This is a genomic window from Nocardiopsis moroccensis (genome assembly GCF_055763695.1).
The window spans coordinates 1,435,766-1,878,075 of record NZ_CP199747.1 but is presented as its reverse complement, the minus strand read 5'-3'; the positions used below and the strand labels follow the sequence as shown (position 1 = coordinate 1,878,075).

The window sequence follows — 442,310 nt, the reverse complement described above, 5'->3', positions numbered from 1 at the left end:
TCGGTACCACGGTCGCGTCGCTGGGCTACCGGGGCGAAGGGGATCTCGCTGACTTGGTGGCGCGTGCTGAGCAGCTCATCAGCGAGGTCGAGACCCTGCAGGACACCGAGAGTGTGGGTCTGGTCAAGCTCGACCAGGTGTTCCAGGAGGTCGTGGACGACCAGGACGCCGCAGAGGTCTACGCTCCGGTCGCCCCGCCGTATGCGGACCTGCGGGAGGTCATGCCTGACGTCAAGCCGGGCCAGGTCGTCATCGTGGGCGCCCGGCCCGCTGTCGGCAAGAGTGTGGTCGCCGCTGACTTCGCCCGCTACAACGCCATGCACCGCGGGGTCGGTACGGCGATGTTCTCCCTGGAGATGACCCGCCTGGAGCTCGGGCAGCGAGTCATGGCCGCTGAGGCCGGTGTGCTGCTGTCCCGGCTGCGTGACAAGCAGATGGACGAAACCGACTGGGCTCGGGTCATGGGCGTCAAGGAGGTGTGGGACCGGTCGCCGCTGTGGATGTCCGACGACTTCAACATCAGCCTGCCGCACATGCGGTCCCGGTTGCGTAAGCACACCCGCACCCACCGGATCGACTTGGTGATCGTTGACTACCTGCAGTTGTTCGACGGCCCCAAGGGGGAGAGCCGCCAGCAGGAGGTGTCAGCGATCTCGCGTGGGCTGAAGAAGCTCGCGAAGGAGTTCGGGGTCGCGATCATCGTCCTCAGCCAGCTCAACCGTGAGTCGACGAAGCGCACGGACAAGCGCCCGCAGATCTCGGACCTACGCGAAAGCGGAAGCCTGGAGCAGGACGCCGACGTGGTGATCCTGCTGGACCGGGAGGACACCCGCGACAAGGAGTCACCCAGGGCGGGGGAGATCGACTTGCTGGTGGAGAAGAACCGCAACGGCCGGGGCGGGTGCGAGGTGGTGTGCGCCATGCAGGGCCACTACTCCCGGATCGTGGACATGGCCGGGGTGGCGCACTTCGGCCCGGCGAAGGGCGCGTGATGGGCATGCGCATCCTGGATCTGTTCTGCTGCGCCGGTGGGGCTGGCATGGGCTACCACCGGGCCGGGTTCGACGTGGTGGGGGTGGACATCAACCCCCAGCCCAACTACCCGTTCACCTTCCACCAGGGCGACGCCATCGAGTTCGTGCGCTCCCACGGCCACGAGTTCGACGCCATCCACGCGTCCCCGCCTTGCCAGTCGTATTCGGCACCCACCCGCGGCACCAACGCAACCCGCAACGCCGCGGCCGGACGCTCGCACCCGGACCTGATCCCCGCCACCCGAACCGCACTGGAAGCCGCGGGCCGGCCGTTCGTGATCGAGAACGTGCCCGGATCCCCACTCCGGCGGGACCTGCTCCTGTGCGGCGAACAGTTCGGGCTCGGAGTCCTGCAACACCGGGTGTTCGAGCTCGGAGGGTGGGCCACCGTCCAGCCGGCGCACAAACCGCACCGCGGCCGGGTCCGCGGCTGGCGGCACGGTGAGTACTTCGACGGCCCCTATGTGGCGGCTTACGGCAAGGGTGGCGGCAAAGCGTCCGTGGGGGAGATGCAGACCGCGAAGGGCATCGGGTGGACGGATGTTCATCACGAGCTGACCGAGTCGATTCCGCCGGCGTACACGGAGTGGATCGGTGGGCGGCTTGCCGCGGAGCTTTGTCCGGGGCAGCTCGCACTGCCGCTGACATGAGTGCGCCCCGCCAGCTGGTACCTGGCGGGGCGCGCCCCCAATGCTCTCACACGTCCACCATTCGCACGCTGACGGCCCCACGGGTTTGTCGGCACCACGACCTAGGCTCAACATTCATGAGCGCTCCACGCGCACCACAGCCCCAGGAGGGGTTATGTCCTACGAAGTCATCCTGATGTGGTCCGCCGCAGTGATCCTCGCGGCTCTCGCACTCGTCATCGCTGGGGTGGCCATCGTCGCCTTTGGTGCCGCTCTCCACAACGCCATCAACCGGTGGCGCATCAACGGACTCACGGCCGCTGAGGTCCGGTATGTCCGCAGCGTGGCCGCGCGCCTCCGTCACCGGAGCAAGGCTCGCGACCGCAACCCGAAGCGCCAGATCGACACCTGGGAGTTCCACGATGGATGACGCCGCCCACCCCCGCTACCGGGACACCCACGGCCGCGTCTGGGAGGACCGTGACGGCCCCGTGCTGCTCACGGATGACCCCGACGAGTACCCCGACTGGGTCACCATGCAGGCCATCCGTCACGCCTACGGGCCGCTGACCCGCATCGACCGCGAGGAGACCCCCGATGTCTGATCCCCGCATCTTCGCTCTCCACGAAGAGATCGCCGACGCCGTCAACGGGCGCCGCGCCGCTGAGCAGTACCTCGAAGACGCCAACAAGACCAACAACCAGCTGCGCGGGGCCATGCGGAAGCTGCGCGAGGAGAACGACCGTCTGCTCACCGAGATCGCTGAGCTCAAGAAGGAGCCCTCTGATGTCTGACTCTGATCTGCTGCGTCGGGCCGCCGCCCACGTCCGCTACCTCGCAGGCGACCCCGCCGAATGGGACATGGACACCAACAACCTCACCACCTTCGAGGTTCATGAACAGGACGAACGCGGCTGGTGGTCCCGCCTGATCGGGCGTTCCTTCCGCCCCACCCGTGCCTTGCACGTCGCCGCGTGGGACCCCAAGACGGCACATCACGTTGCCGACTGGCTGGAGCAGCACGAGGAAGAGCACAGCACCTACGACTGCCAGTGGGAAAAGTCCGCGTGCGCCGCCATCAAGACCGCCCGCGCCCTGCTCAACGAACCCGCCAACGACCCGGGCGCCGCACCCTGCCCGCACGGCGTCAAGTTGGACATGTGCGACACCCGGGAGTGCGCCCACACGCTCAACCAGATCACCGGGCAGGCGTGATGGGGCTCGCGCTCATCTGGCTCGCCTGCATGGTGCTCGCCTACACCATCGGCCGGACACGGCCCTTCCGCGAACTTGGCTACCGGCTGGAGGACTGGGGACGCCGCAACAGCCCCCGCCACCTGCCCTGGTACCGCAAGCACACCTCCGACGCGCTCGGGGCCGCGTGGATCGGGCTGATGTTCGCCACCCACCCCGTGCGCACCTGGCGGCGGCTCCGCGAGTACCGCAACCCGACCCCGCGCCCGCCCGCGCCCATGCCGAACCCCGTATGGCCCGACAACCTCAAGGAGAACTGATGGCTGGCGAAACCCAGATCGTGATCGTCGGGAATCTGGTCGACGACCCGGAGATGAAGTTCCTGCCCTCGGGCGTGGCCGTGGCCAACTTCCGTGTGGCCAGCACGCCCCGCACCTTCGACCGGCAGGCCAACGAGTTCAAGGACGGCGAGAGCATGTTCCTGACCTGCACTGTGTGGCGGCAGCAGGCAGAGAACTGCGCCGAGACCCTGCAGAAAGGCATGCGCGTCATCGTGCAGGGCCGGTTGAAGCAGCGGTCCTTCGAGACGCGTGAGGGCGAGAAGCGCACCGTGTTCGAGATCGACGTGGAAGAGGTCGGCCCGGCTCTGCGCAGCGCGTCCGCGAAGGTCACCAAGAACGCGCCGTCGGGACGTCAGGGCGGCGGGTTCGGTGCCCCGTCCGCGCCGCAGGGAGGGTACAGCCCCGCGCAGCAGGGGTTCGGGCAGCAGACCACCGACGCCCCTCCCTTCTGACCACCAACCCCGGGGCGGGCCACGGTCCGCCCCACCAGCCCCCTGGAGGGCACATGGCAGACACCCACGAGAACGCCACCATGCACGTCGACGCCCCCACCCACGACTGGTGCCCGCACTGCCTCAAAACCACCCTCACCCGATGCAACATCTACGCCCTGCTGCCCAGCGGGCCGCTCCGGGTCGGGGAATGGGCGATCTGCGAAGAGTGCGGACACAGCCCCTACGAGGAGGACACCCAGTGAGCGAAACCCCAGTCACCCGCAACCTCACCGCCGCCGAGCTCTACCTCGCCTGCACCATGCGCCGAGAAACCAAAAGCATGAACTACGCCGACCGGTTCGACGCCTCCACCCTCACCAGCGAGGACGTCGCCAACTACAGGAAGGTGTTCGGCAATGCCCACGGCCATCCGACCAGCAAAATCACGGAGGACACCGATGGGTGAGCGCACCACCCGGCAAGCCGCGGACGCCGACGCCTACGAAGCCGCCGAACGTACCCCACCCCGGCCTGTGACCACCGTGCACCTGCCGCCCGACCCCGCAGACGCGCTGACCCGCCACGACCAGGAACACGGACACTACGAGGACGGCAAGTGACCAAGCTCCGCACCGGCCGGAAAGTCAAGCTCCACCTGTACAAACAGACCGGCCCCAACCCCTCCAACTGGGACCCGCCCGTCGGCACCGTCTTCACCGAAGAACTCGCCACGGAGATCGTGGCGGCCGTCAACGCCGTCGCCCGCATCCGTGCCCTGCACGCCCCTCAGCAGCGCGGCCCCGCCAACGAGGAGTACTGCTCCGCCTGCGGAACCATGAGCCCCTGCCCGACCATCCGCACCCTGGAGGACCAGTGAACGACCTGCGCGACCGCATCGCCCAAGAGGTGAACGACCACCTGCACCGGCTCGAACGCACCATCCGCGAAACCGCACGCGACGTGGACGACGACAGCCGCGCCCTCGGCATGCTCGACGCCGCCGACATCATCAAACACGCACGCACCCAAAACTGAACCCGCACTCACCCGGGCCCGGCCAACCGCCGGGCCCCACCCATGCCCGCACACGAAAAGCGGGGCACCCACCGGGTACCCCGCCCCGTCCTCCGTGATCCCCATCAACTCGGACACCAGCAACGATACCCAAAAAGCATCAACATAAAGAAAGTCATGCACTTTAGGTATCATCGCTGGTATGCACCCCACACACGTAGGGTCCACACCCACCACGTCCCCCCACACGGACGTGCTCCACACCATCCGCATCCCGCGCCTGCGCCGCGACTCCCACTACCTACACCGGCTCGTCGCGTCCCTCACAGACGGGTACGACCGGCCCCTGTGGGCGCTCCCCGCCCCGGAAACCCTGGTCGTGCGCGCACCCCACCTCGTGGAGGATGCCCTGCCGGACCGTGCCCGGGTGTCCACCACCACCTCCCTGATCCCCCACACGGGGGCGCGTGTGGAGTGGGCGCTGGTCGCGAACCCGTGCAAGGCCACCGGGCCGCGCGGCGACGACGGGCGGATCATCGGCCGTTCCAAACGGGTCCCGCTCCCCGAAGGGCAGGCCCCCGACTGGGTGACCCGCAAACTCACCGGCCCCCTGTCCGAGGTCACCGTCACCGCGTGTGAACGCACCCGCTCCCTGACCGGCCACAACCCCAGGACCGGGAACACCATCACCCACACCCGGTACATGGCCACCGGAACCGGAACCGTCACCGACCAGGAGGCGTTCGCCGCCCTCCTCCACGCGGGTGTCGGCTCGGGTAAGGCGTTCGGGTGCGGGCTCCTCCTGGCCAGCGAGGTGGCCTGATGACCGCCCCCAAAAAGTGCCCCGGCTGCTCCCGCCCCATCTCCAAAGTCGAGATGCGGTGCACCCCCTGCCATCTCCGTCTGCCCGAGGATCTCCAGCACGCCATCGAGGACGCCGAGCGGACCCTGCGCACGAAGAACGCCGAAGCACACGTGTGGCTCGGGCAGCACCCGCACGCCACCGAACGTGAACTCCAGGTCATCGCGCTTGCTGCTCAGGGCCGTGACAACGATGAGATCGCGGAGGAGCTTTCCGTCAGTGTTCACACAGTCCGGGACTACTGGCGGAACCTGTCGAAGCGGTGGGGTTGCCGCGGTCGGGCTCATGTGGTGGCGACGGCGTTTCGGCTGGGCTACATGTCGTTGGAGGTGACGGCATGACGTATGCGTCCGCCCCGGTGATGGTGTGGGAGTTGGCTGGCCGCCCGCACCGGCCCACGCTCGGAGTGACCGACACCCCCGGAACCTGCGCGATGTGCGCCCGCCACCAGGAGCAGACAGCCCCGGCGAAAAAATGGCTGGAAGGCAAGTCGTTCACCGACCCCGCCCACCTGCGCGCCAAGTCGTCCCGGGTGTGTGAAGCCTGTGCGTGGTGCTGCACCGGCAAGGGCATGGACCAGATCCGCATGTGGTCCATCGTGGCCCGCGAGGACATGGTGCTCCCGGCCAGCAACCCGAAGGCCGTCTTCGCTGGGGATCACCTGCACTTCACCAGCCGCGCCGACATGCGCACGGTGGTCGACACGCTCGCGCACCCGCCCGCCGGCCAGTGGGTGGTGTCCATCGCGGAGTCGGGCCAGAAGCACACCACCCCCTACTCCGTCATCAACCACGGGGGAGGCCGGTGGCGGGTGCGCATGGACGCGTTGGACATCGACGCCACCCCGGCCGACTTCCGGCGCGTGTTCGCCCACGTCGTCGCCCTGCGACGGGCCGGGTTCTCCGCTGATGAGATCGAACACCTCGACCCGTCGTTCTCCCGCTTCAAGACCCCGGACGACCTTGCCCTGTGGGGTCACCACTCCGCTGTCCTGGCCCCGTGGCGGTCGTCGCCGCTGCTGCACCTCGCTGTTTTCCTCCCAACCAAGGAGCACCTTGATGAGTACGCCCACGACTTCCCAGCCGCCGGACCTGATGTCGGCGCTCACCCCGCAGGAGCAGCGGGCGGTCCGCTTCCTGGACGCGATGTTGAACAGCGCGGACGTGGACACGATCGGCAGCACCCGGTGGTGGGACCGGGCGAAGACGGCGCTGGAGACAGCGGCGTCCAGCTCGACCTCTTTCGGTGAGGCCGTCTCGACCGCCGCAGGGAAATTGGAGATCCACACCAGTCTGTCGGCGCGAACGTGCGAGGAAGTCGGCAAGCTCACCCGGGAGTTGGCGGACTCGGAGGTGTTCGCGGAGTGGCGTGAGCTGTGCGCCTCCAATGCGCCTCACCTGGCCAGTATCACCCGCATGATCCGCACCAGCAGGAAGGCCAAGTAGATGCCCCGCTACCGCAAGAAGCCCGTCGAGATCACCGCCATGCAGTGGGACGGCACCGCCGAAGGCGCCCGCCCCATCATCGACTGGATCCTCGCCAACGACGGCACCGCCACCTACACGTGCTCCAACCCCACGCGGTGCTCCGAGCACAACGGCGACACCCCGCACACGATCGCCATCTCCACTCTCGAAGGCACCATGACCGTGTCCCTCGGTGACTACGTGATTCGAGGAACCCGGGGCGAGTTTTACCCGTGCAAGCCGGGCCCGTTCGCTGACACCTTCGAGCCCATTGAGGAGACCCGATGACCGCCGTCGCCCCTGACTTCACCTCGCTCGCTGCCGTCGAGGACATCCACCTGCCCCTCACCCTCACCGCGCTCTCCCCGATCTCGCACGGGGCCGGGACGTCCGGCAACACCCAGCTGCTCCGCACGAGGGACATCATCACCCCCGACGGCAGGCGTGCCAGTGTCCCCTACGTGTCGGGCAACAGCGTCCGCCACACCCTGCGGGCTGCGCTCGCCTGGCACCTACTCCGCACCCTGGAAGTCCCCGACCGGTCCTTGCCCAAGTCCGTCATCGACCTGCTGATCTCTGGCGGGGCGCTGACCACCACCGGCAGTCAGGCCAACCTCGACCTCAACCGGCGGGTTCACCAGCTCCTCCCCGGCCTGGGGATGCTCGGCTACTCCGCCCAGTCCGACATCACCGCCGGCACCCTGTGGGCCGACGACGTGGAGCTCGTCTGCTCCGAGAACGCTGCCCGGCTCCCCGCCCGACTCGCGGACCACCCGCACGTGAAGCTCCCGAACGGAGCCCTGCGCACAGAGACGTTCGGGACCCGCCACGACGTGGTCGGCACCCCGGTGGACCGGTTCATCGCCCTCGCCGAAGGCCTCGACCAGACCATGGACACCGTCCAGATGATCTACGACCAGCAGGTCATCAAAGCCGGAGCGACCCTGTCCACCGGTCTGCACCTGGCCACCCCCACCGAAGGGCACGTCGCGGCGCTCGCGACCGCGCTCGATGAGGCCGCCCCCGAGATCGACGGGCGTCGGATCATCAACCTCGGCGGGAAACGCTCCACCGGGCACGGGCAGTGCGCGATCGCCGACGACCTGCCGTTCAGTACTGGCGCGCTGCGGTCCGCCTACGAGTTCCACCTGCGTGACCACCGCGACGAGGTTCTCGCGCTCCTGGCGGAGGTGACCGGATGATTCACGCCTTCGACACCGAGTTCATCGAGCACTCCGTCTACGCGGGCCTGTGGCCGTTCGGCCGCCGGGTGCGCACCATCGAGCTGATCAGCATCGGGATCGTGTGCGAGGACGGCCGCGAGTACTACGCCGTCAACGCCGACATGCCCGTCCGAGCCATCCGCGAGCACCAGTGGCTGATGGACAACGTCATCCCGTCACTGCCGCAGATCCGCGGCGACCGCCGCCACTACATCCCCGCGCGTTCCCTCAGCGTCGACTTCGGCGACCGCCGGGTGAAGCCGCACCAGCAGATCGCCGACGAGGTCCGTGACTTCCTTCTCGCGGGCGACAGCGCCCCCGAGCTGTGGGCGTCCTACGGGGCCTACGACCACGTCGTGCACTGCTGGCTGTACGGGTCCATGATCGACCTCCCCGACGGGCTGCCGATGTGGACCCGCGACCTCCAGCAGGAAGTGGACGAGCACGGGTGGCTGTACGAGGAGCAGGAGTCCGGTCAGCACAACGCGTTGGAGGACGCGAGGCACGTCATGGCGGTGCTGCGCGAGTGGGGGCGTGTCTGATGGACACGATCAGTGAACCCCCGGGCGACACCACCGCTGACCCGCGTTGGGCCCCGGTGAGAGTGGTCGCGCACCTGTCCACCCCGGTGGTTGGGTTCGACGTGCACCCGCCGCACCTGGACGGTCCGCTGTCCTGGGGCGCCTACCAGCAGTACCGGGCACAGCACGGCACGGACGCGCTCCCGCCCATGACCGATACCAGCGCGGTCGACTTCGCCCTGCCGCTGGCCACCTGGGAGCAGGACGGCACGTGGGGTTGGGCGTGCTCCCGCGCGGTCTACGAACCGGCCGGGTACGCCACGTCTGCGATGCGCCGCCGCCCCGCCGTTGACGAGATGGCCCGGTACGCCCCGGATCGGAAGCACCACCTGTCGGCTGGCCCGATGAAGGCGCGTGACACCCCGTTGCCGGCCACGCTCATCTCCGAGGTGGTGTGGTTCGCGCTCGCTGAGGTCGAACCCCTCCGGGCCCTCCTCGACCGGGTGTGGTCGCTCGGGCGTCTGGGACGCCACGGCCACGGCCGCATCCTCCGCTGGGACGTCACCGACCACCACGACCGGGACGCCTGGAGGGACCGCACCATGCCCCACCCGGACGGACGCATGCAGGGCATCCGCGCCCCCTACCACCACCAGACCAGGAAGGTGCCCGCGTGCTAATCGACTCCCCAAGGCTCACCGGCCGCGACCGCGCCGAATGGGAACGGTGCGAACACTACGACGACGTACTCTCCCGCGACCCCAAACTCAACCGCCTCCAGGACGACGGCATCCACGCGGTCCGAGAGTTCGCCGCAGCAGGCGACTACACCGTCTCCACCTCGTGGGGGAAAGACAGCGTGGTCGCCGCGCACATCGCGCTGCTCGCCGACCCCAGCGCGAAACTCGTGTGGGCGCGCGCCCGCGATGTGGAAACCCCCGAGTGCGAACAGGTGCGGGACGCCTTCCTCGCCGCGCACCCCGGCGCCCGCTACGAAGAGCACACCTACACGTTCCGTGTGCCGCTCCGGTTCGAACCCGGCCACGAACACGCCGACACCCAAGACGCCCTCGGAGAGACCCTGCAAGGCCGGTACGTGTCCGGGGTGCGTGCGCAGGAATCCAAGATCCGCCGTATCAGCATCGGGCACCGCGGCCTCGTCACGAAGAACACCTGCCGCCCCATCGGCAAGTGGGACGCCGGGCAGGTGTTCGCCTACGCCCACCGCGAGGGCCTGCCCCTGCACCCCGTCTACGCCATGACCCAGGGCGGCTGGTACGACCGGGCGTGGTTGCGTGTCCACCCCCTCGGGACCGCCACACCACCCCAGTCCGCCGTGTACGGGCGTGACCACACCACATGGGAGGACACCTACTACCCGGAGGTGCTCGCCGCGGCGAAGAAAGCGCGCACCCACATGTGGGAGGCCGCATGACCACCGACCAGACGCCGCTCATCCTCACCGACCCACCACCCCCACTCGAACCCCGCGACGTCACCCCGCTCTCCGTCCTCCAAGCCGCACGCGGCCCGTGGCAGGCCCGGAAGAAGGCGTGGGCCGCCGCTGGGCTCACCGGGGACGCTGGCCGGGACCACATCACCATCTGGCCCACCATCTCCAAAACCGCTGGCATCGAGTGGCAGCGCGCAGTCAGCGTGTTCGACCCCCACCTGACCGACCTGCACTACCACTGGTACTGTCCGCCCGGCGGGCGCATCCTCGACCCGTTCGCCGGCGGCGCCACCCGCGGGCTGGTGGCAGCGGTGCGCGGCTACCACTACACCGGGGTGGACCTGTCGGAGCGGCAGGTGGAGGCGAACCGAGAGCAGTACCGGGTGTGGCAGGAGCGGGGGTTGGTCACCGGGTCCGCTGAGTGGATCGTGGGGTCCGCGCAGGACGTGCTGCCGCGCTACCGCGATGACTGGGCTGACTACGTGTTCACGTGCCCGCCCTACCACCAGCTCGAACGCTACTCCGACCACCCGGCGGACCTGTCCGTCATGGACTGGGACGAATACGTGAACACGGTTAACACCATCGCCCGTGAGTGTGCGCGCATCCTCAAACCCGACCGGTTCGTCACCTGGATCACCGGGGACATCCGCGACAAGGCCGGACATCTACGACGCCTCCCCGCCCGAGTCGACGACGCCCACGAGCACGCCGGATTCGCGCTGGTCAACGACACCATCATCGCTGCCCCGCTGGGCGGCAAATTCGGGGTGATCTGGCGGCTATGGACCCCCACCCGATCCGCCACGAGGATCCACCAGTACGCCCACACCTACATCCAAGGCGACCGGCGGGCAGCCACCACCGCCACCCATACCCCAGAAGCATGAAACAGAGCCTATTCATGCAAATCCGGTATCATCACAGGTAGACCACACCCCGAGTCCCATGCGGGTGGGACAGCCCGGGGCCGCTGGAACACTGGGGGGTCGACCAGCAGCCCCGGGCACACCCCCGAGGAGGCGCACGTGAGCACCCCACTACCACCCGACCTCACCCCCGAACTCGCCCCCCTCGAAGAAGACCTCCAAACCGACATCGACGAAGCCCTAGCAGCCACCATCGCCGCAGGCCTCACCGGTACCGCGCTCCTCGCAGCGCAAGACGAGATCACCGAACTCGTCACCGAAGCCGCCGAAGACGCCCTCCACATCGGACACACCACCGGCGAAACCGTCACCGGCGAGGACGCACCCGCACCCGACGACGAGGAAACCCAAACCCTCCTCCGCGACCTCGCCATCGCCGCCGGAATCCTCTTCATCCTCGAAGACGCCGCCCGCACACTCCCCGCAGCAGAAGACCCCACCACCCACCTCGGACAGACCGTCCGCCGCCTGTGGCGAGACGCCACCACCAAAGTCAACGCCGCCCTCAACGAAGGTCTCGCCTACTACGCGCGCACCACCGGCATGGACCTGGTGTGGACCACCAGCGGCGGAAGAAACGTGTGCCCCCTGTGCCGATCCATGGCCGGGCAGGTGATCGCCTACACCACCTCGTTCACCGGCGACGGATTCTGGGACGGGTTCACCGGACTACCCCCCGCGCACCCGAACTGCCGGTGCCGTCCGCTGCCCCGCCGCCGCTGAATTACACAAACCATAAAAGGTTGCTTTACAATAGGCGTAGACACTAAAAGAATTCTTATAAACACTTATGAAAGGCGGGCGGAACAATGACCGGGAAAACCTCGCCCGCCCACGAAGGCCGCCAAGGTGAAGTGTGGCGCCGTTACACCATCGGCAACCAAACCCAACAGCAGATCGCTGACGACCTCGGGATCTCCCAGCCCCGTGTCTCCCAGATCCTCACCCAAGTGCGTGCTCAGCTACCGCAGGAAACCCGTGATGACATCATTTCCCGCCGTCGTGAGCAGATCGACGCGGTCATCCGAGGACACCTCGCAGCAGCCGCGTCCGGGGACAAGGACGCGACCCTGTCGTTGATCAAGCTCCTCGAACGCGAATCTAAATACCTGGGGTTGGATTCCGCAACGAAGGTCGAAGCGACCGTTACTGAGGTCACTCAGGCTGATGTGGCGTTGCAGGAGCTGCTCGCGGAAGCGCGCGCCACGGCGGCAACCACCGAGCAGCAGATCAAGGGCGGGCGGACGTGACCGACGAGTATCAGAACCGGTACCTCGCTCACCAGGCGCGCAAGCGTGACGTGCTGAAGAAGCTGGTGGAGGAACGCCACTCCACCCGCATGTTCGCCGACGAGCCCGTAGGCGAGGCGCTCCAAGATCTGCTGCGTGCCGCTGAACGTGCCCCGTCCTCGTGTGATCGGCGCGGGGTGACCGTGCGGGTGGTCGCGGACCGCGACTCCAAAGCCCTCCTCGGAGGGCTTCTCGTGGGCGGGGTCGGGTGGGTTCACCGCGCCCCCGCCGTGCTGCTGCTCATGGCTGACCCGCAGGCGTACAAGGCGGGCCGGGAGATCGAGTGGATGCCCTACCTCGACGCCGGCGCAGCCGTGGGGCAGATGTACCTGGCCGCTACTGCGGCCGGGCTGCACTGCTGCTTCATCAACCCGAACGTGCGCGAGCACAACCAAACCCACTTCGCGGGCACCTTCGGGCCCGGGGTGTTCTGCGGTGCCCTCGCCGTGGGGTGGCCACGCGTCGACAACCCGCCCCTGTGGACCTGGGAGACCTCATGACGAAACTCGTCGCTGTGTGCGGATGGCGGTGGGAACCCGAATGGCTCGTGGAGGAGTTCATCGAGAACGCCTTCCAGGTCGTGGACGACGTCCACATCATCGACAACCGGCACCAGGCCGGGCCGTGGCAGGACGAGGGCGCTTACCGGCGCCAGCAGCGCCACATCGCGAAGAAGATGGGCGCGGACTGGTTCTGGCTGACCTCCCCCGATGAGCGGGTCGAGGACGGGGCCGCCCCGGTCATCCGCCAAGCCATCGAGGAAGGCCCGCACGCTCCGCGCATGGTCCGTCTGGTGGAGATGTGGACCCCGACCCATTACCGGGTGGATGGCCAGTTCAAGTACCGGCCGCGGGCGCGCTTGTTCCCCGTTGCTGCCATGTTCGGGGACGTGCGCCACCGCAGGATCCACTCCAGCGCCCTCAACTCCACGGCGCGCCGCCAACGTAAACAGCACCCGCACCTGGACGTGCGCGTCTACCACCTGAAGAACGCCCTGGAGGGCAACCGGGTCCGGCGAGTCGAGGTGATGAAGCAGCTCGACATCGAGATCGGGAACCCCAAGCACCACAAATGGGATGACTTCCTGGCCGAAGACGTGCAACTGGAAGCGGTCCCCGCAGACCGAGGTTTCACCCCGCCGCTGACCCGATCCTTCGTCTGGGACCCCAAGGGGGAGGTGCGGCCGTGATCTGCTTCTGCTCGAACTCCACCGGGTGGGACCCTAAGACACGGGCGCTCATCCCCGGCGGTCAGGTCGACCGGTACATCAGTCCGGTCCTGGCTCACCTGCCGGACGGGGCGTACACCGTCGCCCGCCAGCCCATCAGGGGTGCGGTGAACGTGCTGCTGTCCAACCTCGACTGTTACGAGCCCAAGGCCCGTAGCGCGGGGAATCTGGTGCACATCAGTCACGGCATCGGCGACAAGGGGTACCGGCGTCACGCTCTGACACGCGACTTCGACTGGATGCTCGTGCCTGGCCCGGCGCACGCCCGCACGGCGGTTGCGTCTGGTGTCCCTCCCGCGAAGGTGGTGGAGGCCGGGTATCCGAAGTTGGATCCGCTGTTCCGTGGCGAGGTCGCCAGGTCCGGCACCTGGGCTGACGACGACCGCATCCGGGTGCTGTATGCCCCCACCCACGGTGGTGGTTCTGAGCATCACAAGGAGGGCAACCGGCAGGCCCCCGGCGCTGGGGCGACTTCGTGGTGGTACCGCGACCATGTGATGTCGCTCCTCGATGAGACCACGTTCCAGGTGGTATTGGCCCCCCACCCTCGCCACGCACCGGGCGGGCAGGCCACCTACGAGCAGTACGTGGGTGCGCAGGTGGTCATCGCTGACGGCGGATCCACCATTTACGAAGCCATGGCCCTGAACATCCCGGTGGTACTCACCAGCTGGCTGACTGCGGCCCGCAACCTCACCCGCAAGGAAGGCCAGCTCCTTGAAGCGGCCGTCTACCGGGACCGGTACGGGTACCACGTCGACTCTGCTGCCGCTCTGGAGGACACCGTTGTGGTCGCTTCCGAACAGGGTGTGGGGGAGCGCGATCACACGTTCATGGAGAATGTTCTGCCCGCCCGGTTCCGTGGGGCGAGCGGCACGGTTTACGCCGAGTTCCTGACCAAAATCGATGAGGAGATGGCATGACTGAGAAGCCGTTGGATGAGATGACCCTGTCGGAGCTGCGCACCCTTGCGGAGGAGCGGGGGGTGCCGAAGTCGGGGACCAAACCCGCGCTGATCGGCCGCCTCCAGGACGTCGACGCACTGGCGGAGAAGCCCCAGGATGACGCAGGAAGCGAACCCACCGGGCTGCTCACACAAGAAGAAGCCGACACCATGAAGGCCGACATCGACGAGTCCAAGGAGCGAACCACCGAGCAGGTGATGCAGGCTCTGGACGTCTCGAAGACGCTGGAGCGCACACCGGTAGCCGAAGGCGAGCATGTCTTGACCGCTGCCACGACGCGCGAACACAAGGTGTACACGATGTCGGTGACCGCAGTCCGGCCCGACACCGTGGACCCGCGGTGGCACGAGAAGAACCACCGGCTGGTGCAGCGGCGTGCCGCTGACGCCGGGAAGGTCCCGGTCGGGCAGGTGCGGCTGGTCGGGCAGGTGCCGGTGCAGGAGAAGGGGCAGCGCCCGAAGGTCGCCTACCACTACGAGGTGAACGTCGAGTAGCAGCCCGCCCGCACACGCGAGAGGAGGTGACACAGGGTGGACCCGTATGACCCGCGCACAAAAGCCGACCAGTTCGACTGGCTGACCTACCTCAGCCAGTTCGACCCACGGCTACTCACCAACCCCGAAGGGCGGCGGGCACTCACCCGTATGGACCCCGTCCTGTGGGCCATCCTGTACTTCCGCCACCACCTGTCCTCCAACGAGACCGGCGGGCAGACCAGCTTCTCTGACTTCCACCTGGACCTGTGCCGGGCAGCCCGTCAGTGGGTGCGCCAGGACTTGGAGCCCATGGAGTTGAGGGAGGCGTGGATTGCCCCAAGGGAGAGCGGGAAATCCACGTGGTGCTTCCTGATCCTTCCGGCGTGGGCGCTCGCCCACCAGCATCGCACCTACATTGCGGCGTTCGCTGACAGTGGGACGCAGGCCGAACAGCACCTCACCTCGTTCAAGGAGGAGCTGGACGACAACACCCACCTGCGTCAGGACTACCCCGATCTGTGTGCGCCAGCCCGCCGGGAAGCTGGCACCACGGTCGCTGACCGCAAGTCCATGTACGTCTCCCAGTCCGGGGTGGCGTTCCTCGCCCGCGGTATCGACGCGTCCACGCTGGGCACCAAGCACCGCAACAAACGCCCTGATCTGCTGCTGTTTGATGATGTGGAGCCGGACGCGTCGAACTACTCCGACTTTCAGAAGGAGAAACGACTCCACTCGGTGATCGCGACGGTGTTCGCGATGAACCTGAACGCCGCCGTGCTCATGGTGGGGACGGTCACGATGGCGGGGTCGATCTTCCATGACCTGGTCCGGCAGGTCACCGACACCAAATCCACCGACCTCCCTCAGTGGCCGTCGGATGAGAACATCGTGGTCCGCTACTACCCGGCCCTGTATGTCGATGATGACGGGCAGGAACGGTCGCTGTGGCCGCAACGGTGGGCGCTCGCCTACCTTCAGTCGATCCGGCACACCCTCGGGTTCCTGCTGAACATGCAGAACAACCCCAGGGGTCGTGAGGGTGATTACTGGCGGTCCGATGACTTCACGTACACGACCCTGGGTGCGGCGGCGACCCGGTGGATTTTGCAGATCGACCCTGCGGTCACCACCAAAGGTTCCTCGGACTGGACCGGGCTCGCGGTGGTCGGGTACCGGCCTCCGTCACCGGACGGCACTGTCACCGGTAAGTGCGAGGTCGCTTACGCGCAGAAGATCAAAGCCGCCGGTGAACGCCTGCGCTCCGAAGTCTTACGCATCCTCACCATGTTCCCGCGCATCAAAGCCGTCCGCATCGAGGTCAACCAGGGTGGGGAACTGTGGCGCACCATCCTGCACCACCTGCCGTCCGGGGTGAAGCTGCTCGTGCACACCCAGTCCGCATCCAAGGAAGTCCGGTTCGCTGAGTCCCTGGACTACTACCAGCGGGGCCGGGTCGTGCACACCGAACCCCTCCCCAAAGCCGAAGACGAGATGACGTCGTTCCCCAAGGGCGCACACGACGACGTCGCTGACGCCGTGTGCTCCGGGGTGCTGTACTTCCTCACCCCCAAACCGAAAGCCACCAAGACCAGCACCAGCTACGTCAGGTAGCAGGGGGAGGACCACCTGTGGGCACCAACATCGCACCCGCCAGCCCGGACACCGGCCGTATCTACGACAACATCCCCCCGGGGGTGCCATTGGACGTGGTGCGCGGCCTCGAAGGCCTGGACCAGGCCATGCCCGGGTACGAGGAGGCGCGCGCCTACTACGACGGGGACATCACTGAGTTCTTCGAGTTCACTTCCTCCAATCCGCGCCTACAGCAGCAGATGGCGCAAACGTCGCTGCGGTACCGGTTCCGGTTGGCGAAGACCCCGGTGACCGCGCTCGCTCCCCGGTTGCGTATCGCGTCGGTGTCTGTCCCGGACAACCCTGAGGCCACGAAGAGGATCGAGCAGATCCGTAAGGCCAACAACATGGCTGTCGCCGAATCCGACCTGATCGTGGACACCCTCGTCGATGGTGACGGGTACATGGTGGCGTGGCCCTATGAGGACGACCCCGACGACAACGCCGATGACGAGTTGGCCGCCGCTGGGGTGGAGGTGTCCTACAACAGCCCGCGTTGTGTGCGGATGCTCTACGACGCCGACCACCCGGGCCGTAAAGCGTTCGCGATCAAACGGTGGCAGGAATGGGACGAGGAGGGTCGCCCGTCCGGGTGGCGGGTCGACCTGTACTACTCCGACCGGTTGGAGCCCTGGTTCTCGACAGACCACAAGCCCGGCCAGACCTTGGGCACGTGGGTTGAGTACGAGCTGGAGGAGTCCGAACCCACCCAGGTTGATGGTGGGGAGATCCCGGTGTTCCACTGCCGGACCGCGTCCCCCTATGGGGTTCCGGTCCACAAGGACGCCTACGGGCCGCAGGACGCCATCAACAAGTCCATCATCACCCAGCTGACCACCATGGACGCCCACGGGTGGCCGCACCGGTTCCGGCTGCTGGAGCCCGGCGCGGAGCTTGACAACAACTCCGATGACCCCGACTGGGATGACGACGCCGCCCCGACCAGCTCCCACCAGGGGGGTGCGTCAACGTCAGCGCGTAACGGGCCCGGCACTGAGGATGTGTACACCGGCACCAAGCAGGTCGGCCAGCACCCTGCTGCGGATCTGGCGGCGTTCAACGACCCTGTCGAGCTGTACACCCGGTTGATGGCGTTCACGACTGGCACCCCTTTGCACTACTTCCCGCTGTCCGGCCAGCAACCTTCGGGGCTGTCCCGGCTGATGGAGGACGCTCCCCTGAACGACAAGGCGGAGGGGTTGAAGCGGCGGATGGAGGGGCCGCTCGGGGAGATGTGGCGGTACATCCTGCGGCTGGTCGACATCGACGTGGACGAGGTCGTCATCGAGTGGGCGCCGCCCGGCCTGGTGATGGACAAGGAGTTCTGGGAGGTCGCAGGCCTCAAGACCAGCATGGGTGTGCCTCTGAAGCAGGTACTGCTGGAGGCTGGTTACACACCTGACCAGGTGGAGGAGTTCCTCGGGGGCGAGGACACCAAGCCACCGCCGCCTGTGGAAGACGGCACCGATGAGAGCCAGCAGCCGGGGGCTGCGGCAGAAGACGAAAACGATGACACGGGGGAAACCAATGGCTGAGACCGAACGCGACACCCGCCAGGACGACGATGATGTCGAGGACATCGAGGTGACCGACGAGGACACCGAACGCGACGAAGAGGGTGTCGACCACGACAGTGTGGACGAGGACACCGAGGAGACCATCGCGGAGCTGAAGGAGCGCCTGGCCAAGCAGGACGCTGCGCTGCGCAAGGCGAACCGGGAAGCGGAGAAGCTGCGGCTGGCCGCGAAGAAGAAGGCCCGGCCGACTACCCCTGCGCCGCGGCGTGCTGCCCGTGAGGACACGGAGGAAGACACCGACGCCTCCGATGCTGCGGAGCGTGCTGCGACGGCTGAGGCTGCCGCCGCGCGCACAGAGGCCCGTCTCAAGCGGCTGTCCGCGACGGCTGCGCTGGCGGGGGAGGGGCTGACCAAGGCGCAGGCGAAGCGGCTTGCCGGGATGCTCGACCTGGAAGACGTCGACCTGGACGAGGACGGCGACGCCGACTGGGGCGAGCAGATCGACGAACTCAAGGACGAGTTCCCGCAGCTGTTCCCCAAGGACGAGGAGCCCGAGCCGAAGCCGCGCCGGCGTCGGCGTCCGGTGACCGCGGACCGGCAGCCTCCTGCTGCGGGTGGGGGGAAGAAGTTGACGGCGTCGGAGCGTCAGGCGTTGGCGTTGCGTGGTGGTGGGCGCCGCTGACGTCCTGGCCGGGCCCTCACGATCCGTGTGGTCGTGGGGGCCCTTTCATGCCCCCAGGGCATGAACATGTGAACTCTCAACTGTTTCGGGTATGATCACTGGTAGAGGGCCGTGACGGCTCCCAGCTCAGGCGCACCCCGCGACGGGGACCCGAGAACCAAACGCGAGCGCACCCCGCGACGGGGACTCGGAAAACCTGCGTCCCAGAAGCGAGGAACGTCATGCCCCGCATGACCTTTGAGGACTGGATCCCCGAGGAATGGGGAAACGACGTCATCACCCGGGTCGCTCAGCGATCCGCCGTCGAGGCTCTGGCCCGACCCGAACTCATGTCGACCGCGACCAAGCACGTCCCGCGTGAAGAGGGCGTCGACGTCGACAACACCGCCAAGGGCGGCACGTACAACCGCGACACCTCCACCAACGGTGAGGTGCTGCTGACCCGCCGCAAGTTCACCCGGGCGATCCAGATCGCCGAGGAGGACCTGACCGACGCGGCACCGAACATCATCGAGACGAAGAAGTTCAACTGGGCCACCAGCGTCGCCAAGTACTACGACAACTCGGCGCTGTGCACCACCGTCGCGATGAACGGCACCACGGTCCCGTTCGACTCCCTGTACTACCTGCTCACCCAGTCCAACGCCGACACCTCCTACACCGGTGGCGCGAACCTGGTCGTGGGCGACGCGACCTACGACAACTTCTCAGAGGTCGCTGGCCGCTACGAGGACTCTGACTTCTTCGAGGAGTCCGAGACCGTCGCGATCGCGTCCCCGGTGTTCAAGAAGCTGTTCCGTGGGGTCAAGGACAACGAGGACCGTCCGATCTTCGTGCAGGGCCGGGACGGAACCCCCGACACCCTGTTCAACTACCCCGTCACCTGGTCGACCGGGTGCCGCACCTCCGCGACCGCCACGAAGTCGCCGACCGGCAACCCGGTCCTGTTCATCGGCAACCGCGACTACATGATCCGCGGCCTCGGCTTCGGCCGTGGGATGACCGACAACCAGGGGTCCCTGGAGTCGCAGATCATTCCGCCCGAGATCTCCGACTCCGATGAGGCGCTGCTGAAGATGCGGCTGTTCCGTGCGTTCGCGGTCGGTAACGAGCACGCCTTCGCGGCTCTGGAGTACGACGCGGCTGAGTCCTGAGTTTTTCGGTGACTCCAGGTCGTAGCGCACTCCACTCCTCCGGTCGGCGCTGCGACCTGGTCACCCGAACCCGTGTTGAGGGGGTGCGGTAGTGGCGACGTGGGCGACTGTAGCTGACGTGTTCGAGGTGACGGGGGAGACCGTCACCGAGGCTCAGTTGAAGCAGGCGCAGGGCACGGTCAGTATCTACGCGAACCGGTCCCCAGCGCTGGACACCGAGAAGATCTCCCCTCGTGACCTTCACACCTTGAATCAGGCGGTGTGCTGGCAGGCCGCGTACCAGGCGCAGCAGCCGGGGTACGCGGGCCGGCAGAACGCCCAGGAGGTTGGGCAGGACGGCGGGAAGATCATCTTCTCGCGGAACGCCAACGAGGTCGGGGCCGGTCACGCGGTGACGTTGGCGCCGTTGGCTGCTCGGGCGATCAAGAACCTGTCCTGGAAGGGCGACCGTACTCAGCGGCGCCGCCACATCCGCAACAAGACCGGCGCGTCCGCGTTGGGCGACAGCCCGTTGCGTGACCAGGCGTTCCCGTGGCAGCGGTGGGGGTGGCCCTAGGTGGACGCTCTCCCCAACACGACCGTCACCCTTCTGCGCACTCTCGGCGACGTCGACGAGTACACGGGCGAGCAGGCCACCGATGACTCGGTGACGGGTGTGACCGCTGCTTTGTCGGAGGAGTCCCGCACGGTCCGTGACCCGGTGACGGGGGATCCGCGGGTGGTGCGGCACACGATGATTCGGCTGCCTGCTGGTACTGCGGTGACGAACGATGACCGGCTTCGGGATGAGGCCGACCAGACCATTTACGCGATCCAGTCCGTGCGCCAGCACAAGCTCGCTGGCCGGGTCGGTGACCTGATTTGTCAGGTCGCACGCATGGACAACCACCAGCCCTAACTGCGGCAAACGCGACTGGGTTGGACAACCGAACACGACCACCGGTGCCCGCAAAGGGACAAGGGGGTGATGGCGTGGCTGAGCCACGTGTGCGGGTCGTCATGGACCCGCAGTGGGAGCGGCGTGTGGACGCTGTGGTCGACCGTAACGCGGTCGGGCCACTAGCTGACGCGATCGCTGAGGACGCTGGTGATGGTGCGGCGATCGACACGGGGGCGCTGTCGGAGTCGTATGGGACCGAGAAGCCGCGTCAGGGTGTCAGGTACGTCGGGTCCAGCTTGGACTACGCCGACCATGTGGAGTTCGGTACCGACCCGCACGAGATCGTGCCGCGCTCGAAGCAGGCCTTGTGGTGGCCCGGTGCCGCCCACCCGGTGAAGGTCGTGAACCACCCGGGTACTCCGGCGCAGCCCACGTTGCGCCCGGCGGCGTCGAAGCGGCGCGGACGCCCCAAGGGATCGAGGCACTCATGAGCCTCAAGCGGGCGAACGCTGAGCTGACCGCCGTCGCGTGGATCTTGTCCCTGCCCGGATCCGAGCACGGCATGTGCTCCACCAAACTCCCCAAGGACCAGGAGTCATGGGCTGAGCGCGGGTTCATCGTGGTGGGCCCCGACGCGGGCGGCAACCAGAACCCGGACGTGCCCTGGCGCGAGTCCGTGATGCAACTGGACGTCCGGGCCGTCAACCCCAACTCCCTGAACCCTGACTGGGGCAAGGCCAACGACCTTGCCGAGCTGGTTGTGGACGGCGCCTACACCAACCAGTCCCTTAACACCCCGCTCACTCTGCGACCCGGCTACCACGGGGCGCGGGTGACCAGCGCGTGGACGTCTGCGGCCCCACGTCGCATCCCCATGGACCCGTCCTCCTACGCCCTCTATCGCATGGACCTGGCCATCAACTGGGTGCAGGTCGACCTCACCGAAGAAGGAGACAACGAATCATGAGTGGACCCCGCGCGGTCGTCGACCGCGAAACCATCCTCGCCGGACCCGCGCAGCTGTGGCGCGGACGGTTCGGCGTGTCAGTGCTGCCCGACCCCGAAGACGTCGCCTCCCCGCTCCTCGAAGCGGACGGGTGGCACGACTGCGGCGCCACCGACGGCGGCGTCACCCTCACCAACAACCAGTCGTTCTTCCGCATGGCCGTCGACCAGGTCCCCGACGCTGTCGGCCAGCGCCTCACCGAACGCGACACCCTCGTCGGCACGTCGCTGGCGCAGGGAACCCTGGAGAACCTCGCCCTGGCCCTCAACCACGACCCGGACGAGCGCATCACCACTGGTCAGGGGTTCAAGCGGCTCACTCTCAAGGCTGGCCAGGACGCCATGCTTCCCGACGAGCTGTCCATCGTGATGGACGGGTGGGCGCCGGGCGGGAACCTGCGGCGCCGGGTGGTGCTGTACCGGTGCGTGTCCATCGAGAACGTGGAGTCGGCTTACCAGAAGGACGGCCTGTGGCTGTACCCGGTCAGCTTCAACGCGATGTTCGTGGACTCCGACACCTCCCCGGTGGAGTACGTCGACGAGACCGCTGACGAGTCCTAACCGCCCATCTGACCGGAGGAGAGAGCTATGACCGCGAAGAAGACCACCACCAGCAGTAGGGCGAAGAAGGGCCCGACCCCCGCCAAACCTGTGCAGGCCGCGCCGGTCGGGTCCTTCGAGCCCATCCGTATCAACACCAGCCAGCCAGTCGAGGAGAAGCGGGAAATCCTCTTCGTGCTGGAGGAGCAGCCCGTGCTAGACGAGGGCGGGCAGCCGGTACTCGACGAGGACGGGCAGCCGCGTGTGGAGGACGTGGAGTACACCATCCCCGTCAAGGTGCGCCCCAAGTTCGCCATGCAGGTTCTGAGGGATCTGCGGGCCGGTGACGAGACCGTCGTCATCGCGAACGCCGTCCACTCCGTGCTCGGGGCCGAGGCGATGGACGCGCTCGCGGAGTGCGACCACGTCACTGAAGAGCAGATCGGGCAGATCATCCGGGTGGTGGGAGACCGGATCCGAGGAGCGACGGATGACCTGACCACAAATTTTTGACCCGCTTCGTCCACCTGATGTGGGTGGCCGACCACCTCGACCTGGTCGATGCGGACTTTCGGCGCCTCTACTCCTGGCCGCCTGACTGGGGGCCGGGTGTCGCGGACGGGAGGTTCCCCGAGGAGATGGACACCGCCGTGTTCTTCCGCCTCTGTGAGCAGCTCAAATACCAGGACGGGTCAGCGGTACGCGGGTGGATCGAGAACGAGAGCAACAAGCGAGAACAGGACCAACACCCACAACAGTCGAGCGCACCCACACCCACAGCGCCACCACCATCTACCCGGTCTGCGCAACCCACCCGACAGATCGACCAGCTCGCCCTGTCGCCAGCGTTCGCAGGTGACAGCTACGGCACACCGCCCGTCATCGGACGCATGAAGAAACGCAAGTAGAGGGGGACGCATGGCCCGGGGCTTCCGTATCGCCAGCGCCTACGTCGAGGTGTCGGCGAAGACCGACAAGGCGCAGATGAAGCGCGCCGCTGAGCAGGTCGGACGCCAGGGCGGCGGCGCGTACTCGTCCGGGTTCGGGGCAGCTGCGGGCGCGGGGATGCGCCGCAACGCCGACCAGGCGCACAAGCCCATCCGTGACGCCACCGGCCGGTTCACCAAAGCGGGCCGCGGCGGAGGGTCAGCGTTCTCGTCCGGGTTCGGATCATCCGCCTCAGAGGGCATAGGCCAGGCCACGAAAAGCGTGGAGGGGCGGGTAAGGGAAACCTCGGGGCGGTTCACCTCTGCTGGCCAGGAGGGCGGCAAGGGGTTCACCAAGGGCACCAAGATGGGCCTGGCGGGGTTCGGGGCAGCCTTCACTCCGGTGACCGCGGCGGTCGGGGTTGTCGCTGGGCTGTTGGGCGGGACGGTGCTGGGCGCGTCCAAGGATTTCGAGGCCGCGCTGAACGGCGTCCGCGCGGTCACCGGGGCGACCGGCAAGGACTTCCAGGACCTTGAAGCGCTCGCGAAGGACATGGGTTCAACCACCCAGTTCTCCGCGACTGAGGCCGGCAACGCCATGGAGTTCCTCGGCATGGCGGGGCTCTCCACATCACAGATCATGGCGTCCCTGCCGGATGTGCTCGACCTGGCTGCGGCAGGCAACACTGACCTCGCCAGGACCGCGGACATCGCCTCGAACGTGATGTCGGGGTTCGGGATTGAGGCGGAGGAGTCTGGGCGGGTCGCGGATGTGCTCGCGCAGACGATGCGGTCCACGAACGTGGACTTGAACATGCTGGGTGAGTCGTTCCAGTACGCGGCGCCGCTCGCGTCCGCTGCCGGGTGGTCGTTCGAGCAGACCGCGTCCGCGATCGGTTTCCTCGGCAACGCCGGCATCCAAGGCTCTGCTGCGGGTACCGGCCTCAACAACATCTTGGCGACCCTGTCCGACACTTCCTCCACCGGGGGGAAGAAGCTCCAAGAGTTCGGTGTAGCCGCCCATGACACCAACGGCGAGGTGCGCCCCCTCACCGACGTCATGCGGGACCTCGCCGCTGAGGGCGCGGACGTCGCAGACGTCGTCGGCATCTTCGGTCTGGAAGCGGGCCCCAAACTCCAGTCCCTTTTGGGTCAGGGGGCGGAGGGTATTGAGGAGCTCATCACTGACCTGGAGGGCGCTGACGGTGCCGCCAGCGAGATGGCTGACATCCGCATGGACGGCCTCACCGGTTCGCTGAAGAGTGCTGGCTCCGCGCTTGAGGGCATGATGATCGCACTCGGGGACATGGGCATCCTCGATGCGGCCACCCAGACAGTCACGTCCTTTTCGGAGGGCATCCGCTCCCTGACTGGGTTCCTTTCTGAGCACTCCGCTGTCCTGAAGCCGATCATTACCGCGGTGGGGATTTTCGCGACGGCGATTGGCGGGGTCATCGCGGTTGTGCTTGGGCTCAAGTTCGCGGTCGCCGCTGTGGGTGCTGTGCTGGCGGTGGTGGCGTCCCCGATCGGGCTGGTGGCCGGGGCTGTTGGCCTGTTGGCGGTGGGGTTGTGGCAGGCGTGGAAGCGTTCGGAGACGTTCCGCACCGGGGTGTTGTCGGCGTGGGGTGCGATCAAGGACGCGTGGTCGGCTCTGTGGGACAACGCCCTCAAGCCTGGCTTGGATGCGTTGATGGCGGCGTGGCAGGACAACTGGCCTACGATCCGCGCTACTGCGGTGGAGGTGTTCGACCGGGTCAAGGAGGCGTGGTCGAACCTGTGGGACAACGCCCTGAAGCCGGGGTTGCAGGCGGTGGTGGGGTTCGTGCGCGAGCACTGGCCCGCCATCAAACAAACCGCCTTGGATGTGTTCGGTGCGATCCAAAGCAAGATCGATGAGATCCGCCCGCACGTGGAGAAGGTGTTCGGGCAGATCGGTGAGATCGTCGCCGGTGTGCTCGGGTGGCTGCAGGGCGCTTGGGAAAAGCACGGCGGGTGGATCATGGGGACCATCAAATTCCTCATGGCAACGGTGGGTGGGATTTTCAAGGGCGCGTTCCAGATCATCGGTGGGATCATCACCTCGGCGTGGACGATCATCTCGGGGATTTTCAAGGGCGCGTTCCAGATGATCGGGGGCATCCTCGACATCTTCATCGGTTTGTTCACGGGTGACTGGGCGCGCATGTGGGAGGGCGTCAAGGGCATATTCCAGGGGTTGTGGACCGCTGTGGTCGCGATCTTCCAGGGGGCTGTGTCACTCCTCGGTGGAATCGTTAGTGGTTTGATCACTGCGATTACAGCGCCGTTCAAGTGGTTGTGGAACTGGCTGGTCGGTAACAGCCTCGTTCCCGATCTGGTGAACGCGGTCGTGTCCTGGTTCGTGAAGATGCGTGACTGGGTCGCTGAGAAAGTCCGAGCCCTCATCGACAAGGTGGTTGGGTTCTTCACCTCGCTGTATAATCGTGCGGTTGCGATCGTTACAGCTTTGATCAAGGCCGCTGTCGCACAGTTCACCTTGATGCGGAGCCTGGTGATCGCGGTTGTAGCGGCGCTCCGTGACCGGGCCTTGGCGGTCTTCTCGGGGCTGCGTGACAGGGCTCGGGGGATCGCGGACAACATCCGGGACTGGATCACCTCACGTATCAGCACGTTGCGGGACCGTGTCGTGAACCGGTTCGAGTCGCTGCGGGACAAAGCGATCTCAGCGTTCACCAAGGCCAAGGACGGAATTAAGGACGTCTGGGACAAGCTGAAAAGCGCCACGAAGGCCCCGGTGAACTTCGTCATCGAGACGGTGTACACCGAGGGCATCAAGAAGTTTTGGGACTCCATCGCCACGAAGATCGGCATGTCCGAGCTTCCTCCGATCACGAAGCTCGCTACCGGTGGACGGACAAAGGGCGGAACCCCCGGGGTCGACTCGATCCCCGCCCTGCTGATGGCGGACGAGTACGTGGTGAAGAAGTCCGCTGCGCAACGCATCGGCTACGACAACCTGGAGTACATGAACCAGACCGGTCAGATGCCGGTGCAGAAGTTCTCCAAGGGCGGCATCGTTGACGCAGTCGGCGGTTTCATCAGCAAGGGCAAGGACTTCTTCACTGACGGGTTCATGAAGGCGGTCCGGGCGGTCACCACCCCGATCATCTCCACACTCAAAAGCGAGTTCGGGACCTCGGGTTTCAAGGGGTTGCCGACGAAGATCGTGCAGAGCGTGGTGGGTAAGCTCCACGATTTCCTGTCGCCGTTCGAGGATGACCTGTCAGGCGGTGACGGCAGCAAGGTTGTACAGGTCGCGCGCGACCAGGTCGGCATCTCGGGGCGCCCGAACAAGTTCACGAAAGCACCCGGGATGTGGACTGATGAGTGGTGCGGGATGTTCGTGGACTGGGTGTTCAAGAAAGCAAATGCTTTCGGTGCACTCAAGGGCGTGAACGGCACTCCTGCGGTGCGGAACTACACCTCCCTGCCGAAGGTGTCGAAGGCGAATGCCCGCCCGGGTGACTTGCCGCTGTACCGGGGCGACACCGGGCACATCAACATTTTGGCTGACCCGAAGACGGGGGAGACGGTCGGCGGCAACGAGTCGAACTCGGTGCGGAAGCAGTTCGGGTACGTCAACAGCGCCTCCTCCATCCGCCGCCCGAAGTTCGCGTCCGGTGGTCTGGTGGACGCCGCAGCTGTGCAACGCGCAGGCGGTCTGGAGGAGCTGCGGGCCATCGCCCACCAGGACGGCGAGGAGACCCCCGACCGGTTCCTGACCAGTGCGGAGCGGCAGCGCCGGGACCTGTTCTCGCCGATGCCGGACCTGCCCGCCACCCACGACGACGGCGGTGTGGTCCTCGACAAGCACGCCGGAGTGAACCGCAAGGGCGAAGCGGAACTGATGGTGCTGCGCGAGGAGATGCGCACCTGGGCAGCCGCGGCCAGGGGTGGAGGGGACACCTACAACTTCGGCCCCGGGTCGGTCGTCATCGAGGCGCGCACCCTCAAGGAAATCCAAGACGTGAAGGACTTCTTCGACCGTATCCAGCAGGAGTCGCGCCGGCACGGCGCCCGCGCACGAGTAGGAGCACCCACGCGATGAGCACAGCCAAAGACCGGTGGGAGGCCAACCCCGACCGGGGTACGGATGGGCGGCTACGCGCAACAGGCCGGTACGGCGCGGCCACAGTCGGCCACGTCGAGGACGCCCCGGGCGGCGTGCTGCTGGTCTGGGCCGGGCCGAAGAAGGGGCGCCCCGCCCTGCGCCTGGTCGACCCCGCCCAAGGGGACCCCGGAGCGACCGTCGTGGCACTCACCGGCGGGGCACAGGAGGCACGCAGGTGAGCACCACAGTCATCCTCGGAGAGTCCTCCGACGGCTATCTCGAATCCAGCAGTAGCAGCTATTCCAGCGCCCTGTCCGGGGCCAACCTGCTCGCACCCGGCAGCAGTGACCCGCTGATGTTCCACGGCCAGTCCCTCGCCTCCGGCGTTCGCTACGTGTGGCAGTCCTTCCTCCAGGTGAGCTGGACCGCGGACAGCAGCGAGACCCCCGTGGCCGCGTACCTGCGTGTACAGGCCGGGTCCACCTCGGGCGCCGGGACCGCCCGCGACCTAGAGGTGCGCAGCTACGACTGGGGCGCCGGCGTGAACACAGGTGACTGGCGTACCCCCTCCCAGCTGGGGGCTTTGACTTTAGCAGGGCGGGTCGCTGACGCCCACCAGGCGGGCAGCCTACAGATCCGCGCCGGCTTGGGGCTGGGCGAGCTGTCCTCCTCCGGGTCCTTGCGGTATGTGGTGTGCTCCTCCCGTAACCGCCTCCAGCAGGCACCGTCCGGGGTGGAGTGGCAGACGCTGCGCCAGGCTGAGACGTCCAACACCACCAGTCAGCGCCCGACCCTGTACTCCACTGCGGCGACCAAGCACCACCTGGACCTGTCCGTGGGTGGGCAGGTGCAACTCTCCGATGGCACGCATGTGTACCTGGAGCAGGACGATGTGGCGCCGGGGCCGCTCACCTTCTCCGTGGTGTGGCATGACGGCACCACAGCCACGGTCATTGACACCCTCAACTCGGTGGCGCCCCGCCGGGGCGTGCAGACCGTGGGGGTGTGCCGCGATGAGGACGACACCGTGTACGTCGCGAACGACTCCGGGTCCAACCAACTCATCATCCGCTCCTACACCCGGTCGGGTTCGTCGTGGTCGGTGGGGGCGAACCGCACCGGGGCGCTGCCCACTTACGGGAGGCGGGTTAACAACCTGGCTATGGCTTGGCATCCGCAGGGAGGCACGCGCGGCACGGCCGTGGCCCTGGTCGGCCGGGAAGTAGACGACAACACCGGCACCCAACTGGCCTACGCCCTCATCTCGTGCGACCACGTCGTGGACGGGTCTGGGAGCCTGTTGCGCGGATCCGGCAACGCCGACGGCACCCTTGTGGATGCCTCCGCCCCGCCCGGGTACAACAACTGGCCCAACGAGACCGGCACGCTCGCGGACGTGTGCGCGGTCCGCGACGCCAACGGTGACGTGTCCAACCGCGGGTTCGTCCAGTGCACGGCCAAGCACCAGACCCTCGGGCAGCGCTCCTACCAGTCCATCGGCCGCTACCAGCTGGCTTCGGACGGGACCACGATCAGCACCGCCCGCACCCTGGACACCGTGTCGGGGTACGCCGTCAAGGACGCCGACGCTAAATCCCGCATCCTGCCTATCTCCACAAGCCAGTTCGTGACCGTGGCCGCCTCCTCCTCGGAGGAGTACGGGCTGACGGTCAAGCACCGCCAGCAGAGCACCGGCACCAGCAGCTTCAACGTGCTCGCGGACGTGCGCTTGGACGCCCAAGGGCTGGCCACCATGCCCGACCCCGGCACCCTGGCTACGAGCTCGGCATGGGACGCAGTGTACGACCCGGTCACGAACCTGGTGTGGGTGTACTACCTCGACGCTGGCGACGGTCAGCGGCTGATGAAGACCCACGTCGACTTGACCACGGGCCTGGCGGCGGGGGATGAAGTGGAGGTCGACGCCAGCGTCGGCTCCGCGGGGTCAACCAACCACGCCCTGCGGGTGCACCGCGGGGAGACGGTGGGCCAGCAGATCCTCATCTCGGTGGCGAACGAGGCCTCGGGGGCACACTCGACCCTGTACGTGGTGGAGGAGGTGAACCTGCCCCCCGACGCGCCGGCGTTGGACTCGCGCGCGAACTTCGATGCCGACGACGCTGCGACGTTCACGTGGACATTCCGCGACCCCAGCGACACCGACACCCAGTCAGCGTTCCAGCTGGAGATCTACGATGACACCACCGACACCCTGGCGCACGACACCACCAAGACCGCCAGCACGGACGAGTCCTATGAGATGACTGCGGCCACCCTGGACAACGGGGAGGACTACCGGTGGCGGGTGCGCACATGGGACTCCTCCGACGAGGAGGGCCCCTACAGCGGTTTCCGGTCCTTCTCCACATCCGCGTCGGGCAACGTCACCGTCACCTACCCCGACACCGACAATGAGGACGGCATCGAAACCGCGGACGTGCAGATCGAGTGGGAGGTGACGGGAGCAACCCAGGAGGACTACCGGGTTGTGGCTGTGGCCACCGCGGATGAGTCCACACATTCGGACACCGGGTGGGTGGCCAGCACTGACACCACCTACCTGGTGGAAGGCCTGGTGTCGGAGGCCGAGTACCGGATCGAGGTGACGATCCGCGACACCGGCGTGGAGTCCTCGACTGGTACCCGGCTGATCACCCCCGACTACACCAGCCCGACCGTTCCGGTGGTGACAACCACCCCGGTGCCGGATGGGGCCTACATCCGTGTGGCCGTGGACAACCCCACCCCGGGCGAGACCCTCGCCGCGCTGGATGGGACTTTCGAGGACGGCGTCACCGGGTGGGAGGCCGCCCCGGTCGGCACGGTGACGGTGGGGCAGTCCACCGATCAGGCCTATGCGGGCACCTACTCGGCGAAGGTGGCTGCGGTCGGCGCTAGCGCGGCGGCGGGGATACGGCCTGAGGAGGACAGCCGGGTGGAGGTGGCCGAGAACGACCGCTACACCGTCACCTTCTGGGCGTACAGCGCGGCCGGGCACACCGTGCGCGCCGCCCTGGATTTCTACGATGATGACGGGGTGGCGCTGTCCACGAGCTCAGCGGACGTGCCGGTGCCCGCAGCGGAGTGGACGCTTGTGGAGCACTCGGCGTCGGCACCTTTGGGTGCGGTGGCCGCCGGGTACGGCCCGTCGCTGGTGTCACCGGTGGACGGGGACGTGCTGTATGTGGACAACCTCGACGTTCGTACCGCCACCGACGTCCCGTCGCCGACCGGCAACGAGATCTGGCGCTCCGACAACGGGGATGCTGCGGTACTGGTCGCCACGGTCACTCCCGGCACGTCCTACCGCGACTATCTGGCAGGGTCGGGGCGCGAGTACACCTATCACGCGCGCGTCCTCACTGCGGGCGGGGCGACTACCACCTCCGCTCAGGTGGCCGGGTCGGTGTCCTTCCTCGGGGTGTGGATCCACGACCCCACCGACGCTGAGGGCACGATCCGCCAGTACATGTACGGCAGGTCGCAGCGTTCCGACAACACCACCGTTGAGCAAGCTTCCCACCACTTTGTGGGGCGCCCCAATCCGGTGACGTTCTTCGGGGAGCACGAGACCCACGTGTGGGATGTGATTGTGGATCTGCCCGAGGGGCCCGAGCGGATGGAGGTCACCGACGGCCTGCGCGCGTGGGCTACCGCTCGCCGCACCCTTGTCGGCCGTGACAACCGGGGCCGGGTGTTCATCTCCACGATGGGGGACCTGCCTGTGGACGACCAGGACTGGGGCGAGCAAGTCAGTTTCACGCTGACACGGGTGTCCTCGGACCTGCCGGGAGGTGAACTCTGATGCAGCCCATTCCCGGGCAGGGCCCCCACAACCCCAACGGGCACGCCGAAAGCTCGGTTCTGCGCGGCATCCAAGGGCTGGACGGGTCCACACGGTGGACGTTCCGGTTCGAGCTCCTCGACAAAGACGACACCTTTCTGCGGCACATGGATGACGGTGAGGTCGAGGCGCGCTCCAGCCGGGTCACGTTGAACAACCTTGCGGACATCCCCCGGGACGCGAAGTTCCGCGTCCGCGCGGACGCGCGCGTGGACTGGCTGTCGGACCGCATCAAACCGTGGGCCCGTCTACACCTGCCGCCCTACGGGGCGTCGGATTGGGTGGAGTGGCCGCTCGGGGTGTTCGTCCTGGAAACCCCCGACCGTCTCGCCGACGCCACCGGTACCACCTGGCGCGATATCGAGGCTTACGACAAAACCATCATCCTCTCCGAGGAGGAACTGCCCGACCGGTACTCCACGGCTGGGCACCTGGACGCTTCCGACGATTTCCTACGCGATGTGTCCGGGGCATGGGGAACCCCCGATGTGGGTGAGCCATGGGCGAGCAACGCAATCCCCGGAACTACCAGCGCTGTCACCTCCTCTGATGGCGGGTACGGGTCCGTGACACTGACATCGTCATCGTCCACGGTGCGGGTGTGGGTGCCGTTCCGCCGCTACCGGGACGGGGAGGTGTATACCCGGGTGGGTGTGGATCAGGTTGCGGCGGGCTCAGCCATGCTGCCAGCGGTGGTGCTGCGCTACATCAACAGCTCGGCGTTCTACCGGTTGCGGGTGCACTTCAACACCGACAACACCATCTGGGTGACGGTCGCGAACGTGGTCACGCAGGTGGGGGCTACCGAGGACACGGGGCTGACATATGCGCCGGGGGATTGGGTGAATGTGCGCGCCCGCCTGGTGGGGCAGGAGTTCCAGGGCAAGGTGTGGGCGGACGGGGATGAGGAGCCCGCAGGGTGGACGATCGAGCGCACCATCGAGTCCGCGCTGCTCTCCGAGGGCTATTTCGGGGTGGCCGGGTCAACGTTCGGGTCCAACACCAACACCGACCCGCAGTTGCGGTATGAGGTTTTCGAGCTGGATGCGAACCCGGCCAGGCTGGTGACGGGGCACGTGCGTCGGGCTCTGGAGCAGGGCGGCCTGGCCCGCCACGATGTCACTCCCTCCACTGAGACTCTGTCGTCGGTGCGCGAGTGGGATCCGGGCACCACACGGCTGGCCATCATCAACGACCTGCTGGCCATCATCAACTACCGGCCGCTGCACTTCGATGAGCACGGTGTCGCGATTGCGCAACCGTATTTGCCCCCTTCGGAGCGCGCCCCTGAGTACGTCTACGCTGACGATGACCGATCCATCATGCTGCCTGACATGGGTGAGACCCTGGATCTGCACTCTGTCCCCAACCAGTGGACCCTGACCTCCAGCGAGGCGGACACCGATCCGGTGTCGGTCACCTTCACCAACTCGGACCCGGCTTCCCCCACATCGACGGTGCGGCGCGGGCGGACGATCAGCGCACGCCACACCGAGGAAGAAGCCTCCTCCGAGTCCGCGCTCATTGAGCGGGTGGCGCGCATCGCCACCGAGTCGAGCCAGCTGTTCCAGGCGGTCGACCTGGACACCGCCCTCAACCCTTTGCATTCCGCTCATGATGTGGTGAGGCTGCGCCGTGACGGCATGGCCTTGGATGCGGTGTACACCTCCCACACCTGGGAGTTGCCCCTGGATGCGTCCGGGGTCATGCGGCACAGTATTCGCCGTGTCGTCACCCTGGGTACCCCCTCTGATCCGTCCATCGTGGTCGGGGATGTCACGGTCACCGGTGCTTTGGAGGCTGGCAACTTCGCCACGGGCACAGTCACTTTCAGCCCGGTCGCGGGGGTTCCCACGTCGGTGCAGATCACCGGCCTGGGGTTGGCGGGGCGAGGCCCGGTGCGGGTGCAGGCCACCCCGGTCACTACCAGCCCCGGCAGTGGGGTGGTGGAGACCAGTATCGGCTACCCCACCCCGGACGGTTTCGTGCTGTGGCTGTACCGCACCACCACCACGGCCACTGACGTGCACTGGCTCGCGATCCGAGGAGCATGATGGCGACGATTTTGGACCATGACCTGCGTATCTCCGGCGCCTTGGAGGCGGGAAACATTGCCCAGGGCAACGTCACGATCACACCGAACGCGAACACTCCGACCTCGGTGGCCGTCACTGGGCTGTCCCTGGCCGGGGCGGGCACAACCCGGGCGTGGACGACCGCGAACACCCTAGTTCCGGGGACCGTGGTGGAGACCTCCGTGACGGGTGTGGACGAGACAGGACTGACCATCTGGGTGTACCGGGAGAACACCACCGACACCTACATCCGGTGGCTGGCGATCCGGGATCGGGAGTAGATGATGGCGGCCTATGACGACGATGTGGTGGTGACCGGCGCCGTGTCCGCCGGGAACATTTTCCAAACCATGGTGACGATCACCCCCACCCCGGGGGTGCCCACCTCGGTGGAGGTGGCCGGGGTGAACCTGCGTGGTACTGGCCCAGTGCAGGCGCAGGCGACCGCGCACACCACGGTGCCCGGAGTTTCTGTGACCGAGGTAGCGGTGTCCTCGGTGACCCCTTCTGGGTGCCTGGTTTGGCTGATGCGCAGCACATCCGCTGCGACGAACGTTTCCGTGCTCATGTGGAGGGACCAATGAGGCAGGACAACCGTGGACAGAGCCGCGCCGACTACGACACGCGGGCCCGCCAGTTCCGGAAGAAGCTCGCGACGGAGGCAGCCAAACCCACCGGGCAGCAGCACTTCCCCGAGGAGGCCCAGGACTGGGAAGGGGTGTGGGCCGTCGCGACCTGCCACACCAAGGGGTGCCGCTCCCAGGGCGTGCCTGACCGCCGCTGGTTCTCAGAGACCCCCTCGGGTGTGCAGGCGGTATGCGGGTACTGCGGTCAGCCACCTCGTCTGATCGCGACCTTCGACGACGGGGAGCACGAGATACCCAACGCTTTCCCCGCCCCACCTTCCCATGAGCCCTCACCCGCAGACGAGGAGACCACCGTGCAGGGGCCGCTGGAGGTGCCGGGTGGACACTGAGCGGATCCTCTCAGCGGTCGCCGGGTACACCGAGGCGACCCGGCCCCGCACGTCAGCGGACCGCCCCAACCGGTTCGCGACGATCTCCTACGACCACGACCCCGGCGGGGCGCACGCACGCCGCCCACAGGTTGTTTTCGACGGGGAGGACACGCCGGGCCACAAACGCTACCCGGCACTAGGGGGGTACCTCCCGATGCCTGGGGACCGCGTCATGATGGTCCCGGACGGGATGCACTCCTATGTGATCACCGGGGTCGCGCGCACAGCCCAGGGGTGCCCACTCGACCCAGGAGTGCTGGTGTTCCAGGCGTTCCGCTCTGGTTCGCAGTCCATCTCCAGCCAGGTCAGCCCGGTGGCTGATGACGCCCTGCAGTGGGATCTGGTGACGCTGGACCGGGTGCGCGGCTGGGCACAGGACGCCCCTACCCGATGGTCGCCAACGGTGCCTGGGTGGTGGCAGCTGTCGGGCGGGGTGGGTTTCGCTGGTTCGACCTCGGGTTCGCTGCGCGCCGCTGCGTGGGCGGTGGACGGGTCGCTGCTGACGGGCGGGTCGGGGCGCCCGCATGTGACGTCGTCGCTGACGAGTGCTGCGTTGTCTGCTGAGGCGCGCACGCTGTCGGTGGCGTTGCTGCCGGGCCAGTATGTGGAGCTGTGGGCTCAGCAGAACACCGGGGCGGATCTGGGCTTGTCGACGGGGGCGCTGCGCCCGTTTGTGGAGGTGCAGTACGTGGGTCCGCTATGAGCGCCCGAGGAGCCTTCTCCAGAGCCTTCTCCAGAGGCTGGGCCGGTTGCGTTTGGCCCGGGTGTGGAGTTCGCGGCGCGCGTCGCGTGCAGCGACCACCAGGGCGGCTTGCCAGTACGCGGCGTCGGGGGAGGCGGGGCGGCGCCGTTTCGGGGTGCGGCGTGCTTGCTGTTCGACACGCGGGTCTTGATGGGTGATGAGGGTGCGGGCGCGCAGGCTGTGGTCAGGCATCGAGGCACCGCACGTCCACCTTGGTGATTTTGTCGATCGCGACCAGGGTGAACCCGCCTTTTCTGTCGTCGAAGGCGGTGAATTTCTCCTCGGAGAGCTTACGGCCGAGGTAGGCCTCCAGGGTTTCGTCATCGTCGTCGCTGGTGGTGAGACGGACGTCTTGGGTGTCGGTGTCTCCGAGGTGGAACGTGGCCAGGTATTTGGGCATGCGGGCCTCCTGATCACGAGTGTAAGACGGGTCGGGGTTTCCCCGCAGCAACCGCAGGGCTGCGGGTAGCGTCCCATCTCCTGATATCCCCCTAAGCCGAGGAGCGCGCCATGGACGACAAGCAGCCAATGCCAACGTGGAAGAAGTGGGCGATCGGAGTTGGGATCTTCGTTGGGCTCGGTCTGGTCGGTGGGCTGATGCAGGCGGTCGGCATCATTGAGGAGGACACCCCGGTCCCGCGCGAGGAGCCCACCGGTGAGGCAGCCGCTGAACCTGAGGAGGAGGACGCCTCGCCGGCCTCCGGGGGAGAAGAAGCGGAGGAGTTGAAGTCCAGCGAAGGCCAGTTCCTCGAAGCGGTCTACGAGGCCGCGGAGGAAGCTGGTTCGGGGATTCACGGTAAGGGCGATGAGTGGGTGCTCGATCTGGGGTGGGCAATCTGTGATGACATCGAGGGTGGCATGACGCCCACGGAGGTGGTGGTGTCGTTGGAGCGGGCCAATGATGGGGCGGTGGATCCGGTGGGGCCGGTGGCGTCGCCGTTGGTGGGTAACGCTCAGCTCTACTTGTGCCCGGACGCCTGACCTGTGTTGACGCGGAAGGCCCACACCATTCGTGGTGTGGGCCTTCCTTTGTGCCCGGCAACCCCCAGGAGCGGGTCCTCGCACCTGCGACCATACCTCAAAAGCATGGTTCTCTATGTGTTCATGCCGGTAAGGCATAATAGGGGTGTGACAAAAAGGGACCTTTCGGGGGGAGGGGCCAATGCCTGTCTGTGAAGGGCGCCTATGAGTGCCCCCATCGAGTTCGGGCCTTGGGTTCTATGGCTGGCCGCGTCGGTGCTCGCGTTGGGCGCTTTTGCGACAGCGTGCGCAGCGATCACTAGGGGAGTGCGGGCGGCCACGAAGTTCGCGCGCACAGTGGACCGGTTCTTCCGGGAGTGGTTCGGGGAACCCGAGGACCCGCAGCGTGGAGAGCCTCGGAAGCCGGGGATACCGGAGCGCCTGGGCGAGGTCGAAACGCACATGGGTCGTATGTGTGACCGGCTGGGGTCTGTGGAGTCACGCACGGAGGCCATAGAGCACGAGATGCACCCGAATTCGGGGACGTCGTTGCGGGATGCGGTGGATGACATCCGCAAGCAGACCCGTCGCCCTCATGCGCCGTCGGTTCATCAGACGTTCGTGTCCCAGGGCGATACAGCGTCCGATCCGCACCACTCAGAGGAGTAGGCCGTGAGCCGACCATCTAAGTACGTTTCCCGGTCCGATCTGGGGTGGGGCACGTCTCCGGCCTCTCGGGCGGACCCGCGGTCGGGGCTGGTGGTCCACTACGACGGGTCCGATCAGGGGCTTGTGCACGGGGACTTGGGCGATTTTCTCGCCTACTGGCGCAACACCCGCGCGTTCCACACCGGCCCCAGCAGGGGTTGGGACGACATCGGGTACAGCTTCGGGGCCACGCCTGGCGGCTACATCGTGGAGGGGCGCGGGCTGTACCGGCAGCAGGCCGCACAGCCGGGTGGGAACTCGACGCACTACAGCGTGACGCTGGGGCTGGGCCCCGGCGAGACCCCGACCGCCAACCAGATCAACGCGGTGCGGGAGCTTCGCCAGTGGCTCATGGAGGAGGCCGGCAACGCCGGGACCGTGCTCGGACATCGCGACTTCATCGCGACGTCTTGCCCGGGGGACAGGGCGTATGCCCTGGTCAAGGACGGAACGTTCACGCAGCCCCCCGGGGCGATCACTACCGACGAGATGGGGACAGAGCACATGCTGGGACTCAGGCGAGGCGACACGGGTGTGGCGGTTAAGGACCTGCAGCACTACCTCAAGGATGCTGGGTTTCCCCCGGCGAACTCCTACTTCGACGGTGACTGGGACGGGGTCTATGGCGACGGTGTCGCTGATGCCGTGCTGGCCTGTCGTCACTCCATGGGTTCGGGTGCGACCAGCGGCGACACTGTCAGCTACTGGGCGCTCAACCAGATGAGGAAGGCTTGGTTCCGTCGCCAGTTCCAGATCAGCCTGGCGGACGTGGACCCTCCCTCGGGTGGTACAGGCACCGTTGACCCGCAGGCTCTGGTGGGCGCCACCCTGACCACCAAGGTCACGGAGGTGCAGCCTTAATGGGCGCTGGCTGGTCGTGGCAGTGAGCACCGTGCACGTCGTCCCGAACGGCGACTTGATTGAGCACGACAGCAGCGGCGGTGAGTGCCCTTGCGGCCCTACCACGGAGCCGGTGAAGGCTGTCGACGGGTCGGTGGGCTGGCTGGTTTCCCACCATTCGCTCGACGGGCGAGAAGCGCATGAAGAAGCGGGGCCGGATGGCCCATAGAGCAGGAAGAGAGCCCATGCAGAAGATCGAGACGAAGGTGACTGTGGCGACGTTCCTCAGCCTCGCGGCTGGTGTGGCGCTGGCGGTGCTGACGGCGGTGCAGTCGGACCCGACGGTGATCTCCGGGTTGCCGGACACGGTGCAGTTTCTGCTGATTTCGGCGTTGCCGCCGGTGGTGACGTTCCTGGGCGGGTATGCGGCGCCGCACACGGCGCGTCCTCCGTCGGATAGCTGACCCCACGCACACGTGCGCCCCACCTCCTTTTGGGGGTGGGGCGCTTTGTTGTGTCAGGCGCGGGGGACGTAGACCTTGGTCTTGCAGACCGGGCACGGGCCCAACCGCGAGTCGAACATCCCGTGCCCCTTGCGGCAGGGGATGAGCGCTGTCAGGATGTGGCGGATCATCGGGGGTCCCCCTCTCCCTGCCACGTGAGCTCGGGCCGGTCGAGGTCGTTGACCTCGGTGTCGAGTTCGCACAGGGTGTGCCCCTGGGGGATGTGGACCTGCCCGATGACGCCCCGGGTGTGGTCGAGGATGGTCAGGTCGTGCCCCCACATGTAGGCGACGGCGTCGATCCCGACGGCCTGGAGCTGCGCGAGCACCCACCGGCCGACGGGGGACGCGGACGGGGTGTCGTCGCTGCAGGGGTGCCCGAGGATGTTGTCCTGGGCGATGAGGCCTGCGAGCTCGTTGGTGGTCAGGGCTTCGGTGACGTCGATGATCTGGTCGAGCTCAGCGTTGACGGTGGTGGTTCCGAGGCGGGGCGGGGCGATAGTGTTCAGCACGGTTCCTCTTCTCTTCACGGGGTTGGGTTCCATCGGGCCCGCTGGAGGTGGAAGCTCCAGCGGGCCCTCTTCATGTGGTCAGGTGTCGTCCTCGTCGCGTGACCCCTCCAGCCCTCCGACAAGTCCTCGCGCCCTGTTGACAGCGTCGCGCTGGTTTTCGAAGTGCTCCACGAACTTCCAGCCACGTGCGATCCACACGGTCTCGCCGTCGATCTCAGTGCGGGACACTTCCGCGTAGTCCTCCATGCCGGAACCGAACCGGAACTCAGTGGTGTGCTCCAGGGCCTCCTTAGCCCACGCAAGTTCGCCACCGACGACACCCATGACCCGATCGATGCGCTTCACGTTCTGCTTCTCGTTCAAGGCGCGGCGGATGAGGGCTTCGATCCCGGACAGGTCGGTGGACTTCCCGCTCAAGGCTTCTTCGAGCTCGATCACCCGGCGGCACAGGTGCTCGTTGAAGCTCTGCTCGCTTTCCAGGTGCGTGTACACGCACCGTCCGCAGGTGACTTCGTCGAGGTTCTTGCTGCACATGCCCTGGGAGTCTTCGCCGCAGGCAGCGCGCCCGCGTCCGCTGCGGGCGGCGACCCAGTGGATGGTTCTGGTGGTCATCTAGCTGCTCCTTCGTTGTGGTGTTCCATCATGCGATCTGGTAGTGGGCTTGGATGGCCCGGTACTCCTCCCAGCTGATCCGGTCTTCCTCGAAAGCGGTCAGGTGGGTTTCGCAGAAGATCGCGTCGTCGTGCGCGACCTCCTCCCCACAGACGTCTTCGGCGTTGTCGGGTTCGTACAGGCACGTCTCGGTGAGCGGCGTGTACATGGCCTCCGGGGGCTCGTAGTAGCGGTCCTCAGCCGGGGTCACTGGACCACCTCCACTTCGGCGTCGGGCTTGGCGTACAGGTCAGCGGTGTCGTAGCAGCGGAAGGTCCCTTCGCCGTCGTCGGCGTCGAGGTAGAGCTTGAGCTCGTCGCCGTGGGGCTGGATGAGGGTGATGGTCCAGGTGCGGCCACCTGCGGGGTGAGTTCGCTGGCCTTCATGCGGGTCTCCTGCGTGTTGGTCAGTGCGGTTAGACGGAGTACATGCCGAGGTGTTGGATTCGGGCCAGGAGCGGGTCGGACCCGTTGGTGATGTCGGGGGCCCATCGCCACATCCAGCCGAGCATCTTCGCGTCGCGGCGCCGGTAGGCCTGGTGGGCGATGGTCATCCAGTGGGCGTAGTCGGTGCTGGTGGGGTCGAGGTCGTAGTCGGGGTTGGGCAGGTCCTGTCCACCGTTGTGTTCGGCGGCGAAGGCGCGGATCTCTTCGCGGGTCATCGGTGTCTCCTATGCGGCGAGGGCGAGCAGCTGGGTGATGGCGTGGCGGCGGGCGTCCTTGTACTCGGCCTTGCGGGGCTTGTAGGCGATCAGGCCGGTGAGGAACTGGCCGGCGGTGTAGCGGGTGCAGTCGCGGCGGATCCCGTTCTTCTTGGCGATGCCCTTGACGCCGCCGGTGATCTTCTTGCGGAGGGTGGACGCCATGCCTTCGGCGGTTTCGGCGTCGATGCCGAGGTGTCGGAGGTGGGAGGCAGCGGTGTGGAGGGAGTTGCGGTGCGCGGCGCGGCTGGCCTTGCGGGTGGCGACCTTGGCGCGGCGGCCGGCGCGGTGCATGTGGCGCTTGAGCTGGGCTTCGGTGACGGTGGGGCGCTGCTTCATGGGGTCTCCCTCGGGTTCGGTGTGAAGGTCAGTTGTCGAGTGCGGCCAGCGCGGTGGCGATGAACTCGCCGTCAGCGGTCAGAGTCAGCCGGGATCCGGAGAACTCCAGGAGGCCGATGTTCCGCAGCCCGTGCACCGCGTTCCCGTGGGTGCCGATCGCGCTGATCGAGGTGAGGTCGTAGGAGACCGACCCGCCGTTGCCCGCGATGGCCAGCAGTGCCGTGGTCCGAGCGGGGCTGAGCTTGGGGAGCGCCCGGATGCTGGCGGGGCGGACCATGTACTCGGTGCCGTCGGCGGTGGCCACGGTCACGAACTGCTGGATGCCGTCCTTGGTGCTGCCTTCGCCGTGGTCGGTGACCTTGCCGGTGAAGTGGACGGTCTCGCCGTTGAGCTCGGTGGATACGGCGACTCGGGTGTGGAGGGGGAAGTCCGCGCGGACCTGGCGGCGGTCTTCGTTGACCTTGCTGTCCTGGTTCTTCGTCATGTCCGCTCCCTCGTTCGTGCTGATGTCTCCATGATTACACATTCACTGTGAACTTGCAAGTGACTGTGACTATGTATTTACGGGTCACAGTGACTGTGAGACCCTAGAACCATGACCACCCACACCACAGACGAAGAACGCCTCAAGCGCATCCAGAGACTCAGCGACCAGATAGCCGACCTAGAAGAACGCCATCGCAAAGCGACGGCCCAGCTCAACGAGGAGATCTTCTACGCCTTCCCTGAGAACCGAGGGGAGACGGGCAAGCCGGCGCACGGATGGATCAAGAAGCTGATCGAGGGATCCAGGAAGTCCCGACAGCACATCAACGACGTGCGCGCCGGGAAGTACCGACAGGAGAAGGAGACCGGATCATGACCGAACCGACACGCGAGCAGCTCACCGAAGCTCTCCGCTGGGAGCTGGAGTGCCTGTGGGGCGACATGGCCGAAGCGCGCCGTGTCGCCCACAAGGGGTGCTGGTCGGTGGGGTGCGAGAGCATCGCGTCGCGCATCCAGGACATCACCAAGCTGATCGGCCCGGTCCCGTGGACGCATGTGCAGATGACGATCTTCCGTGAGGGGGAGGACGTCTTCGAGCGGGTGCACGCCGAGATCGGCATCACCATCTCGCAGGACGACATTCGGCAGGGCCGCGAGGCATGCGCCCGCTACCTGGAGACGCAGGGGGTCACCTCATGACGATCGTGGAGTTCCTCAACGCACGCTACGACGAAGGCACCCAGGTCGCGCTGCGCATCATCCAGACCCGGCCCGACGGGCTACTCGTGCGCCCCGTCCCCGGCTCCGGTCAGCTCTGGAGCGTCACCGGCGAAGGGCTACTCCGAGACATCGAAGCGAAGCGGAAGGTCGTTGAGGAGTGCGCTCGCGCGAACGTCAGCGACGTCGGGGACTTCGCTGCTGTGAACCTCGCAGACCTCGTGCTCCAGCAGCTCGCGTCCGTCTACTCCGACCACCCCGAGTTCGACCCCGAGTGGGCGTCATGACCAGCCCAGCGGGGGAGCAGTGGTACTGCCCGAACGATGACACCTGGACTCCAGCCGCCGACTGGAGGATCGAGGTCGAAGACGAACCCGGGCACCGCGCCTCATGGCACCACTGCCCCAACGGCCACGGGTTCCCAGGACGCAGCCCGCGCACGTTCCCCGACGCGGTCACGGCCGCGCGCGTCGTGACGTGGGAGGAGTACGTGCGGGACTGGGAACGCGGGTAACCCCTGCATGACGAAGCCCCGCCCCGGGGAAGTTGGGGCGGGGCTTTCGCTATTCGTTGAGGTCGATTCCGAGCAGGTCCGCGATGGCGTAGGCGCCTTCGGGTCCGGTCTCTTCGAGGAGGCCGGCGAGCCACACACGGTCGCCGTCGGTCAGCGGGGGTTCGTCTTCCGGGGGCAGGGGTTCATTCATGAGGCGGGTGTACCCGCCTGGCCGGCGGTCGAGCGGTTATCCACAGCCCGTTTCAGCGCGGCCTCGGACCGCCCTTGCGCGGCGCGACCGGCACGTCCGCCTGTACATCCCCGGTGCGTTTGCGGCGCTCGTAGTGGGTGCGGCACAGCCCGTCCGCGACGTGCTTGCGCCCGCATCCTTCCACCTCACACAGGCGCTTGGGGCGCGACCGGGACGCTTTCGCGGCCTGCTTCCTGCGAGCCTCCAACGCCTGCGCACGCAGCGGCTCCCGCAGGGCCCGGAGGGATTCTTGGCGTGCGGCGTCCACATCACGTGCCGCGGCGAAGCGTTCCCACTCGGGGGAGCCGACACGTTCGGTGGAGCGTTCGGACCAGGTGGCGCGCAGGGAGTCCGCGGCCAAGCTCGTGGACCGGCCGAGCCCGTGCGCTTCCCGGTACTGGTCCGCACTCATGCCGTGCTCACGCACGTGCCGCCCGAGGAAGCGCCGCTCCTGCCCGCACTCGTGGCAGATGAGCCCGCCGTCATCGCCGGTCGTGAGCTGCCCGTGGATTCCGTGACCGTCAGGGTCGCCGTATTGCATGGGAGAGTCCTAGCATGAGAGGCGGCCCCGCGCACTTCTCCTGCGCGGGGCCGCTTCCAGTATGGCGAGGTGGCTACTCGCCTTCCCGAGGCTTCTCAGTCTGGGCTTGAGAACTGCCGAAGAGGGACGCCAGCCCTGACGTCACCGTCTTTTCGCCACCGGATGTAGTGGCCTTGGCAGTACCCGCGCTTTTCACTTGGCCGCTCGCATGAGCCCACCGAGCAAGAGGTGATCGCTCGGTGGCGGCTCTTGAGGGGCGCCTCCGGGCGAGGATCCCCTTCACTCCTCAGGCGTTCATAGTGCCCTGGGCACAACCCCTTTGCGCGGGCAGGGAGTTCGCACCCATCGAGAGTGCACACGTCGGGCATCCCGAAGGACGCGACCGGAGTGCCAGCTTGAACATCGCCATTTCGACGCTGGCGCATGTAATGGGCTTGACAGAGACCGTTGCCCTTAAGCCTGCGTTCACAGCCGGGGACAGTGCACCGTCGAGTGTTGCTGTGGCCGTCCATCTTTCTCCTTCTTGACCCTCAGTGCCCATGGCGGGGGTTTGTCCTCATTCTGCTGGCAGTGACTACTCGGCGGCGATCGCTTCTCGGATCGTGTCCGCGGCCTCCTCGGTCACCCACAGGGTCTCCCCGATGGTCCGGCCCGAAGCGTTCTTCAGGTCCTTGCGGTCCATGACCACCGTGTCCTCCCCGTCGATGTCGATGATCTGCCCGAGGTAGATCTGAATGACGTCGTGCGCCGCCTGCCGGGAGTCGAAGCGGTCCTCGACCTCATTGAGGAGGTCGTAGTTGCTGACCACGCTGGCGATCTCGATCATGTGCTGCTCCTTGTACTTGGCGTAGAGCCGCCCCAGGAGGGCGGGGGAAACCTTGAGGGACTTCGCGGCGCGGGCCTGAGCGCCGGGCCGGTGGCGGGCGATCTCCTCGCGGACGGTCTCGCCAGCCAGTTGGATCCTGGCCGCCGTGAAGGGGTTGTCCTTCAGGTCCGCGAGCTGCCCGAGGACGGACAGGGCTTCAGCTGGGGGCAGGGCGCGGATGCGATCCCAGTCCACGAACTCGGTGGCGTCGGGTGTGGTCATGTCAGGCTCCGTGGATCTCGTCGTGCTTGGCGAAGACCGCGGCGACGAACTCGTCGGTGACGGGGCGGACCGCCACGATCTTGGTGGGGAGGATGAGCTGCTCGCCGAGGTGGGCGTCGTGGCCGTCTTCGTCGGAGTAGTCGCCTTCGAGCTCGACCAGGACGGTGTTGTCCATCTGGGGTCCGACGGTGGCGAGGTATTCGATGAGGTCGTCTTCGTCGGCCATCACCGAGATGCCGTACCGGGTGTCTTCGAGCTCGCGCTCGCCGTAGCACTGCCAGCGGGTTTCGCCGCGCAGGTAGTCCTCGGCCTGGCAGTCTTCGCAGCCGCGGCAGTCGCGGAGGGTGTCGCCGCCCCAGTTGCTGCTGATCCAGTTGGTGGGGTCGAGGAGCTCGGTGTGGTCGCGGTCGGCGCGGTCGATGCGGATCATCTTCGGCTCCTCGGGGGGGGGCTGGTTCCTGCTGACACCCCTAAATATACACATGGGTGAGCGCAATGTCTAGCCATGCCTATATGTTTTTCTGGGAAGGCCCCTGACATGCGAAAACCCCCGCCACCTGGTTGGTGACGGGGGCCGGGCCCGGCAAGCAGCCGAAGCCGCCCTTCCCCGCCGGACCCTCCCCGGCCGTAGCCGGGGCCCTACCGCGCGATCACCTTTCGGTGGAAGGGGGCGCGCGGAGCCCCTGTTGGTGCCTCGCCGGGGTCTCCAGTCCCCGGGGTCCGGTCACCACCCGGACCAACCAGCCGCACGCACCGCGCGGCCGGGAGCTTCTATGCCCGCACGCTGGCGGTCCGCAGCGCTGCCATCCACTCGGCGCCGGGGAAGTCCAGGTGGCCGAGGCCGCGGTTCTGGACGTCGCGCACAGCCGTGGTCGCGCCCACCTTGGCCTCCACGCACGCCCCCTGGGAGTTGGAGTACGTGGACTTGCGGAAGCCGTCCTCGGAGTACATGACGGTCTTTCGCCCCTCGATCTCGGTGTGCTGCATGTCTAGCCTTTCTGGTAATCCGCTGCGGATTCCTGGGGGCGGCTGCCACCGTGATCCCCAGGTCGGGACCCGTAGGTCCCTACGGCGCCCCCACCCATGGCGGGGGCGCCGGGTCTTGTGCGCCCTAACCGGCCTGCGCGAACTTCGGGCCGGCCGGGATGTTCATCAGCCACCGCCGTCCCCGCAACTGGTCGAGAGCCTCAGCCGGTGCCATCCCGGCGTAGGTGATCTGGTCCACCAGCCAGGAGATCTCGCGCTGACGCTCCTCGATAGCGATCAACGCCTGCCACCTCGCCTGAGGCGCGAGCCCCTGGGGGACGGCGATCATGCGCGCGATCTCGCGCAGAAGCGTCTGGTAGTCGGTGGTGACGTCCTCGTGGACGTTGGGCATGGGGATCTCCGTGGGTTTGTGTCAGCCAGATACGAACGAGCGGGGCGAGCTCGGGGAACCCCGGCTGTGGTGGGGGTTCGCACCGCCACAGCGCAGCCGGGCCCCTCACGTCCTCACGCCCTGCGGGTACAGCGACCCCCGATTCGCCCGCAACGCCGCCACCAGCGCCTGCCACCGGGTCGCGTCCGCGATCGTCAGGTCCATCAGCACCCCAGGGCGGGCCACACGCGACTCCGCGGCCTGGTCCACGAGAACCTGCACGATGTCAGCGAGCCCGTCGGCCTGCTCTGCGGTGAGCGCACCGGAGCGGATCGCGGACACGAGCGGGTCGGGGGTCGCACTCACAGGACCGCCTCCGGTCCGTCGCCGCGCAGCACCTGCTGCATGAACAGGGACTCCTCCAGCATGGGGAGTTCAGCGCGGCGCAGGTGCGTCTGGATGCCGACGCGCTGGGTGCGGGGGTCGGGGGCCTCGGTGCGGTGGAAGGCCTCGAACCCGCCGGGGCAGCGGTCGATCTGCCAGGCGGGGAAGCGTTTGCGCAGCTCGATGATCTTGGTGTTGTCGTCAGCGGTCGTGGGGTGCCCGTGCAGGGCAGCGGCTTCGGCTTGTCGTGTCATCGTCATCACCTCGCGTTACATCCCACGATGGTGGTGACACAGGCCATAAACCAGATGAGGGGAGGGCCGTTTACGACCCTCCCCTTGCGGGTTCTGCTCTTGTGGGAGCGGTTCTAGGCGGCGACACCCATATGTGTGGCCAGAGCAACCATTTCCGCGGTGGGGGTGCGCCGCGATTCGAGGATGGCCTGGACCGTGGGCCTGGCATACCCCTGGCGGCGCAGCCACTCGGGGGCGCGTTGGAGCACCCCGGACAGCACGTGGGTGGCCTGGTCGGGGTCACGGGTCGCTACGAGCGCCTCAGCGACGTCGAGGCGGTGGCGTTCCCAGTTGATGGGGGTGACGTCGCCGACGTCTTGGACGCGGGGGAGGCGTTCGGCTAGGCGCAGGGTGTGGTCGGGTTTGCCTTCGATGAGCGCGAACTCGGCTTCTTTCTGCGCAACGGTGAGGGGCCCGAAGGTGGCCCAGCAGTCGGTTTCCTTGCGGAGCGCGGACGCTGCGGATCCGGCCACGGACAGCAGGTCGCGGGCCCGGTCGTGGCCGTTGTTGCGCACCGCCGCACTGGCGCCGCGGAACAGCAGGTGCCCCCACGCGGCGAGTTCGGCCGGGGTGGCCTTGCGTAGGCTGCGGGGTTCCATCTCGTCCGCGGACAGCACACTGAGGCGTTCGGCCTCGTCGAGGCGGCCCTGGCGGACGAGTGCCCACCCCTGCCCGCTGATCCCGATCGCCGCCAAGGTGCGGTCACCGGCCTGCGCAGCGTCACGGATGGACGCCCGCAGCGCGGCCAGGGCGTCGGAGATCTGCCGGGTCTGGGTGAGGTAGCGGCCCGCCATCTGGAGTGCGACCGCGCGCGCACGGTAGGCCTCGTCGGTGTCGTATTCGGCGACGGCCCGGTGGCCGGCGCCTACGAGTGCGGGGAGCGCGGCGGCGACGTCGTTGTACCGGTCGGCGCGGTAGAGCACTTCGAGTCGGGCTGCGGTGGTGTGGAGTGCTTGGAGGTCGACGGGTTCGGTGGTGTCGGTTTCGGGGAGTATGGGTTGTCCGTCGATGCCCACGGCGGGGCTGATGGCGGCTCGGAGGCGGGCGAGCGCCCGGTCGTTGCCGGGGTCTTCGGCGAGTGTGACTTGGGGTGCGCGGTCGGTGTAGAGGTCGACGGTGGTGACTCTGAGGGCGTCAGCGATTTGGTGGAGGAGTCCGGTGCGGATGTCGCTGACGGTGGTGGGGTCTTCGGCGCGGCGGACGGTGGAGAGGGATACGCGTGCTTCTTCGGCGAGGCGTTCTTGGCTCCATCGTTTCTGTTTGCGGAGTCCTCTGATTCGGGTGCAAGGGGTATCGTTGGTCATGAAAAGCCCCGTCCTTCCTGTTGCGTCGCTGCTCTCAGGGTAGGGCGGGGCTCTGGTCTTGTCAGGGGTGCGACCGTCCTGTGACACATGTAAGGCCCGGCGGGCGGCCGGGCCTCGTGGTGGTGGTTGGGTCAGATTGGGTCGACGGGCGGGGACACGGGCCCGTTGCTGGTGCCGTTCTCGCGGCGGTACTGGGCGGCGAGGTTGCGGCACTCGCCGATCTGGTCTCGGGTGAGGCCGTGGATGCGGTAGCGGCGGACGTGCCCGTGGGTGGTCGCGGCGACCATGAATGCGGCTCCTGCGAGTGCTGCGATGGCGACGGCGGCGAGGATGATCGCGGCTGCCCACATGAGGACGGTTTCGTAGCTCACTTCTCCTCCTTGGCGATGTCGCGGGCGCGGGCGGTGTTGAGGAGGAGCCCGCATGCGGTGGGGCGCGCGCAGAAGTCCCCGGCTCGCGCCACGGTGTCCCGCAGCCGCGTGTTCTCTTCCTCCAGCTCCCGGACGCGGGCGTTGGCCTGCTCGACCACTGCGCGCGCTTCGACGACTCCTTGGTAGCGTCCGGCGGCGAAGTCGTAGCTGACGTCTGCGACTGCGCGGTCGCGGACCTTGTCGAGTTCGTGGAGTAGGTCCATCACTGCTCTCCCCTTACGTCCTTGAGCGCTTGGTAGTAGCCGTAGTCCCATGGGTCGCCGCTGTAATGGTGTCCGGCTTCGAGCTCGGCCAGGCGGCCTTCCACGACCTCCATGACGGCGTCTGCGATCCTCGCCTCGTCGTCCTCTGACGGGTGGTGGTCCAGGCCCTGGAGGGCGCAGACCGCTTCCGCCACCTTCTCTCGGAGCCCCATCACGCCTCTCCTTCCGCGCGGGCTTCACGAAGCGCTGCCTTGGCTTGCACGGGGGTGGCGCCGTTCGCTTCGAGCCACTGGAGGGCTTCGTAGGCGCTGACGGGTTCGCCGTCGTCGATGTGGAACCGGTTGGTTCCGGCGTAGCGGATGGCGGACAGGTCGAGGTCGGACATCAGGACTCCTCGGTGTGCGACTCGGGTGCGACGGTGGCAGGCCACCCGCCCACGGTGACCAGGTCCACGAGGAAAACTTCGTAGTCCGCCATCAAGGGCTGGTCGAGCTTCACTCGGACGGTCCACTCGGATCGCCCGTAGCAGGTTTGGAGGGTGGGGGGTTCGGTGATGGTGCCGGTGCCGTTGGGTGTGCGGACGTGTGTGCCGGGGTGCAGGGCGGTGTCCATGTGGTCTCCTCGGTAGTCTTGTGCCGGGCCGCCCCTGATTCGCGCAGGGGCGGCCTTCGTCGTGCACGGGGTCAGGCGCACCAGCGGTTGAAGTTGATGGACTTCGTGCCGAGCGCGGTCCTCGCGAGTTCGGCGGGGTTGTCGGCTCCGTCTGCGATGGCGCGGAGCACGTCCTGGTGGAGGGTGTCTTCCATGCTGTGGGCGGCTTCGTAGTCGCCCTTGTCGGCGGCGTTGATGATGCGGGTGATCCGGTCGCGGATGTTCTGGAGAGTCATGTCTGGTTCCTCCGTCGGTGCTCAGGGGGTTAGTAGTCGGCGTGCACGAACCCGTAGAAGCGGACGTCTGAAAAGTCGCTCGCCAGGTCGGACCCGTCGTAGTTGTAGGCGTCCAAGATGGCCTTGAGCTCAGCGCTCAGCGCCCGCAACGACTCGGTGCCCTTCCGCACCACGTCCCCACGGTCGTCCACGGACTCCGTCCACCCCCAGTCGGCGGGGATGTTCTTGATGATCACGTCGATGCTGCTGCCGCCCGAGTAGGTGCGGGTGCGCACGCTGTAGGTGACCTGTACGGGGGCGTTGGCGATGGGGTCGGTGGTCGCGAGCGCCCCGTCTGCGTCGGCCGCCTGGGCCTGCTTGCCGATCTTGCGGGCCATCTTGATGTCGGCGCGGACCAGCTTCGCGATGTCGGCGGTGCGCAGGCCGTGGGTGCGGTCGTGCTTGGCGCCGTAGGTCCTGCGGTCGATGACGCCGTTCTCACCGAGGCGGACGCCGTTGGCGCGGGCTTTGTCGACGAGGCGGTAGATCATGCGCCGGGCGGCGGCTCGTTCGCCTTCGCCTGTGCGGGGGTGGTTGATGAGCGCGTTGAGCAGGTGGACCTTGGACTTGAGCTTGAGCACTGCGCTCATCGAGCCTCCTTTTATCTACGGCGTGTAGATGTCTTGGGGCCACTCTATCGGACCGACCCAAGCTTTGTCCACACCGTGTAGATAAGCTAGGCTCGGAGCATGAACGAGAAGATCCCCGGATACCTCACCATCGCCGACGTCGCCGACCGCCTCAAGGTCAAACCCGCGACCGTGCGCCGCTACCTCCACAAGAAGGACCTACCGAAGCCCGACAGCCGAGCGGGCCAGTCGCCGTTGTGGCGCGAGGAGACGATCTTGGCGTGGCAGAAGGACCGCAAGTCCGCCTCCTGGAACCGCCGGAAGTGACCCCCGGATCCCCCGCCTGCCGGGGGTTTCCGCCCCACAGGTGCACGTGCAACTGGGGTAAACTGGGGGGACAACCGAAAACAGCGAAGCCGCCGGGTGCTGGACACACCACGACGGCTTCTGACCACCAACCTGAACAGCTCTCAGGAGGCGGCTTTGAACAAGCCTAACGGTCTTACGCCCACGAGCAACCTCGGGGCTCAGACTTCTATCCAGCCGGACAGCCCCATCCCGGACTGGATCACCCTTCACCCGAAGGTCACCCACACCGCATACCGGCTCTACGCCATGATGCGAGCGCTCCTCGCACAGGAGGGGCGAGACGGGGATCTGTGGCTCAGCCACGAAGACATCGCCGCTCTCATGCCCGGCCCCGGCGGGAAAAAGAGCAGCATCAGCACCATCAAGAGTGCGCTCAAGGTGCTCGAAGGAATCGGGGTCGTGGCAAACCCCAACGGGGAGCGCCTCGTCACCTCGCCTGGTTCAGGCCGGGGCAAGGCAGCGAAGCGGTACCAGCTCAACGACTGGCCTTCCGAGCACAACGTAGGAGCAGACGCCGATTACATCGACCTCCCGAGCGTCGTCTACCTGATCGGCGAAACTGAATCCTCCATCGCCAAGATCGGCATCACCAAGCACCTCGACCGACGGCTGAAGGCGATCCAGCGCGCGTCCGGCCGCAAGCTCGAGGTTCTGTGGACTACGCCGGGCGGCCTTGAGCTCGAAGGGTGGCTGCACCGCCAGTTCGACGAGCTGCGCACCCACGGCGAGTGGTTCGACTTCGGAGACCGCGACCCCGTGGCAGTCGTCGCCGCCAAGGCAGCGGAGTTCGACGGGGGTGCCAAGTGAGCATCCAGCACATGCAGATGGTCTTCGACGCCGGAGACCTCGCCAGCGGAGAGAAGTCCGTCCTCCTCGCGTACTGCAACTTCACCGACGCCCACGGGTACTGCTGGCCCGGAGTCGAGCGCATCGCCGACATGACCGGATTCTCCGACCGGGGCGTCAAGAAGATCCGCAAGAACCTCATCGAACGCGGCCTGCTCGCCACATCCTCGCGCGTCAACGCCCAAGGCGTCCGCACCACCAACATCACCCGGGTCAACCTCGAACGGCTCGCGGTCCTCCGTATGCCCGAGAAGGTCTACAAGGACAACCTCGTTCACGAGCTGGAGTTCAAGGACGACACCACCCCTGACCAGCCAAAGGGAACCACGGGCACCGACTCTGACCAGCCAAAGTGCACAGAGTTCCCCGACCCGGTGAACACAGTGCCCCTTAAGGATGGGGCACACAGTTCCCCCTATCCATCAGGGGACCCATCAGATGAACCATCATCTTCTTCGGCTGAGGTCGAGGACATCACCGAGGACGCAGCACCTCCCGTCCCGGAGAAGAAGACGAAGATCGAGACTTCCTCGAACATCATCAGAACCCGCCTCGCAGACGAGCACTGCACCGACGGCGAAGCCGACCAGATCGCGAAGAACATCAACGACGCTGGCGACGGACACGGCGGGCGCATCAAGTGGCTGCCCACATGGGTGACCAACCGCGACATCAACACCCTGCGGGATGACCTGATGCTCGTGCGCGGCCTTCAGCCGCCCGCTACGGCGTCAGGAAACCAGGGCGGTACCCGAGGGGGCGCACGGGGCGCCATCGGCACCCGAGAAGAGATTGAAGCGCTCGCCAACATGACCAACCAGCAAGCCCTCGCCGAGATCTTCTTCGACGGCAAACCCGCCAAACCCCTCGAACCAGTCGGCGCCGACGACTTCAGCGGAGACTTCTGACCAACAGGCATCATCAGAGCAGGAGGAACACCATGACCGTTGTCCGGTTCCCCATCCCCCTCCAACAGCGCCTCAACCAGTGGGACGCCACCCACATCGATCTCGGCCAGTGCGTCCACGACGACTGCGACAACCCGGCGATGTTCTACCTCGACCACCGGCCCGGCAAGCAGCCATCCATCAAGTTCTCCACGGGGGAGCACGCCGCGAAGATGAAGCGGTTCCGCGAGCGGGAGGCAGAGGGCAACCTCGGGGAGTTCGCGCCTGCCCCGTCACGCGCTCCGCTGGTGTGCGGGGACTGTGCGATGGGCGCGCTCGCTGCTGTGATCGCCTACGGGAGCTGACCTACCCGGGCCCGCCTGTCACCCCGGGCGGGCCCACACCAGCGACAAGGACACAGGAGGAACAGCATGGACCAGCCCGCGCCGATCATCAGCGAATCCCACGGAGACCTGCCCACCGCAGGGATCGCAGCCGCACCCGTGCACGCACAGATCACCGCTGAGCAAGCAGGCGGACTCGTCGACCCCGTGAACGCCGTCCTGAAACTCCACGCCCCGATCGTGGAGTTCGCTGACGCCGACAACCCCCGCAACGCGGCCGTGTGCGCTCACTGCGGCGACAGCATCACCGACACCCACTTCCGCGACGAGTGGTACAGCGACCTGCTGTGTCCGAAGAACCCGACCCTGTGGTGCGCCGAGTGCAACGACGGGCGAGGTGGGCGCGCTGACTGGCCGTGCGCGACCGTGAAGGCGCTCGGGATCGACGCCTGACCCCCGCGCCCGGTTGGCACACCACCAGCCGGGCCGGGCAGGCACAATCAGAGCAGGAGGCACCATGACCACCACGTCAGCCCTCACACTCCAGTGGGACACGGCCACGACCATCCACTACCGCCTTGACCCTGGGGAGGTCGCGCGCCGCCGTAAAGCCTCAGCAGGCCTAGTGACGAGCTGGGACGCCCTCGAACTCCTCTCAGCCCTGCCCGTCGGTGAGCCTGTCCCTGAGGTGTCGCTGACGGACAACGAGCGCCGCCGGGTTCGTCACCTGCCCGCCGGGTCCGTGCACCGCGACGGGGCCACCATTACCCGGCTGGCGGTGCGTCCGCTGGCCGTGGACGTCGCCGTGGTCGCCGGACCTCCCGCGAAGGCGTTCGAGTCCGCGACACGGTTCGCGCCCGTCTGCGCCCGCGCCGTGTCCCTGGGCCGCCTGCCCGACTCCAAGCGGGACATGTACCTGTCGCAGGCCAGCTTCTACGGGGTCGGTGTGACCGTCGCGGGGGAGGAGCTGTTGGCCCCGGCCCCGTACCGGCCCAAGAGGCACACCCCAGCGGCATGGCGGTTCGTGGAGCGCGTGTACGAGAAGGCGGTGATGGCGTGCGCATCATCGTGACTGGGGGGCGCGACTACACCGACGCGATGGTGGTCGCCTATGCCCTCTCCCACTACGCCCCTACCGGGCCGCACACGCTTGTCCACGGGGCGTGCAAGGTCCGGCGGGAGGACGGGATCCCCTACGAGTTGAAGGCGGGGGAGAAGCCCGGAGCGGACCGGTTGGCGCACTTCCTCGCGCTCGCACTCGGGTGGGAAGTTGAGCCTCACCCCGCCCTGTGGTCTGTGCACGGCAAAGCAGCAGGGCCCAAGCGCAACGAACTCATGGCGACGCGCGGCGCGGACGGGCTCATCGCGCTCCCGGGCGGGCGCGGCACCACGAACATGATCGGGTGCGCGAGGCAGGCAGGGATCCCCGTATGGGAACCCTGCCGGGCGCAGACGGCATGAGATGTCACACCGCTCCGAGATTGTTGCCTTCCTTGTCGACCTCCACGATGACGGCCGACCCTTCCAGAGGCCAACCCTCAGCGACCTGGGCTCGCCGAGCGGCGTCGGTGTTCGGGTGTCGAGGCCGGTTTTTGGGGATCACATCCCACTGGGACTCCGATGATTTGACGTTGACGTAAGCGGTGTTGGCCATGGTTCGCTCCCGATCGTGGATGGTCACACGAACGCTACGCTCCGGCACGGACAAAGCCCAGCCCGACCGTCACCACCACACGGCATCATCAGACCAACGCCACCAGCAAGGAGAACACGATGACCCTCCCCGAACACGAACTCGCCGCGACCTGCGACCACGACGTCACCATCGCCGCGTGCGAAACCCCCGAGTGCAGCGAGACCCTGCTCGGACGGGAACGCGAGTACGCCGAAGCCCGCCTCGCGCACGCCGCTGAGACCGGCGAGTACGACGGCTGGGACGACTGACCCCGGGCTCGGCAGGCACGCGCGCCCACGCCACACCAAGACACAGGAGACCCGATGACTGACACCACCCCACCCACGCCCGCACTCACCCCCGAGGAACAGCCCCGTTTCGAGGCTGCCATCAACCAGCGCTCCGACGCCGCCGACCGTGCGGTCCTTCGCCTACTCCTCCACGCTGGGCTGCGCGCCAGCGAAGTCGTCGCCCTGGACATCCACCACATCGACCTCGCCAAGCAGGTCGTGCACGTCCCCGAGGGCAAGTCCCCCGTCCGCACCGCCCCCATCACCGACCAGGCCACACTGGCCGACCTCGCCGCGGTGGTCGAAGGGCGCGGGACGAAGGCCACCGCCGTCCGGCCGCTGTTCGTCGGCAGGACCGGGGAACGGCTGCGGCTCGCCCGGGTGCTGTGGCTGGTCCGCCACGTCGCCACCGAAGCCGGCCTGGACGTTCGGGCCGCCGCGCTCCGCCGCACCTACGCCGCCCACCTGGAACGCGAGGAACTGGAAGCTGCGGAGATCGCCGTGCGCATGGGGTGGAGCCTGACCGCAACCGAATGACCCCGTGGTTGCTCATTAGGTTGCCCACAAGGTGTCTCACTTGGCTGTGGGCAACCTGAAAGGAATCCTTACAAGCTCAGGAGGCAACATGACTGACACCGCGATCCCCGAAGCCCAACCCGACCCGTGCGCGTGCGGCACCCCGTCCATCCGCTGCCAGTGCGGCGACACCCGGTGCCCGAAGTGCGACCCGACCTGTGAGGAGACCTGATGGACGAGCTTGTGGCCTGGTTCCGCCGCATGTGGCACCGCACCGTGAACGCCGCGTGGAAGTGGTCAGGGATGCGCGCGTGGAACCGCACCATCCGACGGATGCTCACACGAGCACACCAGCAGTGACCGGGCACCCGAGCAGGACGGGCACATGAAAACGGCCCCCCGCGGCAACGGGGGACCGTCTCTGCAACCTGAACGGTCAACGCAACCTGAACGGTCAACCCAACGCTAGCAGCGGCCGGGCTCGCACGCGGCGGAAACTACAGAACGCTCCCAACGGTGCCCCCTGAATCGCTACTCTCCTGCCGTGACCCTCGAACGCGAACCCGAAACCAACTCCCCCTGGGAGTTCTTCGTCGACAAAAAGCTGGCCCGCCAGTACGTCGCCTGCAAGCAATGCCTCGACGCCCACTGCTACTCAGACCAGCTTGAGGCATGGCTTCTTCGCCAGCGGCCCGTGCCGGTGCGGGTGCTCGCGGTCCTCGCGGGGCTTCCTCGATTCACTGCTGAGCTGTGGCCTTTCTTGAGGCGACACAAAGAGTGTGCGCATGAGTGGCGCGAAGACAGAGACGAAGACTGACGGCACGCGAAAGACCCCGCACGCGCGCTCATCTACAAGACCAGCTCTACAACCCAGATCCACAAAGCAGAAGGCCCCGCACGGGCTCACGTCAAGACACCTGACACACCCTCGGGACGTGTTAAGCCCAGCCGGGATCCTTAACGTCTCACATCCGCCGCCCGCCACCACCAGGTGGCCCGCTCCGCGCACCCGCCCGTCGCGACCGTGAGCACACCCCACACCCGCCACGTGTCCGGCAACCAGTACCGGGGCCAGTCCACGACGTGCATGGCAGCCCACCACAGGTGGCCCATGAGACGGCACAGCACGTAGGTCATGGTGTGACGGTAACGCAGAAGGCCCCGCACGAGGCGGGGCCAACGCTCACGTCCTCCGCTGGGAGGGACAGTGCGAGTCTACGCGTGGAACTCCGGCAGCGGCTCCGGGCCCACATACTGCTGGCGCCGGCAGTCCCGCGACGGAGCATCCTCGGCCGCGCACGCGCCAGCGCCCGACTCAGCAGCAGCGTGGAACGCACGCCCATGCCCGCACTGACACACCGCCGGCGGGTTCAACTGGTCACGCCGCGACTGCTCCAGCTCGGAACGACGCGACTGCTGGGAAACAACGAACTCACGGATCTGAGGCCACCCGAGAAGCCCCACCAGAGCCAGCAGCCCGATGGTCCCTGAGATGGCAGTAAGGGGGTCCATGACACCAATGGTAAGCACAAAAACCAGCACCGCCAGAGCAATCACGCGACCATCAACGCGTGCATTCCGAACACCACCAGAAGCGGCGACCCGACCAGAGAGCACCACCTGATACCGTCCTCCACCTTCGACTCACCCGCCACGAACGCCACCGGGCTGCGGAACATCCACCAGCGTTTCCCGCGATGCACCAGCGGCCACGCCAGCGGAACCCCAGCCCGGGTCAACCAGTCACCGAGGATGTGCACCAGGGCGCCAACGCTCACCGTCAACCCGACCAGCCACGGGGCCACGCCGAACACCACCGCCACACCAGCAACCACCGCAGCCGCCACACCCACCGACTGCGCACCGACCAGCCACGCCCGCACCCTCCACCGCCACCTCGGCTCGCCCTTGCGCCGCCGCGGCTTCGAGCACAACCCTGACGCCCGCAACACCAACCCCCCACCCAGCGCTGCCATCGCGATCACCACCACCCCCAGCCCGAGCGCACCAACCGCGGACAGCACCCACGCCAGCAGCCCATAGAAGACCACCGCGGGAATCGTGTGCGTCAGGTGCCGGTGCCCTCCCGGAGTGCTCTCCTCGTCGCGGCGCAACTGGCCGGTGTCGTACCGGGTCGCTGTCGCTCGGAACACCCACGACGACAGGGTGCGCGTCCGCGCCGACAGCTCCTGCGTGATCCGGCCCAGCGACCGGCCCACTGTCGAACCCGGCTCATCAAGGTCAGGGAGCAGCGCCGCGCCTGCGCCAACCGCCGCGCACACAATGAGGTCGGAGGGGTGGGAGCCCAAGGCCGCGGCGAGGGCAGTGCCGACCAGGAGGCCAGACGCAGCATGGCTGACGCCCATCATCGGGGGCCTCGCTCAGTAGGGGTACTCACAGGGGGTCTCCAATCAAGGGGAAGGGGCCCGTTCAGGGCCCCTCGCGTAGCGCAACTCAGTAGTTTGTGCAGGTCAAGCAGTTGTGCACTAGGTAGCGCTCACGAGCGCAACCGGGGCCGCTACTCGGCCTCCGTAGCGGCCCACACCTCATCCGGGACCCTCACCACGCCCGCCCGCACCCGCTCGATAGCGACCGCGAACACCTCCAGCTCGTAGGCGCGCGCACCCCGCCACGGCGACTGCCGCGGCTCCACACCCACCTGCCGCAGCAGCTCACCCAGACGCCGTGAGGTGACCCCGAACCGGTGCGCGAGGTTCGCCATCGCCACCAGACCCTCAGCCGCGGCCATGTCCCGCCCTGCGGTCAGCAGGGGCGGTACCTGGAGGTCGGACAGGGAGTCTGCGGCGATGCCCTCGAACCCGTCACCCGGCGTCTCCTGCGGCTTCTCGGGGGCTTCCCCGGGCACGGGCATCCCGGAGTCACGGAGTGCCTTGCGCATGGCCTCCATGGCGACGTCACCGCCCGCAGCGGGGTTCACCGGACCCGAGGGTGCAGACGGCCGCGACGGGCCCGCAGGCGCGCTCTGAGAGGCTTTCCGTGGGGCCTGCTTGCCCGACAACCACGACTCCTTCGCGCGCTCCCACCGGGCGTCGTACACGCCAGGAGCAACCCTGTGAGTCAGCGCATCGAGCAGCGGACGCCGATCCGCGGTCTTCGCCGCAGCCTCACGAGCGCTGGAGGGCTTGGTGCGGAACCCCTTGAACAGGCGCGGCACCGAACCCTCCTCGCCGAACACCCCGAACCCCACACCGGGGATCTCCTCACACCGCGGCGCCTTCCCCCAGTTGAACAGGTACGCCAGCTCCTGGTCCCCGTCGACCTGCATGCTGATCTTCACCGCCGCCTGCGCGTTCAGCTCGATCGGCAACCCCTTACCGCCGGCGTCCACCGCCCGCAGTGCACACACCAGCGTCGACACCGACGCGCCCCGGCCGCGGTTGGAGATCTCCACGAGTTTCTGCTTGATCGCGTTCGGAAGATCGTTGGACTCGTCCGTGACGATGAGGATGTGTGGCACCCGGTGCGAGCTGGGAACCTTGTCGTCGTCGGCTTCCTCCATGGCGTCGGCGTAGCCGATCTTTCGTGCGGGGATCGCAGCGATCGCGAAGTCGAGCATCTCCACGGCTTCGTCTTCGTCAGTGGCGACCCAGTCGATCGCAGGACGGTCGGCGTCACCGTTCAGCCACGGCTTCAGGTAGGGGCGGAACACGCCGCCGCCGTTGAAGTCGACTCCCCAGATCAGCACGTCATCGCACGCCAGCAGCTGCGACATCAGCGTGACCAACTGGTTGGACTTGCCCGAACCCTTCTGGCCGATGAGCAGCGCAGACGTCCACTTCAAGCCGACCTGCGCGATCTGCCCGTCCGGGGTGATACCGAACCTCACCGGGTCGTAGATGGAGGCCTTCTCGAAATCCGACGGGAGCGGTAGGTCCTCCGCGAGGACGTTCACCGTGGACACGTCCACGATCACCTGACGGGCCGTCGGGCCCCGCCGCACCTCCACGCCGCACCCCTCGGGCAGGTCGGCGTCACTACAGAGCTCCAGGCGCTTGGAGGAGATGTCCGTCCACCGGTACCCGCCCGCGGGCAGCTCCAGCAGCACCGAGTACCCGGTCTTGCGCGTCTTCCCGGGGGTGTCGGGGACGGGACGCTCCCAGTCGTCCAACCCGGTCACCCGCACACCCTTGATGCGGCACACCCGGTTGATGCGTCCCTCCCACTCACCGGCAAGGCCCCGACGCCGCGACGCCTCCTCAACCTTGGCTTCGTGTTCGCGGACGTTCTCGGTGTGCACCGCCGCGGCCTTCGTCGCGACCACCGCTACCGCGCTACCGGTAGCCAAGGTGGCGATACCGTCCACCGACCAGGGGGTGGTGGCGAGCGCGTCCCACGTCCACCACCCGTAGAACCCCCACGCCGCCAGGTGCGTCCACCGCGCGAACTGCGGCAGGCGCCGTTTGGTGTCCTGCGCGAGAGTGAGCAGCCCGCACGCGGTAGCGCCCGCCACCGCATACCAGGGCGACACCTCGAACACCGACCCCCACCCCGCTACCGCCACCGACGTGCACGCAGCCGACACCGGACCGCTGAGCGGCCCGAACTGGCCGGGTTGGATGCGCTTCCTCTTCTTGCCCACCACAGCCACCTCCTTTCTCGCTACCGGGCGTTGTGGGCGTGATCCCACTTGTGGTCGTTGGTCGCCGTCTGCTCCCGCAACCGCGCCAACTGATCCCTGTGAATCTGCTCAACCAGTGGCCGCAACTGCACCGACGACTCCGCGATGCTGCCCTGCCCCTGCGCGATCCCCGTGATGAACTCACCGATGCGCGGGTCCAGCGGCTGCTCCTGCAACGTCGACACCGCGAGGTTGTTGATGCCGCGCGCCACCGCGTCCAACGCCTGCGGTAGGGCATCCAGCCCCTCCACGTAGGCCAACATGCCCTCCTCGTTGTAAGCCGACAGAGCAGCGGCCAGCTCGTGCGCGGCCACCATGACCCTGTGGTGCGAAGTCCCAGACATACGACGTGCCCTCTCTCCTCCCGGCGTCTGGCCGGGGTTGGTGCCGGGCTCGAACCCGGACTTGTACTTGTCTTCCTCCTGGTCGCGCCGCCCCTTCAACAGCAGCTCCGACCACGCGCCCGCCAGATACGTCCCGGCGCGTTTGATGTGCGGGGCGGCGTGACGCCACGACCCCCGAGTGAGCGCCCACAGACCCGCGCCCAGAGCGCCCACACCGGCTCCGAGGAGCGCGCCGGCCCGCCACGTGCGGATCAGGGCACGGCCGCCACGGGTGCGGGCCAGGCGGGTTCGGGCGGCTCGGGCCATGCGCGCGGCGCGGGACGGACGCGCGGACGTGCCACGGGAACCACCGGTGGGGCCGTTGATCGCCCGCCGTGCCCGGTTGGCGTTGGCGCGCTCCCTGCCGGTGAGCCCGTCCCCACCGACCCGGCCACCCCTGCGGCCACCGGTGGCGCCGCGGCCCCTACCGCTACCGCCCGGGGGGTTCTTGCGCTTCGCGGTTTTGACACCGGTAGCGCGCGGGCCGAGACCACCATGCGAACGGCCGTGTGCCGGGCCACCGATGCGGCGGCGACCGGTAGCGGAACCGCCACCCCTACCCCCACCGGAACGGCCGCCGGACCACCCGGCACGGCTACCGGTACCGCCAGGGCGGGGGGCGCCACCGCGCCGCCCCGAGTAGCCACCAGCCACACCACTACCGGCCCCCGACCTGCGAGTAGCGGCCTTCCGTCCCGCCACCGCACCCGAAGCCACCGCACCAGACCTACGGCCACGCGCCGCAGCCGAACCGGCCGAGGAGCGAGCGGGGAGCCCACCGGACCGCTTCGCAGTAGTGACCGAAGACCGCGCTACCCGGGACGCACGGGCCATACCGACCCGCGACGATCGCCACCGACGGCGGGCCAGTAGCGCCCCACCGGCCGCCACCGCCGCACCACCAGCGACCAGCCCGAGCGGGCCCGCCGCAGCGAACAGCGCGGCAGACCCAGCAGACAGAGCAGACGTGGACACCCCCGCTACCGGCACCAACCCCACCGAGGCGCTACCGAAATCGGTACTGGTAGGGGTGGTAGTAGCGGTATCGGTAGTACCGGTGGCGGTAGCTTCCGGGACGATTTCAGTAGCGGGGATCTCGCTCATCCGGTCTTCTCGCTCTCGGTGCGCAGCATCTGGTGCAGCGGGTGCGCCTTGCCCATGCCAACCCCGAGCGCCTGCCGGAAGCTGTTCAGCGACATCCCAGGCTCGTAGACCTCGCGGGCCTTGGCCTCCAGCTCGGCGGGCGACCGGCGAGGCTTCATCGGCGTCACATTCGACGACTCCACCGCCGCCCCACGCACCGCAACCTCAGCCGCAGGCGCAGACACCTCCACGACCGTGGCCGCCGACCCGGGCCGCTTCAAGTTCATCCTGGCCAGCGATGGGGCATCCTTCATCGGCTCCGCCTTGGTGACCGCGTCGTCGATGACTCCGATCAGGAACGCCGTCATCGCAGCACCCACCGGGCCAATCGAGTGCGCGACCAGAGCGACGACCGCGGCGAACGTCCCCGCTTCAGGCCAGTGGCCGGCAGCATTCAACGCGATCGACGTCGCCAGCGCTGACCACTCCGCTGCGGTGGCCCGCCAGTCGAGGTCGCCTCCGGAGGAGCGGAGCACGGCGCGCACGATGATGATGCCCGCGACGATCGTGATCAGCGCCGGCTCGATGCCCCACGCCGTCCACCACATCGCAGACCCGGAGGTCACCTGGAGGAGGTGGGTGAACCCGTAGTGCACGCCCGTGGTGGACCAGGCAGCGAACGCCAGCAGAACCGGCACGAGCACGAGCAGCGAGGTGCGGCGCACCTTCTCTACCCGCATCGCGCGCATCTCCGCGGACTGGTGAATCTGGGTGCGCACCCGCGCCCGCTCTCCGGATACCGACGCACGCCGGTACAGGTCCGCGAGTGTGGCCTCCTCGTAGTGGTCCCGGTTCTCCTCCTGGCGTGAACGCCGGTCCCGGCGAGATTCCGCGCGGGCTGCGGACTTTGCCAGCTCGTAGCTCACCCGGGCTCGGAGACGGGCCACGGCGTCCGTGCGCTTCAGTTCGGAGAGGGATCTGCGCAGGGACAGCCGCCGCTCCAGGTCCTCAACGGGACCCGGCGGACGGGTTTCCTCAGTCGGGGTTTCCTGTGTCATGGTGGTGTCTCTCCTGCTCGTCTGTGATCGTCGTGTGGGGGCCGAGGCCCGCCCGGTTCGGCAAACTCGGGGCGGGCCTCACGTGTGTCAGAACGACAGCTTCTGGATGACCTCAGTGATCGCCGCGGGAATGTCGCCCTCCGCCGCAGGGTGAACAGTCACGACGTGGGAGTCGTCATAGGCGGGCTTGGCGCGCACCACCCACCGGACCTCTGACGGCTCCCAGAAAACCTGCCCCTTCAGCAGCCCGCCATGGGCGAGCCACATCACGGTCCGAGAGTGCGGGCCGGACGGCGAGTGCGGGTGCACGGTCACCTCGGGGTGGTTGGCGATGATCTGCTTCAGCTGGAGCTCCAGCTGGGACGGGCCAGTAGCGCGGGCACGGATGCGCGGCATCGGGTTCTCCTCAAGGGGTTGTGGGATGGTCGTCCGCGGGTGACTACCGGCGCCACCACGGCACGTGCTTCTCGGCCTCGGCAACCGCCTGGTTCGCGGCGAGGTAGGCGTCGGTCTCGTAGTGGCGGCCGGCCGCCTGGTCCGCTGCGGTGACCTTCTCCAGGCGGGCCTTGGCGGACTTCAGGGCCTTCGCGGCATCAGACATGGTGTGCTCCTCAGGGGTTGGTGCACCGGATGGTCCCCGCACCGCCCGGACGGGCCGGGCAGCACAGGGGCCAGCGGGTCAACGGGCCTCAGAGCCAGCGATCCACGCCCACCCGACCGCGCAGATGGCGACACCGAGGACAACCCCGAACGCGGTCCCGAAAGGGTGCGCGGCCACGAAATCGATGAAGGTCACCGCTGGACCTCCAGCGCCTTGTAGCTGACCACCGTCGTCGGGCCCTCATGCCCGGCCGCGCGGAGCTGCTCGACGACCAGACCAACGAAGAACTCCCTCAGTTGGTCCTGGTCCATCAGGGACTCGTCGACATGGATGTCCTGGTCGCGGTCGGCCCCGTACACGGTGCCGTCGGGGGTGGTGACGTGCACGGTGGCCTTGCACCGGTAGGTGGTGCTCATCGGGTCACCTCCACACCGGTCTCAGCCGTGTGCGTGGCGACGGTGACCACAGGGGTGCGCTGACGGGTCAGATACACAGCGGCGACGACCAGAAGGGCCGCGGCGGCCAGAAGAGTCCACGCGGTGGGGGAGAGGGACGCCAGCAAGTCCACGAAGGACTGGAGGGTCAGGGGTGCCGCCGAAGGGGCGGCGGAAGATACGCTGTTCACAGCTCGACTCCTGCTCAGATCAGGTGATCGGGTTAGCCCTCGGGTTGGTGTTCCACCACCACCCGGGGGCGTTTTGCGTTCTAGGCCCTGGAGTCATCTGGAGTGGATCTGGAGTGGACTACCTCCACTCGCCTACATCCGACTCCACCCAGTGACACTCAACGGTGCCTCTGAACTGGGGTTTCGCTGATCAGCTGGGGTGCGTAGACCGTCTATCTCTTCTTCGGGCAGAGCGAGATCGGTCCGCTGGCCACCGTGCTGCGTCCCGAGGAGCACGCGGACCGGCCCGCCTCGGCGGGGCGTTCGGCGCTCTTCGTGGAACTGCGGGTGGTGGACGACAAGGGCGCGGACGTCCCGCCGGGCGAGCTCGGCGAGGTGGTGTACCGGTCGCCGCAACTGTGCCTGGGCTACTGGGACAAGCCCGAGGAGACCGAGGAGGCCTTCCGCGGTGGCTGGTTCCACTCCGGCGACCTGGTCCGCGCGGACTCCGAGGGCTACATCGAGGTGGTGGATCGGATCAAGGACGTCATCAACACCGGCGGTGTGCTGGTGGCCTCCCGGGAGATCGAGGACGTGCTGTTCGCCCACCCCGGGGTGGCCGAGGCGGCAGTGATCGGTACCCCCGACGAGAAGTGGATCGAGGCGGTGACGGCCTGCGTGGTGCCCGTCCCCGGCACCGACACCGACGCGCTCCCGGAGCTGCTGGTCGAGTACGTGCGCGAGCGCCTGGCCCCGTTCAAGGTGCCCAAGGCGGTGCGGGTGGTCGCCGAACTGCCCCGCAACGCCTCCGGCAAGATCCTCAAACGCGAACTCCGGGATCGTACCGCCTGAGCGGCCGCAGCTTTGGAGCGTGTCTCAACCCTGGTCCGTCGTTCCGCCCGTGTCGACCCGGACCTCGGCGCCGTAGCGGCGGGCCAGGGCGTGGAAGCCCTCCTTGGGTTCCCAATGGCCGTCGTCGGGGGACAGCCCCGACTCCAGACTCGGCGGGCGCACGATCCCGAAGCCGGCCATGTCGCAGTCGCGGGAGGGGTCGGGGGAGTACCGGCAGTCGCCCTCGACGAACATGCACAGGAACGCCCCGTGCACGTCCTCGGTCTCGTACACGTCGAGCAGCCTCTCGATCGTGTCGGCCTGCACGCTCTCGTCGCGGACCAGGCCGCCGCGCACCCGGCGGTCGTCCAGGTCGCGCCAGTCCAGGGGATCGCCGCCGGAGCCGCCCCTGGTCTCGGCGCCCCGGTAGGAGCAGCAGCCGAACTCGGTGACCACCACCGGTCTGCCCCACCGGCCCAGGCTCCTCAGCCCCTGGCGGTAGGAGCTCCGGGTGAGCTCGTCCAGGTAGTAGTCCACCCCGATGATGTCGAAGGGCGTCCAGTCCACGGTCTCCCAGGTGCCCGAGCCGTAGGTGAGCGGACCGGGGAAGTGCTTCCGCGCGGTGGCCGCCAGGCGGCCCAGCAACCGGTTGAGCCTGCGGTTGTAGTAGGAGGGGAACAGGCCGAACACGTACAGGGCGCGCGCTCGTTGGCCCATGTCCCGTCCGGGGAGGATGCCCCGGTTGAGGACGGTCAGTTCGCAGCCCACGTTGAGCACGATCCGGCCGGGGTACCCGGCGGCGAGCCGTCCGGCGAGCTCGGCGGCACGCCCCACGTGGTCGATGATCTCGTCGTGTCCGGCGTCCAGGGAACGGGGCTGCAGCCACACGTCCAGGCCCTGCTCCAGGGCGAGGCGACAGGCCTGCTCCAGGCGGTCCAGGTCGTGGCCGAACAGGGACACGGCCGTGCAGTGCAGGTCCTCGTGGATGACGCGCATCTCCTCGCGGACCGCCTCGGGGTTCCATCGTTCACGCGAGTTCTGGCCGGGCACGTAGCTGGAGCCGACGTCGTACATGATGCCGCGCACGGGGATGCGTCGGCGCGGTAGGGCGTCCTGCGAGGCCGGGGCCCGTGTGAGTTCGGGGCGGGCGGCGACCAGGAGGCGGATCACCAGGTAGGCGGCCAGGCCGGTGCCCACGTTCATTCCCAGGCTCCAGAGCGGGGCGCTCGTGGTGAAGGTGAAGTCGGTGTGGCTCAGTACGAGGGCGGTGCCGGTCATGGCCAGGCGGGCTCCCAGCCCGGCCCAGATTCCGCCGGTCGTCATCCGCAGCAGTCCGAAGAAGACGCCCGCCAGCGTGAGGTCGAACAGCGCCTCGGTGTGGCCCAGCGCCAGGGAGACCGATCCGGCGAAGAGGAGGGCCTGGACCACGGCCGTGATCAGTGGGGAGAGGTGGGAGCCCAGCAGGTGTTGGACGTAGCCGCGGAAGATCAGCTCCTCGGGCAGAATCTGCGCGGTCAGTACCAGGGGGAGCAGTAGCAGGGCGGTCAGAGCTGCTGGGGCCAGGGCGGCGGGGTCGAGGGTGGCGTTGCCGGTGAGTAGGGCTCCGGACACGATCAGAGTGGTCACGACCCCGCAGGTCAGGGTGCTGACGACCAGTGGGAGCCAGGACCGGCCGTGGGTGGCCGGGCCGAGCGCTGCCAGGGTGGTGCCTTTGGCGTGGCACAACAGCCGGACCAGGGGCAGGAGGACCAGGAGGAAGACGGCCGAGTGCACCGCCAGTCCCAGGGGTTGTGAGGGGTCGGCGCCCAGGGAGTGGGCCAGGGCCTGCGCGGCCGCGGTGACCAGGGTGAAGGTGAGAACCAGCAACCCGATCCGGGCCAGGTGGCCGCGCAGTCGAGTCGGTTCGGGCTGCGACATGGGACTCCTCAAGAACTCCGTACACTGTTCGATGAAGGTAGAACGGTGTACGGAGTTTTGGCAAGGGGGAGCCGAATGGGCAGTACACGCAAGGGCATCGAGGCCACCCTGGACCTGCTGTGGGCCGGGCTCGGACAGCCCCGACGCGGTCCCCGCCACCAGCTCACCGTGGAACGTGTGGTCGAGGCGGCCACGGCCGTCGCCGAGGCCGAGGGGGTCGAGGCGCTGTCCATGCGCAGGGTCGCCGCCCGCCTTGGGGTCGGCGCCGCCACCCTGTACACCTACGTACCGGACAAGGCCGCCCTGCTGGCCCTGATGGTCGACGAGATGGTCGGGCAGGCGCCCCTGCCGCACACCCGCCCCGGCACCTGGCGGGAGAAAGTCGAGGCCTGGGCGCGCGAGGACCTGGCCTCCTTCCGGGAACACCCGTGGTTGGCCGGGGTCGTCACCGGCCCGTTCGTGGGCCCCAACGGCTTCGCCTGGACCGACTCCGCCATCCGGGTCTTCGACGGCACCGGCCTGAGCGCCGAGGAGGCCCTCGCGGTGGTGGAGGCCGTCGACGGCCTGGTCCACGGCCACCTCGCCAAGGTGGTCGCGGCCGACCGCGCCGAACGCTGGACCCTCCCCGACGGGCGCTCGTTCGCCACCGTGCAGGAGAGCTACCTGACCACCCGCTGGATCAGTTCGGGCCGTTTCCCCGCCATCGAACGCCTGGCCGCGCCCCTGGCGCCGGCGGAGGTCTTCGAGAGGGCCCTGGCCTGGCTGCTCGACGGGGTCGAACGCAGGATCGCCGAGATCCGGGCCGCCCGGAACGACGCCCGGGGCTGAGCGGTCAGCCCGTCAGCATCCGGGGAACGACGTAGACGAGTGAGTAGGCTTCGTAGACCGCGCCGATGACCAACAGCGCCAGTGCGGGCAGGCTCAGCCAACCGAACCGCCGCAACCCGCGCGCGTAGCCCTGACGGCGGTTGGGGGCGCCGACCGTCGCGGGGCGCAGCCAGGCCCTTCCGAGGACGTAGGAGCCGAGCGAGAGCAGAATGTAGGCCTGGAACTCGATGACCATCGTCGGGGAGTGCGGAACGAGGACCGTCGCCATGGTCTCGTCGACCGGAGCGAGGATCACGCCGCTCTCGAACGTCTTGTGGACGAGCAGGGCGATCCCGACGAAGGGCACGACCAGCGAGGGCAGCAGGATCTTCAGCACGCCGACCGTCAGCACGTTGACCGCGAGGATGGTCAGGGCGAAGAGCCAGACGTTCCCGAGCAACGACACCACCAGGTCCGCCGTTCCGTCGTCCTCCTGACCGGTGACCAGCGCCGAGGTCAGTTCGGGGAAGAGCAGCCCCACCGCCAGACCGGCCAGGAGCACGCCGTACACGATCGCGTTCAGCGCGAGGTAGGCACCGAGGTCGGCGCGGATGATCCGGAAGGGTTCGCGAAGGATGCGCATGGGTCCTGCTCCGTGGTCGAGAGAGGTGGCGGGCCGCTCGGGCCCCTTCGCTCGACATTGCGCACCATGACCTCGGGGCAGAGTCAAGCCCGGGGCGGACACTTGACCCTGCCCCCGGGGCAGGGTGTGGACTGTGCGTGGAGTGCGGGACCCCGTACCGGCTGTGCAGGAGGAGGCAGTACGTGGCGTGGAGTACGCAGCAGGTCGCCGAACTCGCCGGGACCACGGTCAAGGCCGTCCGGTACTACCACCGGATCGGGTTGCTGGACGTGCCGAAGCGGGCTGCCAACGGCTACAAGCAGTACGAGGTACCGCACCTGGTCCGGTTGCTCCAGATCAGGCGTCTGAGTGATCTGGGGGTCCCGCTGTCGGAAGTGGCGTCCATGGAGCGGGCGGACGAGCAGCCGGACGAGGCGATCCGCGTGCTGGACCGGGAACTGGAGGCGACGGTCAACCGGCTCAACCGGGTCCGGGAGGAACTGGCCCTCATCCTGCGCCACCGCGCGCCCGCGTACGTTCCGCCGGAGTTCGCGCAGATCTCCGGCGACCTCTCCGAGCGGCAGCGGTCCCTGCTGATGGTCTTCTCGACCGTGCTCAGCGAGGACTCCGTCGAGAGGTTCCGCGATCTGATCAGTGAACCCGACGAGACGGACGAGGAGTTCGAGGCCCTGCCGCCGGATGCCGACGACGCCGTGATCGAAAGTCTCGCCGAACGCATACTGCCGATCGTTCTCCGAGGCCGGGAGGAGAATCCATGGTCGCGGGCCCCGACGCTGGACGCGCCGTGTGGCGCGGAGCACGCCGCACAGACGATGGCCGAGGCTGTCGTGCAGTTGTACAACACCGCGCAGCTACGCGTGCTGAAGCGGTTGAACGAACTCCTCACGGAAGAGGCCTCGGCCGCGACCGGCGACGTGCCCTGACGGGTGCCGGGGCGCGTCGACGCCGTGGCGGTCAGGCCCCCAGGTGCTCGCCCAGGGCGGTGAGCAGCCGGTCGACGTCCTCTTCCGACACATACGGTGCCATACCCACGCGTAGTCCGGCGTCGTCGTCCAGACCCAGCCGGGCGAAGGCCTCCTGGGCGTAGAAGCTCCCGGCCGGAGCCAGGACGTCCCGTTCCGCCAGGGCCCGGGAGACGTCCAGGCTGCGCCGACCGGGGAAGGCCATGAACAGGGTCGGAGTGCGCTCGGCCGCCATCGAAAGCAGGACGACGTCCTCACCGAGGCTGGCCAGCCCCGACTCCACCCGCTTGCGCAGGGCGTGTTCGTGTTCGGCAATCGCCTCCTGCGCGGCGACCAGGCGCGCCCGCCTCGACGAACCGCCGGGGGCCAGGTCCGCGAGCACCTCCACCGCCTCGGTCGCCCCGGCCATGGTCTCGTAGGGCAGGGTGCCGAACTCGAACCGCTCCGGCACCTCGTTCGTGGAGGGCAGCAGCTTGTCCGGGGTGATCGACTCCAACAGCGCGGGGGAGGCGGCCAGCACCGCGCAGTGCGGGCCGAGGAACTTGTACGGGGAACACACGAGGAAGTCGGCGCCCAGTTCCCCCGCGTCCACGGTCTCGTGTGCCGCGAAGTGCACGGCGTCCACGTACACGAGCGCCCCCACCGCGTGGGCGCGGTCGGCGATGACACGCACCGGAGGCTTGGTGCCGAGCAGGTTGGAGGCGGCGGTCACCGCCACCAGCCGGGTGCGCTCGTTGACCACCTCGTCCAGGTCGGACAGGTCCGGTTCGGCCGTGTCCGGGTCCAGGTCGATCCACCGCACCGCCGCGCCCGCCCGCTCGGCCGCCTGGATCCAGGGCCGCACGTTCGCGTCGTGGTCCAGCCGGGTCACGACGACCTCGTCGCCGGGGCCCCATCCCCCGGCCAGGTGCCGGGAGAAGTCGTAGGTCAACTGGGTGGCGCTGCGCCCGTAGACGATCCCCGAGGGGTCGGCGCCCAGCAGGTCGGCGTAGGCGCTCCGGAAGGAACGGACGGCCTCCTCCGCGTTGGTCTGTGAGACCAGACCGGCGCCCCGGATGGACAGGGGGCCGGTGAGGGTCCGGGCGATCGCCTCTCCCACCCGCGCGGGGGTCTGGGTTCCCCCGGGGCCGTCGAAGTGCGCGATACCGGACTTCAACGAGGGGAAGCCGGACCGGAACGAGTCGAGGTCGAACTGGGGCATGGGGCTCCTTCGCTACCGAGGGCGTTCGCCGACCACGATCGCACACGCCCGGCCTCGCCCGGGAGGCCCGGGAGGAGGAGCGGTGAAATGGTCGTGGTGGTGACCAGGCCAGGGCAGGGGCCCGGACACTCACCCCTGGAGGGAGCCCACCAACCCGGCGGCCAGGTGCGCCCGTTCCACCATGGCGTCGACCACCAGGTACTCGTGGTCGGCGTGCGCGCCGCCGCCGACCGCTCCCAGGCCGTCCAGGGTCGGCACCCCGAGCGCCGCCGTGAAGTTGCCGTCGCTGCCACCGCCGACCGCCACGCCGCCGACCCCGGGCAACAGCCGCTGGGCCTGTGCCAGCAGTCCCTCCGCCACGGCCGCGGGCATCGGCGGCCGGTTGACCGAACCCGTCACCGCGGCCCTGGCCCCCTCCAGATGTGGGGCCAGAGTCGCGAACGCCGCCTCGACCCGTCGGCGTTCCTCGTCCGTCTCGACCCGCACGTCCACGGTGACGACCGCCTCCGCCGGGACCACGTTGTCCGTGGTCCCGGCCGCGGCCACCGTCGGCGTCACGGTCGTCCCGACCTCCGGGCGGTTCAGCGCCGCGATGTCCAACACCTGGTGGGCCGCCTCCACCAGCGCGTTCACCCCGGCCTCGGGTTCCAGCCCGGCGTGCGAGGCGCGGCCCCGCACGGAGACCTCGAAGGTGCCGCACCCCTTCCGGGCGATCTTGAGGTGTCCGCCCTCGGCCGCACCCTCGAACACCAGTACCGCGCCGCACGCGCGGGCCCGCTCCTCGATCAGCGCCCGCGAGTGGTGCGAGCCGACCTCCTCGTCGGCTGTCACCAGGACCTCCACCCCCGCCAGGTCCTCCAGCGTCGCCAGACCGTGTACGGCCTGCACCAGCCCGCCGAGCATGTCGTACACCCCGGGGCCGGTGGCGTGTCCCCCCGCCACCCGGAACGGGCGCCGCTCCAACGTGCCCAACGGGAACACCGTGTCGTGGTGGCCCAGCACCAGTACCCGGGGCTCACCCCCGCCCGACCAGTGCACGTGCGGCCCGGCCGGGCTCTCCACCAGGGCGGCCCGCCCGCCCAGCCGCCTCTCGACCAGCGCGGTCACCGCCCCGGCCGACCCCTTCAGGGACTCCACGTCGCGGGAGGGGGACTCGGTCTCCACGAGCGTCCGCAGGTCTTCCAACATCGCGTCGACGCTCGCGCCGCCGTCTTCGTGCTTCACCATGCCGCAAGGCTAACGGTGTTCGCCCTCAGTCGATCGGCAGCGGGGAACTGGGTTTGGTGACGCTGATGGCGAAGGTCGTCTCGATCGAGGAGACCGCCGGGATCGCACGCAGTTCGGTGCGCATCAGCTCCTCGTAGGCGGCGAACGAACGGGAAGCGACCTTCAGCAGGTAGTCGTGGTCACCCGCCAGCAGATAGGCCTCGGTGACCTCCGGGATCGCCCGGATGGCCTCCTCCACCCGCTCCACCACACCGGTGCCGTGCGAGTCCAGGCGCAGCCGCACGAACGCGGTGATGTCGAGCCCGACCGAGGCCGGGTCGACCACCGCCGTGTACCGGTCCAGCACACCGGACTGCTCCAACCTCCGCACCCGGCGCAGACAGGGGGAGGGGGACAGGCCCACCCGGTCGGCCAGGTCCTGGTTACTGATCCGCCCGTCACTCTGAAGCTCGTGCAGAATCCGCAGATCGATCTCGTCCAGTCCTTGCATGTGGCAGATCCTGCCAAACCAACCTCCTGTGGAGCAATAATTAGCAATCGTCAGCCCCTTCTGTCCCCGTACCTTCGCTTCTATGAGCAGACCTACCGGGGCGACCCCCGCGCTCGCCCTCGGGCTGACGGCGATGGCGGCGACCGTGGTGCTGTGGGCCGGGTTCGCCCTGAGCATCCGCGGGATCGGCGCCTCCGACCTCACAGCCCTGGACACCGCCTTCCTCCGTTTCCTGACCCCGCTGGTCGTACTCGCCCCCTGGATCCCCCGCGCCCTGCGGCGGGTGCGCCACGAACGCGGGGGAGTCCTGGCGGCGCTCTGCGTCGGCGCCGGACTCCCGTACTTCCTCATCGCCGCCTGGGGCGGTTCACTGACCAGCGCCGCCCTCGTGGGGATCGTGATCCCCGGCACGGTGCCGCTGTTCGTCACCGTGCTCGCGTTCGGACTCTGGCGCACCCGGGCCCGACCCGCCCAACTGGGCGCGCTCGTGCTGATCGTCCTGGGTGTGGCGGTGACCGTGGTGGCCGCCGTCTCCCCGGACCAGGTCACCGGGGTCGCGGTCCTGCTCTGCGCGGGACTGGTGTGGTCGGTGTACACCCTGGCTCTGCGGGAGACCACACTCGACCCCGTCAGTGCCGCGATCGTGCTCTGCGCCCCCTCCGCCCTGCTGTCCGGGATGCCGATCCTGCTGCGCCTGGTGCCCTCCTCCCTGACCGGCGGCGCCACCCGTGACGTCCTGATCTTCATCGCGGTCCAGGGCATCGGCGTCGGTGTGCTCGCCGCCCTGTGCTACGCCACCGCCATCCGCGTGCTCGGCGGTCCGGTAGCCGCCACCCTGGGCGCGTTGAGCCCGGTCCTCACCCTCATCGTCGCCGCACCGCTGTTCGGCGAGCCCGTCACCGTCGCGACCACGGCCACCCTGCTGCTGGTGCTGACCGGGGTGGTCGCCTTCAACCTCCTCGCCGCCCGGCCCGTCCCGCCCACCGCCGAAGCCGCGGACCGACGCCCCGAACTGGAGCCCTCATGCTGATGCCGTCCCTGCGGGAACCACGCACCGACCCCCTCTGGCAGCTCACCGCCGCCTGCGACGCCGACCGGCGCCCGAACCGGCTCGACCTCATCGTCGGCGTCTACCGGGACGACACCGGCACCTCGCCCGTCTTCGGCGCCGTCGCCGAGGCCGAACGCCGCCTCGCCGAACGCTCCCCCTCCAAGGAGTACCTGGGACCCGCCGGAAACCGCGCCTTCACCGGTGCGCTCACCGAGCTGCTCCTGCCCTCCGACAGGGTCCGTGAGCGCACGCTCGCGATCCAGTCGGTCGCCGGCACCGGCGCCCTGCGCCTCCTGGCGGAACTGCTGGCCGAGACCGGCCCCGACCGGACCGTGTACCTGGGCACGCCCGCCTACCTCAACCACCGCACCATCCTCACCACGGCCGGGCTGCGTGTCCGCGAGTACCCGATGCTGCTGGCCGACGGCCGCCCCGATCCCGACGCGGCGCTGGAGGCGATCGCCACCGCCACCCCCGGGGACGTGCTCATGATCCAGGGGTGCTGTCACAACCCCACCGGCACCGCGATGCCGACGGAGCGCTGGGAGGAGCTCGCCCGCGCCATGCTCGCCCGCGGGGTGGTCCCGTTCGTCGACCAGGCCTACTTCGGTCTGGGGGACGGGCTCGAAGCCGACCTCGAGGGCATGCGGCGGATGCTCGACCTGCTGCCCGAGGCGGTCGTCGCGGTCAGCGCCTCCAAGGCGTGGGGCCTGTACAACGAACGCACCGGCTGCGCCGTCGTCGTCTCCGACGACCCCATCCGCAGGGCGCACGCCTACGGCATCCTGGAGACGGTCGCCCGGGCCGGTTACTCCCAGCCCCCGGACCACGGAGCACGGATCATCCACGAGATCCTCCGGGACCCCGGACTGCACACGGACTGGCTGACCGAACTGGAGGGTATGCGCGAGCGCCTGGGAACCCTGCGCGGCGGTCTGGCCGACGCCCTCGCCCACCGGACCGGAACGACGGTGTTCGAACCGCTCCGCGAACAGCGGGGGATGTTCCTGCGACTGCCCCTGGCCGAACCGGACATGGGCCGGCTGCGCGAGGAACACGCGATCCACGGCCTGCCCTCCGGACGGATCAACCTGGCCGGGGTCCCCACCCACCGCCTCGACCACCTCGCCGACGCGATCGCCCGCGTCCACAGGGTTTCCGAGCAGGCCGCCCGACCCCTGCCGGTGGGGTGGGCGACCGCACGGTGACGCCCGCCCGGGCTCCGGGCGGGGCCGGGGTTCAGGAGCGGTCGGCGCTCGCGCCGGAGGGCGGTTCGTCCGGTCCCGGCCCGGTCCCGGCCCGCTCCGGTTCCTCCGCGCCGTCCGCTGCCGGGGAGTCCTCCGGTTGCGTAGTACCCGGGCGGTTGCGCAGGAGCGCGGCGAGTACCGCAGCGATCGGGGTGGCCAGGAACAGGCCCGTGACCCCGCCCAGGATCCCGCCGACCGTGAGAACGACCAGCACGACGGCCGAGGGCAGCTCCAGCGCCTGGCCGTAGATCCGCGGCGCGAACACGTTGCTCTCCAACTGCTGCACGATGATCACCGCGACCAGTACCACCAGGGCCACGATCCAGTTCTCGGTCACCAGAGCCACCAGAACGGCCAGGAGACCGCTGAGGAACGCGCCGATGATCGGCAGGAACGCGCCCACGAAGGTGAGCACGATCAGCGGGATCGCCAGAGCGGTGTCGATGAGCAGGAGCAGCACGATACCGATGCCCACCGCGTCGAAGACACCCACCAGGGCCACCCCGCGCACGTAGCTGCCCATCACCCGGTAGGAGACCTGTGCGCCGTGGCGCAGACCCGGGCGGGAGCGGGGCGGCAGGAGGCTGGTGATCCAGTCCATGAGTTTGTCGCCCGAGTGTACGAAGTAGATGGTCAGGACGATGATCAGCACGATGCCGAGTACGACCCGGGTCACGGCGGTGGTCGCCGTCCACGCGCCGGTGAGGATCTGGTTGGTGTTCTCGGTGATCAGGGACTGGGTCTGGGCCCAGGCGCTGTCGATCGCCTCGGTGAGCAGCGCCGGGTTCAGGCCGAAGGGCAGGTCCATGGCCTGGAGTTGGGCGACGGCGCTGTTGACGCTGTCCACCAGGTCCTCGAAACCCGCGACGGCGGGGGTCACGATCAGGGTGATGGCCGCGCTGTAGACCACCAGCGCGATCAGCAGGGTGATGGCGGTGGAGGATCCCCGGCCCAGCCCCGAGCGTTTGATCGGGTTGGGGCGGCGCAGCCAGTTGGCCAGCGGCATGAGCAGCGCGGTGAGGAAGACCGCGATGATCAGCGGCAGGGTGACCACCGACAGGTAGGCGAGTGCGTAGACCACCAGGCCCGCCAGTACGCCGATGACCAGGATGCGCCAGGCGGTGTCGCTGACCGTGCGCAGCAGGTCGCCGGCGCGCGCGTCGTCCTGGGTTTCCGGGACCTGGGCCTCCGTGTCCCGGGGCTCCGGGGCCTCGTCGACGGGTTCGGTCTCCTTCCTTCGCGCACGGGCGCTCCGCGCGGCGTTCCACTTGTTCACAAGGGCGCCGACCCCTGGCCACTGGGCTTGCACATGGACTCCGATAACTGGGTGACACTGAGCTGGGCGCTACAGAGTCTGTCCGGATCGCCCGGCCCGGGCCAGGAGGTTCGCGGGCGAGTCCGAAATGGGCGTGTCGCGGGGTGATCAGGTGACGAAGTCCGACACGGCATGTTTTGTCGTGTCCGCCAGGAGGATCCGCCTCCGACGCGTTGCGGTCCTCGACCACCCGGTCGTGAACGACCCGGGGGCAGGTGGCCCGGGCCGCCCCCGCCAGGCCGCACACGCCCCGCCGGGGTGCGCGGCCTGACGCGGGCTACTCGGAGGGTTCGGGGACGGGCGGGCACTCGACGGTCGGGTTGACACCGAGGTAGTTCAGCGGACCGACGAAGACGGTCACCACTGTGCTGCCCAGCGTCGAACAGGAGGCCTCCGAGGTACGGAAGTAGCCGCGCTGGACGGCGGCGGCCAGGCCGATCGCCAACCAGAGCAGGACGAGTACCGAAAGGATGATGCTGGTGCGCACTGCTACCTCCTGGGGGTGGGGCGGTAGGTGGTCGTCGGGGTTCTCGGTACTGCGGGTTCCCCAGGGATCTTTACCCGCAGAGCCCCTTCCTCACCCGGTTTCCGGACCCCGGGGCGGTTCGGGGGCCGGCGCAGGGGCGTACCGGCTGCCTCACGTCCCCGAACCCGGTGCCTCCCGAGGGCCGAACCGCCACCGGGTGGCTCCGTGGCCGACGTCGCCGGTGGGGAAGGCGTAGCCGGTCCCGGGGACGATCCCGTACACCGCGTAGGGCGGAGGGCCGGCGGTCGGGGCGCCGTCGGGGCCGGTCAACAGGTCGCCCTCGGCGACCGGCGGCCACCCGTACACGACGGGGTAGGCCCCGGCCACCTCCTTCACCCGGCCCTCGTCCCGTATCCGCTCGACCCGCCCTTCGATCACCACGTCCAGGAGACCGGTGGACACCGCCAGGCTCACCCGGGGCGAGGCCGAGAGCAGCCGGGCCTTCTTCGTCCCGTCCCCGCAGGCGAAGTACGGCCGCCCGGCCACCCACACCGCCAGCAACGGACGGGTGTGCGGGGCTCCGTCCTCCTGGGGCAGGGTCAGCCAGTACGTCCCGCTCACCCCCGCCAGGTGGTCGAGCACCTCCTCCCAGGAACCGGGGGCGTCGTCGGTCAGGGCTTCGGTGCGGGGGTCGTGTGTGACCATGGCTCGGCCTTCCGGGGTCGTGTCCTGTGGTGCCGGTCACCCTAGTTTCCGGTGCCGACAGTCCCCTGACGTCTCTGCTCGCCAGGCTCGTACCCCGTTCGGCCACGGTGAGACGGAGACGCCGTCCGGGGAATACGAAAAAGGTTGCCGTGGCCTGGTTACTGGGTCAGTGAATTTGCTGTCAAATTGTTCCATCCGAAAGCAAATATGTCCTTTGCTTTTCCTGTTTTCCCGGGGAGGTGCGTGACCCTGGAAGGGGGATGTTTTGCCCTCCGCTGAGATTGTCTAGGGAGTTGTGCGCCATGAGCAGCATGCAGGGCGGACCGTCGCAGAACGATCCGCAGCAGCACGGGCCACAGCAGCAGGGGCCGCCGCAGTACGGGCCACCACAGTACGGTCCCCAGCAGTACGGACCGCCGCTGCATGGTGGCCCGCAGCAGTACGGTCCGCCGCCGCAGTACTGGCCTCCGCAGGCGGCCCCGCCGAAGAAGAGGAGGAAGTGGCCGTGGATCCTGCTGGCCGCCGCCGTGATCGTCCTGGGGATGTTCGCGTGTACCGCCGGAGGCGGTCAGGAGGCCGAGACCACTTCGGGTGGCGAGGAGAGCATCTACGGAGCGGGAGAGGAAGGCTCCGAGGAAGCCGCCGAAGGCGAGGAGACCGTCGGTGTCGGTGACACCGGTGAGGTGGGTGACTGGATGGTCACGGTGAACAGCACGGAGACCGCCGGTACGTTCGGCGGTGAGTTCACCGAGAAGCAGGCCCAGGGCGAGTTCGTCATCGTCGACCTGACGGTGGAGAACGGGGGCAGCGAGGCCACCACCTTCGACAGCAGCGCGCTCTCCCTGATCGACGCCGACGGGAACAGCCACTCCGCGAGCACCACCCTGGAAGCCGACTCGTTCTTCCTGGAACAGATCAACCCGGGGAACCAGGCCACGGGCAGGGCCGCCTTCGACGTCCCCGAAGGGACCGAGGCGGTGGCGCTGGAGGTGAGTGACATCTGGAGCATGGAAGCGCCGCTCGAGATCAGGCTCGACTGAACGCCGAGGATCCGGACACCGTACGGCAAACCGTGAACGGGCGGTGCGGGGGGCTGCCCCCCGCACCGCCCGTTCACGTGGATCCGGCACCCGGGTCCACGCTCCCGCTCGGGCTACTCCTGGATGTTCGGGGCCTCCGCGCCGATGGTCGTGGAGTCGCCGTGCCCGGTGTTGACCACCGTGTCCGCGGGCAGCGTCAGCAGCTTCCGGCGGATCGAGTCCACGATGGTCGGGAAGTCCGAGTACGACCTGCCCGTCGCGCCCGGACCGCCCTGGAACAGGGTGTCACCGCTGAACAGCACACCCAGTTCGGGCGCGTACACGCACACCGCCCCCGGCGCGTGGCCCGGGGTGTGCAGCACCGTCAGCTCCGTGCCCCCGACCCGCACGCTCTGACCGTCGGCCAGGTCGCCGTCCGGGGCCCGGTCCGGGTGGGTCATGTCCCACAGCACCCGGTCCTCGGGGTGCAGCAGGATCGGCGCCCCCGTCGCGTCGGCCACCGCGGGGGCGGCGTTGACGTGGTCGTTGTGGCCGTGTGTGCACAGCACCGCCACGACCCGCCGCCCGTCCACCGCGGCGGTGATCGCCCCGGCGTCGTGCGGGGCGTCGATCACGACGACCTCCTCGTCGTCCCCCACCAGCCAGACGTTGTTGTCCACGTCCCAGGAACCGCCGTCCAGGGTGAAGACCCCGGACGTGGTCAGGTGTTCCACTCGCGCGTCACTCACAGTCGCACCACCGATCGCAGTACATCGCCCCGCTCCATGCGGGCGAAGGCCTCCTCGATGTCACCGATACCGATCTCCTCGGTGACGAATCCGTCCAGGTCCAGCCTGCCCTGGGTGTAGAGGTCGATGAGCATGGGGAAGTCGCGGGAGGGCAGGCAGTCGCCGTACCAGGAGGACTTCAGCGCACCGCCCCGGCCGAACACGTCCAGCAGCGGCAGTTCCAGCCGCATCTCGGGGGTGGGCACGCCCACCAGCACCACGGTGCCCGCCAGGTCGCGGGCGTAGAACGCCTGCTCGTAGGTCTTGGGGACGCCGACGGCGTCGATCACCACGTCCGCCCCGAACCCGCCGGTGAGTTCGCGGATCGCCTCGACCGGGTCGATCTGACCGGCGTTGACGGTGTGGGTGGCGCCGAACCCGCGCGCCCACTCCAGCTTGCGGTCCTCCAGGTCCACGGCGATGATCCGGTCGGCCCCGGCCAGGCGGGCCCCGGCCACGGCCGCGCTGCCCACACCGCCGCAGCCGATGACCGCCACCGAGTCGCCGCGACCCACTTCGCCGGTGTTGACGGCGGCCCCGATCCCGGCCATGATCCCGCAGCCCAACAGGCCCGCCGCGGCGGGGGAGGCGGCCGGGTCGACCTTGGTGCACTGGCCGGCGGCGACCAGCGTCTTCTCCGCGAACGCGCCGATCCCCAGGGCGGGGGAGAGCTCGGTGCCGTCCTCCAGGGTCATCTTCTGCTCGGCGTTGTGCGTGTCGAAGCAGTACTGCGGCCGTCCCCGGCGGCAGGCGCGGCACTGCCCGCACACGGCACGCCAGTTGAGGATGACGTAGTCGCCGGGCTCGACGCTGGTGACACCGGCACCGACGGTCTCCACCACGCCCGCGGCCTCGTGGCCGAGCAGGAAGGGGTACTCGTCGTTGATCCCGCCCTCGCGGTAGTGCAGGTCGGTGTGGCAGACCCCGCACGCCTGGATCCGGACGACCGCCTCGCCCGGACCGGGGTCGGGAATGACGATGGTGGTCAGTTCGACCGGTGCGCCCTTCGCGCGTGAGATCACACCCTGGACCTGTTGGGACATGCGAGTTCTCCCTGAACCTCGTGGCCGGTGGGCGGTGCCGGAGGGCACCGCCTCAGGTCACCCTGCCGCACCGCCGGTACGCGTGTCCAACATGTGGAAAGTGTGGGACTCACAAATGGGAGTCATCAATCGGATGCTTCTCACCGAGCAGTTGCAGGAAGGCGCGGGTGGCCGCGGAGGGGCGCGCGGAGCCGGGCAGAGCCAGAGCCACCCGCCACCGCGTCCGTCCGGGGAGGGCGGTGCTCCTGAGCCCCTCGGCCTGGGGTTTGTGGGTCACCGGGCGGGGGACCACCGCCACCCCCATCCGCCGGTGCACCAGGTCCAGCAGCGTGTACACGTCGTTGACCTGCAGGGCCACCCGCCGGGCGATCCCGAAGTCGGCGAACGCCCGGTCGGCGCAGTCCCGGGCGCCCCACCCCGGGTGCAGGTCCACGTACTCCTCTTCGCCCAGCGCCTCGGGGAGGGCTTCCCCGCCCACCGGGTGGTCGGCGGCGGTCAGCAGCATCAGCGGCTCTTCGGTGATCCGCAGCAGCCGCACACCCCCGACCGCGTCGAGCGGCCCGGCCACCAGGGCGGCGTCGAGCCTGCCCGTGCCCACCAGGTCGAGCAGCTGCCCGGTGGCGGCCTGCTGGAGGTTGATCGCCACGTTGGGGTGGCGCTCCCGGTACCAGTGCAGAAGGGGCGCGGCCTCCACCACGCCCATGCACTGTTCGGTGCCCAGGGACAGGGCGCCGCGCACCCCGTGGTCGTCGGTGACCAGCTCCCGCAGGCCGTCGGTCGCGGCCAGGATGCGCTGGGCCTCGGCCAGGAGAAGCCGCCCGGTCGGGGTCGGGGTGACCCGGCGGGTGGTGCGCAGCAGCAGTTGCGCGTCGAGGTCCCGTTCCAGGGCGCGGATCGACGCGGACAGGCCGGACTGGGTGATGCCGAGGTACTCGGCGGCCCGGGTGAAGTGCTCCTCCTCGCAGACCGCGACGAAGTGTCTCAGATGTCGTAGCTCCACATCGCGCAGCCTAAGGGGTCGGGCGCGGTCCCGGACCGGCGAACGGACCCGTCCGGGGCAGGCTTCGGCGGCGGGCCCGGTGCCTGGGAGAACTGACGGGACCGTGTTCAGGCGACCCTTTCGGTTTCCTCGGCAGCCTTGCGGATGCGCTCGGCCGCAGGGGTCAGGCGCCCGGTCCGGTGCAGCCACCAGTCGGCGGGCAGGGTGCCCAGGGGAGGGATGGAGGCGGCCAGCGCGACCAGGGTCGGCCACACCCCCCAGCGGAACTGGTAGGCGGCGACCAGGCTCACCAGTACGTACACCATGAACGCTCCGCCGTGCAGCGGTCCGAAGACCTGCACGCCCAGCTCGCTGCCGCTGCCGAGGTACTTGAAGTACATGCCGACGAGCAGTCCGGCCCAGGTGAAGGCCTCGAAGACGGCCACCACGCGGAAGGTCCGGGCGGTCAGGGATGTGATGCTCAACGCGGTTCCTCGGGCTTGTCGTCGCTGTTCAGGGGAGGTCCCGGGAGACCTCCGGGCCGTGTCCAGGTTAGGCCACCCTTTCCGGGGCCCGCCTCCGGGGCCGTGCCCGCCGAAGGGAAGGGCGACCGGCCAGGTGTCCTGAGCCCGCGCGGTACCACCGTGCACCACGGGAGAGCTTGCACCACGAGGAGGACGGCGGGCGGGTAGTAGCGTCTCCGTATGCCTGAGGAGCCACCAGGAGCCGAGGAGATCCGCGTCCGGTTCCCCGTCGACGACGAGGAACTGTCCCGCCTGCACGCCGAGGCGTTCGACCACGAGTTCGAGCTGACCCCCTGGTCCGAGAGGCTCGCCAGGCACAGCCGATCCTGGGCCGGGGCCTTCGTCGGCGGGAGGCTCGTGGGCTTCGTCCACGCCGTGTGGGACGGCGGCAAGCACGCGTTCCTGCTGGACACGGCGGTGGCCCCGGACATGGGGCGCCGCGGTGTCGGCGGGCGCGTCGTCGCGGCCCTGACCGAGGACCTGCGCGGGTCGGGCGTGGAGTGGCTGCACGTCGACTACGAGCCGCACCTCGAAGGGTTCTACCGGCGGGCCTGCGGGTTCGGTCCCACCCGGGCGGGCCTGCTCCGGCTGCGGTGAGGCCGCCCCGCGTCCGGACCCCGGCCCCACGGCCTCGCCCTGCTGACCGCGGAGTACTAGGCAGCGGTCAGGGGCGTGTCCGGACCGGGGTGTGGTTGCCTTGTGGCGGCACTGTCACCGAAGGCCGGGAGTTCTCCGTGCGCTGGACCGTTCACTCCGAAACCTCCCTCTACACCGACCGGTGGTTGGACATCCGGGTCGCTGACGTGGAGATCAGCGGTGGACGCCGCCTGGAACACCGGCTGATCCGCTCCGCGCCCGGAGCCGGGGCGGTGGTCGTGAACCGTCACGACGAGGTCCTGCTGGAGTGGCGGCACCGGTTCATCACCGACACCTGGGCCTACGAGATCCCCATGGGTGCCGTCGAGGAGGGTGAGACGCCCGAGGCTGCTGCGGCACGCGAGGTGGAGGAGGAGACGGGGTGGCGTCCGGGTCCGCTGCGACCGCTGGTGTACGTGCAGCCGAGCGCGGGGATCAGCGACTCCGAGCACCATGTCTTCCTCGCGGAGTCCGCCGAACACGTCGGCGACCCGGCCGATGACTGGGAGGCCGAACGCGTCGAGTGGGTGCCCCTCACGGAGGTCCCGAAGCTGGTCGGGGAGCGCAGGCTGGTCAACGGCACATCGATGACGGCCCTGCTGTACCTGTACGGGACGGGCCGCCCGGGATGAGCGCCCGCAACAGTGACCGGAACCGGGGCGAGGGCCCGCCTGCCCTGCTGTCGAACAACCGAGCCAAGGAGCCGGCGTGACCCGCATCGGTATCACCGGTCACTCGAACCTCACCCCGGACAGCGTGCCGCTGGTACGCGCGGCCCTGGCCGAGGCACTCGCCTCCCATGCGGGTGACGGTCTCGTCGGCGTCTCCTGCCTGGCGCGCGGGGCCGACCAGCTCTTCGCCGAGGCCGTGCTCCGGGCGGGCGGCGGGCTCGAAGTGGTCCTGCCCTCCGTCGACTACCGGGAGGCCAAGGTCAAGCCCGACAACCTCGAACGGTTCGACACCCTGCTCATGCGTTCGACCCTGGTGCGGTACATGCCGCACCGGACCGCGGACAGGGCCGCCTACACCGACGCCAACGAGGCGGTCCTGGGCGGGATCGACCGCCTGTTCGCCGTGTGGGACGGCAGGCCCGCGGGCGGCCGGGGCGGGACCGGTGACGCCGTCGGGGCCGCCCGGGAGCGCGGGGTGCCCGTCGACGTCATCTGGCCCGCAGGGGCCCGCCGGGAGTAGCCGGGGCGGGGAGTCCGGCGGCCCTCGCCCCTCCGGACCTGTTCCGGTCGGCCCGGGGTCGTTCCGGTCGTGACATGAAACGCCCCTGTTCCGGCGGATACGGATAAGGTCCTCCTGCCCCCGGCGTACGGGGATCACCGGATACGGAACGGATACGGGCTGTCGTGCGTGGATACCTGTCCTTCCTGAGAGCCGACCGGCGCTGGCTGCTGGGCTGTTTCGCGCTCTTCCTGTTCTGCTCCTTCGGGCACACCTTCTTCGTCTCCCTCTTCTCCGCCGACATCCGGGAGTCCCTGGGCCTGTCGCACGGGCAGTTCGGGTCCCTGTTCACGGCTGCGACCCTGGCGGGCGCCCTGGCACTGGCCCAACTCGGCAAGGTCGTGGACCGCCACCCCGCCGGACGGGTCGTGCCCGCGCTCATGCTGATGCTGGCCGCGGGAGCAGTGGCCCTGGCGCTCGCCACCAACGTGTGGGTCCTCCTGCTGGCCCTGTTCCTCCTGCGCCTGTTCGGTCAGGGGATGCTCTCGCACACCTCGTTCACCCTGGCCGGGCGGTGGTTCGACCGGGAACGCGGCCGTGCCACCTCGGTGGCCACCCTGGGGCTGAACACGGCGGAGGCCCTGTTCCCGCTCGCCGTCGTGGCGGTGCTGGCCGCCGTCGGCTGGCGGGAGGCCTGGTGGCTCGTGGCCGGTGCGCTCGTACTGCTCGCCTGGCCGATGTCCGTTCTCGTGCGCAGGGAACGCACTCCGCCCCGGGCCGCCGGTGACCGGCCGACGGCCCCGGCCCGCAGCTGGACCAGGAACCAGACCCTGCGGGACCCCTACTTCTTCCTGCTGCTCACCGCGATGGCGGCTCCGGCGCTCATCGGCAACACGGTGTTCTTCCACCAGGCGCACCTGGCCGAGCTGCGGGGCTGGCCACCCGCACTGTCCGCCTCGGCCTTCTCCGTGTACGCGGCGGTGACCGTCGCGGCCAACCTGGCGGGCGGCGTCCTCGTCGACCGGGTCACCGGGCTCCGGCTCGTGCCCTGCTTCCTGATTCCCCTGGGGCTGGGGCTGCTCGTCCTGGCGGTCGCCGAGGGTCCGTGGAGCATCCTGGTGTTCATGGCCCTCTACGGGGTCACGAACGGCCTGTCCCTCAGCCTGATCGGCGCCGTGTGGCCGGAGGTGTACGGGGTCGCCCACCTCGGAGCGATCCGGTCGAACATCGTGGTGGTGCTGGTTCTGGCCTCGGCCGCGGGTCCCGGGGCCGCCGGTCTCCTCATCGACGCGGGGGTGGGGTACCCGGCCCAGGTCGCCGCCCTCGGCGCGTACTGCCTGCTGGCGTCGGCTGCCGCGCTGTGGTTCGTGCCGCGGATCCGGGCCCGGCTCCGCCTGGAGCGGAGCCGGGCGGTGTGAGACATCCGACCTGATCGGACCCACTCGGACGCGGGTTCCGGAAGGCGGAGCCGGATTCAGGCGCCGGGTTCGGGGAAGGGTTCGGGGGACACCGAGCGACGATGAGAGGGGGAGTGATGGCCGAGCTCGAACAGGCCCGGTATCCGGCCGGGGTTCCCTGCTGGGTGGAGCTCTCCGAACCCGGGGACGAACTCGCGACCGCGTTCTTCGGGGACGTGCTCGGATGGCGGTTCGAGGACCGCACACCCGAGGGGGCTCCGAAACCCTACTTCGTGGCGCACCTCCCCGACCGCGAAGGCGACGTCGCCGGACAGGGCTCGTTGCTCGCCGAACCCGTGGACGCACCCGTGTGGACCACCTACGTGCGGGTGGACAGCGCGGACGAGACCGCCGAACGGGTGGTCGCGGCGGGCGGCAGCGTCCTGCGCGGACCTGACGACGTCGAGGGTGTCGCCCGCGTGGCGGTCTGCGCCGACTCGGCGGGGGCCCGGTTCGGGCTCTGGGAGGCCCGGGGAAGCGGCGGCGCCCACCTGGTGAACATGCCGGGGACCTGGAACTTCAGCAACCTGGTCACCTCCGACCCGGAGGCCGCGGAGGCCTTCTACGGTGAGGTCTTCGGCTGGAAGATCCAGCGGGTGACCATGGGAGGGGCCGAGGAGGCCACGATGCTGTACCTTCCGGGGTACGGCGACTTCCGGGAGAAGCAGGACCCGGGGCTCCGGGACCGGCACGCCGCGACCGGCGCACCCGAGGGGTTCATGGACGCGGTCGGCTGGTTGTCGGTGGTCCCCTACGAGGCCCTCGCGGACACCGTGCCGCAGTGGTCCGTGGAGTTCACCGTCTCGGACGCCGAATCGGTCCTGAGCCGGGTCGCGCAGCTCGGCGGAACCGTCGTCACCCCCCTCGCCGACCTGGGCGGCCTGCGTTACGGCGCCTTCCAGGACCCGAGGGGTGCGGCCATCGCGGTCAACGAGTTCCACCGCCCTGCGGAGTGAGACCGGGTCCGAACCCGAGAGGTTTCGCACCGGTGCTTCGGCGCCGGTGAGCACCGGAGCACGAGGGGTCCCCTCGCTGGACGGGGTGGCTGTGCCCGCCCTCCGACCGGGCCCGAAACTCCGGTACGACAGTGCCGCCCGTCCTTCGCGCCTCCGTGCGGGAGGCGTCCGAAGGCTGGGCGGTGGGTTGTGCACAGCCGTGGTTTCCCCCTTGCCGCTGGTGTTGCCGCTGCGCAGACTGGAGCCGGAGGCAGCTCCCCGGCCCCAGCACTCGCACAGCGACCCTGCGGAGCGGCTGAGAGTCTCCAACCGGTACCAGGGGAGGGGCCCGGAAGCGGTGGTGGAGCGTCCGCTCAGCCCTGGATGAGCTTCATCGACACGTAGGCGTGGAAGCCGCTCCACCTGGTGTGGTTGACTCGGCGGCGCCTGTACTCCCGGAACCCGAGGCGCTGGTAGAGACCGAGCGCGGCCTCGTTGTCGTCCTTGATGTCCTCCAACGTGTACTCGTCGTACCCGGGGAGGGCGAGGATGTGGTTCAGTACGGCCTTCGCAGCACCCCGGCCGCGGAACCGCCGGGAGCTGGCGACGAAGCCGATCTCGGCCCGGCCCGCCTGCGGAGCGGGGCCGTTTCCCTGGAAGTGCTTGCGGAACACCCGGTCCGCGATGGTCCCCCTGACCGGACCGAGGTGTTCGCGCAGAGTCCGGGCGTCGTGGTCGATGGCCTCCTGGCTGCCTTCGGTGAGGCTGGCCAGTGCCGCCGGCCGCCCGTCGATCAGGGCCACGTGGAACCGTTCCAGCACCAGCATGTGCTCGATGGCCGTGACGAGCCGCTCCGGGTCCTTCGCGAAGTAGGCCAGGTCCTCGCCGAACCCGTCGACGAACACCTCCGCGATCCCGTGCCGGTGTTCCTCGCCCAGTTCGTCGCCGCGCCGGACCTCGATCATCACCGTCTCCTCAGACATCGCCGCCCTCCTCGAGCAGAAGCCCCATCACGGTGGACGCGGTCGGTACGGTGCCCTCCTCGCCCAGCGCGGAGCGCATCGTCACCAGACCGTCGAACACAGCGAAGAAGCAGGTCGCCAGTTCCTCGGGCGGTCCGGGGCGCAGGGTCCCCTGTTCCTGGCCGAGGCCGATCAGCCGCACGGTCGCCCTGAGCAGTTCCGTGTTCCGTTCGACCAGTTCGCGGACGGCGGGCGGGGCTTCCGGTCCTGCGCTGCCCCCCTGGGTGAACGCCTGGTGCATGAGCAGGAAGAAGTCGACGAAGTCCCCCTCGCCCCGCAGGTCTGCCAGGAACTCCCCGGTGAACTCCCGCAGTGACTCCACGGGGGTGTCCGAGTCACGGAACCGTTCGGCTGTCGCCCGCAGACCGGCAGCCGCCGCCGTGACCAGGTCGCCGAAGAGTTCCTCCTTGGTGGCGAAGTGGCGGTAGATCGATCCGGTGCTGATACCGGCCTCCGCCGCGATCTGGCGCATGTTCACCGCCGCGTATCCGTGGCGTGCGAACAGCCGCACCGCCGCCGAGCGCACCCGCTCCCGGGTGGCGGCACGCATCGCCTCGTGCTGTTCCGGAGTCCGTGGCATCGGCCGTCAGCCTCTCATTTTTTGAATGAACATGTGTTCATTGTACCTGGGGTTGCGTGGATGGCAAGAGAGTTGAGTTCGTCCCAGGCTGCGGATGCCGGTGGTTCTGGGCTTCTCGGAACTCGTCCGGGTCGTGTCATGATGACTGGGCACGAGCCAGCTCGTATCTTTGTTGCGGGGAGATAACGGCTTGTGTTGTCGCAGGTCATTAACTGTGAGCCCCGCGCACGCGGGGATGGACCGATGAACCGGGCGGTCTCCTGGGCGCCTCGCTCGTGAGCCCCGCGCACGCGGGAGGAACCGGGGGCCTGTGAGTTCGCTCGGGATCGAACAGACAAGGTCTCGCCCAGCAGCCTGAAACGCCGCCGGTCCCTCGCCAACAGCTCTGGCAAGGGACCGGTTTCGCGTGGCGCTACTTCGTCGCGACCGTACCCACGAGAGCGGACCACTCAACGGCTGTGAAACCGAGATGTCCGAGGTCACGGTTCTGAGTGTCGCGCACGGCGGCTCCGTGAACGTCGGCTCGCGCCTCCACGCAGTTCCCACCCGTGCCGTTGCTGTACGACGACTTGTGCCAGTCTTCGGTCATCATGAGAGGTCGCCTCGAATCTCTTCCAGTTTGGTGCGGGACTCGGGAACCGGCAGCGCAGCGCTCCTCAGTTCTGCGAAAGTCCGGTCGTAGCTTGTCACAACCTCGGGCTGCCTCAGCACGAACCCGGTCTCCTGGCTCTCCACGTATACGAAGGTGCCCGAATCAGGTACTTCGATCAGGGTAAACGCCCCACCCAGTCCGGCATGGCCCTCAGCCTGCAGCGGAACGATCTGGATCCTCAACCGTGGCTTCCAGGACTGGGTGATGAGGTGGTTGATCTGTGCAGTCATCACCTCCGGGGCCTGAAAACGGCGCATGAGGGCTGATTCGTCCAACAGCACCGTTAGCGCTGGCGGGTGCTTCCGAGAAAGGAGCTCCTGCCGCATTCGGCGGGCAGCAACGGTCTTCTCGATGTGCTCGGGGGCAGCTTGGGGTCGAGCCAGCAGGCTGATCGCACGAACATACCCCTCGACCTGGAGCAGGCCCGGGATCAGCCCCAGAGCGAATTCCCTGATCTCCACCGCAGTCTGCTCGGCTTCGGCGACCTCTCGGAAGTAGGCGCTCGTACCTGCCTCGGAGAATGCCGCGTCCCATGCACTGATCAGCACACCGTGCGCGGTAAGAGCGGAGTCCAACCGGACCACATAGTCCCGCTGCGTCCGTTTCTTCCCCCGTTCGACATCGCTGATCGTGCTCTGACCGACGGTGGAGGCAACGGCGAGTTCTTGCTGGGTCATGGTGGCCTGTAGCCGAAGTTTCTTCACGAGCTTGCCGAACCGGGTCAGCGATACCTGGCCATCGTTGCTCTTCACCACGGAACTCCGGTCGAATATCTGAAGTTATCGCTGCTTATGGAACCTCTACCGAGCTTGCCGATAAGCATAGACCAGGGGACGGGACCCAGGGCAGTGTTTCCGGGGAAAGGGCTGCTCCTCGCAGCTAAAAGCCCCGGGGTCGAAGTCGAAGGCGGACGCACCGGGGCTGTGGCCCACCCCGAAACCCCGAGGCGAGAAGAATGCAGGATATCCCCGCACGACAGGCGGTGCCAGAGCGGCCCTACCCCCGACGGCTCCGGCTCGACAGCCCCCACCAGCACGGCATCCTCCTGGGTCACACCCGCGAGTACGCACCCCTGATCGGCTGGTGCCGCAGTGTCCTGCCCGGGAACGCCCGCCCGCTGATCCAGGTCGCCCGTGCCCTGGTCGACAACGCCCACCGGCACAGCCGTTCCGGGAGTCCCGGCGGCACCGTCCGTGTCGTGCTGGACCGGGCCCGGCCTCTCCTGCCGCACCTCTACGTCACCGACAACGGCCCTCTGCACGGGTCAGGTATCGACTACCCCCGGTTGGAGAGGCAGGCAGACGGGTGCGGTCTGGCCCTCGTTGAGCGGCTTTCCGTGTACTGGGACTTCTCCTGGTCCTGGGACGGGCACCGTATTCGCGAACTGACCGTTCAGGTCGTTCTGGATCTCACCGACTGGTGAGACCATTTCCCGAGAACCAGAACGGGCCCGGAAAGCGCTGCAACGCTTTCCGAGCCCCGATCCCGAAATCCAACATCCCAAAACAAGAAGAAAGCAGGATCAATGACGAACCCTATCCCCGAACCCCGGGGCGCCGCACGGGTTTCGCTTCGTGAATCCGCCCAGTCCGGACCGGCCTGCGACACCTGCGCCCACCGGACCTGTCGCCTCCTGCGCGCCCGTCACCTGCCCCTCCTGGGCGGCCACCGCCGCGAGTTCGCCCGCGAACACCTGCGTGCCGCCGCTCTGCAGGCCCGCAACCCGCACCGGCTCATCTGGTTCGGTGAGAGCACCCAGTCCTACTGGGTCGCCGACGCCCGGGGCCTGACCGAGGCCGCCGACTCCGGGAGCCTGCTCGTACTGCTGGACCCCTGCCCGGAGTGGTAGCCCCGCCGCTCCCCGCCGGAGGAACCCGAACGGCTCCACACCTTTCTGCTCCGACGGGCCCGCCCGTGAACATCTACGCGCCACCGAGGCGGGCACGCCGAGGCCGCGCCGAGGGCCCTGCCCCCGGCGCGGTCGAAACAGACGCCCTCCCCGGCGCTCAGGCCAGCGCGGTCCTCAGATCACCCCGAACCCTCCGCCCGCCCCGACCCCCCAGGACCCCGGCCCCTCAGGACAGGCGCGGGGTCCGGGGCGGTTCCTGACGGCGCTGCCCGGTCGCCTCGAAGGCCGCCGCGATCCTCAGCAGCCGTGCGTCGTCGTAGGCGCGTCCGGCGAAGGTCAGCCCCACCGGCATACCGGTGTCGGGCATCGTGCCCATCGGCACCGTCACCGTGGGGATGCCCAGGTGCCGCCAGACGAGGTTCCCGTTGGCGACCCACACCCCGTTGCGCCAGGCGACGTCGGCGGACTCGGGGTTCACGTCGGCGTCTGCCGGGGCGACGTCGGCCACCGCCGGGAAGGCGATCGCGTCCAGCCTCAGCTCGTCCAGCCAGTCCTCGAAGTCGATCCGGCGCGTGCGCTCCAGGCCCCGGACCCCCTCCTCCAGGTGCGGGATCTCGGTGAGGGAGGAGGGGACCCCCGTGCGGCGCACGAACTCCGGATAGGCGGCGATGTCGTCGTCGAACCCGTCGTAGCGGTCCGGAAGGGTGCCCGGCTCGTGCGGGAAGATGCGGGCGCCGTCGACCTGTCCCAGGTCGTTCAGCTCCGGGTCGCCGTTGGCGCGCAGGAAGTCCTGCCAGGACCAGGCGGACAGGTCCAGCAGCTCACGGTCCAGGTACTCCCGGCTGACCAGCCCCCGCGTCCTGATGGTGGGGGCGCCCGGCCGGTCGCCCTCGTAGTTGGTCACCACCGGCAGGTCCGTCTCCCGGACGCGGACACCGGAGGCCTCCAGGTCGGCCCGGGCCTCCTCCCACAGCCGCAGCACGCTCGGCCGGGTGGCCACCGGCTGCCCGGTGGGACCGCCGATACCGGGGTTCTCCGAGGTCCCCGCCTCGGGGTCCCGGCCGGTGTAGAGCCTCGGGGCACCGATCCTGAGCCCGTCCAGGGCCCGCCGCCCCGCGTCCGCGTCGGCCACACCCAGGTCGGTGAAGGACCCGGGCCGCACCCGGGAGGCCGCCGGGACCTCGACCCAGGGCTGGCAGCGCCAGAAGTCCCCGCGCGTCTCGGTGTCGTCGGCGACGAGCACCTCCAGCAGCTCCAGCATGTCGGTCATGGTGCGGGTGTGCGGCACCACCACGTCCATGGTGGGCACCAGCGGCCAGTTCCCCCGGATGGAGACGACCCCCCAGGACGGGGTGTAGGCGCAGAGCGCGTTGTTGGAGGCGGGCGCGCGCCCGGACGACCAGGTCTCCTCGGCCAGCCCGAAGGCGGCGAAGCTGGCGGCGGTGGCCGTGCCCGAGCCGTTGGAGGAACCCGAGGCGAAGGCCGAGGTCAGGTAGTCCCCGTTGTAGGGGCTCTCGGCGCGCCCGTACACACCGCGCTGCATGCCGCCGTTGGCCATCGGCGGCATGTTGGTCAGCCCGATCAGCACGGCCCCGTTCTCACGCAGCCGCTGCACCGTGAACGAGTCGCGCTGGGCCACCAGGTGCTCGAAGGCCGGGGATCCGCCCGCGACCGTCAGCCCGCGCGCCTGGTAGCTGTCCTTGGCGGTGTAGGGGATCCCGTCCAGCGGCCCCAGGACCCGACCGCGCGCCCGGCGCTCGTCGGAGGCCCGGGCCTCGGCGAGGGCGTCGGGGTTCGCCACCACCACGGCGTTGAGCGCGATCCCGCTCCGGTCGTAGGCCTCGATCCGCGCCAGGTAGTTGCGCACCAGCGTCTCACTGCTCACGCGGCCCCGCTCCAGGTCCTCGCGCAGCTGCGGGATCGTGGCCTCGACGACGTCGTAGAGCTCCATCAGTGTGTCCTCTCCTGCTCACACGGGGTCGGCTGCTGCTGGGTGATGCAGTGGACGCCGCCGCCGAAACGGAAGATGTCGCGGGCGTCGACCTGCTCGATCCGGCGGCCCGGGTAGGCCTCGGCCAGGATGCGCGCGGCCTCCTCGTCCCGCGGGTCGTCGAAGGCGCACAGCACCACGACCCCGTTGGCGACGTAGTGGTTGATGTAGGACCAGTCGACGAACTCCCCGTCCTCGTCGGTGAGGGTTTCGGGGGCGGGCACGTCGACGATGCGCAGCGGGTTGCCGTCGGCGTCCGTAGCGTTCTCCAGGACCCGGCGCAGGGACCGGGTGATCTCGTGGTCCGGGTGGCGGGGGTCGTCCTGACGGTGCAACAGCACGGTGCCGGACTCGGTGAAGCTGGCCACGATGTCGACGTGCCCGCGGGTGCCGAACTCGTCGTAGTCGCGCCAGAGCCCGCGGGGCAGCCAGACGGCGTGGCTGGTGCCCAGCCTCGCGTGGATCCGCGCCTCCACGTCCGCCCTGTCCAGCCCCGGGTTGCGGTCCGGGTCCAGCTGCACGGTCTCGGTCAGCAGGACCGTGCCGCAGGCGTCGACGTGGAACCCGCCGCCCTCGTTGACCAGGCTGCTCGGGATCCGGGGGACCCCGGCCAGCTCGGCCATCCGGCCGCCCACGAGCCGGTCCGACTCCCAGGCCGCCCACCCCTGGGCGCCCCAGCCGTTGAAGACCCAGTCCACGCCCCGGACGCTCCCGTCGCGACCGTGCACGAAGGTGAGCCCGATGTCGCGCATCCAGGCGTCGTCCAGGGGCATCACCACCGTTTCGACCCCGAGTCCGAGCAGTGCCGCGGCCGTCTCGGCGTCCTCGGGGGAGACCGCCACCGTCACGGGTTCGTGGCGTGCGATGGTGCGGGCCACCGCCGTCCACGCCGTACGGGCACGCTCCAGGGTCGGGCTCCCGTGCGGTCCGAAGGTGTCGTTGGCGGGCGGGAAGGCCATCCAGGTGCGTTCGTGCGGCGCCCACTCCGGTGGCATCACCGTGGTGGGGGGCTCGTCGGCGGAACTGTGAGCGAACATGCCAATCCTTGTCAGGGAACAGGGGTCACGGGACCCGGGGCGGGGCCGGGCCCACAGTGGGCCCGGCCCCGGGGTGTCAGCCCTGCGTGGGGTACTCCGTGGTCACGAACCGGCGTCGGAAGAACTCGGGGCTGCGCAGGTACTGCACGACCATGGCCGCGCCCCCGAGGACGAAGATGGCGACCCCCAGGACGAACACCAGCCCGATCCCGCCGATCTGCGACCCGGAGCCGTAGGCGGGGTCCATGGAGTCCCAGGCGGTCTGGAAGAAGAAGACGAGCAGCAGGAGCCCGCCGATCAGCGGTGCCACCAGCTTGGTGAACAGGCCGCCCAACGACGCGGTGGCCTCGCGCCGGAAGTACCAGGCGCAGGCGAGGGCGGTCACGCCGTAGTAGAAGCAGACCATCATGCCCAGCGTGGTGATGGTGTCCCACAGGACGTTCTCGGAGAGCACCCGCATGACCGCGTAGAAGACCGAGGCGATGACCACCGACACGACGGTCGCGTAGCCGGGGGTCCGGTGCACCGGGCTGACCCGGGCGTACTTCGGCGAGAGCGCCCCGTAGTGGCCCATCGCGAGCATGGTGCGCGCCGGCGAGATCATCGTGGACTGCAGCGAGGAGGCCGAGGAGGACAGCACCGCCAGGGACATCAGGACGGCGAAGGGGCCCATCACCGGGCCGGCCAGCGCCGCGAAGACGTTCTCCTGGATGCCGGGGTTGCCCAGGCCGAACTCACCGGTGGAGACACCCGCGAAGGAGAGGGTGGCCACCGACACCGCGGTGTAGAGCGCGACGACCACCAGGATGGTGGCGATGGCGGCCTTGCCCGGGGTCGTCGTCGCGCCGCGGCTCTCCTCGTTCATCGTCACGACCACGTCCCAGCCCCAGTAGATGAAGACCGACAGGGCCACACCGGCGGCGAAGGCGGAGAAGGAGTCGACGCCGAAGGGGTTGAACCACTCCAGCCGCACGGGGGTGGCGTCAAAGGCCGAACCGGCGTTGACCTGGACGAACGCGGCGATCGAGAACCACACCAGCACCACGAGCTGGAACGTGACCAGGATGTACTGGAAGGTCTTGGTGGCCTCCAGTCCCCGGTAGGAGATCCAGGCGGCTGCGGCCATGAAGGCCAGGCAGGTCAGGATGTTGACCGGCACGTTGCGGGTCAGTTCGGCGATCTGCCCCTGGCCGGTCAGCTGCGCGATCGCCAGGTAGAAGAAGTCGACGGCGATCCCCGCGAGGTTGGACAGCACCAGGATGGTCGCGGCCAGCAGGCACCAGCTGGCCATCCAGCCGACCCAGGGGCCGAAGGCCCGGGAGGCCCAGGTGAAGGTGGTGCCGGAGTCGGGCATCGCCTTGTTGAGCTGGCGGTAGCCGATCGCCACCAGCAGCATCGGGACGAAGCCGACCAGCAGGATCGCGGGCAGGTGCTCACCGACGGCGGAGGCCGTCGGGCCCAGGGCGCCCGAGAGGGTGTAGGCCGGGGCGATGGTGGAGACGCCGATGACCAGGCCTCCCAGGAGTCCGATCGCTCCCTTGCTGAGGCCCTTCCAGTTGTTCGGGGTGTCGGTGCCGGCCTCTGCCGGCTGTCCGGTGGTGTGGGTCATGGGTTCTTCCTGTGGTCGCCGGGTGGGTGTCGGCGCCGAGGGGACGGCGCCGCGGGAACCGGTGGGCCTGCGGGCCCACCAGGGGATGGGGTTCGTGCGCCGCGGCGCCGATCCCTCGGGACTGGGTCACCCGAGCGGTGCCTGCGAGCCGGGGGAGGCACCGAGGATCTCCTCGGCCGCACGCCGACCCTGGCGCAGCGCGCCGTCGACGTGCTGGTAGCCCTCGGCCGCCAGGTCCGAGCAGGCCCAGTGGACGGGGCCCACGGGACTGCGCTGGTCGGCCCCGTAGCGGTGCAGACCGCCGAGGTCGTAGCTGGCCGCGTACGCGCCGCGGGTCCACTCCTCGGAGGCGAAGTCCGACTCGAAGTAGACGAGCGGGTCGAGTGCCTCCTCACCGAGGTAGTTCGCCAGGGAGCGCAGGATCGCGTCGCGGCGCTCCTGGGCGGACCTGCGCAGGAGGCCGTCGGCGAGCTCGTCGGAGACGAAGGCGACCAGGGTTCCGCGGGTGTCCCCGTGGTTGGTGTTGTCGTAGACCTCCTGGCACAGCTCCTTGGCGCCGAAACCGGTGCCGGACAGGCCCCTGTCCCGCCAGAACGGGGTTTCGTAGACCGCGTGGACCTTGATGACCAGGCCCATCGAGGTGTGCTGGTGCATCTGCTGCTGCAACCAGGGGAGCGGAGGCTCGAAGGAGATGCGCGAGTAGAGGTTGGGCGGCACCGCCGCGACCACGTGGCGGGCCCGCACGGTCACGCGGTCGGACCGGACGATGGCGGGGCCGGTGTGCTCCGCGCCGTGGGAGGAGGCCTCGTCCTCGCTCCAGCGGATGGTCCTGACCGGGCTCCGGAGGAAGACCGTGCCCTCCTGAAGGGCGTCGGCCATCGTCTCGGAGACCGACTGCATGCCTCCGACGACGCGGCGGTCGAGGATGAAGTCCTCGTCCACGAGGTTGGAGAAGGACCCGGCCGAGGCGGCCATCAGGACGGCCTGCAGCACCGAGAAGGCGTGGGCGGGCTTGGTCAGCATGCCCCCGGCCATGAAGATGCCGATGTTCTCCCGGGCGGCCTCGTCGTCGGTCTGGCGGCGCAGCCACTCGGTGAACGAGAGGGTGTCCAGTTCACGTGCGCGCGGGTGGTCCCAGGGGCGTTCGGCGCCGATCTCGGCGACGAGCTTGTCCAGGGCGGCGATGACGCGCTCCATCTCCGCCTCGGTCCTCTCCCCGGCGGGGAACATGTCCCCGGTGTACTCGTGCCGGGAGCCGTCCGCGGCGAGGTAGACGTTGGCCCCCTCGCGGTGCCGCGGGAAGGTGCTCATGCCCAGTTCGTCGAGGAGCCCGAGCAGCTCGGTCTGGTCGGGTGAGACCCACTGGCCGCCGATCTCCAGGAAGGCGCCGTCGATCTCACGGGACCAGGTGCGGCCGCCCACGCGGTCGCGGGCCTCCAGGACCGCGACGGAGCGGCCGGCGGCCTGCAGGGTGCGTGCGGCCATCAGCCCGGCCGGGCCGGCGCCCACGATCACGACATCGCGGTCGAGGATCTCGTCGCTGCCGATGACGTGTGTGCCACTCATGGGTGTGCTCCTTCGAACATCAAAATGAACTTCATTCATTAACGGGTAAGGCGTCCCCGATGTCAAGTAGCTCACTCTCCACTCGGGGATGACATACGGGCCGGTCAGCGGGCTGAAGGCCCACCACCGCACCGATTCGGCGCTTTCGCACCGCTTCTACACTTGAGGGGAAAATGCATCGAGGCCCCGCCGCGCGGCCGACAGGAAGAAGGCATCAGTGACCCAGCAAGCCCGCAACGGACGGGGCCGGGGCAGGCCCTCCTCACCGGTCCTGTCCCGCGAACGCCTCACCCAGGCCGCGATCCGGATCGTGACCGAGCAGGGCTACCGTCACCTGACCATGGCCTCCCTGGCGCGCGAGCTCGGAGTCGCGGCCTCGGCGCTGTACAACCACGTCTCCGCCAAGCGCGACGTGCTGGTACTGATCCAGGACCGCATCAACGAACAGATCGACTGCTCCGCGTTCGCCACCGAGCCCTGGGACCGGGCGCTGCGGCAGTGGGCGCGCTCCTACCGGCGGTGCTTCACGGAGCACACCGCGCTCATCCCGGTCATGGCGGTGCTGCCCGTCGCCGACTCCCCCCAGACGCTGCGCATGTACGAACGCGTCACCCGCGCCCTGCAGGACGCCGGGATCGTCGGCGCGGACGCCGTGGACATCATCGTCGGGATCGAGGCGCTCGTCTTCGGCGCCGCCTACGACGCCTCCGCCCCGAACGACATCTTCGACCCGGGCGGTCTGGAGGAACTGGCCCCGACCTTCACCCGGTTCGCCGCCCAGCGGTCGGCGGACCCCCGCGCGGCCGCCGACCGGGCCTTCGAGCTCGCGCTCGACGCGCTGATCGTCGGCCTGCGTCACAGGTACGCCGTCACCGACGGCTGAGGCGTGGCGGGCCCGCGCGGGCGGCGTCCGCTCACACCTGGAGCGCGTGCATGACGTGCTTGACGCGGGTGTACTCCTCCACCGAGTACAGCGACAGGTCCTTGCCGTACCCGGACGACTTGAAGCCGCCGTGGGGCATCTCCGCGGTGAGCAGCACGTGCGTGTTCACCCAGACGCAGCCGAAGTCGAGGGCGCGCGTCAGGCGCATCGCCACGCCGTGGTCGCGGGTCCAGACGCTGGAGGCCAGCGCGTAGTCCACGTCGTTGGCCAGCGACACGGCCTCCTGCTCCGAGGCGAAGCTCTGCACGGTCAGGACCGGTCCGAAGGTTTCCTCCTGGACCAGCTCGTCGTCCTGGCGGACGCCGGTGACCACCGTCGGTTCGAGGAAGTAGCCCGGGCTGCCCTCGACCGGCCTGCCCCCGGCCACCACGGTGGCGTGCTCGGGCAGCCTGGCGAGCTTGTCGGTGACCGAAGCGAAGTGCCGCGCGTTGTTCAGCGGCCCGTAGTCGTTCTCGGACTCCTCGGCCCGGCCGGTGCGCGTCTGGCGGGCCGCCTCGGCGAGCAGTTCCACGAACCGCTCGTGCGCGCTCTCCTCGACCAGCACCCGGGTGACGGCGGTGCAGTCCTGTCCGGCGTTGAAGGTGCCGAACTCCACGAGCGCCTTCGCCGCCGCGGGCAGGTCGGCGTCGGCGAACACCACGGCGGGCGCCTTGCCGCCGAGTTCCAGGTGGCCGCGCTTGAGTCCCTTGGCGGCCGAGGCGGCCACCTGCCGGCCCGCCCGCACCGAACCGGTGAGCGAGACCATGGCCGGTTCGGGGTGCTCCACCATGAGCTCCCCGGTGCTCGCGTCGCCCAGGAGCACGTTGAACACGCCCGCGGGGAAGATCTCCCCGATGAGCCGCGCCAGGACCAGCGTCGACTCGGGGGTCGTGTCCGAGGGCTTGAGCACGATGCAGTTCCCGGCGGCCAGGGCCGGACCGATCTTCCACACCGCCATGAGCAGCGGGTAGTTCCAGGGGGTCACCTGCGCCACGACACCGACCGGTTCCCGGCGGACGTAGGAGGTGTGGCCCTCCATGTACTCCGCGGCCGCGCGCCCCTCCAGCGTGCGGGCGGCGCCCGCGAAGAAGCGCAGGTGGTCCACGCCCATACCGATCTCCTCCTGGGAGATCATCCAGCGCGGCTGACCGGTGTTGCGGTGCTGGGCCTCGACGATCTCGTCGGCGTGGGACTCCACCGCGTCGGCGAGCCTGAGCAGCAGGAGCTGCCGTTCGGCGGGGGTGACGTCCTTCCAGGACTCGAAGGCGGCGCGCGCCGCGGTGAAGGCGCCGTCGACGTCGACGTGGTCCGAGACCGGTGACACCGCGACGGTGCGCCCCTGTGCGGGGTCGACGACGTCGATGCTTCCCTGCCCGTGCGCGTCGACGAACTCACCGTTGACGAAGTTCTGGAGGCGGCTGCCCATGGGGTCTCCTCGGCCGTGTAGAAAAATGATGCTCGTTCATTTTAGGGGCGCGTGTGGTGAGGGGCAACACACGACCCTGCCGGAGGGATCACCCGACCGTAGGTCGGGGCGCGGCGGAACCGCCCGGCCCGCAACGGGCGGCGGGCCTCCGGGAGCGCCCGGCGGGCCCCGGAAAAAGCTTCGCGAAACGGCATTCGACCGTGGCACAATCACCCCCGTCCACGACGGGTACGGGTGACGAGAGAAGCGCACATGACAAACCCGGGCGCCGGTCCGCAACCCGAGGAGAAGAGGACGGGAGGACTGCGCCTCCTCCTGACGAACGCGCCCTTCCGCGCCCTGTTCACCTCCCGGACCGTTTCGTACACGGGTGAGGCGGTCAGCCTGGTCGCGCTCATGCTGTTCGTCGCCGACTCGACCGGCCAGGCGATCGCGGTGTCTCTCCTGCTCCTGGTCGGAGACTTCGTCCCGGCCCTGCTCGGGCCGATCACCGGCGCGGTCAGCGACCGCTTCGACCTCAAGCGGGTGATGATCGCCTGCGAGGCGGTCCAGGGGGCCGCGCTGCTGCTGATCGCCCTGTCGATGCCGCCGCTCCCGCTGCTGCTGGTACTGGTGGCCGCACGGGCGGCGGCCGGTCAGGTGTTCATGCCGGCCTCCCGCGCGGCGGTGCCCGCACTGGTGCGCGGACGCGACCTGGAGGTGGCCAACTCCAGCATCGGGTTCGGCACCAACGGGGCCGAGGCCGTCGGTCCGCTGCTGGCCGCCGCGCTGTTCCCGTTCCTGGGGATCCAGGGCGTGCTGTTCGGCGCGGCGGCGGCCTACGGGTTCTCCGCGCTCCTGCTGCTCAGGGTGCGGCCGCTGCCCCCGGTCCGGGAGGAGCACGAGTCCGCCTCGCTGCTGACCGATGCCAGGGAGGGGCTGGGCTACATCTGGTCGGTCCCGCCGGTCCGGGTGATCGCACTGGGATTCTGCGTCGTGGTCGCCTTCAACGGGATCGACGACGTGGCGCTGGTGCTGCTGGCCAAGGACACCTTCGGTGCGGGGGACTCGGCCGTGGGCCTGCTGCTGGGCGCGGTCGGTATCGGCCTGGTGGCCGGTTACGCGCTGCTCGCGCGCCACGGCATGCGCGGCTCGATGCTCGCCCTGCTGCTCCTCGGGTTCGCCGTGAGCAGCCTGGGCAACCTGCTGACCGGTCTGGCCTGGGCGGTCGCCGCGGCCTTCACCCTGCAGGCCGTGCGGGGCATCGGTATCGCGGCGATGGACGTGGCGACCAACACGCTGCTCCAGCGCATGGTCCCGGCCAGGATGCTCGGCCGGGTCTTCGGCAACCTGTACGGCGCGGTCGGGGTGGCCGCCGGGCTGTCCTACGTGGCCGGCGGGCTGCTGCTCGACGCCACCTCCGCCCCCGTCGCCCTCGTGGCCTCGGGTGCGGGCGGGCTCCTCGCCACCGTCGCGGTGGCTCTGACCCTGCCCCGCGCACTGCGCCGCGGCGGCGTGTCCACCGACGGGGACCGCCCCGGTGACGGAGGCGGTCCCGATGGCGGGGAGGACCGTGGCGCAGGCCCGGCCGACCCCGGCTCCCGCCCGCGCGGAACGGGGGAGGAGCCGCCCCTCCGGCCCGGCGACGGTGAGTAGGGGCTTGCCGGTGTCGCCGGGCGGGCTTCAGACCTGGACGAGGACCTTCAGCGCCTCGCGTTCGTTCATCGCCCGGTAGCCCTCGGGGACCCCCTCCAGGCCGACGGTGCGGTCGAAGACCCGGCCCGGTTGCACCCGGCCCGACAGCACGTCGGGCAGCAGCTCATCGATGTAGGCCCGGACCGGTGCCGGTCCACCGGTCAGGGTGACGTTTCCGCAGAACATCGGCACGAACCCGATCGGCCCCTGTTCGTACTGCGGCACGCCCACCCGGCTGACCACGCCTCCTGCGCGGACCACGCCCATCGCGGTCTCGTAGGCGTCCAGGTGGCCCACCGCCTCCAGCACCGTGCGGGTCCCCTCGCCCCTGGTCAGCTCGCGGACCCGCTCGACACCCTCCTGGCCGCGCTCGGGTACCACGTCGGTGGCGCCGAAGTCGCGCCCCAGGTCGGTGCGGTCGGTGTGGCGGCCCATCAGGATGATCCGCTCGGCGCCCCGGCGCCTGGCCGAGAGCACGGCCAGGAGGCCCACCGCGCCGTCACCGATCACCGTGGTGGTCGTTCCGGGCCTGATCCCGGCGGTGACGGCGGCGTGGTGGCCGGTGCAGTAGACGTCGGCCAGGGTCAGCAGGGAGGGAAGCAGCTCGGAGTCCTCGCCCACGGGCAGCCGCACCAGGGTGCCCTGGGCCTGGGGCACCCGCAGGGCCTCGGCCTGGGCCGCACCGAAGATCCCGCCGCGCGGGCAGGAGGTGTGCAGACCCTCCCGGCAGAGGTCGCAGGTGTTGTCCGCGAAGGTGAACGGGGCCACCACCAGATCGCCTGCCTTCAGCCCCGTTACCTCGGAGCCGGTTTCCTCGACCACGCCGATGAACTCGTGCCCCATCTGCTGCCCCTGTGCACAGGCGGGCATGGCGCGGTAGGCGTGCAGGTCGCTACCGCACACACAGGAGCGCACCACACGTACCAGAGCGTCGGTGGGCTCCTCCAGTTTCGGGTCCGGCACGTCCTCCATGCGGACGTCGCCAGCTCCGTACATCAACGCAGCGCGCATTGTTCCTTCCCCGTGGGTCGTCGGTGGTTCCGTCCCCGGCCGTCGCCGCCGCACGCGGGACACCCCTGTGCTCACCATCAGGGAAGACAGGGCATCAGGGAGGGCAGGGCGCCAACGCGGCCGGGGAAACGGGGGCGTGTACCGGGCGATGCCGGTGCCCCCAGGTGATCGTGGCAGCTCACAGCCCTGAAGGGGTGGAACTTCGCCGCCGGATCCGCGAGTCTCTGTACTCCTGGGGGAGCTGGACTGCTCCGGGACGGGTGTGCCCTCCGGTTTCGGTGGAAAGGTCGGCTTCGGGCCCGAGGGTGGGCCCAACGGATCAGCCGTAGACTGAGGCGGAGAAACACTCCTGGAATGGCGCCTGATTTGTCTGTTTTTCGAGAAGTTGCAAAAACGGCCCCTTGCCGCCGGTAAGTTGCCAGGTCAAAGAGTCTGCTCCCCGCGCACGCGGGGATGGTCCCCGCCCCCACGCAGCCGGATACAGCAGCCGGTACTGCTCCCCGCGCACGCGGGGATGGTCCCCACTGCCGGTGCCCTCCCACCTCGGGCATCATCTGCTCCCCGCGCACGCGGGGATGGTCCCCCGGGGAAGGAACTACCGATCAGGAGCTGCGTCTGCTCCCCGCGCACGCGGGGATGGTCCCCAGCCCCACACGGCGAGGACAGCGGCGAAGGGCTGCTCCCCGCGCACGCGGGGATGGTCCCTGCTCGGCTTCCACCTGGTCCCCGGCCTCCTCCTGCTCCCCGCGCACGCGGGGATGGTCCCCGGCCCACCCACCCCGCGGGGTCGATCGCGGTCTGCTCCCCGCGCACGCGGGGATGGTCCCCGGCCCACCCACCCCGCGGGGTCGATCGCGGTCTGCTCCCCGCGCACGCGGGGATGGTCCCGCGCCGGTCATCGTTGATGACGCTCCAGGAGCCTGCTCCCCGCGCACGCGGGGATGGTCCCATCAACATCGACAGTGGCTGAGGTTGTCTGGACTGCTCCCCGCGCACGCGGGGATGGTCCCGCATTGTATGTCAGTCGTTCTCGGGGATCTTGCTGCTCCCCGCGCACGCGGGGATGGTCCCCGGTCCAGCGCCGGGTACAGGATCTGCAGCATCTGCTCCCCGCGCACGCGGGGATGGTCCAAGAACCCGGGCGGGCCGCACCACTCCCAGAAGCTGCTCCCCGCGCACGCGGGGATGGTCCCGGCTCCCACCGTCCACCCGTCCATCCCTGACCACTGCTCCCCGCGCACGCGGGGATGGTCCCGTCAACGGCAGCACGAGCGCACTGGGGTCACCCTGCTCCCCGCGCACGCGGGGATGGTCCCTCGGGGTTGGTCGGGCGGGACCAGGCGGTGATCTGCTCCCCGCGCACGCGGGGATGGTCCCTACTGGAAAGAAACCTTCCCATGGCCGAGGACCTGCTCCCCGCGCACGCGGGGATGGTCCCAGGGTGTGCCGACAGTTCGGGTGGAACAGGCCCTGCTCCCCGCGCACGCGGGGATGGTCCCTGGGGGAGCGGAACGCCGACGGCGAGTAGGTCCTGCTCCCCGCGCACACGGGGATGGTCCCCGGCCGGTCGTGCGCCCGTGGCCTAGGTTGAGCTGCTCCCCGCGCACGCGGGGATGGTCCCGAACCGCACAGCAACCCCGACGTCTCCGAGCCCTGCTCCCCGCGCACGCGGGGATGTCCTACGCCGCTGCCTTCCTGTCGTCGGGCTGTGCCAGACTCTCCCGCGTATTGGGGGGGTGAACAGATCCCCCAACCATGACGGGAAGAGGGTTCGGTGACCGCGCGGATCGAACGGCACAGGGTGAGCGAGAAGGCTCTGGGGAAAGCCACCGAGGGCTTCTTCGACGAGCTCAGTCTCCAGGTTCGGGGCCAGCAGGAAACGGGACGCGACGGGTTCGGCTGGGAGATGATCTCCCGGGACCTGCTCGATTACGCGGGTGCGCGTTCGGTGGCCGTTCCGGAGACCGACGCCGACATCCGCGCCGCCCTGTACTCCGCCGCCGAGGCACGGATCGGCGGGCTCAAGCTGGACGGGGCGCCCAGCTCCGCGGAGTTCTCCGTCCACCTCACCTACACGGGGACGGGGGTCTCCTACCGGGACCACGACGAGGAACTGGGGGACGAGCCCCGGAGCCAGCGCCGAATTCCTCCCAGGGACTGGGCCGAGGCACTCTACCTGTGTGTCGTCGCCGACCTCCACGACAGCAACGAGGGCGCCCTCGTCCAGTTCGCCTCAGCCTTCGGCGAGGACGACGTGCTGCATCGCGCGCTCGCCTTCTACGTCTTCCCCGAGCTGGGCGCCGAACGGGACCAGCTCGTGCGCTACGTGGAGTCCACGCTCGAACCCTTCTTCGCCTCCCTCGGCAAGGCGCCCGGGGACAAGCACCCCGACCTCGGCTCGGTCGACTCCGACCTCCTGCTCCTGCACGCCCTGCTCACCCGCAACGAGGAGGCGTTCTGGATGACCATGGCCGCCCGCCTGTCATGGTTCCGGGACACCCTGGGCGATTCCTCCCCCAGATCCCTGCTGCCGATGGCCGAACTCGCCTTCGCGGCCCTGGCGGTGCGGGTCGAGGGCTGGGAGATGCCGTTCGAGTCCGCCTACCTGCCCAGGCGGCTGGTCGAGGGGGAGAGCCGCCGCAGCGGCCCACGGGTCGGCCCGTACGGAACCGGCAAGGACCCCGAGGCGCTCCGGGCACTGTCCGAAGGGCCCTTGGCCGTCGAGCGTCCCACGGAGAACTTCTCCGGGGGACGCGAGGCCGATGCCCTGTTCGAGTCCGCGGACCGGAAGCTCGACACGATCTGGCGGCCCGAGATCATCCCGACGGAGCTGCCGTACGCGTTGCAGAGCGCTGCCTGGAGCGAACTCCTCAGCTTCCGGCTCTACTCGGTGGTCGACCCGCGCGCCCGGCACCCGCGCCAGCTCGCCGCCCTCACCCACGCCTCGCAGTACACCGCGGCGGTCTTCGCCAGCGCCACCGGGGAGCCGGGGGAGACGGTCGACGTGACCATCGGCCGGACCACGGCACCCCTGCGTTGTGTCGCACCGACGAGGAAGGTGTCCGAGGGCGCGCGCAGGATCGCTATCGAGTACGCCCTGCTCTCGGGTTCGCTGGAGCGCCTGGACACCCTGGTCGCCTACCCCCAGGATTCCTTCCTCCGTAAGGACGAGGGACAGGGCTTCGCGGTCTTTCCCCGCTACAACGCCGCGTTCCTGGCCTATCTGAAAACGGAGCGGGCACGCGGCTGGCGGCGTTGGTCGCGGGACGAGACCCGATCGTCGAACGGGGCGGTGCGCGCCGCGATGGACGACGCCGTGGCCGCGCTCGCCGAATACCACATGCCCGGCTTCCCGCCCCCGCCGGTGCTGCTGCTCTCCCAACTGGTGGCGGGGGACCGGGAGGGGTTCAGCCTGGCGCTGGCCGACGCGCTGGACCAGCACCGGGAGGCGTACAGCATCGGTGACCGTGCCGAGGACTCCGACTCCCTGGTCAACCCGCACCTTCTGGCCCTGGCCTGCCTCGCCCGAGCCCAGGGCTGGCAGGTCGGGGTGGAGAGCGGTTACCTGCCCGAGGGCGTGCTCGCTCGGGCAGCCGAGATGTTCGGCTGAGGCCCTTACCACGTCCGGTGAGGCCCCTTCTGTGCCCGCCCCCTGGGGGAACACGAGGAGGGGGCGGCGGCCGGTCTCCCGGCCGCCGCCCCCACCTGCTCGCCGGGTGCTCAGTGCACGGCGGGAGCGCTCTGCTCCTGGGAACCCTCTCCGGGCGCGGACCTGCGCACGAGGAAGGAAGCGAAGAAGGCCAGCGTCGTGATGGCGGCGCCCAGCATGAAGGCGACGTGGATCCCGCTCGCCTCGGCGGCGACGGCGTCCGCGCCCTCGCCCAGCTGTCCGGCGGCGACCGCGGACATGACCGCGATGAACGTGGCGGTACCCGCTGCGCCCGCCACCTGCTGGACGGTGCCGACCACGGCGCTGCCGTAGGAGTACAGCTCAGGGCGCAGGGAACCCAGCGCGCCGGTGAGCAGCGGCGTGAACATGAAGCCCAGGCCGACGCTCAGCACCATGTGCGCGGCGACCACGTAACCGATCGGGGTGTCGACGCCGAAGGACGTCATCCCCCACATCACCAGGGTGACCACGGCCGCTCCCGGGGTGACCAGGGGGCGGGGGCCGAACCGGTCGTACAGGCGGCCGACGAACGGTGCCAGCAGACCCATCACCAGGCCGCCGGGAAGCAGGGTGAGCCCGGTGACGAGCGTGTCGTGACCGAGGACGTTCTGCATGTAGAGCGGTAGCAGGATGATCGTGCCGAACAGCGCCATGAAGCTGGCCATGACGAGGGCGATCGAGACCGAGAACTGGCGGGACAGGAACACGCGGAGGTCGAGCAGGGCCCGGTCCTCGCGCTGCAGCCTGAGCTGACGCCACACGAACAGCCCCAGCGCGACCGCGCCCACGACGATCGCCGTCCACGGCGGGACGGCGGCGTCGGGGTCGGCCGCCTCGCCCATTCCGGAGAAGCCGTAGACCAGGCCGCCGAAGGCGAAGGCCGACACGATGACGGAGAGCACGTCGATCCGGGCGGCACGCGGTTCGGTGACGTTGCGGATGAAGGCCGCACCCAGACCCAGGCCCAGGAGGGCGATCGGCAGCACCAGGCCGAACATCCAGCGCCAGTCCAGCACGCTCAGGATGAACCCGGACAGGGTCGGGCCGACGGCCGGAGCCACCGCCATGACGATGGAGATGTTGCCCATCACGCGGCCCCGGCGGTCGGCCGGGACCAGGTTCAGCACGGTCGTCATGAGCAGCGGCATCATGATCGCGGTGCCGCCGGCCTGAACGATGCGGCCCAGGAGCAGGAAGGTGAAGCTCGGGGCCAGGAAACAGATGAGGGTGCCGAGGCTGAACAGGCTCATCGCGGTGATGAACACCTGGCGCAGGTGGAACCGCTGGAGCAGGAAACCGGTCACCGGGATGACCACGGCCATCACGAGCATGAAGGCCGAGGTCAGCCACTGTCCGGTGGAGACCGGGATGCCCAGGTCGCGGTTGAGCGCGGGCAGAGCCACGCCCATGATCGTCTCGTTCAGGATGACGACGAAGGCCGAGACCAGTAGAAGCGGGATGACCAGGCGGGTGGCTTTCTGGTCCGCGCCACCGCTTTCCGCGGCCTCTTCGTCGTGTGTTGCGTCGGGTTGCCTGGTCACGTACTTCCTTGCGCGCTAGAGACGGGTTGGGGCAGGGGCGGGCCGGGAGCGGGGGGCTGCCGGAGGGGTCCGGTTTCCGGTCCCGACGGGGGGTCAACCCCGCCGCCCACGGCAGTATTCCGGTTCCCTCGGGGAGAGGAACAGGGATTTTTCGCTCAGGACGGCCCCGGAGCTCAGCCTAAGTGACGGTACGTCCCGTCTCGCCCCGTTTCCGGCGCTTCGGAGCCCTGCCTGTGCCCTTCGACACACCGGGTGTGGGGGCCGCGCTACCCGTCACCAACTCCTCCGCCGGGTCCACCGGGAACCGCGGGTCCTCGTCCCGGTCCCCCGTGAGTTTCCGACCGGTGGACCCGGACCGCTCACCGGCCGCGAACGCGAGGTCCTGCGCGCCGTTGTCGCTGGGGCGCGCCGCGGCCTCCGGGCCTGGTCCGGGGCGGGGCGACACGGCAGGATGTCCCCATGGACTTCTCCGACCCCCTGCCGAGCAGCACCAGCGAGGACGAGGGCGCTCCCGTGGCCCGGGTGGCCCTGTTGCCGGTGGGCAGCCTCGAACAGCACGGCCCGCACCTGCCGCTGACCACGGACACCGTCATCGCCTCGACCCTGGCCCGGGTCCTGGCCGACGCCCACCCCGGGCTGCGGGTCCTGCCCCCGATCGCCTTCGGCTGCTCCCACGAGCACGAGGCCTGGCCCGGCACGGTCAGCGTCTCGGCGCCCACCCTGTACGCGATGGCCTCCGACATCGCCGGTTCCCTGCGCAGGGCGGGCACCCCGAAACTGGTCCTGGTCAACGGGCACGGCGGCAACCACGTCCTGGCCAACCTGGTGCAGGCCTCCGGCGGGGACATGGCCCTCTTCCCCGGCCCGCACGACTGGGAGGCCGCCCGGAAAGCGGCGCGGATGAGTACCTGGAACGACCGCGACATGCACGCCGGTGAACTGGAGACCTCCGTGCTGCTGCACGTACGGCCCGACCTGGTCCGCCCCGGATACGAGGAGGCCGACCACCTCGCGGACCGGCGCGACCACATGCTCACCGCGGGCCTGGCCCGCTACACCCGTTCCGGTGTCGTCGGCCAGCCCTCACGCGCCACCGCGGCCGAAGGCCGTGATCTGCTGGCCTACCTGGTCGAGGCCTTCGCGGGGTACCTGCGCGTGCTCGACCCGAAACAGCCGCCACACCAGGACCAGCGCACCGGGCAGGGCGGCGACCAGGGCCAGGACCCCGTAGACCACCGACGCGGTCAGACCCGCCGCTGAACCCAGCCCGGCCACCCCGAAGGCCAGCGCCGTCACCGCCTCACGCGGCCCCCATCCGCCCACGTTCATGGGGACGCTCATCGCGACCAGAGCCAACACCAGCAGCGGGACCAGTGCGAACACGGGCGCGGTGATCCCCGCCGTCCGGGCCGCCACCAGGAACAGGGTCACGTGCCCGGCCAGGGCGGCCACCGACAGCACCAGCACCCCCGGGCCGGTCGCGCCCGTGCACAGGCCGGCCCGGGTGTCCGCCACCGTCACCGCCAGCGCCCGCCACCAGCGCGAACGGCGCCGTCGCCCCACCACCCAGCCGATTCCCACCGCCCCGGCCACCACGGCCAGCACCCCCACGGAGGCGGCGACCATGATCAGCCCCGGTCCCAGCAGGGCGGCGGGCAGGGCGAACAACAGCACCGTGCACGTCGCGGCGAGCACCACCTGCCCGGCCATCCGCTCCAGCACCACGGCGCGCACACCCCGGGCCAGGTCACCCGCGTAACGTCCGTGGCTCACCGCCCGGTGCACGTCGCCGAGCACCCCGGCGGGCAGGACGGCGTTCAGCAGGACCGCGCGGTAGTAGTCGCCCACGGCCCGCCCCCAGGGCAGGCGCAGCCCCACCCCGCGCGCCACCAGAACCCAGCGGGAGGCGCACAGCACGGTGGTGACCAGACCGATCGCCAGGGCCGCCGCCAGGGCTCCGGCGTCGACCGCGCCGAAGGCGTCGGTGAAGGCCCCCAACGGGTACCACCACAGCACCCCGGCCAGGATCGCCGCCCCGGCCAGCGACCGCAGCCACGCCGAGCGACGCGATGCCGTGCGACTCATGGCCGTCCCGCGCCCCCGTCGGGCAGCGCCAGGAGGTCGATGTGGTGTACGAGGGCACCCAGTTCGCCGCGTTCGCACTCGCCGAGTCGGCGTTCCGGGTAACCGCCGGGGACCGCGGCAGGGTCCTGTTCACGGGCGGCCCCGACCCACCCCCGCAACCACGCCAGGGTCAGCGGCACGCTCTCCGGGCACAGCCGCCACGGGCTCGGGAAGGTCAGCACCCGGTAGCCCAGTTCCCCGAACAACGCGACGGCGGTCTCCGCCGCGTCCGGTCCCAGCCGGCCCTCGCGGCGCTGGTGCCCGTTGAACGCCCCGGTGACCGCGGCGTCGGCCGGATCGCTCGGGAACAGTTCCACCCGCCCCGACACGGACAGGGTGAACAGGGCCGCGCAACCCGCCCCGGCCACCGCCCGGGCCACCGACACGAGTTCCTCGCGGGTGAGCAGGTCCAACAGGGCGGAGCCGGTCACCAGGTCGGTTCCGGCCAGCTCCGGCGCGGTGACCGAACCCAGGTCCCGCAGGCACATCCGTGCGGTCACCGGCGCCCCGTCCGCCGAACGCGCGGGCAGGTGCGCCCCGGCCAGTGACAGCAGGGCGGAGTCGATGTCGTACAGGAGCCACCGCTGGGCGCCCGACAGTTTCGGGGCCAGCCAGCGCCCCTGGGATCCGGTGCCGCACCCGAGGTCGGCGATCCGGACCGGCGCCGCGCCCGGGCCCGTGCCTCGCTCCGCCAGGTGCACCCGGAGCGGGTCCAGCGCAGCGGTGGCCCGGGCGTCGTCGTCGGCGGTCTCCCGCAGGGACAGCCAGGCCGGATCGAACGCCGGAGGTGGGTTCTCGGAAACTGGACTCAACGGGACTCCTCCCGGTGGCGTGCGGCCGCCGAGGGGTGGCCGCCTCCTTCCAGAGTGCCAGCTCGACCGGGCCCGGGCGGGTCGAACGCGCAAGCTTTTGCCCGGTTCTGTCACCGCCCGGCCGGTCCGCTGCCGTACGCCCTTCCGGTGCCGGTCCGTCGGGGCGTCCCTCCCGGGGCAGGCTCCGGTCAGACCGGAGCTCCGTGCTCCCCGCGTTCCCCGTGCTCCCCGCGCTCCTCGGTCCGGTCCGTGCCGGTCGGTTCCGGCCGGCCCTCCTGTTCCCCGCCGTCCTTCGGCCGGACCAGGTCGAGGGTGTCGCGCAGTTGGACCCGGGGCAGGAAGCACACCACCACCAGGCCGACCACGGCGATCGCTGTGGCGACCAGGAAGATGTCGCCGGTGGCCGAACCGTAGGCGCTCTCCACGATGTGCCGCAGGAACGGGGGCATGCCCGCCAGGTCCAGGGTGCTGCTGTCGCCCCCTCCCGCGGGGACGTCGGCCCCCGAGGCCGCCAGGCCGTCGGAGATGTTGGTGCTGACCCGGTTGGCCAGGATCGCGCCGAGCACGGACACCCCGACGGTGCCGCCCAGGGAGCGGAAGAACGCGACCGCTCCACTGGCCGCGCCGAGTTCGCGCAACGGCACCGAGTTCTGCACGACCAGCACCAGGTTCTGCATCGACATGCCCACGCCCACGCCGACGCCGAGCATGCCCAGGGACACCACGAGCAGCGAGGTCGTCTCGTCGATGGTGGACAGCAGCAGGAAGCCGAGGGTCAGCGAGACCAGGCCGGTGATGACGTAGGGCTTGACCCGGCCCGAGCGGGAGACCAACAGGCCGGAGACGGTCGAGGAGGCCATCATGCCGAGCATCAGCGGGGTGGTCAGCAGCCCGGCCTCGGTCGGCGAGTAGCCGCGGGCCAGTTGGAAGTACTGGCCCAGGAAGACGGCGCCGCCGAACATCGCCATGCCGACCGCCGCGCTGGCCACGATCGCGATCGCGGTCTCCCGGCGGACGACCAGGCGCAGCGGAATGACCGGCTCGGACACCCGGTTCTCCACCCACACGGCCAGGGTCAGCAGCAGGAGGCCGCCGGCGACCATCGCTCCGGACTGCCAGGAGATCCAGTCGAAGCTGCCGCCGACGAAGGTCACCCACAGCAGCAGCGTGCTGACGCCGGCGGCGATGAGTGTGGCGCCGAGGTAGTCGATGCGCACGTTTCTGCGGCGCTCCTCCACCAGGTTCAGGGTGCGGGTGAGGACGACCAGCGCGACCAGCATGAACGGTACGCCGATGAAGAAGCACCAGCGCCAACCCAGCCAGGAGATGTCGGTGAGCGCGCCGCCGACCAGTGGGCCGCCGACGGTGGCCACGGCCATGATGGCGCCGATGAGCCCGTTGAAGCGGCCGCGTTCCCTGGGGCTGACCAGGGCCGCGATGGTCGCCTGGACCAGGACCTGGGAGGCGCCCATGCCCAGTCCCTGTACCGCGCGGGCGGCGATGAGCTGTCCGGTGGTCTGCGCGAAACCGCACAGCAGGGAGGCGACGATGAACAGGACGATCGAGACCTGGAGCAGTCGCTTCTTGGGGAACAGGTCGGCGAGTTTGCCCCAGATCGGGGTGGAGGCCGTGGACGCCAGCAGGGTCGCGGTCACCACCCAGGTGTACTGGGACTGGGTCCCCTGCAGGGAACCGACGATCTGGGGCAGGGCGACCGAGACGATCGTGCCGCTGAGCATCGTCACGCCCAGGACGATCAACAGCCCGCTCAGGCTGCGCATGATCTGTGGGCGTCCGGTGCCCGGAGACTGAGGAGTACTCAAGGGCTGACCTCTGGAAAAGAGAACTTGCAGACGGAGAAAGAGTGCTGGGTGAGCAAAAATACAGAGTAAGAATTTTTGCACTCAATGCACGTTATCACCGCGGGTGAGACAGGAGCGAGACATGCGGGGGAGAAGACCGCCACATTCGCGGGGCCGGGCCCGTGGTCACAGGCCGAGCGCTCCGGCCATCGCCCGGGCAGCATCCGGCCAGCCCGCCAGCTCCCGGCGGCGCGACCGGGCCGCCTCCCGCAGCTCCTTTCGCAGCCCCGGATCGGTCAGCCACCACCGCAGCGCCCGGCCCAACGCGTCCGGGTCCCCGGGCGGCACCAGCAGTCCCGGCACCCGCCCATCCGAAACGCGCCCCAGCGCCTCGGGCACACCCCCCACCCCGGCGGCCACCACCGGCACGCCCCGGGCCAGAGCCTCGGTGACGACCATCCCGTAGGTCTCCGCACGCGAGGCCAACACCAACAGGTCCGCCGAGTCGTACACACCGGCCAGCTCCGCGCCGACCACAGGGCCGGTGAACCGCACCCGATCCTCGATCCCCGGACGTGGGGGAGGGGTGCCCGGACCCGCGCACACGCACTCCCAGGGCAGGCCGCGCAGCCCGGCCAGGGCTTCGAACAGCAGGTCGTGACCCTTGCGCGGGGTCAACGAGGCCACACACACCAGACGACCGCCCGTCGCCTCCCCGCTCCCGCGCGCCAACGGCGCCGGATCCACCCCCGGTGCCACCACCCCCACCCCGGTCCGCCCGTCCGCCCCGGCCAGGCCGTGGTGCGCGGCCAACCGCCGGGCCGCCCACCCGCTGGTGGTCACCACCCGCACCCCGGACCGCAGCACCTCCCGCTCCCGGGCGTCCAGATCCCGGGCGGTCTCCGGCGCCAACCCGGTCTCGTCGGCCAACGGCAGGTGCACCAGCACCGCCAGGCGCAGCCGCGCCGCGTGCGGGACCACGGCCGCGGGCGCCCCGCACGCCACCAGACCGTCCACCAGCACCCGCGCCCCGTCGGGCTCCCCGGCCAGCACCGAGGCGAGCCCGTCGAGCTCCTCCCGGGCGGGGCGCGGCCATCCGCCCGTCACCACCGCCGTCCGCACCGGCCACCCCAGCGCGGTCATCGCCCGCGCGATCCGCCGGTCGTAGGTGTGGCCACCGCTGGGCGCGCTCGCCTCGGGAACGACGAAGAGTACCGTCACAGCTCCCGTTCGTAGGAGGCCCAGGCCACGTGCGACTCGTGCAGCGTCACCGTGACCGAGGCCAACCCGTCGGCGTGCGGCCCCAACGCTCCCGACCAGATCCGTTCCGCCAGCCGGTCGGCGACCACCTTGGCCAGGAACTCGGTGGAGGTGTTCACCCCAGCGAACTCGGGCACCTCGTCCAGGTTGCGGTAGTTGAGCGCGGCCAGGACCCCGCCCAGCTCCCGGGTGGCGGCACCGATGTCCACCACGATGTTGTCGGGGTCCAACTCCGGGCGGCGCAGCGTCGCGTCCACCACGAACGTCGCCCCGTGCAGGGCCTGGGCGGGGCCGAAGACCTCACCCCGGAAACTGTGCGCGACCATCAGGTGGTCCCGGACGGTGACACTGAACAAGAGGGCTCCCAGCGGGGTGTCGCGGTCAGGTGTCGTAGGTGATCCGGTGGCAGAGCGCGGACAGCGTGCCCTCGGACAGTCGCGGTAGTACCCGCGGCAGCTCCTCGAAACCGCTCTCCCCGGTGACCAGGGCGTCGAAGGCGGGGTCGCCGAGCAGTCGCAGCGCCAGCCGTAGCCGCTCGGCGTGGTCGTAGCGGGAACGGCGTGCCGGTGAGATCATGCCGACCTGGCTGGCCCGCACCGCCAGCCGGTGCGAGTGGAAGTCCTCGCCCAACGGCAGGATCACCTGCCGGTCCCCGTACCAGCTCAGCTCCACGACCTCGCCCTCGGCGTGCAGCAGCCCCAGCGAACGGACCAGCCCCGCCTCGGTCGCACTGGTGTGGAAGACCAGGTCGCGGTCGTCCTCGGCGTCCTCGGCGAGGGCGAAGTCCACCCCCAGCCGTGCGGCGACCTCCGCCCGGTCCGGGTCGATGTCCACCAACTGGACCCGAGCGCCCGGCACCCGGGACACCAGACGGGCCACACAGCACCCCACCATCCCCGCGCCGACCACCGTCACCCGGTCACCCACCAGCGGAGCCGCGTCCCACAGCGCGTTGACCGCGGTCTCCACCGTGCCCGCCAGCACCGCCCGGCCCGCCGGCACGTCCTCGGGCACCACCGACACCGCCGAGGCGGGGACCACGAAGCGGGTCTGGTGCGGGTACAGCGTGAACACCGTCCGCCCCACCAGCTCCTGCGGCCCCTCCTCGACCACACCGACGTTCAGGTAGCCGTACTTGAGCGGACCGGGGAAGTCACCCTCCTGGAAGGGCGCCCGCATCACCCCGTACTGGTTCGGCGGCACCCCGCCGCCGAACACCAGCGTCTCCGTGCCCCGGCTGATCCCCGAGTACAGGCTCCGCACCACCACCTCGTCGGGTCCGGGGTCGGGCAGGGCGGCCTCCCGCACCTCGCCCACACCGGGGGAACGCACCCAGAACGCTCGCGCCGTCCGCTGCATACTCACCTCTCCCGGCGGGCGCCCGTTCGAGGGGAACGCACCCGCCACAGTCCCGATACGTCACGTCCGAACGACCACACCAGGGCGGCCAGCGCACCCGCCACCGCCGCCACGGCGACCGGTACGGGCAGCAGCCCCGAGGCGGCCGCCGTCAACACGATTCCCTGCGCGGCCGCCACCGCCTTCCTGGCCCGGCTCGGCGGCAACGGCCCCCGCAACCACGGCACCGCCCACGCGGCGGCCCCGAACAGGTACCGCAGCACCCCGATCACCAGCACCCAGGGCCCCAGCGACCAGGAAACGTACACGCTCAGCACCAGGATGAGGAACGCGTCGGCCTCCATGTCGAAGCGCGCCCCGAAGTCCGACTCCGTGCGCGTCCCCCGGGCCACCAGCCCGTCCACCCCGTCCAGGACCAGGGCCAGCACCGCCACCGGCACCAGGACCCCCACCGGGCCGCCGTCGGCCGCCAACACCGTCACCGCGCCGATCAGCCCGACCCGGACCAGGGTCACCAGGTCACCCGGGCCGGGTGGCCAGCGCCGGTACCGGCCCACGGCCGCCACCAGCAGCACGGACACCACCAGGGCGTACAACGCCCCCGCGGCCCACCCCCGGACGCTCAGCCAGGAGGCCGGATCAGTCACCCGCGGCCCCCGGACCGCCGTCCAGGTGCGGCAGGTCGTGGCCGAGCCGGTCCCGTTTGGCGGTCAGGTACCGGATGTTGTCCACGTGCGCGGCCACCAGCAACGGCACCCGTTCGGCCACCTTCAGCCCGTACTCCTCCAGCGCCCGCGCCTTCTCCGGGTTGTTGGACAGCAACCGCACCGAACGCACCCCCCGGTACCGCAGCACCCGCGCGGCCGGCCCGTAGTCGCGCACGTCCACCGGCAGGCCCAGCTCCTTCGCCGAGTCCACGGTGTCCAGCCCCCGCTCGTCCTGGAGCGTCTGCGTGCGCACCTTGTCCACGAGCCCGATCCCGCGCCCCTCGTGGCCGCGCAGGTACACCAGCACCCCGCGGCCCTCGGCCAGGATCACGTCCAGGGCGGCCTCCAGCTGGTCGCCGCACTCGCAGCGCAGCGCGCCGAAGACGTCACCGGTCACACACTCGGAGTGCACCCGGACCAGGACCCGCTCGCCGTCCCCGACCTCACCCAGGACCAGGGCCAGATGCTCCCGGCCGTCGACCGGGTCCCGGAAGGCCACACAGCGGAACGTCCCCCGGCGCACCACCAGGTCGGACTCGGCGACCGCGCCGTCGTCCAGTGCGTGTTCTGACATCTGTCTCCTCCCACCGCCGGCGGCGGTATGCCCGGGTGTCTCCCCAGTCGGCCGCGGCCCTACTCGGGCAGGTCGACCCGGATCTCCCCGCCCAGCGCGAACCCGCCCTCCAGCTCCAGGGAGTCCCCGCTCCAGAACCGCCCCGGGTCGTAGTAGCCGGGACGCCTCCCCGGGGGCAGCAGCCCCATCTCCTCGTAGGTCAGCGCGATGACCTCTGCGCAGTAGGCGGTCTCCAGCCGGTCCGCGCGGGCCCGCCGCCGGGACGGCATCCGGCCCAGCGCCCACCGGCCGGCGAGCTGCGCGGTGGACGGGAACGGGGTGCCGTTCAACCGGGCCACCATCCGCAGCGCGGCGTCCTCCATCCCACGGTCGGCCAGCGGGTCGAGCTGGCGCAGCCAGCCCTTCTGCCCGTACCGGCGACCCCACACCAGGACGGCGTCCCGGAGATCGTGCAACTGCACCCCGCGCTGGTGGGTTCCGGTCCACATGTCCACCAGGGACCGGCCCAGTTCCGCGTGCCACATCAGCGGCGGGAGGTCGTCGACCACGATGGACATACCGACGTGGTTGACCGGGCTGTTGGTGGTGAGCTGGATGGCCCGGTCCGGCACGCTCGTGCCGCGGAACACCCACACGTCACCCGTTCTGGTCAGGTCGACCGCCTCGTCAAGGGCCATACTCATATCTGCCACAGGCCCTAGCCTAGGAGTATGAAGTGGTGGAAAGCCTTGGGAGCGGCCGCCTTCGTGGGCGTGGCGGCCAGCGGAGTGGCGATCGCGCGGGCCGAACGGCAGCGCCGTGCCTACACCCCGGAGCAGGTCAGGGAACGTCTCCACGCCCGGGCCGCCGAGGTCGGCCGGGCGGAGGAGGGGCAGGTCGGAACCGGGCCCGCCGGGGACACGGCTGCCGGAGCCGCCGCCGGTCACGGGTCGCGCGGCCCGGGGGACAGGGTCCGCTCGGGGCTGGCGGCGGTGCGGTCCAGCCTGCCGGTGGCCACAATCGGCCGCCTGCTGCGGCGGGTCCGCGGCAGCGGGGACGGGAACCGCTGACCGGTCGGTCCCGCGGCTCAGCCCTGGACGTAGGAGAGCAGGGTGCGTTCGACCTCGGGGGCGGGGCCCACGTCCAGTGGCGGCTCGCCCCTGTCACGGTCCCAGGCCAGCACGTCGGCGGCGGTGGTGAGCAGCGGGGTCGAGGGCAGGCCGGCCTCGCGCGCCCTGCCGAAGTCGCGCTGGAAGGACTGTTCGGCCACCCGGTCGGGGCGCACCAGCGGAAACGCGGCCATCATCGTCTCCGGCGGGACCAGGACGAGCTCGATCTCGCTTCCGGCCGCCTGTGCGCAGACACGGACCATCTCGGACAGGGTGAGGGGTTCGGCGGGCCCCATGGCGTTGAACGCGCCGCCGCGGTCGTCGGCCAGCAGCCGGGACACCAACCGGGCCAGGTCGCGCACGTCCAGGACCTGCACCGGCTGGCCGGGGTCGCCGGGTAGGACGACCTTGCCGCCCCGCGCGGTCCGCCGCACCCAGTAGGTGAACTGGTTGACGTTGTCGTGCGGGCCGGCGAGCATCCCGGGCCGCACGATCGTGGCGCGCTCCCCGTAACGGGAGGTCACCTCCTGTTCGCAGGCCGCCTTCAACGGGCCGTAGGTGTCCCGACCGACCTCCTCGGTGGTCCACTCGGCCGCCCTGAGCGGGGCCGTCTCGTCCGCCCCGGGGCCGACCCCGGCCGCGTAGACGGCGTTGTTGGAGACGAACAGGTACCGGCCGACGCGGTCACCGAGCGCGTCGGCGGCCTGCCGTACGTGCCGGGGCACGAACCCGCTGACGTCCACGACCGCGTCCCACGAACCCTCGGAGAGGGCGGTGTAGTCACCCTCGTCCCGGTCCCCCAGGAGCCGTTCCGCCTGTGCGAAGAGTTCCGGTCCGGTTCTGCCCCGGTTGAAGAGGGTGACCTCGTGTCCCTCCCGCAGTGCGTCGTCAACGATGGCCCGACCGACGAAAGAGGTACCGCCCAACACCAGAATCCGCATGGGGACAGACCCTAGCGTGCTGTCCCGGGATCGCTGGTCAGCGCCCTCACCTCGGTGCGTTAGCCCGAGGTGGGGCGGCCGGCGGGGTGAACGGGCCTCGTCCCGGATCGGGAGGTCCCCACGGATCGCGGTCGGGGGACGCTCAGAGGGGCTTGGTGAGGAAGCCGACCTGCTCCAGCAGACGGATGTGGTCGGTGCCCAGGGTCTCCAGGAAGGCGAGCACGTCACGGTGCGGGACCCGGTGCAGCGGGGCGCTGGTGCGCAGCAGGCCGACCCGGGACACGCCCTCGCCGCCGCCCAGCCGCGAGGACGGGGTGGCGGGCGGGTCGACCCGGTACAGGCGCCAGGCGCTACCCCTGGGGGCGGAGGCCAGCAGCATCATCGGCCGCTTCCACACGATGAGCGCCCACCCCTTGGGGCCCTCGGCGTGGACGTAGACGGTGTCGACGTGCTTCTCCAGCAGTTCGGCGACCTGGGCGACGACCGGGATCGGGTTGGTGAAGCCGCCGTACACGCGGTGCATGCCGGCGTCGTACTCCAGGCTCCAGCCGGACGCCTCCAGGTCGGCGGCCACCTGGGGCAGGTAGTCGTCCTCCGCTGCGGAGGGGACGGGGTTCTCGGGCTCGGGTGAAACGGTGGTCGGGAGGATCAGGCCCAGCTCCAGGTTCGTTCGCTCGTCGGCGGTACGGGTGAGTGCGTTCGGGTTGGCACCGCAGGTGAGTGCGGAGTGCCGGTCGTGCACGGTCCATTCGATGAGACCGCCGTGTTCGGGAAAGCCCTCGGCGACGGGGCGGACGGTGGCCTCGATCCCCGCCGCGGCCAGGGAGTCGGCGGCCGCGTCCCGGTCCTGCGCCGGCCATGAACCGGGGACGCCCAGGACCACGCGGGCAGGGGCGAGCCGGTCCGTCAGGGCGTGCAGCGCCCGCGCGTGGTCACCGCGCAGCGGCGCGTGCAGGGTGAGTTCGGCCACGGGACCCTCGGGGAGGTGGCTGACCAGCGGGGCGTCCAGATTGTGCACCACGCGCGCCTCGGTCTCCACCGGGGCGGTCAGCAGCAGGTCCTCCAGCCGGTCGGCGACCTCGGCCAACCGCTGGGCCGTGGCGTCGGGCAGTGTGACCGAGCTCGGGCAGCCCCGAAGCCACACCCCCAGTTCGGCCAGCGCCCACGGAACCCCCTCGGGGCCGCCGCGCAGCACCGTCCAGGTGCGATCCCGGGTGCCGGGCGCCCCGCTGCCGAAGGCGGCCGCGACGTACTCGTCCCCCACCAGCAGGGCCAGTTCGGGGAGGAGGTCGTGGCAGGTCCGTTCGATCAGGGCGTAGACGCGGTCCGGACGCCGGACCCCGGCGGGGTCCTCGCCCTCGGCCGCCGTGCCCAGGACCGTGACCGCCGCACCGAGGCCCAGGGCAGCGGGGACGATGTCCTCCTCCAGGGCGGGGAGATCGATCTCCGTACCGACCAGGAGGAATTCGCGGAGCGGAGCCCCGTCGGTACGGGAGGTCCACTCGTGCAACAGGGCGAGCGGGGAGACGGACACAGGCGACCTCTGTTCTCACACTGGGGACGTCCACGAGCATAGTCGAGACCGCCGCGTCAAGCCCCGGCGGGCCCGAGCCGCGCGGAACCCGCCCCCGTGGCGGACACCCGGGAACGGGTGCGACGATGTGGGGGCGATGACCGAGAGCGAACAGTGCCGACCGCTGCGCGCCGGGGTGTTCACCCTGGTGTGCGCGAGCCTGTCCGCGATCGGGCACACCGTCAGTTCGGGACACGACGTGCCCCTCGCCGGTCTCCTGCTGGGAACGGCCGCCGTCCTCGCCATGGCGTGGGCGGCGTCGAGCCGACGGCAGAGCCCCTGGATGCTCACCGGGTGGATGCTCTGGGGGCAGCTCGCCCTGCACGTGACCTTCGCCTACACCCAGGAGGCGGGTTCGGGGCACGACGGCCACGGTGGGGCGGTCCTGGCACAGGAGGCCATGCCGGCGTGGGCGATGATCGTGATGCACCTCGTGATGGCCCTGGTCAGCGCGTGGTGGCTGCACGTGGGTGAGAACGCCCTCTTCGCTTTCCTGCGCTTCATGGCGCTCTCCCTGATCCCGCTGCTGCTGGTGGTCGGCGCGGTTCCGGCCGCCCGCGAAACGACGCGCCCCAGGTTCGCCGCCACCGACGAACACTCCCGGTCGCGCCCGCCCTACCTGCGCCACTCCCGGGTCCTGCGCGGGCCGCCGCCGGTTCTGGCCGCCTGACCCACACCAGCCAGAACACCCCGTGGTACCCGGCAGCCCGGACGGGCGCGCGCCGCGCGGACCCGTCCCGCGCCGCCCCGTTCCCGAGCGGCCCGACCCCGCGCCGAAGCGGTCCCGATCCGGTTCCTCCCGAACTGACCCCGGGCCGCTCCGCCCTGAGCGCGAGTGCCCTACCCTGCCGGGCCACCACGCGGTCGGTGACAGAAAGCACACACGTTATGACCTGTGGCAACGGGCGCGTGGTCGCCCGCACCTCCTACCCCGCATCCCGCCCCGACCCGCAACACCCCGACCTGGCCCGGCTGGCCCTGCGCGCCGGTGCGGGCTCACCCGGGGCGATGGACACCCTGTTCACACTCACCCGGGGCGACGTGGCCCGCTACATCGCACGCCGCGTCGACCCCTCCTGGGTCGAGGACCTCACCCAGGAGACCTTCTCCCGCGCCATGCGGGGGCTGCCTCGCTACGCCGGACGGGCACCTGTCCGGGCATGGCTGCTGTCCGTGGCCCGCCACACCGTCGCCGACCGCTACCGCAGCCGGGAACGCGCCCCCCGAACGGAACCGGTCGACGACTGGGAACGCGTACTCGGCCCCGGTTCCGCGTCACCGGGGAGGTTCGACGAGTACCTCGCCCTGGTCTCCCTGCTGGAGAACCTGCCCGAGGACCGGCGCACGGCCTTCGTCCTCACCCAGGTCCACCGGGTGCCCTACGCCGAGGCCGCGGAGCTCACCGGTGTACCCGTCGGCACCGTCCGCTCACGCGTGGCCCGCGGCCGCCGCGACCTGGCACGCCTGCTCCGGGAGGCGGCGTGAACGCCCGCCGGACACACCGATCCACGAGGAAGCACCTGATGACAGATCCACGTACCGGCCCCGCCCGGTGGAGCGCCCTGGCCGCCTCGCTCCTGTTCGGCGCCACCGCCTGCGGAGGAGTCGACCCGGCCGAGGTCGAGCACTACCTCGACCTCTCCGACCAGCCCATGGCCGCCTCGGGGATCGAACTCGCCACGGTGAACGGCGAGCCCTGGGGTTTCACCGACGTCGCCGAGGACCGCCTCACCCTGCTCTTCTTCGGTTACACGAGCTGTCCGGACGTGTGCCCCATGACCATGGCCGAGATCGACCTGGCCCTGGACGAGGCCGGGGACGACGCGGACGGGTTCGACGTGGTGATGGTGAGCAGCGACCCCGTCCGCGACACCGACCAGCAGCTGCGCTCCTGGCTGGACCGGTTCGACCCGGACTTTCAGGGGGTGCGCGGGGACGTCGACGCGACGGTCGAGGCGGCCCGCGACTACGGCGTCCCCATCGAGGCGCCCCAGGAGACCGAGGGGGAGTACCTGGTCTCCCACGGAGGACGGATCCTCGTCCTGACCCCGGGCGGCGAGGCCGCGGGCATGTTCGACGAGGGGGTCACCGCCGACCAGATCGCGCCCCTGCTGCCCGCCCTCCGGGAGGAGCTGCTGTGAGCCGGTCCGGCCCCGCGCGGGGGCGCACCCCCGGGGGCGTCTCCCGCCGGGGGCTGCTCGCCGGGCTGGGCGCCGCCGGGGCGACGGGACTGGTGGGCGGAGGGCTCCTCGGCGCGGGTGCGGCTCGGAGCGCTTCCGGGGCGGGCGATCCCGCCCGGGACCTGTCCCTGTCCCGGGGAGGGCCGCGTCAGGGGCTGCCGCCCGCGGTCCTGACCCCGACCCCGGCCCACGTGCACGTGGTCGCGGTGGACCTGAACGCCGAGGAGCCCGCGCAGGTGTCCGAACGGGCCCGCCTGGTCCTGGAACGGTGGAGTGCGCAGGCCCGCGAACTGCACGGGCACGGTCTGCCGGAACTCGCCCCCGGCACACCCGTCCAGGGGCTGCACCCGGCCTCCCTGGGGGTCACCCTCGGCCTGGGTGCGGACCTGCTGGAGCGGGCCGGACTGGCGGACCGCCGCCCCGACCCGTTGGCGGACCTGCCCGGGTTCGAGGCGGACCGGCTCGAACCCGGGCTGTGCGGCGGCGACCTGATGCTGCACGTGGGCGCCGAGGACCCCCTCGTGGTGAGCGCGGCGGTGGAACACCTGCTCGGCGGGGCCCGCGAGCACGCCACCGTGCGGTGGTCGCTCCCCGGGTTCCAGCGGGCGGCGGCCACCGCGGTCGACCCCTCGGCCACTCCGCGCAACCTCATGGGGCAGATCGACGGAACGGTCAACCCCGACCCCGGCGAGGCGCGGTTCGCCCCACAGGTCCTGGCCGCGCACCCCGGGGGAGGCGCGTCCTGGATGGACGGCGGAACCTACGTGGTCGTGCGCCGGATCCGCATGCTCCTGGACGACTGGTCCGCCCTGGAACCCCGGGCCCGGGAACGGGTGGTCGGCCGCCGCCTGTCGGACGGGGCGCCCCTGGGCGGAGCCCGGGAGGACGACCTCCCCGACCTGGCCGCCCGGGACGCCGACGGGGAGCCGGTCATCCCGGCCGACGCGCACATCCGCCTGGCCAGCCCGGAACGCACCCTCGGCGCCCGCATGCTGCGGCGGGGGTTCAACTACGACCTGGGCTGGGGTGCCAACGGACGGGAGGCCGGGCTGCTGTTCACCGCCTGGCAGGCCGACCCGCGTACCGGCTTCACCGCCGTGCAGCGCGAACTCGACGAGGGCGGGGACGCGCTCAACGCCTACGTCCGACACGAGGGCAGCGCCGTGTTCGCCGTACCCCCGGTCCGTGAGGACGAACCCCACGTGGCGCACGGCCTCTGGTGACTCCCGCGGCAGCAGGCGGGGCACCCCGCGCAACCACCCGAACGAGGACAGGAACGAGAACATGAGAACCAACCGGACGGTCACCGCGGCGGCACTGGTGGCCCTGCCCCTGCTCGCGGCGGCCTGCGCCGCGGTCCCGGACGCCCAGCCCCAGGAGCACGCCGCCACCGACACGGCCGAGGCCGCCGGGAGGGGCAGCGCCCGGGTCGGCGACCTCCTCGTCGAGGACGCCTGGATGCCCGAGCCCGCCAACCCCGAGGTGGGCGTGGTCTACCTGGCCGTCACCAACACCGCCACCGAGGACGACACCGTCACCGGGGTGCACACCAGCGCCTCCGAGGACGCCGACCTGTGCGAGACCGGGACCACCGGGTCCGGTGCCTCGGTCATGCGGACCGTGTCGCGGATCCCGGTCCCGGCCGGGGGGACCACCACCTTCGTGGACGGCGGCTACCACGTCATGGTCAACGACATCCCCGAACCCCTCACCGTCGGTGACGAGGTCACCGTCGGACTCACCTTTGCCAGCGGAGCCGAGGTCGAGGTCGACGCCCCGGTCCAGGAGATGACCGCCCGTTCCGACAACGGTGACCCCGGAGCCCACGACGGCCACCACTAACCGGCCTGCGGGCCTCGCCGCTCCCGCCAACCCGCGACGGTGTCGACCAGCAGGAACAGGGCCAGGGAGGCCCCCAGCACCGGCATCGCCCAACCGACCGCCGCGAGGAACACGACCACCGCGGCCCTCAGGGGCCAGGACAGGGCGAGGAAGGACCCGCGCGGGTACGGCCGGCCCGGGCCGGCCGTACCCGCACGTACCGGGCCACGCTGCCACCACATCCGGTAACCCAGGACGATCACCCAGACCAGCCCTGCGGCCACGGCGGTGAGCAGGATCTGGTTGGGTACCCCGAACAGCACGCCCATGTGCGCGTCCACACCCCAGCGGCTCAGCTTGGCCATCAGGGGGTGGTCGGCGAACCGGACCACGTCGGTGACCTCGGCGGTGTCCTGGGCCACCGCCGCCGAGTCCGCCCTGGTCGGCCAGGAGCGTTCGATCTGGGTGACGACGTAGGGCGAGGTGTGGTCGCCGGGAACCTCCACGGAGACCCGCCCGTCCAGACCGGCCTCGCGGGCCCCGGCCAGGACCGCGTCCAACCCCGCGTCCACCCCGGGGCTCGCGGACGAGGCGTCGGTGGCCACGGCCGGGGTGGTCCAGGACATCTCCCGGCGCAGGTCGGTGATGTTCGCGCCCGCGTACTTGGACCAGGTCAGACCGGTGGCGGACAGCATCAGCAGCCCCAGCAGGAGCCACACCCCGGTGGCGGCGTGCAGCGAGACCGTGCGGCCCCGCCCGGGCGCGGTCCCGGCCCCGGGGACCAGCAGGCGGCGCGCCCGTCGGCGCCGGGCGCGGGCCACCCAGAGCGCGAACCCGCCCAGGGCGACCACCCACAGCCAACTGGCCGCGAGTTCGCTGTACAGGCGGCCCGCCTCGCCCAGGTGCAGTTCGCGGTGGAGCAGGTCGATCCAGGTCCGCACGGGCAGGGCGCCACTGGTGCCGTAGGTCTCGGCCACCCCCAGCACCTCGCCTCCGTGGGGGTCCACGAATACCGTCGGCTGCGGCCCCGAAGCCCCGTCGGGCAGGGCCAGCAGGACCCGGGTGGAGTCCTCGGGGGTGGTGGCCGGGCGTACGGAGTCCACCCGGGAGCCGGGGACCTCGGCCTCGGCGATCCGCACCTGTTCGCTCAGGGGGAGCGACTCCTCCGCGGCGGGGACCCGCAGCTGGTCGGCGTACAGGGCGTTCTCGATCTGCGGCGTCCACACGTACAGCAGCCCGGAGACCGCAGCCACCAGGACGAAGGGGGCGACCAGTACGCCCGCGTAGAAGTGCAGCCGCAGCACCAGCGGCCTGAGCTGGGCCCAGACCCCCGGGCGGGGCGGTGTACGTTCGGGGTCCCTTCCGGTTGCGGGTTCGGTTGTGCTGGGCGCCGGTTCCATGGGTCTCCTCGCCGTCGGTGTCCCGGTCGCCACTGACGTCGTCCGGCGGGCCCGGGGAGTTCCCGGCAGCGGGATTTTCCGGAAAAGGGCGGGGCGCGGCGCGTTCAGAAGAGGGAATTTTCTGAGGCGTCCGCGGTGCCGGGGTGCGGGTCGGCGGGAGGGGGCCGGTCCGCCAACCGGCTCACCCCGGGCACCAGGAGCGGGAGCAGACTGGTGGCCACACCCACCGCGGCCGCACCGAACAGCACCGGTCGGGCGCCCGCGGTCTCCGCCAGGGCGCCGGCCACTGCGTACCCGACGGGTTCCAGTCCGAAGCTGCCCACCTGGTCGATGCTGATCACCACGCTCAGCCTGTCCTGCGGGACGGCCCGCTGCAACGCGGTGTACCAGTACACGCCGAAGACCATGAAACCCACTCCGGTGGCGGCGTAGCCCGTCAGCAGCACCGGTACCGGCGCGGTCAGCGCCAGACCCAGCAGCACCAGCGGGTAGCAGAGCACGCCCGCCAGCGACACCAGCCCGGGCCGGGCCGGACTCCACCGGGCCGCGAGGACTCCGCCCGCCAGTTGGCCCGCCGCCATGCAGGACAGGGCCAGCCCGTAGACGGGTTCGGCGTAGGAGTCCGCGACCACGATCGGCAACAGGGTGAACCCGGGGGCCAGGGTGGCGGGAGCCTGCACGGTGGCGACCGCGATGACCGCCAGCACCCACGGTCTGCGCACCACCTCGCGCCAGCCCGCCCGCAGACTCGTCCCCATGCTCTCCGCGGACCGCTCGGGTGCGGGCGGCGCCTCCCGGATCCACACCAGGGTGCCCACGCAGACCGCGAACAGCGCCGCGATCAGTACGAACACGGCCCGCACGTCCAGGACGGCGAGGAGTACCCCCGCGGTGGCGGGCCCGGTGACCCCGGCGGCGCGTCCCACGATGTTGCGCAGGGCGTTGGCCTGCTGGAGCCGCTCCCGCGCGACGATCAGCGGCATCAGGGAGCCGCTGGCCGGTTCCACCACGGAACCGGTCATCCCGCTGAGCACGGCCAGGGCGATCAGCCACGCTCCGCTCCCGGGGCCGAGAGCGAACCCCAGCATCACCAGCAGCTGTACGGAGTCGTTGGCCACCAGCGCCGTCGACTTGCGCATTCGGGTCAGCAGCGCTCCGCTCAGCAGGGCGAACAGCGATCCGGCCGCTCCGCGCACGCCCAGGACCAACCCGAGAATCAGGGGCCCGTGTTCGACGAGCACCAGGCCGACCATCGCGACCGGCAGCATTTCCGAGCCCAGGTCGCCCGCGCCCCTGCCCATGAGCAGCAGGCGCAGGTTCCGGTGTCGCAGTGCCCGGGGGATCGGCAGGGCACTGCGTGGCAAGTCGCGGTCTCCGATTCGGGTCGTTCGGTTCGTCAGGGGCGGGGCGTGGCACGTGTCGGGGCCCGGGACAAGCTAGGGCGTGGCACGTGTCGGAGCAAGGGAGTTTCCGGCCCCTCCCGTGGCGGAAGGGGCCGGAGCCGTCCGTCAGCGCGCCGCGGACAGCGTCTTGACCAGCAGGTCCACGTCATCCTCGGTGTTGTACAGGTGGAAGGAGACCCGCAGCCGCCCGTCGCGGGTGGCCCCGGCGATCCCCGCCTCGGCGAGGCGTTCGGCGGCCCCCTCGGGGACGGGCAGCGACACGATCGCCGAACCCGCCTCCGCCAGCCCCATCGCGGTCCGGAACCGGTCGCCGAGGGCGGTGTCGTGCGCGTGCACGGTCTCGATCCCGACCTCGTTCAGCAGGTCCAGGGCGGGTGCCAGGCCGATCCACGCCGACCACACCGGGGCCAGGTCCAGGCGGCGCGCCCCCTCGGCCAGGCGCAGCGGGCCGCCGTAGAGCGCGTTCCACGGTTCGGCGCCCGCATACCAGCCGGGGGCGAGGGGTTCGAGGGTGCCCAGGGCCTCCGCGGTCCCGGTGAGGAAGGCCGCGCCCCGGGTGCCCAGCAGCCACTTGTAGGTGCTGCACACCAGGAAGTCCACACCGGCGGGAACCGGCAGCCAGCCCGCTGACTGGCTGGTGTCGAGCATGAGCCGGGCGCCGTGGTCGGCGCAGGCGGTGACCAGGTCCTCGACGGGGGCGAGCGCCCCGGTGGCGGACTGGGCGGCGGCCACGGCGACCAGGGTGGTGGCCGGTCCGACCTCCTCGGGCAGCTGTTCGAGGGGGACCTCCCGGACCCGGACCCCGTGTGCCTGCCTGGCCAGGAAGGGGAAGGCCACCGAGGTGAACTCGTCCCGGGCGAGCAGGACCTCCGAACCCGGCGGCAGGCTCGCGGCGATCGTTCCGGCGAACTGCGAGGTGTGGGTGCCCACCGCGACGCGGTCGGCGCTGGTCCCGGCCAGGCGCGCGTAGGAGGCCCGGGCGCCGTCGATCACGCTGTCGACGGCGCCGGGGGAGAAGCGTCCGGTGGCCACCTCGTGGGTGTGGCGCTCCAGCGCCAGCCGGGACCGGTGGGGCGTCAGGCCGTGGGTGGCGGTGTTGAGGTAGGTGTTCTCGAAGGAGAACTGCTGCTGTGCTCCGCGCAGACGGGCGCGGTCGGTGTGGTCCATGCGGTGATGCTCACAGGGCGGGGCGGTTCACTCAAGGGCCAATTCGGGCCCGGGAGCAGGCCACTTGCCCGGGAGGCGGCCGCGGTCCGGCCCGCGGGCGTGCCGGGGCCGACCGTGCCCTGGCGGCCCTAGTTGCGGAACTTGGCCTCGGCGTCGGTGGAACCGGCCATGAGCTTGTTGAGCAGCCGGACCAGTTCGCGGCGTTCCTTGGGTTCGAGGGCCTGCGCCCAGGCGCTCTCCCGGCGGTTGTGGGCGCGGAAGACGCCCAGGATGGCCCCGTACCCGGCCTCGCTGAGGCCGAGCTGGAGGGCGCGGCGGTCGTGCGTGGCGCGTTCGCGGGTGATCAGGCCGTCGCGTTCGAGCGTGTTGAGCAGGGCGGACAGCGCGGCGCGGCTCATGCCGGAGATCTCGGCGGTGGTCTTGGCCTCCATGGGCCCGGTCAACCAGAGCGCGAAGAGCACGCGAAAGCCCGGCCAGGTCCATCCCCGGGGGCGGTGGACGGAGGACTCCAGGTCATAGACGACCATGCTCGTCGCCCGGTTGAGGGTCAGGACCATGCGCATGGCCTCGGCGTTGACCGAGGGGAGCTCCCGTTCGGCCTTCTGCACCGCGTAGTCCACGAATGACCAGAAGGTGAGCTCGTCGGGGGGTGCGGTGTTGTGAGTCACGCGAGCCAGCCTAGTACGCGGAGGTATCCGTGGTTCGCCCTGTCTTTACCGTGCGTTCTTCCCCGGTCCGACTCGGCCATGGGGCTCCGGTGCGTGTCCGGGGTGGTGCGCGGGGGCGATGGGTAGCCTGATTGAGTGATCTGCATCACGTATCAGGTGGTCGCGGACCTCTTGGCCCTGTGGTGCGGAACACGTTATGGTCAGATTCATCAAACGTTTGATCATCTGGGCGGTGGCAGCCGCCCGCGACGAGTGAAGGGTCCTTCGACCATGGCAGCCAAGCCGTTCGCCTCATCCGCCGACACCGAGGCCAAGGAGCAGACCCTGGAGGTCCTGGCCGATGGCGTCTACGCGCTCACCGCAGAGGGCGACCCCAACGTGGGCGCCATCGAGGGCGAGGACTTCGTCGTGGCCTTCGAGGCCCTGGCGACCCCCACCGCGGCCAGGGAGTGGCTCGCCAAGCTCCGCGAACACACCGACAAGCCCATCCGCTACCTGGTGCTCTCGCACTACCACGCGGTGCGCGTCCTGGGCGCCAGCGCCTTCGACGCCACGGTCATCCTCACCCACGAGAAGACCCACGAACTCATCCGCGAACGCGGCAAGGAGGACTGGGCCAGCGAGTTCGGCCGCATGCCCCGCCTGGCCAAGGACGCCGACTCCGTCCCCGGCCTGACCTGGCCCACCCAGACCTTCGCCGACCGCACCACCATCGACCTCGGCGGCGACCGCGGCGAACTCGTCCTGGAGTACTTCGGCCGCGGCCACACCGAGGGCGACATCGTCGCCTGGCTGCCCAAGCAGAAGATCCTCTTCGCCGGCGACCTCGTCGAGGCCCAGGCCGCCCTCTACACCGGCGACGCCTTCCACAAGGACTGGGCCGGGGCCACCCTCGACAGCGTCAAGGCACTGGAGGCCGAGATGCTCGTCGGCGGACGCGGCGCCGTCAGTCGGGGCCGCGCCGAGGTCGACGCCGCCATCGAGCAGACCCGCAACTTCCTCGACGTGATGATCCGCGAGGTCGGCGCCGTCCACGAGCGCGGCGGCACCCTCAAGGAGGCCTTCACCGCCACCCACGCGGCCCTGGTCGACGACTACGGCCACTGGCCGATCTTCGAGCACTGCCTGCCCTTCGACGTCTCGCGCCTGTGGGACGAGTTCTCCGGCATCGAGCGCCCGGTCATCTGGACCGCCGAGCGCGACCGCGAGGTCTGGGACCAGCTGCAGGACTGACCCGGGTCCGCCCCGGGAGCCTGTCGGCGCCTCGGCCACGGGTCCGGTCGGCCGCAGCGCTGACCACCCGTGGCCCCGGCCCTGCCCACGTCCACCGCGCCCGTACGGGGCGCCCCACGAACGGAGCTCACCATGCGCCCCCCAGCGCCTCGTACCCCGGCCGAGACCACCGCCGACCCCGTGCTGGTGCTCGGCGCGGGCCCGGTCGGACAGACCGCGGCCCTGCTGCTGGCCCGCCGTGGGGTCCCCGTACTGGTCGTCGACGGCCGCCCCGAACGCGACGCCGTCGGCTCCAAGGCCATCTGCCAGCAGCGCGACGTCCTCGACGTCTGGGACTGGCTCGGCGGACACGCCATCGCGGCGGAAGGGCTGACCTGGGACACCGCCCGCACCTTCTACCGGGGGCACGAACTCTTCAGCGTGCGCCTGCCCGACCCGGGGGCCTCCTCCCTGCCCTCCTTCGTCAACATCTCCCAGTCCCGCACCGAGGAGGTCCTCGACGACCTTCTCGACCGGGCGGGCGTGGCCGTCCACTGGGGCCACGAGGTCACCGGCATCGACCAGGACGCGGACGGCGTCACCGTCGAGTGCGACACCCCCCGGGGCCCGGTGCGCCTGCGCGGCTCCCACGCCCTGTCCTGCATGGGCGCCCACGGCGGTGTCGTCCGCAGGGCCCTGGGCCTGGACTTCTCCGGCACCAGCTTCGACGACCGCTTCCTCATCTGCGACATCCGAGCCGACCTCGGCGACTGGGCGCGTGAACGCCGCTTCTACTTCGACCCCGAGTGGAACCCCGGCCGCCAGGTCCTCATCCACCCCTGCCCCGACTCGGTCTTCCGCATCGACTGGCAGGTCCCCTCCGAGTTCGACCTGGAGACCGAGGAGTCCAGCGGCCGCCTGGACGCCCGCATCCGCCAGATCATCGGCGACACCTCGTACGAGATCGTCTGGCACTCGGTGTACCGCTTCCACACCCGCGTCGCCGACCGCATGCGCTCGGGACGGATCCTGCTCGCCGGGGACAACGCCCACCTGGTCGCGCCCTTCGGGGCCCGCGGCCTCAACTCCGGGGTCCAGGACGCCGAGAACGCCGCCTGGAAACTCGCCTACGTGCGCAACGGCTGGGCCGGTGAGGAGCTCCTGGAGAGCTACCACACCGAACGCCACGCCGCGGCCCTGGAGAACGCCGACGTCACCAGCGCCACCATGCGCTTCCTCGTCCCCCAGGACGACGCCGCCCGCGAGCGGCGCGTCAGCGTCCTGGAACGGGCCCTCACCGACGCCGCGGCCCACCCGCAGGTGGACTCCGGGCGCCTGGCCGAACCGTTCTGGTACACCGGGTCCGCGCTGACCACCGCCTGTCCCGAACGCCCCTTCGGCGGCCGCCCCCCGCGCGGCCGGGCACCCGACCCCTGCCCCGGCGTGATCCTGCCCGACGCGCCCGTCACGGTGGCCGACCGCCCCGGCACCACCCGGCTGCGCCCGCTGCTGCGTGAGGGACTCACCCTGCTGCTCGGCGCCGGACCGGACACCGGTACCGACCGCGAAGCCCTGCGCCGCGCCGTGCACACCGCGGCCACGGAGGCCACCCCGGCTCCCGTCACCACACTCCACCTCGACGAGATCGACACCACCGGCGCCCTGCGCCGCGCCCTGGACCCAGAGCCCGGCCAGGTCTGGCTGGTGCGCCCCGACGCCCACGTCGCCGCGGTCGTCCCGGGGACCGACGCCGACACCGTCCGCAGGGCGGTCCGCACCGCCCTGGGACACCCGGCCGCCGACACCGTCTCCGCCTGACGGGGCCCGGACAAGGACAACCGGGACGGGGCCGGACCGGGCCCGCACAGACCACCGGACACATCCAAGGAGGAGGACCACATGGCGTACTACCGCCAGGTCGGCGAGGTGCCCCGCACCCGCCACACCCAGCACCACAACCCCGAGGGCGGCCTGTACTACGAGGAGCTGATGGGGGAGGAGGGCTTCTCCTCCGACTCCTCGCTCCTGTACCACCGGGCCATCCCCTCGGCCATCGTCGACGCCGCCGAGTGGCAGGTACCCGACCAGTCACTCCAGCGCAACGCGCCGATGGTGCCCCGCCACCTCAGGCTGCACGACCTCTTCGGCGGCCAGGACTGGAAGGCCGCCGACGTCGTCGAGTCCCGCCGCCTCGTCCTGGGCAACGGCGACGTGCGCATCTCCTACGTGGTGGCCGGAGCGCCCTCGCAGCTGTACCGCAACGGCATCGGCGACGAGTGCGTGTACGTCGAGTCCGGCACCGCCCGCGTGGAGACGGTCTTCGGCGCGCTGGAGGTGGGCCGCGGCGACTACGTCATCCTGCCGCGCGCCACCACCCACCGCTGGGTGCCCACCGGCGACGAACCGCTGCGCGCCTACGTGATCGAGGCCAACAGCCACATCGCCCCGCCCAGGCGCTACCTGTCCCGCTACGGCCAGCTCCTGGAGCACGCCCCCTACTGCGAGCGCGACCTGCGCGGCCCCGCCGAGCCCCTGCTCGTCGAGGGCGAGAACGTGGACGTGCTCATCAAGCACCGCGGCGACGGCCCCGGCGGCATCTCCGGTACCCGCTACACCTACCCCACCCACCCCTTCGACGTGGTGGGCTGGGACGGCTGCCTGTACCCGTACGTGTTCAACGTCGACGACTTCCAACCCATCACCGGCCGCATCCACCAGCCGCCGCCCGTGCACCAGGTGTTCGAGGGCCACAACTTCGTCATCTGCAACTTCGTGCCCCGCAAGGTGGACTACCACCCCGCCTCCATCCCGGTGCCGTACTACCACTCCAACGTGGACTCCGACGAGGTCATGTTCTACTGCGGCGGCGACTACGAGGCCCGCAAGGGTTCGGGGATCGGCCAGGGCTCCGTCTCCCTGCACCCCGGCGGCCACTCGCACGGCCCGCAGCCCGGAGCCTACGAGCGCAGCGTCGGCGTGCAGGCCTTCGACGAACTCGCGGTCATGGTCGACACCTTCCGCCCCCTCGACCTGGGCGAGGGCGGCAGAGCCGTCGACGACGGCAGCTACGCCTGGACCTGGGCCAGGGGACGGCGCGGCGAGGGGCGGGGGAAGGCGTGAGCGACCTCCTCGGCCGCACCCTCTATGGGGCCCTGTTCGACGACGCCGCGCTGTTCCCGCCCGGCAACGCGCCCATGGGCGAGGCGATCCCCGCTCACCGGGGCCACCGGACCTCGCGCCGGGCACCCTACGTGGGGCCGTTCCTGGTCTCCGACGCCCGCACCGCCGAACTGCGCGCGGTCCTCGCCCGGGAGGACGGCGACCACGGGCCGCTCGCCGTCGCGGTCACCGTCCCCGGCGGCGCCGACGGCGTGGCCGCGGCGGTGGAGGCGGTCCGCGCCGACCCGGCTCTGAGCCTGGTCGGAACGGAGGTGGCAGCGGCACCCGGGCAGGCCGCCCGGACCGCCGCCGTGCTCACCGGGATCCTGCCCACGGGGGCCGAGGGCTACGTCGAGGTGTCCCGCGGGGACGGGGCGGCGGCCGACACCGCCTCCCTCGCCGGGACCGGCGCCGGCGCCAAGTTCCGCACCGGCGGGGTCACCGCGGCGGCCCACCCCGGCGAGCACGAGCTCGCTTCGCTGCTGGCCGCCGCGGTGGGCGCCGGGGTGCCCTTCAAGTGCACGGCCGGGCTGCACCACGCCGTCCGCCACACCAGCCCGGAGGGGTTCGAGCAGCACGGCTTCCTCAACGTGCTGCTGGCCACCCACACCCTGCGCACCGGGGGGACGCCCGCCGACGCCGAGGCGGTCCTGGCCGACCGGGACGGCCCCGCCCTGGCCGCCCGCGCCGCCGCGCTCACCCCCGCCGAGGCGGAGGGCGTGCGTTCGAGTTTCCGCTCCTTCGGCACCTGCAGCATCACCGAACCCCTGGAGGACCTGGTCGTCCTCGGGGCGCTCACCCTCTGAAGACCCAGAAAGCGAGACCCATGCCTGACAGCTGGCTCGACATCACCCCCGACGCACAGTTCGGCCTGGCGACCCTGCCCTACGGCGTCTACACCACCGGTGCGGACGCGCCCCGGGTCGGCGTGGCCGTCGGCGACCACGTGCTGGACCTGGGTGCGGCGGCCCGCGCCCAGGGCGCCCCGTTCGCCGACGCCGTCAGCGGCCCGAACCTGGACGCCCTGCTGGCCGCCGGGCGGCCCGTGTGGGACCAGGTGCGCGAGAGCCTGCTCACCTGGCTCACCGATCCGGTGCACGAGCACCTCGTGCGCCCGCACCTGGTGGACCGCGCCTCGGTGACGCTGCACCTGCCGTTCACCGTCGCCGACTACGTGGACTTCTACGCCTCCGAGCACCACGCCACCAACGTGGGCCGCATCTTCCGCCCCGAGCAGGAGCCGCTCACCCCCAACTGGAAGCACCTGCCGATCGGCTACCACGGCCGTTCGGGCACCGTCGTGGCCTCGGGCACCGACATCGTGCGCCCCACCGGCCAGCGCAAACCCCCGGCCGAACCCGTCCCGGTCTTCGGTCCCTCCGCGCGTCTGGACATCGAGGCCGAGGTGGGGTTCGTGGTGGGCACCCCCAGCCCGATGGGGGAGCGGGTGGCCGTGGACGACTTCGCCGACCACGTGTTCGGGGTGTTCCTGCTCAACGACTGGTCCTCCCGCGACCTCCAGGCCTGGGAGTACGTGCCGCTCGGCCCGTTCCTCGGCAAGTCGTTCGCCACCTCGGTCTCGCCGTGGGTGGTGCCGGTCGCCGCGCTGGAGTCGGCCCGGGTGGAGCAGCCCGCCCAGGACCCCGAACCGCTGCCCTATTTGCGGGGTTCGCAGCCCTGGGGCCTGGACCTGCGTCTGGAGGTCCGTCTCAACGGGCACGTGGTGTCCCACCCGCCCTTCGCCCAGATGTACTGGACGGCGGCGCAGCAGCTGGCCCACATGACCGTCAACGGTGCGTCCCTGCGCACCGGTGACGTGTACGCCTCCGGTACCGTCAGCGGCCCCGAACCGTCCCAGCGCGGCTGCTTCCTGGAACTGACCTGGTCCGGCAAGGAGCCCCTGCGGCTTCCCGACGGTACCGAGCGCACCTTCCTGGAGGACGGCGACGAGGTGACCATCACCGCCACCGCCCCCGGCCCCGGCGGCACCCGGGTGGACTTCGGTGAGGTCACCGGGCGGATCCTGCCCGCGAAGTAGTCGCAGCGGAACCGGAACACGACGCCGCACGGGCGGCGGTGCGCTGCGCACCGCCGCCCGTGCGTGGCTGTTCCCGCCCGCTGCCCGCCGCCCGTGTCAGTCCGGGGCCGTCGGCGCAGGGGCGCCCGTCACGGCTTGCGCGCCACCCCGCCGTACTGGTCCAGGCCGCGGCGGGCGCCGACCTCCAGGAGGTAGGGGCGCCACAGCGGGCAGGGGACCACCCCGGGCTCCAGCAGTTCCAGGCCCTCGAAACGGGCGGCGATGTCCTCCGGGCTGCGCAGCAGGTAGGGGACGTCGCCCTGCTTGTTCCCGACCTCGATGGCCTCGTTGTAGGCCTCGCTGGTGTTGGCGCCGGCGTAGCTGGCCAGGTAGCTCCCGGAGGGCAGCGCGTCCACCAGGCGGCGCACGATCGGCAGGAACTCCCCGTCGGGGACGTGGCCCAGGACCCCCATCAGCATCAGCGCGACGGGCTGGTCGAAGTCCAGGGTCTCGGCGGCCCTACCGAGGATGGTGTCGGGGTCGCGCAGGTCGGCGTCGAGGTAGTCGGTGACCCCCTCCGGGGTGCCGACCAGCAGGGCGCGCGCGTGGGTGAGCACGAGCGGGTCGTTGTCCACGTAGACCACACGGCATTCCGGAGCGGCGGCCTGGGCGACCTCGTGGGTGTTGTTGGCGGTGGGCATGCCGGTGCCGATGTCGAGGAACTGCCGGATCCCTGCCTCGCCCGCCAGGTGGGTCACCGGATGTCTCCGAGGATGCCCCGGCCTTCAGGCCGGGGAGGAATCGGACCCCTGCAGAGCAGGGCAGAAAAAGCCGAATCGCCGTCAGGGCGATTCGGCGTCTGCCACGGCGGCGTCGCGCTCCACCTCCAGGCGGTAGACGATCTCGGAGTTGAGGGACCTGCGGGCGGACTTGGCCTGTGCGGTGAGCCACTCGTGGAGGTCGGCGGGCAGGCGGAGGGTGATGCGCTTCTCTTCATCCATGACCCCATTTTAGTGGGTTTCGAGTGTCTGTTCAGCGGTAGAATGACACCATGACGACACGAAAAAAAGACTCGGGGGATGCCGGGCGCGCCCGGTACACCTACCGCCTCCGCGTGTCGTCGACCGCCCGCACCGCCCTCGAAGCGGAGTGGGGCCGGTGCCGGTGGATCTGGAACGAATGCGTGGCCAAGTCCCGGCAGATACACGCGCACACCAAGACACATCCCCAGGACAAGCGGACGTGCGGCCCGGCCCAGCTCGACAAGATGCTGACCCAAGCCCGCGCCGCCATGGGTTGGCTGCGCGAAGGTGCTTCGGTGCCGCAGCAGCAGATCATCCGGGACTTCGCCAAGTCCCGCTCCAAGGCGCTGAAGGACATCGAGAAGCGCCTGCCTGTGCGGCAGCGCGCCGGGATGCCGCGCCATAAGAAGAAGCGCGAGGCGGATCCGAGCCTGAACTACACCACCGGGGCTTCCGTCTCAAGGGCAGGCGCTTGTACCTGGCGGGCGGGATCAGCCTGACGGTGGTGTGGTCGCGTGACCTTCTGGCCGCGCCGCCCTCGGTGCGGGTCTACCGGGACGCCGTGGGCCACTGGTACGCCTCCTTCGTCGTCGCCACCGAGACACAGCCGCTCCCCGCCAAGGGCCGTGTACTCGGCGTCGACTGGGGCGTCAAGGAGACCGCCACCACCACGAGCGACGCTCATGACCTGCCGCACGCCCAGCACGGGAAGACCGCCGCGCAGCGGCTGGCGAAGTACCAGCGGATGATGGCCCGGCGTAAGCCGAAGAAGGGGCAGGCCGCTTCGAAGGGCTACCGCGAGGCGAAGCGGCAGACCGCGAAGGTGCATAAGAAGGTGGCCCGGCAGCGCCAGGACACCGCCCGCAAGTGGGCCAAGCGTTTCGTGACCGACCACGACGCGATCGCTGTCGAGGACTTCCGACCGAAGTTCCTCGCCAAGTCGACCATGGCCCGTAAAGCCGCTGACGCGGCGATCGGCGCCACCAAGACGGCCCTGATCGAGATGGGCCGCAAGCACGGGCGGGACATCCGTCTGGTGCATCCCGCGCACACCACCATGGACTGCGCGTGGTGCGGAGCGAGAACCAAGCACGCACTATCTCTCTCAGAACGTACCTACACCTGCACCGCGTGCGGAGTTATATCCCCCAGGGACAAGAACTCCGCTCGCGTGATGCTGGTCCGGGCTGGTCTCAACCCGGCTGGTGCTGATCGTGTAAGAGCTGGCGGACCGCTGGCCCCCAGCCAACGTGAGCCAGGAATCCCCGTCCTTCAGGGCGGGGAGGATGTCAAGACACGGATCAGGAACTCCCGGCTGGTGCGGGCCAGGTCCACGATCTCCGGGAAGGACGCGGCCACCTGGTCGCCCGCCGTGCGGTCGATCGGGTAGTGGTCCTTGCCGCCCATCCAGTAGTTCCAGATCCGGGCCGAGTGGGTCCGGGTGGTGTCGATCTGCGGGGGGTGGGGGCGGTCGGCGCCCGCGGGGGTGGTGGAGGACGGGCCTTCGGTCATGATGCATCTACCTCGATACGCAAGGGGGTTCGCGCCGGGAGGCGCAGACCCGCACGCGAGCGCCCGGGAATCCGCCCCCCGACTGGATTCTCGTCGCACCAAACATAGAGGAACGCGGCGTAAAGCCCCACCGGATTGCGGATGCGGGGGAATCGGCGTCCCGGGCGCGACCGCCCGTCGGCACCTCCGCTACCGCTGGCTCTTCGCCAGGCGTTCGCCCGACCAGCGTTCGACGTCCCGGCCCCGGCTGTCCCGGAAGTCGTGCAGGATCTGCTCGGGGTCGACGAGGATGATCCGGTACCCGTTGTCGACGAGTTTCGTGGCGGTCTCCGCCGAGGTCCTGCGCGCCACGGGCAGGACCTCGTCCACCCGGCTCATGTCGAAGACCACGACGTCCGTGGCGGGAGGACGCTCGATGATCTCGCGCACGAGCGACTCGACGCTGCTGAGCACCAGGTCGCCCTGGAGCACGTAGACCGTCGCCGTGCGCCCCTCCACCGTCGTCGTGTGGGTCTCCCGCAGCGAGGACCGCGCCGGCCGGCCCGCCTCCATCAGGTGCAGACCCAGGTCCTCGGACAGGCGCCGCATCATCTCCACTCCCCGCGCGCTGTTGCCGTGGGGGTCCAGCCGGGGGGAGAAGACCGCGAGGCCGACCTGCCCGGGCAGCACCCCGATGATGCCTCCGGCGACGCCGCTCTTGGCGGGGATGCCGATGCCGGTGAGCCAGTCCCCGGCCGCGTCGTACATGCCGCACGAGGTCATCACGCTGAGGAGGTGCCTGGTGGTGCGCCTGCTGAACAGCCGGACGCCGGTGTTGGGCTGGACCCCGCCGTTGGCGAGGGTCGCCGCCATGAGGGCGAGGTCGTGCACGGTGACGGAGGCCGAACACTGGCGGACGTAGCCCCGGACGGCGGTTCCGGGGTCCTGTGCCAGGCGGCCCGAGGCGTGCAGCAGGTAGGCGAGTCCGAGGTTGCGGTCCCCGGTCGCCAGCTCGGAGGCGGCCAGGGACTCGTCGATCCCGACCGGTCGCTGGGCGAGCTCGGAGAACAGCGCCAGCACACGGTCGACGGCCTCCGCACCCCCGCCCCTGACGAGCGCGTGTGCGGCGATCGCCCCGGCGTTGATCATCGGGTTGCGGGGACGGCCGGTCTCGGGGTCCAGCGACAGTTCGTTGAAGGCCTCGCCGCTGGGCTCGACGCCGATGCGTTCGAGGACGTCCCCGAGCCCGCGGTCCTCGATCGCGAGGGCGTAGGCGAACGGTTTGGACATCGACTGGATGCTGAACAGGTGCTCGCTGTCCCCGCTCGCGTACACGGTTCCGTTGACCGTGCACAGCGCGACCGCCACCCGGTCGGGGTCGGCGGCGGCGAGCTCCGGTATGTAGTCGGCCAGGGCGCCGGAGTCGACGTGGGCGGTCCCGGCGATGATGCCGTCGAGGTAGTCGAGGATCGGTGAGCGCATCGGGGTCCCCCGTCTCGGGATCGGTACCGCCGATCGGTCGCCGGGACCTTCGTCCCGGGGCTCGCCCCTCGGGACGTACACACCCCCCCGGTTCGGCGGCGAGCCTCAGACTAACCGCGCGCCCCCGCGCCGGCCTGGGCCGACATGCCCGGCTGTCGTTTCGGTGGAAGGAGGCAGGAACCCCGGACACGGCGCCGCCCGCCCGGTGGGGGCCGGGCGGGCGGCGTGGCGCGGAGTCGTGGGCAGGTCTACTTGACCAGCTCCTCGGCGGGGCCCTCCGGCCTGTCGGCCGAGGTCTCGGGCTCGCTCTCACCGCGCAGGTGGGTGAGCAGGCGGGCCAGCTCCTTCTTGACGACCGGGGCCAGCAGGTAGAGGCCGATGATGTTGAACAGCGCCGCGGAGAACACCAGGGCGTCGGCCATGTCCAGGACCGCACCCAGGGTCAGGACGGAGCCGATGACCAGGAACGCGCAGTAGATGACCAGGTAGACGCGCTCGCTGCGCCGGCCCCCGCCGAAGAGGTGCGTCCACCCCTTGAGCCCGTAGTAGCTCCAGGTGATGACGGTGCTCAGGGCGAACAGCACGACCGCCACGGTCAGCACGTAGGGGAACCACGGCAGGACGGTGCCGAAGGCGTCCGAGGTCAGGCTCACGCCGCCGGGCAGGGCCTCGCCCTCGGCGGCCGCCTCACGCGCCGCGATCCAGGACTGCGGGGAGGCGATGACGATGGTCAGCGCGGTCATGGTGCAGATGACCACGGTGTCCAGGAACGGGCCGAGCATGGCGACCAGACCGGCGCTGGCCGGGTAGTTGGTCTTGACGGTGGCCAGCGCGATCGGGGAGGAGCCGATCCCGGCCTCGTTGGAGAAGGCCGCGCGCTGGAAACCGATGATCATCGCGCCCAGGGCTCCGCCCGCGACGCCGCTCGGGGCGAACGCGCCGCTGATGATCTGGCCGATCGCGTCGGGCAGCATGGGGATGTTCATGCCGATGACGACCACGCAGGCGAGCACGTAGACGACGGTCATGCTCGGGACGAGCTTGCTGGTGACCTTGGTGATGCTGGTGATGCCGCCGATGACCACGGCACCCACGAGCAGGGCCAGGAACACTCCGAAGACGAACGATCCGGTGCTGCCGCCGAGCAGGCCCTCCTCGCCGCCGGTGACCGCCCGCAGCTGCTCCAGGGTCTGGTTGGCCTGGAACATGTTGCCGCCCGCCACGGCGAAGATGAGGATGAACGCGGCGGTCAGCCCGGCGAGGAACTTGCCGACGCCCGCCATGCCGCGCTCGGCCAGACCCTTGGCCAGGTACTTCATCGGTCCGCCGCTGACGGTTCCGTCCGGGCCGATCTCCCGGTACTTCACGCCCAGGGTGCACTCGGCGAACTTGACGGCCATCATCAGCAGGCCCGCCAGGACCATCCAGAAGGTCGCTCCGGGGCCGCCGATGGTGACCGCGATGGCCACACCGGCGATGTTGCCCAGGCCCACGGTGCCGGAGACGGCCGCGGTGAGTGCCTGGAAGTGGGAGACCTCGCCCGGAGCATTGTCGCCCAGGCCCCTGCGGGCGATCCGGACGGCGGTGAGGGGCCTGCGGAACTGCACGAACCCGAAGTACAGGGTGAGGGCGACGCCCGCGGCGATCAGCCAGGCGACGATCCAGGGAAACTCGATCCCGAAGAGGTTGACGTTGGCGAACACCACGTTGCTGAGGGTCGTGGCGATCGGGTTGAAGACGACGTCGACCGCGTTCTCGATGGTCGCGCCGATTCCTCCCTCGGGGGAGGCGGCGTCAGCGCTGATCATGTAGCGCACCTTTCGGCCGGAGTGACGGTCAGAACGGCTCCGCGGTCCGGTGGTCGGACGCACGGCACCCGGCCGGTCGCTTCGTGGGCGACCGGTTCTGGCCCGTCGGACGGGAAGTGGTGGGCGAAGTTCCGCTGACTCCGCGGTTGGCGGAGGGTTTAGACGCCCTACGTGCGGGCTTTAGCGGAACTTCACTTTTGGGATCCTAGGCGCATAAATGGACCTGAGTCACAAAGGTCACGAAGTTTTACTTTTGCCCCGGGTTCCCCGGTCGGATGGGGGATTCGGGTAAACACTGCTGATCAGAGCGCCCTCGTCAAGCCCCGATGTCCGACGGTTGGGGGCTTGGCGGCGGCCTCCGTGTGGTGGGCGGCCGATCCGTCCCGGTGTCCGGGCCGGCGGGGTTGATTGATCAATTCGTTATGCCGCCGTGATCAACTGCTCGGAGTTCGAATTAAACCGATTATGGAATCATGGGATGTTTTTTGGGGCTCCTCGTCAGCGCCGCGAGCAGGCAGCCCGAAGCTCACCCGGACCGCGTACCCGACGCCCTCCCGCCCCGGCCAGGAGGGGAACCAGCACCGTTCGTGCCGGGCGCCGTCCCCGCCGAGACCGAGCCGAGCAGGGCGAGGGCCTCGGCGCTGCGGCTGCCCGGCTCCGCCTGGTAACAGAGCAACTGCTGGCCCGGAGCCTGGGCGACGTCGAAGGTGTGCATCCACAGGGTCAGCTCGCCCACGGCCGGATGCACGAACTCCTTGACCTCCATGCGCTTGCCCCGGGCGCGGTTCTGCGCCCACAGCCGCGCGAACTCCGGACTCGCCCCGACCAGGCCGTCGACGACGGCGCGGATGCGCGGATGCTCCGGCGCCCGTCCCTCGGCGAGGCGGATACCGGCCACGGAGTTCTCCGCGGCGAGCCGCCAGTCGGTGTAGAAGCTCCGCGAGGCCGGATCCAGGAACACCTTCTCCAGCAGGTTGCGGCTGACCGCGAACCCGCAGAACAGGGCGTTACCCAGCACGTTGCCGGCGAGCACGTCGTAGGCGGCGTTGACGACGAGCGCCGGGGTGCCCGCCCAGGAGTCCATCAGCCGCAGCAGGTGCGGGTCCACGCGCCCGCTGACGAGGTCGGCGCGCGGACGGGGCGCCAGCCCGGCCAGCCGGTAGAGGTGGCCGCGCCCGTCGTCGTCCAGGGCCAGGGCATCGGCGAGGGAGTCGAGCACCTGCGCCGAGGGCCCGGTCTCCCGACCCTGTTCGAGGCGGATGTAGTAGTCGACGCTCACGTCGGCGAGCATCGCGACCTCCTCCCGGCGCAGACCGGGCACCCGCCGCCGGGTGTTGCCGCGCAGTCCCACGCTCTCCGGCGGGGTCGCGTCACGGCGGGCTCGCAGGAACCGGGCCAGGGGCGATGCTGTCATGCCGCGACGCTACCCCGCGCCGTCCCGGACAGGGAGGGTGCGTCGCACCCAGGCTCAGCCCGGCCTGGTACCCCGGCGGCGGGGCGCACAGAGTGGGGTCCCGACACAAGAGGGACTTCCGCCAGGAGGGCGAGCAGCACCATGACAGACCACCCCTACGTCGGCCTGTGGGTCACCGCCGACGGCCACATCCGCCACGAACTACTGCCGCGGGGCCGCTACGTCGAGGCCCGCGGCAGCCGTGAACGCGCCTACACCGGTCGTTACACCGTGACCGGCACCCACATCGACTACGTCGACGACACCGGTTTCAGCGCCGACGGGGACTTCGTCGACGCCAACACCCTGCACCACGCGGGCATGGTGCTCACCCGCCGCGCCGGGAAGGAGAACACCTGATGGACAGGATCGTGCTCATCACCGGAGCGTCCAGCGGTATCGGCGAGGCCACCGCACTGCACCTGGCCGAGCGCGGCTGCACCGTGGTGCTCGGGGCACGCCGCCTCGACCGCCTGCACTCCCTGGTCGAACGGATCGAGGCCGCAGGCGGGCGGGCCGGCGCCCGCGCCCTCGACGTGACGGACGCGGCCGACGTGCGCGCCTTCGTCGAGGGAGCCGTCGACGAACACGGGCGCGTGGACGTGCTCGTCAACAACGCGGGCGTCATGCCGCTGTCCCCGCTGGCCGCGCTGAGGACCGACGAGTGGGACCGGATGATCGACGTCAACGTACGCGGGCTGCTGCATGGCATCGCGGCCGCCCTGCCGGTGTTCGAGGCCCAGCGCGGCGGCCACGTCGTCACGGTCGCCTCGATCGGCTCCCACGAGGTGTCGCCGACCGCCGCCGTGTACTGCGGCACGAAGTACGCTGCCTGGGCGGTCACCGAGGGTCTGCGGCTGGAAAGTGAACCCTGGCTGCGGGTGTCCACGGTCACCCCGGGGGTGGTCGAGTCCGAACTGGCCGAGACGATCACCGACGACACCGCCCGCGCGACGATGGCCGCCTACCGCGCGAACGCGATCCCGCCCTCGGCGATCGCCCGCGCCGTCGCCTTCGCGGTCGAGCAGCCCGAGGACGTCGACGTCAACGAGATCGTGGTGCGACCGGCGGCCCAGCGTTGACACGTCAACGCTGACACCCGGGCGCGGGGCCGCCCGACCACCCGGTGCCCTGGTGTGCGCCTACCGGTGGGGGAGGTCCACACCGGCGGAGCGCAGTCTCTCCTCGACCAGCCTGTTCAGCCGGGCCATGGCCGGGACCTGGTCCTCCTGGTGCCGGTTGAGCAGGCCGTACCGGGTGGTGTCGGCACTGGTCCGGACGCTGTCCGGGATGGCGAGCAACGCGGGGTTGGCGAGGAAACCGTCGGCCACGGCGGCGGCGAGTTCCTCGATGCGGGGGTCGTCGGGGTCCCAGTCCCGGGCGGCCCAGCACCGCTTGTTCAGAGAGACGAATCGGCTGTCGGCGAGGGCGTGCTCCGCACCGGTGAGGAAGTCGTCGAAGCCTTCGGGGGCCAGGGCCCTGGTCAGCACCATGCTCTCGCGGTAGGCCGCCAGCGCCTCCGGTGGGAAGCCGAGTTCGGCGGCCCGGTCCAGCAGCGCGCAGGCCCGGTCGGGCAGCAGAGCCCGATCACCGCTGGCCAACCTGGCCAGCTGGTCGCGGCGCCTGGTCAGCTCCTCGATCCGCTCGGTCAGTCGTCGTTCCACCTCGGCCAGGTCGGCGGCGAACCGCTGCGCATCGGCGTCGAGCAGGCCGCCGATCTCTGCCAGCGGCACACCGGACTCGGCCAGGGCCCGCACCTGGACCAGCCGCAGCAGGTCGGATGAGCCGTAGCGGCGGTAACCGGAGCTGTCGCGGCGGGGTTCGCCCACCAGGCCGATCCGGTGGTAGTGCCGGACGGTCTTGATCGTGACACCGACGAAGGCGGCGGCCCGGCCGATGGTGACACCGCTGGTCATGGCGGTCAGCTTTCTCGAGTGAGGGCGGCGAGCTCGCGTGTGGCCTCGGCGATGGCGCGGAAGTCCCTGCGCACGACCGTGCCGTGGTTACCGGCGACCTTGGCGCCTACGGTGAGGTTCGGGTTGCGGGCGAGCACCGGTTCGACGGTGACGCGCATCTGTGCCTGCTCGTCGTTCTTGCTGCCCAGGGCCTCACCCGAGGCGATCACGTACCGGAGCGGGACGGTCAGCCGGTCGAGGATCGGTTCGAGGGCGGCGTGCAGTTTGTGGGCCTCGATGTTGACCTCGGCGTGCTGCCGCGCGCTCATCCGCGCGGCGTTGCCGACCAGGCGCGCCATCGGCAGCGCCCACCGGAGCTTGCGGAACAACCGCCGGATGCTCTCGTGGTCGGCGTCGTCGGTCCAGCCGGAAGGGTAGGGGCCGTCGACCCCGACCACCCCGGTGACGCGGTCCGGATACCGGTCGGCCCAGTGCGCCCCGATCAGGGCGCCGTAGGACCAACTGACCAGGATCGGTCGCTGCACGTCCCGGGCTTTCAGGACGGCGTCCAGGTCCCGGACGGTGGCCTCGAAGGAGTAGTCCGCCGAGCGCTCCGACCTGCCCCGGGCCCGCTCGTCGTAGCTGATGTGCCGCCACCCCGGGCCGAGGTTCTTGATGACGGGCTTCCAGTGCCGCTGGCTGGCGTAGGAGCCGTTCAGGTAGATCACGGGGGTGCCGGGGCCGCCGGTGTCGGTGACGTGGAGGGCGGTGTCCTCGACCGGCAGCATGCCGCTCCAGGCTGGTTGAGTCGTGTGTGAGTTCGTCATGCCATGAGCTTCGACCTTGACCTCGGGTCAAGGTCAAGAAGCAATCGAGCGTCACCCGCCGGGCGAGCGAAAGCGCTGGCCGCAGACCCCGGGAAGGGCTTGTCACGGGTGTCCTCCGTGACATCGGGGGTCACCGGTGGCTCAGCACGTTGACCACCCGGCCGTTGGGGTCGCGGACGAAGAACCGACGCACCCCCCACTCCTCGTCCCGCAACGGGTGCACGATCTCCGCGCCGTGTTCGAGCATCACCGCGTGGACGGCGTCCACGTCGTCCACCTCCACGCTCATGTCGGGCACGATCGGAGCGGATTCGTCGTGGCTCATGAACGTGACCTGTGCCGTGGGATTGGCGGGGGAGGCGAGCGTCATCACCCAGCCCAGGTTCATGACGGTCTCGAAGCCCATGAGGCCGTAGAAGTCCCGGCTCTCCTCCATCGCCTCTGAGTGGATGTCGGGCATGACGCGGCGGATGGACATGGGCGAACCCTCCTGGCGGGTGGTGGCCGTCGTGCTCCCGGGTCTGTCCTGGAGTGGTGGGAGTGTAACCGGGGCCGCCCACATTTCCGCGACGGGCGCGAGGACGAAGAACGCCTTTCAGTTCAGGTGCTCGGCCACGTGATTCCGGGTCGCGGTCAGCCGGGCTCGCCGGTACGGCGATACCGCTCGTACACCACGTGCGAGGCGAACGTCCGGCTCTCCACGAGTTCAAGCGCGATCGCATCGGTGACCGGCGGCAGCAACGGCGTGCCCCCGCCGACGATGATCGGGTGGCGGAAGAGCCGGAATTCGTCGACGAGCCCGAGTTCGATCGCCTGCCCGGCCAGGGATGCGCCGCCGATCTCCACATCCCTGTCGGTCGAAGCGAGCATCGCGGCGACCTCCTCGGCCACCGATCCCTCGGCGAGCCGGGCGTTGCCCTCGACACGGTCGAGCGTGCGGCTGAACACGACCTTCGGCAGCGCCGACCACGCGTCGGCGAACGCGGCGCCGAGCTCGCCGTCACGCATCGACGGTTCGGTCTCCCACGGAAGCATCGTCTCGTACAGCCGTCGGCCGCACAGACAACCGCCGAGTTCCCCCACCCGGGCGAGGTGGAAGCGGAACAGCTCTTCCTCGGGAACCGTCCAGTCGAACCTCCCGGCGCGGTCGGCGATGAAGCCGTCCAACGAGACACCCATCGATACGAGCAGCATGGTCGAGCCCCTTCCCGGGCCGCCGGGTTTCTCGGGCACTTCGCGGTGAACCGCGGCACGAGGATCGCTGTTGGTGGAACCCGGACAGCCGTTTCACAGCTCCCGTTCCCCGCGCGGATCGCGTCCAAGCAACGCTGAGCGGATGCGGCGGCAGTCCGAAGTCCGAGAGAGCGGCCGGGGCTCAGCGGGCGTTCCAGGGTTGGGGGAGGGGCTTGCCCTCGCGCATCCAGGCGTGGAGCCTGTCGAAGGCCCGGTCGGCGGCGCGCAGGGCATGGATTGCCTGCTCGGGGTCCTCAGGGGCGTGGCGCAGCACGGCGGAGAGTTCGTCGAAGAGGGAGTCGGCCTGTTCCTGGAGCGGGTTCATCAGGATTCTCCTTCGCGCGGAGGCGGTGCGGGCCTGCGGTTCCTGCGGGGGAGGGGGAGTTTGTGCTGCGGAGGGCTGAGGGAGTCGGGTGGTGTGCGCGGCCTCAGCAGGCGTGCGAGGTCGGCGAGCGTGAGCGCCCTGGGCTTTCCGGGCTCGGGAGCGGTGGTCACGGCAGCCGGTCCAGGAGCTCGCGGGCCAGTTGCCGTGCCAGGGTCTCCTCGTTTCCCTGCCGTGCGATGACCACGGCGGAGCCGGGTTCGCCGGGGACGGACCGCGCCCACCCGTCGTCGCCGAGGCGTACGGCGATCACCCGATAGCCGTATTCCACCGTCACCGTTCCGTCGCTGGAATCATTGCGGGGGATCAGCCCCCGTCGCCGCAGCGCGGAGAGCAGCGCACACCGTGCGAGGTCAGCGGAGTCAGTCGAGGGTTTCGTTTTCCTTTGCATGAGTCCACGGTGCCTCCCACCTGCTGGCTTGCTCCAGTGGTTGAGAAATTTCCGAGTAATCGGGACAGGAGGCAGCATGGATATGCACAATGGTTGCCATGAAACCCCCCGTGTTTCGAGACGCTCTCAGTCAGGAACTGCAAGTCCAGGGCATGACACAGGCGAAGCTGTCCAGGGTGTCCGGGGTGTCACAGTCATCCCTTTCGCGCTATTTGTCAGGCAAATCGAGCCCTTCGAGGGACGCGGTGAACGCCCTGGACTCAGCTCTCTCGGCAGACGGAGGGCTGATTGCCTCGTGGCGCGAGGAGATCACCGAGGACCTGCCCCCGTTCCTCCGTGACGCGGGCAACCTGGAGCGGCAGGCCCGGCGGATCGACCTGATCTCCCCCGTGGCGGTACCCGGGTTGCTCTGGTGTGTGCCGTACGCGGAAATGATCTATCGGGCTGGCCGAAAGGTGAAGGAGGAGGACATCGAGCGGCTCGCCCGGATGCGATCCGAGCGTTTGCAGTCCCTGAGCGCCGAGATCGTCGCCGTGTTCCCGATGACCGCGCTGTCCTGTGCCCCCGAACCGGTGCGGGTCGAACAGGCCAAACACCTGCTCGCGCTGCCCGAGCGGGTCACGGTGCACCTGCTGCCCGAGGGGTCCGTCCTGTGGGGGATTCCAGGTCCGTTCAGCTTCTACCGCCTGGTGGACGGGCGCGAGGTCGTGCTCTCCGACCGATTGGAAGGCGACGAAGTGTATGGAGAGTCGGTGCTGCCCCGGGCAAGGGAACTCGTTCGTGATGCGCTCTCGCTAGCATTGCCCCCGATGATCAGTACCGAGAACCTGCGGGGGTTGGCATGCGCCTGAACGAGTGGAACAAATCGACCTACAGCGGCGCGTCGTCCAACTGCGTCGAGACGTGCCTCCGCGCCCCGGCCCACCCGGTGGTGGACCTCCGCGACACCCAGAACCGCGAGGCCGGGCACCTGACCTTCGCTCGCCGCGAGTGGTTGGCCCTGCTCAGCGGAGCGCGCTCCCAGTAGTACCGGCCCTCGAACACTTCAAGGGGCCTTCGCCCCGGCGGGTTCTGGCGATCCTCGCAACACCCTGCATTTCGGGGAGGTGCGGGGATCGTGGCTTTCGAGGGGTCGAGGGCAGGGTTCTTCGATGCGGGGGCTCCCCTCAGCGGTCCTGTGGTGGAGCGGAGAGCAGTCTCACAAGCTTTGACCAGCGTGGAGCTGCGCAAGTACGTTCTACGGCGATCGTTGCGTACATCCCTCTGACAAAGTGGAGCATTTTCCATGACACCCGCCGAGCTCGCCCTGGTGAACAGCGAAGCTGTTGATCAGGCCGCCGCCCTGCCCGAGTGGCTGCAGGACAACCTCGATCTGCTGATCGGTGTCCCCCTGCGGATCCTCCTGATCGTCGTCGGCGCGTTGGTCGTCCGAGCCCTGGCCAGGCGCGCCATCTCCCGCCTCATGGAACGCGTCCTGCGGCCCGGCGAGGGCCGGAACGGGCAGCGCCGCCCCGCACGGGGCCCTGCGGTCCTCCAACGCGACCCGTCGCGGGCCGACGAGCGGCGCCAGCAGCGCGCCAAGACCCTCGGCTCGGTGCTCGGCAGCTTCGCGTCCATCGTCATCGTGGCGACGGCCCTGGCGATGGTGCTCGGCGAGCTCGGCATCGCCCTCGGTCCGCTGCTGGCCAGCGCGGGCGTGGTCGGCCTGGCGATCGGCTTCGGCGCCCAGAGCCTGGTCGCCGACTACCTGTCCGGCCTGCTCATCATGGCCGAGGACCAGTACGGCGTCGGCGACGTCGTCGACCTCGGCGAGGCGGTCGGCGAGGTCGAGAACGTCGGTCTGCGCCTGACGCAGGTGCGCGACATCAACGGCGGCCTGTGGCACATCCGCAACGGCGAGATCCAGCGGGTGCGCAACGACAGCCAGGGCTGGGCCCGCGCCGTCCTCGACGTCTCCGTGGCCTACGAGTCCAACCTGGAGAAGGTCTACGCCGTCCTGGAGCAGACCGGTCGGGAGATGCGCGAGGACCCGGAGTTCGGGAAGTTCCTCCTGGAGGACCCGTCCGTCTGGGGCGTGCAGTCCCTGGACGCGGACGGCGTCGTCGTGCGCATGGCCGCCAAGACCGTTCCCCTGGAGCAGTGGGGCGTGACCCGTGAGCTGCGCCGCCGGGTCAAGGCCGCCCTCGACTCCTCGGGTATCGAGATCCCGTTCCCCCAGCGCACCGTCTGGATGCGGTCCGGCGAGGGCAGCGCCGTCTGACGGATCCGCTTCCGCCCGGTGTGGAGCGCCACCGGACGGTGGTCCGCGAGCGGGGTCGTCCACACGGGTGCCTGGTCACTCGTGAGGGCGGCCCCGTAGTGTGTGCGGGAATGCTGTTCAGGTACAGCACACGAAGGCCCGCTGACCCAGAAGGCGGAGGTCCGTTTTGTGTGAAAAGGGAGTTCTCGTGTAATGGGCCAAATAGTGCGAGCTTCGCATTGTGGGTTTGCGGCTGGTTCTTCGTCTCTCTCGCGTGTGTGGATTTGAGAGAAAGCCCCGCGAACTCTTGTTCGGCTCGCTAGGTTGGGTGGCGACAAGAAAAACCCGGCCAGGTGCGTCAACACCTGGCCGGGTTGTGGCCGACGCCTGCGTGAACAGGTTTGTCGACTGAGCCACTCCCTCGTATACCCATGAAGGTGACTCGCCATGGAGTCTAGCGCCTCAGCCCTCTCCCGCACATCCAAAGCCCGGAATCCGGCTGAGTTCTCCCCGCCCCGCAAACGACCCAGGGGTGCGTTCAAGGGCATCGGGTTCATCCTCGCGATCTGGGTGCAGCAGGTCTACCGCCGGGGCGTGCTGCCCACGCTGCGCTCGCTCTCGGCCCTGCTGGCCATCGCCGATGTGGTCGACGCCGACGGCCGGTGGTGCTTCTTCCTCCTGGAGAACCTGGCCGAACGCTCCGGTGGGACCCTCAGTGTCAGCAGCCTCAAGCGCGCCATCGACGACCTGGTCGAGGCCGGTGTGGTCCGCAAGCTGACCCGTTCGGAGACCATCGAGTTCTTCGCCAGGGACATCGAGCGCGGGCGATCCTCCTACCAACTGCCGTGTGTGCTGGAGCTCCTCATCCCGGCTGAGGACTATCCCAAGGTGGTGCTCGAAGAAATCAATGCCTGCCGTGCGCAGCTGGGGGAGGAGCCCCTCACTTCGCACAACCGGCCGTCGTTGAAGCGCCGTGGCACCCCGGTTCAGATTGAACCCGCCCCCAGCTCAGATCGACCCACAGACTGTTTCCCTGGGCACTGTTCTGATGAGGGGGCCGGCGGTTCCGTCCGTGGCAGTGCAAGTACAGGAGAGCAAACCCGGACAAAGCCCAGGAACGGGCCGTTCGGTGTCATTGATCGAATCCCCGACACATTCCTGTCCGACCCGGTCGCGGATCGGGTTCGGCTGGGGGCGGCTGTGGAAAAGCTCCTCCGCCAAGGCTTGAGCGTGGACGATGCGCGGGGGCTGATCTCGGGACTGGAAGCACTACGACGTCCGTTCCCAGCGCTGATGTGGCGGATGCGCAACATGCGCTCCGCGCGTCAATACCTGGACGGCTTGCTGGGTCGAGGCATCCACTCGGGCTTGCCCGCGCCGTCATGGCCGGTACTGGGTGGAGGCGACCCGTTCGCCCAGCCTGAGCGGTTCCCGGTGGACAGCCAGGGAAAGGCCACCGGCACCTGCCCCGAGCACCACAACACGCGCAACGTCCCCGGCGGTACCTGCGTGATCTGCGGAAGGCGGTGCCGCTCGGTGCCCGGCGAGCTCATGCACGAACCCGCCCCGACGCCCGCACCCGAGCCGGAGAAGGGCCCTGAGCCCGACCCGCGAAGCCCTCTCCCGCTCCGGAGGAGGGCCTGGATCCGGAACTGCTGGCACGGATGAGCGCCTCCCTGGGGCTCGCCTGCCGACCCTCCCCGGCGCGGGCAGCCCCCGCCCGTGCTCCCCGACGCGTCCCGCGCGTTGTCTCCTCACCTCGGAGCCAGCATATGGAATCTACAAGGTAAAGGTGGTGTTGGGGTTCGCTCACGAAAAGAACACGGGTCTCCGGCCGAAGGTGCGGCGAGGCTAATATCATGCCATGGGCTTCTCGGGTGGGACTGGAAGAAAAGTACATCAGAAATGGGGCTTCGGGATGTCCCCCGTCAAACCTGGTGAGCAAAGGAAACGAGCCGCTTCGGCGCGCTCCGTGGCCGCTCTGCTGTCGGGGGACCGGGCGTCGAGCCGGGATGTGCTTGATGATCTGTCAATGGTCAAGGGTCTTTTCTCGCGTAGTTTCAGGAAGGACCAGTGGGACTGGTTCACCGTGTGGTCCCAACTGGGGTACCCCGAGTATCACAAGGCACGGTGGGTGGCCGAGGCCCTGGGCGGCATGCGCCGATCCCTGCGGGACGGGGACGAAGCGGAGGAGAGGCGCAGGGTCGTGCAGTTGAGGGGGTTGGGGGTGCCCGACACGCTCGACGGATACGTCTGCGGTGTGATCCCCGACAGTTCCGAGTTCGGTTTCGTCTACATCCTGTCCACGCGTGAGATGCCGGACCTGCTGAAAATCGGTTACACCAACAGGGACATAGCCACACGTGTGAAGGAGATCAACTCCGCTACCGGTGTGGTCGTCCCCTACGGGGCGCGGGGTGCCTGGAGGGTTCCCCAGGCGAGGAGCGTGGAGTCCGACGTCCACGCCCTCCTCTCCGAATACAGGGTTCGCCGCGACCGGGAGTTCTTCGAAGTCTCCTTCGCTGTCGCGGCCGCCCGCATCGAGGAATACCTGCGACGGTCTCGGGGATGACGGGCCGCTCTGCGCAGACACCTCGGATTGCACCCTCGGCAGCACCGTCACCGAACCGCCGTCCGCTCGGGGGCCGGTGACACCACCGAAAAACGGGTGCCGCGTGCATCCCTCCTGGTACCCCCGTCCGAACACCTCAGATTCTGCGGCGTCAGCGGTACTCGGGCGCTCCAGGACTCCGCAGAGTAACTAAAATCCTCCCATGGCCACCCTTCCCCCCGATTTCCCCGCAAACGAGACGCTCGGGCGACGTTTCCGTGTGCGCGGCGAGCGTCGGATCTCCACCCGTACCACCCTGCTCGAAGCGGACGACACCGAGACCCGGAGCCCGGTCCGAGTGGAGCTCTTCGACGTCTCGGGCCCGGACGGGGCGGCCCTGACCAGGGACTTCCGTGAGCGTCTGCGCGCCTTCGAGGAGATCGAACACCCCACCCTGACCCCCGTACTGTCCGGCGGGATGCGCGGGGACGCGGCGTACACGGTCACCGAGCCCCACCACGGCGCCTGGGTGGGCGACCTGACCGGCGAGCGCTTCCAGGAAAGGGTCTCCCACCGGGAGGCGCTCGACATCGCCGACGTCCTCCTGGGAGCGCTCCAGGACCTGCACGAGCGGGACCTGGTACACGGGCACATCGGCCCGCACAGCGTCTCACTGGCCGACGACGGCGGTGTCAGCCTTCTGCTCCTGGCCTCCCCGCCGCCCCCCGCGGCGGACGGGGCCGCCTTCGGCCCGCAGGACGACGTCGCCGCCCTCGCCGGTCTGTTGGAGGCCATGGTCGCGGGAGGCCACCGGGACGAGGGAGACCCGCCCGCCGGACACGACGCGGTGGGAAAGGCGATCAGTGCCCTGGTGGCCAGGGGGACCGACCCCGACCCGCGGCGCCGTCCCGCCGACGCCTTCGAGTACCGCGCCCTGCTGCGCCGCACCGCCGACTCCCTGCCCCCCGCCTCGGGCAAACACGTGGCACGGGAGGAACCCGACGAGGAGGAACGGTTCCCGGCTGCGCCGCCCCGCCGCCGGGCGGCGCTGTGGGCCGCCCTGGCGCTCGTGGTCGTACTGGCCGGGGGAGCGGCGCTGTGGGCCGTGACGCAACAGGGGTCGGGCCAGAGCACGGGCCCGGGCGGGGCGTTCATGCCCGACCTGGTCGGTCTCTCCCCGGCCGAGGCCGCCGAGGAACTGGCGCGGCTGCCGGTCTCCCCGGAGGTCTCCTACCAGGACGTGCGCAGCGACGACGTCGAGGCCGGGCTGGTCGCCTCCTCCACCCCCGAGAGCGGCAGCGAACTGGCGGAGGGCGCGGACGTACTGCTGTCCGTGGCCTCGGGCCCCCTGACCGTCACCATGCCCGAAGTGGTCGGCTCCTTGGAGGAGGAGGCGCGCCTGGCCCTGGTGGCGGAGGGGTTCACCGACGTCGAGATCGTCCAGGAACCCTCCGAGGGCCTGCCCGCCGGAACCGTCACCGGGAGTGACCCGGAACACGGGGAGAGCGTGCCCTACGACTCCGCGGTGGTACTCACCGTCGTGGAGGGGGTGACCGTGCCCGACCTGGTCGGCAGCACCGAACAGGAGGCCGTCGACGCCCTGGCCGAGCTGGGCCTGGAGTCCCGGGTCGAGGAGGCCGCCGACTCCGAACGCCCCGAGGGCGAGGTCGAACGGCACACCCCCGGGTCCGGGGCCGTGGTCGAGGACGGGGCGACCGTCGTGCTCGGAGTCTCCCCGGGCCCCGACGAGGACGAGGAGGACGAGGAGCCCACCCCGGAGGAGGAGTCACGGGCCGAGGACGGGAGCGACGACGGGCAGGCCGCCGCCGAGCCGCCGGCACAGACCGACCCCGAGGAGGCGCCGTCCGAGGAGGAAGAGCCCGCCCCCTGCACGTCCGGCGGATGGTCGGAGGGCGAGGTGTACTCGGAGGGGGCGCGCGTCGTGCACGAGGGCGAGGAGTACGAGGCCGTGTGGTGGAACACCGACAGTTCGCCGGCGGAGTCGAACGAGTGGGGCCCGTGGCGCCCGGTCGCCTCCTGCTGACGGCTCCGGCCGGGCCCACCCCGCCGGAGCCGGACCGCTGAGCTGTTCCCGCGCACGTCCTCGTCCGGAGGGCCGGGCGGGGGCCGCGCTCAGAAGTCCAGCGGGGCCTCCGGCGGCATCCCGGAGGGGCGCGTGCGGGCCCGCACCCGGGAGAGGTTGACCTGGCGGCCGAGCCGGATGAGCGGTCGGATCAGCAGCTCCACACTGCCCGCCAGGAAGCACCACGTCCCCGCGACCGTCCATTCGGGGAAGAAGAACATGATGCTGCCCGCGATGAACCACAGGGCGATCAGGATGTCGTTGAGGACGCTCAACGCCTCGTAGCGCTGACGGACGACCAGTTCCTCGTGCCCGATGTGCACGGTCAGGGGACGATTGGACTGGGGGTCGGACATGCGCGGCCTCCTGCGGCTCCTGCGTTCTCCTCCTGTCCGGCCATCATCCGTCCCCGAGCCTGTCGCCACGGTTCAGGGTGTGTTCCTCGGCGCGTTGCCGACGGATCGAGCGGCGTCGCGGCCCGGCGCTCCGCGTCGGTCACCGGCCACCGGGCCCGGCGAGGTCGAGGGACAGTTGGGCCTCGGTCCCACCGGCGGCGGGCCCGGCGGCCGTGTCGGGTCCGGCCTCGTGCTGCGGCTTTCGGGCCGAACCAGGCCGGTTCAACCCGTACCGCTCGGCGATCTCCCGGACGGCCGTGGTGACGATCCGCTGGTAGGACTCGGGTGCGTAGGAGCCCCGGCCGTACAGCTCCCGGTACAGCGGAAGGAGTCGGGGGTACTCCCGGTGCAGCCAGGACCGGTACCACTCACGGGCGCCGGGTCGCAGGTGCAGCACCACTGGGGTGAGGCGGGCGGCCCCGGCCTCGGCGACGGCCGCCACGGTCTCCTCGATCTGCTCGACCGAATCGGTCAGCCCGGGCAGGATCGGGGCCATCAGCACCGAACACCCCAGGCCGCGCTCGGTCAGCCGGCGCACCGCGTCCAGACGGGCCCGGGGGCTGGGCGTGCCCGGCTCCACCGTGCGCCAGAGGGCCTCGTCCACCGAGCCCACGGAGAAGGCCATGCCGACGTCGGTGACCCGGGCGGCCTGTTCGAGCAGGTCCAGGTCGCGCAGCACCAGCGTCCCCTTGGTCAGGATGGAGAACGGGTTGGCGGCATCGCGCAGCGCCCGGATGATCTGCGGCATCAGCCGGTAGCGGCCCTCGGCCCGCTGGTAGGGGTCGGTGTTGGTGCCCATCGCGATGTGCTCCCCGCGCCAGGAGGGTCGGGCCAGCTCCGCGCGCAGCCGTTCCCCGGCGTTGACCTTGACCAGGATGCGGGTGTCGAAGTCGCGCCCGCTGTCCAGGTCCAGGTACTCGTGGCTGCGCCGGGCGAAGCAGTACACGCAGGCGTGCGAGCAGCCGCGGTACGGGTTGACGGTCCACCGGAACATGGGGTCGGCGCCGGGGACCCGGTTGATGATCGAGCGGGCCCGGACCTCGATGGAGACCGGTTCGCCGTCCTGGCCCGCCCGTACCGGCCCGGGCGGGGGCGTGCCCAGTCCGGCCCGGCCCGAGCCGCGGGCCACGGGGGCCGCGGGTGCTTCGAACAGGGCGGTCTGGCCGGTGGCGGTGTCGTCCCGCAGGTTCTCCCAGCGCATGCCCTGATTCGAACACGTTTTCGATTAGCTGTCCAGTCCCGTTGTGGGACGGGGCCTGAGCTGCTCAGCACGTCCTAGTAGTCACGCCAGGCGGGTGCCGCGTCCGCGGCGTAGTCCCTGAAGTCCTTCGGCTCCCGGCCCGTCACCCGCAGCACGTCTCCGCTGGGTTCGGCGTCCCCCATGTCGCGCAGTGCCTCGAAGCCCGCCACGGCGCCCCGCGCCTCCTCCTCGGACAGCCCCTCGGCGACCTGGGCTCGGACGAAGTCCTCGGACTCACCGCTGTACCGCACCGGGTACCCGGCGGCGTCGGTGATCGTCTCGGCGGCCTCGGCGAAGGACAGCGCGCGTGGCCCCGTCACCTCGTACGTCCGCCCGGCGTGCCCGTCCCCGGCCAGCGCCTGGGCCGCCACCGCGGCGATGTCGCCCGCGTCCACGAAGGCCTGCCGTATCCCGCCCACCGGGAGCGTGATCAGCCCCGAGCGCACCGAGGCGCGTAGGAACCCCTCGTCGAAGTTCTGGTCGAACCAGTCGCAGCGCAGCACGGTCCAGTCCGCGCCGCTGGCACGCACCGTACGCTCGGCAGCCAACAGCCTCTGGTCGTCCATCTCCTCGATCGCCCTGCTCGACAGCAGCACCAGGCGCCGCACGCCCCGCTCCACCGCGAGACGGACGAACTCCGGGTCCACGGGCACCCCGTCCGGTGCCATCAGATACACCGCCCCCGCGCCGTCGAGAGCACCCTCCCAGGTGGAGGAGGCGGACCAGTCGAAGGGCACCCGGCTGTTCCGTGAAGCCGCCCGCACGGGATGCCCCTGTGCGCTCAGGAGTTCCACCAAACGGCGGCCGACGGTTCCGGTGGCGCCCAGGACGAGAATCGGTCGTGCACTCATGTCTCCACCAGAACACCGGGCGGCGCCGTCTGTGAAGACTCCGTCGGCGTGTGGCACCAGCCCGTTCTCCAGCCTGGCCCGACTCCCTCCGGGCAGCACCTGGCCGTCGCGAACGGTTGGCTGCCGCGGACGGTAGGGAGGTCATCGCTCGCCGAGAACAGAATCCCCTACCGGTCCGGTGAAGGTCCTCCGAAACGGGTGAACCCTGCCAGGCGGGGATGGACGGTGACTGGGAGGTCGCGGCCGAAGGCCTCCAACACGCTCCTCACCTGTGCGTCGGGCTGCCCGTAGACATCGAGGCGCTCGACGGAGCAGTGGTCCATCACTCCGTTGACGACGGCACCCGACATCCGCCGGTGCGCGCGGATCGAGGCGGAGTCCGCGTAGAGCTGGAAGCTGTGGGCCAGCATGTTCGCCTCGTCGGTGAAGAACTCCACCATGATCTGGGGTGCCTGCTTCTCGGTGAAGTACACGGCACGTCGTGCGGCCAGACGGAAATCCTCCCAATGGCCCTCCGCCACGCGCATGGTGTTGTGGAACAGGATCCGTGCTTCGGGTGCGGTCGGCATGGGTCAATGCTGCCGCCCCGTGGCGTCCCGCGGTCAATCCCGATCGGCACCGACGAGGGCAACGCCGCACACGTGTTCCGGCTCCTGGGCCTGCCCGTGCTGGTGGACCTGGGATCCCTTCACCCTCGGGTGGACGGTACGAGGAGGAAGAGGCCCGGCCCCGCCTCGCCGAGCCGGGGGAGGGGCGATCGCGGCAGGGTCGGATCCGGCGACCGAGGAGCAAAGCGGAGCAAGCCCGGGGGTGCGGTGCCGTAACGCACTCTTCCGGGAGGCGGGAGCACACCATGTGTCCCTGCCGGCCCTGGAGCCGGCACGAGGGCTGCGCTGCTGAGCGTGGGTGGTGAGACTACTAAGAATCTACGTCGTAAAGGTGGGGCGATTTTTTACTTCCCACACCTCACGAAGATGGCGTCATTCGTGCGCAGGGCCTGCTTGACATGACGTCACTTGTGGCGTCATGATGACATCATGGATTTGATGCCGTATGTCGAAGAGCTCCGCCGACAACTCCTGGTGGCCGCCGAGGCCGGGGGAGAGGACACCCGGGTCACCGCCGAACGCCTGGCCGCGGCGCTGGAGCCCTCCGCCCGGTTGGCCCTGATGGACGCCCTGTCCGCAGCCGCGGACGAGATCACCAGGGACCTCGCCCCGGGGTCGGTCGAGGTCCGCCTCCGCGGTGGGCGGACCGACTTCATCGTGACGCCGCCTCCGACCGACGAACCGTTCGGCGACGAGGAGGACGAACCCGTCGCATCACCGGGACGTCATGGTGACGTCAGTCTGCTTCGAGGTGACGGTGAGGAGGGCGGAACCTCACGGATCACCCTGCGCCTCCCGGACCGCCTCAAGCCGCTCGTGGAGGAGGCTGCCAAGGCCGAGGGGCTCTCGGTCAACGCCTGGCTGGTGCGGGCCGTCGCCACCTCCCTCGAACCCGGGGGCGGCCGGGGCACCCGACGAGCCGGCCGCCAGATGGGCCGCGGCTACACCGGCTGGGCCCGCTGAGCGGACCGAATCGCATGACCTACACCGACACGTCTCCCACCGGGGGAGACGCCCACCCCACCCATCTCAGGGAGACAGCCATGCCAACTTTCGCCACCCCCGAACCGATCACCGCCAGCATCACCATGGTCGCCGGGGCCCTCCAGATCTTCGCCGGAGAGCGCACCGAGACCACCGTCGAGATCCGACCGCGCGTCGAGGACAAGGACGGTGACGTGCGCGCCGCGGAACTGGTCGAGGTCGACTACGCCGACGGCCGCCTCGAGGTCCGCGACCCCCAGCCCTCGGGCCTGGGCCGGATGATCGGGCGCAAGGGCATGGTCGACATCACCGTCGAACTGCCCGCGGGCTCGCGCGTCCACGCCTCGGGCGGGTTCGGCAACCTCCGTTGTGAGGGCAGCCTGGGAACCTCCGAGCTCTCCCTGACCAACGGCAACGTCACGGTGGACCGCATCGCGGGCAACACCGAGCTCACCACGGGCCACGGCTCGATCCGGGTGGCGGAGATCGACGGTTCCGCCGTGGTCAGGTCCACCAGCGGCACCATCACCCTCGGCGAGGTGACCGGGGAGCTGCGGGCGAACTCCGCGCACAGCGACGTGGTCGTCGATCGCGCCCTGGGCTCGGTCACCGCGCGGACCACCCACGGCAGTGTCCGACTCGGCCAGGTGGTGGAGGGCAGCGTCAACGTGGAGACCTCCTACGGCGAACTGGAGATCGGTGTCCGCGCGGGCACCGCGGCCTGGTTGGACGCGGTCTCCACGAAGGGCGTCGTGCGCAGCTCCCTGGAGGCGGCCGACGGACCCGCTCCCACCGAACAGACCGTCGAGGTCCGGGCCCGCAGCGTCTGGGGCGACATCCTGCTCCACCGGTCCTGACGGCACACCACGCAGACGAGGCAGAGATGAACCAGCACACCCCCCGGTCAGCCGTCACCGCCACCGGACTGCGCAAGTCCTACGGCGACCACACGGTGCTCGACGGTATCGACCTGGACGTTCCGGCGGGCACGGTCTTCTCGCTGCTGGGCCCCAACGGCGCCGGCAAGACCACCGTGGTCAAGATCCTGTCCACACTGATCAACGCCGACCACGGCCGGGTGCGCGTCCTCGGCCACAACCCGGAAGAGGAGCCCGACGCGGTGCGCGCCGCGATCGGCGTCACTGGCCAGTACTCGGCGGTCGACGGCCTGCTCACCGGACGGGAGAACCTGATGCTGATGGCCGGGCTGCACCGCCTGGGCCGTGACCGTTCCCGGCGGCGCACCACCGAGCTGCTGGAACGCTTCGACCTGGTGGAGGCCGGGGGAAAACCGGCCGCCACCTACTCCGGGGGCATGCGCCGCCGTCTCGACCTGGCGATGACCCTGGTGGGGGAGCCGCGGCTGATCTTCCTGGACGAACCCACCACCGGACTGGACCCGCGCAGCCGCCTGGGCATGTGGGAGGTCATCCGGGGCCTGGTCGCCGAGGGTGTGACCGTCTTCCTCACCACGCAGTACCTGGAGGAGGCCGACCAGCTCGCCGACCGGATCGCGCTCCTGGACCACGGCGCCATCGTGGCGCAGGGCACGGCCGCCGAACTCAAACGCCGCGTTCCCGGCGGTCACATCCGCCTGCGCTTCACCCGGGCGGACGCGCTGGAGTCGGCCGCCCTGACCCTGGGCGGGGAGAGCGACGCCGACGCGCTGGCGCTCAAGGTGCCCGGCGACGGCGGGATCGCCTCGTTGCGCACCCTCCTGGACCGCCTCGACACCGCGGAAATCCACCCCGAGGAGCTGTCGGTGCACACCCCGGCCCTCGACGACGTCTTCCTCGCCCTCACCGGGCAGCGCAGCACGAACGGCCACGAACGGAAGGTGAACCGATGACCACCCTCACCCACGCCGTCGGCGACTCGGCCACCATGGTGGGCCGCCAACTGCGGCGCATGGTGCGCTACCCGTCCATGACGCTGTTGCTGGCGGGTATGCCCATCGTCTTCCTACTGCTGTTCGTGTACGTCTTCGGCGGCGCCATGGGCTCCGACGGGGCCGCCGGAAACCGTGCCGACTACCTCGACTACATCGCACCCGGCATCATGCTGATCACGGTGGCCAGCGCGGCCCAGGGCACGGCCATCTCGGTGGCCATGGACATGACCGAGGGCATCGTCGCCCGGTTCCGCACCATGGCGATCGCCCGGGTCTCGGTCCTGACCGGGCACGTCGTGGGGAGCCTGGTCCAGGCGATGGTGAGCACGTTCCTGGTCACCGCGGTGGCGTTGCTCATCGGGTTCCGGCCCGATGCGGGTCCGGCGCGGTGGCTCGCCGCTCTCGGTCTGCTCATGCTGGTCTCCTTCGCCCTGACGTGGCTGTCGGTGGCGCTGGGCCTGGTCTCCAAAAGCGTCGAGACCGCGAGCAACCTGCCGATGCCCCTGGTCTTCCTCCCCTTCGTGGGCAGCGGCTTCGTGCCCACCGAGACCCTGCCCGCGGGCCTGCGGTGGTTCGCCGAGTACCAGCCCTTCACCCCCATCACCGAAACCCTGCGCGGTCTGCTGATGGGCACCGGGATCGGCAGCAGCGGGCCGCAGGCCGTCGCCTGGTGCGCCGTCATCGCCCTGGCCTCCTACGTCTGGGCGAAGAGGCTGTACAACCGGGACCCCTCGGCGGTCTGAGCACGGCCGGGACTCCGGGGTCCCAGGGGTACCTGTTCGGCAGACCCAACCACGGCAGCGGGCCGGTGCCCGGTGCCGTGGTCCTCCTTCCGGACCGGGCACCCGTCTCGGCTGCGGGTGTTCCGCTCAGAGTTCCCGCGCGCCCAAGGCCCTGAGCAGGTAGGGCAGGAGGCGTTCGGCGATGTCGGTGCCGGGGGTGGCGGCGTCGCCCTCCTGGGGCGGGACCAGGAAGGTGTGGCTGACCATCGGTCCGATGACCATCTCCGCGACCACCAGGGGGTCGGCCACCGGGGGGATCTCCCCGCGTTCCACCGCCCGTTCCAGCAGGGCGAAGACCCGTTCCTGCAGGGGGATCACGAAGGCGCCGAAGAGCACGTCGGCCAGGGCCCGGTTGTGCGCGGCCTCGCCGAGCACGGCGCGCAGGAGGCGGCCGGAGGGGCCCTCCAACGCGGTGGCCTTGTCGCGTAGCAGTGCGCCCAGGTCCGAGCCCAGGTCTCCGTTGTCGTGGTCGGGGCCCAGGTTCTCGGCCCAGGCCTGGGCGGCGCCGACCACCAGGTCCTCCTTCGAACGCCAGCGGCGGTACAGGGTGGCCGTGGACACCCCGGCCCGGCGGGCGACGGCGGCGGTTGTCAGACCGCTGTAGCCGTGCAGCTGGAGTTCGGTCAGGGTGGCGTCCATCAGCGCGCGGTCCCGGTTGGCGTCCCGTGGCCGGCCCCGATGGGCGGCCACGGCGGACGTCTCCGGCAGATGGTCCGTCGTCATGGGGAGATCTTATGCCAGAGCCCTATTGGAAACGAAACGTTTTCGTTTAGTCTTGTGGCATGGCTAACATCGAGACCCCCCAGCCCCTGACGCTGACCACCGACATCCCTCCGGTCGTCGCCGGGCTGCGCGCCGCCTTCGACAGCGGCCGCACCAAACCGATCTCCTGGCGCCGCGCCCAGTTGCGGGCCCTGCGCCGCATGCTCACCGAGGAACGACCCGCCCTGGAGAAGGCCCTCAAGGACGACCTGGGCAAGCCCCCGGTGGAGGCGCACACCACCGAGATCGGTTTCGTGGTCAACGAGATCGACCACACGCTCAGACACCTGGCCTCCTGGCTGCGGCCCCAGCGCGTGTCCGTGCCGATGGCCCTGGCCCCGGCCAGAGCGCGTCGCGTGCGCGAGCCCCTGGGCACCGTGCTGATCGTCAGCCCGTGGAACTACCCCGTCAACCTGGCCCTGTCCCCGCTGGTCGGCGCGATCGCCGCGGGCAACAGCGCCGTGGTCAAGCCCAGCGAGCTCTCCCCGGCCACCTCCGGGGTGCTGGCCGACCTGATCCCGCGCTACCTGGACAGCGAGGCGATCGCCGTGGTCGAGGGGGGCGTCGCGGAGAGCACCGCACTGCTGGAGGAGCGCTTCGACCACATCTTCTACACCGGGAACTCGGCGGTGGCCCGCATCGTCATGGCGGCCGCGGTCAAGCACCTGACCCCCCTCACCCTGGAACTGGGCGGCAAGAGCCCGGCCATCGTCGAACCGGGTGTGGACCTGGCCACCACGGCCCGCCGTCTGGCCTGGGGCAAGTACACCAACGCGGGCCAGACCTGTGTGGCCCCCGACTACGTGCTCGCCATCGGTGACACCGCCGAGGAGCTCCAGCGGGAACTGGGCGCCGCCATCACCGAGATGTTCGGATCCGACCCGGCGCAGAGCCCCGACTACGGTCGCATCATCAACGAGCGCCACTTCGAGCGGCTCAGCGCGCTGCTGGAGAGCGGTGAGGTGGTCGCGGGCGGCCGCACCAACCGTGAGGACCTCTACATCGCGCCCACGGTGCTCGGTGACGTCGAGCCGGATACCCCGGTGATGGCTGAGGAGATCTTCGGACCGATCCTGCCGGTCGTACGGGTCCCCGACCTGGATGCGGCGATCCGGTTCGTCAACGAGCGCGACAAGCCCCTGGCGCTGTACGCGTTCACCGGCTCCGAGGCCACCAAGCGCCGTCTGACCACCGAGACCTCCTCGGGCGGTCTGGGGTTCGGCCTGCCGATCGCCCACCTGGCCGTGCCCGATCTGCCCTTCGGCGGGGTGGGGGAGAGCGGCATGGGCGCCTACCACTCCTCGGCGTCCGTGGACACGTTCTCGCACACCAAGTCGGTGCTCGACAAGTCCCTGCTGATGGACACGATGCGGGTGGCCTACGCACCGATCACCCAGGTCAAGGAGAAGCTCCTGCGCAGGATGCTCTAGTACCGCGAGGGCTCGTCGTCACGGTACCGGGGACGCGCCGACCGCGCGGGCCGGCTGCCCGGGCCGGCCGGTCCGGGGCCCCTCCCGCCTACTCGGGCCGGGCGTTGGAGTAGGCGGTGCCCGCTTCGAGCCCGTGCTCGAACAGGTAGCTGACGGTCACGAAGTGGTAGTCGTTCGCGTTCATCTGCTCCAGGACGTCGGGGATGGCGTCGACGCTGGTCTTGTGGATGTCGTGGAACAGGACCACGCTGCCCGCCCGGGTCTCCTCCTCGGTGATGTCGAGGATCCTGTCGCCGTCGCGGTGCTCCCAGTCCAGGGTGTCCACGTCCCACAGCATCATGGGGTGGTCGATGGCCCCGCGCGCGGTGTCGTTCAGCGACCCGTACGGCGGGCGCATGGTCGCGGGGACCTTGCCGGTGATCTCGCTGATGGCCTTGTCGGTCCGGTCGAGGTCGTCCTGGATCTGCTCGGCGGAGAGCGTGGCCAGGTCGTCGTGCTTCCAGGTGTGGTTGCCGACCTCGTGGCCCTGCTCGGCCATGCGCTCGACCTCGTCCTCGTAGCTGCCCACCTTGGAGCCCAGGAGGTAGAAGGTCGCCCTGGCGTTGTGCTCCTCGAGGGTGTCCAGGAGTTCGTCGGTGTACTGCCCGGGGCCGTCGTCGAAGGTCAGCGCCACGCACTTGACCTCTGTGCAGTCCGGGGACCTGTCAGTGGGGGACGCGGCCGCGGGTACCGCCGTACCCAGGAGGAGCCCCGAGGTGATCAGCAGCCCTCCGGCCGTCCCGACGGAAGCTTTGTGCATCAGAGAGGTAACGTTCACGCGTCGAAATGTATGTGACGTGAACCGATGAGGCAAAGATAAAGCCAGCTCAGAGTCTTGAAGTGAGAAAGGACTCTTTGGTTTCACACGGGAATGAAAGCCGGTTCGCCCTGTGGCTCCGGGACATCCGAGGGACCCGGCCGGGCGCTGGCGCTATGGCCTCGTGTTGGGGCGGCCGGGCCCCTGGGCGTGGTCCGTCCCCGCGGCCGGGAACCGTTCAGCTCACCCGGGCGTCGGTGTGCAGCGCGCCGGGTTCCATACCGCCCAGCCCGAAGATCTCGCTGACGGTCACGAAGTGGTACCCGTCGCCGTGCAGCCCCTCCAGGACGTCGGGGATGGCGTCGACGCTGGTCTTGTGGATGTCGTGGAACAGGACCACGCTGCCCGGTTGGGTCTCCTCGAGCGCGTGCTCGGCCACGGCGGCGGTGTCGCGGCTCTTCCAGTCCATGGTGTCCACGTCCCACAGGATGATCGGGTGCCGGGTGGCGCTGCGCACGGTGCCGTTCAGCGCGCCGTAGGGCGGGCGCAGGGTGGGTGGGAGTTCACCGGTCACCTCCTGGATCGCCTTGTCGGTGCGGTCCAGGTCCTTGGTCACCCCGTCGGCGGACAGGGTCGTGAGGTCGTCGTGCTTCCAGGTGTGGTTCCCCAGTTCGTGCCCTTCGGCGTGGGTGCGCTCCACGATCTCGGGGAACTCGTCGACCAGTGAGCCCAGGACGTAGAAGGTCGCCTTGGCGTCGTACTCGTCCAGGGTGTCCAGGAGTTCCTCGGTGTGCTCGCCGGGGCCGTCGTCGAAGGTCAGCGCCACACACTTGAGGCGTTCGCAGTCCAGGGTGGAGCCCTCGGCGGTCAGGGTGCCGTCGAAGGGAAAGTCCTCGGGGTCGGAGTTGCCGGCCATGGCCGCGCTCCGGGCGTGGTAGCCCAGTTCGGAGAGGAGTTCCTCGGTCTCCTCCGGTTCCACCGGGAGCAGGACCTCGTCCACCCGGCCCGCGCTGGGTACCACCGCGGGGTCCATCCGTACGGCCAGCCCGCCTGCGGTGCTGAAGGCCAGGTCGGACAGGGGGGAGGTGGACCAGCGCTCGGCGGCCTCCCACGCCTGTTCGGGGTCGGCCAGGTCGCCCCCGCCGTCCTGCGGGGGCTGTTCGGCCGGTTCTTCCGCCGGGTCCCCCTCGTCGGGGTTTCCGGCGGCCTCCTCGGGGGCGGAGGCTGCAGCCGAGGCCGGGTCCGCATCCGCCTCGGCGCGTGCGGCGACCTCGCCGAGGAGCCCGGGCAGTTGTTCGAGGGACAGGTCGTAGCCGTCCCGGAGGACCTCGGCGACCGCCAAATGTGCGCTCTCCAGGGCCTGTTCGTCACGGAAGAGCGAGGTCCAGGGCAGTACCTCCCCGCCGGCGGAGTCGTACCACAGGGTCGCGGACTCGGCGCCGTCGCCGGGCACACCCGAGGTGACGGCGGTGGTTCGGACCCCGGTGACGTGTTCGGAGGCCGCCAACAGCTCCACGTCCTGACTCAGTTCGGGGCTGCCGCGGTCGGGCAGCTCCTCCAGGAACGCGGTCTGGCGTTCGGCCATCCGGGTGCGGACCTCGATGGTCAGCGGATGGGACTCGCCCAGGACCGGGTAACGGTAGCTCACCGTGCTGTGTTCGGCCTGCACCTGCACCGTGTGCGTCCGTAGGTGTTCCAGGGAGTCGGGGGAGAACCGGATCGCCTCGGCGTAGGGCAGCGCGTCCTCCGCCGCGTGACAGCCGGGGACCAGCAGCAGCCCCAGGGCAGCGCTGACAGTGAGTTTTCGTCGCAGAGAGGTGGCATCCACGTGGGGACCATATCGGAGCCGCGGGCCCGAAAGGTAACCCCAGCGTGATGTTGCGAAATCATAGAGTGATGAATTGCCCTCTGGTGGCCGGAACGCGAAATTTGTCATCCAGTCCCGGGCTCGGGAGTGTCACCACGCACCCAGCCCTGCCTCAGGGGCTCTCCCCGGCCACGGCCGCCACGAGGGCGCGCACCTGCGCCAGGGTGGCGGTGTGCTCCTCGGGGCGTGCGGTTCCGGGCAGGTGCACGTGCCCGGCGGGGATCTGCGATCCGGCGCGATCACGCAGGAGCGTGTTCCGGTAGGCGACCTCGTTGGACAGGTAGTCACCGCCGCCCCCGCTTCGCGCCGTCGAACCCGGGCTGGGGCCCTCGGGGCGCAGTACCGGTCCGCCGCCCGCGGCGGGGACCTCGCTCACCTCGGTGTTGGCCACCACCTCGTGCCGGCCGGTCGCCGCGCCGAGGATCCGCTCCAGGGGCAGGGAGGAGCGCGTCCACTCCGGGGCCCCGGTTCCGGGCACCGGGGCGCGCCCGGTCCGCGAGACCCCCAGGTTGTCCCGGCCGCCGCCCCGCCACACCCCGTTCCAGACCTCCAGGTCGAAGCGTTCGGGGCGGCCCCGGCTCAGCGTGACGACCGCGTCGGCCGCCCCGTACTGCCCGGCCAGGGCCTCCTCCACCACTCCGGCGTCGAAGTCGGCCCAGCGCACGGGGAAGATCGCGGTGCGCACCACCGCGGTGCGCTCGCCCACCGGGAAGGTCCACCCGTTCAGGTCCAGGGCGGCGGCCCCGGAGGGGTTGGAGCACTCCACGTCCGTGTCCAGGTGGAAGGGGTCGAACCCGGTGACCACCAGGCGGATCCACCTCTCCCCCGGAGGGAAGTGCAGGTCGGCGATGCCCCGCGAGGTGCTCTCGAACAGGTGGAGGAGTTCGGCGTGCTCCTCCTCGGACAGGGCGAAGGAGGGCGCCCAGGTGCGCAGCCGGGCGCGGAGCACCAGGCGGGCCCAGTACAGCGGGCGGTCGTCGACGGGGTCGGTATCGGTGCGGGTGGCCTCCGTCCACAGCCGGGAGGCGTGTGAGGCGACCACCTCACGGGCCTGTTCGGGGTCGGCGCTCGTGCGCAGGTCGGCGGCGAACAGGGGCTCGGCGGCGCCGAACCCGGAGCGCGCCAGGATCCGACGGGGCTCGGGACGGTCGGCGCGGTCCTCTTCGGGGGTGGTGTCGTGGTGCACGGGCCAGCTGTCTGGTTCGGGGGCGGTCTGAGCGGGCCTGGCGAGTCTAACGCCGCCGTGCGGCGCCGACACCGGCGGGCGGCTCCGGTCGCGGGGCCCGGCGGTGTTCCCGCCAGTCCTTGACACCGGGGCTGGACCGGGGGGCCCGGAGTTGGCAAGGTGTGTGGTGACAGCCTCCCACTCTCAACGGAGAGAGAACACACATGCACAATGGTGCCCTCCCCGACACCGAGGTCCTCGCCGAACGGGCGCGGGCCGCTCTGGAGCGGTGCGGAGCGACCCGGCTGCCCGAACCCGTCGGGGCGCCCGGAGCGGCGCGTACGCCGATCACCGGACGGACCCTGTTCCCCCTGGAGTTCGACACCCCGGACACCGCCGAGCGCGCCGTGGCCGCGGCGCACGCCTCCTTCACCTCCGTCTGGCGGGACACCCCGGCCCCGGTCCGGGGCCGGCTCGTCCACCGATTGGGTGAGTTGCTGCGCGAGCACAAGGCCGACCTGGCCGAGCTGGTCACCCTCGAAGCGGGCAAGATCCGCTCGGAGGCCCTGGGCGAGGTCCAGGAGATGATCGACATCTGCGACTTCGCCGTCGGCCTGTCCCGGCAGCTCTACGGCCGCACCATGCCCTCCGAACGCCCCGGCCACCGGCTGATGGAGACCTGGCACCCGCTGGGCGTGGTCGGTGTCATCACCGCCTTCAACTTCCCCGTGGCCGTGTGGTCGTGGAACACCTGTGTGGCGCTGGTGTGCGGCGACACCGTGGTGTGGAAGCCCTCCGAGCTCACCTCCCTGACCGCGCTGGGCTGCCACGGCCTGCTCATGCGTGCCGCCGCCGATGTCGGGGCGCCCTCGGACGTGCACCGGGTCGTCCTGGGCGGCGCCGATGTCGGCGACGTGCTGGTGGGCGACGAGCGGGTGGCGCTGCTGTCGGCCACCGGCTCCACCGCGATGGGGCGGACCGTGGCTCCCAAGGTGGCTGCCCGGATGGGCCGCTACCTCCTGGAGCTGGGTGGAAACAACGCCGCGGTGGTGGGCCCCTCGGCCGACCTGGACCTGGTGGTGCGCGGCAGTGTGTTCGCGGCCGCCGGGACGGCCGGGCAGCGCTGCACGACGCTGCGCCGGCTGATCGTGCACGAGGACGTGGCCGACCAGGTGGTCGAGCGCGTGGTGGACGGCTACCAGCAGTTGAGCGAGCGCATCGGCGACCCCTACGAGGAGTCGACGCTGGTCGGTCCCCTGGTGGGGGAGCGCGGACACACGGCCATGCGCGCTGCCCTGGCACAGGCCCGCGCCGACGGGGGCGAGGTCCTGGTGGGTGGCGAACGGCGTCTGGAGAAGGACGCCGAGGACGCCTACTACGTCGAGCCCGCGGTGGTGCGTATGCCCGCGCAGACCGAGGTCGTGCGCCAGGAGACCTTCGCGCCGATCCTGTACGTGCTGACCTACCGCACCCTGGAGGAGGCCGTGGAGCTGCACAACGCGGTCCCACAGGGACTGTCCTCGGCGATCTTCACCCAGGACCAGGCCGAGGCCGAGCGCTTCCTGTCCGCGGCCGGTTCCGACTGCGGCATCGTCAACGTCAACATCGGGACCTCCGGGGCAGAGATCGGCGGCGCCTTCGGCGGTGAGAAGGACACCGGCGGCGGCCGGGAGTCGGGTTCGGACTCCTGGAAGGCGTACATGCGCCGGGCCACCAACACGGTGAACTACGGCGGAGAGCTCCCCCTGGCCCAGGGCGTGCGCTTCCTCTGAACAGCGCAGGGCCCGGACACGGGGCCCGGGCGGGCGGGGCCGCACCCCCCCGGGGGTACGGCCCCGCCCGCCTCCGGCACACCGCATCTCAAAACAGTTGTGTCCAATACTGTTGTGCACAACCATTTTCTGTTACGGTGATGACGGCAGCGAGCGAAGACGGAGGAGGAACCATGGCGGGCACCGACGAGGGGGACCCCCTTGCCCTGGACCGGCAGCTGTGCTTCTCCCTCTACACCGCCTCCCGTGCCCTGACCGGGCTCTACCGGGAGATTCTGGCCGACCTGGAGCTGACCTACCCGCAGTACCTGGTGATGCTCGTGCTGTGGGAACAGGGGACCCTGCCGGTCAAGGAGCTCGGCCTGGCCCTGAACCTGGACACGGGAACGCTCTCACCTCTGCTGCGCCGGATGGAGGGCGCCGGACTCCTCACCCGCAGACGCGGGCCCGAGGACGAACGGATCGTCCACGTCAGCGTGACCGAGGAGGGGTCCCGGCTGCGTGAGAAGGCCGGACCCGTCCCCGCCCAGATCCTGTGCGCCACCGGCCTGCCCCCGGAACGGCTGGGGGAGCTGCGCACGCTGCTCGACCAGGTCACACGTTCGGTGACGGCCGCCACGGAGGCAACCGCCACGCGCACCGACCGCGGCACCGACACCTGAACCCACACGACACCGGGTCCGGCGCGTTCGGACCCAGGAGAGGGAATCCATGGCTTACAACGTCCTGTACACCGCCGAGGCCACCGTCACCGGCGAGGGCCGCAAGGGCTTCGGCAAGACCGACGACGACCGCCTCGCGGTCGACCTGTCGGTGCCCAAGGGCCTGGGCGGCGACGACGGCCCCGGCACCAACCCCGAGCAGCTCTTCGCCGTCGGCTACGGCGCCTGCTTCCACGGCGCCCTGCGCAACGTCGCCCGCCAGGCCAAGACCGACGTGGACAACGCCACCATCAACCCCAAGGTCAGCCTGGGCAAGTCTGACGACGGCCTGGACATCGCGGTCGTGCTGACCGTCACCATCCCGGGCCTGGAGCAGGCCGAGGCCGAGAAGCTCGTCGAGGCCGCCCACCAGATGTGCCCCTACTCCCGCGCCACCCGCGGCAACATCGAGGTCGAGCTGATCACCAAGACCGCCTAGCGTGTCTCCTCCCGTCCGACGGGAAACGGGGCCGGCCGCACCCAGTGTGCGGTCGGCCCCGCCGTGTCCGGGACCCGGGCGCCTCAGAGACCGCGATAGGAGGCCAGGCGGCGCTCGAACCGGGGGTCCACCGGATGGACGCTGGGCCTGCTGCGGTCGGCGACCATCACCAGCTTGCCCACCTCCGGGAACAGCAGGGCGGTCACCGCGTGGCTGAAGGTCTCGGGGGACAGGAGGGGCTCGGCCCCCAGGACCAGGGCATGCCGGACGGCCCCCTCCAGGCGGGACCAGCCGCGCCGCTCGTCCCAGCAGAACCGCAGACCAGGGGTGTCCTCGGTCGGCTCCAGGCGGACCAGGGCACTGCGTATGTCCTTGCTCTGGAGCTGGTTCTCCGGGAAGTACACCTGGGGTTCGTGGCGCACCTCCTTCCTGAGCCGGTCAGCGCATGCGTGCACGTAGGCGTGGTGGTTGAGCGGCCAGGGGGTCGCGTTCGCATCGGGGTACACCAGGCGGCTGCGAGCCGGAGGAGTCGACACGGTCTTCCTTTCCTCGCCGGGCTTGGCGAAGGGTCGAAGAGGGAGGGAGGGGCTCACGGGGCCCCGAGCACGGTGAACAGCACCGTCACCGGGTGGCCGGAGTGGTCGCCGCGTAGCGTCACCACGCGCTCGCGGCTCCTGAGTCGTTCGCTCGCGGACTCCTCCGGTCGGCCGAGCAACGACCGCCAGCGTGCGACCACGCCGTCCGGACCGAACAGTGCGGAAGCGTCCCGGCTGCCCCGTCCTGCGGCGTAGTGCAGGATCAGCCGTCCGTCGGTGTCGGTGACGAAGGCGGTCAGGCCCGGCCAGAGCGTGGGCTCCTCCTCCAACAGCCGTGCTGCGGCGCGGGCGGAGGTGACCACCTTGCGGGGCCCGGGCACGCGGGGCTCCGTTCCCGGCCCGCGCAGCGATCCGCGCCGGGAGGGGAGTCCGGGGCGGCCGACGATGGCGAGTCTGTTCCCGTGGTCCGCCTCAGGGGATTTGGCCCTCCTTTCTTGAGTTGTCGGAATGGGATTCTCTGCGGGCTTTTTCGACATAGTGGTTCAGGGACTCACACGTGATTCGACGGATCCATTTCTTGGGTCCGATCTTGACGGATTCGAGTTCATTCGTGTAGCAGAGGTCATAGACAACGCGCTCGGATATATCCAGGATTTCCGCAGCTTTGCGCACGCTGACCAACAGCTTTTCCTGCTCGACTACGCGGGCTTCCCGCACTTGAGTCATGGGTGTGAACCTAGCAATCAGAGGGGATCGTGTACAGAGTCCGTACGGACTCGGGCCAAGGGTAACGAACGTGGTGTGTCATAGTTCGGGTCTTTGGTCACCCGGCTGTTCGTGGCCTTTGTTTTCGCTAGGCGCTGCGAGCTTTTGCGAGCCTCGAAGCGCGCCTTTTTCGGAGGTTGAAAAATGTGATCTGGAAAATATTCCAGCTTGGTCGGGAACCCAGCGGGGGAGCGCGGGCATACGAAAGGGGGAGGGCGCGAACGCCCTCCCCCCGGGACACGGATCCGCGCGGTCTCCTACGCGGCGGTGTCCAACAGCAGCAGCCGGTCCAGGATGTCCTGGAGCGTCACCAGGCCCAGCAGCTCCCCGTCCGTCTCCACGAGGGCGAGGTGGCTGCGGCTCTCCCGCATGATGCTCATCGCCGCGTACATCGGCGTACCCGCCGACAACGTCAGCACCGGGCGCATGAGGTCGGCGGCGGTGGTTCCGGCCGGGCTCGTCAGTGCCTCACGCACGTGTAGTACCCCGACCGGCTCGCCATGCTCCAACACCACCAGACGCAGGTGCGTGGACTCGCGCGAGACCCGCTTGATCTCCTCCAACCCCGCCTCGGGGGCCACCCACGCGATGTCCTCCCGCGCGGTGATGTGCCCTTCCAACGGCTGGGAGTTGACCTCCAGAGCCGTGGCCAGCTGGTCCCGGCGTTCGGAGTCCAGCGCACCGGCCTTGGCCGAGTGCTCGACCAGCTCGCGGACGTCGTCCGGGTTGTGGCCCGCCGTCATCTCGTCCACCGCGTCCACCCCGACCCTGTGCAGGCACCAGTTGGCCAGACCGTTCAGGGCGAACAGGAGTGGCCGGGTCACCCACATGAACCCCCGCATCGGCAGGGCCAGCATGATGGCGGAGCGTTCCGGGTGGGAGATCGCCCAGGACTTGGGCGCCATCTCGCCGACGACCAGGTGCAGGAACGTCACCACGACCAGGGACAGCACGAACGAGACCACGTATCCCACCGAGCCGGGAAGGCCGCCGAACAGCGGTTCCATCAGGTGGTGGACGGCGGGCTTGGAGATCGCGCCGAGCGCCAGCGTGCACAGTGTGATGCCCAACTGCGAACCGGCCAGGAGCAGGGACAGGTCACGGGCGCTCTTGACGGCCGCCCGGGCCGCCGCGCTCGTCTCGGCGGCCTCCTCCAACCGGTAGCGGCGGGCCGCCACCAGGGCGAACTCGATGGCCACGAAGAACGCGCTCAGCACGATGATGCCCACGGTCAGCGTCAGAGCCAACCAGACGTTCATGTCACTCATGCGCGCACCTCCTGCGCTTCCTCGTCGGCGAGCTCCCGCAGCCGCAGTTCCACCGTTTGCGGTACACGCCTCTGGACCGCGCTGACCGTCATGGTCAGGGCCATGTCCGGGTCACCCTCGTGGGCGCTCGGCGGCCGGGGGAGCCCCAGCTCCACCCGGTCACCGACCTCGGGCAGTCGGTGCAGCTCGCGGATGACCAGACCCCCGACCGTCTCGTAGTCGCCCTCGGGCAGGTCGTGGCCGATCAACCGCTCGACCTCGTCGATGTGCAGCGCCCCGGGCACGAGGTAGCCGTCCTCCCCCTCCAGGTGGGCGGGTGACTCCTCCTCCGGGGTGTGCTCGTCGGCGATCTCACCGACCAGTTCCTCGGCCAGGTCCTCGGTGGTGATGACCCCGGCCAGACCGCCGTACTCGTCCACCACGCACGCGAACTCCTCACCCACCTCGCGCAGCTGGTCGAGCACCCCGGGCAGCGGAAGCGAGGCCGGGACCATGACGGACTGCCGTGCCACCTCACTGACCCGGACGGCCGACAGGTCGCGGTCGCCCAGCGCGAGCACGTCGCGCAGGCAGATCACACCCACGATGTCGTCCACGCCCTCACCCAGTACCGGGAAACGGGAGTGGTCGGAGGCCATCAGCTCCACGACCCGGCTGACCGGGTCGCCCTCCTCCACGGTGGTGATGTCCGGCCGCGGGATCATCGCGTGCCCGGCGGTCTGGTCGTGGAAGTCCAGGGTGCGGTCCAACAGGGTGGACAGCTCGGGCGGCAGGTCACCGCTCTCCCGGGACTCGGCGATGATGCTCTCCAGGTCGCGCGGGGTCGCCGCGTGCTGGACGTCCTCCACGGGCTCGATCCGTACCGCCTTGAGCAGGACGATCGCCGCCTGGTCGAACAGCCAGATGACCGGACCGAAGACCTTCAGGTAGATCCCCGTGGACAGTGCCAGCCAGCGGGCCACCGGCTCGGGCCTGGCGATGGCCAGGTTCTTGGGGAAGAGCTCACCGAAGACCATCTGGACGACGGTCGAGAAGAGCAGGGCGAACACGGTGCCGGCCGCGACGCCGGTACCGATCGGGACACCGACACCGCCGAGGAGCACGCCGATGCCGTTACCGATCATCGGCTCGGCGACGTAACCGACCAGCAGGCCGGTGACGGTGATGCCTAGCTGGGCGCCCGAAAGCATGAACGAAGTGCGTTTGGTGACCGCCAGGGCGCGTTTGGCCCCGGCGTCACCGGCCGCGGCGCGCGCCTTCAGGCGCGAGCGGTCCACGGCCATGTAGCCGAACTCCTGGGCGACGAAGTAGCCGTTCGCGGCGATCAGCAGCAGGACGACCAGGAAGCCCAGGGCGATACTGAGGACGGTGGTCATCGGACGCACACCGCCCGGGTCCGTCTGTCAGCAGAGTGCCTGGGAAGGTGTGCGCCCCCCAAAGAAGGAGGGTCGTCGGAGTCTGGGTCACAGCATCCCTGGGGGACGCTGCTGGTACTTCGGGACGGATCCACTGTTCCTCTCTCTGCGCCGTGGCGCGTCGGGTGTGTCAGATGCGTGGGTCTGGTCAATGAGGGGACGTCCGGCGGAGGGGAAAGATTCCCGGCTCGGATTTCCTCGGCTCAGGTTCCGGCGGGGGCGTCTGCCTCGCCGCCGAAGCCGGCCCACTCCCGGCGGCGGGCCTCGGCGAGGGCGATCGCGGTGGCCACGGCCACGTTGAGCGATCCGACCCGGCCGATCTGGGGAATGTAGGTGACGGCGTCCGCGCCCGCCAGCAGGGCGGGGGAGCAGCCGTGGTCCTCGGCTCCCACGGCAAGGCACACGTCGGGCTCCACCGGAGCGGCGTGCAGCGGCACGGCGCCCTTGGCCAGTTCGACCGCGACCACCTTGTAGCCGTCGGCGCGGGCGGTCTCCAGGGCCTGCCCGGTGGTGGCCAGGCGCGTGTGGGGGACCTTGGCGGCGGTGCCCAGGGCGGTCTTGCCGACCTTGGGGTCGTCGGGGTCCGCGCTGTTGCCGGTGAGCCAGAGCTGGTCGACGCCGAAGGTCGCACAGGTGCGCAGGATCGATCCCAGGTTGTAGGGCTGGGTGACGGACTCGACGAGAAGGGCCAGACGCCCCTCGGTGCGCCTGCGCCACTGGCGGTTCAGGCGTTTGACGTCCGTGGGACGCAACTGCGTGCTCAACTGCGGTGTGTTCCTCGTGGGTGCGGGCCGGGGCGGTTCCCGGCGGTCGTCGGTACAGATTACCGGTCGGGAGTCGGGCACGCACGCGTGACCCGGATCACCCTCCGGCGGGTCCGGTCAGGGGGCCGGGGCGGGGTCGCCGGCCCTGCGTACGGCCAGGACGCGGAATCCGGCCCGGGAGGCCACACGCTCGGCGGGCAGCCCCTGGGAGTCCAGCCACTTCTGCAGCGAGTCCGAACCCAGGTGGCGCTGGACGACGAGGTGGGCGACGCCCTCGGGTGTGAGCCGGTTCAGCCAGGTGCGCAGCATCGAGTGCAGTACGCCCTTGCCCACCCGGATCGGTGGGTTGGACCAGATCGCGTCGAAGGGGCCGAGCAGGTCCTCGGCGGCGGGGGCGTCCTCGGGGCCCTGCTCCACGGCCGGGCCCCCCTCGGGCCCGACCACGGCGAACCGGGTGTGCTCCAGGCCGTGCTCGGCGGCGTTGCGACGGGCCAGGCTCACGGCGCGGGCGTTGACGTCGACCCCGAACACCCGGGACCGGGGCGCGCGGGTGGCCATCGTCAGGGCGACGGGGCCGTACCCGCACCCCAGGTCGAGCAGGCGCCCCTCGGCGGGCGGGGCCGGAACGCTCTCCAGCAGGACCCGCGTGCCGAGGTCGACCTTGTCGGGTGAGAACACCCCGCGGTCGGTGTGCAGGCGCAGGTGCAGGTCGGGCAGGACCAGGTCGGCGGTGGAGGGCCGACTGGCGGCGCCGGGATCGGAGTCGAAGTAGTGCTGGGCCACGCCGTGACGCTACCAGGGACGGGTGGGGGATCTGACCGGCAAAAACCTCGCATATCACCGGAAACGAAAGAGCCAACCCCCTGTCGAAGGGCGAATCAGAACGGAAGATGGGGATAAGCGAGGTTTGTGGGGGGACCCATGCGAGCAGATGTAGGAGACCGGCTGGTCGTCGAGAGCCCGAACGCCGACACCCACCGTCGCACGGGGGTGGTCACCGAGGTCCGGGGCAGGCAGGGGGAACCGCCCTACCAGGTGCACTGGCTCGGCACGGACGAGGGCCGCGACGCCCTGGTCTACCCGGGGCCCGACGCGCACATCGAACACCCGTCCGAGACGGGCGCGGACGGAGAGGGAGCGGATGCCATGCAGACGATGAAGCGCTGGAACGTCGACGTGGTCCTCGCCGAGGAGAGCGAGGGGGACGCCGCGCGCACCTGGGCGGAGGTGGGCCTGGTCGCTGACGACGGTACGGCGCTGCGCGGCCACGGTATGGCCCGCAAGCACCCGTCGGACCTGGACGTGCCCGAGATAGGCGAGGAACTCGCCGTCTCGCGCGCCCTGTCCGACCTCTCACGCCAGCTGCGCCAGGTGGCGGCCGAGGACATCAACGACAACACCGGATCACCCTGGCGTCCCACCTGACCGGTCTTCGCCCGCCGGCGTGGACGGCGGCACAGGTATGGGCGGCCCCCGGCTTCGGCCGGGGGCCCGCTCGTGCCCGGAACACCCGGCCCGGCACGGCCGGCGCCGAGCGACCGGGCCCGGGCCTCAAGGGTCCGGAACCGGCCACCCCGGCACGGGGAGTTCGCACCCGGTGGTCACCGGCATCGGGCACACTCGGAAGTCGGACACGACCTTTGGCCCGTTCCGAACGGCTTCCCGGCCCCGGTGGTCAGCGGCTTCGGGAACGGGGGACAAGCGCGTCCGCCGGCCACAGGCCGGAGGCACTCACCCAAGGAGACCTCGTTGGCCACCTCTTCCGGACCGCAGGCCAGACCCGCCCGGACGCTGGGAACCATCGACGCGGCCGCTATCGGCGCCGCGGCGATGCTCGGCGCCGGGGTGTTCTCGGTCTTCGCCCCGGCGGCCCTGGGCGCCGGGGCCTGGCTTCCCGTCGCCATCCTCATCGCCGGACTGGTCGCCTACTGCAACGCGATCTCCTCCGCGCGCCTGGCGGCCCGCCACCCCGAGAACGGCGGCACCTACGTCTACGGTCGGGAGCGCCTGGGCGACCTGTGGGGTTACCTGGCCGGATGGTCCTTCGTGGTCGGCAAGATCGCCTCCTGCGCGGCGATGGCCCTGACCTTCGCCACCTACGCGCTCCCGGGCTGGGAGAAACCCGTCGCGGTGGCCGCCGTGGTGCTCCTGGCAGCGATGAACTACCGGGGGGTGCACAGATCCGTCCTGGTGGTCAAGGTGCTGCTCCTGACCGTCATGGCGATCCTGGTCGCGGTGCTCGTCACGATGCTCATGAGCGGGCGCCTGGCGGCCGTCGCCGAGGTCGAGGGCCTGGGACCCTGGCCCGGTTCCTTCGGCGTCCTGGGGGCCGCGGGTATGATCTTCTTCGCCTTCGCCGGGTACGCGCGCATCGCCACGCTGGGAGGCGAGGTCCGCGACCCCCGGACCACCATCCCCCGGGCGATCACGCTCTCCCTGGGCGTGGTCCTGGTCCTCTACCTGGTGCTCGGCACCGGCCTGCTCATCGTGCTGGGCCGGGAGAACCTCACCACCAGTGACGCGCCCATGGTCGACGCGGTTCTGGTCGCCGGGTTCCCCATGATGGTGCCGTTCGTGGTGGCCGGCGCGGCCCTGGCCAGTCTGGGCGCCCTGGTGCCGCTGCTGATGGGGATATCGCGCACCACCGCGGCGATGGCCGCCGACGGGCACCTGCCGCGCCCACTGGCCGCCGTGCACGAGCGCCACGGCGTTCCGCACCGGGCCGAGGCCGTGGTGGCAGCCGTGGTGATCGCCCTGGTCCTGGTCGCCGACCTGCACGGCGCGATCGCCTTCTCCGCCTTCGGGGTCCTGGTCTACTACGCCATCACCAACGCCTCGGCGCTGCGCCTGGGACCGGACGAGGACCGCCCGCCACTGATCGCCCCGGTGTGCGGTCTGGTCGGGTGTGTGGTCCTGGCGACCAGCCTGCCCCTGCCGGTGGTGGTCATCGGTGTCCTGGTGCTGGGCACGGGTGCGGGCCTGTGGTGGCTGCGTCACCGCCTCACCTTCTGAGGGCGGCCGTTCCCGCTCCCAGCGCCTGTTCCGGGTGTTCGGAAGGGGCGCCGGGAGCAGCCCAGCCAGGGGTCAGCCGCGGCGGTGCCGGACCAGGAAGTCCATGCCCCGTCTGGCGGTGGTGGACAGTTGCAGCTCCGCCAGTTCGACGGGGGTGAACCAGCCGCAGTCCGCGGTGGAGCCCTGCTCCTCGGTCACCCGGAGCTCACATGGGGCGGAGACGTGTACGTGGGAGAAGACCCACACCGCGTAGATGTCGGTCCCCGCGGACTGGGTGCGGCAGTGGCTGGACACGGTGATGAGCTCTCCGACCACCCCGGACTGGCCGGTCTCCTCCAGCACCTCGCGCCGCAGCGCCGCGCGCACGTCCTCACCGGTGTCCACACCGCCGCCGGGCAGGTGCCAGGTCCCGGCGCCGGGGAAGCCCTCGGCGATCCGGCTCAGCAGGACCCGCCCGTCGGGATCGGTGACGATCCCGTAGGAGGCGAACCTGCGCAACCGGGGACGCGCGTCGGCCGGGGCCGGCTCCTCCTCGTCCGCCAGCGCCGGAGCCGTGGGCGTCAGCCCCTCGGCGGGCACGACCGCGGGCCAGGCCGACACCAGACCGGGTTCGGCGAACACGATGCGGTCCACATGCAGGCCGCGCCCGCTGGCGCGGGACAGGATCATGGTCTCGGTGAGCACGTCCAGGGCCACCAGCGGCGCCTCCGGGGGCAGGCCGCCCAGTGCGCGCGCCACCTCCCCGGGGTCCTGGCCGAACAGCACACGTGTGCCGAGCAGGACCGGACCCCGGGTGCCGGAGGTGATCAGGTGCACGGTGACCCGGCGGGCCATCCAGTCATCGATCGAGGTCACAGCACGCCTGTCGCGGCCGTGCTGGGCAGGCCGACCTGTTGCATGAGCCCGTCCAGGCTGCCCAGGGTGGTGACACCATCCAGGGGCTGGCGGCCCTGGCGGTCGATGATGACCGGTCGCATGCCGGAGGCCACGGCGCCGACCCCGTCGGCCTGGACCTGGTCGCCCACGTGCCAGCAGGAGTCGGTTTCCACACCCAGGCGCTGGGCGGTGACCTGGAAGATCCTCGGGTCGGGCTTGCCGGCGCCCGCGGTGTCCGCGCAGACCACCGTGTGGAAGTAGGGGGTCAGTTCCAGGGCCTGGAGCTTGGCGTGCTGGATGGCCTCCACACCGTTGGTGAGGATCGCCAGCCGGTATCCGGCCGAGGCCAGGGCGCCCAGCACCGGGAAGGTGTCGGGGAAGACCTGCCAGCCGGTGCGGTGACCGTCCAGATAGGTTCGGTAGAGCTCGTCGCAATGGTGGTCGGCGATCTCGTTGTGGCCTGCCTGGACGGCCAGGGCCCGGATGCGTTCGCGGCGCTGTTCCTCAAGACTCAGGTGTCCGCGCAGGTAGGCGCCGAAGGAGATCTCGGTCTGGGCGTCCCACAGCGCGCGGGCCGCGCCGAAGTCCGGGTGGCCGAGCCGCTCCATGACCGCGCGCAGACCCGCGGACGAGGCGGCGACGTCATCGATGAGGGTGTCGTCCAGGTCGAAGCAGATCGCAGCCGGGGGTGCGGGTGTGTTCGGCATTGTTCCTCGAAGTGGATGGGCATGACAAAACATGCCAACGCTAACCTGTGGCGGTACAGGAAAAGGTGTAAACCCCACCTAAAGGGATGTGACCAACATCACCAACGGCGAGGATTGGGTCTCACCTCATCAGGGAAGACGCTGGAACCACAGCAGTGAGGTCAATGCCGTCGCCAACGCCAGCACGATCGCCACCAGCACGAACCGGGTGACGATCTCCTCATGTACCAGCTCCGAACCGAGCGAGGACCCGATGTCCTCGTAGACCTGGTTCAGCTCCGTCTCGCTCTCGGCCTCGTAGAAGTGACCCTCGGTCTCCTGGGCCAGCCCCTGCAACGCCTCCTTGTCGATGTCGGCGGGTACCTGGTAACCGTCGATCTCGATCATCGCCGCCCCGGTGCCGAAGGCGATCGTGGACACCGGAACCCCCTCCTCGGCGGCCTCGGCCGAGGCCTGGCGGATCTCGCGTCCGCTGGTGTTCTCACCGTCGGAGAGCAGCACGATCGCTGACGGAGGCGGATCCTCGGCCGCGTCCTCGTCGAAGCTGCGAATCGCCTCCATGGAGGCGAACACCCCCTCGCCGATCGCGGTCCCCGGGCCCAGACGCAGGTTCTCGATCGAACTGATCACCGACTCGTGGTCCTGGGTGGGCGGCGCCACCACCGTCGCGGTCGAGGAGAACGACACCAGCCCGACGTTGAACCGCTCCGGAAGCGTGGACACGAACCCGCGCGCCGACTCCTTGGCCGCGTGCAACCGGTCCGGCTCGATGTCGTTGGCGGCCATCGACAGCGACACGTCCACCGCGACCATGATCGTCGCCCGCTCCCGAGGCGCCTCCACCGGCATGGCGGGCACCGCCATCGCGGCGATCAACACCCCCATGGCCAGGGTGAACAGGGTGGCCGGCACATGTCGGCGGATGTCCGGACGGTGCGGCGCCACCTGGTTCAACAACTCCAGGTTGGTGAAACGCACCGTGTACTCGCGCCGCTGACGCTGCGCGAACACGTACGCGCCCACCAACAGCAGCACGATCAGCAGCCACCACAGCCGCTGGGGCTCCAGGAAGGTCATGGCCGCCTCACGTCCCCCGTACTCGTCGCGGCGCGGGAACCTCCCGCGCCCTCCTACTCACCGTCGCGCCCCCCGCGCCGCTCACCGCGGCACCCCCGGGGTGTGCCTGGCCATGTGGTGCGCGGTTCTGCGCTGGTCGATCACGAACCGGGCCGTGTCCAGGACCCAGTCCCGGTCCGTGCGCAACACCAGATGGTGTACTCCGCAGCGGCGCAGGGCCCCCCGGATCGCCGCCCGCTGGGCCTCGGCGGCCCGACGGTAGCGTTCCCGCACCGTGCGGGTCAGGCGCACGTCACGCACCCGTCCGGTGGTCGGATCACGCAACGCCACGTCCCCCACCTCGGGCACGTCCAGTTCCCGGGGGTCCAGGACCTCCACCGCCAGCACCTGGTGCCGGGAGGCGAGTTGGCGCAGCGGACGCTCCCAGGCCACCTCCCCGCCGAACGCGGGCGTGTCGAGGAAGTCGGAGATGACCACCCGCAGCCCTCGCCGGCGCCGGGTCCGCACCAGGTCGGTGAGGGCGTCGGCCAGACCGGCCTGACCGGCCTCCGGGGCGCGCCGGTCGCCCGGCGGGGCCGCAGCCACCGTCGCCAGCAGTGACAACAGGGCCTCCTTGCCGGAACGGGCGGGCCAGCGCCGGATCCGTCCCTGGTGCAGGAAGTGCGCGCCGAAGCGGTCACCGACCCGTTGGGTGAGCAGGTTGGCCGCGACCAGGGACCCCACCGCGACGTCGCGCTTGGAACGCAGGCCGGTACCGAAGTCCATGCTCGGTGACAGGTCCAACAGCGTCCAGCTCTCCAACTCCCGGTCGGCGACCAGGTCGCGCACGTGGGGCGTGTCGGTGCGGGCGGTCACCGCCCAGTCCATGTGCCGGACGTCGTCCTCCCCGGGCTGGTACAGCCGGGCTTCGGCCGCCTCCGAACCCGGCCCCAGCCGCAGCCCGAGGTGTTCGCCGTGCAGCAGTCCGTCCAACCGGTGCACGATGCGCAGGTCCAGTCTGCGCAGCGCCGCCCGCAGGCGGGGATCGCTACCGACGGAGGGTGTGTTCACCTGGTGTTCGGGGCGAACGCCCCCGCCTTCGGGCGGAGGAGGAAGCCCCTGCCTCCCCACTGTGTGGTCTGGGTGCGACTGCCCGGCCGCCGGACCGGACGGATGCGCCCGTTTCGGATGTACCGGCCTTCTTCCCCTGCTGAGGTGCGGTGTGAACCGGATCGCCGGACAAAACCGGGCACCCTTCTCACCTCTGCGAGGCGAAGGAGGCGGTTTCGCCCGTCGGTGGTTCGTCCCAGATCACCCGGGGAGCCGGGACGGTGGACAGGATGCGGTCGACCACCTGTTCGGAGGTGATCCCGTCGGCCAGTGCGTCGAAGGTCAGGACCAGGCGGTGCGCGATGACGTCGTGGGCGAGCACGCGCACGTCGTCGGGGAGCACGTAGTCCCGGCCGCGCAGCAGCGCCAGCGCTCGGGCGGACGCGACCAGTCCGAGGGTGGCGCGCGGGCTGGCGCCCACCTCCAGCGCCTGGCGCAGGTCGGGCATCTGATGCTTCTCCGGCTCGCGGGTGGCCATGACCAGGCGCACCACGTAGTCGGCGATGAGCTGGTGCACGTGTACGCGCTCGGCGTCGGACTGGAGCTCGCCGAGAGTGACCGGGTCCAGGACCTGGTGCGCGGTCGGTGGCGTCGAGCTCATCCGGCGCAGGATCTCCATCTCCTCGTGCGCCTGGGGGTGGCCCACGTTGACCTTCATCAGGAACCGGTCGCGCTGTGCCTCGGGGAGGGGGTACACGCCCTCGGACTCCACCGGGTTCTGCGTGGCGATGACGATGAAGGGGGAGGGGAGCGTGTAGGTGGTCCCGCCGAGGGACACCTGCCCCTCGGCCATGACCTCCAGCAGGGCGGACTGGACCTTGGCGGGGGCGCGGTTGATCTCGTCGGCGAGCACGAAGTTGGCGAAGACGGGACCGAGCTCCACGTCGAACCGCTCGGTGGAGGGATGGTAGATGCGGGTACCGATGATGTCGGAGGGCACCAGGTCCGGGGTGAACTGCACCCGGGAGAACGAGCCCCCGGTGACCTTGGCCAGCGTGGACACCGCAAGGGTCTTGGCGATGCCGGGAACACCCTCGATGAGGCAGTGCCCCTTGGCCACCAGGGCGATGAGGGTGCGCTCCACCATGCGCTCCTGGCCGACGATGACCGTGGACACCTCGTGCAGCGCCGCGCGCAGCAGCCGGGTCGGCTCCCCCGGGGTGCTCTCCGGAACCGGTGCGGAAGCGGAGCCGTTCCCGGGTGAGGTTTCTGCCATGTCCCGCCTTCCCAGACTGGGCGCCCCGTGCGAGGACGCCGGTAGGAGTAGGTTGTGGATCACCTGTGGCGACACTACCTGCTCAGGTGCTCGCGGTCCGTCAGACAACGCGAGAATGGAACCGGACGAGCTGGGAGGGGACAGCACATGACGGCTCCCGCACAGGGGTTGAAGGAGGCGGACCCGCGTCAGCTCGGCGGGTACCGGCTGCTGGGACGGCTCAGGGAGTCCCGGCTGGGCGTGGTCTACCTGGGCCGGGACGCCGCCGGGGAGCGGATGAGCGTGGCGATGCTCAACGACGCCGCGGGGATCGACGAGCCGACCCGGGAGCGGTTCGCGCAGGCGGTGCGCGACGGTTCGGGCGTGGCGGCCGCGCGCACGAGCGGACGTTCGGCGCTGTGGGTCGCGGTCCCCTACGAGGAGGACGGCGCGGGGGCACAGCGTTTCCTCGAGGAGGCGGCACGGGGAGGGCCCCTGGTCCGTCAGGGCCCGGTGGTGATGCCGCACTGGGCGGGGGAGCGCGGCGGCTCCGCGGTGCGCTGGGCCCCCTGGGCGGGGCGCAGGGACAGCGCGGTGGCCGCGGGTGAGGCCAACTGGTGGCTGATCGGTGGCCTCGGCGCGTTGCTGGCTCTCCTGTTGTTGCTGGTGTTCTTCCTGTACGTGTGGATGATGCAGTTCCCCTCCCCGGAGATGCCGACCACGGGGCCGCCCGACTTCGAGCAGTCCGAGCCGGCCGAGGAGAGCGAGCCGAGCCCGGCCCCCGGGGAGGAGGGGGAGGGCGAACCGGCAAGCCCGGTGCCCACGCTTCCGGGCGGGAACGGTGGGGACGGCTGGAGTGACCAGCCCGAGGACAACCTCTAGGGGGCCTTGCCGGGGTCCTGGGCGTCTTCCCGGGGGCTCTGGCGGCCTTTGGGTCGGGCTCTCAGGTGTGCGCGTTCGCCCTGGCGGCCGAACAGGCTGAGCATTTCCACCGCCTCGTCGTCGGCGGCCCCGAACCAGTGGGGGAGCCGGGTGTCGATCTCGGCGGCCTCCCCGGGGACGAGTACCAGGTCGTGCTCGCCCAGGACACACCTCAGCCGTCCGTTGAGAACGTAGAGCCACTCATAGCCCTCGTGGGTCTGCGGGTCGGGCTCCCGCCTGGAGCTGTCCGCCGGGATCACGAGTTTGTACGCCTGGATGCCCCCGGCCCGGCGGGTGAGGGGGACCATGGTCATGCCGTGGCGGATGACCGGGCGCAGGTGGATCCGGGGATCCCCGGTGGGAGGGGCGTCCACTAGTTCGTCGAGGGTGACGCCGTGCGCCCGGGCGAGGGGGAGCAGCAGTTCGAGGTTGGGTCGGCGGTCCCCGGACTCCAGTCGGGACAGTGTGCTCACCGAGATACCGGTCTCCTCGGACAGGTCGGCGAGCGTGGTCTCCCTCCTGCGGCGCAGTTCACGCAGCCGCGGACCGACCGCCGAGAGGGTTTGGTCGAGCTCCTCTGCCATGCCTCCAGTTTGCCAGGCCGGCAACGGGGATCGCCTCCCGAGCCCAGCGGTCGGTGTATCACTGCCGTGGGGGTGTGGAGCCTCCGGTGGGGGAGCGAACCCGTCCTGGACGCATCCCCTCTGAGGGGGGAGTGGAGGTTGCCAGGGGAGGCGCCGGTTTCCTGAGGGGAGGGCGTCCGCTCTCAGGACTCCACGGGGGTCGGGCGGCGGGGGCTTGGAGGAGGAAACGGCTTCGGGCGGGTGACCACGTGTTCCATGTATATAAATCTACGTCGTAAAGGTGGGGCAGCTGTTCTATAAAACAGCAAAGACAAAAACATTTCGCGCGGCTACGCCGCCCGCCTCCCAACCTTCCGTTTCGAAGATGTTCGGCGTGTCGGAACCATCAGGGCTCGCGCCTAGAACGTGTTCAGCCTTGTTTAGCCGACCCCGGGAAGGTGGCCGACGGTCTTCCGGTGGGTTCGGAGGGCAGTTTCGTCTGTGTTCGGTACAGAGCATCCGGGGAACTCGTCGAGCACGGGTGCCGTGCGGGGTTGCCTATGCTGGCCAGCGTGCTGAAAAAGGTGATCGCGACGCGGTACGTGCTGCCGTTGCGCGAAGGAGGTTCGCTCCCGGGGCTGGTCGAGGCCGACGACCTGGGAATGTACGTGGTCAAGTTCATCGGTGCCGGGCAGGGGCGCAAGACCCTGGTGGCCGAGGTCATCACCGGTGAGTTGGGCCGGGCCCTGGGACTGCCGGTCCCGGAACTGGCCCTGGTGGATTTCGACGCGGTCATCGGCCGCGGCGAGCCGGACCAGGAGGTTCAGGAGCTGCTCAAGGCGAGCGGTGGCCTGAACCTGGGGATGGACTTCCTGCCGGGCTCCCTGGGGTTCGACCCGCTGACCTTCGAGGTGGACCCGGTTTTCGCCGGGCGGGTGCTGTGGTTCGACGCCCTGACCGGGAACGTGGACCGTTCCTGGCGCAATCCGAACATGCTGCTGTGGCACGGTCGGCCCTACCTGATAGACCACGGTGCGACGCTGATCTTCCACCACAGCTGGGCCAACGCCGACAGGTTCGTGGCCCGGGCCTATGACTCCTCCGACCACGTGCTGTCCGCGACCGCCCCCGACGTGGCGGCCGCGGACACCGCACTGGCCCCGCTCGTGGACGAGGACCTGTTGCGCGCAGTGGTGGGGCTGGTGCCCGATGAGTGGCTGGTGGACGAGCCGGGGTTCGCTTCGGCGGAGGAAGTACGTGAGGCGTACGTGAAGCACCTGAGGGCCCGTGTGGCGAACCGTGTCTGGCTGCCGGAGGTGGCGTCGTGAACGAGCGGTACACCACGGTGACCACCGGACAGGTGGGCGTGGAGCGGGAGCGTGCGGTGTTCGAGTACGCCTTGTTGCGGGTGGTCCCGCGGTTGGAGCGCGGTGAGTGCGTGAACGCCGGGGTGATCCTCTACTGCCAGGAGCGGGCGTTCCTGGCCTCGCGTTCGGCCCTGGACGAGGACAGGCTGCGGGCGGTGGACCCCGGGGTGGACGTGCCCGGGGTGCGACGGGCTCTGGCGGCGGTCGAGATGATGTGTGCGGGCGGTGCCCGTGCGGGGTCGGCCGGCCGGGAACGGCCGGGGCCGCGGTTTCGGTGGTTGACCGCGCCGAGGAGCACGATCGTGCAGCCGGGGCCGATCCACGGGGGGCTGACGGAGGATCCGGAGGCCGAGGTGGAGAGGCTGCTGGACTGTCTGGTGAGGTGAGCCGGATGTCAATGTAAGGGACGTCACGGACTTTGGGGCGGTCGGGTGGGGAGCGAATCCCCCCGTTCCGGTGTTGGTATGTAGTGGTCCATGCCTGTGGGCACGCTCCCGACCTTCCTTTCCCTCGTCCTCGTGAACTGGAGTGCCTGTGCAGTCCCCGACGTCCCCCGCCCCCGCCTCTGAGCAGGAGGTCGACCCGAAACCGAGCCTGATGCGGTCGCGCAAGTCGATCGCTTTGTTGGTACTGGTCCTGGGTGTGCTGACGGCCACCGGGCCGTTGGCGACCGACATGTACCTTCCGGCCTTCCCGCAGATCACCCGGGAACTGGGAGCCACCGAGGGGCAGATCGGACTGACCCTGACCGCGATCATGCTGGGGCTGTCCGTCGGCCAGTTGATCATCGGGCCGATGAGTGACGCCTGGGGGCGTCGCGGCCCGCTGCTGGTGGGTGTGGCCCTGTTCACGGTGACTTCGGTGCTGTGTGTGTTCGTGCCGAACGTGACGGTGTTCATCGCGTTGCGTTTCGTGCAGGGAGTGGCCGGTGCCGCGGGTGCGGTGGTGGCCCGGGCCGTGGTGCGTGACATGTTCCAGGGCGATGACGCGGTGCGGTTCTTCTCCCGGCTCGCATTGGTGATGATGCTGGCTCCGCTGCTGGCGCCGTTGGTGGGTGCGCAGCTGTTGCTGGTGGGGCCGTGGCAGTTGAGTTTCTGGGTGTTGGCGGGGATGTCGGCACTGAGCTTCGTGCTGGTGCTGTTGTGGCTTCCGGAGAGCCTGCCGCCGGAGTCCCGGCAGAGTCAGGGGCCGCGTCAGCTGGCCTCGACGGTGTGGTCCCTGGTGCGCGACCCGAGGTTCGTGGGTCCGGTGCTGACGCTGGGGTTGAGTTTCGGGATGCTGTTCACGTACGTGTCGGCGTTCTCGTTCGTCTCCCAGAACGAGTTCGACGTTTCGCCGCAGACCTATGCGTGGTTGTTCGCGGTGAACTCGTTGGCGTTGATGACCGGCACCCAGAGCAACGGTCTGTTGGTGGGCCGGGTGGACACGCGGCGGCGGTTGTTGATGGGGCTGGTTCTGGCTCTGGTCGCGGTGGTGTCGCTGTTGGTGTCGGCTCTGCTCGGGGTTTCGCAGCTGTGGGTGGTGGTCGCCCTGTTGGCGCTGATGATGCTCAGCGTCGGTTTCATCATGCCGAACGCGACGGTGTCGGCTCTGGACGGTCAGCCGGCGTCGGTGGCGGGTACGGCTTCGGCCCTGATGGGGTCGTTGCAGTTCGCGTTGGGTGGTTCGGTGGCCTCGTTGGCGGGGTTGACGCCCTCGGGTGAGGCTTCGCTGCTGAGTATGTCCGTGGTGATGGCCTCGGTGGCGGTGTTGTCGTTGTCGGCGTTTGTGTGGTCAGCCCGTTCAAAGGTCCGATGAGCCCAGGTTTTTGTGCTTTTATCCAAACCCTGAGGTTGCCGTTCTGTGGGGAAGTGGGCACAGTAGGGCAGAATTCCCCGATTGAGGCGGGTGGGGATCGTGTTGGGCCCGCCTTTCGACGCGACAGAGGATGAGTGGGTATGGGCGAGACCCCCGGTTCGTTGGCTCGAGGGCATTCCGGGTTGAGTGACCTGGTCTATGAGATGGCGAGCTCTGACGCACACGCGCACATGTTTTCGGTCCTGGGGGCCGGGGGCTGGGAGCGCCGGACGGCGGGGGAGTTCGCCACTGAGGTGACGGCACTGGCCAAGGGTTTGGTGGCTGCCGGTGTCGCGGAGGGCGACCGGGTGCTGTTGGTGTCCGGTGCGCACCATGACTGGGTGCGGTTCGCCTACGCGGTGTGGTCGGTGCGGGCGGTGCTGGTGCCGTTGCCGGAGGTGGCGACGGCGGAGCGGGTTGCCCAGGTGGTGCGTCAGGTGCGTCCTGCGGCCGCTGTGGTGCAGGGCGAGCGCCAGTACCGGACCGCGGTGGGGCTGCAGCGTGAGATGCCGGATCTGGGGCGGGTGTGGCGCCTGGAGGAGGGCTTGCCGGATGTGGTGAGTCTGGGGACGTACATGGACGCCTCGGCGGTGCGGTTCCGTCGGGACGAAGTGGTCTCCGAGGACGCTGCTGTGGTGTTGTTCCCGATGAGCACGGTCTCGCGGCGGATGCGGGGTGTGGTGCTCTCGCACGGTGCGTTGTTGACGGCGGCGGCCGATCTGGTTGATCGGATGTGGCCGCGGTTGTCGGAGTTGGCGCCGGGTAAGGCGAGCGCGGTGTTGGACCTGCCGTTGTCGGAGCTTCCGGGGCTGGCCTCGTTGGTGGCGTGTGTGGTGGGCCGGGTCCGGGTCGGGTTGGTGGCTCCGGGGCGGTTGCGGGGTGAGCTGGAGCGGTTCCGGCCGACGGTGCTGGTGTGCAGGCCCGGTCTGTTCGAGCGGATCCACGGTTCGGAGCGGGAGAGCGCCCATTCCACGGACTGGGATTCGGTGGGGACGTTCAACGCGGCGATGGACGCGGCGGTGCAGTTCGACCAGTCACCCAAGAAGGGGGCCTGGCAGCGGTTGTCCCGGTCGATGTACGACTGGTCGTTCTCGAAGGTCCGGGACCTGGTGGGCGGCCGGGTCCACCTGGCCGTGTGCTGGGGCGGCGGGCTCTCGGAGCGGTTGGACAGTTACTTCTCCGGTGTGGGTGTGCCGGTGATGCAGGTCTTCGGTGCGGCTGAGACCGCCGGTGTGTTCACGGCCAACGCTCCGGGGGAGCGGCGTCCGGGCACGGTGGGTCAGGCGATGCCCGGCCGTGAGGTGTGGGTTTCGCGTGAGGGCGAGCTCTACGTGCGCGGTGGTGCGGTGTTCTCGGGTTACTGGGCCGACGGCGAGGGTTCGCGGGCGGCGTTCCGGGAGGGCTGGCTGGCCACGGGGGTGCTGGCCGAGGTGGACGAGGCGGGGTTCGTGCAGGTGCGTGGCCGGGTGCGGCCGCAGGCCTCGGTGGCGGAGGTTCCGGGTCGGTTCGTGCCCCGGGGGCCGGTGTCGGCGTTGGAGGGTGTGGTGGAGTTCGGGCCGGAGGCGGTGCGGGCTCCCGATGTGGTTCCGACGGTGGAGGCGCCTGCTGTCGTGGCCGAGTTGGCTCCGGCTCCGATGGGGTCGGGGGAGCGGCCCCGGGCGGGTACGGGGGAGTTCGCGGCGGTGCAGGACGGGGACCGCTCGCGCGATGCCGAGTTGGTGGCGGAGTTCGAGGCTCGGTTGCGGGCGCATCCGCTGATCAGTCAGGTGTTGGTGATCGTGGAGGGGCGTCCGTTCGCGAGTGCGCTGGTGACGCTGGTGCGTGATCAGTTGGAGTACTGGCGCCTGGTGAACGGGCGTCCGTTGTCGATGGCGCCGGAGGAGATCGCGGGGGACCGTGATCTTCTGCGTGAGGTGCAGGGCTTGGTGTATGAGGCCAACCGGAGTGTGCCGCGGCATCTGGCGGTGCGGTCGTTCCATGTGTTGGCGGAGGAGTTCACGGTGCAGTCGGGGTTGGTGCGTCCGACGGGGGAGTTGCGGCGTGAGGCGGTGTTGCGTGCGTTTTCGGAGGAGATCGACGGGTTGTATCGGGTGCGTCGTGATTAGGTCCGGTTCTTCCGGAGTTGCGGCGAGCCGCAGAGTAGCGGTCGGCATGCGTGTCGGCCGCGAGCTCGAAACCGGTGGATACGAAGTCTGCCGGTTCGGTACCTGAGAACACGGGCCGCGGGGCGGGAGGGTCGGGGCGGCCACCACCCGCCCCGACGCGGTGCCGGCCGTTGACGGCACCCGGCTCACCGGGAAGGGTCGCCGTTCGGTCGACGACGGGTCGGCCCGAAGGTCCGGATCCCCGCGAATCCGGTGCTTTGACACCGGTGCGGTCCCCGGACAGGATGATTCGATGGATGCTACCCCTCCTTCCTACCCGCCCCCGCCGCCCGGTCCGCCCTCCCAGGGGCCTGGGGGTCCCGGTCACTTCGGTCGTGGGGCGAAACCGTCCGGGCGCATCAGGGCCCTGGTGGTCGCGTGCGCGAGCGTGGTAACCGCCCTCGCCGTTGTGAGTGGCTATTTCGTCTACGACACCTACCTGAGGGCTGACGCCCCCCGTGAGGAGCTCCTGGCGGCTGCGGCCCTGGTCGAGGAGGCGCCGGGGCTGAGTGTCGAGGCGACACGCTCCTACACCATCGACTACGACGAGGCGGTCGCCCGCACCGAGGACGGTGTTGCCGCGCAACTGTGGCCCGAGGGTGAGACCAGGTTCGAGATGCACTATGCGGGCGGCGCCGAGCAGGTGTTCAGCATCGAACCGGTCGATCTGGACCTGGGCTACGCACTGATCGCCAATGCCGACGATGCCTTTGTCTATACCGAGCCGGCCGTCTCCATCGCCTTTCGGGAGGAGGGCGGTGCCGGCACCGACGGCGAATTCGTCTATGAGGGGGGATCGAACAACCCCGTTACCGTCCGGGGGCTGGATGACAGCACCACCGGTGAGGAGAAGGCCGCGCAGTTCTCGCCCGAGGACTACGGCCCGGAGCTCTTCGCCGGCCTGTTGTCCTCGCTGGCCGAAGATGAGGGGCTGGATCTACTCGACTCCGATGACCCCGATGCGGCCTCCTACGAGGGTCTGTTGATCGAGGGGGACCTGGCTGCCTGGGACCTGGATCTGGGGCGCGTGCGTCCCCAGGACGGGACCGGGCGTGTATGGCTGTCGGAGGCCGGGGTCCCGGAGCGGGTGGAGTTCACCGTTGAGGAGGCCCGGTTCGTGCTTGAGTTGTCCTTTCCGGACGAACCGGCGGTCCCGCCCGTGCCCGAGGACCACCACGAGAGCGAGTGGAATCTCAATGACCTCTGGTGGCCGGTCAACACCTATCAGCTGAGCCACCCCTACTGTGGCCGGATCGAGGCGCAGGGGCAGGAGTGGTTGGTGGTCACCCGCACCTGGACGCTTGCCTGTGAGGAGGGCGTGTCGGTCGCTGAACAGATGGTGTTGGGGGACCACGATCCCACCTCGGTCTTTCAGAGCGGCCCCTCCGATCCGATCGAGATCGGCGGCCTGGAGTGTGTGTGGACGCGGCGCGGCGCCGATGACGGTGGCTGGCGGCCCGACCTGTGCCGTGGTCCCAGCGGCGCTGATGTCCTCGCCCTGTACCCCCGTTGACTGCTCGGGCGAGTTGGCGGTGAGGGTGCGGTACCGGTGCTGAACGGCCTGGGGGTGTCGTGGTCTGCTTCCCCCGGGTGCCTCTGTTCGGCCGGCCAGATCGTTCGGTGGCCGCGGTCCCTGTGGGGGCCGCGGCCTTTGTTGGTTACTGGCCGTTGAGGTAGGCGAGGACGGCCAGGACGCGGCGGCTGTCGTCGGAGGAGGGGGGCAGGTCGAGTTTGGTGAAGATGTTGTTGATGTGTTTGCTGACGGCTTTTTCGGTGATGTAGAGGCGTCCGGCGATGGCGGAGTTGGAGCGGCCTTCGGCCATTTCGGAGAGGACTTCGCGTTCGCGGGGGGTGAGTTGGGCGAGGGGGCCGCTCTGGTCCTGGCGGGCGAGGAGTTGGGAGATGACGGCGGGGTCCATGGCGGTGCCGCCGTCGGCGACGCGGCGGATGGCTTCGATGAACTGGCCGATGTCGAAGACGCGGTCCTTGAGGAGGTAGCCGACGCCTCCGCCGTCGTCGGAGAGGAGTTCTCGGGCGTAGAGCTGTTCGACGTGTTGGGAGAGCACGAGGATGGGCAGGCCGGGGACCTGGGTTCGGGCTCCTATGGCGGCTTGGAGGCCCTCGTCGGTGAAGGTGGGGGGTAGGCGGACGTCGACGACGGCGACGTCGGGTTTGTGTTCGGTGAGGGCGGTGTGTAGGTCGGGTCCGTTGTCGACTGCGGCCACGACGGTGAAGTCGTGGGCTTCGAGGAGTCGGATCAGCCCGTCGCGGAGGAGGGCAAGGTCTTCGGCGATGACAACTCGCACGGGATCTCCAGGGTGACGATGGTGGGTCCGCCCGGTGGGCTGGTGATGTTTATCGTGCCATCGAAGGCGTCCAGGCGGCGTGCGATGCCGGAGAGCCCGCTTTCGGGGGTGGGTTGGGCTCCGCCTTGGCCGTTGTCGGTGATGGTGATGACGAGGCGTTGGCGGCCGTGGTTGATGTGGACCCAGGCGTGGGTTGCGTTGGCGTGTTTTGCGGTGTTGGTGAGGAGTTCGGCGATGGCGAAGTAGGCGGCTGATTCGACGGGGTCGCCGGGGCGTCCGTGGAGTTGGGTGGTGACGGTGATGGGGAGGTTGTGGGTGAGGGCGAGGGCGTGGACGGCTCCGTCGAGTCCGCGTTCGACGAGGACGGGTGGGTGGATGCCGCGGACGAGGTCGCGGAGTTCGGTGAGGGCGTGGCGGGTGGTTTCGCGGGCTTCGGCGAGCATGTGTTTGGCGGTGTCGGGTTTGGTGTCGATCATTTGTTCGGCCATGCCGAGGTTCATGCCGAGGGCGATGAGGCGGGCTTGGGCTCCGTCGTGGAGGTCGCGTTCGATGCGGCGGATTTCGGCGGCCTGGGTGTCGATGGTGTCGGCGCGGCTGGTGGCGAGGTGGGCGACGCGTGCGGTGAGTCGGGCTTTTTCGGAGGGGGCGAGGATGAGGCGGGAGAGGCGGGTGTAGGCGCTGAGGGTGAGGGGTTTGAGGGTGTGGGCGAGGAGGAGGGTGAGGGTGGCGGGGATGAGGATGAGGAGGGCTTGGGTGGGGGTGTGGGGGGTGATGAAGCCGTAGAGGTCGGGGTGGAAGCGCCACAGGAGGAGGGCGTAGAGGGTTTGGTAGAGGGCGTGGGCGTAGAGGGTGTAGCTGAGGAGGGCGAGGAGGGTGAGGAGGGGGGCTGAGGTGAGCCAGAGGAGGTCGCGCCAGGTGGCGGGGTCGGTGAGGATGACGCGGACGCGGGAGTGGACGCCGGTGGGGGGCATGGGGCGGTAGGCGGTGGGGACGGGGTGGTGGGGGTTGAGGCGGGTGAGGGTGGTGCGTTGGGCGTTGGCGATGGTGCGGAGTGTGGCGGCGGTGAGGATGGTGAAGGGGAGGCCGACCCAGATGAGGGTGAGGAGTGCGGAGGCGAGGACGAGGGGGAGGAGGAGGAAGGCGGCGATGTTGTGGGAGACGAGGAGGAGGATGTAGGCCAGGGTGGTGAGGGGGCCGGCTTTGTGGGGGCTGGCGGTGGCCATGGGGTTCTCTTCCGTCGTGGTGGTGCGCCTTTCTTTTATTTTGGGGGGTGGGGGTGGGTGGTTTCGGGGGTGGTGGCTCCCTGTTTTTGTGTGCTTTGGGTGTTGGTTTGTGTTCGTTGGGTGATGATGGTGGCCGTTTTGGGGCGCTGTAGGCGTTTTGGGTGGGTGCGGACCGGTGCGGCGGTCGCCTCACGGCGTGGTGCACAACGCGGCTCCGTGGCCGCCCGCCCGATGGCGGGCGCGGTATTCCGCGAAGGCGTTGGGTGAGCCCGGGGGACACTTGCTACCGCACCGGTCCGCAGTGGGGTCAACGGGGTGTGGCCTGTGGGTATTCCGGGGTGTGGATGGTGTTTTGGGTCGGTCCGGGGTGGGGAGTTGATGGATTTTCGGCGCAACTCGCCGTCCTCGATTTCCCGTGTCTTGCCACGACCTGTGATGATCGTGGGTGTGTGGCGTGAACTGATCCTGGAGATGTATCCCGAAGCCGATCTGAGCGATCCGGCTGACGAGGTGACCCTGGCCGAGGTCGAGAAGCACCTGATGCTGCCCCTGCCGTTCGAGTTGGCTTCCCTGCTGCGGGAGACGGACGGTGTGACCAACGAGTACGGGGACGCGGTGGTGTGGAGCGCGCGTCGGCTGGTGGAGGACAACCTGGCGATGCGGGGGGAGCCGGACTATCTGGAGTTGTACGCGCCTTTCGACGAGATGATCTTCTTCGGTGACTCGGACATGGGGCCGCAGTTCGCCTACGTGCACACGGACTACGGTCCGGGGATCGTGGTGTGGGATCATGAGAGTGATCGGCGGCGGCTGGTGGTGGTGTCGTTGCGGGACTATCTGGCGCGGTGTTTCATCCAGGGCAACGCGTGGTTCCGTTAGCGCCGGGTCGGGGTGGTCGGTCATGCTATTTTTCATGGTCGGTGGTGTTGTGGCCGCCGGTTCCCCTTGAGTTGGCCGTGAGAGAAGGACCATGTCGGAGCAGCCCGTGCCCGTGCCCGTTGTCGTTGTCCAGGGGCGGGAGGTGTCGGACTTTCCGGAGTTCGCGCCTGAGGCCGCCCGGGGTCGTGTCCTGCGGGTCACGGTGACCGGTGAGGAGGTCCTGCATCGGGCCAACGCCGATGTTCCCGAGTCGATGCTGGGCGGCGCGGAGCTGTCGCGGTTGATCGACGACATGTTCGTGACGATGTATGCGGCCGAGGGCGTGGGGTTGGCCGGCAACCAGGTGGGCGTGGACCTTCGGGTGTTCGTCTACGACTGCCCTGACGATGACGGGGTGCGGCATGTGGGGCATGTGGTGAATCCGGTGCTGGACGAGCGTGACCTGGACGATCCGGTGGTGGTGGAGAGCGAGGGGTGCTTGTCGGTGCCCGGACCGCACGCGGACCTGGGGCGGGCCGAGCACGCCACGGTGCGCGGGGTGGACAAGGACGGCAACGAGGTGGTGCTGACCGGCAGCGGTTACTTCGCGCGGTGTCTGCAGCACGAGACCGACCACACCTTCGGCAAGTTGTACGTGGACCGGCTCTCGGCACGTGAGCGCAAGCGGGTCCTGAAGAAGATGAACGAGATGGCTGACAACGTTTTCGCCCGTCGTGAGGAGCGCGCCCAGGAGTTGGAGCGTGAGTTGGCGGGCTAGCGTGGTCCCGTGCGGGGGCGTTCCGGGTTTTCCGGGGCGCCCCCGTCGTCGTGTCCGGGGGTGACACCCCGAGGTGGACCAATGCTTGGTTTGAGGGTTTCTGCTCGTTCTCCCGGTGTTTTCGCGGTCAGGTTTCAACCGAATATTCAACGATAGCGTTGAAGGTATGGTCACTGGCATTGAGGACACCGTCCATCCGGTCGATGCGGGCGCCCTCCTGGGGTTGCTTCCGGGTCGGCCCCGGCTGCTCGCGCTGGGCGAGCCCGCCCACGGCGAGGAGAGCCTGCTGGAGCTGCGCAACGCGCTCCTGGAACAGCTCGTCGAACAGGAGGGCTACCGGACGGTCGCGATGGAGAGCGACTGCATGAGGGGACTGGTCGTGGACGACTACCTCACCTCGGGCACGGGCACTCTCGACGAGGCCATGGAGCGCGGGTTCAGTCACGGGTTCGGCGCCTGTGCGGCCAACCGTGAGCTGGTGCGCTGGATGCGCGCCCACAACGAGGGACGGGCCGCCGAGGAGCAGCTGCGCTTCGCCGGTGTCGACGGCCCGCTGGAGATCACCGGTGCGGACAGCCCGCGACAGGCCCTGAGCGCACTGCACGACTACCTCGTGGCCCGTGTGGAGGCCGACCTGCTGCCCTGCACCGGGCAGAGACTGGAGCGGCTGCTGGGCGAGGACGAGGAGTGGAGCGATCCTGCCGCGATGAGGGACCCGGCCCGCTCCGTGGGGCGCTCGGACCGGGCCGCTGCGCTGCGGGTGTTCGCCGACGACCTGGTGGCGCTGCTCGACGAGCAGGGTCCGTACCTGATCGCGGCGACCTCGCGCGAGGCGTGGGAGCGGGCGCGCCTGTACGGGCGTACCGCCCTCGGTCTGCTGCGGTACCACTTCTGGATGGCCGATGCCTCGCCGGGCCGGATGGGGCGGCTGTTGGGTGTGCGGGACGCGATGATGGCCGACAACCTCCTGGCCGTGGCCGAGCGGGGGCCGACGGTGGTGCACGCCCACAACTCCCATCTTCAGCGGTCCGAGAGCACGATGCGGATGTGGCAGGGGCCGGTGCGGTGGTGGAGCGCGGGTGCGCTGGTGAGTGCTCGTCTGGGCCGGGACTACGCCTTTGTGGCCACGGCCGTGGGCACGATCGGGCACCGGGGGGTGGGTGTGCCGCCCGCGGAGAGTGTTGAGGGGATCCTGTACGGGTTGTCGCAGGAGAGTTGTCTCGTGGACGCCCCGCGGTTGGCCGCTGTCCTGGGCGAGCGGCCCGTGCCGCGGGAGTCGCCCTGGTTCGGTTACGCCCCGTTGGATCCGGGCCGGTTGGCGGACAGTGAGGGCCTGGTGTTCGTCAGGGACGCCCTGGAGGGTTAGTCGCGCCCCGTGCAGGTCGGTGCTGGCCACGGCGCCGGGGGGACATTTGCGGGCGTTCCGACGTTCCGCCGGAGGGGCGGCCGCGGGCGTGCTACGGATGGACCCGTTCCCCGACGGTCTCTCCTCCTGGAATCCACATGCTGACGCTGTTCCTCGTTCTCATCGTCCTGATCGCCATGGTCGGCGGCGCCCTGCTGGCCGTGGGAAGGTTCCGGGTGGACGATGAATCCTCGGGGGGAGCCGTCAGCGTCGTGGTCGCCCCCTGCGTGCTCGCGCTCTATCTCGCTTCGGCGGCGATGGGGGTGGTGATCGGCTGGGAGAACTTCACCGGAGCCGGGGACGGGGTGATCGCCGAGGTGGGCGCGGCCGAGTCCTTGTACTGGAGCACCGCTGCCTTCCCCGAGGGCGAGGCGGATGCGGTGCGTGAGCAGTTGCGTACGTACATGGGTGCCGTTGCGGAGAAGGACTGGCCGCTGATGCGTGACAGCGGTGAGTTGAGCTCCGAGAGCGAGGAGGCACTCGCTGACCTGGCGGCTTCGGTGCGGGAGCTTTCGGTCTCCGACAGCGGGGACGGCCTGGACCGTCTGACCGCGCGCCAGGAGCTGGCCGAGCTCAGTGACGCGCGGATCAAGCGTGCCGATGCGGCCGAAGAGGGGATCCCGCCTGTCCTGAACGCCATCGCGGCCCTGTCGGCCGTCGCCGTGGCGGTGCTGCCGTTCGCCATGATTCGGCGGGGTTCGTCGGTGGCCTACTTCTGGGCCGCGGCCAACCTGGTGTTCGTCTTCTCCACCATCTTGCTGCTGTTCTACCTGGGTAACCCGTACAACGGCGCCCTGGCCCACGACGCGGGCGCGATCCAGGACTCACTGGCCGGGTTCGACCGGACCGACGCCGTGCTCAATCCCCAGTAGCCGGGGGCTTGGCCTGTGTGGGTGGTCGGTGTCGTGTCCGGTCAGTTCACCGAGCGTGCGGCGGCGCGGCCCGCGCCTGTGGCGGCCACGGCGATGACGACCGTGAGTACCACCATGGTGCGCATGGGGGTGAAGGCGCCGGCGCTCTGCGGTGCCGAGGGCGTGGAGATGTCTGCCAGGAGTTGTCCTCCGGCCGCTTCCTGTGCTGGGGGTGGAGCTGTGGGGGAGGCGGAGGGGAAAGGGGAGGGTTGGGCGGGGGCGGTCGTGCGCTCCTGGTCGGGGTCCGGTGGTGTGGCCGGGGGGCTCTGGGGCGGGTCGGCCGGTTCGGGCGGTGCCTGGCTGGGTTCGTCCGGGGTCCCCGGGTCGTTCGGTGCCTGGGGGGCGGGGCTCTCAGGAGCGGGTTCGGGTGCCTGGGGAGGTTGTTCCTCGTGTGGGGGAGGGGTGGGCTGTTCCGGTGTCTGGGGGCGGGGCTCGCACGGCGGTGCCTGGTCCCTGCGGACCACCACCCGCACACCGTTGGCGCACACCAGGACGTAGGAGTCCGAGGACACCTCGACCAGTGTGCCGGGTGCCTGGATCCGGACCCCCGTGGGGTCCACCTGCACATTGGAGGTTCCGTCGTCCACGCTCACGTGCGGGGTCGGGTCCTCGGTGTCCGCACTCGGCGGTGTGGGCGGCCGATGGCTCTCCAGGGCGAGTGCTGAGGGGAAGCCGAAGGTGAGCAGGAGTGCGCTCAGGGCCAGCAGGACGGGTGGGATACGGCGCAAGGGGAGCATGTTGCCCATCGTATCCATGTGGGGACGTGGAGTGATTGGTTGTGCTTGTGGAGCGAGCGGGGCTGGTGAGGAGAGGCAGGTCCGACCGGGCCCCTCGGGGCTTGCCACAAGCGGTTGTAACAACTATGGTTACGACCAGCGAGGAGATCAGGGAGGTGGAATCCGACGTGAGCGCCAACAGCAGACTGACCATCGCGGCGCACGCCCTGACATGGATCGGGCTGTACCAGCGGCGCGGCCACGAGGTCGCCACCTCCGAGCAGATCGCCACCAGCGTCAACACCAATCCGGTGGTCATCCGTCGCCTGCTGGCCGAGTTGCGCAAGGCCGGCCTGGCCGATTCACGGCGGGGGGCGGGGGCGGGCTGGATGCTCGTTCGGGACCTGGCGGCGATCACCCTGCTCGACGTCTATCAGGCGATCGAACCGGGGCCGGTCTTTGCCCTGCACCCCGCGACACCGGACCCCGAGTGCGTGGTGGGCCACGGCATCGGGCCGGCGATGACCGCCGTGTACGACGATGTGGAGGCCGCCCTGCGCGGGGAGCTGGCCAAGACCACGCTGGAGGACGTACTGCGGGACGTCTTGAAAGCCGTCTGATGTCGGACCGTCGACTTCCCCTGGCCGAAGGGGATCGTGCCCCGCGCTCAAGGATGTAACAAAAACGGTTACATCAAGAAGTCGGAGAGTCTCATGGGCCGGCTGGACGACAAGACGGAATTCGGGTTCGCGCCGGTCGACCCCGGTGCGCCGCGTGAGGGCGGGGCGCTCATGCGGCTCGACGGGCCGCGGACCCACAAGCACTTCCTGTTCCAGGGCCCAGGCCCGACCGACACACCCCATACGAACGAAAAGACGAGGACAAGGACGATGGCAACAGATCTCGCGGACCGTGGCCGAGAAGTTCGTGGAGCGCCTCGGCAGGCAGGACCCCGACGGGATCCAGGAACTCTTCGCCGAGAAGGTCGACTGGCACGTCCCCGGCAGTGACACGCTGCCCTGGACCGGGAGTCGTGCCCGTAGGGAGGAGGTCGCGCCGTACTTCACCACGATGTGGCCGCACTTCGCGCACGGCAGGAGCACGGCAGGAGCAAGGTCGTGCTGGAGCGCGTCATCGCCGACGGTGGTGACGTGATGCTGTTGGCTGTCTGGACACACACCGTCGCGGCCACTGGGAAGGAGTTCACCGCACCGGCAGCCATACACCTGATGGTCGAGGACGAGCGGATCGTCCGCATGCACCTGTACGAGGACACGCTGACCGTCGAGAAGGCGTTCAACGCCGACTGAATCGGTAGGGCGGTAACACGCGTTCGCGGAGCGGCCTGCGAGTCCTGGGCGGTGGCGTGGGTGCCGCACTCCTGACGGATCTGGTGCCGGGGCCGCCCCGGAACCCGGGCGTTCCACGGGTAGTTGCCGAACAGGGCCCCGTCCACACCAACTTGTCCTGGTCGCCCTCCTCGAGGGTCCACTGGTCGACGAGCTGTTCGGGGATCCAGTCCTGTCGGGGCTCCAGTCCTGGCGTATGAGGGGGTACTCCCAGACCGTGGCGAGGGGCACGGTTGTCGGCAGGTTCGCCTGCTCCGTGACCTTGGAAGCTACTCACGGGTTACTGGTCCTGTTGCCGGGCGTTCGGGAGAACCACCCCTTCCGGCAGCGGTGGACGAACCCGCAGCGGAGTCGATGGTCGCGGATGCGGTGGTTGGTGGGGTAGGGCGCGGAGGCGCCTTTGGTCAGTCCGAAAGTCCGTAATGGCCGTTTTATGGGTGCCAATGATGTCGATTGGTGCTGAAAGCGGCCCTCTTCCTGGGGGTTGTGGCCTTTTTGTGACCTGGGAGGGCGGTAGATTGCGCGGCATGCACAACGGGGACGAGGTCGACCAGGGGTCGACGGAACGCGTGGTCATCTACACCGACGGGGCATGCAGCGGCAACCCCGGCCCCGGAGGGTGGGGTGTGTGGTTGCGCTACGGAGAACACGAACGCGAGATGTTCGGCAGTGAGGCCCAGACCACCAACAACCGGATGGAGCTGATGGCGGCCATCCAGGCGCTGGAGAGCCTGAAGCGGGACGTGCCGGTGCTGCTGCACACCGACTCCTCCTACGTCAGCAACGGCATCACCTCCTGGGTGCACGGGTGGAAGAAACGCGGGTGGAAGACCGCGGACAAGAAACCCGTGAAGAACGTGGACCTGTGGCAGCGCCTGGACGAGGTGGCCGCACGCTATGACGTGGAGTGGAAGTGGGTGCGCGGGCACAACGGCGACGAGGGCAACGAACGCGCCGACGAGCTGGCCCGGCGCGGACGTGACGAGGCCGCCGGACTGTAGCGGTCCGGTGTGCGGGGTGTGAGCGGCGGTGCCCGGCGGGGCGCCGCCGCTTCGTGGTTCAGCGCTGGTGGCGCAGGGGGCGGGTGGGGCGGGTCAGGCCAGGGTGGTGCGGATCAGTGCGGTGGGCATGGTTCCAGGATGGGTGCGCACCGGTGTGTGGGGCCTCCCGCCGGGGCGGGAGGCGGCTCCCCCGTGCGCAGGAGGGTGGGGTCAGTCCTGGTCCTTGAAGGGGCCCACGAGTAGGCGGCGGGGTCCGGAGCCGGTGGCGGCGAGTTCGTCCTCGGGGTTGGACAGCACGCAGGTGTCCAGGGACAGGCAGCCGCAGCCGATGCATCCGGTGAGGTCGTCGCGCAGGCGGATGAGCTGAGTGATGCGTGCGTCGAGTTCGGTGCGCCACTGGGCGGAGACGGCGGCCCAGTCGGCGCGGGTGGGGGTGCGGTTCTCGGGGAGTTCGTCGAGGGCTTCGCGGATGCGGGCCAGGGGGATGCCCACGCGTTGGGAGATGCGGATGAAGGAGACGCGGCGCAGGGTGTCGCGGCGGTAGCGGCGTTGGTTGCCGGTGGTGCGGCGGCTGTGGATGAGGCCTTGGCGTTCGTAGAAGTGCAGGGCGGAGACTGCGACTCCGGCGCGTTCGGCGACCTGTCCGACGGTGAGTTCCTTGGCGATGGGTGGCACGGGTCCAGTTTAGGGCGTGGTGGGGGTGGGGGTCCGGGTGCTTTGGCGGGCGTACAGGCGTGCGTAGGCGCCGCCGCGGAGAAGGAGTTGGCGGTGGGTGCCGGTTTCGGTGGTCCGTCCGTGGTGGAGCAGCAGGATGCGGTCGGCGGTGCGGGCCAGGGCGGGGTGGCTGGTGAGGGTGAGGTGGGCGGTGTCGGGTGCGGGGGGTGGGGTCGGGGTGTGGGGGTGGTTGATGAGCAGGAGGTGGGCTCCGGTGCGGTGGGCGTAGAGGGTGCGGGCGTGGTGGATGCGGGGGGTCAGGGCGGGGTCGAGGTCGGTGAGGGGGGTGTTGAGGTGGTGGGGGTCCAGGTGGGTGGTGGTCAGGGTGTGGGCCAGGTGGTGGTCGTGGGGGTTGGGGTGGGGGTGTCCGGTGATGGTTTGGGCGAGGGTGGGGTTGGGCCGGGTGGTGTGGATGGGTGTGTGGGTGGTGATGTGTCCGTGGGTGGGGTGGGCGGTGTGGTTGATCAGGTGGGTGAGTGCGGTGGCGGCGGTGGTGGTGAGGCCGACCAGGGCGATGTGTTGGCCGGGTCGGATGGTGAGGTCGAGGTGGTGCAGGAGGGAGTGGTGGGTGTGGGTGAGGGACACGTCGTGAAGCTCGAGCAGAGGCGCGGCGGGTGGTGTGGTGTGGGTGCTGTGCCGTAGGTGGTGGCGGGTGGAGAGCCTCACGGGTGTCCGTTCGTGTGGGTGGTCGTCTCCTGCCTGGGATCGTCCCGGGCGCGCGAGAGTTCTCGTTATCTTTTCGTGTCCTCACAGGGTAGGCGTGGGCGGGTGAGGGGCCGTGAGGCCGCGGGGTGGTGTGTGTCGGGCGCTGGTGGGAGGGGTGGTGGCCGGATGGTTGGGGCACGCGACCTTGTGGTCGTTTCCCGGGCGCTGGTGGGGTGGGGGTATGGAGCACAGCACACACCACGAGGTGGTCATTGTTGTTTTCGAGGGCGTGCAGAGTCTGGACGCGACGGGGCCGTTGGAGGTCTTCGCCGGGGCGGCGCGGGCGCCCGGTTCGCGTTATCGGGTGCGTACGGCTTCCCTGGGCGGGGCGGTGGTGACCGCTTCCAGTGGGGTGGGGTTGGTGCCCTCGGTGGCGTTGGAGCGGGTGGGTCGGGTGGACACCCTGGTGGTGGCTGGGGGTGAGGGCGCCCATGAGCCGGATGCGGAGCTGGTGGCGGCGGTGCGGGAGTTGGCCGCTCGTGCGGGGAGGGTGGCGTCGGTGTGTTCGGGGGCGTTCGTGCTTGCTCACGCCGGTCTGCTGGAGGGGGTTCGGGCGACCACGCACTGGCGGCACTGTGAGCGCCTGGCGCGGGAGTTTCCCGGGGTGCGGGTGGAGCGGGATCCGGTGTTCGTGCGTTCGGGGCGGGTGTGGACCTCGGCTGGGGTGACGTCGGGGATCGATCTGGCGTTGGCGGTGGTGGAGGAGGATCTGGGGCGGCAGGTGGCGTTGGGGTTGGCGCGCACCCTGGTGGTGTTCCTGGTGCGGCCCGGAGGGCAGGCGCAGTTCTCCACCCAGTTGGCCACCCAGAGGGCGGAGCGGGCCGAGGTGCGTCAGGTGCAGCATCTGGTGGATGCCGACCCGGGGCGGGTGTGGTCGTTGGCGGTGTTGGCCGAGCGGGCGGGGTTGTCGGTGCGTCAGTTCTCGCGGGTCTTCGCTGAGCAGGTGGGGTGTACGCCGGGGCGGTACGTGGAGCGGGTGCGGGTGGAGTGGGCGCGTAGGCGTCTTGAGGAGGGGTCGGCTCCGGTGGCGGCGATCGCGCGGGGGTGTGGGTTCGGTACCGATGAGGCGATGCGGCGGGCGTTCGTGCGGGTGCTGGGGTGTGCGCCGACTCAGTACCGGGAGCGGTTCCGGGTGGGGGCGGAGGGCGGGGGCGGCCGTGCCGGAGCGTAGGTTTTCGCGCACGTGCTGTCTTGAGGAGGGTGTGTGCCCGTGGATGTGAGCGTGGAGCGGGAGCGGTTGGCTGAGGGGTACCGGCGGTTCGCGGCCGGCTGTGCCCGTGGCGGTTCGGCGGAATATGAGCGGATCGCTTTGGGGGTGGCCCGGGACGAGCGGGTGCTGGACCTGGTGTTGTCGTTGCCGGCGGGCAACAAGCGCCAACCCAACTTGTTGTTGGGGGCGGTGCGCTACCTGGGCGGGCCCACCGGGCCCTGGGAGAGGTTTCGGGACTGGTTGGTGGCGCACTGGGGGTCGGTGCGCCAGGTGGTGCTGGCGCGGATGAACCAGACCAACGAGGTGCGCCGGTGTGCGACGCTGCTGCCCGTTCTGGCCGGGTTCGAGGGGCCGTTGGCGTTGGTCGAGGTGGGGGCTTCGGCGGGGTTGTGCCTGTACCCGGACCGGTACCGGTACTCCTATGACGGGGCGGCGCCGATCGGGCCGAAGGACAGCCCGGTGCTGTTGGAGTGCCGCATGCGCGGTGAGGTGCCCGTCCCCGAGGGGCCGCCGCGGGTGGTGTGGCGGGCGGGGGTGGACCTGAACCCGTTGGATGCGGGGGAGGGGTCAAACGTGCGGTGGTTGGAGTCGTTGGTCTGGCCCGGGGAGGTCGGGCGGGCGCGGGTGGAGCGGTTGCGGGCAGCGGCGTCGGTGGCCGCGTCCGATCCGGCGCTGTTGGTGTCGGGGGACCTGTTGGAGGTGTTGCCGCAGGTGGCGGCCCGGGCCCCTGCGGGGGCCACGTTGGTGGTTTTCCACAGTGCGGTGTTGGCTTACCTGTCGGTGGCCGAGCGGGAGCGGTTCGAGCGGTTGGTGGGTGAGTTGCCCGGGCACTGGGTGTCCAACGAGGGGTGGCGGGCCTTTCCCGGGTGGGAGCGCGCCCGGCCGCCGGTGGAGGGTGACTTCACGTTGGCGGTGGATGGGCGGGTGGTGGCCTACACCGGTGAGCATGGCCAGTCGCTGACCTGGCGGTGATCGGGGGCCGGGGGTGGCAAGGACCTCGGAGGGGCCCTCGTATGGGTGCGAGGGCCCCTCCGGGGTGTGGGGGGTCAGAAGGTGTAGGCGTCGACTTCGGCGATGAGGGCCTCGCGGCGTTGTGCGGGCAGGAAGGAGGCGGTGAAGGAGTTGCGGGCCAGGGTGCGCAGTTGTTCGTGGTCCAGGCCCAGGTGTTGCTGTAGTGCCAGGTAGTTGTCGTGGACGTAGCCGCCGAAGTAGGAGGGGTCGTCGGAGTTGACGGTGACCAGCAGGCCTGCCTCCATCAGGGCGGGCAGGGGGTGTTCGGCCAGGGTGCGGACGGCGCGCAGGCGCACGTTGGAGAAGGGGCACACCGTCAGGGGGGTGCGGGTGGCGGCCAGGTGGGTGACCAGGGCGGGGTCGTCCAGGCAGCGGATGCCGTGGTCGATGCGTTCGGCGCCCAGGAGGTTGAGGGCCTGCCAGATGTAGGAGGCGGGGCCTTCCTCGCCGGCGTGGGCCACGCGGTGCAGGCCGAGTTCGGCTGCGGCGGCAAAGACCTCGGTGAACTTCTCGGGCGGGTTGCCGACCTCGGCCGAGTCCAGGCCGACGGCGCTGATGCGGTCCAGGTGGGGGCGGGCGGCGTTGAGGGTGTCCATGGCTTCGGTGGCGGGGCGGTCGCGCAGGAAGCACAGGATGAGGGTGGTGGAGATGTTGTGGCGCTGCAGGCTGGTGTCCAGGGCGGCGGTGAGGCCGTTGATGACGGTGTCCAGGGAGATGCCGCGGCTGGTGTGGGCCTGGGGGTCGAAGAAGATCTCGGCGTGTCGGACCCCTTGGGCGGCGGCGCGGGTCAGGTAGGCCTCGGCCAGGTCGTGGAAGTCGGCTTCGGTGCGCAGTACGTCCATGAGGGCGTAGTAGAGGTCGAGGAAGGACTGCAGGTCGGTGAAGGAGTAGGCGGAGTGTAGGGCGTCGATGTCGGCGTGGGGCAGAGTGATGTTGTTGCGCTCGGCCAGGTGGAAGGCGAGTTCGGGCTCCAGGGTGCCTTCGATGTGCAGGTGGAGTTCGGCTTTGGGGATGGTCATGGCAGCCGGGTGCCCTTTCGTGGGGTGGGTGGTGGTTGTTGGCCATTGTGGCTGATGGTGGGGGGTGCGCGGGCCGGTGGCGGGGTTGGTGTGGGACACACGGTCGTGCGTGGGGTCGGGTGCCCCCTGTGGTGCGGGGGCGGGGTGTGGCAGGGTGCGGGCAGATGTGGTCCCCGGTTGTTGAGGAGTGGGTTCGTGGTGGATGTGGTCGGGCTGCGGGAGGACACCCCGGGGTGCGCGGGGTTGGTGTTCCTGGACAACGCGGGGGCGTCGTTGGTGCCGCGGCAGGTGCATGAGGCGGTGGTCTCCCACCTGGAGTTGGAGTCGCGGGTGGGGGGTTATGAGGCCGAGGGTTTGGCTGCGGGGCTGGTGGAGGAGAGTACGGCGCAGGTGGCGGGGTTGATCGGGGCGTCGCCGTGGGAGGTGGTGTTCTTCGAGGGCGCTTCGCAGGCGTGGTCGCAGGCTCTGGGCGCGGTGGTGTTGGAGCCGGGGCAGCGGGTGCTGACCACGACCAGTGAGTACGCCGGCAACGGGGTGGGGTTGTTGCGGATGGCGGCTTTGCGGGGTGTGCGGGTGCAGGTGGTGCCTGATGATGCCGACGGGGTGCTGGATGTGGGTGTGTTGGAGGAGGAGTTGGGGCGGGGGGATGTGGGGTTGGTGGCGATCAACCACATGCCCACGTACAACGGGTTGGTGAACCCGGCGGAGGCGGTGGGGAAGCTGTGTGCCCGGTTCGGTGCGGTGTACCTGCTGGATGCGTGCCAGTCGGTGGGCCAGTGGGAGGTGGATGTGGAGCGGATCGGGTGTGATCTGCTCTCGGGGACCGGGCGTAAGTACCTGCGGGGGCCGCGGGGGACGGGGTTTTTGTACGTGCGGGACGGGGCGCGGTTGGGGGAGCCGTTGTTGGTCAACCACATCGGGGGTGAGTGGAGCGGTCCGGACTCCTACCGGGTGTTGGCGGGTGCGGCGGGGTTCGCGTCTTTTGAGCACTCGGTGGCGGCCCGGATCGGGTTGGGGGTGGCTGCGCGTTATGCGCGTGGTGTGGGGATGGGGTGGGCTCGTGAGCGCATCGGTGGGTTGGCCGGGTTGTTGCGTGAGGGGTTGGCGGGGGTGCCGGGTGTGGAGGTGCGTGATCGGGGTCGGGAGCGGTCGGGGATCGTGACGTTCACGGTGGCTGGGCGGGAGGCACCCTGGGTGGTGGGGCAGTTGCGTGAGCGCGGGGTGCGGGCGGAGGTGTCCCGGCCCGGGGCACAGCGGTGGTCGGGAGAGGGTGAGGGTGAGGTGGTGCGGGCTTCGGTGCACTACTACAACACCGAGGAGGAGTTGGGGCGGGTGGTGGACGAGGTGGGTCGGCTGGTCTGAGCGGGCCGGTGGGTGATTTTGTCGAAGGCCCTCGGGGGTGATGCCCTTCCCGGGGGCCTTCGTGCCGGCGGGGTCAGGTCAGGTGGCGCAGGTGGTCGGTGGCTTCCAGGACAGCTTGGCCGATGCCGTGGTTGTTGGCGGTGTGGGCGGCTCCGCCCACGATGCGCAGTTCGGCGGCGGGCCAGCGTCGGGCCAGGTGGTGGGCGGTGTCGCTGGGGCCGCTGATGTCCAGGCGGCCGTTGATCAGGTACGCGGGGATGTGGGCGATGCGTTCGACGTTGTCCAGGAGTTGGTTCGGGGCGAGGAAGCAGTCGTTGGACCAGTAGTGGGTGACCAGGCGGGCGAAGGTGAGGCGGAAGTCGGGGTCCTGGAAACGGGGGTTGGGGGTGAAGTTGGGGACGGTGGCCACGTGGGTGTCCTCCCAGCGGCACCAGGCCAGGGCGGCGTCGTGGCGTACCCGGGGGTCGGGGTCGGCCAGGAGGCGGGCGTAGGCGGCGGGCAGGGCGCGGGGGTCGGCGTCGGGGCCGGCTGCGGCGTGGAAGTCCTCCCATTCCTGGGGGAAGATGCGGCGCATGTCGTGGGTGATCCAGGTGATCTCCTGGCGGGTGCCGGTGGTGACGGCGAACAGGATGAGGGAGAGGACCTGGTCGGGGTGGGTTTGGGCGTAGGCCAGGGCCAGGCAGGACCCCCAGGAGGCGCCCATGAGGTGCCAGCGGTCGATGCCCAGGTGGGTGCGTAGGGCTTCGCAGTCCTGGATCAGGTGGGGGGTGGTGTTGGTGGTCAGGTCGGTGGTGGGTGCGGCGGCGTTGGGGGTGCTGGCTCCGGCGCCGCGTTGGTCGAGCAGGATCAGGCGGTAGTGGTCGGGGTCGGTCAGTGCGGACCAGCGTGGGTTGGAGGAGGAGCCGGGGCCGCCGTGCAGGGCCAGGACGGGTGTGCCGTGGGGGTTGCCGCTTTCTTGCCAGAACAGGTGGTGGCCGCCGGGGCGGGGCAGGTGGTTGCTGGTGTGGGGGTCGCTGGTGGGGTACATGGTGTGGGCTCCTGGGGCGGGCCGGAGGGGGTGTGTCTGGACGCCTGGGGCCGGGGCTGTTGTCGGGGGTCGGGCGCGGGTGTGAGCCGACGCTGATGCTACCGCCGTGCGTGCGGGGGCGGGGGCGGTTGTGGCGGGGGTTGACCGTGCCCCTGGGGCACGGTCCAGACTCGGGGCCATGAACGGGTCGGTGGTCTCGGAAGAGTTGTCGCGGGGGGAGTTCTCGCGGCGTAGTGGCCTGTCCGCCAAGGCGCTGCGGCTGTACGAGCGGTCGGGGTTGTCGGTGCCGCACCGGGTGGAGGAGGCCAACGGGTACCGGTACTACCTGCCTGAGCAGGTGGGGGCGGCGGTGCGGGTGCGGGAGCTGCGCCGGATGGACATGCCGTTGGCGATGGTGGCGCAGGTGGTGGCGGCCCCGCCGCAGGAGGCGGTGGGATTGGTGCGGTCCTGGTGGCGGGCGCGTCAGGAGGCGGAGCGTTCGCGGCAGGCCATGGTCGAGCGGGTGTGTGCGTTGGTGGGTGGGCAGGGGCCCGGCCCGGACGGGGGCGGTCCGGTGTGGCAGACCTCGTTGGAGTCGGTGTCCGGGGTGCGGGTGGCCTGCGCACGGGCGCGGGTGGGTGTGCAGGACCTGGTGGAGACCTATGTGGGGTTGGCTGCCGGGGTGCGGCGGGTGTTGGCGGGGCAGGGTGCGCGGGCCGGGGAGCAGACGTGGGTGCTGTACCACGGCACGCCTTCGCCGGACGGTGCGGCGCCGATCGAGGTGGCCGTTCCCTACGAGGGGGTGGCTGGGCCGGAGGAGGGGGTGTCGTTGCGGTGGGAACCGTCGGGGGTGTGGTTGGTGGCTGGGGTGGCGCGTGGGGACTGTTTCTATCCGCGGATCATGGGGGCGTACGCGGGGGTGGAGCAGGCGGCCCGGGAGCGGGGTGTGCGGCCTGTGGGGGGTTTTCGGGAGGTGTATCTGCGTCCGTGGGAGCGGGTGGGAGAGCGGGAGACGTTCGCGTGGGTGGCGCGGCCGGTGCGGGTTGGTGGGTGAGTCGTGGTTGGTGGAACGAACAGTGGTGTGGAGGTCGGTGCTCTGATGGGTGCGAAGCGTGGGCGGGGTGTGGAATCGGAGGCGGTGGGCGTGGAGCGTTGGCGTGAGCACACCGCCTTCACCGATCCGGGCGCCTACCGGGAGGTGTTGGCGGGGCTGCCGGGGGATGTGGCGGGTGTCGGTCGGCTGTTGCGCGGGGTGTTGACGCATTACGTGTACGGGGGCCGGGTGGGTGTGGGTCAGCGGTGGGAGGAGATCGACCACCGTTGGGTGGAGGCGATGTTGGCCACCGATGCGGTGCGTGACGGGCGGGAGTGGTCGGCTGGGCGGTCGGAGCCGTTGGTGGGGTGCTGTCGGGATTTTGCGCTGTTGACGGTGGCGGCGTTGCGTGAGCACGGAGTGGCGGCGCGCACGCGGGTGGGGTTCGCGTCGTATCTGAGTGCGGGTTTTGGCACGGATCATGTGGTGGTGGAGTACTGGGACGGGCGGCGTTGGGTGTGGGCGGACACCCAGTTGGATCCCGGGGGTGGGTGGGGTGTGGACCCGTTGGATCTGACGCATGCGGGAGCGGTGGGTGAGGTGGCGTTCTCGGGGGCTTCGCAGGTGTGGTTGGCGATCCGGGCCGGGCGGGTGCGGGGGACCGACTTCGGGGTGGCTCCGGATCTGCCGATGATGCGGGGCGGGTGGTTGGTGCGGGACTACGTGTGGTTGGAGGTGGCGCACCGGTTGGGGGTGGAGACGTTGTTGTGGGATTCGTGGGGTGCGATGGGCCGGGACGGGGACAGTGTGTTGGCTGATGAGGTGGCGGGGCTGGTGGTGGCCGCGGATGCTGGGGATGCGGGGGCCGAGGAGGAGTTGACGGCGTGGTTCTGGCGTGATGAGCGGTTGAACCCGGGTGGACGGGTCTTCTGTGCGTCGCCGTCGGGGTACCGGGGGTGGGTGGATCTGGGTTCGCGGGTGGCGCAGCCGCGGCTGTGAGGGGGCTCTGGGGGTCCTGACCTGCACCGGGGTGGTCGTCGTCGGTCCTGTGGGGCCGTGGGCGCCGCCCGGGCGGGGTGTGCTCGTGCCGGGGTCTTTTCCTGACCTGGGTCGGGGCGTGGTGCGGGGGCTGGGATGCTGGTGGCCTGGCAGGTCAGCCGACGATGGGAGTCCCCGTGCCCGACAGGAAAGTGTCCGAGGAGCCCGGTTCCGTGCCCGAGGAGCCCCGTGAGCAGGATCCCTTCCTGGTGTTTTGGGGTGAGCGCCGTCTGTGCACGTTGGCTTCCCCGCGCCCGGACGGCAGTATCCACCAGGTGCCGGTGGGGGTGACCTATGACCCCGAGCGGCACCTGGCGCGGGTGATCGCCTCCGGGAACAGTTACAAGGCACGCAACCTGGGATCTCGTCCGGGGGCGCGGGTGTCGGTGTGCCAGGTGGAGGGGGCCCGGTGGTCGACGTTGGAGGGCACCGCCACGGTGCGTGCCGATGAGGGGGCGGTGGCCGAGGCGGAGCGGCGTTACGCCCAACGGTACCGGCGGCCGCGCCCCAACCCCGAGCGGGTGGTGATCGAGATCGCGGTGAAGCGGGTGCTGGGCAACGTGCGCCCGGAGCGGGAGGGGATCGTTCCCTAGGGTCCCGGCTCCGGCGGTTGCGGGTGGTCGGTGCGGCTGGTCGGCCGGGGCGGGAGCGGTACCCCGGTGGGGGTACTCACGCGTCCCGGACGGTGATGCCCGTGTTGGCTGCGAGGGCGGGGGCGATCGCGAGTAGTTGCGCCTGTCCGATGACCGCGCCGCTCAGTGACTCGAAACCCGAGGCCAGGTCGAGTTCGCTGGCCCCGCGCAGGTCCACCTCGTGCAGTGTGGCCTTGGCCAGGTGCAGGCCGCGCAGGCTGGAGCCGGGGAAGGTGACCCGGGTCAGGGAGGCCTGCCCGAAGTCCACGTCGGTGAGGACGCAGTCCTGGAAGACCACGTCGACCATGCGTGTGGCTCGGAAGTTGACCCCGCTGAGTTTGCAGGAGGAGAAGACCACGCGTTGGGCCTCGGAGTTGAAGGACGCGGTTCCGGCGAACATGCTGGCCACGATGTGGCTGTCGAGCCAGGTGCATTCTGCGGTGTCGGTGCCGGCCATGCGTACCTTGTGCATCCACACCTCGGTGAACCTGCACCTGCGCAGTACTCCGCCGTCCCAGTGGGTGTCGGTGAAGGCGCTCTCGATGAACCGGGCGCCGGTGAGGTTGATGGCCTCGAACCTCTCACCGTCGAAGTGGGTGGCCTCGTGGGGGTCCATGTGGAGTTGGTCCCTGTCGAAGGGGCGCAGTTCCTCGGCGTAGGGCAGGTCGGAGAGCGTGGTGGGGACGGGGCGGATGGTCACGGGGTCCTCTCCGGGTGCGGCCCTTCAGGGGTCGCGGGGTGGATGCGGGTGCGGGCGGGTTCGTACCTGAGGGCACCACGGTCTCCTGGCGAGTGGAACCTACCACCGGGCCGGTGGAGGTGGTGACCGGTGCGTTCGGGTGCGGGGACTGTTCCGGTCCGGTGTGTGGGCGGGGCGGCGGTCAGCTCTGCGATCTCCTCCGGGTCCGGGTCAGGGGGTGAGGGTCATGCCGTCCGAGCGCCACTCCAGGACGCCCTCCTCCAGCAGGGCGGCGTTGCGGCCGTGGGCGCGCAGCAGGCGCACGGCCTCGTGGGAGAGCACGCAGTAGCGGCCACGGCAGTAGGCCACGACCTCGGTGTCGACGGGGATCTCGGTGAGCCGGTCGGCCAGCTCCTCCAGCGGGATGGACACCGCTCCGGGCAGGTGTCCGGCCTCGTACTCCTGGGTGGGGCGTACGTCCAGGACCAGGGCGGTGTTCTGGGCGACCGCGGCCAGCAGTTCCTGGCGTCCCACCAGGCGGATGTCGTCGTGGTCCAGGTAGGAGCGGCGGGCGGCTGCGGCCTCGGCCTGGTGGGTGTCGGCGACCCGGCACACCGCCGTCATCAGGGCTGCCACGTCGTCGCCGGCCAGCCGGTAGAAGATCCGGGTGCCCTCGGCCCGGGTGGTGACCAGCCCGGTCTGGCGCAGTACCTGCAGGTGGGCCGAGGCGGTGGACAGTTTCAGCTCCACCGCCTGGGCCAGGTCCTGGACGGGGCGCTCTGCCTGGGCCAGCAGTTCGATGATCTCCAAGCGCTTGCCGTGGGCCAGGGCCTTGCCGGTGCGGGCGAGGGCGTCGTACAGGTCGGTCTTGCTCATCCCGAACTCCATAGTTCCATGTATCTTTGGAATATATGGTACGTGATCGAGGGGCCGCGGGAAGTGCGCGGCCCCTCCGTCTGGAGAGCGCCGTTGTGCGCCCCGCCGGAGGAGGCCGACGTGGACACCGATCTGGGCGCGTCCCAGCGCGAGCACTGGCAGAGCGTCTACGACCGCAACCCGCACATGTACGGCGCCGACCCCTCGGAACCCGCCCGGCACGCGCTGGAGGCGTTCACCGACCGCGGAGCCCGCACCGTGCTGGAGCTGGGAGCCGGGCACGGGCGCGACACCCTGTGGCTGGCTGACCGGGGACTCCGGGTGCACGCCGCCGACTTCAGCGCCACCGCCCTGGAGCAACTGGCACGTACCGCCCGGGAACAGGGGGTGGCGGAGCGCGTGGACACGCACCTGCACGACGCCCGCACACCACTGCCCCTGGCGGATGCCTCCGTGGACGCGGTCTTCGCGCACATGTTGCTGTGCATGGCACTGACCACCGACCAGGTCCGGGCGCTCATGAACGAGATCGGCCGGGTGCTGCGACCCGGCGGCACGCTCGTGTACACGGTGCGCCACACCGGTGACGCCCACTACGGGACCGGGATCTCCCACGGTGACGACATCTTCGAGCACGGCGGGTTCGCCGTGCACTTCTTCGACCGCGCTCTGGTCGCCGACCTCGCCACAGGGTGGGACCTGGTGGAGGTCGTCCCCTTCGAGGAGGGTGAGCTGCCTCGCCGGTTGTGGCGCATCACCCAGACCACACCCGCGTTCCGCTGATTTCTGGGCGCGGTTCAGCCGGTGAGGACCTTGGCGGCCAGGTCGGCGTCGGCTTCGGTGTTGTACAGGTGGAAGGCCAGGCGGGTCTGTCCGCCGCGCTCGGTGGCCACGATGCCGGCCCGGCGCAGGGTTCGTAGGGCGTCGGGGATGTCCACGGTGGTGATGGCCGAGTGGGCCGGGGGCTGGTCCAGGTGGGCGCGCAGCCGGTCGGCCAGGCGGGTGTTGTGGGTGTGGATGTGTTCCACCCCCTTGTGGAGGAGGGTTTGCAGGGCGGGGGCGGCGGCCTGGGCGGCGAACCAGTTGGGGGACAGGTCGAAGGCGCGGGCGGTGGGGGCGGGGTCGAAGTGGTCCCGGTAGAAGGCGGTGGCGGGGTTGGTGTCGGCCATGGGTCCGGCGTTGGTGGGGCGCAGGCGGGTGCGCAGGGCAGGGGAGAGGTAGGCCAGGGCCAGGCCGCGGGGGGCCATGAGCCATTTGTAGGCGGAGCAGACCAGGGCGTCGAAGCGGGTGGCATCCAGGGGGAGCCAGCCTGCGGCCTGGGTGGCGTCGGCCAGGACGAGGGTGTGGTGGGTGTGGGCGGCGGCCAGGATCTGGTCGGTGGGGGCCAGGGTGCCGTCGGCCGACTGCACGGGGCTGAAGGCGACCATGTGGGTGGTGGGGGTGATGTGTTCGGCCAGGGAGTGCAGGGGTGCGGTGTGCACGGTGATGCCGCGGTCGGTGTGGGCGTGGAAGGGGAAGGTGGTGGAGGTGAATTCGCCTTCGGGCACCAGGATGTGGGAGCCGTGGGGCAGGGAGGCGGCGATGGTGCCCACGAGTTGGGAGGTGGAGGCGCCCAGGGTGATGTCGTCGGTGGGTGCGTGGAGCAGGTGGGCGAAGCGGGCGCGGGTGGTTTCGACGGCCTGGGACCAGTGCTGGGGGTCGCCGGTGCCGGTGTGCCAGGCGTTGATGGCGTGGGTGAGTGCGGTGTGGGCGGTGGTGGGTGGGATGCCGTACTGGGCGGTGTTGAGCCAGACGGTGTCGGTGTTCCACAGGCTGTCCATGGCAGGGGAGCCTAACGGCCGGGGCGGGTGCGGGGCCGCCGGTGGTGTTGGTGGGCGTCCTTGATCTGGGGTTTTGCTGCTTTGGCAACGTTTGTTGTCAGATGGTGGGGCGGTGCGCAGGATGGGTGTACGAGCAAAGGAGACATCCATGAACGAACCCACACGCAGCTTCGAGGTCGTGGTCGTCGGTGGTGGCGCCGCCGGGCTGAGCGGGGCGCTGATGCTGGCCCGGGCCCGCCGTTCGGTGCTGGTCATCGATGCAGCCCAGCCGCGCAACGCCCCGGCCCGGGGGGTACACGGCTACCTGGGGTCGGAGGGGGCCTCCCCCGCCGAACTCCTCGCGCGCGGGCGCACCGAGGTCGAGTCCTACGGCGGCGTGGTCGAACAGGGTCGGGTGGTGGCCCTGGAACGCAGCGGGGAGGGTTTCACCGTGGAGTGTGCGGACGGATCGGTGGTGGCGGCCCAGCGGCTGCTGGTCACCACCGGGCTGGTCGATGAACTCCCCGACATCCCCGGTCTGGCCGAGCACTGGGGTACCGGGGTGCTGCACTGCCCCTACTGCCACGGGTGGGAGGTGCGCGACGAGCCGGTGGGTGTGGTGGCCAGCGGGCCCGTGGCGGTGCACGCGTCCCTGTTGTGGCGGCAGTGGACCGATCGGGTGACCCTGTTCGCCCACCCCGGTGCGGGTCTGGCCGCCCCGGATCGGGAGAAACTGGTCGCGCGCGGCATCACCGTGGTCGACGCCGCGGTGGAAGCTGTGGAGGCCGACGATCGCGGGGTCAGCGGGGTGCGTACCGCCGACGGGTCGGTGGTGCCCGTGCACGCGGTGGTGGTGCCCACGTTCATGCGTTCGCGTTCGCAGCTGCTGGTGGACCTGGGGCTTGAGGTGGTCGAGCAGAAGATGGGCGAACACGTGATGGGTACCTGTGTGGAGGCCGGGCCCATGGGTGCCACCGCGGCGCCGGGGGTGTGGGTGGCTGGCAACGTCACTTCGGTGACCGAGCAGGTGCTCGGTTCGGCCGCCGCCGGGGGTAGGGCCGGGGCGGCGATCAACGCCGATCTGGTGATGGCCGAGGCCGAACGGGCCCTGGAGCGGGGCCGCGGTGTGCAGGAGGCCCCGGTGGCGTAGGAGGTAGCGGCGCGGTCAGGGGCTTCTTCCGAGTGGCCTTGGTCCTGCCGCAAACGCGGGGGGTGTGGTCACAGGGGCGTCTGTGACCACGCCCCCGTTCGTTCGGCGGTGTTGGGGCGGGGCACCCGGGCCACCCGCACGTGGCCTCGGGCGCCCCAGGGGAGAGGGCCTGATGGGGGCAGTGCGCGGGAGGGGTGGTTTTCCGTGCGCGCAGCCGGACGGTGTCGAGGCTAACCGGGCGTGGGCAACGGGGTGTGAACAGCAGGGAACCGCGCTGTTCCCGTGGGGTCACGCCCGGGTGGCACCGCACCGGGGCGCCGTTCGGAGCTTTCGGAGCTGCGGAACTGGGCGTTGTGGGGGCGTGTGGGCCAAGAGCGTGCCCTGTGTGGTCCGGCCTTTCCGGTAGGCACGGAAGATGTTCCGCGAACGCGGGGAATACCTGATCGCCCTTACCTGTTCCAGCTGATCCGGGCCGGTGCGGTAGCAAGTGTCCCCCGGGCTCAACCGAAGCCTTCAGGGAATACCGCACCCGTGAGGTGGCAGGAACCCTGTTGTGCCATCCGCCGTGAGGCGACCGCCGCACCGGCCCTCTTCTCCTACTTCTCCCCCGGCACCGTCGACACGCTGCGCCACGCACCGTGGGAGCGCCGTCCCCCGCGGGGGCCTCTCCGGACCGCACCGCAAGAACGGTTCGTAGCGCAGAGGGTCGGCTCATGACAGGTGCAGCTCCTCCACCACACGCACAACCTGCTCCCGCTGGGAAGCGGTCAGCCCCACAAGCGGGCGGGGCAGGCAGGACGGGGCGACCAATCCCAGATGTTCGGCGATGACCGCCGTCACCCGCAGGCTGCCGTGGACGGCGAACAACTCCCACAACGGCCGCAGGCGCTCGGAGTGGGCCAGGGCGACCTCGGGGTCGCCCTGGCCTGCGGCGCGCACGATCGGCAACACCGCCTCGGGCACGGTGCCGCCCACGACAGAGAACCACGCCTGGCAGCCGGCGTTCAGACCGGTGGCTGCGGCGCTGTCCCCGGACACACCGATGCTCACATGGTCGGGCACGACCGCGCGGATCGCCTCGACGCGCTCGCGTGCTTCGTTTGTCTCCAGCGGGACCGGAGGGATCTTGATCGCGGCCACGTTGGGCAGGACCGCGATGCGCGCGTACAGCTCGGTAGAGAAGGTGAAGTGCGTCGTGCCCGGATTGTCGTAGACCACCAACGGTACCGACAGCCCTGCGGTGACGTCCGCATAGAGTCCGAACACGTCCTCGTCGGTGAGCGGCTGGTAGCTCATCGGGGCCAACAACACGGCCGATGCCCCGGCTTGTTGGGCGTCATCGGCCAGGGCCTGCACGTGGGAGGTGCGCAGCGCACCGATACCGACCATCACCGGTACACCGTCGGCCTCGCGCACACTGGCACGGGCGACCTGGCGGCGCTCGTCGCGGTCGAGGTAGGCGTAGGAGCCGGTCGAGCCCAGCGCGCCGATCGAGTCGACACCGGCGTCGACCAGGCGGGTGATGAGCCGGGCGTGTGCGGCTTCGTCGAAGCGGTCGGCGTTGAGCGGGGTCAGAGGGAAGGCGCTCAGTCCGGTGAACATGGGGTTCCCTAAGGTTGTGGTTGTTCAGGACGGGATGTTCTGGATGCCCAGGACGGCGGGGTGTGGCTGATGGGGTGTTCGCCCTCGGTGGCTCCAGGAGAATGGCCGCCCCACCGTCCGGGACTCCCCGACCTCTGATTGAGATCTGGGAAGAAGTCGCTGTTTAGGGACCTGGTGGCGGGGCTGTCCACGGGGACCACCAACAGCGAGGAGCGGCATCGCATGAGCACAGGGCCGATGTGGATCGGGATCGACGCGGGCAAGACCAACCACCACGCCACCGCCATCAACAGCATCGGTGAGGTGGTCTGGTCCAAGCAGGTCCGCAACGACCAGGCCACCATCGAGACCCTCATCGACAAGGCCACCGCCAGCGACGCCCAGGTCCACTGGGCGGTGGATCTGACCAACAGCTACGCCGCTCTGCTCCTGGCCGTGCTCGGAGCCGCCGGCCAAACGGTGGTCTACGTTCCGGGCCGAATGGTCAACACCATGACCAACACGTTCGGCGAGTCCAAGACCGACGCCAAGGACGCCCTGGTCATCGCCCAGACCGCCCGCATGCGCCCGGACCTGTCCACGGTCACCACCCCGCCGGAACAGGTGGCCGAACTGTCCCGGCTCACCGCCCACCGGGCGGACCTGGCCGCGGACTGGGTGCGCGGCGTCAACCGACTCCGCGACCTGCTCGGAGCGATCTTCCCCGGCCTGGAGCGGGCTTTGGACTACACCAAGCGGTCCCCGCTGATCCTGCTCACCGGCTTCGCCACCCCGGCCGAGATCCGCGCAGCCGATCAGGACGGGCTCCTGTCCCACCTGCGCGAGCACGGCCCGCACCGGCCCAGCATCGCCAAGATCGCCGCCGAGGCGCTGGAGGCCGCCCGGGCCCAGACCATCGTGCTTCCTGGCGAGGCGAGTACCGCGGCCCTGGTCAAGCGCCTGGCAGCCAAGCTGTTGGAGCTGGACCGCGAGCGCAAGGACCTGGACAAGACCATCACCGGTGTGTTCCGGTCCAACCCCCAGGCCGAGATCATCGAGTCCCTGCCCGGGATGGGGCCGGTCCTGGGAGCGGAGTTCATCACGGTCACCGGCGGTGACCTGGCCGCGTTCGCCCACTCGGGCCGCCTGGCCTCCTACGCCGGGCTGGCGCCGGTGAGCAAGGACTCGGGGCGGGTGAGCGGCAACCTCAGACGCCCCAAGCGCTATAACCGGCGCCTGCGCAGGGTGTTCTACCTGGCCGCATTGTCCTCGATCAAGGCCGATGGGCCCTCGCGGGCCTTCTACGGCAAGAAGCGCGGGGAGCGGATGCTGCACAAGCAGGCCCTGCTCGCTCTGGCTCGCCGACTCGTGGACGTGTTGTGGGCGTTGCTGCGCGATGGGAGGCTCTTCGAGCGCACGGCACCGGTCAGGCCCGTGGCGGCTTGACACGGTCATTGAGATTCTCCTAGTTGATCCAGGCAAGGGTGGTGGCCAGGCGTGCGGCGAAGGCCTCGGCGTGCTCGGGGGTCAGGGTGGCGGTGGTGACGCGGAAGGCGCTCCCGTGCTGACCATCGCGAAGAAAGCCCGCGCTGCAACGAAGGAAGTGCGCTCACACGCACCGAAATCACCGCTTCGGCTTACGCCCGGTCCACATCGCGGCCATGCGACGCAGCCTGATCGGGCCCGCGGTCTTGGTCGCGGCGAGCAGGCGTGCGCGGAACTCAACGCGACGATGCGCCGACAGGTCCTCGAAGTAAGCGAGGGAACCATGGGTCAACCCCCACTGCCACAGGGTCTCACCGTCGGCCACGGGAAGGTCCACAGTGATCGTCGTGACCTTGACATCGACGAATCCGGCGGCGGTGAGCAGTTCCCGGGCATCGAGCCGCTGACCCATACCGCCCCCTGGCGACAGGTACTGACCGAACTCGGTGAACAGTTCTGCGAGCGGATCGGTCGCCTCGAAGGATTCAGGGACCCGAAAGTCCGGGGCGGCTCCGGGCACAGTGAAGGCGAAGACCCCTTTCGGGGAGAGGACTCGCAGCACTTCGCCCAAAGCCTCCGAGGGATGGTCGAGCAGGTGCACCACGAAACCGGAAACCACCGCGTCGAAGCCCGCCGGGAAGCTCCAGGCGGTGGGCGTCCATCACGTGAGCGGCATCGAGGTCGGCGTGGTCTGCGTACGCCTCAAGAAGCCGCACCACCATGTTCGGAGCGGCGTCGATCGCCGTGACCCGGCAGCGGCGGGCCAGAGCCTGCGCGGTGAAGGCGCCGCGTCCCGATCCGAGATCGAGCACCCGGTTTCCCGAAGTGAGAGGGAGTGTTGACGCGGTCTCCTTCGCGAACGCGGTGAAGAACGGTACGACCTCGTCGTACCGATCAGCTACCCGGTTGAAGACATCGATGTCCCTGGACGTCATGATCAGTGAGTCTGCCAAACCACGAGACTTCCCGGCACCTGGTTTATCCCTCCCGCCAAGGACACACGGTGAGGGGCCCGCCATGGTCAGGGAGACGGGCTTTGAACGCGCGCTCCTTGTTTGGTGTGGGTATTCGTTCCGATGTTCCCCACCTCCGGGGTCCGGGGCGGCCAGGCCGCCCGAAGACTCGGACACGTGCCCGTCCGCACCAACAGCGGGCGTGGCGGCCAGCGGCCTCGTGTGCAAAATCCACGAGCCTGGCGGATCCGTCCGTGTAAGGATCTGCGCCCATGGAGTACCCCGCACCCAACGCCGCGTACACGATCGCCGCCCGCCACCGCATCCCGCCCGCGCAGGTCCGCCCCCTGCCCCAGGGAGTGGCCAACCACGTCCTGACCCTGGGCCGCAACCTGGTCCTGCGCCTGCCCCGCACCCCCGGTTACGTTGCCGACCTGCGCAAGGAGGCACTCCTGATCCCCATCGTCCACCGCGCGGGGGTACGCACCCCGGCGCTGGTCGAGTTCACTGATCCGGAGGACCAGCTTCCGCACATGCTCCTGGAGCGCGCCCCCGGTACCGACATGGCCCACCACGAACCCTCACCCGGCTTCCTGGAGCAGGTCGGCCGCCAACTGGCCCGCATTCACCGCATTCCCACCGCCGACCTGCCCGAACTTCCCCGAAACACCCACGTCACCGACCCCGCGCCTCTGGTGGAACAGCTGCACCGGCAAGGACACGTCGACGCCGGGACCGCCCGCTGGTTGGAGTCATGGTGCGACCACCTGGCCACCCGCCTGCCCGCAGATCCCGTCCCCTGCCTCGTGCACGGCGATCTGGCACCCCAGAACCTGATGGCCACCCCTGCCGGTGAGTTCTCCGCCGTCGTGGACTGGGGCGATGCCGCCCTGGCCGATCCCGCCACGGACTTCGCCAAGCTCCCGCCCCACTGGCTGCCCCGGGTTCTGCACGGCTACCGCCGCACGGTGGACGGGGACCCCGACCACCCCTGGGAGGCTCGCATCCTGTGGCACCATCTGACCTGGGCCCTGGCCCGCCTGGGCGAACCCGTCCCCCAACCCGGGCAGCGCCACTGGACCGCCCCACCCGCCAGCCGCCTGTTGGGACTGCTGCGCCTGTTCACCGAGAACCCGCCCACGCCCTGGACCGAGCCGGCACCCTCGCTCGCCTCCAAGGAGGGCGGCCGCCGCGGTCACAGGGCGTGCCCGCCGGCGACCTGCAGAACCTGACCGGTGACCCATCGGGCCTGGTGGGAGGCCAGGTACACCACCGCGTCGGCGATGTCGTCCGGCTCACCCACCCGGCCCATCGGTACGATCTGCCTCGCCTGCGCGAGGAGCTCCTCGTCCATCCAGCCGGTCTGGACAGGGCCCGGAGCGACGGCGTTCACGCGTATACCGCGCGCCGCCAGGTCCAGCGCGGTCGAGCGGGTCAGCGCTTCCAACGCCGCCTTGGACGTGCCGTAGCCGATCTGGCCGGAGAAGGCCTGCGCGGCGTCGGTGGTGATGTTGATGACGCACAACGGGTCGTCCCCGCGGTGCAGTCGCGCCACCTCGGCGGTGAGGAGCGCGGGGGCGACGGCGTTCACCCGGTAGTGGCGCTCCAACGAGGCGTGGTCCAACGTGTCGACGGTGTCCGGGGTTTCGCAGTGGGCGGCGTTGTTGACCAGGACGTTGATCGCACCGGTCCGGGCCGCGACCTCACTGACCAGCCGGGCCGGCCCGTCCGGGGCCGACAGGTCGGTGCTGAGGGCGAAGGAGCCGTTGCCGAGTTCCTTGGCGAGTGCGGCTGCCTCCTGCGCGGCGGGGGTGATGTGCGCCCATTCGGTGCCTGGGGGAGCCGGAGGGTCCTGGGTGAGGTGGTGGATCGCCACCCGTGCCCCCTGGGTGGCGAACGCACGGCTGATCGCCGCACCGATGTTGCCGGACCCGCCGGTGACCAGGACGGTCCGCCCTGCCAGGCGAGTATCGATCATCGCTTCTCCTCGGTGGTTCTCGGCTCGGTCGGGGGCAGGGGAGACGGGCGCGGGCACCCGTTCTGCGGGTGGAGATCCACGGGCGGGAACTGAAGGCGCACACCGAGGGCAAGGGGGAGGTCGGGAGTGGGCAGGGGCGGGTTTCGTCCCACGGGGGCGTACGCCGCGCACGTGGGGACCGGCAGCTCTCAGGGACGCATGCGGGCATGGTACACAGATCGGCCCGGCTGGAGGATTCGTTGTGCACAGGGCGGCGGTGCCGTTCGGTGCCGCCGGTGGGGGAAACGGGTTGAAACACCCCCGGTAGTCGAACTGTGTCGCTCTGACACAACCCGGACGGTACAGCCCACGGTGTATTCGTCTCGTTTTCGCGGGTCCTGACCTGGGCTGAATAACGTTGCGGGGGCGTACCGGAGGCTCGGAGGGCGTTCGGACACCCCTGGGGGTCTGACTTCCTAGAAGGTTGACTTATCGGAAGTCAGGATTTTCGACCCCACGGAGGGGGTTTCGTTTCTCAGAACCATTTAACGTTATTAAATAACGTTACAAACCAAACGTTATTCAAGAAGCGCCCCCCACGTACATCGGCGCCTTCGGCCCCCTGGACACGTGATGCGACCGCCCTTCCACCCCGAAGGCGGCGATGCCTGCTTTCGGTGTTTCCCACAGGTGGCGCTACGGCGCGACGACGGCCGCCCCGACCCGCGCGTGCGGCCGATTCGTACAGCCCGGTGTCAGGGGCGCGGGCGGTGTGGGGGCTGGTGATGTCAGCGGCCAACCGCACCAGGTGTCAGCGGCAGGCGCCCGTGGAGTCGGCGCCGGGTGCGAGGTGGACGCCACCGCCCACGTCCTCGGCGTCGGCCGCCTCCAGCAGAGCCTCGACCAGCCCGGGGAAGCGCTCGTCCAGGTCCTGGCGGCGCAGCGTGACGAAGCAACGGGTGCCTTCCTGACGGGTACGGGTCACCCCCGCATCGCGTAGGACCCGCAGGTGGTGGCTGAGCGTCGACTTGGCCACCGGCGCTCGCAACTCTCCCCACCCGCGCTCGGCGCCGTCGGCGAGCACACGCACGAGCCCGATGCGCAACGGGTCGCTGAGCGCCGCCATCATCTCGGGCAACGACAGTTCCTCGGTCGCCGGGTGGTGTGCGTGTCTCATGCCCCCATGCTAGCTTGTTCGATATTCGACGAACAACGAACAAAGGGGTCGGGTTGACCGAGCCGAATCACCACCAACACACTGACCTCGACGGCCGGGTCGCCATCGTCACCGGTGCCGGATCGGGCATCGGCCGCGCCACCGCGATCGCCATGGCCCGCGCCGGAGCCCGTGTCCTGGGGGTGGGTCGGCGCCACGAGGCGCTCCAGGCCACCGCCGCCCACCACCCCGGTATCGCCGTCCACCCCGCCGACCTGCGCGCCCCCGACGCCCCTGCCAAGGTGGTCCAGGCCGCGACGCAACGGTGGGGTCGCATCGACGTGCTCGTCAACAACGCCGGCGCCACCGCGATGATGCCGCTGGCCGAAACCGATGCGGACCGCATCGCCGCGCTGTTCGCGCTCAACGTCACCGCCCCCAGCCTCCTGGCCGCCGCGGCCCTGCCGCACCTGCGCGAACAGAGCGGAACGATCGTCAACATCTCCAGCACCTATGGGCACCGGCCGCTGCCCGGCGCCGCCCACTACGCGGCCTCCAAGGCCGCCATCGAGCAGTTGACCCGCTGCTGGGCGCTGGAACTGGCCCCCGATGGGGTACGGGTCAATGCCCTGGCGCCGGGCCCCACCGAAAGCGAGGCGCTGGCGGCAGCCGGGCTCACCGAGACCGGCGTGACCCGGGTCAAGGAGAGCGAGACCGCGCAGATCCCGCTGGGCCGCCGCGGTGAACCCGACGAGGTCGCCCAGTGGGTGCTGCGGCTCGCCGACCCGGGCACGACCTGGCTCACCGGGCAGGTCCTCACCGTTGACGGCGGCCTCGAACTCACCTGACCCCGGGCTCGCACCCCAGGGGGTTCGGGCCCGGGCGTGCAGAGGTCACGGCCCCTGCACGCCCGGGCACCCCTTTGTAGGCCACCTGGTCGAAACCCGGGGGCCTACCAGCGGTCTCCCCTTGCGCCAGCGGTACTCACGCTGGTCGCGGGGCCGGGCGATCGTCGCTTTGACCCCTCGCTTGCGCCGGTGGTCCCGGTCGGCGCGGCTGGAGCAGGCCTTGTCGCCCAGGAATCGATCCGGACGGGGGCGGATGGTGTTGCGGAGCAGCCTCAGCGATCGCAGAGGGCGATTCCATCTCGGTGTGCGGGGGACGGGTGTTCGCGCCGGGACCGAATCGGATCCAGGCCAGCTCACGCGCCCGGCGCCGATCGAGTGCGAGCAGACTGCGCACACCCGGCGCGAACGCCGCCACTCCGCGCCGGGTGGCCGCACGCAGTCGCCGCCAGCGCCGCGAATGCGCCCGGTGGCTGAGCTCGGTCACTCGCCGCCCCCGAGCGTTCTGTCCGCTCCGGGCTTCCTGCGGGGTGGCGTCGATCATCAACACGTGCACCTCGTACCGGTGGAGTCGGCAGAGCAGGGCGAGCAGCACACGGACCGGGCGCCGGGTCCCGCACTCGTGCACAACAACCGGGCCGCCGCGCAGCGCCGCGGACACCTGGCCCAGGTGCAGTACGTGCACCACCCAGCGCCACAGCGGGTAGGGGATCCGACCGAGCAGCGGACCCAGCCGGTACCGCGACTGCAGCGAGTCGATCACCCGCACACCGTCCGCGGTGAGTACGGGCCGGTCCTCGTCCCCGTGGAGACCGAACAGCCGCCGCAGCAGGGTGCTCTTCCCGGCCCCGGGCACCCCGGCGACCAGAACCAGGGACCGCCGAGGGTAGACCGCTCCGCGCACCATCGCCTCATTCACCGCGGGCACATACCGCACCAGACCCTGGAACATCTTCGGTAGCTCCTCAAAGCCGACCTTCGCGCCGGTGGGGCGCGGCTCTACAGTGGCAGTGCCACCAACGTCATGGCGCTGTCGGGCATCGACGACTCCGACGAGTACCACGTCTTCCTGCGCACCCCGGGTAACGGCCAGTACCTGCTACCACGACCTGGATGGGTGCACCGGCCGCTTGTTGGTGGGGGCGGGCGATGGTGGAGTACACCGAGATGTCCCAGGTGATCAACTCCTTCACGTCGACTCGGGCCTGGAGCCGCTCGAAGACAACGGCTCCGGCACCCCCGCTGAGTGTCGGTCGGGTCTGTCCGAGCCACGAGACATGATCATCGTATGACCTTGATCCACTTACGAAAAACGTCCTCATCCGGGTGAATGTCCGGGCTGCCACGCCCGGTAAAAAGGAACGCCGTAGGAAGGGCCAAAAGGTTTTCCGGTGGCGGCCCCGTGTCCAAGCCAGGTGTTTGTCATGGCGGGGGAAGCCTCTTCTCCTTTCTCGTGCTGGCGGGCGTTGGCGGGCCGGCGGCGGTGCTGCGCAGGGGAAAACCGTTCGACCGGCTTCGAGTCGATGCGGCACGGTTGCCCGCATGAGCACACCCGCCTTCATTCCCGGCTTGGAACTCGCCCGCCGCTTCTACGGCGAGGCGGTCCGACCTCTGCTGGAGCAGGCCCTGCCCGGGGCGGCATATTCCGCAGCTCTTCTGGGCCGCGGTTCGGAAGTCCTCGGTTTCGACACCGCCCGCTCCCGGGACCACGACTGGGGGCCTCGCCTGCAGGTCTTCCTGGCACCGCAGGAGGCCGCCCGGCACGGTGACCGGCTCCACGCCCACCTGGCCGAGCACCTGCCCAGGACCTTCGGCGGCTATCCGACCCACTTCGCCCCCACCGGGGAACCCGGGGGTATCGGTGTCCTACGACAGACCGACGGTCCGCTGCGGCACCGCGTCGAGATCACCGACCCGACCGCCTGGTTCACCTCCCGCCTGGGCTTCGATCCGAATCAGGGCCTCACCCTCGGGGATTGGCTGGCCACCCCCACCCAGCTCCTGGCGGAGGTCACCGGCGGCGCGGTCTTCCACGACGGCCTGGGGCTGCTCGGCCCGGCCCGCGCCGATCTGCACTGGTATCCCCACGATGTGTGGCTGCATGTGCTCGCATGCCAGTGGCAGCGCCTCTCCCAGGAGGAGGCCTTCGTCGGGCGCTGTGGCGAGGTGGGCGACGAACTCGGCTCCGCCGTGGTCGCCGCACGCCTGGTACGCGAGCTGATGCGGCTCTGCCTGTTGATGAACCGCCGTTACCCGCCCTACGGGAAATGGCTCGGCAGTGCCTTCGCCCGCACTCCCCAGGCCGGCGAACTGACCCCGCACCTGTCCGCCGCCCTCACCGCCCCGGACTGGCGCACCCGCGAGCAGCACCTCTGCCACGTCTACGAGGCCCTCGCCGGCCTGCACAACCGGCTCGCCCTGACCGACCCGGTCGATGCGACCACACGCCCCTACCACGGTCGCCCGTTCCGGGTCCTTGGTGCCGCACGCTTCACCGCGGCCCTGACCGCCCGCATCACCGATCCCGACGTCGGTGCGCTCCCGCTGGTCGGTGCCCTGGACCAGTGTGTCGACAGCACCGACATCCTCACCCGCCCCCGAAGGGCGCGCGCCACCGCCCGTGCCGTGCTCGCCGGACCGGAACCGTGGTGAGCCCCGTTCCGGTCCGGCTGATCCGGGTTTCACCCGGTTTCCTGATGGGGCCGTTCCCGCTGCCCGGGGTTCGACAACCTTGGACGGCGGTCGGCCTCACCCGCTGGTGAGGACGACCAGTTGCCGGGTGGCCCGGGTCATCGCCACGTAGCGGTCCACCGCTCCTTCGGTCCCCCGGCCGAACTCCTGCGGGTCCACCAGAACCACCAGGTCGAACTCCAGGCCCTTGACCAGGTTCGGGGGCAACGACCGCACGCGCGGCCCCGCCTCGAAGGAGGGGGCCCCGACCACGCAGGCCACCCCCTCGGTGTTCTGGGTCAACCATTCCGTGAGGACCGAGTCCAGTTCCGTGACGCTCCCGTGAGTCACGGGGATGCCGCTGCTGCGGATCGAGGTCGGTACGTTGGCGTCGGCGAGCACCTCCCGGATCACCGGTTCGGCCTGTGCCATCACCTCCTGCGGTGTCCGGTAGTTCACGCCCAGAGGGGCCAGCTCGACCCGGTCGAACCCGACCCGCTCCAGGCGCTGCGACCACGATTCGGTGAAGCCGTGCCGGGCCTGGGCACGGTCCCCGACAATGGTGAAGCTGCGGGAGGGGCAGCGCAGCAGCAACATCTGCCACTGCGCGTCGGTCAGCTCCTGGGCCTCGTCCACCACGATGTGCGCGAACGGGCCGGCCAACACGTCCGTTTCGGTACTCGGCAGGGCCGACTCGTCGACCAGGCTCTCGCGCAGGTCCTGTCCGTGCAGCATCGTCACGAGCCCCTCGCCGTCGTCGTCGGCCTGGAGCAGGTTGTCGATGACGTGGGACATGCGCTCGCGTTCCACGGCCGCGGAGGCCGTACGGCGGCGCCTGCGGTCTGCGGCCTTCGGGTCACCCAATCGCCGGCGTGCCGCGTCCAGTAGCGGCAGGTCCTGCACCGTCCAGGCCCGGGTGTCCTGGCGTTGCAGTCTGTGGATCTCCTGCGGGCTGAGCCAGGGCGCACACTTGCGCAGGTAGGCGGGTACCGACCACAGGTCCCCGACCAGGTCCTCCGCCTCGATCAGCGGCCATGCCCGGTACAGGGCCCCGATCAGTTCCGTGTTGCGTAGCAGCGACCTGCGGACCAGGTCGGGTGGGACCTCGTCATCGTCGTGGCCGCCGTGCTTGTCCACCAGGATCGTGACCAGCTCCTCCAGGAGTTGGTCACGTGCTTCGTTGTGCGCGGTCCCAGTGTCCAGCGCGTCGAAGGCCTCGGCCCAGTCCTCGGCGCCCAACCACAGGTCGAACCAGTCCGTGGAGACCGTCATCCCCCGGGTGGGAGGTTGCTCGTAGAACCTGACGGCTTCCTCGATCGCCCCGACCAGGTCTGCCGAGGCCTTCAGCCGTGCGACGTCCGGGTCGGTCTCGGCCACCGCATCGGCGCCCTGTGGAACCAGGTCCCGCAGGGTGCAGGTGTGCACGCCTTCCTCTCCCAGGCTGGGCAGGACGTCGGCGACATAGGCCAGGTAGGGCTGGTGCGGTCCCACGAACAGCACGCCGCCCCGGCGGTGGCTCAGGCGGGGGTCGGAGTAGAGGAGGTGGGCGGTGCGGTGCAGGGCGACGACGGTCTTGCCCGTTCCCGGGCCGCCGTCGACGACCAGGGCTCCGGCCGAACCAGCGCGGATGATGGCGTCCTGGTCGGCCTGGATGGTGCCCAGCACGTCGCGCATCCGGTCCGATCTGCTGCTGCCCAGGCTGGCGATGAAGGCTGATTGGTCGTCGAGTGCGGCGTGCCCTTCGAGCCCCTCCTCGGTGAACACCTCGTCCCAGTAGTCACTGATGCGTCCGCGCGTCCAGCGGTACCTGCGGCGGCTCCTCAACCCCATCGGGTTGGCGTGGGTGGCCGCGAAGAACGGTTCGGCGGCGGAGGAGCGCCAGTCGATCAGCAGTCGGCGTCCCTCGCCGTCGGTGAGTCCGAGCCGTCCGACGTAGACGGGTTCGTGGTGGTCCTCGCTGATGATGTGGCCCAGGCACAGGTCCAGACCGAAGCGGCGCAGGGTGCGCAGCCGGGCGCTCATCCGGTGGACCTGCAGGTCCCGCTCCAGGACCTCCCGGCCGGTGCCGCGGGGCGCGCTTCGTTCGGCGGCCAGGCGCTCGGTCAGGTCGGTGACCGAGTCCCGGAGGCTGTTCGCGATGGTCGCGAAGTGCTGCTCGTCGTTGGCGATCAGGGCCGGGGCGGCTTTGGCGGCGAGGTGGTCCGGGAGGTCGAACGCGCTGGTCATCATTGGTTTCATGTCGTCTTGCGACTGGTGTGTTCTGGTCACGGATGACGATTGTGCGGCATGCCCCGGGTCTTGCCGCAAGCCCCGGGGTGCGCTATAAATTAAGAGTGGCGGGGAGTGTCCAGAACCCCGCCTTTTCTTGTGTGACCCTTCGGGGGGCGGTCTTTTCGCGTGGAGTTCCCGCGCCGCCCCGCGCCCTCTCCTCCTGTGACGCCCGCTGGTTCGGGCAGCACCCCCGGTGTGGTCGATGCGTATCGCGGCGAAGTGTGCCGGTGTCCTGCCCGAGCGCCATGTCGTCCACCGGTGCACGTATGCGCCCCCTCGGGCCCCTGAGCGTGTGATGCCCTCGGTGAAGATCTCGGCGTGCTCCGCGGTCACTACTCGGATCGAGCACCAGTCGTCGGCCGGTGCGCTCGTTCCCGCAGCGGGTGCCCCTGAGGGTGTACACGGGGCGGGCTTCGTGCCATGCTAAAAATTGGACGAACGCCCAGTGCACTTGTTCAGTGCGGGTGCCCAAAAATGATGCCGGAAGGACGGACATGACGACCGAACGGAGCCGACAGGTGCGCGAGCGCCTGCTCGGAGCGGCTGCCGAACTCATCGGGGAGCGGGGATGGTCCGCGGTGAGCACACGGGTACTGGCCGAAAGGGCCGGGGTGGGTCCCGGACTGGTTCACTACCACTACCCCTCGTTGAACGCCCTGCTCAACGAGGCCGCCCTGGGGGTGCTGGCCGAGGTCGCCGACCAGACAGCGGCCCACCTGCGAGGCACCACACCCCAGGAGGGGCTGGACCTGGCCCTGGGTGCCCTGGACGACTACCCCGGCGACGACCCCACCTCGGCCCTGTTCATCGAGGCCTACCTGGCGGCCGGACGCGACGGGGAACTGCGCCGGGGCATCACCGACATCCTGGAACGCTTCCGCGCCGCACTGGCCGACTGGCTCAGGGCGGGCGGGGTCCCCGACCCCGAAGCCACCGCCCGGGTCCTGGCCTCGGCCGTGGACGGCGTCATGCTGCACCGGGCCCTGGACCCCGACCTGACCGCAGGCGCGGTCGCCCCAGTCCTGCGGCGGATCCTGCAACCCGTGCCCGTCGCCACCGAGGGGGAGCGATGAACGCCGCGCCCCCGACGGGGCGGGGAGCGGGACGGGCACTCATCGTGGGCGCCGGTATCGCCGGGCTGGCCCTGGCCCACCGGCTGGACCACCACGGTTGGCGGGTGAGTGTCCTGGAACGCGCCCCGGGTCCGCGCCCTCAGGGGTACATGATCGACTTCTTCGGGCCGGGCTACGACGCGGCGGAGGCGATGGGGCTCCTTCCCCGGTTGCACGAACTGGGCCACCACTTCACCGAGGCCGTCCTGGTCGACGAACGGGGCCGTCGACGGGCCTCGGTCGGGTTCGAGCGCTTCGCCGAGTCCCTGGGCGGTTCCCTGATCTCGATCATGCGCCCCGACCTGGAACTGGCGCTGCGCGAGTCGCTGCCCTCCCGGGTGGAGCTGCGCTATGACAGCGAGGTCGTGCAGGTCAGTGAAGGCGCCGAGGGGGTGGGCGTGCGTCTGGCCGACGGCACGGTGCTGGAGGCCGACCTGCTGGCGGGGGCTGACGGAATCCACTCCACCGTGCGCCGTTCGGTCTTCGGCCCGGAGGAACGGTACCTGCGCCACCTGGGTTTCCACACCGCCGCCTACACCTTCGACGACGCCCGCGTGCACGCCGCCACCCTGGGCCGCTTCCAGCTCACCGACAGTTTGGGAGCCCAGATGGGGCTGTACGCGCTGGCCGGGGACCGGGTGGCGGCCTTCACCGTGCACCGCACCCGCGACACCCGTCTTCCCGAGGACTCCCGGGCCGCGGTGCGCGAGGCCTGTGCCGGACTGGGCTGGGTGGTGCCCCGGGCCCTGGAGCTGTGCCCGCCTCCGGAACGGGTCTACTACGACCACGTCGCCCAGATCGAGATGGGGAGCTGGAGCCGCGGACGCACGGTGTTGCTGGGCGACGCCTGCCAGGCGGTGTCGCTGCTGGCGGGGCAGGGTGCCTCGCTGGGGGTGGGCGGGGCCTACGTCCTGGGGGAGGAGCTGGCCCGTGCCGACGGTCTCGCCGAGGGGCTGGCCCGCTACGAGCAGCGGTGGCGTCCGGTGGTGGAGGAGCGACAGCGCACGGCCCGCACCGGTACCTCCTGGTTTCTACCGGATACACCCGCGCGGTTGCGGCTGCGGCGGATGTTCCTGCGGCTGTCCGCCCTGCCGGGAGTGGACCGGCTGGTGGCGACGTCCCTGTCGGGCAAACCGACCCGGGTGGTGAAGGACCTGGCCTCCACCACCGTCGGGCGGGACTGAGCGGCGCCGGGCGCCGGGGTCCCTCGGGAGGCTGATCGAAGGGGCGCTCGAAGACGGGCGGGTGGACCCGGTGTTCGTGCTCGGTGAGCGAGGCGGGGTCGACCCGCCCGCTGGTGGTGACGTCGGGGCCGGTGGACCTGCCCGAGAGCACCCCGGCGGCCGGCCCGTTGTAGGTGGCCACGCTCAGGCCGTGGGAGCGGGCCATGGGCAGGAGTTCGCGTTCGATGTCGCGGCGCAGTGACTTGTAGGGCACCTGGAGTGCGGTGAAAGGGGTCCACCCGTGGTGTCGGGCCAGGGGGTTGGCCTGAGCGACGGCCCAGGCGGGCATGTTGGAGGCGCCCGCGTGCAGGATTTTGCCCGCGCGCACGGCGTCGTCCAGGGCCCGCATGGTCTCCTCGATCGGTGTGCACTCGTCCCAGGAGTGCACCCACAGCAGGTCGACGTGGTCGGTGCGCAGCCGGCGCAGGCTCCGCTCCAGGGTACGGGTGAGGTTCTTGCGGTGGCTGTCGCCGGTGTTGGGGTCGGTGGGGTCGCGGGGCAGGGTGAACTTGGTGGCCAGGACGAAGAGGTCGAGCATGCGGCGGGCCTCTTCGGGGCTGCGGAAGGTCATGGCGCCGAGGAAGAGCTGGGAGACACGGAGTCCTGAGGACCCGAGGATTCGGTGGTGCATCGCGGTATGGGTGCGTTCCTGCGTGAGTGTCGTGAGTCGACCCCACCCGGGCGGGTGGGGCTGCCGGTGGGGGCGCGCCGTCGCACTCCGGGGTTGCGGCGGGCGGAGCTGGCCACGTTGTCGGGGGTGAGCGTGGACTACCTGACCCGGTTGGAGCAGGGACGGGACCGCAACCCCTCGCCGCAGGTGCTGGTGGCGTTGGCGGACGCTTTGGGTCTGTCCGTGGGGGAACGGGTGCGGTTGCGCAACCTGTCCAAGGCGGCTTCGGGGGCGGGTGCGCTGTGTCCGGGCGGGTCACCGCCGGAGCGGGGGTGCGTGCGACGATGCGGGCTCTGCTCGACCGGTTGGAGCCGACTCCGGCGGCCCTGTTCAACCGGCTCGGTGAGACGTTGGCGTACACCGCGGGCTATGAGCGTCTGGTGGGGCCGTTGGGGTTGTTGGACACGGAGGGGGACCAGCCCTCGAACCGGGTGTGGTTCGTGTTCGCCGACGACCGGGCCCGGTCGGCCTATCCGGACTGGGAGAGTGTGGCCGATGCGCGGTTGGCGGAGCTGCGCGCGGAGGCGGCTCCGCAGGATCCGCACCTGAGGCATCTGGTGGAGGAGCTGGAGATCGTGGGAGGGGAGCCCTTCGCCAGGTGTATGGCAGCCGCCCCGGCCGCCCCGGCCAGTACCGGTGTGGAGTCGCTGGCACACCCGCGGGTGGGCGAGGTGCGGTTGTCCTATGAGCGGTTGGACGCGGAGGGTCAGTACCTGGTGGTCTACCTGCCCGCCGACGGGGTCGCCGCCGAGGCCTTGGACCGGCTCAACCGGTCCGCGTTGCGCGTGGTGGGCGGTTAGGGCTTCTTCGGGTGTGTTCCCGTGGGCCCCGGCCCGCTCCGCCCGGGGCCGGCCGGGGGCTGTTCGGTTCGGGTCCCTAGGCTCGGGGTGCCCGTTGGTGTGAGCAGAGAGGAGGGCCGCGGTGGCCCCCGTGGTGGAGTCGGTCAGTAGTAGTCCCGAGCACACGTTCAGCAAACCGGTCCGTCCCCGCATCCGGCTTCTGGCCGGGTTGGGGGTGGAGGGCGACGCTCATCTGGGACGCACGGTCAAGCACCGGTCCAGGGTGGCGGTCGACCCTACCCGGCCCAACCTGCGCCAGGTGCACCTGATCCACACCGAACTCCTCGAGGAGGTGGCCCTGGCCGGGTTCGAGGTCCGGCCGGGGCAGATGGGCGAGAACATCACCACCCGGGGGCTGGATCTGCTGGCACTGTCCCGGGGCACCGTGCTCTGCTTCGGGTCCGCGCGAGTGGAGGTCACGGGGTTGCGTAACCCGTGCGCGCAGATCGACGGGTTCTCCCCGGGGCTGCTCAGGCAGATGGTGTACCGGGACGAACAGGGTGATCTGGTGCGTCGGGCCGGGGTGATGGGGGTGGTGTTGGAGGGCGGTGTCGTCGAGCCCGGGACGGCGATCGGTGTGCGTGAGCCCGCCGGTGCGCACGTGCCGCTGGAGCGGGTCTGACCTGTACCTGTTCCGGGCAGTGCCTGCTGTTCAGGGGTCGGATGTCTTGCGGCCGTGGGTGGCGGCGTACTCGGCGGCCAGCCAGGGGGCCAGGTCCTCGACGAGTCCGTGCAGGTGTCCGGGGTCGGCGCGGGGACGGTGTGCGGCACCGGCGGCGGCGCGCATCTGGTCGCGGCGGCCGGGATAGTAGTGGCCGAAGATGTCCGCGGCCAGGTCCAGGTCGCTGGTCCAGCCGCCCCAGGATGGCATGACCAGGGTGAGACCGGTGCGGACCAGACGGCGGGAGATCCTCCGGCTCAGGCTGAGGTGCTCGGCCCGGCCGGCGGCCCGGGCGATGCCGGCGCGCCAGCGCGGCAGGACCTGGTGCAGGTCACCGTTGGTCTGGCGGGCCAGCAGCGGGGTGGGCCGGTACCGGGGTAGATGTTCGGCCAGGTCGGGGCCGAGCACCGGGGTGCACAGGCAGGCGAGGAAGAACCCGGAGTCGTGGCGTTCGGGTGCGCTGGTGAGGAAGTCGGCCCCTCCCAGGAGGATGCCGACCCCGTTGACCTGGTCGAATGTTGAGTCGAGTTCGTTCTCCAGGGCTCGGGTCCGTGCGTGTTCGGTCTCGTCGGGGTTGGTGTGCAGCGCCACCAAAGCGTCCAGGTCCGATCTGCCGGGGAGGGCGGTGCCGCGGGGGATGCTGCCGTAGAGGTAGGCGCTGTGCAGGCGGGGGCCGAAGATCTCGGGGATACGGGCGAGCAGTGCGGTGACCGCTGGCGCGAAGGCCGCGGGGATCTGGTCCACCGAGCCCTCACGGGCGATGGTGCCGTCGGGGCGCAGTCCCCGGGGCCGGGGCGGGGGTTCTCGTCTGTTCATGTGTGAGGTCACATGAGCGCACACTAATGTACACGGGTGCACACGTTGAACCGCTCCGCTGGTGAAGGGCGCTGGTGGCGGATCCGACCGGTCCACGCCCTACTCGGTCACAGGAGTTTTCCGGTTTCTGGGACACGTGCCTGCGGATATGGCTAGCGTCGTTCTCGAACACATGAACGGGTCACGGTCAGGGGGCGGGGGTGAGAGGCGGGCGGCACAGACCAGCCAGCAGGGTTTGCGGCCGATCGTGGCGCCCTATCTGGCCCCGGGCCCGGCCGGTGTGGCGGTGCGCACCCGCCTCACACACCTCACCGTCGGGGACCAGGAGGTGTTGCGGCTGGTCGGCGCCCATCTGGGTTCGCTGGCGGCCAGGGACCTCAAGGCCTGGTCCGCTGACGGTGTGGACCACGACAGTCGCACCTGGTCGGCGCGCAAACGGGCGCTGACGCCGAAGTCGGCGCGGTGGGCGGGGTCGATCACCAGGGCCACCCATGAGCAGTGGGCGCCGGCCCGCCGCAGCCAGGTCGCGCACCTGCGTTCCCTGGACGCTGGGGTCGGAACCCTCTCGCACCGGTTGTCGTTGCCGGTCGGTGCCAAGGGCACCAAGAAGGTACCGGGTGGCTATCGCAGTAGAGCAGGAGTGGCACGCCAAAGCCCGGCGCCTGTGTGTCCTCCAGGGCCGCCTTGCCGCTGTGCGTGCTGACTTTGAGGTCGGTCGGGTGTGGGGCGGCAAGAGCCTGGCCCGCAACCGCCCCGAACCAAGGGAGAGAGAACGCGGGGGACCAGCGCGTCCAACACCGTTCGGGACGCGCGCAGGACCGGGAGAGCACCACAGGGCACTCCCGCACACTGTTAAGGAACGGTGTCATGGAGGTGATACTCCCAGCGGCGATCGGGTTTGGGCCGTTCAGGGCGCCGGCCGGGATTTCCGGTAGTGCTGGCACCACTGTTCTTGGTGGGCGGGACTGGACCTGTAAGAGGGTGTCTGCGTCATCGTGCCGGTCATCTCCGTAGATCTAGCGTGGAACAGGTCAGAGAGCCTGTTGTACGGATCTTCGGGGAGAGTCATGATCGCGGCCCCAACCGCTGTTCCGGTTACCGGTCCCTTGCGTTACGAGCGCAGGGTGGGGCACGGCGTTCGTCTGCTGGCCTGTGACGAGACCGAGGACGGTCGGATCGTGGAGGAGTTGGGGGATGCGGCCACCGCGGACCACATCGCGGTGCTGGTTCCGGGCAACGACAACTACCTGGGCAACTACTTCAACCAGAAGAGGCTCACCCGGCCACGGGTCAACGCGCAGACGCTGTTGGACACGATGCGCCTGGTGGCTCCGGGGGAGCGCGTGGCGGTGGTGGTGTGGGTGGGCTACCGGACCCCGCGCGGTTTCCGGGAGGCGTTCTCACGCCGCCCGGCCCTGGAGGGGTACCGGGACCTGGTGCGGTTGACCGAGTTCCTGCCCAGTACGGCGCGGGTGACGTTGGTGGGGCACAGCTACGGGACGGTGGTGTGCGGTCTGGCCCTGGAACAGGGGCGGGTCAGTGACTGCGTGGCGCTGGGCAGTCCCGGGATGGGGGTGCGTGAGCGTGCCGAGTTGGGGTTCGAGGGGAACCTGTGGGCGGCGCTGGGGCCCAATGACTGGATCCGGTTCTTTCCCCGGGGGCATGTGGGCGAGATCGGGCACGGCCCCTCGCCGGTGCGGCGGGGGTACGGGGCGCGGCTCTTCGAGACCGGTGACATCCCGGGGCACTGTTCGTACTACCAGCAGGGCAGTGAGTCGGTACACAACATCGCGCGGATCGCGGTGGGGCGCCACGCCGAGGTGACCCCGGTGCGTGTGCCCGCTCCGCGGCGGTCGTGGGACGTGCGGGCGAGGGAGACGGTGGTCTCGTGAACGGCGAACCGGTGATCCTGGCCGAGGGGGTGCGCAAGCTCTATCCGGGCGGCAGGGTCGCGCTGGATGGTGTGGATCTGGCCGTGGCCCCTGGGACGGTGCACGGTTTGTTGGGGCCCAACGGTGCGGGCAAGACCACCTCGGTCCGGGTGCTCGCGACCCTGTTGGGGTTCGACGGGGGGCGGGCCCGGGTGGCCGGCGCCGACGTGGCCACGCAGGCCGGGTTGGTGCGTTCCCGGATCGGGTTCGTGGGCCAGTACGCGGCGGTGGACGAGATTCTCAGCGGGCGGCGCAACCTGGAGATGTTCGGTCGGCTCTACCACCTGGGCAGGCGTCGGTCCAGGGAGCGGGCCGCGGAGTTGTTGGAGCGTTTCGACCTGGTGGAGGCCGCCGACCGGTCGGTGCGCACCTATTCGGGTGGGATGCGGCGCCGGTTGGACCTGGCCGCGGGGTTGGTGCTGGATCCCCGGGTGCTGTTTCTGGACGAGCCCACGACGGGTTTGGATCCGCGTAGTCGCGCCGAGGTGTGGCGAGCCGTGCGTGAGTTGGTGGAGGCGGGCACGACGGTGCTGTTGACCACCCAGTACCTGGAGGAGGCCGACCGGTTGGCCGACCGGGTTTCGGTGGTCGACGCGGGGCGGGTGATCGCCGAGGGGAGCCCGCAGGAGTTGAAGTCGCGGGTGGGTGGCGGCCGGGTCGAGGTCGTGGTCTCGCAGGCGGACGAGTTGCCGGTGGCCGCGGAGGTGATGGGCCGGATGGCGGGGTCGCCGCCCGTGGTCGACCAGGACGCGTTGAGTGTGTGCGCCTCCGTCGGGGGCCGGGGTGGGGCGCTGGTCAAGGTGGTGCGGGCCCTGGACGAGGCGGGTCTGGACGTGGAGGACATCGCGTTGCGCCGCCCGACGCTGGACGACGTTTTCCTGAGTCTGACCGGGCATCAGAGCACGCGGGAACCGGTGGCCGGGGACCAGAGCGCGGAGGGGGATCGGTCATGACGCGAGTGCTGGGCGGCCCGGACGGGGATCAGGGCGAGGACGCCCCCGGGGGTGGGCCCCGGGGGCCGCGAGTGTGGGCGGCCCGGGCGGGGTGGGCGGTGGCCGACTCGGCGGTGGTGGCGCGCCGGTACCTGGCGCACCTGGTGTACAAGCCTGACGAGGTGGTCGGCACCCTGATGATCCCGGTGCTGGCGGTGCTGTTGTTCGGGTTCGTCTTCGGTGAGGCGATGGGCGCGGCCATGGGGGTGGGCGGTGAGGACTACCGCGACTTCCTGATGCCGGGGCTGTTCGCGTTGACGATGGCGTTCGGGATCGGCAACACGACGATCGCGGTGGTCACGGACGTGGGTCGTGGTGTGGTGGACCGTTTCCGCACCTTGCCCATGGCGCCGTCGGCGTTGCTGGTGGGGCGCAGTATGGCCGATGTGGTTTCGGCGGTGGTGGATCTGCTGGTCCTGGTGGGGATGGGGTTGCTGATCGGGTGGCAGTGGCACCACGGCCCCTGGGCGGCGTTGGCGGGGCTGGGTTTGTTGCTGCTGTTGCGGTTGGCCTTCACCTGGATCGGGATCTACCTGGGGCTGTTGGTGCGCAGTCCCGAGGCGGCGATGAAGTTCTTCTCGCTGGTGTTCCCGTTGGCGATGGTGGCGGAGACGTTCGTGCCCACCGAGGTGATCCCGGGTTGGTTGGCGCCGGTGGCCGAGTGGAATCCGTTGTCGGCCACGGTGCTGGCCTGTCGTGAGCTGTTCGGTAACACCACGGTGGTGGGTGAGTCGTGGGTGGCGCAGAACGCGCTGTTGATGGCGGTGGTGTGGCCGCTGGTGCTGATGGCGGTGTTCGTGCCGTTGGCGGTGCGGCGTTACCGGCGGTTGAGTCGTTGAGTGCGCTGCGGGTTCAGTCCCGGGCGAGGAACTGGGCGAAGGTGGTGCGGCCCACGGCCCGGTCGGGGGCCAGGTGGGCGCCGGAGCGGTAGCCGGCGAAGATCCGGCCGGGCAGGCGTAGCGGCCACAGGCGGCGTTGGGTGTGGGTGGCGTCCAGGTAGGCGCGGGCCAGGTCGTGGAAGGACTCCACGTGGGGCCCGCCCAGGTCGGGGACGCGTCCGGCGGGTTCCTCCTGGGCCAGCCGGACCAGGCGCAGGGCGACCTCGGCGGCGTCGACGGGTTGGACGTCGATGTCGGGGTAGGGCATGGCGGGCAGGCGGGCCGCGCGGGCGCAGATGCTCCGGACCAGTTGGTGGAACTGGGTGGCGCGTAGGACGGTGACGCCCAGGCCGGAGGCCAGGAGGGCCTCCTCGACGGTGTGTTTGGTGCGGTAGTAGCCCAGGGGGATCTGGTCGCATCCGACGATGGAGACGTGGACGAGGTGGCTGACTCCGGCGGCGCGGGCGGAGCGGATGAGGTGGGTGGCGGCGCGGAGGTCGCCGCCGGTGGGGCTGGTGGCGCAGTGCACGACGGTGTCGACGCCGTTCAGGGCCTGGTCGAGTCCGTGTCCGGTGCGCAGGTCCACGGCGTGGGCGGTGGTTTCCAGGGAGCCGGGGTGGCGGCTCAGGGTGTGGATCTCGTGGTCGGTCTGGCGTAGTTGTTCCACCACGGGTGTGCCCAGGGTGCCGGTGGCGCCGGTGACCAGGATCGTGCTCAAGTCCCCACCTCCGAGTCCGTTGCTCAGGGATTCACGCTAACACCGCAGGGGGGAGGTTTCCGGGTATTTGACGTGGTTTCGGTGCTGGTCGTCGTGGGGGGAGTTCGGGCCCCGGGCATCCGTCTCTGGTTTCCTGCCTGCCCCCGGGAGCGGATCCGGCCTGTGTTCCTTGCTGTGTCCCTTGTGGGATGGGCCGTCCCGGTTAGAGTGCTGGACAGCGTTGGCGCAGTGAGCGCTGAGTCACAGTGATGAGGGGTGTTCCCATGCCGGGGATCGTTGAGGAGCTGCTGTCCGCGATCGGGGCGGAACAGGTGGTCACCGATCCCGCGGTGATGGAGGGTTACTCCCATGACGAGGCCGAGTGGGCGCCCTACGGCGGACCCGCCGCGGTGGTGCGCCCCCGGGACACCGCCGACGTGGCCCGGGTGGTGCGGGTCTGTGCCGACCTCGGTGTCGCCCTGGTGGGGCGCGGTGCCGGGACCGGCCTGTCGGGTGCGGCCAACGCGGGCCGGGGCTGGGTGGTGGTCTCCTTCGAGCGGATGAACCGGGTGCTGGAGGTCGACACCGTCCAGCAGACCGTCACCGTGCAGCCGGGTGTGGTCAACGGCGACCTGCGTGAGCGGGTGGCCCGGGACGGGCTGTGGTATCCGCCGGACCCGGCGTCGGCGCCGTGGTCGACCATCGGCGGCAACGTGGCCACCAACGCGGGCGGGCTGTGCTGTGTCAAGTACGGGGTGACCCGGGACTACGTGTTGGGCATGGAGGCGGTGGTGGGCTCCGGTGAGGTGGTGCGGTTGGGCCGGACCACCGCCAAGGGGGTGACCGGGTACGACCTGGCCGGGCTCATGGTCGGTTCCGAGGGAACGCTGGGGTTGGTCACCGAGGTGACGTTGCGGCTGGTGCCGTTGCGCACCGGGGTGGAGCACACCGTGGTGGGTTACTTCGACTCCCTGACCGATGCCGGCCGTGCGGTGGCCGCGGTGTCGGCGGCGGGCATCGTGCCCTCGGCCATGGAGCTCATCGACCGGTTCTGCCTGCGGGCCGTGGACGAGTGGAAGAACATGGGGCTGTCCGCGGAGGGTGAGGTGCTGTTGCTGGCCCGCAGTGACCTGCCCGGGGAGTCGGGTCAGGCGGAGGCCGACCGGATCCTGGAGTGCTTCGAGCGGGAGAAGGCGGTCTACGCGGTGCGTTCCACCGACGAGGAGGAGGCTGAGGCGCTCTTCCAGGCGCGTCGTCTGGCCTACCCGGCGCTGGAGCGGTTGGGGCCGTTGCTGACCGAGGACGTGTGTGTGCCCAAGGCGAAGGTGCCGCACATGTTGGAGGCGATCGAGGCGGTCGGGGAGCGGTTCCGGACCCGGATCGGAAACATCGCGCACGCCGGTGACGGAAACCTGCATCCGCTGTTCATCGTTCCGGCCGGTGACGATGCTGCTCGGGAGCGTGCCAAGCAGGCCTTCGAGGTGATCGTGGACGAGGCACTGGCCCTGGGCGGGACGGTCACCGGAGAGCACGGGGTGGGTCTGTTGAAGATGCGCGGTGCCGCTGACGAACTCGGCCCGTCCGTGCTGGCGATGCACCGGGCGGTCAAGGGAGCGCTGGACCCCCGGGGCATCTTCAACCCGGGCAAGGTCTTCGCCTAGCCGGGCGATCGATCGGCCGGCGGGTCCTCGGGGGCGTGCCGTCCCTGCCCGGGGTCCTCAGCGCAGGTCCGCCTCGTGGGCCAGCAGTCCGGCCTGGGTGCGGTTGTCGCAGCCGAGTTTGTCCAGAAGGCGGGAGACGTGGCCCTTGACGGTGGTTTCGGCCAGGAAGAGCCGCCCGGCGATCTGGGCGTTGGTCAGTCCGGCGCCCAGGCAGGTCAGGACCTCGGTTTCGCGCTCGGTGAGGGCGTCCACCAGGGTGGCGCGGTCCAGGCGGGCGTTCCGGTCGGTGCGGGCGCTGGTGAGCAGCCGGCGGGTGGCTTCGGGGGACATCACGGTATGGCCCCCGGCGGCGACCCGGACCAGGGAGGCCAGTTCCTCGGGCGGGGTGGACTTGAGGAGGAACCCGGCGGCGCCCGCGTGCAGGGCACGCAGCACGTACTCGTCGGCGTCGAAGGTGGTCAGGGCGACCACGACCGGGGGTGCGGCCAGGGCAGTGATGTCCTCGGTGGCGCTGATGCCGTCGCGTACGGGCATGCGCAGGTCCATCAGGACCAGGTGGGGGTCGTGGCGGCGGACCGCCTCGAGGGCGGTCCGGCCGTCGTGTGCCTGGCCGACGACGGTGATGTCGGGGTCCACGCCCAGGATGGTGCGCAGGTGGGCGCAGACGAGGGGGTCGTCGTCCACGACCAGGACGCGCAACGGTGGGCTGGGGTCGCCGGTCACGGGCGGGTCCTTTCGGTGGGGTCGGCGCTGGGGGTGAGGGGGACGTGGGTGGGGAGTTCGGCCCGGACCTCGAATCCTTCCCGGCGGGTGGGGGCGGCGGACAGCAGGCCGCCGAGGAGTTCGACCCGTCGGCGCAAACCGTTCAGGCCGCGCCCGGAGCCGGAGGAGACGAGCTCGGGGTCGGGGGCGCGTGTGGGGGCGGTGTTGGTGATGTGAACCCGAACCGCGGCGGGGCCGTAGCGCAGTCGAACCTCCACCCGGGCGCCTGGGGCGTGTTTGTGCACGTTGGTGAGGGCTTCCTGGATCACCCGGTGCAGGGTCGCGGCGACCAGGGGGGAGGCGAGCGCGGGGTCTCCCCGGGTGTGCAGGTCCACGGTGGTGCCGGTGCTCCGGGTGGCCTGGACCAGGTGGTGCGGGTCGGGGTCGGTGAGGGGGACGGGGTCGTGCCCCTGGGAGAGCACACCGGTCAGGTCGCGTAGTTCGCCCAGGGCGCGGTGGCCGGTGGAGCGCAGTTCCTCGGCGGCGGCGCGGACGGTCTCGTCGGGGGCGCTCACGCGTAGCGCCCCGGCCTGGAGGACGATGAGGCTGACCCGGTGGGTGACGATGTCGTGCATCTCGGCGGCCAGGCGGGCGCGTTCCGTGGCCCGGGCCCGGTCGGCGAGCAAGTGTCGTTCGTGCTCGGCGCGTCGGGCCCGCTCGCGTAGGGCCTCGATCAGGCGTCGGTGGGTGGCCAGGTACAGGGCGAGGGTCGCGGCCAGGTCCACGAACAGGAAGGTGCGCACCCCGGTGCCGCTGATGCCGGTGGGGTCGGCGGCCAGCAGGCTCACCAGGGCCAGTGCGACCAGGGAGAGCCACAGGGTGCGGTTGGTGGGGGTACGCAGGGCCGCGGTGTAGGCGGCGAAGGGCGCGGTGGGCGGGAACCAGGCCAGGGCAAGGGCGGTTTCGGCGCCGAACAGAGGGCCGATGGTCAGGGCGGTGGCGATGGCCAGCACCCCGGCGACGGTCGCAGCCCACAGGACGGTCAGGGGTGCGGTGCGCCGCCACAGCAGGGTGGCGGCGAGGAGCAGGCACAGGGCCAGTACCGCGCCCGCGGGGACGGGGGAGGCCGGTTCGACGGTGCGGGCCAGGGCCACCCCCATCAGGGCGCTGGTTCCGACGGCGGCCAGGTCCGGCAGGGTGTGCCGGTCGGGTGGTGGCAGGCCGAGTCGCATGGGGTCAGCCTAGGGCGCGGCGCCCGGGCTCAGGAGGGTGTGCGGGGTGGTTCACGACGAAGGTCGGGGCGGTCGGCGGGCGGGCCCCGACCTTCGTCGGGGGTGGCCCCCTCGTGGGGCGCTGGTGTGCGGGGGCGCCCGCGCGCTGTGCTGGGGGAGGTGAGGGGAGGCCGACGGTGGATGTCCTTGTTCTGGCCCGGTGGCAGTTCGCGGTGACGACGAACCTGCACTTCCTGTTCGTGGCGCTCACGCTCGGGCTTGTTCCGTTGGTGGCGCTGGCGCAGACCTGGTTCGTGGTCACGGGGCGGGAGCGTTTCGAGTTGATGGCCCGGTTCTGGGGGCAGGTGTACCTGGTCAACTACGCCCTGGGGATCATGACCGGGCTGGTGCTGGAGTTCCAGTTCGGGATGAACTGGAGCGGACTCTCCCATTTCGCAGGGGACGTTTTCGGTGCGCCGTTGGCGATCGAGACGATGACCGCGTTCTTCCTGGAGTCCACGTTCCTGGGATTGTGGATCTTCGGGTGGGGGCTGCTGCCGCGCGGCGTGCACCTGGCGTTGGTCTGGTTGGTGGTGGTGACCGCCTACACCTCGGCGTTCTGGATCCTGGCGGCCAATTCCTACCTGCAGAACCCCGTGGGTTCCCGGGTGGTCGACGGGCGCCTGGTGTTGGACGACCTCGGTGTGCTGGTGACCAACCCGCACCTGGTGACGGCGTTGCCGCACGTGGTGGGGGCGGCGTTGTTGAGCGCGGCCTGGGTGGTGATCGGGGTGAGCGCCCACCACCTGCGGCGGGGGAGCGCGCGGGAGTTCTTCACGTTGAACCTGCGCTGGGGCGTGGCGGTCGCGGGCGGTGCCTCGGTGTTGGTTTTCGTGAGCGGGCATCTGGCGGCGGCGCCGGTGGAGGCCACCCGTCCGGGCAAGTTCGAGGGGGCACTGACCCCGGTGTTCGATTCGATGATGCTGATGGGGGATGCGCTGGGGCTGTTCACCCTGCTGGTGCTGGTGCCGATGTCGTGGCGGGACCGGTTGGCGCGGGCGCACCGGTTGCTGGGGGTTCTGCCGGTGTTGGTGCCGTTGCCGTTCGTGGCTTCGGCGCTGGGGTGGGTGGTGCGCGAGGTGGGGCGTCAGCCCTGGTTGGTGTACGGGCATCTGACGGTGGCCGAGGGGATCTCGCCCGGGGTGCCGGCGGGTGCGGTGCTGGTGTCGTTGGTGCTGTTCACCGTGGTGTTGGGGGCGTTGGCGGTGACCGATGCGGTGCTGATCTGCCGGGTGGCCGCCCGGGGGCCGGACCGGGTGGTGCTGGGGGCGCCGCCCGGAGGGCCTGAGGTGTGGGAGCAGCAAAGGGGTGCGGGGGCGTGAACGAGCTGTGGCTGGGGGTCTTCGGGTTTTTGGTGGTGGGCTGTTTCGCTCTGGAGGGGGCGGCTGTGGGGGTGGCTCTGGCGCTGCCGGTGCTGGGGCGTGACGGAGCCGAGCGGGGCCGGGTGGTCTCGGCTCTGGGGCCGATGGTGTTGTTGACCGAGGTGTGGTTGGTGGCGGCGGTGGGGCTGCTGTTCGGTCTCTATCCGCGGGTGGAGGGCGAGCTGTTGTCCGGCCTGTATCCGTGGGTGGTGTTGTTGCTGTTGGCGTGGGTGGTGCGCGATGCCGGGGTGTGGTTCCGGGCGCGTGGTGCCTCGGCGCGGTGGCGGAGCTGTTGTGAGTGGATGGTGTGCGCGGGTGGTGCGGGCACGGCTGCGGCGTGGGGGTTGGGGCTGGGCTCCCTGGCTACCGGAAGCCTGGTGGGGTGGGCGGGTGCGGGTTTGGCGCTGTTGCTGGCGGGGCTGTTCGGCGTGCACGGGGTGTGTGTGGCCGCGCGGCGGTGGGGTGTGCCGCGCGCGGTGGCCCTGGTGGAGGCTTCGGGTGCGGGGTGGTGGCTGCGGCCGTGGGTGAGCGGGACGGCGGTGTCGGTGCCGGTGGTGGTCGCGTTGGCGGCGGGTTCGGCACACCTGCTGCAGGACACGGTGGGGTCGGGCACGCTGGCGGTGCTGGCGGTGTTCGTGCTCCCCGCTCTGGGGGTGGGGGTGGTGGCGCAGTGGTGGGGGTGGCGCCTGTTGACCGGCCCTGGTGGGGTGCCGGTGCGGGCCCGGTCCTTTTTCTGAGCGCTTTGTTCGGAGTTCGCTGGAAGACGTTCCGGTGGGATGTCGAGAATCCGGGCGCGGCTCCGTCTCCCCAGTGAACACGGCCACAATGGGTCGTGCCGCACCAAGGAGGACATGATGGCCAAGTACCTGCTGCTCAAGCACTACCGGGGCGCGCCGAAGGCGGCCAACGACGTACCGATGGACCAGTGGACACCGGAGGAGGTCTCGGCCCACGTGCAGTACATGCAGGACTTCGCCGACCGGCTCGAGGGCACCGGCGAGTTCGTCGACAGCCAGGCGCTTTCCCCGGAGGGCACGTTCGTCCGCTACGACGGCGAGGGGCGGCCGCCGGTCACCGACGGCCCGTTCGCGGAGACCAAGGACCTGATCGCCGGCTGGATGGTGATCGACGTCGAGACCCATGAGCGGGCGCTGGAGCTGGCCGGGGAGCTGTCCGCGGCCCCTGGGGCGGGTGGCAGGCCGATTCACGAATGGCTCGAGGTGCGCCCGTTCCTTGCCGCACCGCCGACCATCACGGAGTGAGACACGGTGGACGAAGCTCTGCTGCGAGCCCTGGTCCCCAGCGTGATCGGTGTTCTCGTCCGTCGCGGAGCCGACTTCGCGGCGGCCGAGGACGCCGTCCAGGACGCCCTGGTCGAGGCCGTGCGCGTGTGGCCTCGGGACCCGCCGCGCCACCCCGAGGGCTGGCTGGTCACCGTGGCCTGGCGTCGGTTCCTCGACACAACTCGTGCCGAGAGCTCCCGACGTCGGCGCGAGGTCCGGGTCGAGGTCGAACCCGTGCCCGGGCCGGTCCGGGCGGTGGACGATACCCTCCAGTTGTATTTCCTGTGCGCGCACCCGTCCCTGACACCGGCCTCGGCCGTCGCGCTCACGCTGCGCGCGGTCGGCGGCCTGAACACACGTCAGATCGCACGGGCCTACCTCGTGCCGGAGGCGACCATGGCCCAGCGCATCAGCCGGGCCAAACGGACCGTCTCCGGTGTCCGGTTCGACCGGCCCGGCGACATCGCCACCGTGTTGCGGGTGCTCTACCTGGTCTTCAACGAGGGCTACTCCGGTGACGTCGACCTTGCCGGCGAGGCGATCCGGCTCACCCGCCGACTGGCGGCCGGTATCGACCACGAGGAGGTCGCGGGCCTGCTCGCGCTCATGCTGCTGCACCACGCGCGACGCTCGGCGCGCACCGGACCCGACGGCAGGCTGGTGCCCCTGGCCGAGCAGGACCGCGGCCTGTGGGACACCCGCCTGATCGCCGAGGGGGTCGACGTGCTCCAGACGGCCCTGGCCCGGGACCGTCTGGGCGAGTTCCAGGCCCAGGCCGCCGTCGCCGCCCTGCACGCCGACGCCCGCACGGCCGAGGAGACCGACTGGGTGCAGATCGTCGAGTGGTACGACGAACTGGTGCGGCTCACCGACAGCCCGGTGGTGCGTCTGAACCGGGCTGTCGCGGTCGGGGAGGCAGACGGCCCGAGGGCCGGGCTGGCCGCTCTGGCCGAAGTGGACCCCGGCGTGCCCCGGCACACCGCGGCTGCGGCGTACCTGCACGAACGTGAAGGTGACCCGGTCACCGCGGCGCGATTCTACGCCCGGGCCGCCCGGGCGGCGCCCAGCCTCCCCGAACGCGACCACCTCACGCGGCAGGCGGCCCGGCTCAACGCGCGGTTGCGTGGTTGAGCCTCCGCCCGAAGGGCAGCTGATCGGCACGTTTGCCCACATTCGGGGCGCCGGGCAGGTGAGCGGTCACACCTGGGCGGGTAGGGCGGCCAACGCGGTACGGGGCTTGTCTCGGAGGGGCGCCCGGTACCCGAGAACAACGCCGCAGTACGTGAGGGGGAACGTCATGGCTGACACACTCACCGGACGCCGCGTGGCGGTTCTGGCCGCCGACGGGGTCGAACAGGTGGAGCTGGTCCAACCGAGGCAGGCGCTGGTCGATCAGGGCGCCGACGTGGAACTGGTCTCGTTGCACGACGGCCGGATCCAGGCGATGAACGGGGACATCGAACCTGCCGACCAGTTCACGGTGGACCGGGAGGTGTCCAAGGTCGGTGTCGACGACTACGACGCGCTCGTGGTCCCGGGCGGCACCGTCAACCCGGACAACCTGCGTTCCGACGGCGACGCGGTGCGGTTCGTGCGCGATTTCGTGGCCCGGGGCAAGCCGGTCGCGGCGATCTGCCACGGCCCGTGGATCCTGGTCGAGGCCGACGTGGTGCGCGGACGCACCCTGACCTCCTACCCCAGCATCCGTACCGACATCCGCAACGCCGGGGGCGTGGTGGTGGAGGAGGAGGTCGTCACCGACCACGGGCTCACCACCAGCCGCAACCCGAACGATCTTCCGGCGTTCTGCGAGCGGATCGTGCGGGAGTTCGCCGGCTGATTCCTCCCGCGGACGGATCGGCCCGGGCCTGGCCGGGGACCGCGAAAGGGGGTCGCGGACACGTGTCCGCGACCCCCTCGGTGTGGTTGGTGTTCCCCGACCGGCTACTGCGACTCGGGTTCGTCGGGATGGTTGCGCAGGTGGAGGATGGCGGCCACCAGGCCGCCCCACAGCACGACCATGGAGATGACCATCATGGTGATGGCGCTGGCGGACATCAGCGGTCCCCTTCCTTGTCTGTGTCCTCGGTGGGACGGCCCAGGGGCGCGATCCTGTCGGGCTCGTCCAGTTCGACCGGGGTCCGACCGTCCCCCTGGGCGGCGCGTTCGGCGTCCATGCGGGCGATGGCGTCGGCGCGCCGCCAGGGAAGGCAGGAGATGACGATGCCGAAGACGATCGCGCCGATGGCCACGCCCCAGCCCGCGACCAGCAGGAAGCTCTCCGGGTAGCCCTCGTAGTTGGTCGTCAGCTCGGTGCGCAGGCTGTCCCACATCATGAAGCCCAGCAGGACCGGGGTGATCCCGCCCAGGGCGATCTTCCACCACCAGCCCAGGCGGATCGAGGAGACGGCGTTGGCGTGCTTCTCGAACAGCGGCAGCCTGCGCAGGATCCAGCCGAACACCAGGACCATCACCAGACCGGCCAGGGCGATGCCGTACTGGTTGATGAAGCGGTCCGCGGCGTCGAGGATGTACAGGCCCTCGGGTGTGGGGAAGAGCAGGATGGAGGCGAGCGCGGTGGCGCCGCCCACCAGCAGCACGGTCTGGACGCGGCCCAGTCCGGTGCGGTCCTGCACCGCCGAGATGATCACCTGGACGATGCTGATCAGTGAGGTGAGACCGGCGATGACCAGGCAGACGAAGAACACCACCCCGAAGAGCGTCCCGCCCAGCGGCAGTGTGGAGATGATCTGCGGGAAGGCGACGAAGGCCAGCCCGATCCCGGAGGTGGCGACCTCGTCGACACTCGTTCCCGCGGCGGTGGCCATGAAGCCCAGCGCGGCGAAGACACCGATACCGGCCAGGAGCTCGAAGGAGCTGTTGGCCAGGCCCGCGACCATCGCCGATCCGGTCAGGTTGGCCTTGCGGCGCAGGTAGGAGGCGTAGGTGACCATGATGGCGAACCCGATGGACAGTGAGAAGAAGATCTGTCCGTAGGCCGCGATCCACACCCCGCCGTCGAGCATCTTGCTCCAGTCCGGGGTGAACAGGGTGTTCAGGCCCGCGGCGGCACCGTCCAGGGTGAGCGCCTGGATGACCAGCAGCACGAAGAGCACGACCAGCATGGGGATGAAGATCCTGGTGGTCTTCTCGATACCCTTGCGCACGCCCAGGGCCAGCACGATCAGGACGATCGCCCAGACGGCCACCAGGGGCCAGGCCACGCCGGCGACGAAGCCGGAGATCATTCCGGGTTCGTCGCCGACCTGGAGGAAGTCGTTGAAGAAGAACGCGTCCGGGTCATCGCCCCACTGCTGGCCGACGGAGAACCAGGCGTAGCGCACGGCCCAGGCGACGATGACGGCGTAGTAGCTCGCGATGACGAAGCAGATCGCCACCTGCCACCAGCCGATCGCCTCTGCCGGTCGGGAGATGCGCCGGTAGGAGAGCGGAGCCGAGGAGCGGTACCGGTGGCCGATGCTGTACTCGAGGATGAGTAGCGGGATGCCCGCGGTCAGCAGGGCGATGAGGTAGGGCAGGAGAAAGGCTCCGCCCCCGTTTTCGTAGGCGATGTAGGGGAATCGCCAGATGTTGCCCAGTCCGATGGCCGATCCGATCGCGGCCATGAGGAATCCCGCGCGCGTTCCCCACTGCTCGCGAGGCTGTTGCCCCATGTTCAGGTCTCCTAAATCATCCCGTAGTTCGCGATCCGCACGTTAGCAGGATTTGGCCCTCTGAGCATGGTGGAGCCTGGCCTGTGGGCTGGATGTCTTTGTGATGAGCGCCTTTGGTTCTGGTTTGTCTAGCCCCCAAGAGAGGGGGAGGCGGTTGCGAAAGCTGTCAAGGCGGGCTTACCGGACGCTTTCAGTACGGCTGGGGCAGCGCGCGTGGCGACCTCGGCGGGGCCGGTCCCGCCACGCGCGCCGGGACCGACGGGATACGGCCCTCCCGGAGGCTGTCAGGCTTCGCGGTGTCGCGGTCTGGGGCGCAGCCGGGCGTTGGGCAGTTCCGGCGCGGGCAGTGCTTCGCCACCGTCCGCCGTCACGGGGGCGAAGCGCGTTCCCCCGGTCCGACCGTCGCGTTGTTCCTCCCACTGGGCGCGGGCGCGCACGATCTCTTCGTGGTCGCGGCCCACGAAGTTCCACCACATCACCAGGTCCTCGCTGAAGGGCTCCCCGCCCAGGAGAAGCAGGTGGGTGCGTTCGTCGGCGTGCACCCGTACGCCCTCCCGCCCGCTGCCCAGGTAGAGCAGGGAGCCGGGCACGACCCGGTGCCCGTGCGCTCGGACGGGACCGTCCAGGGGCAGCAGGCCGTGCTCGAAGGCGGGATCGACCGGAAGGTGCACGCTCTGGCCCGCCTCCACGATGATCTCCGCCCCCAACAGGGGCGTGTGGGTGTGCGCGGGTGAGCGGTGCCCGTCCAGTTCTCCCATGATCACCGTGACCCGCGCTCCCGGCACGGTGAACTCCGGTAGGTCGGCGTGGTGCTCGAAGTGGGCGGCGCCCTCACGTGTGTCCGCGGGCAGGGCCACCCACAGCTGTGCGCCGTGGAGCAGACCGGGAGCAGCGGAAGGGGTGCGTTCGGAGTGGACGATGCCGTGCCCGGCGGTCATCAGGTTGAGCTGGCCGGGGCGGACCATCTGGTCCGAACCCAGGCCGTCCAGGTGGTGGACGGTGCCCTGGACCAGCCAGCTCACGGTCTGCAGTCCGATGTGGGGGTGGGGCGGCACCTGCATGCCCGCCCCGACGGTGACGTCGGTGGGCCCGTAGACGTCGGCGAAGCACCAGGCGCCGATCATGCGGCGGTTCTTGCCGGGCAGGACGCGGTGGACCAGCATCGCGCGCGGTCCACCCAGGGGGACTTCGCGGGATTCGAGGAGTTCGGTGTCGGGTTCGGGGCCGGTCCGGTCGACCTCGCCTCCGCAGACCCGCTGTTCGGTGGGATGGGGCTCTACGTTGCTCACGTGGTTGACGCTAACCCAGTCGGCCGCGGCAGTCCCGGACCGGCGTGCCCTGCTGGGCGGTCTCCGGCCACCGGCGCATGTGCCCTTGTCCGGTGCGACCGGACAGGCCTCGGACCCGCACGGGTGTGCCCACCCCGGTGCGGACGGTGCCCTCGCTTGGAGGACGGGACCGGTGTTTCCCGCGGGTCGGGAGGGGCCGAAGGGACATTCGTGGGTAGAAGTGGGTTGAGGATCCATGTCGGATGCTCACACACGGTTCACCGGGAGGCAGCCATGAGCCATGTCCCCTCCGAGGTCGCCCCGGGTGTACACCGGCTCGGCGACCACCTCGTGAACTTCTACCTGGTGGAGACCGCCGACGGACTGGTCATGGTCGATGCGGGGCTGCCCGCCCACAGCGGCCGTTTCCTGGACACGGTCGCCTGGGTGGGTGGCAGACTGCGTGCCGTGGTGCTCACCCACGCCCACCCCGACCACACCGGGTTGGCCGAGCGCGCCCGGGACAAGGCCGGGGCCCGGGTGTGGGTGCACGAGGCCGACGCACCGATCCTGGACGACGGTCCCACCAGTTCGGTGATCCACGCCCGACCCGAACGCCCGATGTTCTCCTACCTGGTGCGCCGCCCCAGTGCCGTTCAGACGCTGATGCGGTTGGGGTACGCGGGGGCCTTCAGTTCGGCGCGGGTGCGTGAGTACACCACCTTCGGCCACGACCAGGTACTGGACGAGGTGCCGGGAGCGCCCCGGGTGCTGTCGGTTCCGGGACACACCCCGGGCAGTTCCCTGGTGCTCTTCGAGGACCGCGGCGTGGTGTTCAGCGGTGACGCCCTGGTCACCGACGATCCCACCACCGGTTGTGTGGGGCCCCGGGTGGTGAGCCGGATGTCCACGCACGACTCCGTGCTGGCCCTGGAGTCGCTGGACAGGCTGGCCGCGCTGCCCGAGCACACGCTGGTACTGCCCGGACACGGCGACCCTTTCGCCGAGGGGCCACGCCTGGCGGCCGTGCGGGCCCGCTCCACGGGGGTGCGCTGAGCGGACCGCCCGGGGCCGGCCGGGTCTGCGCAGACCCGGCCGGCCCCGGGCGGGCACCAGGTCGGGGCGCCCTTCGCCGTGGGCCCCCCAGGGGTGCGCTGTGGTGGGACAATGCACCCCATGTCGGTACGCGAACTCGTCATCCTGGGAACCTCCAGCGCGGTGCCCACCCGTCGGCGCAACCACAACGGATACTTCCTGCGCTGGGGTGACCAGGGGGTGCTGTTCGATCCCGGGGAGGGCACGCAGCGGCAGATGCGCTTCGCCGGGCTGGCCGCCGGCGACATCACCAGGATCTGTGTGACGCACTTCCACGGTGACCACAGCCTCGGTCTGCCCGGCACGATCCAGCGCATCTCCCGTGACCGGGTGCCGCACACGGTGCGGGTGGCCTACCCCGGCGCCGGCGAGGAGTACTGGCGCCGGTTGCGTCACGCCACGTCCTTCCACGACACCGACGTGATCCTCCCCCAGCCGGTGGGCGGATCGGGTAGTTGCCCGCTGGGGGAGGAGGAGCCCTTCACCGTGACGGCGCTGCCGCTGCGCCATTCGCTGCCCGCCTACGGGTACCGGCTGACCGAACCGGACGGGTGGCGGATGCTGCCCGAGCGGCTTGAGCACTTCGGGGTGCGCGGTCCCGACGTCTCCCGCCTGTTGCGTGAGGGGGCGCTGGTGCTGGGGGACGGGCGGGTGGTGGACCTGGCCGACTGCGCGGAGCCCAGGCCCGGGCAGGTGTTCGCGTTCGTCATGGACACCGGGGTGTGCGCCCAGGCGGTGGAGCTGGCCCGGGGAGCGGACATGTTGGTCATCGAGTCCACCTACCTGGACTCCGAGGAGGAGTTGGCCGAGCGGTACGGGCACCTGACCGCACGGCAGGCCGGCAGGATCGCCGCACAGGCGGGTGTGCGCCTGCTGGTGCTGACCCACCTGTCGGAGCGCTACGAGGAGGACGAGGAGGAGCGTTTCGTGGCCCAGGCGGGTGAGGAGTTCGAGGGGTCGGTGGTGTTGGCCGCCGACCTGGACCGGATTCCGCTGCCCGCGCGGCGCTGAACTGGGATGTACTGTTCGAAACGGATCAGGCGGGCACCTCAGGAACGTTCCGGGGCGGTGCGGTCCTCGTCGGGCCCGCGCGGCTCGGTCCGGGCAGGGGCGCCCGCCCTCTCCGCGGCCGGCTCCGGGTGGGTCGCGGAGGCGGCGGCCGGCGAGGCGGGTACGGCGGTCTGGGCGATGAAGGCTCCGGTCACGATGACCGCTGCGCCGAGGAGCTGCACCGGTGTGAGCGCCTCGCCGAGCAGCACCCAGGCCAGCACGATCGCGGTGACCACCTCCAGGTAGGCCACGCCTCCGGCGACCTGGGGGGACAGTCGCCTGATCGCCGAGACCCCGACGAAGTAGGCCAGGGCGGTGCACACCAGCCCAAGCCACAGCGCGACGCCCCAGCCCGGCAGGGGGACGCCGCCCAGCGGAAGCGGTTCGGCGAGCAGACCCCACGGCAGGGTCCAGGGGCGAGCGAGCACGCCCAGCAGGACCGTGGCGACCAGGGCGCCGAAGGCGATCACCGCAAGGGGGTCGGTGTCCTCTCCCATGGCGTCGCCGAGCAGGAAGAACGTGGCCTGGGCGGCTGCGGCCCCCAGGGCCAGGCCGACACCGATCGCGTCCAGGCGCATCCCCGCCCAGACCTCCAGCAGGAGGCCGAGCCCGGCCACGGCCAGGACCACGCCCGCCATCGCGGCGGGGGAGACCCGGTGGCGGCGCACCACCCGTACCCACAGCAGGACCAGCACCGGGCCGAGGAACTCCAGGAGCAGTGCGATCCCCACCGGGATGCGGGCGACGGCGGCGAAGTACAGGGCCTGGACACCGGCCATGGGGAAGACCCCGTAGGCCAGGAGCAGCAGCGGTCTGCGCCGGACGATGCGGCGGTGCCGGATCGCGACCGGGAACAGGATCAGTGCGGCGACGGCCAACCGCAGCCAGGTCACGTGCAGGGAGTCCATGCCCGCGTCCAGCAGGGGGCGGGCGAAGACCCCGGCCCCGCCGAAGGCCAGGGCGGAGGCGAGCGCGAAGGCCAGACCCGAGGGGCGGTGGCGGGCGGTGTGCGCGGACACGGGACGCTCCAGGGGGGTATTGGGAGAAGGAAGGAATCGCGTGGAGCCCAGGGGGGACGATCCGCGCGGAGGAGGTGAGGAGCGGACCCGACCGCCGGGGGGCGGGCCGGGGTTCAGCCGGTGGGGCCGAGCTCCAACTGGGCCCAGGCCACGTCGTGCCAGGTGCCGTGTTTGTGTCCCACCCGCCGCATGATGCCCACGTCCTCGAACCCCATGGCCCGGTGCAGGCCCTGGCTGGCGTCGTTGGGCAGGGTCATGCAGGCGATGGCGGTGCGCATGCCCCGTTCGGCCAGGCGGGGCAGGAGTTCTGCGTACAGGGCCCGGCCCGCGCCGCGGCGGTGCCGCCCCCGTTGCAGGTAGACGCTTACCTCACAGGTCCACCGGTAGGCGGAGCGGGCGCGGAAGGTGCCGCCGTAGGCGTAACCGGCCACCCCCTCCTCGTCCTCCAGGACGATCCACGCGTGCTCGCGCTGGGCCGCGGTGATGCGTTCGGCCATCTGCTCGGGCGAGGGCGGGGTGAGTTCGAAGGTGATGGCGGTATCGGTGACGTAGGGCGCGTAGAGGGCCGCGCACGCCGCCGCGTCGGCGACGGTGGCGTCGCGGATACCGGGGCGCGTCAGCAGGGAATCCATAGTTGAACATGGTAAGCGATTATGTCCACTATGGTGAACGCATGAGCGACGAACTGGGCCCCGCCCTCGCCGTGACCCTGCAGACCCTGCGCCGGGACCGCGGTCTGAGCGGCGCCGCCCTGGCCGAACTCTCCGGGGTCTCCCGCGCCATGATCAGCCGGATCGAGAACGGGGACGCCCAGCCCACCGCCTCCCTGCTGGGCCGCCTGTCCGGGGCCCTGGGCATCACCCTGTCCGAACTGATCGCCCGGGCCGAACAGGGCGACCGCCGTCTGGCCCGGCTGGACGAACAACCCACCTGGAGCGACCCCGAGACCGGTTACCGTCGCCGCGCGGTCTCACCCACTTCCGGCGGACCGCTCGAGCTGGTCGAGGTCGAACTTCCCCCCGGGGCACGGGTGGCCTACCCGGCCGAGTCCTACAGCTTCACCCACCACCAGATCTGGGTACTGGAGGGCACGCTCGCCTTCGGTGAGGGTTCGGAGGAGCACCTCCTGGACCGGGGGGACTGCCTCCAGCTCGGCCCGCCGGCGCCCTGTGAGTACCGCAACCCGACCGGGAGTCCCTGTCGCTACCTGGTGGCCATCACCCGGCGGGGTTAGGGCGGACCCGGGTTACCCGGTCAGGGCCGCCAGGAAGGCGGGTCGCTGTTGCGACAGCCAGGCGCTGCGGCGTTCCCTGCGGCGCTCCCACTCGGCCCATCCGCCCACCCGTTCCACCTCCTGGGCGAACAGGGGTTTGCCCTGATCGACCATGTCCTTGACGAAGGCCTGGGAGGCCTCGTCGTACTGGTCGATGGTCTCGGGTAGGAGCAGGCGGGCCGAGGCGGTCACCACCCAGTCCCGGGCGGACCAGTCCGGGAAGGGCGGAACGGCCACGTCGCCCTCGACGAAGGTGAGCTCCTCGGTGCCGTCGCCGTGCAGGGCCAACGGGCGGGGAGCGCCCCCGAACCCGCTTTCGGTCAGGGCCGCCAGGAAGGCCTGCAGTACGGGGGCCTGGGGCGGGGCCGTGCGCAGGACCCGGTCACCGCGGCGGATGACGGTGTTCATCATGCCGCCGCTCAGCGGCCGGTCCCGGTCCCGGTCCCCGCTACGGGAGTTGGTGGTCATGGTGTCGGCTCCTGAAGCTGCGCGAAAACCCGCGGGTACGACGCACCATCCCCCTCGGCACCGAAGAAGCCCCGTTCCTGTACCGCGAAGGTGCTCTCGCCCCCTCCAGCCTGCCGCTCAACCACTCGGTCGTGCACGCGGCCGGGGCCCGGCGCCTCGGGTGCGCTCACACCGGTTCGTGCCGTTGGCCGTCCCCGACGGCTCCTGAGGCAGGTGCGGACAGGCACCCCCGCCCTGGGGACTCGTGCCTCGCTCCTCAGTCGTCGGCGGCGCCCAGGTGGAGTTGGACGGCTGGCGCGGTACGCGCGACGAGCGTTTCGAAGTCGGTCTCGGCCAGTTGCGGGATGCGGACGAGGTGCCGGGCGAAGGCCACACCGACGAGCTGGGTCATGGCGAGGGCGAACCCGCTCTGCCGATCCGTGATGAGGGGGGTGACGCCCGGTCCGGTGATCGTGCCGGTGATCAGGGTGCGCATGCGTTCGGCGGCGGTCTCGTTTCCCAGCACCGACCGGGCCAGGGCCTGCATCTGCGGTCCGGTGGCAGGGTTCTCCCACAGGCCCAGGTAGCCGCGGGTGAGGCGCTCGCCCTGGGTCTCGAGGGGACCGGACAGGGCCTCGGTGAGTACGTCCCGAGCTTCCTCGGGCAGTTCCATGGTGGCGGCGAACAGGCCTTCCTTGTTGCCGAAGTAGTGCGAGAGCAGAGCGACGTCGAGGCCGACCCTGGTCGCGATCGAGCGCATCGTCGTGCCGCGGAAGCCCTTGGCGGCGAATTCCGCGCGCGCGGCCTCCAGGATCCGCTCCTTGTTTCCGCCTTTGCTGCCAGCAGGCCTGCCCGTGCGCTCACCGTTCCTCATGGTCGCAGTCTACCCGGACATCATCAACTGTTGACATCATCAGTTGTTGAGTTGATGATGAAGGGGAAAGGAGACTGCGCGGCACCAACAGCGGGGAAGGCTTCGGACAGTGAGGTCCACGCGCCGCCGGTGCCCTGCGGCCGTCCCTCACTCCGAACCGAGAGGAAACCGTCATGGCCGACACATCCGAGGCCTCCTCCGCCTCCGTCGGAACGTCCAGGACGACCTGTGCCGTGGTGGGCGGCGGGCCGGCCGGGCTCGTCCTGGGGCTCCTGCTCGCCCGTGCCGGAGTCCGGGTCACGGTGCTCGAAAAGCACGCGGACTTCCTGCGGGACTTTCGCGGCGACACCGTCCACCCCACGACCCTGGCCCTGCTGGACGACCTCGGCCTCTTCGATCGCTTCGACGCCCTGCCGCAGTCCCACCTGAAGCGGGCCGCCTTCACCTTCCCCGACGGACGGCAGGTTCCGGTCGCCGACTTCGGACGGCTGCCGCTGCGCCACCCCTACATCGCCATGGTCCCGCAGTGGGACCTGCTGAACCTGCTGGCCGAAGCGGCCGGCACGGAACCGACGTTCACGCTGCGCACCGAGCACGAGGTGACCGGTGTCGTCCGCGAGGGCGGCCGGGTGAGCGGCGTCGACTACGACTCCCCGGAAGGTCCGGGCCGACTCCACGCCGACCTGGTCGTCGCCTGCGACGGACGGTGGTCGGCGGTGCGGCGCGCCGTCGACCTGCCCAGCAAGGAGTTCCCCGTGGACTTCGACGTCTGGTGGTACCGCGTACCGACCCCCCGCCGACTGGCCGAATCACTGCTGCCGCGCATGGCGAAGGGGCGGGTGATCGTGACCATTCCGCGCGAAGGCTACGCACAGGTCGCGTACATAGGCCGGAAGGGGACCGATGCGACACTGCGCGCGCGGGGTGTGCAGGCCCTCCGCGCCGAAACCGCCTCGATGATGCCCGAACTGGCCGAGGACGTCTCGGGGATCGCGTCGATGGACGACGTCAAACACCTCGACGTGCGCATGGACCGTCTGCGGCGCTGGCACGCACCCGGTGTGCTGTGCATCGGCGACGCCGCTCACGCCATGTCACCGGTCGGTGGTGTGGGCATCAACCTCGCCGTGCAGGACGCCGTCGCCGCGGCCCGCCTGCTCGCCCGCCCCCTGGTCCGCGGAGCCCTGACGAGTTCGGGGGGCAGGCGCTTCCTCGCTCGGGTGCAGCGGCGCCGCACCTTTCCCACGGTCGCCGTCCAGGCCATGCAACGCTTCGCGCACGCCCGCGTCATCGCTGCCGCGCTCAACGGCGAAGTGACCGGACCGCCCCGCGGGCTCCTCGCCCTGGTCCGCCGCGCCCCCGCCCTGACCGCGCTGCCCGCGGCCTTCATCGGAATCGGTCCGCGGCCGGAAAGGGTGCCCGTGTGGGCTCGCCGCACGGCACAGCAGGAGAACCCCGCCCGCCCCTGAGGAGACCGTGGACGGGCTCGGGCCCAACGGGCGTGTTTACACCGGGGCAATACACTGGCAACACGAGCGGCGGCCGCCACCTGTAAGGGCCCTGGGGCGGTGCCCCGCCTGCTTCCAGACGATCGAGGTTCCCGACACAACGGCGTGCGGGCTGCCCGTTCCAGCGGTGAGAAGGGAACACACACGCATGCCGTTTTCCAATGGCGACCGGGAGGACCACCACCCGGGAGTCCGCAGCGCCTACGAGCACGTAGCGCGCCGCAACCCCGACGAGCCGGAGTTCCAGCAGGCTGTCCTGGAGGTACTCGACAGCCTCTCGCCCGCCCTGTCCCGACACCCCGAGTACGCCACCGAGCGCGTCCTGGAACGTCTCTGTGAGCCCGAACGCCAGATCATCTTCCGGGTGCCGTGGCGTGACGACCAGGGCAGGGTCCACGTCAACCGGGGTTTCCGGGTGGAGTTCAACAGCGCGCTCGGCCCCTACAAGGGCGGGTTGCGCTTTCACCCCAGCGTCAACCTCGGGGTGGTCAAGTTCCTGGGTTTCGAGCAGATCTTCAAGAACGCGCTCACCGGGATGGGCATCGGCGGCGGCAAGGGCGGCAGCGACTTCGACCCCAAGGGGCGCTCGGCCACGGAGATCGAACGCTTCTGCCAGTCCTTCATGACCGAGTTGCACCGCCACCTGGGTGAGTACACCGACATCCCCGCCGGCGACATCGGGGTGGGCACCCGCGAGATCGGCTACCTGTTCGGACAGTACCGGCGGCTGAGCAACCGCTGGGAGGCCGGGGTCATCACCGGCAAGGGCCTGGACTGGGGTGGTTCGGCGGTCCGTACCGAGGCCACGGGGTACGGAGCGGTGCTGTTCACCCAGCGGATGCTGGAGCGCAACGGCCGTGATCTGGACGGCATGCGCGTGGTGGTGTCGGGGTCGGGCAACGTGGCGATCTACGCGGTGGAGAAGGCCCAGCAGTTGGGCGCCACCGTGGTCGCCTGTTCCGACTCCACCGGCTACGTGGTGGATGACAAGGGCATCGACCTCGACCTGCTCAAGCAGGTCAAGGAGGTCGAGCGTGCACGGATCAGCGACTACGCGCAGCGGCGCGGCGACGCGAAGTTCGTCGAGGGCGGCAGCGTGTGGGACGTTCCGTGCGAGGTCGCGCTGCCTTCGGCCACCCAGAACGAGTTGGGAGCCGAGGCGGCCCGGACCCTGGTGGACAACGGTGTGCTGGCGGTGGCCGAGGGCGCGAACATGCCCACCACCCCCGAGGCGGTCAAGGTCCTCCGGGACGCCGGAGTGCTGTTCGCACCCGGCAAGGCGGCCAACGCCGGCGGTGTGGCCACCAGCGTGCTGGAGATGCGGCAGAACGCGCGCCGCACCTCGTGGTCCTTCGAGCACGCGGAGTCGGAGCTGGCCGAGACGATGGCCGGGATCCACGACCGCTGCGAGGAGGCCGCGGAGCGGCACGGCGCCAGGGGCGACTACGTGCTGGGCGCCAACGTGGCCGGATTCGAGATGGTCGCCGACGCGATGCTGGCCCAGGGGCTCATCTAGGGCGTGGAGCAGGTCGTGAGGGGCGGCCTCGGGAAGCCGGAGAGGGCTTCCCGAGGCCGCCCCGACCACGCTCGGGCCGGTCATTGCAGACGGGTGCGGGACTGTTGTACTGACCTGAGAGGTTAGGAACGCGGGAGGCGGGAGGGCCACCGATCGCGGTGTGGAACCGGTGGTGATTTTAGTGGTGCAACCATCCCGTGAACGCCTCCCGGCGCTCGATCTCGGACCGGTAGGGGCGGGCGTAGGCCCATTCGTCGGCCAGGGTGCGGTAGCGGTCGGCCCAGCGTGAGGTGGAACTGGACCCGAATGGCTCCAACACAGGGAAGCGGACGATTGCGTTCGAGCCGACACACGGATCGGCACCCCCGGTTGCCGGAGGAGTTCTACCGCGTAAAACTCGCTGAGCTGAGCGCTGTACTTACCCAGTGGGACGCACAGGAGACGCCCCTTGACGTAATCGAGGAACGCCACCAGCTCGGAGCGGGTGAAGGCGCCCTTGTCCGGGTCGGACTCGGGTTCTTGCAGTTGGACGGCGGTGTTCCACTCGTGGGCGGTCTGGACCGGGTGCGTCGCGAAGCGGTTCCCGCACTCGGTGAGCCGTCCGCAAGCGGGGTCGGTCGGTGAGGTAGGCGGAGAACGCGCGGACGGCTTCGGAGCAGCCGCGCAGGGCGGAGTGCTTCAGACCCCGTAGGACCCCCCGCAGGTCGTCGAGCCATTCGTCGCGCATTTGCGCTGACCAGACCCAGGGAAGGTGTCGGCCCGGCGGGTGACGCCTTCACTTCCTTGTGGCGGCTGTCGATGGTGGAGAAGGCGAGGTCGCGGGCGAGTTGCTGGTTGCACCAGTCCTCACCGGCGGGAACTGAGCCCAAGCTCAGCGGTGGTCGGCCTTCCTGCGCGAGGCTGTGAAGTGCCTGCTTGCGTCCGGGCCGGGGATCGAGGTCAGCGCCCCAGGAGGGCGGATGCAGCACCATGACGGCCGTCACCGTACCCACGCGATGCTCGCTACTGGGGTCCGACGCACGGTGGTCATCTGAAACGAAAGCTGAGATCACGCCTTGGCCTTTCGGATGACCGGATCAAGGGCGGTTCTTCCACCGGAAGTCGGGTTGAACGCCGATCAGGAGGCTACTCGCGGGCTAGTTGTTGCCTGCCGGGCACCCGGGAGAGCCGGGCCGTGACGCCTGAGAGGCCGCTCCATCGGCTGCGGCAGGGAGTCGGAGGGCGCACAAAGGAGTTTACTTTCTTGATTCCAAGCCAGAATGAAAGTTTCCTACAAAGGGTACTGCCAAGATCATCGCGTCCTTCGCGGCAGCAGGGAACGCGGATGAATCCGCAGCCACTACACAACTGGAGCTCCATGCGCTTGAAGAAGCCCCTCGCGGCCACCACCCTGACCGGACTCATGGTGACCGGCTTGCTCATCACATCCTCCGCCCACGCCGAGACCGCCCCCCCAGGAAGCCTCCTCCCTCTTCGGGCCTGCGGTTGAGCACTGTGCCGTCCTCGTCGGCCCCGCTGAGAACGGCGGGGCCTCACCGGTGCTGGAAGCCGCCTGTGCTCCAACTGACAACCAGGCCCGCGGGGAAATCAACGCGCTCGCGAGCCCCGCAGTGTCGTCGAGCGACCTTCTGATCACCCTGTACGAAGATGCCGGATACGAGGGGTCCTCCACCGACATCTACGGAAGCGCGGGTCCGTGCGACAGCGCCGGCTATGAGTTGCACCTCAGCACGAGCTTCTTCTGGGAGTGGGGCAACCGCGTTTCCTCGGCGCAGGGTACGCAGACGTGCGACACTGCTGACTTCGTTTCCCAGAGCAACACCTACGCTCGCACCTACAACCTGCCCACGCCGACGCTGGACTCCACGTTGAACGACAACGTCGGGAAGATCACGGTCTTCAACGATTGAGCTGCTACCCCCGCCCGGATGTCGCTTCTGACCTCCGATAAGTGGGTCAGCGGCAGGGACCAAGCCCTGGTGGCGACAGGGGAGCGGTGCACGGTCGTGCTGTGTAAGCGGCTGATTCTACGCCAGGGGCGGCCCAAGTACGCCGGCAAGCGATAATGGGGCAGTGTTTCCACAGGTCAAGAGGTAGACCAATCCGGGGTTTCCTAGTGGTCTAGCGATCCATCCTGGTTCGCTCCGGTATCGACTGTTATCGACCTCAGGTAAATGCTCTTTCTGGTGCGGTAAGACCGCTCCTCGGTCACCGCAGGAGAGCCTCCGTTACCACTTCGGGCTTACCTGGTTCGCCCCTGACCCGGGCCGGGGCCGATGCGTTCTGTCGGCCCTGGCCCGGGCGTGGGGCCCGCGCCCCGGGTGAAGCAGGGATCAGCTCACCACAGGTGGTGGACCTGGGGGCGGATGAGCTCGTCGTAGACCTCGCGCACCTGCGCGTGGGTCTTGGCGTCCAGCGGGGGCAACTGCGCGGCGGCGGCGTTGCCGCGGGCCTGCTCGGCGTTGCGGGCGCCCGGGATGACCACGCTCACCCCGTCCTGGTCCAGGATCCAGCGCAGCGCGAACTGGGCCATGGTGGCGCCCTCGGGGACCAGCGGGCGCAGTCGCTCCACGGCCTCCAGCCCGGTCTCGTAGTCGATGCCCGAGAAGGTCTCGCCGCGGTCGAAGGCCTCACCGTGGCGGTTGAAGCTGCGGTGGTCGTCCTGACCGAACCGGCTCTCGGCGGTGAACTTGCCCGACAGCAGACCGCTGGCCAGGGGGACTCGCGCGATGACACCGACCCCGGCAGCCCTGGCGGCGGGCAGAACGCGCTCCAGGGGCTTGTGGCGGAAGGCGTTGAGGATGATCTGGACGCTTGCCAGGTTCGGTCGGGCGATGGCGGCCAGGGCCTGGTCGCAGGTCTCGACCGACACCCCGTAGGCGCGTATGCGGCCCTCGTCGACCATGGCGTCCAGGTCGTCGAAGACCGCGTCGCTGTCGATGACGGTCGAAGGCGGGCAGTGCAACTGGACGAGGTCGATGGTGTCCACACCCAGGTTGCGACGTGAGTCGTCGTTCCAGGCCCGGAAGTTGCCCGAGTTGTAGTGGGCGGGCTCCTGGGCCATGCGACGACCCATCTTGGTGGCCACGGTCAGATGTGGGTGCTCCTTGAGGAGCTGCCCGACGAGCCGTTCGCTGCGCCCGTCGCCGTAGACGTCAGCGGTGTCGACGAAGGTGACGCCCTCCTCCACCGCCGTGCGCAGGGCGCTCATGGCGTCTGGTTCGCTGACCTCGCCCCAGGCGGAGCCGATCTGCCAGGCACCGAAGCCCACGGCGCCGACGTCGGCGATGGTACCGAGTACACGTGTGTCCATGCACGTGATCCTAGGCCCTCTGGAATCGCTCCCAGCCGGGCCTTTGGCCCCGGACCGCGTTCGAGGCGGGCCAGGAGCCGCCAACCGGCCCGTGCGGCTGGCCGACCGGACGCGGGGTCAGTCCGTCAGGCCGTGCTCGGCCCGGTACTGATCGAGCAACTCCTCGTGGTCGGCCTCCACGAGGCGGGCGGGACGCCCCAGCAGTACGCCGATGCTCTCGGCCGTCCGCTCGGCCCTTTCCTGGGTGGCGCAGATGGCCGCGACCACGCTCTCCCCCGTGCCCGCGGGGTACTCCTCCTCGGGCTCGGTGCGCGCGGCCAGACTCCAGGGGACCTCGCAGGGGCCGGAGTGGTCGGGTTCGGGGCACAGCAGCAGTGCCACACGGCTGTTGGCCGCCATCACCTCCTCGAAGTCGGCGTAACCGGACACGATGACCTCGAAGGTGCGGATCCGGTCGCTCATGTGTGCGCTCCTTCCTCGAAACCGTGGGCCGTGTTCCACTCCCCGGTCAGGATCCGGTCTCCCCGCACGCTGTCAGGCCAGGCGCGCCGAAGTCCGTTGCCGCGGCCACCGCCGTACCCGGGGGAGCTCGTGGTCGACCCCGTCGCCCGGGACCATGCCGCTGTCTGGGGCGAAGGTACACCTCGGAGCCGGTTCGGTGCGCCCACCGACGACGACCGGTATCGCCGGTGGCGGGGGGAGCGGGAGACCCGTTGCCGGAAAACTCATTGCCCGAAGCGGAGCGGGGCCCTAGGGTCACGGCTCATGAGCGATCCCCGCACCGCCCCGCCCTTCATCGCCGACGAGCGCACGATGCTGAACAACTGGCTGGACTGGCATCGCCAGACCCTTGCGGTCAAGTGCCAGGGGCTGTCCGCCCCGCAGCTACGCGAACGCTCCGCCCCGCCTTCACCGATGTCCCTGCTGGGCCTGGTCCGGCACATGGCCTACGTGGAGCACATGTGGTTCCGCGTCGTCCTCAACGGGGAGGAGTACCATTCCCCGGTCAAGACCCCCGACAACCCCGACGGTGACTTCCTGGACGTGGATGCCGCCTCGCCCGAGGAGGCCTTCGCGCTGTGGCGGGCCGAGATCGAGCACGCCCACGTGGTGTCTGAGGGGCTGTCGCTGGACGCGGTGGGCAAGGCCCAGCGGCACGGTGAGGACTGCTCGTACCGCTGGATCCTGGTGCATATGATCGAGGAGTACGCCCGCCACAACGGTCACGCCGACCTCATTCGCGAGCGGATCGACGGGGCCACGGGGGAGTAGCCGGCACTCGGGCCCGCACGGGCCCGTGCGGTTCCGGTGCCGGCTCTGCCGCACCCCGTGTCAGGAAGAGGCCTTCCGTTCGAAAGCTGGCCCGGGCGGGTACCCGGTTCCGGGCGGTACACCCTCAGTCGGGTGGGTCGGCGGCGCGCAGTTCCTCGTTCATGCGCTTGGCCTCCTCCAGCTGGTCCTCCAGGATGATGATCCTGCACGCGGCCTCGATCTGGGTGCCCTCGTCCACGAGTTCACGCGCCCGGGCGGCGATCCTGAGCTGGTAGCGGGAGTAACGGCGGTGTCCGCCCTCCGAGCGCAGCGGCTCGATCAGCCGGGCCTCACCCAGAGCGCGCAGGAACGCCGGCGTGGTGCCGAGCATCTCCGCGGCGTTGCCCACCGTGTAGGCGGGATAGTCGTCATCGTCGAACCGGTCACCGGTTGCGGGACGGGACAAGCGTTTCTCTTTCTCTCCTGATCGCACGTCGAGGGCCCCAGCACCAAACGGCGCTGGGGCCCGAGAGTTCATTACCACCTACCGGCAGCTGCCGGTCTTCCGCTTCCCGAGGTCAAGCTGGGACGGGATAGCGGGGATCGCGGTTGTGTGACCGTGGACCACCTTCTTCCGAACCGGGGCCTGCGGTACCCGGGCTGTGTTCTCGCGCGCCCAGGCGATCCTGATGGCAACTACTCCTCTCGATCTCAATTCGTGCACTTCTCACTACTACGGTGCTACCGGCCCCCGGCGCCTACAACCATGCGCCGGTCAAGCCTTACTGCACCTTTCGTCCTGCTCGGCGTCCCCCGTGCGGGCGGGACTCCGTCCTGCGGTGATGCGTACTGCGGTCCTACCGGCTCCCAGCGCCTTGAAGCACGTGCACGCTGGTCGAGCCGTCCTGCTCTCTTCCTTGCTGCACGGCCTTCCCCGTACGGGCGGAAAGCCGCTTTCTGCGGTACTTCTGTCCTGCTCCCACCGGCGTATCCGGTGGTCATGCTGGTGGATCTCTGTTCCTACGACAGGAAATCTAACAGCACCCCAAGGGGATGTCTACAGTGGCCGCTATAGATTTTTTCGTGTCCCGCGAGGAGGTATCCGAGCTGGCCGCCAGAGGAGGACGGTTGGGGACATTTCGCCGGGGGGAGAGACCGAGCATGACCTTCGAAACCCCCGCCGACCCCGGTGCACACGGACAGCCCCAGCTGACCGGAGGGCCGGGCACCGGCCCCACCTGGGACGAGGCCCCTGATTCCCTCGGCAAAGGCGCGGCCGAGAACACGACCGTCGCGGTACGAGCCGCGAGTGCACGCATCATCGCCCTGGACACCAGTTTCGGTGCCCGTGACGTGGTGGACACGGCGGTCGGGGCGGCCGCACTGGCGCGCCGTGCCCTCGCGACAGGGTTCGTCGAGCACAGGGACGTCATGGCAGCCGCCTCGGAGGCACACCAGGTCGCCGGGTGGATCGCCTTCGACTCCGAACACCAGGACCTGTCCAGACGGATGAGCGTGACGGCCCTGCGGCTCGCCCGGGCGGCCGGGGACCGGTCCATGGAGTACTTCGTACTCAGCCAGCTGGCCATGCAGGACGTCCACCTCCGCCGACCGGCCGAGGCCGCACGGATCTGCGACACCGCGCTGTCCGGCGGTATCCGGGGTAGCGCGGCCGCCTTGTTCACCCTCCGTGCCGCGCGGGCCGCCGCCCAGTCAGGCGAACACGCCCGCGCCCGACTCCTGATCCGCCACACACGCGCTCGCCACCTGGAGGGGACCCGACCGGAGGATCCGGCATGGGCGTGGTGGCTGACCGAGGCGGAGATCAGCTGGCACCACGCCATGACCCTGGCCGACGCCGGGGACTGGGGGCAGGCCGCCGAACTCTTCCACGCCGCCTGCCGGGGAGCCCCGCACCACGGACGATCGATCGCCGTCTACCGGGCGAGCCTGCTGTGTGCACTTGCCAGAGCCCGTTCCTGGGACGAGGCCGAGACCGTACTGGTGCGCGACGTCCTGCCCCATCGGGGAGAGGTGGCCTCGGTGCGCACCCGACGCATACTCGACCATGCCGCCCGCCTGCTGGACGGCGCCCGCCGCAGGCCCTCCCTGCGCGAGGCGGCCCGCCAGCTCTGACCAGCGCCCCTGCCCCGATGCTCCCCGGGGCTGCCTGTCCTGCTCGTTGCCTACCGGTCCGAGCAAGTCTGGATGTCGCGCAGAACTGTGGATCTCCGGTACGGGGGCGGCCAGGACAAGGCCCGACCCGGGTGAGTGCCTGATGATCGGCCCCTGTCCTGGCCTGGTTCCGGCCCGTGGAAGGTCAGAGCTTTTCGGTGAAGAACGGAACGACCCTCTTCAGGGCCTCTCCTGCCCCGTTGGGGCGGTCGTAGAGGTCGTAGTGGGAGACGTTCTCGAGCTCGAGAAGCTGCTTGTCCGCAGAAGCGGCCCTCTCGTAGATCTCGTGGCCGTCGCGGTAGGCGCCGAACGCGCCCTGCTTGTCGCCGACCACGATCAGCAGGGGCTGGTCCAGAAGCTCCTCGGCCAGATGGAATGCGTCCCACCCCAGCGCGGTCGTGCCGTGCGCGGCTTCGAAGAGCACACAGCCGTTCTCAGCCCGGCCCCGATCGGTCCGGTAGTAGTCGAAGGCTTCGATGATGTCGATGTCCCCGGTCTGCTTTGCCGCCTCGGCCGTCTCGGGCAGGAAGCCGTTGACCGCGCTCTCCGTCCCGCGGGCCTCAGCTGTGCGCTGCTGGGCGATGCCCTCGAGCGCCGGTCGGATCCCGCCGTTCTGCCGGGCCATGTCGCGCTGCATGCGACCGAAGTTCACCCCGGTGATCGACACGACGGCGTTGAAACGCTTCTCGGTCTTCGCCGCAGCCAGCGTGTACCCGCCGCCACCGCAGACGCCGAGCACACCGATGCGGTCCTCGTCGACATACGGCAGCGTGACGAGGTGGTCGACGACGCGGCTGAAGTCCTGGACCCGCTGGGACGGGTCTTCCAGGAACCTTGGCACACCGCCACTGGCACCCTGGAAGCCGGCGTCGAACGCGATCACCACGTGCCCGGCCGCTGCGAGTGCGGGGGCGTAGACGTTGCCGGCGGTCTGCTCCTTGCAGCTTCCGATCGGATGCGCCGCGACGATCGCCGGGTAGGACTTCGACGTGTCGAAGTCCGGCGGGAAGTGGAGGTCCGCTGCGATGTCCCAGTACATGTCGGAGTTGCGGAACGTGATGTGCTCGATGGCCCCGGTGGTCATGGTGCCCCCTCTGTCGTGGCTGGGGTGTTCCCCGTCGTGACATCCACCCTCCGGCCTGACCGGGAGCCGAACCAGTCCACGTTCCCACCCAGGAACGATCTGTCCCAGGACAACGGGTGCGGACCCGCTCTAGGGTGACGTTATGTCCTCGTCACCCCAGCTCAAGGCCCTAGGTGAGTTCTTCCGCGCCCGACGCGGCGAGATCTCCCCGGGCGCGATCCCCGCACACGTCGTGAGCGCCGCCGGACGACGACGCGTCGCTGGCCTGAGGCGGGAGGAGGTGGCGCAACTGGCCGCGGTCAGCGTCGACTACTACACGCGGGTCGAGCAGGGGCGACTCGCCCCGTCCGACCAGGTCTTCGCGACCCTGTGCCGAACCTTCGCGCTGTCCTCGGAGCAGAGGGCCTACGCCGAGGACCTCCTCAACCACGCCCGCGGCTACGTGATGACAGTGCCGGGGCGAGAGGCCGCCCACAACCGGCTCCAGCTGTTGCTGGACCAGCTCACCGAACTCCCGGCTCTCGTCCTCGGGCCCCGGATGGACGTCCTTGCCTGGAACGGACCCGCCGCAACGTTGATCACCGACTTCGCGCGGCTTCCAGCCACCGAACGCAACTATGTCTCGATCACCTTCACCACGCCCGAGATGAGGGACCTGTACGAGGACTGGAGCTCTGTCGCACGCACGTGCGTGGGGATCCTCCGACGTGAGGCCGCGGACAACCCCGACGACCCGGAACTGGCCGGCCTCGTTGGGCGGCTCTCCATCGCCAGCGACGACTTTCGCCGATGGTGGGCCGAGCACCGCGTCGCGGAGCAGGATTTCGGAGCCAAGGTCATGCTCCATCCCACCGCAGGACGGATGCGCCTGAACTGGGACTCCTTCAGTTACGCAGGCGCGGCACGACAGCAGCTCATTCTGTGGTCGGCCGAGGCCGGAAGCCCTGACGCCCAAGCCCTGGCAACCCTCGTCTCGGCGTCGCGAGGTGCGCCCGAAGCTTGAGTGCTCCGAGCGGGCTCATACCGTGGCGGGGCGACGCCTTTCCCGGAAGCGAGTTCGAAGTCGTGCATCCGCCGCACAGGATGCTTCATGCGCTCACGGACGGCATGGTCTTGGACAGGTCCTTGACGACGGTGCGCTCGGGTCGGAAACGGACCAGGCGCGCGTCGTCGGCGTAGTGCCGGAAGTCCGGATGCCAGGCCGTTTCGTCCTCGCCCAGATAACGGCTCAGCTTCCGTCGGGCGAGCGCCGGGGCAAAGGGCACCACCTCGGCTCTGCCCCGCATGATCACCTGGAGGAACTCCATCCGCTCCAGGTCGCAGGTATCCACCACCACGGCGGTACGCGGGTCGCGTTCCAGGTGCTCGGCCATGACCGCGTACTCCCCGGTGATCCACCACAAGCATCCCTGCTCCCACAGAAACCAGACCGGTCTGACCGTGGGTTCGCCGGAGGCGTTGGTGGTGGCCACCCGGGCGACCAGGGGTCGGGCAAGGAAGGCGTCGACGTCGAAGGGATGGTCCTGCCGAGGGCTGCCAGGGGTGTTGGTCACCCCTTCAGGCTAGGTCGCGATCAAGCACGGGAGAAGAGGTGCCCGAAGGCTGTGGAAAACCCGTTGGCCGCAGGGGGCCGGAGCGCCACAATGTGCGGATGGTCGATCGATGCTTCTCCCACCCGAACCTGGCCGAGCTCTACGACTACTTCGACCACTGGCAAGTCTCCCCACAGGACGACTTCTACCTCGACCTGGTGATGGGAGCCCGCTCGGTCCTGGACGTGGGATGCGGGACCGGCAAGATCCAGCGGGTGGCGCGCGACCGCGGTCATACGGGACGCCTGGTGGGGCTGGATCCGGCCGACGCGATGCTGGAGGTGGGCCGCCGCGAGCGGGACGACATCGAGTGGACCCTGGGCGATCTGGTCGCGGGTCCCTACGACGGGGAGGCCGAACCGCTGGAGGAGGGCGCGTTCGACCTGGTCATCATGTCCGGGCACGCCTTTCAGGTGTTCCTCACCGACGAGGAGGTGCACGCCAACCTGGCCGCAGCGCGCAGGATGCTGACCGACGATGGCCGGTTCGTGTTCGAGACCCGCAACCCCGCCGTGCGGGGCTGGGAAGCCTGGAACCCCGAACGGGCGCGCACCGTGACGGGCCCGGACGGGCGCAGGGCCACCTGTGTGCACCGTCTGCGCGGGGTCGAGGGCGACCTGGTCACCTTTACCTCCGACTTCAGTGTCGAGGGCTGGACGCAACCCCAGGCCAGCCGCAGCACCCTGCGGTTCCTGGACGCGAAGACCCTCAACGGTTTCCTGGCCGGGGCCGGGCTGGCGGTGAGCGCGCAGTACGGGTACTGGGACCGCAGCCCGCTCACCGACACGAGCCCGGAGATCATCACCTTCGCCCGCCCGGCCTGAGAACCGTCGCCGGGTCGGGGTAGATACGGGGCACCGGAAAGCTCACGGAGCTGAGGGAGGTGCCCATGTTCGTCTTCTACAACAGCCGGTGGGGCTGTATGACGTCCCTGCTGGTCTCGATCGCGCTGACCGCGCTGCTGTTGTTCCTGCTGAGCTCCTGCTGATCCGCGGTGCTCCTCAGGAGCGCCCGGATTCACCTGGGCGGGGGCACCCCGGGCAGGCCGTCGATACTGGCGGCGTTGCGTTCGAGCCAGTAGTTGTCGAAGTAATCCGGGCCGTTGCGTTCGTGGTGCCGGTCCAACAGGTCGCGGTCCTCGCGCAGGTCCATCAGGGGAACGGAGAACCCGCAGGAGTCCGCGATGCGCTGGACCTCGACCACGATGATCGAACGCTGGCCAAGGGTGCGCTCCTTGGGGAAGTGGGGGCGCAGTTCGTCGAACTCGGGGGTGCCGGGCAGGACGGCGCGGCCCTGCCCGTGGAGGCGGACGATGTTCGGCGGTCCCTCGAACGCACAGAACATCAGCACGATGCGGCCGTTCTCCCGCAGGTGGGCGATGGTCTCGGTGCCCGAACCGGTGTAGTCGAGGTAGGCCACCCGGCGTTCGCCGAGCACGGCGAAGGTGCCGCCCATTCCTTTGGGGGAGACGTTGACGTGGCCCTGGGAGTCCAGCGGTGCCGTGCCGACGAAGAAGACCGGTTGGTCGAGGAGGAACCGTTCCAGCCGGGGCCCGATGGTCTCGTGGATCTTTCCCATGGCCGAAAGTGTGGCACGCGGGTGTTCCCCGGCCGCGGGAAGGTCGCACGGCCGGGGGCCGTGCGACTCAGGGGGCGGCGGACGAGGATTCGTCGATCTGGCTCTGGATGCCGTCCAGCAGCGCGTTGAGGCCGAAGCGGAAGGTCTCCCAGGCTTCCTGCTCCAGGTAGGGCTCCTCGGGATCCGCGTTGTCGAAGGCGCCGCCCTGGCTCATCAGGGTCAGGGTGGGGAAGCGTTCGGAAAAGTCCACCGCCACCTCCTCCAGTTGGGCGGAGCGGGCGTACCACCACTCGTCCTCGGCGATCCCCGTCACGGCCTGGGCCTGGCGGGCCTCCGCGGCGGTACGGACCATGCCTCGGACCAGGTTGAACAGGCTGCCGTAGGCGCTGCTGATGGCCTTGGGGCCGAGTCCCGCGCGGTGGAGGACCGCGGCCAACGCTTCGAAGAGCCGGTAGTCGTTGGGCCCCAGGACCGGCCGTGCCTGGGAGATCTCCAGGCTCCAGGGGTGGCGCAGGTAGAAGCGCCACAGGTTCCCGGCCCAGTCGAGGACGGCCTCGCGCCAGCCCGTTCTGTCGTCGGTGTCCTGCAGGGTGGGCGCCTCGGGGAGGTGCTCCTCCCACTCACGTACCAGTTCACCGAAGGCGTGGTCGTACATGAGGTCGATGAGTTCGTTCTTGCTGGCCACATAGGTGTACAGGGACATGGCGGTGCGGCCGAGCCGTTCACCCACGGCGCGCATGGACAGGGCCTGCATGCCCTCGGTGTCGGCGACCTCGATGGCGGTCTCCACCACCAGGTCCACGCTCAGCTGTGCCTTGGGGCCGGGGCCGGTGCGTTCGGCCGGTTCCTGGCCGCGCCACAGCAGTGACATGGAGCGGCGTGGATCGCCCTGTCCGGCGTAGACCACCACTTGCATCTCCTTACGGAATAAACTAATGTTCGCTGGCTGTTAGTTTACCGCATAAGGATTTACCAGGACCCTGAGGAGCAGCTTGCCTTCCGAACCCACCACCATGGCGGACACCCACGACACCATCGAGGTCCGCGGGGCCAGGGAGAACAACCTCGACAACGTCTCCCTGGACATCCCCAAGCGGAGGCTGAGCGTCTTCACCGGCCTGTCCGGCTCGGGCAAGTCATCACTCGTCTTCGGCACCATCGCCGCCGAGTCCCAGCGGCTGATCAACGAAACCTACACAGCTTTCCTGCAGTCCTTCATGCCGAGTGTGGGCCGACCGGACGTGGACGCACTGCGCAACCTCAGCGCGGCGATCCTCGTGGACCAGGAGCGGATGGGCGCCAACTCGCGCTCGACCGTGGGCACCGCCACCGACGCCCACGCGATGCTGCGGATCGTCTTCAGCCGGGCGGGCACCCCGCGCCTGGAACCCTCCAGTGTCTTCAGCTTCAACAACTCCGAAGGCATGTGCCCCGAGTGCGAGGGGTTGGGCCGCACCAACCAGATCGACGTGCAGGAACTCTACGACCGGGACCTGTCCCTGAACGAGGGAGCCATCACGGTCCCCGGGTACGCGGTCGGCAACTGGTACTGGCAGGTCTTCGCCCACTCCGGACTGCTGGACCCGGACCGGAAGCTGCGCGACTACACCGACGAGGAGTGGCAGTCCTTCCTGTACCAGCCCGTCACCAAGGTGAAGGTCGGCACCAGCAACCTGTCCTACGAGGGCCTGGTCCCCAAGATCAAACGGACCTACCTGGCCAAGGACCGGGAGAAGATGCAGGCCTCCATCCGCGCCTTCGTGGACCGGGCCGTGGTCTTCTCGGTCTGCCCCGAGTGCGCGGGTACCCGGCTCAACGCCGCGGCACGGCAGGTCAGGGTCAACGGGCACACCATCACCGAGTGCGCCTCCATGCAGATCAGCGACCTGGCCGAGTTCGTCCGGGGCATCGACGAGCCCTCCGTCAAACCGCTCGTGGACAACCTCGCCCACACCCTGGGCTCCCTGGTGGAGGTGGGGTTGGGCTACCTGAGCCTGGACCGGGAGTCGGGCACGCTGTCCGGCGGCGAGGCCCAGCGGGTCAAGATGGTCCGCCACCTGGGCTCCAGCCTCAGCGACGTCACCTACGTCTTCGACGAGCCCACCGTGGGCCTGCACCCGCACGACATCGAGCGGATGAACAACCTCCTGCTCAGCCTGCGCGACAACGGCAACACCGTACTGGTGGTCGAGCACAAGCCCGAGACCATCGCCATCGCGGACCACGTCGTGGACCTGGGCCCGGGCGCCGGGCCCGACGGCGGCACGGTCACCTACACCGGGGACGTGGCCGGGCTGCGCGAGTCGGGCACGCTGACCGGGCGCCACCTGGACCACCGGGCCCAGCTCCGGGAGAGCGTGCGCACCCCCACCGGGGCCATCCCCATCCGCGGGGCCAGCTCGCACAACCTGCGGGACGTGTCGGTGGACATCCCGTTGGGTGTGCTCACCGTGGTCACCGGGGTGGCGGGTTCGGGCAAGAGCTCACTCATCCACGGGGCGCTGCCCGGCCGCGAGGACGTGGTGGTGGTCGACCAGTCGGCGATCCGGGGGTCGCGCCGCTCCAACCCGGCCACCTACACCGGGCTGCTGGACCCGATCCGCACCGCCTTCGCCCGCGCCAACAAGGTCAAGTCCTCCCTGTTCAGTGCGAACTCCGAGGGGGCGTGCGGTGAGTGCAAGGGGGCCGGGGTCATCTACACCGACCTGGCGATGATGGCCGGGGTCGCCTCCACCTGCGAGAAGTGTGAGGGGCGCCGGTTCAAGGCCGAGGTACTCGAACACAAGCTCCGCGGCAGGGACATCAGCCAGGTGCTGGCCATGTCCGTGGTGGAGGCGCGCGACTTCTTTCCCTCGGGCAACGCCCGCACCATCCTGGACCGGATGTACGACGTGGGCCTGGGATACCTGGGGTTGGGCCAACCGCTGACCACCCTGTCCGGTGGTGAGCGCCAGCGCCTGAAACTGGCCGTCTCCATGGCCAGGAAGGGCGCGGTGTACGTGCTCGACGAGCCCACCACCGGCCTGCACCTGGCCGACGTGGACCGGCTGCTGGCGCTGTTGGACCGACTGGTGGACGACGGCAACACGGTGGTGGTGATCGAGCACCACCAGGCCGTCATGGCCCATGCCGACCACGTCATCGACCTCGGCCCCGGAGCGGGCCACGACGGCGGCCGGATCGTGTTCGAGGGCACCCCCGCCGAGCTGGTGGACGGGGCGGAGACCCTGACCGCCCGCCACCTGCGCGCCTACCTGGGGCTCCAGGCACAGGACGGTTAGGGCGAGGACGACGCCACGCGGTGTGGGGCCCGTCTCCCGGGCCGGGCCCCGAATTTCAACGCGGTCGTGGCGGGCACGCTGTCGGAGGGCTTCCGCCATCCCGTGCACGGCTACGTCGGTCTGCACGTCATGTACCGACTGCTCTGAGCACAGCCCTGCTACGGCCGCGGGCCGCCTGTTCAGGCCTGGTCGTCGAACCGCTCGCGTGCGCGCTCGACCTCGGGCATGTTGACCGTGGTCCAGCGCAGCAACGCATCGATGAGGTCCTGGAGCGTCTTTCCGAGCGATGAGATGCGGTACTCGACGGCGAGCGGGCGCGTGCTCACCACGATCCGATCGACCATCCCGTTGCGCTCCAGGCGCCGCAGGGTCGCGGTGAGGGACTTCTGGGTGACGGCGGGGATCGCCCGGCGCAGTTCGTTGAAGCGCGAGGGCTGCTCGCACAGCCGGTCGAGCACGTGGAGCGACCACTTGTCGAGTATCTGGTCGAGCAGTTCTCGGTGCTCCGCGCTGATCTGGGGCGGGGTGGCCGGGGATTGGGCGGTTTCCTGCATGACACCTGGTCTCGTTGAGGTTCCCTTTGGCTACCTAGTAGACATTGGATACCGAAAAACGCCAAACGGAGGAACCTTCCATGAGTGTGCAGCTGCTGACCCCCGAGGGCATGTTCCAGCCCGTCCCCTACCACCACGTTGCGATCGGCACGGGCACCCGTCAGGTGCACGTGGCCGGTCAGATCGCGCGCGACTCCGACGCCGACCTCATCGCCACGGGTGATCTGACCGGCCAGGTCGAACAGGTCCTGCGCAACGCCGCGCGCGGCCTGGCCGGCGCGGGGGCGACCTTCTCCGACGTCGTACGCCTGCGCTTCTTCCTCACCGGCTGGGGTCCTGACAAGGGAGAGAAGGTGGGCGCGTTCATGGCGGGCATCGAGAACGTCACCGACGAACTCGGACTTCCGCAGCCGCTGCCTCCGGTGTCGGCCATCGGCGTCGACTACCTGTTCGAGCCCGACGTGCTCGTCGAGGTCGAGGCGTACGCCGTCCTGGACTGACCGTCGTCGGCAGCCTCCGAGTTCGTTCGGACCGGAGGCCGCCCCGCAATACTGGCCCGCATGACGAATTCATCCGCCCCCGCACCCTTCTCCCGCATCAAGATCCGAGTGGGCGCCCTGGTGTTCTGCGAGGAGGAGGTCGCGCTCATCCGCCGCGACCGCCCCGGCTCCGTCCATTACACGCCACCCGGCGGGAACGTCGAACCCGGCGAGGATCTGCAGGCCGCGCTCCGGCGCGAACTGCACGAGGAGCTGGAGCTGCCCCCGGACCGGGTCGGCACGCCGGAGCTGCTGTGGGTGGTGGACCAGCGCGTCACCCGGCCGGGACCCACCCCGCCGCGCAAGCTCCACCTGCTCTACCGCCTGCACGTCACCCCTGAGATGCGCGACGTACTTGCGACCGAGGAGTACGACGAGCTACCCGGCGGGGGCCACGAGGTGGGCGTCGTCGAGTGGGTGGACTACCGCAGAACCGCAGACCTACCGCTCTTTCCGCCGATCGGACCGGCTCTGGCCGCTCTGCCCGATCCTCACGCGGTTGTCGCCGACGCCGCCCTGGCAGCGGTCACCGACGACAACTACGTGTGGGTCTAGGCTGCTCACAATGCGCAACTGGCCTCACGTGTTGTGACGAATTCATCCGCAGGGCTCTGTCGCGGCAGTCTGCGGTTGCGCGACCTCTTCTCCGGTCGGGGCATGCCCCTTCCTGGGAAGCGGTTCCTGGGCCGACGGCTTCAGCGTGCCCCGGGCGGAACAGCACCCGTACGAGGACGCGCTCGCTTTCGAGCCCGTCGGGTCTTCAACGAGCCGAAGCCCTCGGGCCGGGCGGGCTCTCACCACGGTCCGGGCCCGGGTGCGCCCCCTCCCGTGAAACGCAGGGCACCGACTGCGGGCGAGTCGTCCGGCTGCACGGAGGCGCAAGAGCTCACGACCTTCGCAGCAGGCCCAGACCCAGGCCGGTGACGCTGTGCAGCACGTATCGGCCCTCCTGACGGCTCTGCACGAGGTGGGCCTCGCGGAGCACGTTCAAGTGCTTGCTCGCCGTGGCGGGGGAAACGGTGAGCCTGCGGGCCAGGCCCGTCGTGGTGCACACCCCGCCCTCGGCCACCAGCTCCAGGAGCCGGGAGCGCGTGGGTCCCAGGAGCGGGGCGAGGCCGACTGGGTGCGGGGCCGGTCGTGCCCAGCCGAGGCTGTGCTCGATCGGGTGGACCAGTACCGGAGGGAGACCGGGGTCGGCGAGCGCCACGGGCCTGCCCCAGCAGAAGAAGGAGGGCACCAGGAGCAGGCCGCGGCCTTGCAGGTGGAGTTCACGGTCGAAGGGGTAGTCGGTCTCCAGAACGGGTGACCTCCAGAGCGCGGTGGGGCCCAGAGAGGCCAGGAGCGCTTCGGAGCCCCCGCCCCGCAGGGCACGTGCACGGTGCACCAGGTCCGTGTGTACCTGGGCGTGGATCCGAGTCCAGAACGGCGCGAGCGCGGCGCGGTGGTAGGTGCGAAGGGCTCCGCCGAGCAGGCGCATGGATCCGGCCTCGCCCGAGGCCAGCCAGCCGAGTGGCGAGGGCGAACGGACGTGGTCGGCCAGGGTGCCCAGCTCCTGACGGATTCGGGGGACCGGTGTGGTCAGCACGGACTCGATACCGAGATCGGGGTCGGGGTCCGCATCGGTCGGGGTGAGGAAGTCGGGGCAGTAGTTCCCGTAGGGGGCCAGCGCCAACAGCAACCGCAACGTCCGTTCCCGGGGGCCGCCGTCCAGCAGCGTCCGGTGCACGGCTTTCCGCCATTCGTCGAAGAACAGGGCGCCCTGCCTGTGCTGCAGCATGTGGAGGCTGTTGACGGTCTCCCACAGGGGGTTGGCGGAGTCGGCCAGGCGCAGGCGCATGAGGTCGTCACTGCTGAAATAAATGCGCAGCTTTGTGCTGGTTTTTGACATTTCGGACTTTCCCGCTTATGGCCATGTTGTCGCCAGGAGGAAAACGTACGCACGAACCCGAAAACGAGTGTTAATAATAACCAGGAAAGCAGCGAAGGGTGAGTGGTGCGGGCAGGGAGGGAATTCCATGAAAGAGGAAGCGGCGTCCGGGCGTGACAGGCGTCGGGCAGCCCGCGCGGGAGGTGCTCGCACGCCTCTCGCTGTCTTGGCCCTCACCAGCCTTCTCGCCACCTCCTGCACCGCTGACCACGAGGACCGGGGCACGCACGCGCGGGACGTCACGCCAGAGGAGGAGAACCTGCTGGAGATGGCCGGGCAACTCCTGCTCCGAGAATGCATGGAAAGCCGCGGATTTGAATACCAGGTCGTTTCGGACGACACTGTCGCCGATTTCGAGGAATTCCGTTACGTCATCGACGATCCGGAATGGGCCTCTGAGTACGGCTACGGAACCGCTCTTCAGCGCGAGGTCGCGGAACTGCGCGAGAACGACCCCAACGAGCGCTACTTCGAGAGCCTGTCTCCCGAGCGCCGGGCCCAAGCGCTGGTGGCCGCCAACGGGCCCAGTCCGGTCGGACTGACGGCGACCACACCCGACGGGATGGAACTCGGCCGCAGCGACCAGGGGTGCCAGTCACAGGCTGACAGAGAACTCTACGGCGACCTGGCCTCCTGGTTCCAGGCCCGAACCACCGTCGACGCCCTTCCCGCGCTCCGCCACCAGGGCGTGGTCAACGATCCGCGCTACCTGGAGGCCGTCCGGCCCTGGGCGGACTGCATGCGCGCCGCCGGACACGACTACGCCACACCGGCCGACATCCGCGCCGCCCTGCCTCCACCGCAGGACCCCCTGCCCCGGCAGGAGGAGATCGGGCTCGCACTGGCGGAGGCCCGCTGTGCCGTGGACTCCGGACTGGCCGGGACCGTGGCGGACCTGGACGAACAGCACAGCCAGGAACTGCGCGAGCGCCATCGCTCCGCGCTGGAGACGCAGCGGCGTCTGCAACTTGACGCCCTGCCCCGGGCCCGCGCCGTCGTCGGTGAGGCGGAGCGGACCGAGGGCCCCGAACTCCGGGGGTGACCCCCACCCCCGGAGGAGTAAGAGACACGGCGAGAAAGGCAAGAAACCATGAGGACCAAGCGCATGACGGCCCTGGTCGCCGCGGTGATCACCGCCGCGGCCCTGTTCAACGCCCCCGTTGCGCAGGCCGAGGAGATCGGATCCCCCACCGCGGCCTCGGCCGCCGACGGCAGGCTGCACGCCTACTACGGCTTCGACTACAAGAACTACTGCGGGTCCTGGTCGGGCAACTCCTCCAACTGGGGTTCGTGCCGCAACACCACGTCCTCACTGTGGAACAACGGCTACCCGGGCAACCTCGACGACGTGTGGGTCTACTGGGGACTCAACCACTCCGGTGCCCGCAGGGGAGTGCACAACGGCGTGGCCCTCGCCAACCTGAGCCGCTGGTCCTTCGACGCCAACACCGGCGCCGGTTCCGGCCAGGCGCTGAACAACAACATCTCCTCCCACATGTGGACCAACCTGTGACCGATGCGCCGGCCATGGCGGGGCCGCACGGCCCATAACCGGCCAGGGGAGGCGGGGAGGGCCTTCGGGGCGGTGGGGACGACCGTCCTTTCCGTCCCTGAGGCCCTCCTTCGGTACTCGGAGGCAAGACTGGCGGACTCGCGTATCTCCGTGGTGCGTACTTCGCCGTTCTAGCTTTCCAAGAGCTTCTTGAGGTCGGTCAGCCAGGTGCGCCATTCGCTCTTCCACCCGGCGGCACGCTCGGCGGTGGTGATGCGGGTGTGCTCGATACCGACCAGGGCCTTGGACTCGCCCTTGGCCTGGAAGGTCACGGCGATACGGGTGGCCTCGGGCAGGTCCGCGGTGAAGCGCCTGCCCGGCTTGGCCGTACGCTCGGCCGCCTCGACGGGCAGCCAGCGGGCACGCAGTTCGGGGTCGGCGAAGGCCGCGAACAGCCGCTCCACCGGAACGTGCACGGTCTTGCCGGCGCTGGCGGCGAAACCGTCCTTCTTCTGGCCCGGGACGCGCAGACCGCGTTCCTGCTCGTAGGCAACGGTGACGGTCTGGGCCCACCAGCCGTTCATACCGTGCTCCTCGACCAACCGGGCCGCGATCTCGGTGTGGGTACGAGCGGTGGCCTCCCAGGCGTCCAGCAGCGCGAACCAGACCTCGTAGTCGCGGCCGGTGGCCTCGGCGAGCTTTGTGCCGGAGACGCGCTCGCGGATGGTGGCGGCGCCGGTGCCCGCACGCGGGGCGGATTCGTCGGCGGGAGCGGAGCTCGGCACGGGTTCGGGGTCCGTGATCAGGTGGGCGCGGGCGGCGGTGTAGCTCTCGCCGGTCTTGTCCATCCGGGAACGCACGCGCTGCTTGAAGGACTTCTGGCTGGTCATGACAGCTCCTCGGCGGTCCGCGACGAGCCCCACGCTCCCGCCGCCCCGCCGGAAGGGCCACACGTCAGACCGGCGTCCCGAGAACTCCAGGGTCCCCTTTGCCTCCGCGAAGCCGACGGCGTGGGCGCCGGGGCCGGAGGTTGGGCGCGGGACCGCGCCACGGTCCACTTTACTCCGGTCGCCGGCGGGCCACCACTCCCGAGCAGGTGGAGCCCGGTCGGGAACGGGCCGGGTCACCGGGCGCGTCGGGCGCGCAGGACGGTGTCGTGGGTGTGGTGCGAACCCGGCGGCACGGGGACGACCCGCGGGCGGGTCTCGTTGACGGAGATGTCCCAGTCGGAGCCCAGGAGATCGGCGACCTCGGCGGGCTGGTAGTAGTCCGCGGGGACGTGGCCGTCGTCCAAACGCTCGGGCAGGCCGATGATGTCGTGGCCGACGAAGAGGAGTGTGCCGCCCGGGGCGACGGCGGACAGCAGGCCGCGCAGCGCACAGTGGTCGGCCCGGCGCGGGAGTGGGAAGTAGTGGACCGAGACCAGGTCGAAGGCCTCAGCCGGAGGAGGGGTGGTGGTCAGGTCGCCGTGTTTCCACGACACCCGTCCCTGGACGTCGGCTCCGGCGGTGGCCGCGCGTTCCAGGGCGATCTGGGAGATGTCGACTGCGGTGACCAGCCAACCCCGTCGGGCCAACCACAGCGCGTCGCCACCCTCACCGCAGCCCGCGTCGAGGGCCTGCCCGGGCGGCAGGTCGGCCAGCTCCGTGACGAGGACGCCGTTGGGGTCACCGCTGAAGAGCTGGGTGCGTCTGCCGTACCTGTCGTCCCAGAACTGTGCGTCCATGATCGGTCTCCTCGGTGACGGGGTTCGGAGGAACCTGCTGGCCTCCTCCGCCACCACGGTGCCCCGACCACCGGCTCTGCGGCAAAGCTTGTTGCCGGAACGGCAATAATTGGGTGTGGGTCAGGCCGGGTGATCGTAGACCAGGGTGTACCGCCAGAACAGACGTCTGCGCACGCGCGCCCCGGGCAGCTCCCTGGCGGCCACGGCACGGATGCGGGAGAGGGTCTCCCGTGGTTCCGCGGTGGGCGCGCGCATGTGCGGAGGCAGGCCTGCAGCCGGGGCCGGGTGTCGGCACAGACCCACGAGCGGGTTGAGCAGGAGCGAGACCAATCCTGCGAACTGGCCGGCCGGACCTTCGTCTCGGTGGCAGCCGACGACCACCAGGCGCCCGCCGGGGGCCAGATCGGCGCGGAGTTCGCGCAGGGTCGGTTCCAGGGGCAGGTGGTGCAGGACCGCGACCAGGGTGATGGCGTCCCAGCGGCGGGTGGTGTCGCGCTGGTCGAACCGGGCCCCGGTGATGGTGATGCCGGGGGTGTTCACGAAGCGGGCCGCGGCGATCCATGCGGTTTCCGGGTCTGGTTCCAGACCTGTGACCGAATCCGCTCGGCGGCCCAGACGGGCGACCAGGTTTCCGGTGCCGCATCCCACGTCCAGGACCTCGCGTGCCCCACTGGCCGCGACCCTGCGCACCACCCAGGGGGAGAGGCGGTCGTTGTGGCTCCAGGGGTGGCGCCGATTGAACCGGTCCAGTCGGGAGAGCAGAGGTGTCAGCAGGGGCATGCGGCCACAATAGTGAGATCGGGATAGGGCCAGCAGCGATCAGTCCAGGCCGAGCAGGAGGGCCGTCGCGGTCAGGCCCAGCCACGCCGAGCCCAGCCCCAGACACAGGCTCGCCAGCACGTACGCCAGGGCCCGACCCCGAGCATTGGCCCTGGTGAGCTGGACACTCTCGTAGGCGAACGTGGAGTAGGTGGTCAGAGCCCCGCACAGCCCCGTGCCCAGGAACGCCGCCGCCCCGGAGGACAGCGGCAGCGCCATCAACGCGCCCAGGAGCAGGCTGCCCACCGCGTTCACCAGCAGGGTTCCCCAGGGGAAGTCCTCCCCGAACCGGCGTTTGAGCGCCAGGTCCACGAGAAATCGGGTGGGGGCTCCCAGGGCGGCACCCAGGGCGACCATCAGCGCGCTCACGGTTGACCCCTTCCGTTGTGGGACAGGATGCGGTGGGCCAGGGACGAGGCGGCCCAGGCGGCGGTGAGCGCCCCGGCCAGGGTGAGGGCGAGGTAGGCGAGCGCGACCTGTGGTGCTCCCCGTTCCAGGGCGGTCACCACGTCCATGGCGTAGGCGGAGAAGGTGGTGTAGCCGCCGAGGAGGCCCACTCCCCAGAAGGGCCGGACGAAGCGGTTCTCGGGTCGGCGGTGAGCGATCAGCTCCATGAGCAGGCCGATCAACAGGCTGCCGCTGACGTTGACCGCCAGGACCGTCCAGGAGACCCCGGAGGCCGACTGCGGTCCGAGCACGTCCAGGCCGTGGCGGACCAGCGCGCCCAGGGCCCCGCCCGCGGACACGGCGGCGACCAGGGGCCACGGAGCGCCCCGTGCGGAGGAGAACATGGGTTCATTCTGCACCTGGGAGACTCCTTCCCCCTACGCGGCCCCGTGCCTGAAGCTTCCCTGCCATGCGGGGAAAAGCCCTGGCCCGCCCGGCGCGGACAGGGCTAGGGTCCGGCCATGGCTCGACTGCGCGACATCGTCCTGGACTGCCACCGCCCCGCCTCACTGGCCCGCTTCTGGGCCGCGGCCATGGACGGGTACGCCGTGGCGCCCTACGACGAGGAGGAGTTGGCGCGGCTCCGCTCGTTGGGGGTCCACGACCCCGAGGACGACCCCCAGGTGATGGTGGAGGGTCCTCAGGGGAGCCCGTCCTTCTTCGTCCAGCGGGTTCCCGAACCCAAGGCGGTCAAGAACCGGGTGCACGTCGACCTGGTCGGGGACGGTGCGGAGCTGGAGCGGCTGCTGGCCCTGGGAGCCCGGGTGGTGGACCGTCACCCCGGCCTGGTGGTGTTGGCCGACCCCGAGGGCAACGAGTTCTGCCTGATCGACGACTGAAGCGTCCGAGGGTCCGGATCAGGGAGCGTTCAGGGGCATCCCCATGGCCTTCTGACCCTGCGTATTAGATTCTGGCCATGCAGTCAGAAAACAAGCCAGATGGCCAGAAACGGTCCTTCATCGAGGAGGCGCGGCGGGCGCAGATCATCGAGGCGGCGGTGGAAACCATCGCAGAGGCGGGATACCGTTCCTGGAAACTGAGCATGAGTTGCGCATGCTCAGCCGAACACCCAAGACCGCTCGGGACGCGCGCAGGACCGGGAGAGCGCCAGAGGTCACTCCCGCACACTGTTAAGGAACGGCCAGGCGCATCCTCTGACCGGACTGGCGTGTCGGCCGTTCGGACCACCGGTCCGAGCCCGGCCGCTGTGCCCGGCCGTCCCCGGTCAACGTGGGGGCCGCCCGGGTCGGCGGGCGAGCCGTCTCATCCGCCGGGGCGCAGGTGGATCTCGGGGACCTGGGCGTCGCGCGGCAGCTCCAGCACACCGACGACAGCGCGGGCCAGGGTGGCGGGCTGGATGCACGCAGCCGGGTCGTAGTCACGCCCGAACGCGCTCCGCACCTGGTGCAGCAATTCCGTGGCGGTACCGCCCGGGTGGACACCGGTCACCCGCACCCCGTGCGCGGCCTCCTCCTGACGCAAGGAGCCCGCCAGCTCGCTCAGCCCCGTCTTGCTCGCGGCGAAGGCCGCCCACCCCGGCACCTCGCGCAGACCGGGCGCGGCGTTGACCAGCACCACGTGCCCGCGGTTGGCGCGCAGGGCGGGCAGCAGGGCGCGGGTGAGTTCGGCGGCCGAGACAAGGTTGACCGCCAGTACCTCCTGCCACAGGCTCACCGAGGAGGCCGCGACCGGGGCGACCGGGGACACCCCGGCACAGTGCACGAACGCGTCCAGTTCCCCGATGTCGGCCACCGCCTCGGCGAGGACTTCGGGACGGCGCAGGTCGGCTCGCACCGTGCGTACCCGCGGACGTCCGTGGGAGAGTGCGGCGAGGCGTTCGCGGTCACGGCCCAGGGCCGTCATCGACCACCCGCGCGCCACCAGCGCCTCCACCAGGGCCGAGCCGATCCCGCCGGTCGCCCCGCTGACCAGGACCCTGCCGCTGACCGGATCCGTAGCATCGTCCGGGGACGCTTCGTGTGCCTCGTTCGCTGTCATGGCGGAGAGCCTGGCACGGGCGCCGCGCCCGGGGCCACGGATTTACGGGTGCCGCCCGCCTTCGGGCCGCGCTCGTCCGCCGACCGGTGCACGGTCCCGCTCGGCTTCGTCCCCGTTCACGCCGCCGGAATTCCCTAGGCTGAAGCCATGCACCTGGACCTGGTCACCATTGTCGTCGACGACTACGATCCCGCGGTCGATTTCTTCGTCAGCGCCCTGGGCTTCGAGCTCGTGGAGGACTCGCCCTCGCTGACCAACGACGGGCGCCCCAAACGCTGGGTCGTGGTACGTCCGCCCGGTTCGGGGACGGGCGTGCTCCTCGCCCGAGCCGACGGTGACAGACAGGCCAGGGTGGTCGGAGAACAGGTCGCCGGACGCGTCGGTTTCTTCCTGCGTGTGGACGATTTCCAGGCAGCCCACACGCGTATGGCGGCCGCCGGGGTCCGGTTCGTCACCGAGCCGCGCACGGAGCCCTACGGTCGTGTCGCGGTCTTTCTCGACATCGCCGGAAACCGTTGGGACCTGCTCGGCTGATCGAACCCGCTCCGTCGTCCGTGACCGAACGCGGCCGTCCCCCGGTGTGGCGCCACCGGGGGACGGGGTTCCTGGCCGGGTTCCGGCTCCGGAGGGGCCCGGCCCTCCGGTGTTCCTGGGAGGTGCCTAGCTGACCGTGGCCGGTTCGGGGTTCCCCTCGGCGAACTGGGTCCGGTGGAGTTCGGCGTAGCGTCCGCCCCGGGCCAGGAGTTCGGTGTGGGTGCCGCGCTCCACGACCCGTCCGGCCTCGATCACGAGGATGGCGTCGGCGGCGCGCACGGTGGAGAGCCGGTGGGCGATGACCAGGGCGGTGCGGCCCTCCAGTGCCTCGGCCAGAGCCGCCTGGACCGCGGCTTCGGAGGTGGAGTCCAGGGCGGAGGTGGCCTCGTCCAGGATGACCACCTCGGGTCCGGCCAGGAGGAGGCGGGCGATGGTCAGCCGCTGGCGTTCACCGCCGGAGAACCGGTAGCCGCGTTCACCGACCACCGTGTCCAGGCCGTCGGGCAGGGAGGCGACCAGGGTGTCCAGGCGGGCCCGGCGCAGGGCGTCCCAGATCTGGTCGTCGGTGGCTTCGGGGGAGCCCAGGCTCAGGTTGGCGCGGATGGACTCGTGGAAGAGGTGGCCGTCCTGGGTGACCATGCCCAGGGTGGCGCGGATGGAGTCGAAGGTGAGGTCGCGGACGTCGGTTCCGGCCAGGCGGACGGTGCCCTCGTCCACGTCGTACAGGCGGGGGGTGAGTTGGGCGATGGTGGACTTGCCCGCGCCGGAGGAGCCGACCAGGGCCACGGTCTGTCCGGGTTCGACGCGGAAGGACACCTTGTGCAGGACGGGCCCGTTGTCGGTGGTGTCGAGGGTGGCGACCTCCTCCAGGGAGGCCAGGGAGACCCTGTCGGCGGTGGGGTATCCGAAGGTGACGCCGTCGAACTCCAGGGACACCGGCCCCTCGGGGACCGGACGCGCGTCCGGCTTTTCGTCCACCAGGGGCTTGAGGTCGAGGATCTCGAAGACCCGGCTGAAGCTGACCAGGGCGCTCATGACCTCCACGCGGGCGCTGGCCAGGGCGGTCAGTGGCGCGTACAGGCGGGTGAGGAGCATGCCCATGGACACGACGGTTCCGGCGTCGATCTGGCCGCGCAGGGCGTAGAAGCCGCCGAGCCCGTAGACCAGGGCCAGGGCGAGCGCGGAGACCAGGGTCAGGGCGGTGAAGAACACCTCCTGGACCATGGCGGTGCGTACGCCGATGTCGCGGACGCGGGAGGCGCGGCGGGCGAATTCGGCGGACTCCTCGCCAGGGCGGCCGAAGAGCTTGACCAGGGTGGCACCGGGTGCGGAGAAACGCTCGGTCATCTGGGTGCCCATGGCGGCGTTGTGGAGGGTGCGTTCGCGTTCGATCTTCGCGAGGCGGGCGCCCATGCGGCGGGCGGGCAGGACGAAGACGGGCAGCAGCAAGAGCGCGATCAGGGTGATCTGCCAGGACAGGGTGGCCATGACGACCAGGGCGAGGACGAGGGTGACGAGGTTGCTGATCACCCCGGACAGCACGTCGCTGAAGGCGCGTTGGGCGCCGATGACGTCGTTGTTGAGCCGGCTGACCAGGGCTCCGGTGCGGGTGCGGGTGAAGAAGGCGACCGGCATGCGTTGGACGTGGTCGTAGACGGTGGTGCGCAGGTCCAGGATGAGGCCCTCGCCGATCCTGGCGGACAGCCACCGCACGATCAGGGACAGGGCCGCCTCGGCGACGGCGACCAGGGCGATGAGCCCGGCGAGGCGGAGGACGGGTTCGATCGCGGAGCCGCTGACGATGGCGTTGACGACCTCCCCGGCCAGGAGCGGGGAGGCCACGGCCAGGACTGCTGTGAGCACGCTCAGGGCGAGGAACCAGCCCAGGTGCCGGGAGTGGGGGCGGGCGAAGGAGGCGATCCTGCGCATGATCGGCAGGGAGAAGGGGCGCTGGTCCTCTTGGGCGTGCATCGCGTGGTAGATCGAGTTCCACGCGGCCATTTCCATACTCATGGTCGTCCACCGGTCCGTTGGGTTGGGTTCCCTTGAACCGTAGAACCTCAAGATTAGTTGAGGTCAAGTTTCCGATCCCACTTCCCTTATCTTCCCCAAAGTCTTCTCGAGGAGGGGATTTTAGAGTAGTTTAGGGAGCAAGAAGGAGGTTCCACATCATGAGCATGATTTACCGAACCGAAGCCGGAGGGCTGAGGCTGCAGGAGCGGTACCGCCAGGCCCTGACGGAAGGGCCGGTCCCTGCCGAGCACCTGTACCTGCCCACCCGCGAGGGAGAGACCTTCGTGCTCGCCTGCGGGCCCGAGCAGGCCCCGCCACTGGTACTGCTGCACGGCTCGGGGGCCAACACCACCACCTGGTTCGCGGACCTACCCGCCTGGTCGAAACACTTCCGGGTGTACGCGGTGGACCTGCCCGGCGAACCCGGGCTGAGCGCACCCTCCCGCCCCGACCTGGCCACCGAGGCCAGCGCGCTGTGGCTGGACGACGTGTTCGCCGGTCTCGGTCTGGAACAGACCGCCCTGGCGGGGATGTCCCTGGGCGGCTGGGCCGCGCTGGACTACACGATCCGCCGCCCCGACCGGGTCACCCGGCTGTCCCTGCTGTGCCCTGGTGGCGTGGGTGACCAGAGGCGGTGGCGAATCCTGGGCGCAGCCCTGTTGAGCCTGTTCGGTCACCGGGGCAAACGTCTGTCCGCCCGGTTGATGACCGGCTTGGACCGGCCCGGGGACCAGGCGGTGCTGGACTCGGTGGTCGAGAACTTCACCCAGTTCCGGCCGCGCACCGAGACCCTGCCGGTCTTCCCGGACGAGGCCCTGCGCACCCTGGCCATGCCGGTCCAGGTGACCGTGGGCGAGCGCGACCTGATGTTCGACTCGGCCCAGACCTCCCGGCGGGTACGCGAGTGCGTTCCACACGCCCAGGTCAGGGTCCTGCCCGAGGTCGGCCATGCCGTCCTCGGCCAGACCGAACCGGTGCTGGACTTCCTGCGGGGGTGAGCACCGCCCATCAGGAACGTCCGCCCAGGGTGGCGGCGCCGGCCTCGCCGATCCGGCAGGGCTTCCAGCGCCTCCCCGCAGGCGGAGCCGTCGCTATCGGTCCCGGCTCCCGGCGAGCCTCCCTCTCCGAGGAGCCGCCCCGGCGCTCAGCGAATGGACACGATCCTGTGCCGCCGCAGTCGCTGACCGGATTCCGCGTCGGGGTCGGGCGGGTCCTCGGAGCCCGGGGCGGGCAGGACCCGCACACCGGTGTCCTCAGGGGCGAGCAGCAACGCGCGGGCGAGGGTGGACTCGGCCTGGGCCAGCACGCGCAGGACTGCCGGCAGGGTCAGGGCGAACAGCGCCCCGCCGACCATGTGGATCGCGAGGGTGGCCAGCACCGGGTACTCGGGGAGGACGAAGCTGCCCACGTCGGTGTAACCGGGGACGAAGTACAGCGACCAGCCCCAGAGCGGGTAGAGCAGCCCGCCCAGAGCGAGCGCCCACCAGGTCACGGCGACGGTGAAGGTGACCAGGGAGACCGGGAGTCGCAGCAGGGGATGCAGTGTGTCCAGCCAGGTGCGTGAACAGGTCAGCGGGTTGAGCAGGCGACGCAGGGGACCGGCCCCCTGTGGAGCCCCGCGGTAGGGCAGGCGCATCACCGGATGCCCGTAGAGGTCCGAGAGGCGGATGCGGTCCGCGTGTGCCAGTCCCCGGGCAGCGACCAGGGTGACGGACAGCAGCAACAGACCCACGAAGAGCACGGAGGTGCCGGCTCCGACGGCCAGGCCGGTCAGGACGAGGACGAAGGAGAGGAGCGCCAGAGGGAAACCCAGCAGAACGTAGCGGGTGTCCCGACCCATACGGGTGAAGAGGGAGGAGCTCATGTTCCCGACGCTACGCCGGGAGGCTCACCCGAGTCATGGCTGCGGACGGGCGAGTCCGTGGTGGTGCCAGCCCTACCGTCCGTCGGCGCGATCGGGCCCGGGGTCTCCCGGACTCCGGGCTCGGTCCGCTCCAGACAGCGCTCCGGGCGGGGGCGCGGCCGCTCTCCGATGGGGCTGCCCCGGGCCGGGCGCGAGTACTTCCCGAACTTGTACATACTGGGTGGCGTAGTCGGACGGAACCGAGGGGAGCGGGGCGTGGGCACCATGCGGAGCGGCCGGGGCATGCCGGACGAACAGGCCAAGATCGACTTCCGGGGCGCGGTGGCCGCCGATGTCCCCGCCCTGGTGGATCTGGTCAACTCCTGCTACCGGGGCGACAGTTCCCGGCAGGGTTGGACCACCGAGGCCGACTTCCTCGATGGCCAGCGGGTGGGTGCCGAAGGCATGGCCGAGCTGCTCACCCGCCCCAACACCCTGGTGCTGGTCGGTGAGTCCGAAGGGGAGATCGTCACCTGCTGTGAGCTGCAGCGTAGTGTCAACGGAGCGTACTTCGGGATGTTCTCGGTGCGCCCCGAACTCCAGGGGGCGGGGCTGGGCAGGATCGTCCTGGCCGAGGCCGAGCGCATGGCAGCCCGGGAGTGGGGGTGCCGACTGATGCGGATGAAGGTCCTCAAGCAGCGCCCCGAACTGATCGCCTGGTACGAGCGGCGGGGTTACACCAACACCGGCAGGACCGAGCCCTTTCCCTACGGCGACGAGGCGTTCGGGCTGCCCAAGCGGGACGACCTGGCCTTCGTCGAGCTCACCCGGGAACTGCCCGCCGACTAGCGGCGGGGAGTCCGGGTCAGGTCTGCTCCAAGTTGGCCGACATCCGCTCCAGGACGTCGACGGTGTCCTGGTACTCCTGGTCGCTGATCCCCTCGCGCAGTCGACTCCGGGTCCGCTGGACCTGTTCCAGGAGTTCTCCGTGGGCCCGGTGGCCCTCCGGGGTCAGTTCCAACGAATCCGAGCCGCTCACCCAGCCGCGTCGGCGCAGAGTCTCCACAACCGGGGCGACGGTGGTTTCGTCCTCCTCCAGGAACGGGGTCAGGCGCTGGTCCAGGTCGTGCACCGTGCCGGATGCGCCGTGCAGGGAGTTGAGCACCTGCCACTGGCGTCGCCCGAGCGACTCCGAGGCCAGGGCGCGGTCGAAGTCGTTCTCGATGAGTCGGTCCAGGTGTTTGAGCCAGAATCCGATCGGTAGGTCGGACATGGTCCCTCCGGATGGCCAATGACTACATGCCGATAGATCAACGATATATCGCCGGCCGGAGGTCGGCCAGCGTTCCCGGAGAGTGTCCGAGCTGTTCGCCGACCGGCCCGGTCGCGGTGGTTCAGTCGGAGACCCGACACAGGATCGCGCCGCGGGGGATGACGAACACGGCGTCGGGGTGTTCGCTCCAGCGACGCCAGCCCGCGGAGATCTCCGCCAGCTCCTCCTCGGTGGCGTACCCCTTCCGAACCGCGTCGCGACCCATCGCCGACTCCAGGATCCGACGCGCCCACATGCCTCCCCACCAGGAGCGGCGGTCGGGCTCGGAGTGGTTCCAGACCTCGGCGACATAGCTCACCTCCCTGAACCCGGCCGCGTGCGCCCAGGCGAGCAGGTGGCGCCCGGCGTCGGGTTCGCCCCCGTTGAGGCGGGCCATTCTCTGGTACAGGTCCATCCAGGAGTCCAGTTCGGGCAGGCGCGGGTACCAGTGCATGGCCGAGTAGTCACTGTCGCAGGCCGCCACCACACCGCCCGGCCTGGCGACGCGGCCCATCTCGACCAGGGCGCGTACCGGGTCGCCCACGTGCTGGAGGACCTGGTGGGCGTGGACGACGTCGAAGGTGTCGTCGGGCAGGTCCAGGTCGTGGACGTCGCCGACCAGGAAGTCGATGTTGGTGGCCCCCACCTCCTCGGCGCCCGCGCGGGCCTGCTCGACCGCCTCGGCGGAGTTGTCCACCGCGGTGACCCGGCCGGGGGCGACCCTGCGGGCGAGATCGGTGGTGATGCTGCCCGGGCCGCAGCCCACGTCGAGCAGGGAGCGACCGGGGCGTATCTCGTCCAGGGCGTAGGCGGCGGAGTTCTCCGCGTCACGCCACAGGTAGGAGGTGGTGACCGTCGGGTGCTGCCCGTGGGTGTACCTGGCCATCGCGCACCGTCCTTCGTTCGGGGTTCCTGGTCGGCCACCCTATCCTGCTGTCTCTATAAATGAGATAGAATTCTCATTATGTAAGACATCTCTTGTTGGGGCCGATCACCCGGAAAAACGTTCCGCGCCGCCCGGCCCCGACGGACCGGCGGAGGCCCTCACCGGCCCGGGGCGGGATCCCGAGGAGGTCAGGGAGCACCCCCGACCAGCCGCCCGGTACACGCGACTCAGGCGGCGGCCAGTCGCCTCCCCAGCGCGTCCAGGTCGGGAACGAACCAGCACTGTGTGCCGCGGTCGCACTCGCGGACGAGGGCGCGGAAGGCATCACTGGCCGCCACCTGCCGCGAGACGTCCCCGACGAGGGCCAGGCGGAGCCGGTAATTGGCGAACTTCTGGAGGAAATCGCCCGCCACGCCCGTGCGCAGTCGAAAGAAGTCGGGGTCGAGGCGTTCGACGGGCACCGCTATCCAGGAGACGCCGTGGTGGAAGGCGTCCCCGATCACGTCCGCGGCCTCGCGCAGGGGCGGGCCGTCCGAGGGGCAGAACATGACCGGGTGCCCGCCCACCTGGCGGGTTTCGGGGAGGGTCTCGGACACCGGCTCTGCTTCCCTTCCGTCCGGACGCGGGGCGGGCGTGTCCGGGAGGTTCACGGCTGGTCACCCGTGAGGGAGTCGACGTATTCCAGCAGGACGGCGGTGGCGGCCAGGTCACCCACCACGACGATCTTCAGTCGGGAGCGCTCCGGATCGTGGACCACCTGAACGTGCGCACGCCCGTGCTCCTCACGCCGACCCGAGGCGGCGGTGACCAGTGTGGTCAGACGGTCGACCGTGGCCCGGTCGACGCCGTCGACCTGGACGACGGTGGAGGCCTCCGCGTGCGGTGCCTCCCCGGCCCGGGGGGCGTCGTCCTCGACCACCGGGCCACCGGTGAACTCCTCCAGGTCACGGCGCCGGATCCGGTACTGCCTACCGATGCGCGCGGCCGGCAGCCTCCCTTCCCGCACGTAGGCGCGCACCGTCTTGACGTGCAGCCCCAACAGGTCCGCGACCTGGTCCACCGAGTAGTACTGCTGGGCCACAGCTCTCCTTGATCATGACTTGTACTGCTGGGAACTTCCCGTATGTTACTCCGGCAGAAGGAAGTCCAGGGATGTTCGGAGAGCGCGGGTCCGGATGAGGGTCGGGGAGGCGCCGACGTCCAGGAGCGTCGGCGCGGCGGGCCCGGTCAGCGGCGCAGCGCGCAGTCCCCGCACAGACCGCCCCCGGGCAACCGGTAGTACAGGCAGCAGGTGGCGCGCCCGAACACCGCCGACCCCGACCGGTCCACCCCCGTGTAGGCTCCGGTCCCCTTCAGGGAGGGGCGTTCCAGCATCAGCCGGACCACCTCCTGCGCCCCCGGCCGGTGCTCGGGCCGGGCCTCGCCCAGGGCCCGGGCCGCCCCTGCCAGCGCCGACGCGGTGTTGCCGCGCAGCAGGCCCGGGGCGATCCGTCCGATGCCGGCCAACACCGCCTCGACCTCCGCCAGAACCCCTCCCACCACGGTCTGGTCCAGCCACTCCGCGACCTCCCCGGGACGGTCGGACATCGGTTCGGCCCGGGTCTGTGCCGTACGCAGCACCAGCGTCCCCGCACGCTCGGGTTCGAGGAAGAAACGACCGGCCCGCAGACGCACCCCGTGGCACAGTGCGGCAGCCAGGACGGGAGACAGCAGGCGGGAGGCCAACCCCTGGTGGAACAGCGACGCGCCCACCCGCCACTCCACATCCCCGGCCCGCCCGCCCGACAACGCCCCCAGCCGGGCCCGCACCAGCTCCACCTCCTCGACGACCCGCTCCCGGGTGAGCCCGTCACCGGTGGCCGGAACCCACCCCGGCGCCGGCGGCCCTGGCTCCACCCGGAAGAACATGTTGACCCGACCGACGTCCAGGAACACTGAAGTGAGCGGCGACTCCCCGCCCGGCAGCGCGGTGGACCGGTGGTACTCATGGCCACACATCGAAACCTCCCCGGACACCCACCGTGCGCGCACCATCGGACCACGTCCGGGACCGCGGCGCCAACCGGGTAGCCTGCCCGAGCCCTACCAGCGCGAACGCTCCAGTGCGGCACCACCGGAACGGTAGTGTCAGCACCACCCGCGTTTCTCGTGCTGATGGCCTCGTACCGATGTGCCCGCGAAACCTAGATTGGTGCTGTGATCGGGAGACAGGGAAGACGGGCGCGGAGCGCGGGGCACAGGGCGGAACGGCGGGCGAGGCCCCGACCGACCGCCCGCGTGGACGTACCCTTCCTCGCCGACACCCAGGGCAGGTCCTGGCGGGCCCTCCTGGTCGAGGTCCTGCACCTGATGACCTCCCTGGCGCTGGCCCTGTTCTACCTGCTCCCGGCGGTGCTCCTGGTCGCGGCGGCCTCCTGGCTCGGACTCCTGCTGTTCCTGCCCTGGATGCTCCCGGAGAGCCGCGGCGCGGGTCGGCTCGCCGTGGAGGTGCTGCTCCTCGCCGCCCTGCCGCCGGTGGCCACGACCCTGCTGGCCCGCCTGGCCTGCCAGGTGCAGCGCAACCGCCTGGCGAACGTGTTCGGGGTCGTGGAGACCAACCCGCCCGACCCCCTCGCCGAGGACAACGTCTGGCTGCGTGCGCTGCGCTACGTGTTCGGCCGCGAAGCCTGGTCGATGGTGGTCTACAGCACCGTGGCCGGTATCCACGGTCTACTCGCCGCGGGCCTGATCGTCGTGCTCGTGGTGTGCGGCGGGGCCGCCGCCCTCGGAGCGTTCTTCGGCATCATCTACGTCCTGGCCCAGGGCTCCGCCAAGGACCTCATCGGACCTCTGGTCCTGGTCGTTCTCGGGCCCCTGGCCGTCCTGGTCGGACTGCGCCTGACCCCGTACATGATCTCCTCCGAGGTCCTCCTGCACCGGATCCTGCTCTTCGACGCCCCCGAGGTGCGGATGCGGCGCCGCCTGCTGCACGTCCAGGACAGCCGACTGCGCATGGTGGACGCGGCCGAGGCCGAACGCCGTCGCATCGAACGCGACCTGCACGACGGCGCCCAGCAGCGCCTGCTCGCGCTGACCATGACCCTGACCCGGGCGCGCGCCCGGCTGGCCCACGACCCCGACGGCGCCCGGGAACTGATCACCGAGGCACAGGAGGAGTCCAAGGAGGTCATGACCGAACTGCGCCAGGTCGCACGCGGTCTGCACCCCCGGGTCCTGACCGACCACGGGCTCGGGTCGGCGCTGCCGGTCGCGGCCGGGCGCTCCCCGGTCCCCGCGCGGGTGGAGGTGGACCTGGAGGAGCGCCCCTCCGCGCGGGCCGAGGGCGTGGCCTACTACGTGGTCTGCGAGGCCCTGAACAACATCGCCAAGCACGCCGGCGCCGGGCAGGTCACCGTGGCCGCGGAACGGGTCGCGGGCACCGGGCGCAAGGGCGACCTGCTGCGGATCTCCGTCACCGACGACGGCGTCGGGGGTGCCGACCCCGAAGCGGGCACCGGTCTCTACGGACTGTGGGACCGGGTGGACGCCGTCGACGGTGTGCTGACCGTCCACAGCCCGACCGGCGGGGGCACCGTCCTTACCGCGAACATCCCATGGGAGGCATGACCGTGAGTGCGGCCGACACACAGCAGGAGCGGCCCGGGCCGCGCGTGATCATCGCCGAGGACTCGGTGCTGTTGCGCAGCGGCATGGTCCGGCTGCTGGAGGACGCGGGGGTGGAGGTCCTCGCGTCGGTGGGGGACGCCGACGCACTGACCCGTGCGGTGGCCGAGTACCCCGACGTGGACCTGTGCCTGGTCGACATCCGGATGCCGCCCACCTACTCCGAGGAGGGCATCCAGGCGGCCGTGCGAATCCGGCAGGACCACCCCGAGGTGGCGGTTCTGCTGCTGTCCCAGCACGTGGTCAGCCGCTACGCCGCGGACCTGCTCGGCGGCGGGGCGTCCAAGGTGGGCTACCTGCTCAAGGACCGGGTGGCCGACATCGAGGAGTTCCTGTCCGTACTGCGCCGAGTGGCCGACGGCGGCGCGGCGATCGACCCTGAGGTGGTCTCACAACTGCTGAGCAGGCACCGCGACCGCTCTCTGGAGCGGCTCACCCCGCGCGAGACCGAGGTGCTGGAGGTGATGGCGCAGGGCCTGAACAACGCGGGGATCGCCGGTCGGCTCTCCATCACCGAACGGGCCGTGGAGAAGCACATCAGGTCGATCTTCACCAAGCTCGACCTGGGTCAGGACGACCACGACCACCGCAGGGTCCAGGCGGTGCTGCGCTACCTGCGCGGCACGGACCGCGACTGACGCGAACCGACCGAAGAAGGAGGGCCAGGCCTTCCGGGAAAGGGAGAACATGACTTTCAGAGCACGGGGCCTGTACGCCTCGTCGAGCAAGGAACGGGGGCGCTTCCGCTGGGGCCCGTGGATGGTCCTGGGCGGCGCACTCGTGCTGATCCTCGTGGTGGTGACGGCGGTGTCCGTGCTGGGCAACGTGGTCGTCCACCAGACGGACCGCAACGACTCCTTCGGCGGGGTGTCCGCGCTCGAACTGACCAACGAGACCGGTGGGCAGGTGACGCTGCGCGGCGGCGACGGGGACGAGGTCCTCCTGGAGCGCAGCCTGCGCGGCAGCCCCCTGTCGGAACCGGACGAGGACGTCGACACGGACGGCGACACGCTGGCGGTCGACACCGACTGCGACGGCTTCCCGTTCTTCACCACCTGCGCGGTGGACTACGAGGTCACCGTCCCGGCGGGGACCCGGGTGACGGTGGAGACCGTCAGCGGCAGGGTCGACGCCCGTGGTCTGGAGGGCGAGCTGAGCGTGGAGGGCGTCAGCGGCGGGGTACAGGTGGCCGAGCAGAACGGCGACACCCGGATCGAGACGGTCTCGGGCCGGATCACGCTCGACGGTATGGAAGGTGCGGTCACGGCCCACTCCACCAGCGGCGGTATCACGGCCGCAGGCGAGGGTCCCCTCCTGGACGTTTCCACGACCTCGGGGACGGTCAGCGCCGCGGACTTCACGGCCGAGGAGATCCGGGCCGAGTCGGTGAGCGGTTCCCTGGAACTCGGCGGCGGGTTCACCACCCTGGAGGCGTCCTCCACCTCCGGCAGTGTGGACATCGCGACCGGTACCCCCTTCGACCTGATGTCGGTGGAGACCGTCAGCGGCAGGGTCGAGGCGTCCGTCCCCGAAGGGGTCTACGAGATCACCGGGGAGTCGGTGTCCGGCTCACGCGAGTTCGACGTGGATACCTCCTCCGGCGCCGACAGCCGCATCGACGTCAACACCACGAGCGGATCGGTGCAGGTTCTCCACTAGGCGACAGCCGGTTGGTCAGCGGCGTTCGAAGCGCAGCGCCGCCCAGTCCGAGTCGATCGGTACCTGGGCGGTGTTGCGCCACCCGGCGTCGGTGAGGGTGTCCCAGCCCTTGTCCGCGGTCAGGTCGGTGATGATGGTCCCTCCCCGTTGGGGGAAGCACACCCACAGCCGCCCCGTGGAGCCCGCCAGCTCCAGGGCGCGCGGCCCCTCCCGATCGACGGTGCCCCGGTCCAGGGCGAACATGTGCACGTCGTCGTACTCGGCGCCCTCGATCGGCCCGAGGTCGATGTGGATGTCGGGCGGGGGGTCCAACAGCCTCAGATAGCGTTCCGGGGCGTTGAGGACGAGCAGCCGGTCCCCGGGCTCGACCCCGAGCCTCCGGGCGAGTGTCTCCGACATTCCTCCTCCGTTTCACCTTCGTGGTCTCTCGGCCACCGTACGGTTCCACCGCGTCGAATCCGAGGACCTTCCCCGCCTCGACCCGGACATGACCGGGTTTTTAGGATGCCTGTATGACACAACACAACGGTGGGCCGCGCTGGGGCGTGGTGGGAACCGGCGGTATCGCGCACGCCTTCGTCGAAGGGCTCCGGGCCGTCCCCTCGGCCAGGGTAACGGCGGTGAGCTCCCGCACCCGAACCCGCGCGGAGGAGTTCGGGGAGGCGTGGGGGATCCCGAACCGCCACGGCAGCTACGAGGAGCTCGCCGCCGACCCCGAGGTGGACGTGGTGTACGTGGCCACACCGCACCCCTGGCACCATCCGAACACCCTGCTGATGCTCAACGCCGGCAAGCACGTGCTGGTCGAGAAGCCCATGGCGATGAACGCCCTCCAGGTGTCGGAGATGGTGGCGGCGGCCAGGGCCAACGACTGCTTCCTGATGGAGGCGATGTGGACGCGTTGTCTGCCCGCTTCCAGGCTGGCCCGCGAACTGGTCGCCGAGGGCGCCCTCGGCGAACTGCGCGCGATCTCGGCCGACTTCGGGATCAACGTTCCCTACGACCCCGACCACCGGCTGTTCAACGTCGACCTGGGCGGCGGCGCCCAGTTGGACCTGGGTGTGTACCCGTTGGCCCTGGCCTCCCAGTACCTGGGAGAGCTCACCGTGGTGGGCGCGACCCGACAACTGTCCCCGGACCGGATGGTGGACACCCACACCGTGGTCCTGGCCCGCGGAGAGAACGGTGCCTCGGCCACCCTGGGCTGCGCCTCGCGCACCGCTCTGCCCAACCGCGCGGTGCTGGCGGGAACGGCGGGTTGGTTGGAGATCCCGCGTTTTTGGGCCGCCACCGATGTGGTTCTGCACCGGGACGGGCACGATCCGGAGCGGTTCCACCGCCCCTTCCGGGCCAACGGCTACGAGTACGAGGCCGAGGAGGTGGGCCGCTGTCTGGCCGCGGGGGAGCGGGAGAGCCCGGACATGCCCTGGGCAGAGAGTCTGCGGCTGGCCGGGGTCATGGACCAGGTGCGAGACGTGAGCGGGCTGGTCTACAGCCCGGCCACCGTCAAAGCCGTCCCCCTGGAATGAGGCCGCTCGCGCCCGCCCCGGTGGGGGCGGCCCGGCCGGTGAGGTTCGTGGGAACCGAGCCCCGGACGGGTCGGCCTCCGCCGGCGGGCGCGCGGTGTGTGCCGCGGAGCGCGCGGGCGTGCAGGACCCGGCCCAGGTTGGCGCGGGCCAGGGGGAGCGCGCCCATACGCGCGACCACCAGAACGGCGTCCTTGGGGCCGACGTCGCGGGCGAAGCGCGCGTCCAGGGCGGCGTCCCCGCTGCGCGGGGCGACCCCGTAGATCTCGCCGTCGAACATCCGGTAGGCGTCGCGGACGAGCAGGCTGTCCGGGTCCAGGCGGGGTCCGTCGCCGAGCCAGTCGGCGGCGTCGGCGGCGATCCGGCGGACCAGGTTCGGGACGGGACGGTCCTGGCGGGGGAAGACCCGCGTGCGCCCCACCCCCTTGCGCCAGCCGGCGTAGACGGCCGGGTGCCGGGTGCGCAGGACGACGTAGGTGTTGGACAGGGGGTGGGCCATGACCTCGCGGCCCAGGAAGTGGGTCATGAGGGCGGCCGAGAGCCCGGAGCGGCGGTGGGCGGGGACCACGCCGGCGGCGTCCAGGTACAGGGCGCGACGGGAGGCGAAGCGGCGCCGGTGGTAGCCGCCCCAGCCGACGGGGACGCCGTCGGGCCCCAGGACCAGGGCGAGCGAGGAGACCTGGTCGAAGAAGCCGGCGGACATGCGGGCGCGCCAGTAACTGGAGTGGTCGGCTCCGAAGGCCCGGGCCGCCAGGTCGCGCAGGGTGGTGTGGAGCAGTTCCCGGCACTCGGGTGCCAGGTCGGCCGGGGTGTCCCAGCGGGCGATGCGATAGCCGGGCCGTAGCGGGCGAACCGTCGGGGGGACACTGAGTTCGCGCAGTTCCGGGCAGGGGAGTCGGGTCTGGTCGGGCACGCGGAAGCCCCACTTTCATTACTCTACGAAAGTAAACGACTCCTTAACGTAGCGTCTTTGGGGTGTTCCCGGGCCGGGTTGGCTCATTCGGAGGTTCCCGGGACTACCCGGACAGGGCGCCCCCGACCCTCGCGGCCCGCCTCCGGTGCAGGTCCCGGGCGGCGCCCGCGTAGGAGAGCGCGACAAGGCCCGCGATGACGTAACGCGAGGTCATCAGGTGCTCTGCCGGGTAGAGGACCCCGGTTATGTGGTGGTCGATGAACCCGGATCCCATCACCTCGCGGCCGGTGTTCAGCCGCGACCAGTTCTCGGCCTCGGTGAGCGGGCACGGCCAGCCGACGATGACGATCCCCAGCGCGTAGGCGGCGACGAACAGGTGCGGCCAGAACATCCGCGGCCACCTCCAGGAGAGGAACCCGCCGAGGACCACGTAGGCGAAGAACAGATAGTGGAGGACCATGGCCGTGTGGCCGATGAGGAGGTGCGGCATGGCACGAACCTAGGCGAGGAGGGGCCCGCGCCCATCGGTTCCCGTACCCACTGCCGGTGGGTACCCGTACTCATGCGGCTGGCTCGTGCCCTTGCCGGACCCGTCTCGGCCGTCGTTCGTTGGAGTCGAGCGCGCGGGAGCACCCGCGGCTATCCTCGTGTCGAGGACCCGATCAGTGGAGGCAAGATGTGCGCTCAGCCCGTGCCTGACTGGCTCATCCCGCCGACGGAGGGTTTCAGAGCGGAGGACCTGGACCATCTGCCGGACCTGCCTCCGCACACCGAACTGATCGACGGGAGCCTCGTCCTCGTGAGCCCTCAGAAGGTCTTCCACAGCATCCTGATCGACGTGCTGGTGGCGGCCCTGTATCTGGCGACCCCTCGCGAGTACCGGGTCCGCCGGGAGATATCGGTGACCCTGGCTCCCCGGCAGCGCCCCGAACCGGACCTGATGGTGGTCAGGGCGGACGCCTCCACCGGTAAGGACCAGACCGGGTACACGGCCGACTCCGTACTCCTGGCGATCGAGGTGGTCTCACCCGAGTCCGCTGAGCGCGACCGCTACCGGAAGCCTCAGCTCTACGCCCAGGCCGGCATCCCGCACTTCTGGCGGATCGAGGACGACGACGGGTCTCCGGTGGTGTACGTCCACGAACTGGAACCCGTCAAATCCTGCTATGTCGTTACGGGCATCTATCACGGCCGTGTCAGGGTCGATCAGCCGTACCCCATCGACATCGACCTGGACGAAGTCCGACACCGGATCTGAGCCGGGCAGCGCTCGGACGCCCGTGCCGTGGGCAGGGGCCGGTTCCACCTTCAACTCGGGGTCCGGCCGGTGCGGGTGAGACGCTCGCCCAGGCGCGCCATCTCCGCGCGCAGTTCCGCGGGCTCCTCGACCTCCATCTCCACGTCCAGCATGGCCAGGTAGCAGGCCATGCCCACCAGCTCCTGACCCGCGCACAACAGCACACAGGAGTGCTCGTCCACGGCCTCGATGGGTCCGTAGCGGGCGGCCGGGCCCTCCAGCGCCTCCTCGGCGGGCACCCCCAGGCGGACGCGCGCCTTGATCGGCCACATGTGCAGGTTCATCCGTTCGGCCAGGTAGGCCGCCACCCCCTGTTCGGGCGCCTCGCGCGGCGGCACGCGCGGGCCGGTGGGGGTGAGCGGGCGCATCCGGTCCACCCGGAAGGTCCGCCAGTCCTCGCGACCGGTGTCCCAGGCCACCAGGTACCAGCGGCGCCCGTGGGACACCAGCCGGTGCGGCTCCACGATCCGGCGGCTGGCCGCACCCCCGTGGCTCTCGTAGTCGAACCGGAGCCGTTCGCTGTCGCGGCAGGTCGCCGCGATCAGGGCCAGGGTGTCGGCGTCCACCGTGGGCCCCTCGGAGGGCATCGGCACGGTGAAGGCGCCCAGCGCGTCCACCCGGCGGCGCAACCGGGAGGGCAGGACCTGCAGGAGCTTGGCCAGAGCCCGCACCGAGGTCTCCTCGATCCCGGAGACCCCGCCCTGGGCGGCGGTTCGCAGCCCCACCGCGACCGCCACGGCCTCGTCGTCGTCCAGCAGCAACGGGGGCAGTGCGGCGCCCGCCCCCAGCTGGTAGCCGCCGCCGGTGCCCATGGTCGCCTGAATGGGATAGCCCAGGTCCCGGAGCCGGTCCACGTCGCGCCGTACGGTGCGCGGACTCACCGCCAGGCGGTCGGCGAGGTCCGATCCGGGCCAGTCCTTGCGGGTCTGGAGGAGGGACAGGAGCTGGAGCAGTCGGGCCGATGTCGACTTCATGCCCTGAGTCTGCCAGGGGTCCAGGTCAGTCCCTGTCCTTCAGCCGGCAGCTGCGTGGACGCCGTTCCCTCCGGGGCCCGGACGTACCGCGACATGGGTGAGGGCGGCACCGATCTGGAAGGCGGCGGCCACCCCCAGGCACAGGTCCGGGGACCGGTCGGCGAGGGGACCGGCCAGGGCGGCCCCGGCCGCGAAGGCGCTGACCTTCAGGCTCGCCGCGGTGGTGAAGACCTGGGTGCGCAGGCGCTCGGGCGCCTCCCGGTGGCGGACCGCGAAGAGACTGGTCAGCTGGGGGCCTTCGGCTGCGCCCACCGCGATGGCGGCCAGGACCAGCCACGGGGCGGAGGACGCCACGAGTACGCACCCCACCCCCACCGCCTGTACCAGGACACACACCAGCACCACGGTGTCCGGGCGCACCGGCAAGGGGCGGCGGGCCAGGAACAGGTTGATCAGTACAGAGGCCACGGCCATCACCGACAACAGGATCGCCCCGTGTTCGGCCCCGCCCAGCAGGCGCTGGCCCAGGAGCGGCGCGCTCACCACGAGCATGCCGGTCCCGGTGACCGACACCGTGGAGACCAGGGTGACCCGCAGCAGCGCCCGGTTGCCCAGCACGGCACGGGCCCCGGCGGCGAGCTCGCCCAACACGGGAGAGGGTTCGGGACGGGCGGGGCGGGCAGGCAGCGCCCAGGCCACGGGGACCGCGAGGGCGATCAGGACCACCGCGGTCACCACCGCCGCCGTGGCACCGGACCAGACCGCGACCACTCCGGCCAGTGCGGGCCCGAGCAGGCCGGCCGCGCTGAAGGTCATCGCGTCCCAGGCGTTCGCCCCGGCCATGCGCTCAGAGGACAGGAGCCGGGGCAACTGGGCGGTCCAGCCGCCGGACAAGGCGGGCCCCAGCAGGCCGATACCCAGGGCCAGCACCACCACCGAGGCGAGCGGGATCCGCTCCAACAGCAGTGCCACGGAGGCCAGCCCGGCCGCGTAGACAGCCAGAGCAGCTGCCAGGACACGGCCGGGGTGTAGTGCGCGGTCCAGCAGGACACCCACCGCAGGCCCGCCGACCGCAGCGGTCGCGGTGATCCCCGCGAGCAGGGCCGAACCCGTGGCAGCGGTACCGGTCGCCGCCACCCCCAGGAGCAGCAGGGCGGGGCCCGACATCTCGTCGCCGGTGCGGGCCGTGGCCGCACCGAACAGGTACCGGGGCAGTGCGTGGCGTCGGATCATCCACAGGACGCTACAAAGTAACGCCAGAAGGCACCATGGGCGTTACATTGGAGTCATGGAGACACCCGGCGTGATTGCGGTGGGGGCGGTCCAGTCCGTGGTAGACCGCACCGTCGACCTGCTCGACACCCTGGTATCAGAAGGAGTCACCCCCGCCGAGGTGGCCGTGGTCCTGCGCGAGCACGGGGAGACCGCCCCCGACCCCACTCCAGAGGACGTGGCGGCCCTGCGCGAGGCCGCCGCCGAACTCCGTTCCGTGCTGGCCGCCCCCACCCTGGACCTGGCCGCCGAACGGGTCAACGCCCTGCTGGCCCGCACCGCGCACCCGCCCCGGCTGAGCAACCACGGCGGCGCCTTCAGCTGGCACGTACACGTGGACAGCGACGACGAGGAGGCGCCCTTGGCCGAGTGGTTCCTGTCCTCCGCCGGTCTGGTGCTGGCCCTGCTGATCAGTGACCGCCAACGCCTCCCGGGCGGGGTGTGTGCGGCGGGCGGCTGCGAGCGGGTGTTCGTCGACACCGCGCACGGCAGCCGCCGCCGCTACTGTTCACGCCGCTGCGCCACCCGGGAGCGGGTCGCCGCCCACCGCGCACGCACGTGACCGGGTTCGGGTCCGACGGCGCTCCCGCCCCATCGCCGGTCGGGCAGACCGTGGCTCAGGGTCTCCGTCCGGACTCGGCGCCGGACCCCTCCGGGCGGCCTCAGGAGGTGACGGCCACCGCCTCCACCTCGACCAGCTGGTCGTCATAGCCCAGCACGGACACACCCAGCAGAGTGCCGGGCGCGTCGTGTTCTCCCATGTGGGAGCGCACCACCTTCCAGACCTCGACCAGGTCCTCCTGCCTGTCGGAGACCACGTACATCCTCATCTGCACGATGTCGGTGAGTTCGGCACCGGCCCCGCGCAGGGCGGTGGCCAGGTTGCGCATCACCTGGTGGGCCTGGCCCGTGGGGTCGCCCACGGCCACCGTGGCGCCGTGCTCGTCCAGCGGACAGGCCCCCGCCGTCCACACCACGCGTGCCGGGGACTGCGCCGAGGCCGCGTAGGCGTACTCCACCACCGAGGTCAGTTCCTCGTTGCGGATCAGCTTGACCGCACCGCTCATGGATTCCCTTCCCGCCGTTGGAGGTTTCGGGGGGACAACGGCCGCGCGCGGCCCGCGGTTCCGCCCCGAGGCGGAAATCCGTCAGGCGCGGCGCGCCCCGTCCGGGATCAGGACGCTCAGGCAGGTCACGCAGGCCTCCAACCTCTCGAACTCGGAGATGTCCACGGGCAGCACCCGCCAGTGGTCCGCGGTCAGCCCGCGGATGGTCTCGTGGGCGGCTGCGCTGACCAGGACGTCCCGGCCGCCCAGGGGCAGCACGTGCGCGCCCGATTCCTCGGGGGCGCGCCGGATCTGTGGCAGGGAGGGGGCGTCGACCAGTTCGGGCAGGCCGACGAGTGAGCCGTCGGGCAGAGCGGTCACCGCGGACTTCAGGTGGAGGGCCCGGCCCAGGGCGACCCGGTGAACCTTGCGGCCCAGCGGCGCCAGGAGCTGTTCGAGCTGCTCGACGCCTTCTTCGTTGGTCCTGGCGCCCACACCCGTGTAGACGGTCTCCCCGACCTGGAGGACGTCGCCGCCGTCCAGGGTTCCGGGCGCCTCGATCCGGGCCACCCGCAGCCCCAGGGCGCGGACGGCCTCCTCCACCCCCTCGACCTCACCGCGCCGGGTCTCGGCCCCGGGCCGGGTCAGGACCGCGAGGTCCTCGCACACCACCAGCGGGTCCTCGACGAACACCGAGTCCGGGTACTCCGGTGCGGGGTCCACCTCGCGCACCCGCCAGCCCGCCGAGGCGACCGTCTCCTGGTAGATGGTGTACTGACGCGCCGCCAGCACCGGGTCCACCGGGGTCCGGGGGATGTGCGTGACGATGCCCTCCGCCAGCCGGGGGCTGGGACGACGCATCAGGGCGACCCCGTGGTAGGTGTAACCGTCCATACGACCTCCTGGGATTGGTCAGGGAAAAAAGGGGGCCGGGCTCCGTAGGGAAGCCGCAGCGTATCGCGCCCCCATACCCCGTTTCCCGGACCGGCACGCGGGCCCGTCGGCTTGTTCGGGGGATCCGGTCGGGGCAGGGTGGGACCCATGGACGTCATCGTTGTCGGCGGCGGGATCGTGGGAGCCAGCGCGGCCTTCCACCTGGCCAGGAAGGGCGTGTCCACGGCGCTGGTGGACTCCTCGCACCCGGGGCAGGCCACGGCGGCCGGAGCGGGGGTGGTCTTCCCCTGGCCGTTCCCCTGGGATCCGCCCCCGGTGCGGGACTTCAAGGCTCGTGCGGCCGAGCACTACCCGCGGCTGATGGCGGAGCTGGCCGAGGACGGGCAGGTCACCGGTTACGAGGTGGTCGGTGGGATGTCGGTGGACCGCGAGGGCGAGGACGCGGGGTACGAGCTGCTCAGCACCCTGGCGGAGCTGCCCGAGTACGCGTCGATGGGGCGCGTGGAACGGTTGGCGGAGGGCGAGCCGCGCGGGCGCTTCCCGCTGGTTCCCGAACCCTACGCCGGGGTGTACGTGGAGGGCATGGCCCGGCTGAACGCCGTGAGGGCGCGCACGGCGCTGTTCAACGCCGCCGAGGAACGGGGGCTGCGCTACTTCAAGGGCGACGCCCGGCTGTTGTGGAACGGGAGCCGGGTCACCGGGGTCCGAGTAGGTGCCGAGGACCTGGAGGCGCCGGTGGTGGTCGTGGCGGCCGGCGCGTGGTCGGCCGGCCTCCTCGCGGTGACCGGTGTCGAGCTGGGGGTGCGCCCGGTCCGCGGCCAGATCACCCACTTCGCGCTGCCCGGGAGGGACACGCGTGCCTGGCCGGTGGTGCGTTTCGGCGATCGGGACTACTTCGCTCTGGCGTTCGGTCCCGACCGGGTGGTGACCGGAGGCACCCTGGAACCCGAGGCGGGCTTCGACCGGAGGGTGACGGCCACGGGCCTGCTGCACAACCTGTCCACCGCCCTGGAGGTCCTCCCCGGGCTGGCCGACGCGACCGTGGTCGAGACCAGGGTCGGCTTCCGGCCCGGCACCCACGACGGACATCAGCTGCTCGGCCCGGTCGAGCGCCTCCCCGGGGTGCTGGTGGCCACCGGCCTGGGCTCGGAAGGGCTGACCTTCGGTCCTTTCCAGGGGTTGGTCGCCGCCCGTCTGGCGATGGGGGAGGACCCCGGCGTGGACCTGTCCGCCTTCGTTCCCGACCGCAGCCAGACACCGCTGTCAGCTTCTCGGCCCTGAAGGACCGAGCTTGCGGTTGAACACCTGACTGGCTGTCAGGAACGTCCACCGCGTCTTACCCCGATCCTAGAATCCGAGTGGGACGTGTGACTTCCGCCCCGCGTTCCACACAACCCCGCCACGGTAGGCGATGTTGCGGGAAGCGTTCCGGTCGGCGTGCGCAACGACGCCGCACGACCGGCAGACAAAGGAGTCCTGGCTGATGCGGTTGCCCTTCTCGCGGTACTCGCACCAGCTACACGTCTGGGACGTGTACGCCGGATCCACGAACACCACGGGCACACCCGCCCGCCTGGCCTTGTAGACGATAAAACTCCCGAGCTGGGCGAACGCCCAGGAATGCAATGTGACCCGTTGGGGCTTGCGAAACCGTACCCTCTGCCGGATACCCGAAAGATCTTCCAGGGCCACCCCGCGCGAGGTGCGTTCAGCCTCGGCCACGATGCGTTTGGAGATGCAGTGATTGGCGTCCTTGGCAACGCGTGATTCCCTGCGTCGCTGCCGCTTCAACACACGTTTGGCGGACGTGGTGCCCTTGGCTTGAAGCTTGGCGCGCAAACGGAGTTGTCGTCTTCGGTACCGGTTCAGCTTCCGCCCGGCCATGACACGGCCATCACTGGTGGTGACGATATTGGCGATCCCGAGATCGACACCCAGGAATCCCTGCGGGTCATACTCCTCGTCGTCGGGCACGGTGAGCGTGACAGACAGGAACCACACGCCGTCCCGATACAGCAAATCGGACTCTCCACGCTTGTGCTCGCCCAAGGCCTTGGCCGCATCAGGTGAGCAAGCGAAGGGCACGTCCTTCAACCGTCCCCGGACAGTCCACAACGAGATCGTGCGGGCGTCCACACAGAAGGAAAGGTTCCTCTGGTCGTAGGGCTGTGCGGCGTCCGACCGGAAGACGATCGGCTTTTCCTCGACGCGCTTGCGCCGCTTCGACCCGGGTTTTCCATAGTTCCCGGCCTTCAGGTTGGCCTTGAACGTCGTGTAGGCGTCGGCGACCTTCTTGACGACGTGCTACGCCGCTTGGGATCCGACACCGGCCGCACGCACGTCGGCGTAGACGAGCTTGCGCAGCGCGTAGTTGCGGTGGGCACCTTCGCTGTGGGCGATCCGGGAAACACGGTTGGCCTGCTCGTTGACCGTGTACAGGGTTGCCTCAAGCGCCGCCGCCTGTTCGGGCGAAGGCGTGAGGTTGAGCTGCACGACGATCGTGGACACCATCGCATCGTAGCATTGATCTATGTCACCGCGATGGGAACAAGACCCCGACATACGCAGGGGAAGAAGCGTCGTCTACAACCTCCACGCACACTTGGTCTTCACACCGAAGTACCGCCGGGGTGTGTTCGACGACGCCCTGCTCACCCGATGCGAGGAGATCATGCGCGAGGTGTGTGCCGACTTCGGGGCGCAACTGCGCGAGTTCAACGGCGAGAGCGACCACGTCCACCTGCTGGTGCACTACCCGCCCAAGGTCGCGTTGTCTCGCCTGGTCGGCTCGCTCAAGGGTGTGTCCGCTCGCAGGCTTCGTCAGGAGTTCACCGGACGGGTCAACCGTGCCAGCACGCACGGACACTTCTGGTCGCCGTCCTATTTCGTCGGCTCGTGTGGTGGAGCGCCGATGTCGATCGTGCGGGAGTACATCGAGAACCAGAAACGTCCCGGTCCCGGCGCTCCAGGGATCGAGCGGCGCTCCACCTAGTCTTGGGGGCGATTCCTCCCGGGGCTGAAGCCCCGGGGTTCCTCGCTAAGACACGCTGACTCCGACCGGACCGGGTGTCGGGGTAGGGGCCCGGTCGTCTCGGTCTTCGGGGTCCGGTCTGCGGCGGGGCGGGCGGTTGAGTAGGGATACTCAGGCGCTGACCGGAGGACTCGGCCACCATGGACCCATGAACGCACCGATCCCTCAGCCCCGGTCCACCCCCCAGTTCTACCTCCAGTCGATGCTGGCCTTCGCGGTCTCCGCCGCCGGTTCCGGCGTCGGGATCGCCTTCCTCCCCGTCGACCTGTGGATGCGTGCCTTCCTCGGCATGAGCCTGCTGTTCGTCATCACCTCCACCTTCACGCTCGCCAAGTGCGTCCGGGACCGGCAGGAGGACACGGCCATGGCCGAGCAGGCGCAGTACTACCAGCAGTTGCCGATATGGCAGGGGGACCAGCAGGTCCAGCCCAGGTCCTGAAGCCGGGCACCGCGCCGGGGGAGCGCGGTGCCCACCGGAACGGCGCCGGCGGGGGCCGCGCCGTTCCGGTGGGCACGTCAGCGGTCAGGCGTTGGGCGGAAGGGCGGTCCCGGCGCCCCGCCGGCGTGTCCTGAGCAGGTCGTGACGTTCGCCGGGGAGCGTGGGCTCGCCCGCGCCCTGCACCACGAAACCGGCGTCGGCGATCATCTCCAGGTCGTCCCTGCCCTCCTGTCCCTCACTGGTGAGGTAGTCGCCGAGGAAGATCGAGTTGGCGATGTGTAGCGCCAGGGGCTGGAGGGAGCGCAGGTGGATCTCGCGCCCGCCCGCCAGGCGTACCTCCACGTCGGGGAAGACGAACCGGGTGGCGGCCAGGATGCGCAGGCAGCGCTGCGGGGTCAGGTCCCAGGTGCCCTCCAGCGGTGTGCCCTCGAAGGGCATGAGGAAGTTGACCGGGACCGAGTCCGGGCTGAGCTCGCGCAGGGCGTACAGGGCGTCGACGAGGTCGTCGTCGCTCTCCTTCATGCCCGCGATCAGCCCCGAGCAGGGGGAGAGTCCTGCGTGCTTGGCCTGTTCGACGGTCTCCACGCGGTCGGCGAACTCGTGCGTGGTGCAGATGTCGGCGTAGCGCTCTTCGGAGGTGTTGAGGTTGTGGTTGTAGGCGTCGACCCCGGCCTCGCGCAGTTTCTCGGCCTGGCCGTCGGAGAGCAGTCCGAGGCAGGCACACACCTCGACCCCGGGGTATTCGTCCTTGATCCCCTCCACCGCCGGGGCGAGACGGGCCACGTCGCGGTCGGTGGGGCCGCGTCCGCTGGCGACCAGGCACACGCGGCTGGCCCCGGCCTTGACGCCGTGGGAGACGGCCTCACGGGTCTGGTCGGGTTTGAGCCAGGTGTACTTGACGATCTCGGCCTGTGAACCCAGGCGCTGGGAGCAGTAGAAGCAGTCCTCCGGGCACAGGCCGCTCTTCATGTTCACGAGGTAGTTGAGTTTGACGCGGCGCTCGAAGTAGCGTCGGCGGACCCGTGACGCGGCGGCGACCAGGTCCATCAGGTCGTCGTCAGTGCTGGTCAGCACCTCCAGAAGTTCGTCGCGGGTGGGCGTCTCACGGCGAAGGGCCTTCTCGGCCAGGGTGTGGAATGTCGTCACGGGGTCGATCCTGGAGGCTGGGAGCGCGCCCACACAGTTGCCGAACCCGCCAAGAATCCGGCCGAAGTCTTGTGTGCTGCGCAAGTGTGCCTGGTCAGGCGCCTTCTCGGGGAGTGTGGCCATATCCGGCCACGGCTCTTCGGGGGACGTCGCCGGTGGCCGGGGCGCGGCGAGCTGCGCCACGCCCGGTCGGTCGGGGCGGGCATGGGCGTGTGTTCGGCCTTCTCAGCGTTGCGTTCACACATTCGCCAGGCGCGTGCTGCATCGTGGTGCCAGCCCGGGCAGTCGGGCACGCCCAGGGGAGGGAGTCCGGAGTGAGTGGAGTCGGAAGCAGCCAGGTGGGGGAGTCCGGTGGGGACGTCAGCCTGGTCCACGTGACGATGATCGCGGCAGCGGCCGCGATGGGCGGATTCCTCTTCGGCTACGACAGCGCGGTGATCAACGGTGCGGTCGACGCCATCCAGCAGAGGTTCGAGGTGGGCCCCGGGGTGCTCGGGTTCACCATCGCCGCGGCCCTGCTCGGCTGTGTGGCGGGGGCGGCGACGGCGGGCAACCTCGCCGACAGGCTGGGCCGGATCCGGGTCATGCAGATCGCCGGTGTGCTGTTCGCCGTCAGCGCCATCGGCTCGGCCCTGCCGTTCTCGGTGGTGGACCTGACCCTGTGGCGGATCATCGGCGGTGCGGCCATCGGTATGGCCTCGGTGATCGCGCCGACCTACATCGCCGAGGTCTCACCCGCCGCCTACCGAGGGCGGCTGGCCTCCCTGCAGCAGCTCGCCATCGTGTTGGGCATCGCGTGTTCGCAACTGGTCAACTACGCGATCGCCCAGGCGGCCGACGGCAGCGCGCAGAACGCGCTGGGGCCCGTACAGGCCTGGCAGTGGATGCTGGGCATCGAGGTGCTGCCCGCCCTGGTCTACCTGAGCCTGAGCCTGGTCATTCCCGAGTCCCCCCGGTACCTGGTCCGGGTGGGGCGGGTGAATCAGGCCCGCGAGATCCTGAGCGGCGTCGAGGGTGGCGGGACCGCACGGATCGAGCAGCGTATCGGTGAGATCCGGGAGGCCCTGGGGGCGGAGGTCCGCCCCAGGCTGCGCGACCTCACCGGGCGCTACGGGCTGTTGCCGATCGTGTGGATCGGTATGGCCGTCTCGGCCTTCCAACAGCTGGTGGGCATCAACGTCATCTTCTACTACTCCAGCTCCCTGTGGCAGTCGGTGGGCGTCGCCGAGTCCGACTCGCTCCTGTTGAGCCTGTTCACCTCGGTGGTGAACATCGTGGGCACCGTGATCGCGATCCTGCTGGTGGACCGGGTCGGCCGCAAACCCCTGCTGCTGGTGGGTTCGGCCGGGATGACCGTGGCACTGGCGGCGACCGCCTACGCGTTCAGTAACGCCGTGGTCCGGGGAGAGGAGGTCGTCCTCCCGTTCGACTGGGGTGTGGTGGCACTGGTCTCGGCCAGCTCCTTCGTGCTGTTCTTCGCGCTGTCCTGGGGCGTGGTCGTGTGGGTGCTGCTGGGTGAGATGTTCCCGCTGCGTATCCGTGCCGCCGCCATGGGTGTGGCCACCGCGACCCAGTGGCTGACCAACTGGCTCATCACCGTGAGTTTCCCGAGCCTGCGTGACTGGAGCCTGCCGGGCACGTACGTGATGTACGCCGGGTTCGCGCTGCTGTCGTTCCTGTTCGTGTGGAAGTTCGTCAAGGAGACCAAGGGCAAGACCCTGGAAGAGATGCAGGGCTAGGAGCTCGGCGGCCCTTTCCCACCGTCCGGGAGCCAGCAGCTCAGGCTTCCGGGGGGCAGACAGGGGGCAGGAAGGGCGAGCGGCCGGTGCGTTTCCCCGTGCACGGGGAAACGCACCGGCCGCTCGGGGCGGGTCCCGGGAGCGTCCGTTCAGACCTGACCGGGCGCCCGGCCCCCGAACAGGTCGTGCACCTCCTCGGCCGTGCTCTCCCGCAGCTCGTCGTCGAGCAGCAACCATCGGGTGATCCCGACCGACTCCAGGAACCGCAGGTCGTGGCTGGCGACCAGAAGCGCCCCCCGGTAGGCCTCCAGGGCGTTGGTCAGCTGCCGCACGCTGGACAGGTCCAGGTTGTTGGTCGGCTCGTCCAGCATCAGCAGCTGCGGGGCCGGTGAGGCCAGCATCGTCGCTGCCAGGGCGGCCCGGAAGCGCTCACCACCGGACAGCGTCCCGGCGCTCTGCGCTGCCCGTGCCCCCTTGAACAGGAATCGGGCCAACTGGGCGCGGATGTGCTGGGCGGTCACGTCCGGCGCCATCCGGGACACGTTCTCGAAGACGCTCAGCTCCTCGTCCAGCACGTCCAGCCGCTGCGGCAGGAACCGGACCGGAACGGACACCCTGGCCCGGCCCTCCACCGGCTCGTCCGCTCCGGTGAGGGTGCGCAGCAGCGTGGTCTTACCGGCGCCGTTACGGCCGACCAGGGCGATCCGCTCGGGGCCGCGCACCATGAGGTTTCCCTCGACCAACCTGCCGAACCGGGGGCGCAGCCCGCTCAGTTCCAGCACGTCACGGCCGTTGGGCACCTCGGTGTGCGGAAGCTCCACCCGGATCTCGGCGTCCCTGCGGACCGCGTCGGCCGCCTCCTCCCGCCGCTCGCGGGCCTCCTCCAGCCGGTCCTCGTGCACGCCGCGGAGCTTGCCCGCGGACTGCTGGGCGGCCTTCTTCAACTCGTTGGCGACGATCTTCGGGACACCGCCCTGGGCGTCCAACCTCCTGCTCCTACTCTGCCGTTTGGCCAGTTTGACCTGGGTCTCCTCCAGTTCGCGCTTCTGCCGGCGCACGTCCGCGTCGGCGGAGCGCAGCATACGTTCGGCCGCCTCCTGCTGGACGGCCAACGCCTCCTGGTAGTCGGACCAGCCGCCCCCGTAGACCGTCACGGAACCGGTGCGCAGTTCGGCGATGCGGTCCACCCGCTCCAGGAGTTCGAGGTCGTGGCTGACCACGATCAGGGAACCGGAGCGCCAGGTCTCCACGGTTTCGTGGAGTCTGCGACGCGCGTACAGGTCGAGGTTGTTGGTCGGCTCGTCCAGCAGGAGCACGTCGGGGCGCTCCAGCAGTACCGCGGCCAGGCGCAGCAGGACGGTTTCGCCACCGGAGAGCTGGCCTACGGTGCGGTCCAGACCGATGCCGTCCAGACCGAGTGAGCCCAGGGTCGCCAGAGTGCGCTCCTCGATGTCCCAGTCGTCGCCGACCGTCTCGAAGTGCCGTTCCGAGGCGTGGCCCGCCTCGATGGCGTGCAGCGCGGCGCGCTTGTCGGCGATGCCCAGGGCCCGGTCGACCCGCAGGTCGGTGTCGAGGGTGACGTTCTGCGGCAGGTAGGCCAGGCTGCCGCCGACGGTCACCGAGCCCCGGGCGGGGCGCAGCCGCCCGGCCAGCAGCCGGAGCAGGGTGGACTTGCCTGCACCGTTGGTACCGACCAGCCCGGTGCGGCCCCTGCCCAGGGTGAGGGAGAGCCCGTCGAAGACGGTGGTGCCGTCCTTCCACCGGAAGGACAGGTCGGAGCAGGCCGCGGCGGCACTCGCGGTGGTGCTGGTTTTTGGCATGGGTGTTCTCGCAGTCAGAAGCGGTGTGGAAAGGGCTTCGTGTGCGAGCACCACGCGGCCGACGGCCGAGAGGACAGGCGAGAGAGTCCTGGACTGGTCAGGGACGGCTCATACACCGAGGTTCCATGCACGCGACGGGCAGGCCGGTTACCGGCGCCGTACCGCGTGATGATCGCGAACCTCAGATGCGCAACGTCCACCTCTATCGGAGACAACAGGACGTGAGTACCCTACCCACCCGGTCCGTGCTGTCAACCGTTTTCCGAGTTCCCCGGTGAGGGGTGAGGGAGGTGCGGGAAGGCCGCGGGGGAGGAGGTCAGTACTCCTCGAGATCGATTTTGCGCTGGAGGTACTCCTCCCGGCTGATCTCACCTCGGGCGTAGCGCATCCGCAACTCCTGCGCGGCAGCGTCCAGCTCCGGGGATGCGGGCCGCCGGGGAGCCTCGGGGAGCGGTTTCCCGTGGCGCTGCCTGAGGGTCCGGCTGACCTCGGTGACGGTGAGCACGAAGAAGAAGGCCAGCGCCAACATGACCAGGATCATGACCGCGGCGACGAAGATGTTCACGGAACCGCTCCCTTGGCTGTGCGAGGGCCGGTGTACCTCACCTCCTCCCTGTCTACTCCCTTCCGGGGGCGTCCCGCCAGAACGGGGACCGGCCCGGTGAGGGCCCGGGCAGGGGGCCGACCGGGGGTCCGAGCGCACCCGGGGCCGGACAAACCGCCGTAACCTGGGGTATCGCGATCCGGAAGCCGTTGCAGAAAGGGCGGGATGCGCGTTCTCCTCGTGGACAACCACGACTCATACACCTATAACCTGTTCCAGCTCCTCGCCCGCGTACTCGGCGAGGAGCCCTGGGTGCTGACCAACGACGGCCCGGGCTGGGCGGACCTGGACCCCGCCTCCGTGGACGCCGTGGTCGTCTCCCCGGGGCCGGGCCGCCCGCAGACCGTCCGCGACCTGGGACGGGTCCCCGAACTGCTGGCGCACACCCCCCTGCCGGTCCTGGGGGTGTGCCTGGGCCACCAGGCCATCGCCCACCTGGCCGGGGCCGAGGTGTCCTCGGCACCCGAACCCCGCCACGGTCACCTGACCCGGGTGCGACACGACGGCGCGGGACTCTTCGCGGGGGTGCCGCAGGACTTCACCGCCGTGCGCTACCACTCCCTGGCCGTCCCCGAGCCCCTCCCCGGCTCCCTGGCGGCCACCGCCTGGGCCGAGGACGGGGTGGTCATGGGCCTGGAACACCGCGAACTCCCGCGCTGGGGCGTGCAGTTCCACCCCGAGTCGATCGCCAGCGAGCACGGCTCCGACCTGGTCGCCAACTTCCTGGACCTGGCCCGCCCGCATGCCCGTGTACGCACCTGCCCGGATCCGGCCCCCAGCGAGGGCTCCGCCCGGCGCCCGGACGCCGCGGCGGCCCCCGAACCCGTGGTGGTGGAGATCGCACGGGCCGTGAACACCGAACGCGCCTTCGCCCGGCTGCACGCGGACGCCGAGTACGCGTTCTGGTTGGACAGCTCCCGCCCCGAGGGGCCCGCCCGATTCTCGTTCCTGGGCGAGGCCTCGGGACCCACCGCCGAGGTGCTCACCTACGACGTGGGCGATACGGGGGTGCGGGTACGCACCGCCACCGGTACCCGGGTCGAGCCCGGGAACGTGTTCGAGGCGCTGGAGCGCCGCACCGGCCACACCCCCCGTGGCACCGGCCTGCCCTTCGGTTTCACCGGCGGTTACGTGGGCTACCTCGGCTACGAACTCAAGGCCGACACCGGAGGCGAACGCGCCCACGACGCACCCACCCCGGACGCGGTGTGGATGCGCTGTGACCGCTTCGTCGCCGTCGACCACCACGAGGACCGCACCTACGTGGTCTGCGCCGACGGGGCGGCCGACGCCCGCGCCTGGGCCGAGGACACCCGTGCCGCCCTGGTGGACCTGCCCCCGCTCCCCGAACCCGCCCCCTCCGCCACCCCCGTCGACCTGCCCGGCCTGCTGGAGCGGCCACGCGAGGGGTACGTCGACGACGTCAAGGCGTGCCTGGGCCACCTCACCGAGGGGGAGAGCTACGAGATCTGCCTGACCAACCGGGTCCGGCTGCCCGACCCGGGCGGGGACGACCTGGACTTCTACCGTCGGCTCCGAGCCGCCAACCCCGCCCCCTACGCCGCCTTCTTGCGGCTGGGCGCGGTGACCGTGCTGAGCGCCTCCCCGGAGCGCTTCCTGCGCGTGGACGCCGACCGGATCGCCGAGAGCCGGCCCATCAAGGGCACCGCGCCCCGGCACGGGGACCCGGCCACCGACGCCCGCATCGCCGAGGAGCTGCGCACCGGAGCCAAGACCCGCGCGGAGAACCTGATGATCGTGGACCTGCTCCGCAACGACCTGGGCCGGGTGTGCGAGGTGGGTTCTGTGGAGGTTCCCGCGTTCATGTACACCGAGTCCTACGCCACCGTGCACCAGTTGGTCTCCACGGTCCGGGGGCGGTTGCGTCCGGGGGTGTCGGCGATGGAGGCGGTACGGGCGAGTTTCCCGGGCGGTTCGATGACCGGCGCCCCCAAGTTGCGGACCATGGAGATCATCGACCACCTGGAGTCCTCGGCCCGCGGGGTCTACTCGGGTGCGCTGGGGTACGTCTCGCACTCGGGCGAGGCGGATCTGAGCATCGTCATCCGTACCGCCGTGCGCGCGAACGGCGAGGTCACCGTGGGTGCGGGTGGCGCGATCGTGCTGGACTCCGACCCGGAGGAGGAGTACGGGGAGATGCTGCTCAAGGCCGAGGTCCCCCTTCGCGGCCGCTGAGGCGTCTGCCCCTCAGTGCCCCGATGGGGCACTCCCGGGACCGGCTTCCAACTCATCGGTAACAACACCCGACGGTGAACTAGAACGTGTTGCAGTCCGGTGTTAGGTTCCGGCCATGCGAGTAGACGAGTACCTCGAACACGACGCCGTCGGCCTGGCCGCACTGGTCCGGGCCGGTGAGGTCACCCCGACCGAAGTCCTGGAGGCCGCCATCGAGCGCGCCACGCAGGTCGACCCCGCGCTCAACGCGATCATCCTGCCGATGTACGAGGAGGGCCGACGCCTCGCCTCGGCCTTCCCCGAGGGCCCGCTCGGCGGAGTCCCCTTCCTCCTCAAGGACCTCTTCCAGGACTACGCCGGGTATCCCACCTCCGCCGGCAACCGGGCACTGCGCCACCGGCCCGCGGTCCGCAACTCCGAGGTGGTGAACCGCTGGCTCTCGGCCGGTCTGGTGCCCTTCGGCAAGACCAACACCCCCGAGTTCGGCGCCAAGGGGGTCACCGAGTCCGACGAGTTCGGCCCCGCCCGCAACCCCTGGAACCCGGCGCACACCCCCGGCGGCTCCTCAGGTGGTTCGGCGGCCGCCGTGGCGGCGGGCATCGCACCGGCCGCGGGGGCCAACGACGGCGGCGGTTCCATCCGTATCCCCGCCGCCTGTTGCGGGCTGTTCGGGCTCAAGCCCGGCCGCGGCCGGGTACCGTTCGGGCCCAACGGGGGCGAGCCCATGCACGGCGCCTCGGTCAACGGGGTCCTCACCCGAACCGTGCGTGACAGCGCCGCTCTGCTCCAGGCGACGGCGGGCTCCGAGGCCACCTCGCCCTACCCGATCGCTCCGCCCGACCGCCCCTACACCGAGGAGGTCGGCCGCGACCCGGGGCGGCTGCGAATCGGTTTCACCGACCGCTCGCCGCTGGGCACCCGGGTGCACCCCGAGGCGGTCCGGGCGGTCCGTGAGGCGGCCGCACTGCTCGAGGGACTGGGCCATGAGGTGGTCGAAGCCGAACCCGACATCGACGGCCGGGCGCTCACCGAGGACTTCCTCACGCTCTGGTACGGCTCGATGGCCGCCCTGGTGGACGGGGTCAAGGCCGACACCGGCTGCTCGGACGAGCACTTCGAACCCGACACCCTCATGCTCGCCGCCATGGGCCGAACCCGCACCGCCGCCGACTACGTACGCGGCAACAACCGCTGGCACGAGCACGTCCTCGCGCTCGCCGACTTCCACTCCCGCCACGACCTCCTCCTCACCCCCACCATCGCGGGACCGCCGGTGACCGTGGGGCGCCTGGACCCGCCGCCGTGGCTGCGCACCGTCGAACGCCTGCTGGTGCGCACCCGCACCGAACGCGTCGTCACCGCGACCAACCTGGTGACCACCGAGGTCATGAACAACCTGACCGCGACCCCGTTCACGCTGACGGCCAACCTGACCGGCACCCCCGCCATGTCGGTGCCGCTGCACTGGACGGCCTCCGGCCTGCCGTTGGGCGTGCAGTTCGTCGCGGCTCCGGCGGGCGAGGGGCTCCTGCTGCGCCTGGCCGCCCAACTGGAGGAGGCCAGCCCCTGGGCGCACCGACGTCCGACGGGGGTGCCGTTCCCCGCCCCGGCGTGAACCGGCCCTGACAGCCCCCGCCGCGGCGGGGGCTGTTCCGGCGCAGCCGCTCCGGGCGCAGGAGCCCGGCGACCGCCGCTGCGCCGGCGCACCTGCCCTTAAACGGTCAGGACGATCTTGCCGGTGGTGCGGTCGGTCTCACCCAGTGTGTGCGCCTTGGCCGCCTCGGCCAGCGGGAGGACGGTCTCCACGTGGGCCCGCAGTTCTCCCCTTTCCACCAAGTCGGCGATCGCGTTCATGCCCTGGTGGTCGGCCTCCACCAGCAGTGTCTCGACCCGGACCCCCAGGCTCCGCGCCCGGTCCTCCTCCTGCGGGTCCTGGCCGGGCAGGAGCGAGACCAGGGTCCCGCCCGGGCGCAGCACCTCCAGGGAGCGGGTCCGAGTTTCTCCCGACACCGGGTCCAGGACCACGTCGATGTCCCCGGTGGCCTCGGTGAAATCGGTCGTGCGGTAGTCGATGACCTCGTCCGCGCCCAGCTCGCGCAGGAGGGCGTGCTTGGGCTCGCTCGCGGTGCCGATGACGTACGCGCCCAGGGACTTGGCGATCTGCACAGCCACGTGTCCGACCCCTCCGGCGGCGGCGTGTACCAGCACGCGCTGTCCGGCCCGGAGCCGGGCGGTGTCGACCAGTGCCTGGTAGGCGGTGAGGGAGACCAGCGGCAGCGCTCCGGTCTGGACGTGATCGACCGAGGCGGGTTTATGGGTGAAGGCGCGCGCGGGGCCCAGCGCGTACTCGGCGTGCGAGCCCACCCCGTGCGGGTAGGGCAGCATCCCGAAGACCTCGTCACCGGGCTTGAACAGGGTGACGCCGTAACCCACGGACTCCACGACCCCGGAGACGTCCCAGCCCAGGACGAGGGGGAGGCGGTTCAGGAAGAGGCCGCTCGCACGGTGTTTCCAGTCGGTGGGGTTGACCCCGGCGGCGCGGACGGAGACCAGGATCTGGCTGGGGCCCGGGGCGGGGCGGGGGAGCCGGATCTCGTGCAGGACCTCCGGTCCGCCGTGGGTGTCCTGGCTGATGGCCCGCATGGTGGCGTTGTTGTCGTTGCTCATGGTTCCCAGGTTGGCGGATCGGGCGCCGTCGGCACCATGGCATGATTGCCATCTTTGGATAGGATCTTGCCATGAGCACTCCGCACCGTGTCGTGGTCCTGGCCCTGCCGGGTGTCTACCCCTTCGAGCTGGGCATCCCGAACCGGGTCCTCGGGTCCGCCGAGGGCCGGTACGAGGTGCTGACCTGCGGGATCGAGGGTTCCTCGGTGCGCACCAACACCGACTTCGCGATCACCGTCGAACACGGACCCGAAGTCCTGTTCACCGCCGACACCGTGGTGATCCCGCCCTTCGACCACCACCTGCTCTCCGAAGGGCTGCCCTCCGCCGCCGGCGCGGCCCTGGACGCGGTACGACCGGGGACACGTGTGGTCTCCATCTGTACCGGAGCGTTCCTCCTGGCCGCCGCGGGGTGGCTCGACGGGCGCCCGGCCACCACCCACTGGAAGCTCGCACCGCTCTTCCGACAGTGGTACCCGCGGGTCGACCTGGACCCCGACGTCCTGTTCGTCGACGACGGCGACCTGCTGACCTCCGCGGGGGCCGCCTCGGGGGTGGACGTGTGCCTGCACCTGGTGCGCGCCGACCACGGGAGCGAGGTCGCCAACCGGGTGGCGCGGACCTGCGTGGTGCCCCCCTGGCGGGACGGCGGCCAGGCCCAGTACATCGAACAGCCGGTGCCCGAGGAGGGTCGGGACGGGACAGCCGACACCCGGGGCTGGGTGCTGGAGCACCTCGGTGAACCGCTCGCCCTCACCGACCTGGCCGAGCACGCCAACATGAGCCTGCGCACCTTCATCCGGCGCTTCAACGAGGAGGTCGGGGTGAGTCCGGGCCGGTGGCTGACCCAGCAGCGGATACTGCGGGCCCGACACCTGCTGGAGTCCACCGATCTGCCCGTGGAGGACATCGCCGGGCAGGTGGGCTTCGCCACCGGGACCTCGTTGCGACAACACCTGCGGGCCGCGATCGGAGTGTCCCCGCTCACCTACCGGCGCACGTTCCGAGGCGCCATGGCCGACGTTTCCTGAGGTCAGAGGCGCTGATCAGGAAGTCATTGAAATACTGATGACAGACATAGGGTGCCTCATTGGAAAATAATTGCTCGGACAACTAGCGTCGGTGACGTCGCGGTCCTGACTCTGTCGTGTGCGGTCCGTCAGGGCCGGCGACAGGCAACACATCATCCAGGCCCACCGCCCGAGCACCTTCGGAGTGACACAGCATGTCCAAGATCCTCTTTGTGATGACCGGCGCCGACCACTGGACACTGGCCGACGAAACCCCGCACCCGACCGGTTTCTGGGCCGAGGAGGCCGTGGCACCCTACGAGGCCTTCAAGGACGCCGGACACGAAATCGTGGTCGCCACCCCCGGCGGGGTCGTTCCCCCCGTCGACCAGGGCAGCCTGGCCGCGGGAGCCAACGGCGGCCAGGAGAACGCCGACCGGGTCGCCGCCGCCCTGGACTCCTTCACCGAACTCCGCTCGCCCGTCAAGCTGGAGGAGGTCGACCTCGACGAGTACGCCGCGGTCTACTACCCCGGCGGACACGGCCCCATGGAGGACCTGGCCGTGAACACCACCTCCGGCCGGCTGCTCACCGCCGCCCTGGACTCGGGCAGGCCGCTCGGCGTGGTCTGCCACGGCCCGGCCGCCCTGCTGGCAGCCGAGCGCGCCGACGGCACCAACGCGTTCGCCGGTTACCGGGTCAGCGGCTTCACCAACGACGAGGAGACCCAGGCGGGGCTGGCCGACAAGGCTCGGTGGCTGCTCCAGGACCGCCTGGTCGAGGCCGGGGTGGACTTCCAGGAAGGGGAGCCCTGGGCGCCCAAGGTCGTGGTGGACCGGAACCTGGTCACCGGCCAGAACCCGGCCTCCTCCGCCCCGCTGGCCCAGGAGCTGCTCAAGCAGCTGGGCTGAGCGGAGCCCGAACGGGCGGGCCCCGCCCCGGGGCCTGCGCTGGCCGGCGGAAAACCGATTGCCCCGGCCGCCGGCCAGCGGCACCCTGGTGCCCCGTGAGCATTCCCCCGTTCCAGATCCGCGCCCGGTACACCGACACCACGGTCACCGTCTACCAGGCCTACGCCCCCGCCATCGGAGTCCCCGCGGCGCGCGACGGCCGCTTTCCGACCTCGTGGAAGCGCGAGCGGATGACCTGGGTAAAACCGTCGTTCCGGTGGATGATGTACCGCTGCGGCTGGGGGCTCAAGGAGAACCAGGAGACCGTCCTGGCGGTGGAGATCGACCGCGCGGGGTTCGAGTGGGCACTGCGCAACTCGGCACTGTCGCACTACGAACGGGGCGTGCACGCCGACCGGGACGCCTGGAAGCGCGAACTGCGCGAGGCCCCCGCACGGGTGCAGTGGGACCCCGAACGCGACCTCTACCTGAACCCACTGGGTCACCGTTCGCTCCAGCTCGGTCTGTCGGGTGAGGCATCGCGCCGCTACGCCGACGAATGGACAGTGGCGATCACCGACGTGACCACGTTGGCCCACGAGGTGCACGGCCTGGTGCGGAAGGGGGACCTGGACGCGGCGTCCGAGCTGTTGCCGCGGGAGCGCCCGTACCCGGTCGCGGAGGGGACGATCGCCCACCTGCGCCCGGCCGCTGCTTCGGCCCGGACGGGCTGACCCGGCAGGGCCCTCCTCCTCCGGGGCCTTCCGTGCGGAGCGCTAGCCGGCCGGTTCCGCACGGACGCGGATGCCGTCACGGGTGTACGCCCAGGCGGTTCCGCAGGTGAAGGGGAGTTCCCGGCACCCCTTCGACAGACACGGCTCCCAAGCTCCGCAACGCCCCTTCCCCGCGTGGGCGGCACCGTCCGGATCCGGCTCGTCGGGACCCAGGGTGGCCAGGAGCGCGTGGGCCTCCTTGGTACCGAAGGCCGAGACGGCCAGGCCGCGCAGCTCCCGTTCCCGGGTCGGGTCCAGGCCGTCACGGAACACCAGTACGTCGGACAGTGTCCGGCGGGCCAGGTCCACGACCTCGCGCTGGGCGGCCGAGAGGTGGGGGTGGGCCCGTTCGTAGCGTCGTAGGTGCTCCAGCCACAGGTCACGGCGGGCCAGGGGCGGGAGTTCGGCGAAGACGAGGCGGCGGCGGACCAGTGGGTGGGACACGAACGCGTCGTAGTCCCTCGGCAGCCGGTCCCGGTTGGTCTCCACCCACTCCCGGGCCAGGGCGTGGTCGGAGCGGGCCAGCCCGGGGGTGCGTCCGGCCAGCGCCAGGGTCACGAGCGCGGCGCCGCCCGCGGCCCAGCGCAGCAGGCGCGGCCGCACCGGGACACGGGCGGCGGAGATTCGAGCCCGTTCCCAGGGGGCGCGGCAGCGTTGGCGGCTCAGTTCCCCCAGCGCCTCCAGGACCCGCAGCGCCACCCGCGCGCCCAGGCCGCGCACGAACGGGCGGACCATCGCCGCCCCGCTCCAGCAGCGGATGTCGTCGCCGCGGTGGCGGACCAGCGTCGGTACCCAGGGGGCGTTCGGCCCCCACTGGCGGACCCGCCACTCCCGCACGTCCGGGTGGGTGAGCGGCAGCGTCTCCAGCCTGCCGCCGGACACCGCCTCCACCGCGTGGGAGATGTCGGCGCACCTGTCGCACGAGGAGTCGAAGGCCAGTACGTACCGAGTCCGAATGTTCCTCATGTTCTCCCTTCCCCAACCGCCACATCCCAGTGTTGGGGCACGGGCTCCGGCGTGGGACAGGTTTTCGGAACTTGGTATGCCCAATCAGCGGGAACCGGAGGCAGAAACGGTGCGAACACGGATGAATCCGCGCTCGCACCGCCCGTTCTCGCTCGTTTCGGTACTACTCGAACCCGGGTTCTCCCTTGCACACCAACCACCCCGGGCCGTGGGGCCGACCCGCCTGCCGATCACCTCGGTCCGGTCGGGGCGGCCACGACAAAGGTGCCGGAACGCGGTCCGCGGGGACGGTGGCGGAGGTTGTCCACAGGACGAGTGGCGAAAATCGTTGTCCCAGGGCCGTCCGCGATACGGTTACGGGCATGGGGAACACACCGGCGCGGCCTTCCACTTCGGCCGAGGACTACGTGAAGGTCATCTACGACCTCCAGGAACGCGGCACCGGGCCGGTGACGATCTCCGGAATGGCCGAGCGGCTCTCGGTGTCCAACTCCTCGGTGTCGGGGATGCTCCGCAAACTCAACGAACTCGGTTTCGTGGAGCACCAGCGATACGGCAACGTCAGCCTCACCGAGACCGGGACCAAGGCCGCACTGGCGGTCCTGCGTCGCCATCGGCTGCTGGAGACCTACCTGGTGGCCGAGTTGGGCTACTCCTGGGACGAGGTGCACGACGAGGCCGAAATCCTCGAACACGTGGTTTCGGACAAGTTCGTCGACCGCATCGCCGCCCATCTGGGGGAACCGGTGGTGGATCCGCACGGCGACCCCATCCCCACCCGCGAGGGCACCATCGTCGAACGCGAGTCCGTACTGCTCTCCGAGGCCGAGGCCGGGACGTCCGGAGTGATCGTCCGGGTCAACGACACCGACCCCGAGCTCCTGCGCTACCTGGCCGACATCGACATCGGTATCGGCATGCGCGTGGAGGTCGTGGAACGACTTCCGTTCGCCGGTTCCATCCAGATCTCGGTACATCCGGAGAAGGGCGGCGAGGAGAGGGACCAGGCTCTCGGTCTGGTCGCCGCCGAAGCCCTCTGGCTCAGCCCCGAGGACAGGTAAAGGAAACCCAGCTCCGAAGGCCCGGGCTTCCACGCCCAAAAACATGGTGGGCCAGGACGCCTCCGGCGATCCCGGGCAGGAAGTTCCCCGAAATCCCATTGACCAGGCCGAAGGAGCGGCTACCGCGGGCCACGGGAACAGTCCTACCTCCGGTGGTCACTCCCGGCCCTCTGCGCGCCGGGGCCGGTTCGGGCGCTCAGCGCCTTTCACGATGGACATCGACCTCAATCAACTCCGGCCCCGCGGGGCCGACCGCCGGTCAGCGCGGCCTGGCAGTGAAGGCACACCCCGGAGACGATCGGTACCCGGGCGGCACGGACGGCCCGCCGCCTCGACGGCGGGCCGCTGACCAGGCCCGTGCCCTACTGCTGCGGACGCACACCGGGGTTGCCCGAATCGATGACGAACCTGGCCCGGTCACGGATGGGCGCCCCCGGTTCGCTCACGTAGTCGACCACCCGGTAGTCGGCGATCCACTCCGTCGGGGTGACCGTGTTGCGCACGTAACCCCGGTTGCGGTTGATGAACCTGATGTGCGGGTTCTCGGCGAGCTGGACCGCGTCGCCCGGGTTCTGCTCCACCCCGTCCCGGCCGCTGGTGAAGGACGTACCCACCAGTTCGGTGGCCACGGTCGCCGAGTACTCGTCGTCGAAGTCGGCCTTGACGTCCACCACGTAGTTGGCGTGCACGTCGCCGGTGAGGACCACCGGGTTGGACACCCCGGCGAGCTCGTCACGGACGCTGTCCCGCTCGACCCGGTAGTTGTCCCAGGCGTCGTTGCTGAAGTTGGTGGCCCCGCCTGTGGCGAAGTCACGCTGGGAGAAGAACACCTGCTGGGCCAGGACGTTCCAGGTGGCGGTGGAGTCGGTCAGTCCCCGGGACAGCCACCGGCGCTGGTCGGCGCCCAGCAGGGTGCGCTCGGGGTCGTCGCGCTCGGAGTCCTCCACCTGCACGTCCCGGTACTGGCGGGTGTCCAGCAGGTGCATGTCGACCAGGTTGCCGAAGGTCAGTCTGCGGTACAGGTGCAGATCGGGACCGGCCGGGCGCTGGGCGGCGCGCAGCGGCATGTGCTCGTAGTAGGCCTTGAGCGCGTGTTCCCGGCGCAGCAGGAACTCCTCCGGCGGCACGTCCTCCCCGTAGGAGGTGTCGTCAGCCCAGTTGTTCTCCAGCTCGTGGTCGTCGAAGACCACCGCCCAGGGGAAGGCCGCGTGCGCCGCCTGGAGGTTGTGGTCGGTCTTGTACTGGGCGTGCCGGATCCGGTACTCGGCCAGGGAACGGACCTCCCTCTCCGGGAGGTGTCCACGGCCGATCTCACCCTGGTCAGCGGTCTCGTAGATGTAGTCGCCGAGGAAGGCCACCAGATCCAGATCCTCCTCAGCGAGGTGGGCCTGGGCGGTGTAGTGGCCGTTGGTGTAGCTCTGGCAACTGGCGAACGCGAAGGCGAACCGGTCCAGCCGGGTACCGGGCACCGGAGCGGTCCGGGTCCGGCCGACCGGGCTGATCTCGTTGCCGACCCGGAAGCGGTAGAAGTAGTCGGCCCGGGGGCGCAGGTGCTCCAGTTCCACGTGTACCGAGTGCGCCTGCTCGGGACCGGTCTCGGCAGTGCCCGAGGCGGCGAGCGTGGAGAAGTCCTCCCGGTGGGAGACCTGCCACTCGACCTCGACCGTGCGGTCGGGCATCCCGCCCAGACCGTCCTCAGCGAGGGGGTCGGGGGCCAGCCGGGTCCAGAGCACGACACCGTCGTGGCGCGGGTCGCCGGACGCGACGCCCAGGGAGAAGGGTTCGGTGATCACGGGGCCCCGGGGGACGGCCGCGAACGCGGAGGGCGCGCCCAGGGCGCTGCCCAGGGCTGCGGCGCCCAGAGTGACGGCTCCACCGACCAGGGCCCGGCGGCGGGTCGTGGCGGACCCCGCCACGGGGGGACCGGACGGTTCGGAAGCTACGGGGGATACGGGCGATACGGGTGTACCCGGCATGCACGGTCTCCTGGAGTTCACGTGGGGGCCGCCCCGGCGAGCGCTCAGGACGGGAGAAGCCGTGCTCCATCCCGCCACGGAAAGCAGTACGTCCCAACCACTGCACGGTGAACATTGTCCTCCCCAGAGTGACTGGAAAGTAACTGAGAGTTGTGGCTTGGGCGTTTCTGTAATTTCCAGGCGTTGGTGTCACCGCCGCCATCCGCCCCGTGCCCGCGCCCCGCGTCATCCCCGGTCCGGCGCCGACCCCTGGTCACCTCGACCACGGCTCAGAGCAGGCTGATGACGTGCTTGCCCCGCACACCCCCGGCCTCCAGTGCGCGGTGGGCCTTGGCGATGTCGGCGAGCTCGTGCACCGTGTCCACGACCGGACGGACCTCACCGCGTTCCACGTACCCGGCCAGGTCGGCGAAGAGCGCGGTCTTGGGATTCCCGCTGAAGAAGACGGTCCGACGCCGCCCCAGGCTCGGTCCGCATCCGGCCCTGCGGGGGCCGCACTGGCGGTGAACGCCTGGCCATGCGAGCGTCCGGCCCCGGGACGGTGCCCGACGAAGGAGTCCGCAACCCCTCGCGCCGCTCCGCCCCCGGCACCTATCCTGGACGCATGGAACAGCGACATTAACTCCTAGGCCGCGGCCGAGGCCGGTCCGAGGCGAACGCCCGGGCACCACCGGGTGACCACCACCCCAGGTGCCCCAGTTCGCCCGACCGAAAGTCCTCCATGACCACCCTGCCTTCGCGCGTGCCCGACACGCGCCCGGCCAGGCTGACCCGGCCGCTCTACGCCTACGCCCTCCTCGAGGAGTTCGTCCTCCTCTATCCGCTGTACGCCCTGCTCTTCACCGAGACCGGGCTGTCCGTCGCCCAGATCAGCTCACTCTTCGTGCTGTGGTCCCTGACCAGCGCGCTCCTGGAGATCCCGGCCGGCGCCTGGGCCGACGTCGTGCCCCGCCGCCACCTGATCGCCGCCGCACCGCTCCTTGCCGGCACCGGGTTCGCACTGTGGCTGCTCCTCCCGGCCTACTGGACGTTCGCCCTCGGGTTCGTCCTGTGGGGCGCGGGCGGCGCCCTGTCCTCGGGCGCTCTCGAAGCGCTCGTCTACACCGAACTCGCGCACCGCGGCGCCGCCGACCGGTACGCCCGGGTCATGGGGGTGGCCCGGGCCCTGGGCGTGGCCTCGGTGGGCGCGGCAACCCTGCTCGCCGTGCCGGTGATGGCCCACGGCGGCTACGCGGCGATCGGTGCGGCCAGCGTGGCCGCCTGCGTGCTGTGCTCACTCGCCGGCACGGCCCTGCCGGAGAACCGCCCCCGGCGCTCCGCCGGCGCCGCGACCGAACGGAAAGAAGGTGCTGATCCCGCCCCGGGCTACCTGCGGACCCTGCGGGCCGGCCTGGCCGAGGCGCGCGGCAGCCGAACCGTACGCCACGCGATCGTGCTGGTCGTGGTCGTCACCGTGTTCTGGGAGATGCTCGAGGAGTACGTCCCCCTGCTGGCCGCCTCCGCCGGGGTGGCCGACCAGGACGTGCCGCTGGTGGTGTTGACGGTGTGGGTCTGCGTCACCGCGGGCGGGCTGCTCGCCGGCCCCGCCTCCCGCCTGTCCCCGCGGACCCTCGGTGCGCTCCTGGCCCTGGCCGCCGTGGCCATCGGCGCGGGGGCCCTGTTGGGGAACCCGGTCGGCTGGCTCCTGCTCGGCGGCGGTTTCGGCGTGTGTCAGATGATGAACGTGGTCGTCGACGCCCGGCTTCAGGACAGCATCACCGGACCCGGCCGGGCCACCGTCACCTCCCTGGCCGGTCTGGGCACGGAGGCGGTGAACGTCCTGTCCTTCCCGCTGTACGCCGGGGTGTTCCTGGCGCTCGGGCACGGGCCGACCTTCGCGCTGTTCGCCGCCCCCTACCTCCTCACGGCCGTGCTGATGGCCCGGGGCGGCAACCGCCGGGCACCGGCACGATGAGTTGATACGGTGCGCGGGCCGTGGGCGGGAGGGACCGCCTGCGGCCCGCCCGCTTTCCCGGCGCCCCCTGTTCATTCCCTTGCATCGGTGAATAGCATCGTTTGTTGTGACACACCAGACGACGAACACCGCGAACAGCGACGGCCCGGGCCTTGCGTCCGTGCGCGGGATCAGCGTCAGTTACACCGACCGTGGAGCAGGGTGCCCCGTCCTGTTCATCCACGGCCACCCCTTCGACAAGAGCATGTGGGAACCCCAGGTCCGGGCACTGGCCGGACGCGGGTACCGGGCGATCGTCCCGGACCTGCGCGGCTACGGACGCAGCACCGTCGTGCCCGGAGTGACCTCGATGGACACCTTGGCCCGGGACCTGGCCGCACTCCTGGACCACCTGGAGCTGGACGTGGTCAACGTGGTGGGCCTGTCCATGGGCGGACAGGTCGCGTTGGAGATGTACCGGCTCTTCCCCGACCGGGTGGACTCACTGACCCTGGCGGCGACCAACCCGATGCCCGAGACGGACCAGGGCAGGCTCTCCCGCAAAAGGATGGCCGCGCGTCTGCGCGAAGAGGGCATGCGCGGCTACGCCGACGAGATGCTGGTCGGCATGATGACCGCCGAGAACGTACGGGACCTGCCCGCGGTCGCCGACCACGTGCGCGCCATGATGTACGCGGCCCCGCCCGAAGGGGCTGCCGCAGCACAGCTGGGCAGGGCCGAACGCCCCGACCACACCCCACTGCTCAAACGCATCTCCGCGCCCACCCTGCTGCTGGTGGGCCAGCACGACGGTTTCACCCCGCCCGGGGGAGCCGAACTGATGCACGTCCAGGTCCCGGACTCGGTCGTGGAGATCATCGAGGGCGCCGGGCACCTGCCCAATCTGGAGCGCCCGGACCGGTTCAACGAGGTCCTGCGCCGCTTCCTGGAACAGGCCCGCACCCGCTCCCGCGCACTCTGACCTCGGGGACGCCCGCCCCGGCCCGGACGGTTCGGCGGGCCGGGGCGGACCGGGTCAGACCGCGGTTCTCTCCACCGGCATCCACACCTCGCCCGTGGCGAGGTCCCCGTCCGTTCCCTCGTACTCCACCCTCACCATCTGCGGGCCCTGCCTGGCCCGGTAGGCGGGATTGGCCGGGAACCACTCCGCGTGCGCGTACACCCAGATCCGCTGGATGGACTCGGGAAAGGTCACCCGTTCGAACTGGAAGGCCACCCAGGTGCCCGCAGGCACCTCCAGGGCCTCCATGTCCTCGGGGACCCCGGCGGCGGAACTGGCGGCCGCCACGTAGAAGTCGACGTCGCTGCCCTCCCGCTGGTCGGGGTCGTGGGCGACGGTGACCGACAGGCCGCCGTGCGGCTCCTGGTCGGACAGTTCCCCGATCCGCTCGTGGACGTTCCCGCCCAGTCCCCGGACGAACTCGACCATGGGCTGGTTGACGCCCTCGTGGACCAGCGGGACCCTGGCCCTGGGACCGATGAGGCGGAACGCCTCCTTCTCGAGGATCCGGTAACGCATGGCGGTGCTCCCTTCGACGGTGAGGTGGAAGGTCAGGCGTGACTGGGAGCTGAGCGCGGCACCCGAGCGCCGGGCCTGGCCAGGGCCGACCCCGTGCACGGCCCGGAACGCCCGCCCGAAGGCCTCCGCCGACCCGTAGCCGTAGCGGACCGCGATGTCGAGCAGGGTGTCCCTGCCCTCGATCACCTCGGCCCCGGCCAGGGTGAGGCGGCGTCGGCGCACGTACTCGGAGATCGGCATCCCCGCCAGCACCGAGAACATCCTCCGGAAGTGGTGCTCGGAGGTGAGCGCGGCCCGCGCCATCGCGGCCACGTCCACCGGTTCCCCCGGGTTCTCCTCGACCCGTCCGAGTGCCTCGTTCAACCGGTCCAGCACCTGTTCCTCCCTCGTTCACCAGCCAAGTTACGGACGGCGTCCCCGCCCCGACCCGACAGTTCGGGTTCGTCTGCGGTCAGGTCGGCGCCCCTCCTCGACCTGTGCCCCGGACGGGCTTGCGCCGAGGGAAAACCGTCTGTCGTCCCGTCCGCCTACGCTCTAACGTGTCAGCCTCAGACCGCCCCCCCCGCCCGGAAGGCCCCATGGTCCGGAGCACGCCCCCGCCCGCCGCCGAACGCCCCCGCCGCGCACCCCTGGGCGCGGAGTTCCGCAAACTCCTGGGGGCGGTGGGCCTGGGAAACCTGGGCGACGGGATCGCGGTGGTGGCGCTTCCCTGGTACGCCACCACCCTCACCGACGACCCCTTCCTGGTCGCGTCGGTGGGCGCGGCCACCCGCCTGCCCTGGTTGTTCGCCCTGGTCGCCGAGGTGGTGGGCGACCGGGTCGACCGCCGCCGTCTGATGGTGGCCGCCGGGTGCGCCAAGGCGCTGCTGCTGGTGTCCCTGACCGCGATGGTCGCCCTGGGAGGCGGGTCGATCCCGTTGCTGATCGTGGTGGCTCTGGCGGTGGGGGTGTGCGAGGTGTTCTTCGACAACACCGCGCAGTCGGTGGTGCCCACCGTGGTGCCGCACTCGCGGCTGGAACGGGCCAACGGTTACCTGCAAGGGGTGGAGCGGATACTCAACAAGTTCCTGGGCGCCCCGCTGGCCGGGGCGCTGCTGGCAGCCTCCACCGCTTGGGCCTTCGGTGCCCAGGCCGCACTCGTCCTGCTGGCCGTGGTCTGCCTGCTCAGCCTGCGCGGGAACTTCCATCCGACACCGGCCGGGGGACCCCGGCCCTCCGTCCGGTCCATGTTGCGTGAGGGGATGGTGTGGCTGTGGCGTCACCCGGTACTGCGCCCGCTGGCGCTGGTCACCGGTGTTTCCAACCTGGCCTCGGCGCTGATGGGGTCGGTGCTGGTGCTCTTCGCCCAGGACGTGCTGGACGTGGGGCCGCAGGGGTACGGGCTGCTGATGACCGTCACCGCGGCGGGGGCGGTCCTGGGGGCGCTGGTGGTGCCCTCCTTCTCCGCGCGGATCCACCCCTCCACCGCCCTGACCGTGATCCTGGCGGTCCTGGGCGCGACCGCGCTCGCCGTGGGCCTGCTGCACGAGGTCGCGGTGTTCGTGGTCTGCTACCTCCTCACCGGGTTCGTTTCGACGTGGTGGAACATCACCGTGCTCTCGCTGTTCCAGCGGTTGACCCCCGACCGGTTGCGGTCCCGGGCCTTCAGCGCCCATCGGACCCTGTCCTGGGGGATGCTGTCGGTGGGGTTGGCCCTGGGCGGGGCCCTGGCCACCGCCCTGGAGGGGCCGCTGGGCCGCGAATGGGCGCTCTCGGCCCCCTTCGTGGGGGCGGGGCTGATCGGTCTGGCCCTGACCGGGCCCCTGCCCTGGTACTCACCGTCGGGGCGATCGACCGGGCCCTGGCCGAGGCCCCGGATCCGATCTGACCGACCCCGGACCCGCCCGGGAGGTACGGACGGGAAAAATCTGGAAATCATCGGGCAAGGACCGTGTCTCGTTCGACGTGGCGTGCTGACGGCCACCACCATGGCCCCCAGGATGACTCGCAGGCCGACCCCGAGAAGGAGGTGGGCGGGGCGGGGGTACACACGCCCCGCAGACTATGGACCTTGGTTTTCTGCGACCTCTGTACGAAAGCGACGGCCCAGTGGCCTCGGTGCACCTGGACACCAGCCGCGACACCACGGACGCCGAGAAGAAGATCGAACTGCGCTGGCGGCACCTGCGCGAGCATCTGGCCGAGCTCGGGACCGACAAGGCCACGCTCGATGTCCTGGAGGAGGCCATCGGGCAGGGCGACTCCCGCGCCTACGGCGACCACGGGCAGGCGCTCTACGCCTCCGAGGGGCGTCTGCTGGGGGCTCACACACTCGCCGAAACACCCAGGCAGGACCGGGCCTCGCTGCTTCCCATTCCCGACGTCCTCCCTCTGGCGGTCGACCGGGGCCGTAGCGTCCCCTATGTCCTGGTGGCCCTGGACCGGATCCACGCCAAGGTGTTCGCCTACACCGCACAGCCCACTTCCAAACCCACGGTGGAAATGGAGAACGAGGGCTACGACCTGCAGGACATGGAATCGCAGGGACGAGTCCACCCTGGCCAGCGCGGTGATGCCGGAGGCCGCCGTGCCGACACCAACATCTCCCAGGAGCTGTGGAAGGAGAACACCGCCCAGGTCGCCGAGATGGTGCGTGAGGCGGTACACAAGGTCGACGCTGCGGCGATCATCGTCGGCGGTGACGACGAGGCCATCGCCTATCTGCGTGACAACCTCGGCCCCCGCCAGCTCACGATCCCGATCAAGGTGGTCGCGGGCGGGCGCGGCGGCGCCGACGCCGAGGAGCGCCTGCACGAGGCCGCTGAGGAGTGCCTGCGTGAGCTGATCCGGGAGGAGCACGAACAGGCCTTCTCCGACTACCAGCGCAAGCTCGCCCATGACCAGGCCGTCAAGGGCACCGAGTCCGTCCTGCCGATGCTGTCGGAGGCCCGGGTGGAGACGTTGCTGTTGGGCTCCGACCGGATCAACGAGCCCGAGCTGTGGGGTTCGTACCACTCACCGGTCCTGGTGGACACCTCTCCCAAGAATCTTGACGATCCGAACGCGGGCTTCAAGGCCCCGGCCAGCGCGCTGATGCTGCGTGCGGCGGTGATGTCGGACGCCGGTTTCGCCGAGCTGCCCCAGACCGAGCAGAGCGCCCCTCCGGAGGAAGACGTGCACCCCGTGGAGGCGTGTGCCACGCTGCGGTTCCCGAAGTAGCGGGACCCCGACAGGTCCGGAAAAAGCCGGCGCCCCGCTCCCGTCCGTGGGGGAGCGGGGCGCCTCCGTGTGCCGGGACCGCCCGTGGGCCGCGGCGCCTAGGACCGGGCCCAGACACCCAGCTCGTTCCCGCTCGGGTCGGCGAAGTGGAAACGCCGTCCGCCGGGGAAGGCATAGGGGGCCTCCAGGATCCGACCGCCGGCACGTTCCACGTCCTTCACCGTCCGGTCCAGGTCCTCGGAGAAGAGCAGAACGAAGGGCCCTCCTCCGCGTACCTCGCCGTTCGGGTTGAACCCGCCCACCTCGGACTCACCGTCGGGCGACCGGATCCCCGTGTACGCGGGCCCGTACTCGTTGAACCGCCACCCGAACGCCTCGGCGTAGAACCGTTTGGCCTCCTCCATGTCGGTGACCGAGATCTCGATGTAGTCCAGGGCGTGGTGCCGGTGCTGCGCTGATTCGCTCATGCCGGGCATTGTCCCCGACGGCTCCGACAGAACGAGGGCGAACACCCCGGTGCGACCGCACCGGTCCTGCCGGGTACAGCCGCCGCGCCCCGGCGGTGCTGCGCCTCCCGGGCTCCTGACACCCGGCCTCCGCGCCCTGGCGGTCAGGGGCTGATGGCAGCCAGGTCCCGCTCGGCCAGCTCGGGGTCCTCCGCCAGAAGCCGGTGGACCGTCTCCAGCACCGGCAGCTCCGCCTTCGCCGTGGCCAGGGCGACGTCCTTGGCCGCCAGGCGCACCGGGTACAGGGCCTCGGTGGCGAAGGCCCGACCGGCCACCCCGCCCGCGGGTCCGGCCAGCAGCCCCTCGCGTGCCTGCGCCTCGGGCACCCCCAGTTCGCGGGCGAGCCTGAGGGTGTCGGCGACCACCGCCACCCCGCCGATCACCGCGTTGATCAACACCAGTTTGAGCGCCGCTCCCGACCCCGGCCCACCGCAGTGCCGGACGGTCCCCAGATGGTTGAGCACCTTCTCCACTGCATCGTTCTCCGTCGGCGCGGCCGCGCCCCCGGCCAGGACGAGCAGCTCACCGGAGGCCACACGGTCCACGCTGCCCATCACCGGGGCGTCCACCAACGACACCCCCTCGGGCAGGCGGGCCCGCAGGTCGGCGACGACGTCCGGGCCCACCGAGGACATCTCCACCCAGACCGTTCCCGGCCGCAGGGCGGGGAGCATCTGTCCGGCGACCGAGCTCACGGCGGCCGGGTCGGCCAGCATCGTGATCACCACCGAGGCCCCGGCCACGCAGGAAGCGGGGGAGCCGGCCACCGTGGCCCCCTCCGCGCCCAGGCTCCGTGCCTTGTCGGTGGTGCGGTTCCAGACGGTGAGGTCGTGTCCGGCGGTCAGGAGGCGGCGGGCCATGGGCGTACCCATGCGGCCCAGCCCCAGAAAGGCGATCGTGTTCATGCCCTCGACGCTAGGGCCGCGCGCACCCATGCCACAAGCGAATGTCTAGCATGGGAGGCATGCCGGAACGACATGACGTGTACGAGACCTTCCTCCGGGTGGCCGAAACCGGTTCCCTGACCGCCGCCGCCCGGAGCCTGGGGTACACGCAGTCCGCGGTCTCCCGGCAGATCCACACCCTCGAACACGACCTCGGCACACCCCTGTTCGACCGGCTGCCCCGGGGCGTGGCGCTCACCGGGGCCGGACACGTCCTCGTGCCCCATGCCGAGGCGGTCGTGTCGCGGCTGGCGGCGGCCCGCACCGACCTGGAGGCCCTGCGCCGCCTGGACGGCGGGCGCCTTCGGGTGGGTTCCTTCGCCACCGCCGACGCCGCCCTGGTGCCCCGTGCCATCGCCGCCTTCCGCACACGCCATCCCCGTGTCCACCTGTCCCGGGACGAGGGATTCACCGTGGACCTGCTGGACCGGGTGCAGCAGGGCGGACTGGACCTGGCCGTGGTCAGCTCACCGCCCGACGGCGTCGGGGTCCGCCTGTCGCACCTGGCGGACGAACCGGTTCTGGTGGCGCTCCCGGCCGGACACCCGATGGCAGGACGGCGGGGGGTGCGGTTCGCGCAGCTGGAGGGGGATGAGTGGATCGCCGGGGGAGAGCGCCCCGAGAACACCCTGCTGGCCGCGGCGGTACGCCCGGGGTTCCGGCCCAGGGTGGCGCACGTGGTGCGCGAGTGGATCGCCAAACAGGGCTTCGTCGCCGCCGGACTGGGCGTGACACTGCTGCCCGCGCTGGCGGCCGCCTCGGTCCGCCCCGACATCGCCCTGGCCGCGATGGACCCGGGGGAGCTGCCCCACCGTGGCGTGTACGTGGCCCTGCCCGCGGACCGGCGCACCGCCCCGGCCACCGCGGCCTTCCTGGAGGAGCTGCGGGCCGCGGCCCGGTCCGTCCTGGACGGAGCGGCGACGTGAGGAGGACCCCGCCCCGCGTCCTGCTCAGGTGGCGGCGCGGGTGAAGGCCTCGGTTACCACGCTCTGCTCCAGCAGGCTGCGGGTCTCGCGCAGGGCGGCCAGGCTCTCCCGTTCGAGCTCCTCGCTGTGGCGGGCCGCGGGGATGGAGCAGCTCAGGGCGTCGGTGGCGGGGCGGTCGTAGCGCAGCGGGACCGCCAGGCAGCGGACGTCCTCGACGCTCTCCCCGTCCTCGGTGGCGTAACCCCGGTCCCGGATGGCGGCCAGTTCGGTGAACAGGACCCGGCGGTCGGTGACGGTGCTTGCGGTGAGCGGGGCCAGGGTGTCGGGGAGCAGGGCGTCGACCTCGGCATCGGTGCGTTCGGCCAGCAGTGCCTTGCCCAGGGCGGTGGCGTGCGCGGGCAGCCGCCTGCCCACCCGGCTGTAGGGCCGCAGGTAGTGGCGGGAGTCGCGGGTGGCCAGGTAGACGACGTCGGCGCCGTCCAGGCGGGCGAAGTGCAGGGTCTCCCCGGTGCGTTCGGAGAGCGCGTCCAGGTGGGGGCGGACCTGGGCGGTGCGGGTGTCGGCGTCGATGTAGCCGGTGCCGGTGAGCAGGGCGCGGATACCGAGCGTGTAGAGGGTGCCGGTGGCGTCGGTGCGCACCCAGCCGCGTTGGACCAGGGTCTGCAGGAGCGCGTACAGGCTGCTGCGCGGCACCCCCATGCGCTGCGACAGGACACGGAGCGAGGCGGCCTGGCCCAGCCCGCTCAGCAGTTCGAGCAGTTCCACGGTGCGGGCCGCCGACTTGACCTCGCGCACGCCCTCCTTCTCGCCGTCCACACCTGTCCCCACGTCTGTGCCTTCCGTTCGCCGTCGAGCGGAGTCTAGCCGCGCCCCGCCGCGGATGTTCTCGGCCGGGTGTTGACGTCCTCCGATCACAAACATAGCCTCTGTTTGTATATGAGAATACCATCTACATACGGAGACAACATTGATTCCCCCAGTTGAACGCCCCGAACACGTCGCCGAGGCGACCCGACGTCTGGCCCAGGGCATGGACCGCTCGGTGCTCGCCTTCCCCCTGACCCCCTTCGACCAGGACGGGGCCGTGGACCTCAAGGCCTTCGAGGCCCACCTGGAACACCAACTGGCCGCCGGCCCCGGAGCGCTCTTCGTCGCCTGCGGCACCGGTGAGTACTTCTCCCTCGACCTGGACGAACACGAGGCCCTGGTCTCCGCCGCCGTGCGGATCGCCGACGGCCGGATCCCGGTCGTGGCCGGAGCGGGCCACGGAACCCCGCTGGCCGGCGCCTTCGCCCGCTCCTCCGAACGGGCCGGGGCGGACGCGGTCCTGCTGCTGCCCCCGTACCTGGTCAACGGACCCCAGTCGGGCCTGGTCGAGCACACCCGCCGGGTGTGCGCCGCCACCCGCCTGCCGGTCATCGCCTACCAGCGCTCCCAGGTCTCCTTCACCCCCGAGAGCCTGATCGAACTCTCCGCCATCCCCAACCTGGTCGGCGTCAAGGACGGCCACGGCGATCTGGACCAGATGCAGCGCCTGGTCCTCGCCGCCCCCGAAGGCTTCCTGTTCTTCAACGGCGTCCCCACCGCCGAACTCCAGGCCCGCTCCTACGCGGCGATCGGTGTCAGCGCCTACTCGTCCGCCATCCACGCGGTGGCCCCGGAGATCTCCCACGCCTTCCACGCCGCCCTCGGACGGGGTGACGACGCGTTGGTCGACCGCCTGCTCAACGAGTTCTTCGTGCCCTGGGTCCGGCTGCGCGACCGGGGCACCGGCTACGCGGTCTCCCTGGTCAAGGCCGCCGCACAGGACCGTGCCGACGAACTCGGCTACCACGTGGGCCCGGTGCGACCGCCGCTGGCCCAGCCCGCCCCCGAACACCTCGCCGAGGCCCGGACCCTGATCCGCGCCGGTTTGGAGATCGTCCGATGAGCAACCCCGAAACCACCCCCGTCACCAGCATCGACCCCCGCACCGGCAAGGACGTGGAGACGGTCACCCGGGAGAGCACCACCGAGGAGGTGCGGCAGGCCTGCCGGGCCGCGGCCGACGCAACGCCCGCCCTCACCCGCCTCGGCCGCCTGTGGCGGGCCGACCTCCTCCAGGCGTGCGCGGACGCTCTGGAGAAGGACCGGGAGGAGCTGGTCCGCTTGGCCGACCGCGAGACCGCCCTGGGTCCGCAGCGGCTCAACGGCGAACTCACCCGCACCACCTACCAGTTCCAGACCTTCGCCGAGGAGATCCGTGGGGGCGCCTACCTGGAGGCGGTCGTCGACCGTCCCGGCCAGACCCCCGCCGGCCCTCGGCCGGACCTGCGCCGCATGCTGGTGCCCCTGGGCCCGGTCGCGGTGTTCGGGGCGAGCAACTTCCCCTTCGCCTTCTCCGTACCCGGCGGGGACACCGCCTCGGCCCTGGCCGCGGGCTGCCCGGTCGTGGTCAAGGCGCACCCCGCCCACCCCGCGACCTCACAGCGCACCTTCGAGGCACTGACCGGAGCCGCCCGGGCCGTAGGCGCCCCCGAGGGGCTGCTGGGACTCGTGCACGGTCTCGAATCCGGTCGCGACCTGGTCCTGGCCCCCGAGATCCGTGCCGCGGCCTTCACAGGCTCCACCCGCGCGGGCCGCGCCCTGTGGGACCTGGCCTCCTCCCGGCCCGACCCCATCCCCTTCTACGGCGAACTCGGCAGCCTCGACCCCCTGGTCGTCACCCCCGCGGCCGCAGCCGCCCGAGGTGAGCAGATCGCGGAGGGCCTGTTCGGCTCCTTCACACTGGGCGCGGGACAGTTCTGCACCAAGCCCGGACTGGTCCTGCTCCCCGGCGACCAGGCCGGCTCGGCCCTGGTCGACCGGCTGGCACAGGCCGTGCGCACCCACCCGGCCCAGACCCTGCTGACCGAGGGCATCAAGGCCGCCTACACCTCCGCGGAGCTCCCCGGCCGTCTGGTCGCCGAGGGCCCGGCGGACGAGGAAGGCTGGTCCGTTCCCGCACGGCTGCTGCAGGCCCGGCTCGCCGAGCTCACCCCCGACGGCCTCGACGAGTGCTTCGGACCCCTCACCCTGGTCGCCACCTACGACGACGAGGAGGAACTGCTCCGCTTCATCGAGGAACTGCCGGCCTCCCTGACCGCCTCGCTCTTCTCCGAGTCCGACGAGAGCGCGTTGCGGGGCAGGCTGGCGGAACGCCTCCTGACCCGGACCGGCCGCCTGGTGCACGACGGATTCCCCACGGGGGTGGCGGTCAGCGCCGCCATGCAGCACGGCGGCCCCTGGCCCGCGACCACCAACGCCCTGCACACCTCGGTGGGCGCGACCTCCCTGCGGCGTTTCCTGCGCCCGGTGAGCTGGCAGAACGCCCCCGCGGACCTGCTGCCGGACGAGCTGCGCGACGAGCCCGAACACCCGGTCGCCCGACGCGAGTCCTGACACACCACACACACGAGAGCGGCCCCGGGAGGTGATCCCGGGGCCGCTTCGTCGGTTACCGAACCTGGGGTGCGGGCGCGCTCCCGGCGCGCCCGCACCACGGATCAGGAGCTGCCAGTGGCCTCGCTGACGTCGTTGATGAACTGCTCCGCGGCCTCCTCGGGAGTCAGGTCGCCGAAGCCCAGGTCGTCGGAGGTCCGCTTGGTGATCTCCACGACCTCGCCCGCGCCGATCGGCGGCGGCGGGTTGCCGTCGACGATGTCCCCGGTGATCTCCTCCAGGAACGCGGCGCTGCGCTCGTCCGCGGGCGGAAGGTCGCCCAGGATGTGCTCGCGCATGTCCACGTTGGCCGGGAGCCCCAGGTCCGACAGGGTCAGCTCGGCGGCCTCCTCGCTGTTGAGCAGGAAGTCCACGAACTTGGCGGCCTCCTCCGGGTGCTCGGAGTTCGCGGAGACCGCGTAGAACATCGCGGGCTTGAGGTACATTCCGGTGCGCTCGTGCTCGGTCTCACCCGGGTAGCGCAGCAGCTCGATGTCACGCCCGGAGGACTCGCTGATCCCGCCGAGCTGGTTGGTCCAGAAGTGGGCCATCGCCCCCTGGTTGGTGGACAGCACCGACTGGTCGGGACCGCCGGCCTCGATCTCGACGCTCTGCGAGGCGCTGGGCTGCCCGCCTCCTTCCAGCAGCCGTTCGGTGATCTCGAACCAGGAGGTCAGGGTCTCCTTGGAGAAGGCCAGGGTGCCGTCCTCGGCGTAGAGGTTCTCCCCGCGCTGGCGGGCGAAGATCTGGAACCCGGACTCGTTGTAGGCCATGCTCTGCACACCGGCGAGCTCGCCGTCGGTGGCCTCGGAGATCTCGTTCGCGATCTCGACGTAGTCGTCCCAGGTCCAACTGGTGTCGTCGGGCATCTCCACCCCCGCCTCCTCGAAGGCCTGGGGGTCGGCCATGATCGCGTAGGCGTTCACCCCGGTGGGGATGCCGAAGGTCTGCCCGTCGAGCACGCCGGTCTCGGCCACCAGCGGGTCCAGGGCGGACAGGTCGAGCTGGTCACCGTACTGGCTCAGGTCGGCGAGGGCGCCGCGCTGGCCGTACTCGCGCAGGTACCGCTCCTCCTGCATGAGGATGTCGGGGGCGTCGTTGGCCGCGGTGCTGGTGGCCAGGCGGTCCCAGTAGGAGCCCCAGTCGGTGTAGTCCGGCGAGATCTTGATGCCGGGGTTCTGCTCCTCGAAGACCTCGATGAGCTCCTGCCTCGTGGAGTGGCGGTCGTCCGCGCCCCACCAGGAGTAGCGCAACTCCACGACGTCGCCCTCGGAGTCCGAGGAGCCGCAGGCGGTGGCGGCCATGACCAGGGCGGCGACCGCCGCGGTCGTGGCGAGCAGGGGACGGCGTCGGCGCCGTGCGGGCGCACTGCCGGAGAATGGGTTCATGGGGGGATTGACCTCTCTGTGCGTGATAAACGTGAGTACGAAGTTCTGGCTGGGTGTTGAAGCCGGAACCGGGTTCAGGGGCCGTTGCCGATGGCCGTTTCCAGCTCCTCGATGAACTGTTCGGCCGCCTGCTCGGCGGTGAGGTTGCCGAAGACCAGCTCCTGGTAGATCCGCTCGTTGATGTTGGCGATCTCGCCCGAGCCGACCGGCGGTGGCGGGTTGCCGTCGATGACCTCGTCCTCGACCTCGGCGAGGAAGGCCGCTCCGCGTTCTCCGGCCGGAGGCAGGTCGTCCGCGACGGCTTCGCGCACGTCCAGGTTGGCGGGCAGCCCCAGGTCGGACAGCACCAACTCGGCCGCGTCCGTGCTGTTGAGCAGGAAGTCGACGAAGCGCGCGGCCTCCTCGGGGTGGTCGCTTCCGGCCGCGATCGAGTAGTACATCGCGGGTTTGAAGTACATTCCGGTGCGTTCGAGCTCGGTCTCGCCCGGGAACCGCAACAGCTCGATGTCACGGCCGGAGGCTTCGGTGATCGCACCGAGCTGGTTGGTCCAGAAGTAGGCGGTGGCACCGGTGTTGGTGGAGAGCACGGACAGGTCGGGACCGCCGGCCGCGATCTCCACACCCTCGGTCGCGGAGGGCTGTCCGCCGTCCTCCAGCAGCCGTTCGGTGATCTCGTACCAACTGGTCAGGGTCTCCTTGGAGAAGGCCAGGTCCCCGTCCTCGTCGTAGAGGTTCTCGCCGTGCTGGCGGGCGAAGACGTGGAAGGCGTTCTCGTTGGTCATCCCCTGGGTCCCGACGATCTCACCGTCGGTGGCCCGACTGATCTCCACCGACATCTCGATGTAGTCGTCCCAGGTCCAGGTGGTGTCGTCGGGCATGTCGACACCGGCCTCCTCGAACGCCTCCGGGTCCGCGAGGATCGCGGAGACGTTCACCCCGGTGGCGGCACCGAAGGTCTGCCCGTCCATCTCGCCGCTCTGGGCGACGTTCGGGTCGAGGCCGGACAGGTCGAGGGAGTCACCGAGCTCGGCGAGGTCGGCCAGGGCGCCGCGTTCGCCGTACTCACGCAGGTAACTCTCGTCCTGCATGATGACGTCCGGGGCGTCGTTGGCCGCGGTGCTGGTGGCCAGGCGGTCCCAGTAGGAGGCCCAGTCGGTGTAGTCCGGCGAGATCCTGATGTCGGGGTTCTGCTCCTCGAAGACCTCGATGGCCTCCTGGAGACGGGTGTGCCGGTCGTCCGAACCCCACCAGGAGAACCTCAGCTCGACGACGTCGTCCCCGGGGCCCGATCCTCCCCCGCAGGCGGTCGCGGCCATGGCGAGCACACCGGCCATCGCGGCCGTGCGGAGCGGGTGGCGGTGTCGGTGCGATGGACGCGCACCACCGGCGGGGAGGCTCATGGGTGGCTTCCTTTCCTCTACTTGATTCCGGTGGTCGCGATGCCCTTGACCAGGTAGCGCTGTCCGGCCAGGAAGAAACCGAAGACAGGCCCCAGGGCAATGACGGACATGGCGAAGAGCGGACCCCAGGAGGTCTGGGATGTGGAGTCGACGAAGGTGCGCAGGGCCACGGGGACCGTGTACATGTCCGGACTGGTCAGGAAGATCAGCTGGCTGAAGAAGTCGTTCCAGGTCCAGATGAAGGTGAAGATCGCCGTGGTGGCCAGGGCCGGCAGGGACAGGGGCAGGATGATCTGGCAGAAGATCCGCACGTGTCCGCAGCCGTCGATGCGGGCCGCCTCGTCCAGGTCCTTGGGCAGTCCTCGGATGAACTGCACCATCAGGAAGATGAAGAAGCCGTCCGTGGCCAGGAGCTTGGGCACGATCAACGGGTAGAAGGTGTTGATCCAGTCCAGCTGCGCGAACAGGATGTACTGCGGCACGATCACCACGTGGATCGGCAGCATGATCGTGCCGAGCATGATCGCGAAGAACAGGCGCTTGCCGCGGAACTCCAGCCTCGCGAAGGCGTAGGCGGCCATCGAGCAGCCGATGAGGTTGCCGATGATCGCTCCGCCCACCACGATCGCCGAGTTCAGCAGGTAGCGGTGGAACGGGTACTGGAGTGCGGTCCACCCCTCGGTGTAGTTGCTGGGGGTGAAGTTCCAGGGGATCAGTCCGGGTTCCCGGAAGATCTCGGCTGTGGGTTTGAAGGAACTGGAGAGCATCCACAGCAGCGGGTAGAGCATGATCAGGCCGAAGCCGATCAGTCCCAGGTGGATGAGCAGTCGCCGTGTGCGTTCGGCCTTGGTCCGCCGGGTGGGGGCGGAGGCCGCGGTCTCAGTCGCCATAGAAGACCCAGAACTTGGAGGCGAGGAAGTTCACCGCGGTGAACCCCCCGATGATCATCAGGAGCAGCCAGGCCATCGCGGACGCGTAGCCCATGTCGAAGGCACCGAAGCCGCGTTGGTACAGGTAGAGGGTGTAGAAGAGGGTGGAGTCCGAGGGGCCGCCGGTACCGCCGCTGACGATGAACGCCTGGGTGAAGGTCTGGAAGGCGTTGATGATCTGCAGTACCAGGTTGAAGAAGATGATCGGCGTGAGCATGGGGACCGTGATGTGCCAGAACCGCCGCAGGGGACTGGCTCCGTCCACGGAGGAGGCCTCGTAGTACATCCTCGGGATCTGCCGCAGCCCGGCCAGGAAGATGACCATCGGCGCACCGAAGGTCCACACGTTGAGCACGATGAGGGTGCCCAGGGCGTAGTCGGGGTGGGAGACCCAGCCCTCGCCCTGGATGCCGAAGAACCCCAGGACCTGGTTGATGAGGCCTTCGGCGCCGAAGACCTGGCGCCACAGGATGGCCACCGCGACACTGCCGCCCAGCAGCGAGGGCAGGTAGTACACCGAGCGGTAGAGGGGCAGGCCCCGCAGTCCTCGGTCCAGGACCATCGCCAGGGCCAGGGCCATCGCGAGCTGGAGGGGCACGGAGACGAACACGTAGACGAAGGTGACCTTCAGCGCGCTGTGCAGGCGCGTGTCGGTCAGCATCCGCTCGTAGTTCTCCCCGCCCACCCACTGGTGTTCACCGATGAGGTTGTAGTCGGTGAAGGAGAAGTACAGGGAGGCCAGCAGGGGCCCCGCGGTGATGAGCGCCAGGCCCAGGAACCACGGGCCGAGGAACCCCAGGGCGGCGAGGTTCTCGTACCTGCGCTCCCCCTTGCGGGGAGCCGCGGCCCTGCGGCGGGTCCGGGGCGGGCGCGCCCCGGTGTCGGGGCCGTCGGACGACCCCGCCTTGCTGTGGAGAAGAGCGGTCAAGACGACACACCTCCTTCCCGAGCCGTTGTCGTGCGTGCCGTCGGCACGCCTGGACCGGGGTTCATGTGGTGACCGCCAATCTGGTCGGAAAACGCACTGATGAGGGAGACGCTCACACTATGTGGCTGAGAACACGGGTGAATTTCGCAGGCCATGGCTTGGTAAGCGCTATCCAGATATTAGGATGTTCAGTTTCTAGCACCGGGTTACAGGGCTGTCAACGCCCTGTTTCACCCCCGACCCCGAGCACGCACCAGATCGTTATCTTCACCCCGGGGCTCCCATCCCGGTAAATAGTCGCCCTTTGTGTTTGATCGAATACTCTTAGCTCCGATTCCTCGGGTGGTACGGAAAACCCCTCGTGGCCCCCACTCGCGCACCCCCTCTTGTCGTGCGCTTCGGAAAGCGTTTACCATTCCTGTGTGAACGACACCACTCAACGCAGGTACGCGATCGTCGGCACCGGCTCCAGGGCCCGCATGTACACCCGAGCCCTGGTGGACACCCATCGGGACCGGGGGCGCCTGGTCGCCCTGTGCGACACCAACCGCACGCGAATGGCCGTGCACAACCGGATCATCACCGACGCAGGCGCGGAGGCCGTGCCCGAGTACGGGGCCGAGGACTTCACCCGCATGCTCCGCGAACAGGCCGTGGACGAGGTGATCGTGTGCACCGTCGACCACACCCACGCCGACTACGTCGTGGCCGCCCTGGAAGCCGGCGCGGACGCCATCACCGAGAAGCCCATGACCGCGGACCTCGAAGGTCTGCGCCGGATCAACGACGCCCAGGCCCGCACCGGGCGCCGGGTGACGGTCGGATTCAACTACCGTTACAACCCCGTCCACGGCCAGGTCCGTGAGCTGATCTCCTCCGGAGCCATCGGCGAGGTGGGCTCCGTCCACTTCGAGTGGCTCCTCGACCTCCGCCACGGAGCCGACTACTTCCGCCGCTGGCACCGGGACAAGACCAAGTCCGGCGGACTGCTGGTGCACAAGGCCAGCCACCACTTCGACCTGGTCAACTGGTGGGTGAACGCACACCCCCGCGAGGTCTTCGCCTGGGGCGGCCTGTTCTTCTACGGCCAGGACAACGGCCGCCGCCACGGGCTCCTCAACGACTACGAGCGCGGGCACGACGCCGAGGCGGCAGAGAACGACCCCTTCGCCCTGCACATGCGGGACAGCCCCGACCTGACCGCCCTGTACCTGGACGCCGAACACGAGGACGGCTACCGGCGTGACCTGAACGTCTTCGGCCCCGACATCACCATCGAGGACGACATGTCCGTCATGGTCAGATACGACACCGGGGTGCGCCTCAGCTACCACCTCGTGGCCTACGCCCCCTGGGAGGGCTACCGCATCTCCTTCACCGGCAGCCGCGGCAGACTCGAACTGGACATGACCGAGTTCGCCAGCACCACACCGGGCCAGGACGAGGCGCACCCCGTGCGCGGAATGCCCGCCCCCAAGGAGAACACCGAGGCCAGGCTCCTGCTGCGCCGCCACTGGCAGCCCCCGGAGGAGATCCCCGCGCGCGTGGGCGGCGGCGGCCACGGCGGCGGGGACAACGCCATGCTCGACTCCCTGCTCGGCGGAACCGACGACGGTATCCGCCCCGACCACGCCGACGGCGGCAACGCCCTCCTGACCGGGCTGGCCGCCAACGCCTCCATGGCCTCGGGCGCACCCGTGCGCGTGGCCGACCTGCTCTCGGGCGAGCACTGATGCCCCGCACCGACGACACCGCACCACTGCCGCTGCTCCTGGTGGGCATCCACGGGCACGGCCGCTCCCACCTGCGCGCGCTGCTGCCCCTGGCCAGGGCCGGGGCCGTCCGCCTCGTCGGGGTCTGCGACCGCAGGCCCCCCGCCCCCGACGACGACCTGGAAGGGCACGGAAACGTCCCCTTCTTCGACGACCTGGCCACCGCCCTCGACCGGACGCAGGCACGCCTGACCGTCCTGGTCACCCCCATCCACACCCACCTGCCCCTGGCGAAGGTGGCCCTGGAGCACGGCTCGCACCTGCTGCTGGAAAAACCCACCACCCCCTCCCTGGCCCAGCTCACCAGCCTGGAAGAGGCGGTGCACGCCTCCGGTCTGGCCTGCCAGGTCGGCTTCCAGAGCCTGGGCTCGCAGGCGATCGACGAGGTCGGCCGGCTCGTGGGCGAGGGCGTCCTGGGCGAGCTGCGCGGAATCGGAGCGGCCGGCGCCTGGAAACGCACCTCCGCCTACTACGACCGCGCCCCCTGGGCCGGTCGGCGCGAGCTGGACGGGCACGAGGTGGTGGACGGAGCCCTCACCAACCCCTTCGCGCACGCCGTGGCCACCTCCCTGGCCCTGGCCGGTGCCGAGCAGGACGCCCCCCGCTCCCTGGAACTGGAGATGCACCACGCCCACCCCATCGAGAGCGACGACACCTCCGCTCTGCGCCTGCGCACCCGGGACGGCACCGTCCTCACCGTCGCCGTCACACTGTGCGCGCCCGAGAGCCAACCCCCCGCCATCACGCTCCACAGCGACCGGGCCAGCCTGACCCTGGAGTACACCCTGGACCGGATCACCCTCCACCGGCCCGGCCACGCACCGCGAACCACCACCCACGGGCGGGTCAACCTCCTGGAGAACCTGGTCGCACACGTCCGGGGGCAGTCCCCCCTCCTGGTGCCACCCGAACGCACCCGGGGCTTCACCCACGTCCTGGACGCAGTGCGCACCGCCCCCGCCCCCCGACCGATCCCGGCCCGATACCAACAGGTCCACCAGGAGGAGGGGGTCACCCACCGGAGCATCCCCGGAATCACCGACCTGGTGCACGAGAGCGCGAACTCCCTGGCGCTGTTCTCCGAGCTCGACGCCCCCTGGACCAGCCCCGCCCCCACGGAGGTCACCACGTGAACCTGTCCCTCGGCCACACCGTCGTGGCCACCCACCACAGCGGCACCTCCGTGCCCGCCGAACTCTCACCACGCCCCTACCTGCACCCGGTGCGCACCCTCGCGGGAACGGAGGTGACCGAGACCGGCCCCGCCGACCACCGCCACCACCTGGGGGTCAGCGTGACCCTGGCCGACGTCTCCGGGACCAGCTTCTGGGGTGGTCGGACCTTCACCCGCGAGCACGGATCGATCATGCTCGACAACCACGGCCGCCAGGAACACCTGTCCTGGAAGGAGCACTCCGCGGACCGGACCGTCGAGGTGCTCTCCTGGACCGACCCCGGGGGCACCGAGCTCCTCCGGGAGCACAGGACGGTCCGCGCCCTCACCCTGGACACGAAGACCTGGGTCCTGGACCTGCACTCGTCACTGCACAACACCTCGGGCCGGGAGTTGGGGATCGGCAGCCCCGCCACCAACGGCCGCCCCGGAGCCGGGTACGGCGGAGTGTTCTGGCGGGCGCCGATCGGTGACCTGCCGCCCTCGGTCACCGGCCCCGACGGGACGGCGGGGGAGGAGGCCCTGCACGGCTCGCACGCCCGCTGGCTCGCCCTCTCCTCGACCGCCTCCCGCGATGCCCCGTGGACGCTGCTCTTCCTCCAACCCGGCCCGCGCACGGACCCCTGGTTCCTGCGGGCCAAGGAGTACCCGGGTGTGTGCCCGGCCCCCGCCTGGGACACCCGGCTGCGCCTGGGCGCCGACCGGACCCTGGAGCTGGGGCTGCGCACCGCCGTCACCGACGGCCCGGTAACCGACCACGAAGCACTGGCCACAGCCGTCGCGGCGCTGGCCTGACCACCACGACACCCCGCACCGGGGTCTGGAAAGGAACCGCACACATGCGCGTGCTCGTCACCGGAGGCTCCGGACGACTGGGGCGAAGCGTCGTGACCGTGCTCGCCTCACGCGGACACGAGGTGACCTCGGTGGACACCGCCGAACACCCGTGGCCGGAGGGGATCACCCCGGCCGTCTGCGACCTGCTGGACAGCGGGGCCCGCGCGGAGCTGTTCGCCCGCGCCGCCCCGGAGGCGGTGGTGCACCTGGCGGGTATCGCCGTACCCTTCGCCCGCCCCGACGCCGAGACCCTGCAGGTGAACACCGCCCTGGCCTGGGAGGTACTCACCGCCGCCGTCGAGGCGGGGGCCCACAGCGCCGTCGCGGCCTCCAGCCCCACCGTCTACGGGTACAACACCCCCTCCTGGAAACCGCGGTACCTGCCCCTGGACGAGGAACACCCCGTCGCGCCCTGGCACGCCTACGGCCTGAGCAAGGTGATGGTGGAGGAGACCGTCCGGGCCCTGGCCCGGACCTCCGACAAGTGCGTGCTCTCCGCTGTCCGGCCCGGCTACGTGGTCTCCCCCGAGGAGTGGCGGGGAGCCCTCACCCAGCAGGGCCACACCCTGGGCGAACGCCTGGAGGACCCCGCCCTGGCCGCCGGCTCGCTGTTCAACTACGTGGACGCCCACGACGCCGCCGAACTGTTCGCGCTGATCGTGGAGAACCCCGAGCGCGTCCCCGGCGGCACCGTCTACAACGCCATCGCCCCCGACCCCCTCGCCCGGGGACCGGTCGAGACCGACCTGGCCCGACTGCACCCCGCCACGGCCGAACACGCCCCGGCACTGGCCGACGGGCGGGCGGTGTTCTCCTCCGAGCGGGCCCACCGCGATCTGGGGTGGAGGCCCGAACGCACCTGGCGCGACCTTCTGCACCAGACGGAAGAGGCCTAGTGGCAACGAGGGAAGGACCCCGCCCCTCCGCTACTCTGGGAAAGAGTTTTCCCAACGGTGGTAGGAGGGGCAGGGTCGTGGATCCCGGTTACGTGACTCTGGAACAGGTCGCCGAGCACGCCGGGGTCTCCCTGGCAACCGCCTCACGCGTGATCAACGGGAGCACACGGCAGGTGAGCCAGCGGCTCCGGGAGAAGGTGGAGGCCAGCGCTCACGAGCTCGGATACCTGGCCAACGCCTCCGCCCAGACCCTGGCGCGCAACAGCAGCTCCCTCATGGGCCTGGTGGTGCACGACATCGCCGACCCGTACTTCTCCCAGATCGCGGCCGGAGTCACCCGGTACGCCGAGGAGCTGGGGCTGGTACTGGTGCTGGGCACCACCAACCGCTCCACGCAGGCGGAGACACGCATCATCTCCGCGCTGCGCTCCCACCGGGCCAAGGCGATCGTGATCGCCGGTTCGCGTACCACCAGCGAGGAGAGCGACGCCCGTCTGGCCAAGGAGATCGAGGCCTTCGGGCGCCAGGGCGGCAGGGTAGCCCTGGTCTCCCAGGCCACCCTGCCCGCCGACACCGTCACCCCGAACAACCACTCCGGAGCCGCGGCCCTGGCCCAGCACCTGGTCGCTCAGGGGCACCGGCGCTTCGCGATCCTGGCCGGTCCCACCAACCTGCGGACCGCGCGCGAACGCTTGGACGGCTTCCACTGCGCGCTCTCGGCCGCCGGACTCGAACTCGCCCACCACAACGTCGTGCACGGGGACTTCACCCGTGACGGCGGCTACGAGTCCACCCGGCGCCTGATGGCCCTGGGAACCGACGCCACCTGCCTGTTCGCCGTCAACGACGTCATGGCCACCGGAGCCATCGCCGCGCTGCGCGCCATGGGCAAGACCGTCCCCGAGGACCTGTCCGTGGCCGGTTTCGACGACATCCCCACGCTGCGGGACCTCACCCCCTCGCTGACCACGGTGCGCCTGCCCCTGGAGGAGATGGGCGAACGCGCCGCCGCACTGGCCCTGGACTCCGACCACCACGGGGAACCGAGGGTGGTCAGCGTCGAGGGCACGGTCATGGCCAGGGAGAGCACCGCACCACCCAGGAACTGAGCGCCTTCACGGGCGCCACCCGCGGCGGCGGCCCCCGGTCGGGACCGCCGCCGTTCCTCGCCCAGTGCTAGGGGAGCGGGGCGAGGCCCTCCGCGAACACCAGCCCGTGACCAGGGCCGGTCCGCGCGGTCAGGCGGCCGTCGGCCAACTCCACCCCGCTCGGGGCGGCCAAAGCCCCCAGCGCGGCGAAGGAGGCGTGGTCGATGTCCTCGACCATGGCCACCTCGGGCAGGCACAGGGCCAGTTGGCCCGACAGCTCCGGCAGCAGGTGGGGAGCGACCGGCACCCCCCGCCGGGCCACCGACTCGGCGATGCGCAGGAACGGGGTGATGCCCCCGACCCGTACGACGTTGGGCTGGGCGACGTCACACACACCCGCGTCCACGAACCGCTCGAAATCCGCCACCGACCGCAGGTTCTCACCCAGCGCGAACGGCAGCGTGGTACGCGCCCGGAGTCGGACGTGGGCCGCCAGGTCCGGGGCGGGCAGCGGCTCCTCCACGAAGTGCGGTGCGAAGGGCTCCAGCCGCGCCAGTGCCCGGGCCGCCCCCGGGACGTCCCACCGCTGGTTGGCGTCGACCATCAGCAACCGCTCCGGGCCCAGGATGTCGCGTACCGCGCCCACCCGTTCCACGTCGCGGTCCACAGAGGCCGAACCCACCTTGATCTTCACCGCGTGGTGCCCCCGGTCCACCCACCCCCGGACCTGTGCCAGCAGGTCCGAAAGCGAGTAGTCCAGGTTCACACCGCTGCCGTAGGCGGCGACGCTCTCCCGGCGCCGCCCCAACAGCTCCACCAGGGGCGCGCCCACAGAGCGCGCGTGCAGATCCCACAGGGCGATGTCGACACCGGCCAGGGCCATCAGGGTCAACCCCGTCGTGCCCGCCTCGCGCAGGTGCCACAGCGCCTCGTCCCACAGGGCCGGGTGCGCCCGCCGTCCCAGCAGGGCAGGGGCGAGGTCGTCGTTGACCAGCGCCTCCACGGCCCGCGCCCCGATCAGCGGTGTCCAGGAGAACCCGGTTCCCACCAGGCCCTCGTCGGTGTGCACCCGGACCACGACGACGTCGTTGCGATCGACCCCGCCGTCCCAGGCCCGGCGCAGCGGCAACCGGTGGGCGCGGGCCGTCACCCGGGTCACCCTCACAGCACACACTCCGCGTGGCGGCGGGCCATCGTGGCGATGACCTCGTCACCGTCGGCGGACCACACGTCCTCGTTGAAGACCTCCCATTCCACGTCGCCCTCGTAACCAGCGGCCAGGACCGCCCGGTGCAGTGTGCGCGCGTCGATGTGTCCGTCACCGACCATGCCCCGGCCCAGCAGGGAGTCCACCGGCAGGGGCGTGATCCAGTCGCAGACCTGGAAGGAGGTGATGCGGCCCGCGGCGCCGGCCCGGGCGATCTGGTCGAAGACCGCCGGGTCCCACCACACGTGGTAGGTGTCCACGACCACGCCCACGACCTCAGGGGAGAACTGCTCTGCCAGGTCCAGGGCCTGACCCAGGGTGGACAGGACCGCGCGGTCGGCGCAGAACAGCGGGTGGAGGGGTTCGAGCCCGAGCCGTACGCCGCGTTCGGCCGCGTACGGAGCCAGGGCGTGGATCCCCTCCGCCACCCGCTCCCTGGCCCCGGCCAGGTCCCGGTCGCCCTCGGGGAGCCCGCCCGCGACCATGACCAGCACCGGAGCACCCAGTTCGGCGGCCTCGTCGATGGCCCGCCGGTTGTCCTCCAGGGCGTCGGTGCGGGAGGGGTCGCTCAGGAAACCGGCGCGGCAGTAGGAGGACACCCGCAGTCCCGCGTCGCGGACCAGGCGGGCGGAGCGTTCCAGGCCGGTCTCCTGGACGTGTTCACGCCACAGCCCGATGGCGGGCAGCCCGGCGCGCAGGCACCCGTCCACGGCCTGGGTGAGACTCCAGCGCTTCACGGTGGCCTGGTTGAGCGAGAGCCGGGCCAGGCGGGGGTCGCCTGGGGCCGGGGTCTCGGTGTGCACCGGCCTGCCGGAGGGGACGTCCACCGGGGCCGGAACCACGGGTCGGTGTCGGGGGGTGGTCGTCACTGGTCCACCCCCGAGACCCGGAGCAGGGCGCGCATACGCTCCTCGGCCAGGGCCGGGTCGCTGAGCGCCCCCGCCGCGTCGGCCAGGCGCAGGGTCTGCGCCAGGTGCGGGAGGTCGCGGGCGCTGTGCAGGCCGCCCACCATGTGGAACCCCTTCTGGTGCCCGTTGAGCCAGGCCAGGAAGGCGATACCGGTCTTGTAGTAGTAGGTGGGCGCGGAGAACAGGTGACGGGCCAGGGGCACGGTCGGTTCCATCAGGGCCCGGTAGCCGTCGGTGTCGCCCCGGTCCAGGGCGGCCAGCGCCCGGGCGGCGGCCGGGGCGATGGCGGCGAACACGCCGAGCAGGGCGTGGGAGTGGCCGTGTTCGTCCCCGAGCACGAGTTCGGGGTAGTGGAAGTCGTCCCCGGTGTACAGGCGCACCCCCGGCGGGAGGAGACGCCGCAGGCGGACCTCCAACGCGGTTTCGAGCAGGGAGACCTTGATGCCCTCGACGTGGTCGGCGTGCGCGGCGATCAGTTCGGCGACCGGCTCGATCGCCTCCTCGGGGGAGTCGTAGCCCCAGTAGCCCGCGAGAGCCGGGTCGAAGGCGGTGCCCAGCCAGTGCAGGATCACCGGCCGCTCGGCCCGTTTGAGGACGGCGGAGTAGACGCGGGCGTAGTCCTCGGGACTCTCGGCCACCGCGGCCAGGGCCCGGGAGGCCATCACGATGGGGGTGGCCCCGGCTTCCTGGACCACCTCCAACTGCTCACCGTAAGCGGTGATAACGCTTTCCAGATCGACGCGCGAAGACTCCAGGTGGTCGGTGTTGACCCCGCAGGCCAGCAGGGCCCCGCGGTCGCGGGCCTGGGCCCCGGTACGGCGGATCAGCTCGGCGGTGGCGGGCCAGTCCAGCCCCATGCCCCGCTGGGCGGTGTCCATGGCCTCGGCCACGCCCAGCCCCTGGTCCCACAGGTGGTGACGGAAGGCCAGGGTGGCCTCCCAGTCCAGGGCGGCCGGAGCTCCGGGGGCGTTGGCGCCGCAGGGGTCGGCGACCACGTGCGCGGCCGCGTAGGCGGTGCGCAGGCGGGCCGGGGGGAGGGGCGAGGCGTCGGCCGCGGCCCCGCTGATGGTGTAGGGGACGATGGTGCCCTCGCCGGAGGGCAGGTTCAGTGCGTTCACGTGGTGGAGACCTCACCGAGTTCGACGGTACGGCCGGTGCGGGCGGAGAGCAGCCCGGCCTCGGCCATCTGGATGCCGCGCGCACCGGAGAGGAGGTCGTGGTGGAAGGGGGTGCCCAGGACCACGTGCCGCAGGTAGTCCTCCCACTGGGCGCGGAACCCGTTGGGGAACTCCCCGTTGTCGGGGACGTCCGTCCAGTCCTCGCGGTAGCGGACGGGGTCGACGGCGTCGGGGTCCCAGACCGCCTTGGGGGTGGTGGTGCGGTGCTGGATCCGGCAGGAGCGCAGCCCGGCCACGGCGCTGCCGTGGGTACCGTCCACCTGGAACTCCACCAGTTCGTCGCGGTTGACGCGCACGCTCCAGGAGGAGTTGATCTGGGCGATGATGCCCTCGCCCACCTCGAAGATGCCGTAGGCGGCGTCGTCCGCGGTGGCCTCGTAGGACTCGTTCTGCTCGTCCCAGCGCCGGGGGACGTGGGTGGCGGTCTTGGCGGTGACCGTGCGCACCGGTCCGAAGAGGTGCTCCAGGACGTAGTGCCAGTGGGGGAACATGTCCAGGACGATGCCGCCCCCGTCCTCGGCCCGGTAGTTCCAGCTCGGGCGCTGGGCGGGCTGCCAGTCCCCCTCGAAGACCCAGTAGCCGAACTCACCGCGGATGGAAAGGACTTTTCCAAAGAAGCCGCTGTCCAGGAGGCGGCGGAGCTTGAGCAGGCCCGGCAGGAAGAGCTTGTCCTGGACCACGCCGTTGCGCACCCCGGCCTGCTCGGCGAGCTTGGCCAGCTCGAGTGCGGCGTCCAGCGTTCCGGCGGTGGGTTTCTCGACGTAGATGTGCTTGCCCGCGGCGATCGCCGAGCGGACGGCGTCCTCCCTGGCGTGCGTGATCTGGGCGTCGAAGTACAGCGGGACGTTGTCGTCGGACAGGACCGAGTCCAGGTCGGTGGTCCAGCGCTCGATGCCGTGCCTTTCGGCGATGGCGCGCAGTTTGCGCTCCGACCGGCCCACCAGTACGGGTTCGGGTATGACGCGGGAGCCGTCGGGTAGTTCGACACCGCCGGAGTCCCGGATGGCCAGCACCGACCTGGTCAGATGCTGCCTGTACCCCATGCGGCCGGTGACGCCGTTCATGGCGACGCCCAGCACGTGATCACTCATGGCTTGTTACCACCTCTCAGATGAAAGCGCTTTCCAGACTAGGGCAAAGCTACCCCGCCCCGCCAGAGGTGTCGAGACCGGGGACGGGGAATTCGCCCTGCGGAGGACACGGCTCCGCGGGGGAGGCGGCCTCCGAAGGGCGTCTCAGCCCAGCGAGATTCCCTCTCTGGGCGGCAGGTCGGCCAGGGTGGCCACCTCGTGCAGATGGTGGACCCCGGGGGAGAGGTTCCGTGTCAGGGAGGCGGCCCACGCGGTCACCGTCGCCGTCCCCCGGGACTGTCCCTGTCCGCGCGCCCAGCGCCGGTGTCCTCCCGAGACCGCCATCAGAGTCCACTCCCGGGAGCCGGGCAGATGCGGGACGCCCCGCAGCACCCCGGCCCCGGGCAGGCGGGTGAGCAGGGCCAGGGCCGTGGTGGCCGCCGCGGAGTCCAGGCCCAGGTGGGTGCGGACCGGGCGCGCGAGGTCGCGGGTGAGCGTGTGCTGGTCGGAGAAGTCGGCCCGGTACAGGCGACGCCGGCGGCCGGGCAGGTCGAAGGTCCGCCCCCGGGTGAGGTTGCGGACGCTCTTTCCGGTGGCCGGGTCGGAGAAGGACCGGCCGAGCAGGTTCAGGGACCATTCCGTGGCCGCCGCCCCGTGCCGTTCCCCCGACCCCAGGACCACCCCCAGGTCGACGGGGCCCTTTCCGGGGAGGTCGGCGGCGAGCAGGTTGGTCAGCCCGGGGGCCAGTCCGACACTGAGCAGGACCGGTGCGCGCGGCCGGAGCCGCTCGACCTCGTTGACGTAGCCGGAGGTGGCGGTGGCGTCGACGAAGGCCGCACCCCGGTCGGTCGCGGACCGGACCAGGGCCGGGTCCTCGGCCCCGGAGGCGTTGACCACGACGTCCGCGCCCCGCAGGGCGCTCAGGTAGCCCGCCAGGCCGGGTTCGGCCAGATCCACCGTCCGATCCGCGCGCCGGGGGTCGCGCCCGGCGACCACACAGGTGTGCCCGGCTCCGCGCAGCACCTCCACGACCGGAGCCCCCACGGCCCCGTAGCCGCCCAGGACGAGTACTCGCATCTCCGCCCAACTTTCTGTAGTGAAACTACAATAAGATATTTGTAGTGACACTACAGTCAAGTCGTAGGATGGTGACCATGGACGCACGAAAACCCGCCGACGGCCGCGCCGCCCGCTCGGCCGCCACCCGCGTCCGGGTCGCCCGGGCCGCGACCCGGCTGTTCACCACCGGCGGCTACACCGCCACCAGCATCGCGAACATCGCCGAGGAGGCGGGGGTGGCGACCCAGACGGTCTACTACACCTTCGGTACCAAGGCGGCCGTGCTCAAGGAGGCCCTGGACCAGGCCGTGGCCGGGGACGCCGAGCCCGTGGCCACCCTGGAGCGCCCCTGGGTCCGCGCGGCGCTGGCAGCCGAGGACCCGCACGAACTGGTCCGGCTCCAGGTACGGGGCACCGCCCGGGTCATGGTCCGCGTCGCCGCCCTGGTGGAGGTGCTCCGCGGCGCGGCCCCCTCCCAGCCCGAACTGGCCGAGCTGTGGCGGACCAACACCGAGCAGCGCCGCACCGTCCACACCGTGTTCGCCCGAGCCCTGGCCGACCGGGGCGCCCTGCGCGATGGCCTGGACGCGCAGGATGCCGCCGACACCCTGCTCGGCCTGCTCAGTCCCGAGCTGTACACCCTCTACACCGGCCAACTCGGCTGGAGCACCGACCGCTGGGCCGCCTGGGCCGTCGACGCGGTCAGCCACCAGCTCATCGGCCCCCCGGACTCGGGGAGTTGAACGGGGAGGCCGGGGATCAGGCGGAGGCCATGCCCAGACGAAGCATCAGTTCGGACTCGGTGATGATGTCGATCCGCTGGCCCTTGGCCATGTAGGTCTCGGCCTGCCTGTGCTTGGAGGTCTTGCCGCCGTGGTCGCTGTCGCCCACCACCAGCACGTCGGTCTTCTTGGTGACGTTCTTGGCCGGCACCCCTCCGGCCTCGGCGACACGCTTCCACACCTCGGGCTTGTCCATCGCCCGCAGATCGCCGGAGACGCACACCGTGCGGCCGCAGAGCGGACCGGCCGGGTCGGCCTCCGGCGAGGGTTCGGGTAGAGGGCTCTGCGCGGCCCGCTGCCAGCGGCCGTAACGATCCTCCACGACGGGCGCCGCCGACGCGGCGGGGGCGGCGTCCGGGAGGCGGACCGCGGCCCGGACCGCTTCCAGACGGCCCAGGCGCATACCCGCGGCGCGGGAGAGCTCGGGCAGGGAGCTAGTTCCGTAGCGGAGCATCGCCGCGATCATGATGTGTGCGGCCGCCTCGGCGTCGGCGTCGGCCCGGTGGTGCTGGGTGATCTGGTGGCCCACGTGCGCGCACACCGTGGGCAGGCGGTGGTCGGGCAGATCCCAGGTGCGCCGGGACAGGGCCAGGGTGCAGGCGTAGTCCAGGGCGGGCAGCGCCTGGCCCGTGTGGGCGCACGCCTGGCGCAGCGCACCCATGTCGAAGGCGGCGTTGTGCGCCACCAGCGCCCCGCCCTGTGCGAACTCCAGCACCTGCTCGTGCACCGTCTCCCAGCCGGGTGCCCCGGTGACGTCGGCGGCGGTGATCCCGTGCACGGCGGTGTTGTGCCGAGAGAAGAAGGACACCGGCTCCGGCGGGCGGATGAGGGTGCTGAACCTGTCCACCACCCGCCCCTCGCTCACCCGGACCAGACCCACGGCACAGACGCTGCCGCGGTCCTGGTTGGCGGTCTCGAAGTCGATCGCGGTCCAGGTGTGGGACACCCCCGCTACCTCCCTTGTACTTGCGTCGGAACGGGTCGAGCGTACCGGGGCGTTCGCACCGCCGAGGTCAGAACGGGTCAAAGGATTCGATGGCCTGTTCGCGCCACCGGGCGTCCTCGGCCCACAGGCTCTCGGAGGAACTCCACGCCAGCGTGTAGTGGTCGCCCTCGCCGACGGCGATGTTGCGGGCCAGGAGCCGCCGGGGGCCCTCACCCCGGTCCCAGGAGAACTCCCAGTCGGCGGCCGAGGCGAAGGAGGTGCGGGCGGTGACGTCCTCCAGCCTGATCCGCTCGTACCCGGGCAGCCGGTTCTGCGCGACCGAGTCGCTCTCCTGCTCCACCACGTGCGCGTACTCGTCGTCGTTGGGGTGCGGGGTGCGGTCGATTTGCAGATAGGCGTTGCTGGTGGGGGAGTCGTAGAAGACGCTCGCGCCCTCGGTGCGACGGGGCCAGCCCTCGGGGACCAGGAGGGCGAAGCCTTCGGGATCCCGGGTCCAGGTCATGCCCTCCGCAGCGGGTTCCCCGTCCATCTCCTCGACCGGGGCCTGCTCCGCGGCGGCCACGTCAGGGGAGGGGGACGTCTGTGCGTCCTGGCCCGCCTGGCCGGGCCCCTGCCCGCCGTCTCCCCAGGGGGCGACGACGACCAGGGTGGCGGCCACCGCCAGGGCGGCCATTCCCAGCGTGAGTACCACCACCGGCCACGACAGGCGCCGGGTGCGGCCGGGCCGGGCCCTGACGGCGGTGCCCTCGGCCGTCGGGGCGGTGGACAGGTCGGGGAGGGTCTCCCTCCGGGGGGCTGTTCCGCCCCGGGGGACGGGGGGCCCGGGGTGTCCGGTCGAACGCTCGCCCCGGGCCGCGGCGGTCAGTAGTCCCTGGCTGCCCCGGGCGTCCAGCCGCTCGGCGGGGTCCTTGGCCAGCAGCCCCCGGATCGCCTCGCCCATCGGTCCGGGCGGGGTCCGGGGCGGCTCCGCGCTGAGCACCGCGTGCAGGGTGGCCGGAACTCCCTCGCGCTGGAACGGGGACACCCCGGTGACCGCGTGGTGGAGGGTGGCGCCCAGCGACCACAGATCGCCGGCCGGGGTCGCCGGTTCGGAAGCGAGCCGTTCGGGGGCCACGTAGGCGGCGGAGCCCATGACACCGGAGGTCTGGGTGATCGCGGCGGTGTCGACGATGGTGGCGATGCCGAAGTCGGTGAGTACCACCCGGCCGGATGCAGTGATCATGACGTTCTCGGGTTTGACGTCGCGGTGGGTGATGCCCTGGTCGTGCGCGGTGGTCAACGCGTCGAGCAGGTCCAGCCCCCAGGCGGCGGCCCGCTCAACCGGGACCGGGCCCCGGTCGCGTACCAGGCGGTACAGGGACTCCCCTTCGAGGAACTCCATCACGATCCAGGGGCGGTCGTCGTCCTCGACGATGTCGTGCACGGTGACGATGTGGGGGTGCTGGCCCATCGCGGTGGCCTGGGCCTCACGCCAGGCCCGTGCCGCGACCCGGGCGCGTTCGTCGGCGTCCAGACCCGGCCCCAGCAGGATCTCCTTGACCGCCACCGTGCGGTTGAGTCCGATGTCGCGGGCCCGCCATACCCTCCCCATGCCACCTCGTCCGACCTCGGAGACGAGCTCGTAGCGTCCACACAGCGTGCGGTGGGGATTGACCACCTGGGGCTCCTGGGGTGGGGGCGGGTGAATGGGCGACGCGACAGCCGCGGAGGGGGAGAGCGCGCGCCAAAGTGTCCATTCTAGGAAGTTTTTGTCCCCACCGTGCACGTCCGCGAAGCTTGACCGGGAAGTCGTGGGCCAGGCCGACAGCGGTACGGAAGTACACCTGCCCGGGTCCGAGGAGCCCCTCGGGACCGGCCCCCTTGGCGCTCACCGAAGTTGTCAGCACTGCAAGGCGCTGGCCTGGGCACTGACAACTTGACGAGCGGCCTCGGTGGGTCCCGCTGCTTATCAAAGGTGGCAGGCTATCGGGCTCCTTGGCGCCCGTGCGAGCATGGCCAGCGCCCCAATCTGCGGACTGACACATGGCAATACCTGGGGCAGCGGCAAGAGGCGTGTCACCAGGCAGCGCGAATGTTCGCTTGAGTCAGCTGAAGGCCCTACACCCGAGCGGGTGTAGGGCCTTCAGCACACGATCGTTTCGCCGAACTCAGCCCGGCACTGCTGCACCCATCATCGAGGCGGACCAAACTCCGCCAACGACACCTTCACAGACTCCAGCCACCACCTGGCGACCAGCATTCCTCAGGGAAATCACCATGGCCATCATCCTCTCGCGAACGGTCTGAACAGCACCGACAGGCTTGGGAAGGTGACGGAACATGAGAGCCACGAGTGCAAACAGCCCGGAACCCAGCAGTGCTGGGCTCAATCCAGCGCTCTCTCAGTATCGCAACAGCGAGAACCATCGACAAGCTACTCACCGGTTGATTGACACCTGGTGAAACGCTCCACTTACCGACACCCCCTACCTGCCAAGGCTCCTGAGACCCTGGGGGGGCAGCTGCCAGCTTCGGCGAGCGACGACACCCGATGCGCAGTTTGGCCCGGTTGTGATAAAAAGTTAGGCGTGCCGAACTTTAGAGATTGGTTCTCTTCAAAGACCGTGTCGACGGTGGTCCCCGCGGCCGTACTCTCCCTCGCCCTGGGCGCCTGCTCCACCTCCTCCGCGCAGAGCGGCCAGGAGGGCGAGCGCCCCCTCGTCCTGACCACGTTCACCGTCATCGCCGACATGGCCCGGAACGTCGCCGCCGACCGGGTGGACGTGGCCTCGCTGACCAGGCCCGGAGCCGAGATCCACGGCTACGAGCCCACCCCCGACGACCTGGTGCGCGGCCAGGGCGCCGACCTCATCCTGGAGAACGGCCTGGGCCTGGAGGCCTGGTTCCAGCAGTTCACCGAACGCGTGGACGCCCCCACCGCCGTCCTGAGCCGGGGCATCGACACCATCCCCGTGACCTCGGGCGGCTACGAGGGCGAACCCAACCCGCACGCCTGGATGTCCCCCGACAACGCCCTCGTCTACGTCGACAACATCCGCGACGCCCTCATCGAACTCGACCCCCGGGGCGAGACGGAGTTCACCGAGGCCGCCGAGGCCTACAAGGAGGAGATCACCGAGGTCGGCACCTACCTGGAGGACGAACTCGCCGAGGTCCCCGAACCCGCTCGCGCCCTGGTCACCTGTGAGGGCGCCTTCTCCTACCTGGCCCGCGACGCCGGCCTGACCGAGCAGTACCTGTGGCCGGTCAACGCCGAACGCGAGGGCACACCCCGAAAGATCGCCGCCGTGGCCGAGTTCGTCCGCGACAACGACGTACCCGCCGTGTTCTGCGAGAGCACCGTCAACGACAGCGCCCAGCAGTCGGTGATCCGCGAGACCGACGCCGTCATGGGCCAGACCCTCTACGTCGACTCCCTCTCCGAACCCGGCGGCCCCGTACCCACCTACCTCGACCTGCTCCGCCACGACGCGCAGGCCATCGTCGCCGGACTGACCGGCGTGTGAGGGAGGAAACCGACGTGACAGCGGCCATCGAGGTCACCGGAGCCACCGTCCGCTACGGCGACGTCCTCGCCCTGGAAGACGTGCACCTGTCCGTGCGACCCGGCCGGGTGTGCGGACTCCTGGGCATGAACGGCTCGGGCAAGTCCACCCTGTTCAAGGCCGTGCTCGGCCTCGTCCCCCTCGACCGCGGCCGGGTCCGCCTCCTGGGCACCGACAACACCGCCGCCCGCCGCAGAGGACTGGTCGGATACGTGCCCCAGTCCGAACAGGTGGACTGGGCCTTCCCCGTACGGGTGCACGACGTGGTCATGATGGGCCGCTACGGGCACATGGGGCGCAGGCGCAGGCCCCGCCCCGCCGACTGCGAGGCCGTCGACCACGCCCTGGCCCGCACCGACCTCACCTCACTGGCCGACCGCCAGATCGGCGCGCTCTCCGGCGGCCAGCGCAAACGCGCCTTCGTGGCGCGCGCCATCGCCCAGGGCGCCGACGTGCTGCTCCTGGACGAACCCTTCGCCGGCGTGGACAAACGCTCGGAGGCCACCATCACCGACCTGCTCCTGCAACTGCGCCGGGCCGGACACACCCTGCTGGTGTCCACCCACGACCTGGCCCAGGTGCCCGTGCTGTGCGACGAGGCGGTGCTGTTGCAGCGCCGGGTGATCGCGCACGGCACACCCGAGGAGGTACTGGAACCGGACGTACTCCTGGAGGCGTTCGGTATCCACCCCAGTGAGGAGGGACGCCAGTGGACCCGCTGACCGCGCTCGTGGAGTGGTTCACGGTGCCGATGCAGTTCGAGTTCGTCCGACGCGCGCTGCTGGTGAGCGTGGTCGCGGGCGTGGTGTGCGCGGTGCTCTCGTGCTGGATGACCCTGGTGGGCTGGTCGCTGATGGGCGACGCGGTCTCGCACGCGGTCCTGCCGGGAGTGGTGCTCTCCTACATGTTCGGGATGCCCTTCGCGCTGGGCGCCCTGGTCTTCGGGGCCGGTTCGGTGGCGCTGATCGGGGTGGTCAACCGCACCTCCCGGGTCAAGGAGGACGCGGTGATCGGGGTGGTCTTCACCGCCATGTTCGCCCTGGGCCTGGTGATGATCTCGCGGGTCCCCAGCCAGACCGACCTGGGCCACATCCTGTTCGGCAACGTCCTGGGGGTGTCCGACGGCGACATCCTCCAGGTGCTGCTGCTGGCCGCCGTGGTGCTGGCCGTGGTCTGGTACAAGCACCGCGACCTGACCATGTACGCCTTCGACCCGGTCCACGCCCACGCCATCGGCGTCAACCCGCGCCTGTTGGAGACCCTGCTGCTGGGGCTGCTGTCGGTGACGGTCGTGGTGGCGCTGCAGGCCGTGGGCATCATCCTGGTCGTGGCCATGGTGATCACTCCCGGCGCCACCGCCTACCTGCTCACCGACCGCTTCGAGCGCATGCTGGTCATCTCCGCCGCGGTGGCCTTCGTCGCGGCCGTGGCCGGGGTGTTCACCAGCTTCCACCTGAACGTGTCCACCGGCGGCTGCATCGTGCTGGCCCAGGCGGTCGCGTTCGCCCTGGCCTACCTGTTCTCGCCCAGGCAGGGCGTGCTGTGGAAGGGCCGCACCGCCCGGGCCAGGCGGGCGGCGCGCGCCGGGCGCTGAAGGAGCGGAGGAGGGTGCGGCGACACGGGCGCACCCGGGCGCCGGGGGAGTGCGGGCGCACAGCACACCGTCGGGGGTCCGGCAGTACCCCGGCGAGCAGCGGGGGATCCTCGTCGGCGTAGACGGACAGGGTCAGTGCGCCTCGGGAGTCGGACAGCAGCCTGATGAGCTCCGAGCGGCCGTCCCCGTCCGCGGTGACATTGGAGATGCGCCCGCGGCGACCCTGCTGCACCGGTCCTCTCCATGATTTCCACACTGACCCAAAGTCGACATGGCGGGCAAGCGTGTCGCCTTTCCGTGGAAATAGACAAGTGCGACTTCTTAGCCCTGTGGGTTTTTCCCGTACGGGAATTTGAGAGAAATCCCGGCGAACTCTTGTTCGGGTCGCTAGTTTGGATCGCAACAAGAAAAACCCGACCCGGTGCTGACAACACCTGGTCGGGTTGTGGCCGACGCCTGCACCACCAGGTTTGTCGACTGAGCCACCCCCCTCATACCAATGAAGGTGACTCGTCATGGAGTCTAGCGCCCCAGCCCCCTACCGCGCAGCCGAAACCGCGAATCCACCTGGTTTCCGTCCACCCCGCAAGCGACCCCGGGGCGCATTCCAGGGCATCGGGTTCATTATGGCCATCTGGGTCCAGCAGGTCTTCCGCAGGGGCGCGCTTCCCACGCTGCGTTCGCTGTCGGCCCTGTTGGCCATCGCCGATGTGGTCGACGCCGACGGGCGCTGGTGTTACTTCCTGTTGGAGAACCTGGCCCAGCGCTCCGGCGGGACCCTCAGCGTCAGCAGCCTCAAGCGCGCCATCGACGATCTGGTCGAAGCGGGCGTGATCCGCAAGCTCACCCGCTCGGAATCCCTGGAGTTCTTCGCCCGGGGCATCGAACGCGGGCGCTGCGTCTACCGACTGCCGTGCGTGCTGGAGCTTTTGGTCCCGGCCGAGGACTACCCGGATGTGGTACTGGAGGAGATCAACGCCTGCCGCGCGCAACTGGGGGAGGAGCCCCTCACCGTGCACAACCGACCTCCTCTGAAGCGCCGCCGGACCCCGGCTCAGGTTGACCCCGCCCCCAGCTCAGATCGACCCACAGACTGTTCCCCTGGGGACGGTTCTGATGCCGGGGTGGACAGTTCCGTCCGTGGCACCTCAAGCACAGGAGAACAAACCCGACAAAGGCCACGGATTGGAATATTCGGCCTTATCAATCGCATACCCAACTCATTCCTGGCCTCTCCGGAGACCGACCGGGACCTTTTGGCACTGGCTGTGGAAAAACTCCTGCGCCAAGGGCTGGGCGAACCCGACGTGCGAGCCCTGTTCTCGGGGATGGAACGGCTGCGCCGACCGTTCCCGGCGCTGATGCGGCGTCTGGGAAACATTACGTACGCACTGGACTTCCTCAACGGCTCACTGGGCCGAGGCATCCACACGTCGCCCCTGCGGACGACTCCGTGGCCGGTCTCGGACGGGGACGAGACCTCCATCCGGCCCGAGGAGTTCCGGCTGGACAGCCTGGGGCGGGCCACCGGCACCTGCCCCGTGCACGACAACACGCGCAACCTCCCCGGTGGCAACTGCACGATCTGCGGTGAGCCGTGCCGGTCGGAGCCCGGCCAGATCATGCCCGAACCCGGACGGGGAGCCACACCGCCGCCCCAGCGCGCACCCCGGAGCGCGCCTGGGCCGGAGCCTGCGGATCCTCCCCCGGGCTCGTCGGAAGCCGCCCTGGTCCCGGAGCTGCGGGCACGGATGCTGCTGTCCCTGAACGGTGGTGAACGCGCGCCCGCCGCCGGGCCGGCCGCGAAGAGCACGGTCCGATCCGTCCGCGCCTCGGGACTCTCACCCCGGACCCTGGCTCTCCTGGGCCAGTTGCGCGAGCGGTTCGAGCGTCCCCGGCGACCTGAGGGCACCGGCGCCCCCGAAGCCGCACCCGCGCGGACCGCAGTCGACTGATCCGCCCACCAGACTGCCCCGATCGCCCGGGTGGGTGTGCCAGACGGCGGCAGGACTCCTCTTCCGCGCGGGCCAGCAGAGCCCTTCGTCGTGCGGGTGAGCAGGCGGCTTCGCGTGGAGCGCCCGGGACAAAGCGGAAAACCACCACGGGCCGCGGCTCGGCGGGGAGCGGCGGCCCGGCGGGACCGGATCCCTCGAGGGCGGCAGGTGCCAGGCGGTGCCGGCGAGAGGCACCCGTGGCGTACCGCTCCTCCAGCAGCCCGGCCCAGCGCGAGGACACGTACAGGCTCAGCCTCTGCCAGAAGACCTCGTCCGCGGGCCGGGCGCCTCCGGGTTCCTCGTCCGGGCCGGCGTCGTAGGGGGAGGCCTCCAGCCGTTCTGGGAAGAGCCCGAGTTCACGGACCCTGGAGAGCGCGCCATGGAGGCCGGACTGCTCACCATGGCCAAGGGGCGCGGCATGACCTGGCAGGAACTGGCCTTCGGCCCGGGCACCTCACAGGCCGCCCGCCAACGCCACGAACGCCTGGTCAAACGGGTCGACACCGAAACCGACGCAACCACCGGCTGACCAGGCGCGCGGGCGGCTTCGGTGCCTACCTGACAGGGCAGCACCCCGGAGCCTCGGCCCGGCCCCGGTAGGCTTCCGCCGTCCGGGTGCAGCGCCCCAGGAAACGACGAAAGGCCCCATGAGCGTTGGATCAGCGCGGATCACCGCCGAAACGGTCGTTGACGGTCTCATCCCCCTGGACCCGGTCATGTCCCCCGACGGCGGCTGGGTCGCCTACACCGTCACCGCCCTGAGCAGGGCCGCCGACCGGCCCACGAGTGCGCTCCAGGTGGCCGCCGCCGACGCGGCCGACCCGCCCCGGCAGCTCACCGACGGGACGTCCTGGGACCACCAACCGCGCTGGGCACCGGACTCACGCCACCTGTACTTCCTCTCCGACCGGGCCGAAACCACGGAAGAACCGGAGCGGAGCACGCCCCAGCTGCACCGGATCGACACCGACGGCACCGGACACCGGGTACTCACCCACACCGAGGGCGGGGTGGTGGACCACCTGCCGCTGCCCGGCACGGCGGCGGTGGCGCTGGTGGTCGCCGACCCCGACCACCGCGGTGAGGCGCCGCGGGTGTGGGGCGCGGCCGAACCCCACAACCGCCTGACCCTGCTCGACACCGGCACCGGCCGCCTGCGCACGGTCACCGGCCTGGGCGAACGCCACGTGCTGGAGGCGGCCGCCAGCCCCGACGCCACCACCCTGGCGGTACTCACCCAGCCGGGCCCCGGACGCGACCCCGTCCGTCCCCGCTGGGAACTGCACCTGGTGGACACCACGACCGGGAAGGTCAACGACCTGGGCGCACTCGGCTGGGAGGCCCACTCACCCGTCTGGTGGCACGACGGCCGACACCGGCACCTGTCCTACCTGGCCATGGACCCGGGCCCCGACGGCGGGCAAGCCGTCTTCGACCTGGTCCCCGACCACACCGACCAGGTACGGGCCAACCTCACCGATGGCCTGTACTGGTGCCCCCTCGAACTCGTCCAGGTGGACCAGGGGCCGCCGCTGGCCCTGTTCGCGCACGGCCTGGACACCGAGATCCACCGGCTGGACCGCCACGCCCGGCGCTTCGTCCGACTGGCGTCCGCGACCGGACGCCTGGAGTCACTGACCTCGGACCGCACCGGTGCGCGCGTGGCGGCCTGGGCCGCCACCGCCGCGCATCCGCGTGAGGTGTGCTCCGGCAGCCCCGCCGGGCCGCTCACCCGGCTCACCCGGCTGCGCCCCGAACTCGACCGTTTCACCTGGGGCGCCCAGGAACGGCTGTCCTACCGGGCCCGGGACGGCCTCGCCCTGGACGGACTCCTGGTGAGGCCGGTGGGCGCGACCCCCTCGGACGGACCCTTCCCCCTGGTCACCTGGGTGCACGGAGGTCCCTACGGCCGCCACACGGACCAGTTCGTGCTCAGTCCCTACGCGCCCGCGCAGTGGCTGGCCCACTTCGGGTACTCGGTGTTCCTGCCCAATCCGCGCGGCGGTGAGGGGCACGGCAGGGCCTTCGCCGAGCGGGTGGTGGGCGAGCTCGGGGCGGGGGAGTGGACCGACATCGTCGACGGCGTCGACCTGCTCGTCGAGCGGGGCGTGGCCGACCCCGGTCGGCTCGGGATCGGCGGGTGGAGCCACGGCGGGACCATGGCGGCCTGGGCTGTGGGACAGACCGACCGGTTCGGCGCGGCCGTCGTGGGCGCCGGTGTCAGCGACTGGGGGATGCTGGCCGCCACCGGCGAGTACGGGGCCGCCGATGCGGGGCTGAGCGGCAGTGTCGGCTGGGAGGGCGTGGGTCCGCACCCGCACGACGCGGTCAGTCCGGTCTCCTTCGCCTCGCGCGTACGTACCCCGGTGCTGATCGCGCACGGGCAGGAGGACGCCAACGTGCCCGTGGGCCAGGCGGTCTACCTGCACCGGGCGCTGCGCCGCTTCGGGGTGGAACAGGAGTTCGTGCTCTACCCGGGCGAGGGGCACGGGCTGGAGAGCCGCGCGAACCAGATCGACCTGCTCGAACGCACCCGCGCCTGGTTCGACCGCTGGCTGGGGGCCGACGGCTGATCCCCTGCTACCCCCTGTCCGAGAAGCGCGCCGGGCCGCGGCTCGACTGGGAGCGGCGGCCCGGAGGAGGGGAGGATCAGATGAGCATGGCCAGCTGGCGGGCCTGGGCGACGAGCTTTCCCTCGCTGTCCCAGATCTCCATGTCCTCCTCGTGGAGGCTGTGGGAGACGTGCTTGGTCCAGACCCGGCAGGCCAGCCACCCGGGCGCGGGCCTGGCACGGATGTGGGTGGTCAGCTCCACCGTGATGGTGCTGAACTCACCGATCTCCAGCACGGCCGGGACGGCGAAGTCGACCATGGCAGGCAGGGAGTGCACGTCGGCGTCGCGCCCGTCGGCGAAACGCATCCAGAAGTCGACCTGGGGGTTGCCGTCCTTGCGGCCGTCCAGCCACTGGGGGCGCTGGGGGTAGCGGTACTCGACCCGGTGCGCGATGGTCACGCCCTCCGGTTTGCCCGCGAACTCGGCGGGGACCTCGCACTCCTCGGGGGCGGGCAGCTCCGGCGGGCCCTGCAGGTGCAGTTCGCGGCCCTCGGCGCTGAGGTCGCCGTAGGTGGCGGTGGCGCGCACGATCTCCTTGCCGCCCTGTTCCAGGACGACGGCGCCGGTAGCTGTGCGGCGCCCCTCCCGGATGGTCTCGGTGCGCAGTGCGGCCTCGCCGGGGGCGGCGGGGCGCAGGTAGAAGGCGGACACCACCAGGGGGTCCGGCTGGGCGAGGGTCTGCCGCAGGGCATTGAGTGCCGTCCCCAGGACGTAGCCGCCGTTGGGGTGCGAGGTGAACGTGGTCCAGCCGTCGGTGAGGGTGGCTGTGAACTCGCCGTCGGCTCGTTTCTCGACCCGGGTGTCCTGGTCGAACTCGTAACCCTCGGCGGGGTGGTCAAGGCTCATGCGGTTATGTTACCGACGAGTAGAACCGCTGGCCACACCAAAACCGAACTCCATTCGGTTCTGTGGTCACCCCCACACCGGCGGTCGCGACCACGAGCGGCATCCGTGCGCCGCTCGACCCTGACGCGACGTCGGGCCCTGGCTTCGTCACCACGGCACCGGGAACGGGGCCGAAACCACCAGCAAGCAGGGGAGACGGACCGCGGGCCGCATCGTCGGCGAGGTCGCCCGGACCACCGCACAGACCGTACGCGCCCCGTACCACGAGGACCCGACCGGACTGCTCGTCCCGGCCGAGCGCACAGCTGGGGCGACCACCCCGACGGAGCGTTCGCCCGGTCCCGGCGCGAGGTTACGGACTGGCCAGGACAATCGGACACCACCGTCCCGGCTTCCGGCCCGGCGCCCCGCCACGGGGACGGGCGTCCGGGCCCCGGCCCTGACAGAATAGGCGCCGCCCCCGCAGCTTCGCCCCTCGCCCTCCTCCCTCCGCCCGGGCCCGACCCTCTCTCTGGCTGCCACCATGCACGACCTCCGCCATGCCTACGACACCCACCTGCGCGGTCACCTCCCCACACCGCCCAGGGCCGGGGCAGTACACCTGCCGGACCCGCACCTGAGCGGCGCCCGCCTGGTCCGCTCCCACTACGGCACCCACGGCAGCGTCGACCACGGCCCACTGCCACCGGGCACGGACCTGCCCGCCCTGGTCGCCCGCCAGCGGGACCGGTTCGAGGCGCGCACCGAACCCGCGCACTGGCCGGTGCACGCCCACGACCCGCCCGCCCTGGAAGACGCCCTGCAGGCGGCCGGTTTCACCCCCGGCCCCGAACGCTCCGTCCTGGTCGCCGAACTCTCCGCCCTGCCCTCCGTGCCGCCCACGCAGGACGAACAGCTACGGGAGAACGACCGGATGTCCGCCCAGGCCGTGCGGGAGCTGGCCGCGACCTCCGGACCGCACCGGCGCCCCCTGGCGGAGCATGAGGCCGACGGGATCTCCTTCGAGCACCGCACCCTCGCCCTGGTGCGCAGGACACGGGTACGGGCAGCCAGCTGGGCCGCCCTCCGCAAGGAGACCCCGTTCCTCGTCCTGGAGGGGATGACCGCCCCCCGCCCGGAGTTCCTGGGGGAGTGGGCCCGCAACGCGGGACCCGGCCGTGGCCTGTGGTGGGGTTGGGGGCAGGCGCAGGCCCGCCTCATGGCCGCCGAGGTCGACCCCGGAGCCCAACCGGAGCTGTACGGCATGCTCCTGGACTCGGGTTTCCACGAGGTCACCACCGTGCGCACCCACACCTGGCAACCGCTCGGGATCCCCGCCGTGGCCCGGCCGGTCACCGAACTCTTCGACGACCGCGAACACGACGACCTGTGGGACCGGTTCACCGAACGGTTCTTCTTCACCCCCAGCACCACGGTCTTCCCCGGCATCGTCGACCCCACCCCCTCGGTGACCTGGCCGCTCCACGAAACCGACGAGCGCCCCGAGCACGTGGCCGAACTGGACCGGACGGTGCGGCGCGGACTCACCGCCGCCATCCCCGCGGGGGAGTCCCTGTATTCCCTGGACTGGCAGCACATCGGACGCCGCTACGACCCGCGCCGGGTCGGCGGACCCGAACAGCCGCCCCACCCGGCGTTCGTCTTCCCCGACGGCGACTACCACATCAACCTCACCGGGGACCTGCGCCTGGGCACGTTCGGCCACCCCTGGGAGAGCGGCCCGCACGGCCGGGGAACCCTGTGCGTGTTCGGCGCGGAGCTGCTGGCCAAGGTGGAGAAAGACCTCCACCGGCTGCTCGGCGCCCCGATTCGCAGGGACGGGCACGCCAACGGCTGAACGGCCGGACAGAGCAGCGTATTCGGAGGCGGGTCATGGCCCCGAAGCGGGGTGGGTTGTTGCTGTGCTCGCCCCGGCCGGAGGGGCCTGTGACCGTCCGCCCGTGCCCGACACCGCCGCCCGCGACCCGGGAAGGCTCGGCACTGCAGCCGTACTGGCGGGGGACGGACCCGCCCTCACCCCGCGCACCGTGCACATCGGTGCGGTTCACGGGCCTGCCGGGGCTTTCCGTTGCTCACCCGGGCGGTTCCTCTAGCTCTTCCGGGGACGGTCACCGTGGTTGTGCTGGGTGCCGATCACGTCGCCCTTGGCCTCGACGCCGCGCATGTCGATGTGGTCGCCCCCGTAGCGGGTCTCGTGATGCTCTACCCCGCCGACGGTGCCCGCCTGGATCAGTGTTCCGTGCACGTCACGGGCGGTGTTGGTGATGATCTGGGTCCCGCCGCGTTCCGGAGCCACCTCGTCCAGGATCGCGCGCAGCTCGGCGGCGGCCTCGGGGTCCTCCCGCAGCAGGCGGCGCAGCTGGGTCTTCCAGTTCTGCTCCATCTCCTCGGCCGACACGGCCTCCCCGTCGTCCTCGTCCAGCTCCCTGCGGGACTCCTCCAGCTCGGCCAGGGCCTTCTGCTTCTTGGCCTCATCACCCTGGAACATCTGGGTGATCCACCCCTGGACCATGGTCCAGCTGCCCTTGACCATCTCCTGGGTCAGGACCCTGGCGCCTTCCTCGAACAGCTCCACCGCGTCACCCTCCATGCCGTCCCACGACTGTGTCCACGGGGCTTTCCGAGCGCTCGGAAAGCCCCGTGGATAAGACACCCTAGCCAGCCGAACGGTTCCGCACGGGGGTCCGAAAACGCCGTACCGCCCCGGGGTGCCTCCACCGCCACCGTCCACGCGGGCACCAGCGCCGCCGACCTGGTCGACACCCCGCACTCCGATACCGGGACGCGGATCGAGGACCTGACCGGGATCCGCTGCCCTGCTTCTCCCGCTCAGGTGGCCAGGGACAGCTTCCCGGTGAGTTTGTTGACGTCCTTCCTGGGGCCGAACAGCGCCAGACCCACGTACTCCAACTCCTGCGGCTCGGTCACCGCGAGCCGGTCCAGGTACTCGACGTAGGTGCGCGAGCTGCGGGCCACCTCGTGGAAGCCCACCACCGCCAGGTCGCGCTGGTCCGCCAGAGCCTTGATCCGGCGCAGCTCCTCGCCGGTGGCGGACAGGGTCGGTACCGGATGCGGGTTGATCCCGGCGTGCACGTTGCCGTCCGCGTCCTTGCCGTCGGCGCCCAGCGAGTTCTCCAGCCGCGCCCCCAACGCCAGCCCGAGCACGGCGCCGGCGTTGGCAGCCACCGCCGACCCCAGGTCCGAGCGCAGGACGACTACCAGCTTGGTGGACATGCTCATGGGCCTCTCCCCGTTCATCTGCCGTGTTGACAACGGAGAAACTAGCCATGGAAACAACCCCGTGGCCTGGTTGCCGAATACTATTCGGCCAGGTTCCTAGACTGGTCGGCATGGACGAACTTGATTCGGCGATCGTGCGCGAACTCCAGCTGGACGCACGGCAGACCAACCGGTCCCTGGCCCACAAGCTCGGTGTCGCACCCTCCACCTGCCTGGAACGGGTGCGGCTGCTGCACCGGCGCGGGGTGATCCGCGGCTACCACGCCGACGTCGACCCGGGGGCGCTCGACCGGCGGGTGGAAGCGTTCGTGTCGGTGGAGCTGCGCCCGCCCAGCCGTCGGGCGATCGAGGGTTTCAAGACGGCGATGTTCGCCCTGCCCGAGGTCCTGGCCGTCTACGTCGTGGCGGGGGAGCAGGACTTCCTGGTGCACGTGTGGGTACCCGATCTGGACGCCCTGCACAGCTTCCTCATCGACCGGCTCACCGAACGCCGCGAGGTGGCCTCCTTCCGCAGCCAGATCATCTACGACAGTGCTCGCAAACACGTCACCGAACCGCTGGGGTGAGAGGGGCGGCCCCTGTCCCGATCCGCCGTCCACGGAACCCGAAGAACCGACGAAACGTCCGATAATGGACAGAAGTACTCAGGGGGAGAGAACGTATGAGCAGGAAACACAGCCAGAGCGCCGGGCTCGGTCTCGGCATGGGCCTCGGTGTCGTCTTCGGGTTGCTGTTCGACAACCTGGGCCTGGGCATCGCTCTCGGACTGGTCTTCGGTCTGGCCTTCGGCGCCTCCCAGTCCAAGAAGCGCGAGGGGTAGGCACAGCCGCCGCCCGCTCCGGGCGGCCGGGCCTCAACTCCGCAGCGGAGAACACCCCGAAACCGTCCCGCTCAGCGACCGGGAAATCGCCTACCGTGGTGGCCTCCTCGGCCGCGATCTGAGATCGTGAACCTGCCCGACCCCCGCAACACCCTGAACACGAGAGTGTTCCCTGACACACTCCCCATTCCGACATGCCCCGAACGACCAGGGAAAACACCGGTCTCACCGCACCTTCGACGCCCGGGTGAGGCAGGTGTTTCCCGCGTGTTACGGCCCGACACCTCCAGGCAATGCCCCCTACCTACCTTCGGTTACGTCAGCAACCGTCAAGCAGGAAGGCCTGGTCGTGACCCCCGAGACCGGAACACGCACGCCACGCACCGGACCGAGCTGGATCTCCGACTGGGATCCGGAGAACGAGGCGTTCTGGCAGGAGAAGGGGCGCCCCGTCGCCAGGCGCAACCTGTGGGCCTCGATCTTCTCCGAGCACATCGGCTTCTCCATCTGGAGTATCTGGTCGGTCCTGGTCCTGTTCATGACCCCCGCCACCGGGTTCGACTGGGCGCCTGAACAGAAGTTCCTGCTGGTGTCCGTGGTCGCCTTCGTCGGCGCGGTCCTGCGTGTGCCCTACACCCTGGCGGTGCCCTTCTTCGGCGGCCGCAACTGGACGATCATCTCCTCCACGATGCTGCTGGTCCCCACCGGCCTGGCCGTCTTCCTCATCCAGGCACCCCAGACGCCCTACTGGCTCTTCCTCGTCCTGGCGGCCGTGGCCGGCATCGGCGGCGGCAACTTCTCCTCCTCCATGGCCAACATCAACTTCTACTTCCCCGAGAAGGAGAAGGGCTGGGCCCTGGGCATGAACGCCGGCGGCGGCAACATCGGGGTGGCCACCGTCCAGCTCGTGGGCCTCGGCGTCATCGCGCTCTTCACCGCACAGGCCGGACACTTCGTCCCGCTGTTCTACGTGCCGTTCATCCTGCTGGCGATCTGGGTCGCGGTCCGCCACATGAACAACCTCGCCAGCGCCCGCAGCGACGCCTCCGCACAACTGGCCGCCACCAAGGACCGCCACTTCTGGATCATGTCGTTCCTGTACGTGGGCACCTTCGGCTCCTTCATCGGCTTCGGGTTCGCCTTCGGCCTGCTGCTGCAGAACCAGTTCGGCCTCGAACCCCTTCAGGCCGCCTCCGTCACCTTCCTGGGCCCGGCGATCGGCTCGCTCATCCGCCCCGTCGGCGGCAGGATGGCCGACCGCTTCGGCGGCGCCCGCGTCACCCTGTGGAACTTCGTCGCGATGGTCGCCGGCACCGGTGTGGTCGTCGCTGCCATCAACGCCGACTCCCTGGCCCTGTTCATCGGAGCCTTCTGCGTCGTGTTCGTCCTGACCGGCATCGGCAACGGCTCCACCTACAAGATGATCCCCTCCATCTACGCCGCCAAGGCACAGAACGCCATCGCCCAGGGCGCCCCCCGCGAGGAGACCCTCTCCTACAACAAGCGCATCGCCAGCTCCATGCTCGGCCTGATCGGCGCCATGGGCGCCATGGGCGGCGTCGCCATCAACCTGGTCTTCCGCGAATCCTTCCGCGCCACCGAGTCGGCCGCCCCCGGCTTTATCGCCTTCGGGCTCTTCTACCTGCTCTGCGCGGCCATCACCTACCTGGTGTACATGCGCCGACCGGCCGGACCCACCGCGGCAGCCGCCCCGACCTCCACCGAGGCGGTCACCCGATGAACCCGGCAGAGCCCGCACCGCAGAGCACCCGCACCCACTGCCCCTACTGCGCGCTGCAGTGCGCCATGCATCTGGACACCGGACCGCAGGGGCGCCTGTCCGCCCGCCCCGCCGACTTCCCCACCAACCGGGGCGGGCTGTGCCGCAAGGGCTGGACCTCCACCGAGGTCCTCACCGTCCCCGACCGCCTCACCCGCCCCCTGCTGCGCAAGGACCGCACCTCGGAGTTCACCGAGGTCGACTGGGACACCGCCCTGGACCACGTCGCCGACCGCATCCTGGCACTGCGCGCCGAATCCGGCCCCGACACCGTCTCGGTCTTCGGCAGCGGCGGCCTGACCAACGAGAAGTCCTACGCCCTGGGCAAGTTCGCCCGACTGGCCCTGGGCACCTCACAGATCGACTACAACGGCCGCTTCTGCATGTCCTCCGCGGCGGCCGGGGGCATGCGCGCCTTCGGCCTGGACCGGGGCATGCCCTTCCCACTCACCGACGTCGGCTCGGCCGAGGCGGTCCTGCTCGCCGGGGCCAACCCCGCCGAGACCATGCCACCGATGATGGGACACCTGTCCGCGCCCGCCCTCATCGTCATCGACCCCCGCCGCACCGCCACCGCCCAGGTCGCCCTGGACAACGGCGGCCTGCACCTGGCACCGCGCCCCGGAACCGACCTCGCCCTGGCCCTGAGCCTGCTGCACGCCGTCCGCGCCCGGGGCTGGGTGGACACCGACTACGTCGCCGAGCGCACGAGCGGGTTCGAGCAGACCTGGGAGCACGCCGCCGCCTGGTGGCCCGAGCACGCCGAACTCACCACCGGGGTGCCCGCCGGCCAGATCCGTGCCGCCGCCGACCTGTTGGGAAGGGCCGCGCGCGCCCGGTCCGCCTACGTGCTGACCGGACGAGGCACCGAACAGCACGCCAAGGGCACCGACACCGTCTCGGCCTGGATCAACCTCGCGCTGGCCCTGGGCCTGCCGGGCCGCTCGGGTTCGGGCTACGGGTGCATCACGGGCCAGGGCAACGGCCAGGGCGGGCGCGAACACGGCCAAAAGGCCGACCAGCTACCCGGGTACCGCAGGATCGACGACCCCCAGGCACGACGCCACGTGGCCGGGGTGTGGGGCGTACACCCCGACGCACTGCCCGGACCGGGCCGCAGCGCCTTCGAACTCCTGGACGCCCTGGGCACCCCCGGCGGCCCGCGGGCGATGCTGCTGTTCGGCTCCAACCCGGTGGTCTCGGCCCCCGACAGCGAGCGTGTCCGCTCCCGGCTGCGCGACCTGGACCTGCTGGTGGCCGCCGACTTCGTGCTCTCCGAAACCGCCGCCCTGGCCGACGTGGTCCTGCCGGTGGCCCAGTGGGCCGAGGAGTCGGGCACCATGACCAACCTGGAGGGGCGCGTGCTGCGCCGCAGGCGGGCCGTACCGCCGCCCGAGGGGGTGCGCACCGACCTGGAGGTGCTCTCCGCCCTGGCCGTGCGGCTGGGCCAGCCCGCCGAACGCTTCCCCACCGACCCCGACACCGTCCTGGCCGAACTGGGCGCCGCCTCGGCCGGGGGAGCGGCCGACTACTCCGGCGTCACCCCCGAACGGTTGGCCTCGGAGGAGGCCCTGCACTGGCCGGTGCGCGCGGGCCAGGAGCCCACGCCCCGCCTGTTCCTGGACTCCTTCGCCCACCCCGACGGGCGCGCCCGATTCGTCGCCGTCGCACACCGGCCCCCGGCCGAGGAACCCGACGGCGACCACCCGCTCATCGCCACCACGGGACGGCTCATGGGCCACTACCAGTCCGGTGCCCAGACCCGCCGAGTGCCCGAACTCCACGGAGCCGAACCCGAGGTGTACGTGCAGGTACACCCGGACACCGCCGCCCGCGCCGGCCTGGGAGCCGGTGACCTGGCCCGGATCACCTCACGCAGGGGCCACACCACCGCCCGGGTGCGCCTGGACCCCACGGCCCGCCTGGACACGGTGTTCCTGCCCTTCCACTACGCGGGCGCGCAGTCCGCCAACAACCTCACCCACCCGGCACTGGACCCCACCAGCCGCATGCCGGAGTTCAAAGTCAGCGCCGTACGCCTGGAACCCGCACCCGCCACCCCGGGCACCCCCTGACCACCGCACCCGTCCCTCGAACCCGTGCGGGCACCGACCCGCCGCCGCAGTTCCCGGCCGAGGCCGCCCGGGCAGGCACCACCCCACCAGGAGGCAGCAGTTGAGCACCGTGCAGAGCGCGTCACCGCGTCGGATCGTCGTCGTGGGCAACGGCATGGTCGGCGCCCGCTTCGCCGAGGAGGTCGCCCGCCTGGACCCCGACGGCGAGCGTGTCCACGTCACCGTGGTGGGTGCCGAGCACCACCGGGCCTACAACCGGGTGCTGCTCTCGGGCGTGGTCGCCGGGGAGTACACCCCCGACCAGATCAGTCTGCCGATGCCCGACACCCCCGGCGTCAACGTGCGCCTGGGCGTGGGCGCCACCGGCCTGGACACCGCCGAGCGCCGGGTGGACCTGGACGACGGCACCCACCTGACCTACGACGAACTGGTCCTGGCCACCGGCGCCCGCGCCGCCTTCCCGCCCATCACCGGGGTCACGGCCCCCGACGGCCGGCCCGGCGAGGGCGTCACCGCACTGCGCGACCTCGCCGACTGCGAACGGCTGCTCGCCCTGGCCCGCCCCGGCGCGCCGGTGGTGGTCCTGGGCGGCGGGGTCCTGGGGCTGGAGGCCGCCCGGGGCCTGGTCGGGCGCGGAGCCCGAGTGTGCGTCGTGGAGTCCTCGCCCTGGATCATGCGCCGCCAGATCGACCAGGACGCCGCCCGGACCCTGGCCCGCTGTTACGAGGACCTGGGAGTGAGCGTGCACTCGTGGCGGGTGGCCTCCCGATGGATCCCCGGGACCGGTCTGGAACTGGACGACGGCCGGGTCCTGCCCGGCGACGCCCTGGTGGTCACCGCGGGGGTCCGCGGCAACACCGAACTGGCCACCGGCGCCGGGATCGAGGTCGAGCACGGCGTTGTGGTGGACGACTGCCTGGCCACCTCCGACTCCCGGGTGCACGCCATCGGTGACTGCGCCCAGCACCCCGGCGGCGGCGCCGGCCTGGTCCAACCCGGGTGGGAGCAGGCCTCGGTACTGGCCCGGAGGCTCACCGGGCAGGCGCCCCAGGCGCGTTACACCGGGGCGCGCCCGCTGACCCGACTCAAGGCCGAGGGCATCGAACTCACCGCGTTCGGCCTGGTCCAGGAGGAGGACCTGGGCCCGGAGACGGAGACGGTCACGGTCAGCGACCCGCACGGGCGCCGCTACGCCAAGCTCGCGGTCCGCCAGGAGCGAGTGGTCGGCGCGGTCCTGCTCGGTTTCCCGCAGGCCGCGGCGAACCTGTCCCAGCTCTACGACACCGGCGCCCCGGTGCCCGCCGACCGGCTCGCCCTGATCCAGGGGCTGCCCGTGGCCCCACAGGAGGACTCCCAGGCCGCTCCGGCGCTGGTGTGCCGGTGCAACGCGGTCAGCCGCGAGGACATCGAGCAGGCCTGGCTGGACGGAGCCCGCACCCGCGAGACCATCGCCGAGCGCACCCGCGCCACCACCGGGTGCGGCGGTTGCGTGCGCGACGTCAACGCCCTCCTGGCGGGCATGGGGGGCGGCCGCAGCGCCGAACCGGTGGGCTGAGCACCCCCCGCCCACCCCCGGGATCCGGACGGACTCCGGGGGGGCGGTGGGAGTTTCGCGGTTCGGCCCCACCGCCCCTTCGTTGACGGCCGAGCGGGTCAGTCCCGGTTCTGCCAGGTGGTCACACAGACCTCGTTGCCCTCGGTGTCGGCCAGCACCCAGAACGCCGGGGCGCGCTCGTCGGCGACCAGGACGCCTCCCGCCCCGAGAGCGGCCCGCAACCGGGACCGCGCCTCGTCGTGGGGCACGCACACGTCGAAGTGAATGCGGTTGCGCTGGGGGCGGGGGTGCTCCATCTGCTGGAACCACACCGCCGGACCCTGGCCGAGCGGGTCCACCAACGGGTCCCGGGGACCGTCATGGCCGGGCTCACAGACGTATCCCAGGACCGCCTTCCAGAACGGGCGGATCCGCTCGGGGTGCAGGGCGTCAACGGCGATTTCCAACATCTGGACCGCCCTGGGCGCCCCGCCGGCCCCGTCGTCGGTGTCGGCCCCCGTGCGGGCCCCGGCCCGCTCCAGTGCGGCGCTGACGCGCCTGGCCAGATCCAGGTCGGTCCTGGTCAGGTCGGCCACCTCGGCCGTCTGCAGGGTCAACACGACCCTACGGGGCCGCAGGTCGACGCTCAGGTGTGCGTCCGCGCGCGGCCCGCAGGCATCCACCGCGATCGCACCAACCTCGGCGGCACGGGCCATCGAGGAGACCGGAACGCAGGTGCGCAGGTTCCCCAACAGGTAACGCCAGCCCAGGTCGGCGACGGCCTCGGAGGCCTCCTGTCTGCTCAGGTGCATCAGTTGGACTCTTTCCGGGTGGGGGGTTTCGGTCGGCTCCGTGTCCCCCCGGTCAGCACGCCGGCCGGCACCGGTACGACCACGAACACCGTCTCCGTCATGCGAACGCGCCCGCCCTTCCCCGACCGTGCCGCCCCCGGGGACACGCCATGCCCCCATCGAATCAGCCCCGCGCACCGGGCGCCACAGTCCACGGCCTCCACCACCTGCCGCTCCGGAAACCCATCGGCGACGAAGCCGATACGTAACAGCCCTCCCCCTACCGCACAGCCCGCTGTCGCTATACCGTGACCGCGTGTGCTCCCCCCCACTCGTCGGGCGCGAGGCCGAACGACGGCAGCTGCGCGAGGCAGCGGTTCCCGCAACCATCGTCCTGCTGGCAGGGACGGCAGGAACAGGCAAGACCCGCCTGGTCCAGGAACTGCACGAGGCCACCAGCGGCACCGTACTGACCGGCCACTGCCCGCCCCGCGCCGCCCCCTTCCCCTACGCCCCCGTCATCGAGGCCCTGCACCAAGCCCCGATCCCCACCGGCCTCAGCCCGCTGTGCGGCGCCCTGGCGCCCCTGCTGCCCGAACACGGCACCGCCCTGCCGCCACCGCTGCCCCCGGTCGGCCCCGCAGCGGAACACCACCGCACCTACCGCGCCCTCACCGAACTCCTGGGCGCCCTGGGCCCCGCCGTCCTCGTCCTCGAGGACATGCAGTGGATCGACCCACCCACCCGCGACCTGCTCGCCTACCTGGCACCCCGCCTGCCCCCGAACCTCACCCTGGTCCTGACCTACCGGCCCGAGGAACTCCCGCACACCTTCCCCGTCGCCGCCCTGGCCGCCCGCACCCCGCCCGGCACCAGCCACCACGAGATCACCCTGGGCCCCCTGATCCCAGAACACGTCCACACCCTGGCCCAGCACCTACTCACCACCGCCCCCACCGCCACCGACGCCCGACACCTGCACACCTGGACCGGCGGGCACCCCCTGGCCGTGGTCGAGACCCTGCACCACCTGTCCCACCTGCCCACCAACCCGGGCGAACCCGCCGTCCCCACCACCCCGCCCGTGCCCGCACCCCTGCGCGACTGGATCCTGGACCAACTGCGCTCGGTGGACCGCGACACCCGCCGCCTGGTACGCGCGGCCTGCGTCCTGGACCGGCCCGCCACCGACACCCAACTGGCCCGCGTGGCCGACCTCCCCGAAACCCGCGCCGACAGGGCCCTGGCCCGCGCCCACCAACGCGGCCTGCTACACCCCACCGACCCGACCACCCTGGCCCCCCGCACCCCGCTACTGCGCCAGGCCTGCTACACCGCCCTGCCCCGCGACAAACGCCGCCACCTGCACCGGGCCAGCCTGCACGTCCTGGGCGAACAGCACGAGCCGCCCCATGACCGGATGGCCCACCACGCCCGCGAGGCCGGACTCCTGGACACCTGGACCGACCACGCCGAACACGCCGCCGACCAGGCCCTGACCCGCGGCGAGGACGCCACCGCCGTCGCCCTGCTGCGCGACGCCCTCAGCCGCGACTCCCTACCGCCGCAGCGCCGCTGCGCCCTCGCCCTCAAACTCGGCCGGGCCGCCCTGACCGGCCTGTCCGCCGAACACACCATCGACCTGCTGCGCGACGTCCTGGACACCCCCGGCCTGTCGGCGACCGAACGCGGCGAACTCCGGATGGAACTGGGCCTGCTCCTGCTCAACCAGGCCTCCCAGAACCGCTCCGCCCGCGGCGAACTCGTCCGCGCCGCCGCCGAACTCTCCTCACGCCCCGCCCTGGCCGCCCGGGTCATGTGCGCCCTGGCCGTACCCCGCTCCACCCCCGACCCGGTCTCCACCCACCGCCGCTGGATGGAACAGGCCGTGGCGGCCGCCCAACGCAGCCAGGACCCGGCAGTGGACCAGACCGTGCGCGTCAACCAGGCCACCCTGCTCGCCCAGATCGGCGACCCCACCGCCTGGGAGGTGGCCCTGCCCGACCCCGGCACCACCTCACCCCGCACCGACCCCCGGGCCCTGGCCCGGCGCCGCGAATTCGCCCGCGCCTCCCTCAACCTCGCCGACGCCGCCGTCATCCTGGGCCACTACGACCGCGCCGACCGGCACCTGAGCGACGCCACCGGGTCCTGTGACCCCTACATCCACGAGAGCGCCCGCGTTCTGCACCTGATCCTGGACTGGAACCGCGGACACTGGTCCGACCTGGCCGAACGCACCGAACACGACCTGCGCTCCCGCCGCCTGGCGCACCTGCACTCGGTCACCGCCGAACTCACCGTGGTCCGCGCGGGCCTGGCCCTGGCCCAGGGCGACCCGGCCACCGCCCGCACCCACCTGGAACGGATCCTGCCCGGCCCCCACCACCAGGGCCCCGACTACACCGTGCCCGTACGCGCCTTCGCCGCCGGACTCCTGGCCCGCCTGGCCCTGGCCCAGGAAGACCCGAACACCGCCTGGAAACAGGTGGAGGGCCTGGTCTCCCTGATCGCCAGCAAAGGCATCTGGGTGTGGGCCGCCGACCTGGTCCCGGGCATGGAGGCCCTGCTGCTGTGCCGACGCCACGCCGTGGCCCAGGACCTGTGCACCCGGCTGCGCGCCGGCCTGCGCGGTACCAGCGCTCCCGCCGCCCAGGCCGCCCTGGTCCGGTTCGAGGCCGCCCTGGCCCACCACAGCGGCCACCACGACCGGGCCCTGCACCTGTACACCGAGGCCGAAGTCGCCTACCGGGAGATGCCCCGCCCCTACGACGCCGCACTGGCCCGCGAGGCCGGCGCCCACACCCACCTGGCCTCGGCCCGGGGACAGGACCCGACGCTGGGGGTGGCCGCGCTCCAGGCAGCCCTGGCCGAGTACACCGAACTCGGCGCCACCTGGGACGCCGCGCGGGTCCGCCGCCGACTGCGCGAGCACGGCGTGGCCGTACCCCCCGCCAGAAGCGGAGGCACGGGGGACAACCGCCTCTCACCCCGGGAGAACGAGATCACCGTGCTGGCCGCACAGGGCCACACCAACCGCGAGATCGCCGCACTGCTGCACCTGTCACCGCGCACGGTGGAAACCCACGTGGCCAACGCCCTGGCCAAACTCGGCCTGCGCTCACGCCGCGACCTGACCACCCCCACGAGCCCCGGGCCCACTACGTGGTCCCCGCCAACGGACCGAACTACGTAGTAACTACGTATTGTCTGGCCGCATCGCGCAACAGATCATGACTCTCGGGTGGCCACCCTTCCACAATCCCCCCACAGAAGGGTCCCCGCACACATGCGCAAGTTCGGTGCAGTGATCGCGGCTGCTGCCCTACTGCCGATCCTGGCAGTGGCACCCGCCGCAGCAGAACCCGATCTGCCCTCCTTCCTCAACACGAACGACCCCACTGAACGCACCTACATCGTCGTCCTGGACGAGGGCGCCGACCCCGACGACGTCGCCGACCGCAACGGCGACGCCCCCCTGGGCGTCTACGAACACGCCCTCACCGGCTACGCCGCGGAAATGACCGCCGCCGACGCCGCCGACCTGCTCCAGGACACCGACGTGGCCTACGTGCAGGAGGACCAGGTCGTCGAGACCTTCGACCAGCAGACCCCCGACGGCATCGCCCGGACCTTCGCCCCCGACAACCCCAACCTCCAGGTCAACGGCGCAGAAGACTACGTTCCCGACGTGGCCGTCGCCGTCCTGGACACCGGGGTGGACGGCTCCCACCCCGACCTCAACGTCGTGGAGTCGGTCGACTGCACCAGCGGCACCTGCGTGTCCAACACCGCCTCCGACGGCAACGGCCACGGCACCCACGTCGCGGGCAGCGCCGCCGCCATCGACAACGGCCTGGGCGTGGTCGGTGTCGCCCCCGGCGCCGACGTGTGGAACGTGCAGGTCCTGACCTCGGGCGGCAGCGGCACCCTCGCCGGGATCGCCGCGGGCGTGGACTACGTCACCGCCAACGCCGACCAGATCGGCGTGGCCAACATGAGCCTGGGCTGTGAGGGCTGCACCGACCAGGCCCTGAGCCAGGCCATCACCAACTCCGTGGCCGAGGGCGTCGCCTACGCCGTGGCCGCGGGCAACAGCTCGAGCGACTCGGCGAACTTCTTCCCCGCCAACCACCCCGACGTACTCACCGTCTCCTCCCTCGCCGACTCCGACGGCGCCCCCGGCGGCAACGGAGGCTCCCTGGGCTGCACCGGGGACGACGACGACACCCTGTCCTACTTCTCCAACTTCGGCACCACCGTCGACATCGCCGCCCCCGGCTCCTGCATCACCTCCACCATGCCCGGCGGCGACTACGGCAGCATGAGCGGCACCTCCATGGCCTCACCGCACGCAGCGGGCGGCCTGGCCCTGCTCGCCACCGGCTCCGCCAAGCCCACCGACCGCGCCGGCGTCCTGGCCCTCTACCAGACCCTGACCGAGGCCGGAAACCACGACTGGACCGACACCTCCGGTGACGGCGACCACGAGCCCCTGCTCGACGTGGGCGACCCCGACACCTTCCCCGGCGACGGCTCCACCACCCCGCCCGACGGCCCCGTGGCCGACATCTCCGAGTCCTGTGACGACGCCACCCTGACCTGCTCCTTCGACGGATCCGGGTCCGCCGGGCAGGTCACCGACTACGCATGGGACTTCGGCGACGGCACCACCGGCACCGGCACCACCACCTCCCACACCTACACCGGTGAGGGCACCTACACCGTCACCCTGACCGTCACCGACGAGACCGGAGCGACCAACTCCGACACCGTCGAGGTGACCGTGGGCACCCCCGACCACACCGCACCCACCGCCGACTTCACCGGGTCCTGCTACACCTGGTGGTACTACTGCAGCCTGGACGCGTCCGGCTCCAGCGCCGGTGACGCCCCGATCGTCTCCTACAGCTGGGACTTCGGCGACGGCACCACCGGCACCGGAGCCACCACCTGGCACTTCTACGACGGCCCGGGCACCTACACCGTCACCCTGACCGTCACCGACGAGACCGGAGCCACCGGCTCGCTCACCAAGACCATCAACCTGTAGGGCGCGACAGCCTCACCCCCCCGACAGCGGCCCCTTCCCGATCTCCCGGGGGAGGGGCCGCACCCGTGCCGTCCCTTGCCGGGGACACCGATCGGTACACTCCCCGAACCAGCCCGCTCCGCCACGCGTCCGAGCAGCTGACGAACCGTACCGGCACCCCCGCCGGACCACAGCACCACCGCGAGGGAGTCCCCCGACCATGCCCACACGAGCCCTTGGCGCGACCAGCCTGGTCATCGCGCTGAGCCTGGCCCTCAGCTCCTGCGGCCTGATCCGCGACCTGAACCCGGAGCAGACCCAGGAGGAGCCCGCCGCCGAGGAAACCACCCAGGAGGTCGCGGCCGAGGACGTCGAACTCCCCTTCGTCCGCCAGGGACGCATGTTCGTCGAGGGGGGCAACGACGTCGCCGTGGAGATCTCCGTGAAGGCCCTGGAGAACAACGGCGAATACCTCATGCTCGACATCAGCCGCAACATCCTGGAGTACATCACCGGTGAGGACATCTCCTACGCCGGTGCGCCCCTGCGGCTGGTCGACCCCGTCTCCGGCGAAGTCCTGCTTCCCATCACCAGTGAAGAGCACGGCGAACCCTACGGCAGCTACTTCATCGAGGGCAGCGAACTCACCCCCATCCATGAGGAGATCCCCTCACCCATCCGCCGCTACTTCCCCGCGCCCAGCGAGGACGTGGAGTTCCTGACCCTGACCGGCGCCACCGCCGGGCACGTGCCCGGCATCCCCGTCAGCTACGTCGACGAGTTCACCGACCTGCCCGAACCCGACGTCCACGACTACATCGACCCCGAGACCTGGTTGATGGACAACGAGCTGCCCGAGGAACTCGTCTACCCCGAAACACCCCCCGAACCGGGCCTGGACACCACCGGGTTCGTCCAGTCCATGGAAAGCTTCGTGGACACCACCACCGCCTCCACCACCCGCGCGGGCGACCGGGAGGTCATCGCCCTGCACGCGGACAACATGTTCGCGTTCGACGAGGCCGACCCCACCGACGAGGCCGCAGGCACCATCCGGGAAGCAGCCCAGTCCCTGCGCGAGAACCTCGTCGAGGGCGCCGAGATCACCATCATCGGCCACACCGACGGCAAGGGCTCCGACGACTACAACCAGACCCTGTCCCAGGACCGCGCCGAGGCCGTGCGCGAACTGCTGGAGGAAGAACTGGGGGCGGGCTTCACCCTGACCACCGAGGGGCGGGGCAGCGAAGAACTGCTCGCCCAGGAGGGCGGGGACGACGACGAACAGGCCCGCGCCCGCAACCGCCGGGTGGAGTTCTCCTACGAGGTCCCCATGAGCGGGACCGACTCCGAGGAGGGCGGCTCGGGACTGGACGCCGCCAAACGCCACGTCGGCGCACCGGCCCCCTACTACGAGGAACTGGACCCCGTCACCACCGTCACCCACAACGACCTGGACCTGAACGTCTACCCCATGGTGCGCGACGGCGCCTACCTGTTCCAGGTGGTGGGGTTCCAGAACTCCACCCTGACCGACCTGGAGGCGGACCTGGACGGCGACGAGGCCTCCCTGCCCGGCAGCCCCCAGCAGTACACCGAGGGCACCATGGGCGGTTTCCGCCTGGAGGAGCCCGACAGCGGCATCATCCGCTACGTGATCCGGATCCGCACCGCCGAGGGCGAGTACGAGGACTTCGCCGACGAGATCCTCACCCTCTCCCCGGGCGAGGAGTACCTGGCCCTGTCGGTCTTCCCCGCCCCCGGCCCCGAGGTCGAGGAGATGACCCTGTACGCGGGCGCCTTCGGTGAGATCCCCGCGGTCCCCGTCCAGTAGGACCCGGCACACACCCACACGGGGCGGCGCCCCCTTCCCCGACCGAGGGGCCAGGCGCCGCCCCGTCCTCGGGCCACCGGGGCGCCGAGCCCCCGAACCACCCCGAGGGCGCCGACCGCGGAAGTCGTCGCGACGGCCGCACCCAGGTCGTCGGTGGTGAACAGGGCACCGAACGCGCCGGCCTCGGGCAGACCGGTGGGCACCACACCGGTCAGCCACCCCAGCCCCGATCCCAGTGCCGCGGCCGACCAGGCCAACGCGGCCCAGAAGGCGGCCCGGGGGACGGACGTGTGGTGGGCGCCGGGGGAGCGGCCACTGGGTGGGGCGCACATGAGCGACTCCTTCAAGGGGTGGGTGTCCTTCACCTCCACCCTGTTGCGCCGCCCCCGTGCGCGCCTCCCCAACAAAGGTGATGCGGCCTCCCCCGTACGGGGGATTTGCCTGCGGGACTCCTAGGTCTGCTGGGCGTGGGCCTTCTCCAGCGCCGCGGTGAACACCTCCAGCGGCTGGGCGCCCGAGACACCGAAGGCGCGGTCCAGCACGAAGAACGGCACCCCGGTGGCGCCCAGTTGCTGCGCGGTGCGGATGTCGTCCTCGACCTCGGCGGTGTAGGCGTCACCGGTCAGGACGGTGCGGGCCTGCCCGGGGTCCAGACCGATCTCCTCGGCCAGCTCCACCAGGGTGTCCACGTCGTCCAGGACGCGGGCCTCCACCAGCTGGGCACGCATCAGACGCTCGTGGGCCTCACCGCCCAGGCCCCGCTCCCGGGCCAGGTGGGTGAGCCGGTGGGCGTCGAAGGTGTTGACCATGACGGCGTTCTCGAACTCGTAGTCGAGCCCCTCCTGCGCCGCCACCTCCTTGACCTGCCCGGTCATCTCCCGAACCTGGTCGCGTGTGGCGTTCATCTTCTTGGCCAGGGAGTCGTAGACCGGTTCCCGGACCCCCTTGGGGAAGGCGGGGTCGAGCTGGAAGCTGCGCCAGACCAGTTCGACCCCGTCGGCGTGCTCGAAGCCCGCCAGGGCCTTCTCCAGGCGCCGCTTGCCGATGTAGCACCACGGGCACACGATGTCGGACCACACTTCGACCTGCACGGATCTTCCCCTCACCAGCAGTTTCCGTCCGAGCACGCGGGCGCGTCCTCGGATCCCAGAGTCACCAGCCCGCCGAACACCGGCGCAGGCGCCGGTACAGGCGGCTCGCCTGTCTCCGGCCCGGGCTCCTGCCGGGTCCTCTCCGGCTCCGAGCCGTTCACACTCATCCCAGCACCTCACATACTCGTTGTTCGCCACCCTACGATCTGTGAGCTGCGGGCAGGACAAAACGGACACCGCGGCGAGTGGACCCGCGCCATCGACGGCATCAGCCGGCGCATGCCCACCCTGCCCCTGCGCGCCCCGGTCCGCGCTCCACCCCCGCCCGCCACCGGGCAGGGTTCGAGCGGATCAGTCCGTGGGGCGGTGCCGGGCCGCGGCCCGGCACCGGGCCCGCACCAACAGCTCACGCACCCGCCCCGCGGTCCGCTCACCCGGGTTGAGCACCGCCACCCACCCCTGGGCGGCGTAGGCCGGGTGCGGCAGGAGCCGGTCCAACTCCGTGAAGTCGAACCCCTCGCGGTACTCGGCGTGCGCGGCGGGGGAGTGGCCCACGACCTCCTCGAACAGCTCCCGCCCCACCGCGACGTTGATCCGGAACACCCCGGGCCGATCCAGGCGGGAGTCGCTGTCAAAGCCCGGGTAGTCCTTGGTCACCAGGGTCGCGAACGGCGTGAAACCGCTGCGCTCACGCGCGTCCCCGTCCGGGTCGTACAGGAAGAAGGAGTCACCCCAGGCGATCTCGGGCGCCCCGCCCTCCCGGCTCGCGGTCATCACCTCCACCTCACCCAGCCCGGCCACGAACCGGATGATCTCGTCCTCGCTCATCAGATCCCCCTCCAGAGTTCAGGCGGCCCTTCCGACCACCCCACCCCTCAAGTGTGTCATTGAACAACCCAGTGAACCCTGAGGCGAAAAACACCACCCCAAAAAGGAGCCAAGGCACCAAACCCTCAAACGCACTACAACACCGCACCGTTTTGGCCCGAACCGCCGCCCCGCAGCCCCACCAACCCCGGGCACAGGTTCGACAACACCCACCCAAACCTGCACCGGAAAACACGCCCCCGCAGGTCACACATGCGACACTCACCGCATGGCCGCACCGCACCCGGCCCCCTACGGGCCACCGCCCCACGTGGACCCCCGAGAACTACGCCCCTCCCGCGCCTGGTACTGGGTGGGCGGCGCCCTCATCCCGCTCTCCCTGGCCCTGGGCGCGGTCCTGTTCGTCGCACTGATCCTGCAGGCCACAGCCCCACCCGACTTCGCAGCACAAACCCGGGGCACCCAGAGCACCACCTTCACCGTCGACCCTGCCGTGCACACCCAACCGCAGTGGCTCCTGTACGGCTCACCCACCCCGGTCGACCACACCGCCTGCACCCTGACCGGCCCCGACGGCCAACGACCCGCCTTCGCCTACCCCACCTTCAACCACGAGATCGAAGGCCCCGAAGGGTCCTGGGCGATGATCGGCATGACCGAGCTGACCCGGGCCGGCGAATACACCCTGACCTGCCAGGCCCCCGACGACGTCCGCTTCGCCCTGGCCTACGGGGACGACCTCGCCGCCCACACCATGACCGGACTCCTCGGCTCCCTGGCCTCCCATCTGACCCTCCCGTTCCTGGGCGCAGCGGGCGGCCTCCTGCTCATCATCGTCACCGCCCTACGCCGCAGCTGCCACCGCCAACACCTCATCGACCAACGCACCCCCCACCGCCCCCAACAGCCCCGGAACCCCGGACACCAGCACCCCTGACACACCCCGATGTGCCGCACACCACCCCGCCCCGCACCACAGCACCCCACCACCGGCCCGCACCCGCCCCGCCAGGCAAGACCCGCCCCCACCACACCAATCACTCACCCCCCACCTGGGGTGACAGCACAACGAAACACCCCCGACACACCCGCCCAACCACCGGGTAACACCCTGCAGGTTGCCTGAAAACCGTCCGACCCCGCAGCCCGCAGGAGCCGCCCCATGGAAGAACTCGTCGTCATCGGCAACGGTATGGTCGGCCACCGGCTCGTCGAGGCCCTCCGCGACCGCGACACCGCCGGCCACTGGCACATCACCGTCGTGGGCGAGGAACCCCGCACCGCCTACGACCGCGTCGCCCTGTCCACCTACTTCGACGGCGCCACCGCCCAGGACCTGTCCCTGGGCGAACTACGCGGCCCCCACGTGGACGTCCACGTCGCCGAACAGGCCACCGCCATCGACCGCGCCGCCCGCACCATCACCACCACCTCCGGCCGCGTCCTGCCCTACGACCGCCTGGTCCTGGCCACCGGATCCACCCCCTTCGTGCCCCCCGTCCCCGGCCACGACCTGCCCGGCTGCCACGTCTACCGCACCATCGAGGACCTGGACGCCATCACCGCCTCCGCCTCCGGCGCACGCACCGGCGTGGTCATCGGCGGCGGACTCCTGGGCCTGGAAGCCGCCAACGCCCTACGCCTGCTGGGCCTACAGGCCCACGTCGTCGAACTCGCCCCCCACCTGATGCCCGCCCAGATCGACGAAGGCGCCGGAGCACTCCTGCGCAACCTCGTCACCGACCTGGGCGTGCACGTCCACACCCACACCGCCTCCACCGCCGTCGAACCCGGCCCCGACGGCCGCGCCGCCCGCCTGCTCCTGGACAACGGCGAGCACCTGGACACCGACCTGGTCGTGTTCTCCGTGGGCATCCGACCCCGCGACGACCTGGCCCGCACCAGCGACCTCACCACCGGCGAACGCGGCGGCATCGTCATCGACGACACCTGCACCACCAGCGACGCCCACATCCACGCCATCGGCGAGGCCGCCCAACACCGCGGCACCGTCTACGGGCTCATCGCCCCCGGCAACGCCATGGCCGAGGTCGTCGCCGACCGCCTGGTCGGCGGCAACGCCACCTTCACCGGCGCCGACACCTCCACCAAACTCAAACTCCTGGGCGTGGACGTGGCCAGCTTCGGCGACGCCCACGGCCGCACCCCCGGCGCCCTGGACGTGGTCGTCAACGACGCCGCCAGCGGCCGCTACGCCAAACTCGTCCTGTCCGACGACGCCACCACCCTGCTCGGCGGCGTCCTGGTCGGCGACGCCTCCACCTACGCCACCCTGCGCCCCCTGGTCGGCTCACCCCTGCCCGGCGACCCCCTGGCCCTGATCACCCCCGACGGCGAGTCCCTGGGCGCCGACGCCCTGCCCGAGACCGCCCAGATCTGCTCCTGCAACGCCGTCACCAAGGGCGACATCACCCACGCCATCGAGTGCGGCTCCCACGACGTGGCCGAACTCAAGTCCTGCACCAAGGCGGGCACCAGCTGCGGCTCGTGCGTGCCCATGCTCAAACAGATCCTCACCCAAGCCGGCATCACCCAGTCCAAGGCCCTGTGCGAGCACTTCACCCAATCACGCGCCGAACTCCTGGAGATCGTGCGCGCCACCGGCACCACCACCTTCTCCGCCCTCATCGACGCCCACGGCACCGGCCACGGCTGCGACATCTGCAAACCCGCCGTCGCCTCCATCCTGGCCTCGCTGGGCGGCGGCCACATCCTGGACGGCGAAACCGCCACCCTGCAGGACACCAACGACCGCTACCTGGCCAACCTGCAACGCAACGGCACCTACTCGGTCGTGCCCCGCATCCCCGGCGGCGAGATCACCCCCGACAAACTCATCGTCATCGGCGAGGTCGCCCGCGACTTCGACCTCTACACCAAGATCACCGGCGGCCAACGCATCGACCTGTTCGGCGCCCGCCTCGAACAACTCCCCGCCATCTGGCAACGCCTGGTCGAGGCCGGCTTCGAATCCGGGCACGCCTACGGCAAGTCCCTGCGCACCGTAAAGTCCTGCGTGGGCACCACCTGGTGCCGCTACGGCGTCCAGGACTCGGTGGGCCTGGCCATCCGCCTGGAAGAGCGCTACCGGGGCCTGCGCTCACCCCACAAACTCAAGTCCGCCGTCTCCGGGTGCGCCCGCGAATGCGCCGAGGCCCGCGGCAAGGACTTCGGCATCATCGCCACCGACACCGGCTGGAACCTGTACGTGGGCGGCAACGGCGGCTTCACCCCCCGCCACGCCCAACTCCTGGCCGCGGACCTGGACGAGGACACCCTCATCCGCTACATCGACCGGTTCCTGATGTTCTACATCCGCACCGCCGACCGCCTCCAGCGCACCGCCCCCTGGATCGAGTCCCTCGACGGCGGCCTGGACCACCTGCGCGAGGTCGTGGTCAACGACAGCCTGGGCATCGCCCACGAACTCGAAACCGCCATGGCCCACCACGTGGACACCTACACCGACGAATGGGCCGCCGTCCTGAACGACCCCGACAAACTCGCCCGCTTCGTCTCCTTCGCCAACGCCCCCACCACCCCCGACCCCACCATCAGCTTCACCACCACCCGCGACCAACCCGTCCCGGGCCCCCTCAACCTCGGCATGCCCACCCCCCGCACCCAACAGCAGGAGAGCACCCGATGAGCGTCCTCACCCACGCCCCCACCACCACCGACTGGGTCACCATCTGCCCACAGGAACGCCTCGAACCCGAGATCGGCCTGGCCGCCCTGCTCCCAGACGGACACCAGGTCGCCCTCTTCCTCACCCGCGACCACCACCTGTACGCCCTGGACAACCTCGACCCCCACACCGGCGCCGCCGTCCTGGCCCGCGGTATCGTCGGCGACCGCGACGGCGAACCCACCGTGGCCTCACCCATGCTCAAACACGTCTTCTCCCTGCGCACCGGACAGAGCCTGGACGACCCCCACACCCGCCTGGCCACCTGGCCGGTCCGCGTCCACGACCACACCGTCCAGATCGGCACCACCCCCACCACCCACGCCAGCACCCGCGCAGAACAGGGGACACCATGAACAACGCCCCACCCGCCACCGCCTCCCCACCCACAGCCGAGGCCACCACCGCACCCCTGGCCGGGTTCACCGTCGCCGTCACCGCCGCCCGCCGCGCCGAGGAACTCAGCGCCCTGCTGCACCGCAAGGGCGCCCAGGTCATCGCCGCCCCCGCCCTGCGCATCGTCCCCCTGAGCGACGACCAACGCCTGGCCACCGTCTCCGAACAACTCACCCGCACCCCCGCCGACATCGTCGTGGCCACCACCGGCATCGGCTTCCGCGGCTGGGTCGAGGCCTGCGAAACCTGGGGCATGGCCGACCCCCTCCTGACCAGCATGGCCTCCTCCCGCCTCCTCGCCCGCGGCCCCAAAGCCAAGGGCGCCATCCGCGCAGCCGGCCTCACCGAGGAATGGTCCCCACCCTCCGAATCCTCCGCCGAGGTCCTGGACTACCTCCTCCAACGCGGCGTCCACGGCCTACGCGTGGCCATCCAACTCCACGGCGAACCCCTGCCCGACTTCACCGCCGCCCTGCGCCTGGCCGGAGCAGAGGTCATCGAAGTCCCCGTCTACCGGTGGACCCAACCCGAACAGACCGCACCCCTGGACCGCCTCATCGAAGCCGTCACCACCGGGGGAGTGGACGCCGTCACCTTCACCAGCGCCCCCGCCGCCGCCGGACTCCTGACCCGCGCCCACACCACCGGCCAACAACACACCCTCGTCCAGGCCCTGCGCGGCCACGTCCTGGCCATGTGCGTGGGACCGGTCACCGCACGCCCCCTGATGGCCCACGACATCCCCACCGTGTGGCCCGACCGCGCCCGCATCGGCGCCCAGGTCCGCAAACTCACCGAAGAACTCCCCGCACGCTTTCCCACCCTGCACGTGGCCGGCCACCGCATGCGCCTACGCGGACACGCCGTCCTGGTCGACGGCACCGTCCACACCCTCTCGCCCACCCTCATGCGCCTGATGCGCGCCCTGGCCCACCGCCCCGGCCAGGTCCGCGACCGCGCCCACCTGCTCACCTGCCTGGGCGAGGACGCCGACGCCCACGCGGTCGAAACAGCCGTGGCCCGCCTACGCACCGCCCTGGGCGACCCCAAGATCATCCAAACGGTCGTCAAACGCGGCTACCGCCTGGCCCTGGACACCCACCCATGCTGAACCACACACCCACCCTGCTGCTGGCCGTACACGGCACCCGCTCACCCCGCGGCACCGCCGTGGCCCACTCCCTGGCCCTGCGCGTGGCCGAGATCACCCACCGCCCCACCCGCCTGGCCTTCGCCGACGTCCTGGACCCCACCGTCGAACAGGTCGCCGCCACCACACCCGGACCCCTGGTGGTCGTACCCGCCTTCCTGGCCTCGGGCTACCACGTACGCACCGACATCCCCCACCAACTCGCCCTGGCCGGACGAGCCGACGCCGTCATCACCCCCGCCCTGGGCGACCACCCCGCCCTGACCACCACCGCCCGCAAACGCCTGGAAGCCGCCGGCCACCGCCCCGGTGACGCCCTCGTCCTGGGCTGCGCGGGCACCTCCGACCCCCACGCCCAGACCGAACTCGACCAGGCCGCCGAACGCCTGTCCCAACAGATGGACACCCCCGTCCACCTGGCCTACGCCGCCACCAACACCCCCACGGTCGCCGACAAGGTCACCGAACTGCGCACCAGAGGCCACACCCGTATCAGCGTCGCCACCTGGCTGCTGGCCCCCGGCCTGTTCCACGACCGCCTGAGCGACTCGGGCGCCGACACGGTGGCCGCACCCCTGTGCCCCGACGCCGCCATCGCCCACGCCGTGGCCGACCGCTACCTGAGCGCCTGCCTGCCCCAACCCGCCCGGACCTGACCGTTCCTTGACAGTGTGCGGGAGTGCCCTGTGGTGCTCTCCCGGTCCTGCGCGCGTCCCGAACGGTCTTGGACGCGCTGGTCCCCCCGCGTTCTCTCTCCCTCGGCCCGGGCACGCGCATCGTGTGCGTGTTCACGCGGGCGAAGGTCGTGACAGGCGCTCGACGCGATCTCCTGGCGTCCGCCACGACCTGCACGGGACAGGCCCCGGCCATCCGCCGTCCGAGGTCGACGGACGCCAGTACAGCGTCCCCGCTGCGCAGACCACGATCAGACACGCGAGCGCTCCGACCGCCCAGACGTTTCCCTGCTCGCCCGGACCGAACAGCGACGGAATGAGCAGGATCAACACGGCAGCCGAAACGGCCATCCCGACCAGACTCAGCACGCACATCCACGTCTTTTTCATATGAGGACCTCACCAGGAGAAGCTGGCGAAGGCGGCGATACACGCCACGCATACCGCCACACCCCGGAAACCGCGCACGAGGAGCCCGTGCAGGAATCCACGATGAAACACCTGGCTCTGGTGAGCGCCGCCACAACCCCACGTCTGTGGACAGCACCCGGACCAGGGCCCCGCCCACCACACCCGGGTGGCCACAAGAGGCCCTGAGCACCCTGGTGCGCACCGCCGCAACCCCGCACTCACCCGAGTTGCCCGAGTTGGAGCACACCACCGACCACGACCCCCTGGGCACCTCCTGGCGGGCCCTGACCCGTACCCCCCACCCCGCACACGAGCCCGCCCACGGCACCTTCGCCTGCACCCACCTGACCCAGGCCCTGCACCGGGCCCACCACACCGGCGGCGACCTGGCCGCCATGTACACCGGAGCCCTGGCCGGGGCCCGCTGGGGCGCCTCCGCCCTGCCCCTGCAAACACTGCGCCGGCTGAGCGGGCACACCGACCCCCACACCCTGATCACCACCGCCCTGCTCCAGGTGCGCGGCACCCAACCCCGCCAGTGGCCCCAGCACCCCATCCGGGAGCGACCCGAACAACGCCTGCCGCCCTTCGCCGTACCCCACCCCCTGGACCCCGGGGTCCTGCTCGGCAACCTCGACCACCTGCGCACCCGCCCCCAAGGCGTGGACGCGGTGGTCTCGCTGTGCCGCACCCACCCCGACGACGCCCCCCACGTGAGCGGCCCCGACTGGGTGCGCGTGTGGCTGCACGACACCCCCGGCAAGAACACCAACCTGCACTTCACCCTGAACGAGGCCGCCGAAGCCGTGACCGCCCTGCGCACCGAGGGCAAACGCGTCCTGCTGCACTGCTGGGCGGGCGCCTCACGCACCCCCGCCGTGGCCGCCCGCTACGCCACCGCCGCCCTGGGCGCACCGCCCCTGCCCACCCTGGGCACCCTCATCCGCACCGTGGGCGGACACCTGGACAACCCGACCCTGTCCCGGGCCGTGGCCGAACTCAGCGGCCTGGACCTGCCCGACCCGACCCGGGCCCTCTTCCCCCGGGGCCTGCCCCCGCGCCGACCCGAACTGCGCTCCGTTCGGGCCACCGGGTGAGAAGTTCCACAAACCATCACTTTCCGGTACCGTTACTGTCGCGTTACCCCTAAGCTCTGCGCCCAGACCCCGTGCAATGCCACCGGCGGTCCCGTTCGGCCCGTGCCCGGCCCCACACATCCCCCCGGGGCCCGCACCACCCGAACACACCACGCCCTCCACGGCACCACCGCACCACGCCCGGAGGCGACCGCCACACCCCTGTTCCCGTTCGAAGGACTGCGTTGTGGGCAAACACGAGCCCCAGATCCCACCGTCCGACGGCCACGATGCGACCACCCAGGACGCACCCCCGCCCGTCGGACCCCGCCTGGCAGCCGCACGCTCACGCAAGAAGCGCGCCCTGGTCGTGGCCTCGGCCGCCGGTCTGACCCTGCTCGTGGGCGGCACCGCCGCGGCAGCCGTCATCACCTCCGGCGCCGAACCCGACAACGCCACCAGCGCCACCGGGATCCCCCAGGCCCAGATCGGAACCCTCACCGCCCCCGAACCCGAACCCGAACAACCCCAGGACGAGACCGAACGCGCCCAGGCCGCGGCACCCCAGGCCCTGAGCGCCTCGGGCCCCGCCATCCTCGAACCCGAAGAGGAAACACCGGAGCCCGAACCCGAGACACCCTCCGGCGACTCGGACGCCTCCCAGGGCACCGGCGAGGGCGGCACCTGTGAGGCCTCCTTCTACGGCGACGGCTTCCACGGCGCCACCACCGCCAACGGCGAAACCTTCGACACCTACGGCATGACGGCCGCGCACAAGACACTGCCCTTCGACACCATGGTCAAGGTGACCAACCCCGACAACGGCAAGTCGGTGACAGTGCGCATCAACGACCGCGGCCCCTTCATCGCCGGCCGCTGCCTGGACCTGTCCACCGCCGCCTTCGACCAGATCATCGGCACCGGCGCCGGCGTGGGCACCGTCGACTGGGAGGTCGTGGGCTAACCCCGCCCCGCGAACACACCCCGCGCGCCCCGCACCCCCACCGGTGCGGGGCGCCGCCATACCCACCCCCGGCACCCACCCGCACGCAACAAGCCCCACACACCCCCGCGACATGGCACAATCCCCACCACCGCCACAGACCAACACCACAACACCAGGGGGAGTCGGGCGTTGTTCCGCACCACCACCGGCTGGGTCGTCTCACCCACCGACCTCGTCGACACACTGGAATGCGACCACCGCACCGCCCTCAAGAGCGCCCTGGCCGCCCACCTGCCCGGCGCACCCCACCCCGAGGACATCGACCCCCTCGTCGCCCGCCACGGCGAACTCCACGAACAGGCCGAACTCCAACGCCTGAGCACCCTGTTCGGCGACGACCTGGTACGCATCGAAGCACCCACCGCCGACGACCACTCCCTGGCCCGGGCCGCCCACGCCACCGCCCAGGCCATGGCCGCCGCAGCCCCGGTCATCTACCAGGCCTCCTTCCACCACCCCCTCAACCCCCACGTGGCCTTCCATGGACGCGCCGACTTCCTCATCCGCTCCGACCTGGACCCCACCACCGGCCAACCGCACCCCGACGCCCCCACCCCCTTCACCTACGAACCCTGGGACACCAAACTCGCCCGCCGCCCCGGCCCCTCAGCCGTGGTCCAACTCACCGCCTACGCCCAGGCCGTGACCGTCCTGCACGGACACACCCCCCAACACATGCACCTGCTCACCGGCGACAGCCGCACCCACACCCTGCCCACCGCCGAGTTCACCCCCATCCTGACCACCATCACCCAACGCCTGCTCGACCACCTGGCCCACGAACCCGCCCTGCCCACCCCCACCTGGGGCCAACCCCGCCTCCTGTGCGAGAGCTGCGGCTACAACACCTGGTGCTCCCAGGGACGCACCGCCGCCCGCCACCTGTCCCTGGTCGCCGGACTACGCACCGACCAGGCCGCCAAACTCACCGACACCGGCCTGGACACCATCGACGCCCTGGCCCGGGCCACCGACCAGGACCGCCCCGCCACCCTGCCCAGCCGCTCCTTCGACCAACTCCGCGCCCAAGCCGCCCTGCAGGTACGCCAGGACACCACCCGCACCCCCGCCAACCCCCAGGGGCAGGTCACCGCCGAGGTCTTCGCCCCCGACGGCCTGGCCGGCCTGCCCGCCCCCAGCCCCGGCGACCTCTTCTTCGACATGGAGGGCTACCCCTACCACTCCCGCCAGGGCGAACGCGGCCTGGAATACCTCTTCGGCGCCACCACCGAGGACACCGACGGCACCGAAACCTTCCACGCCTTCTGGGCCCACGACCGCACCCAGGAGAAGAAGGCCCTGGAGGACTTCGTCGACCTGGCCACCGCCCGTATCGACACCGACGAGGGCGCCCACGTCTACCACTACGCCTCCTACGAGGTCGACCGCCTCAAACTCCTCAGCTCCGAATTCAACACCCGCGAGGAGGAGGTCGACCGCCTCCTGCGCGAGAACCGCCTCGTCGACCTGTACACCGTGGTCCGCAAAAGCCTGCGCGTGTCCCAACGCTCCTACTCCATCAAGTACCTCGAACCCCTCTACCTGGACACCGCCCGCGACGGGGGCGTCACCACCGCCGCCTCCAGCATCGACGCCTACGCCGCCTACCTGACCGCCCGAGAGGAAGGCGACACCCACACCGCCGCCCGGGTCCTGGACGACATCGCCGCCTACAACCGCGACGACTGCCACTCCACCGCCCGCCTACGCGACTGGCTCGAGGACCAACGCACCCGACAGGGCATCACCGACCGCCCCCTCATCCAGTTCGAACTCACCGAGGACGAGGCCGAACGCGCCCGCAAACGCGCCGAGAAGAACGCCCGCCACACCGCCCTGACCCAACCCCTGCTCGAACAGGTCCCCGAACAACCCGAGGAACGCACCGAACAGGACCGCCCCCGCGCAGCCCTGGCCTCCCTGATCGGCTACTACCAGCGCGAGAACACCCCACCCTGGCGCGAACACTTCCAACGCCAGAACGCACCCCTGCAGGACCTGGAGACCGACAGCAACTGCGCCGTGCCCTGGCAGGTACAGGCGGGGGAGTGGACCGAACCCACCGGCAGGCAGAAGAAGGCCCGCCGTGAAATCGCCATGCGCCTGGACCGCGCCCACCCCAACCCCTTCACCACCGGCGAGAGCGTCCACCTGCTCCACCCCGGCGCCCCCGGCCAAGGGGCCGCCACCCGCCCCGCCAAGGTCCTCAAAGCCGAACCCGACACCCTGACCCTGCTGGAGACCGCCGACCCCGACGACCTGCCCTCCCGCACCCCCCTGGCGGTCCTGCCCGGCTCACCGGTGGACCCCAAACCCAAGGACGGCGCCCTGGAAACGGTCGCCCGCACCGCCGTGGACCACCTGCCCGACTGGCCCCACCACCCCGGCCTGGACGCCCTGCGCCGCACCCCGCCCCGACTGAACCCGCCGGGCCCCCTGCCCGCCCCGGCCGACGGCGACCTCATCAGCGCCGCCATCACCGCCGTGGACCGCCTGGACCACTCCTACCTGGCCGTACAGGGCCCGCCCGGAGCCGGAAAAACCTACCTGGCCGCCCAACTCATCACCCACCTGATCAAGGAGGGCCGCAGCGTCGGCGTGTGCTCCACCGGCCACAAGGCCGTGGAGAACGTCATGGCCGCCGCACTGCGCGCCGCCGACCACCAGGGCCTGCACATCGAAGCCGCCAAACGCCCCCGCGGCGGCAAGAAGGACCCCGACGCCCCCTGGCAGCAACCCTCCACCCAACAAGCACTGGCCAACTGGCGCACCAAACGCACCACCCAGGGCCAACCCGTCCTGATCGGCGGCACCGCCTGGGGCATGTCCGGCGCCGACACCCTCGCCGACCCCCTGGACGTGCTGATCATCGACGAAGCCGGACAGTTCGCCCTGGCCGACACCCTGGCCGTGTCCGCCGGCGCCCACAACCTCGTCCTGCTCGGCGACCCCCAACAACTACCCCAGGTCGTCCAGGGCGTGCACTCCGAGGGCGCCGACGCCTCGGCCCTGCAACACCTCATGGGCACCGAAGCCATCATCGACCCCGCCCTGGGCTACTTCCTGGACCAGACCCGCCGCATGCACCCGAACGTGTGCGCCCCGGTCTCGGACCTGTCCTACCAGGGCCGCCTGCAGGCCCACCCCAGCACCACCCAACGCCACCTGAACCCCATGGCCCCGGGCGTGTACGCCCACCCCGTCACCCACACCGGCCGCACCACCCACAGCCCCGAAGAGGTCCAGGCCGTCGTCGAGGCCGTCCGCACCCTGCTCACCCAACAGGTCACCCTCGACCCCGACCAGGGGCCGCGCCCCCTCACCGGCACCGACATCCTGGTGGTGGCCCCCTACAACCTGCAGGTGCGCACCCTGCGCCAGGCCCTGGCCCACGCCCAGCAGCACACCCCCGCCCTGGCCGGGGTGCGGGTGGGCACCGTCGACAAGTTCCAGGGCCAGGAAGCCGCCGCGGTCATCTGCTCCATGACCACCTCCGACGCCGCCGAGACCAGCCGCGGCCCCTCCTTCGTCCTGGACCGCAACCGCCTCAACGTCGCCCTCTCCCGCGCCCAACTCCTGGCACTGGTCGTGCACTCACCCGACCTGCTCACCACCGCCCCGCGCACCATCGACGAACTCCGCCTACTGGCCTCCTTCACCGGTCTGGTCACCCGGGCCCGCCCCTGGCCCGACCACTGAAGGACCCACCGCCCCAGGTTTCGGACACCCCCCACGTGGAGTACGTTCTAGGTAGCACACCACGCCTGCCCGCGGGCATCCACACGCCCGCACGGGCAGGCCACGGCGTGCCCGCAGGACCCACCCCCCACACCCCCGCGGTGGGGTCCTGCCGCCCTGGCCCGCCACCAGTTCCGAAAGGCACCACGGCCCCCGTGTCTGAACGTCCCTCCACACCCGGCGGTGGCCGCAACACACGCCACCCCACCGGTATCCGTGTCGTCATCTGCGTCCTGGCCCTGTTCGCCCTGGTCCTGGGCCCCTTGGGCTACCTGATGGGCATCGACGCCGACTCCCACGCCGGATCGGCAGCCGAATGGTTCACCCTGACCTTCGGCGCGGCCGTGGGCATCCCCTTCCTGGCCGCGGCCGTGGCCACCGTCGCCGGCGACCGCAAGGCAGCCCTGTGGTCCCTGGCCCTGCTGGCCTGGCCGGTGGTGTTCGTGGTGGTCATCCACCTGCTGCGCTCGGCCGGGTAGGCTCCCGGGCGTGTCACCCAAGAAGCGCAACCGCCGCAAGAGCCAACAGGGGCCCGCCCCCCGCACCGCCGCGACCGAACAGGGCCGCACCGAACCCGGCCGCCTCACACCCGGCCAGGTCCCCGAAAAGCGACCCCTGAAGCGCACCCCCCTCACGGTCACCGAACCACCCGACCGGCGCATCACCGTGCTGTGGGTCATCCTGTGGTGCTTGTGGGCCCTGGGCACCCCCCTGGCCCTGGCCGCGCTGCTCTTCGCCGGACTCGACTCGATGAACACACCCGCCGACCCCACCATGACCGACCCGGACCTGCTCGCCGAACAGCAGGAACGCAACCTCGATGCCATCGGCAACGCCCTGGTCTGGTTCCTGGTCATGGCCTGGGTCGTACCGGCCGCAGGCGCCACCACCGCCCTGCTGCTGCGCCGCACCATGGCCGCCATCGCCTTCACCACGGCCCTGGCCCTGACCGTGGCCCTGACACTGTGGGTGATGCCCCCAGCCGAACTATGGGCGGCACTGAGCACCCACCTGTTCGGCTGAGACCCGCTACGACCCGACCCGCCCCGCCTGCCACACCCGGGCCCCGACCCCGGCCACAATGGAACCCGTGCACACCACCGACCCCGCCGACACACCCGCGCCCCGGGACCAGATCGCTCTGCCCCCGCCCGTACGCGCCCGCCTGGAGCACCCCGACCACAGCGTGCTCGTGGACACCCGCGCCCTGGAACGGGTCCGCGAACGCTTCGACACCGAACAGGCCCAGGCCCTGGGCCGGTACCTGACCAACGCCCAGTCACCGGCCACCCTGCGCGCCTACCGCGCCGACTGGACCGCCTTCGGCGCCTGGTGCCTGACCGAGCAGCGCACCTCCCTACCGGCCGACCCGGTGGACGTGGCCGTCTACCTGGCTGCCTGCGCCGAGCAACGCACCCCCGACGGCACCGGCTGGGCCCTGGCCCCCGCCACCCTGGAACGCCGCTCCGCGGCCATCGCCGCCGTCCACGGCGCCCACGGCCTGGACTCACCCACCCGCGCCGAAGTGGTGCGCATGACCCTGCGCGGCATCCGCCGCACCCGCAAGGCCCGCCCCCACCGCAAGGCCCCCGTGGTCCTGTCCACCCTGGAGGCGCTGCTGGCGGTACGCCCCGCCGAGGGCCACCCCGGGGGAGTGGCGCGCAGACGCGACGCCGTGCTGTTGCTGACCGGATTCGCCGGGGCGCTACGCCGCTCCGAACTGGCCGGGCTGACCTTCGACGACCTGGCCCTGCGCACCGACCCGGCCTCGGGCGCCCCCACCCTGGTGGTCTCCCTGTGGGCCACCAAGACCGACCAGGAGGGCCGGGCCCACCAGCGGGTGGCCCTGCCCCGCGGACGCCACCGCACCACCTGCCCGGTGTGCGCCCTGGCCGACTGGTCGGCCCTGGTGGCGGTGCACCGCGACGGGGGAGCGCCGGCGGTGCGCGCCCACCTGGAGTCGCTGGGCGCCCCCGACCCCGCACCCGCGCACACCTGCCGGCAGCTGCGCGGCATCGACCTGGCCGACGGCTCGAACCGGCCCCTGCTGCCCGGGGTGGACCGGCACGGACGCCTGGCCCAACGCCCGATGACCACCAAGGCCGTGGGCAACCTGGTCAAACGCTACGCCGCCAGGGCCGGGCTCAACCCCGACGACTTCGGCGGGCACTCCCTGCGAGCCGGGTTCGCCACCCAGGCCGCCCTGGGCGGGGCCACCGACCGCGAGATCATGCGCCAGGGGCGGTGGACCAACGCCCAGACCGTGCACGACTACATCCGCACCGCGAACCCCCTGGAGGACAACGCGGTCACCCGGCTGGGGCTGTGAGGCCCCGGACCAACAGTGACCTGCGCCTCATCGGCCACCACCTCATCTCGAATCACCAACAAACCCACCAGCAACACCTGATACAGCCCGTTAAAGTGCGATCCTTCCCTGATGAGACATTAGGTTGGTTGCGTGAGAAAGGGGACGGACCCATGGTCGACGAGTTTCGCGCGGCATTCCAAGAACTGATCGACGCCTCCGTCTCCACGGACCCCCAACAGTTCCCGCCGGCAGTCCACAAGGTCTACCTCCTGGCCTCCCACATCCCCCCCGCCGAACGAGAACTGGCCCTGGAAGCCCTCACCCCCCTGCTCTCCGGAGACCACGCCGCCCCCGGCATCATCGCCGACCTGTCCGTGGTCGCCGGCGCCCTGGTCGAGATGGGCACCGACCCCGGCCCCGCCGGCATCGAGATCCTGCACCGCCTGCGCACCATGGGCAAGGGCGCCATCGTCTTCGTCCGCGCCTGGGAACGCACCGGCGGCGGCACCCCGCCCGACCCCGACACCGTCACCGCCGACGCCGAAGCCCGCGTGGCCGCCGACCTGGGCGCCGACGCCCCCGCCGCCACCATGTGCTGGTGGACCATCCGCCGCCACGGCCTGGCCGCCAAAACCATGCTCAGCGAACCCGGCGTGCGCTCCCACACCCGCCGCGACCCCGCCCTGCACGCCGAACTCGTGGCCATCGCCAACCAACTCAGCGACCTGCTCACCGAGTTCGACCAGCTCCGCGCCCTCCTGAGGATGGCCGAGGCCACCTCCGCCCTGGTCATGGACCGCCACTCCAGGCGCGCCTTCCGCGTACTCTTCGACGGCATCGGCGACAACTTCCAACTCCACACCCTGCTCGCCGACGCCCTCATCGGCCCCCACGGCCAGGGACTGCCGGGCGATCCCCCCGACCCGCGCTGGACCGCCTCCTTCCGCGACGGCCCCGTCGACCCCGCGGCCCAGACCGTGTGGGGCTGGTGGAACATGGTCGCCCACGACGGCTCCTGGATCTGGAACGAAGGGGTCCCCGCCGAGATCCCCACCATCGACGGCGAACACGTCCTGGTCCTGGACGAACAGCCCTACCCCCGCTCCTGGAACGCCGGACGCCGCCACAGCCAGGTACACGGCTGGCTGGAGGTGGAGTCCGAACTCAGCCCCCAGGAAGCCGACCTGTGGTGGAAACGGGTGGCCCCGGCCGAACCCGCCCTCCCCGACCCCCACGCCGAGGAACCCACCCCCCTGCCCGAACCGGTGCTCCTGCACAACCCGCACCCCGAGGGCGAGGCCCAACGCGTACGCGGCTTCGTACCCCGGGCCGAAGCACCCACCGACGAACCCGAACCGGCCCCTCGGGCCGACCAGCAGCCCGGCGACCCCCGACCCGAGGAGCCCGAACCCGACCCGGCCCCCGAACCGGGCCCGGACGAGAACAACGAGGACCAGGGCACCACGGGCGAGGACACCACGGACGAGCCCGCCGAGCAGCCCAGCGCACCCGCCGACCGCGAACCCGGCACCACCCCACCCGCACCGGCCAACTCCAGCCCCACCGGGCTGCCCCGCCTACCCCGTGGAGTCTCCAACAGCTCCGCCTGGGGACCCACCTGGCGCTAGGGCGCGTTCGCCCCGCACACACCGGGGCCCGGGAGCAGAACCGCTCCCGGGCCCCGGCACGCGAAGGGGGAATCAGTCCTCCAACCGGTGCCGCGGCTCATGGTGCGCCGCCACCGGCTCGGACCTCGTCGCGGTGGAACGGGGGAGACCGTCGTCATCCTCCCCGTCCTGCGCGTACAGGCCCTCGAAGTACTCCTCCTCGCCCACCCCCTCCTCATCATCGCGGACCCAGCGGGCGCCCACGAACAGGGGAGCGGCCAACACCAACGCCAGGGGCAGGAACACACCCAGCGGCAACAGCGTCAGAGCGCCCTCCGTCCCGGGCAGGACCGGCAGACGCTCCAACAGGTGCATACGCACCAACGCCAGAGCACTCACCCCGCCCAGAACCAGGGAGGCGGCGAAGGGAAGCATCGGGGTCAACCGCGGCGGAACCGCGACCAGAGCCACCAACAGGCCCACACCCACCAACCCGGCCACCGCCACCGGACCGGTGCCCTGCAGGGCGCTCAGACCGACCGCGTGCAGGCCCCGTAGATGCGCGAAGGCCCAGCCGGTCACCAGTAACAGAACCGGACCCAGGATCAGGCCCGACAGGAAGCCGACGAAATGTCGCACGAGGGTGCTCCTCTCAGGGGTTGCGCAGCACCTTAGCGACAAAAACCGAGTTCAGCACCACATCACCCCAAAACAACCACCCCGGGGCCCCACCACACCCACCCCCGAACCCCACTAGGCTGCCCACCGTGAGCCACCCAGAACACGACCCCCAGGTCATCGAACTCGCCACCCGCCTGTTCGGCCACGCCCGCGCCGGCCGCACCCAGGACCTGGCCCCCTACCTCCAGGCGGGCCTGCCGCCCAACCTGACCAACGACAACGGCGACACCCTGCTCATGCTGGCCGCCTACCACGGCCACACCGACACCGTCGCCCTACTGCTGGAACACGGCGCCGACCCCGACCGCCTCAACAACCGCGGCCAGTCACCCCTGGCCGGAGCGGTCTTCAAGGGCGAGGACCGGATCGTGGAACTGTTGGTCGATGCCGGAGCCGACCCCGACGCGGGCACCCCCACCGCACGCGCCACCGCGCAGATGTTCGACCAACGGACCCACCTGGCCCTGTTCGGGAACTAACCGGCCCCCACAACCGCGGCACCAACGACCGCGGCGCCGCCCCCCGACGGAGGACGGCGCCACAGCAACACACAGGGCCCCGATCACACCCCGGGCCCCACGGGGCCAGGCCTACCGGGGGGACAGATCCTCTCCCCGCTCCTCGGCATCCCGGACCCGCCCGGCCCCGGTCCCGGCGACACGGTCCAACTCCTCGGGGGTGGCCCGGCCCCGCACCCCCAGCACCCTGCGGCTGGGTTCGGTGGAACCGAACAGACGGCGCGCCTCATAGGCCAGCACCGCCACCACCACCGCGGCGACCGTGGCCCACAGTGCCTGCCGATGCTCGGGCAGGGTGGCCATCGCCAGGAAGATCGCCACCAACCCCACCAAGGTGGCCCAGGTCAGGTACGGAAAACCCCACATGCGCAGCGTCAGCCGCTCCGGGGCGTTGCGGCGCACCCGGGCACCCACCACCAGCTGCGAAGCACAGATGGTCAGGAACAGCACCAGCAGGATCGCGCCGATGGAGGCCACCAGGAACGGGAAGACCCTGCCCGGAGCCAGGTAGTCGGCGACCACCGCCGCGTAACCGACCACGGTGCCCAACAGGATGGCGCGCACCGGCACACCGCGCCGGTTGGCGCCCCTGAGCAACCGGGGGGCATCACCCTGGCGGGTGAGCATGAACAGCATCCGCGAGGAGGTGTACATCGCGGCGTTGAGCACGCTCAGCACCGCGATCAGGACCACGATCTCCATGATCAGCGCCGCCCCGGGAACCCCCACGGTCTCCATGACCACCACGAAGGGGCTGCGGTCCAGGTCGGTGGAGTTCCACGGCACGACCATGACCACCACAACGATGGAGGCCACGTAGAACAGGCCGATACGCCACAGGACGTTGGTGATGGCCGAGGCCACCCCGCGCTCGGGTTCGGCGCTCTCCCCGGCGGCGATGGTGATGATCTCCACGCCCCCGAAGGCGAACAGCACCACCACGGTGGCCCCCAGGACCGCGACCCAACCGTTGGGGGCGAACCCGCCCAGCTCCCACAGGTTGGTGACCGTGGACCCGTCCGAACCGCTCCACAACCCGAAGGCGTACAGGCCGCCCACCAGCAGGAAGGCCACGATGGTGGCGACCTTGACCAGGGAGAACAGGGACTCGGTCTCGGCGAAGACGCGCACCGAGATGAGGTTGGCGGCCGTCATGGCCAGCAGCACGATCAGGGCCAGCGCCCACCCGGGCACCTGCACCCACTGGCTCAGGATGGCCGCCCCCGCCACGGACTCGGCGGCCACCAGGACCGCGTACATCCACCAGTAGACCCAGCCGATGGTGAACCCGGCCCGGGGCCCGAAGGCCAGGCGGGCGTAGTCGGAGAAGGACCCTCCGGCCGGGACCGACACGACCATCTCGCCCAGGGCCCGCAGGGTCAAAAAGACCAGGGCCCCGGCCAACGTGTAGGAGAGAACCGCCGCGGGTCCCGCGGTCTGGATCACCGCGCCCGAGCCGATGAACAGCCCGGCGCCCACCGATCCGCCGATCGCGATCAGTGCCATGTGCCGGCGGCGCAGCGAGTGTGCCAGCCCCGGCCCGTTGTCTGTTTGTGCCGTCTCTTCGGACGACGTCTCACTTCGTGTCACGGGCCCCACCATAGGACGAAAGGTTCATCACATTTTTCACCGACCCCGGAAAACAACCCATGAACCAACCAATACGCGCCCGGTCCTCCATCTCCACACCAAGGCGCAAACCACCACAAAACCCCCATGCCATGGCCCCTACAACACCCCACCACCCCCGCACCATCCCCACCGTGACCAACACCATCACCCTCCCCAGAGGGAGGCACACACCCACCCGCCCGTGCCACCATCCACCCATGCGCCACCTCACCACCCTCCTGACCAGAGCACTCCACCCCCTGGTCGACCCCCGCACCCACCAACGCTGGGCCTACCAAAACCCACGTGTCCAACACCCTCACCAAACTCGCCGTACGCGACCGCACCCAAGCCGTCATCGCCGCCTACGACTCCGGCCTCATACGCCCCACCACCCACCCCTGAAAACCACGACACACCCACCAAACCCCAAACACAGAGCAACAACACTGTTACCTTCAGCTCCAAAAGTGGCCCACACACCCCGAAGGAAAACCACCATGCCCACCACACCACCCATCGACCTCGACCTCATCTCCACCCTCTACCGCACCCACCGCGACGACCTGGCCCGAGTACGCGACCAACAACGCGACCACCACACCAACGCCGACCCCACCATGACCCCCCAACTCGACGACCTCGAAGCAGAAATCACCTACCTGCTCCTACGCCACCACCAACCCGCCAACGTCGTCGAAATCGGCACCTACTACGGCTGGTCCACCTCCTGGATCCTCTCCGCCCTACGCGACAACGGCACCGGCCACCTCCACTCCTTCGACATCGTCGACCACGCCACCGCCCACGTCCCCCCGGACCTGGCCACCGACCGCTGGACCTTCACCAAAGGCGACGTACGCGCAAAAATCACCCACATCCCCGCCAACACCGACTACCTGTTCATCGACGCCGCCCACAACGGCTGGTTCGCCCGCTGGTACATCCACCACCTCCTGCCCACCCTCCCCGCCCACATCCCCGTCAGCGTCCACGACGTCTTCCACCAGCGCTACGCCCTGCCCTTCACCGAAGGCGCCGTCGTCCTCAAATGGCTCGCCAACAACACCACCAACTACTTCACCGCCTCCGCCGCCCGCGCTCCCCACCACCACCAAGCCCTCCACGAACTCAAAACCGAACTCGGCCTGGACACCCCCGTACGCCAATCCCCCCACAACCCCATGATCTTCTTCCGCCTGCCCGAACGCCCCCGACCCGGCCAAGCCATCCCCACCACACCCCGCCCCCGCACCCACACCGACGACCCCACCCACCACAACTGACCCCACCCACAAAAACGGGGGCGGCAGGCCACACGGCCAACCGCCCCCTTTTGCTGTCCGGCCCCCAAGCGCCCGAGCGCCTACCGGATCAGGGACCCTCAGGATCCACCCCGGCCACCGAATCCACCCCGGCAGCCACCTCCTCCTCCACATCAGAAGGAGGAGAATCCACCACATCAGGCACCCCAGCACCAGGCTCCAACCCCGCCCGAGCCTCACGCACCCCCACCACATCAGCCGCATCCGACACGATCCGCGAAAAATTCACCGGCTGATCCAAACTCACCATGTGCCCAGCCCGAGGCACATTCACCAACCGCCCCTCCACACACGCATCAAAAAACTGCTTCTCATGAATCCGGAAATGATCCCGCGCCCCATTGATCAACCACACCGGCCCCGGATAGGACCCCAACGCCGACAACGCGTCGATCCCCGCCAACTCATCGATCACCGCCGTGGCCGCCTCCACAGCCAACCCGCCGTCAACCACCGCATCAGCCGCACTGTCCGGCAACATCAACCGATGAAAACGCTCATTGACCGCCGCACCCTTGTCCGGCAACCGCTCCATCAACACCGACGGAATCCGATACACCTGCGCCAACGACTGCGCCGGCTGCGCCGTACAACTGGCCGCCACCAACCCGGCGATCCGCCCCGGCGCCACCCCCGCCGCCGCGATCGACAACAACCCACCCATACTCAAACCCACCAACAGGGCACGACCACCCACCGAGTCGATCGCATCCAACAAGGTGTCCACCGCACGCCCCACCGAAAAGTCCTCGCCCCGACGCGAACCGTGAGCAGGAAGATCAGGCGCCACCACCACACGCCCCTGCGCCTCCAAGAACTCCACCTGCGGCCGCCACATACTCGACGACGAACGCAACCCGTGCGCCAACACAACCGGTACACCCATGACCGCCCCTACTCTCCGAGCCCAAAGGCCACCGTCACCGGAGCATGGTCCGACCAACGCTCCTCACGACTGGGATAACGCTCCACCCGACCCGACCGTGCCCGCGCCGCCAACCCCGGCGTGGCCACCAAATAATCGATCCGCCACCCCGTGTCGTTGTCGAAAGCCCTACCCCGGTAGGACCACCACGAGTACGGGCCCTCCTGATCCGGATACAGCGAACGCACCACGTCCACATACCCCGCCTCATCGAAGACCCGCGACAACCACGCACGCTCCTCGGGCAAAAACCCCGAGTTCTTCCTGTTACCACGCCAGTTCTTCAGATCCGCCTCGGTATGCGCGATGTTCCAGTCACCGCACACCACCAGAGACCGCCCCTGAGCCTCCACCTCGGCGCGCCGCTTGACCAGGTAGGGCAAAAACGCCTCCATGAAACGCTCCTTCTCCTCCTGACGCGCAGTACCCACCTCACCCGAGGGCAGGTACAGGCTGGCCACCGTCACCTCACCGAAGTCCGCCTCCACATACCGGCCCGAATCCTCGAACTCGGCCTCCCCGAACCCGACCCGCACCTCATCGGGCTCCACACGCGAATAGATCGCCACCCCCGCACGACCCTTCGCCCGAGCCGGACACAACACCACATGCCACCCCTGGGGCGAACCCACCCCGGCGGGAAGCTGCTCGGGCTCAGCACGCGTCTCCTGCAAACACACCACGTCCGCCTCAGTGGCCGCCAACCAGGAAACGAACCCCGGATCCTTCCCCGCGGCCGCCCGCAACCCGTTGACGTTGACGCTGGACACAACAAAACTCGACTGATTCACGCCCCTCAGCGTAACCACCCCCACCCCCACCCCCACACCAACCCCAAGCCACCCCTCACCCCGACTCACCCACCCCCTTGACCCGCCTGCTCCTGCCCACCCACACCATCAGCAGCCAAACGCCGCAACACCCCATACGTCCGATTCGACCCCGCCGCCTCCCGCTGCGCCCGGGCCGTCACCTCGATATAGGCCTGCGACGACGTCACCGACGAATGCCCCAACAAATGCATGATCTCGGTGACCGACGCACCATCCTCCGCCAACCGCGTCGCAAACGTGTGCCGCAACGCATGCACCAACGTCCCCCGCGCCACCCGATCATTGACCCCCGCATGCCGATAACACTGCTTCACCAGATACTGCAACCCACCCCGACGCAACCCCTGCCCCCGGTTGTCCACCAACAACGGATCCCCACCCCGCACCACCACCCCGAACCGCACCCGCCGCGACGCCAGATACGCCTCCAACAAAGCCTCCAACGGCACCTCGATCGGCAACACCCGCTCACCACCCCCCTTGCCCAACACCCGAATCCGCCGCTCACCAGGCCGCCCACCCAACGACTCCACCCGAAGCGACAACATCTCCGCCGACCGCATCCCCGTCAACAACGCCAACGCCAACACCGCCAGATCCCGCTCCGGCCACGGATCCCGCGCCCGCCGCGCCCCACGCGCCAACGCCTCCAACAACCGCTCCGGAGTGTCCTCACCCATCAACGGCTTGGGCCCCGAAGGCCTCACCCTCGGCCGCGGCACCGCCGACATCGGATTACCCGCCACCACCCGCTCCGCCACCCAGAACGCGAAGAACCCGTTCCACGTCGACCACGCCCGCAACACACTCGAAGCCGCCCGCTCCTCCGCGAACTCCGCGAACGCCTCCCGCAACACCCCCGACTCCAACTCACCCAACCCCACACCCGCAGGATCACGCCCCAACGCACGCCCCACACACCCCAACACCGCCACCAGGTCACGCCGATAGGCCGCCACCGTGTGCGCCGAGGGCTTGGCAGCCCGCCTGGCCACCAAATACCGCTCAATCGCCCGCTCCACCGACACCGCATCACCACTCATGACCCCAGCATCACCGATCCCCACCCCCCCACACACGCACACCCCACCCCCAACCACCAAGACACCCGAACACCGGGGGACACCCCCCCCGGAAACCACCCCACAAAAAAAGGGGGGCGCCACCCCCTCGGGCGACACCCCCACACCACAACCTCACCCCAACACCGACCGCACCCCCCGCGCGACCTCCACATCCTCCCGAGCCGCCACCACCAACGTGCGCACCCGCGCCCCGGACGCGCTGACCTCACCCTCACCCGCCAAGGACACGTTCAACCCCTCATCCACACCCACCCCCAAAAAACCCAACCCCGCAGCCGCCCGCGCCCGCACCGGCGCAGAGTGCTCACCCACACCACCGGTGAACACCAACGCCTCCACCCCACCCAACGCCGCCGCCATCGACGCCACCGACGCCCGCAACCGGTGCACGTACACCCCCACCGCCACCGCCGCACGCTCGTCCCCGGCAACCTCACGCTCCAACACCGTGCGCATGTCCGCCGAACCCGCCAGCGCCACCAACCCGGACTCGTGCTCCAACGCCCACCCGATCTCCTCCAACGGAACACCGGCATGCTCGTTCAACCACAACACCAACCCCGGATCCACACTCCCCGAACGGGTCGCCATCACCAACCCCTCCAACGGCGTGAACCCCATCGTGGTGTCCACCGACCGCCCGCCCAGCACCGCGGACAACGACGCCCCCGCACCCAGATGCGCCACCACCACCCGCTCCGCACCCGTCCACTCCCGCGCCCGCCGCGACGCGTAGGCGTGCGAGAGCCCGTGGAACCCGTACCGGCGCACCCCGAACTCCGCACGCCAGCGCTCGGGCACCGCATAGGTGTACGCCTCCGCCGGAAGCCGGGCGTGGAAAGCCGTGTCGAAACACGCCACCGCCGGCACCCGCGGCCACACCCGGCCCACAGCCTCGATCCCCGCCAACGACTTGGGCTGATGCAGGGGCGCCAACGAACCCAACTCCCGCAACCGCCCCACCACCGAGGCGTCCAACCGCACCGGCTCCAGGAACTCCCGACCCCCGTGCACGACCCGGTGGCCCACCGCCTCCACCCCGGAGAAACGACCCAACGCCCGCTCCAACACGGACCGGTCCCACTCACCCCGCTCCACCGGGATCTGCTCCTGGTCCACCACCTCGTCCCGCGACCCGAGCACACTCAGCTTCAGACTGCTCGAGCCCGCGTTCACCACCAGCACCCGCATCAGTACGGCCACACCCAATCACGCACCGACGCCGGATCCTCCCCGAACTCACGCGTGTACTCCCGGTGCCGCAACCGCTCATCCACCATCCGCTGACGCACGTGGGCCGCGTTCTGCGCCAACCCCGGCACCCGGTCGATCACGTCGATCACCAGATGGAACCGGTCCAGATCGTTCAACATCACCATGTCGAACGGCGTGGTCGTGGTCCCCTCCTCCTTGAACCCCCGCACGTGCAGGTTCTCGTGACCCCGGCGCCGATACGTCAACCGGTGCACCAACCACGGATACCCATGGAAGGCGAAGACCACCGGACGGTCCGTGGTGAACAGGGCCTCGTACTCGGCATCGGGCAACCCGTGCGGATGCTCACTGGCGGGCTGCAACCGCATCAGATCCACCACGTTCACCACCCGCACACCCAGCTCGGGAAAGTACTGCCGCAACAGATCCGCCGCGGCCAGAGTCTCCAACGTGGGCACATCACCCGCACACCCCAACACCACGTCCGGATCCGCCCCGCCCCCGGTACTGGCCCACTCCCACACCCCGATCCCGCGGGTGCAGTGCGCCACCGCCTCCGGCATCGGCAGGTAGTCCAACCCGGGCTGCTTACCGGCCACCACCACGTTCACATAATCACGCGAACGCAGGCAGTGATCGCTCACCGACAGCAACGTGTTCGCGTCCGGCGGCAGATACACCCGCACCAACTCCGCCGGTTTGTTCATCACCACGTCCAGGAACCCCGGATCCTGGTGGGTGAACCCGTTGTGGTCCTGACGCCACACATGCGAGGACAACAGGTAGTTCAACGAGGCGATCGGCCGACGCCACGCCAGGTGCCGGGTCACCTTCAACCACTTGGCGTGCTGGTTGAACATCGCATCCACGATGTGCACGAACGCCTCATAGCAGTTGAACAGCCCGTGCCGCCCAGTGAGCAGGTAACCCTCCAACCACCCCTGGCACATGTGCTCACTGAGCACCTCCATCACCTGGCCGTGCCGTGCCAGATCCTCGTCGGTGGCCAGCACCGACTCCTCCCACACCTTGTCCGTGGCCTCATACACCGCCGACAACCGGTTCGAGGCCGTCTCGTCGGGCCCCATGATCCGAAAGTTGTCCGGATTGGCGCGCACCACATCCCGCAGGAAACGCCCCAACACCTGGGTGGCCCCACTGGTGGACCTCCCGTGCCCGGTGAACTCCACCGCATACCGACGAAAATCAGGCAACACCAGATCACGCAACAACGCACCACCGTTGGCATGCGGATTCGCACTCATCCGCCGCTCACCCCGCGGCGCCAACGCCACCAACTCGTCCACCGGCGCACCCGAGGAGTCGAACAACCGCTCAGGCCCGTAGGAGCGCATCCACTCCTCCAACTGGCACAGATGCCCGGGGTCCTCCCGCACCCGCGCCAACGGCACCTGGTGCGAACGCCACGTCCCCTCCACCGGCGCCCCGTCCACCTCCCGCGGACCGGTCCACCCCTTGGGGGAGCGCAACACCACCACCGGCCACGCCGGCCGGTGCGAAAGACCACTGGTACGCGCCACCTGCTGGATCTCGGCGATCTCGTCCAGGGCCTCGTCGAGCACCTGCGCCATCCGCCGGTGCATGTACTCGGGGCCCTCACCGCTGACGAACAACGGCCGGTACCCCATCCCCTCGAACAGCTTGACCAGCTCGTCCTCGGGGATACGCGCCAACACCGTCGGATTGGCGATCTTGTACCCGTTCAGGTGCAGGATCGGCAGCACCGCACCATCACGCGCCGGGTCCAGGAACTTGTTGGAGTGCCAACTGCCCGCCAACGGCCCCGTCTCGGCCTCGCCGTCGCCCACCACACAGCTGACCACCAGATCGGGGTTGTCGAAGACCGCACCGTAGGCGTGCGCCAACGCGTACCCCAACTCACCGCCCTCATGGATCGACCCCGGCGTCTCGGGCGCCACATGGCTGGGGATCCCACCGGGGAAGGAGAACTGCCGGAACAGCCGCCGCATCCCCTCCTCGTCGCGGGACACGTGCCGGTAGACCTCGCTGTAACTGCCCTCCAACCAGGAGTTGGCCACCGCCGCCGGACCACCGTGCCCGGGACCCATCACGTAGATCATGTCCAGGTCCCGGGCCCGGATCACCCGGTTCAGGTGCGCGTAGACGAAGTTCAACCCCGGGGTCGTACCCCAGTGCCCCAACAGACGGGGCTTGATGTGCTCGGACCTGAGCGGCTCACGCAACAGCGGGTTGTCCAACAGGTAGATCTGACCGACCGAGAGATAGTTGGCCGCCCGCCAGTAGGCATCCAACAACCGCAGTTCCGTCTGGTCCACAACCATGAACCCTCACTCCTCGACCAGAGACGTTCCCGGACACGGCAGGGGAGTGACCGCTCACCAACAACAGGAGCGAGCTGAGAGGGGCCACGCCCGCTCGCAGCAACCGTAACCGCCCCCCGGCAGACAGACCACACCCAACGCCCACGTGTCTCCTGCCCGTCCCCGAACACCCCCACGACCCCGGTTTTGCCCCCCGTTACCCATAGAGCGGCTCCACCCGGGGCAGGAGCCTTGACACCGCATCCGACTCAAGACCATGGGGCATCATGATCGCGAAACTGTCCGAACTCGGCGTCACCTCGGAGATGGCCTACGCCGCCGGCACCACGAGCATCGGCCTGACCTTCCTGACCTGGGCCCTGTCCAAGAAGAAGGAAAACGCGGGCACCGACCGGGCCGACCGGTGGGGGATCTTCGTCGGCCAGTGGGCGCCGACCTTCTTCGCACTGGGCATCGCCCTGCGCCTGGAGGAGAACAGCAGATAGCACGCCCGGGCCCGGGGGGGGCGCGCCCTCCGGGCCCCGACCGCCCCCGGATCCGCCGGCGGGGGAGCAGCCGCCACTGCGCCACCTCAGTCCAGGCAGAACTCGTTACCCTCGGGGTCGGTCATCACGATGAACCCCTCCTCCATGGGCGGGTCCGGCTCGTGGCGACGTACCCGCGCGGCCCCCAACGCCACCAGCCGCTCGCATTCGGCCTCCAGAGCCCTCATCCGCTCCTGCCCCTGCAGCCCAGGGGCCGCCCGCACGTCCAGGTGCACACGGTTCTTGGCGACCTTTTCCTCCGGTACCTGCTGGAAGAACAACCGCGGCCCCCGGCCCTGTGGGTCCTGCAGTGCCGAACGCGAGTTGCGCTCCGCCTCGGGCACCCCGACCTGCTCCAGGAAACCGTCCCAGGCAGCCAGGGGGTCGGCGCCCTCGGGCAGGTCGACACCGGGCGGACCGGGGATGACATAACCCAGCGCCTCGCGCCAGAACAACGACAACGCCCTGGGATCACGGGCGTCGAAGGTGATCTGGATCTGACGAATCATCGTGGTACTCCGTTCCTGTGCCAGATGACGCGGACCGCCACCAGCCCCACCCTGGCATCACTGGCGGACAGATTCCGTCCGCCACCGGGCGCCTGGGGGCAGAGGTTTTCGGGGGGCAGGGGAGTGTCGGTCCACAAGTCACCGCAACGAACGGTGGACACACCGAACGATCACCCAGAGTGACCACGGATGTTCGAGGTGAGGATGGAGCGCGAGCAGGGGAGTGGGCACCACAGACAAGCCCTCGCACAGAGATTCGAAAGACACCCGCCCCACAGAGAACCGAACGCACGTTCGACGCGAACGCGCCGGAGCGAGCACACCCCGGACCACAGGAAGCACGCCAGCGCATCGAGCCACCGGACCGCCTCGGACGGAGGCCGCAGGGAAGAACAGTCACGTGTCGCCAAACAACCACAAAAGGATGCATAACACCGTTTATGCATGAAACATGGAGATATCGCCGCCCAGAAGGGGCTCCAACCCCCCAGAGACCCCACCTGGAAACGCCCCTGACCTGCACGCACCCCACAGCCCACCACACCGCGCACCCGCCCCGGACACGCACACCAACACCCCAAGGGACGACACCAGCCTGAAGAACAGGCACCCGCACACACCCGAGCGGGGGCAGCCAAGGGTTATCCACAGGCTCCCGACCAGGAGCTTGTCCCACCCAAGACCTGCAGGGCAGAATCCACCCGGGACGACACCTTTGACGCCGTACACACAGACGCCTCGACGCCGAACCAGCCCACTACCCACGGGCACCCACCAGCAGCCCACGCCCAGGGCCGGCCCACGAACCCCGACCCGCCGACCACCCACGAGCACGCACACAGCGCCGCCCAGAACCCACCCGAACCCGAAAACCCCTTCCCCACAGGCCCTCCCACAAAGCCGATAATGCACATTATGTCAAGTTGAGCGTTGTGAGGCCTCCCCACAACCACCAACACACCCACCCATGGCAAACCCTGCCCACACCCACCTCCTCCGACCCAACCCACAAAAAAAGGGGGCCCGGCCCCGGACCCCCACACCCCACCTCAGGGCAACCTCAACCACCCAGTACACACCCGCAAACCCCGACCCGACTCCAACCGCTCCAACGCGGCACGCTCCAACCGCGTCCGCCGCGGCGCCCGCTCCGCATCCACCACCGGCATCCCGAACACGAACCGAAACACATCCCCCTCACCCGGCACACCACCCCCCACCAACGTGAACCTGCGCTGGAACCGCACGATATTGGAGCCCTCCCCCAACGCCCGCTCCCACCACGGATCCAACAACCACGACGTACATGTGGCCACCGCCGGATCCACACCCAACTGCTCCCGGGCAAAAGGCCGCGCACGCTCCAACGCGTCCTGCACCGAATCCGGAGCCAACCCACCCGAAGGGATGTGCAACCTCAACACCGGATCACCCACCCCGAACCCCGGCCCCAACGCCGCAGCCTCCTCGACCCCGTACCACCCCACCGGGCCCTGATCCCCCAACACCGCAGGCTCCAACTGCAAACCCCCCACCCAGAACAACCGCCCCCGAAACTGCGCCGCCACCCACGACGCCGTCTCCACACTCAAACGACCGAACAACCACCGCGACCGCGCCACCTGCACACCCACATCAGCCAACGTCGCCACCGTCACCGCACGATCAATCCCCCGCCGCGCCTGCCGCGCCAAATGCTCGGGCACCATCGCCGCGAACGCCCACAGCGAAGCCACCCGCACCCGCGCGTCCTCCGCCCCCACCAACGTCGGCCAGTACCGCCACACCCCCACGGGCAGGTCGGCATCAGCCCACAACCGCCGGTACATGCACCCCACCAGATACCACAACTCCCGAGGCCACTCCCCCTCGGGACGCCCCGACCCCGGCCACAACGCCTCCACCTCCGCACGGTCATCATCGGCCAGGGCGAACATGTCCAACACCTCACCCGCCGCCGACCCGACGGGCACCTCCAACCCCACTTCGGGCTCGGGCAACGCCGCACAGGCCTCCAACCACTCCCGCACACCCTCGTCCAACCCGAACCGCTCCACCACACGCGCACTGTCCATGCGCACATCCTGGCCCCCACACCACCCCCGAGGGAAGACACCCCCACACCACCCGCCCCGCCCCGCCCACCAGTGAGACCAGCCCCACAGGTGGGCATAGTGTTGTGGTAACCCACCAACAAACACCACACCCACCGAAAACGAGGAACACCACCGATGTCCGACCCGGCGCCCCTCCTGCGCGACTGGATCGCCACCTACGACACCCCCACCACCACCGTCGCCCACCTCCTCTGCGACCGCCACGACCCCCACACCGTCGCCACCACCGAAATCGGACCCACCCTCGAACCCACCACCCTCACCTTCGGCGAACTCCGCGAACGCTCCCAAACCCTCGCCGCAGGACTCGCCGCCCAAGGCATCACCCCCGGCGACCGCATCGCCACCCTCATCCCCAAGGGCATCGACCTCACCATCACCGCCCTGGCCACCTGGCGCCTGGGAGCCGTCCTCGTCCCCCTCCTGTCCTCCTTCGCCCCCTCCGCCATCGCCGAACGCCTCACCGACTCCGGCGCCCGCATCGTCATCTGCACCGACGAACACCGCACCAAACTCGACCCCAGCCCCCACCTGCCCACCCACCCCACCTGGCAGATCGCCACCACCGGCACCCACCCCCTCCGCGAAGGCGACCACACCCTCCACACCCTCAGCCAACACCCCCCACACACCACCAACCACACCACCACCGGCAACGGCGACATCGCCACCGTCTACGTCTCCAACCTCATCGGCCCACCCCGCGGCGTCCGCGTCCCCGCCCGCGCCCTCACCGCCATGCACGCCTACCACCACCTCGGCCTCGGCGTCCAAGACGACGACGTCTACTGGAACACCGCCGACCCCGGCTCCGCCTACGGCCTCTACCACGGCCTCATCTCCCCACTCCTGGCCGGACACAACTCCCTCGCCCTACGCGCCGGATTCTTCGACCCCGAACTCACCCTCGACGTCCTGGGCCTCTACCAGGTCACCAACTTCGCCTCCGACCCCACCACCTACCGCACCCTGCGCGCCGCCACCAAGACCCTGCCCCCCGAAATCATCGTCCAACGCCTGGCCAGCGCCGGCGAACCCCTCGCACCCGACGTCATCGACTGGGCCACCGACCTCTTCGGCGTCCCCATCCGCGACCACTACGGCCAAACCGAACTCGGCTGGTGCGCCGGCATCCCCAACAACCCGGACCTCCCCGAACACGACACCCCCCTACCCCCCGCCGCCATCGGCCCCGCCCTACCCGGCTGGAACATCCAAGTCCTCGAAGCCATCACCGACGAACCCGCGCCCCGAGGCGCCTACGGCCGCATCGCCATCGACCGCACCCACAGCCCCCTGGACTGGTTCGACGGCTACCACGGCTACGAAAACACCATCGACATCCGCTTCACCCCCGAACGCACCTACCACCTCACCGGCGACACCGGCATCATGGACCGCCAAGGAAACCTGCACTTCTCCACCCGCGACGACGGCGCCATCATCACCCGCAGCTACCGCATCGGCCCCACCGAAGTCGAAGCCGTCCTCAACACCCACCCCGCCGTCGAAGAATGCGGCGTCTACGCCATCCCCGACGACATCGCCGGACACCTCGTCGGCGCCCGCATCGTCCTGGCCGACGACCACACCGGCACCCCCGAACTCACCGAGGAACTCCGCGACTGGGTCAGCACCCGCTTCGCACCCCACGCCGCACCCCACACCGTCGACTTCGTCGAGGAACTCCCCCGCACCGCCTCCGGCAAGATGCGCAGAGCCCGGCTGCGGTGACCTGGCACACCGTCAACCCCGCACACCACCCCCCGCCACCCCGGCGCGACACCCTGCTCGGCTTCCTCACGCCCATGACCCCGGCCCCGAAGCAGCCCCGCCCCCTCTGGCGCGACTTCGAACGCCAGGCCACCCACATCCTGCACGCCCGCGTCGGCCCCTGGACCCGGCACTGGCCCGAACACCGCCCCGGCCGCCTCCCCCTGGACGAAACCCCCCACCAGGCCGCCGAACACATCGCCGACGGAGTCCTGAACGCCCGCACCTGGTTCGAACACCTCGCCGACCTGTTCACCGAACTCACACCCCCACCCGACGCCGACCGCCCCGGCCGGCTACGAACCACGGAACAGGTCGTACACCGGATGGTCGACACCGCGGTGGACCGGCGCGACGCCCAGGACGACTGGTACCAGTACGCCGAGACCCTGCTGCAGTGGTACCTGGAGTCCGCCGGCACCCCCACCCCCACGGCCCGGCGAACCACCAACGCGCTCCTGCCCCCCACTTCACCGCCTGGACGGCCCCCGCACCCCGCGAGGTCGCCCACACCGCCCGTAGAGCCGCTCCCCACCTCCTCGCCGTGATCCCCGCACCCCGCTGAAGAAGACACCCACGGGACGGGAGAAACCCCCGAACCCCGGAATGCGCCCTGCCGAGGCCCGCCCGCGGCGGAGAGGGACACCGCACCAGCAATCTCCCCCACCGCCACCACGGACGAAAACACCCCGAACCACTGCTCGGGCACCCCGAAATGGTCCCGGACCACCAGCACGAACACGCCCGCCAACGCCCCGGCCCCCAGGTTCGACACCGCAGTGAACAGACCGAACAACAACCACGGCAGGTAACGGGCCACGGTCAGTACCGCCACTGCGAGGGGGCGTTGATCAGCGCCACCGCGAGCATCGGCAGCGTGGTCAGCATTACCCCGTCGGCCAGGTTGCCGGCCACACTCCCGGCCCAGAATCGGTGAAGGCCACCCCGAGACGGGGCGCGGGATCATGCGAGGGGCGGCGGTCGGCAACGGGGGGCCTCGTCCGGTCAGGCGGGCACGGTGGAAAGCGCCGTTACCCTAGCGCCTGCCGGCCACCCCGGGCAGGAGTTGCCCCGTATCCTTCCGACATCCGTCTGCTCGGGCCGAGCACACGTCAGGGCGAGGTCTGGGCCGTCGCGGCAACCAGTTCGTCGATCCGGGCCGCCAGGGCCATGTCCCGGTCGGTGACCGCGCCCTCCGAATGGGTGCTCAGGGCCAACCTGACCGTGTCGTACCGGATGTCGATGTCCGGGTGGTGGTCGGCCTGCTCGGCCGCCTGGGCGACCTCGTTCACCAAAGCCACCGCGGCCAGGAACCCGGGCAATCGCACCGTCCGGTGGATGAGCACCTCCTCGGCGTCCCACTCCCAGTCGGTCAACCGCTCCAGTCCCTCCAGGACCTGCTCCTCGCTGAGCTGACCCATCGTCTCCCCCTTCCATCGGTACCGGACATCAGTGCTGGGCCGGTACCTACCCGTTCACACCCACACGACAACAGGTGTGCCGTGAAGGAGACGGAGAGAGACCACTCCCCCGTCGCGGAGGTAACGACACCGACGGGCGGGGGCCTCAGCCCAGTTCGATCACCACCGGATCGGCGCCGGGTGCGTCGACTTCGTCGAGGGCGAAGTTGACTGTCTCGCTCACCTGATCTCACCGGCACCGTCTCGGAGGATGTAGCTCGGGGAACGCCACGGATGTAGCTCGGGGAACGCCACACGCACAGGTCGGCGTCGTGGTTCTGGCCCACAGAGCCGTCGCTGGTACGAACTCCCACCCGGATGGTGTGCCGAGCCGACGGTGACGGCGATGTGTCGGCTTCGGGGACGGTGGCGTCGGGGGAACCCGCAGGCGGTCACGAGTACAAGCGCGGCAGCGGTGACGGTGGGAATGCGCATGGGGCCTTCCTGGGGGGACGGCACAGGCGCCGGAGCGGGTAGCGCAGAACGTCTTCCAGTATGTCCGGTGCCGGTCCTGGCCAGAAGCCCCGATGTTCTCGGAGCGCCCCAGGAGCGTGACGCGAACCGGGCAGGTACCGGACTGGGGCGCTTCTCCCCCAGCTCCCCCGGCGGTGCCGATTTCGGTGCCAATCCGTGATTGGCCGGTTCCAATCCGCGGTCGGATCTCCCTAATAGCAGCCTGTGGATCGACGAAACCATCAGAACTACCTCATATGAGCAAACCCTTGTGTAGTCGGTGCGGCGTGAGCCGCTCCTTTTTGTTTTTGGTTGTTTGTGTTTTTGGTCAAAAAACAGGTCACCTTTACGACGTAGATTTATTCAGGTGGCGGCATCCCCACGCATCTCACGGTCACCAGCGCAACCCCTGCCCCCAACCGGATCCGGCCACCCGCAAAGCCTTGCAAATCCCCCCGTGGAGCGATTAGCTCTGTGGAACTCCACCCCCTATCCCCCACCGGCGGACCCCCACCAACCTCCCCGCCACTCCCCCAAGCGAATCCATGCCCCACGACAAGCGTTCCTCGCTTCGCGCCCGCATGATCACCCTGGCCCTCATCCCCAGCACCGCCCTGCTGGCCCTGTGGGCGGTCCTGACCACCGTCCTGGCCACCGACATCCGTGACCTGCAAGCCACGGCCACCCTCACCGAGGAGATCGGCGCACCCGTCGTCGACATCATCAGCCACCTCCAGCGCGAACGGCGTGCCACCATGGCCGCCCCCGGATCCACCACCAGCGGCACACCCCTCCCCCAGGCCCAGGAGGAGACCGACCAGGCCGTGACCGCTCTGACCCGTGCCATGGACAGCCTCGACCACCATGACCTGCCCGCCCAGGTCATGGAGTTCCGAACCGCCCTGGAGCGGCTCGACCACCACCGCGCCACGGCCGCCGACCCGCCCGCCGACACCAGCCCCCTCCAGGCAGTGGCCGCCCCCTACTCGCACATGATCGAGACCGGGCTGCGCGTGTGGGACGCCCAGGTCGAGCGCGCCGACCCCACCGTCACCCCCCACCTGCGCTCCCTGACCTCCCTGATGCGCGCACGCGAACTCCTCAACCAGCAGGACATGATCCTGGCGCACGCGGTGGCCACCGACAGCTTCACCCCCCAGGCGCACGCACAGTTCGCGGCCGCGGTCGGCGCCCAACAACACACCTGGTCACGGGTGGACGCCGAACTCGGCGAGGACCGCGGCGACGACTACCGGGCACTGGAGGACTCCTTCCAGATGGAGACCGTCCAACTGCTCCAGGACAGTGTCATCGGCAGCCCCGTGCACGGCCCCACCGCCCGGGTCCCGATCAACGCCACGAGCTGGCGGGGGGCAGCCGAGGCCCTGGACGCACGGATGCTCGAAGTCGAACAGGGGCGGCGCGAACGCGTGGTCGACCTGGGCCACGGCCAGGCCCGCGGTCTGCTCGGCGGTGTACTGCTCGTGAGCGTCCCCGCGCTGGTGGTGGCCCTGGCCTCGACTCTGGTTGCGGTGGCCGGGTCCCAGCGCCTGGGCCGGCGGCTCCAACAGTTGCGCACCGACAGCCTGCACCACGCCCGGTTCCGTCTCCCGCAGGTCACCGCACGGCTGCGCGCCGGGGACAGCGTCGACGTGAACGCCGAGGCCCCGCGGCTCCCGGTGGTCCGACGCGACGAACTCGGCCAGGTGGCCGAGGCGTTCAACGACGCCCAGCGGGCCGCTGTGGTGGCCGCTGTGGAGGAGGCCCAGGTCCGGGCGGGGGTGCGCAACATGTTCCGCAACATCGCCCGGCGCACCCAGTCACTGGTGCACCGCCAGTTGGCGCTGCTGGACCGGTTGGAACGCTCCGAGACCGATCCCAAGGTGTTGGAGTCGCTGTTTCGCATCGACCACTTCAGCACCCAGATGCGGCGCAACGCCGAGAACCTGATGCTGCTCAGCGGTGACCGGCCCACCCGCCGCGGGGCGGCCCCGGTCGGGCTGCACGAGGCGGTGCGGGCCGCAGCCAGCGAGATCGAGGACTACGCCAGGGTGCGGGTGCTGACACTGCCCCGGGTGAGATTGTCCGGGCAGGCGGGGGCCGATCTCGTGCGGCTGATCGCCGAACTGTTGGAGAACGCCGCGTCCTTCTCACCCCCGGGGACCGAGGTGACGGTGGGCGGGCGGCCCCTGGAGGAAGGCGATCACCTGGTGGAGGTCGAGGACCGGGGGTTGGGTATGACCGCGGACCGGCTGGAGTCAGCCAACGCGCTGCTGGCCCACCCGCCCCGGTTCGATCTGGCCCGCATCCGCGAGGACTCCCAGCTGGGGTTGTTCGTGGTCGCCACGGTCGCCGCCCGTCACGGGTTCGAGGTGGAGCTGCGGGCTCTGCCCTACCAGGGCACCCGGGCACAGGTGCGGATCCCGGCGTCGGTGGTGTCCGAGTACTCCCCCGGCACCGGGCCGGTGCGTCCCCCCGGGTCGGAGGCCTCCCATGAGGTGACGGACCGCGGGCCCGCACCGGTCGGCGCGGGCCCGCCCGAGCAGGGGCGGGGCCCGGACGGGCCCGCCCCCTCCCCCGCCGTGTCGGGCCGGACCTACAAGGGGCTGCCCCGGCGTCGGCGCCGCAGGGCGGACCCCGCGGTTCCCGAGGAGGTGCGCCCCCGAGAAGCACACGAGGGCCCCGGTACCGAGAGCACCGGAGTGCAGCGACCGCTGTCGCAGATCCGGTCGATGATGAGCGCCTTCCAGGCCGGGACGGAGCGCGGACGCGCGGAACCGGCCGAGAGGGAGGACGAGATGGGTGCCTTCGGGCAGGAGGCGCCCCGTGACGAGAGTTCGGAAGGGTGATGTCGATGTCGTCTGGTGCCACCACGGGCGGCCCGGTCGTCGGGAACGATGCGGAGGATCCGTCCGCGGGACAGCGGCTGGACTGGTTGATGGGTGATCTGGTGGAGCGGGTGGCCAGAGCGCGCAGCGCGCTGCTGCTGTCGGCGGACGGGTTGCTGCTCTCGGCCTCTCCCGGGTTGGAGCGGGAGGAGGGTGAGCGGTTGGCGGCGGTCGCTTCGGGGGTGGCCAGCCTGGCCCGGGGTGCGCGTGCGCAGCTGGGGGCCGGTGAGGTGCGTCAGAGCGTGGTGGAGATGGACAGTGTGTTCTTCTTCGTCCTGCCCGCGGGGCAGGGTGCACAGTTGGCGCTGGTGGCTGATGCTTCCTGTGACATGGGGCAGGCGGCGTTCGAGGTGCACCGGCTGGTGCGGCAGGTGGGGCCGTACCTGTCGGCGCTACCGCGCAGGAGGGGAGGTGCGGGGTGAGCGCGGGGTCCTCGGCGGAAGAGGGGTGGTCGGCGGAGTCGAGCCTGATCCGCCCGTACTCGTTGACGGGGGGTCGCACGCGGCCCTCGCGGTCGGACTTCTCGATGACCTCGCAGGTGGTGGCGGCTCCGTCGATGGATGCGCAGGAGGTGGACCCGGAACTGGAGCTGATCCTGTCGGTGTGTGCGCGTCCGGTGTCGGTGGCGGAGCTGGCCTCGCGGTCGGGGTTTCCGTTGGGGGTGTTACGGGTTCTGCTGGCTGACCTGTTGGACCGGGGGCAGGTGATGGTGCACACCTCGGGTTGGGAGCGGCAGCGTCCGGACGCACAGACGTTGCGGATGGTCCTGGAACGCATTCGGGAGTTGTGAGGTGGCGGTGTTGGGAGGGTCGGTGGACCCGACCGGGCAGAGCCCGGTTCCGGACACGTTGAAGATCGTGGTCGCGGGTGGTTTCGGTGCGGGAAAGACGACGCTGGTCTCGGCGTTGAGCGAGGTGGAGTCGTTGCACACCGAGGAGGTGATGACCTCCGAGAGTGTGGGGGTGGACGACCTGGGCGGGGTGGAGGGCAAGTCCACGACGACGGTGGCGTTGGACTTCGGCCGGGTGACGTTGGATGCCTCCACGGTGGTGTACCTGTTCGGGACGCCGGGGCAGCGGCGGTTCGCGTTCATGTGGGAGGAGTTGGCACAGGGCGCGCTGGGTGCGGTGGTGTTGGCCGACACGCGCCGGTTGGCGGACTCCTTCGACGTGATCGACTTCTTCGAGACGCGCGGGGTGCCGTTCGTGGTCGCGGTGAACTGCTTCGACGGTCAGCGCACGCACCGGGCGGAGGACGTGCGGGTGGCGTTGGACGTGGCCGAGGGGGTGCCGGTGCTGTTGTGCGACGCGCGTGAGCGTGAGTCGGTCAAGGAGGTCGTGGTGGAGTTGGTGTCGCTGGTGCTGCGCCTGGAGTTGTCGGGCGCCTGACGGAGGATGCGGGTGCGGTGTGGGTGGCGGGCTTGACCCCGCACCGTGGTGCGGGGTCGACCATGGCGGACATGAACCTTGCGACAGCTTTGCGTGTGATCCGTTTTTCCGCGGTGTACGACCTGGTGGTCACCGGTGCCTTCGCGTTGCCCTGGACCGTCGGCCTCGCCTTCCAGACGGTGGGGTGGACCCACGGGGCCCTGGGGCTGTCCGGTGCGCTGCCCTCGACCGACACGGTGTTCACGGCCCTGTTCGCCAACCTCATGGGAAGCGTGGTCGTGGTCTGGTCCGTGGTCCGGCTGCTGCGCCCGAGCCTGGCTCTGGGGGTGGCCGACACCTGCGCCCGGTTCCTGTTCTCGTTGGGTATGGGCGCTGCCCTGGTCGCCGGGGGTTCCACGGTTTTGGCGGGGCTCCTGGCGGCCGAGGTCGCCTGGGGGGTGGTGCAGGGTGCCGTGGTGTTCTCGGCGCTGCGGTCCGGGTCCGGGAACGGGTCCGTGGCGGGCGTCCTAGGATCACGGCATGAGGATCGCTGAGCTCGCGCGCCGCTCGGGTGCCAAGGTGTCCACGGTGCGGTTCTACGAACGCCGTGGGCTGCTGCCGGTGCCGTTGCGCTCGCCCAACGGCTACCGGTCCTATGACGCGCAGGACGTGCGCCGGGTGCGGTTCCTGCGCCGGGGGCAGGAGTTGGGGTTCACCCTGTCCGAGCTCGCCGAGTTCGTGGTGCTCTCGGACCGCTCCCGCGACGGGACGGTCCTGCCCGGGCGGGTCAGGGAGCGCGGTCGGGCCAAGGTGGCCGAGATCGAGGAGCGGATCGAGGACCTGCGCCGGATGCGCGCGGCACTGCTCGGGGTCCTGGAAGCGCCGTGTGTGGATCCGGCCGAGCCGTGCCCGGTGGTGGCCGCCCTCGCCGGCCTCGCCGGCGAGTGACTCACGGACCGGGTGTCGGCGGGCGTGGGCTGTCGGCCCGCGCCCGCCGGGGACGTGGCACCCTCTGACCGAAGGTCTCTCTTTTCTCTCTCGATCTCCGGTGAGACTTTTTCTGTCCGGGCCCGGGGGATTTTCCATAAACCCTCAAAGCAGCCCTGCCCCTAGGGGTGGAGGGCGCGGCCGAGGTCCCGTAGGTGGTCGGCGACCGGCCCAAGGGTGAACATGCCGGTCTGGGCCCCGGCGAGCTCCCCGGCTGCGGGGGTGAGCGCCGCCAGGGCACGGTGCATCGCGGGCCGGTCGTCCAGGGCCAGGGCGGCGCGTGCGGTCAGCGCCCAACGGGTCTCCAGGAGCAGGTCGCGGGGCGGTTCGGGGGTGGCGGACAGGGCGTCCGCGGCCGCGGCGCGGCGCCCCTGGGCGAGCAGCACGTGGGGGCGGGCCCAGGGGTCGTGGGGGCCGTAGTCGGTACCCGGGTCGGTGGGTGCGGGGCGGTCGTGGTGCAGGCGCAGGCACAGCAGGGCCAGGGGGTGCAGCCCCTGTTCGAGCCCGGGCATGCCCGCACCGTGCAGGCGGTCGGCGGCCCCACGGTAGGCGGCCTCGGCCGTGGCGAACGGGACACGGGGGTCGGCGGCGGTGCGCAGCGCCCGGTACCAGGTGGTGAACACCTCGGCCAGGGGGCGTTCGTGGTGGCGGGCCAGCGCCTGGGCGGCCTGGGCGTGGTGGTCGGCTCCGGGCCAGTCGGCCGACGCGGCCCGGGACTGCAACCGGACGAGGTGCCCCAGGATCTGGAAGGTGACCAGGTCGTGGCGGTCCGCCAGGGTGAGGAGTTCGGTGCCCAGGGCGTCACGTTCGGGTGCCAGCCCGGTGCGGTGGAAGGTCTGCATGTACCGGGCGTTGAGGGCGAAGGCCAACAGGGTGGGGTCGCCCAGGTCCCGGGCGAGCTGTTCGGCTTCGGCCGCCGCCCGGGGTCCGCGGTCCCGACGGGAGCCCCGTGACTCCAGGGCCACGGTGGCCAGCAGGCGGGCGCGGGCGGCCTCGTGGCCCGGGCCGGGCAGCGCGGCCAGGGTGCGTTCGGCGGCGGCGACCACCTGGGCGGATTGGTCGGGGTCGTCCACGCGGGTCCAGTTGGCGGGGACGTCGTAGGCACCGATGACGCGGGCGGTGAGGTGGGGGTCGCCGAGTTCCTCGGCCGCGGTGACGGCGGCCAGGCGCTGGGAGCGTGCCGTCCGGAGGCCTTCGGGCCCGGTGACGGCCATCTCCCGCAGGAGGCCGACGGTGGATTCGAGCCGCGCACGGGCGCCGGGGGTGACGGTGCGCTGGTAGGCGGCGGCCGCCCGGGCCCAGATCTGGTCCCCGGTGTGCTCCGGTACGGGTTCGGGGATGAGGTGTTCGGCCTGGTGGAGGATGTCCTGTTCCAGGCGGCTCAGGGCGGGGCCGGGGTCCACGCCCAGTTGTTCGACGAGCAGGGCGCGGGAGCGGCGCAGGACGGCCAGGGCCTCCCCCTGGCGGCCGGTGCGGTACAGGGCCAGGGCCAGCAGGCGCCAGGCGTCCTCGCGCCAAGGGTGTTCGGCCACGTGCGCGTCCAGGTCGGGGACGGCCTGCGCGGCCTGTCCCAGGTCCAGGCGGGCCTGGGACAGGCGTTCGAGGGCGTGCAGGCGCAGTTCCGCCAGGCGGGAGCGTTCGGAGCGGGCCCAGGGGGCGTCGGGGAAGTCGGCGTAGGCGGGGCCGCGCCAGGGTTCCAGGGCCTGCTCGAGTCGGGGCAGGGCCTGGGCGGGCGGCAGGGCGGCGGCCTGCCGGAAACGTCGTTCGAAGAGCCAGGCGTCGACGGTGTCGGGGTCGGCCCTCAGGGCGTAACCGGGCCCCTGGGTGGTGAGCAGGGCAGCGGGGGCCCGGGGCGGGCGGTCCGGTTCCAGGGCGCGGCGCAGGGCGGCGACGAAGGTGCGGACGGCGCTGGTGGCCCCGGGGGGCGCGGCGCCCTGCCACAGGTCCTCGATGAGGAGTTCGACGGGCACGACACGGCGGCGGGCCACGATCAGCCGGGCCAGGACGGCGCGGTGGCGCGGCCCGCGCAGCGCGAGGGGCCGTTCGGACCCGTCCCAGGCCGTGACGGGTCCGAGCACCCCGAAACCCACCCGCACCGGCGTCACCTCCCCCTGGTCGGTGTGGTCCGTGGTCAACGTACAGCGTGTCGGCCCGGACCTGCGCACCCCGCGAGGTGCGCAGCGCTCGCTCATCGGTTGCTCATCGGGCGGCGACAGGCTGGAACCACCCCGGGCGAGGGCCCGGCGGGAAAGGATCCACCGAGAGAAGGCAGGGCGTGATCATGGCTCCGGTCATCGAGGGTTTCGACTACGAGCGGGTGCGGGTGGCCCCGGACGTGTCGTTGAACGTGGCGGTCGGGGGTTCGGGGCCGCCCCTGGTGCTGTTGCACGGGTTCCCGCAGACCCACCTGATGTGGCGGCACGTGGCCGCTGACCTGGTGGCGGACCACACGGTGATCTGCCCTGACCTGCGCGGGTACGGGGACAGTGACAAACCGGAGGAGTCCGGACCCGGGGTGTACTCCAAACGGACCATGGGCGCGGACGTGGTGGAGCTGGCCCGGGCCCTGGGGCACGAACGGTTCGCGTTGGCCGGGCACGACCGCGGGGCGCTGGTGGCGGTGCGCACCGGACTGGACCATCCGGCGGCGATCACGCACCTGGCCGGCCTGGACGTGCTGCCGACCCTGGACATGTGGGAGGCGCTGCGCGGGGTGGGCGGGGCGGTGGGCTTCCACCTGTACCTGATGGCCCAGCCGCCGGGGCTGCCCGAGCGGATGATCGCCGCCAGCACGGAGGCGTTCTTCGGGCACTTCCTGGACGCGTGGTCCACCGGACCGGGGGCCTTCCCCGCCGAGGTGCGCCGGGCCTACCTGGACGCCAGTGCCGGGGCGGTGCCCTCGATCGTGGCCGACTACCGGGCCTCGGCCGGGATCGACATCGAGCACGACGCGGCCGACCGGGCCGAGGGGAGGCGGTTGGAGATGCCGGTGACGGTGCTCCAGCAGGACTGGGGCGCGGCCCTGGGCTACGACGCCGTCGCGCTGTGGCGGGCGTGGGCCCGGGACCTGCGGCACGCCACGGTGAGCTCGGGGCACTTCATGGCCGAGCAGGACCCGGCCGGGGTCGTGCGGGAGCTCAGGGAACTGCTCGAGCGCTGACCCGTCCCCACCGGGTCAACCGTGCTCGCGCCGGGCTCCCCTGCGGTCCACCGGAACGATCATCGGGGTGTGCGTCTCGGGGTCGGGGATGATCCGCACCGGGAGCCCGAACACCTTCTCGACCAGGTCCGCGGTCACGATGGTGGCGGGTTCGCCCTCCGCCACGATGGCGCCGTCCTGCATCACGATCAGGTGGGTGGCGTAGCGGCAGGCGTGGTTGAGGTCGTGCAGGACCGCGACCAGGGTGTGGCCGCGCTCGGCGTGCAGGTCGGCGCACAGGTCGAGCATGTCCATCTGGTGGGCGATGTCCAGGTAGGTGGTCGGCTCGTCCAACAGCAGCAGCGGGGTCTGCTGGGCCAGGACCATGGCCAACCACACGCGCTGGCGCTGGCCGCCGGAGAGCTCGTCCACGGAACGGTCGGCCAGTGCGGAGACGCCGGTGGAGGCCATGGCCTCGGCGACCACGGCCTCGTCCTGCTGGGACCACTGGCGCAGGAAGCTCTGGTGCGGGAAGCGGCCGCGGGCGACCAGGTCGGCCACACCGATGCCGTCGGGGGCGATGGAGGACTGCGGGAGCAGGCCCAGGCGCCGCGCGACCTCCTTGGCCGGGTAGGAGCTGATCACCTCGCCGTCCAGGAGCACGTTGCCGCGGGCGGGTTTGAGGGTGCGCGACAGGGCGCGCAGCAGCGTCGACTTGCCGCAGGCGTTGGGGCCGACGATGACGGTGAAGGAGTTGTCGGGGATGCGCACGGCCAGGTCGCGGGAGATGACGCGCTGGTCATAGGACAGGGTCAGGTCCCGGCCGTTGAGGCGGGTGCTGGCGTCGTCGGTCATCGTTCTCTTTCGGGTGTGGCTCGGCGGTGGCTGCGGGCGGGGAGGCGGGTCAGGCGCGGCCGCCCCGCCACTCGGTGTAGAGCAGCCAGATGAGGTAGCTGCCGCCGATGACGGCGGTGACGACACCCACGGGCAGTTGGGTGGGGGCCATCAGGCGCATGGCGACCAGGTCGGCCAGCACGAGCAGGGCGGCGCCCATGAGCGCGGCGCCGACCAGGGTGGTGCCGCCGGTGCGGGTCAGGCGCCGGGCGAGCTGGGGCGCGGCCAGGGCCACGAAGCCGATGGGGCCGGCCACGGCGATGGCGGCGCCGGTCAGGGCGCTGGCCGCGGCCAGCGCGACGATCTGGGTGCTCTGTGCGGACACGCCCAGGCCGCGGGCGGTGTCCTCGCCCAGTTCCAGGAAGCGCAGGCGCTGTCCCACCGCGAAGATGACGGGGGCCAGCACGGCCAGGCCGATCCAGACGGCGGCCGCCTCCGCCCAGCCGCGGCTGTTGAGGCTACCGATCATCCAGATCTGGGCGCCCAGGGCGTCGGTGAGGTCGGCGCGGGTCATCAGGTAGTCGCGGACCGAGGCGAGCATGGCGCTGACACCGATACCGACCAGGACCAGCCGGTAGCCCTGCACGCCGTTCTTCATGGCCAGCAGGTAGACCACCGCCGCGGTGATCAGGCCTCCGGCGACGGCGCCCAGGGAGACCACGAGGCGTCCGGCACCCAGGAGGAGGATGGCGGCGACGGCGCCGGTGGCGGCTCCGGAGGTGAAACCGATGATGTCTGGGCTGCCCAGCGCGTTGCGGGACAGGCTCTGGAAGACCGCTCCGGCGATGCCCAGGGCCGCGCCCACGCCGATGGCGGTCAGGGCGCGGGGCAGTCGCACCCCCTGGACGAAGAAGACGTCGAGTCGTTCACCGAAGCCCATCAGGGCGGCGGGGACGGCGGAGAGCGGGACCCCGTAGTCCCCGACGGAGACCGACACGACCAGGGTCAGGGCGCTGACCAGGGCCAGGGTCAGGCAGACCACGAGGGTGCGCGGGCGTATGAGGAAGGAGATCCGACCACCCGGTGAGCGCCAGGTGCGCGCACCCCTCGGTGTGGGGCGTGCGGACCCGGTGGTGCTGGACGCGGGTGTGAGGGTGTCGCTCACAGCTGGGCCATCTTTCTGCTGCGGACCAGGGCGATGAACAGGGGAGCCCCGACGAGTGCGGTGATGATGCCCACCTCCAGTTCGGAGCCGGGCAGGATGACGCGTCCGAGGGTGTCGGCTGCGGTGAGCAGGACGGCGCCCAGGACCGCGGCGTAGGGCAGGAGCCAGCGCTGGTCGGGGCCGGTGATCACGCGTGCGGCGTGCGGGATGATCAGGCCGACGAACCAGATGGGGCCCGCGGCGGCGGTGGCGGCCCCGCACAGCAGGATGACCCCGACGGCGGTTCCGGCGCGGATGAGGGGGATCCGGGCGCCCAGGGTGGCGGCCAGGTCGTCGCCCAGGGCCATGGCGTTCAGGGAGGGACCCAGGGCCAGGGTGACGATGATCCCGGCCACCAGGAAGGGGGCGACCTGGAGGAAGATGTCGAGGTCGCGTCCGGTGAGGGAGCCGACCTGCCAGAAGCGGATGCGGTCGAAGACGAAGTCGTTGAGGACGATGACGCCGTAGATGAGGCCCTGCAGGACGGCGGCCAACGCGGTTCCGGCCAGGGCCAGGCGTACGGGGGTGGCGCTGGAGCGCCCGCGTGAGCCCAGGGCGTAGACGGCGACGGCGGCCAGGGCCGCGCCGAGGAAGGCGGGCCAGACCAGGGCGGATCCGCTGGCGCCGAGGACGAAGACGGCGACGACCACGGCCGCGGCGGCTCCGGAGTTGATGCCCAGAATGCCGGGTTCGGCGAGGGGGTTGCGGGTCAGGGCCTGCATGAGGGCCCCGGCCAGGCCGAGGGCGGCGCCCACGAAGACGCCGATGACGGTGCGGGGGACGCGCAGGCTGCGGATGACGTCGTGGTCGTAGGAGCCGTTGTAGTCGGTGAGTGCGGCCCACACGTCGGCGACGGGGATGGGTTTGGCTCCGACGGTGACGCTGAGGAGCGCGCAGACGGCCAGGGCGCCCAGGGCGATGACGAGGCCGATGGGGCGTATGACTCGTCTGGTGAGGGTGGGGCGCGTTGGTGTGGGCGCGCGCAGGAGCACGGCTTCCCCGTTCGTCTTGCTGGGTGGTGAATGGTGCGGGTGGTGGGTGAGGCTGACCTGCACCTGAACCGACGAAGCATCGTATGTCATCGGCCGGGATCGACCCAATCCCACCCGGACAGGTTAGCCTTACCTACATCATGCTCGCACGGAAGGGTCCCCGTAGATGTCGCACAGCACACCTCTCCTACGCTCGTTGAGCGTGTTCGCCCTGGCCGGGGCGCTTTCCCTGACCGGTTGCGGTACCGGTGGCGACGGCTCCGCCCTCGAGGGCACCGCGCAGACCCGCACGGTGGAGGCGGCCAACGGGACGGTTGAGGTGCCCGCCTCCCCCGAGCGGATCGCCGTACTGTGGCGCCCCACCCTGGCCGCCGTCACCCAGCTGGGCCACGGCGTGGTCGGCACCATGGGCACCCCCGGCGCGGACGGGTACGGGCTGGCGCCCTTCCTGCCCGAGGACGTGAACGGCGCCGACCTGACCCTGGTCACCAACTCCCCCGCCGAGGACGACGTCAACATCGAGGAACTGGCCACCGCCGAACCGGACCTGGTCATCGGAGTGAGCACCCCGACGGGCGCCCAGGCCGAGATGGTGGACCGCCTGGAGGCGATCGCGCCCACCGTCCTGCTGGAGTGGGAGGGCACCGGCTCCTGGCGCGGCCACCTGGAGGAGGTCGCCGGGGTCCTGGGCGCCGAGACCGAGGCCGAGCAGGCCGTGTCCGCCTACGAGGAGGCGGTCGAAGGGGCCCGCGGGGAGCTGGAGGCGGCCGGTGTGGACCCCGCCGGGACCGAACTGTCCCTGGTGCGGTTGCAGAGCGACACCGAGATCCGCCTGGAGACCCCCGACTCCTTCCCCGGCCAGGTCGTCGACGACCTGGGCTTCGCCCGCCCCGACACCCAGTTGGAGGGCGAGGGGGACACCGACTTCGTCCCGCGCAGCTACGAGAACCTGGACCAGGCCGACGGCGACGTGGTCTTCGCACTGGCCGGTTCGGGCTACCCGGACGCCCCCGAGACCTTCTCCGACGGACTGTGGGCCAACCTGGACGCGGTCGGGAACGAGCAGGTCTACCGGGTGGACTACGACTTCTGGGGTTCGGCCAACCACCACGGCGCGCACCGGATCATCGACGACGTCACGGTGGCGCTGACGGGTGAGGCGGACCCCGCGGTGTAGGACTCAGGCGAAGACGTCCCAACCCATCCGGAGGAGCAGGGCCAGCACGACCACCAGTAGCACCGCGCGCACGAACCCCGATCCCCGCTGCAGGGCCATCCGGGCGCCGACCTGGGCACCCAGGATGGTGCACAGCGCCAGGCCCAGGCCCAGCAGCCAGTCCACGTGGCCGCCCAGGGCGAAGACCACCAGGGCGCCGATGTTGGTGCACACGTTGACGATCTTGGCCGAGGCCGAGGCGTGCAGGAAGTCCATGCCGAGCACGGCGGTGAAGGCGATGATGAGGAAGACGCCGGTGCCGGGGCCGATGATGCCGTCGTAGAAGCTCACCCCGAGTCCGGCCAGCGCCACGGCGGCCAGGATCCGGTTGCGGGTGCGCAGGGCCGGGTTCGGCCGGGTGCCCATGGCGGGCCGGAAGACCACCAGCAGGGCCACTCCGGCCAGGACCACCATGATGATCGGTTTGAGCACGTCGGCGGTCAGGGCGACGGCCAGGCCCGCGCCCAGGCCCGACCCCAGCAGGGCGAGCCCCGCGGCGGGGATCACGACGCTGCGGTCGATCGTGACCTTGCGGGCGTAGGCGACGGCGGCGGAGGTGGTGCCGAAGACCGCGCCGAGCTTGTTGGTGCCCAGCAGGGTGGCCAGGGGCAGGTGGGGGGCGGCGACCATCAGGGCGGGGAGCAGCAGCAGGCCCCCTCCCCCGACGACGGCGTCGATCCAGCCCGCGGCGACGGCGGCCAGCAACAGCAGGCCGAGGATTTCGGGGTCCATCACCGGGACTGCTCACTGCGGGAGGGGATCATCGGTTCTCTTCCGTGGCGGGGATCGGGGCGCGAGCCAATCTAGCCAGCGGTACGGATTGCTTTGTCAGGGGACCGGGGCATTGGTCCCCTTACATGCAGGCGATGATCCCTGATGTTGTTCTTCTACTGCTGAAACCCCTCGCCTTTACGACGTAGATTCGTCATTGCGGTGAGAAAAGCGGTGACGCCCGGGTGCACGGGGCGCCACCGCCGCTGGTGGGGGCTCCTCTGCGGAGCCCGGATCGGGGTCGCGCTCAGAACCCCGCTTGGTCGAACCAGTCCCTGGCCCGGCCCAACACCTCCGGGGGCAGCTGGTGTCCCCCGGGGTGCTCGTGGGCCTCGACCTCCGCTCCCCGCTCCCCCAACTGGTCGGCGAGCAGACGGGCCTGGTCGATGGTGGTGATCGGGTCGGCGACACCGTTGCCCAGGAACACCCGGGTGCCCGAGAGTTCGACCGGGCCGGGTTCGCGCCCCTGGAGCGGGGCACCGCCCGCGAAGAGCGCCGCGCCCGCGACCAGCCCCGGATGGAGCAGCAGCAGGCCCGCGCCGGTGTTGGCACCGTTGGAGAACCCGCTGACCACGATTCGCTCGGGGTCCAGGTCATAAGCAGCGGTGGCGGCTCTGACGAACCCGGCCAGTTCGGCGGTGCGCTCGATGAGGTCCTCGACGTCGAAGACGCCCTCCCGCAGGCGGCGGAACCAGCGGTTCATGCCGTTCTCGTCGACCCTGCCGCGCGGGGACAGCAGGGCGGCTCCGGGTGCCAGAGCCCGACCCAGCGGCAGCAGGTCGTGTTCGTCGGCACCGGTGCCGTGGAGCAGCAGCAGGGCCGGAGCGCCCGGGCGGGTCGCCGGTTCGAAGACGTGCGTGAACTCCTCCAGAGCAGTCACTGGCGGACCTCCACGCGGGGCAGGTTCGCGGCGATCTGCTCCTGGTCGGGCTGCAGCCACGGCGGGAGCTTCAACGAGCGGCCCAGCTCCAGCAGCGGTTCGTCGTAGTCGAACCCGGGGCCGTCGGTGGCGATCTCCAACAGCACACCGCCGGGTTCGCGGAAGTAGATGGAGGTGAAGTAGGTGCGGTCGCGGATCTCGGTGACGCCCACACCCTCCTGCTCCAGACGCCGGCGCCAGGACTCCTGGACGGGGGTGTCGGGGGCGCGGTAGGCGACGTGGTGGACGGTTCCGGCGGCGACCAGGCCGCGCTCGGCCCCGGGGTCGGCCAGGACGTCGACGATGGTGCCCACCCCGTCGCCGGTGTCGTTGGTGCGGAACCGCATCCGGTTGCCGTCCTCGCTGTGCAGGCGGAACCCCAGCTGGTCGCCGAGCATCCGGGCGGTGCCCTCGGCGTCCTGCTCGGTGAGGGTGACGGCGCGGATGCCGCGGATGGCGTGCTCGGTGGGGACCACTCCCCCGTCCCAGGGGTCGGTGTCGTGGAAGTCTGCGCTGGCGGCCAGTTCGATGACCAGGCCGTCGGGGTCGCGCAGGCTGAGCACGTCCTCCTCACCGCGTTCGCGCGGCCGGGTGATCGGCACGTTCAGGGCGGAGAGGTGGTCGGCCCACCAGCCGAGGGAGCCCTCGGGGACGGAGAAGGTCGTGGTGGTGGCCTGACCGGCGCCGAGCCTGCCCTTGGGGGCGTCGGGCCAGGGGAAGAAGGTCATGATCGTGCCGGGGTTGCCCGCGCGGTCGCCGTAGTAGAAGTGGTAGGTCTCCGGGGCGTCGAAGTTGACGGTCCGCTTGACCATGCGCATGCCCAGCGCGTTCAGGTAGAAGTCGGCGTTGGCCTGGGGGTCGCTCGCGATAGCGGTCACGTGGTGGATCCCCGAGGGGCGCACGTCCATGTCCTTCACCCTTCCTGTGGCTACTGGTCACCCGCTCCAACAAGTTGAATCTTAAACTAATTCCGCGCGGGAGCCCACCTCCCCCCTCTCCGCCAGGCACGGACAGGAGGCCAGAGGAGGTTGGCCGCCACCGTGCGGGCCACCAGTCACCTCATCCGCCTCTTCGAGCCCGGACGCGCCTTCGACCGCTCCCGGAACCGCCTCGGCTGACCGGCGACCAACGAACAGGATTCAGGAGACCAGGCCCTACCCGTACCCGGTGTGGGGGCGCGCTCCTCCCCCACACAACCCGAGAGCCGCCTGGGCACCTGCACCCCGCAGGCCCACCGGAGTGGGCTCATCTCCGCGTACCTCTGCGTGCCCGAGACACACAACCAACCACCGACACCGTCGGCGGCGTCTTTTAAGACATGTACGACCCACAGCGGCGCCCTGTCTCGCCACCGACACCATCAAAGAACAACGCCACCGAGTTCCTCAAATGGACCCTCATCGTGTTCGGCGGAGGAGTGGCCGCACTCTTCATGCTCGCCGGATGCATCACCTTCGTGGCGGTACTCAGCAGCACCGACACGAACACGCCCTCCTCTGACGGCCCCACTCAGCGTGAAAACCCCGGGACACAGACCACAACCGACACCGGCACCAGTGAGGTGGACATACCCGGGGTCGGAGACGAAGTCACCGCCGGAGACTTCGCGTACACCGTCACCGACCACACCACAGCCAGCGAAGTGACCGGACCGATCGACACTTTCACCGCCGATGGCCGTTACGTCATCGTGCACATCACCGCCACCAACAACGGCACCGAACCCGACTATTTCGAAAACCACGGCGTCACCCTCTACGACACCGACGGGCGGCAGTTCGACCACGACTCCGACGCCACCATCGCCCTGGACGAGGGGCCGTTCCTCGGCAAGATGAACCCCGGAGAAACCGGAGAGTTCACCGTCGCCTTCGATCTGCCCGACGACAGCGACCCCGAGCGGGTAACCGTCACCAACAACCCGTGGTCAGACGATTTCGACCCCGCGCCCATCGCCCTGAACTGACACCTGCTCTCACTCCGTGCCCGACCTACGCCGCAGCCCCAGAGTCAGCACGGAGGCACCCCAGAGCAGAAGGACGGCCAGGATTCCCAGCCGCGCCACAGGAGGCCGCTCGGCCACGGTGTAGGACTCCCCGCCCACCGCCACCTCCCAGACGCACACCTGCCCCGGAGGGAACCAGGACGAGTCGCTGGTGCCGTACAGAGAGGTTCCGGCCTCCAGCAGGCAGGACGACGGGCCGCTGGTGTACCACTCGAACCCGAGGAGGACGCACCAGACGAGCGTCACCAGAAACCACAGAGCCGCCCACAGAACGAACATGTGGTTTGCGGGTTTCCGTTTGGTCAGAGCCCTCACCTCACCTTTCTTCCGAGTTTCGGGGCGGTGCAGATCAGGGCAACCGCCGCTGCCGTGTCCGGTTCGGAGGAAGCAAGCACGCTCGAGCTCACTCACACGCGGTGGCCTCAGCCGGAACCAAGAACATCTGTGGGGTCGCGTGCGGTGCGGTCGCTTCCAGTCACCGGGCCCCGGCCCTGTCCGGAACGAGAAGGGCATCCTGCACCTGGTCCCACCTCACCCGGAAGAGCCCGCCTTCCTCCAGGTCCTCGACGACGGCGGCGATGCTGCGCAGGTCGAATTCGTCGTCCACCGGAACACCTCCGTCTCGGTGATGGGTGACCAGCCCGGTCACGTACCGGCGTAGCGCTTCGACCCCGGCCCGAGCTGCCTGACGGGCCTGTGCGTTCCAGCGGGCGTCATGTGGGATCCACGCGGCGATGACCTCGGTGGGGGTGGGGGCGTTGCGCAGCTCGGTAGGCATATGACCACGGTAACGAGCCGAACGGGGAAGGTGGTGGAGGTGGAGAAGCAGGTCAGGCTTTCAGGGGGTCGTCTGGTCCATCCCCGCGTGCGCGGGGCTCACCACCTGGCCAGCGTCCTGAGAGAGCGGTTCAACGGTCCATCCCCGCGTACGCGGGGCTCACAGTTAATGACCTGCAACAACGCAGAGCGTTATCTTCGCGTGATCTCACTCGGGCAGCCCGTACGCCCAAGCATACGAACATCCGAAGGCCCGGAAGGCTGCAACTCCTCCATCGGTACGAGCCGACCCGCCGGGACCTCCCCCGAAGCACTCAGGCGGACCCCGGGGCGGGCAGGCGGCGCAGACGCAGTGCGATGAGTCCGGCCAGGGCGGTCAGCGTCAGGGCCAGAACCACGGTGCCGTTCCAGCCCACCGCGTCGTAGACCACCCCGCCGAGCCACCCGAACAGGCTGGCGCCCAGGTAGTAGGCGAGCGTGTAGAGGGCCGTGGCCTGGGCGCGGCCGGTCACTGCCCGAGCCCCCACCCACGCCGAGGCGGTGGCGTGGGCGCAGAAGAACGCGAAGGTCAGCAGGAGCAAGGTCGCCAGCAAGAGGATCACCGAGGTGGTGAACAGGCCGCCCAACCCGAGAAACAGCATCAGGGTGGCGGTGGTGAGCACCCCGTACCTGCCCCAGCGCAGGGTGGCCGAACCGGCTATGCCCGAACCCAGCATCCCGGCGGTGTAGGACAGGAACAACAACGAGGCAACCGCCTGGGACAGGCCGAAGGGCGCGTCGGTCAGTCGGAACCCCAGCACGTTGTACACGGCCATGAAGGCACCCATGAGCAGCAGCGCCTGGGCGTAGAGGGCGGGCAGACCACGGGTGGTGAGGGCGGCACGCAGGCGCTGGCCCATCCTCGGTTCCGCCGGGCCACCGCTGCGGGTGGCGGGGACCGTCTCGCGTCGGCGGGGCAGGACCAGCACGAACACGGCCAGGGCGACCAGGCCGAGAAGGGTGTTGGCGGCCACCCCCCACTGCCAGCCGCCGAGGTCGGCGGCGAACCCGGCCAGGAGTCGCCCGGCCATGCCGCCCAGGGGGTTTCCGGCGATGTACAGGCCGGTGGCCCTGGGCGCGTCGGCGGGGTGGATCTCCTCGGCCAGGTAGGCCACGGCCGCTGCGGAGACCCCGCCCAGGGCCGCGCCCTGCAGGGTGCGCAGCAACAGCAGGACCCACAGTTCGGTGGCCAGGGGTGCCGCGACGCCCAGGAGGATGGCCAGGAGCAGGGAGAGCGTGATGACGCGCGCCCGGCCGACGCGGTCGGCGACCCCGCTCCAGAGCAGGGTGCACCCGGCCAGGCCGCCGGTGGCCAGCGAGACGGTGAGCGCGGCCTGCCCGGCGGAGGCCCCGAACCCCTCGGCGATGGCGGGCAGGATCGGCTGGACCGACCACAGTTGCGCGAAGGTGGCCACGGCGGCGGCCACGAGGGCGATGACCGTGCGCCGGTAGGCGGCCGTGCCGGCGCGGGGGCGCGGGTCACGGCTGGTGGAGGTGCTGGTCACGGTCATGCCTCAACGCTAGAAAGCGTCCTTTCATACGTCCAATGCATGATTTCACGTTGTTGCATACTGTTTCGTATGGATGTTCCTGAGGTGGACACTTTGGCCGGGATCCTGGCCCCCCGATTGCGGATGATCTCCGCGGTCGCCGGTACCGAGCACGTCACCCACGCGGCGGAGTCGCTGGACATGCCCCAACCCACACTGAGCAGGGCTCTGGCCCGGTTGCAGGAGGAGCTGGGGATGGCGCTGGTGGAGCGCACCGGCCGGGGGATCCGGTTGACCCGGGCCGGTCGTCTGCTGTTGCCGCACGTGGAGCGCGCGCTGGACGACCTGCGCCAGGGGGTGGCCGAACTCACCGGGGCCGAGGAGGGCCGGGTGGCGCTGACGTTCCTGCCCACCCTGGGCGTGGAGGTGGTGCCGGTGCTGCTGCGGGGTTTCCGGGCCGAACACCCGGGGGTGCGGTTCACCCTGACCCAGGAGGCGTGGGCGCAGTCCCTCCAGCGCCTGTCCGCTGGCGGCGCGGACCTGGCGCTGACCTCGCCGCTGCCCTCGGGCCAGGGGTTGGTGTCGGCGGTCCTGCACACCCAGTACCTGCGCCTGGTGGTGCCCGAACACCACCCCCTCGCCGGGCGGGGACCCGTGTCTCTGGCCTCGGTGCGCGACGAGTTCATCCTGCTCAAGCCGGGGCGCGGGGTGCGGCACCTGACCGACCGGCTCAGCGACCGGGCGGGGTTCACCCCCCGGGTGGCCTTCGAGGCCGACGACATCGCCACGGCGCGCGGCCTGGTGGCGGCGGGTCTGGGGGTGTCGGTGCTGCCCGCCCGCCCCCGGGGGCCGCTGGGCGGGACGGTGGAGCTGCCGGTGCGCGACGGGGACGCGGAGCGGCCGGTGGGGGTGGTCTGGCCCGAGCAGGGGTCGGGCGGTGGCTACGAGCCCCCGGCGGTGGCCCTGTTCCGGGACTACGTGCGCCGGGTGGGCCCGAAGGTCATCCCCGACCTCACCGGCTGAGTTCGTGGCCTTGGCCGGGCACCACCTCGGCGGTGTCCGCCAACGGCCGGGGCCGGTACACGAAGGTCACCAGGACCACGGAGATGATCATCAGCAGGAACCAGGAGACGAGCTTGGACAGCGACACGAGCTCCCACCCGTCCGCCTGGTTGGGGTAGATCCAGGCGCCCGCGGCGGTGGCGATGTTCTCGGCGACCCAGATGAAGAAGGCCACCCCGGTGAACGCCGCCAGGATGGGCATCCTCCGCCAGGGCCGGGCCCGGTGGATGCGGAACTGCATGGTGCAGCGGGCGTAGAGCACCACGATCACGGCCAGCAGGACCCAGCGGGCGTCGAAGACGTAGTGGTGGCCGAAGAAGTTGGCGTAGACGGCCGCGCCGAGCAGGGCGGTCGCCCAGCGGGCCGGGTAGCGGTCGAAGTGCAGGTCGAACAGGCGGAAGACCCGGACCATATAGGAGCCGACCGCGGCGTACATGAACCCGGTGTACAGCGGCACCCCGGCGATCCACAGCAGGCCGTCGCCGCCGTAGTGCCAGGAACCCACGGAGGTCTTGAAGATCTCCATGACCGTGCCGACCAGGTGGAACAGCACGATCACCCACAGCTCGCGGCCGCTCTCCAGGCGCAGCAGGAGCATGAGCGCCTGGATGGCCACCGCCCCGATCACCAGTGCGTCGCTGCGGGAGAGCGCTGCGGCCTCGGGGTACCACAGGTGGGTGGTGACCAGCAGTACCAGCATCGCGGCGCCGAAGACGCAGGCCCAGGCCTGTTTGACCGTGAACACGGCGAACTCCAGCAGGAATCCGCCAGCCCCGCCCCGGTCGGCCAGGGACTCCAGGCGCCGGCGCGCCCAGGAGTCGAGGCGCTGTTCGACGGGGGTGAGGGACCACAGGCGTTCACTTGGCATGCGCCCGATGGTACAAATCCTCCGGCTCCGTTTCGTCCCGGCCCTCGACCCGCGACGTCCCCGGACCCGGGGGGACCCGGGGGTGGAAAACCCTTTGCGGGCGGGCGCCGCCGCGGCCAGGATGAATTCCCATGAACGCTCATCCGGACCCCGCCGCGGCCTCCGCTCCCGAGGCGTCCGCCCGCCCCGTCGCCCTGGTCACCGGGGTGGGACGCACCGTCGGTATCGGCGCCGCGATCGCACGCCGTCTGGCCGACTCCGGCTGGGACGTGGCCCGCACCCAGTGGACGCCCTACGACGAGCGCATGCCCTGGGGCGTACAGGCCGAGGGCGTCGACACCCTCGGCGCCGACCTGGCCGGACGCGGCGCGGCCACCGTCGCCGTCGAGGCCGACCTGGCCGACCCGGCCTCCCCCGCGCGCGTCTTCGACGAGGTCGAACAGCGGTTGGGTCCGGTGCGCGCCCTGGTGGTGTGCCACTGCGAGTCGGTTGACTCCGGGCTGCTCGACACCACGGTGGAAAGCTTCGACCGGCACTTCGCGGTGAACGCACGCGCCCCGTGGCTGCTGGTGCGCGAGTTCGGGCTGCGCTTCGCCGGGGAGCACGGCAGCGGCCGGATCATCGCCCTGACCAGCGACCACGTGGTGGACAACCTGCCCTATGGGGCCAGCAAGGGCGCCCTGGACCGGATCGTGCTGGCCTCGGCGCGCGAGCTGGCCCACCTGGGGGTGAGCGCCAACGTGATCAACCCGGGCCCGGTGGACACCGGCTGGATGCCCGACCGGGTGCGCGAGCACTGCACCGAACACACCCCGCTGGGGCGCCTGGGCACCCCGCGCGACACCGCGCACCTGGTCGACTTCCTGTGCTCGCCCCAGGGCGGCTGGATCAACGGGCAGCTGCTCAACAGCGACGGCGGCATCTCCGCCTGACCCGGCGGGGCGAGGAGGCCGACCAAGAGCGGAACAGGGTGGAACGGGGGTTGCACCGGTGCGACTCGAACGCGGGGCGACCGGATTCCGGGACCGTGGCGAAGCGGAGCTCCCGCGGACGGACCCGGCCGCCTTCCGCGGCGCGTGCTGGGAGGCCGCGCGCCGGGCCGGCGGAACGGTTGGCGGATCGGACTGCGAGAGGGTGGCCGACTTCCTCTCGGCGACGATCAGGTGCGGCGCCCGCGAGCACGTGGTTCTGGGCCACCCGCACCTGATGTTGGTCGCCTTCGCAGACGCACCGGTGGTGGTCGGCGGACCGGCGCCGGTCTTCACCGACCCGCCGGAGTGGGCGGAGGCTTTCGAGCTCCTGGGCTTCGGCTGCCTGACGGCCGAAGAGCTGGGCACGCCCGTCTCCGAGGCGGATCTGGGCGCGCTCTCGCGGGCCGAGCACGCCCAGATCCGGCACTGGCGTCCGGACACGGTGGGCGAGCTGCTGTTCAACTCCTGGGACTGAGGGGCACAGGGCTACCGCAGGTCGTCTCCCGTGCCCCTCGGGTTCCCGACCGGTCGTGTTCCCGGCCGGCCGGGTCGGCGGGATCAGAACGGGTAGCGGGCCGGGTCGGCCTGCATGGTGATCCACTGGGTCTCGGTGAAGGCCTCCAGGTTGGCGCGGGTGCCGCCGAAGCGCGCTCCGGTACCCGAGAAACCCACCCCGCCGAAGGGCGCCACCGCCTCGTCGTCGACGGTCTGGTCGTTGATGTGCACGATGCCGCTGGGGATGCGGTCGGCGATCTCCATGCCGCGCATCGGGTTGGTGGTGACCACGCCCAGGGACAGCCCGTACTCGGTGGAGTTGGCCAGCTCCACCAGTTCGTCCACGGAGGAGAAGCGCACCACCGGGGCGACCGGGCCGAACACCTCCTCGGCGTAGGCGGGGGTGTCCGGGTCCACCCGGTCCAGGACGGTGGGCCGGTAGTACAGGTCCTGGTAGGTGCCGCCCGCGCGCAACTGCGCCCCGGAGGCGACGCTGCTGGTGACCAGGTGGTGGATCCTGTCGCGCTGGCCGGCGTCGATGATCGGCCCCAGCGCGGTGTCGTCCTCCTCCGCACTGCCCACGGTCAGGGCGTCGGCCTTGGCCGCGAGCCGCTCCACGTAGGCGTCGGCGACCGACTCATGCACCAGGTGGCGGCCGGCGGTCATGCAGATCTGGCCCTGGTGCAGGAAGGAGCCCCAGGCGCCGATGGAGGCGGCCTGGTCCACGGCGGCGTCGTCCAGGACGACCAGCGGAGAGTTGCCGCCCAGTTCCAGGTGGGCGCGCTTGAGGTGGCGGGCCGCGGCCTCGCCGACCTTGCGTCCGGCCGGGGTGGAACCGGTGAAGGAGATGACGCGCACGTGCGGGTCGGTGACCAGGGCCTGGCCGGCCTCGGCCCCGCCGGGCAGTACCTGCAGCACCCCCTCGGGGACCCCGGCCCGCCGGAAGACCTCGGCCAGGACGGCGCCGCCGCAGATCGCGGTGCGCGGGTCGGGTTTGAGGAGGACTGCGTTGCCCAGGGCCAGGGCCGGGGCGACCGAGCGGATGCCCAGGATGAGGGGGACGTTGAACGGGGCGATGACCCCGACCACGCCCGCCGGGACCTGGCGGGAGAAGCTCAGGCGGGGCTTGGCGGTGCGCAGGATCTCGCCGTGCGGCTGGGAGGCCAGTGCGGCGGCCTCGAAGCACTCCCCCGCGGCCACGTGCACCTGGAAGCCCGCCATCCCGGCGGCTGCCCCGCCCTCGCGGCGCAGCCAGCCGATGACCTCCTCCTGGTGGGCCTCTGACGGCGGCGCGCTCCTCGAAGGAGGTGGCGGCCCAGTCGCGCTGGGCCGTGGCGGCGCGGGCGGCGGCCTCGCGCACGTCCTGGGCGTCGGCGATGCCGGTGCGGCCCAGGATCGCGCCGGAGGAGGGCGAGACGACCTCGGCGTCACCTCCGCTGGCCGGGGTCCACGCCCCGGTGAAGACGGCGGACGTGTACTCCTCGGCGGCGAACAGGCTCACGGTGTGGCTCCTTAACGGGTGTGGTGTCGCGGGGCGGGGTGGCTGTGCGGGCGGTTTGCCAGCGGGTCGCATCGGGCGAAACGGAGTCGAACACCCACATGCGTACGCCTTGCGAACATGTGTTTTTAGAGCGAACCTAAGTGCTCGCGATCACCGGGTCAAGGACGAATCAGGGCCATACCCCGTGTGCAGCGAGGACTCGAACGGCCTGGGTCGGACAGGGTTCCTGCGAACAGGGCAGAACCAACGGGGGCCGGAGCGGAAGACGGGTTTGCGGGGCGCCGTGAGGACCGACACGAAAACGGGGCCCCGGCTACACCGCCGAGCCCCAGAGCAGGATAGGGTAGCCTAACCAACCTGCCACGCGGAGGGGATCCCCCGGCGGGATCCCCGCGTGCGCACAGCACAGCAGTGAGCACCATCCGATTGGACGTGGTCCCGTGCGGCTTCCCACCGCCCCCGACGGTCGCCGGGGTTGTTCCGCCCTGGCGCGCTACACCGACGAACAGATCGCGGGCACTGCGGGGCGCACCAGCGGCTGGCTCCTGGTCGAGCACAACGGCCCCTGGCGCCACCCGGCCTTCACCAGCCCCGGCCTGGACAGGACCGTGGTCTCCCGACTGGCCGAGCGCATCACCGGGCACGACGTCAAACCCCAGCTGATCAAACGCCCCGGAGCCAGCGAACGCACCCGTGGCGACGGCCCGCTGCGCGCCTACTTCGTCCACACCAGCCGCACCCACCCCTGGGCACGGCGGGTGGACTTCCACGACCTGGCCGAACTCCTGGCCTTCGACGTCACCGCCGTCGAACGCCCCGAACCGCCCTCCTTCGGCACCCCGGTGGACCACACCCTCTACCTGGTGTGCACCCACGCCAAGAAGGACCCCTGCTGCGCGATGCTGGGCCGCCCGGTCGCCTCGGCCCTGGGAACGGCGGGCCGCGCCGAGGTGTGGGAGACCACTCACGTGGGCGGCGACCGCTTCGCCGCCAACCTGGTGGCCCTGCCCCAGGGCGTGTACTTCGGCCGACTGGAACCGGAGTCGGCGGCCCGCACCGTGGACGCCTTCGAGCGGGGCCTGGTCCTGCCCGAGAACTACCGGGGCCGCTGCACCGATTCCTCCCCCGCCCAGGCCGCCGAGGCCGCGCTCCGCGCCTGGCTCGGCGTCCCGGTGGGCGTCAACGCGCTGACCCACCTGTCCGAGGAGGAGACCGCGGACGGGGTCCGGCTCACCCTGGGGCACGGCGGCGGCCTGTACTCGGTGACCGTGGAGACGGTCGAGGGCCAGGAGTGCCCCACCACCTGCTCGGCCCTGTCCCCCACCCGGCCGGTCCACCACCGGGTGCGGGAGATCAGCCAGGAACTGCCCAGCGGCGCCCGCGGCTAGTCCCGGCGCCGTGGGGGCGGCCCGGGGCCGCGCACCCGGGGTGCCACCGCTTCCGACACCACGGGGCGGGCCCGGCCGGGCCCGCCCCTGATTCCCACCGGGGGCCGATCAGCCCCAGAAACCGAAGCTGTACAGCAAACCGTTGGTGGCGGCGACGGCCCCCAGCGCCAGCACCGCACCGGTCACGAACGAGGTCCGCAGCGAGCGCACCAGGAACTCCACCGACACCAGGTTGTTCAGGATGAAGTACCCCAGCATCGTGGCGTGCCAGAACGAGTCCATGCTCCACGGCTCGAAGTAGTAGGCCGCCCCGGTCCACACGTCGGCCTCGGTGGTGAACCACGACCACGCCAGCGCCGCGCCGTAGCCGAGCGGGATCTGGATCAGCGGGATGATCAGCAGCGGCAGTAGCTTGACGAAACTCCACAGGCCCGGCTGACCGGCACGGCGCGCCTCCGCCTGGGCCCGCCGCGCCGCCTCCTGCTCGGCACGCACCCGCTCGCGGTGGGCCCGCTCCGCCTCCTGGCGGCGCCGCTGCTCCTGCTGCTGTTCCTGGGCGCGGCGCTGCTGCTCCTGCTGGTGGCGCTGCTGTTCCAGTTGCCGCCGGCGCTGCTCCTCGGCCCGCCGGTACTGCTCCTGCTGCTGATTCTGCTGTTGACGCGGATCGGCCCGCTGCCCGCGGGGCCCGCCGTACAGGTCGGCGTAGGGGTCGTCGTCGACAGGGGCCCCCTGACCGTACTGCCGGGGTTGCTGGTACTGGCCGGGCTGGTGCTGCGTCGGCCGGTACTGGGCCGTGGGCGGGACCTGGCCCGGCTGTCCGGGGGCCTGCGTTCCGGCCTGTGCTCCCGGAAACTGAGCGGTGGGCTGGTAGGGGGTGCCCTGCTGCTGGCCGCCCAGCACCGAGGTCGCACCGTTCGCCGGGTCCTGGGTGCCGTGGCCGGTCTGCGGCACCACCCGAGTGGCCTGGTCGTCACCGAGGGCACCCGCCGCCGCGGCGCCGGCGGCGGCTCCGGCGGCCCCGCCCAGGGCCGCCGCACCACCGGAACCGAGCACCTCGGTGCGCTGGTGGCCGCCGGTCGCACCGGGGTCCCCCGCCGAGGACGCCAACGCCTTGTTGACCTTGGCCACCTGCTCGTGCACACCCGTCATCACCGCCGGGGGCAGCCAGGAGGGACCGACGTGCACGTCGCCCAGGTAGTCCAGGATCTCCCCCGGCCCCGGCCGCCCTCGGGCCTCCTTGGCCAGACAGGCCGCGACCAGGTGACGCAACGACTCCGGGACACCGGACAGGTCCGGCTCCCGGCTGATGATGCGCATGACCATCGTGGGCATGTTGCCCTCACCGAAGGGCCCGGTGCCGGCCGCAGCGAAGGCGAGCACCGCACCGTAGGCGAACAGGTCGCCGGCGGGCGTGAGTTCCGCGCCCTGCACCTGTTCGGGGCTCATGAACCCCGGCGTGCCGATCACCGACTGCGTCGCCGCGGTGCCGTCGGTGGCCCGCGCGATACCGAAGTCGATCACCCGCGGCCCGTCCTCGGCCAACAGCACGTTGCCCGGTTTGAGGTCACGGTGGATCAGCCCGACCCGGTGGATCTCGGCCAACGCCTCGGCCAGGCCGGCCGCCAGCACCCGCAGGCTCGCCTCCGGCAGCGGCCCGTGCGCCTGGACCGCCTCGTCCAGCGGCAGCGAAGGCACGTAGGAGGTGACCAGCCAGGGCACCTCGTCGTCGGGCCCGGCGTCGATGACCGGTGCGGTGAAGGCCCCGCTGACCTGACGGGCGGCGGTGACCTCACGGGCAAACCGCTGACGGAAGGAGGGATCCGTGGCAAGGTGTGGGTGGATGCGCTTGATCGCGACCGCTCGGCCGCCGGCCGAGCGGCCGAAGAACACCTGACCCATGCCCCCGGCGCCCAGGCGCCCGATCAGCCGGTACCGACCGACCCGCTCCGGATCAGTGCTCTCTAGCGGCCCCAACGTCCTCAACCTCCGGCTCTGCGGCGTCTTCCTACCGAACGGGGCCCCAGTCTAGGGCTTGGCACCCCCGCCCGGACCACCGTCACCACCCGTGGCCCCCGGCGGTGTCGCGGGGTTCGCACGGCCTCCGACGGAGCCCCGGAGCGGGGATGCGGCGCCCGGGTCCGGCACCGGAGTTCCCACCTGGCCACAGACGGCCAACTCCGAGGTACGCCGGTATCGGTGGCGGGGCCGCGCCTAGGGTCGAAGACGTCACCGAGAGGACTCCACAGCCATGCAGATTCTCGACACCCTGCGTACCGACACCCGACTGCGGGTGGCCAACGGTGTGTCGTGGCTCACCGCCCAGGGCGGGGACCACCCCAGCCGCCTGCTGCACTGGCCCTGGCGGGAGAACCCCTATCCCACCTACCGGAGGCTGCGCGAACAGGGCCCCCTGGTCTCCAGCCGGCTGCCCTTCCGGGCCGCCACCACCCGCGCCGCCGTCGACCAGGTGCTGCGCTCCCGCGACTTCGGCATGCTCCCAACCGGGCACACCGAACCCCCCGCACAGTTCAACACCGTCGACCTCTCCTTCCTGCAGATGGACCCGCCCGACCACACCCGGCTGCGCAGGCTCGCCCGGCCCGCGTTCAGCCCCCGCAACATGGCCCGGTACCGGGCGCAGATCACGCAGATCACCACCGAACTCCTGGACACGGCCCTGGCCCGCGGCGGGTTCGACCTCATGCGCGACTTCGCCCAGCCCCTGCCCATCACGGTCATCAGCAGGCTCCTGGGCGTCCCCGAACGCGACAACGCCGACTTAGTCCGTATCGGCTACGTGCTCGGCCAGGCACTGGACGGCGCCCGCTCGGCGCGCCAACTGCACCAGATCCGGGACGCGACGGCAGAATTGGAGCTGTTGTTCGAACGCGTGATGGCCGAACGCCGTGCCGACCCGCGCGAGGACGTGGTCTCCACCCTGGTCGGACAGGCCGACGAAGGGGAGTTGACCCCGGCCGAGCTGGGTTCGATGTGCCGTCTGCTGCTGCTCGCCGGATTCGAGACCACGGTGAACCTGATCGGGAACGGGGTGATGGCGCTGCTGCGCCACCGGGAACAGTGGGATCGGCTGGTCGCCGACCCGGACCTGGTCACCGGGGCGGTGGAGGAGGCCCTGCGCTACGACGCGCCGGTCCAGCTCACCGGGCGCTGGGCGCACCGGGACACCGACGTGCAGGGGGTCCGGGTCAGGGCCGGTGAACAGGTCATGTGCCTGATCGGTTCGGCCAACCGCGACCCGCGGCACTTCGAGGACCCCGACCGGTTCGACATCACCCGGGCCGACTCCGGTGAGCACCTGGCCTTCTCCAGCGGGATCCACTACTGCCTGGGGGCGCCGCTGGCCCGGCTGGAGGGCGAGATCGCGCTACGGGCCCTGGCCCAGCGGGCCCCGGGGCTGGGTCCGGCCGCGGCACCCGACCGGCGCGCGACCATCACGGTGCGGTCCCTGTCCGCCTTCCCGGTCACCACCGGGTACAGGTAGAGGGCAGGGGCGCAGGGGTGCGAGAAGCTGTCCGGAACGGCTGGCGTTCGGCCACGCGCGGACGGGGTGTGCTGCTGTCGGCGGGGGCGGTGTGCGTGGTCATCTTCCTGGTGGTGGCGATCGTGGTCCTGGTCCTGCCCGGACCGGACGAGGAACCCGGGAGCGAGCTTCCGGCCCTGGCCGAGGCGCACGGGATCGAACTGGGCGTGGCGGTGGCGGTCAACCCGCTCACGCACGACCCCGGCTACCAGGACCTGGTCACCGACCACTACACGTCGGTGACCGCCGAGAACACCATGAAGTGGCAGTACGTCCAACCCGAACGGTACGAGTTCGACTGGAGCGGCCCCGACGCCGTGGTGGACTTCGCCGAGGACCACGGGCTCTCCGTCCACGGGCACACGCTGCTCTGGCACAACCAACAGCCCGACTGGCTGGCCCGGGGGTCCTTCGACTCCGGTGAGCTGCGCACGGTCATGCGCGAGCACACGGAGGCACTGCTGGGCCGCTACGAGGGCCGGGTCGAGTCCTGGGACGTGATCAACGAACCCTTCGAGGACGGCACCCCCGAACTGCGTGAGAACCTGTGGCTGCAGACGCTGGGCGAGGACTACATCGCCGAGGCCCTGTGGATGGCCCACGAGGTGGACCCCGAGGCGAAGCTGTACATCAACGAGTTCGGCGTCGAGGGCGGCGGGGAGAAGGCCGACGCCCTGTACGCACTCGCCTCCGACCTGTTGGAGCAGGGTGCGCCGCTGCACGGCATCGGCTTCCAGGGGCACTTCGTCCACGGTAACGTCCCCCCGGACCTGGTCGAGAACATGCAGCGCTTCGCCGACCTGGGCCTGGACGTGGAGATCAGCGAGCTGGACGTGCGCATCCCCGAACCGGTCGGCGAGGAGCAGCTCGCCGAGCAGGCGGAGGAGTACCGGTACGTCATCGAGTCCTGCCTGGCGGTGTCCCGCTGCGTGGGGGTGTCGGTGTGGGGCGTGGCCGACTCGCACTCCTGGATCCCCGAGTGGTTCCCCGGATACACCGCCGCGCTGCCCTTCGACGAGGACTACGCCCCCAAGCCCGCCCTGGGCGGGATGATCGAGGCGCTCAGCCGCGGCCGCCGGGCCCCGAGCAGGGGAAGGCGACAGGGCCGCCTCCCGTAAGGGCCCCTCCCGTACCGCCTCGCGCCAAGAACGAAGGAGACCAGCAGGTTGACCGGACCCACTCCCCCGCTCCCCGTCCCGCCCGGCCTCGCCGAGAGCGTCACCGGCTTCTTCGGTCCCGCCTGGGCCGAGGCGCTGCCGGGGCTGGCCGCCCGCCAGTGCGACCGGTGGGGCCTGCGGCCGACCGGCTGTCCCATGCACGGCGCCGTGGCCCTGGTCGTCCCGGTGGAACGCGCCGACGGACGCGCGGCCGTGCTCAAGCTCCAGCCGTGGGACGAGGAGACCGGGGGTGAGCCCGCCGCGCTGCGCGCCTGGGACGGCGACGGCGCGGTCCGGCTGCTCGACCACGACCCGCTGACCGGGGCGATGCTGTTGGAAGCGCTGGACCCCGAACAGCGGTTGGATCGGACGGGGATCGACGAGGCGCTGGAGGTGATCGGCGCCCTGCTGGCCCGGCTGGGCGCGCACCGGGGGCCCGAGGGGGTGCGCGAGCTGGGCGGTATCAACCGGCGCCTGGCCGAACGCGCCGCAGGACCGGCCGTCCGGGAGCGGGCCGGGGCCGCCTGCCGTGCCCGCCTGGACCGGTGGGCGGGGCTGGCCCGGGAACTGGCGGCCGAACCGGGCGACCGGTTGCTGCACTGGGACCTGCACTACGGGAACGTGCTGGCGCCGCTTCCCGGATCGGGGCGGGGTCCGTGGCTGGCGATCGACCCCAAACCGCTGGTGGGGGATCCGTGCTTCGAGCTGTTGCCCGCGCTGCGCAACCGGTGGGAGGAGGCCGGGGCCACCGGGGACGCGGTCCGGGAGACGCGGCGGCGGTTCGACCTGTTGACCGAGGCGGCGGGGTTGGACCGGGAGCGGGCGCGCGCGTGGACCCTGGTCCGGGTCCTGCAGGACTCGCTGTGGCGGATGGAGGGCGGGGCCGCCCGGATCCCCCGGGTCCAGGCGGCGGTGGCGCAGGCGTTGGAGGGCTGACGGACCCTGGAAGGCTGACGGGGCGCTGGAGGGAGAGGCGAGCGCTGGAGCATGATGGGAGCGCAACGCCACCCCACCCCCGGAGGCCCCCGTGTCCGTTTCCCCTCAGCCGCGTCCCCCCTTCGACCCCGAACTCGCCGCCGCGCTGGCCGTGCTCGGCGAACAGGTCCCCTCCTCGATCACCCCCGAGATGATCCCGGTCCTGAGAGCGGAGGGCGCCAAGCGGGCACCCGCGCCAGAGGAGGACCTGACCGGCGGGGCGTTCGTCGAGGAGGAGCACACCGCCCGGAGCGCGGACGGTACCGAGGTCCCGTTGCTGGTGTGGCGGCCGAAGCAGGCCACCGGGGCCACCGGGACCCTGTACTGGATCCACGGCGGCGGGATGGTCGCCGGAACCCACCGCGGCCGGGAGATCCCGGGGCTGCTGGAGTACGCCCGCGAACTGGACCTGGTCCTGGTCTCGGTGGACTACCGGCTCGCCCCCGAACACCCCCACCCCGCACCGGTCGAGGACTGCTACACCGGCCTGGTGTGGTGGACCACCAACGCCGCCGAGTTCGGGGCGGACCCGGACCGGCTGGTGGTCGGCGGGAGCAGTGCCGGGGGCGGACTGGCGGCCGCCACCTGCCTGCTCGCCCGGGACCGCGGCGGACCCTCCGCGCTCGGGCAGCTCCTGCTCTGCCCGATGCTGGACGACCGCAACGACTCGGTCTCCGGCCGCCAGATGGCCGGGCTGGGCGTGTGGGACCGGGTCTCCAACACCACCGGCTGGGGCGCCCTGCTGGGCGAGCGCGCAGGGGGCCCGGAGGTGTCCCCCTACGCCGCCCCGGCACGGGCGCGAGACCTGTCCGGGCTGCCTCCGGCGTTCCTGGACGTGGGTTCGGCCGAGACCTTCCGCGACGAGGTCGTGGAGTACGCCTCCCGGATCTGGCGGGCGGGCGGCTGCGCGGAACTGCACGTGTGGCCGGGCGGTTTCCACTCCTTCGACGGCTTCGTGCCGGAGGCGGTGCTCAGCCGGTCCGCACGGGAACAGCGTCTTCCGTGGCTGCGCCGGGTGCTGGCGGGTTGAGCTCGGCCGGGGCCGTCGCGCGCCGGTGTTCGGTGGGTGTGGTGCCGCGCAGGCGCTTGAAGGCGGTGCTGAGCGCGAACGCGTTGGCGTAGCCGACCCGGCGGGCGATGGCCTCG

Annotated in this window: 456 protein-coding genes, 16 pseudogenes and 1 CRISPR repeat array (2 of these 473 running past the window's edge); of the genes and pseudogenes, 255 read left to right on the top strand and 217 right to left on the bottom strand. The window is 70.3% G+C overall.

All coding sequences use genetic code 11. The annotated features are described in order from the left end of the window. From ACUKCB_RS08330 to ACUKCB_RS08100, 47 genes and pseudogenes are all read left to right on the top strand, one after another. Positions 1 to 992, top strand: the 3' portion of a protein-coding gene (locus ACUKCB_RS08330; protein ID WP_473039925.1) for a replicative DNA helicase. Its footprint begins 376 nt before the window's first position; the window shows 992 of its 1,368 coding nt (coding positions 377-1,368); the start codon falls outside the window, past its left edge; the stop codon is at positions 990 to 992. A 5-nt stretch (positions 993 to 997) separates the two neighbouring features. Beyond that, entirely contained in the window at positions 998 to 1,684 is a 687-nt protein-coding gene (locus ACUKCB_RS08325) for a DNA cytosine methyltransferase (protein WP_473039923.1), read from the top strand. Positions 1,685 to 1,838: 154 nt separating this feature from the next. Beyond that, entirely contained in the window at positions 1,839 to 2,093 is a 255-nt protein-coding gene (locus ACUKCB_RS08320) for a hypothetical protein (RefSeq protein WP_473039922.1), read from the top strand. Then, a complete protein-coding gene (locus ACUKCB_RS08315; RefSeq protein ID WP_473039920.1) occupies positions 2,086 to 2,268 on the top strand; it encodes a hypothetical protein in 183 nt (60 codons plus the stop codon). Before ACUKCB_RS08320 ends, ACUKCB_RS08315 begins: the two co-directional genes overlap by 8 nt. Then, complete coding sequence (locus ACUKCB_RS08310; RefSeq protein WP_473039919.1) at positions 2,261 to 2,458, top strand: hypothetical protein; 198 nt, start codon at positions 2,261 to 2,263, stop codon at positions 2,456 to 2,458. Before ACUKCB_RS08315 ends, ACUKCB_RS08310 begins: the two co-directional genes overlap by 8 nt. Next, the gene (locus ACUKCB_RS08305) at positions 2,451 to 2,879 is read left to right on the top strand and encodes a hypothetical protein (protein WP_473039917.1); all 429 of its coding nucleotides are present in this window, start codon (positions 2,451 to 2,453) and stop codon (positions 2,877 to 2,879) included. Before ACUKCB_RS08310 ends, ACUKCB_RS08305 begins: the two co-directional genes overlap by 8 nt. Beyond that, positions 2,879 to 3,178 (top strand): hypothetical protein, encoded by a 300-nt coding sequence (locus ACUKCB_RS08300; protein ID WP_473039916.1) that lies wholly within the window; start codon positions 2,879 to 2,881, stop codon positions 3,176 to 3,178. The genes ACUKCB_RS08305 and ACUKCB_RS08300 overlap by 1 nt, the downstream gene beginning before the upstream one ends. After that, positions 3,178 to 3,627 (top strand): annotated as a pseudogene (locus tag ACUKCB_RS08295) (single-stranded DNA-binding protein); the annotation flags it as partial. The gene ACUKCB_RS08300 and the pseudogene ACUKCB_RS08295, both read left to right, overlap by 1 nt. A gap of 77 nt (positions 3,628 to 3,704) precedes the next feature. After that, the gene (locus tag ACUKCB_RS08290) at positions 3,705 to 3,896 is read left to right on the top strand and encodes a hypothetical protein (protein ID WP_473039915.1); all 192 of its coding nucleotides are present in this window, start codon (positions 3,705 to 3,707) and stop codon (positions 3,894 to 3,896) included. Then, positions 3,893 to 4,099, top strand: a complete 207-nt coding sequence (locus ACUKCB_RS08285) for a hypothetical protein (RefSeq protein ID WP_473039914.1) — start codon at positions 3,893 to 3,895, stop codon at positions 4,097 to 4,099. The genes ACUKCB_RS08290 and ACUKCB_RS08285 overlap by 4 nt, the downstream gene beginning before the upstream one ends. After that, on the top strand, positions 4,092 to 4,253 hold the full coding sequence (locus tag ACUKCB_RS08280; protein ID WP_473039913.1) for a hypothetical protein: 162 nt from the start codon (positions 4,092 to 4,094) through the stop codon (positions 4,251 to 4,253). Before ACUKCB_RS08285 ends, ACUKCB_RS08280 begins: the two co-directional genes overlap by 8 nt. Further along, positions 4,250 to 4,510 (top strand): hypothetical protein, encoded by a 261-nt coding sequence (locus ACUKCB_RS08275; RefSeq protein ID WP_473039912.1) that lies wholly within the window; start codon positions 4,250 to 4,252, stop codon positions 4,508 to 4,510. Before ACUKCB_RS08280 ends, ACUKCB_RS08275 begins: the two co-directional genes overlap by 4 nt. Continuing rightward, positions 4,507 to 4,668 carry a hypothetical protein gene (locus ACUKCB_RS08270; RefSeq protein WP_473039911.1) on the top strand — a complete coding sequence of 54 codons (162 nt, stop codon included), beginning with the start codon at positions 4,507 to 4,509 and terminating at the stop codon, positions 4,666 to 4,668. Before ACUKCB_RS08275 ends, ACUKCB_RS08270 begins: the two co-directional genes overlap by 4 nt. Before the next feature lie 181 nt (positions 4,669 to 4,849). Beyond that, positions 4,850 to 5,470, top strand: a complete 621-nt coding sequence (locus tag ACUKCB_RS08265; protein ID WP_473039910.1) for a type I-E CRISPR-associated protein Cas6/Cse3/CasE — start codon at positions 4,850 to 4,852, stop codon at positions 5,468 to 5,470. Further along, positions 5,470 to 5,850 (top strand): LuxR C-terminal-related transcriptional regulator, encoded by a 381-nt coding sequence (locus ACUKCB_RS08260; protein WP_473039909.1) that lies wholly within the window; start codon positions 5,470 to 5,472, stop codon positions 5,848 to 5,850. Before ACUKCB_RS08265 ends, ACUKCB_RS08260 begins: the two co-directional genes overlap by 1 nt. Continuing rightward, the gene (locus tag ACUKCB_RS08255) at positions 5,847 to 6,758 is read left to right on the top strand and encodes a hypothetical protein (protein WP_473039908.1); all 912 of its coding nucleotides are present in this window, start codon (positions 5,847 to 5,849) and stop codon (positions 6,756 to 6,758) included. Before ACUKCB_RS08260 ends, ACUKCB_RS08255 begins: the two co-directional genes overlap by 4 nt. A gap of 196 nt (positions 6,759 to 6,954) precedes the next feature. Further along, on the top strand, positions 6,955 to 7,263 hold the full coding sequence (locus tag ACUKCB_RS08250; RefSeq protein ID WP_473039907.1) for a hypothetical protein: 309 nt from the start codon (positions 6,955 to 6,957) through the stop codon (positions 7,261 to 7,263). Then, positions 7,260 to 8,177 (top strand): hypothetical protein, encoded by a 918-nt coding sequence (locus ACUKCB_RS08245; protein ID WP_473039906.1) that lies wholly within the window; start codon positions 7,260 to 7,262, stop codon positions 8,175 to 8,177. Before ACUKCB_RS08250 ends, ACUKCB_RS08245 begins: the two co-directional genes overlap by 4 nt. Then, positions 8,174 to 8,740: a hypothetical protein gene (locus ACUKCB_RS08240; RefSeq protein WP_473039905.1), complete on the top strand. Its 567-nt coding sequence runs from the start codon at positions 8,174 to 8,176 to the stop codon at positions 8,738 to 8,740. Before ACUKCB_RS08245 ends, ACUKCB_RS08240 begins: the two co-directional genes overlap by 4 nt. Beyond that, positions 8,740 to 9,399: a hypothetical protein gene (locus ACUKCB_RS08235; protein WP_473039904.1), complete on the top strand. Its 660-nt coding sequence runs from the start codon at positions 8,740 to 8,742 to the stop codon at positions 9,397 to 9,399. Before ACUKCB_RS08240 ends, ACUKCB_RS08235 begins: the two co-directional genes overlap by 1 nt. Further along, positions 9,393 to 10,154: a phosphoadenosine phosphosulfate reductase domain-containing protein gene (locus ACUKCB_RS08230; protein ID WP_473039903.1), complete on the top strand. Its 762-nt coding sequence runs from the start codon at positions 9,393 to 9,395 to the stop codon at positions 10,152 to 10,154. The genes ACUKCB_RS08235 and ACUKCB_RS08230 overlap by 7 nt, the downstream gene beginning before the upstream one ends. Next, positions 10,151 to 11,062, top strand: coding sequence for a methyltransferase domain-containing protein (locus ACUKCB_RS08225; protein ID WP_473039902.1), 912 nt, complete (start codon positions 10,151 to 10,153; stop codon positions 11,060 to 11,062). The genes ACUKCB_RS08230 and ACUKCB_RS08225 overlap by 4 nt, the downstream gene beginning before the upstream one ends. Before the next feature lie 138 nt (positions 11,063 to 11,200). Next, complete coding sequence (locus ACUKCB_RS08220; protein ID WP_473039901.1) at positions 11,201 to 11,824, top strand: phage minor head protein; 624 nt, start codon at positions 11,201 to 11,203, stop codon at positions 11,822 to 11,824. Between the two features lie 86 nt (positions 11,825 to 11,910). Next, positions 11,911 to 12,351 (top strand): sigma factor-like helix-turn-helix DNA-binding protein, encoded by a 441-nt coding sequence (locus ACUKCB_RS08215; RefSeq protein ID WP_473039900.1) that lies wholly within the window; start codon positions 11,911 to 11,913, stop codon positions 12,349 to 12,351. Next, a complete protein-coding gene (locus ACUKCB_RS08210; protein ID WP_473039899.1) occupies positions 12,348 to 12,890 on the top strand; it encodes a nitroreductase family protein in 543 nt (180 codons plus the stop codon). The genes ACUKCB_RS08215 and ACUKCB_RS08210 overlap by 4 nt, the downstream gene beginning before the upstream one ends. Further along, complete coding sequence (locus ACUKCB_RS08205; protein WP_473039896.1) at positions 12,887 to 13,579, top strand: hypothetical protein; 693 nt, start codon at positions 12,887 to 12,889, stop codon at positions 13,577 to 13,579. The genes ACUKCB_RS08210 and ACUKCB_RS08205 overlap by 4 nt, the downstream gene beginning before the upstream one ends. A 146-nt stretch (positions 13,580 to 13,725) precedes the next feature. Continuing rightward, entirely contained in the window at positions 13,726 to 14,541 is an 816-nt protein-coding gene (locus tag ACUKCB_RS08200; RefSeq protein ID WP_473039895.1) for a hypothetical protein, read from the top strand. Next, positions 14,538 to 15,077, top strand: a complete 540-nt coding sequence (locus tag ACUKCB_RS08195; RefSeq protein ID WP_473039894.1) for an SAP domain-containing protein — start codon at positions 14,538 to 14,540, stop codon at positions 15,075 to 15,077. Before ACUKCB_RS08200 ends, ACUKCB_RS08195 begins: the two co-directional genes overlap by 4 nt. Before the next feature lie 36 nt (positions 15,078 to 15,113). After that, a complete protein-coding gene (locus ACUKCB_RS08190) occupies positions 15,114 to 16,670 on the top strand; it encodes a hypothetical protein (RefSeq protein WP_473039893.1) in 1,557 nt (518 codons plus the stop codon). Between the two features lie 17 nt (positions 16,671 to 16,687). Beyond that, positions 16,688 to 18,226, top strand: coding sequence for a hypothetical protein (locus ACUKCB_RS08185; RefSeq protein WP_473039892.1), 1,539 nt, complete (start codon positions 16,688 to 16,690; stop codon positions 18,224 to 18,226). After that, entirely contained in the window at positions 18,219 to 18,890 is a 672-nt protein-coding gene (locus ACUKCB_RS08180; protein ID WP_473039891.1) for a hypothetical protein, read from the top strand. Before ACUKCB_RS08185 ends, ACUKCB_RS08180 begins: the two co-directional genes overlap by 8 nt. A 230-nt stretch (positions 18,891 to 19,120) precedes the next feature. Then, positions 19,121 to 20,044, top strand: a complete 924-nt coding sequence (locus ACUKCB_RS08175) for a phage major capsid protein (protein WP_473039890.1) — start codon at positions 19,121 to 19,123, stop codon at positions 20,042 to 20,044. A gap of 118 nt (positions 20,045 to 20,162) precedes the next feature. Further along, entirely contained in the window at positions 20,163 to 20,600 is a 438-nt protein-coding gene (locus tag ACUKCB_RS08170; protein WP_473039889.1) for a hypothetical protein, read from the top strand. After that, on the top strand, positions 20,601 to 20,942 hold the full coding sequence (locus tag ACUKCB_RS08165) for a hypothetical protein (protein ID WP_473039888.1): 342 nt from the start codon (positions 20,601 to 20,603) through the stop codon (positions 20,940 to 20,942). It begins immediately after the preceding gene. Between the two features lie 74 nt (positions 20,943 to 21,016). Continuing rightward, positions 21,017 to 21,415 (top strand): hypothetical protein, encoded by a 399-nt coding sequence (locus ACUKCB_RS08160; protein ID WP_473039887.1) that lies wholly within the window; start codon positions 21,017 to 21,019, stop codon positions 21,413 to 21,415. Continuing rightward, the gene (locus ACUKCB_RS08155; RefSeq protein WP_473039886.1) at positions 21,412 to 21,891 is read left to right on the top strand and encodes a hypothetical protein; all 480 of its coding nucleotides are present in this window, start codon (positions 21,412 to 21,414) and stop codon (positions 21,889 to 21,891) included. Before ACUKCB_RS08160 ends, ACUKCB_RS08155 begins: the two co-directional genes overlap by 4 nt. Next, entirely contained in the window at positions 21,888 to 22,490 is a 603-nt protein-coding gene (locus ACUKCB_RS08150; RefSeq protein ID WP_473039885.1) for a hypothetical protein, read from the top strand. Before ACUKCB_RS08155 ends, ACUKCB_RS08150 begins: the two co-directional genes overlap by 4 nt. Before the next feature lie 27 nt (positions 22,491 to 22,517). After that, on the top strand, positions 22,518 to 22,982 hold the full coding sequence (locus ACUKCB_RS08145; protein WP_473039884.1) for a hypothetical protein: 465 nt from the start codon (positions 22,518 to 22,520) through the stop codon (positions 22,980 to 22,982). After that, on the top strand, positions 22,979 to 23,377 hold the full coding sequence (locus ACUKCB_RS08140) for a hypothetical protein (protein WP_473039883.1): 399 nt from the start codon (positions 22,979 to 22,981) through the stop codon (positions 23,375 to 23,377). Before ACUKCB_RS08145 ends, ACUKCB_RS08140 begins: the two co-directional genes overlap by 4 nt. Before the next feature lie 10 nt (positions 23,378 to 23,387). Continuing rightward, on the top strand, positions 23,388 to 27,482 hold the full coding sequence (locus ACUKCB_RS08135) for a phage tail tape measure protein (RefSeq protein ID WP_473039882.1): 4,095 nt from the start codon (positions 23,388 to 23,390) through the stop codon (positions 27,480 to 27,482). Next, positions 27,479 to 27,724, top strand: a complete 246-nt coding sequence (locus ACUKCB_RS08130) for a hypothetical protein (protein ID WP_473039881.1) — start codon at positions 27,479 to 27,481, stop codon at positions 27,722 to 27,724. Before ACUKCB_RS08135 ends, ACUKCB_RS08130 begins: the two co-directional genes overlap by 4 nt. Beyond that, positions 27,721 to 31,290, top strand: coding sequence for a glycoside hydrolase family 78 protein (locus ACUKCB_RS08125; RefSeq protein ID WP_473039880.1), 3,570 nt, complete (start codon positions 27,721 to 27,723; stop codon positions 31,288 to 31,290). The genes ACUKCB_RS08130 and ACUKCB_RS08125 overlap by 4 nt, the downstream gene beginning before the upstream one ends. Next, positions 31,290 to 33,383 carry a hypothetical protein gene (locus ACUKCB_RS08120; RefSeq protein ID WP_473039879.1) on the top strand — a complete coding sequence of 698 codons (2,094 nt, stop codon included), beginning with the start codon at positions 31,290 to 31,292 and terminating at the stop codon, positions 33,381 to 33,383. Before ACUKCB_RS08125 ends, ACUKCB_RS08120 begins: the two co-directional genes overlap by 1 nt. Beyond that, positions 33,383 to 33,685, top strand: a complete 303-nt coding sequence (locus ACUKCB_RS08115; protein ID WP_473039878.1) for a hypothetical protein — start codon at positions 33,383 to 33,385, stop codon at positions 33,683 to 33,685. Before ACUKCB_RS08120 ends, ACUKCB_RS08115 begins: the two co-directional genes overlap by 1 nt. Before the next feature lie 3 nt (positions 33,686 to 33,688). After that, complete coding sequence (locus ACUKCB_RS08110) at positions 33,689 to 33,988, top strand: hypothetical protein (RefSeq protein WP_473039877.1); 300 nt, start codon at positions 33,689 to 33,691, stop codon at positions 33,986 to 33,988. After that, entirely contained in the window at positions 33,985 to 34,380 is a 396-nt protein-coding gene (locus ACUKCB_RS08105) for a hypothetical protein (protein ID WP_473039876.1), read from the top strand. Before ACUKCB_RS08110 ends, ACUKCB_RS08105 begins: the two co-directional genes overlap by 4 nt. After that, on the top strand, positions 34,370 to 35,125 hold the full coding sequence (locus ACUKCB_RS08100) for a hypothetical protein (protein ID WP_473039875.1): 756 nt from the start codon (positions 34,370 to 34,372) through the stop codon (positions 35,123 to 35,125). Before ACUKCB_RS08105 ends, ACUKCB_RS08100 begins: the two co-directional genes overlap by 11 nt. Here the strand turns inward: ACUKCB_RS08100 and ACUKCB_RS08095 are convergent. Both ACUKCB_RS08095 and ACUKCB_RS08090 read right to left on the bottom strand, forming a co-directional pair. Further along, entirely contained in the window at positions 35,120 to 35,356 is a 237-nt protein-coding gene (locus ACUKCB_RS08095) for a hypothetical protein (protein ID WP_473039874.1), read from the bottom strand. The genes ACUKCB_RS08100 and ACUKCB_RS08095 overlap by 6 nt on opposite strands. Beyond that, positions 35,349 to 35,564, bottom strand: a complete 216-nt coding sequence (locus ACUKCB_RS08090; RefSeq protein WP_473039873.1) for a hypothetical protein — start codon at positions 35,562 to 35,564, stop codon at positions 35,349 to 35,351. Before ACUKCB_RS08090 ends, ACUKCB_RS08095 begins: the two co-directional genes overlap by 8 nt. A gap of 110 nt (positions 35,565 to 35,674) precedes the next feature. Here ACUKCB_RS08090 and ACUKCB_RS08085 point away from each other — a divergent pair, with 110 nt between their 5' ends. From ACUKCB_RS08085 to ACUKCB_RS08075, 3 genes are all read left to right on the top strand, one after another. After that, a complete protein-coding gene (locus ACUKCB_RS08085; protein ID WP_473039872.1) occupies positions 35,675 to 36,145 on the top strand; it encodes a DUF732 domain-containing protein in 471 nt (156 codons plus the stop codon). A 738-nt stretch (positions 36,146 to 36,883) separates the two neighbouring features. After that, positions 36,884 to 37,693 carry a peptidoglycan recognition protein family protein gene (locus tag ACUKCB_RS08080; RefSeq protein ID WP_473039871.1) on the top strand — a complete coding sequence of 270 codons (810 nt, stop codon included), beginning with the start codon at positions 36,884 to 36,886 and terminating at the stop codon, positions 37,691 to 37,693. A gap of 224 nt (positions 37,694 to 37,917) precedes the next feature. After that, positions 37,918 to 38,136 (top strand): hypothetical protein, encoded by a 219-nt coding sequence (locus ACUKCB_RS08075; RefSeq protein ID WP_473039870.1) that lies wholly within the window; start codon positions 37,918 to 37,920, stop codon positions 38,134 to 38,136. Between the two features lie 166 nt (positions 38,137 to 38,302). Here the strand turns inward: ACUKCB_RS08075 and ACUKCB_RS08070 are convergent, their stop codons facing one another. The 6 genes from ACUKCB_RS08070 to ACUKCB_RS08045 form a co-directional block, all read right to left on the bottom strand. Beyond that, positions 38,303 to 38,686, bottom strand: coding sequence for a hypothetical protein (locus ACUKCB_RS08070; RefSeq protein WP_473039869.1), 384 nt, complete (start codon positions 38,684 to 38,686; stop codon positions 38,303 to 38,305). A 78-nt stretch (positions 38,687 to 38,764) separates the two neighbouring features. Beyond that, positions 38,765 to 39,298 carry an RNA-binding protein gene (locus ACUKCB_RS08065; RefSeq protein ID WP_473039868.1) on the bottom strand — a complete coding sequence of 178 codons (534 nt, stop codon included), beginning with the start codon at positions 39,296 to 39,298 and terminating at the stop codon, positions 38,765 to 38,767. A gap of 28 nt (positions 39,299 to 39,326) precedes the next feature. Then, entirely contained in the window at positions 39,327 to 39,548 is a 222-nt protein-coding gene (locus ACUKCB_RS08060; protein WP_473039867.1) for a hypothetical protein, read from the bottom strand. A 204-nt stretch (positions 39,549 to 39,752) separates the two neighbouring features. Continuing rightward, positions 39,753 to 39,998, bottom strand: coding sequence for a hypothetical protein (locus ACUKCB_RS08055; protein WP_473039866.1), 246 nt, complete (start codon positions 39,996 to 39,998; stop codon positions 39,753 to 39,755). A gap of 9 nt (positions 39,999 to 40,007) precedes the next feature. Next, positions 40,008 to 40,376, bottom strand: coding sequence for a hypothetical protein (locus tag ACUKCB_RS08050; RefSeq protein ID WP_473039865.1), 369 nt, complete (start codon positions 40,374 to 40,376; stop codon positions 40,008 to 40,010). 28 nt (positions 40,377 to 40,404) lie between these two features. Beyond that, positions 40,405 to 40,860, bottom strand: a complete 456-nt coding sequence (locus ACUKCB_RS08045) for a hypothetical protein (RefSeq protein ID WP_473039864.1) — start codon at positions 40,858 to 40,860, stop codon at positions 40,405 to 40,407. 111 nt (positions 40,861 to 40,971) lie between these two features. On the opposite strand from ACUKCB_RS08045, the gene ACUKCB_RS08040 reads away from it, so the two are divergent. From ACUKCB_RS08040 to ACUKCB_RS08025, 4 genes are read left to right on the top strand one after another with little or no spacing between them, the layout of a single operon-like run. After that, on the top strand, positions 40,972 to 41,238 hold the full coding sequence (locus ACUKCB_RS08040) for a hypothetical protein (protein WP_473039863.1): 267 nt from the start codon (positions 40,972 to 40,974) through the stop codon (positions 41,236 to 41,238). After that, positions 41,235 to 41,561, top strand: coding sequence for a hypothetical protein (locus tag ACUKCB_RS08035; protein ID WP_473039862.1), 327 nt, complete (start codon positions 41,235 to 41,237; stop codon positions 41,559 to 41,561). The genes ACUKCB_RS08040 and ACUKCB_RS08035 overlap by 4 nt, the downstream gene beginning before the upstream one ends. After that, positions 41,558 to 41,866, top strand: coding sequence for a DUF6221 family protein (locus ACUKCB_RS08030; RefSeq protein ID WP_473039861.1), 309 nt, complete (start codon positions 41,558 to 41,560; stop codon positions 41,864 to 41,866). The genes ACUKCB_RS08035 and ACUKCB_RS08030 overlap by 4 nt, the downstream gene beginning before the upstream one ends. Next, the gene (locus ACUKCB_RS08025; RefSeq protein WP_473039860.1) at positions 41,863 to 42,093 is read left to right on the top strand and encodes a hypothetical protein; all 231 of its coding nucleotides are present in this window, start codon (positions 41,863 to 41,865) and stop codon (positions 42,091 to 42,093) included. Before ACUKCB_RS08030 ends, ACUKCB_RS08025 begins: the two co-directional genes overlap by 4 nt. 49 nt (positions 42,094 to 42,142) lie before the next feature. Here ACUKCB_RS08025 and ACUKCB_RS08020 read toward each other — a convergent pair whose 3' ends face one another. The 16 genes from ACUKCB_RS08020 to ACUKCB_RS07945 all read right to left on the bottom strand — a co-directional run bounded on the left by ACUKCB_RS08020 (position 42,143) and on the right by ACUKCB_RS07945 (position 49,438). Beyond that, positions 42,143 to 42,283, bottom strand: a complete 141-nt coding sequence (locus tag ACUKCB_RS08020) for a hypothetical protein (RefSeq protein ID WP_473039859.1) — start codon at positions 42,281 to 42,283, stop codon at positions 42,143 to 42,145. A 52-nt stretch (positions 42,284 to 42,335) separates the two neighbouring features. Then, positions 42,336 to 42,863, bottom strand: coding sequence for a MucR family transcriptional regulator (locus ACUKCB_RS08015; protein WP_473039858.1), 528 nt, complete (start codon positions 42,861 to 42,863; stop codon positions 42,336 to 42,338). Positions 42,864 to 43,437: 574 nt separating this feature from the next. Beyond that, a complete protein-coding gene (locus ACUKCB_RS08010) occupies positions 43,438 to 43,950 on the bottom strand; it encodes a hypothetical protein (protein ID WP_473039857.1) in 513 nt (170 codons plus the stop codon). A gap of 1 nt (position 43,951) precedes the next feature. Then, positions 43,952 to 44,380 carry a hypothetical protein gene (locus ACUKCB_RS08005; RefSeq protein ID WP_473039856.1) on the bottom strand — a complete coding sequence of 143 codons (429 nt, stop codon included), beginning with the start codon at positions 44,378 to 44,380 and terminating at the stop codon, positions 43,952 to 43,954. Positions 44,381 to 44,721: 341 nt separating this feature from the next. Then, a complete protein-coding gene (locus tag ACUKCB_RS08000; protein WP_473039855.1) occupies positions 44,722 to 44,937 on the bottom strand; it encodes a DUF397 domain-containing protein in 216 nt (71 codons plus the stop codon). 124 nt (positions 44,938 to 45,061) lie between these two features. Next, positions 45,062 to 45,328, bottom strand: coding sequence for a hypothetical protein (locus tag ACUKCB_RS07995; protein ID WP_473039854.1), 267 nt, complete (start codon positions 45,326 to 45,328; stop codon positions 45,062 to 45,064). A gap of 105 nt (positions 45,329 to 45,433) precedes the next feature. Then, a complete protein-coding gene (locus tag ACUKCB_RS07990; RefSeq protein WP_473039853.1) occupies positions 45,434 to 45,673 on the bottom strand; it encodes a hypothetical protein in 240 nt (79 codons plus the stop codon). After that, positions 45,670 to 45,945, bottom strand: a complete 276-nt coding sequence (locus ACUKCB_RS07985) for a hypothetical protein (RefSeq protein WP_473039852.1) — start codon at positions 45,943 to 45,945, stop codon at positions 45,670 to 45,672. The genes ACUKCB_RS07990 and ACUKCB_RS07985 overlap by 4 nt, the downstream gene beginning before the upstream one ends. Before the next feature lie 113 nt (positions 45,946 to 46,058). Further along, a complete protein-coding gene (locus ACUKCB_RS07980; RefSeq protein ID WP_473039851.1) occupies positions 46,059 to 47,288 on the bottom strand; it encodes a helix-turn-helix domain-containing protein in 1,230 nt (409 codons plus the stop codon). 131 nt (positions 47,289 to 47,419) lie between these two features. After that, complete coding sequence (locus ACUKCB_RS07975) at positions 47,420 to 47,659, bottom strand: hypothetical protein (protein WP_473039850.1); 240 nt, start codon at positions 47,657 to 47,659, stop codon at positions 47,420 to 47,422. Next, entirely contained in the window at positions 47,656 to 47,922 is a 267-nt protein-coding gene (locus tag ACUKCB_RS07970) for a hypothetical protein (RefSeq protein WP_473039849.1), read from the bottom strand. Before ACUKCB_RS07970 ends, ACUKCB_RS07975 begins: the two co-directional genes overlap by 4 nt. Further along, positions 47,922 to 48,134: a hypothetical protein gene (locus ACUKCB_RS07965; protein ID WP_473039848.1), complete on the bottom strand. Its 213-nt coding sequence runs from the start codon at positions 48,132 to 48,134 to the stop codon at positions 47,922 to 47,924. The genes ACUKCB_RS07970 and ACUKCB_RS07965 overlap by 1 nt, the downstream gene beginning before the upstream one ends. Beyond that, on the bottom strand, positions 48,134 to 48,307 hold the full coding sequence (locus tag ACUKCB_RS07960; RefSeq protein ID WP_473039847.1) for a hypothetical protein: 174 nt from the start codon (positions 48,305 to 48,307) through the stop codon (positions 48,134 to 48,136). The genes ACUKCB_RS07965 and ACUKCB_RS07960 overlap by 1 nt, the downstream gene beginning before the upstream one ends. Beyond that, on the bottom strand, positions 48,307 to 48,534 hold the full coding sequence (locus tag ACUKCB_RS07955) for a hypothetical protein (protein WP_473039846.1): 228 nt from the start codon (positions 48,532 to 48,534) through the stop codon (positions 48,307 to 48,309). Before ACUKCB_RS07955 ends, ACUKCB_RS07960 begins: the two co-directional genes overlap by 1 nt. Before the next feature lie 71 nt (positions 48,535 to 48,605). Continuing rightward, a complete protein-coding gene (locus tag ACUKCB_RS07950; RefSeq protein ID WP_473039845.1) occupies positions 48,606 to 48,809 on the bottom strand; it encodes a hypothetical protein in 204 nt (67 codons plus the stop codon). A gap of 29 nt (positions 48,810 to 48,838) precedes the next feature. Next, a complete protein-coding gene (locus ACUKCB_RS07945; RefSeq protein WP_473039844.1) occupies positions 48,839 to 49,438 on the bottom strand; it encodes a hypothetical protein in 600 nt (199 codons plus the stop codon). 99 nt (positions 49,439 to 49,537) lie between these two features. Between ACUKCB_RS07945 and ACUKCB_RS07940 the strand changes: the two genes are divergently transcribed. The 7 genes from ACUKCB_RS07940 to ACUKCB_RS07910 all read left to right on the top strand — a co-directional run bounded on the left by ACUKCB_RS07940 (position 49,538) and on the right by ACUKCB_RS07910 (position 53,324). Then, entirely contained in the window at positions 49,538 to 49,744 is a 207-nt protein-coding gene (locus tag ACUKCB_RS07940) for a helix-turn-helix transcriptional regulator (RefSeq protein WP_473039843.1), read from the top strand. A 156-nt stretch (positions 49,745 to 49,900) separates the two neighbouring features. Next, the gene (locus ACUKCB_RS07935; protein ID WP_473039842.1) at positions 49,901 to 50,593 is read left to right on the top strand and encodes a GIY-YIG nuclease family protein; all 693 of its coding nucleotides are present in this window, start codon (positions 49,901 to 49,903) and stop codon (positions 50,591 to 50,593) included. After that, complete coding sequence (locus ACUKCB_RS07930) at positions 50,590 to 51,540, top strand: helix-turn-helix domain-containing protein (protein ID WP_473039841.1); 951 nt, start codon at positions 50,590 to 50,592, stop codon at positions 51,538 to 51,540. Before ACUKCB_RS07935 ends, ACUKCB_RS07930 begins: the two co-directional genes overlap by 4 nt. Before the next feature lie 32 nt (positions 51,541 to 51,572). Further along, positions 51,573 to 51,884 carry a hypothetical protein gene (locus tag ACUKCB_RS07925; RefSeq protein ID WP_473039840.1) on the top strand — a complete coding sequence of 104 codons (312 nt, stop codon included), beginning with the start codon at positions 51,573 to 51,575 and terminating at the stop codon, positions 51,882 to 51,884. 66 nt (positions 51,885 to 51,950) lie between these two features. Then, positions 51,951 to 52,316, top strand: coding sequence for a hypothetical protein (locus ACUKCB_RS07920; protein ID WP_473039839.1), 366 nt, complete (start codon positions 51,951 to 51,953; stop codon positions 52,314 to 52,316). A gap of 64 nt (positions 52,317 to 52,380) precedes the next feature. Then, positions 52,381 to 52,935: a hypothetical protein gene (locus ACUKCB_RS07915; RefSeq protein WP_473039838.1), complete on the top strand. Its 555-nt coding sequence runs from the start codon at positions 52,381 to 52,383 to the stop codon at positions 52,933 to 52,935. Then, positions 52,920 to 53,324 carry a hypothetical protein gene (locus ACUKCB_RS07910; protein WP_473039837.1) on the top strand — a complete coding sequence of 135 codons (405 nt, stop codon included), beginning with the start codon at positions 52,920 to 52,922 and terminating at the stop codon, positions 53,322 to 53,324. The genes ACUKCB_RS07915 and ACUKCB_RS07910 overlap by 16 nt, the downstream gene beginning before the upstream one ends. A 4-nt stretch (positions 53,325 to 53,328) precedes the next feature. Here ACUKCB_RS07910 and ACUKCB_RS07905 read toward each other — a convergent pair whose 3' ends face one another. Beyond that, complete coding sequence (locus ACUKCB_RS07905) at positions 53,329 to 53,544, bottom strand: hypothetical protein (RefSeq protein WP_473039836.1); 216 nt, start codon at positions 53,542 to 53,544, stop codon at positions 53,329 to 53,331. A gap of 92 nt (positions 53,545 to 53,636) precedes the next feature. Here ACUKCB_RS07905 and ACUKCB_RS07900 point away from each other — a divergent pair, with 92 nt between their 5' ends. The 5 genes from ACUKCB_RS07900 (at position 53,637) to ACUKCB_RS07880 (ending at position 55,161) form a co-directional block, all read left to right on the top strand. After that, positions 53,637 to 53,807, top strand: coding sequence for a hypothetical protein (locus tag ACUKCB_RS07900; RefSeq protein WP_473039835.1), 171 nt, complete (start codon positions 53,637 to 53,639; stop codon positions 53,805 to 53,807). A gap of 54 nt (positions 53,808 to 53,861) precedes the next feature. Then, a complete protein-coding gene (locus ACUKCB_RS07895) occupies positions 53,862 to 54,365 on the top strand; it encodes a tyrosine-type recombinase/integrase (RefSeq protein ID WP_473039834.1) in 504 nt (167 codons plus the stop codon). An 88-nt stretch (positions 54,366 to 54,453) separates the two neighbouring features. Further along, positions 54,454 to 54,576 carry a hypothetical protein gene (locus tag ACUKCB_RS07890; RefSeq protein ID WP_473039833.1) on the top strand — a complete coding sequence of 41 codons (123 nt, stop codon included), beginning with the start codon at positions 54,454 to 54,456 and terminating at the stop codon, positions 54,574 to 54,576. Continuing rightward, positions 54,576 to 54,704 carry a hypothetical protein gene (locus ACUKCB_RS07885; RefSeq protein WP_473039832.1) on the top strand — a complete coding sequence of 43 codons (129 nt, stop codon included), beginning with the start codon at positions 54,576 to 54,578 and terminating at the stop codon, positions 54,702 to 54,704. The genes ACUKCB_RS07890 and ACUKCB_RS07885 overlap by 1 nt, the downstream gene beginning before the upstream one ends. A 184-nt stretch (positions 54,705 to 54,888) precedes the next feature. Next, positions 54,889 to 55,161, top strand: coding sequence for a hypothetical protein (locus ACUKCB_RS07880; protein ID WP_473039831.1), 273 nt, complete (start codon positions 54,889 to 54,891; stop codon positions 55,159 to 55,161). Positions 55,162 to 55,301: 140 nt separating this feature from the next. Here ACUKCB_RS07880 and ACUKCB_RS07875 read toward each other — a convergent pair whose 3' ends face one another. The 9 genes from ACUKCB_RS07875 to ACUKCB_RS07835 form a co-directional block, all read right to left on the bottom strand. Then, the gene (locus tag ACUKCB_RS07875; protein WP_473039830.1) at positions 55,302 to 55,481 is read right to left on the bottom strand and encodes a hypothetical protein; all 180 of its coding nucleotides are present in this window, start codon (positions 55,479 to 55,481) and stop codon (positions 55,302 to 55,304) included. Between the two features lie 416 nt (positions 55,482 to 55,897). Then, on the bottom strand, positions 55,898 to 56,713 hold the full coding sequence (locus tag ACUKCB_RS07870) for a metal-dependent hydrolase (RefSeq protein WP_473039829.1): 816 nt from the start codon (positions 56,711 to 56,713) through the stop codon (positions 55,898 to 55,900). A 149-nt stretch (positions 56,714 to 56,862) separates the two neighbouring features. After that, complete coding sequence (locus ACUKCB_RS07865; protein WP_473039828.1) at positions 56,863 to 58,944, bottom strand: hypothetical protein; 2,082 nt, start codon at positions 58,942 to 58,944, stop codon at positions 56,863 to 56,865. A gap of 20 nt (positions 58,945 to 58,964) precedes the next feature. Further along, a complete protein-coding gene (locus tag ACUKCB_RS07860; RefSeq protein WP_473039827.1) occupies positions 58,965 to 59,633 on the bottom strand; it encodes a hypothetical protein in 669 nt (222 codons plus the stop codon). An 833-nt stretch (positions 59,634 to 60,466) separates the two neighbouring features. Further along, positions 60,467 to 61,507 (bottom strand): hypothetical protein, encoded by a 1,041-nt coding sequence (locus ACUKCB_RS07855; protein WP_473039826.1) that lies wholly within the window; start codon positions 61,505 to 61,507, stop codon positions 60,467 to 60,469. A gap of 87 nt (positions 61,508 to 61,594) precedes the next feature. Further along, on the bottom strand, positions 61,595 to 61,903 hold the full coding sequence (locus ACUKCB_RS07850) for a hypothetical protein (protein ID WP_473039825.1): 309 nt from the start codon (positions 61,901 to 61,903) through the stop codon (positions 61,595 to 61,597). 43 nt (positions 61,904 to 61,946) lie between these two features. Then, positions 61,947 to 62,108, bottom strand: coding sequence for a hypothetical protein (locus ACUKCB_RS07845; protein WP_473039824.1), 162 nt, complete (start codon positions 62,106 to 62,108; stop codon positions 61,947 to 61,949). Between the two features lie 191 nt (positions 62,109 to 62,299). Further along, entirely contained in the window at positions 62,300 to 62,524 is a 225-nt protein-coding gene (locus ACUKCB_RS07840) for a hypothetical protein (RefSeq protein ID WP_473039823.1), read from the bottom strand. Continuing rightward, complete coding sequence (locus ACUKCB_RS07835) at positions 62,521 to 62,733, bottom strand: hypothetical protein (protein ID WP_473039822.1); 213 nt, start codon at positions 62,731 to 62,733, stop codon at positions 62,521 to 62,523. Before ACUKCB_RS07835 ends, ACUKCB_RS07840 begins: the two co-directional genes overlap by 4 nt. A gap of 213 nt (positions 62,734 to 62,946) precedes the next feature. Here ACUKCB_RS07835 and ACUKCB_RS07830 point away from each other — a divergent pair. Then, positions 62,947 to 63,564 (top strand): annotated as a pseudogene (locus ACUKCB_RS07830) (AMP-binding enzyme); the annotation flags it as partial. A 24-nt stretch (positions 63,565 to 63,588) separates the two neighbouring features. Here the strand turns inward: ACUKCB_RS07830 and ACUKCB_RS07825 are convergent. Then, positions 63,589 to 65,460, bottom strand: coding sequence for a CPBP family glutamic-type intramembrane protease (locus ACUKCB_RS07825; RefSeq protein WP_473039821.1), 1,872 nt, complete (start codon positions 65,458 to 65,460; stop codon positions 63,589 to 63,591). Positions 65,461 to 65,535: 75 nt separating this feature from the next. On the opposite strand from ACUKCB_RS07825, the gene ACUKCB_RS07820 reads away from it, so the two are divergent. Further along, a complete protein-coding gene (locus tag ACUKCB_RS07820; RefSeq protein WP_473039820.1) occupies positions 65,536 to 66,288 on the top strand; it encodes a TetR/AcrR family transcriptional regulator in 753 nt (250 codons plus the stop codon). Between the two features lie 4 nt (positions 66,289 to 66,292). Here the strand turns inward: ACUKCB_RS07820 and ACUKCB_RS07815 are convergent, their stop codons facing one another. Then, positions 66,293 to 66,910, bottom strand: a complete 618-nt coding sequence (locus tag ACUKCB_RS07815; protein WP_473039819.1) for a stage II sporulation protein M — start codon at positions 66,908 to 66,910, stop codon at positions 66,293 to 66,295. Positions 66,911 to 67,092: 182 nt separating this feature from the next. Between ACUKCB_RS07815 and ACUKCB_RS07810 the strand changes: the two genes are divergently transcribed. Further along, on the top strand, positions 67,093 to 67,833 hold the full coding sequence (locus ACUKCB_RS07810) for a MerR family transcriptional regulator (protein WP_473039818.1): 741 nt from the start codon (positions 67,093 to 67,095) through the stop codon (positions 67,831 to 67,833). A 31-nt stretch (positions 67,834 to 67,864) separates the two neighbouring features. On the opposite strand, the gene ACUKCB_RS07805 is transcribed toward ACUKCB_RS07810, so the two are convergent. From ACUKCB_RS07805 to ACUKCB_RS07795, 3 genes are all read right to left on the bottom strand, one after another. Continuing rightward, positions 67,865 to 69,073: a cysteine desulfurase-like protein gene (locus ACUKCB_RS07805; protein WP_473039817.1), complete on the bottom strand. Its 1,209-nt coding sequence runs from the start codon at positions 69,071 to 69,073 to the stop codon at positions 67,865 to 67,867. A gap of 129 nt (positions 69,074 to 69,202) precedes the next feature. Continuing rightward, entirely contained in the window at positions 69,203 to 70,300 is a 1,098-nt protein-coding gene (locus ACUKCB_RS07800) for a M20 family metallopeptidase (protein WP_473039816.1), read from the bottom strand. 25 nt (positions 70,301 to 70,325) lie between these two features. Beyond that, complete coding sequence (locus ACUKCB_RS07795) at positions 70,326 to 70,790, bottom strand: Lrp/AsnC family transcriptional regulator (protein ID WP_452544588.1); 465 nt, start codon at positions 70,788 to 70,790, stop codon at positions 70,326 to 70,328. 82 nt (positions 70,791 to 70,872) lie between these two features. Between ACUKCB_RS07795 and ACUKCB_RS07790 the strand changes: the two genes are divergently transcribed. After that, positions 70,873 to 71,820, top strand: a complete 948-nt coding sequence (locus ACUKCB_RS07790) for a DMT family transporter (RefSeq protein WP_473039815.1) — start codon at positions 70,873 to 70,875, stop codon at positions 71,818 to 71,820. Further along, positions 71,814 to 73,049 (top strand): aromatic amino acid transaminase, encoded by a 1,236-nt coding sequence (locus ACUKCB_RS07785; RefSeq protein WP_473039814.1) that lies wholly within the window; start codon positions 71,814 to 71,816, stop codon positions 73,047 to 73,049. Before ACUKCB_RS07790 ends, ACUKCB_RS07785 begins: the two co-directional genes overlap by 7 nt. 31 nt (positions 73,050 to 73,080) lie before the next feature. Here ACUKCB_RS07785 and ACUKCB_RS07780 read toward each other — a convergent pair whose 3' ends face one another. The 3 genes from ACUKCB_RS07780 to ACUKCB_RS07770 form a co-directional block, all read right to left on the bottom strand. Next, complete coding sequence (locus tag ACUKCB_RS07780) at positions 73,081 to 74,364, bottom strand: AI-2E family transporter (RefSeq protein ID WP_473039813.1); 1,284 nt, start codon at positions 74,362 to 74,364, stop codon at positions 73,081 to 73,083. A 316-nt stretch (positions 74,365 to 74,680) separates the two neighbouring features. After that, positions 74,681 to 74,890: a hypothetical protein gene (locus ACUKCB_RS07775; RefSeq protein WP_473039812.1), complete on the bottom strand. Its 210-nt coding sequence runs from the start codon at positions 74,888 to 74,890 to the stop codon at positions 74,681 to 74,683. Between the two features lie 150 nt (positions 74,891 to 75,040). Further along, positions 75,041 to 75,574 (bottom strand): pyridoxamine 5'-phosphate oxidase family protein, encoded by a 534-nt coding sequence (locus ACUKCB_RS07770; RefSeq protein ID WP_473039811.1) that lies wholly within the window; start codon positions 75,572 to 75,574, stop codon positions 75,041 to 75,043. Positions 75,575 to 75,876: 302 nt separating this feature from the next. On the opposite strand from ACUKCB_RS07770, the gene ACUKCB_RS07765 reads away from it, so the two are divergent. Further along, positions 75,877 to 76,614, top strand: a complete 738-nt coding sequence (locus ACUKCB_RS07765; RefSeq protein ID WP_473039810.1) for a DUF4352 domain-containing protein — start codon at positions 75,877 to 75,879, stop codon at positions 76,612 to 76,614. Between the two features lie 113 nt (positions 76,615 to 76,727). Here ACUKCB_RS07765 and ACUKCB_RS07760 read toward each other — a convergent pair whose 3' ends face one another. From ACUKCB_RS07760 to ACUKCB_RS07745, 4 genes are all read right to left on the bottom strand, one after another. Further along, positions 76,728 to 77,342 carry an MBL fold metallo-hydrolase gene (locus tag ACUKCB_RS07760; RefSeq protein ID WP_473039809.1) on the bottom strand — a complete coding sequence of 205 codons (615 nt, stop codon included), beginning with the start codon at positions 77,340 to 77,342 and terminating at the stop codon, positions 76,728 to 76,730. After that, the gene (locus ACUKCB_RS07755) at positions 77,339 to 78,424 is read right to left on the bottom strand and encodes an S-(hydroxymethyl)mycothiol dehydrogenase (protein WP_473039808.1); all 1,086 of its coding nucleotides are present in this window, start codon (positions 78,422 to 78,424) and stop codon (positions 77,339 to 77,341) included. The genes ACUKCB_RS07760 and ACUKCB_RS07755 overlap by 4 nt, the downstream gene beginning before the upstream one ends. A 109-nt stretch (positions 78,425 to 78,533) precedes the next feature. Then, positions 78,534 to 79,424 carry a LysR substrate-binding domain-containing protein gene (locus tag ACUKCB_RS07750; protein WP_473039807.1) on the bottom strand — a complete coding sequence of 297 codons (891 nt, stop codon included), beginning with the start codon at positions 79,422 to 79,424 and terminating at the stop codon, positions 78,534 to 78,536. 107 nt (positions 79,425 to 79,531) lie between these two features. Next, entirely contained in the window at positions 79,532 to 79,888 is a 357-nt protein-coding gene (locus tag ACUKCB_RS07745; protein ID WP_473039806.1) for a DUF3817 domain-containing protein, read from the bottom strand. 219 nt (positions 79,889 to 80,107) lie between these two features. Between ACUKCB_RS07745 and ACUKCB_RS07740 the strand changes: the two genes are divergently transcribed. The 5 genes from ACUKCB_RS07740 (at position 80,108) to ACUKCB_RS07720 (ending at position 84,146) form a co-directional block, all read left to right on the top strand. Then, the gene (locus ACUKCB_RS07740) at positions 80,108 to 80,524 is read left to right on the top strand and encodes a GNAT family N-acetyltransferase (protein WP_473039805.1); all 417 of its coding nucleotides are present in this window, start codon (positions 80,108 to 80,110) and stop codon (positions 80,522 to 80,524) included. Positions 80,525 to 80,661: 137 nt separating this feature from the next. Beyond that, positions 80,662 to 81,195 carry an NUDIX hydrolase gene (locus tag ACUKCB_RS07735; RefSeq protein ID WP_473039804.1) on the top strand — a complete coding sequence of 178 codons (534 nt, stop codon included), beginning with the start codon at positions 80,662 to 80,664 and terminating at the stop codon, positions 81,193 to 81,195. Positions 81,196 to 81,271: 76 nt separating this feature from the next. Next, a complete protein-coding gene (locus ACUKCB_RS07730) occupies positions 81,272 to 81,754 on the top strand; it encodes a hypothetical protein (protein WP_473039803.1) in 483 nt (160 codons plus the stop codon). A 164-nt stretch (positions 81,755 to 81,918) separates the two neighbouring features. Beyond that, positions 81,919 to 83,151, top strand: coding sequence for an MFS transporter (locus tag ACUKCB_RS07725; RefSeq protein WP_473039802.1), 1,233 nt, complete (start codon positions 81,919 to 81,921; stop codon positions 83,149 to 83,151). Between the two features lie 116 nt (positions 83,152 to 83,267). Further along, positions 83,268 to 84,146 carry a VOC family protein gene (locus ACUKCB_RS07720; protein ID WP_473039801.1) on the top strand — a complete coding sequence of 293 codons (879 nt, stop codon included), beginning with the start codon at positions 83,268 to 83,270 and terminating at the stop codon, positions 84,144 to 84,146. A gap of 353 nt (positions 84,147 to 84,499) precedes the next feature. Here ACUKCB_RS07720 and ACUKCB_RS07715 read toward each other — a convergent pair whose 3' ends face one another. The 4 genes from ACUKCB_RS07715 to ACUKCB_RS07700 all read right to left on the bottom strand — a co-directional run bounded on the left by ACUKCB_RS07715 (position 84,500) and on the right by ACUKCB_RS07700 (position 87,134). Further along, on the bottom strand, positions 84,500 to 85,108 hold the full coding sequence (locus tag ACUKCB_RS07715; protein ID WP_473039800.1) for a GNAT family N-acetyltransferase: 609 nt from the start codon (positions 85,106 to 85,108) through the stop codon (positions 84,500 to 84,502). After that, a complete protein-coding gene (locus tag ACUKCB_RS07710; protein ID WP_473039799.1) occupies positions 85,101 to 85,727 on the bottom strand; it encodes a TetR/AcrR family transcriptional regulator in 627 nt (208 codons plus the stop codon). The genes ACUKCB_RS07715 and ACUKCB_RS07710 overlap by 8 nt, the downstream gene beginning before the upstream one ends. Positions 85,728 to 86,139: 412 nt before the next feature. Further along, complete coding sequence (locus ACUKCB_RS07705; RefSeq protein ID WP_473039798.1) at positions 86,140 to 86,319, bottom strand: DUF397 domain-containing protein; 180 nt, start codon at positions 86,317 to 86,319, stop codon at positions 86,140 to 86,142. Further along, positions 86,316 to 87,134, bottom strand: coding sequence for a helix-turn-helix domain-containing protein (locus tag ACUKCB_RS07700; protein ID WP_473039797.1), 819 nt, complete (start codon positions 87,132 to 87,134; stop codon positions 86,316 to 86,318). The genes ACUKCB_RS07705 and ACUKCB_RS07700 overlap by 4 nt, the downstream gene beginning before the upstream one ends. 200 nt (positions 87,135 to 87,334) lie before the next feature. Between ACUKCB_RS07700 and ACUKCB_RS07695 the strand changes: the two genes are divergently transcribed. Both ACUKCB_RS07695 and ACUKCB_RS07690 read left to right on the top strand, forming a co-directional pair. Continuing rightward, positions 87,335 to 87,802: an ATP-binding protein gene (locus ACUKCB_RS07695; RefSeq protein ID WP_473039796.1), complete on the top strand. Its 468-nt coding sequence runs from the start codon at positions 87,335 to 87,337 to the stop codon at positions 87,800 to 87,802. A gap of 102 nt (positions 87,803 to 87,904) precedes the next feature. Further along, on the top strand, positions 87,905 to 88,228 hold the full coding sequence (locus ACUKCB_RS07690; RefSeq protein ID WP_473039795.1) for a hypothetical protein: 324 nt from the start codon (positions 87,905 to 87,907) through the stop codon (positions 88,226 to 88,228). 226 nt (positions 88,229 to 88,454) lie between these two features. Here the strand turns inward: ACUKCB_RS07690 and ACUKCB_RS07685 are convergent, their stop codons facing one another. From ACUKCB_RS07685 to ACUKCB_RS07670, 4 genes are all read right to left on the bottom strand, one after another. Next, a complete protein-coding gene (locus ACUKCB_RS07685) occupies positions 88,455 to 90,179 on the bottom strand; it encodes an amidase (protein WP_473039794.1) in 1,725 nt (574 codons plus the stop codon). Next, complete coding sequence (locus ACUKCB_RS07680) at positions 90,179 to 91,255, bottom strand: agmatine deiminase family protein (protein WP_473039793.1); 1,077 nt, start codon at positions 91,253 to 91,255, stop codon at positions 90,179 to 90,181. The genes ACUKCB_RS07685 and ACUKCB_RS07680 overlap by 1 nt, the downstream gene beginning before the upstream one ends. Positions 91,256 to 91,331: 76 nt before the next feature. Continuing rightward, positions 91,332 to 92,864 carry an APC family permease gene (locus ACUKCB_RS07675; RefSeq protein ID WP_473039792.1) on the bottom strand — a complete coding sequence of 511 codons (1,533 nt, stop codon included), beginning with the start codon at positions 92,862 to 92,864 and terminating at the stop codon, positions 91,332 to 91,334. A gap of 126 nt (positions 92,865 to 92,990) precedes the next feature. Continuing rightward, positions 92,991 to 94,430 carry a flavin monoamine oxidase family protein gene (locus ACUKCB_RS07670; RefSeq protein WP_473039791.1) on the bottom strand — a complete coding sequence of 480 codons (1,440 nt, stop codon included), beginning with the start codon at positions 94,428 to 94,430 and terminating at the stop codon, positions 92,991 to 92,993. 217 nt (positions 94,431 to 94,647) lie between these two features. Here ACUKCB_RS07670 and ACUKCB_RS07665 point away from each other — a divergent pair, with 217 nt between their 5' ends. Continuing rightward, a complete protein-coding gene (locus ACUKCB_RS07665; protein ID WP_473039790.1) occupies positions 94,648 to 95,313 on the top strand; it encodes a TetR/AcrR family transcriptional regulator in 666 nt (221 codons plus the stop codon). 31 nt (positions 95,314 to 95,344) lie between these two features. Here ACUKCB_RS07665 and ACUKCB_RS07660 read toward each other — a convergent pair whose 3' ends face one another. Further along, on the bottom strand, positions 95,345 to 96,778 hold the full coding sequence (locus tag ACUKCB_RS07660) for a gamma-aminobutyraldehyde dehydrogenase (RefSeq protein WP_473039789.1): 1,434 nt from the start codon (positions 96,776 to 96,778) through the stop codon (positions 95,345 to 95,347). A 252-nt stretch (positions 96,779 to 97,030) separates the two neighbouring features. Here ACUKCB_RS07660 and ACUKCB_RS07655 point away from each other — a divergent pair, with 252 nt between their 5' ends. Further along, the gene (locus tag ACUKCB_RS07655) at positions 97,031 to 98,413 is read left to right on the top strand and encodes an MFS transporter (protein WP_473039788.1); all 1,383 of its coding nucleotides are present in this window, start codon (positions 97,031 to 97,033) and stop codon (positions 98,411 to 98,413) included. Positions 98,414 to 98,440: 27 nt separating this feature from the next. On the opposite strand, the gene ACUKCB_RS07650 is transcribed toward ACUKCB_RS07655, so the two are convergent. Continuing rightward, entirely contained in the window at positions 98,441 to 99,463 is a 1,023-nt protein-coding gene (locus ACUKCB_RS07650; RefSeq protein WP_473039787.1) for an alcohol dehydrogenase catalytic domain-containing protein, read from the bottom strand. A gap of 432 nt (positions 99,464 to 99,895) precedes the next feature. Continuing rightward, a CRISPR array of direct repeats spans positions 99,896 to 101,145; the repeat unit is 29 nt; unit sequence CTGCTCCCCGCGCACGCGGGGATGGTCCC. Positions 101,146 to 101,237: 92 nt separating this feature from the next. On the opposite strand from ACUKCB_RS07650, the gene ACUKCB_RS07645 reads away from it, so the two are divergent. Further along, on the top strand, positions 101,238 to 103,073 hold the full coding sequence (locus tag ACUKCB_RS07645; RefSeq protein ID WP_473039786.1) for an immunity 49 family protein: 1,836 nt from the start codon (positions 101,238 to 101,240) through the stop codon (positions 103,071 to 103,073). Between the two features lie 110 nt (positions 103,074 to 103,183). Here ACUKCB_RS07645 and ACUKCB_RS07640 read toward each other — a convergent pair whose 3' ends face one another. Next, positions 103,184 to 104,674, bottom strand: a complete 1,491-nt coding sequence (locus tag ACUKCB_RS07640) for an MDR family MFS transporter (RefSeq protein ID WP_473039785.1) — start codon at positions 104,672 to 104,674, stop codon at positions 103,184 to 103,186. A 459-nt stretch (positions 104,675 to 105,133) separates the two neighbouring features. Between ACUKCB_RS07640 and ACUKCB_RS07635 the strand changes: the two genes are divergently transcribed. Further along, a complete protein-coding gene (locus tag ACUKCB_RS07635) occupies positions 105,134 to 105,934 on the top strand; it encodes a creatininase family protein (protein WP_473039784.1) in 801 nt (266 codons plus the stop codon). Here ACUKCB_RS07635 and ACUKCB_RS07630 read toward each other — a convergent pair. The 9 genes and pseudogenes from ACUKCB_RS07630 to ACUKCB_RS07590 all read right to left on the bottom strand — a co-directional run. Then, positions 105,935 to 106,759: pseudogene (locus ACUKCB_RS07630) on the bottom strand (lysylphosphatidylglycerol synthase domain-containing protein); the annotation flags it as partial. Next, complete coding sequence (locus tag ACUKCB_RS07625; RefSeq protein WP_473039783.1) at positions 106,756 to 107,610, bottom strand: class I SAM-dependent methyltransferase; 855 nt, start codon at positions 107,608 to 107,610, stop codon at positions 106,756 to 106,758. The pseudogene ACUKCB_RS07630 and the gene ACUKCB_RS07625, both read right to left, overlap by 4 nt. Before the next feature lie 188 nt (positions 107,611 to 107,798). Further along, positions 107,799 to 109,391 carry an MDR family MFS transporter gene (locus ACUKCB_RS07620; RefSeq protein WP_473040952.1) on the bottom strand — a complete coding sequence of 531 codons (1,593 nt, stop codon included), beginning with the start codon at positions 109,389 to 109,391 and terminating at the stop codon, positions 107,799 to 107,801. A gap of 207 nt (positions 109,392 to 109,598) precedes the next feature. After that, positions 109,599 to 110,633 (bottom strand): glycosyltransferase family 4 protein, encoded by a 1,035-nt coding sequence (locus ACUKCB_RS07615; RefSeq protein ID WP_473039782.1) that lies wholly within the window; start codon positions 110,631 to 110,633, stop codon positions 109,599 to 109,601. Then, positions 110,630 to 111,028, bottom strand: coding sequence for a 6-pyruvoyl trahydropterin synthase family protein (locus ACUKCB_RS07610; protein ID WP_473039781.1), 399 nt, complete (start codon positions 111,026 to 111,028; stop codon positions 110,630 to 110,632). The genes ACUKCB_RS07615 and ACUKCB_RS07610 overlap by 4 nt, the downstream gene beginning before the upstream one ends. 25 nt (positions 111,029 to 111,053) lie before the next feature. After that, entirely contained in the window at positions 111,054 to 112,031 is a 978-nt protein-coding gene (locus ACUKCB_RS07605) for a zinc-dependent alcohol dehydrogenase (RefSeq protein ID WP_473039780.1), read from the bottom strand. Positions 112,032 to 112,033: 2 nt separating this feature from the next. Then, the gene (locus tag ACUKCB_RS07600; protein ID WP_473039779.1) at positions 112,034 to 112,678 is read right to left on the bottom strand and encodes a CDP-alcohol phosphatidyltransferase family protein; all 645 of its coding nucleotides are present in this window, start codon (positions 112,676 to 112,678) and stop codon (positions 112,034 to 112,036) included. Further along, positions 112,671 to 113,312, bottom strand: coding sequence for a GTP cyclohydrolase II (ribA, locus tag ACUKCB_RS07595; protein ID WP_473039778.1), 642 nt, complete (start codon positions 113,310 to 113,312; stop codon positions 112,671 to 112,673). Before ribA ends, ACUKCB_RS07600 begins: the two co-directional genes overlap by 8 nt. 59 nt (positions 113,313 to 113,371) lie before the next feature. Continuing rightward, complete coding sequence (locus ACUKCB_RS07590) at positions 113,372 to 113,995, bottom strand: hypothetical protein (RefSeq protein WP_452544762.1); 624 nt, start codon at positions 113,993 to 113,995, stop codon at positions 113,372 to 113,374. Positions 113,996 to 114,022: 27 nt separating this feature from the next. On the opposite strand from ACUKCB_RS07590, the gene ACUKCB_RS07585 reads away from it, so the two are divergent. Then, the gene (locus ACUKCB_RS07585) at positions 114,023 to 114,361 is read left to right on the top strand and encodes a hypothetical protein (RefSeq protein WP_473039777.1); all 339 of its coding nucleotides are present in this window, start codon (positions 114,023 to 114,025) and stop codon (positions 114,359 to 114,361) included. Between the two features lie 17 nt (positions 114,362 to 114,378). Here the strand turns inward: ACUKCB_RS07585 and ACUKCB_RS07580 are convergent, their stop codons facing one another. Then, positions 114,379 to 115,341, bottom strand: a complete 963-nt coding sequence (locus ACUKCB_RS07580) for an NAD-dependent epimerase/dehydratase family protein (protein WP_473039776.1) — start codon at positions 115,339 to 115,341, stop codon at positions 114,379 to 114,381. Positions 115,342 to 115,483: 142 nt separating this feature from the next. Beyond that, positions 115,484 to 116,875 carry a hypothetical protein gene (locus tag ACUKCB_RS07575; protein WP_473039775.1) on the bottom strand — a complete coding sequence of 464 codons (1,392 nt, stop codon included), beginning with the start codon at positions 116,873 to 116,875 and terminating at the stop codon, positions 115,484 to 115,486. A gap of 136 nt (positions 116,876 to 117,011) precedes the next feature. Between ACUKCB_RS07575 and ACUKCB_RS07570 the strand changes: the two genes are divergently transcribed. The 5 genes from ACUKCB_RS07570 to ACUKCB_RS07550 all read left to right on the top strand — a co-directional run bounded on the left by ACUKCB_RS07570 (position 117,012) and on the right by ACUKCB_RS07550 (position 120,936). After that, positions 117,012 to 117,584 (top strand): hypothetical protein, encoded by a 573-nt coding sequence (locus ACUKCB_RS07570; protein WP_473039774.1) that lies wholly within the window; start codon positions 117,012 to 117,014, stop codon positions 117,582 to 117,584. 218 nt (positions 117,585 to 117,802) lie between these two features. After that, positions 117,803 to 118,399: an RNA polymerase sigma factor gene (locus ACUKCB_RS07565; protein ID WP_473039773.1), complete on the top strand. Its 597-nt coding sequence runs from the start codon at positions 117,803 to 117,805 to the stop codon at positions 118,397 to 118,399. Positions 118,400 to 118,437: 38 nt separating this feature from the next. Further along, a complete protein-coding gene (locus ACUKCB_RS07560; RefSeq protein WP_473039772.1) occupies positions 118,438 to 119,055 on the top strand; it encodes an SCO family protein in 618 nt (205 codons plus the stop codon). Next, entirely contained in the window at positions 119,052 to 120,317 is a 1,266-nt protein-coding gene (locus ACUKCB_RS07555; protein WP_473039771.1) for a Dyp-type peroxidase, read from the top strand. Before ACUKCB_RS07560 ends, ACUKCB_RS07555 begins: the two co-directional genes overlap by 4 nt. Positions 120,318 to 120,378: 61 nt before the next feature. Then, a complete protein-coding gene (locus ACUKCB_RS07550) occupies positions 120,379 to 120,936 on the top strand; it encodes a copper chaperone PCu(A)C (RefSeq protein ID WP_473039770.1) in 558 nt (185 codons plus the stop codon). Here the strand turns inward: ACUKCB_RS07550 and ACUKCB_RS07545 are convergent. The 4 genes from ACUKCB_RS07545 to ACUKCB_RS07530 form a co-directional block, all read right to left on the bottom strand. Beyond that, the gene (locus ACUKCB_RS07545; protein WP_473039769.1) at positions 120,933 to 122,315 is read right to left on the bottom strand and encodes a PepSY-associated TM helix domain-containing protein; all 1,383 of its coding nucleotides are present in this window, start codon (positions 122,313 to 122,315) and stop codon (positions 120,933 to 120,935) included. The two genes, ACUKCB_RS07550 and ACUKCB_RS07545, sit on opposite strands and share 4 nt — an antisense overlap. A gap of 104 nt (positions 122,316 to 122,419) precedes the next feature. Beyond that, on the bottom strand, positions 122,420 to 123,679 hold the full coding sequence (locus ACUKCB_RS07540; protein WP_473039768.1) for an MFS transporter: 1,260 nt from the start codon (positions 123,677 to 123,679) through the stop codon (positions 122,420 to 122,422). 144 nt (positions 123,680 to 123,823) lie between these two features. Next, on the bottom strand, positions 123,824 to 124,885 hold the full coding sequence (locus tag ACUKCB_RS07535; protein ID WP_473039767.1) for an aminotransferase class V-fold PLP-dependent enzyme: 1,062 nt from the start codon (positions 124,883 to 124,885) through the stop codon (positions 123,824 to 123,826). Between the two features lie 128 nt (positions 124,886 to 125,013). Then, positions 125,014 to 125,553, bottom strand: a complete 540-nt coding sequence (locus ACUKCB_RS07530; RefSeq protein WP_473039766.1) for a MarR family winged helix-turn-helix transcriptional regulator — start codon at positions 125,551 to 125,553, stop codon at positions 125,014 to 125,016. Between the two features lie 270 nt (positions 125,554 to 125,823). Here ACUKCB_RS07530 and ACUKCB_RS07525 point away from each other — a divergent pair, with 270 nt between their 5' ends. The 5 genes from ACUKCB_RS07525 to fahA all read left to right on the top strand — a co-directional run bounded on the left by ACUKCB_RS07525 (position 125,824) and on the right by fahA (position 131,962). Further along, complete coding sequence (locus ACUKCB_RS07525; protein WP_452544468.1) at positions 125,824 to 126,786, top strand: MBL fold metallo-hydrolase; 963 nt, start codon at positions 125,824 to 125,826, stop codon at positions 126,784 to 126,786. A gap of 132 nt (positions 126,787 to 126,918) precedes the next feature. After that, a complete protein-coding gene (locus ACUKCB_RS07520; RefSeq protein WP_473039765.1) occupies positions 126,919 to 128,583 on the top strand; it encodes an FAD-dependent monooxygenase in 1,665 nt (554 codons plus the stop codon). An 81-nt stretch (positions 128,584 to 128,664) separates the two neighbouring features. After that, the gene (locus tag ACUKCB_RS07515; protein WP_473039764.1) at positions 128,665 to 129,885 is read left to right on the top strand and encodes a cupin domain-containing protein; all 1,221 of its coding nucleotides are present in this window, start codon (positions 128,665 to 128,667) and stop codon (positions 129,883 to 129,885) included. Further along, a complete protein-coding gene (locus ACUKCB_RS07510; RefSeq protein ID WP_473039763.1) occupies positions 129,882 to 130,730 on the top strand; it encodes a hypothetical protein in 849 nt (282 codons plus the stop codon). The genes ACUKCB_RS07515 and ACUKCB_RS07510 overlap by 4 nt, the downstream gene beginning before the upstream one ends. A 20-nt stretch (positions 130,731 to 130,750) precedes the next feature. Beyond that, positions 130,751 to 131,962 (top strand): fumarylacetoacetase, encoded by a 1,212-nt coding sequence (fahA, locus tag ACUKCB_RS07505; protein ID WP_473039762.1) that lies wholly within the window; start codon positions 130,751 to 130,753, stop codon positions 131,960 to 131,962. Between the two features lie 128 nt (positions 131,963 to 132,090). Here fahA and ACUKCB_RS07500 read toward each other — a convergent pair. Then, positions 132,091 to 132,699 (bottom strand): annotated as a pseudogene (locus ACUKCB_RS07500) (SAM-dependent methyltransferase); the annotation flags it as partial. An 84-nt stretch (positions 132,700 to 132,783) separates the two neighbouring features. Beyond that, the gene (locus ACUKCB_RS07495) at positions 132,784 to 132,942 is read right to left on the bottom strand and encodes an Arc family DNA-binding protein (RefSeq protein WP_473039760.1); all 159 of its coding nucleotides are present in this window, start codon (positions 132,940 to 132,942) and stop codon (positions 132,784 to 132,786) included. 50 nt (positions 132,943 to 132,992) lie between these two features. On the opposite strand from ACUKCB_RS07495, the gene ACUKCB_RS07490 reads away from it, so the two are divergent. Continuing rightward, a complete protein-coding gene (locus ACUKCB_RS07490; protein WP_473039759.1) occupies positions 132,993 to 133,463 on the top strand; it encodes a hypothetical protein in 471 nt (156 codons plus the stop codon). Between the two features lie 2 nt (positions 133,464 to 133,465). Further along, a complete protein-coding gene (locus ACUKCB_RS07485; RefSeq protein ID WP_473040951.1) occupies positions 133,466 to 134,353 on the top strand; it encodes an RNA-guided endonuclease InsQ/TnpB family protein in 888 nt (295 codons plus the stop codon). Here ACUKCB_RS07485 and ACUKCB_RS07480 read toward each other — a convergent pair. The 4 genes and pseudogenes from ACUKCB_RS07480 to ACUKCB_RS07465 form a co-directional block, all read right to left on the bottom strand. Next, positions 134,251 to 134,475, bottom strand: a pseudogene (locus tag ACUKCB_RS07480) (SAM-dependent methyltransferase); the annotation flags it as partial. The gene ACUKCB_RS07485 and the pseudogene ACUKCB_RS07480 overlap by 103 nt on opposite strands. Positions 134,476 to 134,664: 189 nt before the next feature. Continuing rightward, positions 134,665 to 135,936, bottom strand: coding sequence for a glutaminase (locus ACUKCB_RS07475; protein ID WP_473039758.1), 1,272 nt, complete (start codon positions 135,934 to 135,936; stop codon positions 134,665 to 134,667). Between the two features lie 248 nt (positions 135,937 to 136,184). Further along, positions 136,185 to 137,744 (bottom strand): alanine/glycine:cation symporter family protein, encoded by a 1,560-nt coding sequence (locus tag ACUKCB_RS07470; protein WP_473039757.1) that lies wholly within the window; start codon positions 137,742 to 137,744, stop codon positions 136,185 to 136,187. 526 nt (positions 137,745 to 138,270) lie between these two features. After that, entirely contained in the window at positions 138,271 to 139,158 is an 888-nt protein-coding gene (locus tag ACUKCB_RS07465; protein WP_473039756.1) for an MmyB family transcriptional regulator, read from the bottom strand. A gap of 141 nt (positions 139,159 to 139,299) precedes the next feature. Here ACUKCB_RS07465 and ACUKCB_RS07460 point away from each other — a divergent pair, with 141 nt between their 5' ends. Next, positions 139,300 to 139,557, top strand: a complete 258-nt coding sequence (locus ACUKCB_RS07460) for an Atu4866 domain-containing protein (protein WP_473039755.1) — start codon at positions 139,300 to 139,302, stop codon at positions 139,555 to 139,557. Beyond that, complete coding sequence (locus ACUKCB_RS07455; RefSeq protein ID WP_473039754.1) at positions 139,557 to 140,279, top strand: SDR family oxidoreductase; 723 nt, start codon at positions 139,557 to 139,559, stop codon at positions 140,277 to 140,279. Before ACUKCB_RS07460 ends, ACUKCB_RS07455 begins: the two co-directional genes overlap by 1 nt. A gap of 60 nt (positions 140,280 to 140,339) precedes the next feature. Here the strand turns inward: ACUKCB_RS07455 and ACUKCB_RS07450 are convergent, their stop codons facing one another. The 6 genes from ACUKCB_RS07450 to ACUKCB_RS07425 form a co-directional block, all read right to left on the bottom strand. Then, positions 140,340 to 141,113 carry a MerR family transcriptional regulator gene (locus tag ACUKCB_RS07450; protein ID WP_473039753.1) on the bottom strand — a complete coding sequence of 258 codons (774 nt, stop codon included), beginning with the start codon at positions 141,111 to 141,113 and terminating at the stop codon, positions 140,340 to 140,342. Between the two features lie 5 nt (positions 141,114 to 141,118). Further along, positions 141,119 to 141,919, bottom strand: a complete 801-nt coding sequence (locus ACUKCB_RS07445) for an alpha/beta fold hydrolase (protein WP_473039752.1) — start codon at positions 141,917 to 141,919, stop codon at positions 141,119 to 141,121. A 130-nt stretch (positions 141,920 to 142,049) separates the two neighbouring features. Next, entirely contained in the window at positions 142,050 to 142,397 is a 348-nt protein-coding gene (locus ACUKCB_RS07440; protein ID WP_473039751.1) for a VOC family protein, read from the bottom strand. 155 nt (positions 142,398 to 142,552) lie between these two features. Continuing rightward, positions 142,553 to 143,113 carry a dihydrofolate reductase family protein gene (locus ACUKCB_RS07435; RefSeq protein WP_473039750.1) on the bottom strand — a complete coding sequence of 187 codons (561 nt, stop codon included), beginning with the start codon at positions 143,111 to 143,113 and terminating at the stop codon, positions 142,553 to 142,555. Positions 143,114 to 143,294: 181 nt separating this feature from the next. Next, positions 143,295 to 143,477: a hypothetical protein gene (locus ACUKCB_RS07430; RefSeq protein ID WP_473039749.1), complete on the bottom strand. Its 183-nt coding sequence runs from the start codon at positions 143,475 to 143,477 to the stop codon at positions 143,295 to 143,297. A gap of 166 nt (positions 143,478 to 143,643) precedes the next feature. Continuing rightward, entirely contained in the window at positions 143,644 to 143,925 is a 282-nt protein-coding gene (locus ACUKCB_RS07425) for a hypothetical protein (RefSeq protein ID WP_473039748.1), read from the bottom strand. A gap of 89 nt (positions 143,926 to 144,014) precedes the next feature. On the opposite strand from ACUKCB_RS07425, the gene ACUKCB_RS07420 reads away from it, so the two are divergent. The 6 genes from ACUKCB_RS07420 to ACUKCB_RS07395 all read left to right on the top strand — a co-directional run bounded on the left by ACUKCB_RS07420 (position 144,015) and on the right by ACUKCB_RS07395 (position 150,759). After that, complete coding sequence (locus tag ACUKCB_RS07420) at positions 144,015 to 144,776, top strand: Scr1 family TA system antitoxin-like transcriptional regulator (RefSeq protein WP_473039747.1); 762 nt, start codon at positions 144,015 to 144,017, stop codon at positions 144,774 to 144,776. Beyond that, positions 144,767 to 144,952, top strand: a complete 186-nt coding sequence (locus tag ACUKCB_RS07415) for a DUF397 domain-containing protein (protein WP_473039746.1) — start codon at positions 144,767 to 144,769, stop codon at positions 144,950 to 144,952. The genes ACUKCB_RS07420 and ACUKCB_RS07415 overlap by 10 nt, the downstream gene beginning before the upstream one ends. A gap of 258 nt (positions 144,953 to 145,210) precedes the next feature. Beyond that, the gene (locus ACUKCB_RS07410; RefSeq protein ID WP_473039745.1) at positions 145,211 to 146,185 is read left to right on the top strand and encodes a mechanosensitive ion channel family protein; all 975 of its coding nucleotides are present in this window, start codon (positions 145,211 to 145,213) and stop codon (positions 146,183 to 146,185) included. 549 nt (positions 146,186 to 146,734) lie between these two features. Continuing rightward, a complete protein-coding gene (locus ACUKCB_RS07405; RefSeq protein ID WP_473039744.1) occupies positions 146,735 to 147,832 on the top strand; it encodes a hypothetical protein in 1,098 nt (365 codons plus the stop codon). A gap of 364 nt (positions 147,833 to 148,196) precedes the next feature. After that, a complete protein-coding gene (locus tag ACUKCB_RS07400; RefSeq protein WP_473039743.1) occupies positions 148,197 to 148,736 on the top strand; it encodes a GIY-YIG nuclease family protein in 540 nt (179 codons plus the stop codon). A gap of 202 nt (positions 148,737 to 148,938) precedes the next feature. Further along, on the top strand, positions 148,939 to 150,759 hold the full coding sequence (locus ACUKCB_RS07395; protein ID WP_473039742.1) for a PASTA domain-containing protein: 1,821 nt from the start codon (positions 148,939 to 148,941) through the stop codon (positions 150,757 to 150,759). A gap of 89 nt (positions 150,760 to 150,848) precedes the next feature. Here ACUKCB_RS07395 and ACUKCB_RS07390 read toward each other — a convergent pair whose 3' ends face one another. From ACUKCB_RS07390 to ACUKCB_RS07375, 4 genes are all read right to left on the bottom strand, one after another. Then, on the bottom strand, positions 150,849 to 151,154 hold the full coding sequence (locus tag ACUKCB_RS07390; RefSeq protein ID WP_473039741.1) for a YrhK family protein: 306 nt from the start codon (positions 151,152 to 151,154) through the stop codon (positions 150,849 to 150,851). A 139-nt stretch (positions 151,155 to 151,293) separates the two neighbouring features. Beyond that, on the bottom strand, positions 151,294 to 152,394 hold the full coding sequence (locus tag ACUKCB_RS07385; protein WP_473039740.1) for an Rv2578c family radical SAM protein: 1,101 nt from the start codon (positions 152,392 to 152,394) through the stop codon (positions 151,294 to 151,296). A 74-nt stretch (positions 152,395 to 152,468) separates the two neighbouring features. Continuing rightward, positions 152,469 to 153,284 carry an NAD(P)H-binding protein gene (locus tag ACUKCB_RS07380; protein WP_473039739.1) on the bottom strand — a complete coding sequence of 272 codons (816 nt, stop codon included), beginning with the start codon at positions 153,282 to 153,284 and terminating at the stop codon, positions 152,469 to 152,471. A gap of 167 nt (positions 153,285 to 153,451) precedes the next feature. Further along, positions 153,452 to 153,853, bottom strand: coding sequence for a hypothetical protein (locus ACUKCB_RS07375; protein ID WP_473039738.1), 402 nt, complete (start codon positions 153,851 to 153,853; stop codon positions 153,452 to 153,454). A gap of 477 nt (positions 153,854 to 154,330) precedes the next feature. On the opposite strand from ACUKCB_RS07375, the gene ACUKCB_RS07370 reads away from it, so the two are divergent. The 4 genes from ACUKCB_RS07370 (at position 154,331) to ACUKCB_RS07355 (ending at position 157,510) form a co-directional block, all read left to right on the top strand. Beyond that, positions 154,331 to 154,855 (top strand): histidine kinase, encoded by a 525-nt coding sequence (locus tag ACUKCB_RS07370; protein WP_473039737.1) that lies wholly within the window; start codon positions 154,331 to 154,333, stop codon positions 154,853 to 154,855. Between the two features lie 80 nt (positions 154,856 to 154,935). Further along, positions 154,936 to 155,733 carry a DUF4097 family beta strand repeat-containing protein gene (locus tag ACUKCB_RS07365; RefSeq protein ID WP_473039736.1) on the top strand — a complete coding sequence of 266 codons (798 nt, stop codon included), beginning with the start codon at positions 154,936 to 154,938 and terminating at the stop codon, positions 155,731 to 155,733. A gap of 26 nt (positions 155,734 to 155,759) precedes the next feature. Next, positions 155,760 to 156,725, top strand: coding sequence for an ATP-binding cassette domain-containing protein (locus ACUKCB_RS07360; protein ID WP_473039734.1), 966 nt, complete (start codon positions 155,760 to 155,762; stop codon positions 156,723 to 156,725). Further along, the gene (locus tag ACUKCB_RS07355; protein WP_473039733.1) at positions 156,722 to 157,510 is read left to right on the top strand and encodes an ABC transporter permease; all 789 of its coding nucleotides are present in this window, start codon (positions 156,722 to 156,724) and stop codon (positions 157,508 to 157,510) included. The genes ACUKCB_RS07360 and ACUKCB_RS07355 overlap by 4 nt, the downstream gene beginning before the upstream one ends. Positions 157,511 to 157,636: 126 nt before the next feature. On the opposite strand, the gene ACUKCB_RS07350 is transcribed toward ACUKCB_RS07355, so the two are convergent. Next, positions 157,637 to 158,272 (bottom strand): TetR/AcrR family transcriptional regulator, encoded by a 636-nt coding sequence (locus ACUKCB_RS07350; protein WP_473039732.1) that lies wholly within the window; start codon positions 158,270 to 158,272, stop codon positions 157,637 to 157,639. A gap of 59 nt (positions 158,273 to 158,331) precedes the next feature. On the opposite strand from ACUKCB_RS07350, the gene ACUKCB_RS07345 reads away from it, so the two are divergent. Next, entirely contained in the window at positions 158,332 to 159,741 is a 1,410-nt protein-coding gene (locus tag ACUKCB_RS07345; protein ID WP_473039731.1) for an aldehyde dehydrogenase family protein, read from the top strand. A gap of 88 nt (positions 159,742 to 159,829) precedes the next feature. Here the strand turns inward: ACUKCB_RS07345 and ACUKCB_RS07340 are convergent, their stop codons facing one another. From ACUKCB_RS07340 to ACUKCB_RS07330, 3 genes are all read right to left on the bottom strand, one after another. Then, positions 159,830 to 160,558 (bottom strand): polysaccharide deacetylase family protein, encoded by a 729-nt coding sequence (locus ACUKCB_RS07340; protein WP_473039730.1) that lies wholly within the window; start codon positions 160,556 to 160,558, stop codon positions 159,830 to 159,832. Positions 160,559 to 160,775: 217 nt separating this feature from the next. Continuing rightward, positions 160,776 to 162,365 carry a polysaccharide deacetylase family protein gene (locus ACUKCB_RS07335; protein WP_473039729.1) on the bottom strand — a complete coding sequence of 530 codons (1,590 nt, stop codon included), beginning with the start codon at positions 162,363 to 162,365 and terminating at the stop codon, positions 160,776 to 160,778. A 151-nt stretch (positions 162,366 to 162,516) separates the two neighbouring features. Next, positions 162,517 to 163,590 carry a pyroglutamyl peptidase gene (locus ACUKCB_RS07330; RefSeq protein ID WP_473039727.1) on the bottom strand — a complete coding sequence of 358 codons (1,074 nt, stop codon included), beginning with the start codon at positions 163,588 to 163,590 and terminating at the stop codon, positions 162,517 to 162,519. A gap of 203 nt (positions 163,591 to 163,793) precedes the next feature. Between ACUKCB_RS07330 and amaB the strand changes: the two genes are divergently transcribed. From amaB to ACUKCB_RS07315, 3 genes are all read left to right on the top strand, one after another. Then, positions 163,794 to 165,341 carry an L-piperidine-6-carboxylate dehydrogenase gene (gene amaB, locus ACUKCB_RS07325; RefSeq protein WP_473039726.1) on the top strand — a complete coding sequence of 516 codons (1,548 nt, stop codon included), beginning with the start codon at positions 163,794 to 163,796 and terminating at the stop codon, positions 165,339 to 165,341. 173 nt (positions 165,342 to 165,514) lie between these two features. Continuing rightward, positions 165,515 to 166,003 carry a MarR family winged helix-turn-helix transcriptional regulator gene (locus tag ACUKCB_RS07320; RefSeq protein ID WP_473039725.1) on the top strand — a complete coding sequence of 163 codons (489 nt, stop codon included), beginning with the start codon at positions 165,515 to 165,517 and terminating at the stop codon, positions 166,001 to 166,003. A gap of 49 nt (positions 166,004 to 166,052) precedes the next feature. Continuing rightward, a complete protein-coding gene (locus tag ACUKCB_RS07315; protein ID WP_473039724.1) occupies positions 166,053 to 166,481 on the top strand; it encodes an organic hydroperoxide resistance protein in 429 nt (142 codons plus the stop codon). An 83-nt stretch (positions 166,482 to 166,564) separates the two neighbouring features. Here ACUKCB_RS07315 and ACUKCB_RS07310 read toward each other — a convergent pair whose 3' ends face one another. From ACUKCB_RS07310 to ACUKCB_RS07280, 7 genes are all read right to left on the bottom strand, one after another. After that, complete coding sequence (locus tag ACUKCB_RS07310; RefSeq protein ID WP_473039723.1) at positions 166,565 to 167,017, bottom strand: hypothetical protein; 453 nt, start codon at positions 167,015 to 167,017, stop codon at positions 166,565 to 166,567. Between the two features lie 53 nt (positions 167,018 to 167,070). Next, a complete protein-coding gene (locus ACUKCB_RS07305; RefSeq protein WP_473039722.1) occupies positions 167,071 to 167,397 on the bottom strand; it encodes a hypothetical protein in 327 nt (108 codons plus the stop codon). 91 nt (positions 167,398 to 167,488) lie between these two features. Next, positions 167,489 to 167,743: a helix-turn-helix domain-containing protein gene (locus ACUKCB_RS07300; protein ID WP_473039721.1), complete on the bottom strand. Its 255-nt coding sequence runs from the start codon at positions 167,741 to 167,743 to the stop codon at positions 167,489 to 167,491. Positions 167,744 to 168,039: 296 nt separating this feature from the next. Further along, positions 168,040 to 169,050, bottom strand: a complete 1,011-nt coding sequence (locus ACUKCB_RS07295; RefSeq protein WP_473039720.1) for a CNNM domain-containing protein — start codon at positions 169,048 to 169,050, stop codon at positions 168,040 to 168,042. Then, positions 169,047 to 170,426, bottom strand: coding sequence for a hemolysin family protein (locus ACUKCB_RS07290; protein ID WP_473039719.1), 1,380 nt, complete (start codon positions 170,424 to 170,426; stop codon positions 169,047 to 169,049). Before ACUKCB_RS07290 ends, ACUKCB_RS07295 begins: the two co-directional genes overlap by 4 nt. A 242-nt stretch (positions 170,427 to 170,668) precedes the next feature. Continuing rightward, entirely contained in the window at positions 170,669 to 171,229 is a 561-nt protein-coding gene (locus ACUKCB_RS07285; RefSeq protein WP_473039718.1) for a TrmH family RNA methyltransferase, read from the bottom strand. 117 nt (positions 171,230 to 171,346) lie between these two features. Further along, entirely contained in the window at positions 171,347 to 172,012 is a 666-nt protein-coding gene (locus ACUKCB_RS07280) for a class I SAM-dependent methyltransferase (RefSeq protein WP_473039717.1), read from the bottom strand. A 138-nt stretch (positions 172,013 to 172,150) separates the two neighbouring features. Here ACUKCB_RS07280 and ACUKCB_RS07275 point away from each other — a divergent pair, with 138 nt between their 5' ends. Both ACUKCB_RS07275 and ACUKCB_RS07270 read left to right on the top strand, forming a co-directional pair. Continuing rightward, entirely contained in the window at positions 172,151 to 172,654 is a 504-nt protein-coding gene (locus ACUKCB_RS07275; protein WP_473039716.1) for a dsRBD fold-containing protein, read from the top strand. Between the two features lie 324 nt (positions 172,655 to 172,978). Then, on the top strand, positions 172,979 to 174,241 hold the full coding sequence (locus ACUKCB_RS07270; protein ID WP_473039715.1) for an APC family permease: 1,263 nt from the start codon (positions 172,979 to 172,981) through the stop codon (positions 174,239 to 174,241). A 72-nt stretch (positions 174,242 to 174,313) separates the two neighbouring features. On the opposite strand, the gene ACUKCB_RS07265 is transcribed toward ACUKCB_RS07270, so the two are convergent. The 5 genes from ACUKCB_RS07265 to ACUKCB_RS07245 form a co-directional block, all read right to left on the bottom strand. After that, a complete protein-coding gene (locus ACUKCB_RS07265) occupies positions 174,314 to 175,096 on the bottom strand; it encodes an NUDIX hydrolase (protein ID WP_473039714.1) in 783 nt (260 codons plus the stop codon). Then, positions 175,093 to 175,824 carry an HAD family hydrolase gene (locus ACUKCB_RS07260; protein ID WP_473039713.1) on the bottom strand — a complete coding sequence of 244 codons (732 nt, stop codon included), beginning with the start codon at positions 175,822 to 175,824 and terminating at the stop codon, positions 175,093 to 175,095. The genes ACUKCB_RS07265 and ACUKCB_RS07260 overlap by 4 nt, the downstream gene beginning before the upstream one ends. Positions 175,825 to 175,953: 129 nt before the next feature. Next, a complete protein-coding gene (locus tag ACUKCB_RS07255; protein ID WP_473039711.1) occupies positions 175,954 to 176,901 on the bottom strand; it encodes a VWA domain-containing protein in 948 nt (315 codons plus the stop codon). An 81-nt stretch (positions 176,902 to 176,982) separates the two neighbouring features. Beyond that, on the bottom strand, positions 176,983 to 177,951 hold the full coding sequence (locus tag ACUKCB_RS07250; protein WP_473039710.1) for a DUF58 domain-containing protein: 969 nt from the start codon (positions 177,949 to 177,951) through the stop codon (positions 176,983 to 176,985). A 187-nt stretch (positions 177,952 to 178,138) separates the two neighbouring features. Then, a complete protein-coding gene (locus ACUKCB_RS07245; RefSeq protein ID WP_191270033.1) occupies positions 178,139 to 179,206 on the bottom strand; it encodes an AAA family ATPase in 1,068 nt (355 codons plus the stop codon). Positions 179,207 to 179,353: 147 nt separating this feature from the next. Between ACUKCB_RS07245 and ACUKCB_RS07240 the strand changes: the two genes are divergently transcribed. After that, positions 179,354 to 180,067, top strand: coding sequence for a hypothetical protein (locus tag ACUKCB_RS07240; protein WP_473039709.1), 714 nt, complete (start codon positions 179,354 to 179,356; stop codon positions 180,065 to 180,067). Here the strand turns inward: ACUKCB_RS07240 and ACUKCB_RS07235 are convergent. After that, positions 180,064 to 180,690 carry a helix-turn-helix domain-containing protein gene (locus ACUKCB_RS07235; protein WP_473039708.1) on the bottom strand — a complete coding sequence of 209 codons (627 nt, stop codon included), beginning with the start codon at positions 180,688 to 180,690 and terminating at the stop codon, positions 180,064 to 180,066. The two genes, ACUKCB_RS07240 and ACUKCB_RS07235, sit on opposite strands and share 4 nt — an antisense overlap. A 539-nt stretch (positions 180,691 to 181,229) precedes the next feature. Here ACUKCB_RS07235 and ACUKCB_RS07230 point away from each other — a divergent pair. The 5 genes from ACUKCB_RS07230 to ACUKCB_RS07210 all read left to right on the top strand — a co-directional run bounded on the left by ACUKCB_RS07230 (position 181,230) and on the right by ACUKCB_RS07210 (position 187,529). Beyond that, the gene (locus ACUKCB_RS07230; protein WP_473039707.1) at positions 181,230 to 181,997 is read left to right on the top strand and encodes a HipA family kinase; all 768 of its coding nucleotides are present in this window, start codon (positions 181,230 to 181,232) and stop codon (positions 181,995 to 181,997) included. Next, positions 181,994 to 182,422 carry a DUF3037 domain-containing protein gene (locus ACUKCB_RS07225; protein WP_473039706.1) on the top strand — a complete coding sequence of 143 codons (429 nt, stop codon included), beginning with the start codon at positions 181,994 to 181,996 and terminating at the stop codon, positions 182,420 to 182,422. The genes ACUKCB_RS07230 and ACUKCB_RS07225 overlap by 4 nt, the downstream gene beginning before the upstream one ends. Before the next feature lie 211 nt (positions 182,423 to 182,633). Continuing rightward, positions 182,634 to 183,833 carry a multidrug effflux MFS transporter gene (locus ACUKCB_RS07220; RefSeq protein WP_473040950.1) on the top strand — a complete coding sequence of 400 codons (1,200 nt, stop codon included), beginning with the start codon at positions 182,634 to 182,636 and terminating at the stop codon, positions 183,831 to 183,833. Positions 183,834 to 183,973: 140 nt separating this feature from the next. Next, positions 183,974 to 185,977, top strand: a complete 2,004-nt coding sequence (locus ACUKCB_RS07215) for an AMP-binding protein (RefSeq protein WP_473039705.1) — start codon at positions 183,974 to 183,976, stop codon at positions 185,975 to 185,977. Between the two features lie 448 nt (positions 185,978 to 186,425). Continuing rightward, entirely contained in the window at positions 186,426 to 187,529 is a 1,104-nt protein-coding gene (locus tag ACUKCB_RS07210; protein ID WP_473039704.1) for a hypothetical protein, read from the top strand. Positions 187,530 to 187,674: 145 nt separating this feature from the next. Here the strand turns inward: ACUKCB_RS07210 and ACUKCB_RS07205 are convergent, their stop codons facing one another. After that, positions 187,675 to 188,322, bottom strand: a complete 648-nt coding sequence (locus tag ACUKCB_RS07205) for a LuxR C-terminal-related transcriptional regulator (protein WP_452544384.1) — start codon at positions 188,320 to 188,322, stop codon at positions 187,675 to 187,677. After that, a complete protein-coding gene (locus ACUKCB_RS07200; protein ID WP_473039703.1) occupies positions 188,274 to 189,545 on the bottom strand; it encodes a sensor histidine kinase in 1,272 nt (423 codons plus the stop codon). The genes ACUKCB_RS07205 and ACUKCB_RS07200 overlap by 49 nt, the downstream gene beginning before the upstream one ends. A 435-nt stretch (positions 189,546 to 189,980) precedes the next feature. Between ACUKCB_RS07200 and ACUKCB_RS07195 the strand changes: the two genes are divergently transcribed. The 4 genes from ACUKCB_RS07195 (at position 189,981) to ACUKCB_RS07180 (ending at position 193,458) form a co-directional block, all read left to right on the top strand. Beyond that, positions 189,981 to 190,424, top strand: a complete 444-nt coding sequence (locus ACUKCB_RS07195) for an SMI1/KNR4 family protein (RefSeq protein ID WP_017580370.1) — start codon at positions 189,981 to 189,983, stop codon at positions 190,422 to 190,424. 91 nt (positions 190,425 to 190,515) lie between these two features. After that, on the top strand, positions 190,516 to 191,181 hold the full coding sequence (gene def / locus ACUKCB_RS07190) for a peptide deformylase (protein WP_473039702.1): 666 nt from the start codon (positions 190,516 to 190,518) through the stop codon (positions 191,179 to 191,181). 166 nt (positions 191,182 to 191,347) lie between these two features. Next, positions 191,348 to 192,547 carry an erythromycin esterase family protein gene (locus ACUKCB_RS07185; protein ID WP_473039701.1) on the top strand — a complete coding sequence of 400 codons (1,200 nt, stop codon included), beginning with the start codon at positions 191,348 to 191,350 and terminating at the stop codon, positions 192,545 to 192,547. A gap of 137 nt (positions 192,548 to 192,684) precedes the next feature. Next, on the top strand, positions 192,685 to 193,458 hold the full coding sequence (locus tag ACUKCB_RS07180) for a bestrophin-like domain (RefSeq protein ID WP_473039700.1): 774 nt from the start codon (positions 192,685 to 192,687) through the stop codon (positions 193,456 to 193,458). A gap of 41 nt (positions 193,459 to 193,499) precedes the next feature. On the opposite strand, the gene ACUKCB_RS07175 is transcribed toward ACUKCB_RS07180, so the two are convergent. After that, positions 193,500 to 194,234 (bottom strand): hypothetical protein, encoded by a 735-nt coding sequence (locus ACUKCB_RS07175; protein WP_473039699.1) that lies wholly within the window; start codon positions 194,232 to 194,234, stop codon positions 193,500 to 193,502. A gap of 125 nt (positions 194,235 to 194,359) precedes the next feature. On the opposite strand from ACUKCB_RS07175, the gene ACUKCB_RS07170 reads away from it, so the two are divergent. From ACUKCB_RS07170 to rnhA, 4 genes are all read left to right on the top strand, one after another. Continuing rightward, positions 194,360 to 194,833, top strand: coding sequence for an Rrf2 family transcriptional regulator (locus ACUKCB_RS07170; protein ID WP_473039698.1), 474 nt, complete (start codon positions 194,360 to 194,362; stop codon positions 194,831 to 194,833). A 292-nt stretch (positions 194,834 to 195,125) separates the two neighbouring features. Then, positions 195,126 to 195,368, top strand: coding sequence for a nuclear transport factor 2 family protein (locus ACUKCB_RS07165; RefSeq protein ID WP_473039697.1), 243 nt, complete (start codon positions 195,126 to 195,128; stop codon positions 195,366 to 195,368). Continuing rightward, positions 195,332 to 195,523, top strand: coding sequence for a nuclear transport factor 2 family protein (locus ACUKCB_RS07160; RefSeq protein ID WP_473039696.1), 192 nt, complete (start codon positions 195,332 to 195,334; stop codon positions 195,521 to 195,523). The genes ACUKCB_RS07165 and ACUKCB_RS07160 overlap by 37 nt, the downstream gene beginning before the upstream one ends. A 566-nt stretch (positions 195,524 to 196,089) precedes the next feature. Then, complete coding sequence (gene rnhA, locus ACUKCB_RS07155; protein WP_191270010.1) at positions 196,090 to 196,563, top strand: ribonuclease HI; 474 nt, start codon at positions 196,090 to 196,092, stop codon at positions 196,561 to 196,563. 210 nt (positions 196,564 to 196,773) lie between these two features. Here rnhA and soxR read toward each other — a convergent pair whose 3' ends face one another. Together soxR and ACUKCB_RS07145 are read right to left on the bottom strand one after the other, a co-directional pair. After that, complete coding sequence (soxR, locus tag ACUKCB_RS07150) at positions 196,774 to 197,238, bottom strand: redox-sensitive transcriptional activator SoxR (protein WP_191270008.1); 465 nt, start codon at positions 197,236 to 197,238, stop codon at positions 196,774 to 196,776. Positions 197,239 to 197,247: 9 nt separating this feature from the next. Next, positions 197,248 to 197,943, bottom strand: coding sequence for an ABC transporter ATP-binding protein (locus ACUKCB_RS07145; RefSeq protein WP_473039695.1), 696 nt, complete (start codon positions 197,941 to 197,943; stop codon positions 197,248 to 197,250). A 220-nt stretch (positions 197,944 to 198,163) separates the two neighbouring features. Here ACUKCB_RS07145 and ACUKCB_RS07140 point away from each other — a divergent pair, with 220 nt between their 5' ends. Both ACUKCB_RS07140 and ACUKCB_RS07135 read left to right on the top strand, forming a co-directional pair. Continuing rightward, a complete protein-coding gene (locus tag ACUKCB_RS07140) occupies positions 198,164 to 199,153 on the top strand; it encodes a GlxA family transcriptional regulator (RefSeq protein ID WP_473039694.1) in 990 nt (329 codons plus the stop codon). 33 nt (positions 199,154 to 199,186) lie between these two features. Beyond that, a complete protein-coding gene (locus ACUKCB_RS07135) occupies positions 199,187 to 200,164 on the top strand; it encodes a DUF2332 domain-containing protein (protein ID WP_473039693.1) in 978 nt (325 codons plus the stop codon). Between the two features lie 74 nt (positions 200,165 to 200,238). Here ACUKCB_RS07135 and ACUKCB_RS07130 read toward each other — a convergent pair whose 3' ends face one another. After that, positions 200,239 to 201,222, bottom strand: coding sequence for an adenosine deaminase (locus tag ACUKCB_RS07130; RefSeq protein ID WP_473039692.1), 984 nt, complete (start codon positions 201,220 to 201,222; stop codon positions 200,239 to 200,241). A 198-nt stretch (positions 201,223 to 201,420) separates the two neighbouring features. On the opposite strand from ACUKCB_RS07130, the gene ACUKCB_RS07125 reads away from it, so the two are divergent. After that, the gene (locus ACUKCB_RS07125; RefSeq protein ID WP_473040949.1) at positions 201,421 to 202,584 is read left to right on the top strand and encodes an aminotransferase class V-fold PLP-dependent enzyme; all 1,164 of its coding nucleotides are present in this window, start codon (positions 201,421 to 201,423) and stop codon (positions 202,582 to 202,584) included. A 73-nt stretch (positions 202,585 to 202,657) separates the two neighbouring features. Here the strand turns inward: ACUKCB_RS07125 and pip are convergent, their stop codons facing one another. Further along, complete coding sequence (gene pip / locus ACUKCB_RS07120; RefSeq protein ID WP_473039691.1) at positions 202,658 to 203,611, bottom strand: prolyl aminopeptidase; 954 nt, start codon at positions 203,609 to 203,611, stop codon at positions 202,658 to 202,660. A gap of 178 nt (positions 203,612 to 203,789) precedes the next feature. On the opposite strand from pip, the gene ACUKCB_RS07115 reads away from it, so the two are divergent. The 3 genes from ACUKCB_RS07115 to ACUKCB_RS07105 all read left to right on the top strand — a co-directional run bounded on the left by ACUKCB_RS07115 (position 203,790) and on the right by ACUKCB_RS07105 (position 206,254). Then, complete coding sequence (locus ACUKCB_RS07115) at positions 203,790 to 204,644, top strand: MerR family transcriptional regulator (RefSeq protein ID WP_473039690.1); 855 nt, start codon at positions 203,790 to 203,792, stop codon at positions 204,642 to 204,644. A gap of 45 nt (positions 204,645 to 204,689) precedes the next feature. Next, complete coding sequence (locus ACUKCB_RS07110) at positions 204,690 to 205,622, top strand: transglutaminase domain-containing protein (protein ID WP_473039689.1); 933 nt, start codon at positions 204,690 to 204,692, stop codon at positions 205,620 to 205,622. Positions 205,623 to 205,798: 176 nt separating this feature from the next. After that, positions 205,799 to 206,254: a TIGR03618 family F420-dependent PPOX class oxidoreductase gene (locus tag ACUKCB_RS07105; RefSeq protein WP_473039688.1), complete on the top strand. Its 456-nt coding sequence runs from the start codon at positions 205,799 to 205,801 to the stop codon at positions 206,252 to 206,254. Between the two features lie 76 nt (positions 206,255 to 206,330). Here the strand turns inward: ACUKCB_RS07105 and ACUKCB_RS07100 are convergent, their stop codons facing one another. Continuing rightward, entirely contained in the window at positions 206,331 to 206,993 is a 663-nt protein-coding gene (locus tag ACUKCB_RS07100) for a pentapeptide repeat-containing protein (protein ID WP_473039687.1), read from the bottom strand. Positions 206,994 to 207,203: 210 nt separating this feature from the next. Beyond that, the gene (locus ACUKCB_RS07095; protein ID WP_473039686.1) at positions 207,204 to 207,848 is read right to left on the bottom strand and encodes an ArsR/SmtB family transcription factor; all 645 of its coding nucleotides are present in this window, start codon (positions 207,846 to 207,848) and stop codon (positions 207,204 to 207,206) included. Positions 207,849 to 207,968: 120 nt separating this feature from the next. Between ACUKCB_RS07095 and ACUKCB_RS07090 the strand changes: the two genes are divergently transcribed. Continuing rightward, positions 207,969 to 208,631 carry a class I SAM-dependent methyltransferase gene (locus tag ACUKCB_RS07090; RefSeq protein ID WP_473039685.1) on the top strand — a complete coding sequence of 221 codons (663 nt, stop codon included), beginning with the start codon at positions 207,969 to 207,971 and terminating at the stop codon, positions 208,629 to 208,631. Positions 208,632 to 208,645: 14 nt separating this feature from the next. Here the strand turns inward: ACUKCB_RS07090 and ACUKCB_RS07085 are convergent, their stop codons facing one another. After that, on the bottom strand, positions 208,646 to 209,668 hold the full coding sequence (locus tag ACUKCB_RS07085) for an aminotransferase class V-fold PLP-dependent enzyme (RefSeq protein ID WP_473039684.1): 1,023 nt from the start codon (positions 209,666 to 209,668) through the stop codon (positions 208,646 to 208,648). 148 nt (positions 209,669 to 209,816) lie between these two features. Between ACUKCB_RS07085 and ACUKCB_RS07080 the strand changes: the two genes are divergently transcribed. Continuing rightward, a complete protein-coding gene (locus tag ACUKCB_RS07080) occupies positions 209,817 to 210,797 on the top strand; it encodes an NAD(P)/FAD-dependent oxidoreductase (protein WP_473039683.1) in 981 nt (326 codons plus the stop codon). Between the two features lie 711 nt (positions 210,798 to 211,508). Here the strand turns inward: ACUKCB_RS07080 and ACUKCB_RS07075 are convergent. Then, complete coding sequence (locus ACUKCB_RS07075; RefSeq protein ID WP_473039682.1) at positions 211,509 to 212,399, bottom strand: dihydrodipicolinate synthase family protein; 891 nt, start codon at positions 212,397 to 212,399, stop codon at positions 211,509 to 211,511. A 222-nt stretch (positions 212,400 to 212,621) separates the two neighbouring features. Here ACUKCB_RS07075 and ACUKCB_RS07070 point away from each other — a divergent pair, with 222 nt between their 5' ends. Further along, positions 212,622 to 213,824, top strand: coding sequence for an IS110 family RNA-guided transposase (locus tag ACUKCB_RS07070; protein WP_473039681.1), 1,203 nt, complete (start codon positions 212,622 to 212,624; stop codon positions 213,822 to 213,824). A 178-nt stretch (positions 213,825 to 214,002) separates the two neighbouring features. Here the strand turns inward: ACUKCB_RS07070 and ACUKCB_RS07065 are convergent, their stop codons facing one another. Continuing rightward, positions 214,003 to 214,482 carry a hypothetical protein gene (locus ACUKCB_RS07065; RefSeq protein WP_473039680.1) on the bottom strand — a complete coding sequence of 160 codons (480 nt, stop codon included), beginning with the start codon at positions 214,480 to 214,482 and terminating at the stop codon, positions 214,003 to 214,005. Between the two features lie 28 nt (positions 214,483 to 214,510). After that, positions 214,511 to 214,798, bottom strand: a pseudogene (locus ACUKCB_RS07060) (class I SAM-dependent methyltransferase); the annotation flags it as partial. 290 nt (positions 214,799 to 215,088) lie between these two features. Here ACUKCB_RS07060 and ACUKCB_RS07055 point away from each other — a divergent pair. After that, on the top strand, positions 215,089 to 216,048 hold the full coding sequence (locus ACUKCB_RS07055) for a phosphotransferase family protein (RefSeq protein WP_473039679.1): 960 nt from the start codon (positions 215,089 to 215,091) through the stop codon (positions 216,046 to 216,048). Here ACUKCB_RS07055 and ACUKCB_RS07050 read toward each other — a convergent pair. Together ACUKCB_RS07050 and ACUKCB_RS07045 are read right to left on the bottom strand one after the other, a co-directional pair. Next, entirely contained in the window at positions 216,012 to 216,794 is a 783-nt protein-coding gene (locus tag ACUKCB_RS07050) for an SDR family NAD(P)-dependent oxidoreductase (protein ID WP_473039678.1), read from the bottom strand. The two genes, ACUKCB_RS07055 and ACUKCB_RS07050, sit on opposite strands and share 37 nt — an antisense overlap. 790 nt (positions 216,795 to 217,584) lie before the next feature. Then, positions 217,585 to 217,950 carry an ArsR/SmtB family transcription factor gene (locus ACUKCB_RS07045; protein WP_473039677.1) on the bottom strand — a complete coding sequence of 122 codons (366 nt, stop codon included), beginning with the start codon at positions 217,948 to 217,950 and terminating at the stop codon, positions 217,585 to 217,587. A 53-nt stretch (positions 217,951 to 218,003) separates the two neighbouring features. On the opposite strand from ACUKCB_RS07045, the gene ACUKCB_RS07040 reads away from it, so the two are divergent. Then, positions 218,004 to 218,777 (top strand): SDR family NAD(P)-dependent oxidoreductase, encoded by a 774-nt coding sequence (locus ACUKCB_RS07040; RefSeq protein ID WP_473039676.1) that lies wholly within the window; start codon positions 218,004 to 218,006, stop codon positions 218,775 to 218,777. Positions 218,778 to 219,060: 283 nt separating this feature from the next. Here the strand turns inward: ACUKCB_RS07040 and ACUKCB_RS07035 are convergent. Next, a pseudogene (locus tag ACUKCB_RS07035) lies at positions 219,061 to 219,726 on the bottom strand (AAA family ATPase); the annotation flags it as partial. A 590-nt stretch (positions 219,727 to 220,316) separates the two neighbouring features. Here ACUKCB_RS07035 and ACUKCB_RS07030 point away from each other — a divergent pair. Next, positions 220,317 to 221,426, top strand: coding sequence for a DUF4037 domain-containing protein (locus ACUKCB_RS07030; RefSeq protein ID WP_473039675.1), 1,110 nt, complete (start codon positions 220,317 to 220,319; stop codon positions 221,424 to 221,426). Between the two features lie 96 nt (positions 221,427 to 221,522). On the opposite strand, the gene helR is transcribed toward ACUKCB_RS07030, so the two are convergent. Beyond that, positions 221,523 to 223,682 (bottom strand): RNA polymerase recycling motor ATPase HelR, encoded by a 2,160-nt coding sequence (helR, locus tag ACUKCB_RS07025; RefSeq protein WP_473039674.1) that lies wholly within the window; start codon positions 223,680 to 223,682, stop codon positions 221,523 to 221,525. 527 nt (positions 223,683 to 224,209) lie between these two features. Here helR and ACUKCB_RS07020 point away from each other — a divergent pair. Both ACUKCB_RS07020 and ACUKCB_RS07015 read left to right on the top strand, forming a co-directional pair. Further along, the gene (locus ACUKCB_RS07020; protein ID WP_473039673.1) at positions 224,210 to 224,788 is read left to right on the top strand and encodes a TetR/AcrR family transcriptional regulator; all 579 of its coding nucleotides are present in this window, start codon (positions 224,210 to 224,212) and stop codon (positions 224,786 to 224,788) included. Further along, on the top strand, positions 224,785 to 226,011 hold the full coding sequence (locus ACUKCB_RS07015) for an FAD-dependent monooxygenase (protein WP_473039672.1): 1,227 nt from the start codon (positions 224,785 to 224,787) through the stop codon (positions 226,009 to 226,011). The genes ACUKCB_RS07020 and ACUKCB_RS07015 overlap by 4 nt, the downstream gene beginning before the upstream one ends. 139 nt (positions 226,012 to 226,150) lie before the next feature. Here the strand turns inward: ACUKCB_RS07015 and ACUKCB_RS07010 are convergent. After that, positions 226,151 to 226,588: pseudogene (locus ACUKCB_RS07010) on the bottom strand (aldo/keto reductase); the annotation flags it as partial. Positions 226,589 to 226,687: 99 nt separating this feature from the next. Here ACUKCB_RS07010 and ACUKCB_RS07005 point away from each other — a divergent pair. From ACUKCB_RS07005 to ACUKCB_RS06995, 3 genes and pseudogenes are all read left to right on the top strand, one after another. Beyond that, positions 226,688 to 226,861: pseudogene (locus ACUKCB_RS07005) on the top strand (helix-turn-helix domain-containing protein); the annotation flags it as partial. A 131-nt stretch (positions 226,862 to 226,992) separates the two neighbouring features. Then, positions 226,993 to 227,520, top strand: coding sequence for an MmyB family transcriptional regulator (locus tag ACUKCB_RS07000; RefSeq protein ID WP_473039671.1), 528 nt, complete (start codon positions 226,993 to 226,995; stop codon positions 227,518 to 227,520). 121 nt (positions 227,521 to 227,641) lie between these two features. Continuing rightward, the gene (locus tag ACUKCB_RS06995) at positions 227,642 to 228,181 is read left to right on the top strand and encodes an MOSC domain-containing protein (RefSeq protein ID WP_473039670.1); all 540 of its coding nucleotides are present in this window, start codon (positions 227,642 to 227,644) and stop codon (positions 228,179 to 228,181) included. Between the two features lie 30 nt (positions 228,182 to 228,211). Here the strand turns inward: ACUKCB_RS06995 and ACUKCB_RS06990 are convergent, their stop codons facing one another. Then, the gene (locus tag ACUKCB_RS06990) at positions 228,212 to 229,036 is read right to left on the bottom strand and encodes a nucleotidyltransferase domain-containing protein (RefSeq protein WP_473039669.1); all 825 of its coding nucleotides are present in this window, start codon (positions 229,034 to 229,036) and stop codon (positions 228,212 to 228,214) included. A gap of 235 nt (positions 229,037 to 229,271) precedes the next feature. Here ACUKCB_RS06990 and ACUKCB_RS06985 point away from each other — a divergent pair, with 235 nt between their 5' ends. From ACUKCB_RS06985 to ACUKCB_RS06970, 4 genes are all read left to right on the top strand, one after another. Next, positions 229,272 to 229,739 (top strand): hypothetical protein, encoded by a 468-nt coding sequence (locus ACUKCB_RS06985; RefSeq protein WP_473039668.1) that lies wholly within the window; start codon positions 229,272 to 229,274, stop codon positions 229,737 to 229,739. A gap of 364 nt (positions 229,740 to 230,103) precedes the next feature. Next, on the top strand, positions 230,104 to 230,928 hold the full coding sequence (locus tag ACUKCB_RS06980; protein ID WP_473039667.1) for an alpha/beta hydrolase: 825 nt from the start codon (positions 230,104 to 230,106) through the stop codon (positions 230,926 to 230,928). Beyond that, on the top strand, positions 230,925 to 231,920 hold the full coding sequence (locus ACUKCB_RS06975; RefSeq protein ID WP_473039666.1) for an ATP-binding cassette domain-containing protein: 996 nt from the start codon (positions 230,925 to 230,927) through the stop codon (positions 231,918 to 231,920). The genes ACUKCB_RS06980 and ACUKCB_RS06975 overlap by 4 nt, the downstream gene beginning before the upstream one ends. Next, entirely contained in the window at positions 231,917 to 232,798 is an 882-nt protein-coding gene (locus ACUKCB_RS06970; RefSeq protein WP_473039665.1) for an ABC transporter permease, read from the top strand. The genes ACUKCB_RS06975 and ACUKCB_RS06970 overlap by 4 nt, the downstream gene beginning before the upstream one ends. 13 nt (positions 232,799 to 232,811) lie before the next feature. On the opposite strand, the gene ACUKCB_RS06965 is transcribed toward ACUKCB_RS06970, so the two are convergent. Further along, positions 232,812 to 233,555, bottom strand: a complete 744-nt coding sequence (locus ACUKCB_RS06965) for an SDR family oxidoreductase (RefSeq protein WP_473039664.1) — start codon at positions 233,553 to 233,555, stop codon at positions 232,812 to 232,814. Positions 233,556 to 233,818: 263 nt separating this feature from the next. Between ACUKCB_RS06965 and ACUKCB_RS06960 the strand changes: the two genes are divergently transcribed. Then, positions 233,819 to 235,195, top strand: coding sequence for an FAD-binding oxidoreductase (locus ACUKCB_RS06960; RefSeq protein ID WP_473039663.1), 1,377 nt, complete (start codon positions 233,819 to 233,821; stop codon positions 235,193 to 235,195). Positions 235,196 to 235,252: 57 nt separating this feature from the next. On the opposite strand, the gene ACUKCB_RS06955 is transcribed toward ACUKCB_RS06960, so the two are convergent. Beyond that, on the bottom strand, positions 235,253 to 235,918 hold the full coding sequence (locus tag ACUKCB_RS06955) for a response regulator (protein WP_473039662.1): 666 nt from the start codon (positions 235,916 to 235,918) through the stop codon (positions 235,253 to 235,255). Beyond that, positions 235,915 to 237,129 carry a sensor histidine kinase gene (locus ACUKCB_RS06950; protein ID WP_473039661.1) on the bottom strand — a complete coding sequence of 405 codons (1,215 nt, stop codon included), beginning with the start codon at positions 237,127 to 237,129 and terminating at the stop codon, positions 235,915 to 235,917. The genes ACUKCB_RS06955 and ACUKCB_RS06950 overlap by 4 nt, the downstream gene beginning before the upstream one ends. A gap of 176 nt (positions 237,130 to 237,305) precedes the next feature. On the opposite strand from ACUKCB_RS06950, the gene ACUKCB_RS06945 reads away from it, so the two are divergent. The 5 genes from ACUKCB_RS06945 to ACUKCB_RS06925 all read left to right on the top strand — a co-directional run bounded on the left by ACUKCB_RS06945 (position 237,306) and on the right by ACUKCB_RS06925 (position 241,652). Then, positions 237,306 to 238,490, top strand: coding sequence for a cytochrome ubiquinol oxidase subunit I (locus ACUKCB_RS06945; protein ID WP_473039660.1), 1,185 nt, complete (start codon positions 237,306 to 237,308; stop codon positions 238,488 to 238,490). Beyond that, positions 238,487 to 239,266, top strand: a complete 780-nt coding sequence (locus ACUKCB_RS06940) for a cytochrome d ubiquinol oxidase subunit II (RefSeq protein ID WP_473039659.1) — start codon at positions 238,487 to 238,489, stop codon at positions 239,264 to 239,266. Before ACUKCB_RS06945 ends, ACUKCB_RS06940 begins: the two co-directional genes overlap by 4 nt. Before the next feature lie 117 nt (positions 239,267 to 239,383). Continuing rightward, positions 239,384 to 239,791: a YciI family protein gene (locus ACUKCB_RS06935; RefSeq protein WP_473039658.1), complete on the top strand. Its 408-nt coding sequence runs from the start codon at positions 239,384 to 239,386 to the stop codon at positions 239,789 to 239,791. A gap of 6 nt (positions 239,792 to 239,797) precedes the next feature. Continuing rightward, positions 239,798 to 240,943 (top strand): RNA polymerase sigma factor, encoded by a 1,146-nt coding sequence (locus ACUKCB_RS06930; RefSeq protein ID WP_473039657.1) that lies wholly within the window; start codon positions 239,798 to 239,800, stop codon positions 240,941 to 240,943. Between the two features lie 166 nt (positions 240,944 to 241,109). Beyond that, the gene (locus ACUKCB_RS06925; RefSeq protein ID WP_473039656.1) at positions 241,110 to 241,652 is read left to right on the top strand and encodes a type 1 glutamine amidotransferase domain-containing protein; all 543 of its coding nucleotides are present in this window, start codon (positions 241,110 to 241,112) and stop codon (positions 241,650 to 241,652) included. A 104-nt stretch (positions 241,653 to 241,756) separates the two neighbouring features. On the opposite strand, the gene ACUKCB_RS06920 is transcribed toward ACUKCB_RS06925, so the two are convergent. The 3 genes from ACUKCB_RS06920 to ACUKCB_RS06910 all read right to left on the bottom strand — a co-directional run bounded on the left by ACUKCB_RS06920 (position 241,757) and on the right by ACUKCB_RS06910 (position 244,775). Then, entirely contained in the window at positions 241,757 to 241,870 is a 114-nt protein-coding gene (locus ACUKCB_RS06920; protein ID WP_191269921.1) for a methionine/alanine import family NSS transporter small subunit, read from the bottom strand. Then, complete coding sequence (locus ACUKCB_RS06915; RefSeq protein ID WP_473039655.1) at positions 241,870 to 243,486, bottom strand: sodium-dependent transporter; 1,617 nt, start codon at positions 243,484 to 243,486, stop codon at positions 241,870 to 241,872. Before ACUKCB_RS06915 ends, ACUKCB_RS06920 begins: the two co-directional genes overlap by 1 nt. A gap of 284 nt (positions 243,487 to 243,770) precedes the next feature. Continuing rightward, on the bottom strand, positions 243,771 to 244,775 hold the full coding sequence (locus tag ACUKCB_RS06910) for a pirin family protein (protein WP_473039654.1): 1,005 nt from the start codon (positions 244,773 to 244,775) through the stop codon (positions 243,771 to 243,773). Between the two features lie 273 nt (positions 244,776 to 245,048). Between ACUKCB_RS06910 and ACUKCB_RS06905 the strand changes: the two genes are divergently transcribed. After that, positions 245,049 to 245,810, top strand: coding sequence for an MBL fold metallo-hydrolase (locus tag ACUKCB_RS06905; RefSeq protein ID WP_473039653.1), 762 nt, complete (start codon positions 245,049 to 245,051; stop codon positions 245,808 to 245,810). A gap of 120 nt (positions 245,811 to 245,930) precedes the next feature. Further along, positions 245,931 to 246,860 carry a ribonuclease Z gene (locus tag ACUKCB_RS06900; protein ID WP_473039652.1) on the top strand — a complete coding sequence of 310 codons (930 nt, stop codon included), beginning with the start codon at positions 245,931 to 245,933 and terminating at the stop codon, positions 246,858 to 246,860. Between the two features lie 38 nt (positions 246,861 to 246,898). Here the strand turns inward: ACUKCB_RS06900 and ACUKCB_RS06895 are convergent, their stop codons facing one another. Beyond that, the gene (locus tag ACUKCB_RS06895; RefSeq protein WP_473039651.1) at positions 246,899 to 247,918 is read right to left on the bottom strand and encodes an EamA family transporter; all 1,020 of its coding nucleotides are present in this window, start codon (positions 247,916 to 247,918) and stop codon (positions 246,899 to 246,901) included. A 113-nt stretch (positions 247,919 to 248,031) separates the two neighbouring features. Further along, positions 248,032 to 248,550, bottom strand: a complete 519-nt coding sequence (locus ACUKCB_RS06890; protein WP_473039650.1) for a GNAT family N-acetyltransferase — start codon at positions 248,548 to 248,550, stop codon at positions 248,032 to 248,034. A gap of 41 nt (positions 248,551 to 248,591) precedes the next feature. Here ACUKCB_RS06890 and ACUKCB_RS06885 point away from each other — a divergent pair, with 41 nt between their 5' ends. Then, positions 248,592 to 249,152, top strand: a complete 561-nt coding sequence (locus ACUKCB_RS06885) for a helix-turn-helix domain-containing protein (RefSeq protein ID WP_473039649.1) — start codon at positions 248,592 to 248,594, stop codon at positions 249,150 to 249,152. 12 nt (positions 249,153 to 249,164) lie between these two features. Here ACUKCB_RS06885 and ACUKCB_RS06880 read toward each other — a convergent pair whose 3' ends face one another. Both ACUKCB_RS06880 and ACUKCB_RS06875 read right to left on the bottom strand, forming a co-directional pair. Further along, positions 249,165 to 249,659 (bottom strand): hypothetical protein, encoded by a 495-nt coding sequence (locus ACUKCB_RS06880; protein WP_473039648.1) that lies wholly within the window; start codon positions 249,657 to 249,659, stop codon positions 249,165 to 249,167. A 256-nt stretch (positions 249,660 to 249,915) separates the two neighbouring features. Beyond that, a complete protein-coding gene (locus ACUKCB_RS06875) occupies positions 249,916 to 250,512 on the bottom strand; it encodes a TetR/AcrR family transcriptional regulator (RefSeq protein ID WP_473039647.1) in 597 nt (198 codons plus the stop codon). Positions 250,513 to 250,685: 173 nt separating this feature from the next. Between ACUKCB_RS06875 and ACUKCB_RS06870 the strand changes: the two genes are divergently transcribed. Both ACUKCB_RS06870 and gdhA read left to right on the top strand, forming a co-directional pair. Then, positions 250,686 to 251,981 carry an FAD-dependent oxidoreductase gene (locus ACUKCB_RS06870; protein WP_473039646.1) on the top strand — a complete coding sequence of 432 codons (1,296 nt, stop codon included), beginning with the start codon at positions 250,686 to 250,688 and terminating at the stop codon, positions 251,979 to 251,981. 187 nt (positions 251,982 to 252,168) lie between these two features. Beyond that, positions 252,169 to 253,536: an NADP-specific glutamate dehydrogenase gene (gene gdhA, locus ACUKCB_RS06865; RefSeq protein ID WP_473039645.1), complete on the top strand. Its 1,368-nt coding sequence runs from the start codon at positions 252,169 to 252,171 to the stop codon at positions 253,534 to 253,536. 103 nt (positions 253,537 to 253,639) lie between these two features. Here the strand turns inward: gdhA and ACUKCB_RS06860 are convergent. Beyond that, positions 253,640 to 253,807 (bottom strand): annotated as a pseudogene (locus ACUKCB_RS06860) (IS481 family transposase); the annotation flags it as partial. A gap of 1,267 nt (positions 253,808 to 255,074) precedes the next feature. On the opposite strand from ACUKCB_RS06860, the gene ACUKCB_RS06855 reads away from it, so the two are divergent. Next, a complete protein-coding gene (locus ACUKCB_RS06855) occupies positions 255,075 to 255,446 on the top strand; it encodes a hypothetical protein (RefSeq protein WP_473039644.1) in 372 nt (123 codons plus the stop codon). Between the two features lie 428 nt (positions 255,447 to 255,874). Here the strand turns inward: ACUKCB_RS06855 and ACUKCB_RS06850 are convergent, their stop codons facing one another. Then, the gene (locus ACUKCB_RS06850) at positions 255,875 to 256,849 is read right to left on the bottom strand and encodes an aldo/keto reductase (RefSeq protein ID WP_473039643.1); all 975 of its coding nucleotides are present in this window, start codon (positions 256,847 to 256,849) and stop codon (positions 255,875 to 255,877) included. Positions 256,850 to 256,966: 117 nt separating this feature from the next. Continuing rightward, complete coding sequence (locus ACUKCB_RS06845; protein WP_473039642.1) at positions 256,967 to 257,311, bottom strand: hypothetical protein; 345 nt, start codon at positions 257,309 to 257,311, stop codon at positions 256,967 to 256,969. A gap of 303 nt (positions 257,312 to 257,614) precedes the next feature. Here ACUKCB_RS06845 and ACUKCB_RS06840 point away from each other — a divergent pair, with 303 nt between their 5' ends. Beyond that, positions 257,615 to 258,121 (top strand): DinB family protein, encoded by a 507-nt coding sequence (locus ACUKCB_RS06840; RefSeq protein ID WP_473039641.1) that lies wholly within the window; start codon positions 257,615 to 257,617, stop codon positions 258,119 to 258,121. A gap of 124 nt (positions 258,122 to 258,245) precedes the next feature. Here ACUKCB_RS06840 and ACUKCB_RS06835 read toward each other — a convergent pair whose 3' ends face one another. Then, positions 258,246 to 258,566: a MerR family transcriptional regulator gene (locus ACUKCB_RS06835; protein ID WP_473039639.1), complete on the bottom strand. Its 321-nt coding sequence runs from the start codon at positions 258,564 to 258,566 to the stop codon at positions 258,246 to 258,248. Positions 258,567 to 259,261: 695 nt separating this feature from the next. Between ACUKCB_RS06835 and ACUKCB_RS06830 the strand changes: the two genes are divergently transcribed. After that, positions 259,262 to 260,236: a DNA-binding protein gene (locus tag ACUKCB_RS06830; RefSeq protein WP_473039638.1), complete on the top strand. Its 975-nt coding sequence runs from the start codon at positions 259,262 to 259,264 to the stop codon at positions 260,234 to 260,236. 184 nt (positions 260,237 to 260,420) lie between these two features. On the opposite strand, the gene ACUKCB_RS06825 is transcribed toward ACUKCB_RS06830, so the two are convergent. After that, positions 260,421 to 261,359, bottom strand: coding sequence for an alpha/beta hydrolase (locus ACUKCB_RS06825; protein WP_473039637.1), 939 nt, complete (start codon positions 261,357 to 261,359; stop codon positions 260,421 to 260,423). A 142-nt stretch (positions 261,360 to 261,501) separates the two neighbouring features. Between ACUKCB_RS06825 and ACUKCB_RS06820 the strand changes: the two genes are divergently transcribed. Further along, complete coding sequence (locus tag ACUKCB_RS06820) at positions 261,502 to 262,362, top strand: helix-turn-helix domain-containing protein (RefSeq protein WP_473039636.1); 861 nt, start codon at positions 261,502 to 261,504, stop codon at positions 262,360 to 262,362. 85 nt (positions 262,363 to 262,447) lie between these two features. Here the strand turns inward: ACUKCB_RS06820 and ACUKCB_RS06815 are convergent, their stop codons facing one another. Further along, on the bottom strand, positions 262,448 to 262,912 hold the full coding sequence (locus ACUKCB_RS06815; protein WP_473039635.1) for a pyridoxamine 5'-phosphate oxidase family protein: 465 nt from the start codon (positions 262,910 to 262,912) through the stop codon (positions 262,448 to 262,450). 98 nt (positions 262,913 to 263,010) lie between these two features. Between ACUKCB_RS06815 and ACUKCB_RS06810 the strand changes: the two genes are divergently transcribed. Further along, positions 263,011 to 263,775 carry a class I SAM-dependent methyltransferase gene (locus ACUKCB_RS06810; RefSeq protein WP_473039634.1) on the top strand — a complete coding sequence of 255 codons (765 nt, stop codon included), beginning with the start codon at positions 263,011 to 263,013 and terminating at the stop codon, positions 263,773 to 263,775. A gap of 193 nt (positions 263,776 to 263,968) precedes the next feature. On the opposite strand, the gene ACUKCB_RS06805 is transcribed toward ACUKCB_RS06810, so the two are convergent. Together ACUKCB_RS06805 and ACUKCB_RS06800 are read right to left on the bottom strand one after the other, a co-directional pair. Further along, a complete protein-coding gene (locus tag ACUKCB_RS06805) occupies positions 263,969 to 264,529 on the bottom strand; it encodes a pyridoxamine 5'-phosphate oxidase family protein (protein ID WP_473039633.1) in 561 nt (186 codons plus the stop codon). A gap of 67 nt (positions 264,530 to 264,596) precedes the next feature. Further along, positions 264,597 to 265,439: a TetR/AcrR family transcriptional regulator gene (locus ACUKCB_RS06800; RefSeq protein WP_473039632.1), complete on the bottom strand. Its 843-nt coding sequence runs from the start codon at positions 265,437 to 265,439 to the stop codon at positions 264,597 to 264,599. Between the two features lie 103 nt (positions 265,440 to 265,542). Between ACUKCB_RS06800 and ACUKCB_RS06795 the strand changes: the two genes are divergently transcribed. After that, entirely contained in the window at positions 265,543 to 267,810 is a 2,268-nt protein-coding gene (locus tag ACUKCB_RS06795) for an ATP-binding cassette domain-containing protein (RefSeq protein ID WP_473040948.1), read from the top strand. 179 nt (positions 267,811 to 267,989) lie between these two features. Here ACUKCB_RS06795 and ACUKCB_RS06790 read toward each other — a convergent pair whose 3' ends face one another. Continuing rightward, on the bottom strand, positions 267,990 to 268,364 hold the full coding sequence (locus tag ACUKCB_RS06790) for a winged helix-turn-helix transcriptional regulator (protein ID WP_473039631.1): 375 nt from the start codon (positions 268,362 to 268,364) through the stop codon (positions 267,990 to 267,992). An 80-nt stretch (positions 268,365 to 268,444) separates the two neighbouring features. Here ACUKCB_RS06790 and ACUKCB_RS06785 point away from each other — a divergent pair, with 80 nt between their 5' ends. Both ACUKCB_RS06785 and ACUKCB_RS06780 read left to right on the top strand, forming a co-directional pair. After that, positions 268,445 to 268,864 carry a RidA family protein gene (locus ACUKCB_RS06785; RefSeq protein ID WP_473039630.1) on the top strand — a complete coding sequence of 140 codons (420 nt, stop codon included), beginning with the start codon at positions 268,445 to 268,447 and terminating at the stop codon, positions 268,862 to 268,864. Positions 268,865 to 268,924: 60 nt separating this feature from the next. Then, positions 268,925 to 269,458 carry an NUDIX domain-containing protein gene (locus ACUKCB_RS06780; protein WP_473039629.1) on the top strand — a complete coding sequence of 178 codons (534 nt, stop codon included), beginning with the start codon at positions 268,925 to 268,927 and terminating at the stop codon, positions 269,456 to 269,458. 331 nt (positions 269,459 to 269,789) lie between these two features. Here ACUKCB_RS06780 and ACUKCB_RS06775 read toward each other — a convergent pair whose 3' ends face one another. Next, a complete protein-coding gene (locus ACUKCB_RS06775) occupies positions 269,790 to 270,791 on the bottom strand; it encodes an ArsR/SmtB family transcription factor (protein ID WP_473039628.1) in 1,002 nt (333 codons plus the stop codon). A 205-nt stretch (positions 270,792 to 270,996) separates the two neighbouring features. On the opposite strand from ACUKCB_RS06775, the gene ACUKCB_RS06770 reads away from it, so the two are divergent. Both ACUKCB_RS06770 and ACUKCB_RS06765 read left to right on the top strand, forming a co-directional pair. Continuing rightward, positions 270,997 to 271,872 (top strand): hypothetical protein, encoded by an 876-nt coding sequence (locus tag ACUKCB_RS06770; protein WP_473039627.1) that lies wholly within the window; start codon positions 270,997 to 270,999, stop codon positions 271,870 to 271,872. 48 nt (positions 271,873 to 271,920) lie between these two features. Then, positions 271,921 to 272,343 carry a hypothetical protein gene (locus tag ACUKCB_RS06765; RefSeq protein WP_473039626.1) on the top strand — a complete coding sequence of 141 codons (423 nt, stop codon included), beginning with the start codon at positions 271,921 to 271,923 and terminating at the stop codon, positions 272,341 to 272,343. A gap of 170 nt (positions 272,344 to 272,513) precedes the next feature. Here ACUKCB_RS06765 and ACUKCB_RS06760 read toward each other — a convergent pair whose 3' ends face one another. From ACUKCB_RS06760 to ACUKCB_RS06740, 5 genes are all read right to left on the bottom strand, one after another. Then, positions 272,514 to 273,212: an SRPBCC domain-containing protein gene (locus ACUKCB_RS06760; RefSeq protein ID WP_473039625.1), complete on the bottom strand. Its 699-nt coding sequence runs from the start codon at positions 273,210 to 273,212 to the stop codon at positions 272,514 to 272,516. Positions 273,213 to 273,445: 233 nt separating this feature from the next. Further along, positions 273,446 to 274,048 (bottom strand): class I SAM-dependent methyltransferase, encoded by a 603-nt coding sequence (locus tag ACUKCB_RS06755; RefSeq protein WP_473039624.1) that lies wholly within the window; start codon positions 274,046 to 274,048, stop codon positions 273,446 to 273,448. A 120-nt stretch (positions 274,049 to 274,168) separates the two neighbouring features. Next, the gene (locus ACUKCB_RS06750; protein WP_473039623.1) at positions 274,169 to 274,828 is read right to left on the bottom strand and encodes a class I SAM-dependent methyltransferase; all 660 of its coding nucleotides are present in this window, start codon (positions 274,826 to 274,828) and stop codon (positions 274,169 to 274,171) included. Positions 274,829 to 274,867: 39 nt separating this feature from the next. Continuing rightward, the gene (gene crcB, locus ACUKCB_RS06745; protein WP_473039622.1) at positions 274,868 to 275,236 is read right to left on the bottom strand and encodes a fluoride efflux transporter CrcB; all 369 of its coding nucleotides are present in this window, start codon (positions 275,234 to 275,236) and stop codon (positions 274,868 to 274,870) included. After that, complete coding sequence (locus ACUKCB_RS06740; protein ID WP_473039621.1) at positions 275,233 to 275,673, bottom strand: fluoride efflux transporter FluC; 441 nt, start codon at positions 275,671 to 275,673, stop codon at positions 275,233 to 275,235. Before ACUKCB_RS06740 ends, crcB begins: the two co-directional genes overlap by 4 nt. 102 nt (positions 275,674 to 275,775) lie before the next feature. Here ACUKCB_RS06740 and ACUKCB_RS06735 point away from each other — a divergent pair, with 102 nt between their 5' ends. Both ACUKCB_RS06735 and ACUKCB_RS06730 read left to right on the top strand, forming a co-directional pair. Further along, positions 275,776 to 276,153: a VOC family protein gene (locus ACUKCB_RS06735; RefSeq protein WP_473039620.1), complete on the top strand. Its 378-nt coding sequence runs from the start codon at positions 275,776 to 275,778 to the stop codon at positions 276,151 to 276,153. A 77-nt stretch (positions 276,154 to 276,230) separates the two neighbouring features. Next, positions 276,231 to 276,356 (top strand): annotated as a pseudogene (locus ACUKCB_RS06730) (TetR/AcrR family transcriptional regulator); the annotation flags it as partial. Positions 276,357 to 276,577: 221 nt separating this feature from the next. On the opposite strand, the gene ACUKCB_RS06725 reads toward ACUKCB_RS06730, so the two are convergent. Continuing rightward, positions 276,578 to 277,312, bottom strand: coding sequence for an SDR family oxidoreductase (locus ACUKCB_RS06725; protein ID WP_473039619.1), 735 nt, complete (start codon positions 277,310 to 277,312; stop codon positions 276,578 to 276,580). 147 nt (positions 277,313 to 277,459) lie between these two features. Here ACUKCB_RS06725 and ACUKCB_RS06720 point away from each other — a divergent pair, with 147 nt between their 5' ends. Continuing rightward, the gene (locus ACUKCB_RS06720) at positions 277,460 to 277,846 is read left to right on the top strand and encodes a VOC family protein (RefSeq protein ID WP_473039618.1); all 387 of its coding nucleotides are present in this window, start codon (positions 277,460 to 277,462) and stop codon (positions 277,844 to 277,846) included. Positions 277,847 to 277,972: 126 nt separating this feature from the next. Here ACUKCB_RS06720 and ACUKCB_RS06715 read toward each other — a convergent pair whose 3' ends face one another. Then, complete coding sequence (locus tag ACUKCB_RS06715) at positions 277,973 to 279,859, bottom strand: ABC transporter ATP-binding protein (protein WP_473039617.1); 1,887 nt, start codon at positions 279,857 to 279,859, stop codon at positions 277,973 to 277,975. Between the two features lie 158 nt (positions 279,860 to 280,017). On the opposite strand from ACUKCB_RS06715, the gene ACUKCB_RS06710 reads away from it, so the two are divergent. Beyond that, the gene (locus ACUKCB_RS06710) at positions 280,018 to 280,857 is read left to right on the top strand and encodes an alpha/beta fold hydrolase (RefSeq protein ID WP_473039616.1); all 840 of its coding nucleotides are present in this window, start codon (positions 280,018 to 280,020) and stop codon (positions 280,855 to 280,857) included. A gap of 146 nt (positions 280,858 to 281,003) precedes the next feature. On the opposite strand, the gene ACUKCB_RS06705 is transcribed toward ACUKCB_RS06710, so the two are convergent. Further along, positions 281,004 to 281,723 (bottom strand): sensor domain-containing protein, encoded by a 720-nt coding sequence (locus ACUKCB_RS06705; protein WP_473039615.1) that lies wholly within the window; start codon positions 281,721 to 281,723, stop codon positions 281,004 to 281,006. 264 nt (positions 281,724 to 281,987) lie between these two features. Here ACUKCB_RS06705 and ACUKCB_RS06700 point away from each other — a divergent pair, with 264 nt between their 5' ends. Continuing rightward, positions 281,988 to 282,551, top strand: coding sequence for a GNAT family N-acetyltransferase (locus ACUKCB_RS06700; RefSeq protein ID WP_473040947.1), 564 nt, complete (start codon positions 281,988 to 281,990; stop codon positions 282,549 to 282,551). Positions 282,552 to 282,567: 16 nt separating this feature from the next. Here the strand turns inward: ACUKCB_RS06700 and ACUKCB_RS06695 are convergent, their stop codons facing one another. From ACUKCB_RS06695 to ACUKCB_RS06675, 5 genes are all read right to left on the bottom strand, one after another. Next, on the bottom strand, positions 282,568 to 282,975 hold the full coding sequence (locus ACUKCB_RS06695) for a MarR family winged helix-turn-helix transcriptional regulator (protein WP_473039614.1): 408 nt from the start codon (positions 282,973 to 282,975) through the stop codon (positions 282,568 to 282,570). Positions 282,976 to 283,096: 121 nt separating this feature from the next. After that, positions 283,097 to 283,900 (bottom strand): class I SAM-dependent methyltransferase, encoded by an 804-nt coding sequence (locus ACUKCB_RS06690; protein WP_473039613.1) that lies wholly within the window; start codon positions 283,898 to 283,900, stop codon positions 283,097 to 283,099. 227 nt (positions 283,901 to 284,127) lie between these two features. Then, positions 284,128 to 284,496 (bottom strand): DUF4180 domain-containing protein, encoded by a 369-nt coding sequence (locus ACUKCB_RS06685; RefSeq protein WP_473039612.1) that lies wholly within the window; start codon positions 284,494 to 284,496, stop codon positions 284,128 to 284,130. Between the two features lie 50 nt (positions 284,497 to 284,546). After that, positions 284,547 to 284,981 (bottom strand): helix-turn-helix domain-containing protein, encoded by a 435-nt coding sequence (locus tag ACUKCB_RS06680; protein WP_473039611.1) that lies wholly within the window; start codon positions 284,979 to 284,981, stop codon positions 284,547 to 284,549. 146 nt (positions 284,982 to 285,127) lie between these two features. Beyond that, positions 285,128 to 285,898, bottom strand: a complete 771-nt coding sequence (locus ACUKCB_RS06675) for a (2Fe-2S)-binding protein (RefSeq protein ID WP_473039610.1) — start codon at positions 285,896 to 285,898, stop codon at positions 285,128 to 285,130. A gap of 351 nt (positions 285,899 to 286,249) precedes the next feature. On the opposite strand from ACUKCB_RS06675, the gene ACUKCB_RS06670 reads away from it, so the two are divergent. From ACUKCB_RS06670 to ACUKCB_RS06660, 3 genes are read left to right on the top strand one after another with little or no spacing between them, the layout of a single operon-like run. Then, positions 286,250 to 287,506, top strand: coding sequence for a sensor histidine kinase (locus tag ACUKCB_RS06670; protein ID WP_473040946.1), 1,257 nt, complete (start codon positions 286,250 to 286,252; stop codon positions 287,504 to 287,506). Beyond that, positions 287,503 to 288,201 (top strand): response regulator transcription factor, encoded by a 699-nt coding sequence (locus tag ACUKCB_RS06665; RefSeq protein ID WP_473039609.1) that lies wholly within the window; start codon positions 287,503 to 287,505, stop codon positions 288,199 to 288,201. Before ACUKCB_RS06670 ends, ACUKCB_RS06665 begins: the two co-directional genes overlap by 4 nt. Positions 288,202 to 288,250: 49 nt before the next feature. Continuing rightward, a complete protein-coding gene (locus tag ACUKCB_RS06660) occupies positions 288,251 to 289,222 on the top strand; it encodes a DUF4097 family beta strand repeat-containing protein (RefSeq protein WP_473039608.1) in 972 nt (323 codons plus the stop codon). 15 nt (positions 289,223 to 289,237) lie between these two features. Here the strand turns inward: ACUKCB_RS06660 and ACUKCB_RS06655 are convergent, their stop codons facing one another. Then, entirely contained in the window at positions 289,238 to 289,621 is a 384-nt protein-coding gene (locus ACUKCB_RS06655; RefSeq protein WP_473039607.1) for a hypothetical protein, read from the bottom strand. A 113-nt stretch (positions 289,622 to 289,734) separates the two neighbouring features. On the opposite strand from ACUKCB_RS06655, the gene ACUKCB_RS06650 reads away from it, so the two are divergent. After that, positions 289,735 to 290,751 (top strand): Gfo/Idh/MocA family protein, encoded by a 1,017-nt coding sequence (locus ACUKCB_RS06650; protein ID WP_473039606.1) that lies wholly within the window; start codon positions 289,735 to 289,737, stop codon positions 290,749 to 290,751. On the opposite strand, the gene ACUKCB_RS06645 is transcribed toward ACUKCB_RS06650, so the two are convergent. Beyond that, the gene (locus tag ACUKCB_RS06645) at positions 290,729 to 291,661 is read right to left on the bottom strand and encodes a GNAT family N-acetyltransferase (RefSeq protein WP_473039605.1); all 933 of its coding nucleotides are present in this window, start codon (positions 291,659 to 291,661) and stop codon (positions 290,729 to 290,731) included. The genes ACUKCB_RS06650 and ACUKCB_RS06645 overlap by 23 nt on opposite strands. A gap of 103 nt (positions 291,662 to 291,764) precedes the next feature. Further along, positions 291,765 to 292,151, bottom strand: coding sequence for a DUF2784 domain-containing protein (locus ACUKCB_RS06640; RefSeq protein WP_473039604.1), 387 nt, complete (start codon positions 292,149 to 292,151; stop codon positions 291,765 to 291,767). 186 nt (positions 292,152 to 292,337) lie between these two features. On the opposite strand from ACUKCB_RS06640, the gene ACUKCB_RS06635 reads away from it, so the two are divergent. After that, positions 292,338 to 292,919 (top strand): Uma2 family endonuclease, encoded by a 582-nt coding sequence (locus ACUKCB_RS06635; protein ID WP_473039603.1) that lies wholly within the window; start codon positions 292,338 to 292,340, stop codon positions 292,917 to 292,919. A gap of 50 nt (positions 292,920 to 292,969) precedes the next feature. Here the strand turns inward: ACUKCB_RS06635 and ACUKCB_RS06630 are convergent, their stop codons facing one another. Together ACUKCB_RS06630 and ACUKCB_RS06625 are read right to left on the bottom strand one after the other, a co-directional pair. Beyond that, complete coding sequence (locus tag ACUKCB_RS06630; protein ID WP_473039602.1) at positions 292,970 to 293,932, bottom strand: helix-turn-helix transcriptional regulator; 963 nt, start codon at positions 293,930 to 293,932, stop codon at positions 292,970 to 292,972. Positions 293,933 to 293,971: 39 nt separating this feature from the next. Continuing rightward, positions 293,972 to 295,165 (bottom strand): MFS transporter, encoded by a 1,194-nt coding sequence (locus ACUKCB_RS06625; protein ID WP_473039601.1) that lies wholly within the window; start codon positions 295,163 to 295,165, stop codon positions 293,972 to 293,974. 55 nt (positions 295,166 to 295,220) lie between these two features. Here ACUKCB_RS06625 and ACUKCB_RS06620 point away from each other — a divergent pair, with 55 nt between their 5' ends. Then, positions 295,221 to 295,766, top strand: coding sequence for a CGNR zinc finger domain-containing protein (locus ACUKCB_RS06620; protein ID WP_473039600.1), 546 nt, complete (start codon positions 295,221 to 295,223; stop codon positions 295,764 to 295,766). Positions 295,767 to 295,866: 100 nt separating this feature from the next. Here ACUKCB_RS06620 and ACUKCB_RS06615 read toward each other — a convergent pair whose 3' ends face one another. Both ACUKCB_RS06615 and ddaH read right to left on the bottom strand, forming a co-directional pair. Further along, complete coding sequence (locus tag ACUKCB_RS06615) at positions 295,867 to 296,271, bottom strand: RidA family protein (RefSeq protein WP_473039599.1); 405 nt, start codon at positions 296,269 to 296,271, stop codon at positions 295,867 to 295,869. Between the two features lie 81 nt (positions 296,272 to 296,352). Continuing rightward, the gene (gene ddaH, locus ACUKCB_RS06610; RefSeq protein WP_473039598.1) at positions 296,353 to 297,144 is read right to left on the bottom strand and encodes a dimethylargininase; all 792 of its coding nucleotides are present in this window, start codon (positions 297,142 to 297,144) and stop codon (positions 296,353 to 296,355) included. 147 nt (positions 297,145 to 297,291) lie between these two features. Between ddaH and ACUKCB_RS06605 the strand changes: the two genes are divergently transcribed. Then, positions 297,292 to 298,425: an NAD(P)/FAD-dependent oxidoreductase gene (locus tag ACUKCB_RS06605; protein ID WP_473039597.1), complete on the top strand. Its 1,134-nt coding sequence runs from the start codon at positions 297,292 to 297,294 to the stop codon at positions 298,423 to 298,425. 66 nt (positions 298,426 to 298,491) lie between these two features. On the opposite strand, the pseudogene ACUKCB_RS06600 reads toward ACUKCB_RS06605, so the two are convergent. After that, a pseudogene (locus ACUKCB_RS06600) lies at positions 298,492 to 299,655 on the bottom strand (RNA-guided endonuclease InsQ/TnpB family protein). A gap of 19 nt (positions 299,656 to 299,674) precedes the next feature. Between ACUKCB_RS06600 and tnpA the strand changes: the two are divergent. Together tnpA and ACUKCB_RS06590 are read left to right on the top strand one after the other, a co-directional pair. Then, the gene (gene tnpA, locus ACUKCB_RS06595) at positions 299,675 to 300,136 is read left to right on the top strand and encodes an IS200/IS605 family transposase (RefSeq protein ID WP_473039596.1); all 462 of its coding nucleotides are present in this window, start codon (positions 299,675 to 299,677) and stop codon (positions 300,134 to 300,136) included. A 187-nt stretch (positions 300,137 to 300,323) separates the two neighbouring features. Beyond that, entirely contained in the window at positions 300,324 to 300,614 is a 291-nt protein-coding gene (locus ACUKCB_RS06590) for a YiaA/YiaB family inner membrane protein (protein ID WP_473039595.1), read from the top strand. An 84-nt stretch (positions 300,615 to 300,698) separates the two neighbouring features. Here ACUKCB_RS06590 and bioB read toward each other — a convergent pair whose 3' ends face one another. Continuing rightward, positions 300,699 to 301,760, bottom strand: coding sequence for a biotin synthase BioB (gene bioB / locus ACUKCB_RS06585; protein WP_473039594.1), 1,062 nt, complete (start codon positions 301,758 to 301,760; stop codon positions 300,699 to 300,701). A gap of 380 nt (positions 301,761 to 302,140) precedes the next feature. Between bioB and ACUKCB_RS06580 the strand changes: the two genes are divergently transcribed. Further along, entirely contained in the window at positions 302,141 to 303,499 is a 1,359-nt protein-coding gene (locus ACUKCB_RS06580) for a sugar porter family MFS transporter (RefSeq protein ID WP_473040945.1), read from the top strand. Between the two features lie 149 nt (positions 303,500 to 303,648). Here the strand turns inward: ACUKCB_RS06580 and ACUKCB_RS06575 are convergent, their stop codons facing one another. Beyond that, complete coding sequence (locus ACUKCB_RS06575) at positions 303,649 to 305,319, bottom strand: ABC-F family ATP-binding cassette domain-containing protein (RefSeq protein WP_473039593.1); 1,671 nt, start codon at positions 305,317 to 305,319, stop codon at positions 303,649 to 303,651. 316 nt (positions 305,320 to 305,635) lie between these two features. Continuing rightward, entirely contained in the window at positions 305,636 to 305,884 is a 249-nt protein-coding gene (locus ACUKCB_RS06570; protein ID WP_473039592.1) for an SHOCT domain-containing protein, read from the bottom strand. 204 nt (positions 305,885 to 306,088) lie between these two features. Between ACUKCB_RS06570 and pabB the strand changes: the two genes are divergently transcribed. Together pabB and ACUKCB_RS06560 are read left to right on the top strand one after the other, a co-directional pair. Then, on the top strand, positions 306,089 to 308,119 hold the full coding sequence (pabB, locus tag ACUKCB_RS06565; RefSeq protein WP_473039591.1) for an aminodeoxychorismate synthase component I: 2,031 nt from the start codon (positions 306,089 to 306,091) through the stop codon (positions 308,117 to 308,119). A 115-nt stretch (positions 308,120 to 308,234) separates the two neighbouring features. Further along, entirely contained in the window at positions 308,235 to 309,734 is a 1,500-nt protein-coding gene (locus tag ACUKCB_RS06560; protein ID WP_473039590.1) for an amidase, read from the top strand. Between the two features lie 98 nt (positions 309,735 to 309,832). On the opposite strand, the gene ACUKCB_RS06555 is transcribed toward ACUKCB_RS06560, so the two are convergent. Continuing rightward, complete coding sequence (locus tag ACUKCB_RS06555; protein WP_473039589.1) at positions 309,833 to 310,786, bottom strand: NADP-dependent oxidoreductase; 954 nt, start codon at positions 310,784 to 310,786, stop codon at positions 309,833 to 309,835. 71 nt (positions 310,787 to 310,857) lie between these two features. Here ACUKCB_RS06555 and ACUKCB_RS06550 point away from each other — a divergent pair, with 71 nt between their 5' ends. The 3 genes from ACUKCB_RS06550 to ACUKCB_RS06540 all read left to right on the top strand — a co-directional run bounded on the left by ACUKCB_RS06550 (position 310,858) and on the right by ACUKCB_RS06540 (position 313,420). Further along, positions 310,858 to 311,817: a GlxA family transcriptional regulator gene (locus ACUKCB_RS06550; protein ID WP_473039588.1), complete on the top strand. Its 960-nt coding sequence runs from the start codon at positions 310,858 to 310,860 to the stop codon at positions 311,815 to 311,817. Between the two features lie 194 nt (positions 311,818 to 312,011). Beyond that, a complete protein-coding gene (locus tag ACUKCB_RS06545; RefSeq protein ID WP_473039587.1) occupies positions 312,012 to 312,707 on the top strand; it encodes a type 1 glutamine amidotransferase domain-containing protein in 696 nt (231 codons plus the stop codon). A gap of 95 nt (positions 312,708 to 312,802) precedes the next feature. Further along, positions 312,803 to 313,420, top strand: a complete 618-nt coding sequence (locus ACUKCB_RS06540) for a DUF4291 domain-containing protein (protein WP_473039586.1) — start codon at positions 312,803 to 312,805, stop codon at positions 313,418 to 313,420. A gap of 42 nt (positions 313,421 to 313,462) precedes the next feature. Here the strand turns inward: ACUKCB_RS06540 and ACUKCB_RS06535 are convergent, their stop codons facing one another. Beyond that, a complete protein-coding gene (locus ACUKCB_RS06535) occupies positions 313,463 to 314,425 on the bottom strand; it encodes a bacteriocin fulvocin C-related protein (RefSeq protein WP_473039585.1) in 963 nt (320 codons plus the stop codon). Between the two features lie 362 nt (positions 314,426 to 314,787). Between ACUKCB_RS06535 and ACUKCB_RS06530 the strand changes: the two genes are divergently transcribed. Further along, positions 314,788 to 315,486, top strand: coding sequence for a metal-dependent transcriptional regulator (locus tag ACUKCB_RS06530; protein ID WP_473039584.1), 699 nt, complete (start codon positions 314,788 to 314,790; stop codon positions 315,484 to 315,486). A gap of 362 nt (positions 315,487 to 315,848) precedes the next feature. On the opposite strand, the gene ACUKCB_RS06525 is transcribed toward ACUKCB_RS06530, so the two are convergent. Then, the gene (locus ACUKCB_RS06525; protein WP_473039583.1) at positions 315,849 to 317,462 is read right to left on the bottom strand and encodes an alkaline phosphatase D family protein; all 1,614 of its coding nucleotides are present in this window, start codon (positions 317,460 to 317,462) and stop codon (positions 315,849 to 315,851) included. 269 nt (positions 317,463 to 317,731) lie between these two features. Next, the gene (locus ACUKCB_RS06520) at positions 317,732 to 318,130 is read right to left on the bottom strand and encodes a zinc-binding dehydrogenase (RefSeq protein ID WP_473040944.1); all 399 of its coding nucleotides are present in this window, start codon (positions 318,128 to 318,130) and stop codon (positions 317,732 to 317,734) included. A 53-nt stretch (positions 318,131 to 318,183) separates the two neighbouring features. Here ACUKCB_RS06520 and ACUKCB_RS06515 point away from each other — a divergent pair, with 53 nt between their 5' ends. Together ACUKCB_RS06515 and ACUKCB_RS06510 are read left to right on the top strand one after the other, a co-directional pair. Next, positions 318,184 to 319,416, top strand: a complete 1,233-nt coding sequence (locus tag ACUKCB_RS06515) for an MFS transporter (protein ID WP_473039582.1) — start codon at positions 318,184 to 318,186, stop codon at positions 319,414 to 319,416. Positions 319,417 to 319,522: 106 nt separating this feature from the next. Continuing rightward, on the top strand, positions 319,523 to 320,377 hold the full coding sequence (locus tag ACUKCB_RS06510; protein WP_229826145.1) for an alpha/beta fold hydrolase: 855 nt from the start codon (positions 319,523 to 319,525) through the stop codon (positions 320,375 to 320,377). Between the two features lie 54 nt (positions 320,378 to 320,431). Here the strand turns inward: ACUKCB_RS06510 and ACUKCB_RS06505 are convergent, their stop codons facing one another. Further along, on the bottom strand, positions 320,432 to 321,310 hold the full coding sequence (locus tag ACUKCB_RS06505) for an AraC family transcriptional regulator (protein ID WP_473039581.1): 879 nt from the start codon (positions 321,308 to 321,310) through the stop codon (positions 320,432 to 320,434). A gap of 203 nt (positions 321,311 to 321,513) precedes the next feature. Between ACUKCB_RS06505 and ACUKCB_RS06500 the strand changes: the two are divergent. Both ACUKCB_RS06500 and ACUKCB_RS06495 read left to right on the top strand, forming a co-directional pair. Beyond that, positions 321,514 to 322,608, top strand: a pseudogene (locus ACUKCB_RS06500) (MFS transporter); the annotation flags it as partial. A 370-nt stretch (positions 322,609 to 322,978) separates the two neighbouring features. Continuing rightward, positions 322,979 to 324,133, top strand: a complete 1,155-nt coding sequence (locus ACUKCB_RS06495; RefSeq protein ID WP_473039580.1) for a baeRF2 domain-containing protein — start codon at positions 322,979 to 322,981, stop codon at positions 324,131 to 324,133. Positions 324,134 to 324,231: 98 nt separating this feature from the next. On the opposite strand, the gene ACUKCB_RS06490 is transcribed toward ACUKCB_RS06495, so the two are convergent. Both ACUKCB_RS06490 and ACUKCB_RS06485 read right to left on the bottom strand, forming a co-directional pair. Continuing rightward, a complete protein-coding gene (locus ACUKCB_RS06490) occupies positions 324,232 to 324,600 on the bottom strand; it encodes a VOC family protein (protein ID WP_473039579.1) in 369 nt (122 codons plus the stop codon). Positions 324,601 to 324,743: 143 nt separating this feature from the next. After that, positions 324,744 to 325,544 carry an NAD(P)-dependent oxidoreductase gene (locus ACUKCB_RS06485; RefSeq protein WP_473039578.1) on the bottom strand — a complete coding sequence of 267 codons (801 nt, stop codon included), beginning with the start codon at positions 325,542 to 325,544 and terminating at the stop codon, positions 324,744 to 324,746. Between the two features lie 59 nt (positions 325,545 to 325,603). On the opposite strand from ACUKCB_RS06485, the gene ACUKCB_RS06480 reads away from it, so the two are divergent. Then, positions 325,604 to 326,509, top strand: coding sequence for a LysR family transcriptional regulator (locus ACUKCB_RS06480; protein ID WP_473039577.1), 906 nt, complete (start codon positions 325,604 to 325,606; stop codon positions 326,507 to 326,509). Between the two features lie 24 nt (positions 326,510 to 326,533). Here the strand turns inward: ACUKCB_RS06480 and ACUKCB_RS06475 are convergent, their stop codons facing one another. Continuing rightward, positions 326,534 to 327,325, bottom strand: coding sequence for an IclR family transcriptional regulator (locus ACUKCB_RS06475; RefSeq protein WP_473039576.1), 792 nt, complete (start codon positions 327,323 to 327,325; stop codon positions 326,534 to 326,536). A 151-nt stretch (positions 327,326 to 327,476) separates the two neighbouring features. Here ACUKCB_RS06475 and ACUKCB_RS06470 point away from each other — a divergent pair, with 151 nt between their 5' ends. Continuing rightward, entirely contained in the window at positions 327,477 to 328,439 is a 963-nt protein-coding gene (locus tag ACUKCB_RS06470) for a 5-dehydro-4-deoxyglucarate dehydratase (RefSeq protein WP_473039575.1), read from the top strand. Then, complete coding sequence (locus ACUKCB_RS06465) at positions 328,436 to 329,929, top strand: aldehyde dehydrogenase (NADP(+)) (RefSeq protein WP_473039574.1); 1,494 nt, start codon at positions 328,436 to 328,438, stop codon at positions 329,927 to 329,929. The genes ACUKCB_RS06470 and ACUKCB_RS06465 overlap by 4 nt, the downstream gene beginning before the upstream one ends. A 104-nt stretch (positions 329,930 to 330,033) precedes the next feature. On the opposite strand, the gene ACUKCB_RS06460 is transcribed toward ACUKCB_RS06465, so the two are convergent. From ACUKCB_RS06460 to ACUKCB_RS06445, 4 genes are all read right to left on the bottom strand, one after another. Next, a complete protein-coding gene (locus ACUKCB_RS06460) occupies positions 330,034 to 331,356 on the bottom strand; it encodes an ABC transporter substrate-binding protein (RefSeq protein ID WP_473039573.1) in 1,323 nt (440 codons plus the stop codon). A gap of 74 nt (positions 331,357 to 331,430) precedes the next feature. Next, complete coding sequence (locus ACUKCB_RS06455; protein WP_473039572.1) at positions 331,431 to 332,756, bottom strand: ABC transporter substrate-binding protein; 1,326 nt, start codon at positions 332,754 to 332,756, stop codon at positions 331,431 to 331,433. A gap of 17 nt (positions 332,757 to 332,773) precedes the next feature. Then, positions 332,774 to 333,646, bottom strand: a complete 873-nt coding sequence (locus ACUKCB_RS06450; RefSeq protein ID WP_473039571.1) for a carbohydrate ABC transporter permease — start codon at positions 333,644 to 333,646, stop codon at positions 332,774 to 332,776. Next, positions 333,636 to 334,613, bottom strand: a complete 978-nt coding sequence (locus ACUKCB_RS06445) for a carbohydrate ABC transporter permease (RefSeq protein WP_473039570.1) — start codon at positions 334,611 to 334,613, stop codon at positions 333,636 to 333,638. The genes ACUKCB_RS06450 and ACUKCB_RS06445 overlap by 11 nt, the downstream gene beginning before the upstream one ends. Before the next feature lie 422 nt (positions 334,614 to 335,035). Between ACUKCB_RS06445 and ACUKCB_RS06440 the strand changes: the two genes are divergently transcribed. The 5 genes from ACUKCB_RS06440 to ACUKCB_RS06420 all read left to right on the top strand — a co-directional run bounded on the left by ACUKCB_RS06440 (position 335,036) and on the right by ACUKCB_RS06420 (position 340,401). Then, entirely contained in the window at positions 335,036 to 336,346 is a 1,311-nt protein-coding gene (locus tag ACUKCB_RS06440) for a Gfo/Idh/MocA family protein (RefSeq protein WP_473039569.1), read from the top strand. After that, positions 336,346 to 337,518 (top strand): Gfo/Idh/MocA family protein, encoded by a 1,173-nt coding sequence (locus tag ACUKCB_RS06435; protein WP_473039568.1) that lies wholly within the window; start codon positions 336,346 to 336,348, stop codon positions 337,516 to 337,518. Before ACUKCB_RS06440 ends, ACUKCB_RS06435 begins: the two co-directional genes overlap by 1 nt. After that, positions 337,515 to 338,354 (top strand): DUF6807 domain-containing protein, encoded by an 840-nt coding sequence (locus ACUKCB_RS06430; RefSeq protein WP_473039567.1) that lies wholly within the window; start codon positions 337,515 to 337,517, stop codon positions 338,352 to 338,354. Before ACUKCB_RS06435 ends, ACUKCB_RS06430 begins: the two co-directional genes overlap by 4 nt. A gap of 44 nt (positions 338,355 to 338,398) precedes the next feature. Then, positions 338,399 to 339,292, top strand: a complete 894-nt coding sequence (locus tag ACUKCB_RS06425) for an NAD-dependent epimerase/dehydratase family protein (protein WP_473039566.1) — start codon at positions 338,399 to 338,401, stop codon at positions 339,290 to 339,292. Between the two features lie 77 nt (positions 339,293 to 339,369). Further along, a complete protein-coding gene (locus ACUKCB_RS06420) occupies positions 339,370 to 340,401 on the top strand; it encodes a LacI family DNA-binding transcriptional regulator (RefSeq protein WP_473039565.1) in 1,032 nt (343 codons plus the stop codon). Between the two features lie 67 nt (positions 340,402 to 340,468). Here ACUKCB_RS06420 and ACUKCB_RS06415 read toward each other — a convergent pair whose 3' ends face one another. From ACUKCB_RS06415 to ACUKCB_RS06395, 5 genes are all read right to left on the bottom strand, one after another. Continuing rightward, complete coding sequence (locus tag ACUKCB_RS06415; protein ID WP_473039564.1) at positions 340,469 to 341,545, bottom strand: mandelate racemase/muconate lactonizing enzyme family protein; 1,077 nt, start codon at positions 341,543 to 341,545, stop codon at positions 340,469 to 340,471. After that, positions 341,542 to 342,456, bottom strand: coding sequence for a sugar phosphate isomerase/epimerase family protein (locus tag ACUKCB_RS06410; RefSeq protein ID WP_473039563.1), 915 nt, complete (start codon positions 342,454 to 342,456; stop codon positions 341,542 to 341,544). Before ACUKCB_RS06410 ends, ACUKCB_RS06415 begins: the two co-directional genes overlap by 4 nt. Next, the gene (locus tag ACUKCB_RS06405; protein ID WP_473039562.1) at positions 342,453 to 343,613 is read right to left on the bottom strand and encodes a dihydrodipicolinate synthase family protein; all 1,161 of its coding nucleotides are present in this window, start codon (positions 343,611 to 343,613) and stop codon (positions 342,453 to 342,455) included. The genes ACUKCB_RS06410 and ACUKCB_RS06405 overlap by 4 nt, the downstream gene beginning before the upstream one ends. Then, positions 343,610 to 344,764, bottom strand: a complete 1,155-nt coding sequence (locus ACUKCB_RS06400) for a Gfo/Idh/MocA family protein (RefSeq protein WP_473039561.1) — start codon at positions 344,762 to 344,764, stop codon at positions 343,610 to 343,612. Before ACUKCB_RS06400 ends, ACUKCB_RS06405 begins: the two co-directional genes overlap by 4 nt. Positions 344,765 to 344,908: 144 nt before the next feature. After that, positions 344,909 to 345,820 (bottom strand): saccharopine dehydrogenase, encoded by a 912-nt coding sequence (locus ACUKCB_RS06395; protein ID WP_473039560.1) that lies wholly within the window; start codon positions 345,818 to 345,820, stop codon positions 344,909 to 344,911. A 77-nt stretch (positions 345,821 to 345,897) separates the two neighbouring features. Here ACUKCB_RS06395 and ACUKCB_RS06390 point away from each other — a divergent pair, with 77 nt between their 5' ends. Next, complete coding sequence (locus tag ACUKCB_RS06390; protein ID WP_473039559.1) at positions 345,898 to 346,545, top strand: TetR/AcrR family transcriptional regulator; 648 nt, start codon at positions 345,898 to 345,900, stop codon at positions 346,543 to 346,545. A gap of 16 nt (positions 346,546 to 346,561) precedes the next feature. On the opposite strand, the gene ACUKCB_RS06385 is transcribed toward ACUKCB_RS06390, so the two are convergent. Beyond that, on the bottom strand, positions 346,562 to 347,530 hold the full coding sequence (locus ACUKCB_RS06385; protein WP_473039557.1) for an exonuclease domain-containing protein: 969 nt from the start codon (positions 347,528 to 347,530) through the stop codon (positions 346,562 to 346,564). Between the two features lie 67 nt (positions 347,531 to 347,597). Then, positions 347,598 to 349,187, bottom strand: a complete 1,590-nt coding sequence (locus ACUKCB_RS06380; RefSeq protein ID WP_473039556.1) for a serine/threonine-protein kinase — start codon at positions 349,185 to 349,187, stop codon at positions 347,598 to 347,600. A 910-nt stretch (positions 349,188 to 350,097) separates the two neighbouring features. Here ACUKCB_RS06380 and ACUKCB_RS06375 point away from each other — a divergent pair. The 6 genes and pseudogenes from ACUKCB_RS06375 (at position 350,098) to ACUKCB_RS06350 (ending at position 357,236) form a co-directional block, all read left to right on the top strand. After that, positions 350,098 to 351,036, top strand: a complete 939-nt coding sequence (locus ACUKCB_RS06375; protein WP_473039554.1) for a metal ABC transporter substrate-binding protein — start codon at positions 350,098 to 350,100, stop codon at positions 351,034 to 351,036. A 14-nt stretch (positions 351,037 to 351,050) separates the two neighbouring features. Further along, positions 351,051 to 351,797 (top strand): metal ABC transporter ATP-binding protein, encoded by a 747-nt coding sequence (locus ACUKCB_RS06370; protein ID WP_473039553.1) that lies wholly within the window; start codon positions 351,051 to 351,053, stop codon positions 351,795 to 351,797. After that, positions 351,785 to 352,669 (top strand): metal ABC transporter permease, encoded by an 885-nt coding sequence (locus ACUKCB_RS06365; RefSeq protein ID WP_473039552.1) that lies wholly within the window; start codon positions 351,785 to 351,787, stop codon positions 352,667 to 352,669. The genes ACUKCB_RS06370 and ACUKCB_RS06365 overlap by 13 nt, the downstream gene beginning before the upstream one ends. Positions 352,670 to 353,295: 626 nt before the next feature. Beyond that, on the top strand, positions 353,296 to 354,624 hold the full coding sequence (locus ACUKCB_RS06360) for a hypothetical protein (RefSeq protein ID WP_473039551.1): 1,329 nt from the start codon (positions 353,296 to 353,298) through the stop codon (positions 354,622 to 354,624). A 418-nt stretch (positions 354,625 to 355,042) separates the two neighbouring features. After that, a pseudogene (locus ACUKCB_RS06355) lies at positions 355,043 to 355,192 on the top strand (hypothetical protein); the annotation flags it as partial. 118 nt (positions 355,193 to 355,310) lie between these two features. Then, the gene (locus tag ACUKCB_RS06350; protein WP_473039550.1) at positions 355,311 to 357,236 is read left to right on the top strand and encodes a S9 family peptidase; all 1,926 of its coding nucleotides are present in this window, start codon (positions 355,311 to 355,313) and stop codon (positions 357,234 to 357,236) included. A gap of 76 nt (positions 357,237 to 357,312) precedes the next feature. On the opposite strand, the gene ACUKCB_RS06345 is transcribed toward ACUKCB_RS06350, so the two are convergent. Then, positions 357,313 to 358,122, bottom strand: a complete 810-nt coding sequence (locus ACUKCB_RS06345; RefSeq protein ID WP_473039549.1) for a thioesterase family protein — start codon at positions 358,120 to 358,122, stop codon at positions 357,313 to 357,315. A gap of 523 nt (positions 358,123 to 358,645) precedes the next feature. On the opposite strand from ACUKCB_RS06345, the gene ACUKCB_RS06340 reads away from it, so the two are divergent. Beyond that, entirely contained in the window at positions 358,646 to 359,959 is a 1,314-nt protein-coding gene (locus ACUKCB_RS06340) for a DUF2716 domain-containing protein (protein ID WP_473039548.1), read from the top strand. Between the two features lie 252 nt (positions 359,960 to 360,211). On the opposite strand, the gene ACUKCB_RS06335 is transcribed toward ACUKCB_RS06340, so the two are convergent. Beyond that, positions 360,212 to 360,697, bottom strand: coding sequence for a hypothetical protein (locus tag ACUKCB_RS06335; protein ID WP_473039547.1), 486 nt, complete (start codon positions 360,695 to 360,697; stop codon positions 360,212 to 360,214). 254 nt (positions 360,698 to 360,951) lie between these two features. Continuing rightward, positions 360,952 to 361,362 (bottom strand): DUF2000 domain-containing protein, encoded by a 411-nt coding sequence (locus tag ACUKCB_RS06330; RefSeq protein WP_473039546.1) that lies wholly within the window; start codon positions 361,360 to 361,362, stop codon positions 360,952 to 360,954. Between the two features lie 110 nt (positions 361,363 to 361,472). Here ACUKCB_RS06330 and ACUKCB_RS06325 point away from each other — a divergent pair, with 110 nt between their 5' ends. The 5 genes from ACUKCB_RS06325 (at position 361,473) to ACUKCB_RS06305 (ending at position 367,592) form a co-directional block, all read left to right on the top strand. Further along, positions 361,473 to 361,928, top strand: coding sequence for an Lrp/AsnC family transcriptional regulator (locus ACUKCB_RS06325; protein ID WP_473039545.1), 456 nt, complete (start codon positions 361,473 to 361,475; stop codon positions 361,926 to 361,928). A gap of 95 nt (positions 361,929 to 362,023) precedes the next feature. Next, entirely contained in the window at positions 362,024 to 362,182 is a 159-nt protein-coding gene (locus ACUKCB_RS06320) for a glycine zipper domain-containing protein (protein ID WP_473039544.1), read from the top strand. A 349-nt stretch (positions 362,183 to 362,531) separates the two neighbouring features. Next, entirely contained in the window at positions 362,532 to 363,923 is a 1,392-nt protein-coding gene (locus ACUKCB_RS06315; RefSeq protein ID WP_473039542.1) for an MFS transporter, read from the top strand. Beyond that, complete coding sequence (locus ACUKCB_RS06310; protein ID WP_473039540.1) at positions 363,920 to 366,037, top strand: molybdopterin oxidoreductase family protein; 2,118 nt, start codon at positions 363,920 to 363,922, stop codon at positions 366,035 to 366,037. The genes ACUKCB_RS06315 and ACUKCB_RS06310 overlap by 4 nt, the downstream gene beginning before the upstream one ends. Positions 366,038 to 366,137: 100 nt before the next feature. Then, positions 366,138 to 367,592 (top strand): FAD-dependent oxidoreductase, encoded by a 1,455-nt coding sequence (locus ACUKCB_RS06305; RefSeq protein WP_473039538.1) that lies wholly within the window; start codon positions 366,138 to 366,140, stop codon positions 367,590 to 367,592. 98 nt (positions 367,593 to 367,690) lie between these two features. Here ACUKCB_RS06305 and ACUKCB_RS06300 read toward each other — a convergent pair whose 3' ends face one another. Continuing rightward, positions 367,691 to 368,383 (bottom strand): VOC family protein, encoded by a 693-nt coding sequence (locus tag ACUKCB_RS06300; protein WP_473039537.1) that lies wholly within the window; start codon positions 368,381 to 368,383, stop codon positions 367,691 to 367,693. 295 nt (positions 368,384 to 368,678) lie between these two features. On the opposite strand from ACUKCB_RS06300, the gene ACUKCB_RS06295 reads away from it, so the two are divergent. From ACUKCB_RS06295 to ACUKCB_RS06280, 4 genes are all read left to right on the top strand, one after another. After that, positions 368,679 to 371,558, top strand: a complete 2,880-nt coding sequence (locus tag ACUKCB_RS06295) for a helix-turn-helix transcriptional regulator (protein ID WP_473039536.1) — start codon at positions 368,679 to 368,681, stop codon at positions 371,556 to 371,558. A 93-nt stretch (positions 371,559 to 371,651) separates the two neighbouring features. Then, positions 371,652 to 373,415, top strand: coding sequence for a S8 family serine peptidase (locus ACUKCB_RS06290; protein ID WP_473039535.1), 1,764 nt, complete (start codon positions 371,652 to 371,654; stop codon positions 373,413 to 373,415). A gap of 199 nt (positions 373,416 to 373,614) precedes the next feature. After that, positions 373,615 to 375,228 carry an OmpA family protein gene (locus ACUKCB_RS06285; protein ID WP_473039534.1) on the top strand — a complete coding sequence of 538 codons (1,614 nt, stop codon included), beginning with the start codon at positions 373,615 to 373,617 and terminating at the stop codon, positions 375,226 to 375,228. 156 nt (positions 375,229 to 375,384) lie between these two features. Beyond that, entirely contained in the window at positions 375,385 to 375,684 is a 300-nt protein-coding gene (locus tag ACUKCB_RS06280; RefSeq protein WP_473039533.1) for a hypothetical protein, read from the top strand. On the opposite strand, the gene ACUKCB_RS06275 is transcribed toward ACUKCB_RS06280, so the two are convergent. Continuing rightward, the gene (locus ACUKCB_RS06275; protein WP_473039532.1) at positions 375,681 to 376,319 is read right to left on the bottom strand and encodes a DsbA family oxidoreductase; all 639 of its coding nucleotides are present in this window, start codon (positions 376,317 to 376,319) and stop codon (positions 375,681 to 375,683) included. The genes ACUKCB_RS06280 and ACUKCB_RS06275 overlap by 4 nt on opposite strands. Positions 376,320 to 376,670: 351 nt before the next feature. Continuing rightward, positions 376,671 to 377,147 carry a DUF6194 family protein gene (locus ACUKCB_RS06270; protein ID WP_473039531.1) on the bottom strand — a complete coding sequence of 159 codons (477 nt, stop codon included), beginning with the start codon at positions 377,145 to 377,147 and terminating at the stop codon, positions 376,671 to 376,673. Between the two features lie 268 nt (positions 377,148 to 377,415). Between ACUKCB_RS06270 and ACUKCB_RS06265 the strand changes: the two genes are divergently transcribed. The 12 genes from ACUKCB_RS06265 (at position 377,416) to ACUKCB_RS06210 (ending at position 393,246) form a co-directional block, all read left to right on the top strand. Beyond that, positions 377,416 to 378,084, top strand: a complete 669-nt coding sequence (locus tag ACUKCB_RS06265; RefSeq protein ID WP_473039530.1) for a hypothetical protein — start codon at positions 377,416 to 377,418, stop codon at positions 378,082 to 378,084. A 225-nt stretch (positions 378,085 to 378,309) separates the two neighbouring features. Further along, positions 378,310 to 380,817, top strand: coding sequence for a nitrite reductase large subunit NirB (gene nirB, locus ACUKCB_RS06260; RefSeq protein ID WP_473039529.1), 2,508 nt, complete (start codon positions 378,310 to 378,312; stop codon positions 380,815 to 380,817). Beyond that, positions 380,814 to 381,212 carry a nitrite reductase small subunit NirD gene (gene nirD / locus ACUKCB_RS06255; RefSeq protein WP_473039528.1) on the top strand — a complete coding sequence of 133 codons (399 nt, stop codon included), beginning with the start codon at positions 380,814 to 380,816 and terminating at the stop codon, positions 381,210 to 381,212. The genes nirB and nirD overlap by 4 nt, the downstream gene beginning before the upstream one ends. Then, complete coding sequence (locus ACUKCB_RS06250; RefSeq protein WP_473039527.1) at positions 381,209 to 382,363, top strand: uroporphyrinogen-III synthase; 1,155 nt, start codon at positions 381,209 to 381,211, stop codon at positions 382,361 to 382,363. The genes nirD and ACUKCB_RS06250 overlap by 4 nt, the downstream gene beginning before the upstream one ends. After that, a complete protein-coding gene (locus ACUKCB_RS06245; protein WP_473039526.1) occupies positions 382,357 to 383,058 on the top strand; it encodes a sirohydrochlorin chelatase in 702 nt (233 codons plus the stop codon). Before ACUKCB_RS06250 ends, ACUKCB_RS06245 begins: the two co-directional genes overlap by 7 nt. Before the next feature lie 554 nt (positions 383,059 to 383,612). Beyond that, the gene (locus ACUKCB_RS06240) at positions 383,613 to 384,584 is read left to right on the top strand and encodes a protein-tyrosine phosphatase family protein (protein ID WP_473039525.1); all 972 of its coding nucleotides are present in this window, start codon (positions 383,613 to 383,615) and stop codon (positions 384,582 to 384,584) included. 226 nt (positions 384,585 to 384,810) lie between these two features. After that, complete coding sequence (locus tag ACUKCB_RS06235) at positions 384,811 to 385,527, top strand: septal ring lytic transglycosylase RlpA family protein (protein ID WP_473039523.1); 717 nt, start codon at positions 384,811 to 384,813, stop codon at positions 385,525 to 385,527. Between the two features lie 171 nt (positions 385,528 to 385,698). Next, complete coding sequence (locus ACUKCB_RS06230) at positions 385,699 to 389,268, top strand: TM0106 family RecB-like putative nuclease (RefSeq protein WP_473039522.1); 3,570 nt, start codon at positions 385,699 to 385,701, stop codon at positions 389,266 to 389,268. 194 nt (positions 389,269 to 389,462) lie between these two features. Next, positions 389,463 to 389,786 (top strand): hypothetical protein, encoded by a 324-nt coding sequence (locus ACUKCB_RS06225; RefSeq protein ID WP_452545642.1) that lies wholly within the window; start codon positions 389,463 to 389,465, stop codon positions 389,784 to 389,786. A gap of 10 nt (positions 389,787 to 389,796) precedes the next feature. Beyond that, complete coding sequence (locus ACUKCB_RS06220) at positions 389,797 to 390,330, top strand: hypothetical protein (protein WP_473039521.1); 534 nt, start codon at positions 389,797 to 389,799, stop codon at positions 390,328 to 390,330. A gap of 58 nt (positions 390,331 to 390,388) precedes the next feature. Then, positions 390,389 to 391,636, top strand: a complete 1,248-nt coding sequence (locus ACUKCB_RS06215) for a tyrosine-type recombinase/integrase (protein ID WP_473039520.1) — start codon at positions 390,389 to 390,391, stop codon at positions 391,634 to 391,636. 152 nt (positions 391,637 to 391,788) lie between these two features. Further along, the gene (locus ACUKCB_RS06210; protein WP_473039519.1) at positions 391,789 to 393,246 is read left to right on the top strand and encodes a hypothetical protein; all 1,458 of its coding nucleotides are present in this window, start codon (positions 391,789 to 391,791) and stop codon (positions 393,244 to 393,246) included. Between the two features lie 72 nt (positions 393,247 to 393,318). Here the strand turns inward: ACUKCB_RS06210 and ACUKCB_RS06205 are convergent, their stop codons facing one another. Continuing rightward, entirely contained in the window at positions 393,319 to 393,864 is a 546-nt protein-coding gene (locus ACUKCB_RS06205) for a hypothetical protein (protein ID WP_473039518.1), read from the bottom strand. A 128-nt stretch (positions 393,865 to 393,992) separates the two neighbouring features. Here ACUKCB_RS06205 and ACUKCB_RS06200 point away from each other — a divergent pair, with 128 nt between their 5' ends. Next, positions 393,993 to 394,385, top strand: a complete 393-nt coding sequence (locus ACUKCB_RS06200) for an ankyrin repeat domain-containing protein (RefSeq protein ID WP_473039517.1) — start codon at positions 393,993 to 393,995, stop codon at positions 394,383 to 394,385. Between the two features lie 111 nt (positions 394,386 to 394,496). On the opposite strand, the gene ACUKCB_RS06195 is transcribed toward ACUKCB_RS06200, so the two are convergent. After that, complete coding sequence (locus ACUKCB_RS06195) at positions 394,497 to 395,930, bottom strand: amino acid permease (RefSeq protein ID WP_473040943.1); 1,434 nt, start codon at positions 395,928 to 395,930, stop codon at positions 394,497 to 394,499. 402 nt (positions 395,931 to 396,332) lie between these two features. Here ACUKCB_RS06195 and ACUKCB_RS06190 point away from each other — a divergent pair. Together ACUKCB_RS06190 and ACUKCB_RS06185 are read left to right on the top strand one after the other, a co-directional pair. Continuing rightward, a pseudogene (locus ACUKCB_RS06190) lies at positions 396,333 to 396,440 on the top strand (DNA-binding response regulator); the annotation flags it as partial. 95 nt (positions 396,441 to 396,535) lie between these two features. Continuing rightward, positions 396,536 to 397,321, top strand: coding sequence for a class I SAM-dependent methyltransferase (locus ACUKCB_RS06185; RefSeq protein ID WP_473039516.1), 786 nt, complete (start codon positions 396,536 to 396,538; stop codon positions 397,319 to 397,321). An 88-nt stretch (positions 397,322 to 397,409) separates the two neighbouring features. On the opposite strand, the gene ACUKCB_RS06180 is transcribed toward ACUKCB_RS06185, so the two are convergent. From ACUKCB_RS06180 to ACUKCB_RS06160, 5 genes are all read right to left on the bottom strand, one after another. After that, positions 397,410 to 398,246, bottom strand: coding sequence for an alpha/beta fold hydrolase (locus ACUKCB_RS06180; RefSeq protein WP_473039515.1), 837 nt, complete (start codon positions 398,244 to 398,246; stop codon positions 397,410 to 397,412). A gap of 8 nt (positions 398,247 to 398,254) precedes the next feature. Continuing rightward, positions 398,255 to 399,106 (bottom strand): exodeoxyribonuclease III, encoded by an 852-nt coding sequence (locus tag ACUKCB_RS06175; protein WP_473039514.1) that lies wholly within the window; start codon positions 399,104 to 399,106, stop codon positions 398,255 to 398,257. Between the two features lie 35 nt (positions 399,107 to 399,141). Further along, a complete protein-coding gene (locus ACUKCB_RS06170) occupies positions 399,142 to 400,161 on the bottom strand; it encodes a tyrosine-type recombinase/integrase (RefSeq protein WP_473039513.1) in 1,020 nt (339 codons plus the stop codon). A 153-nt stretch (positions 400,162 to 400,314) separates the two neighbouring features. After that, entirely contained in the window at positions 400,315 to 401,394 is a 1,080-nt protein-coding gene (locus tag ACUKCB_RS06165) for an acetate/propionate family kinase (protein WP_473040942.1), read from the bottom strand. Continuing rightward, positions 401,394 to 403,742 carry a phosphoketolase family protein gene (locus tag ACUKCB_RS06160; protein WP_473039512.1) on the bottom strand — a complete coding sequence of 783 codons (2,349 nt, stop codon included), beginning with the start codon at positions 403,740 to 403,742 and terminating at the stop codon, positions 401,394 to 401,396. Before ACUKCB_RS06160 ends, ACUKCB_RS06165 begins: the two co-directional genes overlap by 1 nt. A gap of 266 nt (positions 403,743 to 404,008) precedes the next feature. Between ACUKCB_RS06160 and ACUKCB_RS06155 the strand changes: the two genes are divergently transcribed. Next, positions 404,009 to 404,227 (top strand): hypothetical protein, encoded by a 219-nt coding sequence (locus ACUKCB_RS06155; protein WP_191269654.1) that lies wholly within the window; start codon positions 404,009 to 404,011, stop codon positions 404,225 to 404,227. Positions 404,228 to 404,313: 86 nt separating this feature from the next. Here ACUKCB_RS06155 and ACUKCB_RS06150 read toward each other — a convergent pair whose 3' ends face one another. Further along, on the bottom strand, positions 404,314 to 404,775 hold the full coding sequence (locus ACUKCB_RS06150; RefSeq protein ID WP_473039511.1) for a VOC family protein: 462 nt from the start codon (positions 404,773 to 404,775) through the stop codon (positions 404,314 to 404,316). Positions 404,776 to 405,824: 1,049 nt separating this feature from the next. Further along, on the bottom strand, positions 405,825 to 406,850 hold the full coding sequence (locus ACUKCB_RS06145) for an acyltransferase domain-containing protein (protein WP_473039510.1): 1,026 nt from the start codon (positions 406,848 to 406,850) through the stop codon (positions 405,825 to 405,827). Between the two features lie 156 nt (positions 406,851 to 407,006). On the opposite strand from ACUKCB_RS06145, the gene ACUKCB_RS06140 reads away from it, so the two are divergent. Then, entirely contained in the window at positions 407,007 to 408,626 is a 1,620-nt protein-coding gene (locus ACUKCB_RS06140) for an AMP-binding protein (RefSeq protein ID WP_473039508.1), read from the top strand. Further along, on the top strand, positions 408,623 to 409,213 hold the full coding sequence (locus tag ACUKCB_RS06135) for a hypothetical protein (protein WP_473039506.1): 591 nt from the start codon (positions 408,623 to 408,625) through the stop codon (positions 409,211 to 409,213). The genes ACUKCB_RS06140 and ACUKCB_RS06135 overlap by 4 nt, the downstream gene beginning before the upstream one ends. Positions 409,214 to 409,777: 564 nt before the next feature. Here the strand turns inward: ACUKCB_RS06135 and ACUKCB_RS06130 are convergent. Further along, the gene (locus ACUKCB_RS06130) at positions 409,778 to 410,086 is read right to left on the bottom strand and encodes a 4a-hydroxytetrahydrobiopterin dehydratase (protein WP_473039504.1); all 309 of its coding nucleotides are present in this window, start codon (positions 410,084 to 410,086) and stop codon (positions 409,778 to 409,780) included. A 1,037-nt stretch (positions 410,087 to 411,123) separates the two neighbouring features. On the opposite strand from ACUKCB_RS06130, the gene ACUKCB_RS06125 reads away from it, so the two are divergent. The 6 genes from ACUKCB_RS06125 to ACUKCB_RS06100 all read left to right on the top strand — a co-directional run bounded on the left by ACUKCB_RS06125 (position 411,124) and on the right by ACUKCB_RS06100 (position 415,781). Further along, a complete protein-coding gene (locus ACUKCB_RS06125) occupies positions 411,124 to 413,427 on the top strand; it encodes a sensor histidine kinase (RefSeq protein WP_473039503.1) in 2,304 nt (767 codons plus the stop codon). Then, positions 413,427 to 413,888, top strand: coding sequence for a roadblock/LC7 domain-containing protein (locus ACUKCB_RS06120; protein ID WP_473039501.1), 462 nt, complete (start codon positions 413,427 to 413,429; stop codon positions 413,886 to 413,888). Before ACUKCB_RS06125 ends, ACUKCB_RS06120 begins: the two co-directional genes overlap by 1 nt. Next, the gene (locus ACUKCB_RS06115) at positions 413,885 to 414,256 is read left to right on the top strand and encodes a DUF742 domain-containing protein (RefSeq protein WP_473039500.1); all 372 of its coding nucleotides are present in this window, start codon (positions 413,885 to 413,887) and stop codon (positions 414,254 to 414,256) included. The genes ACUKCB_RS06120 and ACUKCB_RS06115 overlap by 4 nt, the downstream gene beginning before the upstream one ends. Position 414,257: 1 nt before the next feature. Further along, on the top strand, positions 414,258 to 414,854 hold the full coding sequence (locus ACUKCB_RS06110; RefSeq protein WP_473039498.1) for a GTP-binding protein: 597 nt from the start codon (positions 414,258 to 414,260) through the stop codon (positions 414,852 to 414,854). A gap of 71 nt (positions 414,855 to 414,925) precedes the next feature. Beyond that, positions 414,926 to 415,387 carry a hypothetical protein gene (locus tag ACUKCB_RS06105; RefSeq protein ID WP_473039497.1) on the top strand — a complete coding sequence of 154 codons (462 nt, stop codon included), beginning with the start codon at positions 414,926 to 414,928 and terminating at the stop codon, positions 415,385 to 415,387. Next, on the top strand, positions 415,374 to 415,781 hold the full coding sequence (locus tag ACUKCB_RS06100; RefSeq protein ID WP_473039495.1) for a heavy metal-responsive transcriptional regulator: 408 nt from the start codon (positions 415,374 to 415,376) through the stop codon (positions 415,779 to 415,781). Before ACUKCB_RS06105 ends, ACUKCB_RS06100 begins: the two co-directional genes overlap by 14 nt. A gap of 161 nt (positions 415,782 to 415,942) precedes the next feature. Here the strand turns inward: ACUKCB_RS06100 and ACUKCB_RS06095 are convergent, their stop codons facing one another. Then, positions 415,943 to 417,916, bottom strand: coding sequence for a BTAD domain-containing putative transcriptional regulator (locus tag ACUKCB_RS06095; RefSeq protein WP_473040941.1), 1,974 nt, complete (start codon positions 417,914 to 417,916; stop codon positions 415,943 to 415,945). A gap of 185 nt (positions 417,917 to 418,101) precedes the next feature. Here ACUKCB_RS06095 and ACUKCB_RS06090 point away from each other — a divergent pair, with 185 nt between their 5' ends. Continuing rightward, complete coding sequence (locus tag ACUKCB_RS06090) at positions 418,102 to 418,980, top strand: alpha/beta fold hydrolase (protein WP_473040940.1); 879 nt, start codon at positions 418,102 to 418,104, stop codon at positions 418,978 to 418,980. A gap of 15 nt (positions 418,981 to 418,995) precedes the next feature. Here the strand turns inward: ACUKCB_RS06090 and ACUKCB_RS06085 are convergent, their stop codons facing one another. From ACUKCB_RS06085 to ACUKCB_RS06075, 3 genes are read right to left on the bottom strand one after another with little or no spacing between them, the layout of a single operon-like run. Beyond that, complete coding sequence (locus ACUKCB_RS06085) at positions 418,996 to 419,814, bottom strand: ABC transporter ATP-binding protein (RefSeq protein WP_473039494.1); 819 nt, start codon at positions 419,812 to 419,814, stop codon at positions 418,996 to 418,998. 49 nt (positions 419,815 to 419,863) lie between these two features. Then, a complete protein-coding gene (locus ACUKCB_RS06080) occupies positions 419,864 to 420,958 on the bottom strand; it encodes a FecCD family ABC transporter permease (RefSeq protein WP_473039493.1) in 1,095 nt (364 codons plus the stop codon). Next, on the bottom strand, positions 420,955 to 421,989 hold the full coding sequence (locus ACUKCB_RS06075) for a FecCD family ABC transporter permease (protein WP_473040938.1): 1,035 nt from the start codon (positions 421,987 to 421,989) through the stop codon (positions 420,955 to 420,957). Before ACUKCB_RS06075 ends, ACUKCB_RS06080 begins: the two co-directional genes overlap by 4 nt. Positions 421,990 to 422,155: 166 nt before the next feature. Here ACUKCB_RS06075 and ACUKCB_RS06070 point away from each other — a divergent pair, with 166 nt between their 5' ends. Beyond that, a complete protein-coding gene (locus ACUKCB_RS06070; RefSeq protein ID WP_473039492.1) occupies positions 422,156 to 423,166 on the top strand; it encodes an iron-siderophore ABC transporter substrate-binding protein in 1,011 nt (336 codons plus the stop codon). Between the two features lie 3 nt (positions 423,167 to 423,169). Here ACUKCB_RS06070 and ACUKCB_RS06065 read toward each other — a convergent pair whose 3' ends face one another. From ACUKCB_RS06065 to ACUKCB_RS06055, 3 genes are all read right to left on the bottom strand, one after another. Next, on the bottom strand, positions 423,170 to 423,937 hold the full coding sequence (locus tag ACUKCB_RS06065) for a sulfite exporter TauE/SafE family protein (protein ID WP_473039490.1): 768 nt from the start codon (positions 423,935 to 423,937) through the stop codon (positions 423,170 to 423,172). Positions 423,938 to 424,223: 286 nt separating this feature from the next. Then, positions 424,224 to 424,856 carry an alpha/beta hydrolase gene (locus ACUKCB_RS06060; RefSeq protein WP_473039488.1) on the bottom strand — a complete coding sequence of 211 codons (633 nt, stop codon included), beginning with the start codon at positions 424,854 to 424,856 and terminating at the stop codon, positions 424,224 to 424,226. Next, positions 424,853 to 425,803 (bottom strand): ring-cleaving dioxygenase, encoded by a 951-nt coding sequence (locus ACUKCB_RS06055; RefSeq protein ID WP_473039487.1) that lies wholly within the window; start codon positions 425,801 to 425,803, stop codon positions 424,853 to 424,855. Before ACUKCB_RS06055 ends, ACUKCB_RS06060 begins: the two co-directional genes overlap by 4 nt. A 410-nt stretch (positions 425,804 to 426,213) precedes the next feature. Here ACUKCB_RS06055 and ACUKCB_RS06050 point away from each other — a divergent pair, with 410 nt between their 5' ends. Then, entirely contained in the window at positions 426,214 to 426,861 is a 648-nt protein-coding gene (locus ACUKCB_RS06050) for a DUF4352 domain-containing protein (RefSeq protein WP_473039486.1), read from the top strand. Between the two features lie 9 nt (positions 426,862 to 426,870). On the opposite strand, the gene ACUKCB_RS06045 is transcribed toward ACUKCB_RS06050, so the two are convergent. The 3 genes from ACUKCB_RS06045 to ACUKCB_RS06035 all read right to left on the bottom strand — a co-directional run bounded on the left by ACUKCB_RS06045 (position 426,871) and on the right by ACUKCB_RS06035 (position 429,227). Continuing rightward, on the bottom strand, positions 426,871 to 427,179 hold the full coding sequence (locus ACUKCB_RS06045; protein WP_473039485.1) for a hypothetical protein: 309 nt from the start codon (positions 427,177 to 427,179) through the stop codon (positions 426,871 to 426,873). A gap of 196 nt (positions 427,180 to 427,375) precedes the next feature. Continuing rightward, a complete protein-coding gene (locus ACUKCB_RS06040; RefSeq protein ID WP_473039484.1) occupies positions 427,376 to 427,678 on the bottom strand; it encodes a hypothetical protein in 303 nt (100 codons plus the stop codon). Between the two features lie 313 nt (positions 427,679 to 427,991). Further along, positions 427,992 to 429,227, bottom strand: a complete 1,236-nt coding sequence (locus ACUKCB_RS06035; RefSeq protein ID WP_473039482.1) for an MFS transporter — start codon at positions 429,225 to 429,227, stop codon at positions 427,992 to 427,994. Between the two features lie 69 nt (positions 429,228 to 429,296). Here ACUKCB_RS06035 and ACUKCB_RS06030 point away from each other — a divergent pair, with 69 nt between their 5' ends. Continuing rightward, a complete protein-coding gene (locus ACUKCB_RS06030; protein WP_473039480.1) occupies positions 429,297 to 430,229 on the top strand; it encodes a LysR family transcriptional regulator in 933 nt (310 codons plus the stop codon). Here ACUKCB_RS06030 and ACUKCB_RS06025 read toward each other — a convergent pair. Further along, a complete protein-coding gene (locus ACUKCB_RS06025; protein ID WP_473039478.1) occupies positions 430,219 to 431,136 on the bottom strand; it encodes a DUF817 domain-containing protein in 918 nt (305 codons plus the stop codon). The two genes, ACUKCB_RS06030 and ACUKCB_RS06025, sit on opposite strands and share 11 nt — an antisense overlap. 131 nt (positions 431,137 to 431,267) lie before the next feature. On the opposite strand from ACUKCB_RS06025, the gene ACUKCB_RS06020 reads away from it, so the two are divergent. Next, positions 431,268 to 432,068: an SDR family oxidoreductase gene (locus ACUKCB_RS06020; RefSeq protein ID WP_473039477.1), complete on the top strand. Its 801-nt coding sequence runs from the start codon at positions 431,268 to 431,270 to the stop codon at positions 432,066 to 432,068. A gap of 58 nt (positions 432,069 to 432,126) precedes the next feature. Next, positions 432,127 to 432,582 (top strand): hypothetical protein, encoded by a 456-nt coding sequence (locus ACUKCB_RS06015; protein WP_473039476.1) that lies wholly within the window; start codon positions 432,127 to 432,129, stop codon positions 432,580 to 432,582. Positions 432,583 to 432,665: 83 nt separating this feature from the next. Here ACUKCB_RS06015 and ACUKCB_RS06010 read toward each other — a convergent pair. Further along, positions 432,666 to 434,103, bottom strand: a pseudogene (locus ACUKCB_RS06010) (benzaldehyde dehydrogenase). 440 nt (positions 434,104 to 434,543) lie between these two features. Between ACUKCB_RS06010 and ACUKCB_RS06005 the strand changes: the two are divergent. Then, positions 434,544 to 435,491, top strand: a complete 948-nt coding sequence (locus ACUKCB_RS06005; protein ID WP_473039475.1) for a sucrase ferredoxin — start codon at positions 434,544 to 434,546, stop codon at positions 435,489 to 435,491. A gap of 108 nt (positions 435,492 to 435,599) precedes the next feature. Here ACUKCB_RS06005 and ACUKCB_RS06000 read toward each other — a convergent pair whose 3' ends face one another. After that, positions 435,600 to 437,465 carry a serine/threonine protein kinase gene (locus ACUKCB_RS06000; RefSeq protein WP_473039473.1) on the bottom strand — a complete coding sequence of 622 codons (1,866 nt, stop codon included), beginning with the start codon at positions 437,463 to 437,465 and terminating at the stop codon, positions 435,600 to 435,602. A 274-nt stretch (positions 437,466 to 437,739) separates the two neighbouring features. Between ACUKCB_RS06000 and ACUKCB_RS05995 the strand changes: the two genes are divergently transcribed. The 4 genes from ACUKCB_RS05995 to ACUKCB_RS05980 all read left to right on the top strand — a co-directional run bounded on the left by ACUKCB_RS05995 (position 437,740) and on the right by ACUKCB_RS05980 (position 442,194). Continuing rightward, positions 437,740 to 438,993: a cytochrome P450 gene (locus ACUKCB_RS05995; protein WP_473039472.1), complete on the top strand. Its 1,254-nt coding sequence runs from the start codon at positions 437,740 to 437,742 to the stop codon at positions 438,991 to 438,993. A 17-nt stretch (positions 438,994 to 439,010) separates the two neighbouring features. After that, positions 439,011 to 440,150: an endo-1,4-beta-xylanase gene (locus ACUKCB_RS05990; protein WP_473039471.1), complete on the top strand. Its 1,140-nt coding sequence runs from the start codon at positions 439,011 to 439,013 to the stop codon at positions 440,148 to 440,150. Between the two features lie 48 nt (positions 440,151 to 440,198). After that, positions 440,199 to 441,125 carry an aminoglycoside phosphotransferase family protein gene (locus tag ACUKCB_RS05985; protein ID WP_473039470.1) on the top strand — a complete coding sequence of 309 codons (927 nt, stop codon included), beginning with the start codon at positions 440,199 to 440,201 and terminating at the stop codon, positions 441,123 to 441,125. Positions 441,126 to 441,216: 91 nt separating this feature from the next. Next, positions 441,217 to 442,194, top strand: coding sequence for an alpha/beta hydrolase (locus ACUKCB_RS05980; protein WP_473039469.1), 978 nt, complete (start codon positions 441,217 to 441,219; stop codon positions 442,192 to 442,194). On the opposite strand, the gene ACUKCB_RS05975 is transcribed toward ACUKCB_RS05980, so the two are convergent. Next, on the bottom strand, positions 442,136 to 442,310 hold the 3' end of the coding sequence (locus tag ACUKCB_RS05975) for an AraC family transcriptional regulator (protein WP_473039468.1). It continues 827 nt past the right edge of the window; the window shows 175 of its 1,002 coding nt (coding positions 828-1,002); its start codon lies off the right edge, out of view; the stop codon is at positions 442,136 to 442,138. The genes ACUKCB_RS05980 and ACUKCB_RS05975 overlap by 59 nt on opposite strands.

Coding starts and splice junctions, on each gene's coding strand:
- ACUKCB_RS08325 (WP_473039923.1), top strand. CDS start 998: ATGCGCATCCTGGATCTGTTCTGCTGCGCCGGTGGGGCTGGCATGGGC.
- ACUKCB_RS08320 (WP_473039922.1), top strand. CDS start 1,839: ATGTCCTACGAAGTCATCCTGATGTGGTCCGCCGCAGTGATCCTCGCG.
- ACUKCB_RS08315 (WP_473039920.1), top strand. CDS start 2,086: ATGGATGACGCCGCCCACCCCCGCTACCGGGACACCCACGGCCGCGTC.
- ACUKCB_RS08310 (WP_473039919.1), top strand. CDS start 2,261: ATGTCTGATCCCCGCATCTTCGCTCTCCACGAAGAGATCGCCGACGCC.
- ACUKCB_RS08305 (WP_473039917.1), top strand. CDS start 2,451: ATGTCTGACTCTGATCTGCTGCGTCGGGCCGCCGCCCACGTCCGCTAC.
- ACUKCB_RS08300 (WP_473039916.1), top strand. CDS start 2,879: ATGGGGCTCGCGCTCATCTGGCTCGCCTGCATGGTGCTCGCCTACACC.
- ACUKCB_RS08290 (WP_473039915.1), top strand. CDS start 3,705: ATGGCAGACACCCACGAGAACGCCACCATGCACGTCGACGCCCCCACC.
- ACUKCB_RS08280 (WP_473039913.1), top strand. CDS start 4,092: ATGGGTGAGCGCACCACCCGGCAAGCCGCGGACGCCGACGCCTACGAA.
- ACUKCB_RS08265 (WP_473039910.1), top strand. CDS start 4,850: ATGCACCCCACACACGTAGGGTCCACACCCACCACGTCCCCCCACACG.
- ACUKCB_RS08260 (WP_473039909.1), top strand. CDS start 5,470: ATGACCGCCCCCAAAAAGTGCCCCGGCTGCTCCCGCCCCATCTCCAAA.
- ACUKCB_RS08255 (WP_473039908.1), top strand. CDS start 5,847: ATGACGTATGCGTCCGCCCCGGTGATGGTGTGGGAGTTGGCTGGCCGC.
- ACUKCB_RS08250 (WP_473039907.1), top strand. CDS start 6,955: ATGCCCCGCTACCGCAAGAAGCCCGTCGAGATCACCGCCATGCAGTGG.
- ACUKCB_RS08245 (WP_473039906.1), top strand. CDS start 7,260: ATGACCGCCGTCGCCCCTGACTTCACCTCGCTCGCTGCCGTCGAGGAC.
- ACUKCB_RS08240 (WP_473039905.1), top strand. CDS start 8,174: ATGATTCACGCCTTCGACACCGAGTTCATCGAGCACTCCGTCTACGCG.
- ACUKCB_RS08235 (WP_473039904.1), top strand. CDS start 8,740: ATGGACACGATCAGTGAACCCCCGGGCGACACCACCGCTGACCCGCGT.
- ACUKCB_RS08225 (WP_473039902.1), top strand. CDS start 10,151: ATGACCACCGACCAGACGCCGCTCATCCTCACCGACCCACCACCCCCA.
- ACUKCB_RS08215 (WP_473039900.1), top strand. CDS start 11,911: ATGACCGGGAAAACCTCGCCCGCCCACGAAGGCCGCCAAGGTGAAGTG.
- ACUKCB_RS08205 (WP_473039896.1), top strand. CDS start 12,887: ATGACGAAACTCGTCGCTGTGTGCGGATGGCGGTGGGAACCCGAATGG.
- ACUKCB_RS08195 (WP_473039894.1), top strand. CDS start 14,538: ATGACTGAGAAGCCGTTGGATGAGATGACCCTGTCGGAGCTGCGCACC.
- ACUKCB_RS08180 (WP_473039891.1), top strand. CDS start 18,219: ATGGCTGAGACCGAACGCGACACCCGCCAGGACGACGATGATGTCGAG.
- ACUKCB_RS08175 (WP_473039890.1), top strand. CDS start 19,121: ATGACCTTTGAGGACTGGATCCCCGAGGAATGGGGAAACGACGTCATC.
- ACUKCB_RS08155 (WP_473039886.1), top strand. CDS start 21,412: ATGAGCCTCAAGCGGGCGAACGCTGAGCTGACCGCCGTCGCGTGGATC.
- ACUKCB_RS08150 (WP_473039885.1), top strand. CDS start 21,888: ATGAGTGGACCCCGCGCGGTCGTCGACCGCGAAACCATCCTCGCCGGA.
- ACUKCB_RS08145 (WP_473039884.1), top strand. CDS start 22,518: ATGACCGCGAAGAAGACCACCACCAGCAGTAGGGCGAAGAAGGGCCCG.
- ACUKCB_RS08135 (WP_473039882.1), top strand. CDS start 23,388: ATGGCCCGGGGCTTCCGTATCGCCAGCGCCTACGTCGAGGTGTCGGCG.
- ACUKCB_RS08130 (WP_473039881.1), top strand. CDS start 27,479: ATGAGCACAGCCAAAGACCGGTGGGAGGCCAACCCCGACCGGGGTACG.
- ACUKCB_RS08120 (WP_473039879.1), top strand. CDS start 31,290: ATGCAGCCCATTCCCGGGCAGGGCCCCCACAACCCCAACGGGCACGCC.
- ACUKCB_RS08115 (WP_473039878.1), top strand. CDS start 33,383: ATGGCGACGATTTTGGACCATGACCTGCGTATCTCCGGCGCCTTGGAG.
- ACUKCB_RS08110 (WP_473039877.1), top strand. CDS start 33,689: ATGGCGGCCTATGACGACGATGTGGTGGTGACCGGCGCCGTGTCCGCC.
- ACUKCB_RS08105 (WP_473039876.1), top strand. CDS start 33,985: ATGAGGCAGGACAACCGTGGACAGAGCCGCGCCGACTACGACACGCGG.
- ACUKCB_RS08095 (WP_473039874.1), bottom strand. CDS start 35,356: ATGCCTGACCACAGCCTGCGCGCCCGCACCCTCATCACCCATCAAGAC.
- ACUKCB_RS08090 (WP_473039873.1), bottom strand. CDS start 35,564: ATGCCCAAATACCTGGCCACGTTCCACCTCGGAGACACCGACACCCAA.
- ACUKCB_RS08085 (WP_473039872.1), top strand. CDS start 35,675: ATGGACGACAAGCAGCCAATGCCAACGTGGAAGAAGTGGGCGATCGGA.
- ACUKCB_RS08075 (WP_473039870.1), top strand. CDS start 37,918: ATGCAGAAGATCGAGACGAAGGTGACTGTGGCGACGTTCCTCAGCCTC.
- ACUKCB_RS08065 (WP_473039868.1), bottom strand. CDS start 39,298: ATGACCACCAGAACCATCCACTGGGTCGCCGCCCGCAGCGGACGCGGG.
- ACUKCB_RS08055 (WP_473039866.1), bottom strand. CDS start 39,998: ATGACCCGCGAAGAGATCCGCGCCTTCGCCGCCGAACACAACGGTGGA.
- ACUKCB_RS08050 (WP_473039865.1), bottom strand. CDS start 40,376: ATGAAGCAGCGCCCCACCGTCACCGAAGCCCAGCTCAAGCGCCACATG.
- ACUKCB_RS08045 (WP_473039864.1), bottom strand. CDS start 40,860: ATGACGAAGAACCAGGACAGCAAGGTCAACGAAGACCGCCGCCAGGTC.
- ACUKCB_RS08040 (WP_473039863.1), top strand. CDS start 40,972: ATGACCACCCACACCACAGACGAAGAACGCCTCAAGCGCATCCAGAGA.
- ACUKCB_RS08035 (WP_473039862.1), top strand. CDS start 41,235: ATGACCGAACCGACACGCGAGCAGCTCACCGAAGCTCTCCGCTGGGAG.
- ACUKCB_RS08030 (WP_473039861.1), top strand. CDS start 41,558: ATGACGATCGTGGAGTTCCTCAACGCACGCTACGACGAAGGCACCCAG.
- ACUKCB_RS08025 (WP_473039860.1), top strand. CDS start 41,863: ATGACCAGCCCAGCGGGGGAGCAGTGGTACTGCCCGAACGATGACACC.
- ACUKCB_RS08020 (WP_473039859.1), bottom strand. CDS start 42,283: ATGAATGAACCCCTGCCCCCGGAAGACGAACCCCCGCTGACCGACGGC.
- ACUKCB_RS08015 (WP_473039858.1), bottom strand. CDS start 42,863: ATGCAATACGGCGACCCTGACGGTCACGGAATCCACGGGCAGCTCACG.
- ACUKCB_RS08010 (WP_473039857.1), bottom strand. CDS start 43,950: ATGACCACACCCGACGCCACCGAGTTCGTGGACTGGGATCGCATCCGC.
- ACUKCB_RS08005 (WP_473039856.1), bottom strand. CDS start 44,380: ATGATCCGCATCGACCGCGCCGACCGCGACCACACCGAGCTCCTCGAC.
- ACUKCB_RS08000 (WP_473039855.1), bottom strand. CDS start 44,937: ATGCAGCACACCGAGATCGAGGGGCGAAAGACCGTCATGTACTCCGAG.
- ACUKCB_RS07995 (WP_473039854.1), bottom strand. CDS start 45,328: ATGCCCAACGTCCACGAGGACGTCACCACCGACTACCAGACGCTTCTG.
- ACUKCB_RS07985 (WP_473039852.1), bottom strand. CDS start 45,945: ATGACACGACAAGCCGAAGCCGCTGCCCTGCACGGGCACCCCACGACC.
- ACUKCB_RS07980 (WP_473039851.1), bottom strand. CDS start 47,288: ATGACCAACGATACCCCTTGCACCCGAATCAGAGGACTCCGCAAACAG.
- ACUKCB_RS07970 (WP_473039849.1), bottom strand. CDS start 47,922: ATGGACCTACTCCACGAACTCGACAAGGTCCGCGACCGCGCAGTCGCA.
- ACUKCB_RS07965 (WP_473039848.1), bottom strand. CDS start 48,134: ATGGGGCTCCGAGAGAAGGTGGCGGAAGCGGTCTGCGCCCTCCAGGGC.
- ACUKCB_RS07960 (WP_473039847.1), bottom strand. CDS start 48,307: ATGTCCGACCTCGACCTGTCCGCCATCCGCTACGCCGGAACCAACCGG.
- ACUKCB_RS07955 (WP_473039846.1), bottom strand. CDS start 48,534: ATGGACACCGCCCTGCACCCCGGCACACACGTCCGCACACCCAACGGC.
- ACUKCB_RS07950 (WP_473039845.1), bottom strand. CDS start 48,809: ATGACTCTCCAGAACATCCGCGACCGGATCACCCGCATCATCAACGCC.
- ACUKCB_RS07945 (WP_473039844.1), bottom strand. CDS start 49,438: ATGAGCGCAGTGCTCAAGCTCAAGTCCAAGGTCCACCTGCTCAACGCG.
- ACUKCB_RS07940 (WP_473039843.1), top strand. CDS start 49,538: ATGAACGAGAAGATCCCCGGATACCTCACCATCGCCGACGTCGCCGAC.
- ACUKCB_RS07925 (WP_473039840.1), top strand. CDS start 51,573: ATGACCGTTGTCCGGTTCCCCATCCCCCTCCAACAGCGCCTCAACCAG.
- ACUKCB_RS07920 (WP_473039839.1), top strand. CDS start 51,951: ATGGACCAGCCCGCGCCGATCATCAGCGAATCCCACGGAGACCTGCCC.
- ACUKCB_RS07915 (WP_473039838.1), top strand. CDS start 52,381: ATGACCACCACGTCAGCCCTCACACTCCAGTGGGACACGGCCACGACC.
- ACUKCB_RS07900 (WP_473039835.1), top strand. CDS start 53,637: ATGACCCTCCCCGAACACGAACTCGCCGCGACCTGCGACCACGACGTC.
- ACUKCB_RS07895 (WP_473039834.1), top strand. CDS start 53,862: ATGACTGACACCACCCCACCCACGCCCGCACTCACCCCCGAGGAACAG.
- ACUKCB_RS07890 (WP_473039833.1), top strand. CDS start 54,454: ATGACTGACACCGCGATCCCCGAAGCCCAACCCGACCCGTGCGCGTGC.
- ACUKCB_RS07885 (WP_473039832.1), top strand. CDS start 54,576: ATGGACGAGCTTGTGGCCTGGTTCCGCCGCATGTGGCACCGCACCGTG.
- ACUKCB_RS07875 (WP_473039830.1), bottom strand. CDS start 55,481: ATGACCTACGTGCTGTGCCGTCTCATGGGCCACCTGTGGTGGGCTGCC.
- ACUKCB_RS07870 (WP_473039829.1), bottom strand. CDS start 56,713: ATGATGGGCGTCAGCCATGCTGCGTCTGGCCTCCTGGTCGGCACTGCC.
- ACUKCB_RS07860 (WP_473039827.1), bottom strand. CDS start 59,633: ATGGCCCGAGCCGCCCGAACCCGCCTGGCCCGCACCCGTGGCGGCCGT.
- ACUKCB_RS07855 (WP_473039826.1), bottom strand. CDS start 61,507: ATGACACAGGAAACCCCGACTGAGGAAACCCGTCCGCCGGGTCCCGTT.
- ACUKCB_RS07850 (WP_473039825.1), bottom strand. CDS start 61,903: ATGCCGCGCATCCGTGCCCGCGCTACTGGCCCGTCCCAGCTGGAGCTC.
- ACUKCB_RS07845 (WP_473039824.1), bottom strand. CDS start 62,108: ATGTCTGATGCCGCGAAGGCCCTGAAGTCCGCCAAGGCCCGCCTGGAG.
- ACUKCB_RS07840 (WP_473039823.1), bottom strand. CDS start 62,524: ATGAGCACCACCTACCGGTGCAAGGCCACCGTGCACGTCACCACCCCC.
- ACUKCB_RS07825 (WP_473039821.1), bottom strand. CDS start 65,460: ATGTCGCAGCCCGAACCGACTCGACTGCGCGGCCACCTGGCCCGGATC.
- ACUKCB_RS07820 (WP_473039820.1), top strand. CDS start 65,536: ATGGGCAGTACACGCAAGGGCATCGAGGCCACCCTGGACCTGCTGTGG.
- ACUKCB_RS07815 (WP_473039819.1), bottom strand. CDS start 66,910: ATGCGCATCCTTCGCGAACCCTTCCGGATCATCCGCGCCGACCTCGGT.
- ACUKCB_RS07805 (WP_473039817.1), bottom strand. CDS start 69,073: ATGCCCCAGTTCGACCTCGACTCGTTCCGGTCCGGCTTCCCCTCGTTG.
- ACUKCB_RS07800 (WP_473039816.1), bottom strand. CDS start 70,300: ATGGTGAAGCACGAAGACGGCGGCGCGAGCGTCGACGCGATGTTGGAA.
- ACUKCB_RS07795 (WP_452544588.1), bottom strand. CDS start 70,790: ATGCAAGGACTGGACGAGATCGATCTGCGGATTCTGCACGAGCTTCAG.
- ACUKCB_RS07790 (WP_473039815.1), top strand. CDS start 70,873: ATGAGCAGACCTACCGGGGCGACCCCCGCGCTCGCCCTCGGGCTGACG.
- ACUKCB_RS07785 (WP_473039814.1), top strand. CDS start 71,814: ATGCTGATGCCGTCCCTGCGGGAACCACGCACCGACCCCCTCTGGCAG.
- ACUKCB_RS07770 (WP_473039811.1), bottom strand. CDS start 75,574: ATGGTCACACACGACCCCCGCACCGAAGCCCTGACCGACGACGCCCCC.
- ACUKCB_RS07765 (WP_473039810.1), top strand. CDS start 75,877: ATGAGCAGCATGCAGGGCGGACCGTCGCAGAACGATCCGCAGCAGCAC.
- ACUKCB_RS07755 (WP_473039808.1), bottom strand. CDS start 78,424: ATGTCCCAACAGGTCCAGGGTGTGATCTCACGCGCGAAGGGCGCACCG.
- ACUKCB_RS07740 (WP_473039805.1), top strand. CDS start 80,108: ATGCCTGAGGAGCCACCAGGAGCCGAGGAGATCCGCGTCCGGTTCCCC.
- ACUKCB_RS07720 (WP_473039801.1), top strand. CDS start 83,268: ATGGCCGAGCTCGAACAGGCCCGGTATCCGGCCGGGGTTCCCTGCTGG.
- ACUKCB_RS07715 (WP_473039800.1), bottom strand. CDS start 85,108: ATGTCTGAGGAGACGGTGATGATCGAGGTCCGGCGCGGCGACGAACTG.
- ACUKCB_RS07710 (WP_473039799.1), bottom strand. CDS start 85,727: ATGCCACGGACTCCGGAACAGCACGAGGCGATGCGTGCCGCCACCCGG.
- ACUKCB_RS07705 (WP_473039798.1), bottom strand. CDS start 86,319: ATGATGACCGAAGACTGGCACAAGTCGTCGTACAGCAACGGCACGGGT.
- ACUKCB_RS07695 (WP_473039796.1), top strand. CDS start 87,335: ATGCAGGATATCCCCGCACGACAGGCGGTGCCAGAGCGGCCCTACCCC.
- ACUKCB_RS07690 (WP_473039795.1), top strand. CDS start 87,905: ATGACGAACCCTATCCCCGAACCCCGGGGCGCCGCACGGGTTTCGCTT.
- ACUKCB_RS07685 (WP_473039794.1), bottom strand. CDS start 90,179: ATGGAGCTCTACGACGTCGTCGAGGCCACGATCCCGCAGCTGCGCGAG.
- ACUKCB_RS07680 (WP_473039793.1), bottom strand. CDS start 91,255: ATGTTCGCTCACAGTTCCGCCGACGAGCCCCCCACCACGGTGATGCCA.
- ACUKCB_RS07675 (WP_473039792.1), bottom strand. CDS start 92,864: ATGACCCACACCACCGGACAGCCGGCAGAGGCCGGCACCGACACCCCG.
- ACUKCB_RS07670 (WP_473039791.1), bottom strand. CDS start 94,430: ATGAGTGGCACACACGTCATCGGCAGCGACGAGATCCTCGACCGCGAT.
- ACUKCB_RS07660 (WP_473039789.1), bottom strand. CDS start 96,778: ATGGGCAGCCGCCTCCAGAACTTCGTCAACGGTGAGTTCGTCGACGCG.
- ACUKCB_RS07655 (WP_473039788.1), top strand. CDS start 97,031: ATGACAAACCCGGGCGCCGGTCCGCAACCCGAGGAGAAGAGGACGGGA.
- ACUKCB_RS07650 (WP_473039787.1), bottom strand. CDS start 99,463: ATGCGCGCTGCGTTGATGTACGGAGCTGGCGACGTCCGCATGGAGGAC.
- ACUKCB_RS07635 (WP_473039784.1), top strand. CDS start 105,134: ATGGACTTCTCCGACCCCCTGCCGAGCAGCACCAGCGAGGACGAGGGC.
- ACUKCB_RS07620 (WP_473040952.1), bottom strand. CDS start 109,391: ATGCGCAGCCTGAGCGGGCTGTTGATCGTCCTGGGCGTGACGATGCTC.
- ACUKCB_RS07605 (WP_473039780.1), bottom strand. CDS start 112,031: ATGCAGCGGACGGCGCGAGCGTTCTGGGTGCGTTCCCCCGGTGTGGGC.
- ribA (WP_473039778.1), bottom strand. CDS start 113,312: ATGTCAGAACACGCACTGGACGACGGCGCGGTCGCCGAGTCCGACCTG.
- ACUKCB_RS07590 (WP_452544762.1), bottom strand. CDS start 113,995: ATGAGTATGGCCCTTGACGAGGCGGTCGACCTGACCAGAACGGGTGAC.
- ACUKCB_RS07585 (WP_473039777.1), top strand. CDS start 114,023: ATGAAGTGGTGGAAAGCCTTGGGAGCGGCCGCCTTCGTGGGCGTGGCG.
- ACUKCB_RS07580 (WP_473039776.1), bottom strand. CDS start 115,341: ATGCGGATTCTGGTGTTGGGCGGTACCTCTTTCGTCGGTCGGGCCATC.
- ACUKCB_RS07570 (WP_473039774.1), top strand. CDS start 117,012: ATGACCGAGAGCGAACAGTGCCGACCGCTGCGCGCCGGGGTGTTCACC.
- ACUKCB_RS07565 (WP_473039773.1), top strand. CDS start 117,803: ATGACCTGTGGCAACGGGCGCGTGGTCGCCCGCACCTCCTACCCCGCA.
- ACUKCB_RS07560 (WP_473039772.1), top strand. CDS start 118,438: ATGACAGATCCACGTACCGGCCCCGCCCGGTGGAGCGCCCTGGCCGCC.
- ACUKCB_RS07550 (WP_473039770.1), top strand. CDS start 120,379: ATGAGAACCAACCGGACGGTCACCGCGGCGGCACTGGTGGCCCTGCCC.
- ACUKCB_RS07545 (WP_473039769.1), bottom strand. CDS start 122,315: ATGGAACCGGCGCCCAGCACAACCGAACCCGCAACCGGAAGGGACCCC.
- ACUKCB_RS07535 (WP_473039767.1), bottom strand. CDS start 124,885: ATGGACCACACCGACCGCGCCCGTCTGCGCGGAGCACAGCAGCAGTTC.
- ACUKCB_RS07525 (WP_452544468.1), top strand. CDS start 125,824: ATGGCAGCCAAGCCGTTCGCCTCATCCGCCGACACCGAGGCCAAGGAG.
- ACUKCB_RS07520 (WP_473039765.1), top strand. CDS start 126,919: ATGCGCCCCCCAGCGCCTCGTACCCCGGCCGAGACCACCGCCGACCCC.
- ACUKCB_RS07515 (WP_473039764.1), top strand. CDS start 128,665: ATGGCGTACTACCGCCAGGTCGGCGAGGTGCCCCGCACCCGCCACACC.
- fahA (WP_473039762.1), top strand. CDS start 130,751: ATGCCTGACAGCTGGCTCGACATCACCCCCGACGCACAGTTCGGCCTG.
- ACUKCB_RS07495 (WP_473039760.1), bottom strand. CDS start 132,942: ATGGATGAAGAGAAGCGCATCACCCTCCGCCTGCCCGCCGACCTCCAC.
- ACUKCB_RS07490 (WP_473039759.1), top strand. CDS start 132,993: ATGACGACACGAAAAAAAGACTCGGGGGATGCCGGGCGCGCCCGGTAC.
- ACUKCB_RS07475 (WP_473039758.1), bottom strand. CDS start 135,936: ATGCGCTCACCGATCCTCGACTACCTCGACGGCATCATCGCCGGGACC.
- ACUKCB_RS07470 (WP_473039757.1), bottom strand. CDS start 137,744: ATGATCAGCGCTGACGCCGCCTCCCCCGAGGGAGGAATCGGCGCGACC.
- ACUKCB_RS07465 (WP_473039756.1), bottom strand. CDS start 139,158: ATGACAGCATCGCCCCTGGCCCGGTTCCTGCGAGCCCGCCGTGACGCG.
- ACUKCB_RS07460 (WP_473039755.1), top strand. CDS start 139,300: ATGACAGACCACCCCTACGTCGGCCTGTGGGTCACCGCCGACGGCCAC.
- ACUKCB_RS07455 (WP_473039754.1), top strand. CDS start 139,557: ATGGACAGGATCGTGCTCATCACCGGAGCGTCCAGCGGTATCGGCGAG.
- ACUKCB_RS07450 (WP_473039753.1), bottom strand. CDS start 141,113: ATGACCAGCGGTGTCACCATCGGCCGGGCCGCCGCCTTCGTCGGTGTC.
- ACUKCB_RS07445 (WP_473039752.1), bottom strand. CDS start 141,919: ATGACGAACTCACACACGACTCAACCAGCCTGGAGCGGCATGCTGCCG.
- ACUKCB_RS07440 (WP_473039751.1), bottom strand. CDS start 142,397: ATGTCCATCCGCCGCGTCATGCCCGACATCCACTCAGAGGCGATGGAG.
- ACUKCB_RS07435 (WP_473039750.1), bottom strand. CDS start 143,113: ATGCTGCTCGTATCGATGGGTGTCTCGTTGGACGGCTTCATCGCCGAC.
- ACUKCB_RS07430 (WP_473039749.1), bottom strand. CDS start 143,477: ATGAACCCGCTCCAGGAACAGGCCGACTCCCTCTTCGACGAACTCTCC.
- ACUKCB_RS07425 (WP_473039748.1), bottom strand. CDS start 143,925: ATGCAAAGGAAAACGAAACCCTCGACTGACTCCGCTGACCTCGCACGG.
- ACUKCB_RS07420 (WP_473039747.1), top strand. CDS start 144,015: ATGGTTGCCATGAAACCCCCCGTGTTTCGAGACGCTCTCAGTCAGGAA.
- ACUKCB_RS07415 (WP_473039746.1), top strand. CDS start 144,767: ATGCGCCTGAACGAGTGGAACAAATCGACCTACAGCGGCGCGTCGTCC.
- ACUKCB_RS07410 (WP_473039745.1), top strand. CDS start 145,211: ATGACACCCGCCGAGCTCGCCCTGGTGAACAGCGAAGCTGTTGATCAG.
- ACUKCB_RS07400 (WP_473039743.1), top strand. CDS start 148,197: ATGGTCAAGGGTCTTTTCTCGCGTAGTTTCAGGAAGGACCAGTGGGAC.
- ACUKCB_RS07395 (WP_473039742.1), top strand. CDS start 148,939: ATGGCCACCCTTCCCCCCGATTTCCCCGCAAACGAGACGCTCGGGCGA.
- ACUKCB_RS07390 (WP_473039741.1), bottom strand. CDS start 151,154: ATGTCCGACCCCCAGTCCAATCGTCCCCTGACCGTGCACATCGGGCAC.
- ACUKCB_RS07385 (WP_473039740.1), bottom strand. CDS start 152,394: ATGCGCTGGGAGAACCTGCGGGACGACACCGCCACCGGCCAGACCGCC.
- ACUKCB_RS07380 (WP_473039739.1), bottom strand. CDS start 153,284: ATGAGTGCACGACCGATTCTCGTCCTGGGCGCCACCGGAACCGTCGGC.
- ACUKCB_RS07375 (WP_473039738.1), bottom strand. CDS start 153,853: ATGCCGACCGCACCCGAAGCACGGATCCTGTTCCACAACACCATGCGC.
- ACUKCB_RS07370 (WP_473039737.1), top strand. CDS start 154,331: ATGCCGTATGTCGAAGAGCTCCGCCGACAACTCCTGGTGGCCGCCGAG.
- ACUKCB_RS07365 (WP_473039736.1), top strand. CDS start 154,936: ATGCCAACTTTCGCCACCCCCGAACCGATCACCGCCAGCATCACCATG.
- ACUKCB_RS07360 (WP_473039734.1), top strand. CDS start 155,760: ATGAACCAGCACACCCCCCGGTCAGCCGTCACCGCCACCGGACTGCGC.
- ACUKCB_RS07355 (WP_473039733.1), top strand. CDS start 156,722: ATGACCACCCTCACCCACGCCGTCGGCGACTCGGCCACCATGGTGGGC.
- ACUKCB_RS07350 (WP_473039732.1), bottom strand. CDS start 158,272: ATGACGACGGACCATCTGCCGGAGACGTCCGCCGTGGCCGCCCATCGG.
- ACUKCB_RS07345 (WP_473039731.1), top strand. CDS start 158,332: ATGGCTAACATCGAGACCCCCCAGCCCCTGACGCTGACCACCGACATC.
- amaB (WP_473039726.1), top strand. CDS start 163,794: ATGCACAATGGTGCCCTCCCCGACACCGAGGTCCTCGCCGAACGGGCG.
- ACUKCB_RS07320 (WP_473039725.1), top strand. CDS start 165,515: ATGGCGGGCACCGACGAGGGGGACCCCCTTGCCCTGGACCGGCAGCTG.
- ACUKCB_RS07315 (WP_473039724.1), top strand. CDS start 166,053: ATGGCTTACAACGTCCTGTACACCGCCGAGGCCACCGTCACCGGCGAG.
- ACUKCB_RS07300 (WP_473039721.1), bottom strand. CDS start 167,743: ATGACTCAAGTGCGGGAAGCCCGCGTAGTCGAGCAGGAAAAGCTGTTG.
- ACUKCB_RS07295 (WP_473039720.1), bottom strand. CDS start 169,050: ATGAGTGACATGAACGTCTGGTTGGCTCTGACGCTGACCGTGGGCATC.
- ACUKCB_RS07290 (WP_473039719.1), bottom strand. CDS start 170,426: ATGACCACCGTCCTCAGTATCGCCCTGGGCTTCCTGGTCGTCCTGCTG.
- ACUKCB_RS07275 (WP_473039716.1), top strand. CDS start 172,151: ATGCGAGCAGATGTAGGAGACCGGCTGGTCGTCGAGAGCCCGAACGCC.
- ACUKCB_RS07260 (WP_473039713.1), bottom strand. CDS start 175,824: ATGCCGAACACACCCGCACCCCCGGCTGCGATCTGCTTCGACCTGGAC.
- ACUKCB_RS07255 (WP_473039711.1), bottom strand. CDS start 176,901: ATGACCTTCCTGGAGCCCCAGCGGCTGTGGTGGCTGCTGATCGTGCTG.
- ACUKCB_RS07245 (WP_191270033.1), bottom strand. CDS start 179,206: ATGGCAGAAACCTCACCCGGGAACGGCTCCGCTTCCGCACCGGTTCCG.
- ACUKCB_RS07240 (WP_473039709.1), top strand. CDS start 179,354: ATGACGGCTCCCGCACAGGGGTTGAAGGAGGCGGACCCGCGTCAGCTC.
- ACUKCB_RS07235 (WP_473039708.1), bottom strand. CDS start 180,690: ATGGCAGAGGAGCTCGACCAAACCCTCTCGGCGGTCGGTCCGCGGCTG.
- ACUKCB_RS07230 (WP_473039707.1), top strand. CDS start 181,230: ATGCTGGCCAGCGTGCTGAAAAAGGTGATCGCGACGCGGTACGTGCTG.
- ACUKCB_RS07220 (WP_473040950.1), top strand. CDS start 182,634: ATGCGGTCGCGCAAGTCGATCGCTTTGTTGGTACTGGTCCTGGGTGTG.
- ACUKCB_RS07215 (WP_473039705.1), top strand. CDS start 183,974: ATGGGCGAGACCCCCGGTTCGTTGGCTCGAGGGCATTCCGGGTTGAGT.
- ACUKCB_RS07200 (WP_473039703.1), bottom strand. CDS start 189,545: ATGGCCACCGCCAGCCCCCACAAAGCCGGCCCCCTCACCACCCTGGCC.
- ACUKCB_RS07195 (WP_017580370.1), top strand. CDS start 189,981: ATGATCGTGGGTGTGTGGCGTGAACTGATCCTGGAGATGTATCCCGAA.
- def (WP_473039702.1), top strand. CDS start 190,516: ATGTCGGAGCAGCCCGTGCCCGTGCCCGTTGTCGTTGTCCAGGGGCGG.
- ACUKCB_RS07185 (WP_473039701.1), top strand. CDS start 191,348: ATGGTCACTGGCATTGAGGACACCGTCCATCCGGTCGATGCGGGCGCC.
- ACUKCB_RS07180 (WP_473039700.1), top strand. CDS start 192,685: ATGCTGACGCTGTTCCTCGTTCTCATCGTCCTGATCGCCATGGTCGGC.
- ACUKCB_RS07175 (WP_473039699.1), bottom strand. CDS start 194,234: ATGCTCCCCTTGCGCCGTATCCCACCCGTCCTGCTGGCCCTGAGCGCA.
- ACUKCB_RS07170 (WP_473039698.1), top strand. CDS start 194,360: ATGGTTACGACCAGCGAGGAGATCAGGGAGGTGGAATCCGACGTGAGC.
- rnhA (WP_191270010.1), top strand. CDS start 196,090: ATGCACAACGGGGACGAGGTCGACCAGGGGTCGACGGAACGCGTGGTC.
- ACUKCB_RS07140 (WP_473039694.1), top strand. CDS start 198,164: ATGGAGCACAGCACACACCACGAGGTGGTCATTGTTGTTTTCGAGGGC.
- ACUKCB_RS07130 (WP_473039692.1), bottom strand. CDS start 201,222: ATGACCATCCCCAAAGCCGAACTCCACCTGCACATCGAAGGCACCCTG.
- pip (WP_473039691.1), bottom strand. CDS start 203,611: ATGTACCCCACCAGCGACCCCCACACCAGCAACCACCTGCCCCGCCCC.
- ACUKCB_RS07115 (WP_473039690.1), top strand. CDS start 203,790: ATGAACGGGTCGGTGGTCTCGGAAGAGTTGTCGCGGGGGGAGTTCTCG.
- ACUKCB_RS07110 (WP_473039689.1), top strand. CDS start 204,690: ATGGGTGCGAAGCGTGGGCGGGGTGTGGAATCGGAGGCGGTGGGCGTG.
- ACUKCB_RS07095 (WP_473039686.1), bottom strand. CDS start 207,848: ATGAGCAAGACCGACCTGTACGACGCCCTCGCCCGCACCGGCAAGGCC.
- ACUKCB_RS07085 (WP_473039684.1), bottom strand. CDS start 209,668: ATGGACAGCCTGTGGAACACCGACACCGTCTGGCTCAACACCGCCCAG.
- ACUKCB_RS07080 (WP_473039683.1), top strand. CDS start 209,817: ATGAACGAACCCACACGCAGCTTCGAGGTCGTGGTCGTCGGTGGTGGC.
- ACUKCB_RS07075 (WP_473039682.1), bottom strand. CDS start 212,399: ATGTTCACCGGACTGAGCGCCTTCCCTCTGACCCCGCTCAACGCCGAC.
- ACUKCB_RS07070 (WP_473039681.1), top strand. CDS start 212,622: ATGAGCACAGGGCCGATGTGGATCGGGATCGACGCGGGCAAGACCAAC.
- ACUKCB_RS07055 (WP_473039679.1), top strand. CDS start 215,089: ATGGAGTACCCCGCACCCAACGCCGCGTACACGATCGCCGCCCGCCAC.
- ACUKCB_RS07050 (WP_473039678.1), bottom strand. CDS start 216,794: ATGATCGATACTCGCCTGGCAGGGCGGACCGTCCTGGTCACCGGCGGG.
- ACUKCB_RS07045 (WP_473039677.1), bottom strand. CDS start 217,950: ATGAGACACGCACACCACCCGGCGACCGAGGAACTGTCGTTGCCCGAG.
- ACUKCB_RS07030 (WP_473039675.1), top strand. CDS start 220,317: ATGAGCACACCCGCCTTCATTCCCGGCTTGGAACTCGCCCGCCGCTTC.
- helR (WP_473039674.1), bottom strand. CDS start 223,682: ATGAAACCAATGATGACCAGCGCGTTCGACCTCCCGGACCACCTCGCC.
- ACUKCB_RS07020 (WP_473039673.1), top strand. CDS start 224,210: ATGACGACCGAACGGAGCCGACAGGTGCGCGAGCGCCTGCTCGGAGCG.
- ACUKCB_RS07015 (WP_473039672.1), top strand. CDS start 224,785: ATGAACGCCGCGCCCCCGACGGGGCGGGGAGCGGGACGGGCACTCATC.
- ACUKCB_RS06990 (WP_473039669.1), bottom strand. CDS start 229,036: ATGAACAGACGAGAACCCCCGCCCCGGCCCCGGGGACTGCGCCCCGAC.
- ACUKCB_RS06980 (WP_473039667.1), top strand. CDS start 230,104: ATGATCGCGGCCCCAACCGCTGTTCCGGTTACCGGTCCCTTGCGTTAC.
- ACUKCB_RS06970 (WP_473039665.1), top strand. CDS start 231,917: ATGACGCGAGTGCTGGGCGGCCCGGACGGGGATCAGGGCGAGGACGCC.
- ACUKCB_RS06960 (WP_473039663.1), top strand. CDS start 233,819: ATGCCGGGGATCGTTGAGGAGCTGCTGTCCGCGATCGGGGCGGAACAG.
- ACUKCB_RS06950 (WP_473039661.1), bottom strand. CDS start 237,129: ATGCGACTCGGCCTGCCACCACCCGACCGGCACACCCTGCCGGACCTG.
- ACUKCB_RS06935 (WP_473039658.1), top strand. CDS start 239,384: ATGGCCAAGTACCTGCTGCTCAAGCACTACCGGGGCGCGCCGAAGGCG.
- ACUKCB_RS06925 (WP_473039656.1), top strand. CDS start 241,110: ATGGCTGACACACTCACCGGACGCCGCGTGGCGGTTCTGGCCGCCGAC.
- ACUKCB_RS06920 (WP_191269921.1), bottom strand. CDS start 241,870: ATGTCCGCCAGCGCCATCACCATGATGGTCATCTCCATGGTCGTGCTG.
- ACUKCB_RS06915 (WP_473039655.1), bottom strand. CDS start 243,486: ATGGGGCAACAGCCTCGCGAGCAGTGGGGAACGCGCGCGGGATTCCTC.
- ACUKCB_RS06905 (WP_473039653.1), top strand. CDS start 245,049: ATGAGCCATGTCCCCTCCGAGGTCGCCCCGGGTGTACACCGGCTCGGC.
- ACUKCB_RS06900 (WP_473039652.1), top strand. CDS start 245,931: ATGTCGGTACGCGAACTCGTCATCCTGGGAACCTCCAGCGCGGTGCCC.
- ACUKCB_RS06890 (WP_473039650.1), bottom strand. CDS start 248,550: ATGGATTCCCTGCTGACGCGCCCCGGTATCCGCGACGCCACCGTCGCC.
- ACUKCB_RS06885 (WP_473039649.1), top strand. CDS start 248,592: ATGAGCGACGAACTGGGCCCCGCCCTCGCCGTGACCCTGCAGACCCTG.
- ACUKCB_RS06880 (WP_473039648.1), bottom strand. CDS start 249,659: ATGACCACCAACTCCCGTAGCGGGGACCGGGACCGGGACCGGCCGCTG.
- ACUKCB_RS06875 (WP_473039647.1), bottom strand. CDS start 250,512: ATGAGGAACGGTGAGCGCACGGGCAGGCCTGCTGGCAGCAAAGGCGGA.
- ACUKCB_RS06870 (WP_473039646.1), top strand. CDS start 250,686: ATGGCCGACACATCCGAGGCCTCCTCCGCCTCCGTCGGAACGTCCAGG.
- gdhA (WP_473039645.1), top strand. CDS start 252,169: ATGCCGTTTTCCAATGGCGACCGGGAGGACCACCACCCGGGAGTCCGC.
- ACUKCB_RS06850 (WP_473039643.1), bottom strand. CDS start 256,849: ATGGACACACGTGTACTCGGTACCATCGCCGACGTCGGCGCCGTGGGC.
- ACUKCB_RS06845 (WP_473039642.1), bottom strand. CDS start 257,311: ATGAGCGACCGGATCCGCACCTTCGAGGTCATCGTGTCCGGTTACGCC.
- ACUKCB_RS06840 (WP_473039641.1), top strand. CDS start 257,615: ATGAGCGATCCCCGCACCGCCCCGCCCTTCATCGCCGACGAGCGCACG.
- ACUKCB_RS06830 (WP_473039638.1), top strand. CDS start 259,262: ATGACCTTCGAAACCCCCGCCGACCCCGGTGCACACGGACAGCCCCAG.
- ACUKCB_RS06825 (WP_473039637.1), bottom strand. CDS start 261,359: ATGACCACCGGGGCCATCGAGCACATCACGTTCCGCAACTCCGACATG.
- ACUKCB_RS06820 (WP_473039636.1), top strand. CDS start 261,502: ATGTCCTCGTCACCCCAGCTCAAGGCCCTAGGTGAGTTCTTCCGCGCC.
- ACUKCB_RS06810 (WP_473039634.1), top strand. CDS start 263,011: ATGGTCGATCGATGCTTCTCCCACCCGAACCTGGCCGAGCTCTACGAC.
- ACUKCB_RS06805 (WP_473039633.1), bottom strand. CDS start 264,529: ATGGGAAAGATCCACGAGACCATCGGGCCCCGGCTGGAACGGTTCCTC.
- ACUKCB_RS06795 (WP_473040948.1), top strand. CDS start 265,543: ATGGCGGACACCCACGACACCATCGAGGTCCGCGGGGCCAGGGAGAAC.
- ACUKCB_RS06790 (WP_473039631.1), bottom strand. CDS start 268,364: ATGCAGGAAACCGCCCAATCCCCGGCCACCCCGCCCCAGATCAGCGCG.
- ACUKCB_RS06785 (WP_473039630.1), top strand. CDS start 268,445: ATGAGTGTGCAGCTGCTGACCCCCGAGGGCATGTTCCAGCCCGTCCCC.
- ACUKCB_RS06780 (WP_473039629.1), top strand. CDS start 268,925: ATGACGAATTCATCCGCCCCCGCACCCTTCTCCCGCATCAAGATCCGA.
- ACUKCB_RS06775 (WP_473039628.1), bottom strand. CDS start 270,791: ATGTCAAAAACCAGCACAAAGCTGCGCATTTATTTCAGCAGTGACGAC.
- ACUKCB_RS06765 (WP_473039626.1), top strand. CDS start 271,921: ATGAGGACCAAGCGCATGACGGCCCTGGTCGCCGCGGTGATCACCGCC.
- ACUKCB_RS06760 (WP_473039625.1), bottom strand. CDS start 273,212: ATGACCAGCCAGAAGTCCTTCAAGCAGCGCGTGCGTTCCCGGATGGAC.
- ACUKCB_RS06755 (WP_473039624.1), bottom strand. CDS start 274,048: ATGGACGCACAGTTCTGGGACGACAGGTACGGCAGACGCACCCAGCTC.
- ACUKCB_RS06750 (WP_473039623.1), bottom strand. CDS start 274,828: ATGCCCCTGCTGACACCTCTGCTCTCCCGACTGGACCGGTTCAATCGG.
- ACUKCB_RS06735 (WP_473039620.1), top strand. CDS start 275,776: ATGGCTCGACTGCGCGACATCGTCCTGGACTGCCACCGCCCCGCCTCA.
- ACUKCB_RS06725 (WP_473039619.1), bottom strand. CDS start 277,312: ATGACAGCGAACGAGGCACACGAAGCGTCCCCGGACGATGCTACGGAT.
- ACUKCB_RS06720 (WP_473039618.1), top strand. CDS start 277,460: ATGCACCTGGACCTGGTCACCATTGTCGTCGACGACTACGATCCCGCG.
- ACUKCB_RS06715 (WP_473039617.1), bottom strand. CDS start 279,859: ATGAGTATGGAAATGGCCGCGTGGAACTCGATCTACCACGCGATGCAC.
- ACUKCB_RS06710 (WP_473039616.1), top strand. CDS start 280,018: ATGAGCATGATTTACCGAACCGAAGCCGGAGGGCTGAGGCTGCAGGAG.
- ACUKCB_RS06705 (WP_473039615.1), bottom strand. CDS start 281,723: ATGAGCTCCTCCCTCTTCACCCGTATGGGTCGGGACACCCGCTACGTT.
- ACUKCB_RS06700 (WP_473040947.1), top strand. CDS start 281,988: ATGCGGAGCGGCCGGGGCATGCCGGACGAACAGGCCAAGATCGACTTC.
- ACUKCB_RS06695 (WP_473039614.1), bottom strand. CDS start 282,975: ATGTCCGACCTACCGATCGGATTCTGGCTCAAACACCTGGACCGACTC.
- ACUKCB_RS06690 (WP_473039613.1), bottom strand. CDS start 283,900: ATGGCCAGGTACACCCACGGGCAGCACCCGACGGTCACCACCTCCTAC.
- ACUKCB_RS06675 (WP_473039610.1), bottom strand. CDS start 285,898: ATGTGTGGCCATGAGTACCACCGGTCCACCGCGCTGCCGGGCGGGGAG.
- ACUKCB_RS06670 (WP_473040946.1), top strand. CDS start 286,250: ATGACCTCCCTGGCGCTGGCCCTGTTCTACCTGCTCCCGGCGGTGCTC.
- ACUKCB_RS06665 (WP_473039609.1), top strand. CDS start 287,503: ATGACCGTGAGTGCGGCCGACACACAGCAGGAGCGGCCCGGGCCGCGC.
- ACUKCB_RS06660 (WP_473039608.1), top strand. CDS start 288,251: ATGACTTTCAGAGCACGGGGCCTGTACGCCTCGTCGAGCAAGGAACGG.
- ACUKCB_RS06655 (WP_473039607.1), bottom strand. CDS start 289,621: ATGTCGGAGACACTCGCCCGGAGGCTCGGGGTCGAGCCCGGGGACCGG.
- ACUKCB_RS06650 (WP_473039606.1), top strand. CDS start 289,735: ATGACACAACACAACGGTGGGCCGCGCTGGGGCGTGGTGGGAACCGGC.
- ACUKCB_RS06640 (WP_473039604.1), bottom strand. CDS start 292,151: ATGCCGCACCTCCTCATCGGCCACACGGCCATGGTCCTCCACTATCTG.
- ACUKCB_RS06635 (WP_473039603.1), top strand. CDS start 292,338: ATGTGCGCTCAGCCCGTGCCTGACTGGCTCATCCCGCCGACGGAGGGT.
- ACUKCB_RS06630 (WP_473039602.1), bottom strand. CDS start 293,932: ATGAAGTCGACATCGGCCCGACTGCTCCAGCTCCTGTCCCTCCTCCAG.
- ACUKCB_RS06625 (WP_473039601.1), bottom strand. CDS start 295,165: ATGATCCGACGCCACGCACTGCCCCGGTACCTGTTCGGTGCGGCCACG.
- ACUKCB_RS06620 (WP_473039600.1), top strand. CDS start 295,221: ATGGAGACACCCGGCGTGATTGCGGTGGGGGCGGTCCAGTCCGTGGTA.
- ACUKCB_RS06615 (WP_473039599.1), bottom strand. CDS start 296,271: ATGAGCGGTGCGGTCAAGCTGATCCGCAACGAGGAACTGACCTCGGTG.
- ddaH (WP_473039598.1), bottom strand. CDS start 297,144: ATGGACGGTTACACCTACCACGGGGTCGCCCTGATGCGTCGTCCCAGC.
- ACUKCB_RS06605 (WP_473039597.1), top strand. CDS start 297,292: ATGGACGTCATCGTTGTCGGCGGCGGGATCGTGGGAGCCAGCGCGGCC.
- tnpA (WP_473039596.1), top strand. CDS start 299,675: ATGTCACCGCGATGGGAACAAGACCCCGACATACGCAGGGGAAGAAGC.
- ACUKCB_RS06590 (WP_473039595.1), top strand. CDS start 300,324: ATGAACGCACCGATCCCTCAGCCCCGGTCCACCCCCCAGTTCTACCTC.
- ACUKCB_RS06580 (WP_473040945.1), top strand. CDS start 302,141: ATGATCGCGGCAGCGGCCGCGATGGGCGGATTCCTCTTCGGCTACGAC.
- ACUKCB_RS06575 (WP_473039593.1), bottom strand. CDS start 305,319: ATGCCAAAAACCAGCACCACCGCGAGTGCCGCCGCGGCCTGCTCCGAC.
- pabB (WP_473039591.1), top strand. CDS start 306,089: ATGCGCGTTCTCCTCGTGGACAACCACGACTCATACACCTATAACCTG.
- ACUKCB_RS06560 (WP_473039590.1), top strand. CDS start 308,235: ATGCGAGTAGACGAGTACCTCGAACACGACGCCGTCGGCCTGGCCGCA.
- ACUKCB_RS06555 (WP_473039589.1), bottom strand. CDS start 310,786: ATGAGCAACGACAACAACGCCACCATGCGGGCCATCAGCCAGGACACC.
- ACUKCB_RS06550 (WP_473039588.1), top strand. CDS start 310,858: ATGAGCACTCCGCACCGTGTCGTGGTCCTGGCCCTGCCGGGTGTCTAC.
- ACUKCB_RS06545 (WP_473039587.1), top strand. CDS start 312,012: ATGTCCAAGATCCTCTTTGTGATGACCGGCGCCGACCACTGGACACTG.
- ACUKCB_RS06535 (WP_473039585.1), bottom strand. CDS start 314,425: ATGAGGAACATTCGGACTCGGTACGTACTGGCCTTCGACTCCTCGTGC.
- ACUKCB_RS06530 (WP_473039584.1), top strand. CDS start 314,788: ATGGGGAACACACCGGCGCGGCCTTCCACTTCGGCCGAGGACTACGTG.
- ACUKCB_RS06525 (WP_473039583.1), bottom strand. CDS start 317,462: ATGCCGGGTACACCCGTATCGCCCGTATCCCCCGTAGCTTCCGAACCG.
- ACUKCB_RS06515 (WP_473039582.1), top strand. CDS start 318,184: ATGACCACCCTGCCTTCGCGCGTGCCCGACACGCGCCCGGCCAGGCTG.
- ACUKCB_RS06495 (WP_473039580.1), top strand. CDS start 322,979: ATGGACCTTGGTTTTCTGCGACCTCTGTACGAAAGCGACGGCCCAGTG.
- ACUKCB_RS06490 (WP_473039579.1), bottom strand. CDS start 324,600: ATGAGCGAATCAGCGCAGCACCGGCACCACGCCCTGGACTACATCGAG.
- ACUKCB_RS06485 (WP_473039578.1), bottom strand. CDS start 325,544: ATGAACACGATCGCCTTTCTGGGGCTGGGCCGCATGGGTACGCCCATG.
- ACUKCB_RS06480 (WP_473039577.1), top strand. CDS start 325,604: ATGCCGGAACGACATGACGTGTACGAGACCTTCCTCCGGGTGGCCGAA.
- ACUKCB_RS06465 (WP_473039574.1), top strand. CDS start 328,436: ATGAGCAACCCCGAAACCACCCCCGTCACCAGCATCGACCCCCGCACC.
- ACUKCB_RS06460 (WP_473039573.1), bottom strand. CDS start 331,356: ATGAACCCATTCTCCGGCAGTGCGCCCGCACGGCGCCGACGCCGTCCC.
- ACUKCB_RS06455 (WP_473039572.1), bottom strand. CDS start 332,756: ATGAGCCTCCCCGCCGGTGGTGCGCGTCCATCGCACCGACACCGCCAC.
- ACUKCB_RS06450 (WP_473039571.1), bottom strand. CDS start 333,646: ATGGCGACTGAGACCGCGGCCTCCGCCCCCACCCGGCGGACCAAGGCC.
- ACUKCB_RS06435 (WP_473039568.1), top strand. CDS start 336,346: ATGCCCCGCACCGACGACACCGCACCACTGCCGCTGCTCCTGGTGGGC.
- ACUKCB_RS06425 (WP_473039566.1), top strand. CDS start 338,399: ATGCGCGTGCTCGTCACCGGAGGCTCCGGACGACTGGGGCGAAGCGTC.
- ACUKCB_RS06400 (WP_473039561.1), bottom strand. CDS start 344,764: ATGAGTGATCACGTGCTGGGCGTCGCCATGAACGGCGTCACCGGCCGC.
- ACUKCB_RS06395 (WP_473039560.1), bottom strand. CDS start 345,820: ATGCGAGTACTCGTCCTGGGCGGCTACGGGGCCGTGGGGGCTCCGGTC.
- ACUKCB_RS06390 (WP_473039559.1), top strand. CDS start 345,898: ATGGACGCACGAAAACCCGCCGACGGCCGCGCCGCCCGCTCGGCCGCC.
- ACUKCB_RS06360 (WP_473039551.1), top strand. CDS start 353,296: ATGGCCATCTGGGTCCAGCAGGTCTTCCGCAGGGGCGCGCTTCCCACG.
- ACUKCB_RS06350 (WP_473039550.1), top strand. CDS start 355,311: ATGAGCGTTGGATCAGCGCGGATCACCGCCGAAACGGTCGTTGACGGT.
- ACUKCB_RS06345 (WP_473039549.1), bottom strand. CDS start 358,122: ATGAGCCTTGACCACCCCGCCGAGGGTTACGAGTTCGACCAGGACACC.
- ACUKCB_RS06340 (WP_473039548.1), top strand. CDS start 358,646: ATGCACGACCTCCGCCATGCCTACGACACCCACCTGCGCGGTCACCTC.
- ACUKCB_RS06330 (WP_473039546.1), bottom strand. CDS start 361,362: ATGAGCATGTCCACCAAGCTGGTAGTCGTCCTGCGCTCGGACCTGGGG.
- ACUKCB_RS06325 (WP_473039545.1), top strand. CDS start 361,473: ATGGACGAACTTGATTCGGCGATCGTGCGCGAACTCCAGCTGGACGCA.
- ACUKCB_RS06320 (WP_473039544.1), top strand. CDS start 362,024: ATGAGCAGGAAACACAGCCAGAGCGCCGGGCTCGGTCTCGGCATGGGC.
- ACUKCB_RS06310 (WP_473039540.1), top strand. CDS start 363,920: ATGAACCCGGCAGAGCCCGCACCGCAGAGCACCCGCACCCACTGCCCC.
- ACUKCB_RS06300 (WP_473039537.1), bottom strand. CDS start 368,383: ATGCACCTGAGCAGACAGGAGGCCTCCGAGGCCGTCGCCGACCTGGGC.
- ACUKCB_RS06290 (WP_473039535.1), top strand. CDS start 371,652: ATGCGCAAGTTCGGTGCAGTGATCGCGGCTGCTGCCCTACTGCCGATC.
- ACUKCB_RS06285 (WP_473039534.1), top strand. CDS start 373,615: ATGCCCACACGAGCCCTTGGCGCGACCAGCCTGGTCATCGCGCTGAGC.
- ACUKCB_RS06270 (WP_473039531.1), bottom strand. CDS start 377,147: ATGAGCGAGGACGAGATCATCCGGTTCGTGGCCGGGCTGGGTGAGGTG.
- ACUKCB_RS06265 (WP_473039530.1), top strand. CDS start 377,416: ATGGCCGCACCGCACCCGGCCCCCTACGGGCCACCGCCCCACGTGGAC.
- nirB (WP_473039529.1), top strand. CDS start 378,310: ATGGAAGAACTCGTCGTCATCGGCAACGGTATGGTCGGCCACCGGCTC.
- nirD (WP_473039528.1), top strand. CDS start 380,814: ATGAGCGTCCTCACCCACGCCCCCACCACCACCGACTGGGTCACCATC.
- ACUKCB_RS06250 (WP_473039527.1), top strand. CDS start 381,209: ATGAACAACGCCCCACCCGCCACCGCCTCCCCACCCACAGCCGAGGCC.
- ACUKCB_RS06245 (WP_473039526.1), top strand. CDS start 382,357: ATGCTGAACCACACACCCACCCTGCTGCTGGCCGTACACGGCACCCGC.
- ACUKCB_RS06215 (WP_473039520.1), top strand. CDS start 390,389: ATGGAACCCGTGCACACCACCGACCCCGCCGACACACCCGCGCCCCGG.
- ACUKCB_RS06210 (WP_473039519.1), top strand. CDS start 391,789: ATGGTCGACGAGTTTCGCGCGGCATTCCAAGAACTGATCGACGCCTCC.
- ACUKCB_RS06195 (WP_473040943.1), bottom strand. CDS start 395,930: ATGGCACTGATCGCGATCGGCGGATCGGTGGGCGCCGGGCTGTTCATC.
- ACUKCB_RS06185 (WP_473039516.1), top strand. CDS start 396,536: ATGCCCACCACACCACCCATCGACCTCGACCTCATCTCCACCCTCTAC.
- ACUKCB_RS06180 (WP_473039515.1), bottom strand. CDS start 398,246: ATGGGTGTACCGGTTGTGTTGGCGCACGGGTTGCGTTCGTCGTCGAGT.
- ACUKCB_RS06170 (WP_473039513.1), bottom strand. CDS start 400,161: ATGAGTGGTGATGCGGTGTCGGTGGAGCGGGCGATTGAGCGGTATTTG.
- ACUKCB_RS06165 (WP_473040942.1), bottom strand. CDS start 401,394: ATGCGGGTGCTGGTGGTGAACGCGGGCTCGAGCAGTCTGAAGCTGAGT.
- ACUKCB_RS06160 (WP_473039512.1), bottom strand. CDS start 403,742: ATGGTTGTGGACCAGACGGAACTGCGGTTGTTGGATGCCTACTGGCGG.
- ACUKCB_RS06155 (WP_191269654.1), top strand. CDS start 404,009: ATGATCGCGAAACTGTCCGAACTCGGCGTCACCTCGGAGATGGCCTAC.
- ACUKCB_RS06150 (WP_473039511.1), bottom strand. CDS start 404,775: ATGATTCGTCAGATCCAGATCACCTTCGACGCCCGTGATCCCAGGGCG.
- ACUKCB_RS06145 (WP_473039510.1), bottom strand. CDS start 406,850: ATGGACAGTGCGCGTGTGGTGGAGCGGTTCGGGTTGGACGAGGGTGTG.
- ACUKCB_RS06140 (WP_473039508.1), top strand. CDS start 407,007: ATGTCCGACCCGGCGCCCCTCCTGCGCGACTGGATCGCCACCTACGAC.
- ACUKCB_RS06130 (WP_473039504.1), bottom strand. CDS start 410,086: ATGGGTCAGCTCAGCGAGGAGCAGGTCCTGGAGGGACTGGAGCGGTTG.
- ACUKCB_RS06125 (WP_473039503.1), top strand. CDS start 411,124: ATGCCCCACGACAAGCGTTCCTCGCTTCGCGCCCGCATGATCACCCTG.
- ACUKCB_RS06120 (WP_473039501.1), top strand. CDS start 413,427: ATGTCGATGTCGTCTGGTGCCACCACGGGCGGCCCGGTCGTCGGGAAC.
- ACUKCB_RS06105 (WP_473039497.1), top strand. CDS start 414,926: ATGAACCTTGCGACAGCTTTGCGTGTGATCCGTTTTTCCGCGGTGTAC.
- ACUKCB_RS06100 (WP_473039495.1), top strand. CDS start 415,374: ATGAGGATCGCTGAGCTCGCGCGCCGCTCGGGTGCCAAGGTGTCCACG.
- ACUKCB_RS06090 (WP_473040940.1), top strand. CDS start 418,102: ATGGCTCCGGTCATCGAGGGTTTCGACTACGAGCGGGTGCGGGTGGCC.
- ACUKCB_RS06085 (WP_473039494.1), bottom strand. CDS start 419,814: ATGACCGACGACGCCAGCACCCGCCTCAACGGCCGGGACCTGACCCTG.
- ACUKCB_RS06070 (WP_473039492.1), top strand. CDS start 422,156: ATGTCGCACAGCACACCTCTCCTACGCTCGTTGAGCGTGTTCGCCCTG.
- ACUKCB_RS06065 (WP_473039490.1), bottom strand. CDS start 423,937: ATGGACCCCGAAATCCTCGGCCTGCTGTTGCTGGCCGCCGTCGCCGCG.
- ACUKCB_RS06055 (WP_473039487.1), bottom strand. CDS start 425,803: ATGGACGTGCGCCCCTCGGGGATCCACCACGTGACCGCTATCGCGAGC.
- ACUKCB_RS06050 (WP_473039486.1), top strand. CDS start 426,214: ATGTACGACCCACAGCGGCGCCCTGTCTCGCCACCGACACCATCAAAG.
- ACUKCB_RS06045 (WP_473039485.1), bottom strand. CDS start 427,179: ATGTTCGTTCTGTGGGCGGCTCTGTGGTTTCTGGTGACGCTCGTCTGG.
- ACUKCB_RS06040 (WP_473039484.1), bottom strand. CDS start 427,678: ATGCCTACCGAGCTGCGCAACGCCCCCACCCCCACCGAGGTCATCGCC.
- ACUKCB_RS06035 (WP_473039482.1), bottom strand. CDS start 429,227: ATGACCGTGACCAGCACCTCCACCAGCCGTGACCCGCGCCCCCGCGCC.
- ACUKCB_RS06030 (WP_473039480.1), top strand. CDS start 429,297: ATGGATGTTCCTGAGGTGGACACTTTGGCCGGGATCCTGGCCCCCCGA.
- ACUKCB_RS06025 (WP_473039478.1), bottom strand. CDS start 431,136: ATGCCAAGTGAACGCCTGTGGTCCCTCACCCCCGTCGAACAGCGCCTC.
- ACUKCB_RS06020 (WP_473039477.1), top strand. CDS start 431,268: ATGAACGCTCATCCGGACCCCGCCGCGGCCTCCGCTCCCGAGGCGTCC.
- ACUKCB_RS05995 (WP_473039472.1), top strand. CDS start 437,740: ATGCAGATTCTCGACACCCTGCGTACCGACACCCGACTGCGGGTGGCC.